Here is a 455,734-nt window from a genome sequence, read left to right as displayed (position 1 = left end):
CACGGTTCCAAATACCCCACCTGATTGAGTGAAGGTCCGAACCCCGGCGAGCCGTTCGGCCCCAGCCTATTCGGCGGCGGCCTGGAACGGGCCGAGGCTGTCCAGCGGGATCTTCGCCAGCGCATCGGCCAGGACGGTAAAATCGGCAGCAATCTGATCGAAGCGCGCGGTTCGCTCACGGCGGCGTTCGTCCATATAGATCGCCCGGTTCAGCTCGATCTGGATGGCGTGCAGCCCACTGGCCGGGTTGCCGTAATGCTCGGTAATGAAGCCGCCGGCATAGGGCTTGTTACGGCCCAGCGAATAGCCGAGGCCGCCGAATGTGTCTTCGACCACCTCGGCCAGGATAGTGGCGCAGCTGGTGCCATATCGGTCGCCGACGACCACGTCCGGGCGGCGCGGCTCCTCGCGGGAAATTCCGATCGAGGGCATCGAGTGGCAATCCACCAGGATCACCGTGCCGAATGTCTGGTGCGCCTTGTTGATCAGGCGGCGCAGGGCGCGGTGGTACGGCTTGTACAACGCCTCGATCCGGGTGAGGGCGTCATCGACGTCCAGCCGCTCGCGGTAGATCTCCTGGCCGTCGCCGACCACCCGGGGAATAGTGCCAAGACCGCCGGCCACCCGCATCGAGCGGGTATTGGCGAAACTAGGCAGGCGGCCGTTGAACATCCGCGGATCGAGCTCATAGGGCTCGCGATTGACGTCCACATAGGAGCGCGGGAAGTGCACCCGGACCACTGGGAAGCCGCGATCGCTCAATCCGGCGATCAATTCGTCCATGAACGAATCTTCCGAGCGGCGCAGTGCCGTTACGTCGATGCGGGAAGCACCGAGGAATTCCGCCGGATAGACCGAGCCGGAATGCGGGGAATTGAAAATGATCGGCGCGCGCCAGTTGGCCGGCTCGACGATCTCGAAGGGAGGCGACAGCTCACCGTCAAACTGGGTCATCGTCGCGCATCGTCCCTGCAGCCGCGTTCTACGGTTTGCCCAGTCTGGCAGAAAACCGGCGCTTTGTGAGGCTGCATTGTCGATAACGGAAACAAGTCTGCCAAGTTAAAAACCTTCCGCAGGCGCGGCGATCGCGAGAAACGCGCTCATTTGTTGTGTTTCACGACGTTCTGGCGCACCATCTTGAGACGCTTATGCACAGTCTGCGCTGATCACCTTCACCCGAAATTTACCAGACCTCGGGCTTAGTGGGCGAACAGGTCCTCTCATTCGGGTTCGACGTCCAACCGCCATGCACAAAATCCTTCTCGCAGAAGACGACAACGACATGCGCCGCTTCCTGGTGAAGGCGTTGGAAAACGCCGGTTTTCAGGTGTCGCATCACGATAACGGGATGTCAGCCTATCAGAGATTGCGCGAGGAACCCTTTGAAATGCTTCTAACGGACATCGTGATGCCGGAGATGGACGGGATCGAACTGGCGCGCCGCGCCAGCGAACTCGACCCCGACATCAAGATCATGTTCATCACCGGTTTCGCCGCCGTGGCGCTGAATTCCGACTCGGAAGCGCCGAAAAACGCCAAGGTGCTGTCCAAGCCGGTCCACCTGCGCGAATTGGTCAGCGAAGTGAACAAGATGCTGGCCGCCTGAGGGCAGCCCGTTTTCCTGGATTTCTTTCTTGGATTTCCTGCAAATCAGGCAAGGATTGGTACTCCGCCGTCCTTGCTTGTCCGGGTTTGACCCGTTATAGACCCCACACCCGTAACGACCGGTTCTTAGGGCGCGTAGCTCAGCGGGAGAGCACTTCCTTGACATGGAAGGGGTCACAGGTTCGATCCCTGTCGCGCCCACCATCCAAACGCACCTCACACTTTCGAAAACTGCTGGATTTTCAGGCGCCGGGAGACGTTTATTTCCCTAATGCTCCGATTAGTGACAGTTTTATTCGGAACCAGTCGTGTTCACGCCGTGACTCGGCTATAGCTCAATGGTCCAGGACTTTTCGACCGGAAGCTGATGCCAACGAAGACCCGGCCGGTAATCGGCGTGATCGGCAACGCGTATCGCATTGAGAACAGGTTCTCCGTCCAGGCGGTCGGAGAAAACAACCTTCGTGCGGTCGCTGAAGTGGCCAATGCCCTGCCGATGATGTTTGCCGGCACCCCCGACATTACCGATATCGGCCAGGTGCTCGATCTGGTCGATGGCATCCTGCTCACCGGCGCTCGGGCCAATGTCCACCCGACCCGGTTCGGAATGGAAGCCCATGCCCGTCACGAGCCCTATGACAATGGGCGCGATGCGGTGGCTCTGGCCATGATCGAAGCTTGTGTCGCGCGCGGGGTCCCGATCTTCGGCATCTGTCGCGGATTGCAAGAGATGAACGTTGCGTTCGGCGGTTCGCTGCATCCCGAGATCCGCGAGATTCCTGGCCGCATCAATCATCGCATGCCGCGGCTCGAGAGCGGCGAGATCCATCCCGATCCGGCGGTCGTATTTGCCGATCGCCACGACGTGCATCTGACCAGCAACGGCACCTTCGCCAGCCTGCTGGGGCGCGAGACCATCACGGTCAATTCCCTGCATGGTCAGGGCATCGATATCCCTGGCGAGCGAGTGGTGATCGAGGGTATTGCCGAGGACGGCACCATCGAGGCCATCCGCATTGCCGATGCGCCGAGCTTCGCGCTCGGTGTGCAATGGCACGCCGAATATGATCCGCAGATCAATCCGATCAACCGCACGCTGTTTCAGGCGTTCGGCGAAGCGGTGGCCGCTCGCAGGCAGCGTGGGGCCTTCACGGCTGCGGCCGCGCCGCTATCAGCAGGAACGCGCTGAGCGCGGCTGCGACACAAAGCACGGCACCCGCGACCGCCGCTGCGGCAAATGCGGTGATCAGCGCCGGCCCCTTTGCCGCCATGACCGATCCGATCAGCGCCGTGACCACAAGGCCGCCCGTGCGAGCGACCGCGCTGTTGAAGCCCGATGCTGACCCGGTGTGACGTGCATCGACGGACATCAGCACGGCAGTCGTCAGAGGTGCGACAGCGCCGGCCATGCCGATGGCGATGACGACCATGGCGGGGAAGACGCTGGTCCAGTAGCTGGTGTCGGGACCGATTCGGAGTGCCAGCAGAAAACCCATCGCCACAATCACCGGTCCCAGCGTCAGCATGATCCTCGGGCCGGTTCTGGCTGCGAGCGAGCCAGCGAGCGGTGATGTCAAAGAGATGACAAGCGGCAAGGGCAGCAGCGCGGCACCGGCCTGTGTCGCCGTGTAGCCGGCGGCTTCGATCAGGAGAAAAGGCATCAGGACGAACAGCCCACCGAGTGCGCCGTACAACAAGAATGTCAGCAGCGTCAGGCCGACGAAGCTCGCCGACCCGAACAGTGCGAGCGGCATCATCGCGCGTTCGCCCTTACGGCCTTCGATCCACACGAACACAAGCAAGAGCAGGAGTCCTGCGACGAGCGCGCCAAGCGTGAAACCCGTCCAATCATGTGACGTAGCTTCGGTCAGACTCCAGGTCGTCAGGCCAAGTCCCACAGTCGCGAGGATGGCGCCGAGACTATCGAGCGGCTCGTCGCTGTCGTGTCGATCGCGGGGGATGCCTAGCCAGGCAAGCGCCATTGCCGCCAATGCAATCGGCACATTGATGAGAAAGATGAGATGCCAGCTGCCGATGTCGATCAGCCATCCGCCCAACACCGGTCCGAGCGCGCCGGCGGCAGCGCCGCTGGCAGCCCAGATGCCGATAGCGCGGCCCTTGGCTTCGCCGGAAAACGTCTGGCCGAGGATCGCCAGGCTGTTCGGCATCAGCATCGCCGCGCTGACGCCCTGAAGGAAACGCGCGGCCAGCAGCAGAGGCAGGCTGGGCGCCACAGCGCAGGCCAGCGAGGCCAGCGCGAACAGGCCGACGCCCCAGATCAGAAGTCTGCGGCGGCCGAAACGGTCGCCTGCTGCACCGCCGAGCAAAAGAAGTGCACTGAGCGGCAGCAGATAGGCATTGATCACCCATTGCAGGTCGACGGCATCGGCCTGAAAACTCGCAGCAATGGCCGGAAGTCCGACATTCACCACCGATCCGTCGATGAAGGCCAGGCTGGAGGCCAGAATCGTGGTGGTGATCACCAGGCCGGGATGGCTGATATCATCGATCTTTTCCGTGGCGCCGGCGGCGCCTGCGTCACAAAGCGCATGCAAGGCGTTACTCATGACCGGGTTGTAGGGGGAACGGGAGCTCAGAACAAACCATTGTCCTCCGATCGGGCAATTCCGTTTTGGCCCCGATTGTGCAAGCATCCCGGGCGGTCGTGCCGGGGCGCTCGGTAAGAGAGTCGTCGGCGTGAGATCGGACTGTGTTGAGGAGAGGGACTATGAAACGAATTTATCTGTTGGGGACCATGATCGCCGCGGCGGTCTGCACGACGCAGGCGGGCGCTCAGGAGCTCACCGGCACGCTCAAGAAGATCAAGGACACCGGCGCCATCACCATCGGCTTCCGCGATTCCTCGGTGCCGTTCTCTTATCTGGATGACAATCAGAAGCCCGTCGGTTTCGCCATGGATATCTGCTACAAGATCGTCGATGCGGTGAAGAAAGAGCTGAAGAACGACAAGATCGAGGTGAAGCTCAATCCGGTCACCTCGGCGACACGTATTCCGCTGATTGCCAACGGCACCGTCGACCTCGAATGTGGCTCGACCACCAACAATGCCGATCGCCAGAAGCAGGTTGCCTTCACCAATACGCACTTCCTGACGGCCAGCCGCTTCGTCTCGAAGAAGGCCGCCAAGCTCGACAAGATCGACGATCTGAAGGGCAAGTCGGTGGTCTCGACCTCCGGCACCACCAACATCAAGCAGCTCACCGAAGCCAATGCCGCCCGCAATCTCGGCATCAACGTCATTCCCGCCAAGGATCACGCTGAAGCATTCCTGATGGTCGAGACCGACCGCGCTGTGGCGTTCGTGATGGATGACATCCTGCTTGCCAGCCTTGCTGCCGGTGCGCGCGATCCGAGCGCCTATGTGATCTCCAAGGACGCGTTCTCGAAAGCTGAGCCCTACGGCATCATGCTCCGCAAGGACGACGCGCCGTTCAAGAAGGTTGTCGATGCGGCCACTGCCGAGCTCTACAAGAGCCCGGAAGGCGCCAAGATCTATGACACGTGGTTCACGCAGAAGATTCCGCCCAAGGGCCTCAATCTGAACGTTCCGATGGGAGCCGAGCAGAAGAAGGCGTTCGCCAGCCCGTCGGATTCGCCTGATCCCGACGCCTACGCAGCCAACTAACTCTTGCTTACCTCTCCCCGCTTGCGGGGAGAGGTCGTCTTACATGCGCGTAGCGCGTGTAAGACGGGTGAGGGGGAGGCAGCGAGTAAAACACTGGCTCCCCCTCACCCGTCTCGAACGACTCTCGGTCGTTCGATCCACCCTCTCCCCGCAGGCGGGGCGAGGGAAGAAGCAATGGCCCGGCCATTGCATGGGTTTCTGCCTGAGGTTGCCAGGTTTTCGCGTGGACGGCGCGTGGGGGTGAATGCGTGAACTATAACTGGAATTGGGGAATCTTCTGGGATCAGACGCCTGATGCGACGGGGACCTATTTTGGCTCGCTGATGAGCGGCCTTCAGGTCACGATCCTGCTCGCACTCTGCGCCTGGTTCATCGCGTTCGTGATGGGCTCTCTGATCGGCATCATGCGGACCCTGCCTGTGCGCTGGGCGGTGTTTGTCGGCAATGCCTATATCGAGATGTTCCGCAACATTCCGCTGCTGGTGCAGCTGTTCATCTGGTTCTTCGTCATTCCCGAACTTTTGCCCGGCGATCTCGGCATCTGGATCAAGCAACTGCGCAACGGGCCGTTCATTGCGGCGATGCTCGGGCTTGGCTTCTATATGTCGTCGCGCGTCGCTGCACAGATCACCGCCGGCATCAATGCACTGCCCAAGGGCCAGCGCATGGCCGGCACGGCAATCGGCCTCACCACCTGGCAGACCTATCGCTACATCCTGCTTCCGCTGGCCTATCGCATCATCTTTCCGCCGCTGACCTCCGAATTTCTCAACACCATCAAGAACACGGCGCCCGCACTCACCATCGGTGTGCTTGAACTGACGGCACGGGCGCGGTCCATGCAGGAATTCTCGTTCCAGGTGTTCGAGGCCTTCTCGGCCGCAGCCGCCATCTACCTCGTCCTCAGCGCCGTCGTGACGATCGGAATGCGCATCCTCGAAAAGCGCCTGGCGATCCCCGGCTTCAACGAGGGGAAATAAGCGATGTTCAGCAATTTCGATTACGACGTCATCTGGCGCAGCCTGCCCTATCTGTTTCAGCAGGGCATGGCGTTCACCCTCACGCTGACGGCAATTGCGACCGTCTTCGGTCTCATCCTCGGCACCTTGATCGCGATGATGCGGCTGTCGTCCAGCGCCGTGCTGTCAGGCTTCGCGGTGAGCTACGTCAATCTGATGCGCTCGCTGCCGCTCGTGCTGGTGATCTTCCTGTTCTACTTCCTGATGCCCTATGTCGGACAGTGGATCATCCGCTCCGATCAGCCGGTACAGGTCGGCGCCTACGCCTCGACTATCGTGACCTTCACGCTGTTCGAGGCTGCCTATTTCTCGGAGATCATGCGTGCCGGCATCCAGTCGGTGCCGCGGGGGCAGGTGATGGCCGGCTATGCCATCGGGCTCAACTATCGCGAGGTGATGCGCCATGTCGTGCTGCCGCAGGCGTTCCGCAACATGCTGCCGGTGATCTTCACCCAGACCATCGTGCTGTTCCAGGACACATCGCTGGTCTACGTGCTGTCGATCACGGATTTCCTGGGCGCCGCGTCCAAGGTTGCGCAGCGCGACGGTCGTCTCACCGAAATGTATCTGTTCGCGGCGCTGGTCTACTTCCTGATCTGCTTCACCGCGTCATTCTTTGTGAAGCGCTTGCAGAAGCGCATCAGCATCATCCGCTAGCCACTTTCGCTTTCAGTCTTTGCCTCCAACTATCGGTCGCTCATCATGCCCATGATCACCATCGAAAAAGTCAGCAAGTGGTACAACCCGCAGTTCCAGGTGTTGAAGAACTGCACGACGGCCGTTGAGAAAGGCGAGGTGGTCGTCGTCTGCGGTCCCTCGGGATCTGGCAAGTCGACGCTGATCAAGACCGTGAATGCGCTGGAGCCCGTGCAGCAGGGCACCATCATGGTCGATGGACTGAATGTGACGACGATGAAGAAGGACCTGCCGAAGCTACGCTCACGCGTCGGCATGGTGTTTCAGCACTTCGAACTGTTTCCGCATCTGAAGATCGTCGAGAACCTGTGTCTTGGCCAGACCATCGTGCTCGGTCGCTCGGAAGATGCGGCGAAGGCCAAGGCCATGAAGATGCTGGAGCGCGTCGGCCTCACGGCGCATGCGCAGAAATATCCCGGCCAGCTCTCCGGTGGTCAGCAACAGCGTGTCGCCATCGCGCGCGCGCTGGTGATGGATCCGATCTGCATGCTGTTCGACGAACCGACCTCGGCGCTCGATCCCGAAATGATCAACGAAGTGCTCGATGTCATGGTCGAACTCGCCAAGGAAGGCATGACCATGATGGTGGTGACCCACGAAATGGGCTTCGCCAAGAAGGTCGCCAACCGCGTCATCTTCATGGATGCCGGTGAGATCGTCGAAGACGCGCAGAAGGATGACTTTTTCGGTCATCCGCGCAGCGATCGCGCGCAGCACTTCCTGTCGAAGATCCTCGCGCACTGACGCAGGGAGCGGGCGCATACAGCATCGCGCAAGTGCCTCAAGTTTATGCAGATTCTTGAATGCTGCATGACGGGGCAATTAACGAATGTGTCAGAAATGGAGTGGTATCCTTCAACCGTGAGGGCGAGGGCCTATTGGTCCGCTGATTGAACTCCACCGGAGCGATCGGGTCTTTGTCCTCACGGACAATTCCACGACGCCACGTTCTCAGCCTCTGCCCAATGCTTCTCTGACCGTCTTCCAACGACCCGAGCCGAGGCTGCGCGAGCCATGCTTGCGTGCGTCCTGACTTGGCCCTTCTCCGGAAAGTGCATCGCATGATCAAGATCAACAGTGTCGGCAACAAATTGGGTCTTGCCGGTCTCGTTGGCATCTTGCTCTCGGCGGGCGTCGTCGCAAACCAGATGAGGACCGAGAGCGCGATCTCGGAGGTCAACCGTCTGGCCGATGTGCAGCAGAAAATCGCCGATAGCGCGATGGAGGCCGACGGCCAGATGCGCGCCATGCAGGTGGCCAGTCAAGGCCTGCGCATGGCCATCACGACACCCGAGATTGACAAGAACGCGGCCGAGATCAGGGCCGCCAAGGCTGCGCAGGACCGCATCATCGATGCCGCGTCCGCCCTGGCGACCAGGCAGGAATACAAGGACAATTTCGCGAAGATTAAATCGCTGACGTCAACCTATCTCGCCGCTGCCGACGAGATCGTCGGTCTGCAGAAGAAACTGCTCGAGCTCTATCGCAACCGCAACGTCGCCGTGATCGACTGGAACCGGCATCTCGACCAGCTGCGCCTCACCACTGCCGTGACCGAGGCGACGAACTGGCCTGAAGTCGATGGACAGCTCAAGATCGCGGACAATGCCATCAACGCTGTGCAGGCAGCCGCATGGCGTTATGCGTCGATGAATGAAGTCACGCAAAAGGGTCAGATTATCACCCGGGCCAAGGTGCTGACCGACGCACTGGCCAAGGCCAGCGTGTTCGAAGACAGCGAGCTCGTGCAGAGCGGCCTGATCCAGCTCGGCACCGACATGAAGAAATTCATGACGGCCACCGATGAAGCGATCGGCAGTAACGACCAGAAGACCGATATCGTCCGCACCAAAATCACGCCCGCCGCTGCGGCGGCATCTCAACTGGTCGCGCAATCGGTCTCGTCGGCCAAGGCTGCGGTTGGAGAGGCCCGGGCGCAGGCCGCCGAGGAAATGGCACGATCCGGCCAGGTCAATCTCGCGCTCGGCCTCGCGGTCGTGCTGGTGCTGATCTGCACCATGGTGTTCTCCTTTGTCGGCGTCGCACGGCCGATGACGCGCCTGAATGGCGCCATGGGCAAGATGGCGGCCGGCGATCTCGATGTCGTCATCCCCGGCGCCAAGCGTGGCGACGAAATCGGCGATATCGCCAAGACCGTTACGGTCATTCGCGCCAATGCCGAACAGAAGGCACGCGACGAGGCGTCGGCCCGCGTCGACCAGGACAATCTGGCCGCGGCGTCGCGCAAGCGCGAAATGGTCGAGCTCGCCGGGACGTTCGAACGCGCCGTCGGCAATATCGTCGACAATGTCTCCTCGGCGTCGAACAGACTCGAGGAGTCCGCGGGCGCGCTGACGGCAACGGCCGAACAGGCCAAGGAGCTGACCGCTGCAGTCGTTGCTGCATCGGACGAGGCATCCACCAATGTGCAGGCGGTTGCGTCGTCGACCGAAGAGATGTCGTCGTCGGTCAACGAGATCAGCCGGCAGGTCCAGGAATCTGCGAATATCGCCAACTCCGCCGTGGCGCAGGCGCGCAAGACCAATGACCGCGTGGCGGAGCTTGCCAAGGCCGCGGCCCGGATCGGCGATGTCGTCGAGCTCATCAATACCATTGCCGGCCAGACCAACCTGCTGGCGCTCAACGCCACCATTGAAGCGGCGCGCGCCGGCGATGCGGGCCGCGGCTTTGCGGTGGTTGCGTCCGAGGTGAAGGCGCTGGCCGAACAGACCGCCAAGGCGACGGGCGACATCAGCCACCAGATCAACGGCATCCAGGCGGCGACCCAGGAATCCGTCGGCGCCATCAAGGAGATCGGTGACACCATCGGCCGCATGTCCGAGATCGCCTCGACCATCGCCTCTGCCGTCGAGCAGCAGGGCGCGGCAACCCAGGAAATCTCGCGCAATGTTCAGCAGGCAGCGCAGGGCACGATGCAGGTGACGTCGAACATCACCGATGTACAGCGTGGCGCCAGCGCGACCGGATCAGCTTCGACGCAAGTGCTGTCCGCGGCGCAGTCGCTGTCCGGCGAAAGCGCACGGCTCAAGCTCGAAGTCGGCAAGTTCCTGGACTCCGTCCGGGCCGCATAAATTCATGCTTCTCCCATGATGGGGGAAGCCACAACGAAGACGGCGCCCGTCGCCGAAGCCAGATCAGATCCTACCTAGGAAGCCAATGATGTCGCTGTTCAATCTCCGTATCCGCGGTCGCCTCTATGGCGGTTTCGGCGCGCTGGTCCTGTTTGGTCTCGCCAGTTCGGGATTTGCCGTCTGGCAGATGACGGAAGTTGGAACACAGGTCGACTCCCTGAATATCCTTTCGGCCAACACGATCCGCGCCTCGGAGATCGCTTCCGAACTGCACGCGATCCGCGGTGCCGTGTTGCGCTATTCGTTCGATCAGGATGAAGCAGCGCTTGCGGACGCCGACAAGCGTCTCGCCGGCGTCACCGCCAGCCTGGACACGGTGATCAAGACCAGTCGTTCGGAAGAGCGCCGCGCCGCCTACCGCACCATCGAGAAGGACGTCGCCGACGTGAAGGCGCAGCGCCAGGCGCTTGGCGAGGCCATCAAGCAGATGGTCGCCGGCCGGGAAGTGCTGCAGGAAGCCGGCGACAAGCTGTCATCCAGCCTGCGCAAGCTGGTGATCAGCACGCGCAACACCATGTATGGCCAGGGTTCGACCAAGCTCGAATCCGACACGCTGATGGTGCAGATTGCGAATTGGCGCTTCTTCGTCAGCCGCGATGAGAAACATATCGAATCTTTCAAGGATCACGTCCGCATCGCGGAGCAGCAGATTGGCGAAATGGAAAAGATGCAGATGCCGCCGACGCTCAGCGCGTTGTTCGGCACCATCCGCAGCAACCTGAAGAGCTACGCCGCCCAGTTCGAGAAGGCTGCCGCCAGCCTGCAGACGGCAGACGGCATCTTCAACAAGTCGATCAGCCCGACCGTCGTGAAAGCGATCGGCAAGGTCGAGACTATCAAATCCGACATCCAGCAGGTTCAGTCGCAGACCGTCGCCGCAACCAGCAACCGCATGTCGACGACGAGCATGCTGCAGCAGATCGTGGCCGGCGTCGCTACTGTGGTCGGTCTCGCAATCGCCTTCCTGATCGCGCGCGGCATTATTGGTCCTCTGTCGGGCCTGACGGCTGGCATGAAGCGGCTCGCTGACGGGGATTTCAGCGTGGTGCTGCCGGGTCTCGCCCGCAAGGACGAGGTCGGCGACATGGCGCGTGCGGTCGAGACCTTCAAGGTACGAGCCGAGGAGAAGGCGCGCGCCGAAGCCGAAGCCCAGCTGACGCAGGACCAGCAGGCAGCGATTCAGCGCCGCCGGGACATGATCCGTCTCGCGGATGATTTCGAGGGCGCCGTCGGCAACATCGTCGAGAACGTGTCATCGGCTTCGAGCCAGCTCGAAGAATCGGCGGGCGGACTGACTGCGACCGCCGAGCAATCCCGCCAGCTCACCGCCATCGTGGCCGCAGCCTCCGACGAAGCCTCGACCAATGTGCAGGCGGTGGCGTCATCCACCGAGGAGATGTCGTCCTCGGTCAACGAGATCAGCCGTCAGGTTCAGGAGTCGGCCAATATCGCCAACTCCGCGGTGGCACAGGCCCGCAAGACCAATGATCGCGTGGCTGAGCTTGCCAAGGCCGCCGCGCGGATCGGCGATGTTGTCGAGCTGATCAACACGATTGCCGGCCAGACCAATCTGCTGGCGCTCAATGCCACCATTGAAGCGGCGCGCGCCGGCGATGCCGGTCGCGGCTTCGCGGTCGTTGCATCGGAAGTAAAGGCGCTCGCCGAACAGACGGCCAGGGCAACCGGCGACATCAGTCACCAGATCTCCGGCATCCAGGCCGCGACTGAAGAGTCGGTCGGCGCCATCAAGGAAATCGGGGACACCATCGGCCGCATGTCGGAGATCGCGTCGACCATCGCATCGGCCGTCGAGCAGCAGGGTGCGGCGACACAGGAGATCTCGCGCAACGTTCAGCAGGCGGCGCAAGGCACGATGCAGGTGAGCTCGAACATTCTGGATGTGCAGCGCGGCGCGAGCAACACGGGTTCAGCGTCGTCGCAGGTCTTGTCCGCTGCGCAATCGCTGTCCGGCGAAAGCGCGCGGTTGAAGCGCGAGGTCGGCAAGTTCCTGGATTCCGTTCGCGCGGCATAGGACAAAACGTCACACGATCACGCGGGTTCGCCTGTCGAATAAAATACAACTCGCAAACAGCCCGGATGCGTCATCGCATCCGGGCTGTTTGTTTTGGTGAGTCAAACGATGACACGCGCGACAAAAAGTCATTCCACTTTAAAGCGTTTGCGCGGCTGAAATTAACCTGAAGTTCTCGCAACCTGACGATGATCGGATTCGAGATTGCCTCTTGCGTTGCGGGTGCGATTCGCGACGTGCAAGGTTGGCTGTCAGTGGTTCTCCCAAGAAGGGCATGTCGCATGTCGCTATTCAATCTCCGCATCCGTGGCAGGCTGTATGGGGGCTTCGGTGCGCTCGTGCTGTTCGGGTTGGGCATGGCGGGTTTCGCCGTATGGAAGCTCACGGAAATTCGTGACGACGTCTCGGCGATGAATGCCCAGTCCGCCAATGCGATGCGCTCGATGGAGATTTCGGCGGAACTCCAGGCACTTCGCCGCGCGATGCTGCGCTATACATTCGATCAGGACGAGGCGTCATTCGCTGAAGCCGAAAAGCTGCTGACTCAGGTCGGTGGTGTGCTCGAGGAGACGATCAAAGCGAGCTCGGAGGAGCGTCGCGGAGTCTATCGCGAAGTCGAAAAGACGATCAACGATTTGAAGAGCAAGCGAGTCGATCTCGGCAACACCGTCAAGGAGATGCTCGCCAGCCGCAAGGCGCTGCTTGCTGAGGGTGAAAAGCTTCAGGCCGACTTGAAGAAGCTCGTGCTCGCGACGCGTAGCTCGCCATTCGCACAAGGGGCGACCACCCTGCAATCCGAAACTCTGTTGGTTCAGATGGCGAACTGGCGATTCTTTGCAGGTCGAGACCAGGACAATGTGACGTTGTTTGCCAGCAGCGTGAAGAACGCGCAGCAACAGATCGCGGAGATGGAAAAATTTGATATGGCACCGAGTCTTTCAGCGCTGTTCGAATCGATCAAGAAAGGCCTGGTCAGCTATTCCAGCGTGTTCGATAAGGCGTCCAACAACCTGCTGAAGATGGATCAACTCTATTACAACGCGATCACGCCGATGGTGGTCAGCGCCATCCGCAAGACCGACGGCATCAAGACCACGATCCAGCAGGAGGTCGTGAGCGCGACGACAGCCAACGAGCAGCGCATTTCCGGTACGATCACGCTGCAGCAGATCGTGGCCGGCACGGCAACCATCACCGGTCTGCTGATTGCGTTCCTGATCGCGCGCGGAATCATCGGGCCGCTGTCGGGTCTGACGGCGGGCATGAAGCAGCTCGCCGAGGGTAATTTCGGCGTGGTGCTGCCGGGGCTCGGCCGCAAGGACGAGGTCGGCGACATGGCGCAGGCTGTCGAGACCTTCAAGGTCAAGGCGGAAGAGAAAGCCCAGGCGGAAGCCGAGGCACGGATCACGCAGGATCAGGCGGCGGCCTTGCAACGCAAGCAGGACATGATCCGGCTCGCCGACGATTTCGAAGGTACGGTCGGTGAAATAGTCGAGGCGGTGTCGTCCGCGTCGACCGAATTGGAAGCCTCGGCCAGCACGCTGACGTCGACAGCGGATCGGTCGCAGCAGCTCACCACGGTCGTCGCGACGGCATCGGAAGAAGCCTCCACCAACGTGCAGTCGGTGGCGTCCGCCACCGAGGAAATGGCGTCGTCCATCACCGAGATCGGCCGTCAGGTCCAGGAATCCGCACGTATTGCCAATGAGGCCGTGGACCAGGCTCAGAAGACCAATGATCGCGTCGGCGAACTGTCGAAAGCTGCCGGCCGCATTGGCGCGGTGGTCGAGCTGATCAACACCATTGCGGGGCAGACCAACCTGCTGGCGCTCAACGCCACCATCGAGGCTGCGCGTGCCGGAGACGCCGGCCGCGGCTTCGCAGTGGTCGCGTCCGAGGTGAAGGCGCTCGCCGAGCAGACCGCCAAGGCCACCGGCGAGATCAGCCAGCAGATCGCGAGCATCCAGACTGCGACCGATGATTCCGTCTCGGCGATCCGCGAGATCGGCACGACCATCGGCAAGATGTCGGAGATCGCGTCCACGATCGCTTCGGCTGTCGAAGAGCAGGGCGCGGCGACGCAGGAGATTTCCCGTAACGTGCAGCAGGCTGCGCAAGGCACGATGCAGGTCTCGTCCAACATCATCGACGTGCAGCGCGGCGCGAGCGAGACCGGCGGCGCGTCGTCTCAGGTGCTGTCGGCAGCGCAGTCGCTCTCGTCAGATAGCAACCGTCTGAAGCATGAAGTCAGTCGCTTCCTGAACTCGGTCCGCGCGGCCTGAGTTCTCCAACATCGCAATTCACTGGCTTGAGTAACGGTGCGTTCTCCGCACACCGCCACTCAAGCCGCTGTATGCTCCGAGAGAATTCAGGGCCTCGAAATATCCCGTGCAGGGTATCGCATGATGAGATTGCAATTTTAGATCGTTAATTCAGAACCTCTGATGCCTGAACTCGAACTCCATCACTGTCTGAAAAGTCCGAATTGCTCGACGACCATTGCGGTACCGGCTCAATTTGAGTGATGGCATCATCGGCGCGTTAACGTTTGTGTCAGAAGCGCGGTGGTAGGTTCCTGCCCATGAGCAGGTGATTTGATCGATCATCGAACGTATCACCCGCTCATATGAGCCGATGACGCTTCTCGTTCAGGATCGGCTCACGCCAAGCTTCGCGTGCCCGTCGGATTGCCGCCGGGCTGCGCCAAAAATGACAACCGCTTAGCATTCGACCATTTCACGCGACGCCGGACTCCGTCCGGCGAAGGACGACCCGACTCATTTTTCTGCCGCTTCATTCCCAGGGACTGTCATGGCCTTCATCCAGAATCTGCGCATTGGCACGAAGCTCGCGATTGCGTCCGGGCTCGGCATTATTCTCCTCGGTGTCATGATCTATATGCAGACGATGGGAAGCGCAGGCGTTCGCCAGTCATATCAGACGGCCGGCGTCTATCAGGGCATTGCGCAGAACGCTGCCGAGGCCAAGGCCTCGTTCCGCGGCATGCAGATCGGCGTGCGAGACTTCCTCGGGGCAACGAAAGTGGCCGATGTCCAGAAGGCCGCCGACTATTTCACGGCGCGTACTACCGCCGGCCTTAAATTTTCGGCTCAGATGCTCAAGCTTGCGACCGCACCGGACGAGCGCGAACGCATCGGCAAATTCCTCGACATGATGACGACCCTCGGTAAGGGCGGCGACAAGATCGGTGTAATCCGCACAGATATCTTGAATCTGCAGGCGACGCGCAACGAAGCTGGCGAATTGTCTGCGGATGCCTCCGCGCGCATCACCACACTGGGCGCGGAGATCGTGAAGCTCCGCACCGACGTGCTGCTACCCATGAGTGCAGAACTCGACAAGCTGGCTGATACGATCGTCAATCTGGCTAAGGAGAAGGTCGAGCAGCAGACGACCGCTGCGGCGAACGAGGCCGCTGCGACCGAGCGAGACTCGCTGATTCTCGGTGGTGTGGTCGCCCTGATGCTGATCGGGACCTGCGTGTTCTCGGTGTTCACCATCGGGCGTCCGATGCGCGCGCTGAGCCGTTCGATGGAAGAACTCGCCGAGGGCAATTTCGGCGTGGTGTTGCCGGGCTTGGGCCGCAAGGACGAGATCGGCGACGTCGCTGGCGCCGTGGAGAAGTTCAAGGTCAAGGCACAGGAGCGCGCCCGCGCCGAAGCCGACGCTCAAAAGCAGCAGGAGCAGGTCGCCGCCGAGCAGCGCAAGCGCGAGATGATCACGCTGGCGAACAATTTTGAGAGCGCGGTCGGTGAGATCGTTGAAACAGTGTCGTCGGCATCGACCGAGCTCGAAGCGTCGGCCGGCACGCTGACGTCGTCTGCCGAGCGTTCGCAGCATTTGACCACTATGGTGGCAGCCGCTTCGGAAGAGGCTTCGACGAACGTCCAATCCGTGGCATCGGCGACCGAGGAAATGGCGTCATCGGTAAACGAGATCAGCCGCCAGGTTCAGGAATCTGCGCGTATCGCCAGCGAGGCCGTACAGCAGGCCCAGAAGACCAACGACCGTGTCGGCGAGCTATCCAAGGCGGCCAGCCGTATCGGCGACGTGGTCGAGCTGATCAATAGCATCGCGGGGCAGACCAACCTTCTGGCGCTCAATGCGACCATCGAAGCCGCCCGTGCCGGTGAAGCGGGCCGTGGCTTCGCCGTGGTGGCGGCAGAGGTGAAGACGCTCGCGGAACAGACCGCCAAGGCGACCGGCGAGATCAGCACGCAGATCGGCAGCATCCAGTCCGCCACGGACGAATCGGTCAGTGCCATCCGCGAGATCGGCGTCACCATCGGCCGGATGTCGGAAATTTCGTCCACGATTGCTTCGGCCGTCGAAGAGCAGGGTGCCGCCACCCAGGAGATTTCCCGTAACGTGCAGCAAGCCGCGCATGGCACCCAGCAGGTCTCGTCCAACATTACGGATGTGCAGCGCGGCGCCAGCGAGACCGGGTCGGCGTCGTCGCAGGTCCTCTCGGCAGCACAGTCGCTGTCGTCGGACGGCGCGCGGCTAAAGGTCGAAGTCGCGCGGTTCCTCAACTCTGTTCGCGCGGCCTAGGCCGTGCGGGACCAGAACTGATCATTCTATCGAGCGATAACAGGACGTCCAGCCATGCTCCCGAACATCTCTATCAAAGCCAAGATCACCATCGTTATCGCTTTTCTGTTAATCGCAATGACGGGGATGGGGGCGCTTGCTGTCAGCAAGATGCAGACGATTAACGCCAATGCGTCGGACATTCAGAAAAACTGGCTTCCAAGCGTCCGTGTTCTCGGCGGGCTGCGGGCGACGACCATCGATTATCGCAATCTGGTGCGCGCACACATCCTCGCAGCCAATGCTGACCAGATGCAGAAGACCGAGGCTGGTATCGACACCATCGTCAAGCGGGCCGCCGATGAGCGGACTGCCTATGACAAGTTGGTATCGAGCCCCGAAGAGCGCGCAATCTTCAACGACTGGAGCAAGGAGTGGGATAACTACGTATTACGCAGCCAGGAAATCTTTGTCCTCGATCGCAAGAATCTCGGCAAAGGCAGTCAGGAAGCCCATGAGCTCAATCTGAATGTGATCAATCCGCTGGGATCCAAAGCCGATTTTGCCCTGCGCAAGGCCATCGAATTCAACGACAAGGGCGCGGCGGCATCGGGACAGAAGGCCGATGACAGCTATGGTTCGGCGCTGACGACGGTCATCGCGATCATTGCAGCGACGGCGGTCATCGGCATCGGTGTCGGCATTTATCTGGTCAAGGACGTGTCGTCGGGTATCGCTTCGATCGTGCAACCGATGCAGGCGCTGAGCGCCGGCGACCTCACGGCGCATGTGGCGCATCAGGGTGAAAAGACCGAGATCGGCGCGATGGCCGACACGCTTCAGGTGTTCAAGCAGGCGTTGATCGACAAACGCGCGGCAGATGAAGCTGCCTCTGCCGACGCCGAAGCCAAGATCGAGCGTGGTCGCCGCGTTGACAATATCACCCGCGAATTCGAATCGATGATTGGCGAGATCGTGGAGACCGTATCGTCGGCATCGACCGAACTCGAGGCCTCTGCGAGCACGCTGACCGCGACGGCCGAACGTTCCCAGGACCTGGCCACCACAGTGGCGGCAGCGTCTGAAGAAGCTTCCACCAACGTCCAGTCGGTGGCATCGGCCACTGAAGAAATGGCCTCGTCGGTCAACGAGATCAGCCGACAGGTGCAGGAGTCGGCGAGCATCGCCAATCAGGCGGTCGACCAGGCGCGGCGTACCAATGATCGCGTCAGCGAACTCGCCAGTGCTGCGTCCCGCATCGGGGACGTCGTCGAGCTCATCAACAATATCGCCGGCCAGACAAACCTGCTGGCGCTCAACGCAACCATCGAGGCGGCGCGTGCCGGTGAAGCGGGCCGGGGCTTCGCGGTCGTGGCTTCCGAAGTAAAGGCATTGGCCGAGCAGACCGCCAAGGCGACCGGCGAGATTTCGACGCAAATTTCTGGTATCCAGGCGGCGACGCAGGAATCGGTCGGCGCCATCAAGGAAATCGGCGACACCATCGGCCGGATGTCCGAGATTGCCTCGACCATCGCATCGGCGGTGGAAGAGCAGGGTGCCGCGACGCAGGAGATTTCGCGTAACGTCCAGCAGGCGGCACAGGGTACCATGCAGGTCTCGTCGAACATCACCGACGTGCAGCGTGGAGCGTCCGAGACCGGCTCTGCGTCGTCGCAGGTGCTTTCGGCCGCGCGGTCGCTGTCATCGGACAGCACACGTCTCAAGAATGAAGTGGGCAAGTTCTTGAACTCGGTGCGCGCTGCCTGACGGGCTTTAACACAAGTGTACAACGTAAAAGCCGGCGCGTGAGCGTCGGCTTTCTTGCGCGATAGTGTTGTTATGCGCGTGCGCTACGTTCACTCAAGAAGCCATGCGCAAGAAGCAGTCATGATGCACCGCTCCTTAACTTTATCCGGACAATCTCGATCACGAGATCGTTGAAAGCTATCGACGCTCGGTCGGCAGCTCCAATGCATGCCGTGTCTTAAAACCCAGAAAATGCCATTCGTGCAGTTGCGCGCCAACGGTCAAAAACCGAGGGACTATCACCTATGTTTGCCAGCCTGTCCATCCGCACCAAGATCACTCTTGTCGTCTCGTTCCTGCTGCTCGCCATGTCTGCAATGGGCGCGCTGGCCATCAAGCAGATGTACACCATCAACGGAGCGACATCCGACATCGTCACGAGCTGGCTGCCGAGCGTGCGCGCTCTGGGTGAAGTCCGCGCTGCAACGATCAGCTATCGTTCGGTGGTTCGTGGACATCTGCTTGCGACCGATGCCGCAGATACGAAGGTCCAGGACGACACGCTGGTGCGTTACGCCGAGATGCTCGACAAGGCGCGCAAGAGCTATGAGCCGATGATTTCGTCGCCTGAGGAACGCGCGATGTACAACGAATTCAGCAAGCTCTGGAGCGAATATATCGTCGCATTGCAGCCGGTTCTTGCATTGTCGCGCAAGACCGCACGTGATGAAGCGCGAGATATGAACGTGAAGGTCAACCAGATTGGCTTCAAGGCGGATGAAGCTCTGCAGAAGGATGTCGAGCTCAACAACAAGGGAGCTTTGGCGACCGGAGAACTGGCGACGGACAGCTTTGGGGTCGCCATCAAGATGGTGATCGGTTCGCTCTTGTTTGCGGTTGTTGTCGGCGTCGGTGCGGCTATCTTGCTGGTGCGCGATGTCTCCGCCGGTATTACGTCGATCGTGCTGCCGATGCAGGCGCTTGGTACAGGAGATCTGTCAGCAAATGTTCCGCATCAGGGCGAGAAGACCGAAATCGGTACGATGGCGGATTCGCTGCAGGTGTTCAAGCAGGCGCTGATCGACAAGCGCGCGGCGGATGAAGCTGCAGCGGCCGATGCAGAAGCCAAGATCGAGCGTGGCCGCCGCGTCGACAGCATCACCCGCAACTTCGAATCGATGATCGGCGAGATCGTCGAGACGGTGTCGTCGGCATCGACCGAACTGGAAGCCTCGGCAGGTACGCTGACCGCCACGGCGGAACGTTCGCAGGAATTGACCACGACGGTTGCCGCAGCCTCCGAAGAAGCATCTACCAATGTTCAGTCAGTGGCATCGGCAACCGAGGAAATGGCCTCGTCGGTCAACGAGATCAGCCGTCAGGTTCAGGAGTCGGCTGCAATCGCAGGGCAGGCGGTCGATCAGGCGCGCAAGACCAATGATCGCGTCGGCGAGCTCGCCAGCGCTGCATCGCGCATCGGCGATGTGGTCGAGCTGATCAACAACATCGCAGGCCAGACAAACCTGCTGGCGCTTAACGCCACCATCGAAGCAGCGCGTGCCGGCGAAGCCGGTCGCGGTTTCGCGGTCGTGGCTTCCGAAGTGAAGGCCCTCGCTGAGCAGACTGCCAAGGCGACTGGCGAGATCTCGACGCAGATTTCCGGCATCCAAGCGGCGACGCAGGAATCGGTTGGCGCTATCAAGGAGATTGGCGACACGATCGGCCGCATGTCGGAGATCGCCTCGACCATCGCTTCTGCGGTGGAAGAGCAGGGTGCCGCGACGCAGGAGATTTCCCGCAATGTCCAGCAGGCGGCGCAGGGCACGATGCAGGTCTCGTCGAACATCGTTGATGTGCAGCGTGGTGCGACAGAGACTGGATCTGCCTCGACTCAGGTTCTCGCTGCGGCGCAATCGCTGTCCTCGGACAGTACGCGATTGAAGGATGAAGTCAGCAAGTTCCTGAACGCGGTGCGGGCAGCCTGATGGCTTGTAGGGTGGGCAAAGGCGCTCTTGCGCCGTGCCCACCGCAGCGCTTTCGATGATGGTGGCGGGCACGCTGCGCTTTTGCCCGCCCTGCGGATGTCGAGCGTTCTATCTCGTACTCGCCGACACCAGTCCCGCGATGTCCATATAGGTGCGCACCAGCGGGGCGACGAAACGATGCGCCGATGTCTTGGACACCAGCGTATCGTGCAGGATCAGGTGGTCGATGCCGGTATTGATGAAACACGCCATGGCGTCGCGCGGAGTCTCGACGATCGGCTCGCCCTTCACGTTGAACGACGTGTTGAGCAGCACCGGCACGCCGGTGAGCGCATCGAATTCCTTCAGCAGCCGATAGAGCACCGGATTGGTGTCTTCCGTGACGGTCTGGATGCGCGCCGTTCCATCGATGTGCACAATGGCCGGAATCTTCTCGCGCCATTCGGGGCGCACCGGGGCGGCGATCAGCATAAACGGCGAATCCTGATCGCCTTCGAAAATCTCTCTGGCGCGCTCGGCGAGCACAATCGGCGCGAATGGCCGGAACGGCTGACGATGTTTCACGCGTGAATTAAGGATGTCCTTCATCTCCGGTCGGCGCGGATCGGCGATGATGCTGCGATTGCCGAGCGCGCGGGGGCCGTATTCCGAGCGACCCTGAAACCAGCCGATCACTTTCTGGTCGGCGAGCAGCTTGGCCGTATCGCGGCAGATATTGTCGCTGCGCACCGCGCTGGTCTGCGCCTTGACGAGTGTGCGCTGGGTCGCTGTCTCGACGTCGCGATCGGTGTAAGTCTTTCCCGTGTAGGAATGCGTCATCACATAGGAGCGCGGCTGCTTCTGTACCTCCAACAGGCCGTAATAGGCGCAGCCGATGGCGATGCCGTTGTCGCCGGCAGCGGGCTGGATCCAGACATTTTCGAAGCCGGCTTCGCGGGCGATGCGGCCATTGGCGACGCAATTGAGCGCGACGCCGCCGGCGATGCAGAGGTTCTTTGCGCCGGTCGTTTCGCGCAGCCAGCGCGCGCGGGCGAGCAGCACCTTCTCGGTGTCGTCCTGCACGCGCCAGGCGAGATCCTCCCAGTGCCGCATGGACGGATGGGTGTCCCACTTGCCGTCGCTGTCGGCGATATAGGGCTGGTTGTATTCGGGGGTCCAGCGCGGCACGCTGAGGACATTGTCGGTGATATCCATCAGCGGCTTGACCTGGTCGCGGCGGCCATAGGGCGCCAGCCCCATCAGCTCGCCGCATTTGTTCCAGTCGCCGAACACATAGGTCGAGGCCCGGCTATAAAGCGCCCCGAGGCCTGGCATGTTGTAGAATTCATCGCTGAGGAAGCCGCGGTCCGGCTCCATCCAGACTTTCTTGAGGCAATCGAGCTGCGTGCCCTTGAACGTGTAGTAGCTCTCGGATTCCCGGGCGAGCTTCGAGCCCGGCTCGTCGCCGGGATAGACCTCCATCACATCGGAGCGATAGCTGCCGACGCCGTCGACGATCATGATCGCCCCCTCTTCGAAGGGGCAGACGGCAAACGCGCTATAGGCGTGCGCCAGATGATGCGAGATCGTTTTGACCTTGCCGGTGCGCGCCCGAAACAGCGGATGGACGCTGGCGTCCTGCCGTTCATATTCGGGCAGGAAGCCCGGCATGTCCTGATAGATCAGGCGGTCTTCCATCTCCGGAACCGGCAGGATGTAGCAATTGCTCACCACCACGTCGACGTCGCCCAGCGTGATGCCTTCGGCGTCGAGGACGTAGTCGATCACTTCCTTGTAGAACCCCGTCGCGTGTTTCTCGCGGGTAATCCGCTCCTTCTCGATCGCATAGGCCAGCGCGCCGTTGCGCAGCAGGCAGGCGCTGACGTCGTGATCGTAGGTGTTGAGACCGAGGATGTAGCTGGGTTTGGACATGAATCAGCTTCTGACAATTCGCGGGAAGGGACGAATGATGGGATCGAGCTGCTAATGCAGACGCGGCGGGTGGGGCTGACCGCATATTCGCAGTTGCGAGGTGCAGCGATCAGCATAGTGCGAGGCAATATGAAGAGAAGATGAACGCAGGAGGTCAAAAGCGAGGTGACCGCGTGAAGGTGCGCATTCGTTCGTAGTGACAGCGTTGCCGGCAACTTGACCGGCGTTCGAGCTTGACCCTATTGTAAAGTTGTTCGTGCGTGCACGCCTTGTGATGGCCATATTACTATTCTGGTTTCAGCACCTGTGTGAATCAAGAATTGCTCACTGAACGATTCGAGGCCGGAAGCATTCTAAAGCCGTGCTTCTGCAGAATGGGAGTTCCTAAGAATGGCTCAAACCAAAACGACGCGCCACAATATCGTGACCCGCTGCCTGGCAGCGATGGCGCTTGTGTCTGTCTACTGTGTTGGTCTGATCGGCGCATCCACGGTGTTGCTCACCACGAGCAGCACCTCGGCCGAGGCCCGTGGCGGTGGTCGCGGTCGTGGCGGCGGCGGTTGGGGCCGTGGACGCGGTGGCGGCTTCTATCGTGGCGGCGGTCGTGGCTATGGTCGCGGCTATGGCTTCTACGGTGGACCGCGCTTCGTGGCGCCGGGCTGCTATTTCAGCCGTCGCTGGGGCCGGGTGGTCTGCCCGTACTAAGTCATAAGCGCCACGGCGCTGAATGAACGAGATAGAGAGGCGCGCCGGGTAACCGGGGCGCCTTTTGCTTTCCAGGCTCGCCTTTCTCCAGGAAACGGGCCTCTCCTTCGGGAATGATTTGTCGAAAGCTACCCTCCTTGCACAATGCTGAGGTCGCTTTTGGCATGCCATCTTGTGTTTTCTCATCCAAATTCCAATGTCGGCATGGCAAGCTTGCGCGCCCGCGCATGGCAATTCGGTCCTCCCACCCTGGAACCTTCATGAGTGCCCTGTTCTCTCCCTTCAAGCTGCGCGACCTCACGCTGCCAAACCGCATCGTCATTGCGCCGATGTGCCAGTATTCTGCCGAAGATGGCCGGGCGACCGACTGGCACATGATCCATCTCGGCAATATGGCCCTGTCGGGCGCCGCAATGCTGGTGATCGAAGCGACCGCCGTGGAAGCCATCGGCCGCATCACACCCGGCGATCTCGGCCTCTATAATGACGCGACCGAAGCCGCGTTGAAGCCGGTGCTGGCGGCAATCCGCAAGCATTCGAACATTGCCGTTGGCATGCAGATCGCCCACGCAGGCCGTAAGGCGTCGAGCCACGCCCCATGGGATGGCGGCCAGCAGGTCCCGCTCGACAAAGGCGGCTGGGTCGCCCAGGCGCCCTCGGCCATTCCGCAGAAACCCGGCGAACTGGCGCCGCAGGAGATCGACGTTGCCGGCCTCAAGCGCATCCGCGATGCCTTCGTGGCCACGGCGAAGCGCGCCGAGCGGCTCGGCATCGATGCGCTCGAGATCCACGGTGCACATGGCTATCTGCTGCACGAGTTTCTTTCACCGATCTCCAACCAGCGCACGGACAATTATGGTGGTTCGCTGGAAAATCGCATGCGCTTTCCGCTCGAAGTATTCGACGCTGTGCGCGCAGCGTTTCCGGCCCACAAGCCGGTTGGCGTCCGGGTCTCGGCGTCGGACTGGGTCGAGGGCGGTTGGGATGTCGAGCAGACCATTGTGTTCGCGCAAGAGCTCAAGAAACGCGGCGTTGACTGGATGGATGTTTCGTCCGGCGGTGTCTCGCCGCAGCAGAAGATCGCGCTGGGGCCGGGTTATCAGGTGCCGTTCGCTGAAGCCGTGAAAGCGGCGACGGGACTGCCGACGATTGCGGTGGGGTTGATCACCGAAGCGCAGCAGGCTGAAGACATCGTGGCCTCCGGCAAGGCCGATCTGGTCGCCATCGCACGTGGCATTCTCTACGACCCGCGCTGGCCGTGGCACGCGGCGGCGCAGCTCGGCGGTCAGGTACAGGCGCCGCCGCAATACTGGCGCTCGCAGCCATCGACGCAAAAGGCGCTGTTCGGCGATACGACGTTCGGCGGCCGCTGAGCCACTTCAAGGTACCTCACTTTCAACACCCACACATTGTCCCGCAAGCCGGGTGCGATGTGTGGGTGTTTGTCTTTGCTCCGCGTCCACTCCGCGAATGGCAGCCCTGCGGCAGCATCGTGTTTACATGACAGAATGTCGCACCTACACAGCGCAAAATTCTGCGCCGTAAAATAATCGTGGCATCCGGCGCTGCCCGCCTGTCGAGAGGAGCCCCGCCATGGCCCGCCATTTCTTATGGCTTCTGCTGATCCCCTTCGTCGGCCTGCTCTGGGTCCCGTTCTACAATTTTCATGATCCGGTGCTGTTCGGCTTTCCGTTCTTCTACTGGTACCAGCTCGCCTGGGTGCCGATGACCGCCTTTCTGACCTGGCTCGCTTACCGGACTTACGCCAATGAAGACTGAGCTCGATATTCCCGCCGTTGCGGTCTTTCTGTTCTTCTTCGCGCTCGTCACCGTGATGGGCTTCGTCGCCTCGAAGTGGCGCCGCCCGAAAACGCTGGCCAGTCTCGACGAATGGGGCCTTGGTGGCCGCCAGTTCGGCACCTGGATCACCTGGTTTCTGGTCGGCGGCGATTTCTATACCGCCTATACGGTGATCGCCGTGCCGGCACTGGTCTATTCGGTCGGTGCTTACGGCTTCTTCGCGCTGCCTTACACGATCCTGGTCTATCCCATCGTGTTCATGGTGATGCCGAGGCTGTGGCAGGTCGCCAAGGACAACGGTCATGTCACTGCCGCCGACGTTGTGCATGGCCGCTATGGTTCACGCATGCTGGAAGCAGCAGTCGCCATCACCGGTGTCGTCGCCACCATGCCCTATATCGCGCTGCAGCTGATCGGTATGGCCACGGCTGTGAAGGCGCTTGGTTTCGAAGGCGAACTTCCGCTGATCGCGGCCTTTGTCGTGCTGGCGCTCTACACCTACTCGTCGGGCCTGCGTGCCCCGGCGCTGATCGCCTTCGTCAAGGATATCATGATCTATATCGCCGTCATCGCGGCAGTGTCAGTGATCCCCGGCAAGCTCGGCGGCTATGCCGCAGTGTTCGACGCCGCCGATCAGGCATTCAAGGCCAAGGGCTCGGGCAGCATCCTGCTGCAGCCCAGCCAGTATGTCGCCTATGCCACGCTGGCACTCGGTTCGGCGCTCGCAGCCTTCATGTATCCGCATACTCTCACGGGCATTTTCGCCAGCAAGAGCGCCACGACCATCCGCAAGAACGCCGTACTGTTGCCGGCCTATACGCTGATGCTCGGCCTGCTGGCGCTGCTCGGCTACATGGGCCACGCCGCCAAGTTGAAGCTCGCCAGCAATAATGACGTGGTACCGGCGCTGTTCCAGACGCTGTTTCCGAGCTGGTTCGCAGGCTTCGCTTTTGCGGCGATTGCCATCGGCGCGCTGGTCCCGGCAGCGGTGATGAGCATTGGTGCTGCCAATCTCTTTACCCGCAATTTCTGGAAGGCCTATGTCAATCCGCAGGTCGATACGGCGGGCGAAGCAGCCGTTGCCAAGATCGCGTCGCTGGTGGTGAAGGTTGGCGCGCTGCTGGTGATCATCTATCTGCCGACGCAGTTCGCGCTCGACCTGCAGCTTCTCGGAGGCCTGTGGATCCTGCAGACGCTGCCGGCCTTGATCTTCGGCCTGTTCACCCGCTGGTTCACCGCGCCGGCGTTGCTGACCGGATGGGTGGTCGGCCTGTTCGGGGGCACATATCTGGCCTGGACGGATGGTCTCAAGCCGCTGCACATGCTGTCGATCGGCAGCTTCCAGGCGACGGTCTATGTCGGTCTGATTGCCCTCGTCGCGAATATCGTGGTGGCAATGCTGGTCAATCTCGTGGTGCCGAAGCCGGTGGCAACGGCCGAGGCGGCGAGCACGTAAGGGCCCCCCGTAAAGCCCGCGCGCGCATTGTTTCCGGCGCGCGCTGGCTTTATTGTCCGCGCGAATGCCCGCCATCCCTGTGCGGGACCGCCGGATGGAGCTTGCCTGAGTGACTGAATCGATGCGCATCGGCACGCGCAAAAGCACCATGGCGCTGGCCCAGACCGAAGAGATCGCGCGCCGGCTTGCGGTTGTCGCGCCGGAACTGGCCGTCGAGATCGTGAAATTCGAGCCGGTCGGCGACCGTGACCAGACCAGCAATCTCCTGAAGCATGGCGGCAAGGGCGGCGCTTTCGTCGGCGAAATTCGCGCGGCCGTGCTCAAGGGTACGCTGCATGCGGCGATGCATTCGCTGAAGGACATGCCCGGCAATGAAGACACGCCGGGTCTCGTGATCGGCGCCACGCTGGTGCGCGATCCGCCGACCGATGCACTGGTGCTGCGCGAAGGCGTTAGCCTCGACGATCTCAAGCGCACGCATGGCAAAGGCTTCAAGATCGGCACCAATGCCGTACGCCGTGCCGCCTATATCCGCCGCCTGTTTCCCGAGATTGAGGTGATCCATTTCCGCGGGGCTGCCGATACGCGCGTGCGCAAACTCGACAATGGCGAGATGCAGCGGCTGCCTGATGGCGACGAGGTCGGCCCCGCCGACGCGCTGATCATGGCGCGCTCGGGTCTCGAGCGCGTTGGATTGGCGAGCCGCATCGCACGTGATTTCACGCCGCAGGAAATGTTGCCGGCCGTGGGACAGGGCATCGTCGCAGTCGAATGCGCGGCGCATGATTGGGGCACGCGGCGCTATCTATCGCTGATCGACGACCCTGCGGCGCATCTGTCCTGCGATGCCGAGCGCGAGGTGCTTTGGGTGCTGAACGGCCACTGCAATTCGCCGATCGCCGGTTATTCGGTGATCTCAGGGCACGAGATGTCGCTGACCGCATCGGTGTTGGATGAAGCCGGCGGGCAGTTCATTGAGGTAACGCGCATAGGGCCGGCGGATCGTCCGCGCGAGCTTGGGCGGGCTGTCGGGCTGGAGCTGCTCGACAAGGGCGCCGGCGCGCTGATCGAGGCCAATCGGCCGGAGCACTAGGCCGTTCGATACGACACTTTGCCCTCTCCACGTCATGCCCGGGCTTGACCCGGGCACCCATCCTTTGATGTACGACAGTGAAGTTGGATGGCCGGGTCAGGCCCGGCCATGACGGAGTGTGTGGCGACTAGCTCTCCGCCATCCCCACCGACCACAGTGCGAACGCATAGACGATCGCGATCTCATCCAGCCGGTTGAAACGCCCGGACGCGCCACCGTGACCGGCGCCCATATTCGTCCGCAGCAGCACCGGCCCGCCACCCGTCATCGTCGCGCGCAGCCGTGCGATCCATTTCGCCGGCTCCCAATAGGTGACGCGTGGATCGGTGAGGCCACCCATCGCCAGAATCTTCGGATAGGCTTTCGCCGCGACCTGGTCATAGGGCGAGTAGGACAGGATGGTCTTGAAGTCGGCTTCGCTCTCGATCGGGTTGCCCCATTCGGGCCATTCCGGCGGCGTCAGTGGCAGCGTGTCGTCGAGCATGGTGTTGAGCACATCGACGAATGGCACTTCGGCAACGATGCCGGAGAATAGCTCGCCGGAGCGATTGGCGACGGCGCCCATCAGCATGCCGCCGGCGCTGCCGCCATGGCCAACGATGTTTTTCTCGGATGTATATTTCGCTGATATCAGCGCACGCGCAGCGGCCGCGAAATCATCGAATGAGTTCGTCTTCTTGTCGCGCTTGCCGTCGAGATACCAGCCCCAGCCCTTGTCGGCGCCGCCGCGGATATGCGCGATGGCATAGACGAAACCGCGATCGACCAGCGACAGCCGGTTGGCGGAGAACGACGCAGGCATCGCCATGCCGTAGGAACCATAGCCATAGAGCAGCAGCGGCGCCTTGCCGTCCCGTGCCAGGTCCTTGCGATGCAGGATCGACACCGGGACTTCGGCGCCGTCATGGGCCTTGGCCATGATGCGCGTGGTGAGATAGTCAGCGGGGTTGTGGCCGGACGGGATCTCCTGACGCTTGCGCAACGTCCGTTCGCGCGTCGCCATGTCGTAATCATAGACTTCCGACGGCGTCGTCATCGAGGAATAGGCAAAGCGAAGCGTGGTCGTATCGAATTCGTAGCCGCCCATGGTGTCGAGCGAATAGGCGGCTTCGTCGAAGGCGATGGCGTGTTCGTCCTTGGTGGTGAGATCGCGAATCACGATCGACGGCAGCGCATTGGCACGCTCCAGACGGACGAGATGGCCGGCAGTGAGATCCATGTCGAGGACATAGATGCCCTCGCGATATGGGATCAGGTCCGTCCAGTTGCCGCGCGCGGGCGAAGCCAGCGGTGCGGTGACGATCTTGAAGTCGATGGCGCCATCGGCATTGGTCAGGATGAACAGCTCGTCGCCGCGATCGGCCAGCGAATATTGCACGCCGTCTTCGCGCTTCGCCACGAGTCGCGGCGGCGCGTCTGGCGTGGCGAGATCGATCAGTTGCTGCTCGGAGGTCTCATGATCGCCGCCGGCGATGACGCAGAAGCGGCCGCTGGCGCTTTCATGGATATGGGTGAACCAGCCGGAATCCTGCTCCTCGAATATCAGCCTGTCGTCCGCCTGTCTGGTGCCCAGCCTGTGCAGCCAGACCTGCATCGGACGATGATTGTCGTCGAGCTTCACATAGAAGAAGGACTTGCAATCGAGCGTCCACACCACGCCGCCATCGGTCTCCTCGACCACGTCGTCGAGATCACTGCCGGTGGCCCAGTCACGCACGCGGATGGTGAAATATTCCGAGCCCTTGACGTCGGCACTCCAGGCTTCCAGCGCGTGATCAGGTGAATGGCGGGCGCCGCCGAACTTGAAATATTTGTGGTCGGCGGCAAGCCTGTCGCCATCGAGAACGATGGTGGCCTCGCCGCCATCCCGCGGCATGCGGCCGAATAATTCATGCTGGCCGCCCTCGCGGAATTTCCGCAAATAAGCATAAGGGCCATCCGGCGACGGGACGCTGGAATCGTCTTCCTTGATGCGGCCGCGCATTTCCGCAACCAACTTGGTCTGCAGCGCCGCCGTGCCGCCGAGCAGGCTCTCGGTATAGGCGTTCTCGGCCTCCAGATAGGTGCGGATCTCCGGCTCCAGCACGCTGGGATCGCGCAACACCTCCTGCCATTTGGCATCCTTCAGCCAGGCATAGTCATCGGTCACAGTGATGCCGTGGGTCGTGGAGGAATGCGGATGACGCGGCGCAACCGGCGCGGGCATGGAGGATGTCTGCTTTGTCATGAACGCTCTTTTCGCGGAAGCCTGATCGGATATGATTACGGAACACGCGCGCATCGGCGCCTGCCCCGCATATTGGATATTCCATGGATATAGAGATTATCGACCGCCTTGCCATCCGCGATCTGATTGAAAACTGGGTAGTCTGGCGCGATGCCGGCGACTGGGATCGCTTTCGCACTGTCTGGTTTGACGATGGCCGTATGGTGGCCACCTGGACCCAGGGCACGGCCGACGAGTTCATCGCCATGAGCAAGGCTGGCTGGGCCAAGGGCGTCTCGATCATGCATTTCCTCGGCGCGCAATCGATCGATCTCGCTGGCAACCGCGCAATTTCGCAGACCAAGATGACCATTGCCCAGCGCGCGCTGGTGCACGGCGTCAATGTCGACGTGATGCTGACCGGACGCTTCTATGATTTCCTCGAAAAGCGTGACGGCAAATGGGGCATGGTGCTGCGCCAGCCGATTTATGAAAAGGACCGCATGGATCCCGTCGTACCCGGTGCGCCGCTGAAGCTCGATACGGATCTGCTCGCGAGCTTCCCCGAGGGCTATCGCCATCTCGCTTATATGCAGAGCCAGATCGGTTATCAGATCAAGCCAGACATGCCCGGGCTGCGCGGCGACGCGGTGGAGGCGCTTTATGCCAGTGGGAAGAAATGGCTGAACGGCGAAAAGCTGGATCGGTAGCCGCCTTACCCTCAGCCCTCATTGCGAGGAGCCTCTTGGCGACGAAGCAATCCAGTCTTTCCTTGTCGCTTTCTGGATTGCTTTGTCGCTCCGCTCCTCGCAATGACGTGGATAGTTGATAAAGAACAAAAAAGACTGGGAGAAACAACATGCCCGACTTCATCACCCTCGATGCACTGGTCCGTAACACCGCCGCGTCCAAGCCGACCAAGATCGCCGTGATCGATGCCGATCGCCAGATCGATTACGCCGCCTTCGATGCGCTGATCGACCGTATCGCTGCATCGCTGCAGGCCAGCGGCCTCAAGCCGCGCGATGTGATCTCCATATGTGCGCTGTCGTCGATCGAATATGCAGCGGTGTTTCTTGGTGCGTTGCGCGTCGGTGTGGCGGTGGCGCCGCTGGCGCCGTCATCGACACCCACGGATTTCGCCGCAATGGTGAAGGATGCGGCCGCAAAAATCCTGTTCATGGACGACGCGACGGCGGCCTCCTTTGCGGATGCTGCGATCGATCCCTCGGTCCAGCGCGTCGCGCTCGACGGCGGCAAGGCCGGCAAGTCCTTCACGCAGTGGCTTGTGCCCGAAGGCACGAAGCCGGCTCCGGTGACCATCGATCCGGAATGGGTCTTCAATATCATCTATTCCTCGGGCACGACCGGTACGCCGAAAGGCATCATCCACACCTGCTGGATGCGCTGGCGGCAATATGGCCAGCTCGATCCGCTCGGCTACGGGCCGGATGCGGTCACCGTGCTGTCGACGCCGCTCTATTCTAACACCACGCTGGTCTGTTTCAATCCGACACTCGCCGGTGGCGGCACCCTGGTGCTGATGAAGAAGTTTGATGCGCGAGGCTTCCTTGAACTCAGCGCCAGACATCGTGCGACCCATGCGATGCTGGTGCCGGTGCAGTATCGCCGCATCATGGCCGTCGAAGATTTCGACAGTTTCGATCTCAGGTCTTTTGTGATGAAGTTCTCGACCTCGGCGCCATTCGGCGGCGCGCTGAAGGCCGATGTGTTGAAACGCTGGCCGGGCGGGCTGACCGAATATTACGGGATGACCGAGGGTGGCGGCACCTGCGTGTTGCTTGCGCATGAACACCCGACCAAGCTGCACACCGTCGGCCAGCCAGCGCCAGATCATGAGATCCGCCTGATTGACGAGGATGGCAATTTCGTTGCCCAAGGCGAGATTGGCGAAGTGGTCGGGCATTCGCCCGTCATCATGCAGGGCTATCTCAACCAGCCCGGCAAGACCGCCGAGACGTTCTGGCACGACGCTTCCGGAAAGCGCTATGTCCGCACCGGCGATGTCGGGCGCTTTGACGAAGACGGCTTTCTGCAGCTGATGGACCGCAAGAAGGACATGATCATTTCTGGCGGTTTCAACATCTATCCGAGCGATCTCGAAGCCGTGCTGACGAAACACGACGACGTGCTCGAAGCCGCTGTCGTGGCCATGCCGTCGGAAGAGTGGGGTGAGACACCGGTCGCCTTCGTGGTGATGAAGGCAGGTGCCTCAGTCGATGCGCCGGGGCTGAAGGCTTGGACAAATGAGCGTGTCGGCAAGTTCCAGCGACTCAACGATGTCGTGCTGGTCGATGTGTTGCCGCGCAGCGCCATCGGCAAGGTGCTGAAGCGGGAGTTGCGAGACCGCAAGCTGGCGGCGGATTTGTCGGCGTAGCGCGCCGCTTTCCCTCCCTCAAGCGCGGCGTAGCCGCGCGCAGTGGGGAGGGTGGCGCATCGAGAGCGAAGCGATCGATGTGACGGGTGGGGTGCAACAAGCGTAGCTCTGTATGTGGCGCGACCCCCACCCGACCGGCCTGGCGGCCGGCCACCCTCCCCACGCAAGAGCGGGGGAGGGACTCCGCGGCCACTGCACTTGACTACCAATAATCTTCAATAATGCGGTGGAGGTTCATTCCGCGGCGCACCGCTGTTGCTTTCGGCTTCCTGCAGCCGCTCGCCGAGCGTGGCGACCTGCCGCGTCAGCATGTCGATCTGTTTCCACTGAGCGGTGATCGTCGCATTCAGCGTTTCGATCGTGTCGTCCTGATAGGCGACGCGGGCTTCGAGTGCGTCGATACGTTCGCGCAAGCCTGTCAGGTCGTTTGCGGTCTCACTCATCGGATGCGCTCTCCCGCAGCATCGCAAAATCTTCCGAATTGATCGGCAAGTCAGGCTTGATCGACTGGCTTTCGACGAGGCCATGACCGAGCGCGACGCGCTGGTCAAACACGAAGCATTCGCCGCGCCAGCGGCTCTCGGCCTCAGGGATCTCCTCGAGATATTTCAGGATGCCGCCCTTGAGATGATAGACGTCGGCGAAACCGCGCGAGAGCAGATACGAACTCGCCTTCTCGCAGCGGATGCCGCCGGTGCAGAACATCGCGATTTTCGTGTGCTTGGCGGGATCCAGCGTACGCGCCACGAAATCCTTGAACTGGCCGAAGCTTGCGATCTCCGGATCGACCGCGCCCTCGAACGTGCCCATCGCCACTTCGAACGCGTTGCGCGTATCGAGCACCAGCATGTTCCCGTTAGCGATGAGATCGTTCCAGTCGGCGGCGTCCACATAGGTGCCAACCGTCTTGGTCGGATCCGTCTGGGGATCGCCGAGGGTGACGATCTCCTTTTTCAACCGCACCTTCATGTGCAGGAACGGCATCAAGCTGGCGCGGGAGAATTTCAGCTCCAGATGGTTCAGTCGGCCGCTGAACATCACGCCGGTCTCAAGTTCGTGCACCAGCGCATCGATGGCGGCGTCTGTCCCGGCCACGGTGCCGTTGATGCCCTCGTCGGCCAGCAGGATCGAGCCTTTGATGCCGAGATTGACGCAGAGTGCGCGCAGCGGCTCGCGCAATTGCCGAAAATCCGGCAGCGCGGCGAATTGATAGAGGGCGGCGACCTTGAACATGGCGGGGGTTTACCAGCCGGACCCGCGAGGGGGAAGTCCGGGAACTGGCCGAAATATCGTTGCCATCAGGGCTTTGGGCCGGATGCTCCCCTGCGCAGGTATTGACCTATGTCATACCCGGCGAAACCAGCGCAACGCGTAGTGCCAGAACGCAAAAAACCGGCCCCTTACGGGACCGGCTTCTTTTGCAGCGTCACCTGCGACCGACGGAGGAGTCAAAACTCCGCCGGTTGGAATTGGTTAAAGTTTGCGGTTCGCAAAATCCGACGCCTTGTCGGCGGCGTCCTTGGCAGCCTGCTTGGCATCGCCGACGGCCTTCTGCGCGTGGCCCTTGCCTTCCTGGATCAGGCCTTCGCCCTGCAGGCGGTCAGAGCCGGTCGCTTCACCGATGCCCTGCTTGGCCTTGCCGATGGCTTCGTTTGCGGTTCCCTTGATCTTGTCTGCGGTGGCACCCATGGGATACTCCTGTCATGTAGCAGACGCAGTTCCGAGACCATTCTCGATACGCGCTGCTTGAGCTTCGCAGAGACAATTGCCAGCTCAATTGAATGTTCCTCACTCCCGGGGGCGTGATGCCGCATGCGGTGGCAGCATTTCTTCGGAACTCAAGAAGGCATTGAAATGTCCGGTCACGGCCACGATCACACTCATCCGCACGATCACGCGCATGATCATTCTCACGACCATGATCCAGATCGCTGGAAGCACGACGGCATTCGCGTCATTCCCGCCGACAATCTCGATACCAACGTGCCATCGACCAAAGGCATGGACCGTGCGGCGGCTATCAATTTCGCGCGCGTCGGCGCGCAGAAACTTTGGGCCGGCACCGTGTCGATCCAGCCGGATGCCAAGACCGGTGCGCATCATCACGGCCATCTCGAAAGCGTCATCTATGTGGTAAAGGGTAAGGCTCGGATGCGCTGGGGCGATCGCCTGCAGTTTACCGCGGAGGCCGGTCCCGGCGATTTCATCTTCGTTCCGCCTTACGTGCCGCATCAGGAAATCAATGCGAGTGCCGACGAAGTGCTGGAATGCGTGCTGGTGCGCAGCGACGGCGAGGCGGTCGCTATCAATATCGATATCGAGCCGGTGGAGAAGCCGGAGACGGTGTTGTGGGTCGATCCTACGCATCCCGATGGGGCGGTGAAGAAATAGTTATCTTACCTCGCCCCGCTTGCGGGGAGAGGTCGCTTTCCGCATGCGCAGCATATGGAAAGCGGGTGAGGGGGAGTCAGTGTTTCACTCGCTGACTCCCCCTCACCCGTCGCGACAAGCTTCGCTTGCCGCGCCACCCTCTCCCCGCAAGCGGGGCGAGGGAAGAAGGCTATTTGATCTCGGGCAATCCCGGCGAGAACGCCAGCGCACTCTCGATCCACTTCGCTACGCGCAGCGTGCGCAGATCGTTCAGATAGGGGCCGACCACCTGCAGGCCGAGCGGCAGATGGTTCTTGCCGAACCCAGCCGGTAGCGACAGCGCGGGCACGCCGATCAGGGTCCATGGCGCGCAATATTCGGCATCGCCGGTATAGCTCAGCCCTTTCGGTGCTTCGCCATAGGCCGGCAGCGTCAGCACCGCATCGTAATTCGTCATCTGCGCGGTGAAGTCCGCGCGCAGCTTCGTCTGCAACGCCTTGGCCTTGAGATAGGCTGCCACGCTGATGGCGCTGCCGGTCTCCACCAGCTTCTTTAGGTGATCGCTGGTCTTGTCGGGATAGCGCGCGACGAGATCGCCAAAGATCACCGCGCCTTCGGCGGCCAGAATGATGTTGATCGCGTCCCAGTTGCTGCGATCGAGTTCGGGCAGTTCCAGTTCTTCGATGACAGCACCCGCGCTACGCAGTCGGGCAACGGAGGCTTCGAACACCTGTTGCTGCTCGCTCTCGGCCTTGGCGAACTTGGCGAAGCGCACCACCGCGAGGCGCGGCGACGGCAGCGGTAGCACGCCGCGCTCGACGGAGATTTCAAAGGCCGGCACCGGCGCGCCGTGCGGATCGCTGCCGCTGGTGCCTGCGATCAGTGACAGCGCATAGGCGACGTCATCGACCTTGCGCGCGAAGAAGCCGATATGGTCGAGCGACTGGCTGAGGTGGTGTGCGCCGCTGCGGGGAATAGTGCCGAAGCTCGGCTTGAAGCCGACGACGCCGTTGAAGGCAGCGGGACGGATGATGGAGCCCAGCGTCTGCGTGCCCAGCGCCAGGGGCACGATGCCGGCAGCGACGGAGGCTGCCGAGCCGGAGGACGAGCCGCCCGGTGTGTGCTTGCTGTTCCATGGATTGGTGGTCGGGCCGGGATGGCGCCAGGCGAATTCGGTGGAGACGGTTTTTCCGAAGATGGTGGCGCCGAGATTGCGCAGACGTTCGATCACCCATGCATCGGCCGATGGCACGTGATCAGCATAGACGGCCGAGCCATTGGCGGTCGGCATGTCGGTGGTGGCGATGATATCCTTGACGGCGATGGGGATGCCGGAGAGCGGCCCTGGCTTGCGCACGGTGTCGGTGGGGAGGACCTCAAAGGCCTTCAGTATGGGCTCGGCAGCCTTGGCCTGTGCGAGCCGCTCCGATGCGTAGTGATCTGCCGCAGATGTGTTGCCCTTGAACAGCCGCAGCAGGTCCAGAACCCCCGCGCCAGATGTTGCAGTGCGCGCGGTTGCATTCGTCATGTCGTGTTGTCCTGAACGTTTCTTCTGGGATCAAGAGAGGCGCGCAGCCGCGAGGCTGCGCGCCTTCGATATTACTTCATCGCCAATGCGGGCTCGATATATTTCTTCACGACAAACTTGTCATAGTCGGGCTGGGCCGCGAGATTGCCGAGCGCGATCTGGGTGTCCATAGAGATCTTCAGCGAGGGTGCAGAAATATCGACGCTGTCCGGATAGACGCCGTCGGCCAGCATACGCTTGACGGCGGATTCGATCACGGCCGGATCCAGCGTTGGAAATTCCTTCTGCGCAATGGCCACGGTCTTGGCAGGATCTTTCTTCATGAAGCGCATCGCCATTTCCATACCGTTGGTGACGCGCTGCGCCAGATCCGGATTGACGTCATTGCGGGCGGTCACCGACGAAAATGCATAGGCGCCGTAGCTCTTCGGGAAGCCGTAGACCACCTTCATGCCCTTGGCGACGACCTGATCGAGGCCGGGTTCATACATCACGGCGACGTCAGCCTGTTTGGCAAGGAATGGACCCGGTTCGCTGCCGATCGCGACTGGGATCATCTCCACATCGGTCTTGCCGTCCATGCCGTTCTCCTTCAGCAGTTTCAGGAACAGCGAGGTGCTGGTGGTCGGCATGGTGCCGACGACAACCTTCTGGCCCTTCAGGCTCTTGACGTCAGTGAACTTGAAATCCGGCGCGGTGGCGATCCACACCGCGGCGCCGTTGACGACATTGGCGATGATGCCGACCGGTGCGCCCTTCGAGGCCGCAATGGCTGTCCATTCCGGGCCATGGATCGAGAACTGTGCGCTGCCGGAGATCACTGCCGAGAGTGCGACCGTGGGCGAGCCTGCGGTTTCCTTGGTGAGGTCGAGGCCCTGCGCGGTGAAGAAGCCCTCGTTAATGGCGACATAGAGCGGCAAATACAGCATCGACTGGAAGGCCTGCGACAACACCACCTTCTTGTTCTGCGCCATCGCTGGCGTGGCGAGCAGGACTCCAGCCAGCGCAACCGCGCCGGTGATACGCTTCAACAACGACATAGAACGTCTCCGTTATGGTGGAAAGAGAGGGATTAAACCTGGACCTGATGCGAGGTGGTCGCCTGCTTCCACGGCAGCGAAGTGCGCTCGATGATGTCGATGACGTAATAGAGCACGAAGCCGAGGATCATCAGCGTGAACAGCCCGACCCAGACTGAGTTGAGGTCGTACAGGCTGGAGGCGAGGAAGATCATGTGGCCGAGGCCGCGCTGCGACGAGATGAATTCGCCGACGACGGCGCCGACCAGGCCGAAACCGATATTGATGCGGAAGGTGGCGATGATCGACGGCAGTGTGGATGGCACCACAGCCTTCCAGAACACCTGATGCTTGTCGGCGCCCATGGAGATCATCAGCGACTGCAGATCGACGTCGGCATCCTTGGCCGCCTGATAAGCGGCGATCAGCGCTACCAGTGCAGTGAGTGAAACGGCGAGTGCGACCTTCGATATCAGGCCGGTGCCGAACCACAGCACCACGATGGGCGCAAGCGCGATCTTCGGCACGGAATTGATGGCAACGATGAAGGGCTCGACCAGCTTCGCGACGAACACCGAATACCACAGCGCAAGACCGAACAGCGATCCGAAGATGGTGCCGATGATGAAGCCCAAAATGGCCTCGAACAGCGTGTACCAGGAATCCGACAGCAGTTCGCCGCTCAGGACCAGCTTGTAGAACGTGGCGAAGATGCCAGATGGCGACCCCATCAAAAATGCCGAGATATAGCCGGCATGGACGCCGAGCTCCCATAGCGCGAAGAACACTGCGACGGCGAGCAATTGCAGCACGGCGCGGCCGAGCGTGGTGTCGAAGGTCGATCGCTTCTTGTGGGACTTGCGCGGTGCGGTCTTCTTGCGCGCGGATGTGCCGGACATCACGAGGCTCATGACGTTGTCTCCGTCTGGATATCGAGTTCGGCGCAAAGCGTCTTGAAATAAGTCGAGAATTTCACGTCGTTACGCGCGGTGATGGGCGAGGTTGCCTCGATGTCGATCTCATGCACGACCTTCACCCGTGCCGGGCGGCCGGACAGCACGACGACGCGCTTCGACAGCGCGACCGCCTCGTCGATGTCATGGGTCACGAGGATGACCGTCTTGTTGAATTTCTGGACTGCATCCTTGAGCACGCCTTCGAGATACAGCCGCGTCTGATAATCCAGCGCCGAGAATGGCTCGTCGAGTAGCAGGATGTCGGGATCCATGATCAGCGTACGGATCAGCGCCACGCGCTGGCGCATGCCACCGGACAGGGTCTTGGGATAGGCATTCTCGAAGCCGGCGAGGCCGAACTGCTTGAGATACTCGCGCGCCTTCTCCTCGGCCTCCTTCTGGTCGACGCCGCGGGTCTCCAGCCCGAGCAGCACATTGCCCATCACCGTGCGCCACGGAAACAGCAGGTCTTTCTGCATCATGTAGCCGACGCGGCCGCGCAGGCTTTCGATTTCCTTGCCGCGATAGGTGATAGTGCCGCCATCGGGCTCCAGCAGGCCGGCGATGATGTTGAAGATGGTCGTCTTGCCGCAGCCGCTGGGGCCAATGATGCTGACGAAATCGCGCTCGTTGATGGTGAAGGAGAGGTCGTCGAGCACATTGACGTCGCCGCCCTTGCCGGCAAACGACTTGCTGATGTTCTGGACGGTGAGTTGAACTTGTTTCGGCGGCATGATGCGGTTTCCTGGGTACCGCACATACGCAAGCTGCGTGCCATCTTGGGCGCGAAAAAGCCTCAAGCAATCGCGCAGGTTTTCTGCTGAGTGCTTGAGGCTTGAAGTGTTTTGCCCCGGCTTTGGGCAGGCTGGATTTATTCTCGGCGATAAATTGAGCAGGTGTGGCGAAGTGTATTTTTGGCGAACACTTTAGGCGACCTCGCGCTCCGTTCTCTCGTTCGTCATGGCCGGGCTTGTTCCGGCCATCCACGTCTTGTTCGCCTCGGCCAAGACGTGGATACGCGGGACAAGCCCGCGCATGACAGCTGATAGGTCCGAGATCAGCCCGTCACCGCCATCACTGCTTCCTTGATCTTCGCCAGCGCGTAGTTGCCGACCATGGCGGCGTCCACATGCGGCAGGTTCGGGAGCTCGTCAGGCGCCACCACGCAATCGACGATGGCGGGTCCGTCACAGGCCAGCGCGTTGGCGATAGCCTTCTTCAAATCACCCGGCTGCTTGGCCGTAAAGCCTTGCGCGCCGCAGGCGCGTGCCAGTGCCGCGAAATCCGGATTGGGGAATTCGATGGCTTCGCGGAAGGGCGCCAGGCCGATGCTTTCCGCTTCCAGCGTGATCAGGCCGAGGGCGGAGTTGTTATAGACGATGACCTTGATGGGCAGCTTGTGCTGCACAGCCGTCATGAATTCGCCCATCAGCATGTTGAAGCCGCCGTCGCCGGTGAGCACGATCACCTGCTTGCTGCGATCGAGGATCTGCACGCCGTTGCCCTGGCCGACGGACGTGCCGACCGCGGCATTGTTGAACGAGCCGATGATGCGCTGGGTGCCGTTCTGGCGGATCCAGTTGGCCGACCACAGCGTGTTCAGACCGGTGTCGAACACGAAGATTGCATCGGGTCGTGCCAGATCGCTGGCGATGCGCGCGACGGCCTGCGGGTGGATCTTGTTCTTGTTGCGGGCCGGGTCGGCCTGCTTGTCGAGCATCTCATCCCACTTCTTGCGGGCGTGACTGGTCGTCTCGAAGAACTGGCCGTCGGTCTTGGTTTGCACCCTGTCCAGCAGCATCTTCAGCGCTGGCCGTGCCGAGCCGATGACGCCGAGGCTCGTCGGTGTGCGCCTGCCGAGCGCTTCGGCGCGCACATCGATCTGGATGACATTGCCCTTGCGCGGCAGGAAGTTGGAATAGGGATAGTCGGTGCCCACCATGACGAGCAGGTCGCAATCATGTACGGCATTGTAGACGGCTTTGGTGCCGATCATGCCGAGCCCGCCCATCCAGCGTGGATCGTCAAACGCCATGATCTCCTTGCCGCGCACCGAATGCACCAGTGGCGCCTTCAGCTTGTCGCTGAGCGCACGCAGGAGTTCGGCGCTGCCGATGGCGCCATGGCCGCACATGATGACAACGCTGCCGGCTTCGTCGATGCGGCGGGCGGCTTCCTGTATGGCGGCATCATTCGGCAGGATCTCGCCGCGTGGCACCAGCGTGGCAAGGCTCGCTGTCGCCCCTTCGGCTTTCGACGACAGCACGTCGACAGGCAGCGTCAGATGCGCGACGCCAGGCCCTGCATAGGCGGTGGAGATGGCCTGATGGATCACACCGGGCGCCTGCGCGGCGGTGGTGATGGTCTGGGTGTAGAGTGCGACGTCGCGAAACAGCAGGTCCGGCTCGGTGGTCTGGAAAAAGTCAACGCCTTTTGCGGCTCGCGCCATTTCACCAGAGAGCGCCAGCACCGGGGCGTGATCGCGCGCCGCTTCATAGAGACCGGCGACGAGATGCGTGCTGCCGGGCCCTGTGGAGCCGGCGCAGACGCCGAGTTTGCCGGTGAGCTTGGCCTGGCCAGCGGCGGCCAGCGCCGCGCCTTCCTCGTGCCGTACCCCGACCCACTCGATCTTGCTGCGCCGGACCGAGTCCGCCAAAGGATTAAGCGAGTCGGCGATTAGGCCGAAAATCTGCTGTACGCCAATCGTCTCAAGAACATGGACAATCTCATCCGCGACAGTTTTCGACATGGGAGCTCCGATTTCTAGAATTGGCTCTCCGCCGGGAGGCGGGCTGATGCAGCAATGCGGTCGGTCCAATTGCGATTGGAGCCGAATGGTCGCACTGCAGCAATAGCTGAACCGCGAAACGGTTTCATGATGGTCAATTAAGTTTGCGCAATGCTTGGAGAAATGCGCGATGTGTTGAACGTTTGTTACATGTATCGGAAGATCGGATCGCCATAGTCGATGGCCGGAAATACGTTCTTGTCGCTCCAGTAGTCCTGGTTGTGCTGCCACTCCTGCTTGTCGCCGCGCTTCGGCAACAGGTGCATGCCGCGCATGATGTAGCCCGGGTTGAAGTCCTCTGGATCGATCCAGGGCAGTAGCGGCATGTCGCTGTCCTCCGGCCGCAGCATCGGCGTCACTGTGGTCGTGCCGGTCTCTTCCATGTGCTTCAGGAGCCCGCAGACGAAGTCGGCCACGAGATCGACGCGCAATGTCCAGCTGGCACGGAGATAGCCGAAGATCCACACCATGTTCGGCACGCCGGTGAACATCATGCCGCGATAGGTCACAGTGTCGGAGAAATTCAGCGGTGCGTCATCGATGGAGAAGGCGATATCGCCGAGCATGTTGAGATTGAAGCCGGTGGCGGTGACGACGACGTCGGCGTCGATCGTCTTGCCTGATTTCAGCGTGATGCCGTGTTCGGTGAAGGTCTCGATCTCATCGGTGACGACGGTCGCCTTGCCGGCCTTGATGCTCTGGAACAGATCACCATCGGGGATGAAGGCGATGCGCTGGCGCCAGGGCCGATAACGCGGCGTGAAATGAGTGGCGATATCGTAGTCCTTGCCGAGATAGGCCTGTACGCCCTTCAGCAGTTCCTCTTTCACCACCTCCGGTTCACTGTTAGTCCGCTTGGTAAAGGCCTGCTGATCGAACAGGATCTTGCGGCGGACGATCTCATGGACCCATTCTTCGTCGACATCCAGCTCGCGCAGCGTCTCTGCCAGAGCGTTGGCATTGCGGCCGGTGATGAAGAAAGTCGGCGAGCGCTGCAGCATGGTGACTTCAGCGCATTTGTCGGCAATGGCCGGCACTAGAGTCGCTGCAGTCGCACCGGAGCCGATCACCACGACTTTCTTGCCGGTGACGTCGAGATCCTCTGGCCACGTCTGTGGATGCACCATGCGGCCCTTGAACCGGTCCATGCCCGGCCATTGCGGCGTGTAACCCTGATTGTGGTTGTAATAGCCCTGGCACATCCAGAGAAAACGTGTGGCGAAGTTCAGCGTCTCGCCGGTGTCGTGGCGGACGACCGTCAGCCTCCAGAGCTTGTCGTCATTCGACCAGTTGGCGGAGAGGATCTTGTGCTTGTAGCGGATATGCGCGCCGAGGCCGTTCTCGGCGATCACGTCCCCCATATAGCGCAGGATTTCCGCAGCGGTCGCGATGGGCGCCGAGGTCCAGGGCTTGAAGCGATAACCGAACGTATGCAGGTCACTGTCGGAGCGGATGCCGGGATAGCGATGGGTGTGCCACGTGCCGCCGAAACTGTCCTGGGTTTCCAGAACCAGAAAACGGGTATCCGGATTTTGCTTGGTGAGGTGATAGGCGGCGCCGATGCCGGAGATCCCAGCGCCGACGACGATGACATCGACATGTTCGGCTGCGTTTTCGACGGACGAATCTGTGGCGATCTTTCCCTGGACGTTCATGGTTCCCGATCTTTTTTGGCTCTCGCGCTTGGTGCGCGGATGCTTTTACGCGGTGATCCCCGGCCTAAGGCCGGGGATCACCGCGATCGGTATCATTGACGATCGCAGGGAATGCGCAAGCGAGAATTGCGCCGGGGAGGCGTCAGGTTTCCGTTGCAGGAGTTGCCACGGGTGGCCGTGCGCGTCTCGAGAACAGGATACGCTGATACAGCCAGCCGATGGCCACCAGCACGAGGCCGAGGCACATGAAGGACAGTGCGCGGTAGACGCCGGTGAGCGACGACATGTCGACCAGGAACGCCTTCAGCACCGTCAATGCGATGACCACGGCGGAGGCGAGCCGCGCGCGCTGCGAGTTGAACAGGATGCCGATGCCGAGCAGCACGACGCCAAAGCCGAGCCACGCGATCGACAACGTATATTGCTCGGCGTCGGTGATCGAAGCGTTGTAGAAGATCGGACCGTGATAGATACGGCGGATTTCCAGCGTCACGTAGGCCAGCGCCAGTACGAGCGCACCGCCAGCGATGGTGTTGCCATAGGCGGGCTTGCGACGGCCCGCTACGGCGTAGGACAGCAGCAGAGCGAGCACCGCGGGCAGAGCATAGCCGAGCAGCAGTAGGTTGAAGATTACGCCGCCGACATCGATACGCCAGATGCCGGGATTGGTGATGAACAGCAACCCGCCGAGACTTGCGACGCCGGCGAACAATGTCAGCAGCCCGGCACTGACGCTGTGAACGATGCTGCGGCTCCGCTCCCACAGGCGTTCCAGTCCGATTGCCATGGCCAACGCGACGCAGATCTGCAGCGCGACCTCGGTGAGGCTTGAGGAGGACCGATAGACATCGCCGCCATTTACGAAGTGGCGGATCTCCATAAAGGCCAGCAGCACCGTGAACAGGATCGCTGCGGATTCCACCATGCGCAGCGGCGCGTCATCGCCGCGGCGGCGCATCAGGAGGCTGGCGGCCCAGAACGATGCAGCGGGCACGCCGTAGCCCCACAGCAGCCAGTTGAAGATCGGCGTGGTGCCGACGAGATCGCCGACCACGCGGGGCTCCCAGCCCATCCGGGCGACGACAATGCCGGCAAGGATGGCCGCGAGCCAGCGCAGGAACGGGATCGGCCGCTGCATGGAGATCCAGGCTGTGCCCAGCGCCATCAGCGACAGTGCGATGGTGAGCCAGCCTTTCTCCAGTGCAAAGGTCAGCCCCAGCGCCAGCGCACCGAGCGTGCCGGTGGCGAACAGCGCCGTGGAGATCGCGAGGCCCGGACGTGGCTCGCGCTTGCCGAGCAGTTCGGTGGCGGCCGCGAAGGCTGCGCCGATGATCACGGCGAGAATGGCGAAGGGGATCGAGCGATCGAGATGCGCGATGCGGGCATAGAGCGCGATCAGCAGCGCCAGCGGCGTGAATACCGCGGCGCCCGACCAGATCACCGGAATAACGGCGCTAACGGATCGGCCCTGTGCGAGGAAGCCGAGCACGCCGAAGCCGAGGGCGAAAACCGCCGCGGAGGCGAGATGCAACGACACCGAGCTTTCCACCGGGCTGGCGCCGATGCCCGCCAGTGGCCCGCCGGGCAGCACCAGCATGTCGAGATTGCCCTGGATGGCCCATTTCAGGAAGACCACGGCGACGAAGCCTGTGGCCACGGCAACCGCCGCGGTGGCGGCTTGAGCGTACCAGGCGACGAACAGCGTGCCGGCGACGACGAGCGCGAATGTCACCATGGCCATGTCGGCATGAAAACTGGAGAGCACCACCAGCGTCGCGCTGAGCAAGCTCGCACTGAGCGCGCCCGACGAGATGCCTTCGATGCGGCCTTCTTCAGCCGGCGGGCCGTACAGGAAGCCGCAGACGACCAGCAGCGAGGCAAGCAGGAAGCCGGCGAGGACGTGGAATGTATGCGGTGCAAGGGCAGGTGTCCCGGCGTCGAGGCCCGGCAGGGTCCACAGCGTCGCGAAGACGATGGTGGTCAGCGCCAGCCAGCGCCACAGCCGGATACGCGCGAGGCTGAAGGCGGCCGCCATAACGATGGCGAGATAGATATACAGCGCCCAGTAATCCGGCTTGCCGGACGACACCAAAACCGGCGTGACGAAGGCGGCGGCAATGCCGAGGCCGGCAAGGGCCGGGCCGTGCAGCAATGCCGCGGCCATGGTGCACATGGCGACGATGCCGAGCAGGGCGAAGGCTGTGCCGGGGACGAGGAAGTCGTACAGCGCATAGGCGGCGTAGACGGTGGCAAAGGCGACGGCAGTGCCGGCCGCTGTGAGGATCGCCGGAATATTGGCGATGGGCAGCGGTGCAATCGCAGACAGGCTTTCCTTGCGGCGCGCAAATTCGCCGACGGCAAGCAGTGCCAGGGCGAACAGGCCGCCGAGCAGCACGCGCACTTCGGGGCCGAGCAAGCCGGCCTCGATGGAATAGCGCACCATGAAGAAGCCGCCGAGCGCCAGCGTGAGGCCGCCGACCCAGACCACCCAGCGCGTGCCGATGCGTTCCTCGAAGCCGGGGCCAGCCGCAGGGGCTTCCACAGGCGCGGCGGGTTCGGGCGTAGTATGAGCAGGGACATCCGGCTGGATCGAGGGGGCAGCTTCGCGAGTCACCTCGGTTGGAGTCTCGGATACGGCAGGGGCGGATGCAATGTTCGGCGTGGTCGGTGTGAGGTCCGGCCTTGCGACGGCGGCCGGCGTTGCCGCCACGCGCGGCAGCGCCTCATAGGCGTCGACCCGGGCGCGCAGCATCTTCACTTCATTGCGCGCCTTGCGCGCGAAGATGAAGGCAACGATGGCAATCACTAGCGTGACGAAACTGAAATCATCGAACATCGACTATCAAACCTTCAGGAGGCAGGGCACACGCCAATCATGCCCCGGAACGGCGCCCGGGGACATGGCCATCGGTATGTGTTGTCGTGGAGAACTTTAGTTCACGCGCCGCGCGTAATTGCTGGAATTAATCCAGATCGAGGCGGAACGGCTTGCCGATCACGGTCAGATTGCCGGGGCCCATCTCGTCGAGCGCGCGGACCATGCGGCCGCCGCGGCCCAGCGCCTTGTCGGCGAGAGTCACGAGCAGGCGGTTGGGGGAGGCGATCGGCGAGGCGGCGCGGATTCGCAGCGCGATGTCGCGCTCGTCGCGGTCCGGATTGAGCATGCAGGCGGCGGCAAAAGCGCTGGCGGTGGAACGCGAGATGCCGGCATAGCAATGGATCACCAGTGGCGAGGCGCGATCCCAGCCGCGGACGAAGTCCAGCACCTGCGTGATGTGGCCTTCGTTGGGGGCGACAAAGCCGTCCATCGCCTCGGTGATGTCGTCGACCTGCACCCTGAGATGATTGGCCTCGCTGATCGACGGCGGCCGCTGCACCTGCGCGACATTGGCCATGATGGTGAGCACGTGGCTCGCGGCCGTGTCCTTCACGGTGGGATGCAGATCGGCGAGCGAGCAGACGTGGATCATCGGGGAACCTTTTGTTGAGCGTCGTTATAACGCTCCGTTCTCTCCACGTCATGCCCGGGCATGACGGAGTTTACATTACGCCAGCAGCGCCTCAAACCTTGCCAGAAACCGCTTCTCAGCCTTCCCCGCCGACCACGGCGTCAGGTAATCTTCCACCATGGCTTCCGAGAGGCCGGGATCCTTGCCGAACAGACGCCTTGCCTCGGCTTCCTTGAAGCCGGCGAGGCGTGTGGCTTCCAGATAGGCGGCGCCCATATCGGCGGCCTTGATCTGTTTGGTGATCTCCGGTGTCAGCGCCGGCGGCAGGCCGAAGCGGATGTGGATGGCGCCGAGCAGGCGATTCTCGATCACCTTGTAATCGCCGCCGATCACCGCCTTGAACGGCGAGATCATGTCGCCGATGACATATTCCGGCGCGTCATGCAGCAGGGCTGCGAGCCGCACGCGCTCGTCGGCGCGCGGCATCTGCTCGCGCAACACGGCTTCGACCAGCAGCGTGTGCTGTGCTACCGAGAAAATATGCGCGCCGTGGGTCTGCCCGTTCCAGCGCGCGACGCGCGCGAGCCCGTGGGCAATATCGGCAATTTCGATATCGAGCGGCGAGGGATCGAGCAGATCAAGCCGCCGGCCCGACAGCATGCGTTGCCAGGCGCGGGTGGCGACGTCGCGGGAAAATCTTTGGTCGAATTTCGATTTGGCCATCGGTTCTTGGTCTTGAGTTTCTTGCTGCTACTTCGCCTTGAGGCGCGGCTTGCGCTTCAGGCCCATGCAGGCTTCGTGGCAAAAGCAGGTCACGAGATGATCGTTGACCATGCCTGTGGCCTCCATAAAGGCATAGACGATGGTCGGGCCGACGAATTTGAAGCCGCGCGCCTGCAGGTCTTTGGAGATCTTGGCCGATAGCGGTGTCGAGGCCGGCACGCTGCCATGGGCCTTGAAATTGTTGACCAGCGGCTTGCCGTCGACGAAGTCCCACAGATATTTCGAGAAGCCGGCGCCTTCTTCCATGATTTTCAGATAGCCTTTGGCGCTAAGGATCGCGCCTTCGATCTTGGCGCGGTTGCGCACGATGCCAGCATCATTCATCAGCGCGTGAACTTTTTTCTCGCTGTAGCGCGCGATTTTTTCCGGCTGAAAGTCATCGAATGCTTTGCGGAAATTGTCGCGCTTGCGCAGGATGGTGATCCAGGAGAGGCCGGCCTGGAAGCCATCGAGGATCAGCTTCTCGTAGAGCGCGCGGTCGTCATATTCGGGGACGCCCCATTCGGCGTCGTGATAGGCGACATAGAATGGATCTTCACCCGGCCACGGGCAGCGCGTCTTGCCGTCGGCATGCGTGATCGCGGGTTTGCTCATGCCGAGATCTTTTTCATGCGGGGGTCTTCTTCGTGGCCAGCGCGCGCACGGCAGCGGCGTCGGCGAGATGAATGGCGATGTCGCCGGCCAGGAAAGCGGCATCGGCATCGAGCGCATCACTGGCGCGGTCGGTGCGGATCATGGCGAGGCCACGGCCATCGGCAGACGAGCCCATGGTGCCGATCGGCTTGTCCGCAGCGCGGATTTCGGTGCCGGCGGCCGGCGCCGCGCCATCCAACGTGACGCCGACGATGCGCGTGCGCGCGGTGCCGCGATGCTGCATGCGGGAGACGACCTCCTGGCCGATGTAACAGCCCTTGTCGAAATCGACGCCGGAGAGCTTGTCCATATTGGCTTCGTGCGGGAACGCATCGCCATAGGCGAAGTCCGCGCCCCCACGTGGCACGCCGAGGCTGATGCGATGCGCCTCATAGGCCGGCGCATCGACCAGTTCGGCACCGACCAGCGCGGCCGTCTTCGCGGCGAGATCCGCCGGCACGAGGATGCGGTAGCCGAGCGCGACGTTGCGCGGATCGGCAAAGGCGAGGTCCGGCTTCATGCCGGGCTCGCCGTCCCACACCGCAAGCACGCCGAGCGCGTCGGAGAGATTTTCCACGGTCACCTTGGCGCGCAGCTTGTAGAAGCCGAGCTTGGTGGCCAGCGGTTGTGCCAGTTCGCGCGGGCAGTCGATCAGGAGGCCGCCGCCATGGCCGGCCGGCGCTTCGGTGATGAGGAAGTCGGCGATGATCTTGCCCTGGGGCGTCAGCAGCGCGCCAAACCGTGCGGTGCCAGGCGTCACCACCTCGATCTCGGAAGTCACGAGGTTGTTGAGGAAACCGCGGGCGTCGCCGCCGGCGATTTTCACCACACCCCGATCGGGGAGAAACGCTGCTTTCATTAGGAAAATCTCGAAAAATCCAATAAACGAGCCAGGAAACGAGGGTGAATCACGGCTGGCGGATATGACAGCTAAAGTTAAGCCGCTAAGATGCCGACAACAAGGCCCGCGCTCATCCTGCGCGGCATTCACAGGCTGTGACGAGACCAGATGACCCAGACATTCGATACGATTTTGAAGAACGGCACCGTCGTCAATCAGGACGGCGCGGGCGTGCGCGATATCGGCATTCGCAATGGCCGAATCGCGGCTATCGGATCGCTCGGCGCGGCCTCGGCCGCTGAAGTGATCGACTGCAAGGGGCTGCACATCCTTCCGGGCGTGATCGACACCCAGGTGCATTTCCGCGAACCGGGCCTCGAGCAGAAGGAAGACCTGGAGACCGGATCACGCAGCGCCGTGATGGGCGGCGTCACCGGCGTGTTCGAAATGCCGAATACCAATCCGCTGACCATCGACGAAGCCACCTTCACCGACAAGGTGAAGCGCGGCCATCATCGCATGCATTGCGATTACGCCTTCTTCATCGGCGGGACCCGCGAGAACGTGCAGGACCTGCCGGAGCTCGAACGCGCGCCCGGCTGCGCCGGCGTGAAAGTATTCATCGGCTCGTCCACCGGCGCGCTGCTGGTCGAGGACGATGACAGCCTTCGCCGCATCTTCCAGGTCATCAAGCGCCGCGCCGCCTTCCATGCCGAGGACGAATATCGCCTCAACGAGCGCAAGAACCTGCGCATCGAAGGCGACACCCGTTCGCACCCGGTTTGGCGCGACGAGACTGCGGCGCTGATGGCGACACAGCGGCTGGTCAACCTGGCGCGCGAGACCGGCAAGCGCATCCATGTGCTGCATATCTCGACGAAAGAAGAGATCGAGTATTTACGCGACCACAAGGATGTCGCGTCCTGCGAGGCGACGCCGCATCATCTGACCATGGCGGCGCCGGAATGCTATGAGCGCCTCGGCACGCTGGCGCAGATGAATCCGCCGGTGCGCGATGCCAGCCATCGCGACGGCATCTGGAACGGCATCAGTCAGGGCATCATCGATGTGCTCGGCTCCGATCACGCCCCGCACACGCTTGAGGAAAAGAAGAAAGTCTATCCGGCGTCGCCCTCGGGAATGACCGGCGTGCAGACGCTGGTGCCGATCATGCTGGATCACGTCAATGCCGGTCGCCTGTCGCTGGCGCGCTTCGTCGATCTATCGAGCGCCGGTCCAGCACGGCTCTACAACATCGCCATGAAAGGCCGCATTGCGGCGGGCTATGACGCCGACTTCACCATCGTGGATCTTAAGCGCACCGAAACCATTACCAATGACTGGGTAGCCTCGAAAGCCGGCTGGACGCCCTATGACGGTGTGAAAGTCACCGGCTGGCCCGTCGGCACCTTCGTGCGCGGTCGCCGCGTGATGTGGCAGGGCGAACTGGTCACGCCGTCGCAGGGCGAGACGGTGAAATTCCTGGAAACGCTAAAGGCTTGAACTCTTCACCCTCCTCTGGAGGGGGCGGGTCGATGCGAGCGTAGCTCGCAGCGGGGTGGGGTGAAATCACGAGCGACGTAGTGTGTGGCCTCACCCCACCCCGTCTCGCATCCGCTTCGCGGATTGCTCACCGACCCTCCCCCTTCAGGGGAGGGTAAGAAATCTTACTGCCGTGCTAGTGTCAGCGAGAACTCGCCATTGCGCACGCGGCCCGGAAGACCCTCGACAAACTTCGCCACGGCGTCTTCGCCATAGGTGCCGACGAGCTCGGCAAAGGCCGCGAACAGGCTGGCCTGCGCGAGGCAATCGCCATCGACGCCGTCATGCCGTGCTTCCGCCCAGGCTTCGTTGAGATAGCTCAGCGCGGCCTGCTTCTGTTCCTGATCCGGTAGCGGCTCGCGGGCGGGGCGGTACGACAATGATTCGCTCATGAAATTCCCAAAACGGTCTTCGGTGCGCATCAAAGCGAAGCGCGCCTCGCAAGTTCGAATCGAGATTTACCACGCGGAGCAGGTTCCGCGAGCGACATCTTTAAGAAAGGTTAACGACAGTGACTCACATTGTCCGACATTATGTTAACAGCGGGAACCGGTCATCTTGACTGGTTGAGGAAGCCTATGGACGCAAACAGTTTTTCGTCTTTCGCGAGTCCCGGCGACGCTGCGCGCGCAGCAGAGTTGCGCCGCGTCAAGGCGATTGCGGCGCTGGTGCTGGCGAGCTGTCTGGTCGTGTTTGTCGGTGCAAAAATCTTGCTGCCGATTCATCCCGCGTTCGGATTCGTTGCGGCCTTCGCGGAAGCGGCCACCATTGGCGGATTGGCGGACTGGTACGCCGTTGTCGCGCTGTTCCGTCGGCCGCTGGGTCTGCCGATTCCGCACACCGCGATCATCCAGGCGAATCAAAATCGCATTGCCGACAAGTTGGGTGAATTCATCGAGGTGCATTTCCTCGAAGCCGGGCCGGTCGAGGCCAAATTACGTGAGGTGGATTTTGCGAGTTTCGTTGCAGACTGGCTGAGCGATAAAAAGCGTAGCGCGGATCTCGCGCGTTTCTTGCTGCGGCTGTTGCCGGAGGCGATGTCGGCGACGGAAACGTCTGGTCTCAAAACCTTCATCACGCGCCGCGTGATGACCCAGCTGCAGTCGGTTGATCTCGCGCCCATCGCTGCCGGCACCATGCGCGGCTTCATCCGGGATGGTCGCCATCAGGGCCTGCTCGACAATCTGCTCGGCGCGATGCATGGCGCGCTGACCGAGCCGGACACGCTGGCTGTCATCAAGAACAAGATTCGCGACGAGCTGCCGACGTTGCTCAAACTCTATCGCGCCGATGCGTTCCTGCTGAAGCGCATCGTCGCGTCGGCCACGACCTTCTTCGATGATGTACGCAAGGATCCTGCGCATCCGTTCCGTGGTGAGTTCGACCGCATGCTGTTGTCCTTCGTCGATCGGCTGGAGACCGAGCCCGGCTTCACCGGTCGCATCGATGGGTTGAAACGCGATCTGCTGGCGCGACCCGAGCTTGCCGAACTTGGACGTAATCTCTGGAACAATGCGCGCAGCTTCATCGAGCGCAGCGCATCAGGTGAAAGCAATGTACTGGCACATCATCTCGCCAATGTATTCGTCGAGGCCGGCGCAGCGCTGCGCGCCGATGCCGAGATGCGCGGCGAGATCAACCATGGCATCGTCGTGGTGCTGCGCACGTTCATCGCCGATCAGAAAAGCGGCGTGTCGAGTTTTATCGCCGATCAGGTGAAGAGCTGGGACATGCAGCAGCTGATCGGTGTCATCGAAGTCAATATAGGCCGCGATCTGCAATATATCCGCTTCAACGGTTCGCTGATCGGCGGCCTCGCTGGGCTGGCGCTCTACACGATCGAATATCTGTTGCGACTGCTGTGAGAGCAGTTCCGCATTGCGGAAGTGAGGCGCCGGGGGGTATCGGGATGCGCTTGAACTGCCACAAACCCGACCTTAACTTGAGTGAACTGATAGTTGCTTCGGTGCGTTGTGTGATTCCCTCCCTGTGAGGCTGCATTCAAATCAATCGATATGACCGGCCAACGCGCCGGCGAGAGGAAATCAGATGTCGGCTACGGCCCAGGCGCAACGTCCCCCATCGAAAACCCTGATGTTTCTTGAAGGCCGTGCGGTTCACGAATTCGGCGCCTTTCTCGGCGCGCTGCCGCTGCTGAATCTCGCGCCGCGTGGCGATGGTCATCCGGTACTGGTACTGCCCGGCCTTGTGGCCTCGGATGTTTCGACAGGTCCGCTCCGCACGTTCCTCAAGGGCCGCGGCTATGCCGTCAGCGGCTGGAAGCAGGGTCGCAATCTCGGGCTGCGTGACGGTGTGCAGGGCAGCATGGTCGAATTGCTGAAAGAGATGAACGAGACTCACGGCCGCAAGGTGAGTCTGGTTGGCTGGAGTCTCGGCGGCCTTTATGCGCGCCAGCTCGCCAAGATGATGCCGGACCGCGTCCGTTCGGTGATCACGCTGGGTAGCCCGTTTGCCGGCCATCCGAAATCCACCAATGCCTGGCGTGTCTATGAATTCGCCAGCGGCAAACGCGCCGATGACACCGACGACGATTTCGGTGGTTCGCTTGCCGATACGCCGCCGGTCCCGACCACCGCGATCTACAGTCGCACCGACGGTGTCTGTGCCTGGCAGGGCTGCATGGAGAAGCCATCGGCGATGTCGGAGAGCATCGAGGTCGAGAGCAGCCATTGCGGCATGGGCCATCACCCCGCTGTCGTCTATGCAGTGGCGGAGCGTCTCGCGCAAAAGGAAGGCGCGTGGGCGCCGTTCGATCGCTCCGGCTGGCGCAGCCTGGTCTATCTGGACCCGAACAGGTAAGGGCGCGTCAGCGACGTGCTTACTCTGCTGCTGTTGTCACAATCCTGATCTTAGATGTCAGTGTCCGGTGCACCGGACACTTGTCCGCGATCTCCATGAGCTTTGCGCGCTGCTCGGCGTCGAGCTTGCCGTCGATCGTGATGACGCGCTCGATCTGGTCGATGCCGTCCTTGGTCTCGCATTCCTCGCAATCCCTGGCGTAGATCTTCTTGTGATTCAGCGTCACCGTGACGTGGTCCATCGGCAATGCCTTGCGTTCGGCATAGAGCCGCATGGTCATCGCGGTGCAGGCGCCGAGCGCGCTGAGCAGCAGATCATACGGACCGGGTCCGGTGTTCTCGCCGCCGGCGGCGATCGGCTCGTCGGCGAGTATCTGATGCGGGCCGACAGTGATGACCTGCTGGAATTTGCTGGCGCGCGTCTCGCTCACCACCACCTTGCGCGGCTCTTCAGGCAGGCTCGCTACGGGCGTGACGGCGACCGCATTGAGATAGCGCCCGGCCCAGGCGGCGATGACATCGGCGACATAGATTGCGTCATGCTTTTGCGTGAGCAGATGATCGGCGCCGGCCAGCGAGACGAAGCTCTTGGGATGTTTGGCAGCGACGAAAACCTTCGTGGCGTTGTCGATGCCCACGGTGTCGTCGGTGGGCGCATGCATGATCAGCAGCGCCTTGTGCAGCCTGGTCACCTTGGTCATCAGATTGTGCTCGGCGATATCGTCGAGGAATTCACGCTTGATGCTGAATGGCCGACCGGCGAGCTTGACCTCGACCTCGCCCTTTTCGCGGATCGCGTCGACATGTTCGGCGAACATGTCGGTGACATGCGCGGGATCGGAGGGCGCCGCGATGGTGACAACGGCCTTGGCTTCCGGCACCTGTTCAGCGGCGGCGAGGATCGCTGCGGCGCCGAGGCTGTGGCCGATCAGGATTGCCGGTGCCTGGCGTATTTCCCGCAAATGGTCGGCGGCCTTTACGAGATCGGCGATATTCGACGAGAACGTGCTATTGGCGAAATCGCCCTCGCTGGAGCCGAGTCCAGTGAAGTCGAAGCGCAGCACGGCGATGCCCTTGAGCGTCAGCGCCGCGGAGATACGCCGCGCCGCGAGCACATCCTTGCCGCAAGTGAAGCAATGCGCGAACAGCGCATATGCATGGACAGCGCCATCGGGCAGGTCCAGCGCCGCCGCCAGCATATGGCCGGCCGCGCCGGGGAATTGAAAGCGTTCAGTTGGCACGGTGGGCTCCTGTCGTGGCAGATGTCTCTATTCTACACCGATTCCACCCAATCAATCAGTGGTTACCCAACACCCGTGCGAGAATGAGGCCGAGCTGCTCTCTTCGCGCCGCGCCTCGGGTTGAACTTTAGTTCTGCGCGGCCGCTCGAGCACGCGCTTGCCGGCCTCCGATGTCGGTGCTAGATGTCGGGTCATCGTACAACTTTTGGGGTGCGCTGCCGCTACAAGCTGATGGACGCCGGGCCGGCACGCTCCTAGAATTGTGACAAGATCGACCCCGCAAAGGGGCGAACCAGAATAATGGCCAACGCGCCGTATCGGGAAATTCACAGGGAGGATTTCGTCCATGAAGAGAAGAGATGTCGTCAAAGGCGGACTGGCCGCACTTGCCGTTGGAGCGACTGGCCTCGGGCGGCTTACGCCCGCGCGGGCGCAGACCAAGATGGTCCTCAAGGCCTCTGACGTCCACCCGCTCGGCTATCCCACGGTCGAATCCGTGGTCCGCATGGGCAAGAAACTGGATGCCGCGACCAGCGGCCGGCTCACCATCCAGATGTTTCCCTCCATGCAGCTTGGCGGCGAGAAGGAAGCCATCGAGCAGGCCCAGGTTGGCGCTCTGCAGATCGCCCGCATTTCCGTCGGCGCCGTCGGCCCCGTGGTCGATGACGTCAACGTCTTCAACATGCCGTTCGTGTTTCGCGATTCCAAGCACATGGAAGCGGTCCTCGATGGCGAGATCGGCACCGAGCTGCTGAACAAGATCACGGCTAATGAAAAAACCGGTCTGGTCGCGCTTGGCTGGATGAATGCCGGCTCGCGCAACATCTATAACAGCAAACGCCCGATTAAGACGCTCGCCGATCTCAAGGGTCTCAAGATCCGGATGATCGGTAATCCCTTGTTCATCGACACGATGAATGCGCTCGGCGGCAATGGTGTCGCCATGGGCTTCGATCAGGTGTTTAGCGCCATGCAGACCGGCGTCGTCGATGGAGCCGAGAACAACCTGCCATCCTTCGTGGCGCAGAACCATTTCCAGGTTGCCAAGTATTTCTCGATGACCGAGCATCTGATCATTCCGGAATTGCTGGTGTTCTCGAAGGCGTCATGGGCGAAGCTCACGCCGGACGATCAGGCGCTGCTGAAGAAATTTGGCCGTGAAGCGCAGCTCGAACAGCGCGTGCTCTGGTATGAGGCGGAGAAGACCGCGCTCGACAAGATGAAGGAAGTCGGCACCGACATCGTCACGTCCATCGACAAGCAGCCGTTCCGCGATGCCGTGAAGCCGGTGTGGGATAAATACGGCGCGAAATACGCCGAGATGACCAAGCGCATTGCTGCGGTGAGCTAGCGGCATGTTCTCAATGTGTCGTCCCCGCTTTCGCGGGGGCGACAGAATAGACCTGCGCTTCCGTCGCGTTACCTGAGGTCTTCATGTCTGACGTTATTTCCAAACTGCCGGCTGCATCCAATCATCACGCCGACACGGCCAGCCATGGTGCGGCATACGCATTCCGCCGCGCCATGAACGCACTGTACTGGACCGGTGCCGTGTTTTCTTGCCTGGCGCTTGTGCTGATCTCCGCGATTATCCCTTGGGCTGTTTACACCCGCTACATTTTGAACAGCGCGGCGTCGTGGCCGGAGCCTCTGGCGGTGTTGCTGACGATAGCGGTGACTTTCATCGGCGCCGCCAATTGCTATCGTCAGCGCATCCACATGAACATGACCGTAGGTACCAACCTGCTGCCGCCTCACGCGCGTGTCGTAGCTGCTTTCATCAGCGAGTTGCTGATGGCTGCGGTGGCACTGTTCATGGTGATCTGGGGCATGAAACTGGTGATGACTACCTGGGGCAATTCGGTGGATGAATTTCCCTGGTTGTCTGTCGGGATCACCTACATGCCGATCCCCGTTTCCGGCGCGATGATGTTTCTCTTTGTCGTCGAACGTCTGACCATCGGTCCGCCGCCGCAGGATGGCAGCGACGCACATATACCTCTCGACTAGCTTCGCCGATCAGCTCCAGCCAGAACAAAGAAAATCCGACATGGACATCGCCGTTCTTCTGCTCAGCATGTGTTTGTTCTTCGCCGTCGGTATGCCGATCGCCTTCGCGCTGGCGCTCTCGGCGCTGGTCGGTGCACTGTGGATCGATCTGCCGGTCGCGGCCGTGATGCAGCAACTCTCCAGCGGCGTCGGCAAGGTGTCGATGCTGACCGTGCCGTTCTTCGTGCTGGCCGGCGCCATCATGGCAGAAGGCGGCATGGCGCGGCGGTTGGTGGATTTCGCTGCCGTGGTGGTCGGCTTCACGCGCATTCGCGGCGGCCTCTCCCAGGTCAATATTCTGGCCACCACCATCATGTCCGGGATCTCCGGCTCGTCGGTCGCGGATACGTCGGCGATTGGCTCGGTGATGATCCCGCAGATGGCTGCGAAAGGTTATCCACGGGTGTTCGCCACCAATGTGACCATCTCCGCCTCGGTCCAGGCGATCCTGGTGCCGCCGAGCCACAATGCGGTGATCTATTCGCTGGCGACCGGCGGCGTGGTCTCGATCACCAGCCTATTCCTGGCAGGTATCGTACCCGGTCTGTTGCTTGGCTTCGCGATCATGCTGTTGTGTCTCTACTTTGCCTATCGCGATGGTCATCCGAAGGGTGAGCCGGTGCCGGTGAAGCAGGCGCTGAAGATGTTGGGAGATGCCACCTGGGGCATCGTCACGCTGGTGATCGTGCTCGGTGGCATTCTCACCGGCGTGTTCACACCGATCGAGGCTGGCGCTGTGGCGTGCGTCTGGGCCTTCTTCGTCACGATGTTTATCTATCGCGACTACAAATGGTCCGAGCTGCCGATGCTGACCTACCGGACGCTCCAGACGGTGGCGATGGTGCTGACGCTGGTCGCGACCGCGTCATGCTTCGGCTATGTCGCTGCGATGATGCGGATGCCGGCGCATATGACCGAGTTCTTCGTCGCCATCTCGTCGAACAAATACGTGCTGCTGATGTGGCTCAATATCATGCTGCTGATCCTCGGCACGGCGCTCGATCTCGCGCCACTGCTGCTGATCTGCACGCCGATCCTGCTGCCGGTGGTGAAGAGTTTCGGGATCGACCCCGTGCATTTTGGCATCGTGATGCTGCTCAATCTCGGCATCGGCCTGCTGACGCCGCCTGTTGGCACCACGCTGTTCGTGGGCTGCGCCATCGGCAAGGTCTCGGTGGACGAGGTGATGCGTGGGATCTGGCCGTTTTACTGGGTGATGTTCGCGGTCTTGATGCTGGTGACTTACGTACCGTGGTTCTCGATGGCGCTGCCGCACGCGTTCGGCTTCAGGTGAGCTACTGGACCGGATCGACTGACAACTGCTTGTAGCGTTCCTTGCCGTTCAGCAAATGCCGGCGCATCGCATCGCGAGCCTTGCGCGGCGAACGGGCGCTGATCGCATTGACGATGACTTGGTGTTCCTTCTCGATGCTCTCGAGATAGCGCTTCTGCAATTCGACTTTGCCATCGAAGGTGCGGATGCTCTGGCGCGGGATGATAAGACCGCCAAGGAATTCCAGAAAACCGACAAAGCGCGCATTCTGCGTGGCGACAGCAATGGCGAAGTGGAAGTCGAAATCCTCCTTCACCGCACGGTCGCCATTGGCGATAGCTCGGCTGAAGGTAGCCGCGGCCTTGGCAATGGCTCTGATCTGGACAGCGGTGGCGCGCTCGCTGGCTATAGCCGCGGCCTCCATCTCGACGGCCGTGCGCAGTTCAAGAATTTCGATCACGCTGCCAAGCGAGCCCAGGCCGTCGGGGTCGATGGCATAAGGCTGCTGATCGGGCTCGCTGTTGACGAAGGCACCGGCGCCTTGCCGGGTGGTTACAAGACCCCGGGCGCGGAGTGCCGCAATCGCCTCGCGAACGACCGTGCGGCTGACGCCCATGGCCGCCATCATGGCCTGCTCGGTCGGCAGGCGCGCGCCTGCGGGCAAGCGGCCTTCGATGATCTGGGCAGCGATGCGCTCGACGACTTCCTCAGTACGGCGGCGCACGGGATTGAGCGGTCGCAGCAAAGGCGTGCCTGCGGCCCCATTGGTTGTCTTGCGCTTGGTGCGTGGCTTAGCTTGTCCGGTCATCGTACAACCGGGCTATCATCGCCGATGTCGCTGCGCAAGCTTGCGGCACGCGTCATTGCGCTGCACGCTCTTACATTGTTTCGAGTTCGGGGAGCTTGAGATCGCATTCGACCCAGGCGCCGTTAATGGTGAAGCGCTGGAACGGCGAGTTGGGCACCGGAGCCTGCAATGGCGCGAGGAACTGCGCGTCGGCGGGGCTGCGGAGGTGAAACTGGATATGGCTGGCGGAAAGGGCGTTGCGCGACAGCCAGATCATGCCGGAAAACAGCTCGATCAACAGTTGTCCGTATTTATCGAGACCGGCACTCCCGAAGTCGTAGGTCGGCGACACGGTCATGAAACGGCAACGCAGCACGGGACCTTCGAATTTGGGCATCAGAAGTTTGCTGACCTGACAGAAAGCCTGCGGAACGGTGCCGTCGTAGAGGCCGTACAACCCACCCTTGCCGCCCTGCAGGACTGGGTCCAAAGCGGCGAAAATGCCTTGGGTATAAGTGGAGAAATCTTCTTCTGCGGCCTCTGCAGCCTTCCGCCACTGCGACTTCAGTGAAGCCCAGCTTCTGTCGGCGTCGGTGATCGGCACGAGCCGCATCTCGAGGTCCCCCCGCCGATTTACACACGGCCGGATGCAACCCTAGCTATATACCCTCAAGATTTTGATAACGCGGGAACTTGGCGCCAGCGGCGTTTGCGCGCCAGCGGACGTCTACAGAGCGCGTTCAGGCGCCAGCGGACTGTAGTCCGGCTGCAGCAGCGGCCACGATCGACGCCACGACCTGCTTCCAGTTTTTCGACGACTGCGGGCGATGAGACGGGGCTTTGAAGCGCATGGTCCTTGTCCGGTTGGGCTGCACATATTGCGGTGCAGCCGAGCGTCCTTAGGGACGACACCCGGAAAATCGTGCCTTGCGTGGGGGAAGTCGATCCCCCGGCAAAAAAAGCAATACGCGCGCTGCTCTCGCGCCGGACGGCGGTTGGCTTGTTCTCTGCCGGCACTGAACGGCAGTGAATTATTCTCGCTGCCTCAATCCATCGCGGGAGCTTGCTCCTGCACTGCCGCCGGTTCCTGGCAAACATCGACCCAGCTGGCCCCGGTCAGTTCGGCCATCCGTGCCGGGGACATCCGCACCGAACTGTTGACCGAGCCCGCCGCCGGCCACACCTCGGCGAATTCCTTCAGCGACACGTCGCAGTAGACTTGTAATGGCGTTGCCAGGCCGAACGGGCAGACGCCGCCGACCGGATGGCCGGTGAGGGCAACGACCTCATCGGCCCCCAGCATGCGGGGCTTGCCGCCAAGTGCATCGCGTGCCTTCTTGTTGTCGAGCCGCGCTGTACCCTTGGTCACCACCAGCACCACCCGGTCGCCGACCCGCACCGACAGCGTCTTGGCGATTTGGCCGGGTTCGACGCCCAACGCCTCGGCGGCGAGAAGGACCGTGGCCGAGCTTTTGTCGGTAACGGTGATGGATAATTCGGGGGCGTTGGCGGTGAGAAAGGCGCGGACGGACTCAAGGCTCATGATGCGGTCTCGGTGACATACCGCCACGCCCTCTCACATGTCGCCGACAAAGTGAAGTCACATCCGTGCATGGAAACTGGGGCGGCGCTGCCGCGCCATTCCCTCACGCCGGTTTTGACCTTATACGTGCGCTTGTCTGGCTGACCATGCCGGGCAATGTTCTGGAGCCTACCCTCGATGCTGCCGGCCTATGTGATCCATGCCAAATCGTTGCCCGAGCGCACGGAGCATATCCAGCGCGAGCTCGACCGTGCGGGCATCAAGTTCGAGTGGGTGCTGGATTTCGATGCCGACGAGATCACCTCCGATGTCGATCGGGCTTATTTCGCCGAAGGCGCCGATCTCACGCTGCGGCAGAAATCCTGCGCGCTGAAACATGTCGTCGCCATGCAGCGCATCCGCGAGCGCGGCCAGGATCTGGCGCTGATCTTCGAGGATGACGCATTGCTGGTGCCGGATTTCTGCGACCAGTTGAAGCGCGTGCTCGACGAAGCCGAAAAGTGGCCGCGGCCGCGCATTCTGCATCTTGGCGCCGCGACCAATTTTTACACCCCGGCGTCGGAGTTGCGCCCGGGCCAGATCGTCTATCCCGGCAATCGCGTGCGCAATATGGAAGCCTATGTGCTGGGCGCGCCGGAGGCTTCGGCGCGACTTGACTGGATCGCGCGGCATCCCATGCACGAGCCTATCGACATCGCCTTTAACACCGGCGATCCTGCCATGGGCATCCCGTTCCTGTGGCCGGAACCGCCGCTGGCCGAGCAAGGCTCGCTTAATGGCGTGTTCAAGAGCTCGCTTGATCGCAAAGGGCATGCGCAATTGCAGCTGCGCATACAGTTTGCCGTGCAGAAGTTTAGGCGGCGTTATTTGAAGCGGTGGCTGAAGCTGAAGTAGTTGGCGGCTTTCGGCCGGTCATTCCGGATGGAGCATTGCGTACCAACGCGCCGAGCAATCCCACTGCCAGACAGTACAGCATCCCCTGCGTCACCGCCGAGATGTGGCTGTTGAATAAAGAGCCAATCACGTTCTGCAACACGACGGCCTGGCCGAGGATGCTTGCATAATCGCGCGCGAGAAAAAGCCGCGCATGCGCGATCCACATGGCCCATAGCAGCAGCCCGCCGATCAGGCCGACCTGCAGCACGGTATGAAGCGTTTGATTGTGCGGATCGGGCGTGGCCTGGCCATAGGGCGACGGCTTCGTCGCCTCCATGCTCTGATACAGCGGCTTGATGCTCCCCGTGCCGTGACCGGCGATGGGCGAGGCCTTCACGAAGCCGACTGCCTTGCTCCAGAAATCCAGCCGCGATGCGGTCGAGATTGTTTCGCCGCCTGCGGTCTGGCCGCTATTGGCGTTGATGTCCGAGTTGATCTCTGCAATCCGGCGCTGCGCTTGTGGCGAGGTCAGCAGTGCGATGCCGATCACGATCATGGCTGCGACCGCGACCATGGCGGAGCGTCGCCAGCCGCCGGCGTGGATGACGAATAAACCGAGTAATGCGGCGGCCATGATTGCGCCGGTCTTCGACACATAGATCAGGAAAATGTCGGCAAAGAACAGAAGCGCGAGCACGATCATCGCGATGGCGCGGCGGGTGTCCTGGACCCAGATGCGCATCGCGCCGATCGCCAGAGCGAAGGCACAAAGTGCGAAGCAGCCGGATTGAACCGCGTTGTCCTTGAAGGGCACGCCGGGCGCCTTGAACCAGCCCCACGGTCCCGTGGGCCACAGGAACGCAGCCCATGACAGGGCGAGAAGACAAATACAGGCGGCAAGAAAGCCATAAGCGATTTGTAACGCTTGTTTCGGCGTAAATGCCGTTGCCATCACCAATGGAATCAACAGCAGCTTGGCGTAGGGACCAACCCATCTGATCGCGCCGCTGAGCGGCTGCATCGACCAGAGCACGCCGACCAGGATCAGTGCGAACAGCGCGACCGGCAGATAGGCCGCCGGCTTCCGCAACGCGGCGATGAAACGATCACGGTCGAGTGTCAGCAGCGCGAGCACTGCAAAGATCGACACCGCGATAGCCTGACCGCTGGTTGAGAACGGCAGCGAGAAGCCGGTGGCAATGGCAGCGATCTGCCGGGCATCCGCAAGTTTGCGCGGCAGATCGTTGTTCGTCATATGCCCAGGAGTTTCCGTGCGTTGTTCTTCAGGACCTTCGGACGCACCTCGTCGCGAATGTCGAGCTTGGCGAAATCGGCCATCCAGCGATCCGGCATGATCACCGGCCAGTCGGAGCCGAACAGCATCTTATCCTGCAGGATCGAATTGATGTAGCGCACCAGGATCGGCGGGAAGTATTTCGGCGACCAGCCGGACAGGTCGATATACACGTTGGGCTTGTGGGTCGCGACCGACAGCGCCTCTTCCTGCCAGGGGAAGGAGGGATGCGCCAGAATGATCTTCATGTCGGGAAAGTCGACCGCAACGTCGTCCATATACATCGGGTTGGAATATTTCAGCCGCATCCCCATGCCGCCTGGCATGCCGGAGCCGACGCCTGTCTGGCCGGTGTGGAACAGCGCGATAGCGCCGCCTTCCTGGATAGCCTCATAGAGCGGATAGGCCATGCGGTCGTTGGCGTAGAAGCCCTGCATGGTCGGATGGAACTTGAAACCCTTCACACCGTATTCGGAGATCAGCTTGCGTGCCTCGCGCACGCCGAGCTTGCCCTTGTGCGGATCGATCGACGCGAACGGGATCAGCACGTCGGCGTTCTCTTTGGCGATCTCCAGCATCTCGTAGTTGTTGTAGCGGCGGAAACCGGTCTCGCGCTCGGCGTCGACCGGGAAAATCACCGCGGCAATCTTCTTGTCGCGGTAATAGGCGGCTGTTTCCTGCACTGTCGGCGGATGCTTGTGCGGCGACTTGAAATACTCGGCCATGCGGGCCTGGAAATCATCATAGCCGTCGTCGGCGTGGCAGCCGCAGGGCTCTTCCGCATGGGTGTGGATGTCGATGGCGACCAGGTCGTCCGGATTGAGCAATTTCATGTCCCGCGTCTCCCGCACTTTCATCATTATCGTTGGCGGTTGCTCTAGCAAACCGGCCTGCTGAATGAAAGGCGCGGAACGCTGCCGACCTTAGCCGGTGGAGAAGGACTGTGTCCGGATATCCTGCGCGGTGCGGCGGAGCGGGATCAGGTATTTCTCCTTTGCCGTCGCCTCGTCCATTGTGCCCGAGATGGCATTCACGCTGATCGCCGCGACGACCCGGCCGCCGTGGTCGCGGACGGGGACGGCGATGCCGCAGATGGCTGGGTCGAGTTCACCATCGACCCAGCCATAGCCTTTGGCCTCGACGCGTTCGAGCTCGCGTTCCAGCAGTACGGGATCGGTGATGGTGCGTGGGGTGATCGGCTTGAATTCGGTGGTGGCGAGATAGTGCGTGCGCTCGTCCGGCGGCAGGGCCGCCAGCAGGACCCGGCCGAGCGACACCACATGGGCGGGCAGGCGGCTGCCGACGGCGAGATTGGCCGAGAGAATGCGCTGCGCCGGCAATCGCAGCGCATAGACGATCTCGGTCTCGTCCAGCACGGCCAGCGAGCAGGATTCGCCGATTTCGTTGCGCAGATCTTCCAAAGCGCGTTGCGCGTAGCCCCAGTAAGGCAGTGCATTGAGGTAGGAAAGGCCAAGCCCCAGCGCCCGCGGGCGTAGGCTGAAATAGCGACCATCGGCTTCGCAATATTTCATCACGATCAGCGTCGCCAGCATCCGGCGCGCCGTCGCGCGGCTGAGGCCCGCGATCGCGGCGACTTCCGAGAGCGTGTGCCGACCCGGTGGGCGACCCAGTGCTTCGACGGCCGCAAAACCACGGGCGATCGCCCGAACGAAACCGTCACTGTCTTTGGCCATGCACCATCCTACCGGTTCGGACTTGTCAGTCCCGGGAAACCGCGCCTATAGTTGTTCGTAAGGCGGCCATAAAGTTCGCCTGGTGAACGCTAGTGGAGAAGGCGCTATGGCGCAAGCGGAAGTTTTTGAAACCGATTTCTGGAAGGACGCGAACCTGCGCAAGGTCTGGGACGAGATCGTCCCGGGCGAGCCACGCAAGACGCTGCCTTATGTCCTGACGAGGGAGGCGATCCAGCTTTATTGCCGCTCGGTCGGCGAGAACCACCCATTGTATTTCGACGAGGCTTACGCGAAGGCGTCGCCCTATGGCGGTCTGATCGCGCCGCCATCGATCCACATTCTGCTGATGTTCTCCTGCACGCCGGCCGACGACTGGATGCGCACACCTGGCACCGTCAATGCCGGCCAGTCCTGGAGCTACAATATCCCGGCACGGCCCGGAGACACCATCACCCTGCAGGCCCGCGCGCTCGACAAGTTCATCAAGCGCGAGCGGCTGTTCGTGGTCCACGACAACGTGTTCTTCAACCAGCGTGGTGACGTCATCTGTTCTGGCCGCGGCCAGACCATCCGCCCGATGTGAGTGTGGCAAGGAGATCAATCATGACAACCAGCTTTGACAAACTCTCCACCGGCGACACCATCGACGGTCCGAGCTTCACAGTGTCGCGCGAGTCGATCCGGCTCTTCTGCGACGGATCGCTCGACTACAATCCGCTGCATCTCGACGACAACTACATGAAGAACTCATTCGGCAAGACCAATTTCGGCGGCATCATCATGCATGGCATGAATAATTTCGGGCTGATCACCCGCATGCTGACCGACTGGGCCTATCCCGCAGGTGCAATCCATCGCCGTCTCGAAACGCGCTGGGTCAAGCCGGTGAAGCCCGGCGACACGATCCAGCCGGTTGGCATCATCAAGGCCAAGCAGACCACCGAGAAGTCGCGCTGGGTGTTGATCGACGTGCTGGTGAAGAACCAGAACGACGAGAAGGTCGCTGTTGGCGAGGCGATGGTTGAATTTCCGCTGACAGCCTAGTGGCTCAATGCAACGGTGTGCGGCATAGTCCGCACGCCGGACAAGAACAGGCAAGGGATCGAAATGAAGAAGCTCACGAGGCTCGCCCTGTCGTGTCTGGCGATGACTTTTGTCATGTTGTCGGGCGCGCTGGCGCAGAATTTTCCAGTCAGTCAGATCAAGATCATCGTGCCGTTTCCAGCGGGGGGCACGACGGACATCCTCGCACGGTTTGTCGCGCAATATCTCGGCGAGAAGCTCGGCGTCACCACGATCGTCGAGAACCGGCCCGGCGCATCGGGCACGATCGGTTCGGAAGTTGTCGTGAAGTCGCCCGCCGATGGCAGCGTGTTGTTGGTCACGGCCACGCATCACGTGATCAATCCGAGCCTGCGCAAGAGTCTGCCTTACGAGACACAGAAGGACTTCTCGCCGATCGCCCTGATCGCGACGGCGCCAAATGCGCTTGTTGTGACCCGGGACTTTCCGGCGAAGTCGGTCGCCGAGTTGATCGATCTGGCGAAGAAGCAGCCCGGCAAGCTGTCCTTCGGATCGGCCGGCGTCGGCGGCGCCAATCATCTGTCGGGTGAATTGTTTAAGCAGATGGCTGGAATCAATATCGAGCACATCCCTTACAAGGGGGCCGCGCCGGCGATGAACGACCTGATCGGCGGCCATATTCCGATCATGTTCGATACGTTGCCGACCGTTTTGCCTGCTGCCGAGGCGGGCAACATCCGCGTGCTCGCGGTCACCAGCCTGACCCGAGCGGCCTCGCTCCCCAACGCCCCGACCCTCGATGAGGCCGGCGTAAAGGGGTTCGAGGCGACCGCCTGGTTCGGCATGTATATGCCGCAGGCCAATGGCAGCCCGGCCTATACGAAGCTGGTCGCGGCCATGAAGGAGATCCTGGCGGCTCCCGCGACCCGCGAGAAATTCGCCACCCAGGGCGTCGAGCCGGGCAAGCTGACGGGAGCTGAATTCACGGCTTTCGTCGATTCGGAGATCAAGAAGTGGGGCGCAGTGGTGAAAACCGCGAATGTTCCGCAAGAGTGATCCGCACGTGTTTGAAGGGTCCGGTGACTGTTCCCGGACCCTCAAGCCACCAAAATACCTGCAAATGTCGATCTGGTGGTCGTCAGATGCCCGGATCGGATTGACAGTCCGGCGCCCGATGGCTTAGAAACCGCGGGTCCCGGGCGACTTGGTCGCCAGCGGATTCAAGCTCATTTTCGCTGATTTCGGCCTGCTGCGCACGGCCTTTGACGTCAGTATCGCAAGCTATCAGGATTGACCGATGAAAGTCCGTAACTCGTTGAAATCGCTGCGTGGTCGTCACCGCGACAACCGCCTGGTCCGCCGCAAGGGCCGCGTCTACGTGATCAACAAGACCCAGCGCCGTTTCAAGGCTCGCCAGGGTTGAGTTGCTGCGGCTGGCATTGTGCCGGCTGGCCTCACGACATCACAGGTGTTTGACGCGCTGCTGCTTTGCAGCGCGTTTTTTCGTGTCTAGACTTGCAGCATGGCATTGAGAATCCCGGCCGCAGGTTTTGGAATTCTGCTGAGCGCATTTCTGGGCGCAGCACCCGTCTATGCGCAGGTGCGAGATCCGCAGGTCGTGACCCCGGATGCGCCGAAGAAGATTCCCGAGCCACCCGCCAAACTGCCGAAGGTCAATGCCGACAAGACGCGCGGCCTCGATTTCCTGTTTGGTGCGCTGAAAGCGGCGCCGGACGAAGCCAGCGCCAAACACGTCGAAGGCCGGATCTGGGCCCTGTGGTCGCAGACCACGAGCGACACGACCGCGCTGCTGATGACCCGCGCCAAGACGGCGCTCGACGCCAAGCAGGTCGATCTGTCGCTGCAGTTGTTGAGCGCGGTGGTGAAGCTGCGCCCCGATTACGTCGAGGGCTGGAATCGGCGCGCGACGCTGTATTACCTGCAGAACGATTACACCCGGTCGCTGCAGGATATCGAGCAAGTGCTGATACGCGAACCCCGGCATTTCGGTGCTCTGGCAGGGCTCGGCATGATCATGCAAGAGCTGGGCGACGAAAGGCGTGCGCTTGATGCGTTCCGCAAGGCGCTTGCGGTCAATCCGCATCTCGAAAAGGTGCCGGAGCTGGTCAAGACCCTGACCGAAAAGGTCGAAGGCCGCGATATCTGAGATTCCTTGAAAGTTGGGGCGTTTACGGACATCGCGGGAACATCACCCTGCTTTGATGCATCCCTGCTGCCCGCGATGGAAAAACAAGACATCGTCGCCGGGGAATCAAACTTCTGACACAGGAAACGGGCGAAAAGGGCGTTTTCCGAGCCACAGGAAGGGACACCTTTTGGCGCCGAAGTCATTTCCGCTATTCGCTTTGCTATGTGTGTTGATGGCCGCACCGATGGCTGCTGTGACCAGCCCTGCGCTCGCGCAGAAAGCTGATGCGCCGCCGGCGCCTGCAGCTTCGACGCTGTCCCCCGATCAGGCCAAGGCTGCGCTCGACACATTGCAGGACGACGTCAAGCGCAAGGAGATGATCGATACGCTGCGGGCGATCGCCGCGGCGACACCCGCATCGCCCGAGAAGAAGCCTGCCATTCCGCTCGACGCCGACAGTCTTGGCGCGCAATTGCTGGTGACGATTTCCGATCAGCTCGGCGATATTACGCGCGAGGTCTCGACAGCCGTGCAATCGGTCACGCGCTTTCCGGCCCTATGGTACTGGCTGCAGCGCAGCGCCAACGATCCCGCCACCTATCATCTCCTGTTCGACATCGCCTGGAAGCTTGTTGTCGTATTCGGCGGTGCGCTGGCAGCGGAATGGCTCATGGTCTGGCTGCTGCGCAAGCCGCAGGCAGTGCTCGAGGCGCGCATTCCTTTCGTCGCCCGTGCGCCGTCCTCGCTCATCGAACGTGCCGATCCACCGTCGTCCACGGCCGACTTCACCGAGGCGCCCGATCTCAACAAACGGCGGCGCAGCCTGACCCGGGCGTGGCAATCGCTGCTGCGGCTTCCCTATGTGGTCGGGCGTCTTCTCCTCGAATTGTTTCCGATTTTCGTCTTTACCGGCACAGTATCGCTGCTGCTCGGCACCCAGATCGGCGATGCCGGGATCACGCGCCTCGCGATCCTTGCGATCGTAAACAGCTATGTGGTGGCGCGCGCCATCATCTGCGCGATGCGCGCGTTGTTCGGGCCGCTCGCGCTGTTCAGGGTGAAGGAGGAGACCGCAGCCTATCTCGAAATCTGGACGCGTCGCATCGTCGGCGTCGGCGCCACCGGCATCGCAATCGCCAATGTCGCCCTGATGATGGGCCTCTATCGCTCGGCGCATTTTGCGCTGATCAAGCTCGTGATGCTGGTCGTGCATCTGTTTGTCGTCGTCATCGTCCTGCAGTGCCGGAAGCCCGTTGCCGATGCACTCCGCGCGCCGATCGGTGCTACGGGTTTCCTGAGCGCGATGCGCAATCGCCTCGCCAGTCTCTGGCATGTGCTGGCGATCGTCGTCGTGATGGCGGCTTGGACCATCTGGGCGCTCAATATCCAGAACGGTTATTCATTGCTGCTGCGATACATCGTCGGCACGGTCATTGTCGCGCTGGTGGCCCGGCTCGTCTCCATGATTGCGCTGAGCCTCATTGATCGCGGTTTCCGCATCAAACCGGAAATCCTGCAGCGCTTTCCGGGTCTTGAGACGCGTGCCAATCGTTATCTGCCACTGTTGCGCAAGGTCGTCGCAACGATCATCGCGGTGATCGGCCTCGTTGCCTTGCTGGAAGTGTGGGGCGTCAATGCCATTGTCTGGTTCTATGGCGGCCAGATCGGCAGTCGGGTCGTCTCGGCTGTCATCACCGTCGGCATCGCTGCCATTGTCGCTGCGGTTGTGTGGGAAGGTAGCAATGCGCTGATGGAGCGTCAGCTCGCGGCGCTGACGCGCGATGCTCATTTCGCCCGCGCGGCGCGTCTGCGCACGTTCCAGCCAATGCTGCGTACGACATTGCTCGGCGTAATCATCGCGGTGGTCTCGCTCACCGCGCTGAGCGAGATCGGCGTCAATGTCGCGCCGCTGCTTGCCGGTGCCGGCATCCTCGGCATTGCCATCGGTTTCGGTTCGCAGAAGCTGGTGCAGGACGTGATTACCGGCCTGTTTCTGCTGCTGGAAAGCACCGTGCAGGTCGGAGACAACGTCACGGTCTCGGGCCTGTCGGGGGTGGTGGAGAACGTCTCGATCCGTACCATCCGGCTGCGTGCCGGCGATGGTTCGGTTCACATCATTCCCTTCAGCGCCGTGACCACCATCACCAATGCCAGCCGCGGTGCAGGCAACGCGGCTGTCAGCGTCAGCGTCGCTTACAAGGAAGATACCGACCGCGCTGGCCAATTGCTGAAGGACATCGTCGAGCAGATGCGCAATGAGGCTGCTTTCAAGCCGCTGATCCGCGGCGATCTCGAATTGTGGGGCGTCGACAAGGTCGATGGTTCGATGGCGACGATCGTCGGGCAGATCCGGTGTACCGATTCCGGCCGCTGGGCGGTGCAGCGCGAATTCAATCGCCGCATGAAAATCCGCTTCCAGGAAGAAGGTATCGAGATCGCGTCACCCGGACAGACCGTCCTGATGCAGTTGCCTCCGCCGACCACTGAAGCTGCAGAGGACAATGACGCAGATATCGAGCAGAGCAAGTCAGCGCAGCGCCGCGCCGGCTAGTGATTGTCGCTGCAGCTCCGGATTGACCAAAGTTGCGGCTACGTGCGGCGCAATGGCAGCCATATTCGCCATCTGGCCACGCGGCCTCTCTGGCAGATGGACGAGCCGGAAGACAAGAACGAACCAGAATAGGCGCGTTGGTCGATCTAGTGCAGGACGTTATTGCCGGGCCGGATAGCACCGAACTGGGGTGAAGCGGCATAGAGTTGCTGCAATTCCGCTTCCAGTTGCTCGTTGACCATCAGCAAAGCCTTGAGCGCGCCGCGCAAGTCGCCATTGCAGGTAGAAATGATTTCGTCGATTACAGCATCGGTTGGGCGGGCCGTCATGGAACTATCTCCGGTTCAGATCATGGCGTCAGTCCGCCGCCTGATCGTGGCGATAACCGGGCGGGAACGAATGCGTTCCTGTGGATAGCGTGGACAGTCCTTGCAGGCCGCTCGTCGCGATCACCGTGGCAAAGCCGCCAAACGCCCCCCATATCCACAACATTGTTTCCCGCCACGGGCCTTCCTCAGTGAGAAAATTTGTGATTGTGCTGCTCGCGCTACTCGTCGTTCCCATCGTTGTGTCGGCCGCCAGATACTGGATGGGTGATCGCTCGGTCGATTGGCAGAGCGCGGATCGTTCCAGCGCCGGCCTGTTGCCACCGCCCGCCGCCCATCCCGAGGCGCTGGTGCGCGTCTTCGCGGCGCGGACCGTGCGCTGGCGCGGTATCTTTGCGGTCCATAGCTGGATCGTCTTCAAGGAGAAGGGCGCGTCGCGCTACACCCGCTACGATTATACAGCTTGGGGCGAGCCGATCCGCCTGAATGGTTTTGCCGCAGACGGCCGCTGGTTCGGCGACGTGCCGACCGCTATCGCCTCCGCCGACGGCGATGCCGCCACCGCCATGATCCCGAAAATCCAGGCGGCCGTCGCGAGTTACTCTTGGCGCGCCTATGGCGACTATCGGGCCTGGCCTGGGCCGAACTCCAACACCTTTGTCGCGGCCGTTCTTGCCGCCGTGCCGGAATTGCGGGTGGCATTGCCGCCCACCGCCATCGGCAAGGATTTCCCCTATGCCGGCAATGCCTTTGGCTGGACACCCTCCGGGACCGGCGTGCGCGCCACGCTGGGCGGCTATCTCGGTGTCACCGCAGGCTGGGTCGAAGGGCTTGAAATCAACCTGCTCGGTGCCGTATTCGGCCTCGACATCCGCCGGCCCGCGATCAAACTGCCGGGCATTGGTCGTCTTGGCGTCAGTGCGTAAATGGCGCGCGGCGCGAAACCCTCAGGGTACCGTTGCGTAGCTGGATCGTGCACAAAATTCCCCGGATATCGGCGATGATATCAGTCACTGTGGTGGCCGTGCTATGCGTGCTGGCCGTGGCCACGCAGGTCGGCGTATTCGTATTCGAGCGTAAATATCCGCCAACGGGTGAGCTTGTCGACGTCACGAGCGGCCGTCTGCATGTGGTGCAGATCGGACCACGCGATGCATCAGGCCCGCCGATTGTCCTCATCCATGGCGCCACGTCGAATATGGAAACCATGCGGCTGCCGCTCGGCAATATGCTGGCAGAAAAACACCGCGTTATCCTGATCGACCGTCCCGGCTTTGGCTGGAGCACGCGTGACGATTTGTCGAACTCTTCTCCGGCGATGCAGGCGAGGATGATCGACGAAGCGCTTGAAAAACTCGGCGTCGATCAGGCGATCGTTGTGGTGCATTCGCTTGCCGGCGCACTCGGCGCGCTGATGGCGCTGGACTATCCGCAGCGTTTCGCAGGACTGGTCATGCTGGCGGGTGTCACTCATCCCTGGCCCGGTGGCGTTGGCATCTATAACGAGGTCGTCACCACTCCGGCCATCGGCAAGCTGCTAGCCTATACGATTACGCTGCCGCTTGGCTATTTCCTGACAGACATGGGCGGACGCGCAGTGTTTGCGCCGCAGCCCATGCCGGAAGGCTATATCGCGCAGACCGCGACGCAACTTGTGCTGCGGCCGCGCAACTTCCTCGCCAATGCCTGGGATCTGGTAACGTTGAAATCCGCCGTCGTGGCGCAGGCATCGCGCTATGCCGATATCAACGCTCCGACCGTCGTGATCGCAGGCTCCGCCGACACCATCGTATCGCCGGAGATTCATTCGCGTCATTTCGCGAAAACCGTGCCGGGCGCCAAACTAATCGTGCTGCCGAACGTTGGTCACATGGTGCAAAATGCTGCACCTGATCTTATCATGAGGGAGATCGAGGGCATGATCTCGGCCGCTGACACAAAACCGAAGGCCGCCTTGCGCTAACCTCCCGTTCGATCGACTTCAACCCAAATTGAGGAGAATTGCATGACCACGACTTTCGGTTCGGCCAAATGGCAAGGTGGCATCAAGGACGGCAAGGGATCGATTTCCACCAAGAGCGGCGCGCTCGCCGACTATCCCTACGGTTTCGCCAGCCGCTTCGAAGGTAAGCCGGGCTCCAATCCTGAAGAGCTGATCGGCGCCGCCCATGCGGCCTGTTTTACCATGGCGCTGTCGCTGATCCTTGGCGAAGCAGGGTTCAAAGCCGACAATATGGAAACCAAGGCGGATGTGACGCTGGAGAAGCAAGGTGACGGCTTCGCCATTACCAAAGTGCACCTCACGCTCTCGGCCTCTATTCCCGGCGCCGACAAGGCGAAGTTCGACGAACTCACCGCCATGGCAAAGGCCGGCTGCCCGGTGTCGAAGGTGCTGAACGCAGAAATCACGCTCGACGCGACGCTGGTGTAGTTCTCAGGGTCTTGGCACCTGCCGCGCACTCCCTCGCCCCGCTCTTGCGGGGAGAGGTGGGGTGAGGGGCTCTTCGATCCGTGAGTGAAGTGCGTATGGTGGGCTTTGTGCGATGCCCCTCACCCGCCGCTAGACGCGGCGACCTCTCCCCGCAAAGCGCGGGGAGAGGTTAAGCAAGTGAACTACATATCCGCGTCGTTTGGCCCGACATAAGCGATGCGGACCATGTTGGTCGCACCTGGTGTGCCGAGCGGCACGCCAGCGACAATGATGACCCGCTGGCCGGCTTTGGCGAAGCCGTCACGGAAGGCGATGCGTCCGGCGCGATCGACCATGTCGTCGAGGTCCTTCGCATCCTCCGCCACCACGCAGTGTACACCCCACACGACCGAGAGCTTGCGACCGGCGGCGAGGTTCGGCGTGATCGCTACCACCGGCGGCTTCGGCCGTTCACGGGCGACGCGGACGGCGGTGGATCCTGAGCTGGTCCAGCAAATGATCGCAGACAGATCCAACGTCTCTGCGATTTGTCGTGCGGCGTCCGCAATGGCGTCACCGACGGTCGGCTCGGGTTCGGGGCGCTGGGCCATCAGTACGGTGCGATAGGTCGGATCGCGCTCCACTTCCTCGCCGATGCGGTTCATCGTCGAGACGGCTTCGACCGGGAATTTGCCGGCGGCGGATTCGGCCGACAGCATGACGGCATCTGCGCCTTCATAGATGGCCGTTGCCACGTCGGAGACTTCGGCGCGCGTCGGCACCGGACTCTGGATCATCGACTCCAGCATCTGCGTGGCGACCACCACCGGTTTGCCGGCGCGGCGCGCCATGCGCGTCATGCGCTTTTGTAGACTTGGTACCCGTTCCAGCGGCAGTTCGACGCCGAGATCGCCGCGCGCCACCATCAGCGCGTCGGACGCTTCCAGAATGGAATCGAGACGGTCGATCGCCTGCGGCTTCTCGATCTTCGACATGATGGATGCGCGGCCGCGCACCAGTCGCTTGGCCTCATGCACGTCCTCGGCGCGCTGCACGAAGGACAGGGCTATCCAGTCGATGCCGGTCTCGAGTGCGGCTTCCAGATCCAGGCGGTCCTTTGGCGTCATGGCCGACACCGGCAGGTCCGTATCGGGCAGGCTGACGCCCTTGCGGTCGGAGATGCGGCCGCCGACCACCACGCGCGTCACCGCGCGGTCGTTCGATGTCTCCTCGGCAATCAGCCGCAGTTTGCCGTCGTCGATCAGCAGCGCATGGCCCGGGCGAAGTGCAGCGAGAATTTCCGGATGTGGCAGGTGCACGCGGGTGGCGTCGCCGGGGGCAGGATCGGAATCCAGCACGAAGCTCTCGCCGTTCTTGAGCTGCACATCGCCTTCGGCAAAGGCGCCGACGCGCAGCTTCGGGCCCTGCAGATCGACCAGAATGCCGATCGGGCGGCCGTAGCTGCTCTCGACATTGCGGATGGTCTTCACCAGCTCGCGCATCTTGTCATGCGGCGTGTGGCTCATATTGATGCGGAACACGTCGGCACCGGCCTCGAACAGCTTGCGGATCATCGCGCTGTCGGAGGAGGCGGGGCCGAGCGTGGCCAGAATCTTGATGCGGCGTTGACGTCTCATTGTTTGCCTCCCGGCGGTATCGATGGCGGCAGGGTCGTTGACCCGCCCGGGGGCGCGCCACCTGGCGTGTTGGGCAGACCGGGGAAGCCCGCGCCGGGGGCGCCCGGAGGCGGTCCGGTCGGCCCCGGAATGCCCGGCAGCTTCGGCGGTTGTTCGTTGGTTTCGGTCAGTTGCACCGTCCAGGCACGCTGTTCGCCGGTATCGACCTCAAAGAAGCCGGTCCGGTCAAAGCCGCGTGCGAGGCAGTTTTCGGTGCCCTTGATAGTGAATTCCTTGTCGCGGGAGCACATGAAGGCCTGACCCGACCACTCACCACCCCGGTCGTAATCGAGTGCGTAGATATAATAATACCGCGCAACCAGGGTTCCGCGCAGTAAGGTCTCGCAGGCTCGCGATGAGACATTCCACCAGCCCTCGGTGGTCCAGCCTTCGGCATCCTTGTAGCCCAGCGCGATCCCGACCCGGCTCGAGGTGTTGTTGCACAGCCGGAAATCAGCCGCCGCGGGGCTCGTCCACAGGCACGACAGGGCCAGCGCCAGCACCGGCAACAGGCCGGCGAGGGGGACGCGTCGAAAGGGGCGGGAATGGGAATCTCTTGCGGTCATGCGGCGAAGCTATCTCAATTCGTTGACGATTTCGCTTGACCCGGCGGGCCTGTCAACGGTCGCGGAACCAATTCTGTCCCGCCAGGCGGTTTGCGTTGTGATATGGCAAAATCTGTGACAGCGCCCATGTTACACGAAGACGACAGGCCGGTATCGGGTGCAACAGCGAGACCATTCATGGCGATTGACGACAAGATCCAGACCGAACTCGAGGCCGCCGCCTTTCGCCGGCTGGTAGACCATTTGCGCGGTCGCACCGATGTGCAGAATATCGACCTGATGAATCTGGCCGGCTTCTGTCGGAACTGCCTGTCAAACTGGCTGAAGGACGCTGCCGACGCCAAGGGCGTGGCGATGACCAAGGATGAGAGCCGCGAAGCGATTTACGGCATGCCTTACGAGACCTGGAAATCGCTGCATCAGGCCGAGGCCAAACCCGAACAAATTGAGGCCATGAAGAAAGTGCACAGCGGGCACTGACGATTTCTTGTCTTTTTGAGGCATGAAATCAAAGCTGTGGGGGCGCTGTGGATGACCGCGAAGGCGCCTTGACGCAAGGCGCCATGGTCTTGAGTGTCATTTCCTTAAGATTAATGCGCGCATAACGCTGCGCACTAAACCCACCCCATATCCGCTTAAAGCAACATCAGTTCACCAGGAGTTTTCGATGGCCACCTCTGCTGCGTCCGTGCTGGACGATCAGGCGACACATTCTTTCGCCAAGGATCAGCTCAAGGCTATCGTCGAGCGTATCGAGCGCCTTGAAGAAGAAAAGAAGACGATCTCTGACGACATCAAGGACGTCTATGGCGAAGCCAAAGGCAACGGCTACGACGTGAAGGCGCTACGCACCATCATCCGCATGCGCAAGCAGGACGCCAACGAGCGCGCCGAGCAGGAGACGATCCTCGAGACCTACCTGCAAGCCTTGGGAATGCTGTAAGGCGCTTAGCGCGCCAATACTCAGCCAAACACTCAGGTGTCATACGCGGGCAAAAGCGCGAAGCGCGTCTTCGCGCTAGACGACCCGCGTATCCATCTAGCTACAAAAATAGCGATGGATGGCCGGGTCAAGCCCGGCCATGACACCATTATAGTCTGAGAAATTCGCGCGCTTAACGCAGCGACGCCGTGCGCATCACAAATGCTGTCGTCGCAAGCGAGGCCGTTGCCGAGCCGGTGAAGCGCTCGCAGACCAGACCGAGCTGTGGATCATCCGAGAAAGTCATCGCCACCACCGCCTGCGGCTTGACGAAGTGTGCGCGCAGGATGGTCATGTCGCCGTCGCCCATCACTGCGGCCGACATCGACGTGGTCGCACTCGGCGCGAGGATCATTGCGCGCATCCAGACATGGTTGTCAGGAATGGCAGCGGCAGTGAGGCGGGTCGCGACTGCAATAGTGCTGTTCTGGCCCTGAGCGCCCTTCGCGACCACGGTGGTGATGTTGTTCACCGCCATCGGGTTCTTGGCCACGGAGGCCGGACGCATGCTACGTGGGATCGGCGCGCTGGCGGCAACGACATTGGCGCGATCGACCGGGGAATTAGCCGGCGGCGCATAGGCCATCGCCTTGGCGAAGCTGGACTCGGTGGCGGCCGGCTGCGGATCGACCACATTTGCCAAGGCCTGGCGCGCGGTGATCGCGGCGACCTGCTGTGGGGTGGCCTGTTTCGGCGCCGGCATATCATCCCAGAAGCCGCGGGCATTGATAATATCGGCCGGCGTCTGTGGCCGGTTGTCGGCCTTGGCTGCGGGCGCCGGAATCGGTGCCTTCGGGCGCGGTACCGGAACGGTCTCGGTGTCAGCCGATGCGAGCTGATAGGTTGCTGCTGCGGCCGGCTTGGAGCGCGGCATCGGAATGGGGTCCGAAGACTTCGCCTCAGCCAGCTTCGTTTCAGCCAACTTCGTTTCGGCCTGCTTCGTATCGACCGGTTTCGCAGGCATCGCGGCGGCCATCATGCCGACAGGCGATGGCTTGGCGGGTGCGATCGCGGCCGCTGCGCTCTCGTCTTCGTCGTCATTCGACTTGCCACCACGGAATAGCGAGGCGAACAAGCCCGGCTTGCTCTTGGCAAAAGCTGCACTGTCGCCATCGCCGCGCTTCTCGATCTCAGCCATTGCCAGCTGATAGCCAGCCAACGGACGGCCGTCGGTGGGGAGATGCACGGTGCGACCATCGGGGAAGACGCGCGCCAGCTGGTCATGCGTCATGCGCGGCCAGTGACGGATGCTGCCGGTGTCGAGATGCACGAAAGGCGAGCCGGAGGTCGGATAGAAGCCGACGCCGCCGCGCTGCAGGCGCAAACCGGCAAAGCGGATCTTTTCCAACGCCACGCCGGGAATGAAGAAGTCCATCGCGTGGCCGAGCATATGCTGGCTGGCGCGAGCGACGCCGGACGAGCGGCGGCGCAGCATGGCGTTGGTGGTGGGAGAGCGATAGGCGGAGATAATCTGGATCGGCGCCTTGCCGTCGACGTCGCGATAGACTTCCCAGAGGATGTCGAACAGGCGACGATCCATGTTGGTCTGGTCCTGGCTGCGCCAGTCGCGCAAGAAATAGTTGATCTTCTTCATCCCGTCGTCGTCGTAGCGGCCATTGCGCTTGAACGTGACGGTGAGATCTTCGCCTGAATGGGTGTGGTGGAACGAGAGGGTGCGGGTTTCGTCGAGAGCGGTGGCGTTATGGACGGAGCTGGCGCCTGCCATCAGCAGGACTGAAGCGAGGCCGGCATGAAAGCCAGCGCGCGATGTCCGCAATCTCGTTTTGCGTGCGAAACCGCTCAGCACGTATGAACCCACCCAAGTCGACAACTCTCTCGCTACCCCATGCGGCGACAGAGAGTGAACGTACTCTTAAAACGGGAGGGTTAACCGAGATTTACAACCCATCCCCCCAAGCGGGCTTTTCAGCCAGCCATTAAACTTAACCCATTGAGTATGGCGAAAAATAGCCCGCTGCCGGGTTCCAGATGGACGATGGTTAATCTGGATAAAGGGCGAAACATAAAAAGGGCTCCACCGGAAGGTGAAGCCCTTGATAAGTCTTCAGAATATTAGCGCCGACGTCGCAGTTTAGCGGGTTACCGTGCGGCGCGGCTTCTGGCCGGGTGCCACCGGTTGAGGTGCCGGGGCACCGCCACCGAACAGGCGCTCGAAAAAGGACAGGCCGCCGTTGCTGGCCATGCGCGAGCCGTTGTCGTTGAAGGCCACGCCCTGCGGGATATCCGCGCGCGGGCGCGAATAGCTCGGCTGGGCCCGGGCAACGACCTGTTCCAGATCCTTGTTCTTGCCGCCGCGGAGCAACTGCATCATCTGCGCGTCACGGCCGTAGATATCCTTGCGCAGCTGCAGCTTGCCAGCGTCATCGACGAAGGCTGTCTGGTACGTGATGTTCACCGGGATCGGCGTCGGGAATTTCAGGTCGATCTCGCTGCGGCCATACATGCCGCGAACCTTCTCCGGCGTGTAGTGCTCGTTCGGCATCGTGATGTTCAGCAGCGTCGCGGCATACTGATCCGGGTTTTGCACGCGCATGCAGCCGTGGCTGAAGGCGCGCTCGTCGCGGCCGAACAGGTTCTTGTCCGGTGTATCGTGCTGATAGACGAGGAACTTGTTCGGGAAGTTGAAGCGGATGCGGCCCAGCGCGTTGGCTTCACCGGGGGGCTGCGCAATGTGGATGCTGCCGTCGGAATTGCGCGTCAGCTTCAGGCCCATGCGGTCAAGCACCGTCGGGTCCTGCTGCAGAGCGGGCAGGTATTCGTTGTAGATGATGGACGGCGGCACGTTCCAGGTCGGGTTGACCGTGATGTACTTCATCGTCTCGGTCATCAGCGGCGTGGCGTGATTGCCCGGCTTGCCGACGACGACGCGTGTGGTCCAGACCTGCGCGCCGTTCTGCATCACTTTCAGCGTATAGTCCGGGATGTTCAGCATCACATAGGCATTGCCGACTGCGGACGCGCCGAGCTGGCGTGGCAGCCAGCGCCAACGCTCCATGTTGACCAGCACTGTATCGATGTGGCGATCGCGCTTCGGCGAATTCATCGCGCGCACGGTAGCCTCGTCCAGCACGCCGGTGGCCTTCAGATCGTTGCTTGCCTGATACTTGCGAACGGCTTCGGCGACGGCAGCGTCGTATTTGGTCTCGGCCGGACTCTCGACATTGAGGCGCGCGCGCAGCAACGGCACGCGCGGGTCGTCCATCACGGTCGGGTTCGGATTTTTCTTCGTGGCCTTGGCGAAACGCAGAGCCGGGCCTTCGCCGATCGGCTGTACCGGCGTTGCGGTTTCGCCGCGCAGTTCAGCGAGCTTTTTCTTCAGCTCCTGATAGCCCTTGTGCGGCGGGTTGTAGGCGTCGAGGGCTGCCGAAGCATTCTTCGCCGTCGAGATGTTGGCGAGAACCTCTGCTGGGTCGGTCGGATGCTCCGGATACATGATGTCGCCAGTCACCTGCGACCAGTGCATGCGACCGCTCTGGGCCTGGCGGGCGTAATCGAGCATGCTGGCGGTGAGCTTCAGCTCCGCCTCGGCGAGCGCATCGGGCGTATTCGCCGTGGTGAAATCCGGCACCGGATAGTCGGCGGCGTCGAGGCCATCAGATGCGGCGTCCTTGAGGCGCGCAATGACGCCCTTGGCGGCAGGGGTCGTTGCGCCGCCCTGGGTCCAGATCGGTGCGAAGTCACGTGCGGTGTAGAACTTCTCGACCGCGGCGCGCTCGCCCTTGCGGTCGAAATAGCGAGTGGACTTGGCGATGAACATATCGCGCAGTTTCTCGGCGACGGGCTGATCGCTGGACGCAACGGTGGTCGCGGGCTTGGCGATGTCCTTGACGACATCCTTCGGCGGCTCAGCTGCGGGCGCAGGAGGTGCCACAGCAGTCGCGGCCGGCGGTGTCGCAGCGGCGGGCGCGGTTACAGCCTCGCTCGGCTTCACATCCGCAGGCGCTTGCACGGCCTCGGTTGCCTTTGGCGTATCGGTCGAGACCGAACCAATGGTCTTCTCGGACGCCTTGGTTGCATCGGGCACGGACGCCGTGGTGTCGGCCTTCGGCGCCTCGGTCTTGAAGTCGGCAGCGGTCGGCGGGGCAACATTGGCGGGTTCGGGACGCGGCACCGCCGCATCGATGGCGAGTTCGGAGACACTGTCGCGGGGCGCTGCGCTCTGGGCAGCAGCTGCGGCGCCAGCGGAAACCGTCAGGAATGTCGCGGCCACGGCCATCAGCACGCAGTCGAATCCCGAGCGGCCCTTGGAATAGTCTCGCATTCTCGCACCTCGTTAGGTGAGCTGTTCCGGCATGGAACAGTTCTAGTCTGACATCATCAGCTTCGGTTGAAGCAGTCGCGCTGTTTTGCCTGCCCGCTCCGATTCAGAGCGCTTCCTGTGCAGACGATACACGCGCCCGGCACAAGCGCTAGCGCTTGTCGGACAAGTCACAACAAACTGACCTCAACCTCCCCGGTTTGCAACGCATACCGAGGTTTCACCGATGCTTTTGACTTTGTGTGTCACCAGACCGCAACGGTTCAAGTTCCATAGCGATCGCAACAACATGTTCAATCGCGTGGGAGGCGAGAAGTTCAGTTCGACGGTGCGGAATCCGCAATCGATGAATCTTTCTCCGCTGCCTCATCGAGCTTGCGGTAGAGCGTCGACCGGCCGATTTTGAGGCGCCGTGCGACTTCCGACATCTGGCCGCGATAGTGCGCAATGGCAAAGCGGATGATCTCGGATTCGAGCTCTTCCAGTGCCCTTACCTCGTTCTCGGCTGTCAGCATGGACAGGCTTCCAGCGGCGAGCGATATCGGGGCTGCGTCGATGCCCGGTACCATGGTCGGCGCCATCGTGTGGAAGACGGGTTCTACAATCAGCGGGGCGACCGCCGATGCTACGATCGATGGAGCGTACGCGGTCGTTTGCGGGAAGTCGGCCAGTCCGAGTTGATCGCCTTCGCTCATCACCACGGCTCGATAGACGGCATTTTCCAGCTGCCGGATATTGCCCGGCCAGTCGAGCTGCGTGAGCATCGTCATGGCGTCGCCGGCGATGCTGGTAATCGGTTTGTTCTCCTCGGCGCAGAAGCGCGCCAGGAAATGCCGCAGCAGATACGGAATGTCCTCGCGGCGCGCCCGCAGCGGCGGCACCGTGAGCGGCAGCACATGCAGGCGATAGAACAGATCTTCGCGGAATTGCCCGGCTTTGACGAGATCGAGCAGCTTGCGGTTGGTAGCCGAAATGATGCGGACGTCGACCTTGACCGGCTTGCGCCCTCCCACGGCCTCGACCGAACCTTCCTGAAGCGCGCGCAGCAGCTTCACTTGTGCCGATAGCGGCAGCTCACCGACTTCGTCGAGAAACAGCGTGCCGCCGTGAGCCTCGACAAACTTGCCGAGATGCCGGTCGGTGGCGCCGGTAAAGGCGCCCTTCTCGTGGCCGAACAGGATCGACTCCACGAGGTTGTCGGGAATGGCGCCGCAATTCACGGCCACGAACGGCTTGCTGCTGCGTTCGCCTGAGCCGTGGATGGCGCGCGCGATCAATTCCTTGCCGACGCCGGACTCGCCTTCGATCAGCACGGGGATCGTAGATGTCGCCGCCTTGCGTGCAGTGCGCAGCACGGCGTCCATGCTGGCATTGCGGGTGACGATGTCGGCAAAAGTGAGCTTGCCTTCGCGGCTGTGCCTGATGCGCTGCAATTCGCCTTTCAACGCGCTGGTATTGAGCGCATTGCGCAGGCTCACCTGCAGACGTTCGACGCCGACAGGTTTGACGACGAAATCATGCGCGCCGGCGCGCATGGCGGACACAACATTCTCGATACCGCCATGGGCGGTCTGGACGATGACGGGGATGCTGAGGCCGCTCTCGCGGATCTTGTCGAGCACGCCCATGCCGTCGAGGCCGGGCATCATCAGGTCGAGGACCAGAGCATCGATGGCGGCCGCTTCGGGATCAATCAGCCGGGCCATGGCAGCGTCGCCGCTATCGACCGTGATGGCCTCATAGCCGCAGCGCTGCACCATGTTTTCGAGGAGGCGGCGCTGGACGGCGTCGTCATCGGCGATGAGGATTCGTTCGGCCATGGCAACTCCAGAGCGGGTATGTCCCGATTTGAGCCACCATGGCGATCAAAGCCTTAATGCTTTCATAACACCGGGGCGAGGTAAGCCGTCGCATAGGGCCAGACTTCGCGGGCACCGCGATAGATCATGTCACCCGCCACATAGAGAATGATGGCGAGGCCGACATAGGCGATCCAGCGGTGCTTCTGCAGCAGCTTGGCGATGAAGGAGGCGGCGAGACCCATCAGCGCGATCGACAGCACAAGGCCGAAGATCAGGATGCTCGGGTGCTCACGCGCGGCACCGGCGACCGCGAGCACGTTGTCCAGCGACATCGACACATCGGCGACGGTGATCTGCCAGATCGCCTGGCCAAGCGTCTTGCGCGGGCCGTTGGCCGTGCCATCGGCATTGAGCTGGTTCTCGAGCGCGTCGAGATCGTGCTCATGCCCGGCGCGCAATTCGCGCCACATCTTCCAGCACACCCACAGCAAGAGGATGCCGCCGGCCAGAAGCAGGCCGATGATCTGCAGCAGTTGGACGGTGATGCTGGCGAAGCCGATGCGCAGGATGGTGGCGGCGATGATGCCGATCAGGATGGCTTTGCCGCGCTGTTCCTTGGGAAGGCCGGCGGCCGCAAGGCCGATCACGATGGCGTTGTCGCCGGCGAGGACCAGGTCGATCATCACGACCTGGAAAAGTGCAGTCATAGCTTCAGCGGTGAAGAAGTCTGTCATGTGGGCCACTCCGTATGAACGTCCAGTCCGACATCACAGTTCGGGTGAACTGCCAGAGGGGCCCGGGCCAGGACGTGCTTGTTAAAAGTCGTGCTTTGCAAACATGCGGGTTTGATCCCGCGGTTGATCCGATCCGTTACTCGGGTTGATCCGAGAGGGTGACAAGCCGAACCATCTGGTCGGGCTCGATGAGAATGGTGATGCCGACGCCGATGAAGGTCAGGACGCCGGCGACATCGAACCAGGTCGCGCGCCGCGCGAAGTTCCGCGGAATCAGCGCGCCACCGGCCATCAATGCTGCAAGTGCGAATAGCAGGGTGGCGACCATCGGCGCCAGCGCATCGAGCGAGACAAATGCGCGCAAGGCCAGTGCCGCGGTCAGCGCCAGCAAAAGGGTTGCGGCAAACAGCTCCTTGACCCGATGAGGGGCAGGAGGCGCATAATTGCGGCCAATGCTGTTGCGATCCGTAAAGGCCATCGTTGTCCTGTCGGGTATCGTTTCATCCCGTCCGCAACGTTCTTGCAGCTCGATAGTCGTGCTACAGGAAGTCGTCAGATCTTCAATTCATACTGGATAGTTTCGTAATCATGAAACGTGGCGAAAATCAAGAGGATTTCGCTGGAGTGCAGCGCGGCAAAGCCTTGCCGGAAGCGCGGCAGTTGCGAAAACAGGCTGGGGATTGGCTGAAGGCGCGGCGAGCGGAAGCCGGGTTGTCGCAGGTCGATCTCGCCGCAAAACTTGGTCTCAAATATTACACGTTCATCTCGCAGGTTGAGAACGGCTTCAGTCGGGTGCCCACCGAAACGATGGAAGCATGGGCCATTCAGCTCGGTCTGGAGCCGGCCGCCTTCGCAAAACATTTGCTGGTCTATTACGAGCCGGAATTGCACCGGCTGCTGTTTGGAGCACCCAAATGAACGTCATCGCATTTCAGCGCAAACCGCTGCAGGGCGCGTGGAGCGAGACCGAGCTCGCAACGCTTGCCGACACGATCAATCTCGGGCATCGCGGCCGCGAATGGGAGACTGGCATCACTGAGAACGGCGATGCGCAGCTCTATCTGCTGGGACCGCAGCCGGAGCAGGCCTGCGAATTGTGCGTATCGCGCGTGGATGGCCAGTACATTCTCGAAGACGGCACCGGGCGCCTGTTGTTCGAGCATCGCAGCCTGCCGCTGGTGGCGGCGCATGCCCGCACTGCGCTGCGCGGGACGCGATGGTGGCTTGTCGCACGGATTGTCATGGTGTGGTGTACGATTCGCCATATGCTTCATGACGAGATCGAACCCTTGATGACCGAGGGCGAAGAACTGCTTGTCCATTTCGCTCCGCAGCTCGCTGCTTTCGTGTGACGGCTGCATCCAACCGAAAGTATTCATGACGAAATCTGCGACTGCCCGGACTGCCAAGCCTGCTCGAAAGACCGCTTCTCGCAAAACTGTTTCGCGCAAATCCGCTCCGGCCAAAAAAGCGGTGAGCAAGCTGGCGTCGAAATCATCGGCCAAATCACCGGGGGGCAAGCTGCCGGAATGGGATCTTGCGGATCTCTACACGGCGATCGACGCGCCGGAGATTGCCGGAGATCTGGACAAGATCGATGCCGAATGCGCGGCCTTCGAAGCCGATTACAAGGGCAAGCTCGCGGAAGAGACGGCTAAGCCCGGCGGCGGTGTGTGGCTCGCGGGCGCTGTTCGCCGTTATGAGGCGATCGACGATCTGGCCGGCCGGCTCGGCTCCTATGCCGGTCTCGTCCATGCCGGCGACAGCGTCGATCCTGCGATTTCGAAATTCTACGGCGACGTCTCCGAGCGCATCACCGCGGCGTCGGTGCATCTCCTCTTCTTCGGCCTCGAACTCAATCGTGTCGACGATGCCGTGATCGAGCAGGCGATGCAGACGCCCGAGCTTGGCCACTACCGGCCGTGGATCGAAGACAGCCGCAAGGACAAGCCCTATCAGCTCGAAGACCGCGTCGAGCAGCTGTTTCACGAGAAGTCCCAGACCGGTTATGGCGCCTTCAACCGCCTGTTTGATCAGACCATCGCGGGGCTTCGCTTCAAGCTCGGCGGCAAGGAGCTGGCGATCGAGCCAACGTTGACCATGCTGCAGGACCGCGCGCCGGCCAAGCGCAAGGCGGCCGGGCAGGCGCTGGCGAAAACCTTCAAGGCCAATGAGCGCACCTTTGCGCTGATCACCAACACGCTGGCCAAGGACAAGGAAATCTCCGACCGCTGGCGCGGTTTCCAGGACATTGCGGATTCCCGCCATCTCAACAATCGCGTCGAGCGCGAAGTCGTCGATGCACTGGTGTCGTCCGTGCGCGCAGCCTATCCGCGGCTGTCGCATCGCTATTATCAATTGAAGGCGCGTTGGTTCGGCAAGAAGAAGCTCGCCCATTGGGACCGCAATGCGCCGCTGCCGTTTGCGCCGACCGGTACGATTCCATGGTCGGACGCACAGGACATGGTGCTATCTGCCTATGGCGCGTTTTCACCTGACATGGCCAATATCGCCAAGCGCTTCTTCACCGATCGCTGGATCGATGCGCCGGTGCGCCCGGGCAAGGCGCCCGGAGCGTTCTCGCATCCGACCACGCCGTCGGCGCATCCCTATGTGTTGATGAACTATCAGGGCAAGCCGCGCGACGTGATGACGCTCGCCCACGAACTTGGCCATGGCGTGCATCAGGTGCTCGCCGCCCGCAACGGTGCGCTGATGGCGCCGACGCCGTTGACGCTGGCCGAAACCGCCAGCGTGTTCGGCGAGATGCTGACCTTCAAACGGCTGCTGTCGCAGACCAAGAGCGCCAAGCAGCGTCAGGCGCTGCTGGCGGGAAAGGTCGAGGACATGATCAACACGGTGGTGCGGCAGATCGCGTTCTATTCATTCGAGCGCGCTGTTCACACCGAGCGCCGCCACGGCGAACTCACCGCGCAGCGGCTTGGCGAACTCTGGCTCAGCGTGCAGACCGAAAGCCTTGGGCCGGCGATCGAGATCAAACCGGGTTACGAGAACTTCTGGATGTACATCCCGCACTTCATCCATTCGCCGTTCTACGTCTATGCCTATGCCTTCGGCGATTGTCTCGTGAACTCGCTCTACGCGGTTTACGAGAATGCCCAGGAAGGTTTTGCAGAGCGCTATCTCGCGATGCTCGCCGCCGGCGGCACCAAGCACTATTCCGAACTGCTGAAGCCCTTTGGTCTCGACGCCAAGGACCCGGCTTTCTGGGATGGCGGCCTCTCGGTCATCTCAGGGATGATCGATGAGCTGGAAGCGATGGGGTAGGCGTGCGTAAAACATTTGTTGTACGTACGCGAGCTTTCTGTTATACATTCCGTACAACAGGGAGTTAGACCTATGAATGGAGCTGCCCGGAATCCCGAATTCGAGGCAACGGCGCTTCAAATTCGTAAAATTGGTAATTCGGTGGGAGTGATTTTGCCGAAGGAATTGCTCGCGCGCCTCAATTTGAAGGAGGGCGACAAATTCTATCCGGTTGAACAGCCAGACGGAAGCTTGCGGCTGTCTCCCTTCAATCCGAAGCATGCGCGGACGATGGAAATCGCCCGCAAGGTGATGCACGAATACAGGGATACATTCGCCGCGCTGGCCAAATGAACGCGACATTCGAGCCATTGTGGCTTGATGTCGATGAAGTAATCGACATGCACGCGGAACAGCTTGCTATGTTTGGTGGTCCCGAAGGTGTTCGGGACCACGGCCTCCTTGAGTCGGCAGTGCTACGGCCGATCAATCAATGGCATTACGGCGAGACTGATATGGCGGCGCTTGCTGCAGCTTATGGATACGGTCTCGCCAAAAATCATGCGTTCGTTGATGGCAACAAACGCATCGCCTTTCATGCGATGATGGTGTTCTTGCGCATGAATGATATCTCATTCGCCCCAGATCCCGGCCAAGCTACAGAGATCATCCTTGCCCTTGCTGCCGGCGAAGTCAGCGAGCAATCGCTCACGCGCTGGATTCGGGACAACTGGCCGGCCTGATGCACTGCGGTATGTAAAGATTGCCGTGGTATGCCAGCAACCGTTGCTCTCCCTAATCAATTACGCTAATTCCGTGGCAACATACGAAATACGAGGCGGGAGACCCTGATGTCCGATCACAGCGAAGTCGCTTACACCACGGCCGATGGCAACGACTATCCGGCGCATGAGCAGACCTATGAGGGCTTTCTCATGCTGGTGAAGTGGGGCACCATCGGCGTCATCGCCATCGTAGCCCTGATGGGCATCTTCCTCACCTGATCTATCGCCGATTGCGCCGCCCGACTCGGGTGGCGTCCTGTCCTATTTGCTCACGCGCGTGCCTTGCGCCGCCGGAGGCCCCATGAAGATTGCCGTTGCCAAGGAAATCGATCCGTCCGAACCGCGCGTGGCGATCTCGCCCGACACGGTGAAGAAGTTCAAGGCGCTCGGCGTCGATGTGGCGATTGAGCCTGGCGCCGGCATCAAGTCCGGCCTGCCGGATTCGGAATACACGGCCGTGGGCGCCACCATCAGCGCCGATGCGGTGAAGGACGCCGACATCGTCATCAAGGTGAAGCGTCCTGAGGTGTCCGAACTCGCCGGTTACAAGCGCGGTGCGCTGGTGATCGCGATCATGGACCCCTATGGCAACGATGCCGCACTGAAGGCAATGGCCGATGCCGGCGTGTCGGCCTTCGCGATGGAGCTGATGCCGCGCATCACCCGCGCGCAGGTGATGGACGTGCTGTCGAGCCAGGCCAATCTCGCCGGCTACCGCGCCGTCATCGAGGCCGCCGAGAGCTTCGGCCGCGCCTTCCCGATGATGATGACCGCGGCCGGCACCATTCCGGCCGCCAAGGTATTCGTGATGGGCGTCGGCGTCGCCGGCCTGCAGGCGATCGCGACCGCGCGCCGCTTGGGCGCGGTGGTCACCGCGACGGATGTGCGTCCGGCCACCAAAGAGCAGGTCGAGAGCCTCGGCGCGAAATTCCTCGCCGTGGAAGACGACGAGTTCAAGAACGCGCAGACCGCCGGCGGTTACGCCAAGGAAATGTCCAAGGAATATCAGGCCAAGCAGGCCGCGCTCACCGCCGAGCACATCAAGAAGCAGGACATCATTATCACCACCGCGCTGATCCCGGGTCGTCCGGCGCCGCGTCTGGTAACGGCCGAGATGGTGGCGTCCATGAAGCCCGGCTCAGTGCTGGTCGATCTCGCCGTCGAACGCGGCGGCAATGTTGAAGGCGCCAAGCCCGGCGAAGTCGCTGACGTCAACGGCATCAAGATCGTTGGTTATACCAATGTCGCCGGCCGCGTCGCCGCCTCGGCGTCGAGCCTCTATGCGCGCAATCTGTTCTCGTTCATCGAAACGTTGGTCAACAAAGAGACCAAGGCGCTCGCGGTGAACTGGGACGACGAACTGGTCAAGGCAACGGCCTTGACCAAGGACGGCGCCGTCATTCATCCGAACTTTCAGCCGAAGACCGCTTAAGGAGCGCTGCCATGGATCATGCCTCGCTGGTCAGCCCGTTCGTCTTTCAGCTCTCGATCTTCGTGCTTGCCGTGTTCGTCGGCTATTTCGTGGTGTGGTCGGTGACGCCCGCGCTGCATACGCCGCTGATGTCGGTGACCAATGCGATCTCCTCGGTGATCGTGGTCGGCGCACTGCTCGCGGTCGGCGTCAACATGGTCGGCAGTGGCGGCGCCTTGGCGCGCGGCTTCGGCTTCGTCGCGCTGATCTTTGCATGCGTCAATATTTTCGGCGGCTTCCTGGTCACGCAGCGCATGCTTGCGATGTACCAGAAGAAAAAGAAGTAAGGGCAGCCCGATGAACGCCAATCTCGCCGCACTGCTCTATCTCGTCGCGGGCATCCTCTTCATCCTGTCGCTGCGCGGGCTGTCCAGCCCGGCGTCCAGCCGGCAGGGTAATTTCCTCGGTATGGCCGGCATGGTCATCGCCGTGGGCACCACGCTGGCCGCGCATCCGCCGGCCGATGGGCTCGGCTGGGTCCTGGTGATCCTCGGTATCGCCATCGGTGGCGGCATCGGCGCGGTCATCGCCAAGCGCGTGCCGATGACCTCGATGCCCGAACTGGTCGCGGCCTTCCACTCGCTGGTCGGCATGGCCGCGGTGCTGGTTGCCGCCGGCGCGTTCTATGCGCCGGAAGCCTTCGGCATTCTCGATCCGGTGACCAAGAAGATCGTCGGCGCCAGCCTCGTCGAAATGTCGCTCGGCGTCGCCATCGGCGCGCTGACCTTCACCGGCTCGGTGATCGCGTTCGCCAAGCTCTCCGGCCGCATGAGCGGCTCGCCGATCATCCTGCCGGCGCGTCACATCATCAATATCGCGCTCGGCCTGGCGCTGGTGTTCTTCATCTTCGGTCTGGTCCGCTCGGGCAGCGCCGTGGATTTCTGGCTCATCACCGTCATCGCACTGGTGCTCGGCGCTCTGCTGATCATCCCGATCGGCGGCGCCGACATGCCGGTCGTGATCTCGATGCTGAACTCCTATTCCGGCTGGGCAGCTGCGGGCATCGGCTTTACGCTGGGCAATTCGGCGCTGATCATCACCGGTGCGCTGGTCGGCTCGTCCGGCGCGATCCTGTCCTACATCATGTGCCACGCGATGAACCGCTCCTTCATCTCGGTCATCCTCGGCGGCTTCGGCGGCGAGACCGCTGCAGCCGGTGGTGGCTCGGGTGAGCAGAAGCCGGCCAAGCTCGGCTCGGCGGACGACGCAGCCTTTATCATGAAGAACGCGCAGAAGGTCATCATCGTGCCCGGCTACGGCATGGCGGTGGCGCAGGCGCAACATGCGCTGCGTGAGATGGCCGATACGCTGAAGAAGGAAGGCGTCGAGGTGAAATACGCCATTCACCCGGTGGCCGGCCGTATGCCGGGCCACATGAACGTGCTGCTGGCGGAAGCCAACGTGCCTTATGATGAGGTGTTCGAACTCGAGGACATCAATTCGGAATTCGCGCAGGCTGACATCGCCTTCGTTATCGGCGCCAACGACGTCACCAATCCGGCGGCGGAAGACGACAAGACCTCGCCGATCTACGGCATGCCGGTGCTGCAGGTGTGGAAGGCCGGCACCGTGATGTTCATCAAGCGCTCGCTGGCGTCCGGCTATGCCGGCATCGACAACCCGCTGTTCTATCGCGACAACACCATGATGCTGCTCGGCGACGCGAAGAAGGTGACGGAGAACATCGTCAAGGCGATGTAAGTCCCACCCTGATGACCTTCATCAAAACGCCCGGCTACAAGCCGGGCGTTTTTTTTGTTTGAAAGGTCAGCTCGCAGCGTCTGCCTTTGGCAAGCGATACAGCGCGCACAGCTTGTTGCCGTCGGGGTCGCGCAGATAGGCCAGATAAAGCTTCACGCCGCCTTCGCGGATGCCCGGCGGCTCTTCGCAGGTGGTGGCGCCATTGGCGATGCCGGCGGCGTGCCAGGCATCGGCTTCTTCCTGCGATTTGGCGAGAAAGCCGATGGTGCCGCCATTGGCAGCGCAAGCAGGCTCGCCATTGATCGGCTTCGACACCGAGAAAGTACCCGTCTTGGTCCGCCAGAAAACCCGGTGGCGATCGACGGCGCCGGGCGGGACGCCCAGCGTGCCGAGCAGCTTGTCATAAAACGACTTCGCGGCTTCGAGGTCGTTGGTGCCGATCATGACATGTGAAAACATCTCGCTTCCTCTCCCACTTTCTTGCAAACTCACCTTCAGGCGATACGCAACTATACGCATCATATGCAGTTTGGCGAGACGGCATGATCCCGCCGCGCAATCGGTTTTGTGGGTCTGCAATGGCGGCGTGTCGCTTGCTGCCGAACCCGTTTTCAATCAGGACACTTGCTTGATGTCAGCACATCCCATGCCCAGATCGTCCTGGATTTTCCCCACGTTGGCCGTTCTGCTTTTTATCGCGACGTCGATCCCTTCGCTCGGGATCGGATTCACGGAGACGACTGCTGGCATTGTGTTCGCGGTTGTTCTGCTGGTCATCCTGTTCGGCACGGTGTTCGCCGCCGTGCATCATGCCGAAGTCATCGCACACAAGATCGGCGAACCGTTCGGCACGCTGTTGCTGACACTGGCCGTGACTATCATCGAGGTGGCGCTGATCGCCTCCATCATGCTGGGTGACAAGGCCGTCCCGACGCTGGCGCGCGATACTGTCTTCGCGGTGGTGATGATCGTTTGCAACGGGTTGGTTGGCATCTGCATCCTCGTCGGAGGGTTGCGTTACCGAGAGCAGGATTTTCAGGTCACGGGCTCGAATATTTATCTCAGTGTGCTGATTGTGATGGCGACGATCACGCTGATCCTGCCGAATTACACCCTGACCACTCCGGGACCGTTCTATTCGAACGCACAGCTCGCCTTCGTTAGCGTCGCCACCATCATGCTCTATGCGGTGTTTCTCTACACACAGACCATCCGACATCAGGATTACTTCGTTGCAGACGGAAGTAGCGAAGGTGCCGCAGGCGGGCATGTTTCCAACCGTCTTCTTGCCGTCAGCGCCGTTTTGCTGCTGGTCTCGTTGCTGGCGGTGGTGCTGCTGGCGAAGAAATTCTCGCTGGTGGTGGACGCCGGTATCGAACGGATCGGTGCACCGGAAGCTTTCGCCGGCATTCTCGTGGCGCTGCTGATCTTGCTGCCGGAAAGCGTCGCCGCCATTTCTGCCGCGCGTGGCAACGATCTGCAGAAGAGCATCAACCTCGCACTCGGCTCATCGCTCGCCACTATCGGACTGACGATACCTGCGGTTGCGGTGGCGGCCTATGCGTTAAACAAGGAACTGGTGCTCGGTCTCAGTGCGCAGAAGATGGTGCTGCTGGTGATGACGTTCGTGCTGAGCATGCTGACCTTTGGCACCGGACGCACAAACATCCTGTTCGGGCTGGTTCACTTGGTGGTGTTTGCGGTATTCATCTTCATGGTGTTTGTGCCGTGACCACTTTGGAGAATGAGACGATGCTCGCTGCCCAGTCCGACGTTCAGCAGGACACGCCCGAAGTTCGCGTCACCGAATGGCGGCTCGCGCCTGGCGCAGCGACTGGTCACCACACCCATGGGATGGACTATGTGATCGTTCCGATCACCACGAGCGTGATGACCATCGTTGCGCCGGACGGAACCCGCTCGCAGGCGCCGATCACGACCGGCAAATCCTATTTCCGCAAGGCAGGCGTCGAGCATGACGTTCTGAATGAAACCGACAAGGAAATCGTGTTTCTCGAGGTCGAGGTTAAGAAAGCTTAACCTTGTCTGCCTCCAGCGGCTGCCGGTTCATTGTGTTTAGCCTGCTGAGGACCACCTGAAACAATTCACTGCGACGGATTGGAACTTTGCCTTCGATCCGTCGCGATTGATCCCTGAATCAGCCTCAAATTCCTAGCATGAAGCAGCTTGGGGAAGAGGCCGGTTCATGCTGCACAAGTATCTCTCGAAGTTCACCATCGATATCTTGCCGTCGATTCTGGCGACGATCGTGGGTGCCTATATCGTCAATCACTACATCATCCCGAAGGCGAGCCCGGATCGCCCCGCTGCGGCTGTCGCATCGACGCCTGCGGAGCAGAAACCTGACACCAAGGCAGCGACAGCCAAGCCCGCCGAGAATTCTGCCGACCTCGCCAATCTGCCCGAATCGGCCCCGGCCAAGGCCGGCGACAAGCCGGTGGTCGAGAAGGCCAGCATCGAAAAGCCCGAGGCGGCCACGACACCCGAGCCGCGCCGCCATCAGCCGGCATTGCGCGAGAAGGCAGCGGCCAAGCCCGCGCCGGCTCCAGCGGCGCCTGCGTCCGTCCTTGCCACCGTGGGCACCGCGCCGGCGGCAAATGCCAGTGCCGATGAACGCCGCGACGCCAACGATCTCGCCCGTGCTGCCATCGAGCGCCTGAACCGCAGCGAGCCGCGCCCCCAGGAAGCTGCCCGTACGGCTGAGACCCCGCGCGCTCCGGAGGCGCCGCGGGTGCAGGAAGCCGCGCGGACTGTTTCCCCTCCGTCGATGCAGCAGCTGCCGCCGCCAATCGTGGTGGCGACGCCAAGCGTCGAGAAGTTCGATCCTATGCCTTCGCCGCAGTCTGAGCGTTCCGAAGCGCGGCGCATGCGACCGCCTGGCGAGATCCCGGCGCCGCAGCCGGTGGACCTGCAGGCGGATGCTGCTGGCACACCGCGATCTGAGCGCACCAACGTGGCCGAAGATGTGCTGTCTGCGGCAAAGTCGGTGCTCAATTCGGTGATCCCGCGCCCGTTCGAGCGGTAAGGGAACCGGTGGATTCTCCGCGCGTCGCTCTCACGCATGCAGGGCGACGTCGTATTGCTATCAGCCTGACCCCTGCCAGCTTTAGCTAGCCCGCGCGTCCACCCATGCGGGCGAGGCCGCTCCGCGCTGCATCGTCCTTCGGGCGCAGCGCGACCGCGCGGCTGTAGGAGTCTGCGGCCTTGGCCCTGTCGCCAAGCTTCTCATAGGTCGCGCCGCGGGTCAGCCAGACCTGGGCATTGCCCGGTGCCACCTGCGAAGCCTCGTCGAGATCCGCTGCGGCTTCCTGATGTTTCCCGAGGGCGAGATAGCATTGCGCGCGGCCGAGCAGGGGATCCGCCTGCTGCGGCGTCAGGCCGTTGGCTGACGTAAAATCCGCAATGGCGAATTCATATTTCTTCTCGGACTGATAGAGCAGCCCGCGTTGGTAGAAGGTCTGCGCACTGTGCGGATCGAGGTCGAGTGCCTGATTGAAGGCCAGCAGCGCGTCATCGGGCTTTCCGGACTGTGCGAGCGCCTGCGCGCGTGCAGCGTGGATCTGTGCATCCTGCGGATTGGTCTTGCCGGAATTCGCGGGCGGCGGGGGCGCCAGAACCGTCGTCTTCGGTTCGTCCTTGTCAGACCCTGGTGTTAGTGCCGACAGGTTGAACGAGCATCCGGTGCCGCACAGACCCGTAACTATAAGGGCAATCGCGGTAAGGCCGCGGGCGCCGAAGCGGGACGGGGACTTGCGGACGGGACATTCCATGCAGGGCCAATCTCACGCAGCGACCAATGACCTATTGGTAGCGCGACATCGGGCAAAATGCACCCGATCAAGACCAGCGCGCCAAGGAAGTAGTTCGGGCAAAAAGCAACTGCGCAAAAAAATAACGCGGGCTTTGGCCCGCGTTATCAAACTCGGTGGATGAAGTGTGCTTAGCGCGCCGGACGCGGAGCGCCTGCGCCGCCAGCGCCGGGACGGCCGCCACGATCGGCGCCAGGACCCGCGCCGAACACCGGCTTCGGCTTCATCGGCAGCAGGCCTTCGCGCTGCAGCTTCTTGCGAGCCAGCTTGCGTGCGCGACGCACAGCCTCAGCCTTCTCGCGAGCCTTCTTCTCAGAGGGCTTCTCGTAGTGACCGCGGAGCTTCATCTCGCGGAAAATACCCTCGCGCTGCATCTTCTTCTTCAGCGCCTTGAGAGCCTGATCGACGTTATTATCGCGAACGAGAACCTGCACGCGGCATCCTCTTTTCAATTGATCGGATTTGAATTTCGGTAAAGTGAAGGGCCGACAAAGGCCATGCCCTTAACCTCAAGGGCGCCGATGTACCAGATGAAATGGCGAATGTCCACCTTGCGGCGCCGTCATTTTAACCTTCTGGGCCGGGAAAATAACCTATTTTTTCCGAATTTTCCCGGGTGGGGATAGGGCAGGTTCCCTGTCTCGACAGGTATTGGAGCACGGACGCATAATTCCCGTGGCGACTCAGCCGGGACGCCGATTACGATCGGAGAGCATCATGAATGGGAAAAAATACGCGGCCGAGCTGATCGGCACCTTTTGGCTCACATTTGCAGGTTGTGGCAGTGCCGTAATCGCGGCAGCATTTCCGCAGGTCGGTATCGGTCTCGTCGGCGTCTCGCTGGCCTTCGGCCTCAGCGTCGTGACCATGGCCTATGCCATCGGCCACGTTTCGGGCTGCCATCTCAATCCTGCGGTCACCGTGGGCCTTGCGGCAGGTGGACGTTTTCCCGCCGGCCAGATTCTCCCTTATGTGATTGCGCAGGTCGTCGGTGCGGTTGCAGGTGCGGCCGTGTTGTATGTCATCGCCAGCGGCGCTGCCGGTTTCGACCTTGCCAAGGGCTTTGCGTCGAACGGCTACGGCGATCATTCGCCAGGCAAATACAGCATGGTCGCGGGCTTCATCATGGAAGTCGTGATGACCATGATGTTCCTGTTCATCATCATGGGCTCCACACACGGCAAGGCGCCTGCGGGCTTTGCGCCGCTGGCAATCGGGCTTGCGCTGGTGATGATCCACCTCGTCAGCATTCCAGTCACCAACACGTCGGTGAATCCGGCGCGCAGCACCGGGCCGGCATTGTTTGTCGGCGGCTGGGCACTGCAACAGTTGTGGCTGTTCTGGGTGGCACCGCTGGTTGGCGGTGTTCTCGGCGGCGCGATCTATCGCTGGCTGAGTGACGAGCCCACTGGCGTGGTGGAAGGCAAGGCGACCGCCTGACGATGAGGAGGTGAAGCCGGCGCCGTTACGTCGCCGGCTTCACTTCAACCACGTGGCCCATCTTGCGGCCGGGCTTCGGCGCGCCCTTGCCATAGAGATGCACGGTGGCGCCGGGGACGGTAAGCCACTTGCCGTAGTCGAGAATGTCGTCGCCGATCAGGTTGATCATGGTGACCTGGCCGTGGCGGACGGGTTTGGCGAGCGGCCAGCCGGCGATGGCGCGGATGTGCTGTTCGAATTGCGACACCGAAGCGCCATCGAGCGTCCAGTGGCCGGAATTGTGCACCCGCGGTGCGATCTCGTTGACCACCAGTGTCGCGCCGTCAATTGAGCCCTTTGGACCGGGGACGACGAACAGTTCGACCGCGAACACGCCGACATAGCCCAGCGCAGTGCCAATCTTCTCGGCGATCTCGCGTGCCTTCGCGGCAAGCGCGTCGGAGATGTGCGCGGGCGCATAGGAGAATTTCAGGATGTGATCGCGATGCTCGTTTTCGGTGACGTCGAAACATTCGACATGGCCGTCGGCGCCGCGTGCAGCGATGACCGAGACCTCGCGTTCGAATGGCACGAAGGCTTCAAGGATCGCGGAATTGGTGCCGAGATCCTTCCAGACCTGATCGAGATCGTCACCCTCGCGGATGATTGCCTGTCCCTTGCCGTCATAACCGAAGCGACGCGTCTTGATGACAGCTGGCAGGCCGATCTTCTTGACCGCGGCATGAAGCTCGCCAGCATTCGCAACGCCTGCGTAACCGGCCGTGCCGATACCCAGTGACGTTACAAAATCCTTCTCGGCCAGACGATCCTGCGTGGTCTGCAGGATGGCCTGTGCGGGCAGAACCGGGCGCCGCGCGTCGAGGATCATCGCGGTGGCGGCCGGCACGTTCTCGAATTCGTAGGTGATGACGTCGCAATCGCTGGCGAACAGTTCGAGCGCCTCGACATCCGCATATTCAGCACATGTCGCATTTTGCACCACATCGAAAGCCGGCGAATCCGGATCCGGTGAAAAAACCTGACAGCGCAGGCCGAGGCGTGCTGCGGACATCGCCAACATGCGACCGAGCTGGCCGCCACCGAGAATGCCGATCGTATCGCCCGGCTTGAGAACCTTCGTCACCACAGCGCTCACGCCGCACCTTCCGGCTTTTCAGCCACGGCATCGGTCTGCGCCTTGCGCCAGGCGGCGAGCTTTGTTGCCAGTGCCGTGTCGTGCAGCGCCAGCACGCTCGCCGCGAGCAGTGCCGCATTGATCGCGCCGGGTTTGCCGATGGCCAGCGTGCCGACGGGCACGCCGCCCGGCATCTGTACGATCGAATAAAGCGAGTCGACGCCGGACAGCGCCTTGGATTCCACGGGCACGCCGAATACCGGGAGTTCCGTCAGCGCCGCGGCCATGCCGGGCAAATGCGCAGCGCCGCCGGCACCGGCGATGATGATCTGGAAGCCCGCTGCCTTGGCGCCCTTGGCGAATGCGACCAGCCGGTCCGGCGTGCGGTGGGCCGAGACGATGCGCGCCTCATGGGATACGCCGAGCGCTGTCAGCGTTTCGGCGGCGTGGCGCATGGTTTCCCAGTCCGACTGGCTTCCCATAATAATGGCGACGGGCGCGGTCATTCCGTATTTTCTTTCGCGAATCCAGAAAGATAGGCTGGAAATACAATGTCGTCCCCTTGCGTGGCAAGGAGCGTGGCAAACATGATCTCGTCTTGGTGAAGACTGGCAAGCCTTGTAACAAATCCCATGCAAAAGAAAACCCGAACGCCTGCTCCAAAGTCGGTCAAACGTTCCATGAAGCCGGCGTTGCGCGGTTCCAAGGCGTTGGTGTCGCTGCCGAAAAGCCGCGCGCCGGCGGCCGCGCTGACGATTCGGGCGGCTGGAAGCGCAACTCACACAGGCCGAGGCGAAGATTGCCGAATTGCGAGCTTCGGCGGAACCGACTCCTGCTCGACATTCTCAACCGCCGTGGCTTTGCCCGCGAGCTGACCCGCGCCGTGGCCTTCATCGCCCGCTATAGCGCGACGGGTGCACTGATTGTGCTCGATGTCGACCGCCTCAAGCCAATCAACGACGCCTTCGGTCACGCGGCCGGCGACATCGTGCTCAAGGCAGTGGTTGGCGTGCTCTGGCGGCATGTCCGCGCATCCGACGTGATCGGGCGGCTGGGTGGTGATGAGTTCGTGCTGTTGCTGTGGAATGTCAGCGAAGTCGACGCGCGCGCCAAGGCGCAGGTTTTGGAAGCCGCGATCGACCAGCTCACTTTCGTCTTCCGCGACATCAACGTGTCGGCTGGCGCCTCTGCAGGCGTCGCACTGCTGGGTCCCGATGTCGATGGCGAAGCCGCGTTGGTTCAGGCCGACAGGGCGATGTACGTGCGCAAGACCGCGCGACGCGCGAAAGTGTAGTTAGCCATCGCCGGCGTTGGCGCCTTACAACGCGCTGAGGTCGCTTGGCACTTCGCCAAAGGCGCGGATCACCTGGGCGTCGCCGAACTCGCCGATCATCGGATCGCCGGTACGGCTGAAGGCCAGTGCGCCGATCGAGCCCGGTGCACGGGACAATAGTTCGGCGCGGCGGATGGCGCCGGATGCGCTCTGACATTCCTCGGCGGCACCGGCGGCCGGCGAACCAGAGTCGTCGTGCAGGAAGGGCAGTGCGACATAATAGGTGATATCGGCCATGGTGCCCTCACGAGTCGATTGATCTCGGCGCAAGAATGTTCTTATTTTGTTCTTATTGTCAAGTTTCCACAGCGCCTCGTTTGCAGTCGCCCCATTCCGCTCCTGTTAGGCCGCAATGGCTCGCTTGCGCAGTGCGAGCGTCACGTCGGCCAGCGCGAGCGCCATGGCGATCAATTCGCGGAGCCCAGCAGTTTTTCACCGCGCCACAATGCGATGCTGGCCAGAATCCAGAATTAAGTCTGGCTGTCGTGCCTACGATGCCGCGCGAAAAGAGCGGCGGCCGTCGCGAAGCAAGGTTTTGACGACGGGCGAGTTCAACGCCTAGCCTGCTGCATTCACCGCGAGTTAAAGAAAGCCGATCCATCGATCATCGCGCGTTGAGTTCGTAGCCCTAGCCGTTCTTTAACCGACGGCCACAGCGCGACGCGTTGTCTCAGGCAATAATATCCGGGGTGATCTGGTCTTCGATAAAGGAGATCCGGTCTTTCAGTTGAAGCTTCCTCTTCTTCAACCGTTGCAGTCGCAAAAGATCGGGTGCCGGTGAATGCTGCAAGGCATCGATAGCGGCGTCGAGGTCGCGATGTTCCTGCTGCAATCGGGCGAGTTCTAACGGGAGTTCGCGATCTTCGTCGTCGTTCATGTTTCTAGCTGACTGGATTCGCAAGTCATTTGCGAGAGATTTCTAGAGTGACTATCGCCGGTGCAGGCGCACCACGCAAGCCGTCCGGTTCCAGGTTTTTGCGGCGCAATTAGGTCACGATTCGTTTCAGACGATACCCGAAACTCAAAATACACTTTTCAATACCCATCGACAGATGTCCACTGTCATGTAGAATTCATCGTCCAACCGAACGTATCCTGAGGTTCAATCCTACCGAGGAGTTTTCGAATGGCACTACAGGCGCATCTCGTCGAACTGGAACGCAAGCACAAAGTTCTCGAAAGCGAATTGCACGAAGCGCTCGTGCACCTGTCTACCGACGATCTCCGCATCGTCGAACTCAAGCGTCGAAAACTGATGGTCAGGGACGAAATCCAGCGTCTCAAAAACGGGGCCAGCGAAACGGTGCACTGATCAACGGCTGCACTGATCAGCGAACGATAAATCACAGCATCGACATCACCGTCTACGTCACTGCTTTCGCGTAGGTGCGATGATGTCTTCCCCTCATCCCGCGATAGGTTTGCGACGAAGCTCCAGTATTCGGTTGGCCTGGATCGCTTCGCCTGCAACCTTTCGCGTTCAATGTCCCGCCATCTCAGCCACGTAGTCCGCGATGGCCAGCGATGATGTCAGCCCCGGTGACTCGATGCCGAACAGGTTGATAAGGCCCGGCACGCCATGGGTCTGGGCACCCTGGATCATGAAATCCTGCACCGCGACTGCGGGCGGCACGATCTTCGGCCGCATTCCGGAGTAGCTTGGCATCAATGCGCCGTCCGGCAGACTCGGCCAGTAGCGCCTGATGGCCGGATAGAACCTCTCTCCGCGTGCCGGATCGACCGTGTAGTCGATATGATCCACCCACTCGACGTCAGGGCCGAAACGCGCCTGGCCGGCCAGATCGAGCGTGAGATGCACGCCGAGGCCGCCCGGTTCCGGCACGGGATAGATCAGCCGCGAGAACGGTGCTTTCGCATTGCAGCTGAAGTAGCAGCCCTTCGCCAGATAAGCGGGCGGTATCAGGTCGAGCGGCATGCCGTCGAGCATGCGAGCGATCGCGGTTGCGGACAGGCCTGCTGAATTGATCAGCATGTCGCAGGCTAGTGTCATCGGAGCTTCGCCGCCGACATCCAGTTCGAAACCGTCGGCGGTGACCCGGCCACGTTCCAGGGGCGCGAGGAATGCGAAGGCCGCGCCCGCGGCTTCCGCTTCACCGCGCAGCGACAACATGTAGCTGTGGCTGTCGACGATCCCCGTGGAGGGGGACAACAGCGCGGCTTCGCAAGCCAGTGCCGGCTCCAGCGCCCGTGCCTCTGTCCCGGATAATTGCTTGAGGTCAGCGACGCCATTGGCTTCGGCATGCGCTTTGATCGACGCCAGTTTGGCTATCTCCTCCCGACGTGTGGCGACGATCAGTTTCCCGGAGTTGCGATGTGGGATGCCGCGATCGCGGCAATAATCATAGAGCGCCTGTTTTCCAGCGACGCAGAGCCGTGCCATCAGGCTTCCGGCCGGATAATAGATGCCGGCATGGATGACCTCGCTGTTGCGCGACGAGGTCACGGTACCGATCGCGTCCGCGGCCTCCAGCACGATGACCTCGCGTCCCGCTTCCGCCAGTCGCCGGGCGATCGCAAGACCCACAACGCCGGCGCCCACCACCACGCACTCAACCTTGTCCATGTCGCGTCCGATAGTTTGCTGCGCCGGTCAGCTGCGGTTCGACCTTGCGCATGTGGCGCATTAGTAAAACATTAAGCATCACAGCTAATTACCACCAAATTTCGCCGCATTCTGCAGGTGCGACGATACGTATTTACCTGATCCACATACCTGTAACCAAACACTCACGCTGCGAATACGCGGGTGTGTAATGACTGGCAAGATCGGGCGATCAGACAGCAAGGCGGCAGTGTCCGTCATCGCAGTCGCGTGCCTTCTCGGCAGCATTGCCGGAGCCCACGCAGAATCCCCGGCGGTTCATTATATCAGTGAGCTCGACCCGCAAATGATCTGGCAGATCCTCATCGGTGGATTTGTCGCGCTGGCATTTCTCGCCGCCATTGTGCTGTGGGTCGCCTCGGCGCTGCGCAATGTGCGTCGCGAGCAGCATCGTCGCAATGCGTTTGTCGGTTCTGCCCTCAATCATCTCGGCCAAGGCATCGTGATGCTCGACGACCAGAAGCGGGTCGTGTTTTGCAACGATCGCTATCTTGAGATCTACGACCTGACGCGCGCCGACATCACCAAGGATATTACCGGTCCAGAATTGCGTGAGTTACGCCGCCAGCGTGGCAAGCTCGATCTGGCCACCCAGAGCTTCTACGAGCAGACTGTTTCCGCCGGCGAGTACATTGCCGAAATGCCCGGCGGGCAATCCGTTCACGTCAAGTTCAGCCGGCTTCCCAATGGCGGCGCCATTGGGATTCATGAGGACTGCACCGAGCAGCGTTTCCTGCAGCGCGAGCTTGCGACCACCAAGCAATTCCTCGAATCTGTCCTTGATCACGTCCCGATCTGCGTCGCGGCCAAGACCATTGACGATGGCCGCTATATCTTCGCCAACCGGGCTTTCGAGACCTTCTCTCGGCTCTCGCGCGATAAGATCGTCGGCAAGCGACCGGATCAGATATTCTCCGCACAGTCTGCGAAAGCGATTGCCGAAGCCGATGCCCTGGCAGTGGAAACGCGCAGTCAGTGTCGCAGCGAGTTCAATGTGGAGATTGGCTCAGACCTCCGCACGCTGGATAGCAATCGCGTGATTGCCTTTAACGAACGCAATGAGCCGGCATTTCTGATTGCGCTGTTCGAGGATGTGACCGACCGCAAGTCGCTGTCCAAGGAACTGGAGAACGCCAAGAAATTCCTTGAGACCGTGCTCGACAACATTCCTGTGTCGCTGATGGTGCAACAGATCAGCACCGGTCGTTATCTGTTCGCCAATCGCGGCGCAGAAGTCATTCTGGGTCGCAAACGCGAAGACGCTATCGGTCTGACTGTTCCCGAAATGCTTCGCCCGGAAGAAGCGAAGCTGATCGTCAGTCGGGATCAGGCGGCGATCAGGGGCCGAACACCGATTGCGGAAGAGCATCCGATCAGCACGCGCGACGGATTGCGGCTGTTCCTGACCCGGCGGGTCACAGTGCTCGACGAAGCAGGCGAGCCGCAATATCTGATCAAGACCCACGAAGATGTGACCGACCGCCGCCAGACCGAGGCGCGGATGGCGCATATGGCTTATCACGACGGCCTGACTGATCTGCCGAACCGCCCGGCCTTTTTGCAGGCTCTGTCGCAGATGATCGATGCCTGCGGCGAGACCTCCGAGGAATTCGCGGTGCTGTCGATCGATCTCGACGGCCTGAAGGAGGTCAACGATGTCTTCGGTCATGCCATCGGTGACAAGCTGCTGATCGAAGTGTCGCGTCGTGTCGATGCAGCCGTGGGCGGCGGAGTTGTGGCGCGGCTCGGCGGTGACGAGTTCGGCGTGATCATCGACGGCGCGCAGCCCGCGGCTGGGCTGTTGATCGCAGAGCGGATCTCCGCGGCCCTTGCGGAGGAATTCCCGATCGAAGGCAAATCGGTGCGGACAGGCGTCACCACGGGCATCTCGCTGTTCCCGCGCGACGGCCATGACCCGGCCGCGTTGCTGGCGAATTCCGGCGCGGCGCTGTTCCGTGCCAAGTCGCAGTCGCGCGGTTCGATCAGCATCTTCGAGCCGCAAATGGACCAGCAACTGCGCGATCGCCGCGTGCTGCATCAGGACCTCTCGGCCGCGATCCGCAATGGCGAATTGTCGCTGCACTACCAGCCCCAGGCACGCGCCGGCCAGACCGTGGTCGATGCCGACATTACGGGCTTCGAGGCGTTGGCGCGGTGGATTCATCCGACGCGCGGTTTCGTGCCGCCCGGAGACTTCATTCCGCTGGCCGAAGAAAGTGGTCTGATCGTCGAGATGGGCGAGTGGATCCTGCGCCAGGCCTGCCTTGAGGCCGCCTCGTGGCCGGTACCGCTGCAGATCGCGGTCAACCTGTCGCCCGCGCAGTTCATGCACGGTGATCTCGTCGGCCTCGTGCATTCGATCCTGCTCGAAACCGGCCTGCAGCCCGGTCGCCTTGAGCTGGAAATCACCGAGGGCGTGCTGATCGAGGATTTCGATCGCGGCGTCGCGTTGCTACGGCGGTTGAAGGCGCTCGGTGTGCGCATCTCGATGGATGACTTCGGCTCCGGCTATTCCTCGCTGACCTATCTGCAGGCATTCCCGTTCGACAAGATCAAGATCGACCGCGCTTTCGTGATCAATCTGGGGCTCAATCCGCAGTCCGCCGCCATCGTGCGCGCGGTCATCGGGCTGGGCCATGGCCTCGATGTCGCGATCGTTGCGGAAGGCGTCGAGACCCACGAGCAACTCTGCTTCCTCGCCAGCGAAGGCTGCGACGGCGTACAAGGCTACTTCATCGGGCGTCCTGCCCCGATTGCGCAATATGCTGCGCTGGTCGGACGGATTGCCGCCGCTGCGCCCGCCGCGCGCATGGTCGGTTGAGCGACAGGCCGTTGCGAAGTGCTGATGTTGTTGAGCCCGCGGCGTTCCGCGGCTAGCTTGCGGTTATGACGAATCTCACTGCGACAGTCGCGGATCCGGCGGCCAGCGATGCGCCGGTCATCGCCTATCCCACGCCCTTGCTGCGGATCGACGGTGTCACCAAAAAATTCGGCGCGCATAGCGCAGTGGACAATCTCTCTTTGGACATCAAGGCCGGTGAATTCTTCGCGCTGCTCGGCCCGAGCGGTTGTGGCAAGACCACGTTACTGCGCATGCTGGCAGGCTTCGAAGCGCCGGACACGGGCAAGATCGAGTTGAACGGCGAGGATATCGCCGCGGTCTTGCCGCATCAGCGGCCCGTCAACATGATGTTCCAGAACTACGCGCTGTTTCCGCATCTCAACGTGCGCGACAATATCGGTTTCGGTCTCAAGAGCGCTGGCCTGACGCGTCTCGGCATCGATACGCGGGTTGCCGAGATGGTGGCGCTGGTCAAGCTCCAGGGACTGGAGAAGCGCCGACCGGATCAATTATCGGGCGGCCAGAAACAACGCGTGGCGCTCGCCCGGGCGCTGGCGCGGCATCCACAATTGTTGCTGCTCGATGAGCCGCTGGCAGCTCTCGACAAGAAACTGCGTGAGGAAACCCAGGTCGAATTGATGGCGCTGCAGCGCCAGCTCGGCACCACCTTTGTGATCGTCACCCACGATCAGGAGGAGGCGATGACCATGGCCGACCGCATCGGCGTCATAAATGACGGTCGCCTGCAACAGGTAGCGACACCGCGACAGCTTTATGAGGCGCCGGCGTCGCGCTGGGTCGCGGAGTTCGTCGGCGACATCAACATCATCGAGGGCGGGATCACGCATCGTGACAGTCATCGCCTGACCATTGCAGGCCGCGACGTAGGAACCCTGTTTGCGATCGAGCCGCGACAACCTGTCGGCGACGCGGTCATCTGCGTTGCGATCCGCCCGGAGAAGATCCGGTTGTCGCGTCGCGGGCCGGCAACGGACCTCGTCAATAGCGGCGCCATGAACAGCCTTGAGGGTGTCATTTCCGACGTCGGCTATCTCGGCGGTCGCTCGCTCTACAAAGTGAAGCTCGACCGTGGAGCCACATTGCGGGTCGCTCTCGCTAATACGGCGCGTCTCGATGTCGATGCCTATTCGATCGGCGAGCGCGTTGCGGCATGGTTCGCCCCCGATGATTGCGTGGTGCTGGTTCAATGAGCCGCAATGGCATCTTTACGGCGCCGGCGCGGCTGGCTGCCATCCCGCCCTATGTCTGGATGGTGCTGTTCTTTCTGGTACCCTTCGGCTTCGTGCTGAAGATCAGCCTGTCGCAGACAGCGATTGCGCAGCCACCTTATATGCCGGTGTTCAGTCTGTCCGAAGGAATCGCCGGGCTAAAGGCGTCGTTTGCCGCGCTGTCGCTGGATAATTTCCGGCTGCTCGTTTCGGACAATCTCTATCTTGCGTCCTATCTGCGCAGTGTCCTTGTCGCCGTCGTGTCGACCCTGATCTTGCTCGCGGTCGGTTATCCCATCGCCTATGGCATGGCGCGTTTGCCGCGACGCTGGCAGGGCATTGCGATGATGCTGGTGATCGTGCCGTTCTGGACCTCGTTCCTGATCCGCATCTATGCCTGGATCAACATCCTGCAGCATGACGGCTTGCTCAATAAGGTCCTTCTTGCGCTGCACGTCGTATCGACGCCAATCGTGTGGCTCTCCACCGACAGTGCGATGTATCTCGGCATCGTCTATTCCTATCTGCCTTTCATGATCCTGCCGCTCTATGCCACGCTGGCGAAGCAGGACCCGTCGCTGATTGAGGCCGCCGCCGATCTCGGCGTCTCGCGCATCGACGCCTTCTGGCTGGTGACGGTTCCCTTGTCCCTGCGCGGCGTCGGCGCCGGTGCACTGCTGTGCTTCATTCCGATCATGGGCGAATTCGTCATTCCCGATCTGCTCGCCGGATCGAATTCATTGATGATCGGCCAGACGCTGTGGCTCGAATTCTTCACCAACAAGGATTGGCCGGTCGCCTCTGCCACCGCCATCGTGTTGCTTGGACTGCTGTTGATCCCGTTATTGGTCTATGACCGGCTGCAGCGCCGGCAGCTGGAGGCGCGCTGATGGCCGTGCATCCGCTTCGCCTGTCGCGCTTCAATGTCACGTCGCTGGTGCTTGGCCTGGCGTTTCTCTATCTGCCGATCGTCATTCTGGTCATCTATTCGTTCAACGCCTCGCGGCTGGTGACGGTATGGGGCGGCTGGTCGACGCGCTGGTACACCGAATTTTTCAATGACCGCGCGATGCTGGACGCTGCCTGGATGAGTCTTCGCGTGGGTGTCATGTCAGCAACACTGGCAACGCTGCTCGGCACTTTGGCCGCGATAGCGTTGACGCGTGGTGCGGGATTTCGCGGCCGAATGCTGATGTCCGGGATGCTCTATGCGCCGCTGGTGATGCCCGAGGTGATCACCGGCCTGTCACTGCTGCTGCTGTTCGTGGCGCTGGATGCCGGGCGCGGCTTTGTCACGGTGACCATCGCACACACCACACTCACCATGTGCTTCGTCGCCGTCGTGGTGCAATCGCGCCTCGCGGGGATTGATCGCAGCCTCGAGGAAGCGGCGATGGATCTCGGCCGCGATCCGCTCCGCGCATTTATAGCCGTCACGTTGCCGCTGATCTGGCCGGCCATTGCCGCCGGCTGGATGCTGGCCTTCACGCTGTCGCTCGACGACCTCGTCATCGCCAGTTTTACGACCGGGCCGGGTTCGGCGACGCTACCGATTAGGATCTATTCGGAAGTGCGTCTTGGCGTGAAACCGGAGATCAACGCCATCTGCACGCTGATCGTCGGTTTCATCGCCGTCGTTATCGTGCTGGCATCGCTGGTGTCTAAACTGTCGAGCGCCCGGGGCGAAAGCGCCGCGCCGTTGTAAGGCAAAAAGTTAGTTCGCCTTCGGTGCTGCATCCGCAGGCGCTGCCGCCGCAGGCGCATCGGCGGGCTTATCCGGCTCTGCTACCGGCGCCTGTTTGGGCACGCCCGTAAAGCGCTCGATCACCGAGCGTACAGCGTCGCGGGTCTTGCGATCCTTCACCGCATCCAGCAAAGGCGCCGCGCCCGGCGACCGGCGGATCAGGCTTTCTGGATCTGGGAAGATCAGCGGATCGTCCCACGGGCCTTGGATCACAAAAGGCAACTCGAAGCCGCCGGTGCCGTTGGTTGCCGGATTGAGACTGGCAATGCCCTTGAAATCATATTCGCGCGCCGGCACCGACGCGGTACCGGTCAGCGTCAGTTTCGCAGCGGGACCATCGATACGGATATCCTGCGCGGTGGCGATGCCGTCGTTGAATTTCACGGACATGTTGAGCGTGTTGAACGGTGTCGAACCCGAGCGGAAATTGCCGGCGCCGGACAGCGGACGTCGCTCCAGCCTTTTCAAAAGCTGTTCGACGTTGAAGCCGCTGATGGCGCCGTCATGACCGGTCAGCGTCGCGGTGCCGTCAAGCGATTGCGCGAGACCGAAGGGCGATGAGCCCGAGGCCTCCAGCATCATGCTGAGATTGCCGCGGCCGGTGAGCTTGTTGACGCCGAACAGATCGCTGGCACAGGCCTGCAGGTCGACATCGCTGAACTGGAACTGGGCCTTCACATCGGCCACGGCATCGGAATGGGCAACATTGAACGAACCACGGACGATGCCGCCATACATCTGCGCCTCACCCACCGACAGCGCCAATGTGCCGCCGCGCAGGTTGGCGCCGAGCGCGGTGCGGCCAAGCACTGAGGAGCCGACGGTGACCTTGGCGGCCGACAGGCGCATGTCGAGATCGGTGGTGGACAGCGCGTTTAAGTCGAACAGCTGCCGGTTCCAGTCACGGGCGCCGGAGGCCAGCAGCCGCACGGTAGACACATAGGGCGTGAAGTCGAGTGCACCGGCAGCCAGCGTCGCCTGCAGCGTCTGACGGCCTGTATTGCTATAAGTCATGACGCCTTCGGCGCTGTTGCCGTCGAGTTCAACATTGACGTTGGTCAGCGCGATCGATGGGCCCACTAGGCTGGCACGCGCCTTCAGGGCAAAGCGGCCGAAACCGCCGGAGCCGGGCGGTGCCTGGCCGACCCAGCGCAGCGCATTGCGCAGCGACATGCTGTCGGCAGTCAGCGTACCTTCCATGACTAGGCTGGCCTTGTTGGCGACGGTGCCGTCGAACGCCAGCTTGATCGGCGCACCGGCGATGCGTGCCTTTACGCCGGAGCGCTCACCGGACAGCGCCGCAATGAAGTCGCTGACGCTGAGGCTGCCGTCGATGCGTTCGCCGCGCCAGTCGAACTGGCCGGTTGCAGCGAATGAGCGCGAGATCGATGGCCAAGCCAGTGAGAGGTCGATGTCGCCGAGACGCTCGGTGTTGTGCGGGTCCTGATAGTGCAGCACGCCATCCTGGATGCGGATTTCGGAGAAGGATAGTGGCTGTTCAGCGCCCGGCCTCATGGTGCGGGCGATGGACTCGATGAATGGCGTCCAGTTGCTTTCGCCGGAGGCCTCGCGAATCACGCGGATGCGCGGCCGCAGCATCATCATGTCGGCGATCTCGAAGCGCTGCAGCAGCAGCGGCAACAGCCGCAGATTGGCCGTCAGCACATCGACCGTCAAAGCGGGATCGATCGACCCGCCGCCTTTCAGGCCGACATCGTGAAACGAGACATAGCTGCCTGGAAAGACCGAGACATCCACCGCGCCGTTGACGACGAAATCCAGCCCGGTCACGGCGCGGATCTGGGCCTCCACGGCATGACGCAGCGTATCGCGGTTAAGCAACCACGACATGGCAAACAGCCCGATCACTGCAACACCCAGGAGCGCCGCAATCGGCATCCCCAGGCGTCTTATTCCTTGGGCACTCGTCAATGAACTATCCGGGTTGGTTGGTGGTCACACATAGCGGGGCGGCATCCATGTGCGCCCACGTCCAAGGTCCTCAATTTGAAGGGTTTTCTTGACGCTTTCAAGGCCATAGCGGGGGTGATGGGGTCGCAGTCCCCCGCGATTGACCTGCCGCGGAGTTTCCGCCTAATAATCCACGACATAGCCGCCCGCGCCCGCTGGGTTCTCAGCGCATTCCTGCATCAGGTCGATTCCCATGAACAAGGTCTACCCCGACGCCAAATCGGCACTCGACGGCATTCTCAAGGACGGCATGATGATCATGTCCGGCGGCTTCGGCCTCTGCGGCATTGCCGAGGACCTGTCGGACGCATTGCGCGATTCCGGGGTCAAGGACCTCACCGTGGTGTCCAATAACGCCGGCGTCGACGGCATCGGCCTGTCGCGCCTGCTGGAAACCCGCCAGATCAAGAAGATGATCTCGTCCTATGTCGGCGAGAACAAGCTGTTCGCCCAGCAGTATCTGGCCGGCGAACTGGAACTCGAATTCTCCCCGCAGGGCACGCTGGCCGAGCGTATCCGCGCCGGCGGCGCCGGCATTCCTGGCTTTTACACCAAGACCGGCGTCGGCACGCTGATCTCGGAAGGCAAGCCGACCATGGAATTCAATGGCGAGACCTACATGCTGGAGCGTGGTCTGTTCGCCGACATTGCCATCGTGCACGCCTGGAAGGGCGATACCGCCGGCAACCTCGTCTATCGCAAGACCGCCCGCAACTTTAACCCGATGATGGCGACCGCCGCCAAGATCACCATTGCCGAAGTCGAGCATCTGGTGCCGGCCGGCGAGATCGATCCGGATCACATTCACACCCCCAGCATTTTTGTGAAGCGCATTGTCGAGGTCGGTACCGGCAAGAAGCGGATCGAAAAAGTCACCTCGCGTCAGCGTCCCGCGTAACCGCCAAAAGCAAAAACAGGAGAGAACGATGGCTTGGACCCGTGATCAAATGGCAGCGCGCGCGGCTAAGGAACTGCGCGACGGATATTACGTCAATCTCGGCATTGGTATTCCGACGCTGGTGTCAAACTACATTCCCGAAGGCGTCGACGTTCAGCTGCAGAGCGAGAACGGCATGCTCGGCATGGGCCCTTTCCCCTATGAGGGCGACGAAGATCCGGACCTCATCAATGCCGGCAAGCAGACCGTCACCGAACTGCCGGAGACCAGCTATTTCTCGTCGGCGGATTCGTTCGGCATGGTCCGTGGCGGTCATATTGATTTGTCGATCCTCGGCGCCATGCAGGTCGCCCAGAATGGCGATCTCGCCAACTGGATGATCCCAGGCAAGATGGTGAAGGGCATGGGCGGTGCGATGGACCTCGTCGCTGGCGTCAAGCGCGTCGTTGTCGTGATGGAACATTCTGCCAAGGATGGCGCCAAGTTGCTGAAGAGCTGCAACCTGCCGCTGACCGGTGAGCGCGTCGTCGACATGGTCGTCACCGATCTCGCGGTGTTCACCATCGACAAGCATGGCAATGACGGCATGGCCCTGATCGAACTCGCCGATGGCGTGACGCTCGATGAGGTGAAGGCCAATACCGAAGCTGAATACCGGGTCGCGCTGACCAACACCTGAACGATTGCGCGCTCCGAACGTTGACCTGATGCCCGGCCTCGTGCCGGGCATTCGTGTTAGTATCTGCCTTCTCATCTCTTTAGTTGAGCATGATCTTTCGGAAAGCCGGTTTCCACTTTTCCGGATCATACTCTAGGAAGCCGACATGCGCGCCAGTCTCGAAGACCGTTTCTTCCTGCTTCTGATCGTCGTGGTCACGTTGGCCTTCGGCTGGATCATGAGCTCATTCTACAGCGCGATCCTGTGGGGCGTGGTCATCGCGATCATGTTCGCGCCGATGCATCGGCGGCTGGAGCGCCGGATGCCCAAGCATCCAAACTCGGCCGCCTTGCTCACCGTGGGATTGATCGTGCTGATCGTGATCCTGCCGCTGACATTGGTTGGCGCATCGCTGGCGCAGGAAGCGGCCGTCGTTGTCGGCAAGATGAAGTCGGGTCAGTTCAATCTCGGCACGTTTCTGCAGCAGATACTTGATGCCGTCCCGCAATGGGCGAGGGGACTGCTGGATCGCTTCGGCGTCGCCAATCTTGGCGGCATGCAGGACAAGCTGACTGAGGGCCTCGTCAAAGGCAGTCAGTACTTTGCATCGCAGGCGCTCAATATCGGTCAGAGCACGTTCGACTTCATCATTAATCTCGGCATCATGCTCTATCTGCTGTTTTTCCTGTTCAAGGACGGCGAAGCGTTGTCGCAGCGTGTGAAGAATGCGATCCCGCTGCGGCCGGAGTTGCGCGATGATCTGATGGAGAAGTTCACGGTGGTGATCCGGGCCACGGTGAAGGGCGGCATTCTGGTGGCGCTGGCGCAGGGCGCGCTCGGCGGGCTGATCTTCTCGATCCTTGGCATCAACGCTGCGTTGCTCTGGGCCGTGCTGATGGCGTTCCTGTCGCTGTTGCCGGCGGTGGGTGCTGGCCTCGTCTGGATGCCGGTCGCGCTCTATCTGCTGGCGACGGGCTCCGTCGTTCAGGGCGTGATCCTGATCGCCTATGGATTTCTCGTCATCGGTCTGGTCGACAACATCCTGCGCCCGATGCTGGTCGGCAAGGACACCAAGCTGCCGGATTATCTGGTGCTGATCGCGACGCTCGGGGGCATCGATGCGCTGGGCCTCAATGGCTTCGTCGTCGGTCCGGTAATCGCTGCAATGTTTGTTGCGGGCTGGGCGATTTTCGCGCAGTCGCGAAAGGAAGTTACAGGCGACGCCGCTTAATCAGCGTTGATACTCAGACCGGCCCCTGCGGGACATCCGCAAACCGCGTCAGCCAGACCACCGGACCGATGCTCGCAGCGACGATCAGCAGTGCGGCGAGTGCGCCCTCTTCGAAGCTGCCCCGACTGGCATATTGATAGATCGATGTCGCGAGCGTTTCGACATTGAGCGGTCGCAGTAACAGCGTTGCCGGCAATTCCTTCAGGCAATCCACGAAGACGACGATGACGGCGCCGAACAATGCCGGACGCAATAGCGGCAGTTGAATCACGCGCAGCGTGGTGATTGCCGGTGCGCCGGCGGCGCGGGCGCTGTCGTCGTAATCGACGGGGATGTGCTCGAAGCCGGCCTTGATGAAACCAGTCGGTACCGCCAGGAACCGGATCGCATAGGCGATCACCACGGCGGCGCCAGAGCCGACCATGACAAGCCCGGGCGATGCGAGGCTGAGCCATCCGGCGAGCTGGCTGAATCCATTGTCGATGAACAGCACCGGCGTCAGCAGACCCAGCGCCAGCACCGTTCCGGGCAGCGCATAGCCGGTCTGGGCGATGGCGACCGACAGGTTGGTCAGCCGCGAAGCACGCCAGCGCTGAGCGACGATCACCACGAGCCCAAGAAGCAGCGCGGCTCCCGTGGCAATTGCGGCCAGTGCAATGGTGTGGCCGGCATCGCGCCAAACCGTCGTTTCCATCGACAGCAGACCGCGGCGCAGGCTTTCACGCAGCAGATAGAGCAAGGGCACGGCGAAGCCGAGCAGGGCAGGGAGGAGACAGGCGGTGAAAGCAAGCCATCCGCGTGCACCCGTCAAAGGCGTGCGCGGTGCCAGTCGCGGATTCTCCGATGAGAATTCCACGCTGCCTTCGCGGCGGCCGAAGCGCTCGATGGTGATCAGCACCCCGACGATGGCGAGCATGAACAATGACAGCTGCGCGGCACCTGCAAGGCTGCCGCGATTGAGCCAGGTCGTGAAAACCGAGACGGTAAGCGTACGAATGCCCAGATATTCGCTGGCGCCGATGTCATTCAGCGTTTCCAGCGATACCAGTGCGAGGCCCACAGCGAGGGCGGGGCGCGCCATCGGTAGCGAGACCCGGCGGAACGTCGTCCAGCGATCGGCACCGAGTATCTTCGCGGCTTCAGCAAAATCGGCGCTGCGATGCTGGAACATCGCGCGGGCAGAGAGATAGACGTAGGGATACAACACGATGCCGATCACGAAGATGGCGCCGGGCAACGAACGCAGGCTCGGCAGCCACCCGATCGCGCCGGGCAACGACATTGCCGTTGCCAATGCGCGATGGACGAGGCCCAGTGGCTCGAACAGGTCCACATAGACGTAAGCGGCGAGATAGGTCGGAATCGCCAGCGGCAGCGGCAAGAGCCAGAGCATGAGCGTGCGGCCGGGGAAATCGTGCGCCGAGACCAGCCATGCGGCGCCGGCACCGACTGTGAGCGTAACGATACCGACGCCGATCAGGAGGGCTGCGGTGTCGCGCAGCGCTTGCGGTAATACATAGGCAATCAGATGCTGCCAAAGCTCAGGCTCCGGCTGCAGCGCCAGTAGCGCGATGCTGATGACAGGCGCAGCCACGAGGAGCGCGGTGGCAACTGCGACGAGAATCGCGAGCGCTTCGGTGCGGGAAGGCCTCACGGGCGTGCATGCCCGTGTGAGCACTCTCCACATGTCATCCCCGCGAAGGCGGGGATCCATACCCCAAGGAGAAGTAAGTCAGAAATTGCCGTAGCCACAGCGCCCTACCGAGAGTTCGGTGCGTATGCGTCCCCGCCCTGTGCGCGCTGCAGGCACACAGGGCGGGGACAACATACTGATAGGCTGTGTATCATCGCATCCTACGGAGCAATAGCCGGGCTCAATTATCAAACCCGACCTTGTCCACCAACGTCGACGCGGCTTTGCGGTTGGCGGCAATCTTGGCGATGGGCATCGGATCGGCGTTGAGCTTGCCATAGCCAGCGATGGTCGGATTGATCGTGATGCCGGCACGCACGGGATATTCATAATTGGCGTCGGCATAGACCTGCTGGGCATGCTCGCCTGCGAGCCATTCGATCAGTTTCATGGCGTTGGCCTTGTTCGGCGCATATTTGGCAAGCAGCACGCCGGACAGGTTCACATGGGTGCCGCCGCCTTCGAACGTCGGCAGGATCACTTTGGTGGCTTCGGCCCATGGCTTCTTGTCGGGATCGGCATTCATCATCAGCGCCCAGTAATAGGTGTTGCCGATGCCGAGATCGCATTTGCCGGCCGCAACATCCCGCGCGGTCTCGCGGTCGCCGCCCGACGGCTTCTGCGCCAGATTGGCCTTGACGCCGCGCAGCCATTCTTCGGCCTTGGCCTCGCCGTGCTTGGCGACATAGGCGGCGAACAGCCCATTATTGTAGATGTGCTGGCCGGAGCGGATGCAGATCTTGCCCTTCCACTTCGGATCGGCCAGTTCCTCATAGGTGATGGCGTCCTGCTTGACGCGATCCTTCGACGCATAGATCACGCGGGCGCGCATGGAGATGCCGGCCCAGTGGCCGTCGGGATCGCGATATTGCGCCGGCACGACCTTCTCGATCACCTCGGATTTCATCGGCTGCGTCACGCCCGCCTGCACGGCCTCGTCGATGCGGCCGATATCTACCGTCAGCAGCACGTCTGCCGGGCTGTTGGCGCCTTCGGCCTTCATGCGTTGCTCGAGGCCCGAGCTCGCCGAGATCACATTGACCTTCACACCGGTGTCCTTGGTGAAGGCCTCGAAGATCGGCTGCACGAGCTTGGTCTCGCGATAGGTATAGACATTGACCTCTTCGGCGGCCTGCAGCGCAGAAGCACCGAGGGCGGCGAAGACGACGGCGGTGGCGAGGGCGTGATGCTTGATCATGAAATGGCTCCGGCAAGGGGCGTATCTACAATGTCAGGTGGAGTAGCGCAGTGGGCGTTCGAATGTCAGTGACTGAACGTCGCGTGACAAAAGATTAGATTGATTCCAGATTCGAAAGTGGACCGCAGATGAGCAACGGCTTACCTGCGGCCCGTTGTTGAGGGCTTTTAGAAATTAGCTGTCACCGACGCCCGGAACGCACGTGGGGATCCCGGTGTGATGTTGTTCGGAGCATCGGCGGTGGCATAGTAGCTGGTATCGAACAGGTTCTCGATATTCAGCTGGGCACGCCACGTCTTGTCGAGCCGGAAATAGACAGCAGCATCGACGCGCGTGAAAGCCTTCAGCTTCACAGTATCATCCGACGTGGCGAAGAAGTCGTCGTAATGGATGACGCCAAGGCCGGCACCCCACATCTCGTTGAACTGATATTTGTTCCACATGGTGAAGGTGTTGAGTGGCACCAGGCCGACGCGGTTGCCCGCGACGATCGTGGCGGAGCTGGCATCGACGATGCGCGCATCGGTGTAAGCGTAGCCGCCGGTGACCTGCCACTGGTCGGTGACATAGCCTGTCAGGCTAAGTTCGGCACCCTTGGTGTTGGTCTTACCGAAGGCTTTAACTTGACCGTTCTCGATGAAACGCTGATTTTCGCGATCGAGATCATAGATTGCAGCTGAGGCCTGCAGGCGCGGATGGATATCCCATTTCACGCCGACTTCATTGTTGATGAATTTCTCCGGCACGGTGACCGCGAGGCTCGGCGTTAGAGAACTAAACTGGTCGCCGGCGCTCGGCAGATACGAAATGCTGTAGCTGCCATAGACCGAGACATTGTCAACCGGCTTGATGATCACGCCGGCGCGGGGCGAGACAAGGTTGTCGACACGGCTCTCCGAAGTGCCGCCCGAGTTGAGGTTCTGCGAGGTGAGGTCGAAACGATCGTAACGAACGCCGCCGATGAACTGCAGGTAGCGGCTGACCTCGATCTGGTCCTGAATATAGACCGATGCGACGTCGAGCGTCGCATAAGCGTTGGTGTCGGTAGCCGCGTGCGGGAATGACCACGGCTCGAAAATCGTTGGGTTGGACGCCGAGACAAGTCGGGTAGGGCTGCCGTTGAACTGGCCGGTGTTGCGGAGGCTGAACGTGTTCTGCCGTCCGAATTCGGTACCGAAGACAATCGTGTGCAGCACGGGGCCGGTATTGGTCTTGTAAGTCCAGTCGGTCTGATTGAACAGATTTTCGCGCTGGGCCAGGTTATTATAAGCCGAGATGGACGCCTGGCCCGAGGAGTCCACGAAGTACGTCGTGGTCGGGAAGACGTTCTGGTAGAACTTGTCGTAATTGGCGTAGCGCGACGAATTCTTGACCGAGAGACCGTTGTTGAAGTCGTGGTCGATCACGGCGTTCGCGATGTGGACGTCCTGCTTCGAATAACTCTGGTCCGGATTGCCGAAGAAGGTCGAGGCATTGGTTGCGAATGGCACGGTCGGACGTGCGTTCGTGGGCGCCGGCACCGTGCCTTGCGCCGGGATACCGCGATCCGCGGTGCGATCGTCATGCAGATATTCGTAGCTGAGCTTGACCTTGGTGTCCTCGCCGCGGATCGTCACAGTCGGGTTGATGCCGTAGCGCTCAAGATTGACGAAGTCGCGATAGCTGCCGGAGTTTTCATACATTGCGTTGATGCGCGCCGCGACATTTTCATTTACGGCGCCGCCGGTATCGATGGTGACGCGCTTGTTGTCGAACGAGCCACCCTGAACTGTCACTTCGCGGATCGGAACGCCGTCGGCTTCCTTCTGCACGCGATTGATGACGCCGCCGCCGCCGCCGCGGCCGAAGATCATGGCATTCGGTCCCTTCAGGACCTCGATACGCTGGGTGTTGTAGAGATCGCGGAAATACTGCACGTCGTCGCGGATTCCATCGATAAAGAAGTCGGCATTGGTGCGCTGGCCGCGGATGACCACGTCGTCGCGATTGCCTTCGCCCTGATGCGGCACGACGCCCGGCACGTAGCGAACCGCTTCGCCGATGCTGCGGAAATCCTGATCCCGGATGAATTCCTTCGTCAGCACCGTGACCGATTGCGGCACGTTGAGGAGCGCGGTGTTGGTTTTGGTGCCGCTCGAAATATTGCGGGTGATGTAGCCGACCTGGCCGGACTGTGCGTCCTGAGGGTTGACGCTGAGCGGCTGGCGAACCGGCTGCGGCACAACGGGGCGGGTGCGGGCGACGCGGCCGGATGCGGCGCGCTGCGGCTGGGCACGGCGGACGCGCGGCGCGCTGGGCGCGTCGACCTGCACCGGCGGCAATGTCGATGCGCCGGAATTCGCATTCTGTGCAATCGCCGGCTCTGCGATGCAAAATCCCGCCGCGATGATGGCCGCCGCGCTCGTCGAAATCAGAAAAGCTTTGCGCGCCGCCGTGCCGCGCCCCCCGATAGAAGTCCTGGAAGTCATTACTACGCCCCTGAAATATTCTCCGCTCATGCAAATGCCGGCGGTCCTTGTGCTTCCTCGGAAACACTTGGACACATCTGCAATTCGGAGTATTAGGCGCGAATTAGATGGCGTTTAGAATAATTCGAACTTCGCGGGATATGCCCAAGGTGTGTGATCTACGCACCAATGGCGTCTAGATAATTTGTAATCGTTCTAAACGAGGAGCGGCGGCTAGCCTGCGCCAAACGATTGGTCACTGGACAAGCGCTGCAATGCGCGTAAGCGCCGCAGTCACCGACACCTGGGATAAGGGAATATCGGGATGCCTCCGATGTTGTCTGACTGACTGGCTTTCCGAATGTCCCGCAGGCACGAGATTGAATGATGCGTGTTCTACTGATCGAAGACGATGCCATGTTCGGCAAGGCGCTGGTGCGCGGCCTGAGCGAGAATGGCATGAGTGTCGACTGGGCGCGCAATGGCCGCGATGGCTTCGCCGCGATGGACCGGTCGGAATATGCGGTCGCTCTGATCGACATTGGCCTGCCCAAGATGTCCGGCCTGGACGTGCTCAAGGCGAAAAGAAAAGCAGGCATGACCACGCCGGCCCTTATCATCACCGCGCGGGATGGCGTGTCCGATATGGTTGCGGGCCTCGATCTCGGCGCAGACGATTACATCGTCAAGCCGTTTGAATTGCCGGTACTGCTCGCGCGAATCCGCGCAGTCACGCGACGTGCGAATGGCCGCGTGATATCGCTCATGACGTCCGCGGAGATCACGCTGGATCCATCGACGCAGGTGGCGACATTCCGCGATATTAAGCATCTGCTGTCGGTGCGCGAATTTGCGGTGCTACAGGCTTTGATGGAACGCCCCGGGCAAATCCTGTCGCGCAGCCAGATCGAGAGCCGGATCTACGGTTGGGGCGAGGAAGTCCAGAGCAACGCAGTCGACGTGTTGATCCACGGACTGCGCAAGAAATTTGACAAGGACATTGTCCGCAATGTCCGCGGTGCGGGCTGGATGGTCACCAAGGAGGGCGCATGACGTCGTTGCGAAAGACCGTGATGACTTACGTCACGGGACTGCTGATCTTGGTCGGCGTTGCTGCGGCCATCACGTCCTATTATTTCGTCAAATACGAGGTGAACAGCTTCCAGGATAATGCCCTTCATGAGGTTGCACTCACGGCGGGCATGGTGTTCCGACATGATATCGAGCCGCGGATCGATGCCGAGCTGGAAGACCAGCTGGTGATCCAGATCTGGGATCAGTCGAAACAGCCCATTCACCGTTCAGGCCCTTCGGTCGATATCCCGTTTCAGTCGGAACTCGGCTATGCCGATGTGACCGCAGGTGGAGAGCGCTGGCGCGTGTTCAGGTCGCGTGATGCGACGCATGCGATCCAGGTTGCGCAGCGCTGGAGTGCACGTGAGGAAGTTGCCGCCTATGCGGCCGCGGGCGCTGCGGTGCCGTTGATCGCCGCCATTCCGATCGCATGGCTGATGATCTGGTGGGCCGTGAAGCGCGTATTGTCCGGGCTTGGGACACTATCGGCTGATATCGGCCAGCGCAGTGCCGATGCGAAGGACGCGCTAAGTCTGAAAGGCGTTCCGGTCGAAGTCGCTCCGCTGGTGACAGCCATGAATTCGCTGATCGAGCGACATCAGACCGCGCTGGAGACCCAGCGTCGCTTCGTGTCTGACGCGGCACATGAATTGCGGACTCCGCTCGCGGCGCTTCAGATCCAGATCGATAATCTGCGGGCACGGGAACTCAATGGGCCTGAGCGTGAAATCGCGCAGGATCTACTCGACGGGATTCGAAGGGCCTCTTATTCGGTCAACCAGTTGATGACCATGGTTCGCGCCGATGCCGGCATCGAAAGCGAAGCTGAGGTCGTCGATGCCGAGGCCTTCGTGCGGCTGGTGGTGTCCGGCTTCGTCTCCATCGCCGAGGCCAAGGGCGTCTCACTCGCGATCGTACCGGGGACGCGTGATGAATTGAATGTCCGTGCCGCCGATCTCCGGCTGATCGTCTCGAACCTGCTCGACAATGCGGTGCGTTACACGCGCGCCGGCGGCGCGGTCAGCATCAAGGCTGTGCGCCGAGGCACAGATTTCGTCATCGAGGTGATCGACAGCGGATGCGGAATTCCGGAATCCGCCGTGCCGTATCTCTACGACCGCTTCTTCCGTGCGGCGCCGATGGATATCGACGGCACGGGGCTCGGATTGGCGATTGCCCGGACGGCGGCGGATCGTAACGGCTTCAGCCTCGATATCGCAAACCGCGACGATGCTCAGGGCGTCAGGGCTGCCGTCTCGATCCCACTCGGTGACGTGTCGAACGAAGTCAGGCAGTTCGAAGCTGCGTAATTACGCTACGCGTCGTCACCTGGGAAAGCGTCGGCAAGCGCACGCAATGTCTCGGGTTCGCGCAACACGATGCGCTGCCGGCTGCTTTCGATCAGCCCGCGCTGTTCCCAGGTGCTGAGCGTGCGGCTCACGGTGAAGACCGTGGCGCCGGTCATTTCAGCGATATCCTGACGGCTCAACTGGAAATCGATCTCGATGCCTTGCGCGGTCTTGCGGCCTGATTGGTTCACCAGTCGCAGCAGGGCGTGAGCAACGCGCTGCTCGACCTGCTGGGTCGACATCTCGACCACGCGCGTATGCGCTTCCTGCAACCGGCTACCGACGGTCTTGAGCGTATTGGCGGCGAGAGCGGGATAGTCGGCAACCAGCCGCGTCCAGATCGTGGTAGGCCACACCAGAACCACGCTGTCATCCACCGCCGTTGCGGTCGCCGGATAAGCCGTCAGTCCCATCGCCTGACCGATCCCGAAGATCTCGCCGGTCGCGACATAGCGCACGATCACCTGTTCGCCGGCGGGCGTCATCTTGGTCGCGCGGATATGGCCATGGAGCAGCAGATAGAACGAGTGGACGTCCTCGCCCTGCTCGAAAATCACCTTGTTCTTCGGGACGCGGATCGAATGCGCCTCGCGCAGGATCGCCTCGCAGGCTGCGGTGTCGAGACTCTCGAACAGCGGCAGATGCGCGACCATGGAGCTGTCGACCGCCGACATGCGTTCTCCGTCAAATTCCCGTTCCGGCCACTTCTAGACCGTGATTGCGGGCGTCGATCAAGCGGAAGTTTGCGCTGGCGCAATGTCGAGGCCGGGCGGCAGGCCTAATTTGGCGCATCCGGCTGAAATGACCGGAGTTTACGGAGAAATACGATGCGCAAGGCTCTTATGCTTGCAACCGCCGCCGTCCTTTTCGCTCTGACAGGCGCCGCTGGCGCTGCGGAAGTCGAGGTCAAAATGCTCAACAAGGGCGCCGACGGGACCGCAATGGTGTTCGAGCCCGCACTGGTCAATGTGCAGCCCGGCGATACCGTGAAATTCGTGTCGACTGACAAGGCGCACAGCGTTGAATCGGTCAAAGGCATGCTGCCCGCCGATGCGACGCCCTTCATTGGCAAGATGAGCCAGGACCTCGTGGTGACCTTCGACAAGCCCGGCGTCTACGGCGTGAAATGCGCGCCACATTACGGCATGGGCATGGTGGGACTGGTGGTGGTCGGTGCGCCAACCAACGCGACCGAAGCCAAGGCAGTGACCCATCCCGGGAAGGCCAAGACAGCGTTCGCGGCGCTGTTCGAGAAAGTCGCTGCGAAGTAACACGCCCCAAACGGGAGAGTAACGATGACGCTTCTTCGTGTTCGCTCCATCGCCGATTGGCCGTTGCTCTCGGCCGGCTTCCGCCCCTTTTTCCTGCTCGGTGCGTGTTATGCCGGCTTGGGAATTCTGGTCTGGATGCCGGCCTTCCATGGCTGGCTGGCGCTGGCCACCGGTTTTGCGCCGCGCGACTGGCACATTCACGAGATGCTGTTCGGCTTCATGTCGGCCGTGGTCACCGGCTTTCTGTTCACGGCGATTCCGAACTGGACCGGCCGGTTGCCAATCCGCGGCTTGCCCTTGCTCGGGCTGGTCGTCCTCTGGATCGCGGGACGGATTTGCCTGACGTTTTCGGCCTATACCGGCTGGCTCGTGGCGATGCTGGTGGATGTGAGTTTCCTGACGCTGGTCGCTGCCGCTGCAACCCGCGAGATCGCGGCGGGCCGCAACTGGCGCAATCTGCCAGTGGTCGGCATCGTCGCCTTCCTGCTGCTCGGTAACATCGCCTTTCATGTCGAAGCTCATCTTGCTGGCGTCGCAGACGTCAGCATCCGGATCGGCGTCGCGGTCGTGGTGTTGCTGATCTCGCTGATCGGCGGGCGGATCATTCCGAGCTTCACCCGCAACTGGCTGGTGCGCGAGAATCCCGGTCGGCTTCCAGTGCCGTTCGCGCGTTTCGATATGGTTGTCATTGCCGTCAGCGCCGCTGCGGTGGTGCTGTGGATCGCGCGGCCCTTTGCCGAACTAACGGGAGTGGCTCTCGCGCTGGTCGGTGTGCTGCACATCATGCGTCTTGCGCGCTGGGCCGGCGATCGCACCTCGCGCGAGGGCCTGCTGCTGATCCTGCATATTGGTTACGCTTTCGTGCCGCTGGGTTTTCTGCTGAATGCCGCAGCGGCAGCAGGATGGGTCGCGCCCAGCGCCGGCCTGCATGCATGGATGGCAGGTGCGGCCGGCGTCATGACGCTGGCTGTCATGAGCCGGGCAACACTCGGTCATACCGGCCAGGCACTGCATGCCTCACGTACGACGCTGATGATCTATGCCGCCGTCATCGTGGCGGCACTGGCGCGGATCGGCGCCGTGATCGCGCCGGCTTACAGTCCGCCGCTGCTCCATGTTGCAGCATTGACGTGGGTCGCGGCCTTTATCGGCTTCGCCGTCTCATTCGGTCCGCTGCTGATCGGCTATCGCAAGCCACGCCGTTCCGACGCGGCGATGGCGCTCAGTCGCTAAATCGGTGAAGGCCGCTCAGGCCTTCATCGCCGCATTCGAAAATGCCACCTCGATCAGCGTGCCCGAGCTCGGCGCGGTCTTGATCTGGAAGCGCGCGTTGTTGGCTTCGACGAGGGCTTTGGTCAGCGACAGGCTGACACCCGAACTCTCCGAAGAATCCGCCGGCGTCGAACTCCGGAAGGGCTCCATCGCGGCGGCGAGTTCGTTGTCGTTGAGGCCGTGACCGGTGTCGCGGACGCGCAGTACGATCTCGCCGAAGTCCGACAATGCGGTGGAGACGATCACCTGACCGCCGGCATTGGCGAGATGGATCGAGTTGCCGATCAGATTCAGCGTGATCTGCCGCAGCGCACGGGCGTCGGCGACGACGGTCGGCAGCAGATGGGCCAGCGAGGTGCGGATGATGATGCGGCCACGATTGGCTTGCGGCTGCATCACCGCAACGCATTGCTCCACCATCTCGTTGAGGTTCTGCGTGGTGAAAGCGAGGTCGATCTTTCCGGTCTCGATGCGTGACAGATCGAGCAGATCGTTGACGATCGCGATGACGCGTTCGCCCGAGGCGCGAATGTCTTTCATGTATTCGACATAGCGCTCGTTGCCGAGCGGGCCGAAGCGCTGGTCGACCATCACTTCCGCGAAGCCGATGATGGCATTCAGCGGTGTACGGACCTCGTGGCTGATCCGCGCCAGCACATCCGCCTTGGCCGTTGCCGCACGATCGGCCTGGCGGCGTGCATTCAGCAGTTCGGTTTCGGTCTTCTTCGTCTGCGTCAGGTCGCGGAACACGGCAAAGAAGTTCGGTCCATCCGTGCGCGTGCGGCCGATGGTCATCGACAGCGACACGAGGCCTCCGGCGCGCACCTGGCCCAGCGCCTCACGGCCATGATCTATCAGGCTGGCTACGCCGGATTCCTTGACGCTTGCGAGATAGTCCTGCACCACGCGGCGGCTTTCTGCAGCGAACAGGTCGGTCAGATTCCGCTGCGTCAGTAATTCGCCGCTATAGCCGAACAGCGCCTCGGCGCTGCGGTTGCAGGAATTGATGTTGCCTTCGGCGTCGAACATGATGACGCCTTCGGCCGTGGTATCGAGGATTGTGGCCAGATCTTCGGCATCGATATGGCCAGCGGGCAATGGCGCGTCTGCAACGGGCGCAGCGATCGTAACAGGGGCGGCGACAGGCTCTGCCTTGGGCGGAGCGAAAATCAGCGCATGTGCCGGTTCGTTGTCCCATGAAATCGTGTACAGGTGCGCTTCGGCGGGCACTGTGTTGCCGGACTGGTCACCGCCCGAAATAGTGACGGCGGTGCCGTCATCGGAGGTGCTGGCCGCAGAAGAGACATCAGCTCCGACATAGAGCGCATCGAGGCCACCCGCTTCTTCCAGGGCGTTCAGGCTCGGATAGTTCATTCGGGCGAGGAAGGCGGGATTGGCGAACAGCAGGCGATCGAGGCGATAGATCAGGACGCCGACCGGCATCAGGTCGAGCAGCACCTTGTCGCGCATCATCTCGCCGCGCGGTGCAGCCGGTGGCGTTGTCAGCCAGGCAGCCTGTGACGCCGCCTCAGTTGGCTGAGACAAGGTCTGGGCAGCCGTCGGTGCATCGTCCGTCTCGCGGTCCGCTTCGGGTGTGTTCGTGCTCGTGATCAGTCCCGTTTCCGACTCAAGCCGCGCCGACAATTGCCGCGCAAGCTCGTTGAAGGCGCTGTTCTCGACAGGCGTCAGTGCCGGCGATCTGGGATCGCCTGGTCGAAATGGCACGACGTTCTCGGGTGGTTGCACGGTGCTGTCCGGTGTGGTTGGCGGTGGTGTCTGTTCTGGTATCGGGGTGGTGGTGAGGGCAATCGGTTCATCGAGACTGTCGCCGACAGGGCCGGCCTGCGCGACATCGGCGGATAATGGTCGGGGCGGTGGATCGCCGATGTGATCATGTCGACGTTGCTCGGCGAGCCGCGTCATTCCATCGAGATCACGGCAAACACCGAAACCGCGATAGCCGGTGAAATTGCGCTCGCGATCGAAAAGCGGCAGGCCAGAGAGTTCGACAGGCAGGCGGCCACCGCCATCCACCGGCCAGAGCAGCGTGATGCCACTCCATGTCTGCTGCGTGGCCATCGCCTTGACGACGTGGCTATCGGGATCGAGATTGAATTCGGCTGTGAGATCGTTCCACTTGTGGCCAAAGCTTGCCGCTGTGCGTGGGCCGATCAGGTGGACGAACTCGTCGGAGTTCAGTGTGAAACGCTTCTCCGCATCGATCTGCCATACGAAACGGAGCGGTGTCGTGCGCGGTTCGATCTCGGGCAGCGCGACGGACGCAGGTTGGTCGGCAACGGCTTCGACGGTCGGCGTCTGCGCATCAGTCTCAGTCGGTGCGTCGGCATGTGCGATGGTTTCGGCGATCACCTCTTCGAGATGTACGTCGCGATCGATCTCGGCTTTTTCCGGCTCGATCGGAGCGTCGATGTCGATAGCGTTTTCGCTCGGGTCTTTTGCCCCGGTGGCCTCATCGAATTCGACAAACAGGTCACTCGGCTCTGCAAGGGCGCTCTGTGGTTCAACGCTGGCTTCCGGCTCTGCCGGAGCCTCGAGTTCTTCTTCGCTCGGCGCCGGATGCACAGCGCCCGGCGCGATCAGCGCCACCAGTCCGACATCGGCGCCACTGCCCACGCGCTGCAGTACCATGCGGCCAAAGCCGATAGGTGTTTCGATGCGGCCGTCCTTCAGCGCGCCGTCGCGCGCATGATCGAGGCCGGCATCGGAGAGATTGCGAAAACCAAGCAGCGCCCGAGCCATTTCGTTGGCGCCGACGAACAGGCCGTCGCGTGCAAAGGCGGCGATAGGAGTGTCGATTCCCTCGACGAGATTTTGCAGACGTTCGACCAGCGGCATGCCGCGGCCACCGAGCGGCTCCGCTGCGACAACGAGAATGCCGCTGCCGCCATCGGGAAATTCAAGCTGCGAGCAGGCGCAGGTCATCAAGCTGCCCAGCGCCGCGCCGAAGCCGCGCAGGCGCTCCAGCCGCATTGCGCCACTGGCCGGCAACCGGGAGCCGAGCTGGGCTATCTGGCGGCGATGGGTATCGGCGGGGCCGAAAGTCCTGGCAAACAGGTCCGCTGCATTACGGGCGCCGAACAGTCGCGCGCCGACCGGATTGGCCCATAGCACACGGGTGCCGTCGCGCGACCACAGCCAGACCGGCTGGTTGCTGGTGGCATGTACGGCCAGCCGTGCATCGCCAACGCCCCGCAACTGAAAATCCGCATTGTTCATCGGCACTTCATGACTGACTCGTTGGGCGCCCGTCCGGTATCCGCGTCACAGATTGCGGGCCAAACGATGACATCCTTAATAATTCGTTAGTATCGCCCGCGCGGACGCGCAGGTCCACGTCCCCCGCCCATTCCAGCAGGGCAAAACAGCAATAACGTTAATCCGCTCCAAGGGTTCGGCATTCTGCCGAACGGAGGGGCTGGGCCATGCGTTGGCAGTTGCAAAACAAAAACAAAGGTCCACGATGGGATCGGACGAGGACGGGACGCCGCGTCACATCGGCGATGCCAAGCTCGGCTAGATTGCAGTGGGCGACACGGGAGACGGGGCCGTGGACGGCTTCGTCAATGCAAAATGGAGCGGGACATGACCGACCAATTCGAAATTCCGAAGGAAATGCGCGCAATGGCCGAAGCCAGCTTCGACCAGGCCAAGCAGGCATTCGAGAAATTTCTGGCCAGCGCCCAGAGCACGGCGTCGTCGATCGAAAATCGCGGTGAGACCGTGCGCGCCGGCGCTAAGGATGTCAGCACCAAGGCCATCGCCTATGCCGAGAAGAACGTCGCCGCGTCGCTGGATTATGCCCAGCAGTTGCTGCACGCCAAGGATCTCGGCGACGTCATGCGGCTCCACAGCGAATACGTGCAGTCGCAGATGAAGTCGCTGGCAGAGCAAGCCAGCGAAATGGGCCAGATCATGAGCCGCGCTGCCATGGACGCCGCCAAGCCCAAGAGCTGACCGACCCCTGCGCTCTCCGCCATGCAATCAGTGATTGATATTTAGCGAGTTCCATGACGTGGGCGCGCATTCGATCCGGGTCTCATGCGATTCTGCGGTGCAATATTTTGTTGCGCCGCACAATTCCGACATGATATTGCGGTAACCACAATGACGCATCGCTGATGGCGATGCCGCTCTGTTTCCCGCCAGCTGATGAAAGGCACCGGTGCCTTTCGCAGCCTCCACGGGTTTATTGATTTCACCCCCCACCACGAAGGATGCACGCTATGGCCGAATCGACCGATCCGTTCTCATCTTCCGTTATCCCGTTCCAGGTGCCGGAGCAGGTCCGCGCGTTCGCCGAAAAGGGCGTCTCGCAGGCGCGCGAGGGTTATGCCAAGTTCAAGGACGCTGCCGAGACCCATAACAGCACGGTTGAAGCCGTGTTCGGCACGGCCACCAAGGGCGCTGCCGAATATTCGGCCAAGCTGCTCGACATTGCCAAGACCAACACCAATGCGGGTTTTGACTTCGCCCAGTCGCTGATCGGCGTGAAGTCGCCTTCGCAGGCGATGGAGCTGTGGACCGCTTTTGCGCGCAGCCAGGTTGAAACCTTCACCGGTCAGACCAAACAGCTGGCCGAACTCGGCCAGAAGATCGCCACCGAGACCGCCGAACCGATCAAGACCGGCGCTTCGAAGCTGTTCCAGCCGGCCGCCTGAGCCGATCGCACCGCCAAATAATCGAAAGCCCGGGCCGCAAGCCCGGGCTTTTGTTTGCGCCAAAAATCATCATCGCGGCCTTGCCAAAGTGATGCGTTGCACCTAGTTTCCCGCCTGTTCGGGACCCCCTGATTTTGGGGCCGGTCAGGATGCAGTTGTAGCTCAGTTGGTTAGAGCGCCTGTTTGTGGAGCAGGAGGTCGGTGGTTCGAGACCACCCAACTGTACCATACAAATCAATCATTTAGCCGATTCGAGCGTGGCCGTTGCTTTGGGCTGCGACAATGTCTGACCGCTTGGGTCGGGCCGGCAATGCCGGCGCGCCGGTCAGATCATTCAGCGTGCCCACGATCTGCTCGGGGCTGTAGGGCTTGGGCAGAACAGCCCGCCTTCGGGCAACTCGACGTCGTAAATGCCCGCGTGCTTCCGCTAGGCCGGTCGTGGAACTCGATTGCCATCGTTCCGTTGGCTTCCCAACGACAGGGAGGCAATCATGATCGACGCTGATATCAGCAATACCGCTATTGCGATGATGTGCGACATCGCGCGCGCCTCTGGGCCCGATCTCAATGCCGAAAAACGTGCCGTGCTTGACGGGCTGATTGCTCAAGGGCTTGTCGAGGTAATCGATCAAGCCAAGCCGGCCGCGGGGCCGAAATTTAGGATCACGTTGAAAGGGCAGCAGCTCCTTGATGAGCGCGGCGTTGGCGTCAATGAGGCCTGATGCGGTTTTCTGCGTTGTTGTTACTTGCCTTTGCAGAGGACGTCGCTGACCCCGCCGAGAACCGCCTTGGTCCAGATGGCATAGCCGGCATCATTCAGGTGAATGCCATCGGTTGTGTATTTCGCTGGCATGGACGGGATGGTGACAAGGCTCGCGCCAGCATCGCCCGCGATGGTTGGCAGCAACGCGTTGTAGCTGTCGATCGCCCGGTCGTTGATGCGCGCGCTATCGGATTTGCCGGCTTCAACAGGTGTCACCGTCGCGATGGCCATTCGTGGAGCCGTGGATTTTAGCGTCGCGAGCAAAGCGAGATAGTTGGTCCTGTATGAGTCCGCGTTCACAGGGACCGCAGCATCATTGAGTCCGAGGGAGACGACGACCATGGCGGCCTGCTTCCCGCCAAGTGCTTTTGTCAGCATGGCATCGAGACCGCTCGATGTCGTCGATCCGTCGATTCCGGCATTGACGATGGGCCGACCGCATACGGCACGGGGGAAGGTTGCGCGTTTGACGATACTGTCGCCGAGGATGATGACGGGATCATCGACCTGTTTCAATGCTGCCCTGATCAGAAGTGGGCGCGGCGGCGTCGCGTCATTTCCTTTGGGCCATGCCGCCCAGCCGCACAACCCCACGAAGCCGATAATGCCAATACGGGTCCAGTTCATGATCGTGGACCGTCCGCGCAGGTTCGGAGTATCGCTCTTGTCTCACTGTTCATCCTGGACCGTCTCTCGCACGAGGTCGCGACGGGGCAACGGCGCCGCGATGTCCGGGAGAAACTACAGGGCCGGCGCGAAGGCAAGCCCGATCCCCGTCACGTCCACCTTGCCAAGCTGGCAATCGTCTCCGACACTCCCACGATAACGTGCAACCAGGGGGGACTAATGTCGGTACGTCCAGGGATTTTGAGCGGGTCGCTTGCCATGTCACTCATGATCGGCGCGTCGTTCTTGGCGACGCCGTCGCAAGCCTATACCGACGATCAGCAACAGCTCTGCACCGGCGATGCCTTTCGGCTCTGCAGTGCAGCCATTCCTGATGTGGATCGCGTGACGGCCTGCATGATCCAGAAGCGGGCGCAATTGAGCCCGGGCTGCGCGCAATTCTTTCGGGCAACGCCGGTCAGCGCGCGCAAACCCACGATCAAGTCGCGAAGGGCGAAAAAACCGACTCGTCCGAGCTGATCAGGCTTCGCTCTCACGTGAACGGACGTTTAGTCAGCGTGCAGAACGGCGTGATCTTGCCGAGTCGCCGCACCGTGACGCCATCGATCGTGGCAAAAAAATGAACCCGTGACAAACTGACACGTTGGTATCACGTCACGAAGCAACATCTCCAAACCACAAGGAGCGTCATTTTGAGCAGCGAAACCAATATCGACTACAAGGCCGAACTCAATCGGCACCTTGCATGGTTCGAAACCAAACTTCCGCCCCGACCGGCTCGATTTGTAGGTTGGTTGCGCAAGCCCTCATCGAAGCTCATTCGATTCCCGCTTGGCATTTTGCTGATTATCGGTGGGATTTTCAGCATTCTTCCCGTGCTGGGCCTCTGGATGCTGCCGCTCGGACTCATCCTCATCGCGCAGGATATTCCGCCGCTGGAAAAACCGGTGGCGCAGTTTCTCGGTTGGCTTGAGCGAAAGTGGATCGAACGTCAGCGCGCGAAGGGCATTGCTATCGAAGGTCCGGACTCAACTCGTTCCAACGGCGCTGATAGCAAGATTTGAGCGCCTGACTTGATACCAGAGTGCGACAAAGTGGCGACAAGCGTACTACACCTGACTCATTTCGGGCCTGTTGCGCCGCACTGTGTGACTCAAAAACCAACATTCCAAACAAATCAGGCACATATCCTTGAATTACGCGTAAATATGACTTTAACGAATCAGCAGACTGATTCATTTTCGCCTCCTGGGGTCAATCTGGAGGCCAACATATGAACGTCATAGTTTTCGCATCGCGTAAAGGCGGCTCGGGGAAGAGTACCCTGGCTGCACATCTTGCTGCTCAAGTTCATAAATCAACGAAGCCTTGCTTGCTCATCGACGCGGATCCGCAGGGTTCGTTGACGCTGTGGCACAAGCTGCGGGGAACAAATGAACCGCCGCTGAAGATCGCAAATCGCAGCGTGACCGAAATGGTTGCCGCCGCGAAGCGTGATGGTTTCGAATGGGTGTTCATCGATACGCCGCCGAACACATCGGCTGTGGTCGACGATGCCATCAAGAACGCAACCATGGTGATCATTCCTGCGCGTCCCGGCGTGTTCGACGTCGACGCCGTGCAGGCAACGATTCAGTCTTGCCGTTCGGCCCGCAAGCCCTATGCGGTTGTCATCAATGGTGCGCCGGCACGCCGTGACGATTCCGAAAGCCGTATCGTGACGATCGCCCGCGAAGCGCTCGCCAAGTTCAAGGCTCCGGTGTGGTCCGGTCAGATCACCAACCGTGCAGATCTCCTGCTCGCGCTTGGCAACGGCGAAGGCGCCCGCGAATATCAGGCAGAAGGTCGCGCAGCCAGCGAGATCGGGAAGCTGTGGGCGGCGATCGAACGTTCGATCAAGGCTATTCGTGGCAACGGATCGGCGACCGGCGCGATGCACAAGCAGGCGGCCTGATAGCCGTTCTGCTCTTTTGACCCCAGAAAAAGCGCGCGAGACCTTCGCGCGTTTTTTGTCGTTGGTATGACCGCGACGGTGGGGTGTTCACGCCTATGCTGAAATGGCGATATCTCCGGCGGGTGAAGTCACCCCTTGGGTGACTTCACGGAAGTTGTCTATGTCAGCCGGACGGCCGAGCAGATAGCCCTGCGCCTCGTCGCATTTCTCGTCGCGCAGGAATGCGAATTCCGCTTCGGTTTCCACGCCTTCGGCGAGCACCGGTAGCCCAAGCCCGCGGCCGAGGCCGAGGACGGCGCGCACGATTGCTGCTGCCTGGCTGTTGGTGTTCACCGACCTGATGAATGATCCGTCGATCTTGATCTTGTCGAAAGGGAATGCGCGCAGGTTCGACAGCGACGAGTAGCCGGTGCCGAAATCATCCATGGCGATGTGAACGCCGAGCGCCTTGATCCGGCGGAGTGTCAGCAATGCGCGATCGAAGTCGCGGATCAGCGCAGTCTCGGTGATCTCCAGTTCGAGCCGATGCGGGGGCAGGCCGGTTTCCAGCAAGACCTCATGGACGGTTGCGACAAAGCTATCGTGGTGGATCTGAACCGCCGAGACATTGACCGCGATGGTCAACGGATGCTTCCACGTCGCCGCTTCGCGGCAGGCGGCGCGCAGCACCCATTCGCCGATGCCGAGAATGGCGCCGGTGTCTTCCGCAATCGGAATGAAGATGTCGGGGCGAATATTGCCGCGGACGGGATGGTTCCAGCGCAGCAGTGCCTCGAAGCCGATCACACGGCCCGACTCCATGGTGCCCTGGGGCTGATAGACCACTTTCAGCTGATTGGCATCGATGGCGTTGCGCAGATCGTGTTCGAGCAGCCGGCGGTCGCGCACGGCTTCCCCCATTGCAGGTTCGAAGAAGCGCCATGTCGCGCGGCCTTCGGATTTGGCGCGGTAGAGCGCGGTGTCGGCGCAAGCGAGCAACGTGTCGCGATCACTGGAGTCGTCGGGGCAGAGTGCGATACCGACACTGGCGGTGACGCTGCCGAGTTCGAAGGTGGCATCCTTGCTCCGGAATGCTTCCAGTATCCTGTCGGCGAACTGACTCGCAGCTGCGGGCGAGGTCAGGTTTGGCAAGAGAATGGCGAACTCGTCGCCGCCAAGACGCGCCATCATCTCGCCTTCGCCAAGCAGGGCGGTGATGCGGGCCGTTACGCTCTTGAGGACCTTGTCGCCGGCGGCGTGGCCGAACAGGTCATTGACCTGCTTGAACTGATCGAGATCCAAAGCGAGTACGGCGAGCGGGTGGTCCTTGGATAGTGTCGCAATCTCCTGATCGATTCGATCATGGAACGTGCCGCGATTGGGCAGTCCGGTCAGGGAGTCGTAGTGGGCGAGATAGCGGATGTGCTGTTCGGCCTGCTTGCGTTCGCGGAGGTCACGTACAGCGATGACCTGATGCGGCTTCCCCGCAAAGTCGAGTCCACGCAGGATCAATTCAACCGGAATCGTCTGGCCGTTGCGCTGCCGCAGGCTCGCTTCCACCGATTTGTCAGGCTGGCTCATGATCTGCGTCCGCGTATCTCCATCGGGGAAGCAGTCTTGCAGACGCCCGCCAATCAGCAATTCAGCGGACGATCCCGCCAGCGCGGCGAAGGACGTGTTGACCGTGACGATCGTGTCGCCGTCGCACACCAGCAAGCCTTCGACGGCAGCATTGGCGAGTCCGCGCATGCGGTCGGCTTCGAGATCGGAGCGGCGGTGATCACGGATATCCAGCACGATGCCAGCCAGCGCCAGGCCAATGATGGCGAAGCTGATCAATGAGACGCCAAGTGCGAGCCATCCGGCGGGGATGGTCAGCGGCGAGACGGCGATGGTCGGATCCGGGGTGATCGTGACCGCGCTCATCGCCGTGAAATGGTGACTGCAGATCGCGAGCGTTAGCAGCAGCGCGCCGCTGATCTTCCAGCGCAGGGTGGTGCCATGCAACCCTACCGGAAGCGCGATCGCACCGAGCACGGCTCCCAATACGATCGAGACGATGACGAGCGTCGTATCCCAGTTGATGCGCGCCTGAAGTTCGAAGGCGGCCATGCCGGTGTAATGCATCGCCGCGATGCCGCCCGCGACGACGGCGCCGCCGATCCAGAGGCCGGCACGAAAATTCGGGATCAACGATACGGCGAGGCCGGCGCCGGTCAGCAGCAGCGCGGCGATCAGCGAGACGACCGTAAGTACGATATTGTAGCCGCTCGGCATCCCCGGCGAGAACGCCAGCATCGCTACGAAATGCGTGGCCCAGATGCCGAAGCCCGTGGAGATCGCGGATACCGCGAGCCAGACGAGGCGCATCTGGCCTGTGGCGCTTCGCGCATGACGGAGCAGGTTGATAGCAGCGAGGGACGCGATCGCGCAGATGATGGCCGCGAGTCCGACGAGCCTGAAATCATGGGCATTGGCGATGCAGTTATAGATCGTAAGCATGTACAGATACCGCGAGCGGGATTACCGCAATTGCGCGGGACGTTAGATATAAGTACGTAAAGACACGTAAATACCGGCGATCGGCGCTATTAGATCGCCCCGTGTGCTATCGCTGCGCATGCTTATCCAACCGTAAATTTTGCGGATATTCGCCGGCTCTTGATGACCTAAAGGTGTGGTCGCATTTCAGCGCCACCCTCACCGGGCAAAAACTGTAACGACTGATCAACCGTTTTCTAACATCGCGCCCGCACGTCGCATTCGCGTCACCGGTCGACGCGGCTGACCACGTCCATCAACTCGGCAATCTTGCGGCGTTGATCGGCCTTGTCGCCTGACGAGATCGCGTGCTCAACGCAATGCGCGATATGGTCGCGCAGGATCTCTTCCTCGACGCGTCGCAACGCTGCGCGGGCCGCGGCGATCTGCGTAACCACATCGATGCAATAGCGGTCGGCCTCGACCATGCCGGCCAAGCCGCGGACCTGGCCTTCGATCCGTTTGAGGCGTTTTAAACAGGACGTCTTGATCTCGCTGCGCATGAGGTCCATATACCCCCATAGGGTATATGTTTCAAGAGGCGAGGTCACGGTGGCAGAGACAACTCACACGCATACGGGGCACGATGCCCATGCCGGTCACACGCATGGCGCATGCTGTTCGCATGGTCACCATCACGCCGAGGCTGCGCCGACCAAAGTGCTCGATCCGGTCTGCGGCATGACCGTCGATCCCGCCACCGCCAAGAACCGTCTGATCTATCAGGGCCATGAGTATTTCTTCTGCAGCGCGCGCTGTCGCGAGCGGTTCAATGCGGATCCCGAGAGTTTCCTGAAGCCGAAGGAGCCCGCGCCGCCCGCGCCAGCCGGCACCATCTATACCTGCCCGATGCACCCGGAGATCCGTCAGGAAGGACCCGGGAGCTGTCCGATCTGCGGCATGGCGCTGGAGCCGGAGCAGGTCTCGCTCGACGACAAGCCCGATCCTGAACTGATCGACATGACCCGGCGCTTCTGGATCGCGCTGGCACTGACATTGCCCGTGTTCGTGCTGGAGATGGGCGCGCATCTCGGCCTGATGCAGCTGGTATCGCAGACCACATCGAACTGGATCTCGTTGGTGCTGGCGACACCCGTGGTGCTGTGGGCCGGCGCGCCGTTCTTCGAACGTGGATGGCGCTCGGTGGTAACGCGCAATCTCAACATGTTCACGCTGATCGCCATGGGCACCGGTGTGGCGTGGATCTACAGCGTCGTGGCCACCTTCGCGCCCGGTCTGTTTCCCGACACGTTCCGTGACCATCACGGTGCAGTGGCGGTCTATTTCGAAGCCGCTGCGGTCATCACAGTGCTCGTTTTGCTCGGACAGGTGCTCGAGCTGCGTGCGCGCAATCAGACGTCAGGTGCGATCCGCGCGCTGCTCGGGCTTGCGCCGAAGACCGCGCGGCGCATTGGCAAGGATGGTGATGAGGACGTTGCGCTCGACGCCATCGCCATCGGCGATTTGTTGCGGGTGAGGCCGGGCGAGAAAATTCCGGTCGACGGCGTCGTTACCGAGGGGCGTTCGTCGGTGGATGAATCCATGGTCACCGGCGAGTCCATGCCGGTGACCAAGGCCGAAGGCGCGCGCGTCATCGGCGGCACAGTCAACCAGAGCGGCGGCCTCGTACTGCGGGCCGACAAGATCGGCCGCGATACGATGTTGTCGCGCATTGTCGACATGGTCGCCAAGGCACAGCGCTCGCGTGCGCCGATCCAGCGTCTCGCTGATCGTGTCGCCGGCTGGTTCGTGCCGGCCGTGCTGGCCGCGGCGGTGATTGCATTCATCGCCTGGGCGTCATTCGGCCCGGAGCCGCGGCTCTCGTTCGCGCTTGTTGCTGCGGTCACCGTGCTGATCATCGCGTGCCCCTGCGCGCTCGGTCTCGCAACACCCATGTCGATCATGGTCGGCGTCGGCCGCGGCGCCCATGCCGGCATTCTGGTGCGTGACGCGCAAGCGCTGGAGCGCCTGGAAAGCATCGACACCATTGTGATCGACAAAACCGGTACGCTGACGGAAGGCAAGCCGAAACTGGTGAGCATCACGCCGGCGGAGGGATTCAACGAAAGTGAGATTCTGCAACTTGCTGCGAGTATCGAACGTTCCAGCGAGCATCCGTTGGCGCAAGCCATCGTCAATGAAGCAAAGCAACGCAATGTGGTGCTGAGCGATGCCAGTGACTTCGCCTCGCCGTCCGGCAAAGGCGCGTCGGGTGTGGTCAATGGCAAGCGCGTTGCGCTGGGCAATGCGATGCTGATGAACGAATTGAAAGTGGACACAACGCGCTCCGACGGCGTCGCTGAACTGGCGCGGCAGAACGGTGCGACTGCCATCTTCGTTGCTATTGATGGCAGCGTCGCCGGTGTGATGGCGATTGCCGATCCCGTAAAGCCATCAGCGCAGGACGCCTTGAAGAAGCTGCGCGCCGACGGCCTGCGGATCGTCATGCTCACCGGCGACAATGCGACGACGGCTAAAGCCGTGGCAAAGACACTGGGTATCGATGAGGTCGAGGCGGGTGTGTTGCCGGAGCGCAAGAGTGACGTGGTCACACGTCTGCGCGGCGAAGGCCGCCGGGTCGCCATGGTTGGCGATGGCGTCAACGATGCACCTGCGCTGGCTGCTGCGGATGTCGGCATCGCCATGGGGACCGGCACCGATGTGGCGATCGAGAGTGCTGGCGTGACGTTGCTGACCGGCGATCTGATGGGGCTGGTGCGCGCGCGCGAACTATCAAAGGCTGTGATGAGCAATATCCGTCAGAATCTGATTTTCGCCTTCATCTACAACGCGGCCGGCGTGCCGATTGCGGCCGGTGTGCTGTATCCGATCTTCGGCATCCTGCTGTCGCCGATGCTCGGCGCTGCAGCGATGGCGCTGTCCTCGGTGAGCGTGATCGGCAATGCGCTCCGGCTGGCGAAAGTGAAGCTGGACTGACAATTCGCAGGCGCAAAAAAAAAGCCGGACTCAAACGAGTCCGGCTCTGAGGTATTGGCCTCGAGAGGCCGACACAATCACCTTCCAAGAGGGATTACTGAGACTTCGCACCACTGGAGGAGGGGGACAAATGCGCAGCGCAAAATCTCAGCGTCTGAGAAGTATGATCCCTGAAGGTGGCATGCAGCAACGCATCACTTGGCATGTCTGACATGCTGGGAAGCGTGGGCATATCTGCCCTGAAATATTGCGGGTTAGGACGGCCAGCGCTGCGCCTTGCTGACGATGAAGTCGCGGAACACCTGCACACGGGCGACCGTCTTCAACTCTTCGGGATAGACAAAATAAGTGTCGAGTTGAATCGAGTCCGACTCGCTGAAGAGCTGAACCAGACGATCGTTTTCTTCGACCAGGTAGTCCGGCAATGCTGCAATGCCCAAGCCCTGCTGGCAGGCGCGCATCAGGCCCAGAATATTGTTGACCTTGAAGTAGGGTTCACGCGGGCCGGAGCCGTTGCGCCCGGCATCGATCAGCCAGCTGCGGTTTTGCAGGTGCGGGGACACCTGGGCGTCGCTGAGCATGATGATGCGGTGCCCGTCGAGTTCGTCGAGGGTGCGCGGGGTGCCGAAATGCTTGATATATTCCGGCGAGCAATAAGCGTGGAATCCCATGGCGAACAGCTTGCGCTGGATCAGGTCCGGCTGGGTCGGCTTGCGGGTGCGGATGGCCACATCGGCTTCGCGCATCGACAGGTCGAGTTCCTCGTCGGTGACGATCAGCGAAATGCGGATTTCCGGATAGAGCGCGGTGAACTCGCCAAGGCGCGGGATCAGCCAGTTGATGCCGACGCCCGGGGTTGTGGTGACCTTGAGGTCGCCGCTAGGCCGCTCGCGGCTGTCAGTCAGCTTTGCGCGGGCCGCCTGGAGCTGCATGAACACGTCATGGGCGGTGCGGAACAGCAGGTCGCCCTGTTCGGTGAGGATCAGGCCGCGGGCGTGACGGTGGAACAGCGAGACCGCCAGCTCCTGCTCGAGCGCGCTCACCTGTCGTGAGACTGCCGATTGCGACAGGCCCAGTTGCTCGCCTGCATGCGTGAAGCTCCCCGCTTCCGCCGCCGCGTGAAACACCTTCAGCTTGTCCCAGTCCATATCTGTAAATCCGTCGCGGGTTCGTTTGATCATCATTCGGCCGCTGCGCGGTCATGAGCATGCGCGGCAAGATAGCGTTCGGCTTCGAGGGCGGCCATGCAGCCCATGCCGGCGGCGGTGACCGCCTGCCGATAGGTTTCATCCGCCACGTCGCCGGCGGCGAACACGCCGGGCATCGAGGTTGCGGTGGAATTCGGAGCCACTTCGACATAGCCCGAGGGCTTCAGCTTGATCTGGCCCTTGATGAGTTCGGTCGCGGGCGCGTGGCCGATGGCAATGAAGACGCCGTCGGCTGGCACCTGAGTGATGGCGCCGGTCTTGACGTTTTTCAGGCGCACATGGGTGACCTTGGCCGGGCCTTCGGTGCCGCAGATCTCGTCGAGCGCCGAGTCCCAGACCACCTTGATCTTCGGGTGCTTGAACAATCGCTCCTGCAGGATGCGTTCGGCGCGGAAATGGTCGCGGCGATGCACGATGGTGACCTGCGAGGCGAAATTGGTCAGGAACAAAGCTTCCTCGACGGCCGTGTTGCCGCCGCCGACTACGATCACTTCCTTGTTGCGATAGAAGAATCCGTCGCAGGTGGCGCAGGCGGATACGCCGCCGCCCTGGAATTTCTCTTCCGACGGGATACCGAGCCACCGCGCCTGCGCGCCGGTCGCCAGGATCACGGTTTCGGCGAGATAGACATCGCCGCTGTCGCAGGTCAGGCGGAACGGACGCTGGTTCAGATCCATGTTACTGACCAGATCGGTGACGATCTTGGTGCCGACATGATGCGCCTGCTTCTCCATCTGCTCCATCAGCCAGGGACCCTGGACGACGTCGGCGAAGCCCGGATAGTTTTCGACATCCGTGGTGATAGTGAGCTGGCCGCCGGGCTGAATCCCCTGGATCAGGACGGGCTCGAGCATCGCGCGTGCGGCGTAGATTGCGGCAGTGTAGCCAGCCGGGCCTGAGCCGATGATGACGACTTTGGCATGGATGGGGGCGGCCATGGTCGAGTCCCTTTCTGAAGGGAAATTGGTCATTGCTGAGGCGAAATGTGCCGGCGAACACGTCGCTGCGGCGTCGAAAGTCTTGTCTGCTAGTGTAGAATATCTGGCGAGCCATGCAAGAATTGCAATTCGTCCCGGCAATTTTTCCCCCGGAGACACTTAATTTCTGCGATGCACGCGCAATAAAATTGCGCAAGTTGCGGCTCCTGCGCTAAGAGAGTTCAAACGGTTTCTTTGAATACCAGCCAGGATCCGCGCCGCGTGCCGAAAAGCCTAGACGACATCGACCTCAAAATTCTCAGCGAAATCCAGGCCGACGGCCGAATCACCAATGTGGAACTCGCCAAGCGCGTTGGCATCTCGCCGCCGCCCTGCCTGCGCCGGGTACGGACCCTGGAAGAGGCTGGCTATATCCAGGGCTACCGCGGGTTGCTGGATCCCCGATTGCTCGGTTTCGACGTTACCGTGTTTGCTTCGGTCCACCTGTCGAGCCAGGCTGATGCCGATCTCAAGGCGTTCGAGGATTTCGTCCGCAAGGAGCCGTTGGTGCGGGAGTGCTGGATGCTGTCGGGCGAGATCGACTTCATCCTGAAATGCGTGGCGCCTGATATGGCAACTTTCCAGGATTTCGTCGGCCATCTCACGGCCGCACCGCATGTCCGCAACGTCCGCACGTCCTTGGTTCTGCAGAATTCGAAATACGCAGCCGCCGTGCCGCTCGAGCTGAGGGCTGCGGATTAGCAGCGAGCGCTAAAAGCAAAGGGCGCCCACCTTGCGGTGAGCGCCCTTTTTTGTTGCCGTGATGTCGAGCTTAGCTCTTCTTGCGCAGTATCGCGTCGAGGCTGATCGGGCCCCCGCCTGACGTCGCAAGATAGAGGCAGGAGAAGCAGAACAGGATGGCAGCGGTGCCGCCGTTCAGCAGCGGCAGGAAAACCGGATCCGCGCCTTTAAACATGTGACCGAGGAAGTAAGCGAAAGCCATTTCGCCGGCGAGGATGAACGCAACTGGGCGCGTGAACAGGCCGAGCAGCAGCAGCGCACCGCCGACGAGTTCAAGCGTTGCCGCGACCTGGATCAACGGCGGGATATTCGCGAAATAGGGCAGAACCGGAAATTTGAAGATCTTGGCGATGCCATACTGCAGCAACAGCAGGCCGGTGATGAAGCGGAAAAGACTTAGTGCAGCAGGCTGAAATTTAGCGAAGGCTTGGTCCATGTCATTAGTCCCCCTGTGATGACCATCGTTTCTAGCATTACTGCAATGCAAAATGCTGGTCACTCTCGTGTGAAAACACGTGAGCTGTGGAAGTATTCCAGAAGTTTCCGTGAGTGGCGATGGCTGGATACCGCAATCAGGGGACAATAAAAAAAGCCGCGCATCATGCGCGGCTTTCTTGTTTCGCGTTGAGCGCTGTCGATCAGCGCCACTCGACCTTGGTGATCTCATAGGCCTTGGCCCCGCCGGGAGCGACGACTTCGACCGATGCGCCTTTGCTCTTGCCGATCAGCGCACGCGCCAGTGGCGAGGTAATCGAGATGCGACCTTTCTTGGCATCGGCCTCGGGCTCGCCGACGATCTGCCAGACCGCCTTCTTCTCGGTGTCCTCATCGATCAGCGTCACGGTCGCGCCGAACTTGATGGTATCGCCGGACAGCTTCGAGATATCGATGATATCGGCGCGGGCGAGCTTGTCTTCGATATCGCTGATGCGGCCTTCATTATGCGACTGCTCTTCCTTGGCGGCGTGATACTCGGCATTTTCCGAGAGGTCGCCATGGGAGCGCGCTTCGGCGATCTGCTCGATGATCCGCGGACGGTGCACCGACTGACGTTCCTTCAGCTCGACCTCCAGCGCAGCGTAGCCACCTGCTGTCATCGGGACCTTCTCAACCATTCTCTTCGTCCTCTAACGTCATGCGGAACGCGGCGGCGCGCGCATGAAACCATTCGTTCTGCAAGATGTCGGCTTGGCTGCGCTTGCAGCCAGTTCAGACGCCGGCTTCGAGTGCCGAAACAAAACAAAGACGCGACCGGTGAGTTCCGGTCGTGCCTTGCCTAGCTGATCTCGTCGGACCTGCAGTCCGCCCGAATTCAGGCTTCGGAAAAGTAACTCTGCAATGTGCGGACCTCAAGGTCCCCGCCCAGATAGGCCCGGACGCCCTGTGCAGCCGCCACGGCACCCGAAAGAGTGGTGTAATACGGTACTTTATGCAAGAGGGCAGCCCGCCGCAGCGAGCGGCTGTCGGCCAGGGCCTGCGGCCCGTCGGTGGTGTTCAGAACCAGCTGAATCTCGCCATTGGTGATGGCATCGACGATGTGCGGCCGGCCTTCCAGCACCTTGTTGATCTTCTCGGCCGGGACGCCGTTGTCGACCAGGAAGCGCTGGGTCCCTGACGTCGCGAGCACCTTGAAGCCGTTCGACGAGAGCAGCTTCACGGCATCGAGAATGCGCGTCTTGTCGCTTTCGCGCACGGACACGAATACGGTGCCACTGCGCGGCACGCGGGTGCCGCCGCCGAGTTGGCTCTTGGCGAAGGCGATTTCGAACGAGCGGTCGATGCCCATCACTTCGCCGGTGGAGCGCATCTCCGGGCCGAGCACCGTATCGACGCCGGGGAAACGCGCGAACGGGAAGACCGATTCCTTGACGCCGACATGGTCGAGCTTGCGCTTCTTCAGATTGAAGTCGGCGAGCTTCTCGCCGGCCATGATACGCGCGGCGATCTTGGCCACCGGCATGCCCATCACCTTGGCAACGAAAGGCACGGTGCGCGACGCGCGCGGATTGACTTCGAGCACGTAGATGTCGCGATCCTTGACCGCGAACTGCACGTTCATCAGTCCGACCACGTCGAGGCCGAGCGCCATGTCGCGGGTCTGGCGTTCGAGCTCGGCGATCATGTCGTCGTCGAGCGAATGCGGCGGCAGCGAGCAGGCCGAGTCGCCGGAGTGAATGCCGGCTTCCTCGATATGCTCCATGATGCCGACGATGAAGGTATCCTTGCCATCGCACAGGCAGTCGACGTCGACTTCGATGGCATCCGACAGGTAGCGATCGAACAGCAACGGATTGGTACCGAGTACCGTATTGATCTGGCCGGTCTTGTCGTTCGGATAGCGCGCCTTGACGTCGCCGGGCACCAGCTCCGGCAGCGTGCCAAGCAGGTAATCGCCGAGCTGGCTTTCCTCGCGAATGATCTGCATCGCGCGGCCGCCGAGCACATAGGACGGACGCACCACCAGCGGCAGGCCGAGATCGGCTGCGACGAGGCGGGCCTGTTCGACCGAATAGGCGATGCCGTTCTTCGGCTGCTTCAGCTTGAGCTTGTCGAGGATGCGCTTGAAGCGATCGCGATCTTCGGCAAGATCGATGGCATCCGGCGAGGTACCGAGGATCGGCACGTCGGCGGCTTCCAGCGCGCGCGCGAGCTTCAGCGGGGTCTGGCCGCCGAACTGCACGATCACGCCATGCAGCGTGCCGTTCTGACGTTCGGTGTCGATGATCTCGAGCACGTCTTCGGCGGTCAGTGGCTCGAAATACAGGCGATCCGCGGTGTCGTAGTCGGTCGACACGGTTTCCGGATTGCAGTTGACCATGATGGTTTCGTAGCCGGCGTCGGCGAGCGCGAAGCAGGCGTGACAGCAGCAATAGTCGAACTCGATGCCTTGGCCGATACGGTTCGGGCCGCCGCCGAGAATGATGACCTTGTTCTTGTCCGACGGCTGACTCTCGTCAGCGAAGGCGCCGGCGAAGGACGACTCATAGGTCGAATACATGTAAGCGGTCGGCGAGGCGAATTCAGCGGCGCAGGTGTCGATGCGTTTGAAGACCGGACGCACATCGAGCGAGCGGCGCAGTGCCTTGACGTCGGCCTCGGTCTTGCCGGCGAGCACGGCGAGGCGCGCGTCGGAGAAGCCCATGGCCTTCAGCGTCCGCATGCCGAAGGCGTTGGCGGGCAGGCCATTGGCCTTCACCTTGGCTTCCATTTCGACGATACCGCGCATCTCGGCGAGGAACCACGGATCGATCTTGCAGGAGTTGAAGATTTCCTCGTCGGTCCAGCCCAGACGCATGGCCTGGCCAACCTGCAACAGACGGTCCGGCGTCGGTGTACCCAGGGCAGCGCGGATCGCGTTCTTGTCGTCGCCGCGGCCGAGATCCTCGATCTCGATTTCGTCGAGGCCGGTCAGGCCGGTTTCAAGTCCGCGCAGGGCCTTCTGCAGTGACTCCTGGAATGTGCGGCCGATGGCCATCACTTCGCCGACCGACTTCATCGAGGTGGTCAGCGTGCGCGATGCGCCCGGGAATTTCTCGAAGGCGAAACGGGGAATCTTGGTGACGACATAATCGATCGTCGGCTCGAACGACGCAGGCGTTGCGCCGCCGGTGATGTCGTTGGCGATTTCATCGAGCGTGTAACCGACGGCAAGCTTTGCCGCGACCTTGGCGATCGGGAAGCCGGTGGCCTTCGACGCCAGCGCCGAGGAGCGCGACACGCGCGGATTCATTTCGATCACGACCATGCGGCCGTCGGCAGGATTGACGCCGAACTGCACGTTGGAGCCGCCGGTCTCGACGCCGATCTCGCGCAGCACCGCCAGCGAGGCGTCGCGCATGATCTGATATTCTTTATCGGTCAACGTCAGCGCCGGCGCGACGGTGATGGAGTCGCCGGTATGCACGCCCATTGGATCGAGATTCTCGATCGAGCAGATGATGATGCAGTTGTCCTTCTTGTCGCGGACGACTTCCATCTCGTACTCTTTCCAGCCGAGCACTGACTCTTCGATCAGCACTTCGTTGGTCGGAGACGCGTCGAGGCCGCGCTCGATGATGTCGAGGAATTCTTCGCGGTTATAGGCAATGCCGCCGCCGGTGCCGCCCATGGTGAAGGACGGGCGGATGATCGCGGGCAAACCAATTTCAGACAGCGCCATCAGCGCCTGGCCGAGGGCATGCTCCTGATAGCGCTTGCGGCGGTCGCCTTCATGCAGCACCCACTGCCGCTCGTGCTCGGCCAGTGCGTCGCCAGTCAGCTTGGCTTTTTCGGCCTGATGCTGCTCGCGATACTGCTTCTTCAGTGCGGATGCGTTGGCGAGCCGCGACTTCGGCGTCTCCAGCCCGATTTTCGTCATCGCCTCGCGAAACAGCTGGCGGTCTTCGGCCTTGTCGATCGCTTCGGCGGTCGCGCCGATCATCTCGACGTCGAACTTCTCCAGCGTGCCCTGCTGGCGCAGCGACAGAGCGCAGTTCAGCGCGGTCTGGCCGCCCATGGTAGGCAGCAGCGCAAAACCCTTGGTGCGGTCGCCGCGCTCCTTTTCGATGATCTTGGCGACGATCTCGGGTGTGATCGGCTCGATATAGGTCGCGTCCGCCAGTTCCGGGTCCGTCATGATCGTGGCCGGATTGGAATTGACCAAAACGATCCGGTAGCCCTCTTCCTTGAGCGTCTTGACGGCTTGCGTGCCCGAATAGTCGAACTCGCAGGCCTGGCCGATCACGATAGGACCGGCGCCGATGATCAGGATGGTGGATATGTCGGTGCGTTTTGGCATTTAAACTCGCGGTGGTGACAAATCGGCACAAAAAAAGGGCGCGCATACGCGCGTCCCTCGGGCCCGGGCGCCAAACCAGCCATTGACCCCTCAGGGAGCCATAGGCCGATCCTCGCGCGCGGCTGTCTTTAGACCACTATAACGGGGCGGGGAAGGCTTTTGAAGGTGCCATCAACCGGCAATTTGGGCCGGTTTCGGGCGCTTCAGAAGGTGTCCGGCGAGGACGAGCGCAAAGGCTGCCGCCTCGGCGCAGCCGCCGATCCAGCCGAGGTGGTTGGAGCTCAATGTCGACAGCACCACGCCGCCCAACGCGCTGCCGCCGGCAAAGCCGATATACATGGCCGAGGCGTTCAGCGAGAGCGCGATGACCGAGGCTTCCGGCGTGATGCGCACGAGATGTGCGACCTGTCCGGGATAGAACATCCAGCCGGCAATGCCCTGGGTAAAAATAAAGACCAGAAACAGCACGCCCGCAGTGGCGGGCGGCGCGAATGTCAGGGCCACCGATTGCAGCGTCAGTGACAGCATCATGCCGATCAGGCCCAGCGTCGAGGTCCGGAGCGGCCCGATACGGTCGGACATCGCGCCGCCCAAGGTATTTCCGATCGCCGCGGCGACGCCAAAGACCAGCAGTGCCAGGCTGATTCCGTTGGCGTCAAAGCCAAGTCGGTGCAGCGGCACAGCCAGATAGGTGAATGAGGTAAAGCCTCCGAGGCCCCACATGCAGGTCACAGCAAGGGTTTTCAGCACTTCGGAATGGCGCGCGACGGCAAGCCTCTGACCGAGTGTGGCAGCAGTGCGTGGCAAACCGCGGGGCAATCCCAGCAGCAGCCCGGCCAATGCGACGGCGCCGAGTGCGGCGACCATCACGAACGTCGACCGCCAGCCAAAATGACTGCCGACCCAGGTTCCGAGCGGCACGCCCAGAACCGTCGCCACCGTCAGGCCGGAGATCACCAGCGACGCGGCGCGGCCACGGCGTTCCGGTGCAGCGATCGCGATTGCGACGGCCATGGCGGTCGGCATGCACAGTCCGGCGCCGACAGCCATCAACATGCGCGATAGCAGGAGAATGCCGAATGTGGTCGCAACGGCCGCCAAAAGATTTCCGACGATGAAGCAGACCAGCGCCAGCGAGACGACGGTGCGGCGGTCAAAATTGCTGAACAGTACAGCCAGGATCGGCGAGCCGATGGCATAGGTGATGGCGTAAACGGTGACCAATTGTCCCGTGGCCGCCAACGTGACATTCAGGTCCGCTGCCATGATTGGAAGAAGACCAGCAATTACAAATGCTTCGGTCCCAATCGCAAATGCCGCCACGGCCAGCCAGAAGACGCTCATCGCCAAATCCTTAGTTCAATCTTTGTTGAACTATTGATGCGGCAATGCAAAATGTCAAATGGTTCAAGAAATATTCAACATTGCGGCAGCCGGCCGGAATCAGTATTGAGGAGTCATGAGCCGCATTCTCCCGCATCCCACGCGCGAACAGATCGAATTGCCTGGCGTGATGGATTGCCTGAGCGATCCGATTCGGCTGGCGATCGTCTACAATCTGGCCAAACGCGAGAAAGAGGTCGGCGAATTGCGCTGCGGCGATTTTTACGGCCTCAGCGGCAAGTCCAATCTCGCCTATCATTTTGCGAAACTGCGCGAGGCCGGCCTGATGGAAACGCGCGCGGTGGGGACGGCGCGGTTGATGAAACTGCGCCGCGAAGATCTCGAGAGCAGATTTCCGGGTTTGCTGGATGCGGTGCTCGCATCGGCCGAGCGCGATGCCGAGCGCCTGCAGCTTCCGGTGCTGGAATTCACCGAAGCCTGACAGCGCCGACCCACTGGTAAATGTCTGAAAGGTTGGAGGCCCAGCCTGGACTTGAACCAGGATAAAGAGCGATGCATCGCCCCCGCGTAGACATTTCCGCCACCGGGCCGAGCACAATGTTACCGATCACGGGGTGGCGATCCACCTCAAGTTTTGTAAACCGTCTGTTAACCTTAATCGTCCGTTTGCCCCAGCCGATGCCTCAGAACGCGTGGTGGGCGACGAAGGTCATGCGCGAGGAATTGTGGCCGATATTGACCGGCGTCCGCGAGGCCCGGAAACCGGCCGCGGTCAGCTTGGCCAGCATCTCCGCCTCGCTGTAGCGCTGCAGGCCAACCTTGGTGCGCAGCTGGCGGTAGTCCGAGAGGGCCGTGCGAACAAGCCCAACGAACGCATCCCACAGAAAGCCGTGTTCCCGAGCGAGCTTCAGCAGCGCCATGACATCGGTCGCCATGCCGACATCGGGCTGCAGAATGTCGCCGACCACCAGCTTGCCGCCAGGCGCCAGCAGCCGCTTGATGATCGCAAAGGCATCGTCGAGTTCGGGGCCGGTCATGTACTGAGCCACCGAATTCATGACGGCCAGGTCGATCGACTGCGCCGTCATGTTGCGCAACTCTTCCAGCGACCGGACCCGGATTTTGGTGTTGGGCGCGAAGCGGGCGACCAGTCGGCCGCGAACGCCAGGCGCGGGCTCTGCCAGGATCAGCTTGCTGCAGGCATTGGCCACCTTGGCGGCCGAGAGTGCTTCGCCGCAGGCATAGTCGAGCACGACGGCGTCCTGAGAGGCGATGTAGCCAATGATGTCGCGGGCGATGACCTCGAAATGCACGTCACGATGCAGCTTGCTCGCATAAATCGTATGCGTGGAATCGTAATAATCGATCCAATCTTCCATCGTCTGCCCGGCCCGATTGTTGTTCCCGTGTCGGGAACCCCTATATTTGTCATGCGTTGAAACGGTCTAGAGCGTTTTCAGGCGCGTGGGAAACCGCCTTTCCTTCAAGAACCGCAGTTTTCGGAAATTTGCAGTGCTTTCCGTCAAGACCACTCCGATTTTTCCTGAAATCTTCCGCCCTGACGACAACCCTCCAGCCATCAAATCATCCGACACGGGAAGGTAAGTAACGTGAGCACCAAGACATCGAAAATCGCTGCCGAAATGAATACCCCGACTGACCTCTCAGCCGACGCCGTGGAGAAGGTGGCCAAGGCGTTGAACGGGTTGCTCGCCGACGCTTTCGCGCTCTACCTGAAGACCAAGAATTTCCACTGGCATCTCAGCGGCCGCCATTTCCGCGACTATCACCTGATGCTCGACGAGCAGTCCGACCAGATTTTTGCGACGACTGATCCGTTGGCGGAACGCGTGCGCAAGATCGGCGGACGCACGCTACGTTCGATCGGCGAAGTCGCCAAGCTGCAGACCATTAAGGACAATGATGAGGCGTATGTGCCGCCGGTGGAGATGCTGCGCGAGCTGATGAACGACAACAAGAAAATGGCAGCGGCGATGCGCAAGGCCCACGAGGTCTGCGACGACGCCAAGGACATCGCCAGCGCCAGCCTCCTTGAAAACTACATCGACGACACCGAGCGCCGCACCTGGTTCCTGTTCGAGGCGTCGCAGCAGGAAGGCGGCAACGAGGCGTAAGCTTCGTTCCCGATTGAATATGTCAAAGCGCCCGCTTCACAGCGGGCGTTTTCATGTGGAGATGCCGTTGTTCAGCACCAGCGCTGGGCCACGGCTATTCAGGCTGAATACCGAGCTCCTGAATCGTCTTGCCTGTGGCGACGAGCTCGGCGTCGAAAAAGCGCTTCGCGCCCGCGGGCGTCACCACGTCACCGGAGGCGACGTCGAAGCCGAGGACAGGCGCGCGCTCCTGCACATCCGGCGATTTCAGTGCCTGCGCAATCTCGGCACTGAGTTTGTCGACGATCTCGGCAGGTGTCCCGGTCGGGGCCATCATCATGAACCAGCCTTGCAGATCCGCGCCCTTCAACGTCTCGGCGATCGCGGGCACATCCGGCAATGAATCGACGCGCTTGTTGCCGGCAATGGCGAGTGCCCGCAGCGTACCGGCTTTGATGAAGGACTCAGCCACCGATGCGGACTGGATCGTCACCTGGGTGCGTCCGGTCAGGCTGTCCTGGATCGCGTTGGTGATGGTGTTGTAGGGGACCAGTACGAAACTCGTGCCTGCCTGCTTGTTGATGGTTTGTGCGATCAGGCCGGAGATGTTGCGCGCGCCGTCGACCGCCATGCTCAGGGAACCGGGGGCAGCTTTTTCAAGCACGATCAATTCCGCCAGCGTCTTTGCTTTCACTTCGGGATTGACGAGCAGCACGTGGTTGCTCCGCGCCACCATCGCCACCGGCACAAAATCCTTCACGGGATCGTAGGGCAGTTTCTTGAACGTATAGGGATTGGTGACCAGCGCCGCCGACGTTGCGAACAGGAAAGTGTAGCCGTCCGGCGCGGCGCGCGCGACCGTCTGTGCGCCGACGAGGTTGGCGGCGCCCGGGCGGTTCTCAACGATGAACTGTTGTCCGAGCGCGCGGGACAGTTTCTCGGCGACGATGCGGCACAGCACATCCGGGCTGTTGCCCGCCGCTTGCGGCACCACGATCGTCACCGGCTTTTGCGGCCATGATTGCGCATAGGCGGGCAGCGAGAGGCAAAGAATGCCACCGGTCAACAAGAAACGACGGGACAATGTGAGCATGGACTTCCTCCTGAAATGGTTGGCCTGCGATTTCTGATCGCTTGTTGGGGCGCGCTTTCGAACGAGCGGGTCTTTGTCGTGAGAAGCAGCCCGCGGCGCTGGTGGCGCGGGCTGCCGCTTGCATCAGGTCTCGTCGGCCACGCCGTTGCGCAGCACGCCGAGCCGATCGATCTCGACCTCGACGATATCGCCCGGCTTCAGCCAAAGTGGAGGCGTGCGCTTGGCGCCCACGCCGCCCGGTGTGCCGGTGGCGATCACGTCGCCCGGCTCAAGGCGGGTAAAGGACGAGCAGTATTCAATCTGACGCGGGATATCGAAGATCATCTGATCGATGGTGGCGTCCTGCACGACCTGGCCATTGACGCGGGTCTGCAGCCGCAGCGGCGCCACGTCGCCGAGTTCGTCCGGCGTCATCATCCAGGGGCCGAATCCGCCGGTCTCGGGAAAATTCTTGCCGGGCGTGAACTGATGGGTGTGACGCTGGAAATCGCGCACGCTGCCTTCATTGTAACAGGCATAGCCGGCGATATGGCTCCATGCATCTGCCTGCGAAATGTATCGTCCGGGCTTGCCGATGATGATGGCGAGTTCGCCTTCGAAGTCGAGGTGGGTCGAGACCTTCGGCCGGATGATATTGGTGAGATGGCCGGTCTGGCTGTTGGCAAAGCGGCCGAAGACCGTAGGATTGTCGACTTCGGCGCGTCCGGTTTCCTTGCGGTGCATTTCATAGTTCAGGCCGATGCAGAGAATCTTGTCCGGATTCGGAATCACCGGCAACCAGGTGATGTCAGCGGTCGGGATGCGCTTGGCCTTGCCGGCTGCATCACGCACCACGGACAGCGCGTCGGCTGCGATGACGGATTTAAGGTCGGGGAAGCGATCGCCAAGCAGTGCGCCCACATCGAGCGCACCATTGCCCTCGATCACGCCCCAGGTGGGTTTTCCGCCGATCTGAAAACTTGCCAATTTCATCGTGATGTCCTCGTTCTGGAAGCTGCGTGTCCGTGGGGAATGCTGGTGTAGTGACGCTGTGCGGCCGGCCTGATCATCGGAGCCGCTCCGCAAGATCGGTGAGCAGCGCGTCGAGTGCGCTGGTCTCGCTGGCGACGCCGAAGACGTAGTGGTCGGGCCGGACGATTGCGGCGCGGCAGTCGTGACGGTCGAACCAGGCAGCGAGAACGCCGTCCTCTTCAGTAAGTACGTCATCGGCGGCGGGGCCGATGCGAATTGGCCTGATGTCCAGCCGAGTCACGATCGCTTGCAGATCGGGATTGAGCTCCAGTTCGTTGCGCATATCGAGCACAAGCCGCCATCCGGTGCCGGCAACGCTATCGAGGCGGCGCCGTCCTTCTGCAGTCCTGATCCATGGCTGGGGGAACAGCGTGCCGTGCGCCGGGTGGAGGGGAAATGCCAGTAGTCCCGTCTGCAAAGGTGGCACGATTTCCTGACGGGTGATGGTGCGGGGTTGGCCGCCACCCTCCGCAAGAATGCGCTCGTCGCGTGCTGCTGCGGCGTCGGGATCGCGTTCGCAGATCACATGGCCGATGGCCTTGATGCGGGAAGTGAGCTGGCGCACATGCTCGCCGCGCTCCTCGCCGTAGCTGTCGAGCAATTTTGCATTGGATTGTCCGCGGAGTACGCAGTCGAGCTTCCAGATCAGATTGCCGACATCGCGGATGCCCTGACACATACCCTGGCCGATGAATGGAGGCTGCTGATGCGCGGCATCGCCGGCGAGGAAGATGCGGCCGCATCGCCATTCCTGCGCGACGAGCGCATGAAACCGGTAGCTTGCAGCACGCCACAGCATGGCATCATCAGGCGTGATCCAGCGCGAAAGCAGCCGCCAGACCGGCGCGGCCGTTTCCATCTCGCGCGGATCTTCGCCGGGCAGCAGCATGATCTCGAAGCGACGATGATTGCCGGGGCCGATGATGAAGGTCGTGGGCCGCGACGGATCGCAAAATTGCGCGGCGGTCTGCGGCAGCGTGCTAAGGGAGGCGTCGTTGACCTGAAGATCGACGACAAGCCAGGGCTCATCGAAGACGAGATCCTCGAACGCGATGCCAAGCTGTTGCCGGGTGCCGCTCGATGCGCCGTCGCAAGCGATGACGTAGTCGGCGGTGACGGCGCGTGTTGTGCCGTGATCGTCGCGCAAATGCAGTGTCACACGATCGGTCGATTGCTCGAAGCCGAGCAGTTCGGTGCCCAGCTCGACCTCGACGCTGTCATAGGCCGCGGCATGTTCGCGCAAGGCAGCTTCGACCGGCGGCTGCGTGAACACCATGCTGGGCGTGTAACCGAGCGGATAGGGCTCCGCGACCATGTCGATGCGGCGGATCAGCTGTCCTTTGGCACCGAAATGCTGGGAGGCGGGGAACGGAGCAACGTAAGGCAGCACGCGCTCTGCCGCGCCGAGATTGTCGAGCAGACGCAGGATCTCATGATCGATCGCGATCGCACGCGGCTTGTCATAGACCTCTAGCTGACGGTCGATGGCCAGCGTGCGGATGCCACGGTCGCCAAGAAGACTGGCCGCGATGGCGCCTGACGGGCCGTGACCGATCACGACAACCTGGAAGTCGTTCTGCGGCCGTTCGGGTGAAAGTATCACGCGGCACTCCAGTCGGCATAAGGAACCGCGGTCTGTGCCGCCTTGACGTGATCGGCCTTGGGCGGGGCGATACCCCAGTGATCGGTGCGGCCGGGTGGCCAGACCCATTCCGACGGCCCGCGCACCACATAGCTGTCATCGACCTGCAGAACTTCGGCGGTGTATTCGATGACGATCCCGACCGGATCGATGAAATAGGCAAACACATTGTCGCCGGGGCCGTGGCGGCCGACGCCCCAGGCAATGGGAAAGCCGGCGTCGATCATGCGACCCGAGCCCCGCATCACCGCTTCGAGATCCGGCATCAGGAAGGCGACGTGATTGAGCCCGTTCACGGCAGCGTCGGCGATGACGATGGCGTGGTGGTCGCTGTTGCAGCGAACGAAGGCCATGATCTTCGAGCGGTCGGTGAGACGAAAGCCGAGCGCCTGTTCGTAGAACGCGGCGAGATCATCGACAGCGGTGCTGTTGATGTTGACATGCGCGAGACGCGTCGGCCGGTTGGCCGATGACGGAGCTTCGGCATGTTGCAGGTCGCCATGAACGAAGCGAAGCACGCCGTCACCGGGCGCGCCAATGCTCATGATCGTTCCGCCATCGGGCCCCGGATTCGGAGCCGGGCCTGAGAGCAGCGTGGCCCCGTGTTTCACGGATGCTGCGGCGATCGTTTCGAATTCCGCATCCGAATGCAGCCGGAACGTGATGGCCCTCAGCGCGGGGCGATCGCCCTGCTGCAAGGCGACGACATGGTGATCGGTGCCGCTGGCCCGCAAGTAAGTGACGCCTTCGTGGCGCGTCACGAGGTCGAGTCCCCACACAGATGTGTAGAACTGCTCGGATCGCTGCAGGTCGGGCGTGTCGAGATCGACACTGCGCAGGGCTGTGATCGGGAAATGGGTCATTGCGAAGCCTGCTCGTCAAGGCCAAGGAAACGTCTTGCATTGGCATGAAGGACGAGATTGCGCGTCGCCTCGTCGCCGATCGCTGATGCGGCGCGCGTTGCCGGCGTGCGATCGTGAAATGCGAACGGGTAGTCTGTGCCGAGCATGATCTGCGTCGCGCCGAACTTGGCGATCAGATGCAGCAGCGTCGGGTCGTCATAGACCAGCGCGTCGTAATAGAGCCGGCGTGCCTGCAAGATCGGCGATTCCTGGATGCTCTCCTGCAGCACAGGAAATACCTGATATCCCTCCTGAAGCCGCGGCAGCAGCGAGGCGAGCGTGCCGCCGCCGTGGCTGAACGCCATGCGCAGGCGCGGGTGGCGCAGCAAGAGGTTCGAGGTGATGACGGATGCCGCGGCAAGGCCGACATCGGTCGGATAGGCCAGTACCTGCTGCAACTGCGCGGGGCCGACGAGGCGATCCATGCCGCAAGGCCGCAGAGCATGGACGAACACCGCCATGTCGAGCTTCTCGACCTCGGCGAAGAATCCGTCGAAGTCGGGAGACCCGATCGGCTTGCCGTTGATGTTGCTGCCGATCTCGATACCCGCAAAGCCGAGTTCGTGCTTCAGCCGATGCAGCTCGGCAATGGCGCGGTCGATGTCCTGCAGCGGTACCGCGCCGAGGGCGACGAGGCGGCCACCGGAATGCATGACCATCTCGGCCATCTGGTCGTTGATGTAGCGGAGGAGATCATTCGCCGCTGCGGGCTCCATCCAATAGGACAGTAGCTCCGGCATCGGCGAAATGGCCTGCACGCCGAGTCCCATCTCCGCCATATCCGTGACGCGCTTGGCGACATCCCAGCAGCGATCCGACACCGTGCGATAGATGCGGCCGGCCATCATCACATGCTTGTGGCAGGGTTTGGCATCCGCCATCGACGGCCAGTCGGCCGGCACCGCCGCGCCCAGGTAGGAAGGGAAGGAGGACGGCACGACATGTGCGTGGACATCGATCCCGCAGCTGCATGGGGAGATGGCGCTCATAGGCACTGTGATCGGGCAATGCGCGGCTGGACAGCTGCGAAAACTGCCGATGCCTCAGGCGCTTGCTGAGCCTTGCCAAACATTGTCGCGCCTCCCGCCAGTCATCTCTCAGGACCTTGGGGAACTAATATCTATAGAAATCGGCTCGTACAATAAAAATTTATAGATTTTTCTGAAATCAGAAAAAGTGTATAGAAATCGAAGCCGACAGGCAGATGATTCCGGGATTGAAGCACGTGGACACAACCTCACTGGAATTGGCTTCGCCGCCGTCCTCGACCCAGGCCAGCACGGTCTATGACCGGTTGCGGGAGGACCTGCTGTCCGGACGGCTCGAGCCGAGCCGGAAACTCCAGATGCGTTTCCTGACCGAGCTGTATCAGACCGGTCAGACGCCGCTCCGCGAGGCGCTCAACCGGCTGACCGCCGATGGTCTGGTGGAGTGCCGCGAGCAGCGCGGATTCTATGTCGCGGATATCAGCCGCAGCGAACTGGCCGAACTGACCAAGACCCGGTGCTGGGTCGAGAGTCTGGCGCTGCGGGAATCCATGGCGGCCTCGACGCCGCAATGGGAGGAGCAGCTTCTGCTCGCGCAACATCGCCTCGGGCGAACCCCGCGCTCGCTCAATGCCGAACACTTCGAAGACAATCCGGAATGGGAGCGGCTGCACCGCGTCTATCACCGCACCTTGATCGGGAATTGCGGTTCGCAGTCTCTGATCGCGTTCTGCGGACAACTCGCCGACCAGCTCTACCGCTATCGGCGTCTGTCGATCCGCAAGGCCTTCCCGTCACGCCATGTGACGGACGAGCATCAGGCGATCATGACTGCAGTTTTGAGCGGCGATGCGGACCACGCCGTGGATCTGCTCACCGCGCATTACAGGCAGACCGCTGAAGTCATTCTCCAGGACAAGCAGATCTTTTCTGAACTGCATGAGGGCGAAGACGCGGCATCGTAGCGGGCACGGACGCAGGCCGAGCAAGCACCTCTGCGGGCATGAAAAAGGCCTCGCGACGCATGCAAGGCCTTGGAAACATGTCTGCAAGATTTGGTAGGCAGAAAATTTGGTAGCGAGGAGTGGACTCGAACCACCGACCCCAGGATTATGATTCCCGTGCTCTAACCAACTGAGCTACCCCGCCACGGCATCCGGAGGGGACAAATTGTCCCCCGGCGAATGCGCGGCATATAAGAAGTCGAGGGACTCGATGTCAAGCAAAGTAGCGCCTGAAATCGGTGCCTGAATAGATGTTCCCGCAACCCGGTCGCCGATTTGGAGATCGGGCAGCTATCGCCGCCCGATCAGGCACTTATGGCCACGTCTAGCCGCCGTCGAAGGCCTTCTTCAGGGCGGCCATGTCGAGTTTGACCATGCCCATCATGGCCGTCATGGCACGCTTGGCGCCCTCGCCATTCTCGCTGGCAAGCATTTCAGTAAAGCCGTTCGGCACGATCTGCCAGGGCACGCCCCAGCGGTCGTTGATCCAGCCACAGGCGTTTGCCTTGCCGCCATTTGTCAAAATGGCGTCCCACACACGATCGACCTCGGCCTGGTCTTCGCAATGGATGGTGAAGGACACGGCCGTGCTGAATGTGGCGGGGCTGCCGCCATTGAGGCCAATGAAGCTTTGGCCGGCCAGCGTGAAGCCGACCACCAGCACGTTGCCTGCTTTGCCGCCGGGATAATCGATCGGGGCGCGCTGCACGCGATCGATGGAGGAATTGGGCACCAGCGAGCAGTAGAATCTGGCGGCTTCCTCGGCCTCGGTCTCGTACCAGATGCAGGGTGAGATCTTTGACATCGCTGCTATCCCTCTCTCGATCAGGCCTGAGCCATCGCAGATTGCGCGGCGGCCATGTCCATCCACATCACTTCCCAGATGTGACCGTCGGGATCCTCGTAGCTGCGGCCATACATGAAGCCGAAATCCTGCGTGGGTGTTGGATCGGCGCTGCCGCCCGCACCCACGGCCTTCGTCACGAGACCATCGACTTCGTCGCGGCTGTCGGCGGAGACGCAGATCAGAACTTCGCTCGACGTCTTCGCGTCGACGATCTTCTTCGAGGTGAACTGACGATACTTGTCATGGGTCAGCAGCATCGCGTGGATGGTGTCGGAGAACACCATGCAGGCGGCGGTGTCGTCGGAGAATTGCGGGTTTTTGGTCGCGCCGACCGCTTCATAGAAGGCGACCGCGCGGGGCAGGTCGGTGACGGGCAGGTTGACGAAGATCATTTTGCTCATCGGATGGCTCCTGTGGGTATACGCTCTGGGCGTTCTCTTTGGTGACTGTCCCGCTTAGGACGCGTGGGCCCGCCGCGATCCGACATCACCGACAAAATTTTCTCAGTTATTTTTGCAGGCGGAATTTCTTGTCCGCCGCGATCAATATGTCAGCCGGGCGATCTCCGCGTGCAGACGGAATGTCGCATGGCTCATCCTGATTGCGAATTGCGGCGGCGGTGAAATCATCGTTGATTGCCAAAGACGCAAGACGCGTTCGCAGTCGGGTCCGGAACATGTCCTTTTCCTGGGTTTGTTCCGGGCTAGACTGAACGACAATAAAAATACAGCCGGTCCGGGCATCACCCCCGGAATCGCAGAGGGAGAAACACATGTTGCAACGCAATCGCCTTGCTATGTCCGCTGCTGTCGCGCTTGCCGCGGCCGCCACCATGTTCGGCGGTGCAGCCCAGGCGCAGGACTATCCGACCAAGCCGATCACACTGATCGTGCCATGGCCCGCTGGTGGCTCCACCGACATCTCGATGCGCGCGATTGCAGACGCCGCGTCGAAACATCTCGGCCAGCCCATCGCCATCGACAACAAGGGCGGCGGCGGCGGCACTGTCGGTCCCGCGACCATGGCGGCGGCTGCGAAGCCGGATGGCTACACCATCTCGCAGATTCCGATCACCGTGTTCCGGCTGCCGCTGATGCAGGAAGTCTCGTGGAATCCGGACAAGGATTTCAGCTACATCATCCATCTCACTGGCTACACCTTCGGCATCACCACCAATGCGGAATCGCAGTTCAAGACCTGGAAGGACGTGGTCGATTTCGCCAAGGCCAATCCCGGCAAGGTGACTTACGCGACGCCGGGCACCGGCACCTCGCTACATGTCGGCATGGAGCAGATCGCGGCACTGGCCGGAATCAAGCTCACGCAGGTGCCGTTCAAGGGCGGTGCTGAAACCAACGCCGCGGTGCTCGGCAATCACACCATGCTGCAGGCGGATTCCACCGGCTGGCGGCCGCTGGTCGATGCCGGCAAGCTGCGTCTGTTGATGGTGTGGACCGACAAGCGGTCGCCGAATTTCCCGGACGCGCCGACGCTGAAGGAAAGCGGCTATCCGATGGTCTATGACTCGCCGTTCGGCATCGCCGGCCCGAAGGGCATGGATCCGACGATCGTCGCCAAGCTGCACGACGCCTTCAAGAAAGCCATCGAGGATACCGCCGTCATCGCGACGCTGGCGAAATACGACATGGTGCCGAACTACAAGAACACCGAGGACTACAAGAAATTCGTTGTCGAGGTCACCAATTCAGAGCGCAAGGTGATCGAGGGAATCGGGTTGGGCAAGAAGCCGAATTGATCGTCGAATAGCGACGTCAGGCGCATGCGATGGGGTTCATCGCATGCGCCTTCATTTCATGTCGATGTCTCGGGACAGAAACGATGACTGACCAAACCCGCCCGCCATTCCGGCTCAACAATTCAGAACTCTGGACCGGCGTGCTCGGCATTGCGCTTGGCGTGTTCGTCATTCGCTCCGGCCTCAAGCTGAAGCTCGGCACCATCAACGATCCCGGCTCCGGCTTCATGCTGTTCTACATTGGCCTGCTGATGTGCGCTTTCGCGCTCACCATCATTCTTGCTTCGGTAACCGAAGGCGGACCGACCTTTGGCTCGCGGTGGGAAGGTGCAAGCTGGGGCAAGCCGGGCGCGATCATCGTCATCCTTTCGGCCTATGCTTTCGCGCTCGAACCGCTCGGCTTCCTGATCTCGACCATTCCGTTGATGCTGCTGCTGTTGCGCGTGATCGATCCCGTGCGCTGGACGCTGGCGATCCCACTCGCGGTGCTGGCGCCTGTTGGTGTGTGGTGGGTGCTGAAACGCGGCCTGCTGATCCAGTTGCCTTCGGGCATGTTTGAAATCGGCTGACGGGAAACACGGATCATGGATGTTCTCGTCAATGTCATGCACGGCTTCGGCGTCGCGCTGCAGCCCGTCAATATTCTCTACTGCTTCATCGGCGTCTTCATCGGTACCCTGGTCGGCGTACTGCCCGGCATCGGGCCGATCTCGGCGATGTCGCTGCTGCTGCCGGTGACGCTGTCCGGCACGCCGGAGTCTGGCATCATCATGATGGCCGGCATCTATTACGGCTCGATGTATGGCGGTTCGACCACGTCGATCCTGGTCAACATTCCCGGCGAGGCGGCATCCGTCGTCACCTGTATCGACGGCCATCAGATGGCGAAGCAGGGCCGTGCCGGTCCGGCGCTTGGCATCTCCGCGCTCGGCTCCTTCATCGCCGGCACTTTTGCGCTGGTGATGCTGATGCTGGTGGCGCCGTCGCTCGCCTCGGTCGCCATTGCCTTCGGCCCCGCGGAATATGCCAGCCTGATGGTGCTCGGCTTGGTCGTGCTGACCTTCCTGACACAAGGCTCGATGGCCAAGGCGTTGCTGATGGCCTGTATCGGCATCGTGCTTGGCCTCATCGGCCTCGACAGCATCACGGCGCAGCCGCGGCTGACCTTCGGCCGGATCGAACTGATCGACGGTATCGGTCTCGTGCCCGTGGTGATGGGCCTGTTCGGGCTCGGTGAGGTGCTACTCAACACCGAGCAGGTCATCAAGCGCGACATCATCAATGCCAAGATCACGCAGCTATTGCCCAACAAGGAAGACTGGAAGGCCAGCGCCGGCCCGATAGGGCGCGGCACCATCCTCGGCTTCTTCCTCGGCATCCTGCCGGGCGGCGGTGCCGTGGTCGCGTCCTTCGCGTCCTATGCGCTGGAGAAGCGGCTGTCGAAACATCCGGAACGTTTCGGTCATGGTGCTATCGAAGGTGTTGCCGGACCTGAAGCGGCGAACAACGCGGCAGCAGGCGGCGCGTTCATTCCGCTAATGACCCTCGGCATCCCGCCGAATGTGGTGATGGCGCTGCTGCTCGGCGCTTTCGTCATTCACGGGCTGCAGCCCGGCCCGCTGCTGATCACCCAGAACCCCGGATTGTTCTGGGGCATCGTTGCCAGCATGTATATCGGCAACCTCATGCTGCTGGTGCTGAACCTGCCGCTGATCGGCATGTGGGTGAAGCTGCTGAAGCTGCCTTACAACGTGCTGTTCCCGCTGATCATCCTGTTCACGATCATCGGCGTTTATTGCAGCAGCAACAATGTGTTCGATGTCTATGTCATGATCGGCTTCGGCGTGATCGGCTACTTCATGCGCAAGTTTGGCTACGAGCCCGCGCCTTTGGTGCTGGCCTTTGTGCTTGGTCCGCTGCTGGAGAACAATCTGCGCAAGTCACTGATCCTGTCGCAAGGCAATCTCATGACCTTCATCGAGCGCCCGATCTCGGCAGCGTGTCTTGCGCTGGCAGTGGTGCTGCTGATCGCGCCGCTGTTGCCTGCACTGCGCAAGAAGCGCGAGATGGTCGCGCTCGACGAGGGCGCGTAGCCGGGAGGCATTTGTCATGGACACTGAACTGGCCAGGACATTCCTTGCAGTTGTGAGCGCCGGCAATTTCGTGACTGCGGCGGAGAAGCTGCATGTCACGCAGTCCACGGTCAGCGCGCGGATCCAGACGCTGGAGCAGTTGCTGCGCGTGACGCTGTTCGTCCGCAACAAGGCAGGTGCGACGCTGACGCCGGCCGGCCGCCAGTTTCAGAAGCACGCGTCCACGCTGGTGCGCACTGTGGAACATGCGCGGCAGGATGTCGGCATTGCGAAAGGCTTCAGTGGGACGCTGACCGTCGGCGGTCGCATCGGGCTGTGGGAGGAGCATCTGCTGCACTGGCTGCCGCTGATGCGCGCGAAACATCCGGATATCGCGATCCGCGCCGAGAGCGCTCTCGAAGCCGAATTGATGCAGGGCCTCGTCGAAGGCAGGATCGATATCGGCGTGATGTATACGCCGCAGAGCCGGCCCGGTCTCAAGGTCGAGCAGTTGTTCGACGAACAGCTCATTCTGGTCTCGACCAGCACGCACAGCGCGCCGGAGCCGCAGCCGGGTTACGTCTATATCGACTGGGGCCCGGAATTCTATGCGCGCCACATGGCGCTGTTTCCGGATTTCGCAGGGCCATCGCTTACGGCCAATATCGGCTGGCTCGGGCTGCAGCATGTGCTGGAGAATGGCGGCTCCGGATATTTCCCGCGCCGCATCGTTGCACCCCAGCTGAAGGCTGGACGGCTGTATGCTGTCGCCGATGCGCCGGAATTTTCGATGCCAGCCTATGTCGTCTATCCCGGCGATCGCGACGATGCGATCATCGCCGAAGCGGTCGCACTCATGCATCGCCTTGCGCATGACGCAGCCAACAAAAAGCCCGCGCCTGCAGGGCAGGCGAGGGCGCCGAAACGTCCGGCAAGGCGGACGTGATGCGGGGCGGAGGCGCGGCTAGGTGCCGGACGGATATCCCGATGTCGCAACGATGGCCGCGATCTGATCGGCGCTGTGCCGGGAACGCTTGGTGGCTGTCAGGCGTGCGATGATCGCCGCAGCAAAGGCGAACAGCGCGAGAGCGACCGATACGTCGGGGTGGACGATCGTTTTCATGGTCGGCTCCTGCATCATCGAGGGGCGGTATCGCTCTTCGGGTTCCTTTGAGCGTAGGACTGCCATGAATTTTGACAAACGAATATTATTGATGCTTGCAATCGAATTTATCGATTTTAAATCGTCCCGAGCCGAATGACGTCGCAATCGTCGGAAGGACGGCGTCTTGCACTTTGCGGAATGCAAAGATTCCGAGGCAGACACCCGCGGCCACTGCAACAAGGATGTGATCATGCGCGCAGCCGTCAGTGCTGCTCGCGATTCAAACTGCGTGCGAGAAACAGGATATCGCGATGTGTGATGAAGCAGAGCTGGCCGTCGACGTGATCGCCAGCGCGCTCGTTGCAGTGAGACAAGGCCGCCGCGCCTAACGCATGCGATGGGATGCAATTGATTCAATGCGAGGACGAACAACGCGCGCTCGACAAATATCAGCCGCAGATTCGTCCGATTAAAGATTCACGCTCCGGCGAAATGAGTGGGGGCTGCATCATGGCGTTTGTCGGACCTGAATTTCCCATCAACTCCACCACCGCTAATGATCAGGCGGGCGCAACCCAAACGCTGTTGTCCGACGGACGTATTCTTGTCACATGGACTGCGACGGACGCTAGCGGTCATCAGCCGCATACAATTCAGGGACACTATTTGTCGGCGGACGGTACGCCTCAAGGACCCGATTTTCAGATCACGATCGATCGGAGCGGAGATCCGGGAGCGCCTTCGGTCACTGCGCTCTCCGACGGCCGCGCCTTTGTCGCATGGCAGTCCTATATCGCCGCCGACAATGTCACCGAAGTTCGCGGCACCCTCATCGATGCGGAGGGGCATCCCGTTGCAGATATGGTGGTCAATTCATCGACGGCAATTTCGCCGCAGATGCCTTCCGTCACGACGCTTGCCGATGGCCAGGTCTTGCTGACCTACGTGTCCGCGGATGGCGGGGATCCGAAATATCTTGGCGATATCCGCGGGAGGATCCTCCACGACGACGGGACCGTTGCTGTCGACGATTTCACCGTGAATACGACCACCTGGGGGACGCAATATGATCCGAAGGTGACGGCGCTGTCCGACGGGCGGGCGTTCGTCACATGGAGGTCGTACGATCCCGACGAGGGGCGCTACAACGTCTCCGCCCAGTTCGTGAACCCCGATGGCAGCGCGAGCGGGCCGGATTTTCGCATCCTGGCGGGGGCCCAGTTCAATCAGAGCGACGCGTCTGCCGCGGTTCTCGCGGATGGACGCATTCTCGTGGCCTGGACCGCGCAGGAACCGGATGGTGACAGCAACATTCATGCGCGCCTGCTGAACCCGGACGGATCCGTGGTTGTGTCCGATAATATCGTCAATGCGAATTTTGACGGCGGTCAGGATTCCCCGTCGATCGCCGCGCTACCGGATGGTCGCGCCGTCATCATCTGGCACGCCACCGATCCCGTCACAGGAGCCAGTGATCTCTATGGTCGCCTGCTGATTCCGGGCGCTTTCCCGATCGGCAACGATTTCCTCGTTAATTCGGCAGGTGGCCTGGCGGAAACCGGACCGCATCTCCTGACATTGTCAGATGGACGTATTCTCGCGACCTGGACCTCGTTTGAGCAGGGATCGGCTGCAGACGACATCCACGGCCGCATCATGTCGTTCAACACGATCACGAATGGTACGCCGGGCGATGACGTGCTCCCCGGCACCGCGGATAACGATATCATTCACGGCGGCGATGGTCGCGATACAATTCATGGCGCGGCGGGAAATGACGTCCTGCATGGCGACGGCGGCAACGACTTTCTCTACGGCGATGCGGGCAATGATTTTCTGTTCGGCGGCGATGGCGACGACCGCATGTGGGGCGGTGACGGCAATGACATTTTCGTCGGCGGCAAGGGCGCCGATGCTTTCGCCGGCGCGTCCGGCATCGATACGGTGCGCTACGAGACATCGTCTGCCGGTATTCATGTCGATCTGACACTCGGTACGGGCAGCGGTGGCGATGCGGCCGGTGACAGTTTCAGTTCGATCGAGATCGTCATTGGTAGTCGCTTCGACGACACGTTGATCGGTGACGGTGCCGCCAACACGTTGTCAGGCGGCAGCGGCAAGGACGTTCTGGACGGTCGCGACGGCAATGACGTGCTGGATGGCGGCGAGGGCAACGATGCCCTGACCGGCGGTGCGGGCAATGACATCCTGCACGGCGGTGCCGGTAACGATCAGCTTTGGGGCAATGCGGGTGACGATATCCTCGCCGGTGGCGCAGGTGCCGATGTGCTTGCTGGCGGCGCCGGCAACGATACGGCGGACTACAGCACGTCGATCGCCCAGGTGAATATCAATCTCGCGACAGGTGTCATTCAATGGGGAGATGCAGAGGGCGACAAACTCAGTTCGATCGAAAATCTGATCGGGAGCGGGACCATGGACCTGCTAACGGGTGACGCAGGAGACAATCGCATTTCCGGTGGCGGCGGGAACGATCTGATCGATGGCGGCGGCGGAAACGATAGTCTTGATGGCGGCAGCGGCAACGATACGCTCACAGGCGGGCTCGGCGCCGACATCTTGACCGGCGGAGCCGGCGCGGACAGTTTTGTATTCAAAGCTGTGCAGGACAGTCTGCCCGGAGCTGCCGATCAGATCACCGACTTTTCGTCGATCATCGCAGACACGGCCGACTGGATCGATCTGTCGGCAATCGATGCCAACAGCAAGGCCGCCGGCGATCAAGCGTTCGCCTTCGTCGGAAGCGCCGCTTTCACACATATCGCCGGCGAATTGCGCTTCGCCGATCATCTTCTTCAGGGCGATGTCGATGGCGATGGTGCGGCCGACTTCGCGGTTCAGGTGAACAGCGCCGTCTTGAAGGCAGGTGACTTCGTCTTGTGATGTCCGCGATGTGAGTGTTGTCGCGCGGCCACCGGCGTCGCGGGCCGCTTTCGCGTTACGCTGCGGTCGACGTCCGCGACGTGACGCCGGGCATCAGCTGAAACGGTTGCTCGATCACGATGCTCGGGCAACCCAGCGACGCCGCGACCTGGCTGGTCGAGGCGACCACCGCATGGTCGATCTGCGAGCCGGGAATCTGGGCCACGATCAGCTGCGCGATGCAGAGCTGTTTGGTGCCGCGCAGGTCGAGATCGACCCGGTAGGCAAATAGCGCGTGGACGATGTCGCGCCGGTCGCGGATCACGATCAGCCCGTTGTCGCCGCCGTCGGCATCGGTTCGCCGGCGCACGAAATCCAGCCATGTGTCCAGCGTAACGCTGGCATCGTGCAGATAGACGAGCGGATAGGCCGCGCGAGCGTCCGCCCAAGTCATTGGTTGCGCCTGATATTCCTCATTCATCGCCGGATTCCCGCATGGCTCGCGAAATTGGCGGGGATGGGCCGGTTCGGCATTGATATGGGTCAAAGCGTCCACGATTGATCCATGTCAAATGGTGTAGAGTGATTTTCAAGACCTGCCACATATGACCAAACCGAAGATGGACAGTGCCATGACCTTCGCGGAACCAGCGGCCGAGACCTGTGCCGGAGAGCGCGACTGCAAGCACGGTCGCAGCACCAACGGCTGCGACGATTGCAAGGTGCGCCTGTTCAGCGTCTGCGGCGCATTGGAACCGGCGGAACTCGACGAGCTCGATCGCCTCAGCCAGGTCAAGAATTTCCCGGCCAAGGCCATGCTGTTCGATCAGGGCGCGCTGGCCGGTAGCGTGTTCAACGTGACCGAAGGCATCGTCCGGCTCTACAAGTCGCTGCCTGATGGCCGTCGCCAGATCGTCGGCTTCGCGCTGCCCGGTGACTTCCTCGGACTTGCGCTGATGGACCGCTACGGCGTCGCCGCCGAGGCCGTGACGTCGGTGCGCGTCTGCCGTTTCTCCCGCGCCCAGTTTCTCAGCTATGTCGATGGCAAGCCGCACCTGCTGCGCCGCCTGCATGAATTTGCCGGCCATGAACTCTCGCTCGCGCAGGACCAGATGCTGCTGCTCGGCCGTCGCACAGCCGATGAGAAGGTCGCCGCCTTCCTGCTGAACCTGCAGGCGCGCTATGGCCGCATCGGCGCGATGTCGGTGAACGTGCCGCTGCCCATGAGCCGCCAGGACATCGCCGACTATCTCGGCCTGACCATCGAAACCGTCAGCCGCACGCTGACCAAGCTCGCCAAGGAAAAGACCGTGCTGGTGGTGCCCGATGGCGTGCGGCTGCTGTCCACCGACCGGCTGGATCAGCTCGCCGCGGCGTAATGCGGCGCTGCATTTTGATGCAGCTCAAGGAGAGCGTGTCCTTCCGCGCTCACAACTCTTCTCCGTTACTCAAGGAGAAGAGATATGCCTTTCGACAGTATGCTGGTCGCCGCCGCCGTGGTCACGATGTTCGTCTGCTTCGCCCTGCCGCTGGCCTGGGTCTCGCGCCGGACCTTCGGGCAGTCCTGAGCCCTTCGGCGGCATGCCGGTGCCCCTCATAACCGGCTGATTTGTCCTCCAAAACATGCCATGAGTCCTGACCCCCGCGACGGCTGCGCCGCGTCTGGGCTCTTGGTGTGCGAAGGAGAACAAATGGCTGCTCATGTGAGTCCGCTGGCCGGCAAAACAATCGATCCATCCCTGCTGGTCAACGTGCCCCGGCTGGTGACGGCCTATTTCGCTGGCAAGCCGGATCCGTCCATCCCCGCCCAGCGCGTCGCTTTCGGCACCTCCGGCCATCGCGGCTCCGCGCTCCATAATTCCTTCAACGAGAACCACATCCTCGCGGTCAGCCAGGCGATCTGCGATTACCGCAAGGGCGCCGGCATCGACGGTCCGCTGTTCGTCGGCATCGACACCCATGCGTTGGCTGAACCGGCACTGGTCAGCGCGCTGGAAGTCTTCGCCGCCAATGGCGTGCATGTGCGGATCGACCAGGACGGCGGTTATACGCCGACGCCGGTGATCTCCCACGCCATCCTCACCTACAACAAGGGCCGCTCGTCCGGTCTGGCCGATGGCGTCGTGGTCACGCCGTCGCACAACCCGCCGGAAGACGGCGGCTTCAAATATAATCCGCCGAACGGTGGCCCGGCCGATACCGACATCACCGGTATCATGGAGAAAGCTGCCAACGGCTTCCTTGAGAACGACATGGCTGGCGTCAGGCGCATCCCGATCGCGCGCGCCCGCAAATCCGAATTCGTGAAGCGCTACGATTTCATCACGCCCTATGTGACCGACCTCGCCGATGTCGTCGACATGGAGGCGATCCGCGCATCAGGCGTCAAGATCGGTATCGATCCGCTCGGCGGCGCGGGCGTACATTACTGGCAGCCGATCATCGAGCGCTACAAGCTCGATGCGACCATCGTGAATACCGCGATCGATCCGACCTTTCGCTTCATGACGCTGGACTGGGACGGCAAGATCCGCATGGACTGTTCGTCGCCCTATGCGATGGCCAAGCTCATCGGCATGCGCGACCGGTTCGATGTCGCTTTCGCCAACGACACCGATGCCGACCGCCACGGCATCGTCACCCGCACCGGCGGCTTGATGAATCCGAACCATTATCTCGCGGCGTCCATCGACTATCTGTTCGCGCACCGTCCGAACTGGCGCAAGGATGCGGCGGTGGGCAAGACCATCGTCTCCAGCGCCATCATCGACCGCGTGGTGAACAAGCTCGGCCGCAAACTGGTCGAGACGCCAGTCGGCTTCAAATGGTTCGTCAATGGTCTCGTCGATGGTTCGTTTGGCTTCGGCGGCGAGGAGAGCGCCGGTGCGTCGTTCCTGCGCAAGGACGGCACGGTCTGGACCACCGACAAGGACGGACTTATTTTGGGCCTGCTCGCCGCCGAGATCACGGCGGTGACCAAGGAAAATCCGAGCCAGCGCTTCGAGAAGCTCACGCAGGAATTCGGCGTGCCCTATTACGAGCGCATCGATGCCGCGGCGGCGCCCGAGCAGAAGAATGTGCTGAAGAAGGTCACGCCGGAGCAGATCGGCATGAGCGAACTCGCCGGCGATGCGGTGACCAAGACCGAAAGCAAGGCAGCCGGCAACGATCAGTCGTTCGGCGGCATCAAGGTCTCGACCGCCAATGGCTGGTTCGCGGCGCGGCCGTCCGGCACCGAGGATGTTTACAAGATCTATGCGGAGAGTTTCCGCAGCGAGGATCACCTCAAGCAGATTCAAAGCGACGCGCAGGCGGCGATCTCGAAGGTGTTTGCGAAATAGCCTCACGCGCAACCTCACACTCGTCGTTCCGGGGCGCGCGGCACGCGCGAACCCGGAACCTCATGGTGCTTGGCACGATCAGAGAGCCACAGGATGAGGTTCCGGGTTCGCTCGCAAGAGCGAGCGCCCCGGAACGACGAGTATGTTTCTCAATGCCCGCTCGTTCGCCACCGTAGCAGTCGCTGTTCGACCATCGACATCGCCAGCGCGGTCACATAGCCGATCATGCCGAGCAGGATGACGCCGGCGAACAGATCCGCCGAACGAAACGCGCGCGCCGAGAGCAGCACCCAGTGGCCGAGGCCGTCGAGCCCCGCGAGGATTTCGCAGACCACTGCCAGGATCAGCGACACGGTCAGGCTGAGCCGCATGCCGGAGATGATATCGGGACTGGCAGATGGCAGAGCTATCTTGAAGATCACCGCGAGGCGCGACATATGCAGCGAGCGCGCGACCTCATAGAGACGCGGCTCTACTGCGCCGAAGCCGTGAACGGTCGCAAGCAGCATCGGCCAGATCGCGCCGAAAGCGATGACAAACAGTGCCATGCCCTGGGTCAGTCCGAACAGAGCGATGGCGACGGGAATGATCGCAGATACGGGTAGTGGCCGCAGGAATTCCAGCGACGGAGCGACATAGCTGCGCATCGCCTTGGACGAGCCGATCATGGCGCCGAGTGCGATGCCGACGACGGATGCGACCAGCCAGCCATAGAACATGTGTTCGAGGGTGCCGATCGTCTTGTCCAGCAACGTGCCATTGCTGAAGCCGCGCATCAGCGCGGCCCAGGCGCGATCGGGGCCCGGCAGGAACACCGGCGAGACCAGTTTCAGATTGGCGATCAACTGCCACAGCGCGATCAGGCCTGCAGCCACGGCGAAGCTGGCAAGGCGCCAGAGGGTGAGTGCCCAGTTCATCGGACTTCTCCCGCCAGCGCTGCGGGGCCAAACAGATGCTGCTGCGCTGCCAGCAATCCGGCATTGAGCGCATAGCCGATCAGGCCGATCCACAGCAGATAAGCGAGCATCAGGTCCGGGCGCAATGCTTGCTGCGCAATCATGATGCCGGCGCCGAGCCCGATGGGATTGATCGCGATTTCCACGGTGACGGCGACGATCAGCGCGATGCCGGCGGCGAGGCGGAAGGCGAGAAAGATGCGCGGCAGTGCGGCGGGAATGATGATCTTGCGGACGCGGTCGCCTGGCGATAACCGCAGCGCGCGGGAGACTTCGATCAGTCGCGGCTCGATGCTGCGCACCGCCGCGCGGCTGAGGATCAGGATCGGCCACACACAGGCAAAGGCGACGATCACAATTTCCATGCGATAGCCGAAGCCGAGCGCGATCAGCGCGATTGGTAGCAGCGCGATGGAGGGGATCGGCCGCAGGGATTCGATGGTGACTTCCATCAGCCGATCCAGCGGCTGGAAGATACCGAGTGCAATTCCGAGGAACAGGCCGATGGCGCCGCCGACCACGAGGCCGGCAAAGGCCGAAGCCAACGTGTCGCGCGTCGCCGCCAGGATCGAGCCGTCGCCGAACGCCTGAAACAGCGCCAGCACCACGGCGCTCGGCGGCGCCAATGCATCGCTGTGGATATCGACGGAGCGCGCCCAGATTTCCAGCACGATGAGCAGGCTCATCGGAAGGATCGCCGCTTTCAGGCGCTCGGACCTCATGCTTCCGATGCCTTGATGAAGTCGAACAATTCGCGGCGCAGCCGCAGGAATTCCGGGTTCTCGCGCGTGGTCAATTGATCGCGCGGGCGCGGCAGGTTGATCGGAAGATCGATGCCGATGCGGCCGGGATGCGGCAGCAGGCCGACCACGCGGTCGCCCAGATAAATGGCTTCTTCGAGATCATGAGTGACGAAGATCACCGTGGCCTTGCTGGCATCGAGCAGTGACAGGACCTCGTCCTGCAGACCCTGCCGCGTCATGGCATCGAGCGCGCCGAACGGCTCGTCCATCAGCAGCGCTTTCGGTTCCTGCGCCAGACATCGCGCGATCTGCAGCCGCTGCTGCATGCCGCCGGACATCTCGGCGGGATATTTCGCGGCGTGATGGGGCAGCCCGACTTTTTTCAACAACTCGTCAATGCGGGCCGGGCGTTGTGCTTTGGGCATACCGATCGTTTCGAGCGCGAGTGCGACATTGCCGGCGGCGGTGCGCCATGGCAGCAGTGCCTTGCCGTAATCCTGAAACACGATGGCGACATCGCGCCGCGGCGCACGCATGGGCTCGCCGTCGAAGCTGACATGTCCGGATGTCGGTTGGTACAGGCCGGCCGCGAGGCGCAGCGCCGTCGTCTTGCCGCAGCCGGAGGCGCCGATGATGCAGAGGAACTCGCCGGGCTTCACGTCGAGGCTGACGTTTTCGATGATCGTCTTGCCGCCGAGATCCAGCGTGACACGGGAAAACGCGATCTGCGATTTTTCGGGCTGAACCGTCGGCATGTCCCGGCGAAGAGCAATGGAAGTCATCGCACTCAATCTCCCTGTCCGGGCGGATAGACGTAAGCGAGCGTCGAGTGCAGATGCGACGTCAGCATGGCCTGCGCAGGGCCAGTTTCGCGCGCAAGCACGCGATCGGCCAGAAGCTGATGGGCTGCGACAAAGCGGCTACCGCTGTCGAAGCCGCGCATCATCACCCTGCGGTAGCGATAGGCCTGATCGTAAAGTTCCGAATGCGCCGCGAGCAGGCGCTTCGACCCGCAGGCCGCCAGCAATGCGGTGTGAAACCCTTTATGGAGCTTGTCGAAATCCGGCGCTCCTTCGCGGAATTCATCGCCGGTCCGGTCGATATGCCTGCGCATCTGGTGAAGCGCGCCGAGGATGCCAGCCTCCCAGGCATCGTCGCCATGTTCGATGGCCAGCCGCAGCGCCTCCATCTCCACTACGCTACGCATCCGTGTGATGTCGGCCAGATCCTCCCGGCTGATGTCGGCGACGCGAAAACCGCGCTGGCCGATGCCGATAATCAGGCCGCGTGAGATCAGGCGCGACAGTCCTTCGCGCATCGGCGTGGCGCCGATCTCGTAACGTTGCACGAGATCGACGATGCCAAGCCGCGTGCCTGGCGCGAGATTGCCGGCAATGATGTCATGTTGGAGCAATGTCGCTGCACGCTCGCTCAGCGTATCCGAGCCGGAGACATCGATTGGACTGCTAAGGGGCTGGCCCGCCATTCAGTTTGACCTATTTCAGAATCAGTTTGTTGAGATCGAGTTTGGTCTCCAGCATTTTCTGCGAGGACATGACGTCGATCCACCATGCCAGTTGCTCGGGCTTCAGCACCGGCTCTGACTTGTTCGGCGGCGATGCCTTCACCAGTTCGATGGTCTGTTTGGTGAATTTGGCGATTGCGGCCGAGGTTTTATCCTTATCGCTGTTCACGATCGCCGCGCCTTCGGCGATGGAAGCGCGGAATTTCCTGACGGTGTCGGGATTCTTCTCGGCCCATTCGCGCGAGGCCGCATAGAAGATGATCGGCTCCGTGCGCTCGAGCTCCGACGCGTAGCGCGCGCCGATGCTGCCGCTGCCGGCCGCAAGCATGCGCGATACCGTGGGCTCGGCGGTCAGCACGGCATCGACACCGCCGGACTTGATGATGTCGGGCATGGTCGGGAAGGTCACTTCGACGAAATTGACCTTCCTGGGATCGACGCCCTTGTCGACCAACCATTTGACGAACAGCACATGAAGAAACGCACCGAGGCCCGGCGCGCCGACCTTCTTGCCGATGAAATCCTTCGGCTCCTTGATCGTAATGCCGTTACGCACGAAGGCGGTGATATTGGCGTTCGATGTCGGGCTCATCACCGTTGCGCCGGCGACCGCGACGAGATCGAGGCCGCCGTCGGCAGCCTGCAGGAAGACGGTGGAGGTCGGACCGCCGATCTGGATCGAGCCGGACAGAATGGCCGCCGGGATATTGGAGTTGATGCCGATGGGGATCATCTCGGCATCGAGCCCGTGCTTCTTGAAGATGCCTTCATCCACCGCGACCATCGCCGAGGCGCAGTCCGTTGTTGCAGTGCAACCGATCTGGAGCTTGGTCTGGGCATGCGCGGTGCCCGTCACAGCGAGCGTGGCCAATAGGGCTGCCACCATCCACCTGGTCATCGTCGTCTCCCTCACCGAGCATTTTTCGATCCTGAAGCAATCTTTTCGATCGCCTCTTGTTTATCGATATTTTTTTTGATCATATATTTTATCGAAGAACAAAAGCAAGTGGGAGACGCCAGTGAAGCTCGCGACATTTCGTGCCAATGGCCAGGAAAACGGCCAAGCCAAGGTCGGCGTGGTGCACACCAACGATACCAAACTGTTCGATCTCGCCGCCGCGGCGGGCCGCAATGGCGGAAATCCCGCCTTCGGGTCGATGCTGGCGCTGATCGATGCCGGCGAAGCCGCGCTGGATGCAGCCCGTGGCCTGGTCGACAAGCTTGCAAGCGACGCCTCGCTGTCCGTGAATGTCGCCGGTACAGACATTCTCGCACCGCTACCCGAGCCGCGGCAGATGCGCGATGGCATGTCGTTCCCGCTGCATATCCGACAGTCGCCGCGCGGCCAGTTGAAGCTGGCCGCCCGTGCGAAGGGGGACATGGAAGAACTGGCACGGCTGGAAGCCGAGCCGCTCGGCGAATTGCCCGAAGTGTATCGCCGTCAGCCGATCTACTACATCACCAATCGCTTCAGCGTGCGCGGTACGAGTACGACGGTGAAGTGGCCGCGCTACAGCAAGGTGATGGACTACGAACTCGAATTCGGCATCGTCACCAAAAACAAGGGCGCGAATATTTCTGCGGCCAAGGCGAAGGATCACATCTTCGGCTACACCATCTTCAACGATTTCTCTGCGCGCGACGCGCAGCGGCTGGAGATGGAAGGCCGGCTCGGTCCTGCGAAGGGCAAGAGTTTCGACGGCGGCAATGTGCTGGGGCCGTGGATCGTCACGCCCGATGAGATCGGCGATCCCTACAAGCTCAAGATGGAATGCCGCGTCAACGGCAAGGTGCGCTCGTCCTCGACCAGCGAGGGCATGCTGTTCTCCTTCGAGGAGATCATCGCCCATGTGACGCAGGACGAGACGCTGATGCCTGGCGAATTCATCGGCTCCGGCACCGTCGGCAATGGCTGTGGCCTCGAACTCGGCTGGTATCTCGAACACAATGACGAGATCGAACTCGAGGTCGAGAAGATCGGCGTGCTGAAGAACAAGGTGGTGCGGCAGGATATGTAACGCACCTGCCTCTCCACGTCATTGCGAGGAGCGAAGCGACACGGCAATCCAGAAGGCCACAAGCGCAGACTGGATTGCTTCGTCGCAAGGGCTCCTCGCAATGACGACCGATAGGGTCAAACATACGAACGAAAATCGAGGAAATCCCATGCCCCGTCGCCTCATCGACATCTCCGTTCCCCTGCAGAATGACGTCCCCGCCGATCCGCCGGGCAATCATCCCACCATCAATTATGTTGATCACCAGCAGGGCCTGCCGCGGATGCTGCAGTTCTTCGATGGGCTGAAGGCCGAGGATCTGCCGGACGGGCAGGGCTGGGCAGTGGAGCTGGTGCAGCTCTCGACCCATAACGGCACGCATCTCGATGCGCCCTATCATTTCCATCCCACCATGAATCGCGGCGAGCGGTCATGGACCATCGACGAAGTGCCACTGGACTGGTGTTTGCAGCCCGGCGTGAAGCTCGACTTCCGGCATTTCCCCGATGGCTATGTCGCGACGGCCAAGGACGTCGAGGACGAGCTGAAGCGCATCGGCCATACGTTGAGCCCGCTGGAGATCGTTGTCGTCAATACGTCTGCCGGCGTCAAATACGGCCAGCAGGACTATGTCATCTCCGGCTGCGGCATGGGCTATGAAGCCACCATGTATCTGCTGGAGCGCGGCGTGCGCCTGACCGGTATCGATGGCTGGAGCTGGGATGCGCCGTTCGTCTACACCGCAAAGAAATATGCCGAGACGAAAGATGCCAGCCTGGTCTGGGAAGGCCACAAGGCCGGCCGTCATATCGGCTATTGCCACATCGAGAAGCTGCACAATCTCGAACAACTGCCGTCCACCGGCTTCATGGTGTCGTGCTTCCCGGTGAAAATCGAGAAGGCATCGGCGGGGTGGACAAGGGCGGTAGCGATTATTGATAGTTGAACATCGCGAGCGCCAGCGCTGCCCCACACTGTCTTTCCGGGGCGCTCGCTCTTCGCGAGCGAGCCCGGAATCCCGACGTGTTCATCACCCGACTACTTCGAGATTCCGGGTTCGCGTGCGCGAAGATGCGCTCGCGCCCCGGAATGACGAGTGTGTGGGGCCAGCGCCGCAAGCGCTACTGCCCTACACCGCCGCCGCTTCCTCGTGCCCGAAATACGCCCGCTCCAGCCGCTGCGGCAGGTTCGCTTCCGTTGTCGCGGCTTCCAGCACGATACGCCCCTGCGACAGGGCATAGACGCGATTGGCGGCGGCGAGCGCTTTCTCCACCAGTTGCTCCACTAGCAGTACGGCGGTGCCTTGTTTCCGCAATTGCGCGATCACCGTCAGCACGCGGTCGACCAGCACCGGCGAGAGGCCTGCAGATGGTTCATCCAGCATCAGCAGCCGCGGGCGCCGCACGAGGCCCTGTGCCACCACCAGCATCTGCTGTTGTCCGCCCGAGAGTGACGCTCCGCGCTCATTGCGCTTCTCGGCAATCTCCGGAAAGAACGACAGCGCCTCATCGACACGCGCGTTGCGTTCGCCGCGCGGCAGGTCGTAGGCCGCGAGCAGCAGGTTTTCGGTCACGGTCTGCTGCGTGAACACGCGGTGGCCCTCGATCACATGCACCAGTCCGGCGCGCGCCGCCTCGCGCGGCGTTCCGTTGCTGATGTCGCGGCCATCGAAGCGAACGCTCGCCGTATTGACCGGCAGCAGGCCGGAGATGGCGCGCAACAACGTCGATTTGCCGGCACCGTTGGGGCCGAGCAATGTCACCACTTCGCCGGCGGCGATATGCAGGTCGATGCCATGAAGCACGCGGATCTTGCCATAGCCGGATTCCAGCGCGGTGACCCTGAGCAGTGGTTCAGCCTCCGAGGTAAGCACTGACGACCTCCTTGTGAACGCGGATTTCGGCGGGGGTGCCGGCGGCGAGGATCTTGCCGAGGTTCAGCACCGTGACCTGATCGCAGATGTCGAAGATCAGGTCGGCGTGGTGCTCGACCAGCAGCACGCCGGTGCCGCGGCGGCTGATCGCCTTGATCAACGCGCCGAGCCGCCTGATCTCGTCGCTGGAGAGGCCAGCGGCAGGTTCGTCGAGCAACAGGAAGTCCGGCTGCAGCATCAACGCCCTGGCGATCTCGATGAAGCGCAGCTCCGAGTGTTGCAGGCGATCGGCGCGGACATCGGCCAGCGCCTCCAGCCCGACGACGCCGAGCATGGCGCGCGCCTGTGCGGTCAGCTTGCGTTCGTCGCGGTGATGCCGCGGCAGCGACAGCAGCGCCTCGGCAAATGTCGCTTCGCCCTCGATGGTGCCGCCGACCATCACATTCTCGAGCACCGAGGCTTCGCCGATCACGCGGGGCGTCTGGAAGGTGCGGGCGATGCCCTTGCCGGCTCGCAGCTCCGGCATGCCCGGCGGTAGCGCATCATCGCCGAGCGTGATGGTGCCGCCTTTTGCGGCGTAATAGCCGGAGATCACGTTCAGCGTCGTGGTCTTGCCGGAGCCGTTGGGGCCAATGAGGCCATGGATCTGACCGGGTTTCACATCGAGATCGAGCCCGTCGATGGCCCGCACATTGCCGAAGGTGAGCACCACATCGCGCAGTGTCAGCGTCTTGGTGGTGGCAGTCTTGCGCAGCACCTCCGACAGTCCGGCGATGCGCGGCACGATGGCGCGGTTGCTGGCAAGCGGCCGGCGGCTCTTGAAATCCAGCAGCGCCGCGATGCCGCCGGGCATCACCAGCACGATCAGCAGTAGCAGCACCGCATAGAGAAAGGTCGACCACGCCGCGAGCGGAGCTGCGATCTCCGGCAGGATGGTGAGAATGATGGTGCCGAGCATCGGGCCCAAGATCGAGCCGCGGCCGCCGATCAGAATGGCGATGAAAAACAGGACCGAGAGATCGAAGGTGAACGCGTCCGGCGTGATATAGGTCTGCAGGCTGGCGAACAGCCCGCCGGCAAAGGCCGCCATCGCGCCGGCGAGCAGGAAGATCGACACCAGCAGCTTCGGCTTCGAGATGCCGGTGGCTTCCGCCGCCACATCCGCATCGCGGATCGCGATCAGTGCGCGGCCAAACCGGCTATAGGCGATATTGGCGCTGAGCCATGTCGCCACCGCCGCGAAGCCGATGCACAGATAATAAAAGCCCCATGGCGTGTTGAACGGCGCGGAGAATTCCGGGCCGACGATGCCGATACCGCCGCCGGTGACGCTCTGCCAGGCCAGCGCGATCTGCGTCACGATGGTGGCGAAGCCGAGTGTGGTCATGGCGAAGTAGAAGGTGCGCAGCCGCATCGCCGGCAGGCCGACGATGACGCCGAACACGGCGCCGACGCAGCTAGCGATGATCAGGGCGCCATAGATCGGCACCGGCGGCAACACATTCCCGGCAGCGAGCACGCTGGTCGTGTAGGCGCCGAGCGTCAGCAGCGCCACATAGCCGATGGCAAGATGACCGGCGAAGCCGACCACGAGATTGAGTCCGGCGACCAGCACCCAGTAGATCGCGGCGCGGGTGCCGATCAGCGCCCAGTAGTCGTTGCTGACGAAAGGCAGGATCATCGCCAGCGCGAACACGCCGAGGAACGGCAGCAGCGCGGGCAACACCGAATGCTTCGTCGTGGTCTCGCGCGATGTCGGAATATCGGTGATCGCCGTCATCACACCCTCCGCGCCGTTGCGGAGCCGAACAGGCCCGAGGGCGCTGCAAGCAATACGATGATGAAGATCGCGAACACCGCGACGGACGAGAAGATGCCGCCGACCAGGAAGTTCGCGGCTTGCTGAAACAGGCCGAGCGCGAGCCCGCCGATCAGCGCGCCGCGATTGTTGCCGAGGCCGCCGAGTGCCACCGGCACGAAGCCGTAGAAATTCAACAGCGCGCCGTTGGCGAAGAAGGCCAGCATCAGCTCGCCGCCGGCAAAGCCAGCGACGCCGCCGATCACGCCGGCGAGGGCATAGCTCGCCACGCGCAGGTTGCGCTCAGGCAGGCCGAGTGCACGCGCCGCGAAATTATCCTCGGCGATGGCCATGAAGGCATGGCCGACCAGCGTGCGGCGATAGAGATATTCGAGGCCGAGAATGGTGAGGCCGCAGGCCACAACAGGGAGCCAAAACTTTTCGTCCCACACGCCGGTGCCGAGACCGACGATGCGCGGGAAGGGCTGCGGCTCGGTGCCCCATTTGATCGCCGTGACCTGCTGGATCATCAATGCGAGCGCCAGCGTCGACAGCACATAGAGATGCTGTTCGAGGCTTTTGAGCACCGGCCGCACCGCAACGAATTCGGTGATGACGCCGATGATCGCGCAGGCGATCAGTGTGAGGGCGAAGCCGACCAGGGTCGGCATCCCCATTTTCAGCATGAACAGCGAGCCGAACACGCCGCCGAGCATCGCGAGCTGCCCGGCGGTGAAGCTCATCACCCGCGAGGTCGAGAACATCGTGTTGTAGGTGATGCCGACGAGCGCATAGATTGCGCCCGCTGCGAGGCCTGAAGCTATGATCGAGCCGAGCATGTGTGTCGTCCTCGCGCCGGCTTATGAGTAGCCGGGGGCGAGGGCGAAGGTGCCGTTCTTGGCCGAACGCGCTTCCGACATGACGATCTCGTCGGTCGGATAGCCGTTATGCTGGGTGGGTGAGAACGAGTAGTTGCCGAAATAGCCGGGATATTTCGACAGCGAGTTCCAGTATTTGACGATGCCCTCGCTGTCGGTCGATCCGCTGGCCTCGACAGCCCTGGCGATCAGCTCAACCGCGTCGATACCGCCGGCGATCCACCACAGCAGCGTGTCGTTGAGCGGCACCTTGGCCTTGTTCAGGCGATCGACGAGATCCTGACTCTTCGGCGGCAGTTTGCCGGCTGAATCGTAACTGCAGCTCTTGTAGCCGATGGCGTAGACCTTCTCCCAGTTGGCAGGCTTCTCGATCAGGCTGGCGAGTTCGCCGGATGCCAGCGACGGATGACCGACAAAGGCAACGTCCCAGTTCATGGATGCGCGGGTGTTGAACATGCGCGCTTCCATGCCGGTGGACACGCTCCACACCACGATGACCTGCGCAGCGGCATTCTTGGCGCGCAGCATGTCCGGCGTCATGTCGGACTGGGTCGCGTCGATATTGGCGCTGTAGACCACATCGGCGCCGTCTTTCTTGAAGGCCTCGACCGAGGCTTTCACGGCGGTGACGCCGTAGCCCGTGGTGTCGCCGATTACGGCGATCTTGCTGACTTTCAGCACCTTGAGGCAGTAGTTGCGGACGGCGTCGTCCCACTGGCCGTTGGACGGCGCGATGCGGAATGCGGCGGGGAATTTCGCGGGATCGATCAGCGTATCGACGACGCAGGGATGCAGGTCGGGCATCTTGGCGCGCGCCATCAATGGCGTCGTGGCCAGTGCCTCGCCGGAATTCACCGGCCCCCAGATCGCATGGACCTTGGCCTGGCTGATCAGTTCCTGGGTGGCGTTAACGGCCTTGGTCGGATCGCCTTGGGTGTCGCGGGTGATGATCTCGATCTTGCGGCCCTTGACGCCGCCGGCGGCATTGATGGCTTCCGTGGCGAACGTGACGCCGCGGTTGAAGCCGACGGTCGGCGCCGAACTCGGTCCGGTCATGGCGGCGAGCCAGCCGATCTTGATCGGTTCGTACGATTGCGCAATGGCGGGACGTGCGAGTGGAAAACTTGCTGCGCCGAGTGCGCCGGCGCCGCCCAACAGAATTCCACGACGAGAAATGCTCATCTTGACTTCCTCCCTGTGTTTTCCCTTTGCGGTGCCTGTCATTGATGCAGGCATCCGTTTCGTCCGCCCGGTCGTTGCCGGATGATGTGTGTGGGTGATGTCGTTGGTCGGTCAGATACTCCGGATCGTCATGACTTATGCCGATGTTGCGCGGTGGCAGAGCGCGACGCGCAGATCCATCTCCATCGCCTCAGGCTGACCTGTCGCGGTGGCTTTGGCAATCGGCTTGTGATCTTTGACGATGGCAGGGACGTTGCCAAGGGCCTGGCCGTTGCAAGTCACACGGTGCTGCTCTGCAGTCCCGCTCGTCTGTTGCAACGCAATGATGCGTGACTGTCGTCAGGTCGCGCTGAAGCCGCCATCTGCTGATAGCACATGGCCGACGATGTAGCCGGCATCGTCGGACGCGAGCCACACCACGGCTTCGGCGACTTCATGCGGCTGGCCCATACGCCGGATCGGCAGGCCGGCTGCGACGGCCGACATGTCGGCGATCCCCGAGGCCAGCATCATGTCGGTGACGACGCGGCCCGGCGCCACCGCGTTGATGCGGATGCCGCGCGGCCCGCATTCCATCGCTGCCGAACGCATCAGTGAGATCACCGCCGCTTTCGATGCAGAATATAGCGCAAGGCCTGGATTGGGATTGCGGATGCCGCTCACCGACGCGTTGATGACGATGCGGCCGCCGCCATTCAGTTCCATGGCCTGGATCTGATGCTTCAGGCCAAGAAACACCGAGCGGACATTGGCATCGAACACGGTGTCATAGACCGCCTCTGTCTGCTGCTCGACCGGCGCGCGCCGTTCCTGATAGCCTGCATTGTTGAAGGCCACGTCGAGCCGCCCGAAACGGGATATCACGGCCTGCACCAGACTGGCGACCTCGGCCTCCTCGGTCACATCGGTGCGGACGAACAGTGTCTCGGCCCCAAACCGGCCGCAGTCTTCCGCAGCGGCCTGTCCCTTGGACTCGCGGCGGCCTGCGATCACCACTGCAGCTGCGCCTTCCTGCGCCATCAGCAACGCGGCCGCCCGCCCGATGCCGGTGCCGCCGCCGGTCACGAGGCAGATGCGTCCGGCCATGCGGTCGCGGGGGCGGAACAGGGCAGCGCTGGTTGTCATGATCATTCCTTGCACGGATCGTGCTAACACGGGCGTTATTCGTCGCCAGCAATATAGTTGTATCATGCAACTATCGTCAAGGAGCCTGCGATTGTCCGATATTGACGCCGATTTGATCGATCACATCCGCGCCGCGTCGCGTCTGATGGTGCGCGAACTCGGTTTCATGCAGGCAACGGTTGCAGCGACCGACTATCCGCCATCGGCGGTGCATACGCTGCTGGAGATCGGCGCGCGCGAGGCGATGACCGCAGTCGAATTATCCGCGTTTCTCGGCCTGGAGAAATCCAGCGTCAGCCGGATGATCCGCAAGCTGATCGACGCAGGCGAATTGAAGGAAGCCGCTAGTGCCGGCGACGGCCGCGTCAAGCGGCTGCTGCTCACGGCCAAGGGACGGCGTACCCGCGAGGCGATCGAGGCCTATGGGCAGCGGCAGGTCACCAATGCCTTGCAGCAATTGGCTCCGGCCCAGCGTCAGAAGGTGGCCGAAGGTCTCACTCTCTATGCCGAAGCACTGGAAGCGCATCGGCTGGCAGACGCACAGGTGTCGGACCGGACATTGGCCAGGCGGTCTTGAACCGCTACAGTCGAATCCGGCACACTCGACCGGCTTGACTGGTTCGCATCGTGCAAAAGTAAGTCGTGCCAAAGCAAAAGAAACAGGGATGGAATTATGCCGGGCCACAAGAAGACCCCCGATCAACTCCGCAGCGCACGCTGGTTCGCGCCGGACGACCTGCGTGCCTTCGGCCATCGCTCGCGCGCGATGCAGCAGGGCTATGCACCGGTTGAGTGGAAGGGGCGCCCTGTCATCGCCATCCTCAACACCTGGTCGGAAGCGCAGCCGTGCCACATGCATTTCAAGACCCGCGTCGATGACGTCAAACGCGGCATCCTGATGGCTGGCGGTTTCCCCATGGAGCTGCCGGCGCTGTCGCTGTCGGAGAGCTTCCTGAAGCCGACGACGATGCTCTATCGCAACATGCTGGCGATGGATGCCGAGGAATTGCTGCGCGGCCATCCCGTCGATGGCGTGGTGCTGATGGGCGGCTGCGACAAGACCACGCCGGGCCTTCTGCTCGGCGCCACCAGCGCGGGCTATCCCGCGATCTATCTGCCGGCTGGCCCGATGCTGCGCGGCAACTGGAAGGGCAAGACGCTCGGCTCCGGCTCCGACGCCTGGAAATACTGGGACGAGCGCCGCGCCGGCAAGATCTCCGACAAGGAATGGGTCGAGGTCGAGGGCGGCATTGCCCGCAGCTACGGTACCTGCATGACCATGGGCACGGCCTCGACCATGACGGCGATCGCGGAGTCCATCGGCATGACGCTGCCGGGCGCATCGTCGATCCCCGCTGCAGACGCCGGTCACATCCGCATGGCCAGTGAATGCGGCCGTCGCATCGTCGAGATGGTGTGGGAAGATCTGACGCCGCAGAAGATCCAGACGCGTAAGGCCTTCGAGAATGCGATCACCGTGGCGATGGCGATGGGCTGCTCGACCAATGCGATCATCCATCTGATCGCGCAGGCGCGCCGCGCCGGTCAGGATATCGGCCTCGACGATTTCGAGATCGCCAGCCGCAAGGTGCCCGTGATCGCCAATGTCCGCCCGTCCGGCGACAAATATCTGATGGAGGATTTCTTCTATGCCGGCGGCCTGCCGGGACTGATGAGCCGCATCAAGGACCATCTGCATCTCGACGTGATGACCGTCACCGGCAAGACGCTGGGTGAGAACATCGCCGGCGCCGAAGTCTATAACGACGACGTCATCCGAACCGTCAAAGATCCCATCTACGCCGAGGGCGCGCTCGCGGTGCTGAAGGGCAACCTCGCGCCCGATGGCTGCGTCATCAAACCGTCAGCCTGCGAGCCGCGCTTTCTCAAGCATACCGGTCCGGCACTGGTGTTCGACGACTATCCCAGCATGAAGAAGGCGATCGACGACGAGAGCCTCGATGTCACAGCCGACCACGTTCTGATCCTGCGCAATGCGGGTCCACAGGGCGGGCCGGGCATGCCGGAATGGGGCATGCTGCCGATCCCGAAGAAGCTGGTGAAGCAGGGCGTGCGCGACATGGTTCGCTTGTCGGATGCGCGCATGAGCGGTACCAGTTATGGCGCCTGCATCCTGCATGTTGCGCCGGAATCCTTTATCGGCGGTCCGCTGGCGCTGGTCGAGAATGGCGACATGATCACCCTCGACGTCGATGCGCGCACGATCAATCTCGACATCTCCGATGCCGAAATGGAAAAGCGCCGCGCGGCGTGGAAAGCCCCGGAGCGCAATTACGAACGCGGCTATGGCTGGATGTTCACCAAACATATCCAGCAGGCCAATGAAGGCTGCGACTTCGACTTCCTGCGTACCGACTTCGGCGCGCCGGTCAAAGAACCCGTGATTTATTGAGTGAGTGATCCCATGACCAAGCTCAGCGACGCGACCCGCGCCAAACTCAAGACTATCTCCACCGCCACCGTGGCCACCGCGCTCTACAAGCGTGGCTTCCGCAATCAGTGCATCCAGGATGTCCATCCGCTCGGACCAAACCAGCCGACACTGGTGGGCGAGGCCTTCACGCTGCGCTACATGCCGGCGCGCGAGGATCTCAACAAGCTCGACGTGTTCAGGGATCGATCGCATCCGCAGCGCAAGGCGGTGGAAGACTGCCCGCCCGGCGCGGTGCTCGTGATGGACAGCCGCAAGGATGCGCGTGCGGCCTCCGCCGGCGCGATCCTGATCAACCGGCTGGCCCAGCGCGGCGTTGCCGGTGTCATCACCGATGGCGGCTTCCGCGATTCCGCCGAGATCGCCAAGCTCGGCTTCCCCGCCTATCACCATCGCCCGAGCGCACCGACCAATCTGACGCTGCATCAGGCCATCGAGATCAACGGCCCGATCGGCTGCGGCGATGCGCCGGTGTTTCCCGGCGACGTGATCCTCGGCGACAGCGATGGCGTCATCGTCATCCCCGCGCATCTTGCCGACGAGATCGCCAATGAAGCCTTCGAGATGACGGCATTCGAGGATTTCGTCACTGAACAGGTACAGAAGGGCAAAGGCATCTTCGGGCTTTATCCGGCGACCGATGAGCAGACGCTGGTGGATTTCGCGGCGTGGCGGAAGGAGAAGGGGCGGTAGGGCGCGATCACGGCGTGCATCGCGTCAGGATGGAACCAGAGGCGGTTCTTGGCTTTGTCTTGGAGAGATGCGCCGGTGCGCATCATCCATCACTCAGCCGGAAAGAGACGCTATGCGCAGCCTCATCGTCGCGGTCGGACTATCGCTGCTGGCGCAAGGCGCAGCCCTCGCCAAGGATTCCGACAAGCCGTCCAGGGCTTTCAATGCCGAGACGATCAACGCCGCCAATTTCACCGGCAAGCTGCCGCCCGACGAGAAGCTCAGCTCGCTGGCGGTGAAGCTCCAGATGCTGCTCGACCGCGCGCATTTCTCGCCGGGCGAGATCGACGGGATGTTCGGCGACAATGTGGAGAAGGCACTGCTGGCTTTCGCGGAAGCCAACAGCCTGCCGTCCGGCAAGGCGCTGACGCCGGAGATCTGGGCGAAGCTGCAGGCGGGATCATCGGACCCGGTCATGACCGACTATGTGCTGACCGAGAAGGACGTGAAGGGCCCATTCCTCGACAAGCTTCCAGTCAAGATGGAAGAGATGAAATCGCTGAAGAAACTGGACTACACCAGCGCCCGCGAAGCCCTCGGCGAACGCTTCCATATGAGCCAGGATCTGCTCGAGACGCTCAATCCCAAAGCAAAGTTCGACAAGGCCGGCGATACGATCACCATCGTCAAGCTCTCGGATCGCAAGCCCGACAAGGTCAGCCGCCTTGAGGTCGACAAGGTCCGGCAGACCGTGAAGGCCTTCGCCAAGGACGGCGCGTTGCTCGCCTTCTATCCTGCCAGCGTCGGCAGCGATGAGAAGCCGACGCCATCGGGTGCACTGAAAGTGACGTCGGTTCACGCCAACCCGGTCTATCGTTACGATCCGAAATACAAGTTCAAGGGCGTGGAATCGTCGAAGCCCTTCACCATCAATGGCGGCCCCAACAATCCGGTCGGTGTCATGTGGATCGGCCTGTCGGAAAAGAGTTATGGCATCCACGGCACGTCGGATCCGTCCCGCGTCAGCAAGAGCGATTCCCATGGCTGCGTGCGTCTCACCAATTGGGACGTGGAGCGTCTCGGTGCATCTGTGAAGAAGGGCGTGGAAGTCAGCTTTGTCGACGGCAAGCAGGCGGCGAAATAGGTTCGCCGGCACAGCGCAAGTTTCCTGCGGTCATTCCGGGGCGTGGGCGGCGCCAGCCGCACGCGAACCCGGAATCCCGGAGTGTTTTCCGCTGAACATGCTGGGATTCACCGCCACTCCAATTGGAGTGGCTGAGGTTCGCCATACGCCGCCTTCGGCGTCTCCTCGCGCCCTCAGGCAAACCAATTGGTTTGCCGGGGAATGACAGTGTGGGGCGGCAAGATAGCGGTCAAACATTTTTTCCTATCCTCCGTTGACAGCATTCCTAGCTTGATTATATTCCCCTCTGTCCTGCCCCACCGAGAGGGGCGATCGCGATCGTCACGTTCGCGGGGCAGGATGCGGTGGACGCCGGAGATGCGGCGTTACGCGGTTCATGGGGGGCGTCTGTCTTCGGGCAGGACGGATCTGCGCCAGCACTGCCACTGGCAAGGACACGGCCGACCTTGAGATGGACAAACCCCTGGACAGTGTGACGGACGACCAAATCGAAACGCGTTCGGCTTACTCGCTTGAGGCTCCCTTCCCATCGCCTTGGGACTTTAATTCGCGATCGGAGCGTTCGTCGAGGCAAAGTGCAAGCAACCGAAAAAACACCGCAGGCGGAACGTCGGGCACTCGCTCGGCGCCTCCGAAAGTCCTGATGCACTCTCAATTGCGGAAGACCGCATCGCATCAGGCCCAAGGGTGCAACGGGCACCCGGCGTTCCGCACGCCCTCTCACAAGAGGGTGGGAATGCAAAGGACGACGGCGCCCCCGCGCCGCAAACAATGGGGGTGATGACGCATGTCTGAAGAGCAGTGGCTGTTTGACATTCTGGGTTTGCGATGGCGCGACGGCGCCAGAAATATCCCTCCCCCCGCGCGAAGCGAAGCTTCGCTAGGTGGGGAGGGTCGGCCGATAGGCCGGGGTGGGGGAGCCACAAGCGACGCTCTCACGTGGGGCGCCCCACCCGTCACGTTTGTTCGCTTCGCTCTCAAACGCGCCACCCTCCCCACCGCGCGCGGCTGCGCCGCGCTAGGGGGAGGGAGAAGGAAGATGCTATCCCCTGAAATCCCGCACCCGCTTCACCATCTGCTCCACATGGGCGATCGGCGTTTCCGGCTGGATGCCGTGGCCGAGATTGAAGATGAAGCGTCCGCTGGCATAATTCGCCAGCACGTCATCGACAGCGCGATCGAGCGCGGAGCCACCGGCGATCAGTACCAGCGGATCGAGATTGCCCTGCACCGCGACGTGGCTCTGCACCCGCTCGCGTACGAAGGACGGCTCGGCGGCCCAGTCGATGCTCACGGCATCGACACCGGTGGCGCCGACATAACTCGGCAGCAGCGCGCCGGCGCCGCGCGGGAAGCCGATGATTTTCGCATTCGGCACCTTGGCGCGCACGGCGGCGATGATGCGCTTGGTCGGCTCCACCGACCAGCGCTGGAATTCCGCCGCAGGCAGTATGCCGGCCCAGGTGTCGAAGATCTGCAGCACATCGGCGCCGGCCTTGAGCTGGCCGAGCAAGTAAGTGATCGAGTTCTCGACGATGGTGTCGATGATTTTCGCGAAGGCCTCGGGATGTCGATAGGCCATCATCCGCGCAGGCGCCTGATCCGGCGTGCCCTTGCCGGCGACCATGTAGGTCGCAACGGTCCATGGCGCACCGCAGAAGCCGATCAGCGTAATCTTGGGATCGAGCTGCGCGCGCACGCGGCGCAGCGCTTCGAACACCGGTTCGAGCCTGGTGAAATCCGCTTCGGGCGAAAGCGTCGCAACCTTCTCGGGCGTATCCAGCGGATCGAGCCGCGGGCCTTCGCCGACCTCGAAACGCACGGAACGGCCAAGCGCATAGGGGATCACCAGAATATCCGAGAAGATGATCGCGGCATCGAAGCCGAAACGCCGGATCGGCTGCAGCGTCACTTCGGTGGCGAAATCCGGATTGAAGCACAGATCGAGGAAACCGCCGGCCTGCGCGCGGACCTCGCGATATTCAGGCAGATAACGCCCGGCCTGTCGCATCATCCAGAGCGGCGGCACCGCCTGGCGCTGGCCGGCGAGGACATCGAGGAAGGGCTTGCGGGGCGTGGACTGGGTCAAATGCTTGGGTTCCGGAAACTGGTGCCGACAGGCATGATTTTGCCGCCTCTGATACACCGCCGCTGCGCTCTTGGCGAGGCGCGGCAATTCCGCAAAACCGGCGATTCACCTCACGTTTTGACGCATCTCAAGGTGCCATCGCGCTGCAAGCGGCATATAGACTGTACGAACATCATGAGCGAAAAGACCATGAACATCATGACCCCGATCGTCAGTCCAGAAATCGAACAGAACCGCACCCGTGCCAAGGTCTGGTTCGAATCCCTCCGCGACGGCATCTGCGCCGAGATCGAGGCGCTGGAGCGCGAGGCGCCGCAGGCGCTGTTCCCGGGCGCGCCGGCGACCTTCACCTACAAGCCGTGGACCCGCGCGACGGGCATCGGCGGCGGCGTCGGCGGCTTCCTCTCGGGCGGCCGGCTGTTCGAGAAGATCGGCATCCACACCTCAAGCGCGAACGGCAAGCTGTCGCCGGAAATGGCGCGGCAAATGCCGGGCGGCGGATCGCAGCTCGACTACGTCTCCAGCAGCATCAGCCTGATCATGCATCCGCGCAGCCCGCGCGTGCCGACGGTACACATGAACACGCGGTTTCTGTCGACGGCGGTGGGCTGGTTCGGTGGCGGCGCAGATCTCACGCCGATGCTGCCGGAGCAACGCAAGGTCGATGCGCCGGATACGATCACGTTTCACGACGCGATGCGCGGCGCCTGCGATGCGCATGACCCCGCTTACTACAAGAAGTTCAAGGCCTGGGCCGACGACTACTTCTTCCTGCCGCATCGCGGCGTGGCGCGCGGCGTCGGCGGCATCTTCTACGATCAGCTCAACACGGGTGATTTCGAGAAGGACTTCGCGTTCACGCGCGATGTCGGCTCCGCCTTCCTCGATGTCTATCCGCGCATCGTGCGTGCACGGATGCAGGAAGCCTGGACCGAGGAAGAGCGCGCGCAGCAGCTCGAAACGCGCGGCCTCTATGTCGAGTTCAATCTGCTCTACGACAAGGGCACGATGTTCGGCCTGCAGACCGGCGGCAACGTCGAGAATATTCTGAGCTCGATGCCGCCGCTGGTCAGCTGGAAGTAATTTCCTTCTCCCCGCTTGCGGGGAGAAGGTGTCTTGAATGACCGAAGGTCATTCAAGACGGGTGAGGGGGAGCCAGAGAGTGAAACACTGGCTCCCCCTCACCCGTCTTCCACATGCTTCGCATGTGAAAGTCGACCTCTCCCCGCAGGCGGGGAGAGGCTAAGAAGCCACCTGCTCCGCTTCGATCGCACCCTGCACGGCCCAGGACAGATCGGTGTTGAGCTGGAACGCGACCGAGCCTTCATCGATGATCGCCTGCGGATTCTTGGCAAGCTTGCCGGCTTCGTCGAGCGCGTTGCGATAGTCCGACTTCAACGCGGCGAGATCGGCATAGGCCGGGAAGTCGTAGAACGACAATTCCTCCGGCGCGAGGCCGGGCTTCTTGGCGAGCAGGCGCTTGAGAATCTGGCCGCCGGAGAGATCGCCGAGATAGCGCGTATAGGCGTGGGCAATCAGCAATTCGCCGTCGCCCTTGGCGGTATCCGCGATGCGCTTGGCATAGGCTTCGCCGGCAGGCAGCATCGGCACAGCGGAGAAACCGCCATCGCACAGCACATTGAGATCGGCTTGCATCGCCGATGCGCGATCGAGCCGATACTGGGCGAGTGCGGCGAGCACAGGCGTGTCGCGATGGCTCTCAAGTCCGGCTTCCAGCGCCTGATAGGCCGCCAGCAGGTTCCGTTGCAGCAAGACATAGCCCTTGCGGCTGACGTCACCGCGCAACATGTCCTTGATGATGCCGGAGCGCTCGGCTTCGGTGTGAAGCACCTTGGTGCCGAGATAAAGGGCGGTCACGACGCTGACGGGCGCAGTGCTATCTGCCGAGGCAGCAGGCATTGAATTCTCCGATGACTGATAAAGGGATGTGTTGGCGCTCGGGCTGGTGACACCATATCACCCTCGCTGGATGCCACAAGGTGAGGCCGGGTTTGTCGCTATAGCATCGCGCGGCTGCGGGACTTGCGGCGTACCGGCGCAGATTTGCCGGCTTCCGTCGCAGGCAGGAACTGCGCGCCCTGAGCGGCGAGGAATGCGCGCATTGCCTGCGCCGGCGGCAGCAGCACCTTGTCCTTGCGGTTGAGCACGAACCATTGCCGGATGATCGGCAGGCCGATTACATCCAGCATCACCAGTCGCCGCTGCTCCAGTTCGGTGGCCACCGTATGCGCGGAGATGAAGGCGATGCCGAGCCCGGCCATCACGGCCTGTTTGATGGTCTCGTTGCTGTCCATCTCCATGCCGATCGTGGCGCGCAAGCCTGCGCTCTCGAACAGTTGCTCCATCAATCCGCGCGTGCCTGAGCCGGGCTCACGCGTCAGGAAAGTCTCGCCTGCAAGATCGCTCATGGTGAGGCGCACCTTGCCCGCGAGGGGATGGTCGCTCGGTGCGATGATCACATGCGGATGATCGCCGATCAGGTTCACATCCATGTCGATTCCGGCCGGCGGCCGGCCCATGATTGCGATATCGAGATCGTAGCTGCGCAGGCCTGCGATGGTCTCCTCGCGATTGCCGACCGTCAGCAAGATCTCGATCTTGGGATGGAGCTTCGCGAAGGCCGAGATCGCGAAGGGCACAAAGTATTTCGCGGTACTGACGGCGCCGATGGAGATGCGCCCGCCGGTCTTGCCGGCCATCATGTCCAGCGATGTTGCGCAGGCGGCCATCGCCGCCTCGATCCGTTCCGACAGCGCCAGCACCTCGCGGCCGGCATCGGTCAGGACCATCCCGTCGCCAGTGCGCTGGATCAGCGGCAGGCCGGCGAGGCCTTGCAGGTTGCGCAGTTGCAAGGTGACAGCCGGCTGTGTCAGGCGCAGCTTCAAAGCTGCCGCCGTAATACTGCCGCTGGCGGCGACGGCGGCCAGTGCACGCAGCTGGCGGATCGAGATGTCGCGGAAGCGCTTCGTCATATAAGGAAAACTTTCGCCGCCTGATTTTTACGAAAGTTCCTTTATTTGGCCCAGCTGGTCAATATCTGTGGGCAAAATGGCCCATTTCTGCCATTCCCGGGCCTTCCGGACGCGGCCATGTGCCAGAAGGAGCCCAGTATTTTGCGGAGATTGCGATGACCGACCACATGCCCCTGTCCCGATATACGGCCGACTACGCCGGACAGGACCCGCTGCGGCTGGCCGTGGCTGCTGCGGTCGATGCCGTCGCCAAGGCCTCCATCGAAATCTCCGACCTGATCGGTTGCGGCGCGCTGGCCGGAATTACCGGCGAGGCACAGGGCGCACAGAATGCCGATGGCGACGTGCAGAAGGATCTCGATGTCCGCGCCGACGAGATTGTTCGCGCGGCGTTGAAGTCCGTGTCCTGGGCCGCATTGGCCTCCGAGGAAGCCGAGACGGCGGATATCCGCGACGGCGGCTTGCTCGACATTGCCTATGACCCGCTCGATGGTTCGTCGAATATCGAAACCAATATGACGGTCGGCACGATCTTCTCGATCATGCCGACCTCGAAGGGCACGACGCCGTTCATGCAAAAAGGCAGCGCACAGGTCGCTGCCGGCTTCGTGGTCTACGGCCCGCAGACATCGCTGGTCCTCACGCTCGGCGATGGCGTCGATATCTTCACGCTCGATCGCGCCGCGGGGAGCTACAAGCGCATCCGGCAGCGCGTGCAGATCCCGGCCGAGTGCTCGGAATATGCCATCAATGCGTCCAACCATCGCCACTGGGAAGCGCCGGTGCGCGACTTTGTCGAGGAGTGCCTCGCAGGCGTCGATGGCCCGCGTGGCAAGAATTTCAACATGCGCTGGATCGCAGCACTGGTCGCCGAGGCCTATCGCATCCTGATCCGGGGCGGCGTGTTTCTCTATCCGTCCGATGCGCGCAAGGGCTATGCCGATGGCCGGCTGCGTCTCGTCTATGAAGCGCATCCGATGGCCTTCATCGTCGAACAGGCCGGCGGCGGCGCGACCACGGGTCGTGTCCGTATTCTCGATCTCGCGCCGACGGCGATCCATCAGCGCGTGCCGCTGATCATGGGTTCGATCAGCAAGGTGAGACGTATCGAGGCCATGCATCTCGATGCTCGCGCGGGACAGGCGCAAGCCGCGGCAGAATAAAGCAAAGCGCAGCCGAACAAAGAATGTGCGCACCACACATCCTGTTTTGATCCATTCGAAACATGACAGGCTTGAGGGCTTCTAAGGCCAGCCGGCCCGAAACAAGTTGAGCATGACGTGACCGCGGCCTAGACAATCGCAGGGGTCGCAAAGGATACGCGCATGCTTCCGCAGCAGGTCAAGGTCTCCGATATCACCGATGAGAATTCGGCACAGACCTATCTCAACCAGGCCATCATGACGACGTTCTGTCGCGTGCTCGACAGTTCGCGTCTGCCGCCCGATGTGGTGATGCGTCTTCTGGCCACCGCGATCGGCGCGACCTATCGCGAAGTCGCCGCGGCCCATCAGGACGGCCAATGCCCCTGCGGGTGGCGCCCTGCGCCGGATGCCGATATCGAGGCCCTGCGATCGTCGCTTGAAGACGCGGCTGCGCCGAAGATGGCCGACGATCTGCACAGTATGGTGATCGCCGGACGGGCGTAACCGCCGGCCGATCTGCCCTGAAATAAGGCTGCATTTGCGCGAAATGGGCCACTGGGGATCACCGCAGATGGCAATTCTGCGTCTGTTCCGCTCTCCCGATCACGTGATTGGGCCAGCGCGATCGACATATGGCAATTCCTTTAGACCTAAACTACTTTGGCCCGATCCTTGAATGTCGAGGAGATCGCGATCGGTGCAAAGTGACCTCATGACGTCCTCATCCGCTGCAGTTCTCGACCACACCCCGGCCAACTCGACCGTCTGGCGCGAAGTCGCACGCGCGATCGCCGACATCGGCGCCAAGCGCTGTTTCGGCCTCGTCGGGGGCGCAAATTTCAAGGTGACGCTCGGCCTGACCGAGTTCGGTGTCGAGTTTGTCGCTGCGCGCCACGAAGGCGGCGCGGTGAGCATGGCCGATGTGGCGGCGCGTCTGACGCGCGATCTCACGATCGTCAGTGTGACGGCGGGGCCGGGTTTGACCAATGCGATCACCGGTATCGGCGAAGCGGCCAAGAGCGACACGCCTTTGCTCGTTCTCGCAGGTGACGTCGTCCTCGGCGACAAGCAGTCGGCATTTGCCTTCAATCAGTCGGAACTCGTTCACGCGGTCGGCGGCGAGTGGCGTCAGATCACCGATGCACAGAGCGCTTACGCCGACACCTGGAAAGCAGCCTCGGTGGCTCTGCGTGAGCGCAAGCCGGTCGTGCTCAGCCTGCCGATCAATGTGCAGGAGATGCCGGTCACGGCAACGATGGGCAAGAAGCATCTTCCTATCATGCCGCGGGTCACGATTAATCCGGCGAAGCTGGATGAACTTGTTGCGACGATCCGGACATCGAAGCGACCGCTGATTCTGGCGGGTCATGGCGCTGTCGTGGCCGATGCGCAGCCGCTACTGGTTCAACTGGCCGACAAGCTCGGCGCGTTGCTGGCGACGTCGTTGCAGGCGCATGGGATGTTTTCCGGTCATCCATGGAATCTCGGCGTTGCCGGAGGATTCTCCTCGAAAGCAACGGCGGAGTTGATTGCGCAGAGCGACATGATCCTCGCTTTCGGCATGTCGCTGAACATGTGGACCACGAAGAAGGGCAAGCTGATTTCGGACTATGCCCAGCTCGTGCAGATCGATGTCGAGAAGGGGCGCATCGGCGTGCATCGCCCGGTCGATCTCGAACTCGAAGGCGATGCCTCCGCTGTGGCCACTGCCGTGTTGCAGGCGTTTGATAAGACGCCGCCCAGCGAGGTCGGCTGGCGTACGCCTGAGGTTGCGGCGGTGATGACTGCCAGGGGCAACCACAATCTGGCCTATGATGACACCAGCACGGCCGAGCACATCGATCCGCGCACGCTGAGCAAGGCGATGGACGATATTCTGCCGAAGGATCGCACGGTCGTTGTCGACGGCGGCCATTTCGTCGGCTGGGTGACGCGCTATATTTCAGCGCCCGACCACAAGGGTTGGTGCATTCCGATTGCGTTCCAGTCCATCGGTCTCGGCCTTGCCGGCGCGATCGGTGCGGCAGTGACGCAGCCGGAGCGGCTGACTGTGCTGGCCGTCGGCGATGGCGGTTTTCTGATGTCGATCGCGGAACTTGAGACCGCGGTGCGGCTGAAGAAGCGCATCTGCATCTTCATCTATAACGACAGCGCCTACAGCGCCGAGGTGCATCACTTCGGGCCGGAAGGCTACAACGCCGGCATGGCGCAATTCCCGGTGACCGACTTTGCGGCCATCGCGCGCGGATATGGCGCCGATGGCGTTGTTGTGCGGACGCTCGCCGATCTCGATGCCGTGAAGACCTGGGTCGCCGATGGTGCGCAGGGCGTGTTCATCGTCGACGGCCGGATCAATCCAAAGCTGATCGCGGATTGGTATAGCGAGATGTTCAGCGGCGCGAACTTGTAGTTGGCCTTCTTACCTCTCCCCGCTTGGCGGGGAGAGGTCGGCTGAAGCGCGCGGAGCGCGTGAAAGCCGGGTGAGGGGGAGCGCATGATACACTTAAGCGCAAACCACTAACTCCCCCTCACCCGAAGGCTCCGCTGCGCTCGCCTTCGACCTCTCCCCGCCTAGCGAAGCTTCGCTTCGCCGGGCGGGGAGAGGTTATGCCGCGGCTTGGTTCGTTGCTTCAACATTCCCCAACCATTCCTTCGCAATCGTCAGATCCGCCTGCGAGAGCTGATGCCCGACGGGCAACGTGCGATGCTGCACATCGGCCCCCGCCTTTGTCAGCATCACAGCCAGCCGTTGCGAATTGCTCGGCGGGATGATCGGGTCGGATTGGCCCGACACGATCAGTACCGGCTTGGCTGCGAGATCTGCCATCGGCGCGTCACGTAGCGGCACCATCGCCCGCAACAATATGCCGCCGGCCAGCGCCTCGGGGCGCAACAGCATCATTGCCGCGGCGATATTGGCGCCGTTGGAATAGCCGAGCGCGATCGGTGCTTTGAGCCCGTAGCGCTTGCGGGCTTCGGTGACGAAGTCCGCAAGGTCATTGGCCCGACGCCGCACGTCGTCCTCGTCGAACACGCCTTCGGCGAGCCGGCGAAAGAAGCGCGGCATGCCGTGTTCCAGCACCTGACCGCGGGGCGAGAGCAGTGCTGCACCCGGCGCAATCGCCTCGCCGAGCGGGAGCAGGTCGCTTTCGTCACCGCCGGTGCCATGCAGCAGCAGGAGCGGCGTTGCCTCGCGCCGGTTGCCCGGCGCGAAGCGATGAATGTGGGACAGGTCGTTACTCATGACGTCACCTTTTCCGTGTCGAGCACCGGCAATACGCGCTCGATCTCGCCGCGATGCTTTTCGAGAAACGCGGGCAGTTTCAGATGCTCGCCGAGGGATTCGACGGGCTCGTCCACGGCGAAGCCGGGGATGTCTGTGGCGATCTCGAACAACACGCCGCCGGGTTCGCGGAAATAGACCGAACGGAAGTAGTTGCGATCCTTCTGCTCCGTCGGCTGCTGGCCGTGGGTCTTCACCAGCTTGTTAGCCATCACCTGCTGATCGGCATCATCGACGGCGCGGAAGGCGATGTGATGCACCGAGCCACGGCCCTGACGACCCGGCAGGAAACCACCGGCCTCATAGATATCGACGATACCGCCTTCGACACTGTCGGCACTCAGCCGGATGATCGAACCTTCGCGCGCCGTTTCCTTAAAGCCGAACACGTCGGTGAGGATCGCGCTGGTCTTCTCGGCCTTCTCCAGCAGAAGCGTGACGCCATGGAAGCCGCGGATCGCGTGCTCCGCCGGAACGTCGCCACTGCTCCAGCCGGGCTCGTTCTCCGCGCCGGCAACGCCGACCAGAGCGAGGCTCATGCCGTCCGGATCGGTGAAGGGCAGCACGGCTTCGCCGAAGCGCTTTTCGAGCGCCTCATGGGCAATGCCCTTCTCGATGAAGCGATGCGTCCAGTAGCCGAGCGAGCGGGCAGGGACCCGGAACGAAGTCTGCTGGGTCTGGCCCACGCCGCCACGGCCGGGGGCCGCATGCTCCCACGGGAAGAAGGTCAGGATGGTGCCCGGCTTGCCGGTCTCATCGCCGTAGTAGAAGTGGTAGGTGCCCGGATCGTCGAAATTGACGGTCTTCTTGACGAAGCGCATGCCCAGCGCGCGGGTGTAAAAATCGAAATTCCGCAAGGCATTACCGGCGATTGCGGTGACATGGTGGATGCCTGACATGATCTGTCTCCTGGTTGGGAAGGCGTCTCGTCTTCCGTTGCCGGGATAATTGGGTCATCCCCGTTCAAAGACAATCTGGCCATTTGTGACATGACTGTCTATAAATTGGGGACAGTCAGGAATGCCCCATGGATAAGCTCAACAGCCTGCGCGCCTTCGTCAAAGTCGTCGAACTCGGCAGCTTCTCCGAAGCAGGGCGGCAGCTGCGGCTGTCGCGCTCGGCGATCTCCAAATATGTCGGCGAGCTCGAACAGGACCTCGGCGTGCAATTGCTCAACCGCACCACGCGCCATGCCAGCGCGACCGAGAACGGTCAGGCCTATTTCGAGCGCGCACTGACCATCCTCGCCGATCTCGATGCCGCCGATCAGGCGGTGGCGCAGGCGCAATCGACGCCACGCGGATTGCTGCGCGTCAATGCGCCGATGTCGTTCGGCACGCTGCAACTCGGCCCGGCGATTGCCGACTTCATGGCGCAGTGCCCAGAGCTGCAGATCCAGCTCGTGCTGTCGGACGATCAGGTCGACCCGATGCAGGGCGGTTTCGACGTGACGCTTCGCATCGCCGATCTGGAGTCTTCAAGTCTCATCGCGCGAAAAATCGTCGCCATCGATCGCGCGGTTTGCGCGTCGCCGGACTATCTCAAGCAGCATGGCACACCGAAGCTGCCGGAGGATCTGCGCAGCCACGCGCTGCTCACCTATGGCTTCCTACTCACGGGCAATCAGTGGAAGCTGACCGGCAGGGATGGCAACGATCACTGGATCCAGCCGAGCTGGACGCTCTGCGTCAACAATGCTGAAGTACTGCGCGATGCCGCGATCAAGGGCAGGGGCGTCGCGCTGCTGCCGACCTTCATTGCCGGCGATGCATTGCGCGCGGGCGCTCTGCGCAGCGTGCTCAATACCTACGAAGCGCCGCCGCTGACGCTCTATGCGATCTATCCGCCGACGCGGCACCTCGCCGTGAAGGTGCGCCTGTTCATCGATTTCCTGGTGGCGCGCTTCAGCGGCGTGCCGGAGTGGGATGAGAAGCTCTAGCGCCAGATCGCACGCATGCGGGAATTGATATCCATACGCACACCCTGCGCCGCCCCGCGCGCGGAATCGGCGGCGGCGACCTGCGGCCAGGTCGTGCGTTCGAACAGGCCGAGCAGCGCTTCCGGAATGAAGCGGGTGCGTGACGCATAGACGTGGCGGTCACCTTGTGCGTGCTGGCCGTGGGTGAAGAAACGCTGCGGTACCATCAGATGCAGATCGTCCTTGGCGCGCGTCATCGCCACATAAAGCAGCCGGCGCTCTTCCTCGATCTCCGCTGATGTCCCGGTGCCCAAATCCGACGGCATGCAGCCATCGACCACATTGAGCACATAGACCGATTTCCATTCCTGCCCTTTGGCGGAGTGGATCGTCGAGAGGATCAGATAGTCTTCATCGAGCAGCGGCACGCCGGACTGATCGCTGGTCGCGTCCGGCGGATCGAGCGTGAGTTCAGTGAGAAAACGTTCGCGCGACGGATAGCCTGACGCGATCGCTTCGAGCTGGATAAGATCGGCGCGGCGCGTCAGCGAATCCTCGTAAATGCGATTGAGATGCGGCTCATACCAGCGTCGCGCCAGTTCCAGTTCGGCGGGCCAGCCCGCACGGCGTGACTTGATCTCGCTGATGACCTCGACAAAGCCGCGCCAGTCGGCTGCTGCGCGCGGCGGCGCCGGCGCGTGAGCGAGGGCGTCGATCGGATCGGGTGCCGCGATCATGTGATCCAGCGCGCGCTGTGCGGAAGCTGGCCCCACACCGGGTAGCAATTGCATCAGCCGGAAACCGGCGACCCGGTCACGTGGGTTCTCCACGAAACGCACCAGCGCCAGCATGTCCTTCACATGCGCGGCGTCGAGAAATTTCAGGCCGCCGAATTTGACGAATGGAATGTTCCGCCGCGTCAGCTCCACTTCGAGTGATCCGCTGTGCGACGACGTCCGGAACAGCACGGCCTGTTCCTTCAGCTTCATGCCGCCTTCGCGATTGTCGAGCACGCGCGCGACGATGGCGCGGGCCTGATCGGTCTCGTCCCGGATGGTGACGAGTTGCGGCTTGGCGGAGGAGACGCGGTCGGTCCAGAGATTTTTGGTGAAGCGCTCGCGCGCAAGATCGATCACGCCATTGGCCGCCGCCAGGATCGGTTGCGTAGAGCGATAGTTGCGGTCGAGCGTGATGATGTCAGCCGGCGGGCTGAACTGCCCGGGGAAATCCAGAATGTTGCGTACGGTGGCAGCGCGAAACGAATAGATCGACTGCGCGTCGTCGCCGACGACGGTGAGGCCCGCCCCGTTGGGCTTCAAAGCCATCAGGATCGCCGATTGCAGGCGATTAGTGTCCTGATATTCGTCCACGAGCACGTGATCGAAGCGACCGCCGATATCGCTAGCCAGTAGCGGTTCGCTCGCCATCTGCGCCCAGTATAGAAGCAGGTCGTCGTAATCGAGCACGTTCTGCTTCTGCTTGGCTTCGACATAGCCGGCGAACAGTTCGCGCAGCTCGGCTGACCACGTCGCGCACCATGGATAGGATGCGCCGAGCACCTGATCCAGTTCGGTCTCGGAATTGACGCAGCGGGAGTAGATCGCGAGGCACGTGCCTTTTGTCGGGAAGCGCGTCTCGGTTTTGGAGAAGCCGAGTTCGTGCCGGACCAGATTCATCAGGTCGGCGGAATCCTCGCGGTCGTGAATGGAGAAAGCGGGATCGAGTCCGATCTGTTCGGCATAGTCCCGCAAGAGCCGCGCGCCAATGCCGTGAAAGGTGCCGGCCCAAGCCAGTGCGTTGGTCATGACGCCGGCATTGTCGCCCATCACTTGGCGCGCGATGCGCTCGACGCGGCGGCTCATCTCGCTGGCCGCGCGCCGTGAGAAGGTCATCAGCAGGATGCGGCGCGGATCGGCGCCGTTGACGAGCAGATGCGCCACGCGATGGGCGAGGGTGTTGGTCTTGCCGGAACCGGCACCGGCGATGACCAACAGCGGAGCAGACGTGACGCTGTTCCCATGCGGGAACACGCCATGCTCGACGGCACGGCGTTGTTCTGGATTGAGGGCGTCGAGATAAGAGGCTTGAGCGAGCAAGGCATGTATCCGAGGTGACGAATCACGCTCGCTGATTCCCGCTTTGTTCGCAATGGAAGAGCGGCGTGCCGAAGCGCGCCGCCGGAAGAATTACGCCGCCCGCACTTCGCGGAGGAACACATCGACCTGCGTGCGGAGGTCTTCGCCGTTGCGTGACAGGTCCGCGGCCGACTCCACCACGCGCGACGCGGCGAGGCCGGTCTCGCGGGCGGCGTCATTGACGCCGGCAATGTTTTGCGAGACCTCGCCGGTGCCGCGGGCGGCTTCGGCGACGTTGCGGGCGATTTCGAGCGTGGCTGCGCCCTGTTCCTCGACGGCGGCGGCGATGGCGCTTGCGATCTCGCTGACGCGGCCGATGGTCGAGGTAATGCTCTGGATCGAACCCACCGAGAGCTTCGTGGCACTCTGAATCGCGCCGACCTGTGCCGAGATTTCGTCCGTTGCCTTCGACGTCTGGGTGGCCAGTGCCTTCACTTCGGAAGCGACGACGGCGAAGCCGCGGCCGGCTTCACCTGCGCGGGCCGCTTCGATGGTGGCATTGAGTGCGAGCAGGTTGGTCTGCGCAGCGATCTCGCTAATCAGCTTGACGACGTCACCGATCTTCTGCGCGGCCTCCGCAAGACTCTGCACCTCGCTATTGGTGACGTTGGCCTGCGATACCGCATCGCCGGCGACGCGGGCAGATTCGTTGACCTGCTGTGCAATCTCGCTGATCGAAGCATTGAGCTCCTCGATAGCAGCGGCGACTGCCTGAGCGCTCTGCGTGGCCTCCTCGGATGCTGCCGCGACGGCTGCGGTCTGCCGGGTCGATTCCTCGGCGGTGGCCGCCATCGATTGCGCGGTTGTGCGGAGTTCGCCGGCAGCCGAACCAACGGCGGTGACTACGGTACCAACGCTGCCCTCGAAGCGCGAGGCGAGAGCACTCATGGTGTCGCGGCGATCAAGCTGGGCGCGCTCGCGCTGCTCTTCCTGGGCGGCGCGCAGCTGCTCGGTTTCGATCAGCCCGGTCTTGAAGATTTCGACGGCGCCGGCCATCGAGCCGATCTCGTCCTTGCGGCCTGCACCCGGCACCGCGATCGTGTGATTACCGCCCGCAATGGTCCGCATCGCAGTTTCGAGTGCGCGGATCGGCTTCGCCATCGAGCGGCCCATGAAGGTTGCGATGGCACCGGCGAGCAGCAGCACGCAGGCAGAAATGATGGCCAGCCAATTCAGCGAGGATCGCATCAGGCTGTGATATCCGCTGGTATCACGGGTGATTTCGAAGACGGCGATGTTGTCGCCCGAAAAGCTCTTGATTGCGCCGAAGGTCGTGGCAACGGGCTTGTTGTCGAGTTCGCCATATTGGGTCACAACTTCGCCGGCAAGCGCGCGACGCAGCATATCGACACCCGGAGCAGCCGACTTCAGGGTGGACGCCAGCGTCTTGCCGGCCTGGCCGTCGATCTGGTGAATGCCGACATCGACACCGAAACGCGACTTCATGGTGTCGACGAAAGTCTTGCCGAACGGAGCGCCGACATCGATCGTGCCGAGAATGGTATCGCCATCCATCGCCGGTGCTACGCCAAAGACGTTGAGCGCATCACGGCCGGGCTCGATGCCGCCGACCGACTTCTTGCTGGTCATCGCCTGCACCACCATCTTGCGGCGCTCGGAAACGTTGTCTCCGAAGGTGCCGGGATTGTGGATGCGGGCGAAGCTGATGGCCGGCGGTGTTTGAATGGTGATCAGTTCGAGGCCGCGCGGCTTGATACGCTGATGGGCCTCCTTCAGATTCGCGAGCGCACTGGCACGATCGTTCGCCTTGATGGCGTCCTTGATCGGCTGTGACGACGCGATCGACTCGGCAACTGCGAGCAGCGTGCGCGTTTCGGCATTCAGCGCTGCCGTGAGATTGGCGTAGTCGTCATGCGCTTCGCGACTAAGGGCTGTGTCGATGATCGCCTGTTGCTGCCACATGCTGAAGGCAGCGAGCGCGCCGCACGATCCGGCAGCGACGAGCGTGATGGCGACAATCATACGTGCTGAAATAGAATTGAGTGCTTGCATCGACATGCCCCTTGGACCGCGACAAGCAATTTTGCTGCGGCACTGAAATTCCACGTGAAAATAGGGAAGCCGAGTGAAGGAGCCCTTAATTACCTCTGATGTGTAGGTATCCTGGTATCATGATTCCATTATGCCGCAGCAGATTTTGGCTTCGGGCGATGCCAGCATCAGTCGGGATCGAATGTGCGACGATACTAGTGGAGCCGAGACGAGCCATTCCCCGGCGCAAGGCACCGGTCCACGTGCGAGAGAAGAACTGCTGATTTGAGGGGCTTCTGGAGGCGACAGACGGCGCCGAGCTCGGTGGACATCGCGAGAAAATCGGGCGCGAACACGCCTGCTGGTGAGGCCGCGTGACCTGACATGACGATGATCGGGATCTCCGGACGGCACCGATGCGCCAACTTCATCGTCTCCAGCCCGTTCATCCCGGGCATGAAGATATCGATGATGAGCAGATCGAAATCCGCGTTGCGGAGAATGTGGCGCGCGCGCGGGCCGTCACTCGCGCAGGTGACGCGGTGGCCTTCGCGCTCAAGCATCAATTTGGTGAAGATCTGAACGACCTTGTCATCGTCGACGATCAGGATGCTTGCCATCTGCCGGTCCCCCGGATGCCGTCGCGCCAGTGCGGAGCATGGTTGTCTGGTTACGCACGCATCGCTACATGCCACGTTGCAAATGTGGCTTCTCGTTAAACGCCGCATCGAGCAGCGATCTGTGGACCTGAATATGTCCGTCATAGCTGACGAAGCCGAGCTTACGAAACTTGTTCATGAAGAAGCTGACGCGCGACCGCGTGGTGCCGATCATCTCCGCCAGCATTTCCTGACTGATGTCGATATCGATGGGATGGCTGGCGCCTCCCTCGCCATAGTGAGCGAGGATCAGCAACAGGCGCGCGAGGCGCTTCTCGCTTGAATTGAACAACTGATCGATCAAGTCTTCTTCGATGCGGTTGTTGCGCGACAGAAGATAGGCGACGAAGAATTCTGCGAAAGCCGGCTCGTCGCGCAGATGGGCGAGCATCGCCGACTTGTTGATGGTAACGATCGTGCAGTCTTCCATCGCCGTCGTTGTGACGGTGCGCAGCGGATGACCATTCAGGCAACCTTCACCGAGGAACTGTCCGGGTTCGAGCAGGCCGACGACGGCTTCCTTGCCTTGTTCAGACAGGACCGTGAGCTTGATACGTCCGCTCAGGATGTAGCAAACAGAATCTGCCGTCTCACCCTGACAAAAGATGTTCTGGTTTTTCTTGTAGTCGGTCGTGACCCTTCCGATGCCGGGACAGGTCAGAAAATACGGCGCATCGAACTCGGCTACAGCAGGAACCTTCAAGGCAGCTAGCCGTGTCATCGCGAATCTCCGGAGATCGATCTTTGCAGGTCAGCGTAAATCTATTCAGGGTTGTATTGTTCCCGCCAGATCTAGTTAAATTGCCGGCATAAGAGATCAAAACGCACATGCGTGAGTGGGAGGATTGATGGGGTCATCAATCCCGATGTGCATATAGATACCACCAGGCGCGTGAGGCGGCGTAGTTACGTCATCGGATTCACTGCCTTGAAACAACTTCCCTCCATGTTGCTACGCAACTTAACGCGCAGATCGTCTGTCATGTCCGCAACACACGCTGCCCTCGAATTGCGAGGGTTAACGAAACGTTTCGATCGGCCAGCTGTCGACGGACTCGATCTCACGGTTCGTGCTGGCGAGTTCTATGCGCTGCTGGGTGCCAACGGAGCCGGCAAGACGACGACATTGCGCATGGTCGCGGGATTGCTGCGTCCCGATGCCGGATCGGTGTCGATACTTGGTATCGACGCGCTCGCCGATCCCGTTGCAGCGAAACAGATCATGGCCTGGGTCTCCGACGAGCCGATGATCTATGACAAGCTGACGCCGCTCGAATATCTCGAATTCGTTGCCGGTCTATGGGGCTGCGATGCTGAAACGGCCGAGCGCACGTCGCATGAATTGTTGGCATCGCTAGGTCTTGGTCCACATCTGCATGAGCGATGCGAAGGCTTCTCCAAAGGCATGCGCCAGAAGGTGGCGCTGGCCGGTGCGCTGGTGCATGAGCCGCAGCTGATCATTCTCGACGAACCTTTGACCGGGCTCGATGCCGTGTCGGCGCGTCATGTCAAAGGCCTGCTGCAGGATCGCGTGAGCTCCGGCTGCACCGTGATCATGACCACGCATATTCTCGAAGTCGCCGAACGCATGGCCGACCGGATCGGTGTGATCGCCGCAGGCAGGCTGATCGCCGAAGGTACGCTTGCCGACTTGCGTCAGCAGAACGGACAGGGCGACACCAGCCTCGAAGACATGTTCGTGGCCCTGGTGGACGGCGCGCCGGTTGCCGCATGACACCATCCGCCAGCGTGATGTGGTTTGCCGGCCATGAAGTCCGGCTGGCGTGGCGGGAGATGCTGGGCATGCTCACGGCGGGCCGTCGCTGGCGTCCGCGCAGCGTTTCGCTTCTGCTGATTGTCTTCGTGATCTTCCTGCATTTGCCGGCCTATGCGGTGGTCGGCCGTTTCGCAGATGTGCAGACGCCGCTCGATCAATCGACGGCGATTGTCATCACCGCCAGTATCTTCCTCGCCTGGGCGCTCGTTTTGTCGCAGGCGATTGAGTCCGTCACCCGCGTATTCTACGCGCGTGCCGATCTCGATCTCATCATGTCGTCGCCGGCGCCGCTCACCAACCTCTTCTCCGTCCGCATCGCAGCCATCGCATTGACGGTGACCCTGATGGCGGTGCTGCTGGCGACGCCGTTTGTCAACGTACTGGTGATTGGCGGCGGTGCACGCTGGTTCTCCGCCTATGCCGTCGTCATTGCCATGGGCCTTTCTGCATCGGCATGCGCCATCGCCATCACCGTCGGATTGTTTCAGCTCTGCGGTCCTGCGAAAACACGACTGGTCGCGCAGATTATTTCAGCTGTGACGGGCGCAGGCTTTGTCATCGCATTGCAGGTCGCGGCGATTCTCTCTTACGGCACGCTGTCGCGTTTCGCCGTGCTGACCTCCGACGCCGCAGCTGCCTTTGCGCCGGAGGCAGACAGCATCGTGTGGTGGCCCGCGCGCGCGATGCTCGGCGATATCGCAGCACTGGTGCCGCTGCTGGCGGCCGGGTTGATCCTGCTCGGACTGACGATGGCGATTTTTTCGCCGCGATTCAGCAACTACGTGGCCAGTGCCGCACCATTGGCGCAAGTTCGACGCAAGAAAGTCGCAAGACGGTTTCGACCGGGCTCTCGACGTAACGCCTTGCGCCGCAAGGAGTTTATCCTGTTGTGGCGCGATCCGTGGCTGGTCTCGCAAACCCTGATGCAACTGCTGTATCTGTTGCCGCCAGCCCTGATGCTGTGGCGCAGCTTCGGCGAGGGGGCAGGCGCGTTCATCGTGCTGGCGCCAGTGATCGTGATGGCAGCGGGTCAGCTTGCCGGCGGCCTGGCCTGGCTGACGATCTCCGGTGAGGACGCTGCGGATCTGGTCACAACCGCGCCGCTTCCGGCAAACACGATCATCACGGCCAAGGTCGAAGTCGTGCTGGTGATCATCGCCGTGGTGTTCACGCCAATGGTCGCGGGTCTTGCGCTCGTCTCGCTGCGGCTTGCCGCGGTGACGGCATTGGCGACCGTCGCGGCGGCCGCCTCGGCGACAGCCATCCAGCTCTGGTTCAGGGTGCAGGCACGGCGCAGCCAGTTCAGGCGACGTCAAACGTCATCGCGCATCGCGACCTTCGCCGAAGCCTTCTCGTCGATCGGCTGGGCTGCGACGGCGGCGCTGGCACTGGTGCTGCCGATTGCCTCTGTGATCTCGGGTGCCATGACGGCAGGTCTCATGGCGCTGACGTGGAAGATTAGTCCTGTCAGGACCTGAAGCAACAAAGCCACCCGCGGATACGGGTGGCTTTGAAACTAACAACGGCCTCGAGACGACGATCAGGCCACCATCGACATCGACATCGGCGCGATGGCGGGGGTGGCTTCGCTAAAAACCTCTTCCGTGACCACGATAAAACGCACCAGCGGCGTCGGGCCGAAATTGGTGGAGATCGCTACGTCAGCGGCATCGCGACCGCTGGCCATCACGATGCGCCCGATGCGCGGATGATTGTGACGCGCATCGAATGTGTACCACTTGTTTCCGAGATAGACTTCGAACCAAGCGCTGAAATCCATCGGCGCGGGATCGATGGGCACGCCGATATCGCCGAGATAGCCGGTACAATAGCGTGCTGGAATGTTCATGCAGCGGCACAGCGTGACAGCGAGATGCGCGAAGTCGCGGCACACGCCGATACGCTCTTCATGACCTTCAAAGGCTGTACGATCGTTGCGAGCATGGTGATAGCCGAACTCGATGCGTTGATGCACGTAATCGACAATGGCCTGGACGCGCGCCGCGCCGTCTTCGATATGGCCGAACAGCGACCAAGCCAGATCGGATAGCTTCTGCGTGTCGCAATAGCGGCTGCCGAGCAGGAAGACCATGACATCGTCAGGCAGTTCGCCGACCGCCTGCAACGGCCCTGATGGCGGAGCCGCATCCGGCAGCCCGCTATCAGAAATCAGAAAGTCATTCTTGATTTCGATCAGTCCGAGCGGTGCGACGATGCGCGTGCAGGTATTGCCGAACATGTCGAGATAGTCATGCGCCTGTACGTCGTGGGAAAACTGGATGCGGTGTGGGCTCTGCAAATCCTTCGCGCGCGAAGGATGAATACTGAGCATCAGGATCATAGGTGTTTCCTGCAAACACTGGAAAGCGATGTCGTAGCCCGCGCGAATCTTCACTTTTACGTCTCCACTAACTCGGCAAATCAGGAATTCATCGTTGCCAGACAAGTGTAGTCACCAAACATCGTTCCGAGGTTCAGTGACAGGAATGTGCAGAAAATGTGGGCAGCGAGGCCGCGCCGGCCCCGCTGCGCCATAAGCTATTTCTTCAGGGACAACAGCAGCAGCGAGCGGGCAGTTACCTGATACATATGGCCGAACGGGAAATCCTCGCCGCCCTTCGTATCGGGAATGTTGGTATCCACCAGAAGTTCCCAGGCCTGTCCGCCAAACGCTTCGGGCATCGTGAAATCGACCAGTCCTTCGAAGCCGTTCAGGATCATCAGCATGGTCTGATCCTCCGCCGGCTTGTGAATTCCGGTCTTCTGCGCGCGGCCGTCCAGCAGCATGCCGAAGCATTTCATGTTACCGTCTTTCCAATGTGCGTCCTGCATCGGGCCGCCATTGGCGTTGATCCAGGTCACGTCGCGAACATCGAGGTCGGGATCGTGTTCGCCGGTCAGGAAGCGGCTGCGGCGCAGGACCGAGCAGCCCCCGAGCAGCTTGATGAGCCGCTTGGTGAAAGCGAGCAGGTCTTTGCCCTCAGTCGTCAGGCTCCAGTTGAACCAGGAAATCTCGCTGTCCTGGCAATAGGCATTGTTGTTGCCGTTCTGCGTGCGGCCGAATTCGTCGCCGCCGAGCAGCATCGGCGTGCCCTGAGAGAACAGCAGCGTCGCCAGCATATTGCGCTTCTGGCGCTCGCGCAGGGCGATGATGGCCTTGTCGTCGGTCGGGCCCTCAAGGCCGCAATTCCATGAGGCGTTGTTGGAGGAGCCGTCCTTGTTGTTCTCGCCATTGGCCTCATTGTGTTTCTCGTTGTAACTCGCCCAGTCGTTCAGCGTGAAGCCATCGTGGGCGGTGACGAAATTAATGCTGGCCCAGGCGCGGCGACCCTGATGGTTGAACATGTCCGCAGACGCGACGAGACGCGGTGCCAGAGCCGAGACCGGCGCTTTGCCGCGCCAGAAGTCACGCGCAGTATCGCGAAACTTGTCGTTCCATTCCGCCCAGCCGGGCGGGAAACCGCCGACCTGATAACCACCGGGGCCGATGTCCCAGGGTTCGGCGATCAACTTCACTGTCGTCAGCAATGGGTCCTGATCGACGGCTTTCAGGAAGCCGCTCTGTTCGGTGAAGCCATAGACTTCGCGCGCCAGGATGGTGCCGAGATCGAAGCGGAAGCCGTCGATATGCATCTCCCGCACCCAGTAGCGCAGGCTGTCCGCCACCATCTGGATGACGCGGGCATTGGACAGGTTCACTGTGTTTCCGGTGCCGGTGTCGTTGATGTAATAGCGTGGCTTGTCCGGAAGCAGCCGATAATAACTGGCATTGTCGATGCCCTTGAAGGACAGGGTCGGGCCAAGCTCGTTGCCTTCGGCGGTGTGATTATAGACGACATCGAGGATGACCTCGAGCCCGCCGGCATGCAGCGCTGACACCATCTCCTTGAACTCGCGCAGCGAGTTCGGCACGTCCGATGCGTAGCGCGGATCGGGCGCAAAGAAGCCGATGGAATTGTAGCCCCAGTAGTTCACCAGCTTCTTGTTCAGCAGATAGTCGTCATTGATGAAAGTATGGATTGGCAACAGCTCGACCGAGGTGATGCCGAGGCCGCAGAGATAATCCACCACAGGCCTGCTGCCGAAGCCGGCATAGGTGCCGCGCAATTTTTCGGGCACGTCGGGATGCAGCTTGGTGAAGCCCTTGACGTGGGTCTCGTAGATGATGGTCTGGTCCCATGGCACCGGCTGCCGGCCGGCCTCGCCAGCCCAGTCGAAGTCGCGATCGACAATCACGCATTTCGGCATGAACGGGGCGGAGTCGCGTTCGTCGAAGGTGGTGTCGTCGCCGCTCTCCATGTTGTAGCCGAACACGGCCGGATTCCATTCGAGCTGCCCGGCATGGGCGCGGGCATAGGGATCGAGAAGCAGCTTGTTCGGATTGAAGCGATGGCCCTTTTCCGGCTCATAGGGGCCATGGACGCGATAGCCGTAAAAGGTGCCGGGGCCGACGTCGGGGATGTAGCCGTGAAACACCTCGTCGGTATATTCCGGCAGCTCGATTCGCGTTTCCTTGTCGCCGTCGAACAGGCAGACCTCGACCTTGGTGGCATTGGCCGAGAAGAGCGCGAAGTTGGTGCCCTTTCCGTCCCAATGCGCGCCAAAGGGATAGGGGAGACCTTCTTCGACTACTCTGTGCGTCACGATTGCCCCACTGTCTGGTGATGAAAATGCGCGGGATAACTGCGCCGCCGCATTTCCGTTGCAATGCAAACAGGCTGTTTCGGAATATATCTTGGCCTGCGAGGGTCGCTAGCCCGGAGTTTTGCTTATGACCGACGTCTCCCATCACAAACGCATCGCATTGCTGGGCGCGCCAGTCGAAGTCGGGGCCTCGCAGCGCGGGACCTTGATGGGGCCGGCGGCCATGCGGACGGCAGGCCTGGGGCCGCTGCTGGAAGAGCTTGGCTTCGAGGTGGAAGACCACGGTGACCTCATGCCACCGTCTGTGCCTCTGTCGACCGATGCGCCGCCGGAGAATGCCAAGCATTACCGTGTGATCCAGAGCTGGATCCAGGCGCTGAGTGCGCGTGCCTACACGCTTGCCAAATCGGGCGCGCTTCCGATCTTCGTGGGCGGTGATCACAGCCTGTCCATGGGATCGGTCAATGGCGTGGCAAGGCACTGGCACGAGCAGGGGCGCGAATTGTTCGTGCTGTGGCTCGATGCGCATGCCGATTACAATACGCCGCACACGACCATCACCGGCAATATGCATGGCATGTCCGCGGCCTTTCTGTGCGGCGAGTCCGGTCTGGATGGACTACTCGGCGCCGAGCCGCGCGCATCGATCACGCCCGATAATCTCGACCTGTTCGGCATCCGCTCCATCGATAAGCTCGAGAAAGAGCTGGTCCACACGCGCAAGGTGGCCATCGCAGACATGCGGCAGATTGACGAGTTCGGTGTTGGCGTCCTGATCCGCCGCGTCATCGAGCGGGTCAAGGCGCGCAACGGCGTGTTGCATGTGTCCTTCGATGTGGACTTCCTCGATCCCGCGGCAGCGCCCGGCGTTGGCACCATGGTGCCCGGCGGCGCCACCTATCGCGAGGCGCATCTGATCATGGAGCTGCTGCATGATTCCGGGCTGATGTGCTCGCTGGATGTCGTCGAGCTCAATCCGTTTCTCGACGAGCGCGGGCGTACCGCACGGGTGATGGTCGAGCTGGTCGGCAGCCTGTTCGGGCAGCAGATCACCGATCGGCCGACACCGAGCAACGCAATTATACCGCCCGGCTAGTTCACGGTCGGCAAAACCTCGATTGGTTCCGGGCTCTCGCGCGCGTTACGCATGACCGTTTTGTCATGTTCTCGGAACTAACCCTGCAGCGCGGGATTGCTACCTCATGGTTCACACACGAGGAGCACGTCATGATTAAGCATCTTGCCATCATCGCCGTTGCTGCGGCGGGCATCAGCAGCGCAATTCCAGCCAAGGCCCAGGACATCGGCGTGGGCGTCGGTCCGGGCGGCGTGACGGTCGGCGCCGTCGGCCGCGACCGCTATCGCGACGACTATGACCGCGGTTACTACCGTGATCGCCGTGATCGCAACGAGACCGTGATCATCAAGCGCAGCCGCGACCGTGATCGTGGCTATTACGATGGCGGCGTTGAACGTCGTACTGTCATCGAACGCTACTAATATTGCGCCGAACGAGAGGCGGCCCTTCCTCGGAAGGGCCGTTTTTTCGTGCGTGAAGGAAGCCTCAGAACATTGAGTGACATAACTATGGCAACTGCAGCGACAGTCTGGTGGCAGGCCGGTACCATCTATCAGATCTATCCGCGGTCGTTTCAGGACTCCAACGGAGACGGCATCGGCGATCTGGCGGGCATCGTCGGCCGGCTTCCCTATCTGCGGCAACTTGGCATCGACGCGATCTGGTTGTCGCCGATCTTCCCGTCTCCGATGGCAGACTTCGGGTATGACATCGCCGACTATATCGGCGTCGATCCGATCTTCGGTACATCGGCCGATTTCGACGCGCTGGTGGCTGCGGCTCACGGTCATGGTCTGAAGATCATTCTCGATCTGGTGCCGAACCACACCTCGGATCAGCATCCGTGGTTTATCGAGAGCCGATCGTCGCGCGATAATCCCAAACGCGATTGGTATATCTGGCACGATCCGAAGCCGGACGGTAGCGCGCCGACCAACTGGATGTCCGAATTCGGCGGCAGCTCCTGGCAGTATGACGAGGCCACAGAGCAATATTACTATCACGCCTTTCTCGACAAACAGCCGGACCTGAATTGGCGCAATCCAGCTGTTCGCAACGCCATCTATGAGGTGATGCGGTTCTGGATGCGGCGTGGTGTCGACGGCTTCCGCGTCGATGTGATCTGGCATCTGATCAAGGACGAAGAATTTCGCGATAATCCGACAAATCCGAATTTCACGGCCGGGCGCCCGCCACACGAGGCTTTCCTGCCGCTCTATTCGACCGATCGGCCGGAGACGCTGGACGTGGTCGTCGAAATGCGCCGCGTTGTCGATGAATTCGACGATCGTGTGCTGATCGGCGAGATCTATCTGCCCTTCGATCGGCTGGTCGCCTATTACGGCAGTGACCTGTCGGGCGCTCATCTGCCGTTCAACTTCGCGCTGCTCTCTGCGCCGTGGAATGCTTTTGCCATCAGCGAATTGATCGCGCGCTACGAGGCGGCACTTCCGCTTGGCGCCTGGCCTAACTGGGTGCTCGGTAATCACGACCGGCCGCGCGTCGCCAGCCGGGTTGGCATGGCTCAGGCGCGCGTCGCCGCGATGTTGCTGCTGACGCTGCGCGGGACGCCGACGCTATACTACGGCGACGAAATCGGCATGAAGCAGGTGCCTATTGCGCCGGATCAGGTTCAGGATCCGTTCGAAAAGAACGTGCCTGGGATTGGTCTCGGCCGCGACGGATGCCGCACGCCGATGCAATGGGGTGCCACCGAGCATGCGGGTTTCACGACCGGCGAGCCCTGGCTGCCGCTGGACACGGACTACCACCATCAGAATGCGGCTGCTCTCGCGGCCGATCCCCATTCGATCCTCAGCCTCTATGTGAAGTTGATCGAGTTGCGCAAGCACATGCCCGAACTGGTATTCGGCGGCTATGAGCCTGTGGACGCTGCGGGTGATGTGCTGGCCTATCGGCGCGTCTATGACGGGCAGACAGTTCTGATCGCCCTCAACCTCGGCGGAGAGCCGGCGTCACTGCATGTGGGAGGCGGCGAAATATTGCTGGCGACGGGACTCGATCGCCATGGTGAGAATGTTTCGGGCGCGCTGGAATTATCGGGCAATGAAGGCGTGATCGTCAGGCTGCGGTGAGTAAATTGCACCGCCATCATGCCTGGGACAAGCCCGGGCATGACGCGAATTTAGTGTAAGGCGTATAAAAGCAGAAGGCGCCGCCGATGTCTCGGCGGCGCCTTGATGCTTGCGAGGCTGCGTAGAGCCGGGCGCTCAGTCCAGACCGATCGTGGTCAGGTCCTGGAACCAGTGCTGGGCCTGCACGAACTTCTTCACCTTCGGCGACAGCGCATGCGGGTTGGTGTCGTGAACGACCCAGACCAGCACCGCATCGTCGACGATCTGCGCATGGGCTTCAGCGAGCAACTCGTCCTGCTTCTTCGGATCGAAGGTGTTCTTGGCTTCGTCGATCAGTGCATCGACCTTCGGGTTCTTGTAGCCGCCCCAGTTCACGCCGACCGGTGCGATCTGGCCGGAGTGAAAGAAGCGGACGATGGCGTAAAGAGGATCCGAGGTGACGTAAGCGATGTTGTTGGACGTGATGCCCTTCATGCTGTCGTCAGCCGCACCCTTGCGCCATGCGGTGTAGAGCACTTCGAGCTCGACGACCTTGAACTCGACCTCGACGCCGATTTCCTTGAAGCTCTGCTGCAGGAATTCGTTGATCGGCAGCGACAGCATCTGGCCGGTGCCGCCATTGGCGATGATGAAGGTCGCCTTCAGCGGCTTCTCCGGACCATAGCCGGCTTCCTTCACGAGCTTCTTGGCTTCGGCCAGATCATATTTGATCTTGAAGGTCGGCTTGCCGAACCACGGGCTCGACGGATCGACCTGGCCGATGGCGGGCTTGGCGAGACCGTTCATCAGCGCAACGACGGCATCGCGATCGATGGCGAGGTTGAGTGCCTTGCGCAGACGGACGTCGGTCCAGGGCGAACCCGGCAGCACGCTGAGGTGATAATTCCAGACATGCGGCGTGACGTTATCGACGATCTTCATGCCGGCGCCCTTGAGCTGCGGCACAGCGTCGGGAGCGGGGGTCTCGATCAGATCGACCTGACCGGCGAGCAGCGCATTGGTGCGGGTGAGGGCTTCCGGCATCGGCACGAGCACGAGCTTGTCGGCTTTCGGAATGCGCTTCTTGTCCCAATAATCCGGATTCTTGCTGAGCTCGGCGAGCTCGCGCGGAACGAGCTTGGTCAGCTTGAACGGGCCGGTGCCCGAGGGCTGCGACGCGAACTTGTCCCAGTCCTTGCCGACCTTCTCATACTGCGCCGGGCTGGAGACCAGGAACCACAGCATCTGATAGGGGAAGAAGCTGTCGACGCTCTTGGTGGTGATCTCGACGGTGCCGTCATCGATCTTGGCGTAGCTGGCAACCGAGGGCAGGCGGGTCTTCACCTGCGCGCTCTGGCGCTTGTCGAATTGCGGCGCCTTCTCGTTCAGCACCTTGTCGAGATTCCAGATCACCGCATCGGCGTTGAAGTCGCTGCCGTCATGAAACTTCACGCCCTTGCGCAAAGTGAAGCGCCACTTGGTCTTGTCGGTGTCGTCGACCTTCCACTCGGTGGCGAGGCCGGGAATGAGTTTGCCGGGACGATCGGCGACATCCATCTCCCAGGCCACGAGCGGGTCGTAGATCGTATAGCCGGTGAACTGGTAACCGCCGGCGCCGCGATCAGGCTGGCCTGTGGTCAGCGGCACGTCCGCCATCGAGATGCCATAGCGCACCACCGTTTCGGCTTGCGCCGGCGCGGCTGCGCTTATGACGGCGGCGATGGCCGCAACAAATAACGAGCTTCGAACGCGCATAAACCAGACTCCGTATGGTGGGATATTGTCCGCCAGATACCTGCAATCCTGATGCCAGATTGGGCATATCGAACGGTTGGTGTGTGCTGGTGTGCTGCAGTGCCGCAGTTTGAGTCATTGCGCTGCAAGGTTGCAGGCCTTGGCACAAGCGTTGCATAAGAATTAGCCAGTTTAGAACAAGCCAACACTGGCGAAAGCCAACGTGTCATCCAAAGCCAAGAGGGACTGATTACGATGCGTATCGAAAAGCCGACAAAGAGCCGTCTCGCGACAGCAATCACCTTGCTGACGCTCGCCACGGCCCTGACCTTGCCACAGGTGGCGCGCGCCGAGACGGTGCTGCGCATCGGCATGACCGCTGCCGATATTCCGCGCACGCTTGGCCAGCCCGATCAGGGCTTCGAAGGCAATCGTTTCACCGGCAATACGATGTATGACGGCCTGACCGGCTGGGATCTGTCGTCCGCGACCAAAGCGAGTGTTGTTATCCCGGCGCTCGCCACTGAGTGGGCAGTGGACGACGCCGACAAGAAGAAGTGGACCTTCAAACTGCGTCCCGGCGTCACTTTCCACGACGGTTCGGCCTTCAATGCGGATGCCGTGGTCTGGAATGTGGACAAGGTGCTCAAACAAGATGCAGTCCAGTTCGACGCCAGCCAGGTCGGCGTGACCGCCTCGCGCATGCCGACCCTGGTGTCGGCCAAGAAGATCGACGACATGACCGTCGAGCTGACCACGAAGGAGCCGGACTCCTTCCTGCCGATCAATCTCACCAACCTCTTTATGGTGAGCCCGACGAAGTGGCAGGCGCTGTTCGACAAGGCCGAAGGCGCCGATGCCAAGGCCAAGTCGCAGGCCGCATGGGCGGCCTTCGCGCGCGAAGCCTCCGGCACCGGCCCGTGGAAGATGTCGAAGTTCACGCCGCGCGAGCGTCTCGAACTGGTGAAGAACGACGCCTACTGGAACAAGGACCGCGTTCCGAAGACCGACAAGATGGTGCTGCTGCCGATGCCGGAAGCCAACGCACGCACCGCTGCGCTGCTGTCCGGTCAGGTCGACTGGGTCGAGGCGCCGGCGCCTGACGCGGTCAAGGAAATCACCGCACGCGGCTTCAAGATCGAGAAGAACGAGCAGCCGCATGTCTGGCCGTGGCAGTTCTCCCGTGCCGAAGGCTCGCCGTGGAACGACATCCGCGTCCGCAAGGCCGCCAATCTCTGCATCGATCGCGAAGGCCTGAAGGACGGTCTGCTCGCCGGGCTGATGGTGCCGGCGACCGGCACATTCGAGCCCGGTCATCCATGGCGCGGCAAGCCGAGTTTCGAGATCAAGTATGATCTGAAGGCAGCACAAGCGTTGATGAAGGAAGCCGGTTACGGTCCCACCAAGAAGCTCGAAGTGAAGACGCAGACCTCGGCGTCCGGCTCCGGCCAGATGCTGCCGCTGCCGATGAACGAATATCTGCAGCAGGCGCTGGCGGAGTGCTACTTCGACGTCAAGCTCGACGTCATCGAATGGAACACGCTGTTCACCAACTGGCGCCGCGGCGTCAAGGATCCCTCGGCGAACGGCTCCAACGCCACCAACGTCACCTATGCGGCGATGGATCCGTTCTTCGCACTTGTTCGCTTCCTGCAGTCGTCGATGGCGCCGCCGGTCTCGAACAATTGGGGCTTCATCAACAATCCGAAGTTCGATGAACTGGTGACCAAGGCACGCACCACCTTCGACGCGACGGCACGTGACGCGGCGCTCGCCGAGCTTCATGCTGCTTCGGTCGACGACGCAGCCTTCCTTTACGTGGCCCACGACGTCGGTCCACGTGCGCTGAGCCCGAAGATCAAGGGCTTTGTGCAGCCGAAGAGCTGGTTCGTCGACTTCTCGCCGGTGTCGATCACGCCGTAAGCAACAAGTGAATATCGGCCGCACATTGTGCAGCCGATATTCGCACGAACCTCTCCACGTCATGGCCGGGCTTGACCCGGCCATCCACGCCTTCTTCGCTGCAAAGACGTGGATGCCCGGGTCAAGCCCGGGCATGACGAACGAGGAGGCAGAGTTTCTGAATCGAAGGTGATCAGTGTTCGTCTACATCGCGCGACGCGTCGTCTATGTGATTCCTATCGTCCTCAGCGTGGCGCTGGTGTGTTTCCTGCTGGTGCACATCACGCCTGGCGATCCTCTCGTTGCCATTCTTCCCGCTGACGCATCGCAGGAGCTGGCGCAGCAACTGCGCGTCGCTTACGGCTTCGATCGTCCGCTGCCTGTTCAGTTCGGCCTTTGGCTGTGGCGCGCGCTACACGGCGATCTCGGCAGCTCCATCGCCACCGGACGTCCTGTTCTGGCGGAGGTGATGAAAGCCGTCGGCAATACCGTGACGCTGGCCATCGCCGCCGCCGCCATCGGTTTCACGCTCGGTTTGTTTTTCGGGCTGATCGCCGGCTATTTCCGCGATACCTGGATCGACAAGGTCGCGACCTCGATCGCCATCGCCGGCGTCTCCGTGCCGCATTACTGGCTCGGCATGGTGCTGGTTATCATCTTCTCGGTGCAGCTCAACTGGCTGCCTGCGGTCGGTGCCGGGCCGGGCGGTTCGGGCTCATGGGCCTGGGACTGGGAGCACATCAAATATCTCGTGCTGCCGGCGATCACGACCTCGGTCATTCCGATGGGCATCGTGACACGCACCGTGCGCGCGCTGACCGGCGATATCCTGTCGCAGGATTTCGTCGAGGCCCTGCGCGCCAAGGGTCTGCAGGAAACCAAGGTGTTTCGTCACGTCATCAAGAATGCGGCGCCGACGGCGCTGGCCGTGATGGGCCTGCAGCTCGGCTACATGCTCGGCGGTTCGATCCTGATCGAGACCGTGTTCTCATGGCCTGGTTCGGGGCTTCTTTTGAACTCCGCGATCTTCCAGCGTGACCTGCCGCTGCTGCAGGGCACGATCCTGGTGCTGGCGCTGTTCTTCGTGTTCCTCAATCTTCTGGTCGATATCGCGCAGGCGTCGATCGATCCGCGCATCAAGCGGAGCTGACCATGCTGGATATCCTCTCATGACCGCGATGACCGACACCGCATTGCAGGCGGCGCCTGCGACCAAGGCCCGCGGCTATTGGGCCACCGTGGGCCGCCGCATCGTGCGCGACAAGGTCAGCATGGCCTGCGCGTTCATTCTGCTGCTGATCTTCCTGGCGGCGATCTTTGCGCCCTATCTGCATCTCGCAGATCCCTATCAGGGCTCGATGATTCGCCGTCTGCGTTTCATCGGCACACCCAACTATCCGCTCGGCACCGACGAACTCGGCCGCGACATGCTGGCGCGCCTGATCTATGGCGGGCGACTGTCGCTGCTGATCGGTATCCTGCCGGTGGTCCTGGCCTTCTTCATCGGGACGGGTCTTGGCGTTGTGGCCGGCTATGTCGGCGGGAAGCTCAATACCGCGATCATGCGCACCGTCGACGTGTTCTACGCGTTCCCGTCGGTGCTGCTGGCGATTGCGATTTCCGGCGCTCTGGGCGCCGGCATCGTCAATTCGATCGTGTCGCTGACCATCGTCTTCGTGCCGCAGATCACGCGCGTCGCCGAGAGCGTCACGACGGGCGTGCGCAACATGGATTATGTGGAAGCGGCACGTGCCTCCGGCGCGAACGCCTTCACCATCATGCGGGTGCACATGCTCGGCAACGTGCTGGGCTCCATCTTCGTTTACGCCACAGGGCTGATCTCGGTGTCGATGATCCTCGCCGCCGGTCTGTCGTTTCTCGGCCTCGGCACCAAGCCACCGGAACCGGAATGGGGTCTGATGCTGAACACCCTGCGCACCGCGATCTACGTCAATCCATGGGTGGCAGCACTTCCCGGCGCGATGATCTTCGCGGTGTCGATCTGTTTCAATCTGCTGAGCGACGGCATGCGCAGTGCCATGGACATCCGGAACTGATGGCATGAGTGATATTGTAGAAGAAATCGACAAGTTGGAGCCGCTGGAGGATATCGGCGGTGTTGCACAGCCGCTGTTACAGGTGGTCAGCCTGACCAAGCATTTCCCCGTGCGCGGCGGATTGTTCGCGCCGAGCAAGACCGTGCGCGCGGTGGACGATGTGTCGTTCGCCATCGCCAAGGGTGAAACCGTTGGCATCGTCGGCGAGTCCGGTTGCGGCAAATCGACGACGGCGCGGTTGCTGATGCATCTGATGCCGCGCAATTCCGGCGATATCATCTATGACGGCCGCACTGTCGGGCGCGAGCTCTCGTTACGCGAGCTGCGCCGCGGCATGCAGATGGTGTTCCAGGACAGCTATGCCTCGCTCAACCCGCGTCTGACCATCGAAGAATCGATCGCCTTCGGACCGAAGGTGCACGGCATGGCCGACAAAGCCGCGCGACTGCTGGCGCGGGAGCTGCTCGGGAAGGTCGGCCTGCGGCCGGAGACCTTCGCTAATCGCTATCCGCATGAAATCTCCGGCGGCCAGAGGCAGCGCGTCAACATCGCGCGTGCGCTGGCGCTGTCGCCGCGTCTCGTCATTCTCGATGAAGCAGTCTCGGCGCTCGATAAATCGGTCGAGGCACAGGTGCTCAACCTGTTGGTCGATCTCAAGCGCGAATTCGGCCTGACCTATCTGTTCATCAGCCACGATCTCAACGTGGTGCGTTACATCTCCGACCGCGTGCTGGTGATGTACCTCGGCGAGGTCGTTGAACTCGGCCCGGTGGATGAGGTCTGGGACGGGCCGGCTCACCCCTACACGCGCGCGCTCCTGGCCGCGATGCCGTCGTCCGATCCCGACAAGCGCACGGAAACGCCGCCGATCACCGGCGACCCGCCGAACCCGATCGATCCACCGTCCGGCTGTCGCTTCCACACACGCTGCCCCTTTGCCGAAGCGATGTGCGGCGAGGCGACGCCGAAGCTGACTGAAATCACCGTGACCGGCCACCAGGCCGCCTGTTACATGGCGATCCCAGGTTCGGGACACAGCAAAGCACCTGCTGCAGGAGCGCACTGACATGACCAAACCGACTGCCAAGCAGATCAAGGCGCTGACCAAAGTCAGCGGCCTTCCCGCGTCCGACGAGGTTGCCGAGCGCATCGCTAATTCGATCGGCCCGGCCTTTGAAGGCTTCGCGGCCGTCGCCGGGACGCTGCCGTTCGATCTCGAGCCCGCGACCTTCCTCTCTGTTCAGAATACGAAGGCTGCCAAATGAGTGTCACCGAACCCGCATTGCTGTCGCTGACGGACGTCGCTGACGCGATCGCCACGAAGAAAATTTCGTCGCGCGAAGCTACGCAGTCCTGCCTCGATCGCGCTGTGAAGTCTCAGCCGAGCCTCAACGCCTACATGTCGATCGAGGCCGATGCAGCGCTGAAGGCGGCGGACGCGGCTGATGCGTCGCTCGCCAGGGGGCAGAGTCGCGGTGTGCTGCATGGCGTGCCGCTGGCGCACAAGGACATGTATTACGACGAGGGACACGTCGTGACCTGCGGCTCGCATATCCGCCGCGACTGGGTTGCGACTACCACGGCGACATCGCTGCAGCGCCTGAAAGACGCTGGTACCGTGCGGCTCGGTTCGTTGCAGATGGTTGAGTTCGCCTACGGCCCGCTTGGCCATAACGTGCATTACGGCGCCGTGCATAACCCGTGGCATGTCGATCACGTCACGGGTGGTTCGTCGTCGGGTTCGGGCTCGGCCGTCGCAGCGCGTCTCACATTTGCGGCGCTCGGCTCCGACACCGGCGGCTCGATCCGCTTGCCGGCACATTTCTGCGGCGTCTCCGGTTTGAAGACGACGGTGGGTCTGGTCAGCCGTGCCGGTGCGATGCCGCTGTCGCAATCGCTCGATACCGTCGGTCCGCTGGCGCGCACCGTCGAGGATTGTGCGCTGCTGACCCGCCTGATGGCTGGCGCCGATCCGCTCGATCCAACCACCAGCGCACGCCCTGTGCCGGACTACATGGCGGCGACGCGCGCTTCCGCCAAAGGCATGACGGTCGGTATCCCCAAGGCCTTCTATGTCGACGATCTCGACGCCGATACCGCTGCCATTCTGCAGAACACCATCGCGGCGCTGAAGGACGAAGGTATCAAGATTGTCGAAGTCGATCTGCCCAATCAGGGCCAGCTCACGGCAGCCTGCCAGTTCGTGCTCGCGACGGAAGCTGCGGCGATGCACAAGCGCTGGATGATCGAGCGCCCGCAGGATTACGGCGCGCAGGTCCTGATGCGGTTGCAGAACGGTCTCGCTATCACCGGCGTATCCTATATCGAGGCGCTGCGCTGGCGCGGTCCGGCACTTGCCGCCTATCTCGCTGCGGTGACCGGCACTGATGCGGTGCTCGCTCCGGTCTCGCCTGGCGCGGCTCCGACCATTGCCGAGACCGATGTCGGCAACAGCTCTGGCGCCGAAGCGATGATCCAGCGGCTGACGCGTTTTACGCGGCCGATCAACTATCTCGGTCTGCCCGGTCTCTCGATCCCGGCCGGCTTCACCTCATCGAAGCTACCGGTCGGCATGCAATTGATCGGCCGTCCGTTCGATGAATCGACGCTGCTGACCATCGGTGCCGCATTCCAGCGCGCGACCGACTTCCACAAACAGTGCCCGGAGTTGGCATGAGTAATCTCGTCGAGGTTCGCAATCTCAATGTCCGGTTCGGCGGCGAACGCACCGTCTATGCGGTGAACGATCTCAACCTCACGCTCGGCGAAGGCGAGGTGCTCGGGCTGCTCGGCGAGTCCGGGTCGGGCAAGAGCGTCACCTTGCGCGCGCTGATGCGGCTGCTGCCGAAGAAGCGCACGCAGATCACCGGCACGGTCAACGTGCTCGGCAAGGACGTGCTGGCGCTCGACGATGACGAACTCTCGGTATTTCGCGGCCAGACGGTGTCGATGATTTTCCAGGAGCCGGCGCTGGCGCTGGACCCCGTCTATACGATCGGCCAGCAGATCGCCGAAAGCGTGATGCGCCACGAGGGCAAGACCCAGGCCGAGGGCGTGAAGCGCGCGCTCGAAATGCTTGAGGTCGTGCGCATTCCGTCGGCCAAGCGTCGCCTCGATGCCTATCCGCACGAGATGTCCGGTGGCATGCGGCAGCGCGCAATGATCGCGCTGGCGCTGGCCTGCAAGCCCAAGATTCTGCTCGCGGACGAGCCGACCACTGCGCTCGATGCCACCGTGCAGATCCAGATCCTGCTGCTGCTGCGCGAGCTGCAGCGCGAATTCGGCATGTCGATCATCTTCGTCACGCACGATATCGGCGTGGCCATCGAAATCTGCGATCGCGTGGCCGTGATGTATGCAGGCCAGATCGTCGAACAGGGCACGCTGAGCCAGATCGTGCGCTCGGCCGTGCATCCCTATCCGCAGGGGCTGCTGGCCTCCACCGTGCATGGGGCCAAACGCGGCGCACGGTTGGAGACTATTCCCGGCACGCCGCCATCGCTGGATAAGCCGCCGGTGAATTGCTCCTTCGCGCCGCGCTGCAAATTCGCCCAGCCGCGTTGCGTCGAGGCGCCGCCGCCGAATGTCGAACTTGCCGACAATCGTGTGGTGCGGTGTATTCTGGCGGAGCAGGCGGCAGCGGCAGTGCCGGCCTGACGCCTTCCTACACCGCCAAATTCTTCAGCAGGAACGTCAGCGCCGTCTGCGCGAAACTGTGCATGTTGCCGGAGCGGTCGTTGCTGCCGGTCTCCAGTGTCATGACCTCGTTTCGCGGGCCGGCGACGGCCATGCAGCTATGGCCTGCGGCGTCGCCATAACGATTGCCGGAGGGGCCGGTCGCGCCGGTTTCCGACAGGCCCCAGTCACAGCCGAGGCGGGTGCGGATCTGCGTCGCCAGCAGTTGTGCGTAGGGCTCTGAAGACGAGCGCATGCCCGGTATCCGAAACACGTCATCGGAAATATCCATCAATACGCGCCGTGCATCGCGCGTATAGATCACGCCGCCGCCGATGAAATAGGCGGAGGCACCGGGCACTGCGAGCAGTGCAGCGGAAATCAAACCGCCGGTCGAGGATTCAGCTATGCCGATGGTCTGCTTGCGCGCGATCAGCTCAATGGCAATCTTCTCGGCGAGGGGAATGAGATCTCTCATGACTTCTTCCCCCAAGGTTTTGACCAGGGCCTGATCCACGGCTTCTTCGCCAGTGACCCATAGACAGCGCGAATGAAATTCTTGCTGGCGGTCTCGTTCGGTGCCCATTTGGCGTCGAGATCGGCAAATGGCTTAGCCGCCAGAACCTCGTCTTCCGTCTTGCCCTCCTTGATCAGCTTGGCCATGCGATCGCGCGCCGTCACCAGCATGGTGCGATAGTCGACCAGCGCAGCCTTGTTCGCCAGCGGACCGTGGCCGGGAACGATCTTGGTGGTGTCGTTCGCCAGTTTCAGATAGGCGTCGGTCGCTGCAATTATGCCCTTGATATTGCCGCCGTTGAGAACGTCGATATTGGGATAGCGGCCATTGGTGAATGTATCACCGGTCGCAATGACATTGGCGCTCTTGAAGTAGACATAGGTGTCGCCATCGGTATGCGCGTTGTCGGGATGGCGCAGTTCGGCGATGCGGCCGCGCAGGCTGAGCTTGAGCTGATGCGTGTAGGTGTTGGTTGGCAGCGCCGCCTTCGGCGCGGGCGGATTCTGTGCGCCGGTCAGGAAATTCGTGGTGCCTTTTTTCAGGCGGGTTCTGACCTTGACGTTGGCAACGATGGTCGCGCCTTCGTTGGCAAAGGCCTCGTTGCCGCCGGTATGGTCGCCGTGGAAATGCGTGTTGACGAGATACTTGACCGGCTGCGGTGTCACCGCGGCGATGGCCGCCTTGATCTTGTCATGCAGCGGGGCAAACTGGCTGTCGACGAGGATGGCGCCCGATTTGGCCGTGGCCAGCGTCATGTTGCCGCCCTGGCCTTCGAGCATGTAGACGCCGTCACCGAGATCCGTGGTCTTGATCTCGACCTTTGAGAAGTCGGGTGGCGGCGGTGCTGCCGGCGGTGTGGACGCCTGCTGTGCGAGCGCAGGCGCCAGCGCCAGAAGGGTGAAAACCGCGGCCAGTGTCGTCCGATTCATCGCAAGCTCCATTCCGAAACAGGCCAGACTTCTAGCATGTTTCGGATGGCGATCTGCTCGCGAACACGTGATGTCGACGATGCCGATCAGCGGCCAGAACTGTCACGTTCCGGCGGGACCTGCGAGAGCAGCCAGTCGCGAAAGGCCTTCAGCTTCCGCGAGTCGGAAGAGGCTTCGGGGGACACCAGATAGAAGCCGGCGTCGGCGGGCATGCGCATGTCGAAGGGCACCACCAGCCGGCCCTTGGCGAGATCGCCCTCCACATAGGTGGTGCGGCCGATGGCGACGCCGAGCCCGTCGATCGCAGCCTGCAGGGTCATGAAGATCATGTCGAAGGTCAGGCCGGGCTGTTTCGAAATATCGGTTGGCAATCCGGCCGCGGTGAGCCAGAGCCGCCAGTCATCGTCATAGCCGCCGCTCGAATGCAGCAGCGTATAGCCGGCAAGGTCCTGCGGCTGTCGCAGCGCCTTTTTGCCGGTCAGGAGCGCCGGGCTGCACACCGGAAACAGATCGTCCGCCGTCAGCCAGTCGGCGCGGAGGCCAAGCCATTGGCCGCGGCCGTAGCGGATCGCGGCGTCGACATCGCCGCTCTTGAAATCGACCATGCTTGTAGATGTGGTGATGCGCACATCGATATCGGGATGGGCTTTCTGGAACGCTGAGATGCGCGGCAGGAGCCATTTCGATGCCATCGATGCGAGCGTGCTCACCGTCAGCACGTGGTCATTGTCGCGGCGCTTGAGCCGGTCTGTGGCAAGACGCAGATCGTTGAAGGCCGCGCGTACGCCCGGCAGATAGTCGTGTCCTTGCGGGGTGAGCGCGAGGGCGCGATTCTGCCGAATGAACAGTTTGAGACCGAGCTCTTCTTCCAGCCGCTTGATCTGATGGCTGATCGCCGTCTGCGTGACGTTCAGCTCGCTTGCCGCATTGGTGAAGCTCAGATGGCGTGCGGCTGCTTCGAAGGCGCGCAGTCCGTTGAGTGACGGCAACCGGGTGCTCATCCACGCTCTCTCCCTGGCCACTCACTCCTCGGCCTATCCATGAGTTTGTCTCATGTGACGCGGTGCACAATGTCGTTTGTGCAATGTGAGAATGAAGCCGATATTTCCTAAATAAATTTAGCTTCAGGAGAGCAAAATGTCTACTTGCACCCATGAATCGATGACAAATCATCATGCTCCGCTCAGCGTGGCGGCCATCGCCGAGACGTTCCACGTCTGGCGGGAGCGCGCCCATCAACGCCGCGAACTGGCCCATTGGAGCGAGCGTGACATCCACGACGCCGGCCTTTCGGTGGGCGACGTGATGGCCGAGGCCAGCAAGCCGTTCTGGCGCGCGTAAGGACGGTCCGATCGTCCGGGAGCAACTGTCATGCAACATCTCAACCTCGATGACCTCGGTCAGTATTCCGATGTGGTGTTGTCACGCAGCGGCGCTGCGGTGACGGTTCGGTTTGTCGAGCTTCACGATGCGGACGCGTTGCAGGCCTATTTCCGAGGCCTGTCGGTGCGGTCGCGCTACAATCGCCTGATGGGCGCCGCCAGCGAATTGCCGGCCGGGCAACTCGACAAGTTCATCCATGTCGGCGAAGCCGACAGTTTCTCGGTCGTCGCGACGATCTCGCGCGATGGCTCGGAGACCATTGTCGGTGAGGCCCGCTACGCGTTCGATGAAGCGACGTCCCGTTTCGAACTGGGCCTGTCCGTTGCCGATTCCATGCAAGGGCAGGGCATCGGCGCGGCCCTTTTATCTAACCTGGAATGCCGTGCTGCTGCGCTCGGAGCCGACCAGCTCTTCGGAGATACATTGCGCTCAAACGAGGCAATGCTCGCACTGGCCCGCAAGGCCGGCTTCACATTCGCGCCGACGCCGGGCGATTGGAAGCAGGTGCGCTTCGTAAAGCAGATCGATGCGGCGCCAACCGCAAACCCATGTGCGGTCTGGCGACTCGCAGCGCAATCCCTGCAGCCGATACTTGCCTAAGCGCGGCAACGCTCGCCACGTTCAGGCAAGGTGTGATGCGACGAAGCAATTCAATCCGTCTCTAGCTCAGGATTGCTTCGTCGCATCTGCGTGTCCTGAAGACGGCGCCTATGCCGTCCCTTTCGCGAAGTCTGTTGATGTGGCCACGTCGCGCCACGCAGCCAGTTCCTTTTCGACAAAAGCATGCTTGCTCTCAATCCGCGCAACCGTGTCGCTGCCGAGCGGCAAGCGGACTGGAGGGGTCTTGGCAGCCGCGAGCTGCATGAAGGCCTTTGCCAGCTTGCTGGGATCGCCGGGCTGCGCATGATTGGCGTCGGCGGCATGGCCGCGAGTCTTGCCGACGGTGGCGTGATAGTCGCTGATCTCGAGTGCGGTGCGCACCAGCGAGTTATCGTCCAGAAAGTCGGTGCGGAAGAAGCCGGGCTCGACCACGGTCACATGGATGCCGAGCGGCGCGACTTCGGCGGCCAGTGCTTCACTGATGCCTTCGACCGCGAACTTGGTCGAGCCATAGACGCCCCAGCCCGGAAAGCCTGCATATCCGCCGACGGATGAAATGTTCATGATGTGACCGGAGCCCTGTCGGCGCATATGCGGCAGCACGGCGCGGGTGACGCCGAGCAGGCCGAATACGTTGGTGGCGTAGAGACGTTCGACTTCCCTGGCGCTGGCTTCCTCGATCGCGCCCAGCAGGCCATAACCGGCATTGTTGACCAGCACATCGATGCGGCCGAATTTCTTCACAGCCTGACCTGCGGCCTCGTGGGCCTCGGTCTCGCTGGTGACATCGAGCCGCGTCGTCAGCAGGCGCTCATGGGTGCCGAGACGTGCGGTGACAGCGTTGGGGTCCCGGGCCGTTGCAACGACGGCGTCGCCCAGGGCCAAAGCTTCCGCCGCGATGAGTGCGCCGAAACCGCGGGATGCTCCTGTGATGAACCAGACACGCATGGTGGTCTCTCCTGTGTTGGCCCCGCGTCAATGCCGGGCTGTGGCAGGAAACTAGCGGCTCGCCAGAACTGAAATAATCCTCTATTTATTCCATGTGTTCATGAGCTGGATTCAACAATGAGCCTGATCGGCCCGGCCGACCTCGCCACCTTTCTGGCGATTGCCCGCCATCGCAGCTTTCGCAATGCCGCCATTGAACTTGGCGTGTCCGCCTCCGCGCTGAGCCACGCTTTGCGCGGCATCGAGGAGCGTCTTGATGTCCGGCTGGTCAATCGCACCACCCGGAGCGTCGCGCTGACGGAGGCGGGCGAGCGGTTGTTCGTGCGGGTCAGTCCGGCGTTTCAGGACATCGATGACGCGCTGGAAGATCTCAATCATTTTCGCGGCAAGCCGGCGGGGACGTTGCGCTTCAACGCCGCCCGGCAATCCGCACAGCTCGTGCTGCTGCCGATCGTCACGCGATTTCTGAAAGCCTATCCGGAGATCAATGTCGAGATTGCCGTGAATGACGGTCTTGTCGACATGGTCTCGGCCGGTTTCGATGCAGGCATCCGCTTCGGCGAAACTGTTGCGGCGGACATGATCGCGGTGCCGATCGGCCCGCGGCAGCGATCGGCCGTCGTTGCGTCACCCGGCTTCTTCAAGCAACACAAGCCGCCGCAGACGCCGCACGAGCTGAAAGATCTGCCATGCATCCGCTATCGATTCTGGGGCGGCGCGCTCTATCGCTGGGAGTTCGAGCGCGGCGGCATCGAGGTCGAGATCGACGTCGCGGGCACGCTCACTTTGAACGATCAGGACCTGATGGTGGACGCTGCGCTGGACGGAGCCGGACTGGCTTACGTGTTCGAAGGGCAGGTCGAGGAGTTGATCGCCAAGCGAAAGCTTGTGCGAGTCCTCGCTGACTGGTGCCCGGCCTATCCCGGCTTCTTCATGTATTATCCCAGCCGCCGACAACTGCCGGCGGCATTGCGGGCCTTTGTCGATTTTGCCAAGACGCCGGCTTTAGTGAAGTCGAAGGTTTAGATGCGCATCAGTTGCCTTTGAAGTTCGGCTTGCGCTTCTCGATGAAGGCTTGCACCGCCTCGCGGTGATCTGCCGTCATGGTCGTGCGGATCAGCCTCTCCGCCTCATGATCCCGCGCCGTCGTGAAATCGAATGCGAGCGCTTCGTCGAGATTGTCCTTCATGTAGCGCAGCGCCAGCGTCGGCCCCTGCGCCATGCCGCGCGCCAGTGTGAAAGCCTCGTCCTGCAGCCTGTCGTCTGGCACCACGCGGTTGAACAACCCGATGGCTTCGGCGCGGCTTGCATCGACTTTTTCGGCGGTGAACATCAGCTCGCGCGCGCGGGCCGTGCCGACAAGACGCGTCAACAGCCAGGCGATGCCGTAATCGCCGCTGAGACCAACGCGCAGATAGCCTGTCGAGACGAAAGCCGATTGCGCGGCGATGCGGATATCGCAGGCCATGGCGATGGCAAGACCGGCGCCGGCCGCGGGGCCGGGCAGGGCGGCAATGGTTGGCTTGCGTACGGCAACGAGGGCGCCGGTCAGCAGACGCTGACGCTCCTGCAGATCGACGACACGCTCGTCGAACGACATCTCCAGCACGGCCTGCTTGCGATGGGCGCCCATGCCCTTCACGTCACCGCCGGAGCAGAAGGCCGTGCCGGCGCCGGTAATCAGGAGCGCACCGACATCAGGATTTTCGCCGCAGGTGCGGATCATCGTGCGGCAATGCGGGCGTGAGATGATCCGACAGCGAGTTGCGCGCTTCCGGCCGGTTCAGGGTGATGACGGCAACGCGCTCGCGGATCTCACACAGCAGTTCACTGGTGCCGGTGTCGATGACCTTTACGGCTTCACTCATGTGTCTCGCCCCGTTCTCGCGTCAGAATTTCTCGACCCATGGACGGATTTCGAGCTCCGAACTCCATGCACTGCGCGGCTGCTGTAGCACGTTCCAGTAATTCATGGCGATGGCATCGGGGTCGAGCATCGAGTCCGGCCTGTCCGCTGGCTCAACGCGGACTGAACTGCGAATACCGCCATCGATGACAAAGTGGGCGATGTGAATGCCCTGTGGCGCGAATTCCCGTGCCAGGGATTGCGCCATGCCGCGCAGAGCGAACTTGCCCATGGCGAAGGGGGCCGATTGTGCGAAGCCCTTGATACTCGCGGAGGCACCGGTGAACAGGATGGCGCCGTGCTTGTTGGGCAACATGCGCTGCAATGCCTGTTGTGCGACCAGAAATCCGCCGAAGGCGCTAACGGCGATGGATTGTGCAACATCGGGAGGTGCGAGCTCGATGAAAGGCCCGCGCGCGCGTTGGCTGGCGTTGTAGACGACGATATCGGGCGCGCCGATCTGACGTTCGACATCTGCAAACATTCTGGCGACATCTCCGGCCTGGGTCGCGTCGCAGGCAAAGGCCTTGGCGCCAGTCTCCTGGCACAGCGCATCCAGCTTGCCGGGATTGCGGGCTGCGAGTGCGACGCGGATGCCCTGTTTGGACAGCAGCCTCGCTAGCGATGCGCTGATGCCCTCACCGACGCCGACGATCAAAGCGGTTTCGTAATGCGGAATTTCCATGGATCAAATCTCCGGCTGGGGCACTTTATTCGCTGGCGCGGCAGGCGCATGATGAAGATGGAAACGCAACTGCCAAACACAAGAGGCCGTCATGAACGCCCACGCCCAGATCGCCGCCAATCTGATCGCACCCGATACGTCCGGCATGAATTTCTACCGGGCCGATCCGGCACTGACCGATCTGCTGCGTATTCATCTGCCGGAGGATCTGTTCAACCATATCGAGCCGCATCTCGATCGGCTGGGCGGTCTTGTCGGTGGGCGGCTCGATGAAGCCGGGCGGATGGCCGACAAGCATGGACCAGTGCTGCATCAGCGCGACAAGTTCGGCCAGGACGTCCAGTGGGTAGAATATCACCCGGCCTATCGCGAACTTGAGAACGCAGCCTTCGGCGAGTTCGGGATCCATGCGCTGTCGCACCGCAAGGGCATCATGGGCTGGTCCTCGACCTATCCGGTGACAGCCAAGCACGCCTTTACGTTCCTGTTCAATCAGGCCGAGTTCGGCATGGGGTGTCCAATCAATGTCACCGATGGTGCTGCGAAGCTGCTGTCGAACTACGGCGATGATGCGCTCAAGGCGAAATATCTCGATGGGCTGACGCAGACTGACATGAGCAAGCTGACCCAGGGCGGCCAGTTCATGACCGAGAAGGAGGGCGGTTCCGATGTCGGCAAGCTGACGACATCAGCTGTGCAGGAGGGCGATCACTGGCGGTTGTATGGTGAGAAGTGGTTCTGCTCCAATGCCGATGCGAAAGTCGTGATGCTGCTGGCGCGACCGGAAGGCGCGGTCGGGGGCACCAAGGGTGTCGGCCTGTTCCTGATGCCGCGGACGCTCGATGACGGCACGCCCAATCACTACCGGATCGTGCGCCTGAAGGACAAGCTCGGCACGCGGTCGATGGCATCAGGTGAGATCAAGCTTGAGGGCGCTATCGCTTATGCCGTCGGCAAGCTCGATCGCGGCTTCGTGCAGATGGCCGAGATGGTGAATTCGTCGCGCCTGTCGAATGGCGTGAAGTCGACCTCGCTGATGCGCCGCGCCTGGCACGATGCGATGGCAGTCGCGCGCGGCCGTGTCGTGTTCGGCCAGCGCATCATCGATATGCCGCTGGCGCGGCGGCAATTAATGAAAATTATGCTGGCGACCGAGCAGGCGTTGTCGATGAGCTTCCTCACTGCGGATGCGCTGGACCGTGCCGAGGCCGGCAGCCAGGATGCTGCAGCGCTGCTGCGGATCCTGACGCCGACGCTGAAATTCCGTGCCACCCGTGACGCGCGCAAGGTCTGCGGCGACGCGATGGAGATGCGCGGCGGTGTCGGTTATATCGAGGAATTCGCCACCGCGCGGCTGCTGCGCGATGCGCATCTCGGCTCGATCTGGGAAGGCACCGGCAATATCGTTGCGCTCGATGCGCTGACGCGTGCGGTGGGTCGGCACGGTGCCGAGGCTGCGCTTGCTGCCGACTTGCATGCGCGGCTGGATGATTCCCCGAGCGTACCGCAGGCATGGCGCGATCGGCTGCGTGGCCTCGCCGACCGTGCCATCGGCTTCGCGCGCGAGGTTGCCGCACGGTCGGACAATGAAGGTGATGCCCGCCGCGCAACGAGTTCGTTGTATCATGTGGCCAGCGCCATCGCGATGACATGGGAAGCGCACCGCATCCACGCACGGCGCGGTGACGCGCGACGTTTGCTGTTGTCGCGCCTCGTCATCGATCATCGCCTGATGGCGCCCGATCCGTTCGCTGTGATTGAAAGCGAAACGCAGAAACAGATCGTCGCGCATCTGCTGGGTGAGTGCGATGTCAGCATGGAGGAGGCCAGTCGGCTGATGCTGGCCTGACCTGATCGCAGGGACTATGAGCGCGGACCGTTATCTTTCAGGAACTTGAGCAGCAAGCGGCTGACCTCTTGTGGTTGTTCCTGCTGCACCCAATGGCCTGCGCCGTCGATCAGGTGCACCGCGCGCATATTCGTGCAGGCGCTGTTTTGCATCGTCTCGATGGCGCCGGGACGCTGATAGATGCCCCAGTCCTGCTTGCCCGAGATGAAAGCTGAAGGGACGTCGATGGTGCGCCCGGCAAACGTCTCGTAATCTGCACTGAACGCGCCCGTCGTATTGCAGCGATACCACTGCAATCCACCCTGGAAGCCCGTGCGCGCATATTCGCCGGCATAGAAGGCCAGTTCATTGTCCGGCAGCCATTTGCATGATGCGATCTGTTCAGGCGTCGGCATCTCTGCGGCCACGGTCTCGGCCATGGTCTGGTCGCGGTCCATCACATAATAGGTCGGCAGCTTCGCCAGCTCACTCGCGGTCCAGCCTTGCAATGGAGTGGGCGTATTGCCCGGCCAGTCCGCGCTCTTGTGATGATAATAGGCGCGCAGGAAATCATGCACGCCTTGCGGTGCATGTTGCATGTGGGTGTTGGCATCGCGTGTGGCGTAGTACCACTGATAGTGGATGCGCGGCCGCGGCAGCGCGGCGAGGTCGCGATGCACGGGGTCTTCGGCCTTTGGCGGGGCCGGCTGATCGGCGGTACCGAATGGCAGCGGCGGAGGCCCGGCGAAGGGCGCGCTCATCAACACAACGGATCTGAAGACATCCGGTCGCACCAGCGCGCACCATGCCGCAACCGAGCTTCCGTAGTCGTGCCCGACCACCGCATCGACATGGCGATAGCCGAAGGCGGTGACGAGGCCGATTGCATCGCGCACGAGGTTGAGCAGATTGAAGGGACGCAGATCGCCATCATAGTCTGCGCTCCAGCCGGTGGTGCGGCCATAGCCGCGCTGGTCGGGTGCGATGACGTGATAGCCGGCAGCGGCAAGCTGCGGCATCACCTTGCGCCAGCTGAAGGCCAGTTCGGGAAAGCCGTGCACCAGCAGGACGCAGGGCCGGCCTTTGGTTTCAAAGCCGGCCTCCAGCACATGGACGCGCAAACCGTTGATGTCCTCGACAAAGCGCGAGCGAATTCCAGCCGGCAGAATGTTGGGATCGATGGGTGTCACGTTGCCTCCATGCTGCACTTTTGCGGCAGCGTGAATGCACTCCAGCGCAAGCACCGTGAAAAGACAACTAGCGTTTGAAGCGGGCCACCAATTCGATATGCGGCGTATGCCGGAACTGGTCCACGGGTGTGACGCTGTCGAGCTTGTAGCCGCCGTCGATCAGGATCTTTGCATCGCGTGCGAAGGTCTGGACGTTGCACGACACGGCGACGACGACGGGGATCTTGCTGGCCGCGAGCCGTTCGACCTGTGCCTGCGCACCCTGACGCGGCGGATCGAATACGACAGCGTCGAAGTCGCGCAGCTCCTGCGGCACCAGTGGACGGCGAAACAGGTCGCGCATTTCCGCCTTGATCGGCTTCAAGCCCTTGGTGTCCTTGATGGCCTGTTGCAGCGAGGCGATCGCGCCTGCATCGCTATCGAAAGCTGTAATCTTCGACTTGGTGGCCAACCGCAGCGCAAAGGGACCGATGCCGCAGAACAGGTCGGCGATGTTCTTCGCGCCTTTGCAGAGTTGGAGCACAAGCGCCGCCAATGTCTCTTCACCGGCGGCCGTGGCCTGCAGGAATGAGCCCGGCGGCAGTGTAACCTGCGCGCTGCCCATCGTGACCATAGGCGGTACGCGCATCAGCACGAGTTCACCATGCCGCGTGAGGCGTGCCAGTTTGTGCGCCTCGGCGATGCGCGACAGCGCTGTGATGATCGCGGTCGGCAATGGCCCGGTGCCGCGGACGTCGATATCGAGTCCGTTGCTGGCCGCTGTCACCTGAATGTCCAAGGGCTTGCTGACCGGCTTCAACACCTCGGCCAGCGCGCGTGCGGCATCGAGCGCGCCATCCAGCGCGGGATCCAGAATCGGGCACGCGTCGATAGCGATGATGGCGTGGCTTGCCGATGCCGCGAAGCCGACACGCAATCCGCCATCGCCGCCGCGCCGGGCATGCAACGTCACGCGGCGGCGGCCGGCGCCATGGGCATCGACGATCGGATCGACCAGGCAAGTGATCTTCGCCTGCGCCAGCGTGTCGATCACGATCTGGCGCTTCCAGGCCTGATAGGGATCGGGTTGCCAATGCTGGATGGCGCAGCCGCCACAGCGCGTGAAGTAGGTGCAGAACGGATCAATTCGTTCCGGGCTGGCGGTGTCGATCTGCAGCAATCGTCGACGTTCCGGATGTTCGTCGTCGCGTTCCGTCTCGACGATCTCATGCGCCAGCGTGTAGGGCACGAACAGCGACGCGCCACTGGTGAGGCTGACGCCGTCGCCGCGCTGGCCGACATGATCGATGGTCAGGTGTTCAGCCACGCCGGGCACCCATGAAGAACTCGATATTGCCGTCACCGCCGGTGATCGACGACGGGAAGACCTCGATATCGGTGCAGCCGAGCGTCCTGGCAAAATCCGTGATGTCGTCGCAGATGGCCTGATGCACGGCAGCGTTCTTGATGATGCCGCGCTTGGATTGCTTCCGGTCGGCCTCGAATTGCGGCTTGATCAGCGCCAGCAGGCTCATCGGCGCCGCCGCGAGTGACAGTGCCACTGGCAGCACCGCTTTGAGCGAAATGAAGCTGACATCGATCACGACCACATCCGGGCGGGCCGGCAGGCGCTTGTTCTCATAGCTGCGGATATCCGTCTCTTCCATCGAGATGATTTTCGGATGGCCATGCAGCGATGGATGAAGCTGACTGTGCCCGACATCGATGGAGAACACCATGCTGGCGCCGTTGGCGAGCAGCACTTCGGTAAAACCGCCGGTGGAGGCGCCGACGTCGAGGCAGACGTGGTCCTCGATCTCGATCGGATATAGCTCGAGCGCGCCGGCCAGCTTGACGCCGCCGCGCGAGACCCAGGGATGCGCCGGTTCAGCCTCGATCGCGGCGTCGAGCAGCAGCGGTTCTGACGCTTTGGCGACCGCTTTGCCGTTGGCCTTCACAAGCCCCGCTTCGATGGCGGCTTGCGCACGCGCGCGGCTTTCGAAAATTCCGCGGTCGACGAGAAGCGTATCGGCGCGTTTGCGCGGCGCGGCAGCAGTGTTCTGAGATTTCGTCATGGTCAGTACGATGCAGCAAGTTTCAAACAGGCTTCGAAGCTCGTCAGATCCTGCCAGAGATCATCGGGTGCTTCACGGGGGACGATCATGGACGCGCCATAGAGATCGAGCGCGTGGATCATCATCAGATTGTCGGCGAGGCCGAAATTTTCGACGGTGAGCCCGTTCGCATCGACCAGATGGCCATCCTGCTCGGTGATCTCCGTCATACGGCGGACGCGGTCGAGATAGAGCGCAGGGTCGTTGCAATAGCCGAAGCAGAGCTTGCCGTGCCCGGCCATATAGCCAAGCTCGAACACGGTGCCGGCATCGGCGCTGGGGCCGCGAAACGGCGTGAGATTGGCGATGATAATGTCGCAGTGGTTCATCATCGCTTCGTTGCCATGAAATATCTGGCGTGAGGCGTCGCCGGCATTGATGTCGATGGCGTTATCGAGCGGGAAGAACCCGTGTGCGCCGTAGCGCTTGCAGAGCGCAACCTTCTGCCGGCCGATCTCGGCGGCATTGGGCAGGAACACGTCGGGGCCTGCGAGATAGATATTCATGAAGTCCCCGTCTCATGGTGAGCCGCGCCGACATTGACGAGCCAATTCAGACGAGAACGAGGCAATCCGGCGGTTCCTGCCGAATTGCCTCGTCGTATTCTCTTCGCAATTGCAAACGCGATGTCGCGTTCAACGACAGATCAAGCGAGCTTGACGGTCTCGGCCTTGAAATCCTTGCCGAGGGTCTCGAACACCTTCTTGACGATCCCCTTGGAGTCCAGACCCGCCTGGGCATACATCGCTGCCGGCGTGTCGTGATCCTGGAACATGTCGGGCAGCACCAGCGAACGCATGCGCAGACCGCCGTCGAGCATGCCGTTGTCGGCGAGCAGCTGCATCACATGCGAGCCGAATCCACCAATCGAACCTTCCTCGACGGTCAGAAGGATCTCGTGATCGCGGGCCAGCTTGAGGATCATGTCAGTGTCGAGCGGCTTCATGAAGCGCGCGTCGGCAATAGTGGTCGACAGGCCATGAGCGGCGAGTTCGTCGGCGGCCTTCTCACATTCGGCAAGGCGCGTGCCGAACGACAGAAGCGCAACCTTGCTGCCTTCGCGGACGATGCGGCCCTTGCCGATTTCCAGGGGGATGCCGACTTCCGGCATCTCGACGCCGCGGCCTTCGCCGCGGGGATAGCGCAGGGCGCTCGGTGAATCGTTGATGGCGACCTGGGTCGCGACCATGTGCACCAGTTCGGCCTCATCGGAGGCGGCCATGATGACCATGTTCGGCAGACAGCCGAGATAGGCATTGTCGAATGAGCCCGCATGGGTCGCACCATCCGCACCGACCAGTCCGGCACGATCGATGGCGAAACGCACGGGCAGATTCTGGATCGCCACGTCGTGGACGATCTGGTCGTAGCCGCGTTGCAGGAAGGTCGAGTAGATCGCGCAGAACGGCTTGTAGCCTTCGGTCGCAAGACCGGCGGCAAAAGTCACTGCATGCTGCTCCGCGATGCCGACGTCGAAGGTGCGGTTCGGGAACGCCTTGTTGAAGATATCAACGCCTGTACCCGACGGCATGGCCGCGGTGATGGCGACGATCTTGTCGTCCTTCTCGGCCTCCTTGACGAGGCTCTGGCCGAACACGTTCTGATAGGCCGGGGCGTTGGGCTTGGACTTCGACTGGGTGCCGGTGGCGACGTCGAACTTCACGACGGCATGATATTTGTCTGCCGCAGCTTCGGCCGGACCGTAGCCCTTGCCCTTCTGGGTCACGACGTGAAGCAGGATCGGGCCGGTCTCCATGTCGCGGACGTTCTGCAGCACGGGCAGCAGGTGATCGAGGTTGTGGCCGTCGATCGGGCCGACATAATAAAAGCCGAGCTCTTCAAACAGCGTGCCGCCGTTGACCATGAAGCCGCGCGAATATTCTTCGACGCGCTCGGCACGGTCGGCGATCAGTTTCGGCAGATGTTTGCCGAGCTGTTTGGCGGCATCGCGCAGCGAGCGGTAGGTCTTGCCCGAATACATGCGCGACAGATAGGCCGACATGGCGCCCACTGGCGGCGCGATCGACATGTCGTTGTCGTTGAGGATGACGATGAGGCGGGAATTCATCGCGCCTGCGTTGTTCATGGCTTCATAAGCCATGCCTGCCGACATCGAACCGTCACCGATCACGGCGATAACGTTGTTCTTGCCGCCGGAGAGGTCGCGGGCGACCGCCATGCCGAGGCCAGCCGAAATCGAGGTCGAGGAATGCGCGGCGCCGAACGGATCGTATTCGCTCTCGCTGCGCTTGGTGAAGCCCGACAGGCCACCGGCGGTGCGGAGCGTACGGATGCGGTCGCGGCGACCGGTGAGGATTTTGTGCGGATAGGCCTGATGGCCGACGTCCCAGATGATGCGGTCGCGCGGCGTATCGAAGACGTAGTGGAGGGCGGTGGTCAGTTCGACAACGCCGAGGCCGGCGCCGAAGTGGCCGCCGGTGACGGACACCGCATCGATGGTTTCCTGACGAAGCTCGTCGGCAACCTGACGAACCCGCTCGACCTTCAGCTTCCGGAGATCTTCCGGAGTCTTGATGGTATCGAGCAACGGTGTCTTACTAAAATCGGTCACGGCACTATTCCAATTTTACATGTCCGGGACTGCGTCTGGCTTCGGGGCCGTCGCGTTTCCGCGCGCCCACTGGACAACCGCAGCCTCCAGAACCGGGAAGCCTGTTTCGAGGCCTTATAATGGGCTTCGATTTTTCAGTGTGATATCTAACATGCTTGGCGGCGACTTCATCTGATCATTTTTGCCAGATGAATGAAGCGCTTATCTACGTTAACGGCCGGCGTTTCAGCCTGCTCGTCAGCGCATAGTCCTAGTCCCTTTACACCAAAGCGATGGCCAAAGCCAACCGCCGTGCCTGCGGGGGTGGCAGCACAAAGGCGCTATGGACATTCGCGCGGTGTGCCTAGCCGATGCGCCGGGCGACCGGTTCCGTCTCATGGGAACCCGTGTGGTTAGGGCTCTTCGCGCCCAAATCGAGCTTTTTCCATGCGTTTTCGCGGGTAGTGGCGGTGCCATCCACCAACGCCAAAGTTGTGGCCGGCTGACTGACACGCCCCCTGAGAGGCACAGGCCCGCAAACGATCATGAAGAAATCGTAGGCATGCGGCCGCTCATTGGCCATGACGAACTGGAAGTGCACCCGGAAGAATTTCCAGCGGAACCGGTTGTAATGTTCCGGGCGGATGATTTCGCGGAACCGGACGGGGACGATGGTGGGATTCCGCCGGGCCGGGCCAGCGTCGATCCCGTGACCGGCGATGGGATCGAACGGAAAGAAGTTCATCACGTCCTTGCGGGATTGGCAGTCAATCCAGTCGATGGATGGCTCCACGGCCAGCAGCCGCAAATTGTCGCGAAAGCCTTGCGCGACTCTATGGAAGCCGACGATCGGCATATTGCCGCCGAGCGTCAGCAGCACGACACGAGGGCCGTGGCTGCCAAGTTCCGGATCGAGTTTCAGCGCGCGGGCGAGGATTTCGGAGCCAAGGAACGAGCCGGAGCTGTGACCGACCAGCACGATTTCCTGCGCTTTGGTAGACTTGGCGACCTGGACCAGATGCTGCGCGAAGCGGTCGATCCGGGCGTCCCAGTCCGGCCGGTTGCCGTGGGAGAACTGCCAGGTGAAGATCGTATCGGCCATCAGATAGAGCAGATAGGTGTGCTTTTCGGTGTATTTCAGCAGCGAGCCGAGGACGGCCACGAACACCGCCACAGCGCCGCAGCCCACCAGAAATCCGTGTATTCCAAGTGCCTGCAGCCCTAGCGCGAACAGCCAGGCGATGCCCGCCGACCAGATCGCTCCGTTGAGCAGCAGGACGTGGGGCCAGCTGATGAAGGTGGCGAAGCGCCAATGCGCCTTCCAGAACCGGCCCATCGTGCCGGAGAAGACGAGGCCCCAATAGATGGCGATGGCGTGGATCAGCGTGCGCCAGATCGGCACGGCCAGATCGCGCTGGATCATGTCTTCCCAGCGCAGGAAGTCGTAATCGGTCGTGGTCTGCCAGCCGTCGCCGGAGGTTTCGATGCGCCAGGAGGCGGATTCATGCGCGAATTCGCCGTCCGTATGACCTTTCGGCCGGCTGACCGAGGTGGTCAGACCATAGAGCCGGCCGAACTTGCGCAGTTCGGTCCGAAACATGCGGTAATACTGCGAGAGTCCCCGCGGATCGTATCCCTGCACATAGATGACATGACGGTGCTGGACGCGCACGCTGGTTCCCCGGACTGACGGCGGACTATAAACAGGCCGCGCCATGCGCCAAGCGCTAATTCGGCCGCGGGGTGGTGCGAGGTCTCAGCCCGCGCGATTTCCTACTGGACGTCCAGCGGTTCGGTGCCGATCGCTTTGCCGTTCGAATCCGTGGTGATCTTGTCCACGCGGGCTTCGGCCTGACGGAGCAACTCGTCGCAGCGCCGTTTCAGCGCCTCGCCGCGCTCATAGATGGCGACCGACTCTTCCAGCGGCACCTTGCCGTCTTCGAGGCGCTTCACGATCGATTCCAGTTCTTCGATCGCGGTCTCAAAGGTCAGTTTCTTGACGTCAGCGTGAGTGTTCTCGGCCATTCGGTTTCCCGTGCGCGCGTTTTGGAAGGACGGAGTCAAAGACATGTTTGAGGGCGTATTGTGGCGGGTAGGTTTTGCGACCTGCGCCCCTTTCAGCGCGATGCCCCCATCAGCGCAGAAACATGGGCCGCAGCCGATTCTTTCAAGCCCTGAAGATCATAACCACCCTCGAGTACCGAGACAATGCGGCCACCGGCGGTGCTGTCGGCGAGATCCATCAGCTTGCGCGTCACCCAGCCGAAATCCTCGGCGTCGAGATTGAGCGACGCGAGCGGATCGCGGCGATGCGCATCGAAGCCGGCGGAGATGATCAGCAGTTCCGGTGCGAATTTCTGCAATTGCGGCAGGATGAGATTGTCGAAAGCAGAGCGGAATTTTGCACTGCCGTCGCCGTCATGCAGCGGTGCATTGACGACCGTGTCGTGCTCGCCGCGCTCCTGGGATGCACCGGTACCGGGAAACAGCGGCATCTGATGTGTCGAGCAATACATCACGGTGGGGTCGGCCCAGAAAATGTCCTGCGTGCCATTGCCATGGTGGACGTCGAAATCCACGACGGCCGCGCGGGTAATGCCGTAGGTGCGCTGCGCATACCGCGCTGCAATCGCGGCCTGATCGAAGAAGCAGAAGCCCATCGGTTTGTTGTGCTCGGCATGATGGCCGGGCGGGCGGGTCGCGACGAAGGCATTGCTGTGCTCGCCTTTCATTACCGCGTCGGTCGCCGCGATTGCGCCGCCGACGCCGCGCATCACCGCTTCCCAGGTGCCGGGGGACATCGACGTGTCGCCGTCGAGATAGACGAGGCCGCTGCTCGGCGCGACATGGCGCAGCTCATCGATGTAATGATTGTCATGACAGAGGCTGACGACGTCGAGATTGCCCTCCGGCGCTTCGCCCCGTACCAGCGCGTTGAAGCGGTCTTCGCTGAGTGCCTGCGCCACCGCGCGCATACGGTCGGGGCGTTCAGGATGGCCGGGCGGGGTGAGGTGATCGAGCGAGGCCGGATGGCTCAGAAGAAGTGTCGTCATGCAAATGGTCCGCAAGCGCAGGGTGTGCTGGTATGATGAGACGATAACCTAGCCGGTCAGGTCAGGTTCCGATAGGGGGGCATCGCTGGTGCGGTCGTCCCCTAACAGAGCTACCGATCAGAATTATGGATCGCTTTCTTCACATTCGATTCATGTCGTTTCATCGACACCGCCTGACGCCGCGGAATTGAAACGCGCGTTAAGTCGCGGCTGCTATCGGTGGAGGCCGCGGCATTCTGCGGAGAAGGTGCGCATATTCCATCGTCGGACTCCGCAGTTGCGCTCGCGTCTGGGGTGGGTTCGTACGCGATGAGTGAATCGAAATATCCAAGGCGCGTACCCCATCTCTTGCGTTCGGTGTGGCCGTTCGTTGCCATCGTCTTGCTGCAGGCATTTCTCGCCGGCACCAGCATCCACATCCTGTCGTCGGTCCGCGCCTATGTCACCGGCGAAAGCCGATGGTCGAAGGGGCAGATGGAGGCGGTGCATGCACTCAGCCTCTATGCCGAGACCGGCGACGACAGATATTATCGCCGTTATCAGGCGAGCATCGCCGTGCCGCTCGGGGATCTCATCGCGCGCCGCGCGCTCGAACAGCCGGTGCCGGATCTGCGGGCTGCCTATGACGGATTCCTGCAAGGCGGCAACGATGCCGCAGACATCCCCGGCATGATCTCGCTGTTTCGCAATTTCAGCAAGGTCGTCTATCTCGCCCGAGCCATCGAGACCTGGCACGCCACCGATCCCGTGATCCAGAATTTGGTGGATACGGCCGACGCCATTCACGCCAGCGTCATCGATGGCAAGGTGGGATCGATGCGCCTCGCAGCCCTGAAGGCGCAAATCGACCAGATCAATGAACAGACCTCGCCGCTGGCAGTGGAGTTCTCCCGACGCCTCGGCATCGGCTCCCGCGCCATTCAAGGCATTCTGCTGGTCGCCAATGTGTTCACTGCGGCGCTGTTGATCCTGCTCGGCATCTGGCGGACACGTAATCTGCTGATCCAGCGTCAGCGCTTCGAGACGGCGCTGAAGATCGAGAAGGAGCGTGAGCAGAAATACATCTCACGTCTCGCGTTCCAGGCCTCGCATGATGCACTGACGGGGCTGGCGAATCGCCGCGAATTCGAGCGTCGGGTCCAATACGCATTGCCGCGGATCGACGCCGATGCGCGGCCGCATGCACTGATGTTTCTCGATCTCGATCAATTCAAGATCGTCAACGACACCTGCGGCCATGCTGCCGGCGATCATCTGCTGCGGCAGGTCTCTGGCATACTGAAAAAACATCTGCGCCCGGACAATCTGTTGGCCCGCCTTGGCGGCGATGAATTCGCCGTGCTGCTGGAACGCTGCGAGCCGGATCGTGCGGCGGCGACCGCCGAGCGATTGCGGCGGACGGTCGAAGAGCTGAACTTCGTCTGGAACGGACGTTCGTTCAACGTCACCGTCAGTATCGGCCTCGTCTGTATCGCGCAGCCCGAGGTGACGCTGGAAGAGGCGCTACGCGCGGCCGATGCAGCTTGTTACATGGCCAAGGAGAAAGGCCGCAATCGCGTTACACTGCATCAGCCCAGCGATTCCGAATTGCTGCAGCGGTTCGGCGAAATGAACTGGGTACAGCGCATTCACGATGCGCTGGAACAGGATCGCTTCTGTCTCTATGCCCAGAAGATCATTCCGCTCAGCGAGCGCGAGGATGGCACTCTGCATGTCGAACTGTTGTTGCGGCTGCGCGACGAGGCGGGGCAACTGGTTGCGCCCGGCCATTTCATTCCCGCGGCAGAACGTTATGGTTTGATGACGCTGATCGATCGCTGGGTGGTCAGGAATGCGTTCATCATTCTCGCCGCGCGATTGGTCGAAGGTGCGACGCCGGTCTCGACCTGCGCCATCAACCTGTCCGGCGCGACATTCAAGGATGAAAGCTTTCTGGACTATGTCCGCGAGCAGTTCCGCATCTATCGGATACCGCCGACCATCATCTGCTTCGAGATCACCGAGACAAGCGCCATCGCCAATCTCGCCGACGCCAATAAATTCATCCAGGCGCTGCAGCAGATCGGTTGCCGCTTCTCGCTGGACGATTTTGGCAGCGGCATGTCGTCCTTCGCCTATCTCAAGCACCTGCCCGTGGACTATCTCAAGATCGATGGCTCCTTCGTCAAGGACATGCTCACCGATCCGATCGACCGTGCCATGGTCGAGATGATCAGCCATATCGGCAAGATCATGGGTAAGCGGACGGTGGCGGAATTTGTCGAGAGCGCCGAGATCATCACGGCGCTCACGGAGATCGGCGTCGACTTTGCGCAGGGCTATGCGGTGGGCAGGCCGGAGCCGTTCGATGTCCATAGCGAGATCGACCGGAGGAACGTGGCGTAGAAGGTGAAGGCCGTTCAATTTCATGATCGTCATGGCCGGATGGCGCGAAGCGAGCTTCGCAATAATCCCAGGCTTCTCCCCACGTCATGGCCGGGCTTGACCCGGCCATCCATCTCTCTTGTGCGACGGTGTGCGGGCCAAGCTGGATCCCCGGGTCAAGCCCGGGGATGACACCTGTGGGTGCGGCGGCTCCATCGCGCCGTTGCAGATTCAACTGTCAAACAGCCACTGCGCTTCAGACATGCGTCATCGCCCCCATTGTTTGCGGCGCGGGGGCGCCGTCGTCTCTTGCATTCCCGCCCCCTTGTGAGAGGGCGTGCGGAACGCCGGGTGCCCGTTGCACCCTTGGGCCTGATGCGAATGCGGTCTTCCGCATGGGGTAATGCATCAGGACTTTCGGAGGCGCCGAGCGATTGCCCGACGTTCCGCCTGCGGTGTTTTTTCGGTTGCTTGCACTTTGCCTCGACGAACGCTCCGATCGCGAATTAAAGTCCCAAGGCGATGGGAAGGGAGCCTCAAGCGAATAGGCCGGACACGTTTTGACTTGGTCGTCCGTCACACTGTCCAGGGAGTCTGTCCATCCGAAGGCCGGCCGTCTCCTTGCCAGTGGCAGTGCTGGCGCAGATCCGTCCTGCCCGAAGACAGACGTTACCCCATGAACCGCGTGACGCCGCATCTCCGGCGTCCACCGCATCCTGCCCCGCGAACGTGACGATCGCGATCGCCCCTCTCGGTGGGGCAGGACGAAGGGGAATATAAACCTGATGGAGATGGTGTCAACAGAGCATAGGAAAAAATGTTTAGCGCTGTCTACCGCCCCTCGCTCGTCATTCCGGAGCGCGGGCGCGCCTTCGCGCACGGGAACCCGGAATCTCAGCCTGTTTTGAGCTGAACATTTCGGGATTCCGGGTTCGCACTACAGCGGCTCCGCCGCTTTCGTGCGCCCTCAGGCAAACCAATTGGTTTGCCGGGGAATGACGAGTGTGGATCGAGATTCCGGGCCTCGGAATGACAGCTTCGGGCAGACAGACGTTCCGCTAATCCACTCGCGCAATCCGCCCCAGCGGCATCGGCGACACCGGGCTGTTGGCCTTCATGTAGGCATTCAGCGCATCGACATCATAAACGCCGACCAGCGGCTCCTTGCCCTCTTTCAGCACCGTGAAGCCATCGCCGCCGACGGCCAGAAAGCCGTTCACGGTGACGCGATAATTTGCTGCGGGATCGATCACCTTGCCATCCAGCATCATACGCTCGGGTGGAACGCGCTGGCCCGCTGCCGCCGTATTATCCCAGGCATAGCTGAAGCCTTTCGAGACCTGCAGGATGCGCGGCCGGCTCGGCGTGTTCCATTGCTGCTCGAGCATCGCCTTGATCTGCGCGCCTGTGAGCGTCAGCGTCACCAGTTGATTACGGAACGGCTGTGCCGCGAAGACGTCGCCATAGGTCACGCTGCCGTCGGCCGATTTGGTGATGTCGGCGCGGATGCCGCCGGGATTGGTAAAGGCGATCACGGCAGCGCCGAGATTGCCGGCCGATGTCGCGGCGAGATGTGCGTCAGCGATGATATCGCCAAGCGGGCTTTCGCCGGTCGTCATGTCGGGCATGCGCGACAGCGTTGCGGTGATCGATCCCGCAGGACGGCTGGCGATCGGCGCGGCAACCTTGTCATAGGCGGCGAGCAAGGCGGTCTGCGCGGGATCGGCGGGATAGGTCGCCGTGCGCACGATGACATTGTCGGCCTTGGCGCTGATGACATCGCGCGTCGTACGGTCGAGCTTGAGGTCGATGGTGGTGACCAGCGTGCCGTATTTGTCGCCCGAGGTGACGAGCCGTCCGTCGATCTGGCAGGTATAGGCGCGGTGCGTGTGGCCGCTGACCACGACGTCGACCGCCTTGTCGAACTTCTTCACGATATCGACGATTGGTCCGGAAATACCCGGGCATTCATTGTAGTCGCCGGTGGGGAAGCCGCCTTCATGGATCAGCACCACGATGGCCTCGACACCCTTGGCCTTCAGTTCGGGCACCAGCGCATTGACGGTGTCCGCTTCATCCCTGAATTCGAGACCGGCAATGCCGGGCGGCGCCACGAGGCCGGGCGTACCTTTCAGCGTCAGGCCGATGAAGGCGACGGGAATGCCGTCGAATGTCTTGATCTGATAGGCCGGCAGCAGCGGCCGGCCGGTCTTCGTATCGATGGTCGAGGCGGCGAGATAGTTGAACGTCGCGCCGGCAAACGGATGCGGGCCTTGGCAGCCATCGACGGGATGGCAGCCACCGTTCTGCATGCGCAGCAGCTCCTCGCGGCCTTCGTCGAATTCGTGATTACCGACCGAGGCGATCTCAAGGCCCATCATCGATAGTGCCTCGATGGTCGGTTCATCATGAAACAGCGCGGAGAGAAACGGGCTGGCGCCGATCAGGTCGCCGGCAGCCACGAATACGCTGTTCGGCTTGCCGGCGCGGAGTTGCTTCACCAGCGTCGCCATATGCTCGGCACCGCCCGCGGGGATCGTGATCTTCTTCGTCCTGTCGGCGGGATCGTCGATGGCGATGCCGCCGGGGGCAGGGCGCAGATTTCCGTGGAAGTCGTTGATGGCAAGGACGGTGACGTCGACGGGGGATGCGGGGGTCTGGGCGTAAGCACCCGTAAAGCTCAGCGACCATGCCGCGAGCACCGCAAGTACGATGGTCTTAACCTCTCCCCGTGTCCATGCGAAGCGCAGCTTCGCTAGGCGGGGAGAGGTCGACCGGCGAAGCGCAGCGAAGCCGGTCGGGTGAGGGGCAGGGCACGATGTCAGCAAAGCGGAGGGTCTCTCAGGTCGGATATTCGCAGCTTTGGTTGCGATGAGTGGTCATTCATGCCGCTATCATTTGACGTGACAGCGACACGATAGCTCACAATTGCGTTGACGATTGTGCCATGCCCCTCACCCGACGTTCATGCGCTGTGCGCCTGAACGTCGACCTCTCCCCGTAAAACACGGGGAGAGGTTAAGAAAGCGCAGAATCATCACCCCTTCTTGCGCGCGAAGAACGCCTTGAACGCCGCGCTCGCTTCCTGCGACTTCATGCGCTCGCCGAACAGATGGCTCTCCTGATCGATGCGCCGCGTGAGATCCTCGGGCGGGAGCTTCAGCAGCCGGCGCGAGATTGCCACGGCTTCCACCGGCAGTGCGCAGATTTCGCGGGCGACCTTGCGCGCTTCGACTTCGGTGTGACCGGGCGGCACGATTTCGTTGATGAAACCGGCGGCCTGGCCATCTTCCGCCGTCATCGTGCGGCCCATCACCAGCGCGGCGAAGGCCCGCTGATGACCCATGGTACGCGGGAACAGCAGGCTGGAGGCGGCTTCCGGCACCAGGCCGAGATGAATGAACGGCGTTGAGAAGGTTGCGGTGGTCGAGGCCAGCACATAGTCGCAGTGGAACAGCATGGTCGTGCCGATGCCGATGGCAATGCCATCCACCGCGGCGATGATCGGCTTGGTGTTCTGCGCCAGCGAATACAGAAACTTCACGGCGTTCGACGCGCGTGGGGACTCGGCCTTTTCGGCGCTGTCCTTCAGAAAATCCTGCAGGTCGTTGCCCGCGGTGAAGGCGCCGGAGCCGCCGGTGATGATCATGCAGCGGATATCGGGATTGTTCTGCGCGGTGTCGATCGCGTCCGACATGGCGTGATACATGTCCTGCGTCAGCGCGTTCTTCTTTTCCGGCCGGCGCAGCGTGATCACGCGCGTGGCCTCGTCGTCGGTCACGATCAGATGTTCGGTCATGTCAATTCCCTGGCATAGCCCATAGCGCCCCGCAAAAAGCGCGGCTGCCGCGTTTCCTCTGCCGGATATTACATCAATCCGCTGCGGCCGATATGGTGGGCGATGGTTTATGCCAGCAAAACAGCATCGGCCGACATCACGGATTCACTGGAGTCCATCACGGTGCGTTCAAGCGAACCAGCCTGCACCGCAACATTCTCGGCGAAGAACCGCGCCAGTGTGACATAACGCGTCGCGTCGCTGCCGCCGTCGATGTCGCGCGCTGCAAGCGCCTCATTGGCCAGCATGCAGCCGCCGAGCGCGGAGCCGAACAGCCGCAGATAGGGCGTGGCGCCGGACAGTGCGTCGTTCGGCGCCGAGGCCAGCTTCTCCAGCAGCCACTTGCTCGAACGCTCCAGCGAGCCGAGCGCGTCGCGGAGTTTTGCGCCGGTGGTGCCGAAGGCGGGATCGTTGGAGGCCTCGACGCGCGACACGATGCCGCCGAGTTCGTCCAGCAGTGCCCATACGGATTCGCCGCCCGATGCCGCGAGTTTGCGCGTGACGAGATCGATCGACTGGATACCGTTGGTGCCTTCATAGATCGCGGTGATGCGCGCATCGCGGTAGTGCTGCGCAGCGCCGGTCTCTTCGATGAAGCCCATACCGCCATGGATCTGCACGCCGAGTGACGTCACTTCATTGCCGATATCCGTGGAGAAGGCCTTGGCGATCGGTGTCAGCAATGCGCCGCGCGCGGCCGCTTCGGTGCGCACCTTGGCGTCGGGCGAACGCGCGGCGATGTCGAGCGCCACGGCGGTGGCGTAGCAGATGGTGCGCGCAGCGGCGGTGAGCGAGCGCATCTGCATCAGCATGCGCTTGACGTCGGGATGCACGATGATCGGGTCCATGCCGGCGGTCTTGCTGCCGATGCCGCGGCCTTGTTTACGCTCCTGCGCGAAGGCCAGTGCCTGCTGATAGGCGCGGTCGGCAATGCCGACGCCTTCAAGCCCGACGCCGAGCCGGGCCTGGTTCATCATCGTGAACATGCAGAGCATGCCGCGATTTTCCTCGCCGATGAGGTAGCCAACCGCGCCGCCCTTGTCGCCCATGGTCATGGTGCAGGTGGGGGAGGCGTGCATGCCGAGCTTGTGCTCGACGCCGGAGGCATGGATGTCGTTGCGTTCACCGAGCGAGCCATCGGCATTGACGAGAAATTTCGGGATCAGGAATAGCGAGATGCCCTTGGTACCGGCGGGGGCATCGGGCAATCGCGCAAGCACGAAATGCACGATGTTGTCGGTCATGTCGTGATCGCCATAGGTGATGAAGATCTTGGTGCCGGAGATGCGATAGCTGCCATCGGCCTGACGCTCGGCACGCGAGCGCAGCGCGCCGACATCGGAGCCGGCCTGCGGCTCGGTGAGCTGCATGGTGCCGGTCCATTCGCCGGTGACCAGCTTTTCCAGATAGATCTTTTTCAGCTCGTCGCTGCCATGGGCGTCGAGCGCCTCGATGGCCGACAGTGTCAGCAGCGGGCAAAGGCCGAAGGCGATGTTCGACGCGCTCCAGATTTCGGTGCAGGCGGCATTGATCGCCAGCGGCAGGCCCTGGCCGCCGAAAGCTTCGGGGCCAGAGACGCCGTTCCAGCCGGCGGCAGTCCAGCGCGCATAGGCATCGGGCCAGCCGGGGGCGGTGGTGACTTTATTATCCGCGAGCTTGATACCGTTCTTGTCGCCCACGGTATTGAGCGGCGCCAGAACGTCACTGGCAAAGCGGCCGGCCTCTTCGAGCACGGCAGCGGTCATATCGGCGTCGAAATCGCCGTAATGGCCGGCTTTCAGGGCCGCCTGCAGGCCGGCGCCGTGATTCAGGGCCAGCAGCATGTCGTTGATCGGTGCTCGGTAGGTCATGGCATCTCGCTCCCAGAAATTCTTTGGGTACACTTTTTCAGCTTTCCGCCGTCTTCCCACGAAACGGGCGGCTCCTCAACACGCCAAAGGGCGCATCCGGGGCCCGCTGTGGCTAGGGCGGGAAGATTCGACCCTTCGCAGGGGGAGGCGAGATCCGCCAACTTCTGCTGCAATATCAATGGCTATTCTGAAGCTGACTTGTGCGATACGAGGCATTCATGTTGACGCGGATCAAAAGCTGGGCACGACACATCAAGACGGACACGCATGCCGTCTATCTCGCCGCGCGCGATCCGCGGGTGCCGTGGTTTGCGAAAGTTCTCGCGATCGCTGTCGCCGCCTATGCGCTGTCGCCGATCGATCTCATTCCGGACTTCGTGCCGGTCCTCGGCTATCTCGACGACCTGATCATCGTGCCGCTGGGCATCTGGCTCGTGGTGGCGCTGGTCCCGGGCGAGGTGATGGCGGAGTACCGGATCAAGGCGCGCGAGGCTGCGGAACGCCCGACCAGCAGATCGGGCATGATCGCCATCATCGTATTGTGGCTCGCCAGCGCACTCCTGCTCGGGTGGCTCGGCTATCGCTACTGGACGCAGACCTGATCGTCCGCGCCCCTCAGAACCTGACCTTCACACCGGCATAGAAGGCGCGGGGCCGCGCCGGGCTAACCGAACGTGCGTCCGTGAACTGGGCGCCGCCATTGGCAAAATTCGGCACCGAGTCGGTCTCGAAGAAAGTCCCGTATGTCGAATAACGTCGGTCGAGGAGGTTGTCGACGCGGGCGAAGACCTGCACGGATTTATCGATCTGGTACGACGCGTGGGCATTGAACACGGTATAGGCTTCAAGTTTCGGTGCCTGGTTGGAGTCGTCGCCGACGAAATACTGGCTGCTGACGAACAGCGCATCAGCCCCGACCTTGAAAGCGTCAGTCAGCGCATAGTCGAACCCGGCCTTGACGCGGTGACGCGGGATCGCCGGAATCTGGTTGCCGGGCAGGATCTGGACGTTGCCGTCGTCATCCTTGAACGGGCTGTTCGATCCGATCGCGAGCGGATCAAGGAAGCGCGCATCGACGAAGGCATAGCTCGCATAGAGCTGCAGGGTCGGCGCACGCAATGTGACTTCCGCCTCGATGCCCTGCCGGCGCGTCGAGCCGACATTCTGGAAATAGCCATAGCCCTGCAGCACCGGGCTCGGGATTGCGAGAATGTCATCGGTGTTGGTGGCGCGGAAGGCGCCGAGCTTCCAGCCCAGCGTGCCCGCATTCAGCTCCTTCGTGCCACGCAGGCCAGCTTCTATCGTATGCGAAACCACCTGCTTGAGCGGCGGATCGGAGATCAGGAAGGCACCGACGATGCAGGGATTGGCAGGGTCGGCGCAGCCGAGTTCCAGCGGGGTCGGCGCGCGGTTGGCTTCCGAATAGCCGGCATAGGCCGTCAGCTCAGGCGTGATCTTGTAGGTACCGCCGATGATCGGATTGAAACGGTTGAAAGTGTGGTCACCGTTGAGCGCGGTGCCGATCTGATCCTCAAGCACGATCTGCGCCGTGTTGAAGCGGCCGCCGCCGGTGATCGAAAAGGCATTGGTCACATCGAACGTGTCGAGCGCGTAAATGCCGCCATAGCGGTTGGTGGTCCGCAGCGACACCGGGCCGATCGCGATCGGGTCGCCGGACTGACCGAGGGAAATCCCGCTGCCGGTGACGATGTAATCCGGGCCGATGGTGCCGAGTTCGGCGCTGGCCGTGAAGTGACTGGCGCTGGACGAATAGCTGGCGCCGACGACAAAGCGGTTGTTATGGCCGAACAACTGATCGGTATTGGTCGCCTGCAGGGAGCCGCCCACCGTGGTCGAGCGCGTCGAGGTCCGATCATTCTCGCCAAGAACGGCGCCGGGCGCGAAGGGATTGGCAATTTGCGCGCCGTTCAGGCCGTTGGCCGGCGTGTCGTCATCGCCGAAACACAAGAGGGTCGGATCTTCACAGGGCTGGGTGCCGGTTGGATTGCCATCCTGGGTCTTGTTCCGGAAGAATCTCAGATGCGCCGACGCCTCCACCGTCCAGGTCGGCGTCGCCTCGACCTTTCCAGTGAAATTGAGATAGCCGACGCGGTTGTTCGAGGTCTGCGGCGTTGTATAGGTGGCGCCATAATTCTGCTGCAGCAGCTCGACCGGAACGGTCGCCGAGGCGCCAAACTTGTTGTTGGCGACGCCCATATTGAGGTGAAGCTCGCTGCTGTCGCTGCGATAGCCGACATCGCCATAAAAGCGTCGGACGTCCGATGTCGCGAAGTTGCGAAAGCCCTTGTCATGCAGGCCTTCGAGCGCGCCATAGACGGCGAATCCTTCGACCTGCTTGCCCCATTGCGCCGAGCCCTGGATGCGGCCGAACGAGCCGCCCATCGTGCTCAGCTCGGCTCCCTGATAGTTGAAGCCGTCCTTCATCTGGATGTTGACCGCGCCGCCCAGCGCGTTGAGGCCGAACGCGGGATTGTTGGTGACCACGGTGACCGATCGGATTGCCGCGGTCGGGATCAGGTCCCAATTGACGGTGTCGCCGAAGGCCTCGTTGATACGCACGCCATTCTGATAGACCGCGAGCCCCTGCGGCGTACCGGCCACCGGCGACGCCACGAAACCGCGAAATTGCAGGTCGGGCTGGAAGGGATTGCCCGCGACTTCGTTGATCAGAATGCCGGGCACTTGCTGCTGCAGCGCATCCGTGACGTTCAGGGAATTGGCACGTTCGATCGCGCGGGCATCGACATAATTGATACTCGCCGTGACCTTGTCGACGTCGATGCCGGAACGCGACGTCGGTGTGGTCGGATAGACGTAGACCGTACGCGGCCGCTCGGCGACCCGCTGGGTGGTCTGACGCCGGGGGCCGCGTTTGCTGGCGGTGGCGGGGGCGGACACCACCACCGGAGGCAGCACCTGCGGCTCTCCAGGTGGACTTTGCGCAAAAGCCGTTTCGGAAACCGGTAGAAAACCCGTCGACAGCGAAGCCACGACCAGCACTCTTACGCGCATCTGTTTCACCCCATTCCGCGTCGGCGCTCTGATGGCACCGTTCGGTAGCGTGATACTAGCGAGTGTGAGAGGCTGCGCTATCTGCAAATGTCGAAATCCGTCTCAGTTATTTTCCCGATAAAGTCGGGACAAATTCCCGATCGCGCTTAACAGGCGGATTTGGCAGCGGCTCCGTCACGGGAATGATAGCCTCGACAGTCACACCGTCCACATCAGATCTAACCGCGAGCGTCCCGCCCAGGGCCCAGACCCGCTCTCTCATGCCAATGAGGCCAAAGCCGCCATTGTGATCGGGGTCGAGGCCGAGGCCATTGTCGCGCACGCGGACCAATACATTGTCACGCTCAGGCTGCGCCGCCGCTCCCGTCACCGGCTCGATGACCACGCTCACGGCAGAGGCTTGCGCGTGGCGGAACACATTGGTGAGTGCCTCCTGAACGACGCGATAGGCGGTCAGCTCGGCGACCTCACCAAGGGGAGCAAGCGTCGGCGATATCCGGCTCTCGATAACGACCTCCGGATGGGATTCGCGCCAGAGACGCAGCAAGACCGCGATAGCACCGGACAGACCGAGATCCGTCAGCCCGACCGGGCGCAACCGCTCGAGAATGCGGCGATTGAACTGCTGCAGGACATCGACCTGCGCCAGAATGGCAGTGCCGTGCCTCGACAAGGCGCCTGTGCCCGATGGATCGTGATCGACGAGACGCATCACTGCGCCTGCATGGGCGCGCAGGGCGAACAGATACGGCCCGAACTCATCATGCAATTCGCGCGCAATATCCTTGCGCTCGATATCCTGCAGCGAGACGGCCCGTTGGGCCAGACGCCGCCGGTCCTCCAGCACATCGCCCAATGTGGCAGCGAGATGATTGAGCCGGATGCAGAGTGCGGCGAGTTCCGGTGCGCCCGCGGGGGCGACGCGTGCCTGATAGTTTCCCGCTTCGATATCGACCATAGCCTGCGACAATGCAACGAGCGGCGCGAGCGCCCGCCGAACGACGAGACTCGTGACGACGAACAGCACCATTGCAACGATCAGACTGACTGCGAGCTGGGTGACGATGCCGTCCCATATCTCCCGCATCTCGTCATCGGGATGGGACGTGATCAGCAGCGTCTGCTGTTTGTCGCCAACCATCACCGACACTGACTCCGATATCCGCGCGGGATGGATCAATGACACGAACCACGATGGTGGAGAACCTGCGCCGTCGCTCCGGTCATGCCCGTCACTCTTTGGGGACGGCATGTTCCCATCGCTTTGCCTGACGATGCTGACATGTCGCAATCGATTGAGATCGGCGACAATTTTATCGAGCCGCGCATTCGGATCCGGCGCTTCGTTCAGGCTGGTTCCGATACTTTCGATGACTTCACGTGTCAGCCGGATCACGCTCTGGTCCTCGGCCTGGACGCGTGGGCCAGCTTCCAGTGCGAGCCGCACGACATTGGCGACCAGGCCAAGAGCGAGCACGAGCGCCACCAGAAGATTGATCCGCGCGCGCAGCGAAAGATTCTGCCACATGACCATGCTTTCACTCGCATCTCGCCTGCATGCCGCGACTATGAACTTGACAGCGAAATTCGACGGCGATCATATCGGATCGAGGCGACCTTCGATTGTCAATCATGTCACTCCAAAGGCGCGCGGCTGATGCAGCGCAGCAATCGAGGAGCAGGCCGAGACTTGCTGACAGAGTTTCTTGGTTTCTTGCCGACAGAGTTTACGGGGTTAACCCATGCGCGTTCTGATCGTCGATGATCACCCCATCGTCACATCGGGTTGCCGCGCGGTGTTCGCGGACGATCCGGAGATCGAACTGCTGGAAGCGTCCGATGCCGCCAGTGGTGAGCAGGTTTTCCTGACCGGAGACCCCGATATCTGCATCATCGACATCAATCTGCCGACAGTGTCCGGATATGAACTGGCGCGGCGCATTCTGCTGCGCGACGACACGATGCGCATCATCATGTTCAGCATGAATGATGACCCGATCTTCGCTGCCCGCGCGATCGAGAGTGGCGCCAAGGGTTATGTCTCCAAGACCGGCGACCCACACGACCTCCTGGAGGCCGTCTATGAGGTTGCGCGCGGCGGCGTGTATCTCCCGCCGGCGATGGCGCGAAGCCTTGCTTTTGCTGGGCCTGCGCTGACGCAAAGCCCGCTGTCGAAGCTGAATTCGCGCGAGATGGAGATCCTGCGACTGCTCGGTGCCGGCAAGAGCCTTGCCGAGATTGCATGGATGGTTCACGCCTCCTACAAGACGGTGGCCAATACATCGTCACTCATGCGGCAAAAGCTCGGCGTCCGCAGCTCAGTCGAACTGGTGCGTTTCGCCATCGAGCGTGGCATCGCCTGACCGGGCGTCCCTGACCAGACATCACTTGTTTCGGCGATGTCGCATCGCTGCCGCACCCAACCTGTAAAGTCATGACCATGCAGACAGTTTCGCTCAATCGATCATATGGCGGCACACAGGGTGTCTACAAACACGCCAGTCGCGTGACCGGAACTGACATGACATTTTCGGTCTATGTGCCGCCGCATCAGGATGGCGTCAGGCTGCCTGTGGTCTGGTATCTCTCGGGCCTCACCTGCACCCACGCCAATGTCACCGAAAAGGGCGACTTTCGTGCCGCATGTGCCGAATTGGGGCTGATCTTCATTGCGCCGGACACCAGCCCGCGCGGTGCCGATGTTCCCGGTGACGCCGACAATGCCTATGACTTCGGGCTGGGCGCCGGCTTTTACGTCGATGCCACCCAAGAACCGTATGCGCGCAACTATCGCATGTGGAGCTATGTGACCGAGGAGCTACCACAGCTCGTGGCCGACCAATTCCCCATAGATAGCAGTCTTCAGTCGATTCTCGGCCATTCCATGGGCGGACATGGCGCGCTGACCATTGCGCTGCGTCATCCTGATCGCTACCGGGCGGCCAGCGCTTTCGCTCCGATCGTGGCGCCGTCGCAGGTGCCGTGGGGGATCAAGGCGCTGGGCGGCTATCTCGGTGACGACAAAGCGGTGTGGCGAAAGCACGATGCGGTTGCCCTGATCGAGGACGGCGCGCGATTCCCCGAATTGCTGGTCGATCAGGGCGACGCCGACAATTTTCTGACCGAACAATTGCGGCCTGAACTGCTGCAGAGCGCCTGCGACAAGGCAGGCATTGCGCTGACGCTGCGCCATCAGCCCGGCTACGATCACAGCTACTATTTCATCTCGACCTTCATGGCCGATCATCTGCGCTGGCACGCCGCGCGGCTCAAGGGGTGAGCAGCGGCTTGCGTTACTGCGGCTGCGGGGCACCGTAATTAGGTGCGAGCAGGCGGTTGCGAACCAGATAGCTCGTCGCCCGCGACCAGCTTTCGTCGGTGTTGCCGCGCAGGTCAGCGCTCATTGTGGCGACCAGCCGCCCGGTGTGAACATTTCGCAGGGTGATGTTCATATTGAGGATCAGGTTCGAGACTTTCTGTACGAGCCCCGTAATGACGAGGTCGGCGCCGATCTGCTGCGCGAGTTGTACGTCACAGCCGCCGCATGCCTGCAAGTTCCGGCCTTGCGCCGCAACATTGAGGGATGACATGTCCAGCAGCTCGAAACGGCCGGACTGCTTCATCTCCTCGCGAAGCTGGTCGGCAGCATGGAGCAATCTTGCCTGCTCGTCGCTGCGGCGTCCCTTCACCTCGCCTTCGAGGCTCGTATCCAGCCATTCGAAATTGAACACGGCCACTTTAGGCGCTGCGGCGTGAGCCGTCGCTGTCATCATCAGTAACAGCACGGTGATCGATAGGGCTCTCATCGCGGACCTCGCATCATTAAAATGCAACGCGTCGGCAGAATCCGAGGTTGCAAGCTACGATAATTGGTTCATGTTTCAAGCACGAGACCCTTCACCGGCGCCAAGCCGGGAAGGAGTAGCCGGAGGGAACATGATACGGTGGTTGATCGGCGCGATCAGTCTCTGCGCCGTGACGTCGTCTGCGTTGGCGGCCGAACCGCTGACGATCAGCATCGGTTATCTCGGTCAGGCCGGCATCAAGGCAACTCTTTCGCTGGTCGAATTACCGTCCGAGAACGATGGCATCGCCGGCGCGCGGCTCGCCATCGAGGACAACAACACCACGGGCAAGTTCCTGAAGCAGCAGTTCGGGCTGGACGAGGTCCGTGTGAAGGACGGTGACGATGTCGCCGGAGCCGCACGCGATCTCGCTGGCCGCAATACCTTCATCATTGCCGACTTGCCGCCCGATGCATTGCTGCAGGCGGCCGATGCGGTGCGTGACCGCGGTGGCATCCTGTTCAATGTGGGTGCCGCCGACGACCGCCTGCGCGAGGCGGACTGCCGTGCCAATGTGATCCATATCGCGCCGACGCGATCGATGCTGGCCGATGCGCTGGCGCAGTATCTGGTGTGGAAGCAGTGGAAACGCTGGCTGCTCGTGGTCGGCTCGCATGACGACGATCGGCTTGAAGCCGACGCCTATCGCCGTGCCGCCGCACGGTTCGGCGCAAAGATCGTGCAGGAACGCGTCTTCGAAGACACTGGCGGCGCGCGGCGCACCGATAGCGGCGTCACATTGATCCAGCGCCAGATCCCGGTCTTCACACAACAGGCACCGGCTTATGACGTCATGATCGCCGCCGACGAGAGCGAAGTCTTCGCTTCCTATTTGCCGTATCGCACCTGGGATCCGCGGCCGGTCGCCGGATCGGCGGGTCTGGTGCCGACCAGTTGGCATGCTGCGCAGGATCAATGGGGCGCCGTGCAGATCCAGAACCGCTTCACCAAACTCAACGCGCGCCGCATGACAGCGCGCGACATGCAGGCCTGGCTCGCGACCCGCATGATCGGCGAGGCCGCGTCCCGCACGAATTCGGGCGACGGCAAGGCTATTCTGGCGTTTCTGAAGTCGCCCGATTTCTCCATCGCCGGCTTCAAGGGGCAGCGGCTCACAATCCGCGACTGGAACCTGCAGCTACGCCAGCCGATCCTGCTGGTCGACGGGCGCATGGTGATTTCGGTCTCGCCGCAGGACGGCTTCCTGCATCAGGTCTCGGAGCTCGACACGCTCGGTATAGATCGTCCGGAAAGCAAATGCAGGCTGTAATGATGATGAAGAGATCGAAGATGCTGCGCCGTGTCTGGCTGTGTGGAGCGGCGGTATGGCTTGCAACGGCAGTGCCTGCATCGGCCTTTCTCGCTTATGTGTCGAACGAGAAGAGTAACACTGTCTCGGTGATCGACACCGATAGCTGGACCGTCACCGCGACCATCAAGGTCGGTCAGCGTCCACGCGGCATCGAACTGACGCGCGATGGCAAATCGGTACTGGTCGCGGTCGGTGACGACGACACCATCCAGATCATCGACGTCGCCAGCCAGAAGGTGGTCGACTCGCTACCATCCGGTCCGGACCCCGAGCTTTTCACCCAGGATGCCGCCGGCAAGATTCTCTATGTCGCCAATGAGAACGACAACACGGTGACCGTGATCGATCTCGAAAAACGCGTGCGCATGGGCGACGTACAGGTCGGTGTCGAGCCCGAAGGCATGGCGATCAGCCCCGATGGCAAGATCCTGATCAACACGTCCGAAACCACCAACATGGCGCATTTCATCGACACGACGACACGCGAGATCGTGGCCAATGTCCTGGTCGACGCGCGCCCGCGCTTTGCCGAATTCAAACGCGACGGCTCGGAGCTGTGGGTGTCGTCCGAGATCGGCGGCACCGTATCCGTGATCGATCCCGCCAGGCGGGTCGTGACCGGCAAGATCGAGTTCAACATTGCCGGTCTGCGGCGCGAAGCCATTCAGCCGGTCGGCATCGGCATGACCCGGGATGCCAAAATCGCGTTTATCGCGCTTGGCCCTGCCAACCGGATCGCCATCGTCGATGCGACGACCCACAAGGTGATCAAGTATCTGTTGGTGGGCCAGCGGGTCTGGCACATGGCGTTTACCCCCGATGAGAAATATCTGCTGGTCACCAACGGCGTCTCCAACGATGTCTCGGTCATCGACGTCGCGGCGCAAAAAGTCATCAAGACCATTCAGGTCGGCGAATTGCCCTGGGGCGTCGCCATGGCACGGCCATGACCACGATCGACACATCCCGCCCTGACCAGATCGCGCACGACGCGCCGGAGCCCATTGACGTGCCGGATGTCACACCCGCTCTGTCGGTCGCAGGCATCAGTCATCACTATGGTCGTCGGCAGGCGCTGTCGGATGTCTCCTTCAATGTCGCACCGGCGAGTTTCACGGCACTGCTTGGCCTCAATGGCGCGGGCAAGAGTACGCTGATTGCGCTGATCACCCGGCTGTTCGGCATTCAAACTGGACGGATCAGCGTATTCGGCCACGACATCAGCGATGCGCCGAGCGAAGCCTTGCGGCTGCTTGGCGTGGTGTTTCAGCCACGTACGCTCGATCTCGATCTGTCTGTCATGCAGAACCTGCTCTATCATGCCGCACTGCAAGGCATCGCGCGGCGCGAGGCTCGCGTGCGCGGCGACGAGGTGATTGCGCGCATCGGCCTTGCCGACCGGGTGAACAGCCGGGTGCGCGATCTCTCCGGCGGACAGATGCGACGTCTGGAGATCGCCCGCGCATTGCTGCACCGGCCGCGGCTGCTGTTGCTGGACGAAGCGACCGTTGGCCTCGACGTGCAGGCGCGCGCCGATATTCTTGCGCATGTTCGAATGCTGGTCGCGGAACAAGGCATCGGCGTGCTGTGGGCAACACATCTGTTTGACGAGATTGCCGCCAGCGACGATCTCGTCGTGCTGCATCACGGTCATGTGCTCGCGCGCGGTTCCGTGACGCAGATCCTCGGCGAAACCGGCGCGCCCAATTTCGACGTGGCTTTCCGGGGTATGACCGAGGCGGCCGACCGACGCGGGAGGTCATCGTGAGTACGACATTCGTCACGCATGAGCGTCGCAAGCTGGGCTTCGGCAACTATGTCACCTGCCTCAACGGCATCCTGTGGCGGGAGGCGCTGCGCTTCCTGCATCAGCGCGAACGTTTCGTTTCGGCACTGGTGCGTCCGCTGGTCTGGCTGTTCATTTTCGCCGCCGGCTTTCGGCAGGTGCTTGGTATCTCGATCATCCCGCCTTACGAGACCTATATTCTCTATGAGGTCTATATCGCGCCCGGCCTTATCGCGATGATCCAATTGTTCAATGGCATGCAGTCGTCGTTGTCGATGGTCTATGACCGCGAGATAGGGAACATGCGGACGCTTCTGGTCAGCCCGCTGCCGCGCTGGTTTCTCCTGGTATGCAAACTGCTGGCCGGGACAGTGGTCTCCCTGCTGCAGGTCTATGCGTTTCTCCTGATCGCGTGGTTCTGGGACATCGCTCCGCCGCTCATTGGCTATCTCACTGTTCTACCGGCACTGATCCTGTCCGGATTGATGCTGGGATCGCTGGGCATGCTGATCTCGTCGCGCATCAAGCAACTGGAGAATTTTGCGGGGGTCATGAACTTCGTGATCTTCCCGATGTTCTTTGCGTCGTCCGCACTCTATCCTTTGTGGCGCGTGCAGGAGGGCAGCCCGATGCTCTATTATCTCTGCCTGTTCAATCCCTTCACCCATGCGGTCGAACTGATCCGCTTCGCGCTCTATGACAAGGTCAACTGGGTCTCCCTTGCCGTTGTCGCGGGCTGTACCGCCGTATTCATGATCGGTGCAATCATTGCTTACGATCCCGGTCGCGGCCTTGCCCGCCGGGCACCAGCCGGGGGCGAGACATGAACAGAGCGATCGGCATCATCACAGCACTCTTGTTGATCTGGTCGGGCACTGCGCAGGCCGCGGATCCGCGTTATCCCGACTGGCCGTGCATTCAGGCCAAAGTGCCGGAAATCTCGCTGGCCGCCGTCTGGGCCGGACCGCCGATCGACAATGTCGCCAGCGCCTGGAAGGACGACGCGGAGGTCAGCGCGCTTGTCGAACGTCTGGCGACACGGCGCGTCCCCGTTGAGGAAGCGCAGAAGGCGATCACGGATTTTCTCTCGCGATCGCCGGACAAGGCCAGGTCAGGCAAACTGATCTTCGCCGGGCTGTTCGACAGCCTGAACGCGCAGCGCGCGACTGTGCTGGCCGGTCTCGAACGCGTCACGCGCAAGCAGCGCGAAGCCGCCGACCGGGTCCGCGCCGATACGGCCATGCTGCAGACATTGCAGGGCGCGTCGCCACCCGATCAGGCGAAGATCGACGAACTCAACAACAAGCTGCTATGGGAAGCCCGCATCTTCGACGACCGGCGCCGCGTGGTCACCTTCGTCTGCGAGGTACCGACGCTGATCGACCAGCGGCTGTTCGCGCTCAGCCGCACCATCCAGCAGGAGATGGAATGATATCGCGTGCCATGGCGTGGACTCATTAGCGCGTAACCAAATTCGGATTGATGCGGGTTTGACGAACACGCAGATAGTTGACTGCGAGCTTGTCATATCGAGTCGCAACACGCCGACATTGCTTGATCTTGTTGAAGAACCGTTCAGTCACGTTGCAGGCGCGGTACAGATAAGGACTGAAGCAGATTGGATCTTTCAGATTTCGTTTCGGCGGAATGTTAGCCCAAGCTCCTTGCTGTCGGGCAAGCTCCCCGATCCAGTTTCCGCGATTACCCCGTAAGCGGACATATCCCGGACATGCCAAAATCGACGCGAATGACCCAACTCGGACATGGCGGCCTATCCCAATAGCAGCCAACGTGCTCTGATGATCGCCATAGAAGCGTCGCGGTTTCTTATCTTGCCCACAAGGGCAATCCATGTCCGACAATCCAACAGCTGAAAGCATGTCCAGATCTTGTGTCCGGCGGCTTTGAGGGGGAAGCGAGGTTGAAGCAGATCGGCCTTTTTGAAATGCGCCGGTTGGAGGCGTTGAGCAACACCATCTTCGGCGTTGCGATGACGTTGCTCGCCTACGATCTGCCGAAAGCCAGCAGGTTCGCAAAAGCGCCGGCCTGGATGGAGCTTGTCGGTGCCTACGCACAACCTGTCATCGCGCTGATGATCAGTTTTATCGTGGCCGGCGTGTTTTGGCTCAGCCATCATCGGCGGCTCACTTTCGCGCCGGAAGGCAGCCGCGGCGAAGTCTTCCTCAATCTGATCTTCCTGCTGTCGATTGTCATGCTTCCGGTGACGAATGGACTTTACGGCGCGTATCGGCTCGATAGTGTCGTCGCAGTAAGCTACGGCTTCCATCTGACAGTCATTGCCTGCTTGAACGCGCTGCTATGGGCTCTGGCGCTGCGAGGTCGCCGCAATTCCGAGTTGCTGGCAATCGCGGTCTTTCCGGTCTTTGCACTCGTGCTCGCAACGGTGATGGCCGCCGTCGCTCCATTCGTTGCGCAATTCATGTGGTGCCTGGCCTTTGGCGCGCCTCTGGCGGGCTGGTTGGCGGCCCGGCGCTGGCCGCCGAGAACGAATTAGCCAGCTCGATCTCTGCCAAGGCTTCCTCGTATGCAATGGCTAGCCGCCCCGCGATGGGCGTCTGCCGTCCGCTCCAAGTTTATGGGGTCACGCCCTAGTTCGCCGGCGGCCGCGGTTCAGGCTGCGCATCCGCTAGCGGTAGATCCTCCAGCTCCCAACCGTCGGTGCCTTCCGGATACCAGACGACATTGCTGTAGCCATAGGACAGCGCGCGCTTTGCGGCATTCCACGACATCCAGCAATCGGCCTGACAATAGATCACGAGCAGCGCGTCTCGCCGGCCGGCCGATGCGCGCGCGAGACCATCCCGCAGATAGGCCTCGGTCTCGGTGGCCAGCCTGCCGTAGCCGGTGTCGGGCAGCCACAGGCTGCCCGGAATGTTGTGCCGCGGCTTGTCGCGCCAGACCGTTTCCGGCGGCAGATTGGCCGGCTTCGGCGGACGCGGCATGACATCAATGAAGGCGCCGCGTTTGTCGCGCCAGATCGCCTCCGCGTCTTTCGTCGTGATGACGCGTCCGCCTTTCAGCGTCGCCGGCACCGGCGTGCGATAATTGTCGGTGCGATAGTCGTCGGGCTCGGGGACGATATCCTGGGCCCGGGCCGTCGTGACCATCACCAGTGCCATCGCGAGAAGGATGGCGTAACGCATGGTCACGGCGATTTGGCCGCCGCCTCCGGCCCGATCGGACGATTGTTCTCATCGAGAATGGGAACACCGAAATCGAGCAGGACCTTGTTGATGGCCGGCTGGTTTTCCTGAATCAGCCGGTTGAGCTGCCGCTTCCAGTTCTGATCCGCGGAGCGCACGCCCATGCCGATGCGATAGACGAGGCGCGGCCCGGTGGTTTCCTTGACCAGCGGCGTGACATGAAGCGGAGGATTAGCGTTCTTGGCGTAGAAGCCCGCCATAGGCCCCCACAGGATCGCTGCGTCGATATCGCCAGCTGTGAGGTCCTTGATCATGGCCAGTGCCGATGAATCGATGCGGGTATCGATCACCAACGGATAGGGCTTCGCATTCACCATCAAGCCGTTGACCGCCATATTGGTGGCCGGCGGCGTCCCCGCCACGATGCCGATATGCTTGCTCTTCAACCTGGCGTCATCCAGTGTCGTGACATCATCGAGACCGGCGCCGGTCTTCGATACCAGCGCATAAGCCGTCCGGTAATAGGGATTGGTGCCCTGGACGAGATCGTCGCCCTGCGGGAAGCCCATGATGACATCGCAACGATGCGCGCCGAGAGTCATGCGAACGAAGCCCGTCGCCTGCGGGAAATAGACGTAATCGAGCTTCTTCTGCAGTTTGGCTGCGAACAGCTCGGCGAGCTTGTTCTCCAACCCCTCGCCCTTCTCATTCGAGAACGGCATGTTACGCGGATCGGCGCAAACACGCAGCGCCTGCGGATCGACCAGCTCGATCGAGAGATCGTCGGTGGCAGCAGTCTGGCCAAGCGCGGTGCATAGGCCCTCAAGCAACAGCGCACTCGCAACGAGCGACGTGAGTAGCGCGCGACGTTTTCCGGATCGTTCCGCTCTGTGGTGCATGCGCTACCTGCCGTTCACATTTGATGGGTGACACGACAAAAACCTAGGCCTCTCGTTTTAAGCGTGCAAGATGCAATGGGGCGCTTCCGATGTTGCGCCGCACTTTCCGGGTGATTGCAGAATCGCTGCTTGCCCCGGAGTGATATGGAGATGCAAATGACATCTCGCTTTGCGATGCATGTAGCGCTCATCATGCTGGCAATGCTCGCATCTGCTCGCGCGCAACAACAGACTTTGGCGATCAGTGAAATCGCGCCGGGCGTCTTCATGCATCAGGGGCGCATCGCCTTGATGTCGTCGGACAATGACGGCGCCGTCGCCAATATCGGTGTCGTGATCGGCGATCGGGCGGTTGCCGTGATCGACACCGGGGGCAGCGTGCGGGAAGGGCGACAATTGCTGGCTTCCATTCGCGCACATACAGACAAGCCCATTCGTTACGTCATCAACACCCATGGTCATCCCGATCATATGTTCGGCAACGCCGCCTTCGTCGCTGACGGAACCGAGTTCGTCGGCCATATGAGGCTGCCGCAGGCACTGGCCGTACGCGGGCAGTATTATCTCGACGCATTCAGGCGCAGCATGGGCGACGCGCTGATCGATGACGTCCGTATCGTACCGCCAACCCGGCTTGTCGATGGAGAGCTCGTCCTCGATCTCGGCGGGCGCACACTTATCGTGAAAGCCTGGCCCACCGCCCATAGCGATAGCGATGTCACGGTATTCGACACGGCGACGAAGACGTTGTTCGCCGGAGATCTGGTCTTTCTCCGCCATATTCCCGTGCTCGATGGCAGCATCCAGGCGTGGCTCAAGCTGCTGGACGATCTCGCGGCGCTGCCGGCCGAACGCGTCGTTCCCGGCCATGGTCCAGTAAGCGATTGGCCGCAAGCCCTCGCCGCTGAACGCCGGTATCTCGAAACACTCGCGTCCGGTATCCGGAAGGACGTCATCGATGGCAAACCGATCGCGGAAGCTACGAAACACGCGGCAGAAGCCGAACGCGGCAAATGGGAGCTTTTTGATGATTATAACGTCCGCAACGCAACTGCAGCATACTCACAATTTGAATGGGAATGACTGCCGGTTGGGGTAGTATCAAGCGCGTCGCTTCTTCCCTTGCGAGGGCCGTACCATGCCGGAATTTGCAATCCGCAGCGTCTGTGCCGCCATCCTGCTGAGCGCTTTCCTCAGTCCGCATTCTGTGTCCGCGGCCGGTCCGGAGCCTTACGATCCATGGCCGGGGCTGGTGCAGGATATTTTCGACAGCCGACCGATGGAAGACGGCAGCAACCTGATCGCACTCGAGATGCCGACGCGCGCGGAGGATGCTGCCATCGTGCCGGTGACGTTGCGCCTCAAGCCGACATTCGACGCGCGCCCGCGGGTGGTGACGATCACGCTGGTGATCGACCAGAACCCGGCGCCTATGGCCGCGAAATTCAAGCTCGGGGCCGACGCCAATGTCTCGGAGATTTCAACGCGTGTCCGTATCAACAATTACACCAACGTCCATGCCGTCGCGGAGACCAGTGACGGCAAGCTCCATGTGGTGCAAACCTATGTGAAGGCATCCGGTGGCTGCTCTGCGCCGGCGGCGAAGAATGCCGAAGAGGCCAAGAGCCGGTTGGGCCAGATGCGCTACAGGGAGTTTGCCGGAGCGCAAAACGAGGAAAAAAGCGGTACGCGCGAGGCGCAGGTCATGATCGGCCACCCCAATAATTCCGGCCTGCAGATGGATCAGGTCTCGCAACTCTATATTCCGGCCCTCTATGTCGACCGGCTCCAGCTTTGGCAGGACAACAGCCCGGTCCTGTCGGTGGAGGGCGGGATCTCGATCTCCGAAGACCCAAATATTCGATTCACTTACGTCTCAAATGGCGCAAAGACGTTCCGCGCCGAGGCCAAGGACACCGATGGACATCAGTTCAGGCATGAGTGGAAGGTCAATGGCTCCGGCATGTAACGCAGCGCATCATGCAGAGCATAGCGCTAGAAGCAGCGCACTTCAGCCTCGGCCTGGGCACGCCTGACGTCATTGATGGCGCTGTTAGCCTGCTCCGAGGTCCGGAACTGGGCGCTCAGATTGCCCCGCACCTGCGACATGCTCAGCGCCGTTTCCGCCGTGATATAGCGGGTATAGGGCACCAGCGACGCCACGACATCGATCGAGCACGAACATTGCTCGATCGACTGGCGGGTCTCGCCATTCGCTTTCATGCAGCCGAAGACATATTCGGCGCGCGCGGAGGTCGGATAGTCATTGACCTCCGCGGCTCTTGCTGCCCCCGACAAGACGGCGACGGCCGCAAACGCGACGAGATATCCTGTCATTCGATCGGGTCCCACGAGAGCCTCGCAAAGCTGGCGAAGACGACTGGCAAACTATACTAAGAAAACGAAACGGCTCAATAAGCCGAACAGATATGGAGGGGACATGTCGCGCACATCTCTATCGATGGCTGTCATATTGCTGCTCATGGCAAGCCAAGCTCATGCTCAGGGCAAGGCCGGCAAGGGCATCCGGCTCTGGAACCTGACGACATCGACCATTACCGGGTTCCAGCTATCCCCGGCTGGAAAGCAGCAATGGAGCGCCAATCTGACACTGGCGGACAAGGATAAGGAAGTCGATCACGACGAGCGGCTGCGCATCACGGGGATAGAGCCCGGCAGTTACGACGCCAAGGTCAGCTATTCCGAGGCGCGCCAGTGCGTGGTCAGGAATATCGAGATCAAGGCCGATGCGGTCTTCTCGATTGCGGACAAGGACCTGCAGGACTGCAACAAGTAACGATCATGCCTTGTCATGGCTATGCGGATATTCGCAGCGCCACTTCACCGCGGTCCATTTCGGGTGTTCGCCGATCCACTGGGCGATGTAGGGCGGCGCTGCCATGGCGCATTGATGCAGTGAGAAGTCTGCCGTGAACGACAGGTTCCGCTCTTCGCAGGTGTTTGGCGACATTACCGCGCAGACTGTCAGGACCAGATTGATCATATTCATGTCGGCATCCCAGATCGTTCACCGGACGATAACATCTGAAATACGCGCCCGTCAGCGCGAAGTTTCGGCGATTTCCAGGCTAAAAATTGATTCCGTAAACCAGACGGGCCTGGTGACGCTCAAAATTGACCAGATCCAGCGTCGATCCGGGCACTTCGGAGCGGCCCCACACTTGCGTGCTCCAGCTTGCAGTCAGTCGTGATCGGTCCGAAAGCTGGACATAGGCGGTTGGCCCGACGAACAGCGCCTGACCGGACAGCTCGCCAAGACCGATCCCTTCATATCGGCGCATATAGCGCGCTTCGCCGCCGAGAAGGATGCCGGGGCGCACCTGCATCATGACGCCGAGCGCCGCTCCGATGCTCGCCTCGCGTTCCCGCGTTCCAGTATCGACATAGCGCGTCCATTCCGGCTGATAGATCAGATTGAGTGCCGCAACAGCAACGTCAGGGACGATCTCTCGATCGAAGGCCAGCGTGAGCCCAGTGCCGTAGCTCCTGACCCGCGCTGCGCTCGTTTCGTCGATCCCGTTGAACTGCGTGTCGATCGCGAGCGTCATGCCGATGGGGGCCGTCTCGCGATCGAGAAATCTGTAGCGGAAATCCAGCGATGCCCCCTGCCAGGCGAGCGTGCGCTGATCGGCGAATCCGGGAACGCCAGTGATCCGATGGGCCGAGAAACTGCTCCCGATCTCGATGCGAATGTCCTTCGCGGGAACGAACTCCAGTTCGAATTCCTGCTCGCCCGCGCGATAGCGACCGCCGGATTTGCCGAATCGCCCGGTTGTCTCACTCTGGAATTCCCGCTCGCCCACCCGGCCGACGTCACTGCCGATCATAAAACCGAAAATATGCTCGGTATCGATGTCACCGGCCTGCACGCCTGGCACGGCCAGCGTGCTGAATGCAAGAATCGCCGCGTAGACTGTCCTGACGCCGCGCTGCACCTGCATCCAATCCTGTCATCGAAGAGAGGCGTATATATAGAGATAACGCACCGCGCGAGCCTAGTCGAAATTGGCCCAGCCGCGAAGACGTCTCTGCGATTGACTTGAACATCGCACCAGGATCGGTTGCTATACGCATGCGGCGCGCCGTTAGTGCCAATAGTCAGGGAAGGATATGTCCATGGCGAGACTCCTGGTCCTCTACAAAACACCGAAGAAGCCCGCAGCCTTCGACAAATACTATCAATCTGTACATATCCCGCTGGCAAAGAAGATTCCGGGGCTGAGACACTATGGTGTCAGCACAGGGGCCGTCACAACGCCGACGGGAGACAGCGATATTCATCTGGTCGCGGCGCTGGATTTCGAAACGGTTGCGGCGCTCAAGCTTGGCCTCGCCTCGCCGGAAGGGCAGGCTGCAGCAGGCGACCTCGCGAATTTTGCGGATGGCGGCGTAGATCTTCTGATCTTCGACACGAAGGACGTCTGACAATCGCAACGCGCGTTCAGCGGCCTCTGCCCGGCTCACAAACCGCAGTCTGCGAGCCGGGAGAGATCGATCAAGACGATCAATCTGTCACTTACGGGCCGCGCAGGCGTACATGTTGATTTCCATGCCGACCTGCACTTCCACGATCTTCGGAGTCTTCCAGTTCATCTTGGTCTCCTCAGAGTTTGCGCGATGATTGCGCCGCCGCACGATAAGCAGTGAGGCGGCGTCTTTCAACTTAACTCCTCAGGTTGCGGCGCAAAATGTGCAGGCAACCGAAGTGTAACTACACTTCTTCGGTGAGAGCAGGCCGCTGATGGCCGTGATGCGCTTTGTGTATCGCGGATGGCGCCACGCCAAAATATTTCCGGAACACGCGACTGAAATGCGAGGAACTTGAGAAGCCCCAGGAAAATGCGACGTCCGTGATCGTCTTTCCGTTCTGCGCTTCCAGCTCCTGCCGGCAATTCTGCAGCCGCGCCTGCCAGATATAGTCGCTGACGGTTATTCCGCGGTCGCTGAACAGCATATGCAGATAACGTTTGGTGCAGTGCAGTGCAGACGAAATCTGATCGATGCTGAGCTCGGGGTCGCGCAAGTGTTCCCGAATGAAACCCTGCGCGCGGACATACATTGCTTCCGGACCGACGCGATCAAGCGTCATGTCGACTTCCCGCAGCGGCAAAAGCAACAGATCAATCAGTGAATCGGCAACACCGATGGCACTGTTGGGCGATAGTCTGGTCGCTTCGTGGAAGGCGGCCTGTACAAATTCGTGCGCGATGCGCCCGGTGCCGGCGCGCGCCGACAGTTTGCAGGCGGCCAGATTGCCCGCACCGAGGCCGCGCTCATGCAGCAACTCCTTGGGTACGATCACGACGTCATGGCGCGTAAAGGCCGGGCTGACGATGGTATGCGGGCACGACACGTCATAGACGAGGCAATCGCCGGGCCCGATATCGATCCGGCGACTGTCCTGTTCGAAATGCGAGACGCCATAAGTTTGGAACACAATCTTTACGTATGGATGATCGCTTTGCCGAATTCGCGGGGCCGCGTGGCCGATTCGATGCTGGCTCGCCTCGATGTGGCACAATTTCAGCCGCGAAACCGATGTGCAGCTGATTAGTGCATCGAATGTGGATGCTTCCAGCGGATCGATGTCAAATCGCCCGCACAGATCGGTCAGGGCATCTGACCAAACCTGGATCTGCCTTGTCGGCGTCAATCCGGATGTGCTGAGAGAACTAAGCGTATCGGACATGAACAATTCACCGATGAAAGGTCATCACGTAACAATTCGTCACGAGACGGAACTATACTTACAGAACGAAGCACATATCGAACGAAGCACATATGGAAAAATGTGCGAAACAATATGTAACGGCACAGCCCGCAGCTCGTGAATTGTGGTCAGAGTAACTCACTTCTCCTTGTCGATCCTCTGACTCGATACCAGCCCCGTCAAGTGAAACATCACCCTTAGGTCGCAGTGCGGGGATCCGTGTGCAGTGCGAAAGGCGCGGTCTTTCCAGATACCGTTCAGGTTTTTCGTCAATGTACGAGAAAATTATCTTGCACGGGTTCTCTGTCGAGCAAGCCTGCTTCGCTCTTGGGCAAGTATGCAGCAGCGGATCTTGCTACTCATAGATACCAAAATGAAGCTGGGCCGCTTGACGAGACCCGGCATTATGTCTGGGAGGACATCACGATGCGAAAGGTGCTGCTTGCGACCTGTCTTGGCACAATGGCGGCCTCTGCCGCAGGCGTTGCCATCGCCAATGATGAACTGACAAAGATGGCGCAGAACCCGAAAGACTGGGTCATGCCAGCGGGCGACTACGCCAATACGCGCTATTCGAAGCTGAACCAGATCACGGCGGCTAATGTCGGCAAGCTGCAGGTGGCCTGGACCTTCTCTACCGGTGTTCTGCGCGGCCACGAAGGCGGTCCGCTGATCATCGGCAACATGATGTATGTGCATACGCCGTTCCCGAACAAGGTCTACGCAATGGACCTGTCGCAGGACAACAAGATTGTCTGGAAGTATGAACCGAAGCAGGATCCGAACGTCATTCCGGTGATGTGCTGCGACACCGTCAATCGCGGCGTCGCCTATGCGGACGGCAAGATCTTCCTGCACCAGGCCGATACCACGCTGGTCGCACTCGACGCCAAGACCGGCAAGGAAGTTTGGACCGTCAAGAACGGTGACCCTGGCAAGGGCGCAACGGGCACGTCGTCCCCGCTCGTGGTCAAGGATAAGGTCCTGATCGGCATCTCGGGCGGTGAATTCGGCGTTCAGTGCCACATGACCGCCTATGACCTGAAGACCGGTAAGCTCGCTTGGCGCGCCTTCTCGGAAGGACCGGACGACCAGATCATGGTGGATCCGGAGAAGACCACCGCACTCGGCAAGCCCGTCGGCAAGGACTCCAGCATCAAGACGTGGCAAGGCGATCAGTGGAAGATCGGCGGCGGCTGCACCTGGGGCTGGACCTCCTACGATCCGGAGCTGAACCTCGTCTATTACGGCTCGGGCAATCCCTCGACCTGGAATCCGAAGCAACGGCCGGGCGACAACAAGTGGTCGATGACCATCTTCGCACGCGATGCCGACACAGGCATGGCCAAGTGGGTCTACCAGATGACTCCGCATGACGAATGGGACTATGACGGCGTCAACGAAATGATCCTCAGCGATCAGCAGATGAACGGCCAAAACCGCAAGCTGCTGACGCATTTCGATCGTAACGGCCTCGCTTACACCATGGACCGTGTCACCGGTGAATTGCTGGTTGCCGAAAAATACGATCCGAAGGTGAACTGGACCACCGGTGTCGACATGAACAAGTCGTCGCCGACCTATGGTCGCCCGAAAGTGGTCGATCAGTACTCCACCGAGAAGCAAGGTGAAGACGTCAACACCAAGGGCGTCTGCCCGGCGGCACTCGGCACCAAGGATCAGCAACCCGGAGCCTATTCGCCGGATACCCAGCTGTTCTATGTGCCGACCAACCATGTCTGCATGGACTATGAGCCGTTCAAGGTGAACTACACCGCCGGCCAGCCTTATGTGGGTGCGACGCTGTCGATGTATCCGCCTCCGGGCGAAACCCATATGGGCAACTTCATTGCCTGGGACAACAAGACCGGCAAGATCGTCTGGTCCAACAAGGAACAGTTCTCGGTCTGGTCGGGAGCGCTCGCCACTGCCGGTGGCGTGGTGTTCTACGGGACGCTGGAAGGTTACCTGAAGGCAGTCGATGCCAAGACGGGTAAGGAACTCTACAAGTTCAAGACTCCGTCCGGCATCATCGGCAACGTCACCACCTACGAAAACAATGGCCGGCAGTATATCGCCGTCCTGTCAGGCGTCGGCGGCTGGGCCGGCATTGGTCTCGCAGCGGGTCTGACGGATCCGACTGCCGGTCTCGGTGCCGTCGGTGGTTACGCAGCCCTGACCAACTATACCGCACTCGGCGGCGCGCTGACGGTCTTTGCACTCCCACAGTGAACTGACGCATCAGTCACCGGCGCATGGCTTCGTCCATGCGCCGGTCTTTTCTGAAATCGAATGCCGAGGACAAGCTATTGCGTCACATCTGGTCTGTCATTGCCACGATTGTTGTCGTGGCCTCTGGGAATACGAGCTTCGCCGAGAATGCCGGCGATCCGAAAGCCGTTAAATCCGAAGACGGCAAGTATTTGGACAAGGAGGGCAATCCGACCTTCAACGTTTCCGCCGATGGCACCATCGACTGGTACACATATTCGGGTTACCGGCGCTATCACTCGGAATGCCACGTTTGTCATGGCCCGGATGGGATGGGATCGACCTACGCACCGGCACTGAAGGACTCGCTGAAAACGATGAGCTATGGCGACTTCCTCGGTGTTGTCGCCAGCGGTCGCAAGAATGTCAGCACGTCGCAGGAAAGCGTCATGCCGGCCTTTGGCGATAACACCAATGTCGCCTGCTATATGGACGATCTCTACGTCTATCTGCGTGCGCGCGCCAATGATGCAGTCGGCCGTGTGCGCCCGGGCAAGCGTGAGGAAAAACCCGCAGCCTATACCGAGGCCGAGAGCGCCTGCATGGGGAAACCGCACTAATGCGGATCGCAAACCGCTGACCTGCAATCCCGGATAACGCGGGCTCGGACCGCACAGGACCGGATGACGCAAGATCAAACGACCGAGGGAGTTGAGAATGAAGACCCGCGCCGCAGTCGCCTTCGAAGCAAAGAAGCCGCTTGAGATCGTCGACGTCGATCTCGAAGGGCCGAAGGCAGGCGAAGTTCTGGTCGAGATCAAAGCGACCGGCATTTGCCACACCGATGCCTATACGCTCGATGGTTTCGACAGCGAAGGCATCTTTCCTTCCATCCTCGGCCATGAGGGCGCAGGTATCGTGCGTGAGGTCGGTCCCGGCGTCACCTCGGTCAAGCCCGGCGATCATGTCATTCCGCTTTACACGCCAGAATGCCGGCAATGCAAAAGCTGCCTGAGCCAGAAGACCAATCTCTGCACCGCGATCCGCGCCACCCAGGGCAAGGGCGTGATGCCGGACGGGACCTCGCGCTTCAGCTATCAGGGCAAGCCGATCTACCACTACATGGGCTGCTCGACCTTTTCGAACTTCACGGTGCTGCCGGAGATCGCGGTGGCGAAGATCCGCGACGACGCCCCGTTCGACAAGAGCTGCTATATCGGCTGCGGCGTCACCACCGGTGTCGGCGCCGTGGTCAATACGGCGAAGGTCACGCCGGGCTCCAATGTTGTCGTGTTCGGCCTCGGCGGCATCGGCCTCAACGTCATTCAGGGCGCACGGATGGTCGGAGCCGACAAGATCGTCGGCGTCGACATCAATGACGACAAGGAAGAATGGGGCCGCCGCTTCGGCATGACCCATTTCGTCAATCCGAAGAAGGTCGATGGCGACATTGTTCAGCATCTGGTGGGGCTGACCGATGGCGGCGCCGATTACACCTTCGACTGCACCGGCAATACCACGGTCATGCGCCAGGCGCTTGAAGCCTGCCACCGCGGCTGGGGTGTCTCCGTTGTCATTGGCGTCGCGGAGTCCGGAAAAGAGATCGCGACCCGGCCATTCCAGCTCGTCACAGGTCGTGTCTGGAAAGGCACAGCCTTCGGCGGCGCGCGGGGTCGTACCGACGTGCCCAAGATCGTCGACTGGTACATGAACGGAAAGATCGAGATCGATCCGATGATTACGCATGTGCTCAAGCTGGAAGAGATCAACACGGGATTCGATCTGATGCACGAAGGAAAATCGATCCGATCGGTGGTCGTGTTCTGAATGCAGGCTGCAACACCAGAGTGCCAATACAACAATGCTTCACACAAGTGACGCATCATACCAGGAGGATAGACTGATGACTGTTCATATCCACCCGTCCGTTGACGGCGGTGTCAAACAAGGTTCGGGCCATTTTGCCGGCGGAACGCTGGTCTGCAAATGCAGCGACAAGCCGGTCAAGGTCGGTGTCAAAGGCGACGTCGCTCATAATCACGCCTGCGGCTGCACCAAATGCTGGAAGCCGAGCGGCGCGACGTTCTCTGTCGTCGCGGTGGTTCCGCGCGAAAACGTCACCGTACTGCAAAACGGCGACAAGTTGCGCATCGTCGATCAGGCCGCAACCATTCAGCGCCATGCTTGCACCGGATGCGGCACCCATATGTTCGGCCGCATCGAGAACAAGGGACATGCGTTCTATGGCCTCGACTTCATTCATCCCGAATTGTTCGAAGAATCCGGCTCGGCCGCACCGGGCTTTGCCGCCTTCGTCTCGTCGGTGATTGAATCCGGCGTGAAGCCGAGCGACATGACCGCCATACGGTCGCGCCTCAAGGAACTGGGACTTGAGCCTTATGATTGCCTTTCGCCTGCACTGATGGATGTCCTCGCCAATCACGTGGCAACGGCCAAAGCGGCCTGAGTCAACACAGCATATGAGCATCCGCCGGTGGCGACATGTCGCCACCGGCGTTGCTATTGGTAGATTTGCCCCGGCAAGGGGCTTCGACTTTGTGGATCACCCGAATAATCGCGCTTCGGCCTCGCTGCGATCGGCCCGCTGCTTTGTCGCGACAATACTCACAGCGTTGACTGCACGGCGGAGCCGATGGCTCGACGCCGCTTCTGGCGCAGCCGACGCGCGGCAGAGCCTCGCCGCCCATTAATGTGGCAGCTCTGCCCAAATCATGGGAGCGGACGATCCAAATTATTGTACGTCCCGGGACAAGCTTTCTGCGGACATGCGCCCGTAGGCTTCTTCGAGGTTAGGAACATGGTTCAGGCCATGACAACGTCGAAGGAGCGATCGAATGGTCAAGTTGCATTTTACTGACATCCGTAGGCTTTGGCCTGAAACGGGCGCGATGATCGGATGGCGTGCGGCGGCAGTGGGCGCGCTATTGGCGGTCGGCACCTTTGTTCCGATGTCCGCGCAGGCGGCCGTGCCGGCGGCTTGCGCGGAATTGCAGGCAAAATTTCCGGACTGGAAAGGCAAGACACTCGTCAACGCCATTAATCCGCATACACCGGGCTATGAATCGATCGATCCCAAGGATCCCAACAAATATATCGGTTTCGATATCGATCTCGGCGAGCAGATCGGCGAATGCCTTGGCTTCAAGCTGACCTACAAGGCTGTGACCTTCGCGGCCTTGCTGACCACGCTGGCATCGGGTCAGGCCGACATCGTGATTTCCGATATCTATGCCACCGAGGAGCGCGCCAAGGCCGCCGACTTCATCACCTATTCCAAGGTGTTCGACGGCGTGCTCGTCGCCAAGGGTAACCCCAAGAAGATCACCGGTATCAACACCTCGCTGTGCGGCACGGCTGCGGCGGAAAACACCGGCTATGTCGAAGTGCCGCTGATCCAGGCGCTGGGGCCGGAATGCAAGAAGGAAGGCAAGGCGGAGCCGACCATCCAGCTCTATGACAACAATGCCAACTGCATTCAGGCGATCCTTGCCGGCCGCGCTGATACCTATATCAACGACGTCAACACCGTCGACAACGCGGTGAAAGCCTATCCGGACAAGCTTGAGAAGGCGGTCGCGGTGACGATCCCCTATCAGGTCGGCATCGCGGTGCCGAAGGACAAGCCCAAGTTCCGCGATGCAGTGAAGGCCGCACTCACCGAGATCTACAAGTCCGGTGATCAGCTCGCACTGCTGAAGAAGTGGAAACTCGATCCGGAAAACCTGATGGAGCCCGGCCTGCTGACGGTGAAGTAACGCCGGCCCGCAAGCAAGGATCACTCTCACGTAAGGGCTTTCTGCCTCCATGGAGCTGTTCCTCCACTATCTCAACATGCCGTATATGATCGAGGGTATTCAGGCGACCTTGCAGGTCACCGCTCTCGGTCTGTGCGGCGGGCTGATCCTCGGTGTGATCCTGGCGTGGATGCAGCTCAGCAGGTTCAAGCCGCTGGCATCCTTCGCCCGGGTCTATGCCGTGATCTTTCGCGGCACGCCGCTGATCCTGCAGATGGTGTTTGCCTATAACGCCCTGCCGCAGATCGGCATCAAACTTCCCGCCATTCTCGCCGCCGGCCTGGCGCTGGCCTGCAACGAAGCGCCATTCATCGCCGAGATGCTGCGCTCCGGCGTGCTCGGCGTCGACCGCGGTCAGGTGGTGGCCGGCCAGGCGCTCGGCATGACCCCGGGCGTCCTGATGCGCCGGATCATCGCGCCGCAGGCGATCCGTTCGATGATCCCCGCTTTCGGCAACGAAGCGGTCAGCGCGCTGAAGAACTCGTCGCTGGCCTCCGTCATCGCCGTGCAGGAGCTGACGCTGCGCTCGACCCAGCTAGCGTCCTCGACCTTCGATTTCTTTTCGATCTTCTTCGCGTCGGGTCTGATCTATCTGCTGCTCACAGCGGCGATCGCCGGCATCCAACTGCTTCTGGAATGGAAGTTCGACCTCGATCGCACGACCAGGCAGAACCAGTTCATGCGCTTCATGCCGTGGTATCGCGCGCCTGGCAGCGACGATCCGCTGGCGCCGCAGGCCGACATGTCGCCGGAAATCCTGCCCGACGGCGGTGTCGCCGAACTGCCGCCGCCGCGGATGCGGCCGGAACGCGCCGATCGCACCAAACGCGCGGAGATGCTGGCGCGCAACAATGTCGCCGTCGAGGTCTCCGATCTCCGCAAGAGCTACGACAGGAATGTAGTGCTCGACGGCGTCGACATCACGGTCAGGATCGGTGAAGTGATCGCGCTGCTCGGACCAAGTGGCTCCGGCAAGAGCACGCTGCTCCGCTGTATCAACAATCTCGAACTGTGGAACGGCGGCGCCATCAAGGTCGCCGGCCGCCAGCTCGGCTTCAACGAGCACGGTAAACCGTTGTCGCCGCGTTTGCTGGCGAATGCCCGCGCCGAAGTCGGCGTCGGCATGGTGTTCCAGCAGTTCAATCTGTTCGGGCATCTCACAGCCAAGGAAAACATCGCCGGCCCGCTGCGCTGGGTACACGGCGTAGCGCGTGCCGATGCCGATCGTCGGGCCGATGAACTCCTGGCGCGCGTCGGGCTCAGCCATCGCGCGGATGCGCTGCCACGGCATCTGTCCGGCGGCCAACAACAGCGCGTCGCCATTGCCCGGGCCATCGCGCCCAATCCGAGCGTGCTGTTGCTGGACGAGCCGACCTCGGCGCTCGATCCCGAACTGGTCAATGAAGTGCTCGAAGTGATCCGCCGCCTCGCCGTTGAGGACGGCCTGACCATGATCATCTCGACGCATCAGCTGCGCTTTGCCAGCGAAGTGGCCGACCGTGTGGTGCTGCTCGCCGGAGGAGCGATCATCGAGGAAGGCCCAGCGAGTGAAGTCCTGACCAATCCGCGCAATCCCGTCGCGCAGCGTTTCCTCAATGCGATGGAGGCGGAAGTCTCGTGATCGCTACGCGTCGCAAGTTCGTTCAATGTCTATGAGGGCCTCAGCATGAAGCATCATCTTCTTCCGGTGTCGCCGAAGACCGTTCACTGGGGCTATTTCAGCAAGGTGGTCACGCCCGCGCTAACGCTGAAGTCGGGCGACCGCGCTACCATCGAAACGCTGACGCATCATGCCAATGACGATTACGAGCGCATGATCGAAGGCGATCCCGGCGCCGAGAGCGTGTTCAAATGGACCCGCGAGCACAAGGCCATCGTCCGCCGCGGCTCCGGCCCGACGGAAGGTCCGTTCATTCGCGGCTCAGGCGAAGGCGTCGGCGTGCATCTGCTCACCGGGCCGGTGGCGATCGAAGGCGCGGAGCCGGGCGATGTGCTGGAAGTACGTATTCTCGACGTGCGCCCGCGGCCGGCCTGCAAGGCCTGTCATGCCGGCAAGTGCTTCGGCTCCAACGTCGCCGCGAATTGGGGCTTCCACTATCACGACCTGATCGAGGAACCGAAGCCGCGCGAGGTCGTGACGATCTTTGAGCTGGATACATCGGGCGAACCCTTCGCCAGGGCGGTCTATAATTATGTCTGGACGCCGCAGATTGATCCCGATGGCATCCTGCATCCGACCATCGATTATCCCGGCGTACGCGTCGATCACGCGACCATCAGGAAACGCGAAAACATCCTGCCCAATGTCAGGGTGCCGGCACGACTGCATTTCGGAACCATGGGCCTCGCGCCATCCGAGGAGGATTTCGTGTCGTCGATCCCGCCGAGTTACACCGGCGGCAATATCGATGACTGGCGCGTCGGCAAGGGCGCCAAGATGTTCTATCCCGTGGCGGTGCCCGGCGCGTTCTTCTCGGTCGGCGATCCCCATGCCGCGCAGGGCGACAGCGAGCTCGGCGGCACGGCGATCGAGACGTCGCTGACCGGCGACTTCGAATTTATTCTGCACAAGCATCGTGACCTCGGCGGCACACCGCTCGAAGGCCTGACGCATCCGATGCTGGAAACCGCCGATGCCTGGTCGGTCTACGGCTTCACCTTCCCGAACTATCTCGCCGAACTCGGCGCCAATGCGCAGCTCGACGTCGCCAATCATTCCAGCCTCGATCGGGCGATGCGCGATGCGTTCCGCAAGCTCAGGCGTTTCCTGATGACGGTGCACAAGATGAGTGAAGACGAGGCGATCTCGCTGATGTCGGTCGGTGCGGATTTCGGGGTGACGCAGGTGGTTGATGCCAATTGGGGCGTCCATGGCACAATCCGCAAGAACGTCTTCCGCTGCGACTAAGCGGATGAAATTGCACTGAATTCGGCTATGAGGATGATGGCGCGGTGATCGGGGAAGTTGCAGGGCAAGGCGCTGCGTCCTTCGGGATGGCACGGAGGTTGCTTCGCTTCGGCTATGAAGGTCGATGCATGAGCCTCCGTCCGTTCACCAGTGAATCCTACTCTGAAGACGACCGCCCCGAAGCATGGCGCGACGTCCTGAGTTCGATTGGCCTGCAGCCGACGGCTGCGACGACCACGCATCACGGTCACGCCACCGCAGTTCGTCGCACCTTCGAAGGTATTGCACTGGCCAAATTGTCTGCCGGCGCACAGGCGATCTCGCCATTGTCGGATCTGGCCAGCGATCATCCCCTCGCATTGCTGCCGCTCGAGGACGGTGTTGCACTGAAGACCACCGCCGGACATCAGATCGTCGCCGTCGGGCATCTGCTGTTGCTGCCCCGCAAAGGGGACTGGAGCGTCGCATTCCAGCGCGACATGCGCGCGGTGGTGCTCTCGGTGACATCCGACCCGCTGCACAGCCGCCGCGCCAGTGCACCCGCCATCGCCGATGTCCAGATCGTAGGCCCCGGCGGCTTCGGCGATGTGTTCGCGCGTATGATGGAACAGGCGGCCCGCAACCTCGAAACATTGTCCGATGCCGAATGGTTGGCAATCGCACAAAGTCTTGCCGATCTGTTGCCGACCTTTACACGTCAACTGGCCGAGCCGACGGCCGATCTCAACAGCGGCACGGCGACCAAGGCTGCGACCTTGCATCGGCTGTGCCAGACCATCGAGCGACGCCTCGACGATGCGGATCTGACGCCGGCCAAGGTGGCGCAGGCCGAGGGCATCTCCGAACGTTATCTGCAGAAACTGTTCGAAGGCACCGGCAGCAGTTTTACACATTATCTCCGCGAGCGCCGGCTGCAGCGCACCTGGGCCGATTTGTCGAATCCGTCCGAGGCGCATCACTCGATTTCCGAGATTGCCTTTCGTGCCGGCTTCAATGACTCCGCGCATTTCAGCCGCACGTTCCGTCACCGCTTCGGCCTGTCGCCGCGCGAATTCCGCCAGAATGAAGCCGAGCGCCTGACGGCATCGGCGACGGCGGCGGGACAACGCGGCTGGCCGCAGGACGCGCTGGCGCAGTTGCGCAGCCAGCACGCGCCGTCGATCGCGGGGAAGATTGCGCAGCCGGAGCCGGCCGCGACGATCACGCACGGCATCGCGGATGCTTCGAAGAATCTCCGGCACCATCATCTCGCCGCCGATGCATCTCGCGTGCATTGGGGCTATTTCAGCCGCTCGTTGCCGCCGCAGATCGAGATCAATTCCGGTGACACGATCACCATCGAAACACTGACGCAGCACGCGTCCGACGATCCCGAGCGGATGATCAAGGGCGATATCGGCGCTGAGAGCGTGTTCTGCTGGACGCGCGATCAGAAGAATGTCGATCGCCGTGGGGCCGGTCCGATGGACGCCTCGATCTATGGTCGCGGTGCCGGCGAGGGCTTTGGCGTCCACATCTGCACCGGGCCGGTGGCGATCAGGGACGCGCAGCCCGGCGACGTTCTTGAAATCCGCATCCTCGACATCGTGCCACGCGCCAGTCGAAATCCGGATTTCGACGGTCAGATTTTCGGCAGCAGCGTCGCGGCGTGGTGGGGCTATCACTACAAGGAATTTCTCGCCGAGCAGAATGCGCGTGAGGCGGTGACGATCTACGAAATTCTCGATCACGACGACGTGCCATATGCGCGCGCGCTCTATTCATATCGCTGGGAGCCGCAGACCGATCCATTCGGCACCGTGCACAACACCTACGATTATCCGGGCATTCCGATTACGCCGGCCTCTGTGCGGCGTCGGCATGACGTGCTCGACGGCATTCGCATTCCACTGCGTCCGCATTTCGGTGTCATTGCCGTGGCGCCGCGCGAGGCCGATCTCGTCGATTCAGTGCCGCCAGCCTATTTTGGCGGTAATCTCGACAATTGGCGGCTCGGCAAGGGATCGACGGTCTATCTACCGGTCTCTGTGCCTGGCGCATTGCTGTCGGTCGGCGATCCCCATGCCGCGCAGGGCGACGGCGAACTCGGCGGCACGGCGATCGAATGTTCGATGACCGGAACGTTCCAGGTAGTCCTGCACAAGAAGGGCAATCTCGCCGGCCAGGCGTTCGCCGATCTCACTTATCCGCTGATCGAGACCGAGAGTGACTGGGTGCTGATGGGCTTCAGCCATCCGAACTATCTCGCCGAATTCGGCGCCAAGGGGCAGAGCGAGGTCTATGCGACGTCGTCGCTCGATCTCGCGATGAAGGACGCCTTTCGCAAGATGCGGCGCTTCCTGATGAACATCAAAGGTCTCACCGAAGATGAGGCGATCGCGTTGATGTCGGTCGCGGTCGACTTCGGCGTGACGCAGGTGGTCGACGGCAATTGGGGCGTCCATGCCATTCTGAGCAAGCGGGTGTTCGACCACACGTCAAAATCATAAGATCCAGGAGACGCGCTGTTGCAATTTCACATGATCTCCGGCGGCCCGAAGCCGGTCGCGCCGTTCAGCCATGCTGTGGAGACCGACGGCTTCGTGTTCGTCACCGGGCAGATGCCGGACACGCCGGCGATGCCGGGCGTGCTGCCCGATGGCATCGTGGCGCAGACCGAAGCGGTGATGGAAAATCTGCGCGTGGTGCTCGCGGGGCTCGATCTCGGCTTCGAGCACATCACCATGACGCGGATCTATCTCACCGAATTCAAGCGCGACTACGTGGCGATGAACGAGACCTATCGCAGCTATTTTCCGCCGGATCGCCTGCCGGCGCGGACCTGTGTCGGCGTCACGGGCCTCGCTTATGACGCTCTGATCGAAATCGACCTGGTTTGTCGACGGCCCAGATAATGGTCGGTGCGAAGAGATGGAAAACCTAGTTCGCCTTTTCGATCAGGCTTTCGAGCAGGCGCTTCAGGTCGGCCGTTGCCTTGTTGCCGTAGTTCTCGGCGATATGGGCTTCCTGGCTCAGCGCCAGAGAGTTCAGCCGCTGGGTCAGTGTCTTGCCGCGGTCGGAGATGAACATCACCACCTTGCGGCGGTCGTCGGGGTCCTGCACCCGGTAGACCAGCGCGTCAGACACCATGCGATCGACCATCTTGGTCAGGGTCGGATGATTCAGCAGAACCGCATCGGCGAGGTCGCCCATGGAGTGGCCCTTGCCGTCGGACAGTACTTTCAGAATGCGCCACTGTTCGACCGGCACGCCTTCCTTCTTGAAGCGCGCATCGAGCTGGCGATTAATTTCCCGGTTCGCCTGCGCCAGCAGATAAGCGAGGTGTTCGGTGATGGGCGTGCTCGGCGTTCTGGCCACGGTTGGGAAACTTTGCTGGAAGGGGTGATGAATATTAAGCGACTTTGCCTGATCCATATGCACGGGAATCGTTGAATATTCAATATTTTCCTCTACGATATTTTCTTTCGCACGATTTTACGGCCGATCAATTGACGCCGCACCGCCGCTGACAACGTCGAAAGGAGAGCGACATGCTCTCGTCACTGCAGATTGCAACGACCGGCGCGCTGCCGATGCCGGCGCCATGGTTGCTGAAGGGCTTTCAGGACAGCGGGGGAGGCCGTGACGCGATTGCACGTCCCGATCTGTTTCCGCGGCGTCGCAATCGCGAAAAGCTGCGCGTCGTCAATTTTATCGGCCTGTCCGGCCCGGCCGGGATCTGGGGCCTGGCGGGCACCAATAGCATGATGCTCGCGGCTTCGGAGATCAATCGGCGCGGCGGCATTCTCGGGCGCGAGATCGAGCCGGTGTTTCATGACGCCGGCGGCGATATCGATGGCGTTGTCCGCACGGCAGCCGACATGATCGCGGCTGGCGATGCCGATGTCATCATGGGCTCGCATATCAGCGCGGTCCGCGTCGCGCTGCGCAAGGTGATCGCCGGGCGCGTGCCCTATATCTACACGCCTGTCTATGAAGGCGGCGAACGCACGCCCGGCGTGATGGCGATCGGCGAGACGCCGCGCGATCAGTCGCGCCCGGCCATCGAATGGCTGGCGAATGAAAAGAAGGCGAAGCGCTGGTATCTGATCGGCAGCGATTACGTCTGGCCGTGGCTGGCCCACAAGGCCACCAAGACATACATCGCCGGCGCCGGAGGGCGCGTGGTCGGTGAGGAATTCGTTGCGCTTGGCGAGCAGAATCACGATGCCCAGATCGCCCGTATCCGGGCGGCCAAGCCGGATGTCGTGGTCATCTCGCTGATCGGCACCGACAGCATCGTGTTTAACCGCGCCTTCGCCGAACATGGTCTCTCGTCGAAGGTCCTCCGACTGGCGGGAGCCATGGATGAAACGCTGCTGCTCGGCATGGGCGCAGATAGTTCCGAGGGGCTCTATTGTGCATCGGGCTATTTCGTCGACCGTGCGTCGGCGGCGAATGATGCATTCCGTGCGCAATATGAAGCATCGTTCGGACGCTGTGCGCCTGTGCCGGGATCGGTCGCGCAGTCGAATTACGAGGGGCTTCGGTTTCTCGAATCCGTGGCGACCAAGGTGGGCTCATTCGACGTCCGGCCGATGCTGAACGCGGCGTCCAGCGTGGCCTATCACGGCGCCCGCGGTGAGGTCAGCATGCGCGGCGGGCGGGCGAAAATGCCGATCTATCTTGCCGAAGCAGACGGTCTGGATTTCAGGCTCATCCGGACATTCTAAGTCAGTCGCAGACCCGATCAGGACGACCTCGAAAAATAATACTTGAAAAGGAAAATATTTCTCTTTCTAATGATGCGTGAAAGGCGACACCGTCGTCGCCTTTTCGGTGTGGGCATCCCCGAAGAAATGCCGCGCCGGTTGCATCGTGGATATTAGGAGAAATCATCGTGGCCGTTTCACTTCCCACTCCCGATCAACTCCTCGCCGTCGCCGATCAGTGCGGCCTCGCGCTGTCCGATGAGGACGTCACCTCGTTCCGCGCGCTGATGCAGGGATCCGTCGATGCCTACAACGTCGTGGCGGCGATGCCCGACGAAGTACCCGAAGTGAAATATCCGCGTACACCTGGCTATCGGCCCGCGCCGGAAGAGAACACGCGCAACGCCTGGTATCGCAAGTCGGTGGTGAAGGGTGCGCCCAGCGGCAAGCTCAAGGGCAAGACCGTCGCGCTGAAGGACAACATCATGCTGGCCGGCGTGCCGATGATGAACGGCTCCTCCACGCTGGAAGGCTATGTGCCGGATTTCGACGCCACTATCGTCACGCGCATGCTGGACGCGGGCGCCGAGATCATTGGCAAGGTGCATTGCGAATCCTTCTGCATGTCCGGCGGCAGCCACACCAATTCGACGGGCAACGTGCATAACCCGCACAAGATGGGCTATTCCGCCGGCGGGTCGTCGTCCGGCAGTGCCGTTGTCGTGGCGCTTGGCGAAGTCGACATGGCAATCGGTGGCGATCAGGGTGGCTCCATCCGCATGCCGTCGTCCTTCTCGGGCACCTATGGCATGAAGCCGACCTGGGGTCTGGTGCCTTATACAGGCATCATGCCGATCGAGATTTTCGTCGATCACGCCGGCCCGATGACATCCAATGTCGCCGACAATGCGCTGTTGCTGGAAGTGCTGGCCGGCGATGACGGTTATGATCCGCGGATCAAGTCGCCGGAAGTGCCGGAATACACCAAGGCGCTTGGCGCCGGTGTCAAGGGCATGAAGATCGCCATCGTCAAGGAAGGTTTCGAGCAGCTCGGCGCCGAGGACGCGGTCAACCGCAGCGTTCGCGAAGCCGCCAAGCGCTTCGCCGATCTGGGCGCGACAGTGGAGACGATCTCGATCCCGATGCATCTCACCGCGGCGGCGGTCTGGACGCCGATCGGCACCGAAGGCATGACCCAGACCATGATGGTGGGCGATGGCTATGGCCTCAGTCGGTCGGATCTCTATTCGACCTCGCTGATGGACGCCCATCGCGGCTGGCGCGGGCAGGCGGACTCGCTATCCGAAACAACCAAGCTGCTGCTGCTGTTCGGCACCTATATCAATAACAATTTCGGCCCTCGTTTTTACGGCAAAGCACTGAACATCTCGCGTCGTGTCACAGCTGCCTATGACAAGGCACTGGCGAGCTATGATCTGTTGCTGATGCCGACCACACCGATGAAGGCGACACCGCTGCCGGCGCCCGGCGCGCCGCGTGAAGAAGTCGTCGGCCGCGCCTTCGAGATGATCTCCAACACCTCGCCCTTCGACATCTCGCATCATCCGGCGATGTCGATCCCCTGCGGCATGGTCGATGGTCTGCCGGTCGGGCTGATGCTGGTCGGCAAGCATTTCGACGAGATGACCATCTATCGCGCCGCGCACGCTTTCGAGCAGTCCGCCGATTGGAAGACGATGTGAGGCACCCATGCAGAAGCGAGGATCGGTGATCACGCATGGATAATCTGATCATGGCGGTCTTCGAGATCGCCAGTTTCGGGGCGATCGTCGTGCTGGTCGTGCTGGGGTTGGGGATCATCGCCAGCATGATGGGTATCTTCAATTTCGCGCAGGGCGAGTTCGTTCTGCTCGGGGCCTATGTCACCTATATCGTCCATTCCGCCGGCGCGCCGGTGTGGCTGGGCATGATCGCTGCACCCTTCGTGGTCGGTGCTTTAGGCTTCGTGCTGGAGCGGCTGATTGTCCGGCGCTTCTATGCCGCGCCGATCGTGGCAATGCTCGGCACCTATGCGCTCGGACTGATCATTCGCGAGGTCGTGCGCGGCCTGATCGGCGGACTGTATCTGTCGGTGCCGGAGCCCATCGGCGGTTCGGTGACCATCGGCGGCATGCATTTCTCAACCTGGCGTCTGGTGATCATCGTGATCACCGCGCTGGTGATGGCAGGGAGCTATCTGCTTCTGGCGCGCACCGCGTTCGGCCTGCGTATCCGCGCTTCGCTGGAGAATCCGACGCTGGCGCGGGCCTCCGGCATTTCGACCAACGCAATCTATGGCGCAACCTTCGCGTTCGGCGCCGCGCTCGCAGGTCTGGCCGGTGCGCTGATCGTGCCGGTGTTCACGCTGTTCGCCGATCTCGGCATCCGCTTTCTGATTCAGGGCTTCGTCGCCGTCATGGTCGGCGGCATCGGCTCCTTTGCCGGACCGGTGGCTGGCGCAGGCCTGATCGGCACGCTCAGTGCAGCGCTGCCGTGGGTGATTTCGCCCGTTATCGCCGATGTCGCGGTATTCGTGCTCGCCATCATCTTCATCAAATTCCGGCCGCAGGGCCTCGTTGCAGGAAAAGGGGTTTAGTCCAATGTCTCATGATGCCAACACTCTCAGCCGCCGCCGCTTTCTCGGCAATGCGGCCCTGTTCGGGACGGCCATCGCCACCGGTGTAGGCAGTTGGGTGATCCGGCCGGACTGGGCCAATGCGGCGGCCGGACCGATCAAGGTCGGCGTCGGCACCGATCTCACCGGGCCGATGGGCTATGCCGGCAATGCTGACGCCAATGTGGCCAGGATGGTGATCAAGGACATCAACGATGCCGGCGGTCTGCTTGGCCGGCCGCTGGAACTGTATATCGAGGACACTGCGTCCAATGAATCCGTCGCGGTCGGCAATGTCCGTAAGCTGATCCAGCGCGAGAAGGTCGATCTGGTCATCGGCGGCATCACCTCGTCGATGCGCAACGCCATCAAGGACGTCATCGTCTCCCGCGGCAAGACGCTCTACATCTACCCGCAGCTCTATGAGGGCAAGGAATGCACGCCCTATCTGTTCTGCACCGGGCCGACGCCGGCGCAGCAATGCGATGAATTCATTCCCTGGCTGATCAAGAATGGCGGCAAGAAGTTTGCGCTGCCCAGTGCCAATTACGTCTGGCCGCATACGCTGAACGTCTATGCCCGCAAGGTGATCGAGGCCAATGGCGGCGAGGTCGTGTTCGAGGAGTATTACCCACTCGACCAGATCGATTTTTCGTCGACCGTGAACCGCATCATTTCGAACAAGGTCGATGTCGTCTTCAACACCGTCATTCCGCCAGGTGTCGGACCGTTCTTCAAGCAGCTCTCCGAAGCAGGCTTCCTCAAGAATGGCGGACGGCTCGCCTGCGTCTACTATGACGAGAACACGCTCAGCATCAATCAGCCGGCCGAAATCGAGGGCCTCGCAAGCTGCCTCGATTACTTCAAGGCGCTGACGCCGGAAGATCCGTTCAGTGCCAAGCTCCAGGCGGCCTACGAAAAACAGTTCCCGGGCAATTTCCTGTTCGCGGCTGGCAGTGCCGCGACCGGCACCTATCGCGGCCTGAAACTGTGGGAGGCGGCCGTCAAGGAAGCCGGCAGTGTCGATCGTGATGCAGTTGCCAAGGCGCTCGACCATGCCAAGATCGCCGAAGGCCCGGGCGGGCCGGCCGAGATGGTCCCCGGTCAGCGGCACTGCAAGATGAAGATGTATACGGCGGTGGCCAAGGGCGGCAAATATGAGGTCGTCGCGCGCAGCGCCGGTCTCGTCGATCCCAAGGAATGCTGAGTCGATAGTTCGAACCTCGCGGGAGTGGCCGATATCACTCCCGCTTCTCTTTCTCTCGTGCCGGCGACCTGATGACCGAGACGACGCCACTCTCTACCGTATCTCTGACGCGAGGCATCAGCGCATCGCGCCAATGGCGCGTGCTGCCGATGATCGAGATCGCAGTGCTGGTCATTGGCCTGCTGCTGCCGCTAGTGCTGCAGGACTATCTCACCGTCTATGCCACGCGCGTGCTGATCCTCTGCCTGTTCGCGCTGTCATTCGACCTGGTCTGGGGCTATGCCGGAATCATGAGTTTCGGCCAGGCTGTGTTTTTCGGCTCGGCCGGGTATGGCGTGGCGCTGCTGGCGCGCGATCTTGGCATTACGTCCATCCTGCTCGTGCTGCCCGCCGGCCTTCTGATCGGCTTCGCCTTTGCGCTGCTGCTCGGCGGCTTTCTGTTGCTTGGTCGCCATCCCGCCAGCGTCATCTTCGTCGCGCTGGGCACGCTGACCGGTTCCTATGCCTGCGATCGTCTGGCGCGGGGCTGGTACTATCTCGGCGGCCAGAACGGCATTCCCTCGATCCCGCCGATGACAATCGGCAGCTATGAGCTCACAGAGGGACCTGTCTATTACTACATGGCCATCGGCTTCCTGATCGTGGTCTATCTGCTCTGTCGTTTCCTGATGCGCTCGCAATTCGGCCTCGCGCTGGCTGGCCTGCGCGAAAACGAACAGCGCATCGCCTTCTTCGGCTACAAGGTTCAGCACCTCAAGGCGATCATCTTCTCGCTGAGCGGGGCTATCGCCGGGCTCGCCGGCAGTCTCTATGCGTTTCACGAAGGCTTCGTCTGGCCCAACATGCTGGGCGTCGTGATTTCCACCCAGGTGGTGCTCTATGTGTTGTTCGGCGGTTCCGGCACGCTGATCGGCGCCGTGATCGGCACGGTTGTCATTGAGGCCGTCAGCTTCTGGCTGTCGAACAGCTATCAGGACATCTGGCCGATCATTCTTGGCGTATTGCTGCTGCTGGTCATCCTGTTCCGGCCCGCAGGGCTGGTCAGTCTGTTGTTGTCAGAGCGCGAGCGCGTCGGCAGCTTCGGCCGTCCTGGGAAGCGATAGTCATGGCGCTTCTCGAAGCAAAAGGCCTCGTTAAGATCTTCGGCAAGCTCACGGCGCTGAACGGTGCCGATCTCACTATCGCTGCCAATGAATTCCACGGCCTGATCGGACCCAATGGTTCCGGCAAGAGCACGCTGATGAAATGTATCGCCGGCGCCGAGACACCGACGCAAGGCACCGTCACTTTCGGCGGTCGCGATATCACGCAGGCCTCGCCAGCCGAGCGCGCCCGCGCCGGCATGAGCCTGAAATTCCAGATCACCAGCGTGCTGCCGGCGCTGACGCTGTACGACAACATCCTGCTGGCGCTGCAGGCACAGACATCGCTGCTCAATCTCGCGCTATCGCGCACCCGCGGCGTGCTGCATGACAAGGTGATGGCGATGCTCGAACAATTTCGCCTTGTCGATCGCGCCCACGAGCCGGCCTCCGCGCTGTCGCACGGCCAGCAGCAATGGCTCGAGATCGCCATGGCGCTGGCGCCGGAGCCGAAACTGTTGCTGCTCGACGAGCCGACCGGCGGCATGAGCCTGGAAGAACGCCGCGTCACCGGCGAATTGCTGCAGCCGATCAAGGCGCGCTGTTCGCTTGTCATCGTCGAGCACGATCTCGATTTCATCCGCGATATCTGCGACCGCCTCACGGTGCTGGATCAGGGCCAGATCCTGCAGACCGGCTCGGTGCAGCATGTGCAGTCGTGCCCCAGGGTCCAGGAGGTCTATCTCCGCCGTGCCTGACGATAAATTCCTCGATATCCAGTCGCTGGATGCCGGCTACGGCCGCAGCCAGGTGCTGTTCGGCGTTACGCTCAGCGTGCCGTGGCGCGGCGGCGTCGCCATTCTCGGCCGCAATGGCGCCGGAAAAACCACGCTGATGAAGGCTATTGTCGGTGAGTTGCCGGTGCTCGGCGGTGCGGTGAGCCTCGATGGCCGCGATGTCGGCAAACTGCCGACCGAGCAGCGCATCCGCCGCGGCGTCGGCTATGTCCCGCAGGAACATTCGGTGTTCGCGAAACTCTCGGTGCGGGACAATCTCGCTGTCGGCGCGCTGACCAATCGCGACAGCGGGGCAGTCAACCGCGTGCTGGAGATCTTCCCGAAGCTCGGCCAGCGGCTCGATCAGTTTGCCGGCACATTGTCCGGCGGCGAGCGCAAGATGCTGGCGATCGGGCGCGCCATGCTGTCCGATCCGAAAATCTTGCTGCTGGATGAGCCGACTGAGGGCGTCTGGATCGGTGTCATCGAGGAAATTACCGAGCGCCTGATCCTGCTGGCGAAGGACATCGCCGTCGTCATCGTCGAGCAGCATCTCGATCTCGCGCTTCGGGTCGCGAGCCGCGCTTACGTGCTGGATCGCGGCCGGGTTGCGCTGACAGGTTCGGCGCAGGAAATCCGCAACGATCCACGATTGGTGCAGTATTTGGCGCCTTAGAACCAAGCGAGATCGTTGGCACCTACTTCTTTTTGCAACCTTCGTTGCAGGGTAAATAATGTCCGCGTTTGGCGCAAAGCGGACGTCCGACTGCTGCTGCGACGTCTCACAGGGATACGAAATCCGGAGGGGCGATCTCGTTGATCCGGTGGCACGCGACGAAGTGCTCGTCGGCCTGGATATTCAGGATCGGCAACTCGTCGCGGCAGCGCGCGACGACGAACGGACAGCGCTGAACGAAACGGCAGCCGGGCGGTGGATCGACGGGGCTCGGCGGATCGCCCTCAACGAGATAGTCCTTCTTCAGCCGGTCGCGTAGCGGGCCGGGCGGCGCGGCGGCTGATATCAGCGACCAGCTATAGGGATGCGAGGGTGCCGAGAAGAACACCTGGGCTGGCGCCTGTTCGACGATACGGCCGAGATACATCACGGCGATCTCGTCGCAGAAATGCTGGATCACGCCGAGATCGTGCGAGATGAAGATATAGGTCAGGCCGCGCTCGCGCTGCAGCTTCTTCAGAAGGTTCAGGATCTGCGCCTGGATGGCGACGTCGAGCGCGGAGACGGCTTCGTCGCAGACGATGAGGTCGGGCTCGGGAGCCATCGCGCGCGCGATGCACAGGCGCTGGCGCTGGCCGCCGGAGAACTGATGCGGAAACAGGTCGGCGGCCTGCGGCGGCAGCCCGACCTCTTCGAGCAACTGCGTCACGCGCGCCTCGCGCTCGCGCGGCGAGCCGATGCCGAGCAGATCGAGCGGTTCGCGGATCAGGTCTCCGGCGCGGCGCCGCGGATCCAGTGCCGAGAACGGATCCTGGAACACGATCTGGAATTTGCTACGCGCCAGCCGCAGCTTCTCGCCGCGGTAGTCCGCGATGTTCTCGCCGCCGAACACGATCTGGCCGGAGGTCATCGGGATTAGTCGCATCACCGCCTGCGCGGTCGTCGATTTTCCGGAGCCACTTTCGCCGACAATGCCGAAGGTGGTACCGCGGCGCACGCGGAAGCTCACGCCGTCGACGGCATGCACCTTCGAGGGCGGACCGAACATACTGCGACGTCCGGCCGGGAAGTGCACCACGAGATCGTTGACGTCGAGCAGGACGTCTGCAGAGGCGGGGATAGTCAAGCCATCGCTCACGGTGCGATCTCCTGATGACGCCAGCACGAGACGGCGGCCCCGGCATCGATGCGCTCGAGCGGCGGCTGCGGTTGAGCGCGGCAGATGTCGCGGGCAAAGGCACAGCGCGGCAGGAAAGCGCAGCCCGGCCCGCGTGCGCCGAGCGGTGGCACCATGCCGGGGATTTCGTCGAGCACGGCAGCGAGGTGATCGTCGGCGCGACCAAGCTGCAGATGTGGCACGCAGGCCATCAGGCCGCGCGTATAGGGATGGCGTGCATGGGAGATGATCTCGCGCGCGGCGCCTTGCTCGATGCAGCGGCCGGCATAGAGCACGGCGACGTCGTCAGCGAGTTCGGCGACGGCGCCGAGATCGTGGGTGATCAGCACGATGGCGGTGTCGGTGTCGTCCTGCAATTCGCTGAGCAGGTCGAAGATCTGCGCCTGCACCGTGACGTCGAGCGCGGTGGTCGGCTCGTCTGCGATCAGAAGCTTCGGCTTGCAGGCCAGTGCCATGGCGATCATCACGCGTTGCCGCATGCCGCCCGACAATTGATGCGGATAAGCATCAACGCGGTTTTCGGCCGCGGGGATCTGCACCGCTTTGAGGAACTGAATTGCCTGCGCATGGGCATCACGGCGGCTGAGGCCGCGATGCTGGCGCAGCACCTCGCCGATCTGGTCGCCGACCGTGTAAAGCGGATTGAGCGCCGTCATCGGCTCCTGGAAAATCATCGACATCTTGTTGCCACGGAGGCTGCGCAGTTCCTTGGGTGATGCCGATAGAACCTCGACGCCGTCCAGAAGGATGCTGCCCGAGGTGACGCGAAAGTCTTCGGGCAATAGCTGCATGATCGCCAGCGCAGTCATGCTTTTGCCGCAGCCGGACTCGCCGACCAACGCCATGGTCTTGCCTTGCGCGACGTCGAAGGACAGATGCTCGAGCACCGGCACCACGCCCCTGGTGCCATTCATCGAGACGCCGAGATCCTTGACGGAGAGAACGGGGGGCATCGCTCAGCCTCGCTTCCGCAGGCGCGGATTGATGGCGTCATTGACGCCGTCGCCGATCAGGCTGATGGCGAGCACCGCAATGAAGATCGCGGCGCCGGGAAACGCCACGGTCCACCAGGCGTTGAGCACGTAATTGCGGTTTTGCCCGAGCATCAGGCCCCAGCTCATGGTGTTGGGATCGCCGAGGCCGAGGAAGCTCAATCCGCCCTCGAACAAGATGGCCACGCCGATCGCGAGCGTCGCCGAGACGATGATCGGCGGCAGCGCATTGGGCAGTACGACACGCAGGATGAGATGTCCGTTGCCGGCACCGGCGGCGCGCGATGCCTTGACGAAATCGAGATTGCGCAACCGCAGAAATTCGGCGCGGGTCAGCCGCGCAGCCGAAGGCCAGCTGACGACGCCGATGGCGATGGTCACGGTCGTCAGCGTCTGCCCGAACAGAGTGACCAGCACCATGGCGAACAGCAGCGGCGGCAGGATCTGGAAGAACTCGGTGATCTTGGTCAGTGTCGTGTCGATGGGACCGCCGAAGAAGCCCGCCAGCGAACCGATGGTGACGCCGATCACGATGGTGATGATCGCTGCCACGCCCCCGACAGTCAGCGTGGCACGCCCGCCTTGCAGCAGCCCCGCCAGGATATCGCGGCCGAGATAGTCGGTGCCGAGCCAGGTCTCTGCATCCGGTGGCGTGAAGGGCGCGCCGGCAATGTCGAGCGGATCGACGCCGTAGATCGACGGCCCGAACACGGTGGCAAGCATCAGAAACAGCAATACGACCGCGCCGACGACGCCCGCCGGGCTGCGTGCAAACTGGCGCAGCGCGGCTATCGTGGGCGATGCTGCGGCGCTCACGGGCAGTGCGGTTCTGTCGGGCTTGATGGCGGTGGATTCGATCGTGGTCATCGGGCCCCCGAACGGATGCGCGGATCGACCAGGCGATAGACCAGATCGGTGACGATATTGGCGGCCATGACCAAGACTGCCGAGAAGAACAGCACGGCGAGCAGGGTCGGATAATCTCGGCGCAGAATGGATTCGAACACCAGCCGTCCCATGCCGGGCCAGCTGAACACCGTCTCGACCAGCACGGCACCCGCGAACAGATGGCCGAATTGCAGTCCGGCGACAGTGACGATCGGGATCAGCGTGTTGCGCAGCGCATGTTTGCCGATCACGATAAATTCCGGCAGGCCCTTGGCGCGGGCGGTGCGCACATAGTCAGCCGTCAGCGCATCGATCATGTTGACACGGGCGAGCCGGCTATATTGCGCGATGAAGACGAGTGCGAGCGTGGTCGCGGGCAGCACGAGATGCTGCAATATATCCACGACATGCGCGAAGCCGACCTTGGGCCGCGCGACGTCGGTCATGCCCGTCACCGGCAGGATCGGCCACACCGATCCGAACAGCAGCAGCAACATCAGCCCGGTCCAGAACACCGGGGCGGCATAGCCCGCAAGCGAGATGATGGTGACGCCCTGGCTGAACAGCCCGTTCGGCTTGCGGGCGCTGACGACGCCGAGCAACGTGCCGATCACCACCGAAATTGTGAGCGCCGACAACACCAGATAGAGCGTTGCCGGAATGCGCTGAGCGATCAGGCCAGTCACGGGAGCATTGAAATAATAGGAATAGCCGAAGTCGCCCGTGGCGACGCTGCCGAGATAAGTGAAGAGCTGTTCGAGCAGGCTCTTGTCGAGGCCGTATTTGACCCGCAGCGCAGCGATGACGTCGGCCGACGCACCGCCCATCTCGCCGGCGATCACTAGAGCGGGATCGCCGGGCGCAGCATGGATCAGGCAGAAATTGAGGACCAGCACGGCGATAAGGAGGCCAACTGCATTGGCCACCTGACGCAGGACGTGAAGAGCGAGGTTCATGGTGCTGGTCCGCCAGACGCGTCGATGACCATCAGGTCTTCGGCGGCACTTCCCAATAAAGCTCATCGAGCGGCGACATCATGCCCCAGATCGACGTCGGCAGACCGTCGAGGCCCTTGCTGAAGGCGTTGCGATAGGGCGCTCCGTTGATGAAATAGATCGGCACGTCGTTAACGACGATCTTCTGGAATTCCGAATACAATGCCTTACGCTTCTCGGGCGACGTCTCCTGCGCGCCCGCGGCGAGTAGTTCGTCGACCTTCGGGTTGCTGTATTGCTGAGTGTTCGACCAGATGATGCCCTTGCGGATGTTGCTCGAAAGGTACGTGCGGTTGACGCCGATCACCGGATCACCCCAGTTGAACACGTTGTCCATCGTCAGGTCGAAATCCCAATTCGAGACACGCTGCGCCCAGGTCGGGAAGTCCGGGGCGGCACGGACTTCCAGATTGATGCCGACGCGCTTGAGCTGCGAACGCAGATATTCGGCGATATTGCGCTGCTGTTCCTCGTCACCGGGGATGTAGTCGATGGTAAGGCTCATGCGCGTGCCGTCGGCAGCCTTCGGATAGCCGGCGTCGTCAAGCAGCTTCGCCGACTTGGCGAGATCGAGCTTGTACATCTCGACGCCAGGCTCCAGCAGCAGCGATCCCGGGGCGATCGGGCTGGTGGCGGTCTTCGCCTTGCCGCCCATCAGCTTGCCGGTAATGAATTCGCGGTTGGCGGCAAAGGCGATGGCTTGGCGCACGCGCACGTCATCGAGCGGCTTCTTCTTGGTGTTGAAGGCGAGCCAGTTGATCGGGCCGACGCCGGCAAAGCCCTTGTCGGTGATGGTGACGTTAGGCATCTTCTCGATGCGCTCGATGTCGCGGGTGTTTGAGACGAACGGCAGCACATTGACGTCGCCGCGCTCAAGCGAGACCACCGCGGCATTGGAATCCGAGACCAGCTTGACGACGATCTTGTCGAGCTTGGGCTTGCCGGTGATGAAGAACTTGTCGAACTTCTCCAGCGTGTAATATTCGCCCTGCTTGTATTCGGTGAGACGATAGGGGCCAGAGCCAACCGGTTTCAGATTAGCAGGATGCGCCTTGATGTCCTGGCCGTCGCCATAAACGTGCTTCGGCAGAATTGGCATCAGCGCTGGTGACATCGCCAGCAGCAACGCCGGGTGCGGATGCTTGAGGCGGATGATCGCGGTGATCGGATCGGGCGTATCCACCTTGTCGACAGCCGCCAGCATGCTCTGGAATGGATGGTTCGCCTTGATGGTCATGATTGAAAAGGCGACGTCTTCCGACGTGACCGGCTTGCCATCGTGGAAGAGGGCGTTGTCGACCAGCTTCAGCGTCACCGACAGGCCGTCCGGCGCGATCTCCCAGGATTTGGCGAGATAAGGCTGCGGATTCCAGTTGTCGTCATAGCGCAGCGGGCTGGCAAAAATCTGCGTTGAGGGCATCGCGGTGGCGAGGCCGGATTGCACGGCACCGTTGAAATGGCGCGGCACCTGGGTGGAGGCGATCACCAGCGTGCCGCCATCGGCGGCGTGTGCAGGCTTGATGCCTGGTGCGATGGCGGTGGCCACCAGCGCAAGGCCAAGTGCGGCGGATAGAAGAGAGGCTTTCAGCGAACGGGGTCGGTGCGACCGAATCGAAGACATGGAAGTTGTCCTTCTCTCAGAGGGTGGATCCGGGTGAAGTGCAGCGTCGAGGATGGCGTCGAGCGCGGAAGCATCGGGCAAGGCGTCAGTACCGACGCCGACCAGCAGGATGTCGTCGGATGCAGCTATGCCAGCGGGCAGGGAGGTCAGGGCAAAATCCTGTCCGACCATCTGCAACAGCGACGGTGCGGCATCACCGGCGATCCGACATGGCCCCTTGAGACGCAGCAACTGCGGCGGTAGCGCCTTCAGCGCATCTGCGAGCGCGTCGCGATCGAAGGCGCCGTTACGGCGATAGGACCAGCGGCGGAAGTTGTGCTCGTGATCGATGCGATCGGCATCGATAGCAGCAAAGCGCGAAGCCGGCTTGAAGGCGCCGTCCGGCAGGCCGGGCAGTGTGTGTTCGGTGGTTTCGACGATCGCTATGCCGGGGCGCAAGGCGGAGAGCGTGGCGCGCGCAGCATCGACGGCGGCGCGGTCAAGCAGATCGACTTTGGTGAGCAGCACCACATGGGCGCGATCGAACTGGCCGCGCACGGTGTCGCCGACGCGCGCGTCATCAAGCAGGTTTGCGATCCGCGCTGCATCGGCGAGCACGACCACCGCGTTCAGCCGCAGAATCGGCTCTACTAGCGCGATCTCGGCGATGCGCCAGGGATCGCCGACGCCGGAGGCTTCGATGATGATGTGATCGAACGGGGTCTTGTCGTCGAGGATGCGGCCGAGCGTGTCGATGAAGCCGGTGCTCATGCTGCAGCAGACGCAGCCATTGGCCAGCGTCATGGTCTCGCCGTCATGCCGCGCGATCAGCGACGCGTCGATGTTCACGGCGCCGAAATCGTTGACCAGCACGGCATAGCGGCCACTGGCGGCGCGCAGCAGATGGTTCAGATAGGTCGTCTTGCCGGAGCCGAGAAAGCCGCCGATCACCGTCACGGGTGTTTTGCCAGACAACGACGCCATCATGCGCGCGGCGCCTCGCGCACATGGCCGCCCACGACGGTGCCCCAGATCGTGATGTCCTTGATCGTCTCCGGCGCGACCTCGAGCGGATCAGCATCGAGCACGACGAAGTCGGCATATTTGCCGGTCTCGATGCTGCCGACGAGATGATCCAGCTTCAGCGTATAGGCAGCATCGATGGTGATCGCATTGAGTGCCTGCTGCACGGTCAACGCCTCGGTTTCCTTGCCGAGCACGCGGCCGGAGGACGTCACGCGGTTGACGGCGCACCACGCCGTGAAAAGCGGGCTCAGCGGCGTCACCGGCGCATCGGAATGGATCGCGAAGGGCACGCCGACACGCAGCGCTGTACCGGTGGCGTCGAGGCGTTTGGCGCGTTCCGGCCCCATGGTGAGGTCGTAATGCGAGTCGCCCCAGTAATAGACGTGGTTGGCGAACAGGTTGACGCACATGCCGAGCGTCTTCATGCGCTTGAATTGCGCGGCATCAGCCATCTGGCAATGCTGCAGCGTATGGCGATGATCGGGCATCGGCGTCGCGATCTGTGCCGCTTCCACCGCATCGAGCGCCACTTCGGTGGCCTCGTCGCCATTGGTGTGGATGTGCAACTGGATGCCGGCCCCATGATAGGCGGCGACGATGCCGGGCAATTCGTCCGGCGCGATGTACCACAGGCCGTTGGGCGCGCCGTTGTGATAGCCGGGCCAGCGCAGCCGCGCGGTAAAGCCCTGGATCGAGCCGTCGACGACGAGCTTGACGATGCCGTAGTGCAGCTTGTCGCTGTTCGTGGTCTGCAGCGCCTTGATCTTGGCGACTCCCGCTTCCGGGTTGTGCGAGATAGAGGCCATGGCAGGGACGAGACGTACCGAGAAATCATCGCGGCGGCTGGCGGCGCGATAGACCTCGATGGTCTGGTCCGCAAGATCGTTATGAAGGTCGGTGACAGTGGTCACGCCCTGCACGCAGCAGGACGAGGCGTAACGGTTGACGTCATCGGCGGTGAGGTTGCCCGACAGCGGATTGGTGCCGAGCACGCGGAACACACGGAAACGTGCAGCGATGCCCTGGACCTCGCCGGATGGCTCGCCGTCCTTGCCCAACACCACGCCGGAAATGTTGGTGGTGCGATCGAGCTCGGCGCGTTGCAGTACGATGGTGTTGACGTTGCTGATGTGGAACGATGCATGCACGACCATGATCGGTCGCGTGGTCGAGACGCGGTCGAGATCCTGCCGGGTCAGCGAGATGCTGCCGATATGCAGGGGATCAAAACCCCAGGCGAACACCGGCGCCTCGGGATCGGTCATCGCGCGCTCGGCCTCCTGCAGCCGTTCGACAATGGCGTCGATGGTTGGCACGCCGCCCACGACCTTGCCTTCCGGCGAGCGGCGATCGAACGCGCCGACATAGGGCAGCGACCACATCATGCCTTCCATGATGTGGCTGTGGCCCTCGACGAAGCCGGGCAGCAGCACCTTGTCCCTGAAACGGTCGTCGACGTTGCTGGCGCCGAGGGGGCCAATCTCGTCAAGACTGCCGACGGCGACGATCCGGCCCTCGCGCACCGCAACATGGGTGGCGACGGGGCGTGACGGATTCATGGTCACGATCTTGCGGGCGGAGAAAACAACCGTATCGTGGCTCACTTGACCATCCTCAATTTCCGTCACGAGAGCGTGAGGCCAGTTATGGCTCCGAGCCAGCGCCAGATCGGATGCACGAATGGGGCCAGCCATCTGCGCTGGCCGGATAGCTGGCTGGCGCGGCTCTTGCTTTGAGAAGGTTGGTTCTGGTTCAGATTGAGGTGGTGAATGGCAAATCCCGGCAGAACGACGAAAGCGGCGGCGGAAAGTCGCGCGGCATCGTCGGGGATCGGCGATGCGCTGTTCTGGGGCTCGCTGTTCCAGGGCCTGGACCGCCGAGGGCCGTTCCTGCAGCTGCAGATCCGCCAGTTGATCTGCACAGCGATCGAGGAAGGGCGTCTCGCGCTTGGTGTCCGCATGCCGTCGAGCCGCGAACTGGCGACGCTGCTCGAAGTGTCGCGCAATACCGTCGTGATTGCCTATGAGCAGCTCGTCGATCAGAACTTTCTGGTGTCGCGCGAACGCAGCGGCTTCTTTGTCGCAGGTTTGCCAAAGCATCTAGACAGCCAGCGCGATCTGCGCGCCGCGCCCGACGAGGCCGGCGCCGGGCGCTGGGCGGAGCGCTTCGCGGTGCGCCCTTCGGCCCACCGCAACATCGTCAAGCCACTCAACTGGCAGGACTATCCGTATCCATTCATCTTCGGGCAGTTCGATCCGAGCCTGTTTCCCACCAATGACTGGCGCGAAAGCGCGCGCGCCGCGCTCAGCGTCCCCGAGATCAACAACTGGGCGCGCGACCTGATTGATGCGGACGATCCGGCGCTGATCGAGCAGCTTCGTCTGCAAGTCTTGCCGCGTCGCGGCATTCGCGCGCGGCCGGACGAGATCATGATGACCATGGGCGCCCAGCATGCGCTCTATCTGATCGCCCGGCTTTTCACCAAGCCCGGCACGCGGGTCGGCATGGAAGATCCCGGCTATCCCGATGCCCGCAACATTTTTGGCATGCTGACCGAGAATATCGTGCCGCTGACGTTGGATGGCGACGGCATGGTGCCCGATGCCAGCTTCGAGAGCTGCGATCTGGCCTATGTCACCGCAGGGCATCAATGCCCGACCACCTCGGTGATGCCAGAGGCGCGGCGTCTCGAATTGCTGCGCAAGGCGCAGGAGCGCGACATCGTGCTGATCGAGGACGATTACGAGAGCGAGCTGATCCAGGAGGGCCCGGCGTTGCCGCCGCTGATGAGCCTCGATCGAAACGACCGCGTGCTTTATGTGGGCAGCCTGTCCAAGGCGCTCGCACCGGGTCTGCGGCTCGGTTATGTGGCCGCACCGGCGCCGGTGATCCGCGAACTCCGCGCACTCAGGCGGCTGATGCTTCGGCACCCGCCGCTGAACAACCAGCGCGTGGCCGCGCTGTTCATCGGCCTTGGTCATTATCGCTCGCATCTGCAGCGCGTCTCACGCGTGCTACTGGAGCGCGCACGCATTCTCGATCAGTTGCTGCCCAAGCATCTCGCCGGTTGCGATTTCGTGCGCGGCGTCGGCAGCACCAGCTATTGGGTGACATGTCCGGCCGGCTGCGATGCCACCGAACTTGCCACGGCGGCGTTGGCAGAAGGCGTGGTGATCGAGCCGGGCGACATATTCTCGATGACGAAAGGTACCCATGCCAATTGCTTCCGGCTTGGCTTCTCGTCGATTCGCAACGACCGGATCGAGCTGGGCATTGAACGTCTCGGTCGCATCATCGCGCGCATGAGCTGAAGCGGCTCAGGTCAGCTCGCTCACGCCCTTGATAGCGCTGACGAGGGCGATCACGCCGAGGCTGATGATCGAGACTTGGCGATGCATCGCGTCGTTGCCGCGCCGGAATGCGATTTCGCCGAGTCTGGTGCCGAGCCACATCACCGGCAGGCCGAGCAACGACAGGCCGATGGTGTGAGCGTTCAACAAGCCCACGCTGACGAAAGTGATCGTTGCCGTGATCGAGGTCATCAGGAAGAACACCATCAGCGACGCGCGCGTTGCCAGGCGTGGCAGCGGAACCGACATATAGTAAGCGATCACTGGCGGTCCGGGCATCGCGGCGAGCCCGTTGAACAGGCCGGAGAAGAAACCGGCGATCGACGTCACCGGGCGTGGCGGGATCACGGGCAACGCGAAGCCGCGGCCTAGCGCGAACACCGCCAGCAGCGTGATCGAACTGATAATCAGCCGCGAGATCGCCGCCGGAATTTCCGTCAGGATCAGGGTTCCCAGCGGCGATCCAATCAGTGCGCCGATCATCAGCCAGCGCAGCGACGGCCAGTCGCAGCTCCGCGATGCTGTGCGGAAATCGAGGAGGCTGCCGGCAAGCTGCAGTCCGATCGCCACCGGCACGGCCTCGGTCGGCGCCATGAACAGGCCGAGCAGTGGCACGGCCGCAAGGGCAAAACCAAAGCCGGTAAAGCCGCGCAGCACCGCGGCGACGAAGATCGAAGCAATCGACAGCAAAACCAGTTTTGGCGTTAGCGCGGCACCGAGATCGCCGATCGCGATCGTCAGGTCATGCATGTCGCGTCGGTCCGTCTCTCCGTCATGCCGCCACCATGGCGACATCCGTTAGCCCGGGGAGGGCCAGCCCGCGTCAATCGTTGGGCCAGATCGCCGGTGCGAACCGTTCCGCTCTGGACGGGTGCTTCGCCGCAACTGGCCCTAATCGCGCGGCACGGCCGCTGGCAATTTCGCGGCCATGGCTGGCCACCGTGCCGGCCGTTGTTGAAATGATCGAGAGAGTCTTGCAATGTCCGAGCAGCAGACCCAGCGCCACCAGCTTCTCGTTACGCTATTCGAGGCGTTCAACCGTCACGACGTTGACGGCGTCATGGCCTGCATGACCGCCGATATTGTGTTCGATACCGCCGTCGGGTGGGAGATGTATGGCAACCGCATCATCGGCACCGCCGACGTGAAGGCGGCGTTCGAGAAGGTCTGGGGCGGTATGCCGGACGTGAGCTGGACCTGTACGTCGCACAGCGTATTCGGCGATCGCGGCCTGTCAGAATGGATTTTCCGCGGCACAGCGGCGAATGGTGCCCGCATCGAAGCCGAAGGCTGCGACCTGTTCACCTTCAAGGGCGACAAGCTCTCGCGCAAGAGTGCGTTCCGCAAGGATCGCCCGCCGCTGCCGGCGAAGTCGTGATGGAGGCTGTGCCGATGTCGATTACTCCTTACGATCAGCATTACGATCCACTCGTATCTTCCGGGCCCGGCACCAATCGCGACTATGCACCGACCTACTGGGCCGCGACGGCAGGCACACCACCGGCGGATGATGGCTCGATCACGGGCGATGTCGATGCCGATGTCGCGATCGTCGGCTCGGGCTATACCGGGCTCGCTTGCGCGATCTTCCTGGCGCGCGAATTCGGCATCAAGGCCATGGTGCTGGAAGCCAATCGTGTCGCCTGGGGCTGCAGCACGCGCAATGGCGGGCAGGGCCAGAACGCCTCGGGCCGCCTGTCGCGCTCGCAATGGATCGCGCGCTGGGGCCGCGATGTGGCGCTCCGACTGCATGCCGAAATCCAGGATGGGTTCGAGACCTTCGAGGATCTGATCAAGACCGGCAATATCGATTGCGAGCCGCAGCGCGGCGGCCATCTCTATCTCGCGCATCGCCAGCGGATGTTCGAGAAGATCGCAGCCGAGTCGAAAGTCCAGAACGAGGTGTTCGGCTACAAGACGCGCGTGCTGTCCGCCGAGGACGTGCGACGCGACTATGTGAACGAGGCCGAATGTGTTGGCGCTGTGCATGAGCCGCTGGGCACTGGCGTCCATCCCGCCAAACTCGCTTTCGGCTATCTGCGCATGGCGCGCGAACTCGGCGCCAAGGTGCATCCCGGCAGTCCGGTGCAGGAGATCACAACGCGCAACGGCATTCACCATCTGCGCACACCCGGCGGCACCGTACGTGCACGCGCAGTCGGTATCGCGACCGGCGCTTACACGTCACTCGGTCTGACGCCCTTGCTGCGTGGCCGCTGCATGCCGATCATGTCGAATTCCATCGTGACGCGGCCGCTCACAGAGTCGGAACTCGATGCGACTGGTTTCAAGACCACGCAGGTCATCACCGACACCCGCACGCTGCGCTTTTATTATCGCCGGCTGCCGGACAATCGCGTGCAGATCGGCAGCCGCAGCGCCATCACCGGTGCGGATGCTGCGAATCCGCGGCATCTGCAGCTCCTGATCGACGGGCTGCATCGAAAATTCCCGGCACTGAAGGGGATTGAGATCGATTATTCCTGGTGGGGCTGGGTCGATGTCAGCCACGACATGATGCCGCGCATCTTCCGGCCCGATCCGTTGCAGACCTTGTTCTATGCGCTCGGTTATGGCGGCAACGGCGTGTCCTATTCGGCGCAGGCCGGTCGCCGCATGGCGGAGATGATCGCGGGCAAGAACTTCAAGGGGCAGGACCTACCGATCTTCACGTCGCCGCTGCCGACGCATCCGTTCTCGCCGTTCCGCCGTATCGGGCAGCGCATGCTGTACCGGCTTTATCAATCGCGCGACGAAGCAGCGTAGATATTTTTTGCGGCTGCCGGAGGTTGATCGTGGAGCCGAGAGATCATGGGCTACGCAGGAATAATCGATGTCCGCTTTTGGCGGCGAGTTCAATCGATCGCTGCAACACACTCGGCGAACTTCTCAGCTGGCGTCTGATAGAGCAAGGGTTTTCGCGGCCGCTCATTGAGCTGTCTTGCGATGGCGCTGAGCTTGGCTTGACTGTGTAAGGACAGATCGGTACCGCGCGGCAGATATTGGCGCAGCAATCTGTTGGTGTTCTCGTTTGATCCGCGCTGCCATGGGGAGCGAGGGTCACAAAAATAGATGTCGACGTCGGAGGCCAATGCCAGTCGCTGATGGTCGGCGAGCTCCTTGCCTCTATCCCAGGTCAGGGACCGGTAGAGTTCGCCAGGCAATCGCCTTGACTGCTTGATCAGCGCAGAGACGACGCTTTCGGTGTCCTTGTTCGCAACCTTGATCAGCATCACGTAGCGCGAATGGCGTTCGACAAGCGTTGCGATGTAGCTATTTCTCGATCCGCCGATCAGATCGCCTTCCCAATGGCCTGGGACCGCACGATCTTCAACAGACGGCGGTCGTTCACTGATGGATACGGCGTTCTTGATCTGGCCGAGTCCGTTCCGTTTCATGCTCGCATGCCTGGAGCGACGAACCGTACGCTTTGCTCTCAAGTGCTCAAGAAGCTCCTTTTTCAGGACGCCGCGCGCCTGGATGAACAGGCTGCGATAGATCGTCTCGTGTGACACCTGCTTTTCGGGCTCCGCCGGGTGCGTCCGCTTCAGCCAGCCGGCAATCTGTTCCGGTGACCATTGTCTCTGCAATAAGGTCGATACTGTCCGCCTTAAGAACGGACGACAAGCCAGCTTGCAGAGCTTGGGTCGTCGCGATCTATCCCAGGCGGCCTGATCGGACCGGGCTGCCCGATAGCGATCCGCCCCACCATTGCGTTGGACTTCACGGCTGATGGTTGAAGCAGATCGTCCCAAATGACGCGCGATCGACCGCAAGGAACGGCGCATGCTGAGCCAACGAGAAATCTCCTCACGTTCAGACAGACTAAGCGCTCGCTTGGCACGGCACCGATCAGGCGGTCGGATACCGCCAGTCGGCGATATGATCGAAATACCAATGAGGAATCGCGGTCAAACCGGCGTCCGATCGAACTCATTGGTTCGCCTGCTTGCCAACGATCCCAGATCTCGGATCGTTGCGCCGCCGAATAGTTAATGCGTTGTCGCCGTTTCATGTCCGCACTCCATCTTTGCTAAAAGATTAGAGTGTTGCACCGACCAATTGAGCCCACCGCGCAAAGCGGACAATCAGCTGCTCAGACGAAATACTCGGCAGAAAGCCGTCCGGCAATGTCCTACTTCTATCTCCCGCGAAGCCGCCTATCTCTTTGGCGTTCTGTTCCTTTTTTAAGCTGCGCAAATTTTCCAGATGAGTTTCCGGTCGTATTCATCTCCGGCGGATTGAAGCCTGAGCCAGTCGTAACTTCCTCCAAGAATTCAGCAACAGCCGGAGGTAGCATCCGCTCCTCCCTGACGCAGATATCTACAGAGGACGCTGAGAGCATTGCGTCCGCGATTGGAACGGCGACAACGCGCTTAGCGAGTATATCATTTTTGCACGCAAGCCAGGGCAACACGGTTAGACCGCATCCCGATCTTGCGAAAGCTCGAAGCGCTTCGACAGAATTACTTTCGAACGCCACGTCCGCTCGAATTTCGTGGACATGAAACGCGGCATCTAGAACGCCGCGAATTCCGAAACTCCGATCGGGAATGGCCATCGTAAATTTGGCTATATCATCTAACGTTAAGGACTTACGTTTTCCGAGCTCGTGTTTTTGAGTGCAGATCGCGTGCAATGGATTCGGAATGCGGGATGCAATTCTTACGCCGATGACCGGAGACGACTGAAATGCGATGCCAATATCAGCCTCGCTATCGCGTACAGCTTCCATAACGCTTCGCGTGTCTGCTGAGATGACATTGAAGGTCATCTTCGGAAATCGTTTTCGGAACGCAAATATCGAGTCGAACAGCGGGCCTGCGACCATGCCTTCGATTGACCATATGCGGACGTGGCCTCGTCTCATCCCCTTTAGGGCGTCGATCTCAAGTTGCGTGCTGTCCCCCTCTGAAAGAACGCCTTGTGCGTATCTCAAGTAAAGTTCTCCGGCCGCGGTAACGACCATCCCGCGAGAATGCCGCTCGAACAGTGGAGTGCCGACATCTTCTTCAAAAATCATGATGTGCCGACTGATCGCCGAGGAGGCGACATGCAGCCTCTCCGACGCTCCGCGAATCGAACCGCAGCGCGCCACTTCGACGAAATATCTAAGGGGGTTAAGCATCAGCATCTTGCGCGTTCCATTTTCGAGAACACTAAGTTCTATTTATTCTGATTGTAAGATCGCACGACAGAGGCATCATGCAAGTCAGAAATTCTCATTTGTGTCGCAAATCGGAGCACAGCAGCATGATGCAAGAAGGTGGGGACGCAACAAGGGAGTCGATCCGATCGCCGTATGACCGCAGGATCGTGGGGGAGATGCCCGTTGCGTCGGCCCGCGACGTTGAAGAGGCAATAGTCGCGGCACAACGCGGCTTTGACGTTATGCGCAAGCTTCCCCGTTTTGTTCGGGCCGACATCTTGCAGAGAGCATCGGATATTCTGCGGACTCGCAAAGAAGAGGCGGCGCGGCTCATATCGTCCGAAGCAGGTAAGCCGATGTTCGACTCGCGCGGTGAAGTCTCGCGCGCAATCTTCAATCTGTCGAATGCTGCGTCGGAGGCTCGGAGCTTTTCAGGCGAAGAGATACCTCTCGATATGGATGCTGGCATCTTCCAGTATCAGACCACCGGTGAGGGCGGTGCTCGCATAAATCTCGATGGAGCGGACGCGGACAAGTTGCGCGCTGGCGCGCGGCGGATCGGTATCGCGCGTCGTTTTCCGATCGGTCCGATTCTAGCGATAGCGCCGTTCAATTTTCCTCTGAATTTGGTGCTGCACAAGGTAGCGCCGGCGTTGGCAGCCGGAAACAGTGTGGTACTCAAGCCGGCACCTCAGACGCCTCTGACGTCCGTGCTCCTGGCCGACATTTTGCGAGAGGCTGGCCTTCCCGACGGCGCGCTCTCGGTCGTGCATTGCCCGGTGCCCTTGGCAGAGCAAATGGTCAGGGACGAACGCTTTGAAATGGTGACGTTTACCGGGTCCGCAAAAGTGGGTTGGCACATCAAGGCGATTGCCGGCCGCAAGCGTGTGGCACTGGAGCTTGGGGGCAATGCAGCTGTCATTGTTTGTGCGGATGCAGATCTTGAGCTTGCTGCCAGCAGGTGCGTCCGCGGCGGCGTCGTCTACGGAGGACAATACTGCATTGGGGTCCAGCGAATCCTTGCGGAACAAGCGATCCACGAGGAATTCATGTCCCTTCTCGTACGGAAGACAGCGGCGTGCAAGGTCGGCGATCCAAGTCAGGAAGATATCGATGTTGGTCCGGTCATCGATCAGGGGTCTGCAGACAGAATCCAGCAGTGGATTGATGCTGCGAAAGAGGATGGCGCGTCGGTTCTTCTCGGTGGTTCCAGCGCGAATACCGTCGTTCAACCAACCGTGCTTTCCAATACCCGAAGCGGCATGAAAATTGAAGATGAAGAGGTCTTCGGGCCGGTCCTTACGGTCAACCCCTTCGCAACTTTCGAGGAGGCTGTCCGGAGAGCGAATTCTACGAAATACGGTCTCCAGGGCGGAATGTTCACCAACGATCTACGAAGAGCCTTTCAGGCCCTCGAAAATTGGGACGTCGGCGGGTTGATGGTCAACGACGTGCCGATCTACCGGATCGACAATATGCCGTTCGGTGGATGGAAGGAGTCGGGAATCGGCCGCGAAGGGACGCGCTACGCGATGCAGGAGATGACAGAAATCAAGCACCTGATGATCAACTACAATTGAGGGTTGGTAATGAACAAGCGAAAGATTGACGTGCCCCAGGATGCACCCGTCCCGCGAGGGGCTTATTCGATGGCGCTCGCAGCAGGTGAATTTGTTTTCGTGGCCGGACAAAGCGCACGCGATAAAGACCTGAATATCGTGTCCTCCGATATCGGGGGCCAAACACGCCGGACCATCGAGAATATCGAGATGATGCTTACCGCCGCTCGCGTCAGCTGGTCCGACGTCGTAAAGGCAACCGTGCACCTATCCGATCTCAACTATTTCGGCGCTTACGACAAGATCTATGCAGAAATGGTCCCAGAGCCGCGGCCTGTTCGCACCACCGTTGGCAGCACGTTAGCACCTGGCATTTTGATCGAAATCGACGTGATCGCTTACGGCGGCGTCAACGAGCAATAGCAACCGCATGCGGAGAAAGGACTGTCATGGCTCGAATCTGGGACAAATTTCTAACCGAACGTGATCAATTGGTGTTTGCGGCATCAGGTTACGGCGCGCAAGCTGGTTTTGGTGTGCGTCCGGCGCTGCTTGTGATCGATGCATCTTACGCATTTGTTGGCGATCGATCTGAACCCATCCTTGAGTCCATGAAGCGGTGGCATAACTCAAGCGGCGAAGAGGCCTGGGGCGCTGTCGCATCCATCAGCCGGTTGGCCAAGGTGTTTCGCGCCCGTAACTTGCCAGTCATCTATTCATCCCACCAATATCGCGCCGACAGCTGGGATGCGGGGAGCTGGCGGTGGAAAAACCCTCGGATGGGTGATCAGACGGCGTCGCCTTCGAACATCGACCCCCATGAAATCGTCGCGGAGATTGCACCACAGCCTCAGGATGTCGTGATCCTTAAGCAGAAGCCAAGCGTTTTTTTCGGAACGAATCTCCTCGCTTATCTGCAACTCCTCGGTTGCGATTCTCTGATCATGACCGGCGGTACGACGAGCGGCTGTATCCGCGCCTCCGTCATCGATGCATTCAGCTACAACTACCGTGTATCGGTCGTGGAGGAAGGTTGCTTCGACCGCTCGCAGGCAAGTCACGCCATAAACCTCTGCGACATCAATGCGAAGTATGCGGATGTCATCTCGGAAGCAGCGGCAGTTGCCTATGCCGAAGGGCTCGCTACCAATTTGTTTCCTGAACTTCCGAAAGGTCGGACAGAAGCTCTGTAGCGGCAAAGAGCTTGCGAAGAATTTCTCAATACCAATCATCCATAACTTAGAGGGACCCGGGATATGACACTTCCGAAGACGAAGCTGCCGTTTGCTGCCCTACTGGCCTCATGTATTGTGATACTTGGTGCGCCGAATGCATCCAAAGCCCAGGAAAAACTGCGCATTACGATTCCTGTACCTGCTTTTTCTTACTACTCAATCTATGCGGCGCGCGACCTCGGCTATTTCAGGAAGAAGGTCTCGATATGGAGATCATCGTCACCCAGGGCGACGGGCCGGACATCGACGCTTTGATCGCAGGCAGTGTGCAATTTACCGCGACCACGCCAAACCGGCTCCTCACGACCTATCAGCAGGGGAAGCCACTTCTGGGCATTCTCAATATGTTCAATCGGGTCGGCATTAACTGCTTTATCAATAGCGAGAGCGCCGCCGCCGCCGTGATTCGTGCCGATACGCCAATCGACGAAAGACTAAAAAAACTGAAGGGCCTTACAATTGGCGTGTCGCGGCCGGGATCCTTCACTTACTTCGTTGCCGCGAATTATTTGAAACGCGCCGGCTATATTCCGCAGCAGGACGCCAAGATTATCGGCGTGGGGGGCGGTCCTTCAATGGTAGGAGCGCTTGAGAACAAGAAGATCGATGTCGGGTGCCTCGCTAGTCCCACGCCTGAGCTTGCCGTAAGCCGCGGCAAGGCCAGTATGCTCGTTAACAACACTCTCGGCGAAGACAAGGAACTCAAGGAGTTTCTGTTTTCGGTTCTCTATGTTCGCCCGGACTATGCGAAGGAGCGTTCCGACACCGTCCGTAAGGTGGTCCATGCGCTCAAGCGGGCCATGTCGTACATCGTCGCAACGCCGTTCGAGCAGCAACGCAATCTGCTGGCGAAAACTTTTGGGGAGATGGATGAAACCGTCTTGCGAAATGCGCTCGTCAACAACCAGCCGGCGATCAATCCCTCCGGTGAGATCACCGAGAGTGCTTACAACAGCGCTGTTGAATTTCTAGTTTCGAGTGGTGCGGTGACCGCGCCATCGCCCTACGCAGCGGTGATCGACAAGACATTTTGGTCGAAGTAGTGAGATCGGACAGGAAAATGTTGCGCATTCATGGGGTATCGAAGCGCTTCGTAAGCCGGGACAAGGTCGTGACAGCGGTCGAGGGCGTGGATTTTGAGATCGGCGCGGGCGAGTTCGTCACGATGGTTGGGCCCTCGGGGTGTGGCAAGTCAACGATCCTAAACATCATGTCCGGCCTCATGCCACCCACGGAAGGCGCGGTCGAAGTCGACGGCGAGGCGATCAGAGGCGTTACCCGGCAGGTCGGTTACGTCACGCAACAACCGAATCTGATGCCGTGGCGAACTCTTCTCGAGAATGTTGTTTTTCCTTTGGAGATCGCCGGCGTTGGAAAGGAAGAGAGAAACAGGCGGGCGGAAGAACTGATTGGATTAGTCGGCCTCGCTGGCTTTGAAAAATCCTATCCTCATGAGATGTCCGGAGGTATGCGGCAGCGTGCCAACATCGTGCGTACCATGATCTATGAGCCCAAAGTCATCCTCATGGATGAGCCGTTCGGGCCGCTCGACGCCCAAACCAGGCTCGTGCTGCAAGAACTTCTGTTGAAGCTGTGGCAGCGAACGGGCGTCACCATTGTGTTCATCACGCACGATTTGCACGAAGCAATCGGTTTAGGCGACCGCATCGTCCTGTTGAGCGCGCGACCTGGGCGCGTTGCGCGGGTCGATAAAGTCCCGCTGGCTCGGCCCCGAGACATCTTTCGCATGCATGATAGCGACGGGTTTCGCCAGCTCTATGACACCCTGTGGGTTGAACTCGAAAACCAGGTGCGAGGCCAGGATGCTTGACAACACCGCAGCAACGGCGGGCAACCTCGCCGCTATCAACGAATCGAGGCAAGTGGCGAACGCGCAACGCAACTACAGAATCCGAATTCGGGTAACACAGGCGGTTTTAGTCGTTGTCGTTCTGACCATCTGGCAACTGGGCGCCGACAGAATATTCGACAAGTTCTATTCGGGTTCGCCTCTTGGAATATTTGCGGTTTTGTGGACGGACGTGAGAGACGCGAGTTTTTATCACGACCTGTATATCACCGGAGTTGAAATGAGCCTGGGATACTTGTTCGGCGCATTTTTTGGCATCCTTTTGGGCGCATTGTTTGCACGCTGGCGGTTCATCGCTGACGTCCTGGACCCATTCTTTGTCGCTCTCAACAGCATACCGCGCATCGCGCTTGCGCCGCTCCTGATCATCTGGTTCGGCATCGACGTCGCCTCCAAAGTAGTGCTTTCGGCAACACTCGTGTTCTTCCTGACGTTCTTTTCGACGCTCTCGGGAATCCGGGCGGTGGATCGGGGACTCCTCGATGTCTCACGCGTGATGGGGGCCAACGATCGGCAGATGTTCTTTAAAGTGCTGCTGCCGGGCTCTATTACGTGGATTGTCAGTGGATTGCGCCTGAGCCTTCCGTTTGCGCTCATCGGTGTGATTGTAGGCGAGTTTCTCGCCGCGTCGTCCGGTCTTGGTTATCGGCTCAACATGTACAGCACCTCGTACAATACGAATGGCACGTTTGCGATGATCCTCGTCATGATGGTGTTTATGATGTTGCTCAATGCAGCCCTGAATCGCATCGAGGCGCGGGCCCTGCGTTGGCGTGGCACCGGCCAATCGTCTCAATTGAACTCCTTCTAAAGAAAATCAGAAAATGGATGTGAGAATGACCAAGGATCGAAGCTTGAGCCTTGCCGTATGGCGTTATGATCGTACTGAAGCCTTCTACGACGGGAGAGTAGGCATCTCCGGGTATGATCTGGAACTGATCGATGCGCCGCTCGAGGAGCTTTTTTCGCGTGCCTTCGTGGGTGGCGAATTCGATCTCGCAGAATTGTCGTTTTCGAATTTTCTGCGTTTTTCAATGGCAGGAAAATGCCCTTATCTGGGGCTTCCGATCTTTCCGTCTCGTAGTTTCCGGCACGGAGTATTCTATGTGAGGGATGACGGACGGATTTGTGAGCCAGCCGATCTCATCGGGCGCAAAGTAGGCCTTCGAGAATATTCAATGACCGCCGCCCTAGCGGCGCGCGGAGCGTTGCGCGATCATTATGGTATCACATCCGATCAGATAAAATGGGTAATGGGCGATGTTGATAAGAGAGAACGTGACGAAATCGTATTGCCCCAGTTATTTAAAGAGATGCCGATAGAGATCGCGCCTGACGGAGTATTGCTTCGCGATATGCTTCGTGACGGCCGCATTGACGCCATTCTAGCCTACAAGCCGATCGACGATTTTCAGGCCGGAAATGGTGTTCGGCGCCTAATTGCGGACCACGCTCGGGCGGAGGCGGATTACTTTCGCGCCACCGGTGTCTTTCCGATTATGCATCTTGTCGGCATCCGGCGTGATATCGCCTCAGCCGATCCCGGTCTTGCCGAAAGAGTTGTTGGAGCCTTCGAGGAGGCGCAGCGACTCGCGAATGAGAATCTGTGGACCGAACAAGCGCTCAAGATCAGTCTTCCGTGGGTCGGAGAGGAGTTGCGGCGAACTGTCGAAATTATGGGAAGTGACTATTGGCCATCTGGACTGGAAAAGAACCGCGCAGTGATCGAGCGAATGACTGAGTGGTCGTATGAAGACGGACTGATACCGCGGAGACCGATGCCGGAGGAACTATTCGTATCCGACACTTTATAGGTTCCGGCCCCGTTAGACATGGGGATCCATAATAGGCCGGAGCCCGGGTTGCGGGGCTTCGCAGCTAGTCGTTTGAGCGCGTAGAGCATGTACATCGTACAAGATGGCAGCTCATGGCGCTAAGGCGCTATTTAGCCCTATAGCGTAGATTCCTCTTGCTCGATGGGAGTGGTGGGGCTGGGACGGGTGGGATGGAGTCTAGCTATGCCTGTCTGGAATAAGGGGCAGATCGTTGGTCAAAAACTTCCGTTAAAACCGAAAGAAGTCTGGGGAATACGAACCAGATTGGAGGTTGCCTCGAATCTCCGAGAGCTTGCTCTCTTCAACCTTGCGATCGACAGTAAGCTTCGCGCTTGCGATTTGACGTCGATCAAAGTGAGCAATTTGACGATATCGGGCGTCCTACGCGATCGGGCGACGGTCATCCAAAGAAAGACCGGACGGCCGGTCCAGTTCGAGCTCTCCGAGCACACAAGGTCCGCATTGGAGAAATGGATCGTTGAACGAGAACTGACATCGGCAGACCACCTGTTTCCGAGTCGGATGTGCTCAAAACTTCATTTGTCCACCCGACAATACGGGAGAATCGTAGATCGATGGGTCACCAGTATCGGGTTGGACCGAAGACGCTATGGGACACATTCGATGCGTCGGACAAAAGCATCTCAGATTTATAAGAAAACCGGAAATCTTCGAGCGGTGCAATTGCTCTTAGGCCACACAAAACTCGAAAGTACGGTGCGGTATCTTGGAATTGAGGTAGACGATGCACTTGTCATGTCTGAGCAGGTGGACCTCTAAAGGGATCTAAGGCGCATCATGCAGTGACGCGCCTTTTTTGGCGCGAAGCAGCCACGACGAAATAGTCGCTTGTGAATCAAGACGGGGATGCAGCTCAATCCGTCTTGAATTCATTTGAAGGAAGCGGAGGCCTCGGCGCGAGGTTCGAGCTATCCTGGAGTTGGCACAACTTTGGTCGGTAATTGTTCGCGCGGTCTGGCGAGACACGATAGACCGCAGTAAGTCGCCTACGACATAGTGCCGTGACCGATCATTCAAAGTCGATGACTTCCAGACAAGACGCTGTCCGCCATTCTCGCGCACATAGCGTGGAGACTTCGCGGTCCAGACCGGTCGCTCGTAAAACCAGAAGTAGCGCCCGTCATCAGCTGAAGAAAATTCGCCTGCGGCGTGCGCGAGTTTGAAATCGTCACAATCCTTTCACGGAGAACCAGAATGTCATTTCAGGAAATGCTGACCCCGCAGAATAGCGCCATCGCGCTGATCGATTTTCAGCCCGCGATGTTCCAGGGCGTCCAGTCGCACGATCGCCTTGTCACATTGAACAACGTCCAGATTCTTGCAAAAGCCGCGAAGCTCTTCAAGATTCCGACCGTTCTGACAACCGTTGCGGCAGAGTCGTTTTCCGGCCCGTTCATTCCCGAGGTGGTGTCGCTGTTTCCAGGACAGGAGATCATCGATCGTACCTCAATGAATTCGTGGCTCGATCCGAACTTCCGCAAGGCCGTCGCCGCCACCGGCCGCAAGAAATTCGTGATCGCCGGTCTGTGGACCGAAGCCTGCGTGATCTTCCCGACCCTAGACATGCTGCGCGAAGGCTTTGAAATCTACATTGCTGCCGACGCCTGCGGCGATCTCTCGCCGGAAGCGCATGAGCGCGCCATGCAGCGCGCCATCCAGGCTGGCGCGGTGCCGATCACGTCTTCGCAATACGCTTATGAGCTGCAGCAGGATTGGGCGCGCAGCGAGACCTATGAGGGCATGATGGACATCCAGCGCGCGCATTCGCCTTACGGCATCCAGATCCGCTTCTCGAAGTGGGCGCTCGGCGAGCACGCTTCCGAAGGCGGCCCGGCCAAGTAAGCCGTCACGTCACACAACCGAGGACAACGACATGAAAGCACACATGATCTCGCTGGGCGCAGGCCTGCTGGTGGGCGTCATCTACAGTCTGATCAATGTGCGCTCTCCGGCGCCACCGGTGGTGGCGCTGGTCGGCCTGCTCGGCATTCTCGTCGGCGAGCAATTGCCGCCGTTGGTACGCAGCCTCTGGCAGAAGGAGCCGGTGGTGCAGTCCTGGCTCGAACAGGTGAAGCCACACATGTTCGGCCATCTGCCGAAGGGCCAGCGCTCCGATACGCGTGTCGTGGCCGAGAAGGCGCCGCAGCCGCCCGCCGGCGGTTAGTCTCCGGCACCCGCCTCACGATCACATCGCCTGTTCAATTCACTATCGCCGAAGGAACTTCCCATGACCGAGCCGCAGACCCCCGATCTCATTCTCCATCGTGGCCTGTTCACGACGCTCGATCGCTCCAATCCCGTCGCCAGCGCGGTGGCCATCAAGGATGGTCGCTTCACCCATGTCGGCCATAACGCGGACATCCTGCCCCTGGCGGGACCGAAGACGAAGGTCGTCGACCTCAAGGGCAAGCGCGTGCTGCCCGGCCTGATCGACAATCACTTGCACATCATTCGCGGCGGCCTGAACTTCAACATGGAGCTACGCTGGGATGGCGTGCGCTCGCTTTCCGACGCCATGAACATGCTGAAACGTCAGGTCGCCATCACCCCGCCGCCGCAATGGGTGCGCGTTGTCGGTGGCTTCACCGAGCATCAGTTTGTCGAGAAGCGGTTGCCGACAATCGACGAGTTGAATGCCGTCGCGCCGGATACACCGGTATTCCTGCTGCATCTCTATGATCGCGCATTGCTCAATGGCGCCGCGCTGCGCGCCGTCGGCTATACGAAGGACACGCCAAACCCGGCAGGCGGTGAGATCATTCGCGACGCTAACGGCAATCCGAACGGGTTGCTGCTGGCCAAGCCCAATGCCGGCATTCTCTATGCGACGCTGGCCAAGGGGCCGAAGCTGCCATTCGACTATCAGGTCAACTCCACCCGCCATTTCATGCACGAACTCAACCGCCTCGGTGTCACCGGCGCCATCGATGCCGGCGGCGGTTTCCAGAACTATCCCGAGGATTATGCCGTCATCCAGAAGCTGCATGACGAGAATCAGTTGACGATCCGTCTCGCCTATAACCTCTTCACCCAAAAGCCGAAGGGCGAGAAGGACGACTTCCTGAACTGGACCAAGACATCCAAATACAAGCAGGGCGACGACTATTTCCGCCATAACGGCGCTGGCGAAATGCTGGTGTTCTCTGCTGCCGATTTCGAGGATTTCCGCCAGCCGCGCCCGGATATGGAGCCGGAAATGGAAGGCGAGCTCGAGGATGTTGTGCGCGTTCTGGTCCAGAACAAATGGCCATGGCGTATGCACGCGACCTATGACGAGACCATCAGCCGTGCGCTGGATGTGTTCGAGCGCGTCAATCAGGAGATGCCGCTGGAAGGGCTAAACTGGTTCTTCGACCACGCTGAAACGATTTCGGATCAGTCGATCGACCGTATCGCCGCCCTTGGTGGCGGCATCGCCGTGCAGCACCGCATGGCCTATCAGGGCGAATATTTCGTCGAGCGCTACGGCCATGGCGCCGCAGAAGCGACGCCCCCGGTGTCGAAGATGCTCGCCAAGGGCGTCAAGGTTTCCGCCGGCACCGATGCCACGCGCGTGGCCTCCTATAATCCGTGGGTGTCGCTGTCCTGGCTGGTCACCGGCCGTACCGTCGGCGGCATGCAGCTCTATCCGCAGCGCAACTGCCTCGACCGCGAAACGGCGTTGCGCATGTGGACCGAAAACGTAACGTGGTTCTCGAACGAAGAAGGCAAGAAGGGCCGCATCCAGGTTGGCCAGCTCGCCGATATCGTCGTACCCGATCGTGACTTCTTCTCCTGCGCGGAGAACGAGATTGCCGACACGAGCGCAGTGCTGACAATCGTCGGCGGAAAGGTTGTCTATGCCGTCGGTGATTTCGCCAAGCTCGACGAGAATGCGCCGCCGCCGGCGATGCCGGACTGGTCACCTGTACGCACCTTCGGCGGCTACGGCGCATGGGCTGCACCCGGTGCGAATGGACAGGTCGTCGCGCAGAAGATGGCGATGACCTGCGGCTGCGCCAATTCCTGCGGCGTGCACGGCCACGATCACGCGACAGCGTGGTCCAGCAGGCTGCCCATCGCCGATCTCAAAAGCTTCTGGGGCGCACTCGGCTGCGCGTGCTGGGCGGTATGATCACGAATCTCGCACGTCGCGTGATCGGTGCACCCGTTATGCATTGGCTGGGTTTGCTCTGCCTGTGTGCGGCCTATTTGCAGGGCGGGCTCGTCAAGGCGTTCGACCTTCCGGGGGCGATTGCCGAGATGAACCATTTCGGACTGCAGCCGGCGGCGCCCTTCGCGCTGGCGACGATTGGGCTCGAACTGGTTGCCTCGCTATTGATTCTTGGTGGCGTGTGGCGCTGGCTCGGTGCACTCTCGCTGGCAGGCTTTACGCTGATGGCGACATTTCTTGCGAATCGGTTCTGGGAGCTGGCTCCGCCAGAGCGCTTTATGAGCGCCAATTCGTTTTTCGAACATATCGGCCTGTGCGGCGGCTTCCTGCTCGTCGCATGGCATGACCTTAATGACCGGGCCAGGAAGGCAAAACCATGAGCGGAGCCGCCGAGCCGGCCAAGGCAACCAGCGCCTTCGCGCCATTCCGCCAATCCATCTTCGCGGTGATCTGGGTCGCGACGGTGATGGGCAATACCGGCAGCTTCATGCGCGACGTGGCGAGCTCCTGGCTCGTCACAGACCTGTCGGCGGCGCCCGCAGCGGTCACCATGATCCAGGCCGCGGGCACGCTTCCGATCTTCCTGTTTGCGATCCCCGCCGGGGTGCTGTCCGATATTCTCGATCGCCGCAAATTCCTGATCGCGGTGCAGGTGCTGCTCGCCTTGGTGAGCGCGACGCTGATGATGCTGTCTTATTACGGGCTGCTGACGGTCAATCTGCTGATCGGGCTGACCTTCATCGGCGGCATCGGCGCCGCACTGGTCGGGCCGACATGGCAGGCGATCGTGCCGGAGCTCGTGCCGCGGCAGGACATCAAGAGCGCGGTCGCGCTGAATTCACTGGGCATCAATGTCTCGCGCTCGATCGGCCCGGCCGCCGGCGGCATCCTGCTGGCGACATTCGGCGCCGCCGTCACCTATGGCGCCGATGTCATCAGCTACATGTTCGTCATCGCAGCACTGCTGTGGTGGCCGCGCGCCAAGGCCGAGAATGACGTGTTGTCAGAGAAGTTCTTCGGCGCGTTCCGGGCCGGATTGCGCTACACCCGCTCTAGCCGTGAACTGCACATCGTGCTGCTGCGGGCAACGATCTTCTTTGCATTCTCCAGCTCGATCTGGGCTCTGCTGCCGCTGGTGGCGCGTAATCTGCTGGGTGGCGATGCCAGTTTTTACGGCGTGCTGCTTGGTGCGGTTGGTGCAGGCGCGATCGGTGGCGCGCTGGTGCTGCCGCGGCTCCGCGCGAAGCTCGACTCCGACGCGCTGCTGCTGATCGCCGCGCTGTTGTCGGCGTGTGTGATGGCTGTACTGTCCTTCGCGCCGCCGAAATGGGTTGCGCTGCCGGTTCTGCTGCTGCTCGGTTCTGCGTGGATCACGGCGCTGACGACGTTCAGTGGCGTCGCGCAGGCGGTGCTGCCGAACTGGGTGCGTGGTCGCGGTCTCGCTGTCTATCTGATGGTGTTCAACGGTGCCATGGCTGCTGGAAGCCTCGGCTGGGGCGCGGTGGCCCAAGCGCTGAGCCTGCCGGCGACGCTGCTGGTTAGCGCATGCGGTCTCGCCGTCGCCGCCTTCATCATGCACCGGGTGAAGCTGCCGACAGGCGAAGCCGATCTCGCGCCGTCCAATTACTGGCCGGAGCCGCTGACGTCGGACGAGGTCGAACATGACCGGGGGCCCGTCCTGATCCTGATTGAATATCGAATCGCGCGTCAAAACCGCGCGCCGTTCTTCACCGGGCTCAAGCGCCTCTCCGAAGCGCGTCGTCGCGATGGCGCTTATGGCTGGGGCATCACCGAGGATGCCGCCGATCCGGAGAAGATCGTCGAATGGTTCCTGGTGGAATCATGGGCGGAGCATCTGCGGCAGCATCACCGCGTCTCGAAGGCTGATGCCGATGTGCAGCGCGAGATGACGCAATATCACATCGGGCCCGACGCCCCCGTGGTCCGGCATTTTCTGACGCTGGATCTGAAAAACCCGACGTCGAAGCCCGAACTGGTCAATCAGCCCTAGTCGCCACAAGGACTGCCATGATGCGTTTGTTCAAATTCACCGCCGCCATTCTTTCCATCGCGTTGCTATCGGCCGCGCCGCAAGATGCATGGTCGCGCGAGGCCCCGGCGAAGGTCGGCTTTGCCGTCGGCGCGCAATATGACACGACGCACGTCTATGTTGCGCCGGACGAGGTCGATCGCTTTGTCGAAAGCTTCATCGCGACTTTTGGTGGCAAGAGCACCAAACAGGTAGTTGCGACAGTGACGCCGGCACCGAGCAGCACGACGTCGCAGCTTCTGCTGACCCCGGCAGGGTCGGTCTCGGTGTTTGGCTTCAAGACTCCGATTCCCTATCCATTCGGCCATGAGCGCACCGGCTATCTCGTTACAGATATCGATGCCGCCGTCAGAGCCGCGCAAGGCGCGGGCGCCGACGTGCTGGTCAAGACGTTTCCCGATCCGATCGGCCGCGACGTCGTTGTGCAATGGCCGGGCGGCATCAACATGCAGCTCTATTGGCACACGACGGCGCCGTCCTATCCGGAACTGCAGACGGTCCCGGAAAACCGCGTCTACGTTCCGGCCGGCCGGGCCGACCAGTTCGTGAAGAGCTTTGTCGCTTTCTCGAAAGGCAACGTTGTCTCCGACACGGCGAAGGCGCCGGGCATCGAGATCGGCCGCCCCAACGATACCTACCGTCGGGTTCGCATCACGTCGAAGTTCGGCAAGATGACGGTGCTGGTGACCGACGGCGTGCTTCCTTATCCTTATGGCCATGAGCTGACCGGCTATGAAGTGCCGTCGCTCGACGAGACGCTGGCCAAGGCGAAGACGGTCGGTGCCACTGTGCTGGTCGAGCCCTATGTCGCGGATGCGCGCCGCGCAGCGCTGGTAAAATTCCCCGGAGGCTATGTTGCCGAGATTCACTCTGCCGTCGGCAAGTAAGGCTTGGATAGCCGCGGCCGCGCTGGCCTTTAGCGCGGTCCTGCTGCCGCCTGCGCATGCAGACGATTCAGCGGTAACGCCAGCGCGCCCGAAGCTTCTAACCAATCGCTGGCAGGAAGACTGGTCTGCGCTCGCCACTTCGGTGTTGCGCACCGAGCCATTCGACGCTCTGAAATATATCCCGCTCTTTGTCACCGATCCGAAAAGCTATATCTCGCTAGGTGCCAGTCTTCGCGAGCGATTTGAGTTCAACGACGCTCCGAATTTCGGCGTCGGCAATACGCGCGGCGATTCCTATCTGCTGCAACGGCTGCAGATACATGTCGACATCCGGCTGAACGAGAACTGGCAGATCTTCACGCAGCTGGAGGATGTCCGCACCATTGACAAGGCGAGTGTCTCGCCGGTCGACCAGAACCAGCTCGATCTGAGACTGGCATTTATCGCCTATAGCGGTGCGCTGGGTGATGGCATCTTCAAGGCGCGCGTCGGCCGGCAGGATTTTGCCTTCGATCTGCAACGCTTTGTGTCCTCGCGCGACGGGCCGAATGTGCGGCAGTCCTTCGATGGGGTGTGGGTGGATTACGAGACCGGGTTGTGGCGTTTCATCGGCTTTGTCAGCCAGCCGGTGCAATATCGCTTTGGCGATGTGTTCGACGACTTCTCCGGCCAGAATTTCCGCTTCAGCACTGCGCGTATCGAACGCAAGGTGTTCGGCGACAACGAACTCTCCGGCTACTACTCCCTGTTCGAGCGGTCGTCTGCGCGTTATCTCGACGCCCTGGGCGAAGAGACGCGGCACATCTTCGACGTCCGCTTTGCCGGTAATGCCAATGGCTTCGATTGGGATCTCGAGGCGATGGGGCAGACAGGGCATGTCGGGCCTAAGGAGATCGAGGCCTGGGCACTGGGCGGCCGCACCGGTTACACATTCTCTAACGCCGCATGGACGCCAAGGATCGGCTTGCAGGCGGATGCGGCGTCAGGTGACGGGCGTGCGGGTGACAACACGATCGCTACGTTCAATCCGCTGTTCCCGAACGGCTACTATTTCTCGCTGGCAGGCTATACCGGCTACGCCAACCTGATCCATCTCAAGCCGACACTGACGGTGAAGCCCATTGCCAATCTGACGGTGACCGCCGGGCTCGGCATGCAGTGGCGGCAGACGGTTGCCGATGCCGTTTATGTTCAGCCCAACGTTGCCGTCGCGGGCACGGCTGGGCAGGGCAGCCGCTGGACGGGGGTCTATTCGCAGCTTCGAGCGGATTACGTCTTCAACGCCAACCTGACCGGAGCCGTCGAGGCGGTGCATTACGCCATTGGTGACACGGTGCGGAACGCCGGCGGGCACGACAGCAATTATCTGGGTTTGGAGCTCAAATATGGGTGGTAACCGGACGTCCGGAGGCCATGGGGCGTGGTTTCATTTTGTGCCGCGGCGGAATAGATTACACGCTCGCCCGCCATCGGTCCCGTTTTGGCGTGATGGTTCGGATGACGCCGACATAAGTGCCTGACATGTGGAATGAACGCGATCGCATCGCGGCCTTGCATCGATACGATATTCTCGATTCTGCATCTGATGTGGATTTCGCAGACTTCGTGCAGATCGCGTCGGATATCTGCGATGCGCCGATCGCGGCCATCAATCTGATAGATGGCGACCGGCACTGGACCCTTACCGGTATCGGGCACGGCGATCGGGAACTGCCGCTCGATCATTCGATCTGCGCGCAGGCGATCCGCCAGACGGATCTTTTCGTGATACCCGATCTGTCTTCGGATACACGCTTCCAGCATAATCCATTGGTGAGCGGGGGTCCCAGGCTCCGCTTCTATGCCAGCGCGCTGCTGGAAACACAGAACGGACTGCCGATCGGCACCGTTTGTGTGTTGGATCACACGCCGCGCCCGGATGGTCTGTCGACACGCCAGCGCTTCACGCTGCAGGCGCTCGCGCGGCAGATCATGAACCAGCTCGAGCTCCGCCGCGCGATGATGGACATCACAACAGGAAACGCTGCACGGGAAAGACTGGAAGCATCGCTGAACGAAAAGGAAGCGCTGCTCAAGGAAGTGCATCACCGCGTCAAGAACAACCTGCAGCTTATCAGTAGTCTCCTGAACCTGCAGGCGTCGCGCATCACCGACCCGATCACCGCGGCGCTGTTTGCGGATAGCCGCAACCGCGTGCGGTCGATGGCGCTGGTGCATGAAAATCTGTATCGTGCCGGCAACTTCGCTGAGATCCAGATGCAGACCCATGTGCTCAGTCTGTGCACGCATCTGCGCCGCGCCTATGGGCGGGCTCGCGTCGAGATCACGGCCGAAAGCGATGACGTCACACTGGATATGGATCGCGCTGTCTCCTGCGGCCTCATCATCAACGAGCTCGTCTCCAATGCATTCAAACACGCCTTTCCCGGTGAACGCAGCGGATATATCAAGGTTCGGTTCGGCAGCCGCGACGACGGGACATGCATTCTGACCGTCGCGGATGACGGCATAGGAATGCCCGAGCAGTTCGACTTCATCGAAACCAGATCACTCGGTCTGCAGCTGGTGCGCGATCTCGTCGAGCAGCTGCATGGCACGTTCTCTGTCGACGATACCGGCGGCACGACTTGTACCCTTACATTCCAGGCTGGTCGTCGCGCGAGGCTCGCGCCATGACAACGCGCGCCCGCGTGATGGTCGTCGAGGACGATCGCATAGTTGCCCGCGATATCAGCGAGCAACTCGGCCGGATCGGTCATTCCGTGATCGGGGTGACGGCCCGCGGCGAGGCGGCCGTTGAGCTTGCGATCAGCAATCGCCCCGATCTGGTGCTGATGGACATCCGTCTGGAAGGCGATATAGACGGCATCGATGCCGCCCGGCAGATCCGCGCCAGATGCCAAATTCCGGTAGTGTTCCTCACGGCCTATGCCGATGACGAGACGGTCAGGCGCGCCAGTCAGGCCGAGCCATTCGGCTATCTGCTCAAGCCGTTCGAGGATCTGCAACTGCGCACCGTGATCGAAATGGCCCTGTACAAGGACCGCGCCGACCGCAAGCTGCGCGAGAGCACGGCAGCGCTTCAGGTCGCGCAGGCGGAACTGGCGCGCATGTCGCGGATCACCACGATGGGACAGCTCACCGCGTCCATTGCGCATGAAGTCAATCAGCCGCTGATGGCCGTTGTCATGAATGCCGAGGCCTGCGTGCAATGGCTCAAGGGCGAGAAGGCCAATGTCGGCGAAGCCCGAGCCGCCGCGGAGCGAGCCATAGCGGAGGGGCATCGCGCCGGAGCGATCATCCAGCGCGTCCGCGCGATTGCGCGCAACGCGCCAGTGGTGTTCGAGCCGCTCGACTTCAATGAGATGATCGAAGGCGTTCTTTTGATCGTGCAGCCGGAACTGTCGCGACAGGAAATTGCGCTGGACGTTGATCTTCAGCCTGACCAGCCGTCGATCGTTGGCGATCGGGTGCAGTTGCAACAGGTGCTGTTGAACCTGGTGTCCAACGCGGCCGATGCCATCAATTCATCGAAGAATCAACAACGGCGTGTGACTGTCGTGTCGGCGATGGATCCATTGGGAGAGGTCTGCGTCACCGTCGAAGATGCGGGGGTGGGTATCGACCCCGATCATCTCGATATGATCTTCAATCCGTTCTTCACGACCAAGCGGGATGGCATTGGCATGGGGCTGTCGATTTGCCGTTCCATCATCGATGCCCATGGCGGAAGGCTCTGGGCGGAGCCACGTGTGCCCACCGGCACGCGCTTTCGCTTCACGCTGCCGCCACGTACGCTGCAGGTGGCACCGTGATCGAAAATCTGGAGCCAGTTACTGCAGTTGTCGCCGTCATTGACGATGACAAGGGTATTCGCGAGGCCCTGGACGGCATGCTGCGCTCTGTCGGTCTTCAGGTCGAGTGCTTTGCCTCGGCGCAGGAGTTCCTGGCCAAAGACGACCGGGACAAATTCGGCTGCATCGTTCTCGACGTGCATCTGCCCGGCCGTAACGGTCTCGATTTTCTGGATGATCTGGCCGCCCTGCATGTCACAACGCCGGTGATCGTGATTAGTGGTTTTGCCGATGTGCCGATGTCGGTGCGGGCGATGAAGGCCGGCGCTATCGAATTCTTGACGAAGCCCGTTCGCGCGATGGATCTTCTTGCTGCGGTTGAGGCGGCCGTGAAGCGCGATCGTGCAACGAAGCAGGCGGCCGAGAAAATCGCTGGCCTCAAGGCGGATTTCGAGACGTTGACGGTCAGGGAACGCGAGGTGTTCGCGCATGTCGCCGCCGGCTTGATGAACAAGCAGATTGCGGCTGCGCTGGACCTGAGCGAGGCCACGATCAAGCTCCACCGCGGCACGGTGATGCGCAAGATGCGGGCGAACTCGCTCGCTGACATCGTGCGGATGGCTGACCGGTTGGGATATGAGCCGCCGTCGCTCGCCTAGACCAAGGTCTAGTCAGCCTCCACCATGCTCCAATTGTCTGTCCGCATACAATTCCGCATTCTGGAATGGAGCGACGACGACGCGCAACGATGTGCGTGGCTGAATTAAAACCCGCGGCATGTCGGCAGGACGCGTGAACACGTCCGTGCGATCTGCGGCACGCAGTGATGAGGTGTATGATGACGGGTACCCGAACTCCCGACAATGCATCATATGCGGGACCGTTTCGCGCGCTTGAGCAGTCGCAAATCTCGCTCGAGCCAAAATCGCCGAAAATCGATGTGTTCGGCTGTCCTGCCAGCAAGCTTCACAAGGACCAGGAGTTGCGCGGCGCCGGCATCAAGTTTTTCCGCAAGGGCAGTGACGATCCCCATCTCGGTCAGGTATCGACGACAGCTGACGATCGCGGCTTTCTGATCGGCATCTCACAGGGCCGGGGTCACCGGCGCCGCATTTTTCACGAGCATCACGCAACGAACCACGAATTTAAGGAAGGTTCGATCTATATTCGTAACCTTGCGGATGACTATCGTGCCGATCTTCGCGGTGCGTTCGATTTTCTCTTGATGGAGGTCTCCCAGCCGTTCCTGATCGAACTGGCGCAGGAACACGGCTGGCGCGGCGGCGCCGTAGACCTTGCGTGTCACGCTGGCGATACCGACCTCATCCTTCTGAGGCTTGTCAGTGTGGTCGAGCCACTGCTGCAAAAGAGTAGCGAAGCGAGTCCGCTGTTTCTGGATCAGCTCGGAACGACGATCGGCATACATCTGATCGAGCGATACAACCGCGCAACCAACCTTGAATCCGCATCGCAAGGCGCCGCGCTGTCGCGGCCGCAACTGGCGCTCGCCGTCGAAATGCTGAGCAGCAATACTGCAGGCAATGTACGGGTTGCAGATGTCGCACAGGCCTGCGGGTTGTCGCGCGGCTATTTCATCCGCGGCTTCAAGAAAGCGACGGGCAAGGCGCCTCACCAGTGGATCCTGTCCCAGCGCGTCGAACAGGCCCGTGGCCTTCTCATGAAGACCGGTATGTCGTTGGCCGATATCGCACTGATTTGTGGCTTTGCCGATCAAAGCCACTTCACCCGCGTCTTTTCCGCTTCGACTGGGCTACCGCCGGGGGCCTGGCGCCGCGCAACTGGCAATGCAGGTTCTCCAGCGCGATTTTCTGAATGTGAGGAATAGTTTGAGTGAGGTGGCGTGCCGCGCGTCCATGTTACGCGCTACCGACAATGTCAGCTCCTGGCGCAAAGCGGACATTGTCATAAAGCGCTTCTGATCCGGAAGTCCGGCCTTACTGAGTGTTCGAGGTCGCCTTTCGGAATGCCGGATTCCAGGCGGCACATCTATTCAGAGATCTAAAGTGACATCATAAATTCCATGATCTTCTGCGTCCGCCATGACTTCGAAACCCAGCTCCCTACACATTTGAAGCATGATCGTGTTTTCGCGCATGATCTGGCCAACGATCTGTTTAAGCCCTTCGGAGCGGGAATACTCAATAATCAACTGCATCAAAGCCCAACCGAGCCCTCTGCCTTTGAGGTCCGATTGAAGGAGGATGGCATATTCACCGGAAACGCCGTCATCTTTACGATGCATCCTGACGACGCCAAGCGGCTCCTGGCTCGCCTCATCGAACGCGATGAACGCCATGGCCTTAGCGTAATCAATCTGCGTCAAGCTTACGAGAAACGGGTGGGAGAACTCCTTGATGGCACCAAAGAAGCGAAGCCTGAGATCGCCCTTATTAACGCGGGAGAGAAGCGTCAGAACCAGAGGTTCATCCGCCGCCGTAATCGGCCGCGTAAAAATTCTCCAGTCAGAATTGAGAACGAGATGTCGCTCCCATTCGACCGGGTAAGGACGAGTTGATCCACCGACTGCGTTCATGTGTGGCTCGTGGCCTGATCCTGCATTAAAAACCGCCCTGCAGCTTGGCAGAGAGCACCTTCAGAATACCTTCGTAAGTGGTGATCATCTTCTTGTGCCGATCGATTGTCTCGGTCGTTATGTCCTGCCAATCGGCACCGTTGGCGCGCTTTCCGATCTGCAGTTCGCCAGCTTCCATAGGCGACATGTGCTCGTGGCATTCGTCCAGAGCTTCCCTGATGCCATGTGCGTATGTTTCAAGATTTATCATGGGGGCCTCGTTGGTTATATGGTGTAGACGGGTAGCCCGTCGAATGTCTCTCGGTAGTTTGAAGCAGAAGGTGGATCTCCTAGGCTGGATCGGAGATGCCATCGGCTAGGTTCCTTACGCAATAACGCGCGATGACCAACTCCTCGTTCGTTGGAATGATCCGGATTTCAACACTGCTATCCCGAGTGCTGATGCACGCGGATCCTGCATCGTTTGCGTCTGCATCGACGGCTAAGCCCAGCCAGCTCATCCGCTCGCAAACGCGCCGTCGAATTTCCTGTGCGTGCTCGCCAATCCCGCCGGTGAAGATCAGGCACTCCATGCCACCAAGGCTATTGACCATCATCGCTGTTTCTCTGGCGATGGACGTCACGAACAGATCGATGGCGTCGGAGGCATGCGGATCTTTACTGGCGAGCAGTGCTCGCATGTCGCCTGATAGTCCCGACACTCCAAGCAGCCCGGATTCTCGATAGAGCAGATTTTCGAGGTCAGTTGCCGACATTCCGCGCTCTTGCTGCAGGTAGAGGAGCACGCCGGGATCAATGGCGCCGCAGCGGGTAGCCATCACCAGGCCGTCGAGCGGCGTGAAGCCCATCGTGGTGTCGATACTGGCGCCCCCACGGATGGCGCATAGGCTGGCGCCGCTACCCAGATGCGCGACAACGCATCGTTTCCCGTCGGGAGATGGTGAGAGTTCCTGGAGTCGTCCGGCAATGAACTCGAACGACAGTCCATGAAATCCATAGCGGCGGATGCCGGTGTCATGGAGCTGGCGTGGAATGGCAAAGCGGGTGGCGGAGGCGGGAAGTGAGTGGTGGAACGCCGTGTCGAAGCAGGCGATTTGGGGCAGTTCTGGCCGTTCGGTCATGATCGCACGTATCGGGGATAGACAGCGTGGTTGATGCAGTGGCGCCATCGGTGTCACCTTTTCAAGCTCATTGACCATCGATCCCGTCAATCGGACCGGCGCTGCGAAGGCCAGTCCGCCATGGACCACGCGATGACCAACTGCAACCAGATCGTCACTGGCAAGATAGCCATCGATCCAATTCAACGCATCAAGCAGCAGTTCTTCTCCGTGGCCGTCCGCGACCTTGCGATGCTGATCATAGAGAATGGCCCCGTCGGTCTGCTTGATCGTCAGGCGCGGCTCGGCGTCGTGCTCGTCCAGACTCCCCCGGCAGAGCAATCTCGGCTCTCCATCTGATACGATATCGAATAGCGCAAGCTTAATGCTTGAGGAGCCGGAATTCACGACAAGGACGGCATCAGGCATCGCTTGTCCTCAGTCGGCGGTGTGCTTGGTGAAGTGGTCTGGCCAGCTCCAATCGCGAATCTGCGGCATGTCTTCGCCATGGGCGCGCACATAAGTTGTGTGCTCGAGCAGCTTGTCGCGAAACTGCTGCTTGATCGCCGCTGCTGTGATGCTGAGGCCAGGAACGCGTTCGATGACATCCATGGCGAGATGGAAGCGGTCGAGCCGGTTCAGTACTACCATGTCGAACGGTGTGGTCGTCGTCCCTTCCTCCTCGAAGCCGTGCACATGCATGCCGGCATGGTTGGCGCGGCTGTAGGTCAGGCGGTGGATCAGGTTGGGATAACCGTGAAAGGCGAAGATCACCGGCTTGTCCCGGGTGAACATGCCATCAAAGTCGCGGTCATCCAGTCCGTGCGGGTGCTGTGTCTTGGGTTGCAGCGTCATCAAATCGACGATGTTGACGACGCGGACCTTCAAGTCGGGTACGGCTTGCCGCAATAGGTCCACCGCAGCCATGGTTTCCAGGGTAGGGACGTCGCCACAACAGGCCATTACGACATCCGGTTCGCTGCCTGTGTCTTCGGTGCCAGCCCAAGGCCAGATACCGATCCCGGCGTCGCAATGGGTCGCAGCTTCCTCAATGCCGAGCCATTGCGGCGAGGGTTGCTTGCCGGCAACGATGACATTGATGCGGTCATAGGTTCGAAGCACGTGATCGGTGATCCAGAGTAGGGTGTTTGCGTCCGGCGGGAAGTAGATCCGGACGATATCGGCCTTCTTGTTGGCGACCAGGTCGACAAAACCCGGATCCTGATGGCTGAAGCCGTTGTGGTCCTGGCGCCAGACATGGGATGTCAGGAGATAGTTGAGAGAGGCAACGGGGCGTCGCCAGGGCAGCGCTCGTGACACTTTCAGCCATTTGGCATGCTGATTGAACATTGAATCGACGATGTGGATGAAGGCCTCATAGCAGGACATCAGCCCGTGGCGTCCGGTCAGCAGATAGCCTTCCAGCCAGCCCTGACATAGATGCTCGCTAAGCACTTCCATCACTCGGCCGTCCTGGGCGAGGTGGACATCATACGGCTCGATGCCCTCCATCCAGACGCGCTCGGTCACGTCGAATACCGCGTCGAGCCTGTTGGATGCTGTCTCGTCTGGACCCATGATGCGAAAATTGCGCGCCTCGGCGTTTAGCTTGATGACGTCGCGCAGGAACTGCCCCATCACGCGCGTTGCTTCGCCTTCAATCCCGCCGGGCTGAGGAACATCGAGGGCGTAGTCACGGTAATCGGGCAGCTTCAGCTCGCGCTTCAGCAAACCGCCGTTGGCATGGGGATTGGCTCCCATGCGCCGGTGCCCCTGCGGCGCCAGAGCCTGCAACTCGGGTAGCAACCGACCGGCTTTGTCGAACAGATCATCGATCCGGTAGCTGCGCATCCATTCTTCGAGCAACTTGAGATGTTCGGGATTGCCGCGCGGGTTGACAATCGGCACTTGGTGGGCGCGCCAGAAACCTTCGACCTTCAGGCCATCGACTTCCTTGGGGCCAGTCCAGCCCTTTGGACTGCGCATGACGATCATGGGCCATTTCGGCCGATCCACCATTGCGCGACCGTCACGGGCGGAAGCCTGGATCGCGCGAATCCTGTCGATCGCGCGCTCAAGCGTGTGTGCCATCAGCGGGTGCATCATGGCGGGATCGCTGCCCTCGACGAACATCGGTTCATGACCGTAGCCATGAAACAGATGGCGTATTTCGTCGTCGCTCATCCGTCCCATCACGGTGGGACTGGCAATTTTGTAACCGTTGAGATGAAGAATGGGCAGTACCGCGCCGTCATGCTTCGGGCTCAAGAACTTGTTGGAGTGCCATGACGCGGCAAGGGGGCCTGTCTCCGCTTCTCCGTCTCCGACGACACAGGTGACGATCAGGTCGGGATTGTCGAAGGCCGCGCCGTAGGCGTGCACCAGCGCATAGCCGAGTTCGCCGCCTTCATGGATGGAACCGGGAGTTTCCGGAGCCGCATGACTGGGAATGCCTCCGGGAAACGAGAACTGTCGAAACAGTTTCTGCAGTCCGTCCTCGTCCTGGGTAATGTCCGGATAGACCTCGCTATAGGTGCCTTCCAGATATGTATTTGCGACCATCCCCGGGCCGCCATGGCCGGGGCCGCAGATATAGATCATGTCGAGGTCGTGGGCGCGAATAACGCGATTCAGGTGCGCGTAGATGAAGTTTAGCCCAGGCGTGGTTCCCCAATGGCCGAGCAGCCGGGGCTTGATGTGGTCCTTGCGCAACGGCTCGCGCAGTAGCGCGTTGTCCAGTAGATATATCTGACCCACCGACAGGTAATTTGCGGCGCGCCAGTAGCGATCAATCAATTGCACCTCGTCGGTGCTGAGGAAAGCTTCTCCATAACGTGGCATATGCTGCACCTTGATCCAGTCGCCGCACGGCGGCAAATATCTGCCGCCAATATTCGCAATCGCTTGGTCGCAAATTTCAGCGGCTTGCGGGTGCGTCGCCGCGCAATGTACCGATCTTGAAGTGCTTCTTGGCGTAAGCGACGATTTGGCCATCGGTCGGATGGTCAGCGGCCTCGACGCCGACAATGCGGCTGCCGATATGCGTATGCTCTCGCAGATAGGTCGCCAGTTCGGTTTTCGCCTGCGCCGGACCAATGATCAGAATCTCACCGGCATCACTCACCGCGTTCGCCACGTCTTTCATCAGCCCCTTGTCTTCGTGGACATGACCGCTTCCGATTTCGTTGGCCTTGTGATGAATGTGGCGTGTCTCGAATGTCGGATGAAGATCGAGTTGATCTGTCCCGGTGAGGCCGACATGGAATATCTTCGCTTCGCGATGGTCGATCCAAACGACCGCATGATAATGATGCATCTTGTTTCCTTGTTTGCGATTTGCTCTCGCTAACTCGCGCTTGCAGCCGTGTTATCCTCTGCAGTAGCGAGGTACATGCTTGCTGTTGCGGAATATCGTCGCAGAACAGTACGACAAACGGTGAGCGGCCGTTTGACATACGTCAAACAGCTGTCACGTCAGAAACGATCTAATTGAAAAAGACCAGAACGCGCGTGATGATCTAGTTCACTTCATCCAAACCGCCAGAGCGGCGGAAGTTCCGAAGATAAGTTACAGGCCGACGATAAACGGAGTTTCGTGATCAGGCAGAAGGAACTTCGTTGTATGATTTGAGGGCGATCCGTGTCACCCCACATGTGGCCTCCACTTCAACCCGCGTGTCGTCCTGCTGACGACGCTCGATGGCGCCTCCACTGGCCTATTTTGGCATAAGCGCAGGAGATCGTCGTGATGAGTGCACCTTTGCTGATAGCCAGCGCCAGTGGCGATGCGCTCGAATTACGCCCAACAGGAAGTTGGACCGTCGTCAATGCGGCAACTCTGGAGCAACTATCTGCCAGCATAGCGCCGCAGCTCGCGCGGGCACGGTCGGTAACCGTGAACATGTCCGGCGTCCGGGAGCTCGACACGTTGGGCGCTTGGCTGATCGAGCGATTATCGCGACATTTGGCCAGCGGTGGCCAACGCGCGCACATTGTGGGAGCTGCAGAAGATTATATCGATCTGATCGAGGAATTAAGACAGGTCAATCGACGACGCAATCCGGATCCCACAGAGCGTAACTCCATCGCCGACAGATTCGAAATGCTGGGTCGGGCGGCGCTGGCGGCAGTTCTGGATCTGTCGGCTTTCCTTCAAATGCTCGGCGCGATTTGTCTGGCCGCTGTCGGTGTGTTTCGCCGTCCGAGATCATTTCGGCTGACATCATTGGTTTACCAGATCTATCGGGTCGGCTGGCAGGCGCTTCCGATCGTGGTCCTGATTACATTTCTGATCGGCGCCATTATCGCGCAGCAAGGCATCTTCCACTTCCGCAAGTTTGGCGCGGAGGCTTATGTGGTCGATATGGTAGGGATCCTGGTGTTGCGTGAACTGGGGGTTCTCATTGTTGCAATCATGGTCGCCGGAAGATCCGGGAGCGCCTACACCGCTGAACTAGGCTCCATGAAGATGCGCGAGGAGATTGATGCTCTATCGACGATGGGCCTTGATCCAGTCGATGTTCTGATCCTGCCTCGCGTCGTCGCGTTGATCGTCGCATTGCCGATCCTGGCCTTCGTAGGGGCGGTCGCGGCGCTTTACGGGGGAGGCCTCGTCGCATGGTTTTATGGGGGTATGTCGCCGGTGACATTCATAGCCCGGCTACATGAGGCGATCTCGGTGACGCATTTCGAAGTGGGTATCATCAAGGCGCCATTCATGGCGCTGGTGATCGGGATCGTCGCGTGCAGCGAGGGGCTTCGCGTGAAAGGTAGCGCTGAATCCCTAGGCAAACAAACAACGACATCTGTCGTGAAATCGATCTTTCTCGTCATCGTTCTCGACGGGCTATTCGCCGTGTTTTTCGCGTCGATAGGAATGTAACGATGCAGGAGAAAGATACGCATGTTGCCATCCATGTTGAGGACCTAGTTGTCGGTTTCGGCCGCCATATCGTCATCGATCATCTGTCACTCGATGTTCGGCGCGGCGAAATCCTGGGGCTGGTCGGTGCCTCCGGTGGCGGGAAATCAGTGCTGATGCGGACCGTGATTGGTTTGATTGAGCGGAATAGCGGGAAGATCGAGGTGATGGGGAACGATATCGGTCTGACGCCCGGGCGCCGGGCAAGGAATGTCGCTGCAAAATGGGGAGTGCTGTTTCAGCAGGGAGCACTGTTCTCGTCACTCACGGCATTGCAGAACGTTGAGTTTCCGCTTCGTGAGAATGCAACGCTCTCAGACGAACTCATGGCCGAGATTGCGAATGCCAAGCTGGAAATGGTGGGTCTCGCGCCGGAAGACGGTGCCAAGTTTCCGTCGGAACTCTCCGGCGGCATGACAAAGCGAGTCGCGCTTGCACGCGCATTGGCGCTGGATCCAGCCATCGTCTTTCTCGATGAACCGACTTCCGGCCTTGATCCTATCGCAGCTGGCGATTTCGATACGCTGATCAAGACGTTGCAGAAGACGCTGGGACTCACGGTCTTCATGGTCACGCACGATCTCGCCAGTCTGAATACCGTTTGTGATCGCGTGGCCGCCCTGGCTGATGGAAAAATCGTCACGATCGGACCGATGAGCGAGCTGCTTCGATCCGAGCATCCATGGGTTAAGGCTTATTTCCATGGCAAGCGCTCCCTCATGCTCCAACCAAAGGCGATTTGATATGGAAACGCGCGCTCCTTTCGTCATCGTCGGCGCATTCGTTCTCGCAGCTATCGCTGCAGTGTTCGGCTTTATATTCTGGCTGCATAGCACCGGAAATTCAGGTCCGCGGACTGCCTATCAGATTCAGTTCGACGGCTCTGTGCCGGGTCTGCTGGTGGGCGCCGCGGTGCTCTTTAACGGCATTCGCGTGGGCGAGGTGACGCGTCTCGATTTGGCGGAGGATAGCCCCAGTCGCGTCAATGCAAGCATCTCCGTCGTGAACACCACTCCCGTTCGCAGTGACACAAAGGTGGGATTGGACTTCCAGGGACTGACGGGGGTGCCGGTAATCGCATTGGAGGGAGGTAAATTGTTGACGAATTCCGCTCCCGTGACGATGCTGGTAGCCGAACCCGGCGCTGGCCGCAGTATGACACAAGCGGCACGCGATGCCCTTGGGCGGGTCGACGGCGTTCTGGCGGACAATGCCGCGCCGCTCAAAAGCACGATCGCCAATCTTCAAGTGTTCTCAGAAGGACTCGCTCGCAACACTGGAAAGCTCGACGGAATTGTCAGCGGTCTGGAGCGAATGACGGGCGGCGGCGCTTCTCCGGTATCTAAGGTGACCTATAATCTTCGCGCTGCTGTTGATTTCCCGGCACCAACCAAAATACTTAAGGGGCAGCTCGCGATACCCGAGCCAACAGCTGTCGTCCTTTTGCAGACGCAACGATTCTTGTTTTCGCAACCCAAGGACACGGCGGCCTTCCCCGATGCGCAGTGGGCAGACAGCATCCCCAAGCTCATCCAGGCGAAGATCTTGGAGAGTTTCGAAAACTACGACGTAACGCATGCACCCACGCGGCCGCTGGACGGCGTTCAGCCCGATTATCAGCTTTTGATCGATGTCAGACGATTTGACGTTGGGCCCGATGAAACGCCCGCGGCAGAAATTGAGTTGTCTACAAAGATTTTGGATAAGGATGGAAAGGTCATGGCTTCACGGATATTTCGCCAGAGCCAGAGGATCGAAAAGCTGGATGCACCAGGAACCGTTCGGGCTTTCGACACCGCTTTCTCAAGCCTTGCCAAAGAGCTCGTCTCTTGGACTACCCAGAGTTTCTGACTTCGGAATCAGCAATGGTTGGCTTGTCCACTTTTGGCGCAGAGCTGACGTCGAGATGCAAATTTGACCTATTTGATCTGACCCGTATTTGATGTGGCGTCGCCATCATAAAGTCCAGCGACCTTCCTGGAAATCGCGGTTGTTATTGATCGTATTCACTTGAGGACAGCAGCGCTTCGAGAGATGTTCTCTGCCAAGGTCTTAAGGCTGGGCAGGAAGGTTTTTAGCAACTCACGTCGATCGATTGCAGACATGAAATAAGTCATGCCAACGGTCGCAAGCACCTTGTCGCCACTCATGATTGGGATGGCGATCGTCCCGGATGAGCGAGGGTCGACGGCGCGATCCCGCTCGGCATAGCCTTGCTTCCGGATTGATCTCAGCATCGACAATGTCTGTGTGCGATCCCCGATGAGTTGATCTTCATCATCCGTCGATCGCGAAAGAAGGTCGAGCAACATCAGACGCTCCCCGACGGGGCAGAATGCCAGATAGGCACGACCCAGCGCGCGGCGCAGCAGGCTGAGATGCATATTGATCGTTCCGTGGAACGGCGACACCGGACTGTCCGCAATGGTGCTGAAGCGCACGACCACGGACGTGTGGTCGAGAACGCCGATCGCCAACGGCCACTGATGCTGTGACGTAAAGGACAGCGCCCAGGGGCGCGCGGCTTCGACCACCAGTGGGTCACCATGAAAGCCGTTGCTCAGGGATTTGACGCGCGACGCCACCGTGTAGCCGCCTTGCCTGCGGTCATTGGCGGCATAGCCCATGGCGCATAGCGATTTCATCAGCCGAACGATGGTCGATTTCGGTAGGCCCGTCGCGAGATGAAGGATCTGGATCGAGGCGACGCGATGCCGGTTCAACTCCTCCAGCAGGATGAGCGTGCGGGCTGCCGCTTCGACCTTCGGTGAACGGGGGGCCATACCAAGATTCCACTCTGCGGAACGCTGGCGAATAGATATGGCAAATGGCCCGGCCGGTTGCAATATCCGCCCAACAGAATGCGCCGGTGTCCGCTCAGGCCACCGAAGCGCAGCCGTGTCGTGGGAGGATGTGCCGTGTCTTGCGGAGAGGTCAGGGCGCCAATGGCGTCGTCGCGCCGCGCCAATATCGCGTGGCAATCAGTTCACCTGCCATGTCCGGAAAATGTCGGGCGCTACTGCGATCTGTCGCGTACGCGCCGACGCGGGAGTGCCGCGCGATGAGGCGTGGGCTGCGGCTCCGCCATTCATCGGCAGATCGCCATTTTCTCAGAACCAGCATCCACTGAAGGGCAGCCATCATGGCCGAGAATTCCATTTCATATCCTGACACTGTCGCGCTCCCGCCGCTCTCCCGTCCGAAGGAGGTCGAAGAGCTGCTGGTCGATGCGATCGATCTGCATTGCCACAGCGGGCCTGCCGCGATGCCGCGGATACTTGATCATCATGAGGAGATGCTAGACGCTGCCGCGGCGAGTTTTCGCGCGGTGCTGTATAAGGATCACTTCTATCCCGGAATGGCGCATGCCATCATTCTGGAAAAGCTGTTTCCGCAGCTCGGCGTTCACCTGTATTCGGGCGTGGCGCTGAACAATGCATCCGGCGGCATCAATCCGCACGCGGTCGATCATGCGATCAAGCTCGGCGGCAAGATCGTCTGGATGCCGACGCTGTCGGCCGCGAACCATATCAATGTTCAGGCCAGCGGTCAGGCCAAGACATTCCCGAAGACATCCCAGAAGATGCTGGATCCGATCCCGCTCACGGCGCTGGACGCCCACGGCAAGCTTACAGATGACACGAAGAAGGTCATCGATCTGATCGCGGAGGCCAACATCATCCTGGCTGGCGGTCACCTCCACGTCTCGGAACAGCACGTCCTCTTCGAGGAGGCCAAACGCCGCGGCGTCAAGAAGATGATGGTCAATCATCCGACCTACGTGGTCGGCTTTGCCGATAGCGATATTCGCCAGTTGGTCGCGCTCGGCGTGACGATGGAACATTCCATCTGCATGTTCATCGAAGGCAAGTCGAAGAAGTTCAGCGGAGACGACCTGGCCCACCTGATCGAGGTCGCCGGCGTGGATAGCACCATTCTGTCGTCCGATCTGGGCCTGCTCGATTCGCAGCGTCCGGTGGATGGTTTCCGTAGCATCACGCAGATGCTGCTCGATCTGCAGATGCCGCACGCCTCGATCAAGAAACTGATCAGCGAGAACGCGGCGGCATTTCTCGATCTGCCGGCGAAGCGCGCCGCTCAATAGAATCCTGACCGACAAGAACGACCGGGGAAGGTCGGCCAACAAGATCGACGAGGAAACCATGAACGTGGATCGCGAAAGCGAAGCCCTGATGAATCGCATCATGTGGCGGGTCATGCCGCTTGTGATGGCGATGATGATGCTGGCCGTGATCGACCGGTCGAATGTCGGCTACGCCAAACTGCAGATGGCCAGCAGCCTGGGCATGTCCGAGACCGTGTACGGACTGGCGTCCTCGCTGTTCTTTATCGGCTATTCGTTCTTTGAAATCCCGAGCGCGCTGGCCGCGCACAAGTTCGGTGCGCGGCTCTGGTTTGCGCGTATCCTGCTGACATGGGGCATGCTGACGGTGCTGCTGGGTTTCAGCATGACTGGCTCGATGTTTGCGGCAGTACGCTTCCTGGTCGGCGTGGCCGAGGCGGGCGCGTATCCGGGCATCATCTTCTACCTCACGCTCTGGTTTCCCAAGCGCTACCGCGTGCAGGCCGTGGCGCTTCTCACCATCGGCAGTCCGCTCGGCAACATGTTCGGCTCGCTGTTCGGCGGCATCCTGCTGGATTTCGACGGCATGCTCGGTCTCGCCGGCTGGCAGTGGGTCTTTATCGCCACCGGTGCGCCTGCGGCCATCCTGTTCGTTCTGGTGATGCGCTATCTCCCCGACAATCCGCAGACGGCCGGTTTCCTGTCGTCCGAGGAGAAGGAGCGGCTGGCGGCCGCGCTTGTCCGCGATGAAATCGCCACCACCATGCATACCAGTCCGCTCCGCGTGCTGATCGACGCAAGGGTGTGGTGGTTTTCGTTCGTCTACACGTTAATCACGCTGTCGCTCTACGGAATCATCTATTGGCTGCCAACGGTCGTCAAAGGATTCGGCACGACCGGCACGCAGAATGGTATCTTGAATGCACTGCCATGGGCTGTGGCTGCTGCGGTCCTGGTCTGGCTCCCGCGCCATCTGCGCGAGCACCGCACAGTCCTGATCGGCATGGCGGTGATCGCTTTGTGCGGGATGGGGGCGTTCTTCACCTCGACCCTGCTGACCGAGAACTGGATGCGTTATGTGGCGCTCGCGGTCGGCACCCCATGCGTCTCGCTGATGTTTCCATGCTTCTGGTATCTGCCGTCGCAGATCTTCAAGGGGGCGCATGCGGCGGCCGCGATTGCAGCCATCAGCACGATCGGCAGCCTCGGCGGCTTTGCCGCGCAGAATCTCATGCCGTGGGTCGCGAGCTTGTCAGGCAGTGCGCTGGCTGCGATGTCGGTGCCCGCCCTCAGCCTGGGTCTGCTGGCCGTCAGCGCATCCGCGATGTTGCTGACATGGCGCGTCCTGCCGAAGACGGACGGCGAGAGTGAGGTTACTGTTGCGGCTGCTGCCGCTCGCCGGCAGGTCGTGTCATGACGGCGCTTCCGTCGGACATGCGGGCGGTCAGGATCGCCCGCTTTGGCGGTCCCGAGGTGCTGGCGCTTGGCGAAGAGGCTTTGCCGACTCTGGCGCGCGGCGAAGTGCTGGTGCGTGTGGTGGCGGCCGGCGTGAACCGGCCAGACATCCAGCAGCGCCGCGGTCTCTATCCGCCGCCGCCCGGCGCAACGGAAATTCCCGGCCTCGATATCGCGGGCATTGTGGTCGCGACAGCGCCTGACGTGAACTGGCCGCGGGTCGGCAGCGCGGTCTGCGCGCTGGTCGCCGGCGGCGGCTATGCGGAGTATTGCAGCGTGCCTGCCGTGCAATGCATGTCGATCCCTCGGGGATACGACTTCGCGCAAGCCTCGGTACTTCCCGAGGTGCTGTTCACCTGCTGGAACAACGTCATTCTTCTCGGCAAGTTGGCGGAGGGTGAGAGCATCCTCGTACAGGGTGGCACCAGCGGTGTCGGCATGGCGACCATCCAGATCGCAAAGCTGCTGCGATCGGCGCGTGTCTTCGCCACCGCCGGGTCGGAAACCAAGCGTCAGATCTGTCGCGATCTCGGCGCGGAGATCGCGCTCGACTATCGCTGCGATTGGGTCAAGCCGCTGGTGGAAGCGACGCAGGGGCAGGGCATCAATGTCATCCTCGACTCGCAGGCTGGTCCTTACACCAATCTGGAGCTGGAACTGCTGGCCTTCGATGGTCGCCTTGTCCTGATCGCAAGCCACCTCGGTGAGCGCGCCGACATCAATGTCCGGCAGATCGTGCGCCGCCGGCTGACGCTGACGGGATCGACGATACGGCCGCGTCCGCCGGAATACAAAGGCTGGATTGCCAAAGCCCTGATGCGCGAGGTCTGGCCATTGCTTGAGGATCGGCGGATGCGGCTCAGCATCTGCGCCGCATTTCCGCTGGAGGACATGGCCAAGGCGCATGCCCTGATGGATGCCAATGAGCAGATCGGCAAGGTCGTGCTGATTGTCGATCCGGCCCTTGCCTATGTGGTGCCAGACGGCCGACCGAATTAGAGCACGAAAGACGACGTGATGAGTGATGTCCTGGCAATGCCGGTCGCGGCGGCCGAAGAGTTTCTCGCGGATCTGTTCGAGCGCGCCGGTCTTCCGTCGCTGGCGTCCGGGCAGATGGCATGCGCGCTGGTCGATGCCGACGTGGCCGGTCTGCCGTCGCACGGTCTGTCGCAGGCCGACATGTATATTCGCCGGCTTCGCCTCGGGAGCGTGTCGTCCGCTGTGAAGCCGATTGTGGTTGAGAGCCGGGCGGCAATGGCTGTGCTGGATGCGCAGGGCATGTTCGGCCATCTGGCGGGTGACGCGGCCATGCAGATGGCCATTGAGCGCAGTAAAGAGACGGGTGTCGGTGTCGTGGCCGTTCGCAACAGTTTTCACTTCGGCGCGGCGGCCCGGTATACACGCCAGGCAAGTGCCCGTGATTGCATCGGCATCGCCATGTGCAACACCAAGCCGATGATGCCGGCTCCTGGCGGTCTGGAGAAACTGGTCGGTAACAATCCTCTTTCGATCGCTCTTCCGGTGTCCGACGGGCCCGAGTTTGTCCTGGACATGGCGCTGAGTGAGGCGGCGCTCGGCAAGATCCGCGTCTATGAGCGGGAAGGGAAGCCGCTCCCGCCGACATGGGCTGTCGACCGCAACGGCGAGCCTACGACGGATGCCAAGGCCGCGATCGACGGCATGCTGTTGCCGTCGGGCGGCGCGAAGGGCTTCGGCCTGTCGCTGGCGATCAATCTGATGTGCAGCCTGCTGTCGCAGGGGCCCGGCGGCGACGAGGTTGCGCCGCTCTATGGCGACCTTTCGAAGCCGTTTCTGTGTTCGCTGCTGTTTCTGGCGATCGATATCGAACACTTCCGGTCGGCCGAAGACTTCCGCAATGAAGCGTCCGCCGAGCTCGCGAAAATTCGCGCGTCGCGCGCGCAGGTGCCGCCACGTACGCCGGGTGAACGCAGTTGGACGAAGCGCCAGAGCGATGGCGGCCGGATCGATATTCCACGCGCATTGTCCGCGACGTTGAACGCGCTGGCAGAGGAAATCGGATCGCCAGAGCGTCTGCCGTCTTAACGGTACGCGCTGCCCAAAAGCATCACCGTAAGAATTAAAATGAGACCGGCCGTCATGTCGACGGCCGCAGAACGGACAGGAGCACGGGCGATGCAGGCGCCGCGTCAAAAGGTTTTCATCACTTGCGCCGTCACCGGCAATCTGACCACGCCGGAGCAGACACCGCATCTGCCGATCACGCCGGCGGAAATCGCCGAGGCCTGTCTGGGGGCGGCCGAGGCCGGCGCCGCCATCGTGCATATCCATGTGAGGGAGCCTTCCACCGGGAAGCCTTCGATGGAGCTCGAATATTACCGGGACGTGGTTGACCGGATACGCACGAAAAACACCCAGCTGATCCTCAACATCACCACGGGCCCCGGCGGCCGTTTCGTTCCATCCACGGACCAGCCACGCGTCGCAGCGGCGGGAACGACGCTGATTGCACCTGAAAAACGTGTCGAGCACATCGCCGCGCTTCGCCCGGATATCTGTACCCTCGATCTCAACACCATGAATTCGGGCAGGGAAGTCGTCATCAATACGCCCGGCAATGTCAGGCGGATGGCGAAGGTGATCCGTGAGGCCGGGGTAAAGCCGGAAATCGAGCTGTTCGATTCCGGCGATATCGCGCTGATGAATGATCTGCTGAAGGACAACACACTCGACGGGCCCGTACTCTGTTCCTTCGTCATGGGGGTTCGTTATGGCTTCCAGCCAAGTCCCGAGACGGTCATCTACGCGCGCAACATGCTGCCGCCGGATGCTCAGTTCACCGCAATCGGCATCGGCAAGACGTCATTCCACAATGTCGCGCAATCCTATCTGTGCGGCGGACACGTTCGCGTTGGTCTGGAAGACGCCGTCTATCTGTCGCGCGGACGACTCGCGCCATCGAATGCTGCCATGGTGGAGAAGGCCCGTCGCATCGTCGAGGAACTCGGCGGAGCGATCGCATCGCCGCGCGAGGCGCGGGAGATCATCGGCCTTCCCACCCGCCTAGCGGCAAGCTGACGGAGGTCTGCTGGATGACGCGTCTCAACGTTACGGTCGGCCGAACGGCCCTCAAGAATCCGCTGATTGCCGGATCCGCGGAGCATCATATCGACCCCGAAGGCGTACGTCGTGCGCTGCGCGCCGGCATTGGCGCGGTGGTGGTCAAGTCCATCAACGAATCCGAGCGCGGCCGTGACCAGCTGCAGCGCGCCGAATACATGCTGCTCGACAGCGAGTGGCGCGAAATGGCGTGGACGCCGAATGCACCTGACACAGCATTCATCGCCTGTCGCTCTGGCCTGACGCCGCAGAGCTTCGATGCGTGGCTCGATCAGACAGTCCAGCTGGATCGCGAGGCCAGCCAGGTCGAATCCTATGCGGTCGCGAGCCTGATCGTTGCGGACCTCGCGCGAACGGTCGAGATGGCCAGGCAGGTCGAGCAGGCGGGCCTGCGCGTCCTCGAGCTGAATATCGGCACGCCCTATGCCAGCCAGGCAAAAGGTGTGGTGTCCACCGAACTCGATCCCGAGCGCGTGTCCATGATCGTGTCTGCGGTACGGCAGGCGATCGGCATCCCGCTATGGGTCAAGATCACCGGACAGAGCGAGCGCGTGCCGGACCTGGCGGATGCCGCATTTCGCGCGGGCGGCGAAACCGTGGTGATGGCCGGGCGGCTGCTCGGCCTCGTGCCTGATGTCGAGACGATGCAGCCGTTTCTGGGAACGACGCTGGGCGTCGGAGGATACTGGAATCTGCCGCTGACGTGTCACTGGCTGGCTGTGTCGCGGCAACAGCTTGGCGCCGACAAGCCGCTGATTGCGACCAATGGCGCACGCACCGGTCTCGATGTCGCGCGCATGATGCTCGCTGGCGCCAGCGCGGTGGAGATGGCATCGGCCGTGATGCTGCGCGGCGCGCCCGTGCTGTCATCCGCGCTGGATGAACTCGACGCTTACCTGCGCGGCAAGCGGATGATCGCTGCCGAACTGGTTGGTAGGGCTGCAGATCAGCGCAAGACATTCGCCGACATGCCGCTGCGCACCGACAACTGGAGAAAATACATTGCCGATCAGCTTTAACGCGGGCGCGCCGTCCGCGCGCTGCGCTTGACGGGCGGTTGTTGATGAGCGCCGCGTCCGTGCCCGAGCTTGTGCGAGATCTGGCGTGCCGCCTCGATGAGCTGGGCGACGTCGGACGGCCGTGTCTTCTCCGGCAGGACCTGGATCGATGCCACGATGGCGACCGAGGCGATGCAGGCATCCTGCGCGTCGAAGATCGGCGCGGCCACCGCATTCATCCCGATCAAGCTCTGCTCGGGGGCCGTGGCAAAACCAAGACGCACGATCTCCAGATATTCCTGTTCGAGCTTGCGGACGGACACGATGGTCTTGTCGGTGAAACGCTGCAAGGGCTGCGCAAGGACGCGCGCCCTCATGGGGCTGGGGGCGAAAGCCAACAGGACCTTTCCTTGCGCCGACGCATGGAAGGTCAATTCGCTGCCCGGGCGAACGCCGAGTTCAATCGCCGCCGTCCCCGACAGCTTGTGCAGGATCAACGCGCCGCGCGGCGTCATTTCGGAGAGCACGACGAAATGACCAAGGGCATCACGCAACTGCCGCATCGGTCCTTCCGCGAGCTGGATGAGATCCGCATCAGGCGCGTGCCGGGCGAGCAACCGGCCTTTCGGACCGATGCTGTAGCGCGAGGTGCTGGAGTTCTGCGTGAGATAGCCGCGGTCGACCAGCGTCTGCAGATGCCGATGCACCGATCCCTTTGTCATGCCCAGACGGTCGGCGATCTGTGTCACGCCCAGTTCATCGTCCGAGAATGCAACGGCTTCCAGTACGTCGATGGCCAGTTGCACGGAGTGGACGCCGGTTGATGCTGAATCGCTCATCATTTCTCAATTTCATGTTCCTGAGTGCTGAACAACGTAGCGGAGTGGATTGCAAGTGCAATGTGATTGATGCGTGGAGTGAGCGCTCGCAGTCCCGGAAACTATTGACAGGCCCTCGCGTCGACCATTATCCTTAAATGAAACGATGTTCCGCGGTCGAGAACGTTAACGAAATCGACGGTCCTCGAGGCCGTCGGGATAAAATGCGGTGAGGGAATGACAGAGTTCGCTGATCCCAAGGTCGAGGCGCGCATCGACGCGTTGTTGAAAGGCGCGATTGATCCGCACGTGCATAGCGGGCCGTCCATCGCGCCGCGCGGCATCGACCACGTTACATTGCTTCAGCAGGCCTCGCAGGCGGGGTTCGCCGCGGTCGTTACCAAGGATCACGACTACAGCGGTGTCATGACGGCCGAGCTGATCCGGCAGCACTTTCCCGAGCTGAAGACGAAGATCTATTCCAGCATCGTGCTCAATAATGTGGTGGGCGGTCTCAATCCCTACGCGGTTGAGCACACCGCTGCGCTGGGTGGCAGGATCGTCTGGCTTCCCACGCTGGCCGCCGCAAACCATCTGCGATGGCAGGCGTCGGCTCAATGGGTGCACCCGGCCTCCACCGAGCGGATGCGACCGGTTACCGCCATTCCGGTGCTGAACGACGACAAGTCGGTACGCGACGACATGAAGGAAATTCTCGATATCGTCGCGCGCAACGACATGGTGCTGGCCAGCGGTCACCTGCATGTCAGCGAGACCTGGCTGATCTTCGAAGAGGCGCAGCGCCGCGGTGTCAAGCGTCTGGTGTTCACTCATCCGGAGGACATCGTCGACGCGTCGTTGAACGACGTTAAAGGCATCGCGGCGATGGGGGCCTTCGTCGAGCACTCGCTCTGCATGTTCCTCGACGGCTGCAAGTTCAAGAGCCGTGAGGCCGAGGATCTGCGCGACCAGATCGAGGCCGCGGGCGTGGGGCAGACGATGCTGTGCTCTGACCTTGGCCAGACCGGAACCTTCAGCCCGCTGGACGGATTCCGCCGCGGCATCAGGCTCTGCATGGATCTGGGCTACGACGACGATCAGATCCGCAAGATGGTCTCCAGCAACACTGCGCGCGCGCTTGGCATCGAAGCGGATGTAGCTGCGGCGCGGGCCAGTTAGCCTTCCGGACAAGATACAGGCTCAGGCCGGCGTATCGTGAAACGCCGGCTCCCAGAATTGACACCAAGGGAGATTCCACATGTACGACACCACCGATCCGAGGGCCAAGCTTGCGCCCGCAGCCGCAGGGGCCGCGCCGGCAGGTCCTTTCGGTCAGGCCGAATATCTCCGCTTCTACGACGAGCCGCCGGAGGAGGATGGGCCGTCAGGCAAGAGCTGGTATGGGCGCGGGCAGAACTTCCTACTCGTGCATACGGAGGGAAAAGCCGGCGGTGTGCTGGCGCGTGAGGAGCAGCCGGACGAATACGCCGTGCTGTTGTCCGACCCCAAGGTGGTCGTGGAGATCACCACGGCGGAGGGCACGAAGCGCGTCAACGGCCGGTCGCTGGCCTTCGTGCCGCCAGGACGGTCAAGCATCAAGATCATTGAAGCCGGCAAGATCGTTCGCATCTTCACCACGCGGTCGGAGGATCTTGCGGCGAAATGCGCCAATGCGGCATCATATGCCACGGCCAAGCCTTACGTCGCACCGCTGGAGCCGTGGCCTGCGCCGAAAGATGGCTTTCGTCTGCGCGTCTACAGCCTCGACGTGCCGCCGGAGCCGGGCCGCTTTGGTCGTATCTGGCGCTGCACCACCATCATGGTGAACTATCTCGACGGCTATAACGGCCCCCGCGATCCCAGTAAACTGTCGCCGCATCATCACGATGATTTCGAGCAGTGCTCGCTCGCGGTTGAAGGGGAGTTCATTCACCATCTGCGCTGGCCCTGGACGATCAACAAGAAGAACTGGCGCAAGGACGATCACGAACTGTGCAAGACCCCGTCAATCGCAGTCATTCCGCCCCCGTCGATCCACACAACCGAGGCCTGTGGAAGTGACTTCAACCAGCTCGTCGACATCTTCTGTCCGCCGCGGCTCGACTTCTCGCAGAAGCCCGGCTGGATTCTGAACGCCGATGAATATCCGATGCCGTAACCGGCAGTCCACCCAGTAACGGCAACAGGATTATCAAAGATGACAACTGCTTCCACATTCCGGCAGCGCATGCTTGGCGGCCAGAAACTTGTCGGCACGTTTCTGAAGACACCGACCGGTCACGGCACCGAAATCCTCGGCGATATCGGCTATGATTTCGTCGTGATCGATCAGGAGCACGGTCCATTCGATCGCACCAGCAGCGACATTGCGCTGATGGCTGCGCGGGCAACCGACACGCCAGCGCTAGTTCGGGTGCCGGGACCGGAGGCCATTCTCTCGGTGCTGGATTGCGGCGCCACCGGCGTCCTGGTCCCCCATGTGAAGAGCGCGGCCTATGCGCGCGAGGTGGCGGCAATGTTGCGGTATCGCGGCGGCAGCCGCGGCTTTGCGACCGGCACGCGTGCGGGTCGCTATTCCGGCATACCGATGTGGCGGCACATTGCGGATTCGGATGCCCGGATGGTGTTCGTAGCCCAGATCGAGGATCCGGTGGCGCTGAACGAGATTGACGCCATCGCCGCCGTCGACGGCGTCGACTCGCTGTTTATTGGGCGGGGCGACCTGACCGCGGCCTTTGGCGATGAATCGAAAGATCCGCCCGATGTGTTGCGCGCAGTCGAACGCATCTCGGAGGCAGCACGCAAGGCCAACAAGCCGATCAGCGTCTATGTTGGCAATGCGAGCGAGGCCGCCTGGTTGAATTCGCTCGGCGCCAACGTCTTCGTTCTTTCGTCGGATCAGGGCTTTCTGCGCCAGGCGGCGACTGCCGCCCTGCGCGATGTCCGGGACAAGGTTGGATGAGCACGCGTTAGATCGATCAATCTGCAATCAGCGCTCAAGCTGAAAAAACAGACAGGGGGACGGAGAAATGAGACCACACAAGGCGTCAATTTGCGCCACGCTGTTCGCGCTCGCGCTGGCACTGCCGGCGTCAGCGCAGCAGACGATCAAGATCGGATCGTCGCTGGGTTTGACGGGATACGGGTCGGCGACCGACGGTCACTGGCGTGACGGGATGCAGATCGCCATTGAGGCGGTCAATGCGCAAGGCGGCGTCCTGGGCAAGAAGCTCGAACTGGTGATCGAAGACAACAAGTCGACGCCGCAGCAGGCAGTGGTCGTCTATCGGAAAATGATGACAGACGACAAGGTCGCCGCCTTCGACAGCGGCTGCATCTCGGCCGGCAACTTTGCCGCCGCGAGCTTCGTCTCCAGAGCCAAGTTGCCGATGTTTCTCTGTTCCATTCTGCCGCGCCAGCCGGACGAGCAGAAGTGGGCCTTCCAGTTCCTGCCGCCACCCAAATTCGAGGTGGATGCGCGCTATCAGTATCTCAAGGACAAGACCGATATCCGTAAGGTCGGAATCCTCTCCGATCCGAGCCCGTACAGCCTGTTGATGCGCGGCCTAGCGGAAAAGGGCGCCGAGGAATTCGGACTGACCGTCGTGGCCAATGAGTCCTACCAGCAGGACGACGCCGACTTCAGCGTTCAGATCGGGCGCATCAATGCGGCTGGCGCCGGCGCGATCATCATGCTGGGGCAAGGCAATGCGGTGGTAACCGTCGTCAACAACATCCGCAGCCTCGGCCTGACCAAGATGCTGATGCTGGGCAGTATCAACGAGCTCGATATTCTGCTCTCGGCGGGCAAAGTGCTTGGCGACCAGTATCTGGTCCCGTCGCCGCTTATTCAGGTGGCAGCCGACGACACCAAGGTCATCACGGATCCCGCCGCCCGCGCGGCCGCGGAGCCGTTCGTCAATGCGATGAAGGCGAAGTTCGGCAAGTCCGACAACGCGCAGGCCTCGCGCGCCTGGGACTCGATCATGATGATGGCTGCCGCCATGAAGAAGGCGAATTCGACCGATGGGACGGCCGTACGCGATGCGTTCGAGAAACTCGGCCATTACGACGGTGCGGGCGCGTCCTACGACTTCAGCGCGGAGAACCATATCGGGATTATCAAGAATCCCTACGTGATCGCCTCCGTGAAGGACGGCGTTCTGGTTCTCAAGAAGTGACGGCGATGGCGGACATTGTACCCCTGATCGCTGTCCGCGATCTGACGGCCCGCTACGGTCATATCGAAGCGCTGCGGTCGACCGCGCTCCACGTGGCGCCCGGTGAGTTCGTGACCATTCTGGGACCGAACGGAGCCGGCAAGACCACCTTGCTTCGCGCCATCACGCGGCTGATCGCCAGCACCGGGCAGATTGTGTTCAACGGCCGGGATGTCACTCATCTACGCACCCATGAGCTGGCCGGGCTCGGTATCATCATGGTGCAGGAAGGGCGGGGCCTGTTCGGTGACATGAGCGTGCGGGAGAATCTGCAACTCGGCGCCTACAAACTGTCCGGACCGCAGGTCCACAGCGAGCGGCAGCTAGAGAAGGTGTTCTCCCTGTTTCCACGGCTGCGCGAGCGTATCGACCAGACCGCATCGTCCATGTCCGGCGGCGAGCAGCAGATGCTGGCTGTCGGCCGGGCACTGATGGCCGATCCAAAACTGCTCATTCTCGACGAGCCGTCGCTCGGCCTTGCGCCGCGCGTCGCTTCCGAAATCCTGTCGACGCTCGGCGCCCTCAACAAGGAGGGTCTGGGTATCTTGCTGGTCGAGCAGAAAGCGCCGCTGGCGCTCAAGCTCGCCCAGCGCGTTTACATTCTTGCCTCTGGAAGCGTTCGGGCCGAGTTGCCGACGCACGAGATTGAATCGCACCATGACCTTGCTCGCTATTACTTCACCTAAGCCGGTTGCGCGTCTCGACCGGTTCTCCATCGGCCTGCTTGGGGCAGGCGCGCTGCTGTTTGTCGCCGTGCTGATCTATGGCGGCTATCTGCTGACGGTGATGCAGCTCGCGATGATCTATGGCATCTTCTGCCTCGGATTGAATTTCTTCATGGGCTATACGGGGCAGGCCTCGTTCGGCCAGAATGCCTTCGCCTGCATCGGCGGCTATGGCAGCGCCATTCTCTGTGTGCAGTACAACTGGGAGCCTGCGCTTGCCCTGATCGCCTCGATGGGCGTGGCGGGAATAGCCGCGCTGGTGATTGGCTATCCGACGCTGCGTCTGCGCGGCCACTATCTCGCGATGGCGACCTTCGCGCTGGGCCTCATTACCTATGACATCTCGGTCCAGTGGACCAGCCTGACCCAGGGCTATATGGGCTATGCCGGCATTCCACCGCTCGGCATCGGCAGCCTGACCGTCGAGGACGAACGGCTGAAGCTGCTCTGCCTCGGAGGGTTGCTGCTGGTCGGTTTCTGCATCTCTCAGCGCCTGCGCGACTCCCGTTTTGGCCGCGGACTGCGCGCCATTTCCGGAAGCGAGAACGGCGCCGCTGCGCTCGGCATTCGGATTTCGCGCTTCAAGCTTATCGCCTTCGTCATCGCCGGATTGTATGCGTCGGCCGCCGGATCGCTGTTCGCGCATACGGTCGGCTTCATCAGTCCCGAAGTGTTCGGCCCGCAGATGGTCATCGCGACCTTCACGATGCTCTATGTCGGAGGCGTCGGTACGCTGATCGGTCCGGTGATCGGCGCAATCGTCGCATCGCTGTTGCCGGAAATCTTCCGCAGCACCGGCCGCTTCCAGGACATCGCCTATGCGCTGGTGCTGCTGCTGATGCTGATCTATGCGCCCAAGGGCCTCTCTGCACTTGGTGGACTGTTTCGGCCGCGCAAAGACAAAGGGGAGGCGTGACCATGGCGTTCCTCAAGGTCAAGGGTCTGACCAAGCGTTTCGGCGGGCTGCTCGCCAATAACGAGATCGATCTCGACGTGCCGCAAGGCAGCCTGTTCGCGGTCATCGGTCCGAATGGCGCGGGCAAGACGACATTCTTCAGCATGATCTCCGGCTTCCTCAATTCGACCTCGGGAAGCATCGCCTTCGATGGCCGCGACACCACGCGCATGCGCCAGGATCAGATCGCCGCCATGGGGTTGATCCGGACGTTTCAGCTCGTGCAGCTGTTCAAGGGGATGTCCGTCGCCGAGAATGTCGAGGTCGGCTGCCACCTCGCCACCCGAGGCGGCGTCGCCGCGGCACTGCTGCGGCCCTCCTGGTTTCGCCGGCAGGAAGCCGAGGTTCATGAACGGGCGCGCGAACTGCTCGATTTCGTCGGGCTCGGCGCACAGGCCGATTTGGATGCCGAGCTGCTGCCCTATGGCCAGCAACGTCTGCTCGAGGTCGCGCGCGCCTTGGCATCCAGGCCGCGACTTCTGCTGCTCGACGAGCCGGCCGCCGGTCTCAATACGCAGGAGACCGATGGGCTCGCGCATATCATCCAGAAGATCAACCGCCAGGGCACCACGGTGCTGTTGATCGAGCACGATGTCGCTCTGGTCACGCGGATCGCACATCGGATCGCCGTGCTCGATTTCGGCCGGAAGATTGCCGAAGGCACGCCGGACGAAATCAAGGTTCATCCCGAAGTCATTGCCGCCTATCTCGGCGTAGAGGAGGCAGCACATGCCTAGCGCAGTCGAGCTCGTTCAGAGTCTGGTCAACGGCGTCGGTATCGGACTGATCTACGGACTGGTCGCGATCGGATTTTGCGTCATCTACAATGCCAGCGGCATCGTCAATTTCGCGCAGGGCGTGTTCGTCATGCTCGGTGGCATGTTCGCACATACGATGCTGACGCAATTCGGCCTGCCGATCTATGTCTCGGCGGTGCTATCGACGATCCTGGTCGCGGGCATCGGCGTTCTCGTCCAGATCGCTATCATCAATCCGATGTGGCGTCGCAAGGCGCCATTGTTCGCGATCATTCTTGCGACGCTGGCGATCCAGCTTCTGATCGAACAGGTCGTCATTCTCACTCTGGGCGATCAGCCGCGGACCTATCCGGAATTCACATCCGGCGGGCCGTTGAAGATCGGGCCGATCGCGATCGGCTATCAGTTGTTCTGGGTGCTCGGCTGCGGCGCCCTGATGGTGTTCGCTCTGACGCAATTCTTCAACCGCACGCGGATGGGACGCGCCTTGCGGGCCTGTTCGCAGAACCGCGAGGCCGCCGCATTGCTTGGCATTCCCGTCGAGCGCATGCTGATCGTGTCCTTCGCACTCAGTGCAGCGCTGGGCGCCGCCGCCGGCATTCTCATCACGCCAACGCAATATACGGCCTACAGCGTCGGAGGGCCGTTCGGCATCAACGGCTTCATCGCGGCGATCATCGGGGGATTCGGCAGTGCGCCGGCGGCGCTGATCGGCGGCATCTTCCTTGGCGTCATCCAGTCCGGTGCCATCGTGTTCTTCGGCGCGGGCTTCAAGAACATCGTGGCGCTGACGGTGCTGCTCATCGTGCTGCTGTTTTTCCCCAGCGGGTTGTTCGCCGGCCGGGCCAAGAGCGCCTGATCCGATGATGTCGCTTGTGAGAGTATCGCGATGAACGTCCTGATGATCTATGCGCATCCCGAGCCGACCTCCTTCACGGGTGCCCTGAAGGATGCCGGTGTCGCGACATTGCGGCAGGCCGGCCACGCGGTGGTGGTGTCCGATCTGTATGCCGAACGGTTCGATCCGGTCGCCGGCCGACACGACTTCAATGCCGTGGCGGACGCGGAACGTTTCCACTATCAGACCGAACAGGCCCATGCGCACGGCACCGGCGGTTTCGCGGCCGACCTCGTGCGTGAGCAGCAGCGTCTTCGCGACGCCGATCTTGTCGTCTGGCTCTACCCGATCTGGTGGGGCGGCATGCCGGCCATTCTGAAGGGCTGGTTCGACCGCGTCCTTGCCTTTGGCTTCGCCTATGCCGATGGCCGCCGCTTCGACAGCGGCTTCTTTCCCGACAAGCGCGGTCTGCTGTGCCTCAGCACCGGCGGCACCCGGCAACGGTTCTCGGCTGGCGACGCTTATGGCGATATCCAGACTGTGCTGTGGCCGGCACAGCGCCTAATGATCGAGTATCTTGGCATGACAGCACTTGAACCGTTCGTCGCTTACGCAGCACCGCGTGTGGATGCCGAAGGCCGCGAAGTGTATCTGCGGCAATGGAGCCTGCGATTGCAAAAGGCAGTCGAAGACATAGCGCCGCACGCCGGCATCGCAGCAGTCACTCCCACGGAAACAGGCAGGTCATGAGCACCAGCGGTCAAGGGCGGCCCGACCGGGATTCGTTGAGCAACAAGGTCGTGCTGGTCACGGGCGGGTCGCGCGGGATGGGAGCTGCGATCGCACGGCGTTTTGCCGGCGCGGGCTGTCGTGTGGCGATCGGCTACCGCAATGAATCCCCAGCGGCGCATGCGGTACTCGGTGATATCGCCGAGTTGGGCGCGCAGGGCATCGGTGTCGCCGGTGACATTTCCAATCCGGACGACGCGCGGGTGATGGTTGCGCAGGTCATTGCGCAGTTCGAGCATCTTGACATTCTGGTGAACTGCGCCGGCATTGCCGAATACCGGCCGTTCGAGGCGATCGACTCCGAAATGTTTCGCGCCACCTTCGATACCAATGTCCTGGGCACGATCGCGGTCATTCAGGCGGCGCTCCCGCATCTGACCGCACCGGGGGGGCGTATCATCAATTTCTCCTCCGCGCTTGCGACCCGGCCGATCCCGACCACCTCGATCTATGCGGCCTCCAAGGCGGCGGTTGCTGCTCTGTCGCATGCCCTCGCCAAGGAGTTCGGCCCGCGCGGAATCACGGTCAACACGATCGCACCAGGCGTCATCGAGACCGACATGACGACGCAGATCCTCGCCGAGCGCGGCGCGGGGATCGCAGCGATGACACCGCTCGGGCGCATCGGGCAGACCGACGACATCGCCGGTGTGGCGCTGTTTCTGGCGTCGCCGGACGCGAAATGGCTTACCGGGCGGACGATCATCGCCGATGGCGGCGTGAGCTGACAGTTCCGCTGTGGAATCGAATGACGTCAGCTCGACAATAATTCGGTGGCATTCATACGCCGATCATGTCGGACCCGCTGCCCTGCACACCCGATGATATCACTATGCATGCGCGACCCACGGCATGCGCTCCATTTTGCGGAGCGATTCACTCGAGCGATCGCCGGCAATGCAGCAGCGAGGCGATACGAGCTCCATTGGTAGGCTCGCGATCATCGCTCTCGGCGCGCTACGCGCATGCGTTTCGATAGTTGTTCGCGATGACGAAACGGCACCCTTCATTTGTGCGTAAATGCAACGCGAATGACACACTCCGTTCATCATTGGCCCGAAATTCGCTGCCGTCGTTGACAGGCCGATCCCTCCATCAATATCTTATATCAAAACAGCGTTACGCCCTCGCGTACAACGAACGCGAGCCGGCGATGGGCGCCAAGTACGATTTCACTGAGGAAACGAAGGCAATTCGGAGGGCTATAATGACGACGACTATCAAGACTCTTGTTCTCGGCTCGGCGGCAGGAATTCTCGCGATCAGCGGTGCACACGCAGCCGATCTTCCGGTGAAGGCCAAGGCGGTCGAATATGTGAAGATCTGCTCGCTCTACGGCGCAGGCTTCTACTACATCCCGGGCACCGACACTTGCATCAAGATCGGCGGTGCACTTCGCATCGATACCGCATTCAATGCCGCGAGCAATTATGACGTGCCGTACTGGTTCGGCGGCGCTGGCGGCAACAATCTTTACACGAAGGATTATTTCAACACCAAGCCGCGCCTGACGCTGACCACCGATACGCGCACGGCGACCGAATATGGTCTGCTTCGCACATTCTCCAACATTCATTTCGACTTCGCACAGGGACGTGAAAGCATCGCCGGCGGCTTCGTCGAAGTAGACTTCGCGTTCATCCAGTTCGCAGGTTTCACCTTCGGCAAGGCCGTCTCGCAATTCGACCCGCAATGGGCGCTCGCCAAGCCGACCATTGCGTCCGGTTTCTTCGCGGGCTCCAACAATGCGACGGGCATTCCGCAGCTGGCCTATACGGCCTCCTTCGGCAACGGCGTCTCCGGCACCATCTCACTCGAGAACGCGTCGCCCTATCGCAATGCCGGCCTGTGGAACGTGAACACGTTCATCGTGGCGCCCGGTGCCTCGCAGTTCACCGGTGCATTCTATGGCTCGTCGTCGAACACGTTCCTCGGTAATGCCGCCGGCGGCAACCATATGCCGGACGTCGTCGGCAACCTGCGCCTAGATCAGGCATGGGGCACGCTGCATTTCGCTGCAGCCCTTCATCAGGCGACGGCTCAATACTACACCAATGAACCCTCCGGCCACCCTGACGATGCCTATGGCTTCGCCGTAAGCGGCGCTGTCGAGTTCAAGAACCTGCCGACGGGCGCGGGCGACAGCCTCAAGCTGGAAGCCTCCTACGCCAAGGGCGCCGCGAAATACGTTTTCGCTGGGACGGTGGATACGCTGGGTGGCGGGCGGTTCGCCAAGTTCGATGGCAACACGGTCGGCTTCGGCTACGTTCTCGATGGTGTCTATGCGCCCGGCGGCCAGATCGTGCAGAGCTCGGCTTGGGAAGTCAGTGGCTTCTTCGAGCATTACTGGAACCCGGCGTGGCGCACCTCTCTGTTCGCCAACTACAGCCACATCTCCTACGGCGACGCGGGCAATGCTCTGTTGGCAGGGGCATTCGCCTCGACCACGCGGGGCTTCGGCACCAGTTCGTCCTCGGCAGCGGCTTCGTCCGCCGGCGTTCTGTCCGGGACCAGCAACAACTTCGACTTTGCCACCACGCAGGTCGGCACCAGAACAGCCTGGACGCCCGTTCAAAATCTGACGCTCTCGGCGGAATTCATCTACAGCCGCATGGATCAGAGCCTGGGTGGCACCTACACCGGCAACGTCGTGGGCAAGCCGGCGGGCACATCCTACGCCGTGCGCGATCAGAACCTCTACAACGGCGCGGTTCAGATCCTGCGATCGTTCTGAGCCTGATCGACCACTGGGGCGGTGTTGAAAACAAGACCCCCCGGCAAACGTGCCGGGGGACTGTTCACGCAAGCGCGTGAGCGAGCCATGCCGTACAGCGGAACGGCGGCACATTCCGCAACTTCGATAGCGGTTTGATTGTAGGACATCGAACAGGGAATGCGCTGCGGAAGATGGCGCTGAACAAGCGGGCACAGCCTGCATCGTAAAAATCGGAGGAAACATGCGTGCATTGCTAGTCGGCCTGTGCGGTCTCGTGCTCGCCCTGACGCCCATTCACAACGCCGCCGCGCAAGGATGGCCGGAACGGACCGTCACTATGATCGTGCCGTTTCCGGCAGGATCCGCCGTCGATACGCTCGCGCGCGCGGTCGGCCAGGCGCTGAGCGAGGCGCTCGGCAAGCAGTTCATCGTCGACAATCGTGCGGGGGCAGGCGGCAGCATTGGCGGTGCGGCCGTGGCCAAGGCGAGCGCTGACGGCTACACGCTCCTGTTTGGGACGCCTGCGCCGATTGCACTCAACAAGCTGATGTATAAGGGGCTGGCCTATGATTCCGAAAAGGATTTCACGCCGGTCGTTCTCGTCGCCAAGTCCCCGCTCATTGTAACGGCGCGCGCCGACTTTCCAGCGAAGACATTCGAAGAGTTGATCGCTTATGCGAAACGGAACCCTGACAAGGTCAATGTGGGACATCCCGGCAACGGCACGCTCGGGCACATCACGTCGGAGCTGGTGCAGAGGTCCGTCGGCGTCAAGATGACCAACGTGCCGTATCGCGGCACATCACCGCTGATGACGGATTTGCTCGGCGGTCAGATCGACATCGTCATCGACTTCATGCCGACCTATGTGCCGCTGGTCACTTCGGGAAAAGTTCAGGCGCTTGCCGTCACGACCAGCCAGCGGGCCGCGCAACTGCCGGCCGTACCGACAGTGCAGGAGACGGGCTTCACGGGCTTCGAGGCATCAGCGTGGTACGCCATGGTCGCGCCGACCGGGACGTCGCCAGAGATCGTCGCCAAGTTGAACAGCATCGTGAACGGCTTTCTTCAGAGTGAAAAGGGAAAGGCTATTCTCGGGCAGAATGCATTGCTGGGCGTCGGTGGATCGCCGGACGATCTCAAGGCATTCGTCGCGGCCGAACTCGCCAAGTGGCGGCCGGTCATCGAAGCGGCAAAAATTGCAATGTAGCAAGGGCGAGGCCGGCACCGCGCAGTGCAGCGTTATCCTGCTTGCGCTGGTCCGGGCTCGTCGTCTGACAATCGGGAGTGATTGAGTGACCGACATGATCCGCATCGATGTTCCCGCGCTATCGACTCCCACAGTGGCGCTCGTCACGGGCGGCGGCAGCGGGATTGGCAAGGCGACAGCGGCGCGGCTCGCCGCCAGCGGATCGGCTGTTGTGGTCGGCTACAACAGCCGCAAGGAGCTGGCGGAAGATGTCGTGAGCGGGCTGCAGGGTACCGGGCATCTCGCTCTGCGCATCGCGATCGACGATCCATCCTCTATCGCCGAAGCCGCGGCGCAGGTGGAGAAGGAGTACGGCCGGCTCGATGTGCTGGTCAATTGTGGAGGCGCCACGACGCCAGTGCCCGCCAACGATCTTGACGCACTGACCGACGAGATCTTCGACCGGACCGTGACCGTCAACCTGCGGGGGCCTTTCGCCATGGTGCGCGCTTTCCGTCCATTGCTGGAGCGCGGCAGCGGCGCTGCCATTGTGAACATTTCGTCCATTGCCGCCCGCACGGGGCTGGGAAGCAGCCTCGCTTATCTCTCCGCCAAGGCGGGCGTCGACGCATTGACGATCGCGCTCGCCAAAGTGCTCGCACCGAAAATCCGGGTGTTTTCCATTTCGCCGGCCGGCGTGGATACGGATTTCGTCGCTGGCCGGACGCGGGAACAGTTGCAGCGGGTCGCCGAAAAACTCCCGCTTGCCCGCATCACGACGCCCGACGATGTCGCAAGAGCGGTGATGGCCTGCATCGTCAGCCTGACGAGCTCGACGGGGATCGTCGTGCCCGTGGACGAGGGCAGGCACCTCTAAAGCACTCGGCGGCGGGAGTTGCGGCGAGATAGCGACGGCGGGGCCGCGAGCTCCAAACACAATGGCTATGTAGGCGTTACGGATGGAGAAGATGGACAAGCTGAAATTCTATATCGACGGCGCCTGGGTGGATCCCGTCACACCGTCAACTCTTGAAGTTTTCAATCCTGCGACGGAGGAGGCCTTCGCGCGGATTAGCCTGGGCTCTCGCCGGGATGTGGACCGGGCTGCGCAGGCCGCCCGCCGCGCCTTCGCGACATATTCCGAAGTGAGCGTGAAAGATCGCTTCGTCTATCTTCAGAAGATCATCGAGGGATTCAGGGCACGTCTGCCGGAACTGGCGCGGATGATGACGCTGGAAATGGGATCACCGATCACCTTTGCGACGGAGCGCCAGGCCACCGTTGCGCTGTTTCATTTCGAGGAAGCTGCGCGCGTGCTTGCGGACTACAGGTTCGAAGAACCGATGGGAGGCGGGGTCGTTCGTCGCGAGCCGATCGGCGTCTGCGGCCTGATCACGCCTTGGAACTGGCCGTTGAACCAGGTGGCTTCGAAGGTCGCGCCAGCGCTGGCGGCCGGCTGCACAGTTATTCTCAAGCCCAGCGAGATCGCGCCACTCAGCTCCATGCTGTTCGCCGAGATCGTGCACGAGGCCGGCATCCCGCCGGGTGTTTTCAACGTGGTGAATGGCGATGGTCCGACGGTGGGCGAGGCGATCGCCGCCCATCCCGAGATCGACATGGTGTCGTTTACCGGATCGACAACGGCCGGCGTCCGGGTGGCCAAGCTGGCGGCGGACACCGTCAAGCGCGTCGCGCAAGAGCTGGGCGGCAAGTCCGCCAACATCATCCTTCCTGATGCCGATTTGAAAGCTGCCGTGATACAGGGCGTTCACGCCTGCTACACAAATGCAGGCCAGAACTGCCAGTCGCCCACGCGCATGCTGATTCCGCGCGCGCAGCGCGACGAAGCCTTCGCTGCCGCAAGCGAGGCTGTTGGCAGCATCCGTCTCGGTGATCCGCTCGATCCGGCGTCCACCATGGGGCCGTTGGTGAGCCAGTCACAGTTCGGGAAAGTACAAGATCTGATCCAGTCCGGCATTGACGAGGGCGCGACCCTGATCACGGGCGGAACGGGCCGGCCGGCGGGGCTCAATCGCGGATACTACGTTCGCCCCACCGTGTTCGGCGACGTGACATCGCAAATGAGAATTGCGCGCGAGGAGGTGTTCGGTCCCGTGCTGTCCATCATGAGCTATGACAGCGAGGACGAGGCCATCGAGATCGCGAATGATACGCCGTTCGGACTGGCGGGCTTCGTGCAATCGCGTGACCGCAACCGGGCGCGCACCGTCGCCAATCGCATCCGCGCAGGACGCGTTTACCTCAACGGCGCTGCATTCGACCGCAGCCTTCCGTTCGGAGGATACAAGCAGTCCGGTAATGGACGCGAGTTCGGGGTTTTCGGCTTCGAAGAATATCTGGAGGTCAAAGCGATCATTGGGTAGCGAATCCGACTTCGCCCCAAAACACGATAGCGGTTCGCCGCAAGTAGTCCGCCACGAGGCTGTCGTAGCTCTCGCGGCGCCGCGGTCGCGCGCTTCCTCCAAGTTGGCGCGCGGCCGCACATTTCTTCCCGCGGGGAAATTTGGGCTTCTAATCTGAGCCCGTGCCTCGCAAAGTCGCCGGGTCAGGTCATACGGCCTAAAGGACTAGAGGTGACCTGTGGGCGGCTCTCGGCGCTAAGCGGACATTGAGATACACCTGCTAAATGTGAAGCCCTGCGCACTTAATCCCATCATCTTTAGGATTTGGAATTTGCCAGCTCGCGCGCCAGCGCAAGGAACGCCTTCAACCCCGCTGACGGATTCCGGCGCCCAGGGTAATACAGGCATAGCCCGGGAAAAGGCGGGGTCCAGTCTTCCAGCAGGCGCACGAAGCGTTTGGCCTCGATGTCGGCCAAGACGCTCTGCTCCATGAAGCAGCCAATCCCAACATTCTCCGCGACGGCAATGCGGGACAGGTTCACTTCGTCCAGCACGATCGGACCGGGCGCATCGATCTGAATTGCCTCTCCGTCGCGTTCAAACCGCCAGCGAAACAGCGCGCCGTCGGGAAGCCGGACTCGAATGCACCGGTGATTGAGCAAGTCCGGTGGCACGCGCGGCCTGCCGTGGCGCTTCAGATAGTCCGGCGATGCAACGATGGCGTAGCGCTGCGCGCGGCCGAGCGATACCGTGATCATGTCACTGGGCACGAGGTCGGCGACCCGGACGCCGAGATCGAAACCATCGGCAACGACATCGACGAGTCGCCCTTCGGTGACCAGATCGACATTCATATCCGGAAAGCGGCGCAGAAACTCGATCACAAGCGGCGATATGATTTCGCGGGCAGCGAACGGGGCAGCATTGATCCGGATCGTGCCCGATGGCGTCTCGCGCTGGGATCGTACCGTGTCCAGGGCGCCATGAAGGTTGAGCAGTGCGGGGCCAACTTGTTCCACAAACAACCGCCCGGCGTCGGTGACGGATACACTACGGGTGGTCCGATTGAATAGCCGGACACCTAGGCGCTCCTCGAATTTGCCGATCGCATGACTGAGCGCGGTGGTGGACATGCCAAGGTCAATCGCCGCGGCCCGAAAACTTCCCCGCCGCGCGATCGCCATCACCGCTTCCAGATCGTTTAGCCCAGCGCGCTCCATTGTCCCGATCCATTCAGTTCCTCGTCCCGATTTATCCCACTTATTGCGACAATCGTCGAGTGCTAGGTGAGGGTCGAGCGTTACAGTGGAGAAGAGAGATGATGGATTTACCGGATACAGCCAAAGCGTTCTTCGACGCAGACGAACGGAGCGATCCGCACGCCGTGGTCGCAGCGTTTTCTCACAACGGATCGGTGATGGACGAAGGAGTTCGTCACCAGGGGGGCGATGCGATCCGCAAGTGGTGGTCAGCCGCGAAGGATAAGTATCACCACGTCGCCGTGCCGTTCGAGGTCGCACATGTGGACAACAAAACAAGAGTCCGGGCGACAGTGACCGGATACTTCCCCGGTAGCCCCGCGGCGCTCAATTACACCTTCACGATTATCGGCGGAAAAATTGCCGAGCTGGAGATTGGCTGATGACCGGATTTCTCACGCTGAAAGGAAAGCGCGCCCTCATCACCGCGGGCACCAAGGGCGCTGGTGCTGCGACGGTCAATCTGTTCCGTGAGCTCGGCGCACAAGTGATCACGACCGCGCGTTCCCGAACGGAGGCGCTGCCCGAGGCGCTTTTCGTCGCGGCGGATCTCACCACGGAAGACGGCTGCGCTGGCGTCGCCGATGCTGTGGCTGATCGTCTTGGCGGGGTAGATCTCGTCGTGCACATGCTCGGTGGATCGTCAGCGCCGGGAGGCGGCTTCTTGGCGCTGACCGACGCGGACTGGCACAGGGAACTGTATCTCAATCTCTTCCCAGCCATTCGGCTCGACAAGCATCTTCTGCCTGGCATGATCGCTCAGGGCAGCGGCGTCGTTGTTCACGTGTCCTCGATTCAAAGGCAGCTTCCGCTACCGGAATCGACAACGGCCTATGCCGCCGCGAAAGCCGCACTGTCGACCTATAGCAAGGCGCTGTCCAAGGAAGTGACCCCGAAAGGAGTCCGCGTCGTGCGGGTGTCGCCGGGGTGGATCGAGACGGAAGCGTCGGTGGCGCTTGCTAATCGTCTGGCCGCGCATGCGGGCACCGACTACGAGGGCGGCAAAAAGATCATCATGGAGGCGCTGGGCGGCATCCCGCTAGGTCGGCCAACAAAACCGGAAGAGGTCGCCAGCCTCATCGCATTCCTTGCGTCCGACCGAGCTGCGGCGATCACCGGCACCGACTACACGATTGACGGTGGGACCGTGCCGACTGTGTAGCGATCGGGCAACGCCGCCCTGCGAGGTACTTCGCCTTGCAGGGCGGCGCAAAGCCACATGGCCGAGGCGAGGTCGATCGTCTAGATCACGCGGGATTTTTAACAAGCCTTTAGAAAGAGAGATGATGAGCGTTACCAAAAGAAGAAGAACTCTTGCGACGATCGCGGCAGCGGCAGCTATGACTGCTGCGATGGCAGCATCTGCCCCTGAGGCGGCGTCGCAAAGCCAGACTGTCCGAAATGTCGTGCTGGTCCACGGAGCGTTTGCCGACGGTTCGGGATGGCGCGGCGTGTACGAAGAGCTGAAGAAACGCGGCTTTCAGGTGACAATCGTCCAGAACCCGCTCACGTCGCTTGATGACGATGTCGCCGCCACCAAGCGTGCGCTCGATCGAGCGAGCGGTCCCACCATTCTTGTTGGCCACTCCTGGGGCGGAACCGTGATTACGGAAGCGGGCGTCGATGCAAAAGTGGTGGGGCTTGTCTATGTCTCTGCGCTCTCGCCTGATGCCGGAGAAACGACGGCTCAGCAATATCAAGGTTTTGCGCCGGCATCGCAGTTCGTCATCGACAAGGCAGCAGATGGTTTTGGCTTTGTCAGCCTCGAGAAGTTCAAGTCCGGCTTTGCTCACGACGTCAGCGATGCAGACGCGGCGTTCATGCGGGACTCGCAAGTGCCGATCAACGTGTCGGCCTTCGGCACCAAGCTGAAGAACGCAGCGTGGCGGTCCAAACCGAGTTGGGCGGTCATCGCCACTGAGGACAGGGCGTTCGACCAGGCGATGCTGCAACATATGGCAAAGCGCATCGGCGCTGATGTCACCACGGTTTCGGCCAGTCATGCGCTTTTCATGACGCAGCCCAAAGTCGTCGCCGACGTGATAGAAAAAGCTGCGAAAAGCACATCGAAATAACGCATCCAGCATCGTGCCAACGAATGGGACGGCATCATGTGCCGCTCCCATTTTTATTGCTTCCCGTCGCGAGCGCTGCAGACAGAGAGCGGCGATGAATCGCTGCGCGTGCAGGCGGCTCCACCGATGATCGCGTGTCGACACTGACGCATCACAAAAAGTTTTGAAGACGACGGCGTAGCGTCTGGTCTTCGCCGATATCCCAACGGCTGCAAAATAATACCTAATTGAATCAGACCATTGGCCCGTCGCGCCGCGCTCCTGACGGGCAGCCGGGGCCCGACCTTGCCCAAATCTAAATATGATAGATTTGATAATATTGTTGAATATGAAACCTAAGCCCTTTATCAGGCGGGCCTCGTCACCAGCTCATCGACGGAGGTCAACCAGATGAACGACACAACGCGGCTCACACAGCTCCACCAGGCAACACCAAGCAGCGCTTCTCTCGCGACACAAACCAGCGCCGCATTCGACTTCATCGTCTGCGGCGCCGGATCCAGCGGATCGGTCGTTGCGGCAAGACTCGCTGAAGGCGGCAACGCGCGCGTGCTGCTGCTCGAAGCCGGCGGCGACGACAATTGCGACGCCGTCTCGGAGCCGTCGATGTGGCCGAGCAATCTCGGCAGTGCGCGGGACTGGGGATTCATGGGCGAGCCCGCAGCAGGGCTCGGCGGCCGACGGCTTCCGCTCAGCATGGGCAAAGGCCTCGGCGGCGGCTCGAGCATCAATGTGATGGTGTGGGCGCGTGGCCACAAAGAAGACTGGGAACACTTCGCCGCGGAAGCGGGCGATGATGCATGGGGCTACAAGTCAGTGCTCGGCTACTATCGCCGGATCGAGGATTGGCGCGGCGCGCCGGATGCGCTGCGACGCGGAAGCGGCGGCCCGGTCTATGTGGCGCAGCCGGACGCCCCGCAGCCGATCGCGCGGGCTTTGGTGAGTGCCGCCGGCCTCATGGGCATTCCGGTTTTCGACAGCCCCAACGGCGAGATGATGGAGAGCGCAGGGGGCGCGTCGATCGCGGAGCTGCGCATTCGGGATGGCAAGCGGGAGTCGGTGTTCCGCTCTTACGCCTACCCGGCGCTGGCGCGATCGAATCTCACCGTCCTGACCGATGCGCTGGTCACGCGGCTGCTGTTCGATGGCAAGAAGGTCATCGGTGTCGAAGCTCTGGTCAATGGCGAGCGCCGGAAGTTTCGCGCGCGATGCGAGACGGTGCTGTCGCTTGGTGCCGTCCATACGCCCAAGGTCCTCATGCAGTCGGGCATCGGCCCGCGCGATGAGTTGAAGGCCCACGGCATCGCTGTTGTCCAGCATTTGCCCGGCGTCGGCCGCAACCATCAGGATCATCTCGCTTTCGGGTGCACCTGGGCCTATCGCAAGCCTGAAGGCGTCGGCGGCGGTGGCTGCGAAGCGACACTTTACTGGAAAAGCGATTCCCGTCTGCTTCAGCCGGATATCGTTCAGTGCCAGCTCGAATTCGCGGTGCCCTCGCCCGCTGAGGCGGAGATCGCGACACCGGAACATGGCTGGACCATGTTCGCCGGGCTTGCCCAACCAAAAAGCCGTGGCCGGTTGCGGCTCTCCGGGCCTGACCACACCGATCCCATTCTCATCGAGCCGAACGCACTGAGCGCGCCCGAGGATCTGGCCGCTGCAATCGCGGCCGTGGAGTTGTGCCGCGAGGTCGGCAACAACGAGGCATTCGTTCCGCTGATCCAGAGCGAGGCAGCCCCGGGTCCACGCGACCATGCGGGATTGATCGATTTCATCCGGAAATCGGCGGTCACCTATTGGCACCAGTCCTGCACGGCGAAGATGGGACGCGACAGCATGTCCGTGGTTGATCGCGAGCTAAAGGTCTACGGCATCGACGGCCTGCGCGTCGCCGACGCTTCGATCATGCCGCGTATCACGACCGGAAACACGATGGCGCCGTGTGTCGTCATTGGAGAGCGGGCTGCCGACATGATCCGGGAGCAGCATGGCTTGTCGCATGCGCAAAGCGACGCAGGCGCTCATCGCGGCTGACTTTACTGAGCCGGCCAAAAACATCGTGTCGTGGCGCCGGTCGCAGCGCGCCACGAATTCCCCAGTGAACATGATCAGCCACTTGTTCGCCAGTGATGGCGCAAGGTGGGTACAGAGAATGAATATGAACGCTACCACACGTCTCGACGTCAAAACGTCTCATGGCAGAATCGCTGTCGAAACAAGAGGAGCAGGCTTTCCCGTCGTTTTCATTCACGGGAATTCGGCATGCCGCGCGGTGTTTCAGAAGCAGATCACGTCGCCGTTGCTGGACGGCTACCATCTGATCAGCTTCGATCTGCCCGGCCATGGCGATTCAGAAGATGCCCTGGATCCCGAACGGACTTACTCACGTCCGGGCCTCGCCCATCTGGTGATCGAGCTTCTTGGTGAGCTCAACATCAACTATGCGGCGATTGTCGGTGCCTCGCTTGGCGGGCATATCGCGATCGAAATACTCGCCCGTTCGGGCATTTCACGCGGGCAGTTCCTGATGGGAACGCCGGCATTGGGAGAAAATTTTGCGGAAGGATTCATCGGAAAGCCGCTGAACGGTCTGGCATCCAGAGGCGAGCTGACGTCAGAAGAGGCGCAGGAATTTGCCAAAGTTGTATTTGGCAGCGACTTCGAACCCTTCATGCAGAAGGCCATCGAACGCGCCGATAGGCAGTTCAGAAGCAGGCTATTTGCTGCAGCGAGAAAAGGCGCAGGCGTCAATCAACGCGCGGTGATCGAACTAACAAATGTGCCAACCGCAATCGTAAACGGCGAGAATGATGCAATCATCAATCTCGATTATGTCGATGGCGTTCGCTATGGCAACCTTTGGCGAGAAAAATGCTTCCGCATCCCGCATGCGACCCATTCCCCGTTCTGGGAGGTCCCCCATATCGTCAATCGCCTGCTGTCCGAGTTCCTGAAAGAGCTGACGGGAAGGCGAAGCGATTAGCCGGTCGGTAGAGCGCAGGCGCGGGGAGTTCGAATGGGGAGCGCGGTGCAGCTCCGAAGCCGAATTAGCCTTGCTGCGATCTTCGCCGCATCCACTCATAACGCCTCCAATGGGAGACTCGATAGAGATCTCCATTGGTTTCAACGAATATCGGACAAATCAAATGCGTATACTTATCGTAGGGGCCGGCATCGCCGGCCTGGCTATGCACCGCGCACTGGCTCAGCGCGGTTTCCAGGCCCGGATTGTCGAGCGCAATAACTTTGCTGGTGTCGGTGGCGCTGCGCTGTTTCTACCCGGCAACGGGGTGAGGGCTCTCGGTGAACTCGGACTGCGCGACGCGCTGCTGGATATCTCGCATCCGATTGCTTACCAGCGTTTCTACGATGAAGACGGGAATCTCCTGAATGAAATCGATACGAGTTCATTCTGGGGCGATGTCGCACCGTGTCGATCCATGAAGCGTTCGGCGCTCTGGGATCTGCTCAAGGAAGGGGTGGATGACAGCCTCATTCAGCACCGGCGTATCCTGAATATCAGCAGCGATCGCTACTGTAGTCGCGTGGCATTTCAGGATGGTGGTGTGGAACAATATGATCTGGTCATCGGCGCTGACGGCGTCAATTCCACGGTGCGCCAGTCCGTCTTCCCCGACGCCGCATCGCCCGTCTATGTGGGAAACGTGTGCTGGCGCTTTATCGTGCCGAACATCTGCAACATCAATGAATGGACATTGATGCTTGGCGCCACGAACAGCCTTCTCGCCAAGCCGGTGTCATCGTCCGAAATGTACGTCTACGCCGATATGTCGGCCGACGATGCGCATCGCAAAATATACTCGCCATCGACACCCCTGAAACCATTGTTTCGGGACATCGCGGGTCCTCTTTATCCCGTTCTCGATCTGTGCGCGAAGGCGAGGGTTCACTATGGAGAACTCGTGAGCCTGCAGTTGAACAGCTTGTGCCGGAATCGCGTCGCTCTTGTGGGCGACGCAGCGCACGCATCGCCGCCGAGTATGGCTCAGGGTGCCAGCATGGCGGTCGAAGATGCCATCGTTCTAGCCCATGAACTTGCAGAGACGTTATGCGTTGACACGGCGCTCCTGCGATACGAAACACGCCGTAAAAAGCGCGTTGATTGGGTTCACCGCCAGTGTGCCGCCCGCGACAAAATGCGTCGCTTCCCCCGCAAATTGAGAAATGCCCTGTTGCGTTTCGCGGGCGGGCGTCTTTACCGGCGATCTTACGGCCTTCTCACAGGCCCCATTTGAGCCTGTTGTGCACGGGGGGCTAACAGGCGTTTGCTGGCGAGCCGATGCATCTGAGGTTGCGTTCGCTCGTCAGAATTGAGATGCCGGTGACCGGCCGATGCTATTGGTGCGAATGTCGCGTCCGAATCCCGGTGTTCTGACGACCCTCTCGTCTCAATTTTATTGCGAATTAGGCATTCCCGAATATGTATGGTCCACACAGTGGATGATGATGTGAAAGATATTCTGACGACGGCGGAGGCCGCCCAGCTGCTGGGCATATCAACCCGTACCGCCCAGCTCTGGGTCGAAAGCGGGCAGCTTCTCTCGTGGAAAACGCCGGGGGGGCATCGGCGGATACCGCGCCAGGCTGTGTTCGATTTGATCGAGCGTCCTGTGCAGCAGCAATCGGGTATCAGGGCCCACGCAATCATTTTGGCGGCCGGGGGACGTGGCGACGGGTGGCGGAGTGCCGGTCTTCCCGGCTTGGGCCTGCTCCTTCATGTTGCGGAAGGCCTTCAGCAGGTCCGTGAGTGGCTCACACTCACGCCGCCAATGCTGATCGTTGTTGAACACGCCGACGAAGGCGAGCGCAAAAAGCTAGTCGCTTCGCTCTCCAACGATGGTCGTTTCGCACAAACGACGATCGTCAGTCTCACGATGACAAGGTCTGGTACCCCCGTTTTGCGCGAGCCACAGCGTGTCCAGCTGGGAATGTTGCCCGATGCCGCTGCGACAAGCGCAGCCGTCGTCGAACACTTGATGAAGACCGGGCGTCACGATCTCGATTTTGCATTTCGAACGCCCTGGAACGAACGCGCCCGACTGGCGGCAGTGAGAGACTCGGGGTTGCTTGGATCCGCGCCTGATCCAGGTTTTGATAGACTGGTCCGGTTGGCGGCCCATGCCATTCGGGCGCCGATCGCGATGTTTACACTCGTGACGCAAGATGAGCAGTGGTTCAAGTCGCGGACCGGTTTTGATGGATCCACTACGCCGCGTGACTGGGCGTTCTGTAACGAAACGCTCGTTGCCAATGATCTGACTGTCATCGAAGATCTGTCGAAGGCACCTCAGTTTTCGCAGAACCCCACGATAGCCCAGCCGTACGGCTTTCGTTTCTATGCCGGCGCGCCCGTTCGCGACCCTCTCGGCTTTGCTCTGGGTTCGACATGCGTGATTGATGTGAAGCCGAGAAGATTGAGCGCGAATGAACGGGAAGCGCTCGGCACCATCGCCGATGCGGCATCCAACTTGATCCGCTTGAGAGCTCTTGAGCGCGAGATCAGCTAATCCGAGCGTAAGTGCGCTTGCAGTTCGTAGAATTCACGATCTGATGATTTCTGGAAATTCCGTCAACCCACTGGCCTTTGTCAGCTGACGACCTAGCTTCGATTTGCCCCGGCCGGATTCAAGCTTCCACGTCTAGAATTGAGAATGGCCGCTTATGGCGCAAAGCGGACCTTCATTCGTAAATCCGAGCCCTTGTGGAGGGGGGGCGTTGGTGCAGGCCGTGATTGCAGATCGCTGATACGCCCGATGCCTCCAGGCTCCGGATCTCTTCGAAGAGCTTGAGGTAGAGGTCCGGATCTCGCGTATTGCGTGAGCCTGTATTGCGATCGAGATTTTAACGGCTGGAAGCGTCTTGGCTCCGATCTCAACCCGTGTGCAGGGCGCCTGGCGAGCTCGGCCATCGGGGTTGTACGGGCGATGTGGACGTCCGGCCTTCCGTGCTGCTACTTGTTCGGTCGCATTCATCTCGATCGTTTGTCCGGGCCCCGTTTCGCATGCAGAATTCCACTGGCCAGAGGAGACGGGTGTCGCTCGCGGGCATCCGTCTTGACCGGGCTTCGTCAGTGGCATTGCCCCAGCAAATCGCGGCGCAGATGCGCGACGGGATTCTGCACGGAACGCTGCCGGCGGGCACCCAGTTTCTCGGTTCGCGGGAGATTGCGCGCGAACTCGGTTGCTCGCGCATGGTGGTGCTGAGTGCCTGGGACATCCTCTACGCCGAAGGCTATCTGGAATCCATGCCGCGCGGCGGTGTCTCGGTCGCTGCTGTCAGCCGCAACGCGGCATCACCGGCGGGCGCGTCTGCGGATACGTCTCGTATCGCCGGTCCCATCTCTCAGCGCTGGCAGTCGCTGATTGGCTTCACCTACGAGACCAATTGGGCGTCCGATTTCAGCCCCGGTGCGCCCGATATCTCGACCTTTCCGTTCGGCGACTGGGCTCGGTTGCTGCGCCAGACGTCGCTGCACCCCGACAAGGAGGAATGCCTCGATTTGTCCCCCGCCGGGCTTCCCGAACTTCGGCGCGAGATCGCGGATTTCCTCGGCGCGGTACGTGGTCTCGTCTGCACGCCTGAGCAGATCGTCGTGACCTCGGGCACGTCCAGCGCGCTCGACCTGTGCAGCCGCATGATCCTCGATCATGGCGACGAAGTCTGGGTGGAGGAACCGGGCTTCGTCGAGGCGCAGTGGTCGCTGACGGCGGCAGGCGGTAAATTGGTGCCGATACCGGTGGACGACAAGGGGCTATGCGTCACCGAGGGCATTCGCCGCGCGCCGAATGCGAAGCTGATCGTGGTGACGCCGTCGCATCAATATCCGCTCGGCGTCAGCATGGGGTTGGAGCGGAGGCTGGAATTGCTTGACTGGGCCAATCGCAACGACGTCTGGATTGTCGAGGACGACTACAATTCCGAGTTCCGGCATCAGGACAGTATGATCGCCTCGCTGAAGTCGCTCGACCGCGAGCAGCGCGTGATCTATCTCGGCACTTTCTCCAAGATCATGATGCCGAGCTTGCGCCTGGGTTACATCGTCGCGCCGGAGCGCTTCGTCGAAATCTTCACCAAGGGCCGTGCGCGCATCGACGTGCACAGTTCCGGCATCGGCCAGCGCGCCCTGGCCGAATTCATGCGCGAGGGCCATCTGCTGCGCCATCTCCGCCGCATGCGAAAAGTCTATGCGGAGCGGCAGAAGGCCCTGATGGATGCGATCCGTCAGTATTTGCCTGATGATCTCAGCGTCGCTCCCTGTGCAACCGGTCTTCATCTGGTCGCTCTGTTCACCGAGCGCCTGAAGGCACGGATGAGCGATGTGGAGGCGGCCCGGCTGTTGAAGCAAGGGGGTCTCCACGTGCAGCCGCTATCGCAGAACCATCTGGAGACGCCGATCTATGCCGGTCTCGTGTTGGGCTACGGTCGCCTCAAGCCCACCGATGCGACGCGCCTGATCGCGAAAATGGCGCAGATTCTCGGTGTGGAGGCATCTGCAGCAAAAAAATAATCCGATCCGCCATATGCGTTTCCCGGCAATGGCCGCGCGCCTGCGAATTGGTCAGTCTTCGGCTGGTAGCTCCGGGCTGCCGCAGAGGCGCGATCGCGTCGAACCATTGACGGCGCGACAACTGCTGCACATCCTGCATCTGAATGGATCGTCGCGCAGATGAGATCGTTGCTGCATTCGCGTGCAGCGCTTGCACTGTAACCAAGCACCTTGGCGTCTCGCTCGCGCGCTACAATGCGTCCGGCAATCTGGCCTAGTCGTTTCCAGCGAGTCTGGCTCTATCCCGATGCGCGCGATGCGCCAAGATTTTGCAGAACGAGGTTCGACAGGGGACGGTGGCAGATGATGGCTGATCGCGGGCGTTTGTTGAGATTGACGGGCAGTGTGCTGCTGATGGCGCTCATGCCAACAGCGGTACAGGCGCAGACGCGGGCCGAGACCCTACGCCAGGTGACCGGCAACAATATCCCGACGCTGGACCCCACCACGCCGGGCGCGACGCGTGAGGCCTTTGGCGTCTCGACCAGCATCTATGACCGCCTTGTGGCCTTCGACCGCAAGCGCGACGAAAATGGCGTCTGGGTATTCGACCGCAGCAAGATCCGCGGCGAACTGGCCGAGAGCTATGAGGTCAGCCCGGACGGGCTGAAGATCACCTTCAAGCTGCGCGATACCAAGTGGCACGATGGCACGCCCGTCACCGCAGAAGACGTGAAATGGTCGCTCGATCGTGCGGTCACGGCCAAATCCATTGCCGCAGGGCAAATGGGCACGGGATCGCTGACCAAGGCCGAGCAGTTCGCGATTGTCGATGATCGCACGATCACTGTAACACTACCCAAAGCGGATCGTCTGGCGCTGGCCAATCTCGCCACGCCGCTGGCGCCGATCTTCAACAGCAAGCTCGCGAAGCAGCATGCGACAGCCGAGGATCCCTGGGCTCAGGAATGGTTGAAGACCAACACCGCCGGCTCGGGCGCCTACACGGTCGAGATGTTCAAGCCGGGTGAACAGTTGATCCTGAAGCGCAACGACAACTGGAAGAGCGGCCGTGACGGCAAGCTGCCTTACTTCAAGCGCGTCATCGAACAGACCATCGGCGATCCCGCCACGCGAGCCAATCTGATCGAGAAGGGCGATGCCGACATCGCCACCGATCTGCAGGCCAGCGACGTACCGTCGCTGCAGCAGCGCGGCAAGGTCAAGGTGGAGTCGTCGCCGCAGACCAACGGCTTCACCATGATTGCCTTCAACACGCAGATAGCGCCGTTCGACAATCTCAAGGTCCGTCAGGCCATCGCCATGGCGCTGCCCTATAACGACATGTTCAGCGCAGCAATCTTCAAACGTGGCTTTCCGCTGTTCGGTGCATCGTGGACGGCGCCGCCGAATGGCGACTTCCCGCAGCCGATGCCAGCGAAGACCGATATGGCCAAGGCCAGGCAGCTTCTGGCTGAAGCCGGTTTCGAGAAGGGCTTCAAGACCACTTTCAGCATCAATGTCGGCTCCGCCGCTGTCACCGAGCCGATGGCGGCGCTGCTGAAGGAGGCGCTGGCGAAGCTCAACATCGAGGTCGACGTGCAGAAGCTGCCGGACTCGCAGATGTCGACGCAGATCACCGAGAAGAAGCTGCCGTTCTTCACCGAAGGTTCCACCGCCTGGCTGCCGACCACCGATTACTTCTTCCGCAATTTCTTCACCGGTAACCAGCGCTGGAACTACAGCTCCTGGAATGACGAACTGGTGGTGAAACTGGCCAACCAGGCTCGGTTCGAGCAGGATCAGGCCAAGTATGACGAGATGGGCAAGCAGATGATCGCGCAATACGTCAAGGAAGTTCCGCTGGTGCTCTTGTGGCAGGCTAACCAGGACGCCGTGATGATCCCGCAACTCGATGGCTACACCTACTGGTTTCACCGCCAGGTCGACTTCCGCGATCTCGCCCGCAAGTAAGCGAAGACGAACGACCCGGCGATGTAGCCCTTGTGCTGCATCGCCGGCCCTGAACGAAAGCGGGACCAACGCGCGTGACGAATATCTGGGAAATCGGAACCGACATCGGTGGCACCTTCACCGATATCATCGCCATCCGGCGCGACACGTCAGAGACGCGGATCGCCAAGGTGCCGTCGCGCCCCCACGCGCCGGTGCAGGCGATGCTCGAAGCCATCGAGGCTGTTGGTCTGCGCAAGAGCGACGTGAAGCGCTTCATACACGGGACCACCCGGATCACCAATGCGATCGTCGAGGAGCGTTTGCCCAGGATCGCGCTGATCGCGACGAAGGGATTCGAGGACGTTCTTGAGATCGCGCGCTATCGTCGCCGTGATCTCTATCGCCTGGATATCGCGCCAAAGGCCAAGGCGCTGGTGCCGCGGGAACTGTGTTTCGCTCTGGACGAGCGCCTCGATCATGAAGGTCAGATACTGAAGCCGCTGGCAGAGGCTGAGATCGAACGCTTGATCGCCTGGCTGAAGGAGACCGGCGTGGAAAGCGTCGCCGTCTCGCTGCTGCATGCCTATGCCAATCCCGTCCATGAACAGATGTTGGCCGAGCGGTTGAAGGATATCGTCCCGCATGTCTCGCTGTCGCATGAGATCAATCCCGAAGCGCGCGAATATGAGCGCACGTCATCGACGGCGTTCAATGCGGCGGCGATGCCGATTGCGGTGGAATATCTGAGCGAGCTTGAAGGGCGTCTGCCCATCGGTCCGGGCCTGCAGGTGTTTCACTCCGCCGGTGCGATGATCCCGATCTCGGCCGTCAAGCGCCGTCCACTGGTGATGGCGATGTCCGGTCCGGCCGCCGGCGTTGCGGCCTCGGTCAGCATTGCGCGCCAGCTCGAGAAATCCCGCGTGCTCACTTTCGATATGGGCGGCACGACGACCGACGTCTGTCTGATTGTCGATGGCCAGGCAGAGATGGCCGACGGCAAGATGCTTGGCAATCGCCCGCTGCGTCAGCCGATGCTCGCGGTGCATTCCATTGGCGCCGGCGGTGGCTCCATCGTGCGCGCGGGCGCAGGCGGTCTGACCGTCGGGCCGGAAAGTGCCGGCTCCGAACCGGGCCCAGCCTGCTATGGCCGTGGCGGCACCAAGCCGACCATCACCGATGCCAATGCGCTGCTCGGCTATCTCAACCCCGAAACCAAGCTCGGCGACCGCATCGGCATCGATGTCGACGCTGCAGCCCGCGTGATCGAGCCGATCGCGCAGGGCCTCGGGCTCAGCCTTACCGAGACCGCGCTCGGCATCATCCGCGTCGCGAATGCCACCATGGCGCGGGCACTGCGCCGCGTGACAGTGGAGCGCGGCATCGATGGTCGCGACTGCACGCTGCTGGCGTTTGGCGGCGGCGGCCCGATGCATGCGGCGGGTCTCGCCGAACTCTACGGGATCACCGAGATCGTGGTGCCTGCTGCCTCCAGCGCCTTCTCCGCGCTGGGATGTCTGACTGCGGATTTCAGCTTCCTGCAGCAGCAGACGTTGCGCGTGGCGCTGGACGGCATCGATCTGGCCAAGGTCACGCAGCGCATCGAAGCGCTGGTCGAGCAGACCCTCGTGCCTTTGCTCGCGAATGCGATCCCGCACGACTCCATCCAGATCGAACTGGTCGCGCTGATGCGCTATGCCGCACAGGCCGATGCGATCCCCGTGCCTTTCACGATGCCGCTCGATGCTGAAAAATTGCGGCAGGACTTTCTCGTCAAGCATCGCGAGTTGTTCGGCTACGCGACCAACGAAAGCTGCGTGATCGAATCCGTCCGTGCGCAGGCGCGGCAACCCTCGACCACCGAAGTCAGCCGTCCAAAGACGGCGCTGCGCACCATGGCGACTCCCAGGCGCCGCTGTTCGTTCGATGGCGCACTGGATGTGATGACCGATGTGATCGATCGCAGCGCGATGACCGACACCATTATTGGCCCTGCGATCATCGAAGACGCTTGGTCCACCGTGGTGCTGCCACCGCAATGGCAGGCGAAACCGGATGCCAATGGCAACCTCTATCTCGCGAAGGTGATGTCATGAAGCTCGACCCGTTCGCCGTCGAGGTGATCCGCCATGGCCTGTCGGCCGCAGCGGAAGAGATGAGCCTGGTGATGACGCGTTCGGCACGCTCACCGCTATTGCGCGAGGCCGGCGATCTGTCCTCGGCGATCACCGACGCGCACGGCGAACTGGTCGGGCAGGGCCGTGACATCCCCGTGCATCTCGGCGCCATGGCCTATACGATCCGCGAATTACTGAAAGTCGTGCCGGCTGCGACGCTGAGCGAAGGCGATGTGCTGATCTACAATCTAGGCGCGCTCGGCGGCAATCACCTCAATGACGTCAAGGTGGTGCGCCCGGTATTCTTCGAGGGTGACATCGTTGCCTTCGCCGTCAGCCTCGCGCATTGGCCGGATATCGGCGGCACCTGGCCTGGCAGCTATCTCGCCAAGGCCATCGACACCTTTCAGGAAGCACTACGGATTCCGCCGATCAAGATCGCCACGGCAGCGGGTGTCAGCGATGCCATCGTTCAGTTCCTCAAGGTCAATGTCCGAGATCCGGAATCCTGCGAGGGCGATCTGCTCGGCCAGATCGCCTGCACGCTGGCCGGCGAAAAGCGCATCGTCGAATTGTGCAAGCAGCACGGCAAGGCAATGTTCGTGGCGGCGCTGTCGCGGCTGCACGATCTCTCCGAAGCCGAGATGCGCGAAGCCATTCTCGGGCTACCTGACGGCGTCTATGAAGGCGAGGATTTTCTCGATGACGGCGGCCCGGGCGACGAGCCGGCGCGTATCCATGTCAAGATCACCATCAAGGGCGACGAAGCGACGTTCGATCTGTCCGGCAGCTGCGACCGGGTCTCGAATTTCTGCAATACGACGTCCTTCATTGCGAAATCCGCGGTGGCCTATAGCGCGCGCATCATGAGCGGGCGCGATATGCAGCAGAATGGCGGCGCGTTGCGTCCGCTCACCATCATCACCCGGCCGGGCTCGATCTTCGAACCCGGTCTCACCGCACCGGTGGCGGCAGGCAATCACGAGACTTCGCTGCGTATCGTCGATGCGATCTTCCTGGCCATGCAGGACGTGATTCCGGAGCGGCTGTCGTCGGGCGGCGCCACCACGTCCGGTATGCTCTCTTTCGCCGAGCCGCGGCAGGATGGCTCCTGGAAGATGCTGTACGAGGTCCATGCCGGCGGCGAGGGCGCGCGGCATAACCGCGCCGGCTGCGCTGCGACCCGCGTGCACCTGACGAACACCTCCAACACGCCGGCCGAGGCCATCGAGGCCAACTACAATATTCGCGTCGAGCAGCAGGCGATCCGCTGGGGCTCCGGCGGAGCAGGCGCATATCCGGGCGGTGATGGTGTCGTGCGCAGCTACCGCATCCTTGCCCCGAGCATGCATCTGACCAGTTGTGTCGAGCGCAAGCTTATTCCCCCGTTCGGCCTGAAGGGCGGCGCACCCGGCAAGACCGCACGCCTCACGCTCACGCGCGGCGGCGAAGAGATCGATGTCGAGGGCAAGTCGAACCTCGTGCTGCAACGGGATGATATCATCACCATCGAGATGTGCGGCGGCGGCGGCTATGGCCGCGCATGATGCACCTCCGCAAGGACAAAAAGGATAATCGATGAGCAGACTTTTGCGGACGGGCCTCAATGCCGGCGATAGCGCACCCCTGACGGTGGTTGGCGGCGAAGGTGTGTATTTCCATCTGCAGGATGGGCGTCGCCTGATCGACGGCAGCAACACCGGCGGCGGGCTCGGTCATCGCCACCCGAAAATGGTGGAAGCCATTCGTGCAGCCGCGGATACGCCGGTCGTCAACGAAGGCTGGACCTGGATCGGCCGCGAGAAAGCCGCCGATGATCTGATCAGCACCGCCTTCGCGGGCGAGGAGGACTGGGTCGGCGGCGTGCGCTTCTGCATCAGCGGCAGCGAGGCTAACGACATGGCGCTATCGTTGTGCCAAGCCCTGTCGCAGAAGACGGCATTGGCGACGCGCGAGCGTGCCTATCACGGCCTCGTCGGTCTCTCGCGCAGCATGACTGTGCAGCCGCACTGGCATGGCGGCCTCGCGGTGCAGGCCGGCGGTTCGCGTCTGCCGGCCCCGATGGCGCCGGTGAAGATCCTGCCTGCACCTGACGGGGCGATCTATGGCGCGCCGCTCAGCAACCAGCCGGTCAAGGACGTGCTCGCCGATGCTGGCGCTGTTCTGGCGGATACGGCGGCGACCATCATCGACTACACGCAGGGCGGCAACTATTACGACGGCGACTATCAGGACGAAGTCGCTGATCACGCCGCCAAGGCGAATTCGATCTGGATCGCCGACGAAGTCGTCACCGGCGCCGGACGCTCCGGTCGCTGGTTCGCGTTCCAGGGCGCGCAGAGTCGTCCGGATATCGTGACCATGGGCAAGTCGCTCGGCGGTGGTGCTGCGGCGGTCGCGGCCGTGATCGTCTCCAAGAAGATCGTCGAGCAGCTCACGGGATCGAGCTGGCAGAACTACGGCACGCTCCGTGGCCATCCGATCAGCATGGCCGCCATCAGCGCCTATCTGAATGTGGTGACCGAGGAGGATATCCTCGCGCGGGTGCGCACGATGGAAGCATTCTTCACCAAGCGTCTGCTCGAAATTGCGCGTAACCATCCGAGCGTCAGCCGCGTTGCAGGGCAGGGCCTGCACTGGACCGTCGAACTGCACGGGCCCGACTGGCGCTCATGGGCTGCCGACACCATGGAGAATCCGATCGCCTCGCGTGTCGCTGCGCGGGCGATGGAAGCCGGCGCCGTGATCGGCACCAGCGGCGAGCAGACCTCGCTGTTCCTGGCGCCGCCGCTGATCATCAGCGAGCAGGATGCCGAGCGGCTGCTCGCAGCGCTCGACCATGGACTCAAACTTGCCGATGAGGAACACGAGCGTTCCGGCGGCCTCAACTGACACACGACAACAGAGACGTGAAGATGCAAGACGAACAGGACATCCGCGCCGTCATCGCCGGCTATTTCGAAGCGCTGTATCACGGCGATGTCGCCGGCTTCCGTCGGGTGTTGCACCCGCAGGTGCGGCTATCCTCGGCAACCGATGGCACGCTCGTCAATCTCGATCTCGAAACCTATATGGGCATGGTTGCCGCGCGCGGCCGTCATCGGCGTCGCGGGGCGACCCGCGCGAGGACGAGATCGTGAGCGTGTCCGTGGCATCGCCGACTACGGCCCATGCCCGCGTCAAGGACATGTATCTGCCGAAGCGCTTCGTCAACGAACTCTCCTTCATCAAGATCGATGGCCGCTGGCAGATCATCGCCAAGGTCTGGCACTTCTTCGCCTGATTAATTGCTGAAATGTACCTGTCAGGAGGCTTGCCGTGAGTGACGTCTCTCCGTTCTGGCCACCCGGCGAGCCGCACACGCTGCCTTTGCCCGAGGGCGTCCTCTACGATGCGCTGGTGCGGGCGGCGACGGCGCGGCCGGATCATCCGGCCACGCTGTTCTACGGCGGAGTGCTCACCTACGCGGAATTGTTACGGCAGGTCGATGCGCTCGCCGGCTATCTGCAGAACATCTGCGGGGTGAAGCGCGGTGATCGCGTGATGGTAGCGCTGCAGAATTCGCCGCAATATGTGATCGCGTATTACGCCGTCATGCGGGCCGACGCCGTGGTTGTGCCGATCAACCCGATGAACAAGACCGCCGAACTCGACTATATCGCGTCCGACAGCGGCGCCACGGTGGCGATCGTCGGCAGCGATCTCGTCGATGTTTTTGCACCGCTTCTTGGCAACGCCATCAACAGCATCATCGTCGCGCACTATCACGACTATGTACCCGAGACATCGCCTTACACGCTGCCTGCTTGCGTGACGCAAAACGGATCGTGCCCCACGGCGCCGGGTTGGCGCGCCTGGGATTATGTGATCGCTCGCAACGAGACGCCGTCGCCGATGACCGCGACGCCAGCCGATCTCTGCCTGTTCCCTTACACATCCGGCACGACGGGCAAGCCGAAGGCCTGCATGCATCTGCACTCGAGCGTGCTGTTCACGGCAGTGCTGCAGGCGCGCTGGTACCGGCTCGGTGGCGACGACGTGCTGACTGGCGCGCAGCCGTTCTTTCATGTGGCGGGCATGCAGGGCTCGATGAATGCGGCGATCTCGGTCGGCGCGACGCTGATGCTGATGGCGCGCTGGGATAAGGACCTGATCCCTGATCTGTTCGAGGCCCATGGCGTTACCTTCTGGAACGCGGCGCCGACCATGATCGTCGACGTGCTCTCCAGCCCGACATTTCGTGAAGCGTGTTTTGCGAAGCTCAAGGTCATCACCGGCGGCGGCGCGGCAATGCCGGTGGCGGTGGCCGAACGGTTGAAGACCCGCTTTAGCCTCGAATTCGTCGAGGGCTACGGCATGACCGAGACCATGTCGCCGACCCACATCAATCCGATGGAAGCGCCGAGGCGGCAGTGCCTCGGCATCCCGGTGCATCAGACGGATGCGCGGATCATCGATCCAGACACGCTGACCGAGCTCGGCAGTGACGCAATCGGCGAGATCGTGGTCAACGGCCCGCAGGTGCTGCAAAACTACTGGAACAAGCCTGAAGCGAACGAGACCGCATTCGTCACGCTGGGCGGCAAGCGCTTCCTGCGCACCGGCGATCTCGGCTATCGCGATCGTGACGGCTATTTCTTCGCGGTCGACCGGCTGAAGCGGATGATCAATGTCAGTGGCTTCAAGGTGTGGCCGGCGGAAGTCGAGTCCATCATGTATGGCCATCCCGCCATCAAGGAGTGCTGCATCATCTCGACGCCGGACAGCTATCGCGGAGAGTCGGTGAAGGCGCTGGTGGTGCTGCATGATGCGGCCAAATCGTCGACAACGGCAGACGAGATCATCGGCTGGGCGCGCGGCGCCATGGCCAATTACAAGACGCCACGCTCGGTGGTGCTGGTCGACAGCCTGCCGCGCTCGGAAAGCAACAAGATCAGCTGGCGGTCGCTGCAGGAAGCGGAGTGGACATGACGACAGCAACCTCGCCAGCGGCCGAGCTTGGTCCCGAAGGACAGTTCTGGACCCATCTGCGCGCGGGCAGACTGATGATCCAGCGTTCGCGCTCGACCGGCGAATATGTGTTCTATCCGCGCCTGATCGCGCCCCGCAGCGGCGCAGACGATCTCGAATTCGTCGAAGTTAGTGGCTTCGGCACGGTCTATTCGACCACCATCATGCGGCGGCCCGCGAAGCACGGCGGCGACTACAATGCCTGCGTCGTCGAGCTCGACGAGGGCGTCCGCATGCTTAGCCGCGTCATTGAGTGCGCGCCGGATGAGGTTCATATCGGTATGCGCCTGCAGGCCGTGATCGCGCCGGTGGATTTCGGCACCTATGCCAATAGCGAGCAGCCCATCGTGCTGTTTCGTCCCGTGGGAGCCGCGCCATGACCGCATCCTCGTTGCGTGGCAAGAGCGCCATCGTCGGTATCGGCACCTACGGCCTCGGCCGTGCGCCGGGGATGTCGGCGATGGATCTGATGGCGGGCGCCACTGCACGCGCGGTCGCCGATGCGGGTCTGCAGTTGAAAGACATCGATGGCATCTGCGGTGGCACGCTGTATCACATGTTCCCGACGCTCTCGATGGGTGAGTATCTCGGCATCCGCCCGAAATGGGCTTGCTCCGACATGACCGGCGGCTCGTCCTTCCTGTCGCATCTCCTGCAGGCGACCATGGCCATCGAGGCAGGGCTCTGCGCCACGGTGCTGATCGCCTATGGCTCCAACCTCAAAGGGGCCGGCACCTTCGGCATCCACGAACTGCCGACCTTCGAGAAAGTCTACGGCCTGATGTCACCGCTGCCCGGCTACGCGATGTGCGCCGCGCGGCACATGTATGAATACGGCACCACGCGCGCGCAGATGGCGGAAGTTGCCGTGGCCGCGCGGCAATGGGCGCAGCTGCATCCCTATGCGACGATGAAGGCACCGCTGACCATCGACGACGTGCTGGCATCGCCACTGGTGGCCGATCCGCTCTCGCGGCTGGATTGCTGTCTGATGAGCGATGGTGGTGCGGCGGTCATCGTCACCAGTCCCGATCGTGCGAAAGCGCTGAAGCACAAGCCGGTCTATTTCCTCGGCGGCGCCGGGGCGAGCTGGAGCCGCGAGGTCTCGCAGATCCCGGATTTCTGTACGACGCCGACGGCCGAATGCGCGCCGCGCGCGTTCGAGATGGCGGGCATCACCACGGCTGATGTCGATGTATTGCAGCTCTACGACGCCTTCACCATCAATGTCATCATGTTCCTGGAAGACATGAGGTTCTGCAAGAAAGGCGAGGGCGGCGCGTTTGTCTCCGGTGGTCGGATCGCGCCGGGCGGTGCTCTGCCGGTCAATACCAATGGTGGTGGATTGTCGTTTGCGCATCCAGGCATGTATGGGCTGTTCACGCTGATCGAAGCGACGGAGCAATTACGCGGCAATGCCGGCGCACGACAGATCGCGGATGCCGAGATCGCGATCGCTCATGGCAATGGTTGCACCTTCTCGCATGAATTTACGGCCGTGCTTGGCGGCGCCAACACGCTGTAATGACAGATCTGTTGATGTTCACACTTTGTGGATAATGGGTGATCTGGCCCGCTAGTGTCTGCAGACTGCGAATCTGCAGCGTGACCGCGGACTGTCTCAGATGCAGTTTTTTGGCCGCAGCCGTGACCGAGCGATCGCGGTGAACGGCGGTCAGCGCGCAACTGGCGACGGATCAATTCCCGCGGAAACCGGCTCACCAGCCTCGCAACCTCTATAAGGAAAACTTTGCTCCGGCCAAAGATAAGAATATTTTACTAATTCTACAAACTGGGATGTTGTTGGTGCGCGGACGGCCGAACGGCACGACGCTTTGAAAATGGCCCCGCAGAGGGCAGCGATGAGGGAACGGCTATGGATGAACGCGTGACATTGCGTTCGCATCTCGATCGCGCGGGGGCGAAGACGCCAAACCGGCTTGCGATCGCCGCCGTGATCGAGGGAATCGCCGCCGCATCCATCGAACTTGCCGACCTTATTGCCGACGGCCCGCTGGCCGGCATTACCGGTCGTCTCAGCGGCGTGAATTCCGACGGCGATGCGCAGAAGGACATCGATCTTGTCGCGGACAGGATAATGCGCCGCGCGCTGCTCGTGACCCCCGTCGCCGCGATTCTGTCGGAAGAGGCAGAATTGCCCGAAATCCTCGATGTCGCCGCGCCGCTCTGTGTCGCGATCGATCCGCTGGATGGCTCCGCCAATCTTGAGAACAACATCTCGGTCGGCACCATCTTCTCGATCCGTCCGCGCGGTAACGATGTGGTTTCCACCTTCTTCGAGCCCGGCACAGCCCAATGCGCCGCGGGCTTCGTGGTCTACGGTCCCCAGACCACGTTGGTGCTGGCGCACAACGGGCGCGTCGATATCTTTATTCTCGACCGCCGCGCACGTGAATTCCTGCTTGTCGCACAAGGCGTCAGGATTGCGCCCAATACGCCGGAATTCGCCATCAACGCGTCGAACCGGCGGCACTGGCACGGTCCGGTGCGGACCTATATCGACGAATGCCTGGCCGGCATTGGTGGCGACGGCGGTGCCGATTTCAACATGCGCTGGATCGGCTCGCTGGTCGCCGAGTCACTTCGCATTCTCGTCCGCGGCGGCGTGTTCCTTTATCCGGCCGACGCGCGCCCCGGATACCGCGAAGGGCGCCTACGCCTTTTATACGAAGCGCACCCGATGGCGTTGGTCATGGAGTGGGCCGGAGGCTCCGCAACCACCGGCCGTCGCCGCATCCTCGAAGTTTCGGCGCGAACACCGCACCAGCGCGTGCCGCTGATCATGGGCTCGATGCGCGGCGTTCGCGACGTTGCCGCCATTCACGAAGGCATCGAACCGATGTTCGACAATAGCGACGCACCGCTGTTTGCGCGGCGCGGCCTGTTTCGCTGAGCCGGGGGCAGAGCAAAATGTCGCGCAGCTATCCCATTATATCGATCACTGGTTCGTCGGGCGCTGGCACCACCTCGGTGAAAAAGACGTTCGAGAACATTTTCCGTCGCGAGAAAGTCGCCGCCGCCTATATCGAGGGCGATGCGTTTCATCGCTACAACCGCGTCGAGATGCGCACGAAGATGCTGGAGGAAGGCGAGAAGGGCAACAAGCATTTCAGCCACTTCAGCCCGGAAACCAACCTGTTCGAGGAGCTGGAGAAAGTCTTCCGCGACTACGGCGAATCCGGCACCGGCACCGCCCGTCATTACGTGCACGACGAGGACGAAGCCAAATTATACGGGGCGGCACCGGGGACCTTTACCGAATGGGGCCCGCTGCCGGAAAAGTCCGACCTGCTATTTTACGAAGGTCTGCATGGCGCTGTGGTGACCGACAAGGTCAATATCGCCCAGCATGCTGACCTCAAGGTCGGCGTCGTTCCCGTCATCAATCTGGAGTGGATCCAGAAGCTGCATCGCGACCGCAAGGATCGCGGTTACACGCAGGAAGCCGTCACCGACACCATCCTGCGGCGGATGCCGGACTATGTGAACTACATCTGCCCGCAATTTGCCGAGACCGACATCAACTTCCAGCGTGTGCCGACGGTCGATACCTCGAACCCCTTCATCGCGCGGTGGATCCCGACGCCGGATGAATCGATGGTGGTGATCCGGTTGAAGAATCCGCGCGGCATCGATTTCCCCTATCTGCTGTCGATGATCCCCAACAGCTTCATGTCGCGCGCTAACTCGATCGTGATTCACGGCTCGAAACTGGATCTGGCGATGCAGCTCATTCTCACCCCGCTGATCCTGCAATTGATGGAACGCAAAAGGCGCACGGCATGAATATTCAGAGTCCCGCTCCCCAGATGGATCACGCGACCGTTCCGCACGCGGATATGGCGAATGCGATTCGCTTTCTCGCGATCGACGCGGTGGAAAAGGCGAAGTCGGGCCATCCCGGCATGCCGATGGGTATGGCCGATGCGGCGACAGTGCTGTTCTCACGCTTCCTCAAATTCGATGCCGCCGATCCGTCCTGGCCAGACCGCGACCGCTTCATCTTGTCCGCCGGCCACGGCTCGATGCTGCTCTATGCGCTGCTGCATCTGACCGGATCGGCGGAGATGACGCTCGATCAGTTACAGTCGTTCCGGCAATGGGGCTCGAAGACACCGGGCCATCCCGAATACGGCCACACCGCGGGCGTCGAGACGACCACCGGCCCGCTTGGCCAGGGTTTAGCCACGGCGGTCGGCATGGCCTTGGCCGAACGCCTGATGAATGCGCGCTTCGGCGACGGTCTCGTCGATCACTACACTTACGTGATCGCCGGCGACGGCTGCTTTATGGAGGGCCTCAGCCACGAGGCGATCTCGCTGGCGGGACATCTGCGGCTCAATCGTCTGATCGTGCTGTTCGACGATAACCAGATATCGATCGACGGCGCGACCTCGCTGTCGTGTTCGGACGATCAGCTTGCGCGCTTCGCTGCATCGGGATGGTCGGCCTGCCGTGTCAACGGCCATGATGCCGAGGCCGTGGCCGCGGCCATTGCACGGGCGCGCGACAACGACTGCCCATCGCTGATCGCGTGCCGCACGGTGATCGGCTTCGGCGCGCCAAATCGACAAGGCAGTGAGAAGGCGCATGGCGCGCCGCTGGGCGCGGACGAGATCGCGAAGACGCGCGACGTGCTGCACTGGCCGCACGCCCCGTTCCACGTTCCCGATGTGGTGGCGCGACAATGGCGCGCGGTCGGGGCGCGCGGACAGACGGCGCATGCGGAATGGGCGGGGCGCGTTGCGCGTCTCGACGGCGCGGTGAGGGATTACTTTCAGGCCGCGCTGAAGGGCCAGCTTTCCAGTGGGTACGAGAATGCGCTGGCCAAGATTCGCGCCCACTTCTCGCAGGAGCGGCCGAAGATCGCCACCCGGCAGGCCTCGCAACTCGTCATCGATGTCATTGCCGGTGTCCTGCCGAATCTGCTCGGCGGATCGGCTGACCTCACCCATTCGAACCTCACGCGCGCCAGGATGCAGGCGCCAATCCAGCACGATGCCTTCGACGGCAGCTACGTCCATTACGGCGTGCGCGAGCACGCCATGGCGGCAGCAATGAACGGCGTCGCTTTGCATGGGGGTCTCATTCCCTATGGCGGCACCTTCCTGTGCTTTGCCGACTACAGTCGCGCCGCGATCCGGCTGGCCGCGTTGATGGGCATCCGCGTCATTCACGTGATGACACACGACTCGATCGGGCTTGGCGAGGACGGCCCGACCCATCAGCCGGTCGAGCACCTGGCTTCCCTGCGCGCGATTCCAAATCTGCTGGTGTTCCGTCCCGGCGACGCCGTCGAGACCGCCGAGGCCTGGGATTGCGCGTTGCGGACGCCCCATGCGCCGTCGGTGCTTTGCCTGTCGCGTCAGGCGCTGCCTGTGTTCCGCGATGGCATCGATTCCACTAACCGGGTCGCGCGCGGTGCCTATGTCGTCATCGAGCCGGAAGGTGGCCGCGACGTCACGCTGATCGCGACCGGCTCCGAAGTGTCGATTGCGATTGTTGCGGCAAAGCTGCTTGCCGATGACGGCATTCGCGCGGCGGTGGTATCGGCGCCGTGTTTCGATTTGTTCCGGCAACAGTCCGGCGACTATCGGGCCGGAATTCTCGGCAGCGCTCCGCGCGTCGGTGTCGAGGCGGCGATCGAAGGCGATTGGGCGCGCTGGCTTGGCGATGGCGGTGAGTTCATCGGCATGACCGGATTCGGGGCCTCGGCGCCTGCGGATGATCTGTATCGCGAATTCGGTATCACCGCCGCGGCGGTCGCAACGGCGGCGATGCGCTGCATTGCCCGCTCGCGCATCGCTGCCGCCGAATGAGTTGTTCGGGACAAGACAACGAAATGGAGGACCTATGGCACGCATTACACTGAGGCAACTGCTCGATCACGCCGCCGAACATGGCTACGGCGTGCCGGCCTTCAACATCAACAACATGGAGCAGGGTCTGGCGATCATGGAGGCCGCCGCCGAGGTCGACGCGCCGGTCATCATCCAGGCCTCGCGCGGCGCACGCTCCTACGCCAACGACATCATGCTGGCGAGGATGATCGATGCGCTGGAGGAGATGCATCCGCAGATCCCGCTATGCCTGCATCAGGACCACGGCAACGAAGAGTCCACCTGCGCCACCGCGCTACAGCACGGCTTTACCTCGGTCATGATGGACGGCTCGCTGAAGGCCGACGCCAAGACCGCTGCTGACTACGATTACAATGTCGACATCACGCGTCGCGTGGTCGATATCGCGCACTGGATCGGCGCCTCCGTCGAAGGCGAACTCGGTATACTCGGTTCATTGGAGCATGGCGGCGGCGAGCAGGAGGACGGCCACGGCGTCGAGGGCAAGGTCAGTCATGACCAGTTGCTCACCGATCCGGATCAAGCCGTCGATTTCGTCCGTGCCACCAAGGTAGATGCGCTGGCGATCGCGATGGGAACTTCGCACGGCGCCTACAAGTTCTCGCGCAAGCCGGACGGCGATATTCTCGCCATGACGGTCGTCGAAGAAATTCACCGCCGGCTGCCGAATACGCATCTGGTGATGCACGGCTCGTCATCGGTGCCGCAGCCGCTGCAGGACATCTTCAATCAATTCGGCGGCGAGATGCCGCAGACCTGGGGCGTACCGGTCGAGGAAATTGTGCGCGGCATCAAGCACGGCGTCCGCAAGGTCAATATCGACACCGACTGCCGCCTCGCAATGACCTCCGCCTTCCGGAAGGTCGCCGCGCAAACCAGAAGCGAATTCGATCCGCGAAAATTCCTGAAACCAGCGATGGACGCGATGCGCGACCTCTGCCGCGAACGCTTCGAACAATTCGGCACCGCGGGCCACGCCGCGAAGATCAAGGTGATTCCGCTGGCCGAAATGGCGAAGCGTTATCGCAGTGGCGCGCTCGACCCGAAGATCGGCAACATCGCGCAAGCTGCTGAGTGAACAGACCTTATTCCATCCGGTGACGCCGGATCCAAACGAGGAGGCCACCATGAATGAACATGCTTCGATCACGATCCGCGGCAAGGATCGCTACAAGTCCGGCGTCATGGAATACAAGAAGATGGGCTATTGGGAGCCCGATTATGTACCCAAGGACACCGACATCATCGCATTGTTCCGGGTGACGCCGCAGGATGGCGTCGATCCGATCGAGGCTTCGGCAGCAGTGGCCGGCGAATCCTCGACCGCGACCTGGACCGTGGTGTGGACCGACCGCCTCACGGCTGCGGAAAAATACCGCGCCAAGTGTTTTCGGGTCGATCCGGTGCCGAATTCGCCCGGCCAGTACTTTGCCTATATCGCCTACGATCTTGACTTGTTCGAGAACGGCTCGATCGCCAACCTATCGGCCTCGATCATTGGCAATGTGTTCGGCTTCAAGCCGCTGAAGGCTCTGCGATTGGAAGACATGCGGCTTCCAGTCGCTTATGTGAAGACGTTCCAGGGCCCGGCCACCGGCATCGTGGTTGAGCGAGAGCGTATGGACAAGTTCGGTCGCCCACTGCTTGGCGCGACTGTGAAGCCGAAGTTGGGTCTGTCCGGTCGTAACTACGGCCGCGTCGTCTATGAGGCGCTGAAGGGCGGGCTCGACTTCACCAAGGACGATGAGAACATCAACTCGCAGCCCTTCATGCATTGGCGCGAGCGTTTTCTCTATTGCATGGAGGCGGTCAACAAGGCGCAGGCAGCGTCCGGCGAGATCAAGGGCACCTATCTCAACGTCACCGCCGGCACCATGGAGGACATGTACGAACGCGCCGAATTCGCCAAGCAGCTCGGCTCCGTCATCATCATGATCGACCTCGTGATCGGCTACACTGCGATTCAGTCGATGGCGAAATGGGCGCGCAAGAACGACATGATCCTGCATCTGCACCGCGCGGGGCATTCGACCTATACGCGGCAGCGCAATCATGGCGTCTCGTTCCGCGTCATTGCCAAATGGATGCGGCTCGCCGGCGTCGATCATATCCATGCCGGGACAGTCGTCGGCAAGCTTGAAGGCGATCCGGCGACGACGCGCGGCTATTACGACATCTGCCGCGAAGACTACAATCCGATGCGGCTCGAACACGGCGTGTTCTTCGAGCAGAACTGGGCCAGCCTCAACAAGATGATGCCGGTCGCATCGGGCGGCATCCATGCCGGCCAGATGCATCAGTTGCTCGATCACCTTGGCGAAGACGTTATCCTGCAGTTCGGTGGCGGCACCATCGGCCATCCGATGGGTATCCAGGCCGGCGCCACCGCCAACCGTGTCGCGTTGGAAGCTATGATCCTCGCTCGCAACGAAGGTCGCGACTACCTGCATGAAGGCGAGGAGATTCTTGCCAAGGCGGCGATGACCTGCACGCCGCTGAAGGCCGCGCTGGAGACGTGGAAGAACGTCACCTTCAACTACGAATCCACTGACATGCCTGACTACGCCCCCACCGCCAGCGTCTCGCTGTAAGGAGCACGATCATGCGCATTACCCAGGGCTGCTTCTCGTTCCTGCCCGATCTCACTGATGAACAGATTTCAAAACAGGTGCAGTATTGCCTCGCCAATGGCTGGGCCGTGAACATCGAATTCACCGACGATCCGCATCCCCGCAACAATTTCTGGGAAATGTGGGGCCTGCCGATGTTCGATCTGCGCGACGCCGCTGGCGTGCTGATGGAACTGACCGAATGTCGCAAGGTGTATGGCGATCGCTACATCCGGCTGTCGGCGTTCGACTCGAGCCATGGCTGGGAATCGGTGCGGCTCTCCTTCATCGTCAACCGTCCGAAGGAAGAGCCAGGCTTCCGGCTCGAGCGGCATGAGGTGGAAGGCCGCAATATCCGCTATACGACCAAATCCTATGCCGTCGATCGACCCGAGGGCCAGCGCTACGGTGGGTCGTGAGCACGCTGACGGCGGTCGATAGCGCCGGCGACGCGTCGCCCACGACGCAGGTCGATCTGCGCCGTGAGTTCGACGAGGTCGGCATCGGCGAGGTGCTCGATCAGCTCGATCGTGAGTTGATCGGGCTGAAGCCGGTGAAAACGCGGATTCGCGAGATCGCTTCGCTGCTGCTGATCGAGCGCATCCGCAAGCGCATGGACCTGGCGTCGGGGAACCCGACGCTGCACATGTCGTTCACCGGTAATCCCGGCACCGGCAAGACGACGGTGGCGCTGCGCATCGCCAGCATCCTGCATAAGCTGGGTTTCGTGCGGCGAGGGCAGGTGGTGTCGGTGACGCGCGATGAACTGGTCGGGCAATATATCGGCCATACCGCGCCGAAGACGAAGGAGATCCTGAAGAAGGCGATGGGCGGCGTGTTGTTCATCGACGAGGCCTATTACCTGCATCGGCCCGATAACGAGCGCGATTACGGCCAGGAGGCGATCGAGATCCTGCTGCAAGTGATGGAATCGCAGCGCGAAGATCTGGTGGTGATTCTCGCCGGCTACGGCGACCGCATGGACAAGTTCTTCGGCAGCAATCCCGGCTTCCGCTCGCGCATCGCCCACCACATTGATTTCCCCGACTATGCCGACGACGAATTGCTCGCCATTTCCGAATTGATGCTCGGCGATATGAACTACAAATTCAGCGCCGATGCGCGTGCGGCGTTCGTCCGCTACATCGCGCTGCGCAAGACCCAGCCGCTGTTCTCCAACGCCCGTTCGATCCGCAACGCGCTCGACCGCATGCGGCTGCGTCAGGCCAACCGGCTTGTCGCCGATCTCGACCGCGTGCTGAGCGTCGACGACATCATGTCACTGGAGGCTTCAGATGTGCTCGCGAGCCGAGTGTTCTCGAACGGTTCTGGTGGGTAATGGTACCCGACCGAACATGCTGCGAATTGGTCGAGGTCTATTTTGGGTGACCTGCGGTCTCGCTGGCAGCGCGGTCCTAGCCGGAGATCTTCGGGAATTGGACAGTTACTGGGGCCGGTTTTGCCACCTAGGGACCGTCTCGCTTGAAAGAAAAACCCTCAAATGCGGGCCTCTCTCCACAGATTGAGCCAAACAAGCCGTCCACTGGCTCATTTGTTCAGCGAGGCTATCGGTACTTCCAGAGTGTAGATGAAGCCTGATGGTGGATAAGCCAAACGCACAGTGCCGTTTAGTTGCCGTCCGAGCGATTCCATCATGCGTGTGCCAAAGCTGCGGCGGACGGGCGGATTGACCAGCGCGCCGCCGCTTTCGATCCAGCTCAAGGTCAGTTGCTGCGACGCCTGGTCGATCGTCCAGTCGACCTTAACAATGCCACTCGGGTCCGAAAGCGCTCCGAACTTGGTGGCGTTGGTGCAAAGTTCGTTGAGCGTCATCGCCAGGGCGATAACTGCGCCCGACCCCATATCTACTTCGGGTCCCGAGACAGCGAAGCGGCCAACTCCCTTGTTGTCATAGGGCTCGGTGGCATTACGGATTGTCATCTCGAGTCCTGCACTCGCCCAACTAACTTGCATCAAGAGGTCATGAGCTCGACCGAGCGCAAGAAGCCGCCCCTCGATGGCTTGCTGCGCATGCTGGACGCTGGTGGCGGTCCGAAGGCTTTGTGAAGCGATCGCACTTACAGTTGCGAGGGTATTCTTGATGCGATGGTGCAATTCGCCGAGCACAAGCTTTTGCAGCTTGTCGGCCGCTTCCCGCTCCTTGGCGTCTATGCCGGCCTGCGCGAGCAACAGCTTGGCATCTATTCCAGCCTGTTCCAGCAATAGTCGTAAGCTGTCGTTCTCGGCCGTCAGTGTCTCTTCCGCGACAGACTGGCTTGGCCGCGTCGGATTGACGGTCAAACCTGCCTGGCCAGAGACGACCTCAAGGGTGCCTGCACCGATCATGTCCTGCAGTTCGGCGATCATTTCCTTGCTGTCGATGGGCTTACCAAAGAAGCGGCTGTTTTCCGGTTTCTCGTCGCTTGAGGGGGTTATCTGGCCGGATACCAGGATGATCTTGATCTGTGGCCAGCGTTCATGGACCGCATGAGCAAGCTTCAATCCATCCATACTACCGGGCATTTGGATGTCCGAAAACAAGAGCGAAATGTCGGATCGCGCCTCAAGCACGCTGATGGCTTGATCGGCATTCGTCGCTTCGACGGCCGTAAATCCTGCATCCTCAACGATGTCGACCGCTCGCATACGCAGCACCATCTCGTCTTCGACGACAAGCACGTTGGTCTTATCTCGAGATGATGACACCTAAGCTGCTCCCATCAAGGCGGGAGCACACACGGCCCTCAGTCACCGAGCGCCTATCGTACCGAGGTGATGTGAAGGAACCTAGCGATTTTTACATCCGAAGTCGACATAATCCTGGGATTGCCTATCACGCGTCATGCAAGGGAACATTCTGCTGGTCGATGATGCGTGTCGCGAGGAGGTCAAAAATGCGCTGCCAGCACCCTCCTGAAAAGGCGGTGGCCCCCGACGAAATTCGCCCTGAGGCGGCGGAATCGCTCCCCGTCGATCTGGACTATGCGCTTCATCAGCAGATTAGGCGAGCTCAGTTGGTCTTGAGGTTGTAGAGCTTGCGTAATCTTTCTTGCGTGCCGTCAATCGCGCGGACTGTATTGAGCTCTGCAGTGAGCCTCAATTGCACGTCGGCTGCGCGGTGAAGTGAGAGAATGCCCCAGTTCGTCTCAAAGCGAGGGTCTGCGATCTCGTCAATGATCACGGCCGTGACATCTTCGCACCCGTAGCAGCTGCGGATTTGCAGCAACGCCGCATGTTCGAGGTCGTGTCTGGAAAGCAGCGACTTCGCCATAGTGGGTATTCCCTTGCGTCATCGTTCGAGCCAACCCTGAAGATCAGATCAGGCCTTTAGTTTCGCAGAAACGGCAAGTATGGCGGGCGACTCTTAAATCATCACCAGCTTGATCTCACCGTCGTTGGCTGCAACCAGTTCCATCTGCTCGCGCGCCAGTTTTTCGATCAGCGGCCTGTTGGCGTGGAAGTACCTTTTGGCCTGATCTTTGGTTGGAAACTTGGTCGTCAGGGTACACGCAATTCGGCGGTTGCCGTGTCTTATGTCGAACGCCACGCGCTGAAAGTCATCAGGCGCCTGAACCTGTGTCGAAATAGCAATCATGTTTGGATCCATAAAGCTCGGAGAAAACCCGAACTCCAGGAATATTACGACGTCTATGTGTTCAATGTATGTGGATGAGGGTGGCAAGTCACGTGAAGGCGATCTTGCTCTCGCTGCGGCTCTCCGTCGGTTACCCCAGGATAGATTGGTATAGAGCCAGGTAGCGATCTGCCATTCTATCGACGGTAAAGTGTTCCGAAACGGCCGCCCGGCAGGCGCGTCTATCCAGTTCGCCAATGCGCTCAACGGCTTGTACGGCTTCGAGGGCACTATTGACCAGGAAACCTGTCACGCCATCCATGATCAATTCAGGCATCGATCCGCGGTTGCGCGCGATCACGGGTGTTCCGCAGGCAAGCGCCTCAACAACTGATAACCCGAATGGTTCGTCGAAATTGATCAGGTGAAGCAATGCCCGTGCCGATCCCAGAACGCGTGTCCGCTCCAGACCTCCGACCGAACCGAGATAAGTCGCGGACCTTCCCAGTGCTGGCACCACATGACGTCGATGATAGTCCGCATCCTGAACGATACCGGCCATGATGAGGTGGCGGCCAACCGCTTCGGCAGTTGCTATCGCTTCCGCAGCCCCTTTATCGGGATGAATGCGACCGAAGAATAGAAGATCGTCGCTGCCAAGCGGATCGAAGGGAAACTCGTCGATCGGAATGCCGTGATGGATCGTTGCCGCATAGCGAAGGTCGGGATGGCGATTGGCATCGCTGATTGCGACATAATGGACACGATCCTCATACTCCTTGAAAACCGGAACAATACGGGCTGATGAAAAGCCGTGAATGGTTGTGACGACTGGCGTGTCCACAAGGCGAGAGAAGCCCAGCGGTACAAAATCTGCCTGATTGTGGATGATGTCGAATTCACCGGCCCGCTCGAAGACATTTGCAACATGCAGGAGTTCCCACGTCTTGGCGTCGAGCGACGAGTCTTCAGAGTATGGTGCCGGGACGACACCGGCGAGATTTCCCGACGTCAAACTGTCCTTGGTGGCAAACAGTGTGACGTCAACTCCCCGCAAGAGCAGTGCCTCCGTCAGCAAGCTCGTCACGAGTTCCCACGGGCCGTAGTGTCGGGGAGGAGTTCGCCAGGATATAGGCGCTAACATCGCGACGCGCATCGTGTTTAGCCTCGCCGGATGGATGGCGGATAATCAGCTACGTCAATCCGGGCACGGCGGATATATGGCCGACGGATTGGTGGAGGCCCGCTGTAAATTGGATTGACGCGACGACTCAGGAGCGCATGGTGAATGTCATCGATGCTGGTTCGATGGTGTCATCATCACTGCAGAATGAGAGGCGCTCCGCCCGTCATCTGTCAAGAGCAAGCGCCCCGATCGCTGCAGAACGGCGCGCGGCGCCTTCGATAAACAGGCGGGAAGCGACCTTTTGTAAATGCTGTTTCGAAAGTGAGGCTCGATATGGTGGCTATGTATCGCCAACCAAACCTGGAAGTCACAGTCACTCCACATCCCCCTGCTTTTCTGGGAATGGCAGGTGCAGGACGATGGTGATCTGTTCAACAGTGGCTTCAGCAGCACGCGATGGAAGGCTCGGTATGATGGAAACGCAGCGCTTTTCGAGGTCCTGGCAGCCGGATTTTACTCTGAGCCTCTGTTTGACTGATTATTAAAAGTGCCGCAACGCGGTCTTGCCCGCAAGGCAATCCGATCTTGCTGGGCTAGCGCGGTTCTTCAATAGGCGCCCAGTGCGTGGGATCAATCCGGGTGACGTTGACGCATCCTGCTTCAGCAAGGGTAATAATCCAGTCGCCGTCGTTCCACCATGCGCGGCAAGCGGTTCGCATTTTTTCCGCCTCGGATTCCATGGCATGATCCGAATTGTCATCGTATCCGCCAGCCAGGAATATTGGCGTTCCGTCTTGTGGTGCGGTGTCTATAGGTAGCCAATTCAACGGTTCATGTCCTTGCAGTGGTGGAAGAAATAAAGCTGATGTTGTCCGACGCGATGACTACGTGCCGCGCACGCGTCTCATGTTGATTTTGCGACAATGTGGGGCGGACGTCGGTGTTTGAAGGCTGAGATGCAGAGAATTCCTTTTTCGGCTTCGTCGGCAAGAAGCATAAGTAGCCGGTACACCTCGGGACTGCTTTGGGCGGTTGCCAAACGTCTGTACCGAGCAGCACGCGCGCCGTTCATGGAAAGGCCGTCGTTAGATGCTGCGTGTTTGCCAGCCTGATGGAGGTCATGTGGTCGTCCGAATGACTGGTTGCGAAGCGATAATGGCATCGAGTGCTGCTCTACCGAGTTGCCGCGCTTCATCTTCGTAAAGCGGTGATGGCATGTCGCCCATCGTATCCCAGGTCTTTCTGATTGCCTTCGCAGCAACCTCGACCGCAGCATCATATTCGGACTGCTCGTTACATCTGGCGTGCTGCGGCGTGTGTTGAAGGTCATTCACGGCACTGAATTCCAGCTCTGACATTGAGAAACCCTCTCAAGTTGAGATCGTGCAAGATCTGCTTCCGTTCAATCGAGGATTTGGCGTCAAGCAGATTGTCGCGCGTTCCGGCTGGAGTGGTCTAGTCTCGGCGAATAACGACGGCACCAATAACAAGAAGAGCTAAAAAGACCGGCAGTAGTATTGCGGGCACAAGGCAATCCCGGAATCGATCTTCCGACACTCTGACATGATCGCCCCCTTGTTGAGGCGGGAGCGGGGCTCTCGGTCATCGCTAAAAGCCGAAGTCCTCACGGTGATGCTTGAATCTTACGCTTCCGGTCGGAAATTACGAATGGAAGATATTATTTTGGAAGCACGAATTGTGTCGCTGCCAAAGTGCCGATCGCGAGTTAGTAGCTGGATTACTGGATAGGTCTTCACACTTCCGGTGTTTGTAGCCGATGCTTCTTCGCATCGGCGATTAGTTGCAGTTGTCCGGCTTTTCGCATGGCAAGCGTTCGCTCATCTCCGTGAGGGAGTTGAGCAGCTATCGCAAGCGCGATCATCGCGGCGTGCTCAGCTTCGAGGTGAGAAGCTTTCACTGTCCGGACCTGTGTTGTTGCGATTCCAAAGTACATTCGGAGGTAGGCATGGCAGTCCCGAGACATTGGGCGGGAGCGCGACCGAACTCTCTGTCACCGGTGAATGCCTAAGGACGGCCGATGATGCGGTGCAGTAGATTCCCTTTATGTTCGCGAGTCGACCTAATTCGAAGGTTCTGATTTGTCGCCGGAATCGCTGAGGTCAATCCACTGGACTGCCCGTGCCTTGGGTGGCTGGCTCAGGAGAATAGGGGGCGCCTACGGATACATGCGGCTGCGGTATGGCGGGGTTGAAGAAAGCCGGATGTCGTCGTGCGGGTCTGCGTCCGGCTCTAGGCGGAGCGGCGCAGACGATATTTTCTGTCGACGACAGGTGGCGTTGCAACGAGCTTTACAGTCCACTTTGCTGCCGATGCATCCATCACGACGGATCTCACCGATCCCGTGACTGTTTGACCGTTCAGCTGAAGTGCGCGCGGCAGCCCGTGATATTGAGCCAGACGAGCGCGCCTGGCCTCGACGAGGTCCGTGATTTCGATGACCTGCATCTGCGACTCCAGAGTTGGCGCGGTACGCTCGACAAGACCCGCGCTACAGGACGGGTAGCATCGTATGGTTAATGAAATGCGTCAGATCGTCTTCAGCAATTCCGATGCTGAAGGCAAGTCAGCGGGCGGGATTGCCATCCAGATTTTGGGACCCCGTATGAGCGCCCGCGGCCCTTCATTGTCGCAAATGAGCCACTCGGTTTCGTCCCAGATGACGAGGCATGGAAATGTCTGAGGCAGCTTGTCCTTGTTTCCGCGTATCCATGTTCCACCCGCAACGATGATCCTTTCATCGTCCTTCGGTGCGGTGCTGATTGGTTGCCACCCGTCGCCCATTTGATCGCCCCTTTGTCTGCGCCTCAGTGCGACTCAAACGCGAGGCCGCAACGTCCAGTTAAAGCGTGCAGACCTTGGCTGCCACATGAAACTTGCTCCTGATTGGCATGCAGCTAGGCGATTACGGAAGGGCTGTGCATCAAGTCGCATAGTGTCGCGACGAATTTGATTGACCGTCACGGGCATAGGCGCATGGTTCCACCATGGCCTTCAATTTCACCTCCGACGTCAAATCCAAGCAAAAAGATTGCTGGCTAATTCTGAACTTCAGCGGAGAGGAGATTTCCCTGTCGTTCGACGATGCAATCGAGCTTAAGATCCAAATCAATCACGTCCTGGAAACGGGAACTCCCAACGAACGGAAGATCGTGAGCGAAGCTGACAGCTGGTCGGCGCTGTGTGTGCCAAATGCGGGCGGTTTCGGGGTTGCCTTTGTCCTGTCGGCGACGTCGACGATAAAACTATGGCTGGATGCCAGGCAGGCCGAGCGCTTTTCTGCAGAGCTTCAGACGTTTATCGATCTGGTTGGGAGTCGGAGTTGAAGGGCTTCTGGCATGGCTATGTCGAACTGGTATTGGCCGGCGTGACGTACGAAGCCAGTTACGACATCCTGGATGGCATGGTTCAATTGACCATTGGCCAGTTGATCGTGGTCGCAGAACCGCTGCCGGGTGCGACGTATGAGGAAAGTGCGCTCTACGCTTTGGAACAGTTCGCGACCGGAAAAATCGTCGCGCGGGGCTAGAGCCGCTCCCCGGGTGCTGGGTCAGCTCGCTGCCACTTCGCCTGCTTTTGTCGTCTCATAGGCAATGTCTGTCTTGTTCATGATGAGGGGCGATAGCCACCCGAGATCGACAAGGCGCTGGTATTTGCTGCGATCGATATTGCCAGCCGTATATTTTGCGCCGCCGTGCAGGACGATCTCACGGATCAGTTCCAGGTCTTCATGTGTCATGATTGCTCCATCTGGCATGATCGCCGATGCGCGTCGGAGCGCCCCGGAAGGGGATTGGACATTTTGATTGAATTTTCTGGTTCTCGATCACCGCGAACGCGGTAGCGCTATCGAGCGCATGGATCATGCGTCGGGTGCCCGTGACCTCAGATGCTGCAGCTATGCTGGCGATGCGCTCTGTTCGACTATTTCTTTCGGGGCTTTTCCGCCTCGGGGTGCATCAGGCCCTTCATGGTCGGGGCTGCTGCGATCGTCTTGGCCTTGTCCTTCTTGGGCTTCTTTACTTCGCGATTGTTCCGTTGTTCGCCTTTGGCCATGGTTTGGTCCTCCGCCCGCACTGGGCTTTAGTGACATTAGCACGTCGGTTGGGTTTCCCGGAGATTATGTTGCCTAAAGCCGCTATTGCATCACGGCAGTGCGGGCGGATGACCGCCACCCGTCGTCCAGGCAGCCGACAGCCGCATCAATTCAGGAGATGGAAGTTTGCTTGATTGACTCCTCCCTGAATTCAGGGTTGCTATCGTTCGGAGACAACCGGGAGAACTGAAGTGACCACTGGCGTAGTAAAATGGTTCAATGCGACGAAGGGCTTCGGCTTTATCCAGCCGGACGATGGCAGCAAAGACGTCTTTGTTCACATCTCGGCCGTCGAGAAGGCGGGGCTGAGCACTTTGAATGAAGGGGCCAAGGTCAGCTTTGAGGAAGTGGCCAACCGTGGCAAGACGTCGGCAGAAAACCTTCGGGTTGGCTGATCGGGCCTCTTTTGCCTGGCGCCGCAAGTCTGGTGGCGCCCGGCTGTCGGCCAAATGACCACATAACTGGCAGCCCGTCGGACTTGTCCCGGCGGGCGTTTCGCGATGATTTCAGCGGCCGGTTGGGTGTCGCGTCGGCTTTCGCGACTGATGGACAGGAATGCTCATCGGGGCCAAGTAAATTCAAGCTGCCGTGCAGCTATCCATATCGTTGTGCATGATTGTCTGGCTGGCGCGGCTATCCCATTTGACCGTGACGCTACTCCAGTCCTTGGCGATGACGGTGCCAAAGTCATTTTTATCGTTCTTCCAAAAGACTGTCGTTCCGAGAACGAGCGCCCTTGATTTTTCACCGGTCACTGTGCGTCTCCCAAAAGTTCTACTTGCCGTTTGGTGAAAGATGCCGGCCACGGACGAGCTGGGCGCGCTGAGAAGCCACATCCAATTGCCTCTACGGTAAAGCTAAGTCAGCTCTTATTTGTCCATCGCTGCGAGCAGGCTTCTTATATCGATCGTCGCGATGTTCGAGTAACTGTCCGAAATCGCATACGGGAAGATAATTTGATCGCCATGCCGCATTGCGCCGCATGTATAGACGACGTTCGGCACATATCCTTCGCGCTCGGACGGCGCAGGTCGAAGGAGCGGTTCGTCCAGGCGCCCCAGCACCTTCGTCGGGTCGTTTTTGTCGAGCAGTGCTGCTCCTATCGAATACTTGCGGACCGGGCCGACACCGTGGGTCAGCAATAGCCAGCCCTCATCTAATTCGATAGGTGAGCCGCAGTTGCCGATTTGAATGAACTCCCAAGGGGCGGCCGGCTTCAGGATCGGCGTGCCGCCATCCCATGTATAAAGATCATCCGAATAGATCAGGTAGAGGTTTTCATTGTCTTGCCGCGCGATCATCGCGAACCGCCCGTCGATTTTCCGGGGGAAAAGTGCCATGCCCTTGTTATGTGATGCGCTGCCTCTGAGGGCTGAAAAGCGAAACGTGACGAAGTCGGACGTCTCGATGATCTCCGAGCGGATCGCCCTGCCGCTATAGGCCGTGTAAGTCGCGTAATAGACCGTTCGCTCGGAATGCTCGAATTTCACGAAGCGCGCATCCTCGATGCCGTTCGATTGCGACTCCGTAATCGGAAAAATGACCCGCTCGCTGATATCCTCGCTGCTACGAAACGTGACGGCGACATCCTCGCCGCCAGGCCCAGACCCGAGGTGTTGAACTGCTGGATTTGATGCGAGGCGTGCGGTCGGATCGATGCTCACGGTCCCGTCGGTATCTACAAGGCCGGTGCGAAATGTCAGGGATGACACATGGCCTTCTCCGACGGCGCGCAGGCTGAGGATGAAGCGCAGGGCGCCGGCTGTCGTTCCCGATTGATCGGGGTGAGGCACGATGCTCGGATTGAAGAGTGCCGATGCTTCAAACGAGTATTCACTCAGGAAATAGGCGCCGACTAGCTGACGCTGAATCGTCGTGAACCGGCTATGGCCGTGGAATGCATCTTCCATTTCGTCAGCGCGGGCCTCGAATGTCTGAAGCAGATTCCGGTGGCGACCCAGAAAGTTTTCAAGCACGTCGGCCAACTGATGCTCTGCCTGCTCGGGACTGAGCGCAAGAATCCGGTCGACAATATGATTGGCGCGCGTCTTATCTGTCGGATTGAGATCGCGTGGCTCCGTCGCAGGTTTAAACGGCCGTACGATGACTCGGGACGCGTCGGGCCGGAGATAGAGCGCCTGGCGATTCAGTATCGGAGATGAGGGCAAAAGGAATCTCAATGGTCTGCTGAGAGGGGGAGCGCAACGTGATCAGGCCACGCGGGTCGCGGATTTGGATTGATCCTCGGCGATACGTGCCATGTGCCGAATTTCGGATAGTCCGAGCAGGTAGGATACGACTGACTCGCCGCCGCGGTTCTCATTAGCACGGTCTGGATGCAGTCCGTCACGACAGCTTCCTGTCTCAAGATCGACGAGCGGGATAGAAAGGTCATTGCTGCCGAGGAACCATGCGAAGACCCGGGCGGCTTCGCTCTTCCATTCAATGTTCTGGTCGGCGCGCCACGCTGCAAGGCTGGCCGCGATGGTGGCAGCAGCCTCGACAGGCTGTTGGTCGAAGCTGCGTGGCTGGCGCCGGATGTCGTGAAATCCCTCCGTGCCCACCGGCCTGAACTGACCGCTGGCTGAGGTCTGCTGTGTCAGCAGCCAGCGCAGGCTTCTCAGCCCGGCATTGAGATAGTCCGGCCGTTTGATCGCAGTGCCGGTGAGAATCAAAGCTTGGCAGAGTCTAGCGTTGTCATAGGAAAGTCCGTTTTCGAACCACACCCAATCGCTCGTCTCGACTTTCTCAAGAAGCGAGACGAGCCTGTCGGCCAGAGCCGTCCGGATTGCATTGGCACGGCTATTGTCGGTGACGGTCGTGCAATACGCATCGAGTCCCAGCAATACGAACGCCCAGGCACGGGGCGAGAGGAAATCGCCGACCTTTGGTAAGGCCTCCGCAAAGAGTGCTGCGGCCCAGGTCCGCCGAGAGGGGTTCGCATCCGAAAGAGCGCAAACGCCCAGTGCCCAAAGCGTGCGCCCATGACTGTCTTCCGATCCGCTTTCTTCCAGCCAGCTGCGATCGAAAGCCATGAAATTTCGAAACCGGTGCGTTTCGGGATTCCACGCATGCTGGACGAAAGCTGCAAAGCGGGAGGTCAGGACCTCCGACAGACGCAGTTCCCCGGGCGTGTTCAACGCGCATGCCAGCAGTAGCGCGCGGGCATTGTCGTCGATGCAATAGCCATGCAAGCGATCCGGAACACTGTGAACCGCATGCTGGAACAGTCCGGTGTCGTCGCACATCGACAGGAAGTGACCAATCTGCATCTCGGGAGGCGCGCGACTATCTCGCAGGAGCGTACTCGTATCCGACTTTGCAATGGTCTTGAGCCGGTGGCGGCGACCCGCGTTCTCGAAAACGGACATGTATCGCTCGGCCGTCCGTTCCCAGGTCATGGAGCGGCTGCTGGCATAGGCGCGCTTGCGCATCGCCTGGCGCAGTGGTGCGTTGATCAGAAGCTTTTCGATCTCAACGCCGATCGCATTCGCATCCGCGAACGGGACGATAATGCCGCGGCCGTCGGCGAGCAATTCGCGAGCATGCCAATAGGGAGTCGATACCACGGCCTTTCCCAAGCCAAAACTATAGGCCAGGGTGCCTGACGTCATCTGAGATTCGTTCAGATAAGGCGTGACGTAGACATCGCACATCGAGATGAAATCGAGCAAGGTCTCCTGGTCAACGAAGCGATCAAGGAAGACAACGTGATCCGCGACGCCAGCTTCGCGGGCCCTTGCAATGAGGGATTCGCGATAGGTCTCGCCTTCGTCATGTACCAGATTTGGATGGGTTGCGCCCAATACGACATAGACCGCACCCGGACAGGCGCTCAGAATGGACGGCATCGCATCGATCATGAATTCGATGCCCTTATTAGGTGAAAGCAGGCCGAACGTCAGAATGACAGACCTGCCGGCAAAGCCGAGCCTCGTCTTTGCATCGTCGGGCTCCACAAAAGCGAATTCCGGAATTCCATGTGGGATGATCTCGATCTTCTCTTCGGCGACCTGATAGATGGTCCGAAGCAGTTCCCGACCTTTCTCCGCCATCACCACCACTTTCGACGACATCTCGACAACGCGTGTGAAGACATCCTTTTGTGCGGCGGTGGGCTCTGCAAGAACCGTATGAAGTGTCGTCACGATCGGCATCTTGAGCAGCGATAGAAGCTGGATGATATCGCTCCCGGCTTCGCCGCCGAAGATGCCGAATTCATGTTGAAGCGACACAACGTCGAAATGGCCGCTGTTCAGGAATTCCGCTGCACGTATGTAGTCGTTGATCAGCTCGTCATTGATCTGAATGCCAACGGTGGCTGGATAGTCATAGAAATGACCGTGATCGGTCATCGCCACGATGACGGTTTTGGAGTCTGCGCGGGCGGCTGCTACTGCGCTTTGCAGATCGGTAGTGAACGTGGCGATCCCACATCGGCGTGGAAGTGAATTGCCAATGAATGCAATGCGGCTGAACACCGTCAATCTGCTGCCTCGCGATTTCAATGTTGAAAGGGCAATCGCTCAAAATTGGCAATGCTGCGCCAGCCGCGGCATATCGGACAATTTCGTGACAAAAGCAGCGCGCGCTCGGCAGGGACCATCAGGGTCATCAATGCGCGCGAACGCAGGGTGCGCTCTTTCTTCGCGAATAGCCATCAGTATCTTCGAGGGCTGGGAGTTGGAACAAGTCGGTCGGAGGTTGGCGATAGAGCGGTGATAATAAATCGGTCTTTCAGTGCCAGCCGTGGTAACGCTCGGGCTCACATAGCGGGAGTACGATATGGCCAAGGGAAATCGCGAAACCAAGAAACCGAAGAAGGTGCCGGTCAAGACGATCGCTGCTGCAGAGAGCCTCAAAGGCGGCGGTCCCAAGATCATGCCGGCGCTGGGCGCGGTCAGAAAGAAGTAGTACCACTCCTCGCGCGGTAGCACTGCACGCTTCCCATCCGGCGTTGAACAGAGGGCTCGCTCACGCGGCGACGATGCGCCAACGTTACGTCATCGAAATGTTCACAGATCGAGGAAAGACATGTCGATCAAGTCGACCATTCGAGATGCATACGGCACGCCTGCGATGTTCGCCGGCTCCAAGACAGGGCAGGAAGATGCACCGTTTGTTTTCATCAATGTTGGCGGCGAGGAGCGCCGGATGAGATCTGCCGAGTGGGAAGCGCTGCCGCCATGGCTAGGCGAGCGCCCGGCCTGGGCAGGCAAAGGCTGACATTCAAGCTCTCTACTTGTCCGCTGGAACGTAAGTGCATACGGCGACTTGTCGGGCTTGAACAATACCGACCAGAAAATGTGAGGCCCTGCAGTGGCGGGGCCCTTTTTATTGGAAGGACCCCCAAGGCCGATGGCACTGCTCTATCCACACCGTCAGCATCTCTCTCGGAGGCTTCAGGTCTGACCTTGTCGGCCACCCGCAAGCGGCGCGCGCATAAGCTGGCGAACGAACCGTCAACAGTTGTTCAGAATGAGCAGAAAAACGCTGTTCAGAACGAAAACGGGGCGTGTCGATAAGGAATTGAAATCGCTTGCTAAAACATGGCTGGGGCGGGAGGGATCGAACCTCCGAATGGGGGAATCAAAATCCCCTGCCTTACCGCTTGGCTACGCCCCAACGGCCGAGGCGACAACAGGCGGGGCGGGCCCGCGGATCGCTTTGGCTCCGTCGGTCTATAGAGAGAGCTCCGCAATTTCAACCACCTGACAGCGGTGTTCCCCGCTTCCGGATGCGCCGGACTTTTGTGCAATTGGGGTGTCGGCTTCTACCGCTGCGCGTGAGCCCCTGACGCACTGAATTTTCCGATTTTCGCGGTCGCATATTAGGCGATAGGGCCTGTGAGCTGGCCCTCGGCGACGTTCCCGAAGCCTGTCCGCGGGCGCGGGCACTCGCCCAACACGCCATAGAATGGGTTCGGAACGACGGTTCTAGAGCTGTATATGTGGGACGTGCTTGAGCGAGACCTCATCGAGGGCCTCGCTATAACCGGCATCCGCGTAGCGGATGACGCCGAGGCCCGTGTCGTTGTCGAGGCTCATGACGAGGCGTTCTGCCGCGGCGGCCGTGCCGTCGGCGATCAGGGTGACCCCGGCGCTGGTCATGTAGCCGGCATAGCCGCCGCCGCCGGAATGAACGGCGACGAGATCGGCCTGGGATGAACACAGCGCCATTGCGTCGAGCAGCGGCCAGTCAGCGATGGCATCTGAACCGTCACGCATGTTCTCGGTCATGATGTTTGGATGCGCCATGCCGGCGGCGTCGAGATGATCGCGCGAGAAGGCGACCGGTCCCTTGAGCGTGCCATTGGCGACGAGTCCATTGACGCCCAGCGCCAATTCGCTGCGCTCGCCATGACCGAGCCAGGCGATGCGGGCCGGTAAGCCCTCGAAAGGCACATACTGGCGAGCGAGCTTGATCCAGTTCGAGACGATCTGGTTATCGCCGAACAGGCGCAGCACGAGATCGTCGATGGCACGGATGTCGTCGGGATCGCCCGACAGTGCCATCCAGCGGAACGGACCGATGGCGCGCGCAAAGAGCGGGCGCAGATAGGCTTCCGTGAAAATGGGGATGTCAAAGGCATTTGCGACGCCGCCTTCCTTGGCGTGGGTGCGAATGAGGTTGCCATTGTCGAACACCTCCGCGCCGCGCGACTGGAACGTCAGCATGGCGCGTACATGATCGACAATCGACGCCCGGCTCTCCTCCATCAATTGTTCCGGCGCTGTCTTGCGCATGATGCGCGCTTCCTCAAGCGATCGGGTCCGAGGTACATAGCCGAACACCAGATCGTGGGCCGCGGTCTGGTCGGTGACGACATCGGGGATGATGCCGCGCCGGGCGATTTCCGGATAGATATCGGCGGCATTGCCGACGAGGCCGACCGACAACGCGCGACGCTCGGCCTTTGCAGCGCCGATCATCTCCAGTGCGGAATCGAGATCGGGGGCGATCACTTCGAGATAACCGATCTCCTTGCGCTTGCGCGCGCGCTCCGGATCGATGTCAACGGTGAGGATCGCCGCACCGGCCATGCGGCCTGCGAGCGGCTGCGAACCGCCCATGCCACCGAGCCCGGCTGTCAGCACGAAGCGCCCAGCGAGGGTGCCGCCGAAGCGACGTTCGGCGATACGCATGAAGATCTCGTAGGTGCCCTGAATGACACCTTGCGAGCCGATATACTGCCAGGCGCCGGCCGTAAGGCCGCCCCAGCAGATCAGACCCTTGCGCTCGAGTTCGTAGAAGATCTCGGCCTTGGCCCATTGACCGACAATGTTGCAATTCGCCATGATCACTAGCGGCGCCTTGGCGTGGGTGCGCAGCAGGCCCACGGGCTTGCCGGACTGGATGACGAGAGTCTGGTCCTCCTCCATCGTCATCAGCGCCTGCACGATGGCCTTGTGTGCGGGCCAGTTACGGGCCGCGCGCCCCAGCGCCGCATAGACGACGAGGTTCGACGGATCCTCACCGACCGCGAGCACGTTTTCCAGAAGGCGCAACAGACCTTCCTGCCGCCAGCCCTTGGCGCGCAGCTTTGGGCCGCCGGGAATCGGAAAATCGGGGTGCCGTGGATTGGCTGATGTCATGGCGGACTCCTGTCGTGTCTCAGGCCAGTGCGTAGCGTGCGATCTCGATGCCCATGGCGCGTTCGACGGAGGGATAGACCGCCGGATCCTTGACGCTGGAGGCAAGCGGAATGATCGTCTTCGGCACATGGAACAGATGCACGTTCATGCCGACCTCGAGATGGCCGACGCTCATCGGTTCAGCCTCGTCGGACAGCGTGGCGATGATGTCCGGGAAGGTCGCGAGACGCTTACCATTTGCGTCGACGATGGCCATATATTCATTCATCACATGCAGCGTGATGGCGCGGTCGCCTTCGCCGATGGTCAGCGTGCCGATATCGAAGGCCTCCGGTGTATAGACGACGTTCTTCGCAGTAATCCTGCCGCTGCCGAGGATGGAGCCGCCGGTGTCCTTGCAGATCGCGTCGATCACGGCAGACGGGCCTTTGGGCTCGGCCGCGAGAATGGCTTCGCCGAGGCGCAGCGCCAGCGAGATGCCACCGAGTGCGGCGTTGTCGCGCACATAGGACGCGCGGACCGGATTGCGGCAAGAAGCGATAAAGCCGCCGGACATGTCGCCGGCAGTACGCAGGATCGGCGATACCTTGGCGGTGGCGCCGCGCACGGTAAGTTCGATGTAGCGGTTCTCGGCGCGGTTGCCGCCGGCGGCGGTCTGGATCATCGGCTCGGGCGAGCCAGCAAGGCCGATCGATCCCATGTCGCCGGTCGGATGCGCGCGCATGTCGCCCACGGCATCCACCACCTTGGTGCCGAGCAGTGCCGATGGCAGCCACGCATTCATGGTGGAGGACTTGCCGTTCTGACCGATGATGAGGCCTTTCAGCGGTTCACCCAGCGCGTCCTGCAGCAGTTGCACGGCGCGGACGTAATCCTTGCCCTGCATCTCCCAGGCGGTGGTCGACGCCGGCGCGCCGATCGCAGCGGCAGTGGCGACCCAGTCGTCGTCGTCGAGTTCGTCGATCGACACGAGCTCGGGCTTGCCGACGAGAATCGCGGCGCGGCCGAGCATGCGCCCGTGATCCGCCCAGCCGCCGCCACCGGCAGCGTAGACACCGCCGCCGCGCACGGCGGCTTCAATATCGCGTTCGGTCAGAATACGTCCCATCGGAATGTCTCCTCGGCAGATGTTCTTGTGTTCGATACGTGTTCGGTGATCGGAACGGCGGGCGTCACGCCACCGGCAGTCGCTCCGGGAGGAGCAGCGGCGGCCGCACGAATTGTCCGCTGCCAGGTTCGGCGAGAACCTTGCTGCCATCGAAAGCAAGCTGGCCGCGCACGTAGGTCGCAGCCACGGTCCACGGCAGCGTGATGCCGTTATAGGGGGACCAGCCGACCACGTTGTTGCCGCTTGCGGCACCGTCATAGACGATGGGCTTGTCCACCAGCACGGTGATGTCGGCGTCGAGGCCAGGCGCCAGCGCGCCCTTGCGATCGTCGATGCGGAAGTGCCGCGCCGGATTGAACGACATCAGCTTCGCGGCATGGGTCAGCGGCAATTTGCGTTCGACGAGGCCCTTTACCAGTAGCGGCACCATGGCTTCGAGGCCGGGGACGCCGGACGCATTGGCAAGCATGTCCGGATTGATCTTGCGATCTTCCGACCAACTGACGTGATCGGTCGAGACCAGCGAGACGCGTCCGGCTGCAAGCTCTGCCCACAGCGCTTCGACATCGGCACGCGGGCGCACCGGCGGATTGATCTTGGCCTTGCCGCCGAGGCGGGAGACGTCGTTCTCCTCGTCGAGCACGAGATAGTGGATGCAGCATTCCACCGTGGCGTGATGACCCTCGGAGCGATACCACGCCGCAATGTCATAACCGCGTGCGACAGAACAATGCACCACATGGGCGGGACAACCGGTCTCGGCGCCGGTCTCATAGATCTGCAGCATCGCCAGGATTTCGGCGAGCGGCGGGCGCGACATCGCATGCGCACGCCAGTCGGTAATGCCTTTTGCCTTCACCTTGGCGACGGCATCGCGGATGAATTCGTCGTCCTCGTTGTGGACGCCGGCGGCTAGGCCGGTCGGCGCAATGGCGGCGAAACAATCGGCGAGCAGCGGCGCGGGGATGCGCGGAAAGCGCTTCGGGTCAGTGCCGAAGGTGGAGAACTTGAAGGCGGCGACGCCGGCCTTCGCCTGTTCGGCGATGCGTGCCGGACCCTCTTCGGGGTCGATGGTGCCATAGAGCGCGAAATCCACGCGCGCTTGCTTGCTCGCATGGGCAATCTTGCGCTCGACCGCAGCAGCGGAACAAACCAGATCACCTTCGTCATAGGGCATGTCGACGATAGTGGTCACACCGCCGGCTGCGGCGGAGCGCGTCGACCAGACGAAGTCTTCCTGGTTGCGCTGTGACAGCGAGTGGACCTGTGCGTCGATGGCGCCGGGCAGGATCATGCCGGACTTGAAGTCCTGCCGCTCGCGTGCGGCAGGCGGCGTGCCTTCGCCGACCGCACCCACGCGCCCGTCTTGGACCGCGACCCAGCCGTTCTCGATGATGCTGTCGTGACCGATCACCTTGCCGGTGAGAACCAGATCGAAATCCATGTGTAACTCCACATTCGCCGCCGGCGAGCCGGCTTGTCGTGATGGTCCCGCGGGACCGTGTGTCCTAGAGCCTGTGCTCCAGCTGTGCGATCAGCCGCACGACTGGCAACAGCAAGAGCAGATAGATGATGGCCGCGAGGATCAGCGGCGATGAGTTGTAGGTGAGCGAGCGCGCTAGATTGGCGGAATGCAGCAGCTCCGGCACCGAGATGACGCTGGCCAGCGTCGTGAGCTTCACCAGCTCGACCGTGTTCGAGAGCAAATCGGGTAGCACGTTGCGGATCGCCTGCGGCAGCGTCACGTAAAGCAATGTCTGCGTCGCGGAGAGACCAGTCGACCGCGCGGCCTCGCGCTGGCCCTTCGGCACGCTGACCATGCCTGCGCGATAGATTTCGCCGTAGTAACTTGCCGAATTGATCAGGAAGGCGACGGCCACAGCGACCAGCGCCGGCACGCGCAGCCCGATAAAGGGCAGGCCCGCATAGACGAAGACCAGCAGCACCAGCGGCGGAAAGGCGCGGAAGAAGTCGACGGCGGCGATCGCCGGCCAGCGCAGCAGGCGATAGGGGCTGGTGGTCAGCAACATCACGAGGATACCGCTGACGAGGCCGATCGGGATCAGGAACGAGCACAGTAGCAGCGTCTGCAGCAGACCCTGCAGCAGGAACGGTGCGACCTTCGCCATGACGTCGAGATTGAAGAATTCCTGCGTGAACTGCTCCATCAGTGCTCACCCCACCGATAGTTGCGTTCGAGCGTACGGGAGGCGATCACCAGTGGAATGAAGACCAGCACGTAAAGTAGCGCGCCCATGGTCAGCGGCGTCGCATTGGCGGACATCGACAGCGCGGAATTGGCGCGGCCAAGAATCTCGTTGACACCGATGGCGCTGCCAAGCGCGAGGTTCTTGGTGATGGAGATCGCGCGGTTGGTGAGCGGCGGAATGCCGAGGCGGACCGCCTGCGGTAGGATCACATAGCGCAGCGTCTGAGCGAAGGTGAGCCCTGTCGAGCGCGCGGCCAGCCACTGGCCTTTTGGCACTGAGGTAATGCCGGCCCAGAAGATCTCTTCGGCAAAGGCCGCAAGCACCGCACCGAGGGACATCCATAGCACGATGAGGCTGGGCAGGACGATGCCGATATTTGGGAAGCCGAAGAATAATACCAGGATGATTGCGAGCGGCGGCAGGGAGCGGAAAATGTCGACGAACACGATGATGAGGAAATTGACCGGCTTCCAGCCGATCGCCCGGAGCGCCGCGAGGCCGAAGCCGGCGCCGATACCGGTGATGACCACTGCGAGACCGGCAAGAATGGTAACGCCGGCGCCCTGCAAAATCTCCCAGCCGTACTTCATCGCGATATCCGCATTGAAGAAGGTGAAGACGAAACGGTCCCAGTTGCTCATCGCGTCGGCGGCGGTCATGACCTAGTGCCTGATCTGCGCGAGGAAACGTTTGGTGCGATCTTCCTGCGGCCGGAGGAAAACGTCTTCGGCACTGCCTTGCTCGATGACGAGACCGCCATCGAGGAACACGACCTTGTCGGCGGCCTCGCGGGCGAAATTCATCTCGTGGCTGGCGATCACCATGGTGATGCCGCGAGCACGCAGATCCTTGACGACGGCGAGCACGCTGCCGACGAGTTCAGGGTCGAGTGCCGAGGTCGGCTCATCCATCAGGATGATCTTGGGATTGAGCGCGAGCGAGCGCGCAATGCCGATGCGTTGCTGTTGGCCGCCGGAGAGCTGCGCGGGATAGGACGCTGCCTTGTCGGGCAGGCCCACCAGCGCCAGCATCTCCGCGGCACGGGCATTGGCGTCGGCTGTGCTCATGCCGGCGACCTTGCGCAGGGCCAGCGTGATGTTCTTCTGCACGGTGAGGTGCGGATAAAGGTTGAAGCTCTGGAATACCATGCCGATCTGTCGCCGTGCGGCATTGATGTCGGTGCGCGGCGACAAAAGGTCGACATTGTCCATGATGATGGAGCCGCCATCCGGCTCCTCCAGACGATTGCAGCAGCGCAGCAAGGTGCTCTTGCCCGAACCGGATGGGCCGATCAGAAAGACCAGCTTGCCCGGCTCAACCAGAAGATCGACGCCCTTCAGGACTTCGGTGGTGCCGAAGCTCTTCCGGACGCCGCGTGCTTCGAGCAGATAGCGGGGTACAGGCGCTGCTGCTGCCGAACTCATGAACAGGTCGGCTTCTGCTCGGTCGCGTCATAGCCGGCAACGCCTGGTGCGCCATAACCGGGATAGATGGTGGTGGTCGCCGATCCGGCCTCGGGCTCGACGCCGAACCACTTCACGTAAAGCTTCTTCAGCGTGCCGTCCTGCTTCATGCAGACCAGTGCGTCTTCGAGCTTGTTGCGCAATTCGGTATTGCCGTTGCGCAGCGGCATGCTCCAGACGAGGCCCGTCTTGTAGAGAAAGGCATTCTTCAGCCGCGGATTGTTCTTCACGATCCAGGCGACGACGGTTGCGGCCGAGATGTTGGCGTCGGCACGGCCGGCAAGCACGGCCTGCGCCGCGTCGGTGCTGGTGGCGAAGGATTCCGACTTCCAGCCATATTTGGCGGCGTTGTCGTTGACCCATTTCTCGTAGATCGCACCTTTCTGCACGGCGATGGTCTTGCCGGAGAGATCTTCGAGATTGGTGATGGGAGGTGCCGAAGCCAGCGTCATGAAACGATAGTCGGCGTCGACGAAGCCTTCCATGAACAGCAACTGCTGCGCGCGCTCGGGCGTGACAGTGACCACAGCAGCGAGGAAGTCGTAGGTGCCGGCCTGAAGTGCCGGAATGAGACCGGCGAATTGCGCGCCTTCCACCGTGATCGGGCGTTTGATGCGCTTCGACATTTCATCAACGACGTCGATATTGAAGCCTTCAAGGCCGCCTGACAGTTTGGGCATGGCATGCGGCGCGAAGGTCGAGTCGATCGCGGACTTCAGTTCCTGCGTCTGAGCGAATGCGGGGCTGGCCAAAGCCAGAAGCCCGGCGGCAAGGATCATTGCTTTCATCGAACACCTCCATTGGTGCGGCCAGGCCAAGCCGGCAGCTGGCTCCGCGGTCCTTGTCATGAAGGCTAACGCAATTGCGCATCGGGGGGATATCCCATTTGATGGACATCCTATACGCTCTCGCTGCAGCGCGGAAAAATCGACTACAGACCCGGATGACAATGGAATGGACATTGCGACCTTGGTGATGACAGCCGTGGTACTTCGTTGCGGCAATGTGCGCGAAGCCGCGCGTCAACTTGGACGCGCACCCAGTACGCTCTCGGCAGCGGTGAAACGGTTCGAGCGCTCCATTGCGGCGCCGTTGTTGAATCGCGTGGGTGCCGCTAGCTTTCTCACGCTCGAGGCACGGCGAATGCTGGATGAGATTGAAGCCGCAGCGGATATCGCGATGGGGATGATCGCGCCCGATAAGGCAGGCGATGCAGCACGGGCTTTCTGCGCCGAGTGTGATGTCAGTCTCACGGCCTTGCAGCGTGTCGCATTGGTTGCGGAAACCGGCAGCGTTCGTCGTGCCGCACGCATCATCCGTCTCGGTCAGCCGCAACTCGCGCGACAGATTGCACGCGTTGAAGATGAACTCGGCAGCGTGTTGTTTCATCGCTCCCGTATCGGTGTCACGCCGACGCCGGCATGCCAGTTGCTGGTCACGTCGCTGGCTGAACTTGAAAAAACCATGCAACGACTGTCACGGCGTGCGCGTGAGCGTTTTCGTTCGACCAATGCCACCATCAGGCTCGGCGCGGTGATGCCGCTCGGCCATGAAAGCAATGTCGCGCGGCTGCTGGCCTTTCTCGTCGCAGCCTGGCAGCGGGATCGGCCGACGCAGCCGCTGTTTGTCACCAATGGTACGGCAGAGGATCTGCTCACTGGACTGAAGGACAAGCGCTGCGATGTGGCGCTGATCGACAGCGATACGATCCCCGCAGATGTCTCGTCGCGCGCGCTGGTGCGATCGAAGCTTGTGGTCGTCGGCGCGCGCGAGGTGCTGGGTGACCAGCCCGATGTCATGCAGGTGCTTCGGCGACAGCCGCTAGCGCTACCCAGCCGACGCACCGGGCTCGGCCAAGCCGCGCACAAACTGCTGGCGCAATTGCTGCCTCAGGCAGAGATCGATGCGCTGACAATCACGGAAATCGACTCGATCCCGATCATTGCCAACCTGATGCTGGATTTCGGCTTCGTGTCAGTACTCCCCGAAAGCGCACTCGTCTCGTTCGATGCACGCCTCGTGGCGCTGTCGGTTGATCCCGGGCTTGAGCTTATCCTGTCGCTGGTCTGGGTACAGACCGAAGGCGCGCGGCGCGGCGCCCGCTCCATTCTTGCTGCCCTGCGCAACTATGCGCCGGCAACGCCAGCAGCCGCCATGATGGTCAACAGCGATTGATTTGAATGAGCGTGGCTACCCCGTTGCCGCTGACCATGAATTATAATTCTTGATCTTTTCCAACTTCGTGCATTATGCTGCAGAGATGTGAGCGCGGGTGGAGGGCAATGCTCCCACTTGGCGTCAAACTGCATTGGTAGGCCGGATCAACCGGTCATCAATTATTCCGAGGGGAGACGAGCCGATGACCACCAAGGGGTTTCTGCGTCCGTTGACGCGGCGCGCGATGCTGTCCGGGACCGCCGGTGCAGCAACATTCATTGCGACGTCGCCGCTTCATGGCCCGGCCATCGCGCAGAACGCGCCATTGAAGGTGGGGATGATGCTTCCCTACACCGGGACCTATGCGAAGCTTGGCCAATTCATCGATGACGGCTTCCGTCTTTATGTCGAGCAGAAGGGTGGCAAGCTCGGCGGGCGCGACATTGCGTTCGTGCAGGTGGACGATGAATCGAAGCCGGAAGCAGCCACCGACAACATGAACCGGCTGGTCGGCCGCGAGAAGGCTGACGTCGTTGTCGGCACCGTTCATTCCGGCGTGGCCATGGCGATGGTCAAGGTCGCGCGCGACACCAAGACGCTGCTGATCATTCCGAATGCTGGCGCCAATGATGCGACTGGTCCGGCCTGCGCGCCGAACATCTTCCGTACGTCGTTCTCGAATTGGCAGAGTACCTACCCTATGGGCAAGGTGATGGCCGATGCTGGTATCAAGAACGTTGTCACGATCACATGGCGCTACACGGCCGGTGCTGAGATGATCGGCGCCTTCGCTGAAAACTTCACCAAGAACGGCGGCAAGATCGTAGCTGACCTGACGGTGCCATTTCCAGAGGTGGAATTTCAGGCACTGATCACGCAGATAGCGCAGTTGAAGCCCGATGCCGTGTTCAGCTTCTTTGCAGGCGGTGGCGCGGTGAAATTCGTCAAGGACTATGCGGCGGCCGGCCTGAACAAGACCATTCCGCTTTATGGCGCGGGCTTTCTGACCGACGGTACAATCGAAGCGCAGGGTGAAGCCGCCAAGGGCATCAGGACGACGCTGCATTACGCGGACAATCTCGATAATCCCGCCAATCTCGCCTTCCTCAAAGCCTTCAAGGCCAAGACAGGCAAGGACGGCGATATCTACGCCGTACAGGGCTACGATGGCGCGGCGCTGCTGGATATCGGGCTGACGGCCGTCGGCGGCGACTTTAATGCGCGCGACAAGATGATCGCGGCGATGGGCGCTGCGAAGATCGACAGCCCGCGCGGGCCGCTGTCCTTCAACAAGGCGCATAACCCGATCCAGAACATCTATCTGCGCGAGGTCCGCAACGGGCGTAACGAGATGATCTCGGTCGCCCAGGCCGATGTCGACGATCCCGCGCGGGGCTGCAAGATGTCCTGACGCATCGTTGCGCGGTCTGTCGATGAAGATCGAATCGTCGAAGCCTGTTGCGCGCAATACCGTCCGTGAAGGAGGTGGCGCTGCGCAGCCAGGTACGGCCTCATGCTTGATTGCGCCGGCGACTGAAGGTGGCCCGCCGTGGTTGGATTGATCTGATGGACCTCATCACACTAGGCGTTCAGTTGCTGAATGCAGTTCAGTATGGCGCAGTCCTGTTCCTGGTCGCCAGCGGCCTGACCCTGGTGTTCGGCATCCTGGGGGTCATCAATCTCGCCCATGGCGCGTTCTATATGCTCGGCGCCTATCTGGCTTACTGGATCACGTTGATGACCGGCAGTTTTACCGTCGCCCTGCTTGGCGGCGTGCTGGTTGCCTTCATCACCGGCATTCTGCTTGAGACCGTCTTCGTTCGTCTTCTCTACGGCCGGGATCATCTGGCACAGGTGCTGCTCAGCTTCGGCCTCATCCTGGTCATCGATGAAATCAGGCAGTTGCTGTTCGGCAAGGACGTGCACGCGGTTGCTCCACCCGCGTGGTTGTCGGGGTCGATCCAGTTGACCGACAACCTGTCCTATCCGGTTTACCGGCTGGCGATCTGTGTATTCTGCCTGATGGTGGCACTCGTCATCTTCTTCGTGATCACGCGCACCAAAATCGGCATGATCGTGCGGGCAGGTTCGGAAAATCGCGAGATGGCGCGCGTGCTCGGCATCAAGTTCGACCGGGTCAATCGCTACGTCTTTGCCGCCGGCATTGCGCTGGCTGCGCTCGGCGGCATCCTGATCGCGCCAATCTCGACAGTGTTTCCCGGCATGGGCGATGGCATGCTGATCCTGTCCTTTGTCGTGGTCGTGCTCGGCGGCATCGGTTCGGTCGCTGGCGCAGCCGTCGGCGCACTGCTGATCGGCCTCACGGATACGTTCGGAAAGGTGTTCTTTCCCAGCGTGTCCAGCATTCTGATCTATGTGGTGATGGCAGCCGTGTTGCTGTGGCGGCCCAGCGGAATTCTCGGACGCCAGGATGCTTGATATGAGCATGCCCAATCTGCGGGTCCGATTGTTCGGCATCGCCTGTTTGGCTATGGCGATTGCGCTGCCATTCTGTGTATCGACCTATTACACGCAATTCTTTGCCAAGGCGCTCATCATGGGCATGCTGGCCATGTCACTGAATCTCGTGGTCGGCCATGGCGGTTTGGTGAGCCTCTGTCATGCCGCCTTTTTCGGCCTCGCGGGATACGTGCTTGCGCTGTTGTCGCCTCGTTATGATGCGGCGTCGCTGTTAACGACGCTTCCGATTGCGATCCTGTGCTCCGGCACTGCGGCCCTGCTAATTGGCGCGCTGGTGCTGCGTACCCGCGGCGTCTATTTCATCATGGTGACGCTCGCGTTCGGCGAGATGCTGTTCTTCTTCTTCCACGATACCAAATTCGCGGGCGGATCGGATGGCATCTCCATCAACATCCGGCCCGAGATCGCCATTGCCGGCAGCCAATTGCTCGATCTCGACAAGCCCATGACTTTCTACTTTGTCGCGCTGGGTTTCCTGGTGGGCGTGATCGCTTTGCTCACGATGGTGGTCCGCTCACCTTTCGGGCGGGCGCTGGCGGCAGCCCGGGACAATGAGCGCCGGGCGCGGTCGCTCGGCTTCCCGATCTTTCGCCTCCGTCTGACGGCGTTCACCCTGTCTGGCGCGCTGGCGGGCGTTGCCGGTTATCTGGCCGCGGCGCAGTTCGGCTTCGTCGCGCCGCAGATGCTGGGATGGCACCAGTCGGCGACAATCCTGGTCATGGTGCTGATCGGTGGCCTGCGCTCGGTCACCGGGCCGCTGGTCGGTGCGCTGGTTCTGATCGGCATGGAAGAAGTGCTGAAGGCGCATCTCGACAACTGGAAGCTTGTCGAAGGCTTGATCATCATTGGCATCGTCATCCTGCTGCCCAATGGTGTCCGGCAGATCTGGTCGATGGTGTTCGGCGCGTCGCCGCAACGCGCGGCCGAAATCAAGCCTGCAGCTGCGGAAGCTCGTCATGCATGACATTGCGCTGCGTGCCGCTGGATTGCAGAAGCGCTTCGGAGGCCTGCTGGCCGTTTCCGACGTGTCGATCGACATTCGCGCCGGCGAGATCCATGCGGTGATCGGCCCGAACGGTGCCGGAAAATCTACGCTGATCAATCTCTTGGCCGGCGAACTTCTGCCAACCTCGGGTGAGGTCTTGCTGAATGGCGTGGATATCACCTCCTTGTCGCCGGACCGCCGCGCGCGTGCTGGCCTCGGCCGCGCCTATCAGAAGACGACGTTGTTTGCGCAGTTTAGCGTGCATGAGAATGTGCGTCTTGCGGCGCAGGCCCGTTCAACCGCGCCGCTCCGGATGTTTGGTGGCACGCGGTCCGACCGGCCATATCTCAAGTTGGTCACCGATGCGATCGACCGGGTCGGGTTATCCGCACGCTCGCAGATCGTTGCCGATAAGCTAAGTCACGGCGAACAGCGCCAGCTCGAGATCGCGATGGTGCTGGCGACCAATCCGCAGGTCATTCTGCTCGATGAGCCACTGGCCGGCATGGGACCATCGGAGGCGCGGGGCATCATCGGATTGATTGCGTCGCTGAAGGCCGACCGTGCGCTGCTGGTGGTGGAGCACGACATGGATGCGGTGTTCGAACTTGCAGACCGGTTGACGGTGATGCAGGACGGTCGTGTCATTGCCACAGGTTTGCCACAGGACGTGCGCGTGGATCCTGGCGTACGCGCCGCCTATCTCGGGGCTGATGGAGGCATCGCGTAATGGCCTTGCTCGAGGTGGAAAAGCTCGATGCGTTTTACGGCGCCAGCCAGATTCTGCACGGCGTCGATCTGACCTTTGCGCCGGGCGAGCAGGTGGCGCTAATCGGTCGCAACGGTATGGGCAAGACCACACTGCTGCGCTCGCTGATGGGATTGATGCCCCTTTGCCGTGGCAGTTTGCGTTTCCACGGCCGTGATATCCGCAATGCAGCACCCGAAACGATCGCGCGATGCGGCATGGCGCTGGTGCCGGAGGGCAGGGGCATTTTCGGCTCGCTATCGGTGATCGAAAATCTGGTGATGGCTGCGCGACCAGGCAATCACGGCCGTCAGTCCTGGACCCTGCCGAAAATCTTCGAGCTGTTTCCGCGTCTGCATGAACGCCGCAATAATGGAGGGCACCAACTGTCGGGGGGCGAGCAGCAGATGCTGACTATCGGTCGCGCGCTGATGACCAATCCCGATATGATCATGATCGACGAAGCCACGGAAGGTCTGGCGCCGCTGGTGGCGCTGTCGATCTGGCAGACGCTGGCGATCGTCCGGGGCGAAGGCATCGCGACCATCGTCGTCGACAAGGATTTTCGGAGTCTGGCGAAAGTCGCCGACCGAATGGTAATCCTGTCGAAGGGCTGCGTGGTGTTCGACGGAACACCGGTGGCATTGGCCGCGCAGCCGGACGTGCTGGAGCGCCATCTCGGCGTTTGAGCGGTCAGGCCACGACGACGGTCAACGCATCGTCATTGGCCGCAATAATATTGTCGGAAAGCGGTTCCGGCCATTGCACCACGAGGCGGCCGAACAGATCGTTGAGCTCTTCCCGGTCAATGGCGTCGTAAAAACAGGGCGTCGTGGCGCGCGCGATGAAGCTGTGTAGCAGGTGCGCGGCGTCGTAGTCGTAGACGATATCGCCGGGAACGCTTCCCGGCTTGCGCAGCAGGAAGGTTCGCAGGCTTGTCAGGCGTGCCTGCCCGCCGTCTGTTGCGGCAAAGGAGAGCACGGCTGTCTGATGCGCGATGCGCGGGCCGTCCTGCATCCGGTCATACATCGGCAGCGCATTGGCGCTGATGACATCGGCGAGATCGCGGAAATCGTTTGAGACGTCTTCGATATGCAGGGTATTGCGGATCGCCATGACCCCGACGGGATCGAAGCCGCGTGCTTGCAGAAGCTCGCCCAGTGTCACGACGCAGCGCTTCTTAGTCCGAAAGCCTGGGCATTGGTGTTCAACACGCGCGACACCGCGCCGACCAGTTGCGCGGCAGCCTTGTCCTTGCTGAGGCCGGCCGTATCGACAATGGCGGATGCCCGGGAATAGAGCGGTTCGCGGCTCAGCAGGATCGTGCGCAATTCCTGCATGGCGGAGCGGTCGTCGGCCATCGGGCGCAAGTCACCTTGGCGGCGGACGCGCGCCATATGTTCTTCGGGCTTGGCCTTGAGCCAGATTGTGTAGAACGACGACAATACCCGATCGAAGGTCACGGGTTCCGAGACGATGCCGCCGCCGGTCGCAAGGACGATGGGCTCCTTGCGTCCCAGCAGGCCGTTCAGCGCCGCCTGTTCCATGCGGCGAAAGCCCTCCTGTCCATAGAGGGCGATGATCTCGGCGACCGATAGTCCGTTGTGCTGCTCGATCTCCTTGTTGAGTTCGACGAAGCTCCAGCCGATCTTGTCCGCCAGCAATTTGCCGAGGGTCGATTTTCCGGCGCCGCGCAGCCCGATCAGGGCGATGCCGCTGAATGACATATAATTCTGGAACTGACCGTTCCCCCGTCCGGCGAGAACGTCCTTGGCCTGGGCGATCTGGTTCGGTGTCGCGTTACGAACGAGGTCGCGAATGATCGGCCATTCCGTTGTCGGTTCGTCCGCTGGAATCAGATCTTCGAGATGGGCACCCATGGCGTCGGACACCCGGCGCAGCAGCACGATAGACACGTTGCCCTTGCCGCTTTCCAGTTGCGCGATGTAGCGCTCCGAAATCCCTGACACTTTTGCCAGCACCTTTCGCGACATGCCGCGCAGGCCGCGCATGGTGCGGACACGCTGACCGAGCTGTTCAAGAAAGGCAGTTTCGGGATCGGCCTGGTCGGTCATGTGGTGTGCGTGCTCGCAGAGGATTTCAGGAAAGATAATTCCGGATGCGATTGACAGCAACCGGAGTTGGTGACTTTATATGAATTATAATTCAAAAAAGACGATAGGGAGAGCACCGTGAGCAACGGTTGTGGAATCGCCCAAGGTGCAGACGCATCATGAGTGGGCCGTCCAGTTCTTACAATGCGGTGACTTGGCTTCTCGACCGCAACATCGATGAGGGCCGTGGCAGCAAGCTCGCCTTCACCGATACGGTGACCGAACTGACCTATGGCGACCTGCAGGTAAAAAGCTGCCAACTGGCCAATTTACTGAAGCGGCTCGGTGTCCGGCGCGAAGAACGCGTCGCGATGATTATGCTCGACACCGTCGACTTTCCGGTGGTGTTCCTCGGCGCGATCCGGGCCGGCATCGTCCCGGTGCCGCTCAACACTCTGCTGACCTCGGACCAATATGCCTATGTGCTGGCCGATTGCCGGGCGCGCGTGTTGTTCATTTCCGCGGCGTTGTTGCCGGCGGTCGACGACATGCTCGGTCGTTTGCCGGATCTTGAGCATGTGATTGTGGTCGGTGGCGCTGGCAATGGCCGCAAGAGTCTGGCTGACGAAGTCAGGAATGAGAGCACAAGCTTCACCACGGTCGCGACCCATGCGGACGAACCTGCCTTCTGGTTGTACTCGTCCGGATCCACGGGCATGCCGAAAGGCGTTCGCCATCTGCACGCCAGCCTGGAAGCAACGGCGACCACCTATGGCAAGCAGGTTCTCGGCATCCGCGAGGACGATGTCGGACTGTCTGCGGCCAAATTGTTCTTCGCCTACGGTCTCGGCAACGCCATGACATTTCCCATGTCGGTTGGCGCCACGACGGTGCTCAACCCGGAGCGACCCACGCCGGCCACCATGTTCGGCCTGATGCGCCGGTATCAGCCGAGCATCTTTTTCGGGGTGCCGACATTGTTCGCGGCGATGCTGAACGATGAGGGGTTCAAAACGGAAGCCCGCCTCCCGCGCCTGCGCATTTGCACCTCGGCTGGTGAAGCGCTGCCGGAGCCGGTGGGGAACGGCTGGAAGAGCCGCTTCGGCGTCGATATTCTCGATGGCGTCGGCTCAACCGAGCTGCTGCATATCTTTCTGTCGAATGCTCCCGGCGATATCAAATACGGCACGTCCGGCCGGCCGGTGCCAGGCTATCGTGTGCGGCTCGTCGATGATGCTGGCCTCGATATTGCCGATGGAGAAATCGGCGAGTTGCTCGTCGATGCTCCGTCTGCCGGCGAGGGATACTGGAATCAGCGCAGCAAGAGTCGTCGCACGTTCGAAGGTCATTGGACGCGCACGGGCGATAAATATGTGCGCGAAGCCGACGGGCGCTATACGTTCTGCGGACGTGCCGATGACATGTTCAAGGTGTCCGGCATCTGGGTGTCCCCTTTCGAGGTCGAGAGCGCGCTGATCGCGCATCCCGCCGTATCCGAAGCGGCGGTCGTACCGGAGGCCGACGCCGAGGGGCTGTTGAAGCCGAAGGCCTTCGTGGTGCTGAAGCCGAATGCCGTGGTCGAGGGCCTACGCGAATCCTTGAAGGATCACGTCAAGCAACGGATCGGTCCGTGGAAATATCCACGCTGGATCGAGGTTGTCGATTCCCTTCCCAAAACAGCCACCGGAAAAATCCAGCGCTACAAATTGCGCGACGGAGCGGCGGTCTGAAACCGAGAGATGGATGACAAGATGAGCGCATTGCAATCTGCGGGACGGCTGACCATCGGTGCGTCCGAACTCGAATATCGCATGATCGGTCCGCAACCCGACGCGGCGCCGACCATCGTGCTGCTGCATGAAGGGCTGGGCTCGGTCGCGCTGTGGGGCGACTTCCCGGACAAGCTTCAGGCGGCGACCGGCGCAGGCGTCTTCGTCTATTCACGCGCCGGCTACGGGTCCTCGACATCGGTGACGTTGCCGCGGCCACTCGATTACATGCATGTGGAAGCGCTTGAGGTGCTGCCGCAACTGCTCGATGCCATCGGCTTTCGCCGCGGCTTGCTGGTCGGTCATTCCGATGGCGGATCCATCGCGACAATCTATGCCGGCGGCATTCAGGACCATCGCATCCGCGGCGTCTCGATGATCGCGCCGCATTTCGTCGTCGAGGATATTTCCGTAGCGTCCATCGCCGATATCAAGAGGGCGTACGAACAGGACGACCTGAAAGCCAAGCTCGCGCGCTGGCATGATGACGTCGACAACGCGTTTTATGGCTGGAACGGCGCATGGCTCGATCCGCAGTTCCGCGACTGGGATATTTCCGACTATCTCGCTTATGTGCGCGTGCCCGTGCAGATTTTGCAGGGAGCCGACGATCAGTACGGCACCATGAAGCAGATCGAGATCGCCGAGGTCGAATGCTATTGCCCGGTGGATGTCGAGATCATTCCCGGCGCTGCGCATTCGCCCCATCGCGAGGCCCCCGAGGTCACGCTGAATGCCGTGGCGGATTTCGCCAATCGCTTGCTGCATTTTCACGGCGAGGGTGAATTACGCGCTGCGTAAGCGGGCACGATCGTGACTGTCACTCCTTCTCTTGCGATGCCGCGCTGGCCCTATCGGCTCGGCAAGCAGACGAAGGCTGATCACGACACGCTGACGCAGGCCAAGGCGCTGGTCCCGCTGCGCTATGCCCGGTTCGTCCCGGCGGATGATCCGGCGTTGCGCTACGGGCTCGCGCTCAACGATGCCGGCTTCTTCTGGGAGGCTCACGAAATTCTCGAGGCTGTTTGGAAGGTCGCGCCGCAAAGAGGGCGCGACCGGATTCTGCTTCGCGCCTGTATTCAGGTTGCCAATGCCAATCTGAAACTCAGTCTGCAGCGGCCGCGCGCGGCACATCGATTGCTACAGGACGCACTGTCCGAACTCGATGAACTCGCCATGCGCCCGCCGGCGGGTATTGCCGGAAGCTTTTCCGAGCACTTTCCGGTCGCGATGCTGGCGTCTGCGCTCGCGCATCAACTGGCGGTCGACGAGGCCGAGCGGGGTCCGGTCAAGATCACCGGGACATGAAAGAAAATGCATAATTCTATCGGATTTCCCTAGACGCCCCCAATATCATGAATTATTGTGCATATAACCAAGGCGCACGGCGCATAAATCAAGACTGTCAAAGGGTGGAGCATGGCCGCAGAGCAACGCGTTCTCTCGAACGGCGCCAAATTTATCGACTTCCAAACCGATCCGTCGCGCTACCGCCACTGGAAGCTCAGTGTTGATAACGACGTGGCGACGCTCACCATGGATGTCGATGAGAATGGCGGTCTGTTCGAGGGCTATCAGCTCAAACTGAATTCCTACGATCTTGGCGTCGATATCGAACTGGCGGATGCCGTGCAGCGGCTTCGTTTTGAGTATCCCGAGGTCAAGGTCGTGCTGCTGCGCTCTGGCAAGAACCGCGTGTTCTGCGCTGGCGCCAATATCCGCATGCTGGCCGGCGCTACTCATGCTCACAAAGTCAATTTTTGCAAATTCACCAATGAGACTCGCAACGGCTTTGAAGACTCGAGCGAAAATTCCGGCCAGCGCTTCATTTCGGTGATCAACGGGACAGCTGCAGGCGGCGGCTATGAACTGGCGCTGGCCACCGATCACATTATCATGGCAGACGATGGATCGGCGGCGGTGGCGCTGCCGGAAGTGCCGTTGCTGGCGGTGCTGCCGGGCACTGGCGGTCTGACGCGCGTGGTCGACAAGCGCAAGGTGCGCCGCGATCACGCAGATTACTTCTGCACGATCGAGGAAGGCATCAAAGGCAAGCGCGCAGTGGCGTGGCGGCTGGTCGATGACATCATTCCGAACAGCAAGCTTGAAGCCAAGGTCGCGGAGCGGGCCAAAGAGTTTCTGGCGACGTCGAAACGTAGTGGCGCCGGCGATGGTCTCAAGCTGGCACCGCTGAATCGCCGCTTCGATGACAGCGGTATTCGTTACGGTCTGGTCAATGTCGATATCAATCGCGCCGAACGGATTGCCACTATCTCGATTAAAGCGCCTGACGCGGCGGCGCCGTCGGATGTCGAGGGCATGATGGCGCAGGGCGCTTCCTTCTGGCCGCTGCAGGTGGCGCGCGAGCTGGACGACGCCATTCTGCATCTGCGAATCAATGAACTTGAGACAGCCATGCTCGTGTTCAAGTCGCATGGCGAAGGCGCCAATGTGCTGGCTCATGACGCCTTCCTCGAAACGCACAAGGCGCATTGGCTGGTCAACGAGATCCGGCAATACTGGAAGCGGGTGTTGAAGCGCATCGATGTGACCTCGCGCACGCTGGTGACGCTGGTCGAGCCGGGCTCGTGCTTTGTCGGCACCTTGGCCGAACTCGTCTTCGCTGCGGACCGCTCCTACATGCTGGTCGGCCAAAAGCAGGGCGACAACCGCGCGCCGCCGGCCATCGTATTGAGCGCGATGAATTTCGGACCTTACCCGATGAGCCACGGGTTGACGCGGCTGCAGTCGCGCTTCCAGGCCGATCCGGAAGATGTCACCCGCGCGAAAGCGAGGATCGGCGAGCCGCTCGATGCGGAAACCGCCGAGCAGCTCGGGCTCGTCACCTTCGCGCTCGATGACATCGACTGGGATGACGAGGTGCGTGTGTTCTTCGAAGAACGCTGCAGCTTCTCACCCGACAGCCTCACGGGCATGGAAGCCAATCTGCGCTTTGTCGGGCCGGAGACGATGGAATCGAAAATCTTCTCGCGGCTGACGGCCTGGCAGAACTGGATCTTCCAGCGGCCCAATGCGGTCGGTGAGAACGGCGCGCTTGGACGTTACGGCACCGGCCAGAAGGCGCAGTTCGACATGACACGCGTGTAGCGTCCGCAACTGGAACAGCGCGGCCATGTGTCACTCTTTGCATAAATGCAAGTCGGTGGCTTGCCCAATTCGAACGATCAGAAATACAGCGGGAGATCCCAGTCATGAACATCATGAATGTCGACTACAGCACGAAGATTCCGAACAACGTGAATCTGGCCGAGGATCGCCAGGTGCTCAAGGCGCTGGAGGGATGGCATCCCGGCTATCTCGATTGGTGGAACGACATGGGGCCTGAAGGTTTTCAGGAATCCCTCGTCTATTTGCGCACCGCGATATCGGTCGATCCCAAAGGCTGGGCCAAGTTCGACTATGTGAAGATGCCTGAATATCGCTGGGGCGTGTTGCTGGCGCCCCAGGACACTGAGCGCAAGGTGAACTTCGGACGACACATGGGCGAACCCGCCTGGCAGGAAGTGCCCGGCGAATATCGCGCGATGCTCCGACGCCTCGTTGTCATTCAGGGTGACACGGAGCCAGCGTCGGTCGAGCAGCAGCGTCATCTCGGTCAGACCGCGCCGTCGCTCTATGACTTGCGCAACCTGTTCCAGGTCAATGTGGAGGAGGGGCGCCATCTCTGGGCGATGGTCTATCTGCTGCAGAAATATTTCGGCCGCGACGGCCGCGAAGAGGCCGACGATCTTCTCCGCCGCCGCTCGGGCGATGCCGATGCGCCGCGCATGCTCGGTGCGTTCAACGAGGCCACGCCGGACTGGTTGTCCTTCTTCATGTTCACCTTCTTTACCGATCGCGATGGCAAGATGCAGTTGGAGAGTCTGGCGCAATCCGGCTTCGACCCGCTGTCGCGGACCTGCCGCTTCATGCTGACGGAGGAGGCGCATCATATGTTCGTCGGCGAGACCGGCGTCGGCCGCGTGTTGCAGCGAACCTGCGAAGCGATGAAGGCGGCGGGGATCGAGGATCCCAACGCCATAGAAAAAATTCGTGCGCTCGGCGTGATCGACCTGCCGACCATGCAGAAGAAGATCAACCTGCACTATTCGCTGTCGCTCGATCTGTTCGGCTCGGAAGTCTCGACCAATGCCGCGAATTTCTACAATTCCGGACTGAAGGGCCGCTTCCAGGAGACCAAGATCGAGGACGATCACCAGCTCACCAACGACATCTATCAGGTCCTGAAATTCGTCGATGGCGAAATCAAGCTGGTCGACGAGCCGGCGCTGACCGCGCTCAACATGCGCCTGCGCGACGATTACACCGCGGATTGTGCCAAGGGCGTCGAGCGCTGGAACAAGATCATCGAGAAAGCCGGCGTCAATTTCCGCTTCGATCTGCCTCACACCGCGTTCCATCGCCAGATCGGTGAATTCCGCGATGTGAACGCCTCGCCGAAGGGCATCATCATGAGCGATGCCGCCTGGGCGAAAGCCAGGAACGACTATCTGCCGTCCGTGGACGACGGTGATTTCATCGCGTCGTTGATGACGGCGGTCAGCGAGCCCGGCAAGTTCGCCAGCTGGATATCGGCGCCGAAGGTCGGCATCGATAACAAGCCGGGCGACTTCGAATACGTAAAGATTGCGGCCTGAAACGAGCGGACGCGGCGGAGGGATTTCCAGCTCCCCCCGTCGCTGTCAGTCCTCGATGGCACGTGTGGGATTTGCCATGAACGCCCCTTTCAAACAGCATCTGATCGATCCGGAAATCTGCATCAGGTGTAACACCTGTGAGGAGAGCTGCCCGGTCGATGCGGTGACGCATGACGACAACAACTATGTCGTCAACGCAGAGATCTGCAATTACTGCATGGATTGCATTTCGCCATGCCCGACCGGCGCGATCGATAACTGGCGCGTCGTCGCGGCGCCGTATTCGCTTGAGGAGCAGTTCTCCTGGAGCGACCTGCCGGCGCAGGAGGAACTCGCAGACAATAGTGCTGGCGCGGGCGCCATCGAGGCGCTGGAAGATGAAATCGGTGCGTTGCTCGAGGAAGCGCGCAAAGGGCTGGGCGGCAAGCCGGTGGCGCCGCTGTCGTCGAGCAAAGCGTCGGTCAATCTTTATAACCGCGGCAAGCCCGCGCTGGCCACGGTGACCGGTAATTTCCGGCTCACCCACGCGACGGCCGACTCCGACGTGCGCCATATCATCCTGGATTTCGGCGAGCAGCCGTTTCCCATCCTCGAAGGCCAGAGCATCGGCATCGTCGTGCCGGGCCTGGGTGCGGACGGCAGGCCGCATCAGGTGCGGCTCTATTCGATTGCGAGTTCGCGCGATGGCGAGAAACCGAACACCAACAATCTCGCGCTGACCGTGAAACGTGAGGTCGGTGGGCTGTGCTCGAACTACCTGTGCGATCTGCCGCGTGGCGCAAAGGTCGAAGTCACTGGACCGTTCGGTGCCACCTTCCTGCTGCCGAACGATCCTTCGGCGAATGTTCTCATGGTCTGCACTGGCACAGGCTCTGCGCCATTCCGCGGCTTCACGGAGCGCCGCCGGCGCGCGATGCCTGGCGCGCCCGGGCGGCTGCTCCTGTTCTTCGGTGCGCGCCGCCCCGAGGAGCTGCCCTATTTCGGTCCGCTGCAAAAGGTCCCAGAGGAGTTGCTGGGCAAGCACTTCTGCTATTCGCGCGTGCCGGGCGAGCCACGGATCTATGTGCAGGATCGTATCCGCAGCGAAGCTGCCGCGATCACGTCGCTGCTGCGCGACGCGCAGACCCACGTCTATATCTGCGGGTTGAAAGGCATGGAAAGCGGCGTTGAAGAGGCCCTCGCCGATATTTGCCGCGCCGCGTCGATGGATTGGTCGGATCTGAAAGCGGCGATGCGCAGCGGTGGGAGATATCACGTCGAGACTTACTGATCGATGTTGCATCCGATCCGAGCCGGCAACAACCGGTTCGATTGAACAGCCCGAATAAGAACAAAGACGGGTACGTTATGGGGGAGAGAAGCGATGGTTCTGGACCGCGACAATGCGGCTGGCTCGGGCAGTCCATTTTTTCTGACGCCGTCGGTTGACGCAGAACAGCGATCCGACGGTACGATCCTTCTTCGATCCGACACAGGGCTGCGTCCCTATGCGCGTTGTGTCGGGGACTGGCTCGAACATTGGGCACAACAGACACCGGAGCGGATCTTTCTGGCGGAGCGGTCCAGTCCGGATGTGCCTTGGGTGACGCTGAGTTATGCCGAGACGCTTCGGCGCGTGCGCGGCGCGGGTAGCTGGATTCTTGCACAGGAGATGAGTGCGCAGCGGCCCCTCGCAGTGCTATCAGACAACGGTATCGAGCATGCGGTTCTCGCCCTGGCAGCGATGCATGTCGGTGTGCCCGTCGCTGCGATTTCGCCGGCCTATTCGCTGATGTCGAAGGATTTCGAAAAGCTGCGTGGCGCGATCCAGCTTCTCGATCCCGGTGCCATCTACGTCTCGAACTTGCATCAGTTCGGTCCGGCCCTCGCTGCGATAGGCCCGTTTCACACTGCCGCCATCATCGGCGGTGGCGCGGCTGCCGGAGCGGGATACTCATACGCCGATGTGATCACGACGCCGGTGAGCGCAGCGATCTATCATGCCTTCGCAGCGGTCGATGCCGATACGATCGCCAAGTTCCTGTTCACGTCGGGATCGACCGGCGCGCCGAAGGCAGTCATCAATACCCAGCGCATGCTGACCTCAAGCCAGCAGGCCAAGGCACAGACTTGGCCGTTTCTCGAAACTCAGCAGAGCGAACTCGTTCTTCTCGACTGGCTGCCCTGGAGTCATACGTTCGGGGGAAATCACAATTTCAATATGGTGCTGCGCAACGGCGGAACGCTGTACATCGACAGCGGCAAGCCCGCGCCCGGATTGTTCGCGACGTCGATCGCCAATCTGCGCAGCGTCATGCCGACGGTCTATTTCAACGTGCCGCGTGGCTTCGACATGCTTATTGCAGCCCTGCGGAAGGACGATGGGTTACGAGAGCGATTCTTCAGCGAGGTGAAGTTCGTCTTCTATGCCGGTGCGGCTCTGCCACAGAGCACATGGTCGGCGCTGGAGACACTTTCCATCGAAACAATCGGGCGTCCGTTGCCGATGGTCTCCGCTTGGGGATCGACGGAAACATCGCCGCTCGCGACCGACTGTCATTTTCAGGCGCCGAGATCAGGCAATATAGGCGTGCCGATTCCCGGTACGGAGCTAAAGCTCGTGCCATCGGACGGCAAGTTCGAGGTGCGGGTGCGCGGGCCTAATGTGACGCCGGGCTACTGGAAGGCGCCGGACCTCACCGCGAAAGCTTTTGATGCGGACGGCTTCTATCTGATCGGCGATGCCGTTGCATTTGCAGATCCGGCTGATCCGGCGCAAGGCTTGCTGTTCGACGGGCGCATCGCCGAGGATTTCAAGCTGACATCAGGCACATGGGTCAACGTCGGAACGCTGCGCGTGGCAGGAATCTCCGCGTTGGCGCCGCTGGTTCAGGATATTGTCGTAGCCGGCCATGGCGGCGAGGATGTGCGCTTCCTTCTTGTTCCCAATCTGGCTGCCTGCCGCGCTGTGTCCGGCCTGCCGGAAACAGCGAGCATCGATGCCGTGCTTGGCTGCGAAAATGTGCGTTCGTCCGTAGGGGAAGGGCTCGCGAGACTGAAGGCGGCAGGCGGAGGGTCTTCCACCTATGCAACTTGCGCGCTTTTGCTGGCAGAGCCGCTATCTGTCGATGGCGGCGAGATTACTGACAAGGGTTACGTCAATCAGCGCGCCGTTCTGGCGCGCCGCGTAGCCGACGTGGAAGACCTGAACAGAGAGTTCTCAGGCCGCTTGATAATCTGCGCGAGTGTCGAGCAATACGCCCGTCATGCCTAGCCGGGATGTCCAGAACTCGAACGATGCATTGGGACAATAAAATATCGCGTTGATGGTGAAGGCAACAGGTCGAGCGACCGCACGCGAGACTTTGCCGATGCGATCAACTGTCACATGCCGTGTCATGTCGTCGTCACACACCAGCGCGGGCGCCGTGGTCAAATATAGCGCTCTTCCCCAGAGCACATGGACCGGCGCGAGGGCATTCGCGCGCTCCACGAGGTCGCCTTTCCCTCCAGGAGGCGACCTCGTTTGTTTCCGATGAACGGCTCATGCGGAGTGTTCGCGAAACGTGTCCGATCCGCATGCGTGTTAAATTGCACTGAGTTCTACTCCTGGTGCAGACCGGACTCTTCTCACGCAGTGAGATTTCACACGACACACACGGCGACTCCCGGCGCTGCACGTCGTTGCATCATTCTGGTCTGTCAGGACCCAACGAAGAAACGTTGGTGCGACGGATCGGAAAATTTGAAATCCTATTCCGCCGATCGCTCGAACTATGAAGTTTCTTCTCAGGCAAACTGAGTATGATGACCGCGATCCGCAATCGGATTGCGCGGTGCCGATGCTATCGTTCCGTCAAGCACATCGACTGGACAGAGCGAGCAATAGTAATGCGGACGATTGGTTTGATTGGTGGAATGAGCTGGGAAAGTACTGCTGTTTACTATCGCCGGCTGAATGAGCAAGTCCGCGCCGAACTCGGTGGGCTCCACTCCGCGGATATTCTGATGCGTTCGATCAACTTCGACGCGATTGTCAGCTTGCAGAAACAAGGGCGTTGGGACGAGGCCTGTCAGGTTCTCGCTGACATCGCACGCGATCTGGAAGGAGGCGGTGCTGGTTGCATTCTGATCTGCACGAATACAATGCACAAGCTTGCCGACGAAGTGCAGCAGGCAGTGTCGATCCCGCTTCTTCACATTGCCGACGTTACCGGCGCTGCCGTGAAGGCTGCAGGGCTGCAGCGGCCGCTACTTCTGGCAACGCGCTACACGATGGAGCAGGACTTCTATGTGACGCGATTGCGCGAGGGGTTCGGGCTAGATCCCGTTATTCCCGCTGAGGACGATCGTGTGTTCATTCACGACATCATCTTCGATGAACTATGCCAAGGTGTTGTTCGCGAGGAGTCGCGTCGACTCTATCTCGATGCGATTTCACGAGGAAAAGAGCGTGGCGCTGACGGCGTAATTCTTGGTTGCACCGAGATCTGTCTGCTGATCGGCCCCGAGCACATCGATCTTCCCGTCTTTGATTCAACGCTTCTTCACGCGGATGCGGCGCTCGCCTTTTCCATGGCGAAGGAAGAACCGCGACCACGTGCTGCATGACATCGGCGTGATTGATCTTTGGATTGGCATCGATCTTGCTGGTCTCCCTAACCTGGAAGGCAATGAGGCTTTCGTATGAGTGATATGCGTACCGTGCAACGGAAGATCTCGCCGGTCCTCGATCACGTTGTCATTAACGTGATGGGCCAGCTTGATGAGGCTGCTGCGCAATATACTCGCCTCGGCTTTCAGTTGACGGAGCGCGGTCACCATACGCTCGGCTCCAGTAATAACCTGGCAATCTTCGGCACGAACTATCTCGAATTGCTTGGCTATCTGCCGGGGCGCGAAACGATGCGTGCTGATCTCTGGACGCATCCGCCGGGATTAAGCGGGCTTGTTTTCAAATCCGTCGATGCCGATCTGGTCTATGCGACGTTGAAGGACAATGCGGTTCCCGTCATGGAGCCAATGAGCTTTGCGCGGCCGGTCGAATTGCCGGGCGGCGCCCAAGACGCGCGTTTCAAGGTCATCCGCGTGGCGGGCGACGAAGTGCAGAACGGCCGCACGTTCTTCTGCCATCATGATACGCCGGAACTGGTGTGGCGCCCCGAATGGCAGACGCATGCCAATGGTGCCACTGAAATCGTCGAATTTGTCATCGCCTCGCAGCAGCCGGCGCGAACTGCAGCGCTCTATGAACGCATGTTCGGCGCACCGCTTCTGACGCCGACGGATGGCGGCTTTTCGTTCAATGCCGGTGCCGCAACGATTGTCGTGCTCGATCCTGCAGCGGTCGCGGATCGCTATGCCGGTGCGGCGCTTGCCAGCGAGGATGGCACTGATCGCATGGTCGCGCTGGTGTTCAAGGTCGCGTCGCTCGACACGCCGCGCGCCGTATTCGATGCGGCCGGCGTTTCCTTCAAGCCCTATGCGGACGGCATCATCGTGTCGCATGCCGACGCAGCCAATGTCGCTCTGGGGTTCACGGCGTGATGGTAGCGCTCCCCAATGATTTCACCCGGAGTTTTGCGCTCGACTATGACGGCGCGCGCGTGAAGTTTCGCAATGCTGCGAATGACGTCGGCGCTGCGTTGACCACCTACACCCATCCGGCGCTCAAGGGCCCGAATGGCCAGGATCTGTGCATCGACGTGGCGCGGCTCGGTGATCCGCGCGCAGCTTCGCAACTGGTGATCCTCAGCGGTACGCACGGCCTCGAAGGCCTCAGCGGTTCGGCGGCGCAGATCGGCTGGATGCAGAGCAATTTTGCACGCGCCCTTCCGCGCGGCGTGTCGATTCTCTTCGTTCACGCGATCAATCCCTACGGCTTTGCCTGGGGCACGCGGACCACCGAAAACAATGTTGATCTCAATCGCAATTTCATCGATTTTTCCACGCCCCGTCCGGGCAATCCGGGTTATGCGAAGCTTTATCCGCATCTCCTTCCGGAGGACTGGACGCCGGCAGCCCTGCAGATCTACGCCGACGCCGTGGAAGCCTTCAAGGACGCGCATGGCGATGACGGTCTGTTCGACACGCTGGCGCGCGGGCAGTACGACTTCCCGGATGGCTCCAATTATGGCGGCTCCGGGCGCGAGTGGTCCAATCTGACTCTGGAGACCATCATCGCCGATCATCTCGGCGCGGCCGAGCGCATCGGCTTCATCGATTGGCATACCGGCATCGGTGATTTCGGCGAGTCCTTCTTCCTGTGCTTCAACCCTGAAGGCGGCGCGCTTCATGCGGAAGCCGTGCGCTGGTGGGGGCGTGAACGCATCGTCGGCCAGAAGCCGAACAATTTTGCGCGGCCCAATTATCAGGGACTCGTATTTCACGGCATGACCAGGTTCCTTGGCGAGCGACCGATGGTCGGCGCAGTGATCGAATTTGGTACGCGTGGTACCAAGGTTCGTCGCGCCTTGCAGCTCGATCTCTGGCTGAAGTTCAAGGCCGAGAAAGATAGCGAGCGCGTTCGCATGCTGCGCGCAGACCTGCACGATTGCTTTGTCCCGGTGTCGTCGCACTGGCGCGAAGAAACCACCGAACAAGCCATTTCCATCACTCAACAGGCGGTGGAGGGGCTGGCAAGCTGGTCCCTCTCCGTCGCAGCCTGAATCAACGGAGCGAGATAGATCATGCGAGCAGTTGTCCTTTACGAACACGGCGATAACGATAAGCTGCAATTCACGGCGGATTATCCGACGCCGAAGGCCGGCGAGGGCGACGTTGTCATCCGCGTGCGGGCATCGTCGATCAACTATCACGACGTTTTCACCCGCCGCGGTATGCCCGGCATCAAGGTGCCGCTGCCTGTCATCATTGGCCTCGACGTGGTCGGTGAAATCACGGAACTCGGCGCCGGCGTCACCGGCTGGAACATCGGTGATCGCGTGCTGATCGATCCGGTCAACCGCGTCGAAGGCGGCCTGATGGGTGAGACCCAGGACGGCGGCCTCGCCGAATTCTGCCGCGCCAAGGCGCATCAGCTCGTCAAGATTCCGGACGGCGTCAGCTTCGAGCAGGCGGCCGCACTGCCGGTCGCCTATGGCACCGCGATCCGTATGATGAACACCATTGGTCAGATCAAATCTGGCGAGAAGGTTCTGATCCTGGGCGCCAGTGGTGGCGTCGGCGTGTGCTGTGTCCAGCTCGCCAAGCTAGCAGGTGCTTATGTGATCGCCTGCGCCGGTAGCGAGGAGAAGGGCAAGAGGCTCACGGAGCTCGGCGCGGACGAGATCATCCTCTACACCCAGTCCGACTTCATGAAGACGATCTATGAGCGCCACGGCAAGCCGCATCGCCGTCGCTTCGTCGAAGGCGGCGGTGTCGATGTCGTCGTCAATTTCACCGGCGGTGATACCTGGGTCAAATCGCTGCGCTGTCTGAAGCTCGGAGGCCGCATTCTGACTTGCGGTGCAACTGCCGGCTACTCGCCTACTGAAGATCTTCGCTTCATCTGGACCTTCGAACTGGAGATCAAGGGCTCCAACGGCTGGGAACGTGACGATATCACAAAACTGTTCGATCTCGTCGCCGCCAAGAAGCTGCAGGTACTGATCGACAAGACCTATCCGCTGGAGGAAGCGAAGGAGGCTGTGCGCATCATTGAAGATCGTGCGGTATTCGGCAAAGTCGTGGTGACGCCGTGAGCAAGCCCGACGTCAAGACGCTGACCGCCCCCGAGATTCAGCAAATGCTGGATGTGTCGCCGTTCAACCTGTTCCTCGGCCTTGAGGTGATCAAGGCTGATCCGGTAACGCAGGAAGTGACGATGCGGTCGCCGATGCGGCCGGAATTCGAACGTCGGCCGGGCTCCAAGCAATGGCATGGCGGCGTCATTGCCTCGGTCATTGACACAGTCGGCGATTTCGCCGTCGGCATGATGGTCGGGCGCGGCCTTCCGACCGTGAATTTCCGGGTCGATTACCTGAAGCCGGCTGTCGATACCGCCTTGGTTGCCGTGTCGCGGGTGCGCCGTGCCGGCAAGAGCGTCGGCGTCGCCGACGTCGATGTGTTTGACGAGAAGGGGGCGCTGCTCGCCATCGGTCGCGGCACCTATTCGACGCTTTAAGCAAATAATAGCAGGAACGCGCGACGGGGCCGGTTCCTGTTTGCAACAAAGGAAGAACAATGAGCGGTTTTAGCAGACGTGATTTTCTGATGACGACAGCCGGCGCCGTTCTGACGTCCGGCTTCGCCGGCTCTTCCAGTGCTGCAACGGCCACGCCGAAGCGCGGCGGCACGCTGGTCGGCACGTGGGGCGGATTTGAGCCGCAATCGCTGTTCGTTCCAGCGGGGGGCGGCTCCAGTCCGTATTTCACGTCGACCAAGGTGTTCGAGCGGCTGATCCGCCTGACCGCCGATCTCAAATTCGAACCGGTGCTGGCTCTCGGGATCGAACCGGCAGAGGATTTCCGCAGTTACACGATCAAACTACGTCCGAACGTCACCTGGCATGATGGCAAGCCGCTGACCTCGGACGATCTGGTCTTCAATGCGATCCAGTATTGGAAGCCGATCTCCGCTGGCGTCACGCTCGATGCTCTGCTGACCGCGGAGGCCGTGGATCCGCTGACCGTGGTGCTGAAATTCAAAGTGCCGGTGCCAGAATTCTTCCTCAAGTCCGTGCTGGCCGGCAAGGCCGGCCTCGTCATTCCCAAGCATATCTATGACGGGTCGAACATCATTACCAACCCGATCAACAATATGCCGATCGGCACCGGTCCGTTCAAGGTTAAGGAGTGGGTGCGCGGCAGCCATGTCGAATATGCCCGCAATGACAATTACTGGAATGCTGGCAAGCCCTATCTCGACAAGCTGGTGATCCGCTGGTGGCGAGATCCGGCGTCGCGGTCGGCTGCGTTCGAGGCTGGCCAGCTTGATATAGGCACATTTAATCCGATCCCGGCGCCGGACATCGCGCGCCTGACGGCAACCAAGAAGTTCGTTGCCGAGACCAAGGGCTACTCGAATTCGGCGTGGATCACGAGTGTCGAGTTCAACCAGCGTCGCGAGATCTTCAAGAAGCGCGAGGTGCGCCAGGCCCTGCTTCATGCGATCGACCGCAGCTTCATCGCGGATACGGTTTTCTTCGGTCGCGCGCGTCCCTCCCTTGGTGCTCTCCACTTCTCGAATTCAATCTTCTTCACCAAGGACGTCCAGGATTATCCGTTCGACGTCAAAAAGGCCGCAGCATTGCTCGATGCTGCCGGTTATCCGGTGAAATCCGGCTCGCGCTTCAAGATGAGCCTGGTATCGGCCGGGTGGTTCGAGGAAAACGTCAAGATCGGTCAGTATCTGAAGCAGGCCTTCGAGGACGTCGACATCACCGTCGATCTGGCGATCCCCGATCGCGCGACCTCGCTGAAACGCATCTACACCGACTATGACTATGACGTCGCGGTGTCGAACAATTCAGCCAGCATCGAGCCGATCCCGCAGACAACGCAATACTACACCACCGACGGTATCGTGAAGGGGGCGGCCTTCCGCAACGCCACGGGCTATTCCAATCCGAAGATGGACGAAACCGTCAGCAAGATGGCGATCGAGACCGATGAGGAGAAGCGCGTATCGCTGGTGCACGAGTTCGACAAGCTCGCAGCGAGCGACGCGCCGGTCCTTCCGATGGTCGACCTTGAACCCGTGACGATCGCTCGTTCTGATGTCCGCGATCATTCGCTGACGGCGGACTTCATGGGCGAAAGCTGGGCCGAGGTCTGGCTGGACCGCTGAGAGCGGAGGCAAACGTGCGTCGCATCATCATCCGCAGGCTCGTGCAAATCATTCCGCTGATCTTCGCGGTCATTGTGATGAATTTTGTTCTGATCCATCTGGCGCCGGGGAGTCTGTTCGACGTGATGACGTCCGAACAGCAGATCACCGACCCGAAGATGCTGGATCAGCTGCGTCACACCTACGGCGTCGATCAGCCGGTGTCGGTGCAGCTTGCCAAATATATCTGGTCGGTGATGCGGCTCGATCTCGGCTATTCGTACCGGCAGAACGCGCCGGTGTTTGATGTGATCACGCAACAGCTTCCAGCGACCTTGATCCTGATGCTGGCGGCAATCGGAATTGCTTTGCTCGTTGGCGTCACGGCCGGCGTGCTGGCGTCGATCAAGGTCAACACAATCTGGGATAATCTGATCTCGCTCGGTGCGGTATTCTTCTTCGCTGCACCGAGCTTCTGGCTTGGCATCATGATGACGGTGATGTTTGCGGTGAAGCTCGGCTGGTTTCCGGTGGGCGGCATGCGCACCATCGGCGTCGACGAAAGTGCCTTCGGTGCCGTTCTGGATGTGATGCATCATCTCGTCCTTCCCGCAACGGCACTAGGGCTGTTCTATGCCGCGACCTTCGCGCGCGTGATGCGAGCCTCAATGTTGGAGGTCGCCCGGCTGGATTTCGTGCGAACAGCGCGTGCCAAGGGCCTGTCGGGCGGTCGGGTGGTGCTGGCACATGTAATGCGTAACGCGATGTTGCCGATCGTCACGCTGCTCGGACTGCAGCTTGGCACCATGCTCGGCGGCAGCGTCGTCATCGAGGCCGTGTTCAGTTGGCCCGGCATCGGCAGCCTGCTGTTCGACAGCGTGATGAGTCGCAATTTTCCCATGGTGCTCGGTGTGCTCATCCTCGGTTCGCTGCTGGTCGCGGTCTGCAACGCGACCGTCGATCTGCTGTATCTGCGGCTCGATCCCCGGATCAAGGCGAGGTAGATCATGCTGACATTGTTCTTCGACTTCGCCCGGCGCTTCGCCCGCAACCGCGCGGCGCTGGTCGGTCTGTTTCTCGTCCTGGTCGTCGTCGGTGTTGCTATTGCCGCGCCATGGTGGTTCCCGCGCAACCCGCTTCGTATTGTCGGGCGGCCGGAGATCTGGCCCTTCATGTCGTCGCGTTATCCGCTTGGCACGGATTCTCTGGGTCGTGACATTGCGGCGATGATTGCCCACGGCGCCCGCACCACGCTTCTGATCGGGCTCTGCGCCAGCCTGACCGCCACCATCATCGGCATCACCGTTGGCGCCACCGCGGCCTATGTCGGCGGCTGGGTCGATGAGCTATTGATGCGTCTGACCGAATTGTTCCAGACCATCCCGAACCTGATCTTCGTGCTGACCATCGTGTCGATCCTCGGGCAGAAGATCGAATATGTGACAATCGCCGTGGGCGTCGTGACCTGGACGCCGATCGCACGGCTGACGCGTGCCGAGTTCATGTCGCTGCGCGATCGCGAATTTGTGCAGGCCTGCCGGGCCATGGGGATGGGCAGTCTGCGGATCATGTTCGGCGAGATACTGCCGAATGCACTGCCGCCGGTGATCGTGCTGTCATCACTGGTCGTTGCCGGGGCCGTTCTGTTCGAGTCCGCTGTGGCATTCCTCGGGCTCGGCGATCCCAATGTCACCAGTTGGGGACAGCTGATCGGGGACGGCAGGACGCTCATCCGCTCGTCCTGGTACATCTGCGCGGTGCCGGGTCTCGCGATCATGCTCACTGTGCTGGCGCTCAACCTTGTGGGCGATGGCCTCAACGATGCGCTCAACCCCAAACTGCGGGATCGCTGAGATGATCATGGGCAGCAAAGCCGGTCCAGCGCCGATCCTCTCCATTGAGAACCTGCAGGTGTCGTTGTTCACGCGCCGTGGCGTGTTGCCTGCGGTCGATGGTCTGTCGCTGACAGTCTCGGCCGGCGAGACTCTCGCCATCGTCGGTGAATCCGGCTGTGGCAAGTCGTTGACGGCGCTGGCGATCATGCGGTTGTTGCCGAACCCGCCGGCAAAGATCGTCGGTGGCGCCGTCCGCTTCATGGGGCGTGATCTCGCTGCCTTGTCCGAGCGCGAGATGCAGCGGGTCCGCGGCAAGGACATCTCGATGATCTTCCAGGATCCGATGACATCGCTGAACCCTGTGGTCGCGGTTGGGGATCAGCTGATCGAGGCAATCAGGCGCCACAATGACGTGTCGCGTCACGAGGCGAGAGACCGCGCAATCGAATTGCTGCGCCAGGTGCGTATCCCGGATGCGGAACGCCGCTTCAATGATTATCCGCACCAGATGTCTGGTGGCATGAGCCAGCGTGTCATGATCGCCATGGCGATTGCTTGTGGGCCAAAGCTCCTGATCGCCGACGAACCGACCACGGCGCTCGACGTCACCATCCAGGCGCAGATCATCGAGCTGATGAAGGAATTGCAGTCCTCATCCGATATGGGCCTTATCATTATCACCCATGATCTCGGCGTGGTTGCCGAAGTCGCCGACCGGGTGGCCGTGATGTATGCCGGCCGCAAAGTCGAGGAAGCGCCGGTGGAGGCTTTGTTCGAGCGGCCGCTGCATCGCTACACGCGGGGGCTGCTGGGGGCGACGCCGTCGGCACAGCGCCGACGTGGCAGTCGTCTCGTCGAAATTACGGGCAACGTGCCGGCACTGTCCGATTTGCCGCAGGGCTGTGCCTTCCAGAACCGTTGTCCCGATGTACTCGATCGCTGCCGTGCCGAGCGGCCGCAACTGGCGCCGTTGCTGCCGCACCGTTCCGCCGCCTGTTTTGCTGCCGAGAAGGAGTTATCGCGCGATGCCGCTACTATCGGTGCTTAGTCTCTGTGTCCAATACCAGAGCGCACAGGGCGTCGTGCGGGCGGTCGACGATGTGAGTTTCGACCTGGAGCCCGGCGAGACTGTGGGGCTGGTCGGGGAATCCGGCTGCGGCAAGTCCACGCTCGGCAAGGCGATCATGCGTCTGGTGCCGACGTCCGACGGACGCGTCTTCCTCGATGGTGACGATGTCACGCGGATGCAGGCCGGCGCGTTGAAGGCCTCGCGGAAGTCGATGCAGATGATCTTCCAGGATCCTTATGGATCGCTCAATCCGCGCCACGACGTCGGCACCATCGTCGGGCAACCGCTCAGCGTCGCCGGCTGGTCGCGCCGTGATATCAAGGATCGTGTCATCGAGCTGATGGGACAGGTAGGCCTGCCGGCCGATGCGATGCGGCGCTATCCGCATGAGTTCTCTGGCGGCCAGCGCCAGCGTCTCGGCATTGCGCGTGCACTTGCGCTCAAGCCCAAGGTCATCATCTGCGACGAGCCGGTATCTGCGCTGGACGTTTCGGTGCGCGCGCAGGTCATCAATCTGCTCGAGGACCTGCAGCAGGCAACGGGCGTGTCGTATTTGTTCATCTCGCACGATCTCTCGGTCGTCGAGCATATTTCGGATCGGCTGATCGTGATGTATCTCGGTCGGATCGTCGAAACAGGCCGCAGCGAGGACGTCTGGGATAGACCGGCGCATCCTTATACGGAGGCATTGCTTGCCGCCGCGCCGATCGCCGATCCGCGCATTGCACGCAGCCGCGCCCGCAGCGTGCTGCAGGGTGAGTTGCCAAGCCCGCTCAATCCGCCGCCAGGCTGCAGCTTCAGTACGCGCTGCCCCTACGCTCAGGCGCTTTGCCGCGAGGAGCGACCGATGCTGCGCGATGTCTCCGATGGCCGCAAGGTGGCTTGTCATTACGATCTGCTTGAACAACCCGCGGCGCTGCCGCGGGTTGCGCAGGTAGCCAATTGAGTTCTCAGAAGTGGAGTATTGCTAATGCGGTGGAATAATCTCGGTGACCTGATCGATCGCAGCGGTGACCTTGATCGGGAGGCGGTCATCGATCTGATCGATCCCGCGCATCCCAGGCGCTACACGCACCGTCAGATCGACGAGATGGCAAACGGGGTCGCCCAGTATCTTGTCGATGGTGGCTACAAGAGCGGCACACATATCGCGATCCTGTCGTTTAATCGCGCCGAATACATCATTTGCTATTTCGGCATCATGCGCGCCGGATGCATCGCTGTTCCGGTCAATATCAAGGCTGCGCGCGACACCGTCGATTTTGTGATGGACGACGCGAAGATCGCGCTGGCATTTGTCGACAATGCCAACCGACCGATGGTGCGCGACGGCATTCCCGTCATCAATTTCGACGACAGCGGCCCAAGCGGCTTTACTGCGACGATCAAGCCCGCAGCGTTCACCGCCGTCGAGACGACGCGGGAAGAGGTCGGGCAAATGCTCTACACCTCCGGCTCCACCGGCCGGCCCAAAGGCGTACCGCTATCGCATTACGGACAACTCTGGGCGATCTCGACACGGACCAGCGGTGCGCTCAATCAGGATGATCGCTACATCATCGCGCAGCCACTGTTTCACATGAATGGCCTGTTCGCCATCAAGACGATTTTCGCTCAGAATGCGTCTGTGGTGGTGCTGCCGTCGTTCGAGACCCGCAGTTATATTGAGGCCATCGCCAAGTACAAGGTGACCGCCGCCACGGCCGTTCCCACCATGTGGGCTCGTGTCGTCAAGGAAACGGAACTGCTAGCGAAGAATGATATCACCTCGGTTCGTCGCCTGATGCTTGGGTCGGCGCCGATGACCATGGGTCTGTGGGACAGGATCAAGCAGGCGCTGCCCAACGTCGTAATGACGATGGGCTATGGTACGACTGAAGCAGGGCCGGCCGTGTTCGGTCCGCATCCCGACAAGATTCCGACGCCGCCTTTGGCGCTAGGTTATCCGATCCGTCTGGAAGATGTCCGGCTCGTCAATGGTACCGAGAATGAAGGCGTGCTGTTGATGCGGAATCCAGCAGTGCTGGATCACTATCACAATCTGCCGCAGCAGACCGCCAAGGTGCTGACCGATGGTTGGTATTACAGTGGCGATGTGATGCGCCGCGATGCCAACGGCTTCTATTTCTTCGTAGGCCGTGCCGACGACATGTTTGTCTGCTCCGGCGAAAATATCTATCCGGGCGAAGTCGAAAAGCTGTTGGAGCGTCACCCGCAGATCCAGCAGGCGGCAGTAGTGCCGTTGCCCGACGAGGAACGGAGCCAGGTGCCGGTTGCGTTTATTGTCACGCGCGAGCAGCCCACGCCGAGCTTCGACGACATCCGTCAGTTCGCGATCGCCAATGGTCCGGCATATCAGCACCCGCGGCGGGTTGAGTTCGTCCACGAACTGCCTTGGGCGGGCACGAACAAGATCGATCGCAAGGCGCTGATCGACAGGGCGCGGAGCCTGGAAGCCAGTCACGGCTGGTCCGCATGAGCGGGCTGGCAGGAAAAATCGCGCTAGTCACTGGCGCGAGTCGGGGGATCGGTCAGGCTATCGCGCTTCGCCTGGCGAAGGACGGCGCAACCGTTGCGGTTCATTACAACGCCTCGGTCGATGCCGCGAATGCGACGGTGACGACCATCTCCGCCGCTGGCGGCAATGCCTTTGCCATCAAGGCCGATCTCTCGGAACGCGGTGGCGCAGCCGCCTTGGCCGCGGATTTTGGTGCCGAACTGACCGAGCGCCATGGCAGCCCTGCATTCGACATTCTCGTTAACAACGCAGGCGTCGGAAAACGCGCGACCATTGAGGATATTTCCGAGGACGACTTCGATCTTCTGCTGCAGACCAATCTGAAATCGCCGTTCTTTCTGATCAAGGCACTGATGCCGCATCTGCGTAATGGCGGACGTATCATCAATATCTCGTCGATGGGGACGCGTTCGGCCTATCCGACCATGGCCGCCTATGCGCCGGCCAAAGCGGGTCTGGAAGCGCTGAGCCGCTTGCTCGCCGTTCATCTCGGCGGTCGACAGATCACGGTGAATTCCGTGATGCCCGGTGCGACGGCGACGGACATGAACATCGTCGCGCGCGATCCGGTGGCCAGCCGCGCAGTGGCTGAGACAATCGCGCTCGGCCGGGTCGGGCAACCCGACGATATCGCAAGGGTCGTCGCCTTTCTCGCGTCGGACGAAGCGGGCTGGGTCACTGGCCAGCAGATCGATGCGAGTGGTGGCCAGCGGCTGTAAGAGGCCACGCGTTCAATCAACGCGTCGATATCACGACACACGGTGGCGAATTCATCTTGGCGCTGCGTCAGCGGAGGCGTCGCTTTTGACGCCAGCCTGCTGCTCGAATGCGCAGCGATGATAATTGTTTATGCTCGCGAACTCCCAAATCTCGCAATAGCATTGCGTCACGATGGCAATGAACGGCAGAAATATTCTGCGTGCACCCTTCATCGGAGGCCAACATGCTCGACGAGCTCGACCGCAAAATTCTCGCGGCACTCCAGGTAGACAGCAGCCTTTCAATGCAGGACCTGGCTGATCGCGTTGGCCTGAGTTCCACGCCGTGTTGGCGCCGCATCCAGAAGCTCGAAAGCTCTGGCTACATCAAGCGACGCGTTGCACTTCTCGATGCAGACAAGCTGAATTTGGGTGTCAGCGTTTTCATCGCCGTGCGAACGAACCAGCATAACGCGGAGTGGGTTCAGCGTTTCCGGAAAATCGTCGTCAGCTTCCCCGAGGTGGTCGATTTCTATCGCCTGAGCGGTGACGTGGACTATCTGATCCGGGCTGTGGTCTCGGATATCCGGGCCTACGACGATCTTTATCAGCGGCTGATCGCCAAGATTGATCTGCATGATGTGTCGTCGATGTTCACGATGGAGCAGATCAAGTCGACGACCGAATTGCCACTCATGAATGCTTTGGTGAAGCAGGGGCGTGGCGATATCTCGTCGGCGGCGCATTCCCTGTCACATTGAGACGCCGCGGCTCCGAAGCTGCCGCATGGAGTGTAATCGGTCGTGTGCTGCGGGCAGCACGGTTCCACGATTTCCGGCTAGAGCGTACGTGCTGGCCGATCGCATCTGCGTCTTCTACGGGTTGAGGGGGGCAGAGGCATTATGTGCGCCAAACGAAAAACCCGCCGGTTAGGGCGGGATTCAGCGGTCATCTCGATTTTGGTCCATCATTCAAAGCCACAAGCGTACCGCCCCCGCGAAGGGGGGCTGTTTCAAGTTCGTTTGAGTCCGGTGATATGGCTGCTTGTGCTGGGCGACTGGAACGGGCAGGGAACAGACCCCCGGATATTCCCGTATTGAACCGCGATTCGCGTTCTGTTCTACCGCGAGGTGCCTGATTGTCAGGCGCCTCGGTCGGGAGAGCTTATTGATTTAACAGGGGAAAATGGTGCTGCCAGACAGGATTGAACTGTCGACCTCTCCATTACCAATGGAGTGCTCTACCACTGAGCTACGGCAGCATGCTGGGTGCAGGAATCAGCCTCAAGGGCGCCTACCAAGCGGGGCGATCCTTGCCACAAGGTCACGGGCGGCGCAAGCGCGGGTGGCACTTAGAATGCATCATTATAACAGGGGTGTGGTCGGCCTGTTGCGGTTGCAGCCGCCTTGCGCTTCGCCATTGGCGAGTCGATCCGGTTCCCCATGGCCTCGATAACCGCTGGCAGAGCCTTCATTGGCCGGATCATCACCTCGAAGTCGATCATCTCGCCTGACGCGTTGAAGGCGGTTATGTATGGGGTCACAGGATCCAATCTGGCGCATCTGTGCACGCCATTCGATCGACCATAACTGCCCATGACCGATAAGCCGAGCAAACCCGCCAAGGAAAGTGCAACTGCCCGTCAGGACAGGCTGCGCCAGGCGCTGCGTGAAAATCTCAAGCGCCGGAAGGTGCAAATGCGCGGGCGCGCCAGTCAGGCCAGCGATGCCGTCGCAGTCGAGGCGTCATCGGATGCCGATAAGATACAGGACTTCTGTTCAAGACCCGTCGATCCCGATCGGGATTGATGGCACCTGTCCGCCGCGTGAGCATGCGAGTTTAAATGTCATCAGAATCCCAGGCATCATCCAGCGCCGAGCTACCGGCCTACGCGCCGCGGGCGGCGCTGCCGCGTCACGATCAGACTTTTCCCGTGCTGACGGCGGCGGAGATCGAGCGGATGCGCCGCTTCGGTGAGATCCGGCATTACAAGGATGGCGATTGCCTGTTCGAGACCGGCAAGCCCGGTCCCGGCATGTTCGTGGTGTTGTCCGGACATGTGACGATCACCCAGCGCGACGGTTTCGGCCGTATCACGCCGGTGGCCGATCAGTGCACCGGACAGTTCGTCGCCGAGATCGCGCAACTGTCGGGCCGCGTCGCGCTGGTTGACGGTCATGCTGAGGGCGATGTCGAGACGCTGCTGATTCCGCCGGAACGGCTGCGCGCGCTGCTGATCGCGGAAGCGGATCTGGGCGAGCGCATCATGCGTGCGCTGATCCTGCGTCGGGTGAACCTTTTGCAGGGCAGCGCTGGCGGTCCGGCTTTCATCGGCGCAGCCAATTCCAGCGATGTCATCCGCCTGCAGGGTTTTCTCAGCCGCAACGGTTATCCGCATCATCTGCTCGACCCCGCAACGGACAAGGACGCCGCCGATCTGATCGCGCGCTATACGCCGTCGCCGGAGGAGCTGCCGCTGGTGGTGGTGGCCGACGGCACGGTGCTGCGCAATCCGTCATTCGCTGAACTCGCCCGCGCGATGGGCATGATCAGCCATATCGCCAAGGGCAAGACCTATGACGTTGCCATCGTCGGCAGCGGACCTGCGGGCCTGTCCACCGCGGTGTATGGCGCGTCGGAAGGCCTGTCGATTGCGGTGTGCGATGCCAAATCATTCGGAGGACAGGCCGGCGCCAGCGCGCGGATCGAGAACTATCTCGGCTTCCCCACCGGCATCTCCGGCATGGCACTCACGGCGCGTGCCTTCAACCAGGCGCAGAAGTTCGGCGCCGATATCATGATCCCGGCGGCCGTGAAGTCGCTGGACTGTTCACGCAAGGACGGACTGTTCGCTCTTGAACTCGACGATGGCGATGTCATGCGTGCCAAGGCCATCGTGGTGGCATCGGGCGCACGCTATCGCCGGCCGGATATCGAGCGGCTCGCCGATTTCGAAGGTCGCGGCGTCTGGTACTGGGCATCTCCGATCGAGGCCCGACTCTGCAGGGAGCAGGAAATCTACCTGGTCGGCGGTGGCAATTCGGCAGGTCAGGCGGCGGTGTTTCTCGCGAGCCAAGCCAACAAGGTGCATATGGTGATCCGCGGCGGCGGCCTCGGTGCCAGCATGTCGCGCTATCTGATCGAGCGTATCGAGGCGACACCGAATATCGAGCTGGTCTTCAACACCGAAGTCGTGGCGCTGGAGGGGACGCAGGAGGCGGGGCTCGAACGGATCTGTACCCGCAGTAGGCTGTCCGGCGAGGAGTCCTGCGCTGACATCCGCAATCTATTCCTGTTCGTCGGCGCCGATCCCGCCACCGAATGGCTGGCGGATTGCGGCGTCACCCTCGATCGTCATGGCTTCATCATCACCGGCATTCCCGCCAATGGCCGCAGCGTGCAGGCGCTGGAGACGTCGGTGTCCGGTGTCTTTGCGGTCGGTGATGTGCGCTCGGGTTCGGTGAAGCGTGTCGGTGGCGCGATCGGCGAGGGCGCCCAGGTGGTGGCGGCGCTGCATGGTTTTCTCGGCGATACGGCCACGCCGACCCTTTGAGCTCATAACGGGAGATCGTCATGCCCAAAGGCTGCACGCATATTTCCGGCATTCGCGATGTGACACCCAGCGCACTCGGTTGCGAGGAATGCCTGAAAACGGGCAGCATATGGCTGCACTTGCGGATCTGCCGGACCTGCGGTCACGTCGGCTGTTGCGACGATTCCCCGAACAAGCACGCGACCAAGCATTTCCACGCCACGAAGCATCCGATCATCGAGGGCTATGATCCGCCCGAAGGTTGGGGCTGGTGCTACGTCGACGAAGTGATGTTCGATTTGTCGGATCGAAAGACTCCGCACAACGGGCCGATTCCGCGCTACTACTGAAATAATCGTCCCGACGCGGGCGACGTTTCAGTGGGGACTTCATGCACATTTTTACGATCGGACGCCGGGCTTTGTTGGGTGTGCTGCTGGCCGTCCTGGCAGCGCCGTTTCTCCCCGTATCCGCTTCAGCGCAAGCTCCGCAAAGCCGCTTCGCCACCATCAACGGCGTCAAGCTGCATTATCTCATTGCGGGCAAGGGCGATCCGATCGTGCTGCTGCATGGCTATGCCGAGACCAGCCATATGTGGCGCTCGCTGATCGCGAAACTTGCGGCCAGTCATACGGTGATCGCGCCAGATCTGCGTGGCTTCGGCGATTCCGACGCGCCGGCTGATGGCTACACCAAAGCGGCGATGGCACGCGATATCCATGCGCTGGTGGCCGGCCTGAAATATCCCAAGGTGAAAATTGTCGGCCACGACATCGGTCTGATGGTCGCCTATGCCTATGCTGCGCAATATCCGAGCGAAGTCGATCGCATCGCGCTGATGGATGCCTTTTTGCCTGGTGTTGGCGACTGGACGCATGTCTGGCTGTTGCGCGACCTCTGGCACTTCCATTTCTACGGCAAGACCCCGCTCGCGCTGGTCGCGGGCCGCGAGCGCATTTACCTTGAGCACTTCTGGAATGATTTCGCTGCGGACCCAAAGAAGTCGGTACCAGAAAAGGACCGTGTGTTTTACGCCAAGGTCTATGCGAAGCCCGGCCACATGGCAGCCGGTTTCGAGGTCTTCCGCGCTTTTGAGAAAGATGCGGCCGAGTTTGCCGAACTTGCCAAGACCAGACTGCCGATGCCGATGCTGGTTCTCTCCGGTGAGAAGGCAGGTGGGTCTTTCCTGATCGAGCAAGGGCGCCTCGTCGCCAGCAATGTGGACGGCGTTATCGTCAAAGGGGCAGGTCATTGGCTCATGGAAGAAGCCCCCGATCAGGTGATCCCGAAACTGGTTGAATTTCTCAACAAGTAGATTTCGCGGCTCTATCGATCGAACGCAAATGTCTTGAACGAAACGACGCCTTGCACGCAAATGTATATGATGAGTGTCAGCCAAAAATCATTGGCAAGTTCCCGTGTCGCACCCTAAGATTTGAGGGGTTCTAAAGCAGGGGTGCATCATGGTTTTGGGAATGAGCTTGGCAACGTTCACGTTGCTTCATGTGGTGGTCAGCCTGATCGGCATCGTCGCGGGCCTGGTCGCAATGGTCGGCCTGCTGAAGTCAAAGTCGCTGCCCGGCTGGACCGGTCTGTTTCTGCTGACGACGATCCTGACCAGCGTGACCGGCTTCTTCTTCCCGGTCGAGAAATTGCTGCCGTCGCATGTCATCGGCATCATTTCGCTGGTGCTGCTGGCGATCGCCTGCCTGGCGCTCTATGGCCAGAAGCTGGCGGGGCGCTGGCGCTGGATTTATGTGCTGACTGCGATGATCTCGCTTTATCTCAACGTGTTCGTCCTGGTGATCCAGAGCTTCCTGAAGGTCCCGCCGCTTCATGCGCTGGCACCGAGCGTGCCGCCGAGTGAGCCGCCTTTTGCGATCGTTCAGGGCATCGTGCTGGTGTTCTTCGTCGTCACGACCTTCCTTGCGATCAGGAAATTTCGCCCGATGCCCGGCGGCTTCGCCTGATCGCCGGGCGGCGATCTCCCGCCGATAGCCGCTAGGCTTTGCCTTTTCGGGCGGGCGATTCCCGGAGGATCGCCCGTATCTCGCCGAAGGTGCGCTTCACAAGCGCCTCGGGTCTTTCGCCTGCGTCCTGCGCCAGCCAGATCTCGCCGCCGATCCGCATCGCGCCTGTCGTGATCATGGCGACCAGCCGCGCCTGCAATTGCCCGGATTTGTCTTTGGCGCGGTTGCCGAGCGCGGCAGCGATGGCGCGCTCCATCTTTTCGTATTTCACGTGGTCGCGCGCGCGCAGCGCGGGATTGCCGTGCTTCAATCGCGCAATGGCGATCGCCTCGGAGCTCTCGAGCTGCTGTGCCATCGAGAGCAAAGCATTTTCCGCGGCCAGCAGCATCGGCTCGTCCGCGGGCCTTGCGGCGATCGCGGCCACAAGGAAATCCGTGCTGGCATCCTGCCACGCCAGCACGAGGTCTTCCTTCGACGCGAAATAATGGAAGAAGCTGCGGCGCGAGATCTCTGCGGCGGCCGCAATGTCGTCCAGCGTCGTTTCCTCGAAACCGCGCTTAAGAAACAGCTCCATCGCGACCTTGGTGAGCCGCTCTCGCGTCTGCTGGCGCTTCCTTTCGCGCAGGCCGGTCGGCGGCGCAGCAGGTGCCGCAACCGATTCCGCTTCTGTTTTCCTCGGCTTAGCCGGCATCCTGGCGGTCACAACAATCCTCGATCTGCACCTATTGCAAGTTTGCACTGAGTGCACATTTATATCCGGCGGCCGCGCCGCGCAACGATTCTCGATCCTGGGGAGATATAAGCATGACGGACTGGAGCATCGACCATATTCCGCCCATGACCGGCAAACTGGCCGTGGTGACCGGGGCGACAGGTGGCCTCGGCTTCGAGACGGCAATGGCGCTTGCGGGAGCTGGCGCCGAAGTGGTGCTGACCGGCCGTAGCGACACCAAGGGGAGCGCTGCGATCGAGCGCATCTGCGAGCGACATCCCGACGCGATCATCAGCTATGAGCACCTCGATCTTGCCAGCCTGGACTCGGTCGCTACTTTCGCACGCCGTTTCGATGCGATGTATGCGTCGCTTGATCTGCTGATTAATAATGCCGGCGTGATGGCGCTGCCGACGCGCCAGACCACCGCCGACGGCTTCGAGATGCAGCTCGGTACCAATTATCTCGGTCACTATGCGCTCACGGCGCGTCTGCTCCCTGTGCTTCGCCGCAACAAGGCGCCGCGTGTGGTCAATCTCAGCAGTCTTGCGCATCGTTCGGGCCTCATCGATTTCGACGATCTTCAGGGCGCGACATTCTACAAGCCGTGGAAAGCCTATCAGCAGTCGAAGCTCGCGATGCTGATCTTCGCGATCGAGTTGCAGCGGCGCAGCGATGCCGCGGGCTGGGGTCTGATGAGCAATGCCGCGCATCCCGGTTTCGCGCTCACCGATCTCATTCCGAACGGTCCCGGCAGCGGTGGCTTGATGGGGCTCGGAAGCCGGTTGCTGCGTCCGCTGAGCCATTCAGCCGCCGCCGGTGCCTTGCCGACATTGTTTGCAGCCACCTCACCCGATGCGAAGCCAGCTGGCTATTACGGCCCGAACGGCGTCTATGAAATGAAGGGGCCGCCGGCTCCCGCGAAGATCATGCCGCGAGCTCAGGATGCCGCCGTCGGCGCGCGGTTATGGGAGGTCTCAGCTGCGCTCACCGGCATGTCGTTTGATCAGGTCGCGATTGCCGCCTGATTGCGTCGCGCGATCGACTGGCAGTCATCCAAAGGAAGTCTCATGAAAGTCATTCTGTTCGGTGCGACCGGCATGGTCGGGCAAGGCGCGCTGCGCGAATGCCTGCTCGATCCCGATGTCGAGGCCGTGCTCGTGGTCGGCCGCAGTCCTACCGGGCAATGCGATGCCAAGTTGCGTGAGATCACGCATACGGATTTTTTCGATCTGTCGGCCATCGCGCCTGACTTGACGGGCTATGGCGCCTGCCTGTTCTGCCTTGGCGTCTCGTCGCTGGGCATGAGCGAGCCGGACTATCGTCGGATCACCTACGACATCACCCTCGCGGTGGCGAACACGCTGGCGCGGCTCAATCCCGCGATGACCTTTATTTACGTCACCGGCCAGAGCACCGACAGCACCGAGCAGGGCAGCGTCATGTGGGCGCGGGTCAAGGGCAAGACCGAGAACGATTTGCTCAAGCTGCCGTTCAAGGCCGCCTATATGTTCCGCCCCGGCGGCATCCAACCGCTGCATGGTGTTCGTTCGAAAACTGCGTGGGTTCAGGCGATCTACACCGCGACCGCGCCCCTCTGGGCGCTGCTGGTCCGGATCGCGCCAAAATACGTCACCACGACAGAGAAAGTCGGCCGCGCCATGATCCGGGTGGTTCGTAACGGCTACTCCAAGCCAATCCTGGAAACCCCGGATATCAATCAGGTCGGAGCGTAAACGGGCCGATTCGGCCCTTTTTCAGATTTGCTGCCGGCCTCATCGAAAAACCGCAAATTTCGACGCTTTTGCTTTAAAGAGGCCATCCGCCCTATAGTCAGGGCACAGCAATCAGCGGGAATCGGTATGGATCGCATTCGCATCATCGGCGGCAGCAAACTCAATGGCACGATCCCGATTTCGGGCGCCAAGAACGCGGCGCTGCCATTGATGATCGCCGGTCTGCTGACCGACGAGACACTGATTCTCGACAACGTGCCGCGTCTGGCCGACGTCGCGCAGTTGCAGCGTATTCTCGGCAATCACGGCGTGGATATCATGTCGGCGGGCAAGCGCCCGGGCGACCATGAATATCAGGGCCAGACCCTGCATATCTCCGCCGCCAACATCATCGATACGACAGCGCCCTACGAGCTGGTGTCGAAGATGCGCGCGTCCTTCTGGGTGATCGCGCCGCTGCTGGCGCGCATGCACGAAGCCAAGGTGTCTCTGCCCGGCGGCTGCGCCATCGGCACCCGTCCGGTGGATCTCTTGATCATGGCGCTGGAGAAGCTCGGCGCAGAACTCACCATCGACGGCGGTTATGTCATTGCCAAGGCCCCCGGCGGCCTCAAGGGCGCCGAGATCGATTTCGCCAAGGTCACCGTCTCCGGCACCCATGTCGCGCTGATGGCCGCGACGCTGGCCAAGGGCACGACCATTATCAACAACGCGGCGTGCGAGCCGGAAATCGTCGACGTCGCCGACTGCCTGAACAAGATGGGCGCGCGCATCTCCGGCGCTGGCACCACGACGATCACGATCGAGGGCGTGGCCAAGCTGAATGGCACGCGCCACACCGTGCTGCCGGATCGCATCGAGACTGGTACCTATGCCATGGCCGTGGCCATGACCGGCGGCGATGTGCAACTTTCAGGCGCACGGCCTGAATTGCTACAGTCGGCGCTCGACGTACTGGTCGAGGCCGGCGCGACGGTGACGCCGAACAACGACGGCATCCGCATCTCGCGCAACGGCGCGGGTATCAAGCCGGTGAACGTGTCGACAGCGCCATTCCCCGGCTTTCCGACCGATCTGCAGGCGCAACTCATGGCGCTGATGACGACAGCCACGGGCTCCTCGCATATCACCGAGACAATTTTCGAGAACCGCTTCATGCATGTGCAGGAGCTGGCCCGCTTCGGCGCGCGCATTCATCTCGACGGTGAAACCGCGACCATCGACGGTACGGCCAAGCTGCGCGGTGCGCCCGTGATGGCGACCGACCTGCGCGCCTCGGTCTCTCTGGTGATCGCCGGCCTCGTCGCGGAAGGCGAGACCATGGTCAACCGCATCTATCATCTCGATCGCGGCTTCGAGCGGCTCGAGGAAAAGCTGTCCGCCTGCGGTGCCACCATCGAGCGCATCAGCGGATAGGATTCTCTCAAAGGGGTCGCCGTGACGGGTCAACGCAAGCTGATTGCACTGGATGCCGACGACCTCGCGGTGATTTCCGCGCATGTTCAGGATGCGGCCGTCAATGTCGGCGACATTATCTGGCGGCAGAGCGAGAAGCGGCTCGTGGTCGGCATGAGCCGGCTCGACTGGGATCAGACGATTTCAGGGGAAGTCACGCCGCGCCGGCTGGTCTCGGCGCTGCGCTTCGACCGCGTGCTGGCCTGCAAGTCCCGCGATATCGATCTCGAAACGCCCGACATCGCGCTGGAACTGTTCGGCATCGAATTCCATGCCGCCGAGCCTCCTGGCGGTAGCGTCGTCCTGATCTTCGCCGGTGGGGGCGCACTCCGGCTGGATGTCGAGTGTCTCGAGGTCGAACTGGCCGATCTCGGCCCGGACGATCTGACCAGCGATGCCGGCACCGAGGCCTCCGGTCTGGACGCCTGATCCGCTATTCATCGTTTCCATGGCAGCACAGGGTTGACGGCCCTTTGTCGCCGCGCCATTGAGCAGGGGGCCTTGGCCGGCAAGGCCCCGCCGGAACACCAGAATGCCAATTCGTATCGATACCGCCAGCGCCGATTTCACCCAGCGCTTCAATGCCTTCCTGACCATGAAGCGCGAAGTCGCGGCCGATATCGAGGCGGCCACCCGCGCCATTGTCGACGATGTCGCCGCTCGCGGCGACGCAGCGCTGCTGGAGGCCACCCGCAAGTTCGACCGGCTCGACCTCAAGGCCTCCGGCCTGCGCGTGAGCCCGGCCGAAGTCGATGCCGCCGTCGCCGTCTGCGACGCCGAGACCGTCGAAGCGCTGACCTTCGCCCGCGACCGCATCGAGCTGTTCCACAAGCGCCAGCTCCCCAAGGATGATCGCTTCACCGATGCGCTCGGGGTCGAGCTTGGCTGGCGCTGGAGCGCCATCGAGGCTGTTGGTCTCTATGTGCCCGGCGGGACTGCGGCCTATCCGTCGTCGGTGCTGATGAATGCCGTGCCGGCCAAAGTCGCCGGCGTCGAGCGCGTGGTGATGGTGGTGCCGTCGCCGGACGGCAAGCTCAATCCGCTGGTGTTGGCCGCCGCAAAGCTCGGTGGCGTCTCCGAAATCTACCGCGTCGGCGGCGCGCAGGCCGTGGCCGCTTTGGCCTATGGCACCGCGACCATCGCGCCGGTGGCCAAGATCGTCGGTCCCGGCAATGCCTATGTGGCCGCTGCCAAGCGCCAGGTGTTCGGCAAGGTCGGCATCGACATGATTGCCGGCCCCTCAGAAGTGCTGGTCATTGCCGACGATAGCGCCAATGCCGACTGGATTGCGGCGGATCTCCTCGCGCAGGCTGAGCACGACGTCAATGCGCAGTCGATTCTGATCACCGACAGCAAGTCACTGGCCGACAATGTCGCGCGCGCGGTCGAAGCGCAGCTCACCACGCTGCCGCGCGCGGACATCGCGCGCGCGTCGTGGGACGAATATGGCGCGATCATTCTGGTGCAGGCGCTCGATGACGCCGTGCCGCTCGCCAACGCCATCGCCGCCGAGCATCTCGAAATCATGACGGCCGATCCTGAGGCGTTCTCGCTCAAGATACGCAATGCCGGCGCCATCTTCCTCGGTGGTCATACGCCGGAAGCGATCGGCGACTATGTCGGCGGCTCGAACCACGTGCTGCCGACGGCGCGCTCGGCGCGGTTCTCCTCGGGCCTCGGCGTACTTGACTTCATGAAGCGAACATCGATCCTGAAGTGCGGGCCGGATCAGCTGCGGGCGCTGGGACCGGCTGCGATGACGCTGGGCAAGGCTGAAGGCCTCGATGCCCACGCACGTTCGGTCGGATTGCGCCTCAATTTGTGATGAGTAATGCCCCTCCACCAGAGGATGACAGCAACAACCGCATCGTCGCGGTGACGCTCGATGAGGAATCGATCGGCCGTTCCGGGCCGGATATCGAGCATGAGCGCGCGATCGCGATCTACGACCTGATCGAGCAGAACCTGTTCGCGCCGGAAGGCGCACACGTCGGCCCGTTTACGCTGCATATCGGCATCACCGGCAGCCGGCTGATGTTCGACATCCGCCGCGAGGACGGTACGCCTGTCGTTGCGCACCTTCTGTCGCTGGGGCCGTTCCGCCGCATTGTGAAGGACTACTTCATGATCTGCGACAGTTACTATCAGGCGATCCGCACCGCTACGCCTGACAAGATCGAGGCCATCGACATGGGCCGCCGCGGCATCCATGACGAAGGCTCGCGGACGCTGCAGGAACGATTGGCCGGCAAGGTGCGCGTCGATTTCGAAACGTCGCGGCGGCTTTTTACGTTGATCTCTGTCCTTCATTGGAAAGGCTAGTCGCTGATGGCCGCGCCGCCACGCGCGCGTACGCCGCAGGCGGTGTTGTTTGCCTGCGGCCAGAATAGCGTGCGCTCGCCGATGGCCGCCAGCCTGTTGCAGCAGATGTTTCCGCAGGCGCTGTATGTGAAATCTGCCGGGGTGAAGAAGGGCGAGCTCGATCCCTTCGCAGTGGCCGTGATGGCCGAACTCGGCCAGGACATCTCCAGACACAAGCCCATGACCTTCGAGGAACTCGAGGACTGGGAAGGGCTCAATTTCGATCTCATCATCACGCTGTCGCCGGAGGCGCATCACAAGGCGCTGGACCTGACACGCACCGATGCCGCCGAGGTCGAATACTGGCCGACGGTAGATCCCACGGGAACCGAAGGTAACCGCGACCAGAAACTGGCGGCCTATCGCGAGGTTTGCGATGGACTGCTGCTGCGAATCCGCAAGCGTTTCGCCAAAGGCGGCGCGGCGAGCGGTTAAATAACCGCACCGCGGTTGTCGAAGCAGAGCCCTTCCGATAGGTTCCGGCCGCATTTCCAGGATCATCGCCCCGCATGCTCGGCCGTCCCAAATTCGTTCTCGCCTCCGGTTCGCCCCGCCGCCTCAGCCTGCTCAACCAGGCCGGCATTGAGCCCGATGCGCTGCGTCCCGCCGATGTCGACGAGACCCCGAAGCGGGGCGAACTGCCGCGCGCCTGTGCCAATCGGCTGGCGCGCGCCAAGGCGGAAGCCGCGCTCAAGTCAGTTCAGCTCGACGACGAACTCCGCGGCGCGTTCATTCTCGCTGCAGATACCGTGGTGGCCGTCGGTCGTCGCATCCTGCCCAAGGCGGAGCTGGTCGATGAGGCCTCGCAGTGCCTGCGGCTGCTGTCGGGCCGCAACCACCGTGTCTATACGGCGGTCTGCATCGTCACCCCCAAGGAAAGCTTCCGGCAGCGGCTGATCGAGACCAAGGTGCGCTTCAAGCGCCTCAATGAAGAAGACATCTCGACCTATATCGGCTCCGGCGAGTGGCGCGGCAAAGCCGGTGGCTATGCCGTGCAGGGCATTGCCGGCTCCTTCGTGGTCAAGATGGTCGGCTCCTACTCCAATATCGTCGGCCTGCCGCTCTATGAGACAGTCTCCCTGCTGGGCGGCGAAGGTTTCCCGATCCGTTTTGGTTGGTTGAATGCAAGCTAAGGTGTCCAAATCCGGCGAAAAACCGTGCCCGATCTGCGGCAAGCCCGTGGTGGAGGCCTCCAAGCCGTTCTGCTCCGAGCGGTGCCGCGACGTCGATCTCAATCGCTGGCTGTCGGGCTCCTATGCGATTCCCGGCAAACCGACGGATGATGAGGACGCCGAATAGGCTCGACGGGTATTCGCGCTGTCCCAGCCGATCCGAAGTGGTCATTTCCATTGTTTTGACGGGAAAATCTTCGTTCACAGAAATGCCATCGGGCGGGTGGACAGGGCCGATTTGCCTGACTATAAACCGGCGCTCCCTGGACTTGATCGGGGGCGGCGCCCAGGTAGCTCAGTTGGTAGAGCATGCGACTGAAAATCGCAGTGTCGGTGGTTCGATCCCGCCCCTGGGCACCAAGATTTTATTCCTGTTATCCTGTCCGCAACATGATGCGAAGCAACGACTGCTAACTTTCGCTGAATGGCGTAACCCGCGCATGGACGTGGTAGTTGCCGGCTATTCCGACTCGTCGAGCGACTGAGTATTTCGAACATAGCCGGATCCTGATCTTTGTGCCGGGCTGCGCGCGCGCGGAGGATCTCATCCTACTAATCAAAATGCAGGGGCGGGCGGATTGGTGATCGTGCTGGAATGTCTTACGGATGTCCCATATCGCATCATCCGCTCTTTCGCATTATCAGCCGATTCAAGCGTGAACCCTCACGCACTGGCTCACTGATCTGGACGTACACGACAGCGAAGGGGGTTTAAGGTGTGGGGGCTCACGGGCAAGGATGGGTTGTGCCAAAGCCAGCCCGTCAAACAGCAACGCGATACCGAAAATGAGCATACGCATAACACAACCCTATCATCGAATAACCGCGTCCAATTCGTCTCTCAAGATTTCGTTGCTTTGCGAAACGTCTCCCCTATAGGTTTGCCGTAAATTGTTCTGAACTCTTAGGTTAGGCGTTGCGACCGAAGTCAGCCCAAGCTGCTCGCGCTACACCGCACCGTCGTCGGGGATGTTCAGCAAACCTCCGCACGCTTTGCAGTGGACCGCATCGCGGTCGTGGCGCTGAAGCCCGCAAGCCGGACATTTGAACCGCACCTTGCTGGGGTTGAACAGCACGCGTGCTAGATTCAGAAACAGCGTCACGCCGAAAATCATGATCGCCACGGTGATCAGGCGGCCTATGGTGCCCGGCAGTGTGATGTCGCCGAATCCGGTGGTGGTCAGCGCGGTGACCGTAAAATACAGCGCGTCCGCATAGTTGGCGATGTGCGGATTGGTATGGCGCTGGGTCTCGTAGACAACACCGGTCATCACAAAGATGAACACCGACAGATTGGCCAGCGCGGACAGCACCTCTTCGTGACGACGAAACATCGCGCTGTCGCGGCGCAGATGTTCGAGCACACGAAACGTGCGTAGCATACGCAGCGTTCGCAGCACGCGCAGAAAACCGGCGGCTTCCCCGCTTGCGGATGCCAGCAGTGATCCGATCGCGGCGACATCGGTCCAAGTCGTCAGTCGCGTCAATTCGTGCAGCGGGCGCCGGATTGCGACGAAGCGCGCAATGAACTCGATGAGGAAGATCGCGCCGAAAGTGAGGTCGAGTACGCGCGTGGTCTCACCGCGCGGCAAGAACGAGGTCGCGATGATGAACAGCAGAGAGACGAAGTCGAATGCCAACAGTCCATAAAGGAACCAGCGTGTCTGCGCGCTGTGCCCCTCGTAGAGTTGCCGTAGGCGAAGGCGAAACCGGCGAAATGGCGATGTCGGCGCGGGTATGTCGCCCGCTCGAGGAATGCTCATCGCGTCACTTTGAAATAGAAACGAGGCCACCTCAACCCGGCGAGCGGGCTATATCGTGGCGATGTCCCGATATGGCGTCATCCACTTGCGGCCAGTACCAGGCGCGCAGATCGTCGCAGCCACGGTGCGCGATGTGGACGCGGCGCGTGGCTTCGACGCCCATGGGCGGAAAGATCGGCGAGAAGTCGATGCCGGTGAGTCCGTCCCTCCACGAAATGCGCATTTCGCTTGTTGAACTGTCAGTCGTCAAGAAAGCCCGCACCCTGCGGATCCAGGAAACAGTCACCTCAGTCCCAAAACCAAACCGTAAAAGACGGCGCCGCTCCGATGCGATGGTCTGCGCGGCGCCGTCTTCCGTCCCCTGACAGCCGCGGGATGACATTTTGACTTTGCACAGACCGGGACATCTCAACTTTGCTGCAACATCCGGTCTCTGCGTAAGGCGGAGGGTGCCGCAACGTTGACTGATGGCATTCGACCTCAATCACACGGCCGGACCAGCCCGAGGATCATTTTGCCGAAGAATGCTCGTTTCAACAGCTTACTGACGGCGCTGTCGATCACACAATTCGGCCATTCGACTTATCGCTATAAAATCGCCGTCATCGACAAAGAGCTGGGGCTTTAAGAGGCGCTGCGACGAATGTCGCTTTGCATCTCGGCCTCCGTCTCCTGAAGCCAGAACGGCATGTCCATCGTGCGGTACAGTGCGGCCGCGCTGGTGAAATACTTCTGCGCGTGCGCGTGGGGGCCGCTACGCCGGTAAAGCTTGCCGAGGCCGAACGTGCAGTGGGCGACCAACGGACGCATGCCGCGCGTTTCGGCGAGTACCAACGCCCGGCGAAAATGAGTCTCGCCGCGCTCGGCATCGAACCGGTCGGGGTGGGTCGCAACCTCGCCGAGAAGATGCAGCGCATGAGCCGCGAACCCGGCCTGGTGCGGCGAGGCTTCCAGTGCGCGGGTGCCGAGCCGCTGCGCGTCGTCGAGACGCCCCAGCAACAGCGCTGTCCGACCTAGCCACGGATAGAGCCATCCGAGATTCCCGACATATCCGGTCGCGACCTGACGCTCGACGAGTTGCTCACCTTCCTGAAGCCGGCTCAGTGCCTCGCTGGCGTCGCCAAGCTGCGCCATGTTCCAGGCGGAGAAGGCCACCGTCAGGGAAAGCAGGAGAGGGAGATTCCCCGCCCTGATCACCGCCATTGCACGCTCAAAACCTGGGCGCGCCTGTGCCCACTCGCCCCGCAGCAGGTGGACCGTCCCATCGGTAAGGTGAGCCCATCCGACGGCGTAGGCATCCAGCAGCGGTGCGACGAGTCGGATCGCTTCGGCTGCAGGCCCGGCCGCTTCGGCGAAGCGGCCTAGTTCCGCCAGGCTCATGATCAGGTAGCCACGGTCGTGAACCGATGGCGGAGCGGCGATTCCAAAATTCTCCAAGGCCCAACCGGTAGGCAGAGCGGAAAGATTGTCGGTGGTCAGGTCCACCACCCGGGCATGGTCGCCGCGGAAGAAGCGTACCTGTGAGAGAAAACTTGTGGCAAGGATGCGAAGCCTGAGGTCCCCGAGGCGCCCCGCGATCTCCAGCGCGCGAGCGCCGGACGCAAGCCCGTCGTCCAGCTCGCCGAGCCCGCCGTGCATACTTGTCATGACGGCGCAGACTCGGCCGCGCCGGCCGTCGTCGTTCATCCGCTCGGCGAGCATGCCCGCTTCACGCAGGCGTTCCAGCGCCCGGCCGACTTCGCCGAGCCGGACTAGCAACTGACGCAAGTCGAGTCGGATATCGAAGCCTTGCTCCAGCGTCGACCGACTCTCCGGCAGTGTCGCGAGAACCTCCAGCGCCCGTTCGAAGAATTCGACAGCTTCGCGGAGCGCCCATCGTACATGGGCAAGCCGACCCGCCTTGAGCCAAAAGTCGATCGCCTCACTAGCAAGCCCGGCCTCGGTGAAATGGTGGGCGACCACCTCGGGCAGGCGTTCTACGGTCGCCGCAAGCCGCTCGACCAGAACATTGGCGATATCCGCATGCAACTGTCGCCGCCGGCTCCTGAGCATCGTGACATAGGCGGCGTCCTGAACCAGCGCATGTTTGAACACGTAAGTCGCGTCCGGCGGCGTTCCGCGTCGGGAGACGAGGCCGGACGCCATCAGCCGTTCCAGTGCCGCGTGGAGGTCCATCGGGGGCATGGCGGACACCGCGGCAATCAGCTCGTGGGAGAACTCCCGTCCGATCGCAGCGCCGATCTGCGCCACATGTTTGACCGTGCCAAGCCGGTCGAGGCGGGCGACCAATGAAGCTTGCAGCGTGGTCGGGATCGCGAGTGGCGGCAGCGGGCCATCGAGCACGTAGCGGTCCGTCGTCTCGCGTAACAATCTGCTATCGAGCAGCGTGCGCGTCAATTCCTCAATGAACAGTGGGACGCCATCCGTATGCGCAAGGATCTGATCGGTGACGACGTCAGGCAGCGGCTTGTCCTTGGTGACGGCACCAATGATGGCGGCGCTGTCATGACGTCCAAGGCGGCTCAAGGGCAGCATCGTAACATGCGGCTGGCCGCCCCAGGTCGGTTCGAGTTCCGGCCGAAACGTGACGGCCAGCAACACCGGCATGTTAGCGGCGCGCGCGACCAGTCGATCAAGCAGGTCGAGTGAAGTTGGATCGATCCAGTGGACGTCCTCGAACACGACCAGGACGGGGCTTTGCGCTGCCAGGCCGTCGAGCTGGTCGAGCAGTGCCGCGAGTGTCATCTCTCGCTTCTGCTGCGGACTGACCGCCAATGCTGGGTAGCGTCCATCCGTCGGCAGCGTCAGCAACTCGGCAATCAGCGCCATGTCGCGCGGCAGATTTTTCGCCGTCGGCTTTAGCAGGGCCTCCAATTTCTCGAGCTTCGCGCTGGAGTCGCTGCTCGGCTCGAATCCCGCGGCCTGTTCCAGCTGCGCGATGAACGGGTGGAGCGCGCTCTGCGCGTGGTGGGGCGAGCAGAAATAGCGAATGCGGGTATGCGGCTCGCCATCGAGACTGCGCAGCAGGCTTTCGGCAATGCGCGATTTGCCGATACCGGGCTCGCCGGAGAGCAGCACGACCTGACCCTCGCCGAGCTTGGCCTGATCCCAGCGGCGCAACAGCCGTTCGATTTCTTCGCGCCGTCCAACGAGCGGGGTGAGCTTACCCGCGCGCCTGGCCTCGAACCGGCTGACGCCGGCCGTCTCGCCGCGCACCTGCCACGCTTCCACCGGTTGCGGCCGCCCCTTCACCTCGATGGGATCGCGTGCGCGGCAGTCGAACATCTGCCCCACCAGCCGCCGCGTGCTGGCGGCAATCAACGCTTCACCGGGCACTGCCGCGGCTTGCAGCCGCGTCGCGATGTCCGACGTCTCTCCGATCGCAACCCGCTGCTGCATAGTGCCGGCCCCCTGCCACTTGCCCACAACTACGAGCCCGGACGCGATGCCGGCACTGGCCTGAAGCGCGGTGCCGAAGGAGTTTTTTAAGGTGCCGACCGCATCTAGAAGGGCACGACCAGCGCGAACCGCTTGCTCGGCGTCATGCTCACGCGCAGCGGGATACCCGAAATAGACGAGTGCGCCGCTGCCTTCATAATGCGCGACGAATCCGTCGAACTGCGCCACTATTTCTGCAGTCATCCGGTGGAATGCCGTGATCAGGTCATGGACATCTTCCGCATCGAGCCGTTCGGAAAGCGAGCCGACCAATTTGCAGACAAGTATCGTCAACTGGCGTTGTTCGAGCTCATCGAGGTTCGCCGCAGTTGCCGCGTACCTAGAATCGCCGGCCGTGAGAAATGCTTCCGCGATGGCAGGCGCGGCATGCTGCGGCTCGGAGCCGTGCGTCTCTGGCGTGTCGGCCGCTCCCCCGCTCCGAATTTCTGAGGCGAGCGCCCGCGTTGCTGCATCCGGCTCGGTGCTGAGCTCGCGCTTCAACATCGAAACGATATCTAGATAATACGTCAGCGCTTCGGTTCTGCGGCCCTTGGCGGCGAGCGCCTGCATGGTTAAACGGTGGACATCTTCCCGCATGTTGTTGAGAGCGTGGGCGCGTTGGCCAGCCTGCAAGGCTTGGTCGATACGGCCGGCGGTCAACTCTTGCCCGCCGATGCCGACCAGTGCGTTCAAAGCCAGTTCCTGGAGCCGCTCGCGTTCGCCGGCTAGCCACTCGCTCCAGCTCTCTTCGCTGACACCGATAATGTCATCCACAAATGGACCCCGGTAGAGATTTGCCGCCGTATGCATCGCATCGTGGCTACCATCCCGGATCAGTGCCTCGAACCGACCGACATCGCACGACACCACGGTTGGGTTCAGCCACACGAACTCGCCATCACTTTTGATGGCGTCCGAGCCGATAACCGGACGAAGCTTGAAAAGCGCCTGGCGCAGGTTCTGCCGGGCTTGAGTGTCGAAGTGGGAGCCCCATAGGAGCGTCGAAAGCCGCTCGCGCGGCTGGGGCGCAGGCCCCGTACAGCCCAGATAACTCAGCAGTGCAGCGAGCTTTTTGTTCGGCAGGCTTATTACGCCATCGGGCCCGGTCAGGACGAAGCGGCCCAGAAGTGAAAGATTGATCCTTGGGCTAACTGCTTCCACTGCTCGGCTTCCAGCTTTTCTCCAAGCTGTAGCACTTTAAGTGTGCAACTTGCACGAATTCACCGCCGCGCGAGAAATAATAACGCTGAAATGACGGCCCACTAACGTCACAGACGTCCCGGACTGCCCTTATGCGCGCTCGTCACCGTCCGCGCGTCAGCTCTGTGGCGCCGCGTTCTCTCACTATTCGTAAGACCGGGTCAGCCGTCTTGCCGCTGCTCTTTCGAGGCGACTGACGGGACTTCGTGTCGAAAGCAAATGCGCTTGGCGTTTTGGAGTTAAGTTATGAAGTTCAAACTCGGTTCGCCGACGAAGCAAACGACGCAGCCAGCATTTGAAGATTCGCATCTTCGCCGCGCTTTTCTCCCAAGCACCGCGCTGTGGCTATCATTGTCCATCGTGGTGATCGCGAGCGGCGTCCTTGTGGCCCCGGCCCTCGCTGACGGCGGTGCGGGCGGAAACAACGCGGCTGGTTCCGCATTTGGCGGTGAGGCGGGTTCGGATAACCTATCAGGCGGCTCGGGCGCGGCTGGAAACCCAGGTGCGGCGGATCCGATCGGAGGCCACGGAGGTGGCGGCGGCGGGTCCGGCGGGGACGCGCGAGCGCCGCTTAACGCTGGTGGCGCTGGCGGCGCTGGCGGCGCTGGCAGTGGTGGTGCGGCGGGAGGAGCGGGTGCGACCCGGGCGGACGTTTCTGCGGGGGATGGCGCCGCCGGCGCAGCCCCCGGCGACGGCGGCGGGGGTGGCGGCGGCGGGTTCAATGTCTATTACGGTAATGCCAGTTTAAGGTCCGGCGGAGACTTCACGGCGAGTGCCGGAGGTAATGGCGGGGCTGGAAACGGCAGCGGAGGCGGAGGTGGGGGCGGAGCAGGCGCAGCCCAATTAGCGTTGACTGGCAGTGCCAGCAACGAAGTCAGCAGCGGCGATCAACGGATTGGCGGCGCGGGCGGTGCTGGTGGATCGAGCGCAACCGGGTTCGGTGGTTCAGGCGGTACAGGCGGGTTCGGTGCGCTTTTCGCAGCCGGCGGAACGGTGGATGTGCGGTTAGGAGCTCTACTGAGCGGCGGCGCTGGAGGTGCCGGCGGCGTGGGCGGCGCCGGCAATGGCGCTAATGGAGCGGGCGGCGCCGGGGTTGTCGGTCAGGACATCACGATCGTTAACAATGGCACGATCCGGGGTGGACTAAATGGCGATGGCGTAACCCGAGCCGCTGCAATCCGTTTCACTGACGGCGACAACACCCTGACACTCGGCAATGCGACAGCTGCCATCATCGGAGATATCGACACCGGAGGCTTCTATCTTACGCTCGCACAGGAGACCAATTCAACACTCGCTGCCAATATTATCCAGAACAACGGTCGCCTCGGAGAAATCACCAAAACCGGCGCCGGAACCTTGGTACTGACTGGAACGAACACATTTATCGGCGACCTAAATATCAGAGAGGGTGCGTTGTCCATTACAAGCGGTAGTAATCTGGGCAGCAGCAATAAACAGATTAAGATGTTCGATGGCGCGACGCTGGCAGTTACGGCCAATGCCACCTTAGCTAGCAACTTCACATTCGTGATGAGCGGCAATCCAAATTTTGATATCGCAGCGGGGACCAAGACGACCATTCAAGGCGCAATTGCCAACCTGTTTGGGCCCTTCGGCGAAGGATCTGGCTTCACCAAGATTGGCGCTGGAACGCTGGAGCTGGCCGGATCAAATAGTTACTTTGGTCCCACCTATGTGAAAGCGGGCACATTGCGGGCCGCATCCGGCAGTGCTTTTGGGCCCATTCCAACCGTCGACGTTTCAGCCGGCGCGACCGTCGATTTGAACGGGTTCAACCAGACGTTCTTTAACTTGAGCGGCGCTGGAACCGTGACGGGCGGCGATAGCACGATATCCTTTGCGTTTGCTCCTGGCGACCCCAGCATACCGGGAACATCGACCAAGATTGTCGGTAACCTCGCGTTCCAGTCTGGTGCATTTTATCAAGTCTCCATCAATCCAAGCACATCGACATTCGCCAATGTCACCGGCACGGCCGCACTTGGTGGCGCGACTGCATTTGTCGTATATGCCGACGGCGCCTATGTGCAGAAGACGTACAGGATCCTCACCGCGACCGGCGGCATCAGCGGCACCTTCTCGCCCTCGGTGTCCACCTACAATGCGCCGTCAAACTACAGTTCAACGCTGAGCTACGATGCCAACAATGTGTATCTCGGTCTGATTCTGGATTTCAGCATTCCAGGCGGCCTGAACACCAACCAGCGGAACGTCGGCGACGCGCTGACCAATTTCTTCAACAGCACCGGCGGCATTCCCGCCGTTTTCGCCAACATGTCCGCAAGCGGCTTGTCTCAAGCTTCCGGCGAGACAGCCACCGGCGCCCAGCAGACCACCTTGGACGCCATGACCCAGTTCATGGGCGTGATGACCGATCCGTTCAGCGCAGGCCGCGGTACGCAGGCCGGCGCGGTGGGGTACGCGGACGAAACATTGGCCTACGCCGCAAAGCGCGCTCCGAGCGATGCACTGGCCGCGATCTATCGCAAGGCTCCGCCGATGGCGCCGGCGTTCCAGGAGCGCTGGAACGTGTGGGCGGCCGGCTTCGGCGGCTCGCGCAACACCGACGGCAACACGGTGGTCGGCTCGAACGACACCCGGTCGAGCATCGGCGGCGTCGCGGTCGGCGCCGACTACTGGTTCTCGCCGACGACGCTGGCGGGCTTCTCGCTGGCTGGCGGCGGCACCAACTTCTCGGTGGCCAACGGCGGCTCGGGCCGCAGCGACCTGTTCCAGGCTGGCGCGTTCGTGCGCCATACGGTTGGATCAGCTTACATCACAGCAGCGGCGGCATATGGCTGGCAGGATATCACCACCGATCGGGTTGTCGGCGGCGATCGGCTGCGCGCCCAGTTCAATGCCAACAGTTATTCGGGTCGCATCGAAGGCGGCAACCGTTATCTGACGCCGTGGCTGGGCGGCTTCGGCCTCACGCCTTATGCCGCGGCGCAGGTCATAGCACTCGATCTGCCCTCCTATGCAGAGACCGCCGGCGGCGGCGCCAACACCTTCGCACTGGCCTATGCCAGCAAGACGGTGACCAGCACCCGCAGCGAACTCGGCTTCCGCACCGACAAGTCGTTTGCCGTGACGGACGCGATCTTGACGCTGCGCGGCCGCGTCGCATGGGCGCACGATTTCAATAGCGACCGCTTCGCTTCGGCGACGTTCCAGACGCTGCCCGGTGCGAGCTTCGTCGTGAACGGCGCGGCGCAGGCGCGCGATGCTGCGTTGACGACCGCATCCGCGGAAATCAAGTGGACGAACGGTTGGGCGGTCGCCGGCACCTTTGAAGGCGAGTTCTCCGACGTCACGCGCAGCTACGCCGGCAAGGGCGAGCTGCGGTATGCGTGGTGAAATGTTGATATTAAAGATGCTTTCATAACACTCGAACAGCGAATGCCCGGTTGCTGGCAATAGCGCATTCCAGGAGACGAGCCGAAAGACTTTGGCTGGAAGGAAGGTGTCAGCGCCGCGGAAGCGGGCCGCGCCTCAGATCAAAGCGGCCAAAGTCGACGACGCGGAAGCACGTTGAGCCGCGGCCGCCTTCGACAAACAGCAGCGGAAACGCGAAACCGACCTGCGCAAGGAAGCGCTAGCCAGGACCAGGAAGCGAGAGCGGAAAGCAGCGCAGGTTGCAAGGGCACAACAAGCCTTTGATGCCGCTGAACGGGAGCACGACGCGAGGGGCGCCGCGATAGAAGGGAACGAGACGATATCGACAAGCGCGCGAAGGCGGAACGACGGCGCTGGGAGCAGCAACGAGAGAAGCTGAGTACCGCGCTGCGTCGAGCCAAGAAAGGCGGCGACTGAGGCGGGGATTGGAACGGAACTCATATCGTTGGGTTTCGTAACCATGCAGCTTCGCAACATCGATAAGCTTTGCATCGCCGCCGCGTTTCCGTTGGCGCTTTTTCTCCTTGCGATTGCCTATGCGCCGTTTTTGTTAGGCTGGCATGAAGCGTTCGACTCTCATCCCCTTTTGACTTCGTCTCCGGGCCCCATCCAGACGCGTATCATCGACATGCTGTCGAGTAGCCCTCTATTGGCTGGATAGGCTCAAGGCTGTGAGGAAGCTCGCCGTTATAGGCGTAAAGGGATCTACAAAAATAAATCAGACGAAAACTCCGTCTCATTCGTTCAAATAATGGAACGAAGATCAGTAGGCCGACTTGGCGCATTACAGTTAGTGGCCTGTGGGTGTCCACCGGAGGTGGGAATGCCGACAGTCCTCGTGGTCGAAGATGAAACCCTTATCCGGGATTTGGTCAGCGAAGAGTTAAGCGACGCAGGATTTGAGGTACTGCAGGTCGGCAACGCAGGCCAAGCCATAGCCGTGCTGGAGGCCCGTCAGGATATCCACCTCCTGTTCACTGACATTGACATGCCCGGTTCGATGGATGGCCTCAAGCTAGCCGCTGCAGTGCGGGACAGATGGCCACCTGTCCACATCATCATCACGACCGGTAAGGCGAGGCCAATGACCATTCCAGCCAATGCGCTGTTCATCCCCAAGCCCTACCTTACCAGAGCCTTGGTGTCCGCGATGCGGACATTCGACAGCATGCGCTGATTACTTCGGCAGCGTAGATCGCCGCCACGCGTCGAAATCGAGATCGGAAAGACTGATGATCACGCGAACAGCAATACTTTGCGCCTTCATCGCGGTTGGCGGAATCACAGCAGCTTCGGCAGAGTGCGAGATTGGTGATGCCAAGCTAGAAGAAGCGGTCCAGCAAAATCCCCGTTTTCGTGGCCCTACTAACAGCCAGTATGTGCGCGATCTCCGCAATCTGCGGGACGCCGCATTGACGCTTCGATCTTACGGACGCCACGAGGATTGCGAGCGGCTTCTTGCAAATATCCGCGAACTGATTGCAGGCCCGCCGATGGGACTGCTGGGCGACAACGACGAGGAGGAAGCGGACAAGCAGAATGCCGCGAGTGAGCCGAAGGTGAAGCGCGGAGCTGCTACTGGTACTCGCAATAAAAAAGATGCGAAGCCCCTTTTGCGGATAGACGAACTTGCGCCGGCGTTAAGGACTGACGAAATGATTGGCTCGGAGGTCCGCAGTTCCGACGACACGATTGTCGGCGAAGTGAGGAACATTGTATTCGGCACAAAAGACGGTCGCGATTATGCGGTCGTGGCTTCCGGCGGATTTTTTACGACCGGAAAGGACAGTATCGTCGTCCCGGTTCGGTCACTGATGATTTCGCAGGACCGCGGTAGCTTCTATCTTTCAATCACCAAGGAGGCCATGAAAGCCGTGCCGCTTATGCCTGATCCTGACTACAACTGGTTGTCCGATCCGACGTGGCGCACGCGCAACGATGCCTTCTTCCAAAAGCCCTGAAGTTTTGATGAATGGGTGAATCCTACGCATCTCGCCTATCACGGGGCTTCAAAATAGACAGTCGCTACCATTTTCCCGTGAACTGAATTCACGAAGCAGGCATTCGTCCGCCACACTCCATCAGACAGGCGGCCCAATGCGAGATAAACTCTGGCACCAGACCGCCGACCGGACGTGAGTGCGGAAAATCTCCCGCCCGATTTCACATGAATGCCGCCTACGCTCAGTCCTCAAGAATAGATTTTGTAGCGACAAACACCTGTTCCGCAGTGCCTTTGATCGTTCCTTTTGCCCATGCTTGGAATACCGTCACGTAGGCAGTCTTGTGGGCGACCTCGTCAGCAGAGAAATAGATTTCGTCGGTGGCGGTGTCCAGAACGAGAGCACCGGTATCGATGCAAATCTCCTCGATTAGAACGAGTCGTTCTTCGTGCTCGGCCAGGTGGCGCTGAACAATACTCATTAAAACTCCAGACAACGCCCGCAGGCAGTTCATTGACGGATGCAGCGAAAGCCGTGACATATCCTATGCGACGTAGCGCGCAGGGGGGCGATCTGTCTCGCCATCGAGCCAGTCTTGTTCGGCGGCCAAATCCAACCACGCGTTTTCCATTCGTCTGTAACGTGCGATCGCCGGGCGGCTGGTCGCTGCATCGGCTAGCTGGGAGCAATTCGCGGCTTTCTCACGGAAGGTGTCTGCAAGCTTCATTTCATCCTCCTCTACCCCGTCGTTCTTCGGGTCACAGCGTTCTTACTTGCCGCGCTCAATGTCGCGGGCCTGCTGTTCCAATTCGTCCGTCAGCTGGAGAATGTTGCGCTGGACCTCCGGGTCGGAAACCAACCGCGCCATAGCACGATACTTTTCGACCTTCTCACGCAGTTCCCTGACAGTACGCCTCGTATGCATTGCATTTCCCTCCGCGGAATCAATACGCCGGAGGGTACAAATAGTTCTGTTTCAGGCGCTGCAACTAAGCCTGACTTTGAGTGTTTGAGTTTTCTGGTTCGACCGGCTGCAGCTGCATCGGCGGCACTGCAGATCGCAGGGATGCGTGTTGCACTTCATCAGCCAGGCGCATCAGTTGATCATGCAGCCGGGCATACATTGCGCGTTTGGTAGGATCTGTTGCGAGATCCCGGACCAGACCCGCCTCTGCGGCATCTATCCGCAGCTTTTCGATCGAAGCCAAAAAACATGAGACGCGTCGCTCCTGGCTTGAGAAGGCGGGAGCGCTACAGGCGGTCTCATCACCGATATATGCCACAGACGTGCGGTGATAACGGACAACAAACTGCCTGGATGTCGGTTCCAGTCGATTAGATCCAGTAGAGATGCAGTTTGCGATCGCTGTCTTTCAGGGCGTTCAATCGGAACGCGACCCTATTTGCATTAGATTGATCGAGAAGCGAACGAAAGAGCCGGCATCCGCTTATTGTAGGGGTCCTCCAAGTTGTAGAATGAGAATGATGTTTCTTGCAGAAAGAAAACGATTTAATCGGCCGCGTGGAGTGTCGACCAATCCCTATTTGACGGCGGCACTCGTCGGCACAGCGGGCCTGGTGGCTTCCGCTATTATCAATCGCTTCCTCGCAAAGAAGGCAGAGCGCGACAACCCACCAACTGGCAGGTTCATCAACGTCGACGGCGTCGATCTGCACTATGTCGAGCGCGGCGTCGGACTGGCTGTCGTGCTGCTACACGGCAATGGCAGCATGATCCAGGACTTTGGGTCGAGTGGATTGATCGACGCGGTCGCCCGCGATCATCGGGTCGTAGTATTTGATCGACCAGGCTTTGGTCACACCAACAGGCCTCGAAACGCGGTGAAGTGGGGGCCGAACGAGCAGGCCGATCTGATTAAAATCGCTCTCGAACGCCTCGGCATTCAGAACGCAATTATTGTTGGCCATTCGTGGGGAGCCTCAGTCGCGGTTGCAATGGGATTACGCCATCCTGCGTCGGTACATGCGCTTGTGCTCGTGTCCGGCTATTATTACCCGAGCTTTCGTCCGGATTTTGCCGCGATGTCTGCGCCTGCTGTACCTGTCATCGGTAATCTGATGAGTGTGACCGTATCGCCGATAGTCAGTCGGTTAATGTGGCCAGCACTCGTCGCCAAGCTGTTCGGCCCGGCTGCAGTGCCAGCCAAATTTAGGCGGTTTCCGAAAGAGATGGCAGTTCGCCCTTCTCAAATCCACGCCGCGGCCGAAGAATCTGGTTTGCTCGTGCTCAATGCTGCCCGCTCTCAGGCTCATTATAAAGAGCTGTCAATGCCTGTATCCATTATCGCAGGCCAAAATGATCGTCTGATCGATCCAATCTCACAGTCTGGACGTTTACATGACGATGTCGCGCAAAGCAGGTTTCACCCGATCCCGGAGACCGGGCACATGGTGCACCAGACGGCAACTCAATCCGTCGTCGATGCGATTGGTGAGGTCAGCACCCCAGCCTCTGCCGTCGACAAGTAAGGGCAACCTGACGGCGGGATCTGAAAGATCGGTTTAGGACTACGTCCCATATCAGCACCGTCACAGGAGGACGATAAGCGCTGCTAATGCAATCAAACCCGCTATACCCGCCATCATTAATATTAGAAAGAACTTTAACATGCAGAACAACAAGGCGATAACGACGAAGTTGCACGCGTAGTCGCCGATTTGCGAGCGGTGAATGTTTCCCCTGCAGGGCGAAGAACTGTTAGCTTAAATGGGCAACCACCCAGAGGGGAACCCCGTGCCTAAAGCTCCTGGAAAAGCGCACGCGATGGATTTCGAGCAGCTTCTTGAAGCAATCGCCGCAGCAGGCGTGACCTTGTGGACTTGGAATGTTGACTCCGATGAACTCACAATGGATGACGCAGCATTTGACCTTTGGGGTGTCCCAAGGAGCGACAGCGTAACTTTCGAAGATCTTTCAGCTCATATACACCCTGCGGACCGAGACCGCGTCAGGGCGGCTTTTGCCGCCACACGGGGGATTGTTGGACCCTATGAAATCGATTTCCGTATCATCATAGAGGAAGAAATCAGATGGATCTCTGCTCGGGGGAAGGGCGACGACGCCGGCATCCGAGATCGCGTAATGTCCGGAATTTTTATCGACGTCACCGGACGTAAGCAGGCCGAAGAGGGGCATGAACTACTCGCCGGAGAAATGAGCCACCGAGTTAAAAACCTGCTGGCAATTGCATCTGGCCTTACGGCCATCACGTCCCGGTCGACGACAACAAGCGTCGAGATGGCGAAAGAGTTGACCCAGCGGTTATCTGCTCTTGGGCGAGCCCACGATCTTATCCGCCCGATCCCAGGGCATGAAGGCAAAGCAGCATTACTCGGCGACTTGTTAACCGTGCTGTTGGCGCCTTATGACGACCTCGGTGCATTCAGCGGGCGAATTCGCGTGTCAGTACCACGTATGGGCGTCGGAGAAGCGTCCGCGACGACACTTGCCATGGTCGTGCATGAACTTGCTACCAATTCACTGAAATACGGTGCGTTGTCTTCCCCCACGGGAACGCTTGACGTCGCATGTTCAAGCCCCGACCGGGAAGTCGTCATCGTCTGGACGGAGCGTGGCGGACCTCCTGTCTCCGCTCCAGTTGGGGCTGGCGGCTTTGGAAGCAAACTCGTTGCACGAAGCATGACAGCCCAGCTCGGCGGCTCGATCGACCGTCAGTGGCAGGAAGAAGGAGTAGTCGTAACAATAAAATTGGATAAAGAGCGGCTCGCTACGTGACAAGCCTGTAAGGCATATCGCGATTATCGGCAGCGTCGCGCCGCGACCGGCGGCGTCGTCGGTGCTCTGACCGAAGCCGGCGTGTCGAAGGAAGATGCGCCACTTTATGCAGAAGGCGTTCGGCGCGGCGGGACGCTCGTCTCAGGCAAGGTGGCTGACGCGGATCGCACCCGCCTCGACAGCATGTTGAACCGATCTTCGGTCAATTTGAAGGATCGTAGCCGCGGCACGGTAGAAGACGGGTAGGACTGGTTACGATCCGGCCAGTAAGCCTTTTGGAGCGACGAACTACGGAAAGAGCGCAGCTTATACGACAGCTAACACCGAATTGGCCCGTGAAGCGGGCCAATTCTTTAAGTGCGGTGACTCCGGCGCGTTCACGACGGTTATTGAGCGTTTAGTCAAGGCGGGAACTTCGCGAAGGTGGAAGTATTGCTCTATG

The 455,734-nt window shown here is 61.4% G+C and carries 421 protein-coding genes, 6 tRNA genes and 4 pseudogenes; 263 read left to right on the top strand and 168 right to left on the bottom strand.

Going from position 1 to position 455,734, the window contains the following annotated elements; genetic code table 11:
* Positions 1-66: 66 nt before the first annotated feature.
* Positions 67-954, bottom strand: coding sequence for an N-formylglutamate amidohydrolase (locus AB7783_RS19155; protein ID WP_441278504.1), 888 nt, complete (start codon positions 952-954; stop codon positions 67-69).
* Between the two features lie 292 nt (positions 955-1,246).
* Between AB7783_RS19155 and cpdR the strand changes: the two genes are divergently transcribed.
* The 3 genes from cpdR (at position 1,247) to AB7783_RS19140 (ending at position 2,794) form a co-directional block, all read left to right on the top strand.
* On the top strand, positions 1,247-1,606 hold the full coding sequence (gene cpdR, locus AB7783_RS19150) for a cell cycle two-component system response regulator CpdR (protein WP_015669438.1): 360 nt from the start codon (positions 1,247-1,249) through the stop codon (positions 1,604-1,606).
* 128 nt (positions 1,607-1,734) lie between these two features.
* Positions 1,735-1,809, top strand: a tRNA-Val gene (locus tag AB7783_RS19145).
* A 163-nt stretch (positions 1,810-1,972) separates the two neighbouring features.
* Positions 1,973-2,794 carry a gamma-glutamyl-gamma-aminobutyrate hydrolase family protein gene (locus AB7783_RS19140; protein ID WP_441278503.1) on the top strand — a complete coding sequence of 274 codons (822 nt, stop codon included), beginning with the start codon at positions 1,973-1,975 and terminating at the stop codon, positions 2,792-2,794.
* On the opposite strand, the gene AB7783_RS19135 is transcribed toward AB7783_RS19140, so the two are convergent.
* Positions 2,754-4,172, bottom strand: a complete 1,419-nt coding sequence (locus tag AB7783_RS19135; RefSeq protein ID WP_441278502.1) for a DHA2 family efflux MFS transporter permease subunit — start codon at positions 4,170-4,172, stop codon at positions 2,754-2,756. The genes AB7783_RS19140 and AB7783_RS19135 overlap by 41 nt on opposite strands.
* A gap of 161 nt (positions 4,173-4,333) precedes the next feature.
* On the opposite strand from AB7783_RS19135, the gene AB7783_RS19130 reads away from it, so the two are divergent.
* From AB7783_RS19130 to AB7783_RS19085, 10 genes are all read left to right on the top strand, one after another.
* Positions 4,334-5,251, top strand: coding sequence for an amino acid ABC transporter substrate-binding protein (locus tag AB7783_RS19130; RefSeq protein ID WP_441278501.1), 918 nt, complete (start codon positions 4,334-4,336; stop codon positions 5,249-5,251).
* A 248-nt stretch (positions 5,252-5,499) separates the two neighbouring features.
* The gene (locus AB7783_RS19125; protein WP_441278500.1) at positions 5,500-6,231 is read left to right on the top strand and encodes an amino acid ABC transporter permease; all 732 of its coding nucleotides are present in this window, start codon (positions 5,500-5,502) and stop codon (positions 6,229-6,231) included.
* 3 nt (positions 6,232-6,234) lie between these two features.
* Positions 6,235-6,927 (top strand): amino acid ABC transporter permease, encoded by a 693-nt coding sequence (locus tag AB7783_RS19120; protein WP_068728918.1) that lies wholly within the window; start codon positions 6,235-6,237, stop codon positions 6,925-6,927.
* 51 nt (positions 6,928-6,978) lie between these two features.
* Positions 6,979-7,710, top strand: a complete 732-nt coding sequence (locus AB7783_RS19115; protein WP_089265828.1) for an amino acid ABC transporter ATP-binding protein — start codon at positions 6,979-6,981, stop codon at positions 7,708-7,710.
* A 317-nt stretch (positions 7,711-8,027) separates the two neighbouring features.
* Entirely contained in the window at positions 8,028-10,058 is a 2,031-nt protein-coding gene (locus AB7783_RS19110) for a methyl-accepting chemotaxis protein (protein ID WP_441278499.1), read from the top strand.
* Positions 10,059-10,146: 88 nt separating this feature from the next.
* On the top strand, positions 10,147-12,150 hold the full coding sequence (locus AB7783_RS19105; protein WP_441278498.1) for a methyl-accepting chemotaxis protein: 2,004 nt from the start codon (positions 10,147-10,149) through the stop codon (positions 12,148-12,150).
* A gap of 281 nt (positions 12,151-12,431) precedes the next feature.
* On the top strand, positions 12,432-14,432 hold the full coding sequence (locus AB7783_RS19100; protein WP_441278497.1) for a methyl-accepting chemotaxis protein: 2,001 nt from the start codon (positions 12,432-12,434) through the stop codon (positions 14,430-14,432).
* A 529-nt stretch (positions 14,433-14,961) separates the two neighbouring features.
* Positions 14,962-16,722, top strand: a complete 1,761-nt coding sequence (locus AB7783_RS19095; RefSeq protein WP_441278496.1) for a methyl-accepting chemotaxis protein — start codon at positions 14,962-14,964, stop codon at positions 16,720-16,722.
* A 54-nt stretch (positions 16,723-16,776) separates the two neighbouring features.
* Complete coding sequence (locus AB7783_RS19090; RefSeq protein WP_441278495.1) at positions 16,777-18,468, top strand: methyl-accepting chemotaxis protein; 1,692 nt, start codon at positions 16,777-16,779, stop codon at positions 18,466-18,468.
* Positions 18,469-18,752: 284 nt separating this feature from the next.
* Positions 18,753-20,432, top strand: a complete 1,680-nt coding sequence (locus AB7783_RS19085; protein WP_441278494.1) for a methyl-accepting chemotaxis protein — start codon at positions 18,753-18,755, stop codon at positions 20,430-20,432.
* A gap of 108 nt (positions 20,433-20,540) precedes the next feature.
* On the opposite strand, the gene AB7783_RS19080 is transcribed toward AB7783_RS19085, so the two are convergent.
* The gene (locus AB7783_RS19080) at positions 20,541-22,343 is read right to left on the bottom strand and encodes a carbamoyltransferase family protein (RefSeq protein WP_441278493.1); all 1,803 of its coding nucleotides are present in this window, start codon (positions 22,341-22,343) and stop codon (positions 20,541-20,543) included.
* Between the two features lie 390 nt (positions 22,344-22,733).
* On the opposite strand from AB7783_RS19080, the gene AB7783_RS19075 reads away from it, so the two are divergent.
* The 5 genes from AB7783_RS19075 to hemC all read left to right on the top strand — a co-directional run bounded on the left by AB7783_RS19075 (position 22,734) and on the right by hemC (position 27,397).
* Positions 22,734-23,048, top strand: coding sequence for a hypothetical protein (locus AB7783_RS19075; protein WP_089265834.1), 315 nt, complete (start codon positions 22,734-22,736; stop codon positions 23,046-23,048).
* 260 nt (positions 23,049-23,308) lie between these two features.
* Positions 23,309-24,421 (top strand): NADH:flavin oxidoreductase/NADH oxidase, encoded by a 1,113-nt coding sequence (locus AB7783_RS19070; RefSeq protein WP_441278492.1) that lies wholly within the window; start codon positions 23,309-23,311, stop codon positions 24,419-24,421.
* A gap of 220 nt (positions 24,422-24,641) precedes the next feature.
* Positions 24,642-24,827, top strand: a complete 186-nt coding sequence (locus tag AB7783_RS19065; protein ID WP_093757178.1) for a DUF3311 domain-containing protein — start codon at positions 24,642-24,644, stop codon at positions 24,825-24,827.
* Entirely contained in the window at positions 24,817-26,304 is a 1,488-nt protein-coding gene (mctP, locus tag AB7783_RS19060; protein ID WP_441278491.1) for a monocarboxylate uptake permease MctP, read from the top strand. Before AB7783_RS19065 ends, mctP begins: the two co-directional genes overlap by 11 nt.
* A 109-nt stretch (positions 26,305-26,413) precedes the next feature.
* On the top strand, positions 26,414-27,397 hold the full coding sequence (hemC, locus tag AB7783_RS19055; protein WP_441230703.1) for a hydroxymethylbilane synthase: 984 nt from the start codon (positions 26,414-26,416) through the stop codon (positions 27,395-27,397).
* Positions 27,398-27,524: 127 nt separating this feature from the next.
* On the opposite strand, the gene AB7783_RS19050 is transcribed toward hemC, so the two are convergent.
* Positions 27,525-29,624 carry a S9 family peptidase gene (locus AB7783_RS19050; protein ID WP_441230702.1) on the bottom strand — a complete coding sequence of 700 codons (2,100 nt, stop codon included), beginning with the start codon at positions 29,622-29,624 and terminating at the stop codon, positions 27,525-27,527.
* 83 nt (positions 29,625-29,707) lie between these two features.
* Between AB7783_RS19050 and AB7783_RS19045 the strand changes: the two genes are divergently transcribed.
* Both AB7783_RS19045 and AB7783_RS19040 read left to right on the top strand, forming a co-directional pair.
* Positions 29,708-30,313, top strand: coding sequence for a nuclear transport factor 2 family protein (locus tag AB7783_RS19045; protein WP_441278490.1), 606 nt, complete (start codon positions 29,708-29,710; stop codon positions 30,311-30,313).
* Positions 30,314-30,462: 149 nt separating this feature from the next.
* Positions 30,463-32,001, top strand: a complete 1,539-nt coding sequence (locus AB7783_RS19040) for a class I adenylate-forming enzyme family protein (protein ID WP_441278489.1) — start codon at positions 30,463-30,465, stop codon at positions 31,999-32,001.
* 215 nt (positions 32,002-32,216) lie between these two features.
* Here AB7783_RS19040 and AB7783_RS19035 read toward each other — a convergent pair whose 3' ends face one another.
* The 3 genes from AB7783_RS19035 to AB7783_RS19025 all read right to left on the bottom strand — a co-directional run bounded on the left by AB7783_RS19035 (position 32,217) and on the right by AB7783_RS19025 (position 33,690).
* Entirely contained in the window at positions 32,217-32,444 is a 228-nt protein-coding gene (locus AB7783_RS19035) for a SlyX family protein (protein ID WP_439084003.1), read from the bottom strand.
* The gene (gene trhO / locus AB7783_RS19030; RefSeq protein WP_441278488.1) at positions 32,437-33,234 is read right to left on the bottom strand and encodes an oxygen-dependent tRNA uridine(34) hydroxylase TrhO; all 798 of its coding nucleotides are present in this window, start codon (positions 33,232-33,234) and stop codon (positions 32,437-32,439) included. Before trhO ends, AB7783_RS19035 begins: the two co-directional genes overlap by 8 nt.
* A gap of 240 nt (positions 33,235-33,474) precedes the next feature.
* Complete coding sequence (locus AB7783_RS19025; protein ID WP_089265843.1) at positions 33,475-33,690, bottom strand: CsbD family protein; 216 nt, start codon at positions 33,688-33,690, stop codon at positions 33,475-33,477.
* A gap of 165 nt (positions 33,691-33,855) precedes the next feature.
* Here AB7783_RS19025 and AB7783_RS19020 point away from each other — a divergent pair, with 165 nt between their 5' ends.
* Entirely contained in the window at positions 33,856-34,392 is a 537-nt protein-coding gene (locus AB7783_RS19020; protein ID WP_089266238.1) for a cupin domain-containing protein, read from the top strand.
* A gap of 169 nt (positions 34,393-34,561) precedes the next feature.
* On the opposite strand, the gene AB7783_RS19015 is transcribed toward AB7783_RS19020, so the two are convergent.
* From AB7783_RS19015 to ygfZ, 11 genes are all read right to left on the bottom strand, one after another.
* On the bottom strand, positions 34,562-35,899 hold the full coding sequence (locus AB7783_RS19015; RefSeq protein ID WP_441278487.1) for an amidase: 1,338 nt from the start codon (positions 35,897-35,899) through the stop codon (positions 34,562-34,564).
* A gap of 71 nt (positions 35,900-35,970) precedes the next feature.
* Positions 35,971-36,939, bottom strand: coding sequence for an ABC transporter substrate-binding protein (locus AB7783_RS19010; RefSeq protein WP_120287165.1), 969 nt, complete (start codon positions 36,937-36,939; stop codon positions 35,971-35,973).
* 32 nt (positions 36,940-36,971) lie between these two features.
* Complete coding sequence (locus AB7783_RS19005) at positions 36,972-37,829, bottom strand: ABC transporter permease (protein WP_441278486.1); 858 nt, start codon at positions 37,827-37,829, stop codon at positions 36,972-36,974.
* Positions 37,826-38,608 (bottom strand): ABC transporter ATP-binding protein, encoded by a 783-nt coding sequence (locus AB7783_RS19000; RefSeq protein WP_089265846.1) that lies wholly within the window; start codon positions 38,606-38,608, stop codon positions 37,826-37,828. Before AB7783_RS19000 ends, AB7783_RS19005 begins: the two co-directional genes overlap by 4 nt.
* Positions 38,609-38,931: 323 nt before the next feature.
* Positions 38,932-40,623 carry a thiamine pyrophosphate-dependent enzyme gene (locus tag AB7783_RS18995; RefSeq protein WP_441278485.1) on the bottom strand — a complete coding sequence of 564 codons (1,692 nt, stop codon included), beginning with the start codon at positions 40,621-40,623 and terminating at the stop codon, positions 38,932-38,934.
* 185 nt (positions 40,624-40,808) lie between these two features.
* A complete protein-coding gene (locus tag AB7783_RS18990; protein ID WP_441278484.1) occupies positions 40,809-42,317 on the bottom strand; it encodes a flavin-containing monooxygenase in 1,509 nt (502 codons plus the stop codon).
* A 142-nt stretch (positions 42,318-42,459) separates the two neighbouring features.
* On the bottom strand, positions 42,460-45,153 hold the full coding sequence (locus AB7783_RS18985) for a DUF2339 domain-containing protein (protein WP_441278483.1): 2,694 nt from the start codon (positions 45,151-45,153) through the stop codon (positions 42,460-42,462).
* A 127-nt stretch (positions 45,154-45,280) separates the two neighbouring features.
* A complete protein-coding gene (locus AB7783_RS18980) occupies positions 45,281-45,787 on the bottom strand; it encodes a tyrosine phosphatase family protein (protein ID WP_089265850.1) in 507 nt (168 codons plus the stop codon).
* A gap of 75 nt (positions 45,788-45,862) precedes the next feature.
* Positions 45,863-46,489, bottom strand: a complete 627-nt coding sequence (locus AB7783_RS18975; RefSeq protein ID WP_441278482.1) for a YfbR-like 5'-deoxynucleotidase — start codon at positions 46,487-46,489, stop codon at positions 45,863-45,865.
* A gap of 27 nt (positions 46,490-46,516) precedes the next feature.
* The gene (locus AB7783_RS18970; protein ID WP_441278481.1) at positions 46,517-47,143 is read right to left on the bottom strand and encodes a DNA-3-methyladenine glycosylase I; all 627 of its coding nucleotides are present in this window, start codon (positions 47,141-47,143) and stop codon (positions 46,517-46,519) included.
* Positions 47,144-47,156: 13 nt separating this feature from the next.
* Positions 47,157-48,041, bottom strand: coding sequence for a CAF17-like 4Fe-4S cluster assembly/insertion protein YgfZ (ygfZ, locus tag AB7783_RS18965; protein WP_441278480.1), 885 nt, complete (start codon positions 48,039-48,041; stop codon positions 47,157-47,159).
* 150 nt (positions 48,042-48,191) lie between these two features.
* Here ygfZ and AB7783_RS18960 point away from each other — a divergent pair, with 150 nt between their 5' ends.
* Positions 48,192-49,526: a dihydroorotase gene (locus tag AB7783_RS18960; protein WP_441278479.1), complete on the top strand. Its 1,335-nt coding sequence runs from the start codon at positions 48,192-48,194 to the stop codon at positions 49,524-49,526.
* Positions 49,527-49,690: 164 nt separating this feature from the next.
* Here the strand turns inward: AB7783_RS18960 and AB7783_RS18955 are convergent, their stop codons facing one another.
* On the bottom strand, positions 49,691-49,957 hold the full coding sequence (locus AB7783_RS18955) for a hypothetical protein (protein ID WP_441278478.1): 267 nt from the start codon (positions 49,955-49,957) through the stop codon (positions 49,691-49,693).
* A gap of 186 nt (positions 49,958-50,143) precedes the next feature.
* Between AB7783_RS18955 and AB7783_RS18950 the strand changes: the two genes are divergently transcribed.
* Together AB7783_RS18950 and AB7783_RS18945 are read left to right on the top strand one after the other, a co-directional pair.
* Entirely contained in the window at positions 50,144-51,430 is a 1,287-nt protein-coding gene (locus tag AB7783_RS18950) for a DUF445 domain-containing protein (RefSeq protein ID WP_441278477.1), read from the top strand.
* A gap of 184 nt (positions 51,431-51,614) precedes the next feature.
* On the top strand, positions 51,615-52,385 hold the full coding sequence (locus AB7783_RS18945; RefSeq protein ID WP_441278476.1) for an esterase/lipase family protein: 771 nt from the start codon (positions 51,615-51,617) through the stop codon (positions 52,383-52,385).
* Between the two features lie 19 nt (positions 52,386-52,404).
* On the opposite strand, the gene AB7783_RS18940 is transcribed toward AB7783_RS18945, so the two are convergent.
* Positions 52,405-53,625, bottom strand: a complete 1,221-nt coding sequence (locus tag AB7783_RS18940) for a bifunctional alpha/beta hydrolase/OsmC family protein (RefSeq protein ID WP_441278475.1) — start codon at positions 53,623-53,625, stop codon at positions 52,405-52,407.
* A 346-nt stretch (positions 53,626-53,971) separates the two neighbouring features.
* On the opposite strand from AB7783_RS18940, the gene AB7783_RS18935 reads away from it, so the two are divergent.
* From AB7783_RS18935 to AB7783_RS18925, 3 genes are all read left to right on the top strand, one after another.
* Positions 53,972-54,976, top strand: coding sequence for a TRAP transporter substrate-binding protein (locus AB7783_RS18935; protein WP_441278474.1), 1,005 nt, complete (start codon positions 53,972-53,974; stop codon positions 54,974-54,976).
* An 83-nt stretch (positions 54,977-55,059) separates the two neighbouring features.
* Complete coding sequence (locus AB7783_RS18930) at positions 55,060-55,635, top strand: TRAP transporter small permease (protein ID WP_093757159.1); 576 nt, start codon at positions 55,060-55,062, stop codon at positions 55,633-55,635.
* 40 nt (positions 55,636-55,675) lie between these two features.
* Positions 55,676-56,968 carry a TRAP transporter large permease gene (locus AB7783_RS18925; RefSeq protein ID WP_089265860.1) on the top strand — a complete coding sequence of 431 codons (1,293 nt, stop codon included), beginning with the start codon at positions 55,676-55,678 and terminating at the stop codon, positions 56,966-56,968.
* A 1-nt stretch (position 56,969) separates the two neighbouring features.
* Here AB7783_RS18925 and AB7783_RS18920 read toward each other — a convergent pair whose 3' ends face one another.
* From AB7783_RS18920 to AB7783_RS18910, 3 genes are all read right to left on the bottom strand, one after another.
* Positions 56,970-57,755 (bottom strand): FadR/GntR family transcriptional regulator, encoded by a 786-nt coding sequence (locus tag AB7783_RS18920; RefSeq protein ID WP_441278473.1) that lies wholly within the window; start codon positions 57,753-57,755, stop codon positions 56,970-56,972.
* Between the two features lie 70 nt (positions 57,756-57,825).
* Positions 57,826-58,338 (bottom strand): hypothetical protein, encoded by a 513-nt coding sequence (locus AB7783_RS18915; protein ID WP_441278472.1) that lies wholly within the window; start codon positions 58,336-58,338, stop codon positions 57,826-57,828.
* 441 nt (positions 58,339-58,779) lie between these two features.
* Positions 58,780-59,277, bottom strand: a complete 498-nt coding sequence (locus AB7783_RS18910) for a YbaK/EbsC family protein (protein WP_320445516.1) — start codon at positions 59,275-59,277, stop codon at positions 58,780-58,782.
* Between the two features lie 177 nt (positions 59,278-59,454).
* Here AB7783_RS18910 and AB7783_RS18905 point away from each other — a divergent pair, with 177 nt between their 5' ends.
* Complete coding sequence (locus AB7783_RS18905) at positions 59,455-60,171, top strand: glycosyltransferase family 25 protein (protein WP_089265863.1); 717 nt, start codon at positions 59,455-59,457, stop codon at positions 60,169-60,171.
* Here the strand turns inward: AB7783_RS18905 and AB7783_RS18900 are convergent.
* From AB7783_RS18900 to AB7783_RS18890, 3 genes are all read right to left on the bottom strand, one after another.
* Complete coding sequence (locus AB7783_RS18900) at positions 60,131-61,408, bottom strand: O-antigen ligase family protein (RefSeq protein WP_439074773.1); 1,278 nt, start codon at positions 61,406-61,408, stop codon at positions 60,131-60,133. The genes AB7783_RS18905 and AB7783_RS18900 overlap by 41 nt on opposite strands.
* Positions 61,405-62,280, bottom strand: coding sequence for an amidohydrolase family protein (locus AB7783_RS18895; protein WP_089265865.1), 876 nt, complete (start codon positions 62,278-62,280; stop codon positions 61,405-61,407). The genes AB7783_RS18900 and AB7783_RS18895 overlap by 4 nt, the downstream gene beginning before the upstream one ends.
* Before the next feature lie 90 nt (positions 62,281-62,370).
* Complete coding sequence (locus AB7783_RS18890; RefSeq protein WP_441278471.1) at positions 62,371-63,141, bottom strand: IclR family transcriptional regulator domain-containing protein; 771 nt, start codon at positions 63,139-63,141, stop codon at positions 62,371-62,373.
* A gap of 106 nt (positions 63,142-63,247) precedes the next feature.
* On the opposite strand from AB7783_RS18890, the gene AB7783_RS18885 reads away from it, so the two are divergent.
* From AB7783_RS18885 to AB7783_RS18860, 6 genes are all read left to right on the top strand, one after another.
* Complete coding sequence (locus AB7783_RS18885; protein ID WP_093757153.1) at positions 63,248-63,724, top strand: MaoC family dehydratase; 477 nt, start codon at positions 63,248-63,250, stop codon at positions 63,722-63,724.
* Positions 63,725-63,744: 20 nt separating this feature from the next.
* Positions 63,745-64,185, top strand: coding sequence for a MaoC family dehydratase (locus AB7783_RS18880; RefSeq protein ID WP_441278470.1), 441 nt, complete (start codon positions 63,745-63,747; stop codon positions 64,183-64,185).
* Between the two features lie 63 nt (positions 64,186-64,248).
* Positions 64,249-65,220: a Bug family tripartite tricarboxylate transporter substrate binding protein gene (locus AB7783_RS18875; protein ID WP_441278469.1), complete on the top strand. Its 972-nt coding sequence runs from the start codon at positions 64,249-64,251 to the stop codon at positions 65,218-65,220.
* Between the two features lie 241 nt (positions 65,221-65,461).
* The gene (ykgO, locus tag AB7783_RS18870; RefSeq protein ID WP_055038661.1) at positions 65,462-65,587 is read left to right on the top strand and encodes a type B 50S ribosomal protein L36; all 126 of its coding nucleotides are present in this window, start codon (positions 65,462-65,464) and stop codon (positions 65,585-65,587) included.
* A 99-nt stretch (positions 65,588-65,686) separates the two neighbouring features.
* Positions 65,687-66,331: a tetratricopeptide repeat protein gene (locus AB7783_RS18865; RefSeq protein WP_441278468.1), complete on the top strand. Its 645-nt coding sequence runs from the start codon at positions 65,687-65,689 to the stop codon at positions 66,329-66,331.
* Between the two features lie 214 nt (positions 66,332-66,545).
* Positions 66,546-68,864 (top strand): mechanosensitive ion channel domain-containing protein, encoded by a 2,319-nt coding sequence (locus AB7783_RS18860; protein WP_441278467.1) that lies wholly within the window; start codon positions 66,546-66,548, stop codon positions 68,862-68,864.
* Between the two features lie 146 nt (positions 68,865-69,010).
* Here the strand turns inward: AB7783_RS18860 and AB7783_RS18855 are convergent, their stop codons facing one another.
* The gene (locus AB7783_RS18855) at positions 69,011-69,193 is read right to left on the bottom strand and encodes a hypothetical protein (protein ID WP_068728843.1); all 183 of its coding nucleotides are present in this window, start codon (positions 69,191-69,193) and stop codon (positions 69,011-69,013) included.
* Between the two features lie 200 nt (positions 69,194-69,393).
* On the opposite strand from AB7783_RS18855, the gene AB7783_RS18850 reads away from it, so the two are divergent.
* The 3 genes from AB7783_RS18850 (at position 69,394) to AB7783_RS18840 (ending at position 71,621) form a co-directional block, all read left to right on the top strand.
* A complete protein-coding gene (locus AB7783_RS18850; RefSeq protein ID WP_441278466.1) occupies positions 69,394-70,116 on the top strand; it encodes a DUF3750 domain-containing protein in 723 nt (240 codons plus the stop codon).
* Positions 70,117-70,190: 74 nt separating this feature from the next.
* Positions 70,191-71,153 (top strand): alpha/beta fold hydrolase, encoded by a 963-nt coding sequence (locus AB7783_RS18845; protein WP_309943122.1) that lies wholly within the window; start codon positions 70,191-70,193, stop codon positions 71,151-71,153.
* Positions 71,154-71,195: 42 nt separating this feature from the next.
* Positions 71,196-71,621, top strand: a complete 426-nt coding sequence (locus AB7783_RS18840; protein ID WP_120287142.1) for an OsmC family protein — start codon at positions 71,196-71,198, stop codon at positions 71,619-71,621.
* A 182-nt stretch (positions 71,622-71,803) separates the two neighbouring features.
* On the opposite strand, the gene pyk is transcribed toward AB7783_RS18840, so the two are convergent.
* Both pyk and AB7783_RS18830 read right to left on the bottom strand, forming a co-directional pair.
* Positions 71,804-73,237, bottom strand: a complete 1,434-nt coding sequence (gene pyk / locus AB7783_RS18835; RefSeq protein ID WP_441278465.1) for a pyruvate kinase — start codon at positions 73,235-73,237, stop codon at positions 71,804-71,806.
* Entirely contained in the window at positions 73,234-73,842 is a 609-nt protein-coding gene (locus AB7783_RS18830; protein WP_441278464.1) for a DUF1036 domain-containing protein, read from the bottom strand. Before AB7783_RS18830 ends, pyk begins: the two co-directional genes overlap by 4 nt.
* Positions 73,843-74,019: 177 nt before the next feature.
* On the opposite strand from AB7783_RS18830, the gene AB7783_RS18825 reads away from it, so the two are divergent.
* The gene (locus AB7783_RS18825) at positions 74,020-74,322 is read left to right on the top strand and encodes a DUF1244 domain-containing protein (RefSeq protein ID WP_089265876.1); all 303 of its coding nucleotides are present in this window, start codon (positions 74,020-74,022) and stop codon (positions 74,320-74,322) included.
* Between the two features lie 187 nt (positions 74,323-74,509).
* Entirely contained in the window at positions 74,510-74,785 is a 276-nt protein-coding gene (locus AB7783_RS18820; RefSeq protein ID WP_068728829.1) for a DUF2312 domain-containing protein, read from the top strand.
* A 172-nt stretch (positions 74,786-74,957) separates the two neighbouring features.
* On the opposite strand, the gene AB7783_RS18815 is transcribed toward AB7783_RS18820, so the two are convergent.
* The 5 genes from AB7783_RS18815 to AB7783_RS18795 all read right to left on the bottom strand — a co-directional run bounded on the left by AB7783_RS18815 (position 74,958) and on the right by AB7783_RS18795 (position 82,117).
* Positions 74,958-76,631 carry a DUF882 domain-containing protein gene (locus tag AB7783_RS18815; protein ID WP_441278463.1) on the bottom strand — a complete coding sequence of 558 codons (1,674 nt, stop codon included), beginning with the start codon at positions 76,629-76,631 and terminating at the stop codon, positions 74,958-74,960.
* Between the two features lie 285 nt (positions 76,632-76,916).
* Positions 76,917-79,106: a L,D-transpeptidase family protein gene (locus AB7783_RS18810; RefSeq protein ID WP_441278462.1), complete on the bottom strand. Its 2,190-nt coding sequence runs from the start codon at positions 79,104-79,106 to the stop codon at positions 76,917-76,919.
* A 314-nt stretch (positions 79,107-79,420) separates the two neighbouring features.
* Positions 79,421-80,923, bottom strand: a complete 1,503-nt coding sequence (locus tag AB7783_RS18805) for a sigma-54-dependent transcriptional regulator (protein WP_441278461.1) — start codon at positions 80,921-80,923, stop codon at positions 79,421-79,423.
* A gap of 62 nt (positions 80,924-80,985) precedes the next feature.
* Positions 80,986-81,639 carry a TerC family protein gene (locus tag AB7783_RS18800; RefSeq protein WP_231079233.1) on the bottom strand — a complete coding sequence of 218 codons (654 nt, stop codon included), beginning with the start codon at positions 81,637-81,639 and terminating at the stop codon, positions 80,986-80,988.
* Positions 81,640-81,775: 136 nt separating this feature from the next.
* A complete protein-coding gene (locus AB7783_RS18795) occupies positions 81,776-82,117 on the bottom strand; it encodes a hypothetical protein (protein ID WP_093757132.1) in 342 nt (113 codons plus the stop codon).
* 146 nt (positions 82,118-82,263) lie between these two features.
* Between AB7783_RS18795 and AB7783_RS18790 the strand changes: the two genes are divergently transcribed.
* The 9 genes from AB7783_RS18790 (at position 82,264) to AB7783_RS18750 (ending at position 88,863) form a co-directional block, all read left to right on the top strand.
* A complete protein-coding gene (locus AB7783_RS18790) occupies positions 82,264-82,557 on the top strand; it encodes a helix-turn-helix domain-containing protein (protein ID WP_210210671.1) in 294 nt (97 codons plus the stop codon).
* Complete coding sequence (locus AB7783_RS18785) at positions 82,554-82,991, top strand: hypothetical protein (protein WP_089265883.1); 438 nt, start codon at positions 82,554-82,556, stop codon at positions 82,989-82,991. Before AB7783_RS18790 ends, AB7783_RS18785 begins: the two co-directional genes overlap by 4 nt.
* 25 nt (positions 82,992-83,016) lie before the next feature.
* Complete coding sequence (locus AB7783_RS18780) at positions 83,017-84,927, top strand: M3 family oligoendopeptidase (RefSeq protein WP_441278460.1); 1,911 nt, start codon at positions 83,017-83,019, stop codon at positions 84,925-84,927.
* A gap of 72 nt (positions 84,928-84,999) precedes the next feature.
* Positions 85,000-85,260 (top strand): AbrB/MazE/SpoVT family DNA-binding domain-containing protein, encoded by a 261-nt coding sequence (locus AB7783_RS18775; RefSeq protein ID WP_120287136.1) that lies wholly within the window; start codon positions 85,000-85,002, stop codon positions 85,258-85,260.
* Positions 85,257-85,649, top strand: coding sequence for a type II toxin-antitoxin system death-on-curing family toxin (locus AB7783_RS18770; RefSeq protein ID WP_175367820.1), 393 nt, complete (start codon positions 85,257-85,259; stop codon positions 85,647-85,649). The genes AB7783_RS18775 and AB7783_RS18770 overlap by 4 nt, the downstream gene beginning before the upstream one ends.
* Positions 85,650-85,757: 108 nt before the next feature.
* On the top strand, positions 85,758-85,910 hold the full coding sequence (locus AB7783_RS18765; protein ID WP_089265886.1) for an aa3-type cytochrome c oxidase subunit IV: 153 nt from the start codon (positions 85,758-85,760) through the stop codon (positions 85,908-85,910).
* 82 nt (positions 85,911-85,992) lie between these two features.
* Positions 85,993-87,123, top strand: a complete 1,131-nt coding sequence (locus AB7783_RS18760) for a Re/Si-specific NAD(P)(+) transhydrogenase subunit alpha (RefSeq protein WP_120287134.1) — start codon at positions 85,993-85,995, stop codon at positions 87,121-87,123.
* Between the two features lie 11 nt (positions 87,124-87,134).
* Entirely contained in the window at positions 87,135-87,449 is a 315-nt protein-coding gene (locus AB7783_RS18755) for a proton-translocating transhydrogenase family protein (protein WP_089265888.1), read from the top strand.
* Between the two features lie 10 nt (positions 87,450-87,459).
* Positions 87,460-88,863, top strand: coding sequence for an NAD(P)(+) transhydrogenase (Re/Si-specific) subunit beta (locus AB7783_RS18750; RefSeq protein ID WP_093757128.1), 1,404 nt, complete (start codon positions 87,460-87,462; stop codon positions 88,861-88,863).
* A 66-nt stretch (positions 88,864-88,929) separates the two neighbouring features.
* Here AB7783_RS18750 and AB7783_RS18745 read toward each other — a convergent pair whose 3' ends face one another.
* Positions 88,930-89,322: a VOC family protein gene (locus tag AB7783_RS18745; RefSeq protein ID WP_441278459.1), complete on the bottom strand. Its 393-nt coding sequence runs from the start codon at positions 89,320-89,322 to the stop codon at positions 88,930-88,932.
* Positions 89,323-89,494: 172 nt separating this feature from the next.
* Here AB7783_RS18745 and AB7783_RS18740 point away from each other — a divergent pair, with 172 nt between their 5' ends.
* The 3 genes from AB7783_RS18740 (at position 89,495) to AB7783_RS18730 (ending at position 91,909) form a co-directional block, all read left to right on the top strand.
* Positions 89,495-90,595 (top strand): calcium:proton antiporter, encoded by a 1,101-nt coding sequence (locus AB7783_RS18740; protein ID WP_089266242.1) that lies wholly within the window; start codon positions 89,495-89,497, stop codon positions 90,593-90,595.
* A gap of 20 nt (positions 90,596-90,615) precedes the next feature.
* Positions 90,616-90,903, top strand: coding sequence for a cupin domain-containing protein (locus AB7783_RS18735; protein WP_068730343.1), 288 nt, complete (start codon positions 90,616-90,618; stop codon positions 90,901-90,903).
* A gap of 166 nt (positions 90,904-91,069) precedes the next feature.
* A complete protein-coding gene (locus tag AB7783_RS18730) occupies positions 91,070-91,909 on the top strand; it encodes a hypothetical protein (RefSeq protein WP_441278458.1) in 840 nt (279 codons plus the stop codon).
* A gap of 85 nt (positions 91,910-91,994) precedes the next feature.
* Here the strand turns inward: AB7783_RS18730 and AB7783_RS18725 are convergent, their stop codons facing one another.
* Positions 91,995-92,654 (bottom strand): tetratricopeptide repeat protein, encoded by a 660-nt coding sequence (locus AB7783_RS18725; RefSeq protein WP_441278457.1) that lies wholly within the window; start codon positions 92,652-92,654, stop codon positions 91,995-91,997.
* Positions 92,655-92,824: 170 nt separating this feature from the next.
* On the bottom strand, positions 92,825-93,127 hold the full coding sequence (gene rpsU, locus AB7783_RS18720; RefSeq protein WP_089265892.1) for a 30S ribosomal protein S21: 303 nt from the start codon (positions 93,125-93,127) through the stop codon (positions 92,825-92,827).
* Positions 93,128-93,410: 283 nt separating this feature from the next.
* Between rpsU and aqpZ the strand changes: the two genes are divergently transcribed.
* A complete protein-coding gene (gene aqpZ / locus AB7783_RS18715) occupies positions 93,411-94,133 on the top strand; it encodes an aquaporin Z (RefSeq protein WP_093757126.1) in 723 nt (240 codons plus the stop codon).
* A 25-nt stretch (positions 94,134-94,158) separates the two neighbouring features.
* Here aqpZ and AB7783_RS18710 read toward each other — a convergent pair whose 3' ends face one another.
* Genes AB7783_RS18710 through AB7783_RS18700 form a run of 3 tightly spaced genes read right to left on the bottom strand, consistent with a single transcriptional unit; the run spans position 94,159 to position 95,929 of the window.
* A complete protein-coding gene (locus AB7783_RS18710) occupies positions 94,159-95,256 on the bottom strand; it encodes a 5-(carboxyamino)imidazole ribonucleotide synthase (protein ID WP_441278456.1) in 1,098 nt (365 codons plus the stop codon).
* Positions 95,257-95,264: 8 nt separating this feature from the next.
* On the bottom strand, positions 95,265-95,753 hold the full coding sequence (gene purE, locus AB7783_RS18705; RefSeq protein WP_068728790.1) for a 5-(carboxyamino)imidazole ribonucleotide mutase: 489 nt from the start codon (positions 95,751-95,753) through the stop codon (positions 95,265-95,267).
* Complete coding sequence (locus AB7783_RS18700) at positions 95,750-95,929, bottom strand: hypothetical protein (protein WP_441279785.1); 180 nt, start codon at positions 95,927-95,929, stop codon at positions 95,750-95,752. Before AB7783_RS18700 ends, purE begins: the two co-directional genes overlap by 4 nt.
* Here AB7783_RS18700 and AB7783_RS18695 point away from each other — a divergent pair.
* A pseudogene (locus tag AB7783_RS18695) lies at positions 95,880-96,541 on the top strand (GGDEF domain-containing protein). The gene AB7783_RS18700 and the pseudogene AB7783_RS18695 sit on opposite strands and share 50 nt — an antisense overlap.
* 24 nt (positions 96,542-96,565) lie before the next feature.
* On the opposite strand, the gene AB7783_RS18690 reads toward AB7783_RS18695, so the two are convergent.
* Complete coding sequence (locus tag AB7783_RS18690) at positions 96,566-96,817, bottom strand: hypothetical protein (RefSeq protein ID WP_068728784.1); 252 nt, start codon at positions 96,815-96,817, stop codon at positions 96,566-96,568.
* A gap of 433 nt (positions 96,818-97,250) precedes the next feature.
* Positions 97,251-97,457 (bottom strand): YdcH family protein, encoded by a 207-nt coding sequence (locus AB7783_RS18685; RefSeq protein WP_068728782.1) that lies wholly within the window; start codon positions 97,455-97,457, stop codon positions 97,251-97,253.
* A 249-nt stretch (positions 97,458-97,706) separates the two neighbouring features.
* On the opposite strand from AB7783_RS18685, the gene AB7783_RS18680 reads away from it, so the two are divergent.
* Entirely contained in the window at positions 97,707-97,892 is a 186-nt protein-coding gene (locus AB7783_RS18680; RefSeq protein WP_068728781.1) for a YdcH family protein, read from the top strand.
* 168 nt (positions 97,893-98,060) lie between these two features.
* Here AB7783_RS18680 and AB7783_RS18675 read toward each other — a convergent pair whose 3' ends face one another.
* Entirely contained in the window at positions 98,061-99,164 is a 1,104-nt protein-coding gene (locus AB7783_RS18675; protein ID WP_441278455.1) for an NAD(P)/FAD-dependent oxidoreductase, read from the bottom strand.
* A gap of 190 nt (positions 99,165-99,354) precedes the next feature.
* Here AB7783_RS18675 and AB7783_RS18670 point away from each other — a divergent pair, with 190 nt between their 5' ends.
* From AB7783_RS18670 to AB7783_RS18655, 4 genes are all read left to right on the top strand, one after another.
* Positions 99,355-102,024 (top strand): sensor domain-containing protein, encoded by a 2,670-nt coding sequence (locus AB7783_RS18670; RefSeq protein ID WP_120287129.1) that lies wholly within the window; start codon positions 99,355-99,357, stop codon positions 102,022-102,024.
* Positions 102,025-102,089: 65 nt separating this feature from the next.
* The gene (locus tag AB7783_RS18665) at positions 102,090-103,256 is read left to right on the top strand and encodes an ABC transporter ATP-binding protein (protein ID WP_441278454.1); all 1,167 of its coding nucleotides are present in this window, start codon (positions 102,090-102,092) and stop codon (positions 103,254-103,256) included.
* A complete protein-coding gene (locus AB7783_RS18660) occupies positions 103,253-104,164 on the top strand; it encodes an ABC transporter permease (RefSeq protein ID WP_439059851.1) in 912 nt (303 codons plus the stop codon). Before AB7783_RS18665 ends, AB7783_RS18660 begins: the two co-directional genes overlap by 4 nt.
* Entirely contained in the window at positions 104,164-104,979 is an 816-nt protein-coding gene (locus AB7783_RS18655; protein WP_093757119.1) for an ABC transporter permease, read from the top strand. The genes AB7783_RS18660 and AB7783_RS18655 overlap by 1 nt, the downstream gene beginning before the upstream one ends.
* A gap of 9 nt (positions 104,980-104,988) precedes the next feature.
* Here AB7783_RS18655 and AB7783_RS18650 read toward each other — a convergent pair whose 3' ends face one another.
* Positions 104,989-106,917 carry an AsmA family protein gene (locus tag AB7783_RS18650; RefSeq protein WP_441278453.1) on the bottom strand — a complete coding sequence of 643 codons (1,929 nt, stop codon included), beginning with the start codon at positions 106,915-106,917 and terminating at the stop codon, positions 104,989-104,991.
* A 265-nt stretch (positions 106,918-107,182) separates the two neighbouring features.
* Here AB7783_RS18650 and AB7783_RS18645 point away from each other — a divergent pair, with 265 nt between their 5' ends.
* From AB7783_RS18645 to AB7783_RS18635, 3 genes are all read left to right on the top strand, one after another.
* On the top strand, positions 107,183-107,887 hold the full coding sequence (locus AB7783_RS18645; RefSeq protein ID WP_441278452.1) for a CoA transferase subunit A: 705 nt from the start codon (positions 107,183-107,185) through the stop codon (positions 107,885-107,887).
* A 28-nt stretch (positions 107,888-107,915) separates the two neighbouring features.
* Positions 107,916-108,566, top strand: a complete 651-nt coding sequence (locus AB7783_RS18640; RefSeq protein ID WP_439059849.1) for a 3-oxoacid CoA-transferase subunit B — start codon at positions 107,916-107,918, stop codon at positions 108,564-108,566.
* A gap of 145 nt (positions 108,567-108,711) precedes the next feature.
* The gene (locus AB7783_RS18635; protein ID WP_441278451.1) at positions 108,712-109,776 is read left to right on the top strand and encodes an AI-2E family transporter; all 1,065 of its coding nucleotides are present in this window, start codon (positions 108,712-108,714) and stop codon (positions 109,774-109,776) included.
* A gap of 13 nt (positions 109,777-109,789) precedes the next feature.
* Here AB7783_RS18635 and AB7783_RS18630 read toward each other — a convergent pair whose 3' ends face one another.
* From AB7783_RS18630 to AB7783_RS18620, 3 genes are all read right to left on the bottom strand, one after another.
* Positions 109,790-111,463 carry an ABC transporter permease gene (locus AB7783_RS18630; protein WP_441278450.1) on the bottom strand — a complete coding sequence of 558 codons (1,674 nt, stop codon included), beginning with the start codon at positions 111,461-111,463 and terminating at the stop codon, positions 109,790-109,792.
* 187 nt (positions 111,464-111,650) lie between these two features.
* Positions 111,651-112,667: a Fe(3+) ABC transporter substrate-binding protein gene (locus AB7783_RS18625; RefSeq protein ID WP_441278449.1), complete on the bottom strand. Its 1,017-nt coding sequence runs from the start codon at positions 112,665-112,667 to the stop codon at positions 111,651-111,653.
* 167 nt (positions 112,668-112,834) lie between these two features.
* Positions 112,835-115,135: a TonB-dependent receptor gene (locus AB7783_RS18620; RefSeq protein ID WP_441278448.1), complete on the bottom strand. Its 2,301-nt coding sequence runs from the start codon at positions 115,133-115,135 to the stop codon at positions 112,835-112,837.
* A gap of 366 nt (positions 115,136-115,501) precedes the next feature.
* Here AB7783_RS18620 and AB7783_RS18615 point away from each other — a divergent pair, with 366 nt between their 5' ends.
* Entirely contained in the window at positions 115,502-116,167 is a 666-nt protein-coding gene (locus AB7783_RS18615; RefSeq protein ID WP_175367893.1) for a response regulator transcription factor, read from the top strand.
* Positions 116,164-117,498 (top strand): ATP-binding protein, encoded by a 1,335-nt coding sequence (locus AB7783_RS18610; protein WP_441278447.1) that lies wholly within the window; start codon positions 116,164-116,166, stop codon positions 117,496-117,498. The genes AB7783_RS18615 and AB7783_RS18610 overlap by 4 nt, the downstream gene beginning before the upstream one ends.
* A 5-nt stretch (positions 117,499-117,503) precedes the next feature.
* Here AB7783_RS18610 and AB7783_RS18605 read toward each other — a convergent pair whose 3' ends face one another.
* The gene (locus AB7783_RS18605) at positions 117,504-118,211 is read right to left on the bottom strand and encodes a Crp/Fnr family transcriptional regulator (RefSeq protein WP_441278446.1); all 708 of its coding nucleotides are present in this window, start codon (positions 118,209-118,211) and stop codon (positions 117,504-117,506) included.
* Positions 118,212-118,364: 153 nt separating this feature from the next.
* Here AB7783_RS18605 and AB7783_RS18600 point away from each other — a divergent pair, with 153 nt between their 5' ends.
* Positions 118,365-118,808 carry a pseudoazurin gene (locus tag AB7783_RS18600; protein ID WP_441278445.1) on the top strand — a complete coding sequence of 148 codons (444 nt, stop codon included), beginning with the start codon at positions 118,365-118,367 and terminating at the stop codon, positions 118,806-118,808.
* Positions 118,809-118,832: 24 nt separating this feature from the next.
* Positions 118,833-120,041 carry an NnrS family protein gene (locus AB7783_RS18595; protein ID WP_441278444.1) on the top strand — a complete coding sequence of 403 codons (1,209 nt, stop codon included), beginning with the start codon at positions 118,833-118,835 and terminating at the stop codon, positions 120,039-120,041.
* A 15-nt stretch (positions 120,042-120,056) separates the two neighbouring features.
* On the opposite strand, the gene AB7783_RS18590 is transcribed toward AB7783_RS18595, so the two are convergent.
* Complete coding sequence (locus AB7783_RS18590) at positions 120,057-123,317, bottom strand: PAS domain-containing protein (RefSeq protein ID WP_441278443.1); 3,261 nt, start codon at positions 123,315-123,317, stop codon at positions 120,057-120,059.
* A gap of 366 nt (positions 123,318-123,683) precedes the next feature.
* Between AB7783_RS18590 and AB7783_RS18585 the strand changes: the two genes are divergently transcribed.
* The 4 genes from AB7783_RS18585 to AB7783_RS18570 all read left to right on the top strand — a co-directional run bounded on the left by AB7783_RS18585 (position 123,684) and on the right by AB7783_RS18570 (position 125,481).
* Positions 123,684-124,055 carry a phasin gene (locus tag AB7783_RS18585; RefSeq protein ID WP_115033036.1) on the top strand — a complete coding sequence of 124 codons (372 nt, stop codon included), beginning with the start codon at positions 123,684-123,686 and terminating at the stop codon, positions 124,053-124,055.
* 269 nt (positions 124,056-124,324) lie between these two features.
* Positions 124,325-124,759, top strand: coding sequence for a phasin (locus tag AB7783_RS18580; RefSeq protein WP_068728746.1), 435 nt, complete (start codon positions 124,325-124,327; stop codon positions 124,757-124,759).
* 151 nt (positions 124,760-124,910) lie between these two features.
* Positions 124,911-124,987: transfer RNA gene (locus AB7783_RS18575), tRNA-His, on the top strand.
* A 263-nt stretch (positions 124,988-125,250) separates the two neighbouring features.
* Positions 125,251-125,481, top strand: a complete 231-nt coding sequence (locus AB7783_RS18570; protein WP_089266247.1) for a hypothetical protein — start codon at positions 125,251-125,253, stop codon at positions 125,479-125,481.
* 20 nt (positions 125,482-125,501) lie between these two features.
* On the opposite strand, the gene AB7783_RS18565 is transcribed toward AB7783_RS18570, so the two are convergent.
* Complete coding sequence (locus tag AB7783_RS18565; RefSeq protein WP_093757110.1) at positions 125,502-126,149, bottom strand: SGNH/GDSL hydrolase family protein; 648 nt, start codon at positions 126,147-126,149, stop codon at positions 125,502-125,504.
* Between the two features lie 258 nt (positions 126,150-126,407).
* Between AB7783_RS18565 and AB7783_RS18560 the strand changes: the two genes are divergently transcribed.
* The 3 genes from AB7783_RS18560 to AB7783_RS18550 all read left to right on the top strand — a co-directional run bounded on the left by AB7783_RS18560 (position 126,408) and on the right by AB7783_RS18550 (position 128,103).
* Positions 126,408-126,668, top strand: coding sequence for a hypothetical protein (locus AB7783_RS18560; RefSeq protein ID WP_441278442.1), 261 nt, complete (start codon positions 126,408-126,410; stop codon positions 126,666-126,668).
* Between the two features lie 173 nt (positions 126,669-126,841).
* Positions 126,842-127,213 (top strand): hypothetical protein, encoded by a 372-nt coding sequence (locus tag AB7783_RS18555; protein WP_244499613.1) that lies wholly within the window; start codon positions 126,842-126,844, stop codon positions 127,211-127,213.
* Between the two features lie 209 nt (positions 127,214-127,422).
* On the top strand, positions 127,423-128,103 hold the full coding sequence (locus AB7783_RS18550) for a ParA family protein (RefSeq protein WP_068728738.1): 681 nt from the start codon (positions 127,423-127,425) through the stop codon (positions 128,101-128,103).
* A 93-nt stretch (positions 128,104-128,196) separates the two neighbouring features.
* Here the strand turns inward: AB7783_RS18550 and AB7783_RS18545 are convergent, their stop codons facing one another.
* Together AB7783_RS18545 and AB7783_RS18540 are read right to left on the bottom strand one after the other, a co-directional pair.
* On the bottom strand, positions 128,197-130,584 hold the full coding sequence (locus AB7783_RS18545; protein ID WP_441278441.1) for an EAL domain-containing protein: 2,388 nt from the start codon (positions 130,582-130,584) through the stop codon (positions 128,197-128,199).
* Between the two features lie 266 nt (positions 130,585-130,850).
* Positions 130,851-131,126 carry a metal-sensitive transcriptional regulator gene (locus AB7783_RS18540; protein WP_441278440.1) on the bottom strand — a complete coding sequence of 92 codons (276 nt, stop codon included), beginning with the start codon at positions 131,124-131,126 and terminating at the stop codon, positions 130,851-130,853.
* Here AB7783_RS18540 and AB7783_RS18535 point away from each other — a divergent pair.
* Positions 131,125-133,560, top strand: coding sequence for a heavy metal translocating P-type ATPase (locus AB7783_RS18535; RefSeq protein WP_441278439.1), 2,436 nt, complete (start codon positions 131,125-131,127; stop codon positions 133,558-133,560). The two genes, AB7783_RS18540 and AB7783_RS18535, sit on opposite strands and share 2 nt — an antisense overlap.
* Before the next feature lie 254 nt (positions 133,561-133,814).
* On the opposite strand, the gene AB7783_RS18530 is transcribed toward AB7783_RS18535, so the two are convergent.
* Together AB7783_RS18530 and trxB are read right to left on the bottom strand one after the other, a co-directional pair.
* Entirely contained in the window at positions 133,815-134,708 is an 894-nt protein-coding gene (locus AB7783_RS18530; protein WP_089266250.1) for a LysR family transcriptional regulator, read from the bottom strand.
* A 32-nt stretch (positions 134,709-134,740) separates the two neighbouring features.
* Positions 134,741-135,706: a thioredoxin-disulfide reductase gene (gene trxB / locus AB7783_RS18525; RefSeq protein ID WP_441278438.1), complete on the bottom strand. Its 966-nt coding sequence runs from the start codon at positions 135,704-135,706 to the stop codon at positions 134,741-134,743.
* 261 nt (positions 135,707-135,967) lie between these two features.
* On the opposite strand from trxB, the gene AB7783_RS18520 reads away from it, so the two are divergent.
* Positions 135,968-136,447 (top strand): Lrp/AsnC family transcriptional regulator, encoded by a 480-nt coding sequence (locus AB7783_RS18520; protein ID WP_068730339.1) that lies wholly within the window; start codon positions 135,968-135,970, stop codon positions 136,445-136,447.
* Positions 136,448-136,517: 70 nt separating this feature from the next.
* Here the strand turns inward: AB7783_RS18520 and AB7783_RS18515 are convergent, their stop codons facing one another.
* From AB7783_RS18515 to AB7783_RS18500, 4 genes are all read right to left on the bottom strand, one after another.
* On the bottom strand, positions 136,518-136,922 hold the full coding sequence (locus tag AB7783_RS18515; RefSeq protein WP_093757105.1) for a DoxX family protein: 405 nt from the start codon (positions 136,920-136,922) through the stop codon (positions 136,518-136,520).
* A 202-nt stretch (positions 136,923-137,124) separates the two neighbouring features.
* Positions 137,125-137,601, bottom strand: a complete 477-nt coding sequence (greA, locus tag AB7783_RS18510) for a transcription elongation factor GreA (protein ID WP_068728727.1) — start codon at positions 137,599-137,601, stop codon at positions 137,125-137,127.
* Positions 137,602-137,798: 197 nt separating this feature from the next.
* The gene (gene carB / locus AB7783_RS18505; protein WP_441278437.1) at positions 137,799-141,263 is read right to left on the bottom strand and encodes a carbamoyl-phosphate synthase large subunit; all 3,465 of its coding nucleotides are present in this window, start codon (positions 141,261-141,263) and stop codon (positions 137,799-137,801) included.
* A 171-nt stretch (positions 141,264-141,434) separates the two neighbouring features.
* Entirely contained in the window at positions 141,435-142,607 is a 1,173-nt protein-coding gene (locus AB7783_RS18500) for an MFS transporter (protein ID WP_441278436.1), read from the bottom strand.
* Between the two features lie 115 nt (positions 142,608-142,722).
* Here AB7783_RS18500 and AB7783_RS18495 point away from each other — a divergent pair, with 115 nt between their 5' ends.
* A complete protein-coding gene (locus AB7783_RS18495) occupies positions 142,723-143,088 on the top strand; it encodes an ArsR/SmtB family transcription factor (RefSeq protein ID WP_089265920.1) in 366 nt (121 codons plus the stop codon).
* Between the two features lie 202 nt (positions 143,089-143,290).
* On the opposite strand, the gene AB7783_RS18490 is transcribed toward AB7783_RS18495, so the two are convergent.
* The gene (locus AB7783_RS18490) at positions 143,291-143,986 is read right to left on the bottom strand and encodes a class I SAM-dependent methyltransferase (RefSeq protein WP_441278435.1); all 696 of its coding nucleotides are present in this window, start codon (positions 143,984-143,986) and stop codon (positions 143,291-143,293) included.
* Positions 143,987-144,250: 264 nt separating this feature from the next.
* On the opposite strand from AB7783_RS18490, the gene AB7783_RS18485 reads away from it, so the two are divergent.
* Complete coding sequence (locus AB7783_RS18485; RefSeq protein WP_089266251.1) at positions 144,251-144,742, top strand: Dps family protein; 492 nt, start codon at positions 144,251-144,253, stop codon at positions 144,740-144,742.
* A 94-nt stretch (positions 144,743-144,836) separates the two neighbouring features.
* Here the strand turns inward: AB7783_RS18485 and AB7783_RS18480 are convergent, their stop codons facing one another.
* The 5 genes from AB7783_RS18480 to AB7783_RS18460 form a co-directional block, all read right to left on the bottom strand.
* On the bottom strand, positions 144,837-145,814 hold the full coding sequence (locus AB7783_RS18480; RefSeq protein ID WP_441278434.1) for a Bug family tripartite tricarboxylate transporter substrate binding protein: 978 nt from the start codon (positions 145,812-145,814) through the stop codon (positions 144,837-144,839).
* 123 nt (positions 145,815-145,937) lie between these two features.
* Positions 145,938-146,786 (bottom strand): fumarylacetoacetate hydrolase family protein, encoded by an 849-nt coding sequence (locus tag AB7783_RS18475; protein ID WP_441278433.1) that lies wholly within the window; start codon positions 146,784-146,786, stop codon positions 145,938-145,940.
* A gap of 73 nt (positions 146,787-146,859) precedes the next feature.
* The gene (gene mhpA, locus AB7783_RS18470) at positions 146,860-148,428 is read right to left on the bottom strand and encodes a bifunctional 3-(3-hydroxy-phenyl)propionate/3-hydroxycinnamic acid hydroxylase MhpA (RefSeq protein ID WP_441278432.1); all 1,569 of its coding nucleotides are present in this window, start codon (positions 148,426-148,428) and stop codon (positions 146,860-146,862) included.
* The gene (locus AB7783_RS18465) at positions 148,425-149,330 is read right to left on the bottom strand and encodes a VOC family protein (protein WP_441278431.1); all 906 of its coding nucleotides are present in this window, start codon (positions 149,328-149,330) and stop codon (positions 148,425-148,427) included. The genes mhpA and AB7783_RS18465 overlap by 4 nt, the downstream gene beginning before the upstream one ends.
* Positions 149,327-150,358: an amidohydrolase family protein gene (locus AB7783_RS18460; protein ID WP_441278430.1), complete on the bottom strand. Its 1,032-nt coding sequence runs from the start codon at positions 150,356-150,358 to the stop codon at positions 149,327-149,329. Before AB7783_RS18460 ends, AB7783_RS18465 begins: the two co-directional genes overlap by 4 nt.
* A 236-nt stretch (positions 150,359-150,594) precedes the next feature.
* On the opposite strand from AB7783_RS18460, the gene AB7783_RS18455 reads away from it, so the two are divergent.
* A complete protein-coding gene (locus AB7783_RS18455; RefSeq protein ID WP_374725611.1) occupies positions 150,595-151,320 on the top strand; it encodes a GntR family transcriptional regulator in 726 nt (241 codons plus the stop codon).
* 107 nt (positions 151,321-151,427) lie between these two features.
* Here the strand turns inward: AB7783_RS18455 and AB7783_RS18450 are convergent.
* The 3 genes from AB7783_RS18450 to AB7783_RS18440 all read right to left on the bottom strand — a co-directional run bounded on the left by AB7783_RS18450 (position 151,428) and on the right by AB7783_RS18440 (position 152,607).
* A tRNA-Met gene (locus tag AB7783_RS18450) sits at positions 151,428-151,504 on the bottom strand.
* Between the two features lie 180 nt (positions 151,505-151,684).
* Positions 151,685-152,164, bottom strand: coding sequence for a VOC family protein (locus AB7783_RS18445; protein WP_175367852.1), 480 nt, complete (start codon positions 152,162-152,164; stop codon positions 151,685-151,687).
* A gap of 20 nt (positions 152,165-152,184) precedes the next feature.
* Positions 152,185-152,607 carry a VOC family protein gene (locus AB7783_RS18440; RefSeq protein ID WP_089265929.1) on the bottom strand — a complete coding sequence of 141 codons (423 nt, stop codon included), beginning with the start codon at positions 152,605-152,607 and terminating at the stop codon, positions 152,185-152,187.
* Between the two features lie 395 nt (positions 152,608-153,002).
* Between AB7783_RS18440 and AB7783_RS18435 the strand changes: the two genes are divergently transcribed.
* From AB7783_RS18435 to AB7783_RS18420, 4 genes are all read left to right on the top strand, one after another.
* Positions 153,003-153,962: a tripartite tricarboxylate transporter substrate binding protein gene (locus AB7783_RS18435; protein WP_441279725.1), complete on the top strand. Its 960-nt coding sequence runs from the start codon at positions 153,003-153,005 to the stop codon at positions 153,960-153,962.
* Positions 153,963-154,045: 83 nt separating this feature from the next.
* Positions 154,046-154,531: a tripartite tricarboxylate transporter TctB family protein gene (locus AB7783_RS18430; RefSeq protein WP_439078336.1), complete on the top strand. Its 486-nt coding sequence runs from the start codon at positions 154,046-154,048 to the stop codon at positions 154,529-154,531.
* 15 nt (positions 154,532-154,546) lie between these two features.
* A complete protein-coding gene (locus AB7783_RS18425; RefSeq protein WP_089265931.1) occupies positions 154,547-156,055 on the top strand; it encodes a tripartite tricarboxylate transporter permease in 1,509 nt (502 codons plus the stop codon).
* Positions 156,056-156,071: 16 nt separating this feature from the next.
* On the top strand, positions 156,072-156,980 hold the full coding sequence (locus tag AB7783_RS18420) for a LysR family transcriptional regulator (protein ID WP_441278429.1): 909 nt from the start codon (positions 156,072-156,074) through the stop codon (positions 156,978-156,980).
* Between the two features lie 18 nt (positions 156,981-156,998).
* Here AB7783_RS18420 and AB7783_RS18415 read toward each other — a convergent pair whose 3' ends face one another.
* On the bottom strand, positions 156,999-157,157 hold the full coding sequence (locus AB7783_RS18415; protein WP_441278428.1) for a hypothetical protein: 159 nt from the start codon (positions 157,155-157,157) through the stop codon (positions 156,999-157,001).
* Positions 157,158-157,405: 248 nt separating this feature from the next.
* Here AB7783_RS18415 and AB7783_RS18410 point away from each other — a divergent pair, with 248 nt between their 5' ends.
* Both AB7783_RS18410 and AB7783_RS18405 read left to right on the top strand, forming a co-directional pair.
* A complete protein-coding gene (locus AB7783_RS18410; protein ID WP_441278427.1) occupies positions 157,406-157,528 on the top strand; it encodes a hypothetical protein in 123 nt (40 codons plus the stop codon).
* Positions 157,529-157,649: 121 nt separating this feature from the next.
* Complete coding sequence (locus tag AB7783_RS18405; RefSeq protein ID WP_441278426.1) at positions 157,650-160,043, top strand: calcium-binding protein; 2,394 nt, start codon at positions 157,650-157,652, stop codon at positions 160,041-160,043.
* Between the two features lie 55 nt (positions 160,044-160,098).
* Here AB7783_RS18405 and AB7783_RS18400 read toward each other — a convergent pair whose 3' ends face one another.
* Entirely contained in the window at positions 160,099-160,476 is a 378-nt protein-coding gene (locus AB7783_RS18400) for a hypothetical protein (RefSeq protein ID WP_439065002.1), read from the bottom strand.
* A gap of 178 nt (positions 160,477-160,654) precedes the next feature.
* Here AB7783_RS18400 and AB7783_RS18395 point away from each other — a divergent pair, with 178 nt between their 5' ends.
* Entirely contained in the window at positions 160,655-161,401 is a 747-nt protein-coding gene (locus tag AB7783_RS18395; RefSeq protein ID WP_120288001.1) for a Crp/Fnr family transcriptional regulator, read from the top strand.
* A gap of 312 nt (positions 161,402-161,713) precedes the next feature.
* Positions 161,714-163,363, top strand: coding sequence for a phosphoglucomutase (alpha-D-glucose-1,6-bisphosphate-dependent) (gene pgm / locus AB7783_RS18390; protein ID WP_441278425.1), 1,650 nt, complete (start codon positions 161,714-161,716; stop codon positions 163,361-163,363).
* A gap of 149 nt (positions 163,364-163,512) precedes the next feature.
* On the opposite strand, the gene AB7783_RS18385 is transcribed toward pgm, so the two are convergent.
* The 5 genes from AB7783_RS18385 to AB7783_RS18365 are packed head-to-tail and all read right to left on the bottom strand — an operon-like array spanning position 163,513 to position 167,485.
* On the bottom strand, positions 163,513-164,280 hold the full coding sequence (locus AB7783_RS18385) for an ABC transporter permease (protein ID WP_441278424.1): 768 nt from the start codon (positions 164,278-164,280) through the stop codon (positions 163,513-163,515).
* Entirely contained in the window at positions 164,277-165,041 is a 765-nt protein-coding gene (locus AB7783_RS18380; RefSeq protein ID WP_093757088.1) for an ABC transporter permease, read from the bottom strand. Before AB7783_RS18380 ends, AB7783_RS18385 begins: the two co-directional genes overlap by 4 nt.
* On the bottom strand, positions 165,038-165,844 hold the full coding sequence (locus AB7783_RS18375) for an ABC transporter ATP-binding protein (protein ID WP_441278423.1): 807 nt from the start codon (positions 165,842-165,844) through the stop codon (positions 165,038-165,040). The genes AB7783_RS18380 and AB7783_RS18375 overlap by 4 nt, the downstream gene beginning before the upstream one ends.
* Positions 165,845-165,849: 5 nt before the next feature.
* Positions 165,850-166,548, bottom strand: a complete 699-nt coding sequence (locus tag AB7783_RS18370; protein WP_441278422.1) for a GntR family transcriptional regulator — start codon at positions 166,546-166,548, stop codon at positions 165,850-165,852.
* A gap of 10 nt (positions 166,549-166,558) precedes the next feature.
* Positions 166,559-167,485 (bottom strand): ABC transporter substrate-binding protein, encoded by a 927-nt coding sequence (locus tag AB7783_RS18365; RefSeq protein ID WP_441278421.1) that lies wholly within the window; start codon positions 167,483-167,485, stop codon positions 166,559-166,561.
* Between the two features lie 121 nt (positions 167,486-167,606).
* Here AB7783_RS18365 and AB7783_RS18360 point away from each other — a divergent pair, with 121 nt between their 5' ends.
* Together AB7783_RS18360 and AB7783_RS18355 are read left to right on the top strand one after the other, a co-directional pair.
* Positions 167,607-168,605 carry a fumarylacetoacetate hydrolase family protein gene (locus AB7783_RS18360; RefSeq protein ID WP_441278420.1) on the top strand — a complete coding sequence of 333 codons (999 nt, stop codon included), beginning with the start codon at positions 167,607-167,609 and terminating at the stop codon, positions 168,603-168,605.
* Between the two features lie 148 nt (positions 168,606-168,753).
* Entirely contained in the window at positions 168,754-169,530 is a 777-nt protein-coding gene (locus AB7783_RS18355; protein ID WP_441278419.1) for a cyclase family protein, read from the top strand.
* A 183-nt stretch (positions 169,531-169,713) separates the two neighbouring features.
* On the opposite strand, the gene AB7783_RS18350 is transcribed toward AB7783_RS18355, so the two are convergent.
* The 5 genes from AB7783_RS18350 to AB7783_RS18330 all read right to left on the bottom strand — a co-directional run bounded on the left by AB7783_RS18350 (position 169,714) and on the right by AB7783_RS18330 (position 175,440).
* Positions 169,714-170,457, bottom strand: coding sequence for an ABC transporter ATP-binding protein (locus tag AB7783_RS18350; RefSeq protein WP_441278418.1), 744 nt, complete (start codon positions 170,455-170,457; stop codon positions 169,714-169,716).
* The gene (locus tag AB7783_RS18345) at positions 170,438-172,237 is read right to left on the bottom strand and encodes a branched-chain amino acid ABC transporter ATP-binding protein/permease (protein WP_441278417.1); all 1,800 of its coding nucleotides are present in this window, start codon (positions 172,235-172,237) and stop codon (positions 170,438-170,440) included. Before AB7783_RS18345 ends, AB7783_RS18350 begins: the two co-directional genes overlap by 20 nt.
* Positions 172,237-173,094 (bottom strand): branched-chain amino acid ABC transporter permease, encoded by an 858-nt coding sequence (locus AB7783_RS18340; RefSeq protein WP_068734444.1) that lies wholly within the window; start codon positions 173,092-173,094, stop codon positions 172,237-172,239. Before AB7783_RS18340 ends, AB7783_RS18345 begins: the two co-directional genes overlap by 1 nt.
* 21 nt (positions 173,095-173,115) lie before the next feature.
* A complete protein-coding gene (locus tag AB7783_RS18335) occupies positions 173,116-174,315 on the bottom strand; it encodes an ABC transporter substrate-binding protein (RefSeq protein WP_441278416.1) in 1,200 nt (399 codons plus the stop codon).
* A 339-nt stretch (positions 174,316-174,654) separates the two neighbouring features.
* Entirely contained in the window at positions 174,655-175,440 is a 786-nt protein-coding gene (locus AB7783_RS18330) for an SDR family NAD(P)-dependent oxidoreductase (protein ID WP_441278415.1), read from the bottom strand.
* A gap of 91 nt (positions 175,441-175,531) precedes the next feature.
* Between AB7783_RS18330 and AB7783_RS18325 the strand changes: the two genes are divergently transcribed.
* The 4 genes from AB7783_RS18325 (at position 175,532) to AB7783_RS18310 (ending at position 179,708) form a co-directional block, all read left to right on the top strand.
* Complete coding sequence (locus AB7783_RS18325) at positions 175,532-176,017, top strand: MarR family winged helix-turn-helix transcriptional regulator (RefSeq protein ID WP_420878674.1); 486 nt, start codon at positions 175,532-175,534, stop codon at positions 176,015-176,017.
* 96 nt (positions 176,018-176,113) lie between these two features.
* Positions 176,114-177,853, top strand: a complete 1,740-nt coding sequence (gene araD, locus AB7783_RS18320) for an L-arabinonate dehydratase (protein ID WP_175367871.1) — start codon at positions 176,114-176,116, stop codon at positions 177,851-177,853.
* Between the two features lie 12 nt (positions 177,854-177,865).
* Positions 177,866-178,585, top strand: a complete 720-nt coding sequence (locus AB7783_RS18315) for a ribonuclease activity regulator RraA (RefSeq protein WP_089265949.1) — start codon at positions 177,866-177,868, stop codon at positions 178,583-178,585.
* A 112-nt stretch (positions 178,586-178,697) separates the two neighbouring features.
* Positions 178,698-179,708, top strand: a complete 1,011-nt coding sequence (locus tag AB7783_RS18310) for a L,D-transpeptidase family protein (RefSeq protein ID WP_441278414.1) — start codon at positions 178,698-178,700, stop codon at positions 179,706-179,708.
* Positions 179,709-180,750: 1,042 nt separating this feature from the next.
* On the opposite strand, the gene hemE is transcribed toward AB7783_RS18310, so the two are convergent.
* Positions 180,751-181,797, bottom strand: a complete 1,047-nt coding sequence (hemE, locus tag AB7783_RS18305; protein ID WP_441278413.1) for a uroporphyrinogen decarboxylase — start codon at positions 181,795-181,797, stop codon at positions 180,751-180,753.
* Between the two features lie 189 nt (positions 181,798-181,986).
* On the opposite strand from hemE, the gene hemF reads away from it, so the two are divergent.
* Positions 181,987-182,880, top strand: a complete 894-nt coding sequence (gene hemF / locus AB7783_RS18300; protein ID WP_441278412.1) for an oxygen-dependent coproporphyrinogen oxidase — start codon at positions 181,987-181,989, stop codon at positions 182,878-182,880.
* Between the two features lie 159 nt (positions 182,881-183,039).
* Here the strand turns inward: hemF and AB7783_RS18295 are convergent, their stop codons facing one another.
* Both AB7783_RS18295 and AB7783_RS18290 read right to left on the bottom strand, forming a co-directional pair.
* Complete coding sequence (locus AB7783_RS18295) at positions 183,040-183,717, bottom strand: heme oxygenase (biliverdin-producing) (protein ID WP_441278411.1); 678 nt, start codon at positions 183,715-183,717, stop codon at positions 183,040-183,042.
* 98 nt (positions 183,718-183,815) lie between these two features.
* Positions 183,816-184,790 carry a LysR family transcriptional regulator gene (locus AB7783_RS18290; protein WP_441278410.1) on the bottom strand — a complete coding sequence of 325 codons (975 nt, stop codon included), beginning with the start codon at positions 184,788-184,790 and terminating at the stop codon, positions 183,816-183,818.
* A 155-nt stretch (positions 184,791-184,945) separates the two neighbouring features.
* Between AB7783_RS18290 and AB7783_RS18285 the strand changes: the two genes are divergently transcribed.
* From AB7783_RS18285 to AB7783_RS18275, 3 genes are all read left to right on the top strand, one after another.
* Entirely contained in the window at positions 184,946-185,953 is a 1,008-nt protein-coding gene (locus AB7783_RS18285; RefSeq protein WP_441278409.1) for a class 1 fructose-bisphosphatase, read from the top strand.
* 162 nt (positions 185,954-186,115) lie between these two features.
* The gene (locus AB7783_RS18280; RefSeq protein WP_441278408.1) at positions 186,116-186,439 is read left to right on the top strand and encodes a hypothetical protein; all 324 of its coding nucleotides are present in this window, start codon (positions 186,116-186,118) and stop codon (positions 186,437-186,439) included.
* 208 nt (positions 186,440-186,647) lie between these two features.
* Positions 186,648-188,345, top strand: a complete 1,698-nt coding sequence (locus AB7783_RS18275) for a thiamine pyrophosphate-binding protein (protein WP_441278407.1) — start codon at positions 186,648-186,650, stop codon at positions 188,343-188,345.
* 195 nt (positions 188,346-188,540) lie between these two features.
* Here AB7783_RS18275 and AB7783_RS18270 read toward each other — a convergent pair whose 3' ends face one another.
* Positions 188,541-189,179: an alpha/beta hydrolase gene (locus AB7783_RS18270; RefSeq protein ID WP_441278406.1), complete on the bottom strand. Its 639-nt coding sequence runs from the start codon at positions 189,177-189,179 to the stop codon at positions 188,541-188,543.
* Complete coding sequence (locus AB7783_RS18265) at positions 189,176-190,117, bottom strand: ring-cleaving dioxygenase (protein ID WP_439064983.1); 942 nt, start codon at positions 190,115-190,117, stop codon at positions 189,176-189,178. The genes AB7783_RS18270 and AB7783_RS18265 overlap by 4 nt, the downstream gene beginning before the upstream one ends.
* A 128-nt stretch (positions 190,118-190,245) precedes the next feature.
* On the opposite strand from AB7783_RS18265, the gene AB7783_RS18260 reads away from it, so the two are divergent.
* A complete protein-coding gene (locus tag AB7783_RS18260) occupies positions 190,246-191,157 on the top strand; it encodes a LysR substrate-binding domain-containing protein (protein ID WP_441278405.1) in 912 nt (303 codons plus the stop codon).
* Here the strand turns inward: AB7783_RS18260 and AB7783_RS18255 are convergent.
* From AB7783_RS18255 to AB7783_RS18240, 4 genes are all read right to left on the bottom strand, one after another.
* Positions 191,154-193,232 (bottom strand): ATP-dependent helicase, encoded by a 2,079-nt coding sequence (locus AB7783_RS18255; protein WP_441278404.1) that lies wholly within the window; start codon positions 193,230-193,232, stop codon positions 191,154-191,156. The two genes, AB7783_RS18260 and AB7783_RS18255, sit on opposite strands and share 4 nt — an antisense overlap.
* 90 nt (positions 193,233-193,322) lie before the next feature.
* Entirely contained in the window at positions 193,323-195,284 is a 1,962-nt protein-coding gene (locus AB7783_RS18250) for a methyl-accepting chemotaxis protein (RefSeq protein WP_093757355.1), read from the bottom strand.
* Positions 195,285-195,478: 194 nt separating this feature from the next.
* Complete coding sequence (locus AB7783_RS18245; RefSeq protein WP_320445433.1) at positions 195,479-195,883, bottom strand: response regulator; 405 nt, start codon at positions 195,881-195,883, stop codon at positions 195,479-195,481.
* Positions 195,884-195,947: 64 nt separating this feature from the next.
* A complete protein-coding gene (locus AB7783_RS18240) occupies positions 195,948-196,643 on the bottom strand; it encodes a Crp/Fnr family transcriptional regulator (protein WP_309943519.1) in 696 nt (231 codons plus the stop codon).
* 225 nt (positions 196,644-196,868) lie between these two features.
* Between AB7783_RS18240 and AB7783_RS18235 the strand changes: the two genes are divergently transcribed.
* Both AB7783_RS18235 and AB7783_RS18230 read left to right on the top strand, forming a co-directional pair.
* Complete coding sequence (locus tag AB7783_RS18235; RefSeq protein ID WP_441279724.1) at positions 196,869-197,657, top strand: ABC transporter ATP-binding protein; 789 nt, start codon at positions 196,869-196,871, stop codon at positions 197,655-197,657.
* Entirely contained in the window at positions 197,654-199,177 is a 1,524-nt protein-coding gene (locus tag AB7783_RS18230; protein ID WP_441278403.1) for a permease, read from the top strand. Before AB7783_RS18235 ends, AB7783_RS18230 begins: the two co-directional genes overlap by 4 nt.
* 62 nt (positions 199,178-199,239) lie before the next feature.
* Here the strand turns inward: AB7783_RS18230 and AB7783_RS18225 are convergent, their stop codons facing one another.
* Together AB7783_RS18225 and glgX are read right to left on the bottom strand one after the other, a co-directional pair.
* A complete protein-coding gene (locus AB7783_RS18225; RefSeq protein WP_441278402.1) occupies positions 199,240-200,094 on the bottom strand; it encodes a transglutaminase-like domain-containing protein in 855 nt (284 codons plus the stop codon).
* Between the two features lie 143 nt (positions 200,095-200,237).
* Positions 200,238-202,343 carry a glycogen debranching protein GlgX gene (gene glgX / locus AB7783_RS18220; RefSeq protein WP_441278401.1) on the bottom strand — a complete coding sequence of 702 codons (2,106 nt, stop codon included), beginning with the start codon at positions 202,341-202,343 and terminating at the stop codon, positions 200,238-200,240.
* A 127-nt stretch (positions 202,344-202,470) separates the two neighbouring features.
* Here glgX and rocF point away from each other — a divergent pair, with 127 nt between their 5' ends.
* The 3 genes from rocF to AB7783_RS18205 all read left to right on the top strand — a co-directional run bounded on the left by rocF (position 202,471) and on the right by AB7783_RS18205 (position 205,517).
* The gene (gene rocF / locus AB7783_RS18215; protein WP_441278400.1) at positions 202,471-203,439 is read left to right on the top strand and encodes an arginase; all 969 of its coding nucleotides are present in this window, start codon (positions 202,471-202,473) and stop codon (positions 203,437-203,439) included.
* A 131-nt stretch (positions 203,440-203,570) separates the two neighbouring features.
* Entirely contained in the window at positions 203,571-203,843 is a 273-nt protein-coding gene (locus tag AB7783_RS18210; RefSeq protein ID WP_089265966.1) for a hypothetical protein, read from the top strand.
* An 87-nt stretch (positions 203,844-203,930) separates the two neighbouring features.
* Positions 203,931-205,517, top strand: a complete 1,587-nt coding sequence (locus AB7783_RS18205) for an alpha-amylase family glycosyl hydrolase (protein WP_441278399.1) — start codon at positions 203,931-203,933, stop codon at positions 205,515-205,517.
* 135 nt (positions 205,518-205,652) lie between these two features.
* On the opposite strand, the gene AB7783_RS18200 is transcribed toward AB7783_RS18205, so the two are convergent.
* The gene (locus AB7783_RS18200; protein ID WP_441230613.1) at positions 205,653-207,251 is read right to left on the bottom strand and encodes an ABC transporter substrate-binding protein; all 1,599 of its coding nucleotides are present in this window, start codon (positions 207,249-207,251) and stop codon (positions 205,653-205,655) included.
* A gap of 234 nt (positions 207,252-207,485) precedes the next feature.
* On the opposite strand from AB7783_RS18200, the gene AB7783_RS18195 reads away from it, so the two are divergent.
* From AB7783_RS18195 to AB7783_RS18165, 7 genes are all read left to right on the top strand, one after another.
* Positions 207,486-209,153, top strand: a complete 1,668-nt coding sequence (locus tag AB7783_RS18195) for an ABC transporter substrate-binding protein (RefSeq protein ID WP_441278398.1) — start codon at positions 207,486-207,488, stop codon at positions 209,151-209,153.
* A 175-nt stretch (positions 209,154-209,328) separates the two neighbouring features.
* On the top strand, positions 209,329-210,282 hold the full coding sequence (locus tag AB7783_RS18190) for an ABC transporter permease (RefSeq protein WP_089265970.1): 954 nt from the start codon (positions 209,329-209,331) through the stop codon (positions 210,280-210,282).
* Between the two features lie 28 nt (positions 210,283-210,310).
* Positions 210,311-211,189: an ABC transporter permease gene (locus AB7783_RS18185; protein WP_441279723.1), complete on the top strand. Its 879-nt coding sequence runs from the start codon at positions 210,311-210,313 to the stop codon at positions 211,187-211,189.
* A 4-nt stretch (positions 211,190-211,193) separates the two neighbouring features.
* Complete coding sequence (locus tag AB7783_RS18180; RefSeq protein ID WP_089265972.1) at positions 211,194-212,255, top strand: ABC transporter ATP-binding protein; 1,062 nt, start codon at positions 211,194-211,196, stop codon at positions 212,253-212,255.
* A 1-nt stretch (position 212,256) separates the two neighbouring features.
* Positions 212,257-212,454 carry a hypothetical protein gene (locus AB7783_RS18175; protein WP_441278397.1) on the top strand — a complete coding sequence of 66 codons (198 nt, stop codon included), beginning with the start codon at positions 212,257-212,259 and terminating at the stop codon, positions 212,452-212,454.
* Positions 212,451-213,866 (top strand): amidase, encoded by a 1,416-nt coding sequence (locus AB7783_RS18170; protein WP_441278396.1) that lies wholly within the window; start codon positions 212,451-212,453, stop codon positions 213,864-213,866. The genes AB7783_RS18175 and AB7783_RS18170 overlap by 4 nt, the downstream gene beginning before the upstream one ends.
* Positions 213,863-214,846 (top strand): ABC transporter ATP-binding protein, encoded by a 984-nt coding sequence (locus AB7783_RS18165; protein WP_441278395.1) that lies wholly within the window; start codon positions 213,863-213,865, stop codon positions 214,844-214,846. Before AB7783_RS18170 ends, AB7783_RS18165 begins: the two co-directional genes overlap by 4 nt.
* Positions 214,847-214,853: 7 nt before the next feature.
* Here the strand turns inward: AB7783_RS18165 and AB7783_RS18160 are convergent, their stop codons facing one another.
* From AB7783_RS18160 to AB7783_RS18150, 3 genes are all read right to left on the bottom strand, one after another.
* The gene (locus AB7783_RS18160; protein ID WP_441278394.1) at positions 214,854-215,342 is read right to left on the bottom strand and encodes a CinA family protein; all 489 of its coding nucleotides are present in this window, start codon (positions 215,340-215,342) and stop codon (positions 214,854-214,856) included.
* Positions 215,339-216,310 carry an MBL fold metallo-hydrolase gene (locus tag AB7783_RS18155; protein ID WP_441278393.1) on the bottom strand — a complete coding sequence of 324 codons (972 nt, stop codon included), beginning with the start codon at positions 216,308-216,310 and terminating at the stop codon, positions 215,339-215,341. Before AB7783_RS18155 ends, AB7783_RS18160 begins: the two co-directional genes overlap by 4 nt.
* 86 nt (positions 216,311-216,396) lie before the next feature.
* Positions 216,397-217,311, bottom strand: coding sequence for a transcriptional regulator GcvA (locus AB7783_RS18150; protein WP_441278392.1), 915 nt, complete (start codon positions 217,309-217,311; stop codon positions 216,397-216,399).
* A 136-nt stretch (positions 217,312-217,447) separates the two neighbouring features.
* On the opposite strand from AB7783_RS18150, the gene AB7783_RS18145 reads away from it, so the two are divergent.
* Together AB7783_RS18145 and AB7783_RS18140 are read left to right on the top strand one after the other, a co-directional pair.
* Complete coding sequence (locus tag AB7783_RS18145; RefSeq protein WP_120287053.1) at positions 217,448-217,651, top strand: DUF1127 domain-containing protein; 204 nt, start codon at positions 217,448-217,450, stop codon at positions 217,649-217,651.
* Positions 217,652-217,681: 30 nt separating this feature from the next.
* Positions 217,682-218,293, top strand: a complete 612-nt coding sequence (locus AB7783_RS18140; protein WP_441278391.1) for an N-acetyltransferase family protein — start codon at positions 217,682-217,684, stop codon at positions 218,291-218,293.
* Between the two features lie 108 nt (positions 218,294-218,401).
* Here the strand turns inward: AB7783_RS18140 and AB7783_RS18135 are convergent, their stop codons facing one another.
* On the bottom strand, positions 218,402-219,241 hold the full coding sequence (locus tag AB7783_RS18135; RefSeq protein ID WP_441278390.1) for an oxidoreductase: 840 nt from the start codon (positions 219,239-219,241) through the stop codon (positions 218,402-218,404).
* A 117-nt stretch (positions 219,242-219,358) separates the two neighbouring features.
* Here AB7783_RS18135 and AB7783_RS18130 point away from each other — a divergent pair, with 117 nt between their 5' ends.
* The gene (locus AB7783_RS18130; protein ID WP_439074857.1) at positions 219,359-220,267 is read left to right on the top strand and encodes a LysR family transcriptional regulator; all 909 of its coding nucleotides are present in this window, start codon (positions 219,359-219,361) and stop codon (positions 220,265-220,267) included.
* Between the two features lie 7 nt (positions 220,268-220,274).
* Here AB7783_RS18130 and AB7783_RS18125 read toward each other — a convergent pair.
* Positions 220,275-221,109 (bottom strand): annotated as a pseudogene (locus tag AB7783_RS18125) (enoyl-CoA hydratase).
* Positions 221,110-221,130: 21 nt separating this feature from the next.
* On the bottom strand, positions 221,131-221,832 hold the full coding sequence (locus tag AB7783_RS18120; protein WP_441278389.1) for an SDR family NAD(P)-dependent oxidoreductase: 702 nt from the start codon (positions 221,830-221,832) through the stop codon (positions 221,131-221,133).
* A gap of 91 nt (positions 221,833-221,923) precedes the next feature.
* Here AB7783_RS18120 and AB7783_RS18115 point away from each other — a divergent pair, with 91 nt between their 5' ends.
* Entirely contained in the window at positions 221,924-223,681 is a 1,758-nt protein-coding gene (locus tag AB7783_RS18115; protein WP_441278388.1) for an acyl-CoA dehydrogenase family protein, read from the top strand.
* 14 nt (positions 223,682-223,695) lie between these two features.
* On the opposite strand, the gene AB7783_RS18110 is transcribed toward AB7783_RS18115, so the two are convergent.
* The 8 genes from AB7783_RS18110 to AB7783_RS18075 all read right to left on the bottom strand — a co-directional run bounded on the left by AB7783_RS18110 (position 223,696) and on the right by AB7783_RS18075 (position 232,547).
* On the bottom strand, positions 223,696-224,841 hold the full coding sequence (locus AB7783_RS18110; RefSeq protein ID WP_441279722.1) for an alpha/beta fold hydrolase: 1,146 nt from the start codon (positions 224,839-224,841) through the stop codon (positions 223,696-223,698).
* 76 nt (positions 224,842-224,917) lie between these two features.
* The gene (locus AB7783_RS18105; protein ID WP_441278387.1) at positions 224,918-226,156 is read right to left on the bottom strand and encodes a class I SAM-dependent RNA methyltransferase; all 1,239 of its coding nucleotides are present in this window, start codon (positions 226,154-226,156) and stop codon (positions 224,918-224,920) included.
* A complete protein-coding gene (locus AB7783_RS18100; protein ID WP_093757044.1) occupies positions 226,149-226,904 on the bottom strand; it encodes a TlyA family RNA methyltransferase in 756 nt (251 codons plus the stop codon). Before AB7783_RS18100 ends, AB7783_RS18105 begins: the two co-directional genes overlap by 8 nt.
* A 2-nt stretch (positions 226,905-226,906) precedes the next feature.
* A complete protein-coding gene (locus AB7783_RS18095; RefSeq protein ID WP_120287045.1) occupies positions 226,907-227,449 on the bottom strand; it encodes a nucleoside 2-deoxyribosyltransferase in 543 nt (180 codons plus the stop codon).
* A gap of 140 nt (positions 227,450-227,589) precedes the next feature.
* A complete protein-coding gene (gene dxs / locus AB7783_RS18090; RefSeq protein WP_441278386.1) occupies positions 227,590-229,515 on the bottom strand; it encodes a 1-deoxy-D-xylulose-5-phosphate synthase in 1,926 nt (641 codons plus the stop codon).
* A gap of 343 nt (positions 229,516-229,858) precedes the next feature.
* Complete coding sequence (locus AB7783_RS18085) at positions 229,859-231,166, bottom strand: hypothetical protein (protein ID WP_441278385.1); 1,308 nt, start codon at positions 231,164-231,166, stop codon at positions 229,859-229,861.
* Between the two features lie 101 nt (positions 231,167-231,267).
* Positions 231,268-231,519 carry an exodeoxyribonuclease VII small subunit gene (locus AB7783_RS18080; protein WP_068734542.1) on the bottom strand — a complete coding sequence of 84 codons (252 nt, stop codon included), beginning with the start codon at positions 231,517-231,519 and terminating at the stop codon, positions 231,268-231,270.
* Positions 231,520-231,611: 92 nt separating this feature from the next.
* Entirely contained in the window at positions 231,612-232,547 is a 936-nt protein-coding gene (locus tag AB7783_RS18075; RefSeq protein WP_089265990.1) for a histone deacetylase family protein, read from the bottom strand.
* A 309-nt stretch (positions 232,548-232,856) separates the two neighbouring features.
* Between AB7783_RS18075 and AB7783_RS18070 the strand changes: the two genes are divergently transcribed.
* Positions 232,857-234,932, top strand: a complete 2,076-nt coding sequence (locus tag AB7783_RS18070; protein WP_441278384.1) for a putative bifunctional diguanylate cyclase/phosphodiesterase — start codon at positions 232,857-232,859, stop codon at positions 234,930-234,932.
* A 1,037-nt stretch (positions 234,933-235,969) separates the two neighbouring features.
* Here AB7783_RS18070 and AB7783_RS18065 read toward each other — a convergent pair.
* The 3 genes from AB7783_RS18065 to AB7783_RS18055 all read right to left on the bottom strand — a co-directional run bounded on the left by AB7783_RS18065 (position 235,970) and on the right by AB7783_RS18055 (position 240,599).
* Complete coding sequence (locus AB7783_RS18065) at positions 235,970-237,613, bottom strand: bifunctional metallophosphatase/5'-nucleotidase (RefSeq protein WP_441278383.1); 1,644 nt, start codon at positions 237,611-237,613, stop codon at positions 235,970-235,972.
* Positions 237,614-237,948: 335 nt separating this feature from the next.
* Positions 237,949-238,710, bottom strand: coding sequence for a crotonase/enoyl-CoA hydratase family protein (locus AB7783_RS18060; protein ID WP_089265991.1), 762 nt, complete (start codon positions 238,708-238,710; stop codon positions 237,949-237,951).
* A gap of 107 nt (positions 238,711-238,817) precedes the next feature.
* Complete coding sequence (locus AB7783_RS18055) at positions 238,818-240,599, bottom strand: acyl-CoA dehydrogenase (RefSeq protein ID WP_441278382.1); 1,782 nt, start codon at positions 240,597-240,599, stop codon at positions 238,818-238,820.
* Between the two features lie 218 nt (positions 240,600-240,817).
* Here AB7783_RS18055 and AB7783_RS18050 point away from each other — a divergent pair, with 218 nt between their 5' ends.
* Positions 240,818-241,201, top strand: coding sequence for a YkvA family protein (locus tag AB7783_RS18050; RefSeq protein WP_441278381.1), 384 nt, complete (start codon positions 240,818-240,820; stop codon positions 241,199-241,201).
* A gap of 13 nt (positions 241,202-241,214) precedes the next feature.
* Here AB7783_RS18050 and AB7783_RS18045 read toward each other — a convergent pair whose 3' ends face one another.
* Positions 241,215-243,632, bottom strand: coding sequence for a TonB-dependent receptor (locus AB7783_RS18045; RefSeq protein ID WP_441278380.1), 2,418 nt, complete (start codon positions 243,630-243,632; stop codon positions 241,215-241,217).
* A 106-nt stretch (positions 243,633-243,738) separates the two neighbouring features.
* Entirely contained in the window at positions 243,739-245,160 is a 1,422-nt protein-coding gene (locus AB7783_RS18040; protein WP_441278379.1) for a histidine kinase, read from the bottom strand.
* A gap of 214 nt (positions 245,161-245,374) precedes the next feature.
* Between AB7783_RS18040 and AB7783_RS18035 the strand changes: the two genes are divergently transcribed.
* Together AB7783_RS18035 and fghA are read left to right on the top strand one after the other, a co-directional pair.
* Complete coding sequence (locus AB7783_RS18035) at positions 245,375-245,995, top strand: response regulator transcription factor (RefSeq protein ID WP_068734560.1); 621 nt, start codon at positions 245,375-245,377, stop codon at positions 245,993-245,995.
* 71 nt (positions 245,996-246,066) lie between these two features.
* On the top strand, positions 246,067-246,912 hold the full coding sequence (fghA, locus tag AB7783_RS18030; protein ID WP_441278378.1) for an S-formylglutathione hydrolase: 846 nt from the start codon (positions 246,067-246,069) through the stop codon (positions 246,910-246,912).
* A gap of 13 nt (positions 246,913-246,925) precedes the next feature.
* Here fghA and AB7783_RS18025 read toward each other — a convergent pair whose 3' ends face one another.
* Entirely contained in the window at positions 246,926-247,405 is a 480-nt protein-coding gene (locus AB7783_RS18025; protein WP_089266262.1) for a DUF3280 domain-containing protein, read from the bottom strand.
* 163 nt (positions 247,406-247,568) lie between these two features.
* Between AB7783_RS18025 and AB7783_RS18020 the strand changes: the two genes are divergently transcribed.
* Genes AB7783_RS18020 through AB7783_RS18000 form a run of 5 tightly spaced genes read left to right on the top strand, consistent with a single transcriptional unit; the run spans position 247,569 to position 252,007 of the window.
* Positions 247,569-248,747 carry an ABC transporter substrate-binding protein gene (locus tag AB7783_RS18020; RefSeq protein WP_441278377.1) on the top strand — a complete coding sequence of 393 codons (1,179 nt, stop codon included), beginning with the start codon at positions 247,569-247,571 and terminating at the stop codon, positions 248,745-248,747.
* On the top strand, positions 248,735-249,739 hold the full coding sequence (locus AB7783_RS18015) for a YVTN family beta-propeller repeat protein (RefSeq protein ID WP_441278376.1): 1,005 nt from the start codon (positions 248,735-248,737) through the stop codon (positions 249,737-249,739). Before AB7783_RS18020 ends, AB7783_RS18015 begins: the two co-directional genes overlap by 13 nt.
* Positions 249,736-250,557 (top strand): ABC transporter ATP-binding protein, encoded by an 822-nt coding sequence (locus AB7783_RS18010; RefSeq protein ID WP_441278375.1) that lies wholly within the window; start codon positions 249,736-249,738, stop codon positions 250,555-250,557. Before AB7783_RS18015 ends, AB7783_RS18010 begins: the two co-directional genes overlap by 4 nt.
* Positions 250,554-251,402: an ABC transporter permease gene (locus AB7783_RS18005; RefSeq protein ID WP_441278374.1), complete on the top strand. Its 849-nt coding sequence runs from the start codon at positions 250,554-250,556 to the stop codon at positions 251,400-251,402. Before AB7783_RS18010 ends, AB7783_RS18005 begins: the two co-directional genes overlap by 4 nt.
* A complete protein-coding gene (locus AB7783_RS18000; RefSeq protein WP_441278373.1) occupies positions 251,399-252,007 on the top strand; it encodes a hypothetical protein in 609 nt (202 codons plus the stop codon). The genes AB7783_RS18005 and AB7783_RS18000 overlap by 4 nt, the downstream gene beginning before the upstream one ends.
* Positions 252,008-252,019: 12 nt before the next feature.
* On the opposite strand, the pseudogene AB7783_RS17995 reads toward AB7783_RS18000, so the two are convergent.
* A pseudogene (locus AB7783_RS17995) lies at positions 252,020-252,284 on the bottom strand (IS5/IS1182 family transposase); the annotation flags it as partial.
* Between the two features lie 236 nt (positions 252,285-252,520).
* Here AB7783_RS17995 and AB7783_RS17990 point away from each other — a divergent pair.
* Positions 252,521-253,090, top strand: coding sequence for a TMEM175 family protein (locus AB7783_RS17990; protein WP_441279721.1), 570 nt, complete (start codon positions 252,521-252,523; stop codon positions 253,088-253,090).
* Between the two features lie 94 nt (positions 253,091-253,184).
* Here AB7783_RS17990 and AB7783_RS17985 read toward each other — a convergent pair whose 3' ends face one another.
* Both AB7783_RS17985 and AB7783_RS17980 read right to left on the bottom strand, forming a co-directional pair.
* Positions 253,185-253,739 carry a PQQ-dependent catabolism-associated CXXCW motif protein gene (locus AB7783_RS17985; protein WP_441279720.1) on the bottom strand — a complete coding sequence of 185 codons (555 nt, stop codon included), beginning with the start codon at positions 253,737-253,739 and terminating at the stop codon, positions 253,185-253,187.
* A gap of 2 nt (positions 253,740-253,741) precedes the next feature.
* The gene (locus AB7783_RS17980) at positions 253,742-254,638 is read right to left on the bottom strand and encodes a substrate-binding domain-containing protein (protein WP_441278372.1); all 897 of its coding nucleotides are present in this window, start codon (positions 254,636-254,638) and stop codon (positions 253,742-253,744) included.
* 156 nt (positions 254,639-254,794) lie between these two features.
* Between AB7783_RS17980 and AB7783_RS17975 the strand changes: the two genes are divergently transcribed.
* A complete protein-coding gene (locus tag AB7783_RS17975) occupies positions 254,795-255,721 on the top strand; it encodes a quinoprotein relay system zinc metallohydrolase 2 (protein WP_441278371.1) in 927 nt (308 codons plus the stop codon).
* A 55-nt stretch (positions 255,722-255,776) separates the two neighbouring features.
* The gene (locus AB7783_RS17970) at positions 255,777-256,607 is read left to right on the top strand and encodes a quinoprotein dehydrogenase-associated SoxYZ-like carrier (protein WP_120287029.1); all 831 of its coding nucleotides are present in this window, start codon (positions 255,777-255,779) and stop codon (positions 256,605-256,607) included.
* A 26-nt stretch (positions 256,608-256,633) separates the two neighbouring features.
* Here AB7783_RS17970 and AB7783_RS17965 read toward each other — a convergent pair whose 3' ends face one another.
* Positions 256,634-256,975 carry a hypothetical protein gene (locus AB7783_RS17965; RefSeq protein ID WP_231079390.1) on the bottom strand — a complete coding sequence of 114 codons (342 nt, stop codon included), beginning with the start codon at positions 256,973-256,975 and terminating at the stop codon, positions 256,634-256,636.
* 103 nt (positions 256,976-257,078) lie between these two features.
* On the opposite strand from AB7783_RS17965, the gene AB7783_RS17960 reads away from it, so the two are divergent.
* Entirely contained in the window at positions 257,079-257,435 is a 357-nt protein-coding gene (locus AB7783_RS17960) for a hypothetical protein (RefSeq protein WP_441278370.1), read from the top strand.
* Between the two features lie 3 nt (positions 257,436-257,438).
* Here the strand turns inward: AB7783_RS17960 and AB7783_RS17955 are convergent, their stop codons facing one another.
* Positions 257,439-257,648, bottom strand: coding sequence for a hypothetical protein (locus AB7783_RS17955; protein WP_068734580.1), 210 nt, complete (start codon positions 257,646-257,648; stop codon positions 257,439-257,441).
* A 79-nt stretch (positions 257,649-257,727) separates the two neighbouring features.
* Positions 257,728-258,600, bottom strand: a complete 873-nt coding sequence (locus AB7783_RS17950; RefSeq protein ID WP_441278369.1) for a hypothetical protein — start codon at positions 258,598-258,600, stop codon at positions 257,728-257,730.
* Between the two features lie 175 nt (positions 258,601-258,775).
* Here AB7783_RS17950 and AB7783_RS17945 point away from each other — a divergent pair, with 175 nt between their 5' ends.
* A complete protein-coding gene (locus AB7783_RS17945) occupies positions 258,776-259,084 on the top strand; it encodes an EthD family reductase (RefSeq protein WP_309943570.1) in 309 nt (102 codons plus the stop codon).
* A gap of 87 nt (positions 259,085-259,171) precedes the next feature.
* Here the strand turns inward: AB7783_RS17945 and pqqA are convergent, their stop codons facing one another.
* The gene (gene pqqA, locus AB7783_RS17940) at positions 259,172-259,252 is read right to left on the bottom strand and encodes a pyrroloquinoline quinone precursor peptide PqqA (protein WP_441279719.1); all 81 of its coding nucleotides are present in this window, start codon (positions 259,250-259,252) and stop codon (positions 259,172-259,174) included.
* 118 nt (positions 259,253-259,370) lie between these two features.
* On the bottom strand, positions 259,371-260,348 hold the full coding sequence (locus AB7783_RS17935; protein ID WP_170849575.1) for a helix-turn-helix domain-containing protein: 978 nt from the start codon (positions 260,346-260,348) through the stop codon (positions 259,371-259,373).
* Positions 260,349-260,795: 447 nt separating this feature from the next.
* Here AB7783_RS17935 and xoxF5 point away from each other — a divergent pair, with 447 nt between their 5' ends.
* The 9 genes from xoxF5 to AB7783_RS17890 all read left to right on the top strand — a co-directional run bounded on the left by xoxF5 (position 260,796) and on the right by AB7783_RS17890 (position 272,197).
* Positions 260,796-262,601, top strand: coding sequence for a lanthanide-dependent methanol dehydrogenase XoxF5 (xoxF5, locus tag AB7783_RS17930; protein WP_093757023.1), 1,806 nt, complete (start codon positions 260,796-260,798; stop codon positions 262,599-262,601).
* Between the two features lie 107 nt (positions 262,602-262,708).
* Entirely contained in the window at positions 262,709-263,200 is a 492-nt protein-coding gene (locus tag AB7783_RS17925) for a c-type cytochrome, methanol metabolism-related (protein ID WP_231081034.1), read from the top strand.
* Positions 263,201-263,297: 97 nt separating this feature from the next.
* A complete protein-coding gene (locus tag AB7783_RS17920) occupies positions 263,298-264,407 on the top strand; it encodes an S-(hydroxymethyl)glutathione dehydrogenase/class III alcohol dehydrogenase (RefSeq protein ID WP_441278368.1) in 1,110 nt (369 codons plus the stop codon).
* A 76-nt stretch (positions 264,408-264,483) separates the two neighbouring features.
* Positions 264,484-265,047 carry an S-(hydroxymethyl)glutathione synthase gene (gene gfa / locus AB7783_RS17915; RefSeq protein WP_093757021.1) on the top strand — a complete coding sequence of 188 codons (564 nt, stop codon included), beginning with the start codon at positions 264,484-264,486 and terminating at the stop codon, positions 265,045-265,047.
* Between the two features lie 442 nt (positions 265,048-265,489).
* Positions 265,490-266,356 carry an ABC transporter substrate-binding protein gene (locus AB7783_RS17910; RefSeq protein WP_175366348.1) on the top strand — a complete coding sequence of 289 codons (867 nt, stop codon included), beginning with the start codon at positions 265,490-265,492 and terminating at the stop codon, positions 266,354-266,356.
* 49 nt (positions 266,357-266,405) lie between these two features.
* A complete protein-coding gene (locus AB7783_RS17905) occupies positions 266,406-268,016 on the top strand; it encodes an amino acid ABC transporter permease/ATP-binding protein (RefSeq protein WP_441278367.1) in 1,611 nt (536 codons plus the stop codon).
* Positions 268,017-268,061: 45 nt separating this feature from the next.
* The gene (locus AB7783_RS17900; RefSeq protein ID WP_441278366.1) at positions 268,062-269,303 is read left to right on the top strand and encodes an acetamidase/formamidase family protein; all 1,242 of its coding nucleotides are present in this window, start codon (positions 268,062-268,064) and stop codon (positions 269,301-269,303) included.
* Between the two features lie 128 nt (positions 269,304-269,431).
* On the top strand, positions 269,432-271,792 hold the full coding sequence (locus AB7783_RS17895) for an acetamidase/formamidase family protein (protein ID WP_441278365.1): 2,361 nt from the start codon (positions 269,432-269,434) through the stop codon (positions 271,790-271,792).
* An 18-nt stretch (positions 271,793-271,810) separates the two neighbouring features.
* On the top strand, positions 271,811-272,197 hold the full coding sequence (locus tag AB7783_RS17890; protein WP_320445372.1) for a RidA family protein: 387 nt from the start codon (positions 271,811-271,813) through the stop codon (positions 272,195-272,197).
* 25 nt (positions 272,198-272,222) lie between these two features.
* Here the strand turns inward: AB7783_RS17890 and AB7783_RS17885 are convergent, their stop codons facing one another.
* The gene (locus AB7783_RS17885) at positions 272,223-272,660 is read right to left on the bottom strand and encodes a MarR family winged helix-turn-helix transcriptional regulator (RefSeq protein ID WP_068735340.1); all 438 of its coding nucleotides are present in this window, start codon (positions 272,658-272,660) and stop codon (positions 272,223-272,225) included.
* Positions 272,661-272,833: 173 nt separating this feature from the next.
* Here AB7783_RS17885 and AB7783_RS17880 point away from each other — a divergent pair, with 173 nt between their 5' ends.
* From AB7783_RS17880 to AB7783_RS17850, 7 genes are all read left to right on the top strand, one after another.
* Positions 272,834-274,015, top strand: coding sequence for a substrate-binding domain-containing protein (locus tag AB7783_RS17880; protein WP_441278364.1), 1,182 nt, complete (start codon positions 272,834-272,836; stop codon positions 274,013-274,015).
* Positions 274,016-274,182: 167 nt separating this feature from the next.
* Positions 274,183-275,697, top strand: a complete 1,515-nt coding sequence (locus AB7783_RS17875; RefSeq protein ID WP_441278363.1) for an amidase — start codon at positions 274,183-274,185, stop codon at positions 275,695-275,697.
* Between the two features lie 35 nt (positions 275,698-275,732).
* A complete protein-coding gene (locus AB7783_RS17870) occupies positions 275,733-276,590 on the top strand; it encodes a branched-chain amino acid ABC transporter permease (protein ID WP_441278362.1) in 858 nt (285 codons plus the stop codon).
* A gap of 4 nt (positions 276,591-276,594) precedes the next feature.
* The gene (locus AB7783_RS17865; RefSeq protein ID WP_320445368.1) at positions 276,595-277,815 is read left to right on the top strand and encodes a substrate-binding protein; all 1,221 of its coding nucleotides are present in this window, start codon (positions 276,595-276,597) and stop codon (positions 277,813-277,815) included.
* Between the two features lie 71 nt (positions 277,816-277,886).
* Positions 277,887-278,918: a branched-chain amino acid ABC transporter permease gene (locus AB7783_RS17860; RefSeq protein ID WP_439064937.1), complete on the top strand. Its 1,032-nt coding sequence runs from the start codon at positions 277,887-277,889 to the stop codon at positions 278,916-278,918.
* A 2-nt stretch (positions 278,919-278,920) separates the two neighbouring features.
* The gene (locus AB7783_RS17855) at positions 278,921-279,655 is read left to right on the top strand and encodes an ABC transporter ATP-binding protein (protein ID WP_441278361.1); all 735 of its coding nucleotides are present in this window, start codon (positions 278,921-278,923) and stop codon (positions 279,653-279,655) included.
* Positions 279,648-280,349 (top strand): ABC transporter ATP-binding protein, encoded by a 702-nt coding sequence (locus AB7783_RS17850; RefSeq protein WP_441253327.1) that lies wholly within the window; start codon positions 279,648-279,650, stop codon positions 280,347-280,349. The genes AB7783_RS17855 and AB7783_RS17850 overlap by 8 nt, the downstream gene beginning before the upstream one ends.
* 106 nt (positions 280,350-280,455) lie before the next feature.
* Here the strand turns inward: AB7783_RS17850 and AB7783_RS17845 are convergent, their stop codons facing one another.
* From AB7783_RS17845 to AB7783_RS17820, 6 genes are read right to left on the bottom strand one after another with little or no spacing between them, the layout of a single operon-like run.
* Complete coding sequence (locus tag AB7783_RS17845) at positions 280,456-281,487, bottom strand: ABC transporter ATP-binding protein (RefSeq protein WP_441278360.1); 1,032 nt, start codon at positions 281,485-281,487, stop codon at positions 280,456-280,458.
* A complete protein-coding gene (locus tag AB7783_RS17840; RefSeq protein WP_441278359.1) occupies positions 281,484-282,479 on the bottom strand; it encodes an ABC transporter ATP-binding protein in 996 nt (331 codons plus the stop codon). Before AB7783_RS17840 ends, AB7783_RS17845 begins: the two co-directional genes overlap by 4 nt.
* Positions 282,480-282,482: 3 nt before the next feature.
* Entirely contained in the window at positions 282,483-283,385 is a 903-nt protein-coding gene (locus AB7783_RS17835; protein WP_441278358.1) for an ABC transporter permease, read from the bottom strand.
* A complete protein-coding gene (locus AB7783_RS17830; protein WP_441278357.1) occupies positions 283,382-284,362 on the bottom strand; it encodes an ABC transporter permease in 981 nt (326 codons plus the stop codon). The genes AB7783_RS17835 and AB7783_RS17830 overlap by 4 nt, the downstream gene beginning before the upstream one ends.
* 31 nt (positions 284,363-284,393) lie before the next feature.
* Positions 284,394-286,976 carry an ABC transporter substrate-binding protein gene (locus AB7783_RS17825; RefSeq protein WP_441278356.1) on the bottom strand — a complete coding sequence of 861 codons (2,583 nt, stop codon included), beginning with the start codon at positions 286,974-286,976 and terminating at the stop codon, positions 284,394-284,396.
* An 8-nt stretch (positions 286,977-286,984) separates the two neighbouring features.
* The gene (locus tag AB7783_RS17820; RefSeq protein ID WP_441278355.1) at positions 286,985-288,631 is read right to left on the bottom strand and encodes an amidohydrolase; all 1,647 of its coding nucleotides are present in this window, start codon (positions 288,629-288,631) and stop codon (positions 286,985-286,987) included.
* 165 nt (positions 288,632-288,796) lie between these two features.
* On the opposite strand from AB7783_RS17820, the gene pdxR (AB7783_RS17815) reads away from it, so the two are divergent.
* Entirely contained in the window at positions 288,797-290,338 is a 1,542-nt protein-coding gene (pdxR, locus tag AB7783_RS17815; protein WP_441278354.1) for a MocR-like pyridoxine biosynthesis transcription factor PdxR, read from the top strand.
* 6 nt (positions 290,339-290,344) lie between these two features.
* Here the strand turns inward: pdxR (AB7783_RS17815) and AB7783_RS17810 are convergent, their stop codons facing one another.
* Complete coding sequence (locus tag AB7783_RS17810; protein ID WP_441278353.1) at positions 290,345-291,127, bottom strand: sulfite exporter TauE/SafE family protein; 783 nt, start codon at positions 291,125-291,127, stop codon at positions 290,345-290,347.
* A 229-nt stretch (positions 291,128-291,356) separates the two neighbouring features.
* Here AB7783_RS17810 and AB7783_RS17805 point away from each other — a divergent pair, with 229 nt between their 5' ends.
* Together AB7783_RS17805 and AB7783_RS17800 are read left to right on the top strand one after the other, a co-directional pair.
* On the top strand, positions 291,357-291,755 hold the full coding sequence (locus AB7783_RS17805) for a nuclear transport factor 2 family protein (RefSeq protein ID WP_441278352.1): 399 nt from the start codon (positions 291,357-291,359) through the stop codon (positions 291,753-291,755).
* A gap of 14 nt (positions 291,756-291,769) precedes the next feature.
* The gene (locus AB7783_RS17800; RefSeq protein ID WP_441278351.1) at positions 291,770-293,143 is read left to right on the top strand and encodes an NAD(P)/FAD-dependent oxidoreductase; all 1,374 of its coding nucleotides are present in this window, start codon (positions 291,770-291,772) and stop codon (positions 293,141-293,143) included.
* 89 nt (positions 293,144-293,232) lie between these two features.
* Here AB7783_RS17800 and AB7783_RS17795 read toward each other — a convergent pair.
* Positions 293,233-294,392 (bottom strand): annotated as a pseudogene (locus AB7783_RS17795) (IS30 family transposase).
* A gap of 126 nt (positions 294,393-294,518) precedes the next feature.
* Entirely contained in the window at positions 294,519-295,511 is a 993-nt protein-coding gene (locus AB7783_RS17790; RefSeq protein ID WP_441278350.1) for a LysR family transcriptional regulator, read from the bottom strand.
* A gap of 119 nt (positions 295,512-295,630) precedes the next feature.
* On the opposite strand from AB7783_RS17790, the gene AB7783_RS17785 reads away from it, so the two are divergent.
* The 19 genes from AB7783_RS17785 to AB7783_RS17695 all read left to right on the top strand — a co-directional run bounded on the left by AB7783_RS17785 (position 295,631) and on the right by AB7783_RS17695 (position 314,776).
* Positions 295,631-297,106 carry an aldehyde dehydrogenase family protein gene (locus AB7783_RS17785; protein ID WP_441278349.1) on the top strand — a complete coding sequence of 492 codons (1,476 nt, stop codon included), beginning with the start codon at positions 295,631-295,633 and terminating at the stop codon, positions 297,104-297,106.
* Between the two features lie 9 nt (positions 297,107-297,115).
* Positions 297,116-297,508, top strand: a complete 393-nt coding sequence (locus AB7783_RS17780) for a RidA family protein (RefSeq protein ID WP_441278348.1) — start codon at positions 297,116-297,118, stop codon at positions 297,506-297,508.
* A gap of 26 nt (positions 297,509-297,534) precedes the next feature.
* Positions 297,535-298,278: an isochorismatase family protein gene (locus tag AB7783_RS17775; protein WP_441278347.1), complete on the top strand. Its 744-nt coding sequence runs from the start codon at positions 297,535-297,537 to the stop codon at positions 298,276-298,278.
* 110 nt (positions 298,279-298,388) lie between these two features.
* Complete coding sequence (locus tag AB7783_RS17770; protein WP_441278346.1) at positions 298,389-299,363, top strand: ABC transporter substrate-binding protein; 975 nt, start codon at positions 298,389-298,391, stop codon at positions 299,361-299,363.
* A 17-nt stretch (positions 299,364-299,380) separates the two neighbouring features.
* On the top strand, positions 299,381-300,151 hold the full coding sequence (locus tag AB7783_RS17765; RefSeq protein ID WP_441278345.1) for an ABC transporter ATP-binding protein: 771 nt from the start codon (positions 299,381-299,383) through the stop codon (positions 300,149-300,151).
* Complete coding sequence (locus AB7783_RS17760; RefSeq protein ID WP_441278344.1) at positions 300,144-301,001, top strand: ABC transporter permease; 858 nt, start codon at positions 300,144-300,146, stop codon at positions 300,999-301,001. Before AB7783_RS17765 ends, AB7783_RS17760 begins: the two co-directional genes overlap by 8 nt.
* 25 nt (positions 301,002-301,026) lie before the next feature.
* Positions 301,027-302,004, top strand: coding sequence for an ABC transporter substrate-binding protein (locus tag AB7783_RS17755; RefSeq protein ID WP_441278343.1), 978 nt, complete (start codon positions 301,027-301,029; stop codon positions 302,002-302,004).
* A 204-nt stretch (positions 302,005-302,208) separates the two neighbouring features.
* The gene (locus AB7783_RS17750; protein ID WP_439078202.1) at positions 302,209-302,805 is read left to right on the top strand and encodes a tyrosine-type recombinase/integrase; all 597 of its coding nucleotides are present in this window, start codon (positions 302,209-302,211) and stop codon (positions 302,803-302,805) included.
* 435 nt (positions 302,806-303,240) lie between these two features.
* Entirely contained in the window at positions 303,241-303,888 is a 648-nt protein-coding gene (locus tag AB7783_RS17745) for a hydrolase (protein WP_089267975.1), read from the top strand.
* A gap of 31 nt (positions 303,889-303,919) precedes the next feature.
* A complete protein-coding gene (locus AB7783_RS17740; protein WP_089267974.1) occupies positions 303,920-304,210 on the top strand; it encodes a XapX domain-containing protein in 291 nt (96 codons plus the stop codon).
* Between the two features lie 63 nt (positions 304,211-304,273).
* Positions 304,274-306,160 (top strand): amidohydrolase, encoded by a 1,887-nt coding sequence (locus AB7783_RS17735; RefSeq protein ID WP_441278342.1) that lies wholly within the window; start codon positions 304,274-304,276, stop codon positions 306,158-306,160.
* On the top strand, positions 306,157-306,579 hold the full coding sequence (locus tag AB7783_RS17730) for a DoxX family protein (protein ID WP_439062584.1): 423 nt from the start codon (positions 306,157-306,159) through the stop codon (positions 306,577-306,579). The genes AB7783_RS17735 and AB7783_RS17730 overlap by 4 nt, the downstream gene beginning before the upstream one ends.
* Positions 306,576-308,210: an MFS transporter gene (locus tag AB7783_RS17725; protein WP_441278341.1), complete on the top strand. Its 1,635-nt coding sequence runs from the start codon at positions 306,576-306,578 to the stop codon at positions 308,208-308,210. The genes AB7783_RS17730 and AB7783_RS17725 overlap by 4 nt, the downstream gene beginning before the upstream one ends.
* Before the next feature lie 20 nt (positions 308,211-308,230).
* On the top strand, positions 308,231-309,136 hold the full coding sequence (locus tag AB7783_RS17720) for a glyoxalase (protein ID WP_441278340.1): 906 nt from the start codon (positions 308,231-308,233) through the stop codon (positions 309,134-309,136).
* Positions 309,102-310,532, top strand: a complete 1,431-nt coding sequence (locus AB7783_RS17715; RefSeq protein ID WP_441278339.1) for an alginate export family protein — start codon at positions 309,102-309,104, stop codon at positions 310,530-310,532. Before AB7783_RS17720 ends, AB7783_RS17715 begins: the two co-directional genes overlap by 35 nt.
* Before the next feature lie 125 nt (positions 310,533-310,657).
* Positions 310,658-311,812 carry a sensor histidine kinase gene (locus tag AB7783_RS17710; RefSeq protein ID WP_089267968.1) on the top strand — a complete coding sequence of 385 codons (1,155 nt, stop codon included), beginning with the start codon at positions 310,658-310,660 and terminating at the stop codon, positions 311,810-311,812.
* Positions 311,809-312,951, top strand: coding sequence for a sensor histidine kinase (locus tag AB7783_RS17705; protein WP_441278338.1), 1,143 nt, complete (start codon positions 311,809-311,811; stop codon positions 312,949-312,951). The genes AB7783_RS17710 and AB7783_RS17705 overlap by 4 nt, the downstream gene beginning before the upstream one ends.
* The gene (locus AB7783_RS17700; RefSeq protein WP_256461251.1) at positions 312,948-313,589 is read left to right on the top strand and encodes a response regulator transcription factor; all 642 of its coding nucleotides are present in this window, start codon (positions 312,948-312,950) and stop codon (positions 313,587-313,589) included. Before AB7783_RS17705 ends, AB7783_RS17700 begins: the two co-directional genes overlap by 4 nt.
* 323 nt (positions 313,590-313,912) lie before the next feature.
* A complete protein-coding gene (locus tag AB7783_RS17695) occupies positions 313,913-314,776 on the top strand; it encodes a helix-turn-helix domain-containing protein (RefSeq protein WP_231079488.1) in 864 nt (287 codons plus the stop codon).
* 165 nt (positions 314,777-314,941) lie between these two features.
* Here the strand turns inward: AB7783_RS17695 and AB7783_RS17690 are convergent, their stop codons facing one another.
* The 5 genes from AB7783_RS17690 to AB7783_RS17670 all read right to left on the bottom strand — a co-directional run bounded on the left by AB7783_RS17690 (position 314,942) and on the right by AB7783_RS17670 (position 319,900).
* Positions 314,942-315,484, bottom strand: coding sequence for an N-acetyltransferase family protein (locus AB7783_RS17690; RefSeq protein ID WP_441278337.1), 543 nt, complete (start codon positions 315,482-315,484; stop codon positions 314,942-314,944).
* A 25-nt stretch (positions 315,485-315,509) separates the two neighbouring features.
* Positions 315,510-315,734, bottom strand: coding sequence for a hypothetical protein (locus AB7783_RS17685; protein WP_441278336.1), 225 nt, complete (start codon positions 315,732-315,734; stop codon positions 315,510-315,512).
* Positions 315,735-315,813: 79 nt separating this feature from the next.
* Positions 315,814-317,013, bottom strand: a complete 1,200-nt coding sequence (locus tag AB7783_RS17680; protein ID WP_441278335.1) for an acetate/propionate family kinase — start codon at positions 317,011-317,013, stop codon at positions 315,814-315,816.
* A 9-nt stretch (positions 317,014-317,022) separates the two neighbouring features.
* Positions 317,023-319,578, bottom strand: coding sequence for a phosphoketolase family protein (locus AB7783_RS17675; RefSeq protein ID WP_441278334.1), 2,556 nt, complete (start codon positions 319,576-319,578; stop codon positions 317,023-317,025).
* Positions 319,502-319,900 carry a translational machinery protein gene (locus AB7783_RS17670; protein WP_441278333.1) on the bottom strand — a complete coding sequence of 133 codons (399 nt, stop codon included), beginning with the start codon at positions 319,898-319,900 and terminating at the stop codon, positions 319,502-319,504. Before AB7783_RS17670 ends, AB7783_RS17675 begins: the two co-directional genes overlap by 77 nt.
* Before the next feature lie 429 nt (positions 319,901-320,329).
* Here AB7783_RS17670 and AB7783_RS17665 point away from each other — a divergent pair, with 429 nt between their 5' ends.
* The 3 genes from AB7783_RS17665 to AB7783_RS17655 are packed head-to-tail and all read left to right on the top strand — an operon-like array spanning position 320,330 to position 323,356.
* Complete coding sequence (locus AB7783_RS17665) at positions 320,330-321,466, top strand: ABC transporter permease (RefSeq protein ID WP_441278332.1); 1,137 nt, start codon at positions 320,330-320,332, stop codon at positions 321,464-321,466.
* A gap of 2 nt (positions 321,467-321,468) precedes the next feature.
* Positions 321,469-322,248: an ABC transporter ATP-binding protein gene (locus AB7783_RS17660; RefSeq protein ID WP_231079407.1), complete on the top strand. Its 780-nt coding sequence runs from the start codon at positions 321,469-321,471 to the stop codon at positions 322,246-322,248.
* A 1-nt stretch (position 322,249) separates the two neighbouring features.
* A complete protein-coding gene (locus AB7783_RS17655) occupies positions 322,250-323,356 on the top strand; it encodes an ABC-type transport auxiliary lipoprotein family protein (RefSeq protein WP_441278331.1) in 1,107 nt (368 codons plus the stop codon).
* 155 nt (positions 323,357-323,511) lie between these two features.
* On the opposite strand, the gene AB7783_RS17650 is transcribed toward AB7783_RS17655, so the two are convergent.
* Positions 323,512-324,351, bottom strand: a complete 840-nt coding sequence (locus AB7783_RS17650) for a DNA-binding transcriptional regulator (RefSeq protein WP_441278330.1) — start codon at positions 324,349-324,351, stop codon at positions 323,512-323,514.
* Between the two features lie 296 nt (positions 324,352-324,647).
* On the opposite strand from AB7783_RS17650, the gene AB7783_RS17645 reads away from it, so the two are divergent.
* The 6 genes from AB7783_RS17645 to AB7783_RS17620 all read left to right on the top strand — a co-directional run bounded on the left by AB7783_RS17645 (position 324,648) and on the right by AB7783_RS17620 (position 331,162).
* Positions 324,648-325,610 carry a DUF6282 family protein gene (locus AB7783_RS17645; RefSeq protein ID WP_441278329.1) on the top strand — a complete coding sequence of 321 codons (963 nt, stop codon included), beginning with the start codon at positions 324,648-324,650 and terminating at the stop codon, positions 325,608-325,610.
* A 58-nt stretch (positions 325,611-325,668) separates the two neighbouring features.
* Entirely contained in the window at positions 325,669-327,006 is a 1,338-nt protein-coding gene (locus AB7783_RS17640; RefSeq protein ID WP_441278328.1) for an MFS transporter, read from the top strand.
* On the top strand, positions 327,003-328,043 hold the full coding sequence (locus AB7783_RS17635; RefSeq protein WP_441278327.1) for an NAD(P)H-quinone oxidoreductase: 1,041 nt from the start codon (positions 327,003-327,005) through the stop codon (positions 328,041-328,043). Before AB7783_RS17640 ends, AB7783_RS17635 begins: the two co-directional genes overlap by 4 nt.
* 18 nt (positions 328,044-328,061) lie before the next feature.
* Positions 328,062-329,108, top strand: a complete 1,047-nt coding sequence (locus AB7783_RS17630; RefSeq protein WP_441278326.1) for an Ldh family oxidoreductase — start codon at positions 328,062-328,064, stop codon at positions 329,106-329,108.
* Between the two features lie 90 nt (positions 329,109-329,198).
* Complete coding sequence (locus tag AB7783_RS17625) at positions 329,199-330,101, top strand: 3-keto-5-aminohexanoate cleavage protein (RefSeq protein ID WP_441278325.1); 903 nt, start codon at positions 329,199-329,201, stop codon at positions 330,099-330,101.
* 14 nt (positions 330,102-330,115) lie between these two features.
* Complete coding sequence (locus AB7783_RS17620; protein ID WP_441278324.1) at positions 330,116-331,162, top strand: tRNA-dihydrouridine synthase; 1,047 nt, start codon at positions 330,116-330,118, stop codon at positions 331,160-331,162.
* On the opposite strand, the gene AB7783_RS17615 is transcribed toward AB7783_RS17620, so the two are convergent.
* Positions 331,159-331,980: an IclR family transcriptional regulator gene (locus tag AB7783_RS17615; protein ID WP_441278323.1), complete on the bottom strand. Its 822-nt coding sequence runs from the start codon at positions 331,978-331,980 to the stop codon at positions 331,159-331,161. The genes AB7783_RS17620 and AB7783_RS17615 overlap by 4 nt on opposite strands.
* A gap of 216 nt (positions 331,981-332,196) precedes the next feature.
* On the opposite strand from AB7783_RS17615, the gene AB7783_RS17610 reads away from it, so the two are divergent.
* From AB7783_RS17610 to AB7783_RS17545, 14 genes are all read left to right on the top strand, one after another.
* Positions 332,197-333,138, top strand: coding sequence for a DUF6282 family protein (locus AB7783_RS17610; RefSeq protein WP_441278322.1), 942 nt, complete (start codon positions 332,197-332,199; stop codon positions 333,136-333,138).
* A 79-nt stretch (positions 333,139-333,217) separates the two neighbouring features.
* Positions 333,218-334,117 carry a hypothetical protein gene (locus AB7783_RS17605; RefSeq protein WP_441278321.1) on the top strand — a complete coding sequence of 300 codons (900 nt, stop codon included), beginning with the start codon at positions 333,218-333,220 and terminating at the stop codon, positions 334,115-334,117.
* Between the two features lie 39 nt (positions 334,118-334,156).
* Positions 334,157-334,921, top strand: a complete 765-nt coding sequence (locus tag AB7783_RS17600) for an HpcH/HpaI aldolase family protein (RefSeq protein WP_441278320.1) — start codon at positions 334,157-334,159, stop codon at positions 334,919-334,921.
* A gap of 67 nt (positions 334,922-334,988) precedes the next feature.
* Entirely contained in the window at positions 334,989-336,140 is a 1,152-nt protein-coding gene (locus AB7783_RS17595) for an ABC transporter substrate-binding protein (RefSeq protein WP_441278319.1), read from the top strand.
* Positions 336,141-336,145: 5 nt separating this feature from the next.
* Positions 336,146-336,865 carry an ABC transporter ATP-binding protein gene (locus AB7783_RS17590; RefSeq protein ID WP_441278318.1) on the top strand — a complete coding sequence of 240 codons (720 nt, stop codon included), beginning with the start codon at positions 336,146-336,148 and terminating at the stop codon, positions 336,863-336,865.
* The gene (locus AB7783_RS17585; RefSeq protein ID WP_441278317.1) at positions 336,837-337,820 is read left to right on the top strand and encodes a branched-chain amino acid ABC transporter permease; all 984 of its coding nucleotides are present in this window, start codon (positions 336,837-336,839) and stop codon (positions 337,818-337,820) included. Before AB7783_RS17590 ends, AB7783_RS17585 begins: the two co-directional genes overlap by 29 nt.
* Positions 337,821-337,822: 2 nt before the next feature.
* On the top strand, positions 337,823-338,596 hold the full coding sequence (locus AB7783_RS17580) for an ABC transporter ATP-binding protein (protein ID WP_441278316.1): 774 nt from the start codon (positions 337,823-337,825) through the stop codon (positions 338,594-338,596).
* Positions 338,589-339,476 carry a branched-chain amino acid ABC transporter permease gene (locus AB7783_RS17575; RefSeq protein ID WP_093758659.1) on the top strand — a complete coding sequence of 296 codons (888 nt, stop codon included), beginning with the start codon at positions 338,589-338,591 and terminating at the stop codon, positions 339,474-339,476. Before AB7783_RS17580 ends, AB7783_RS17575 begins: the two co-directional genes overlap by 8 nt.
* 30 nt (positions 339,477-339,506) lie before the next feature.
* Positions 339,507-340,205 (top strand): NAD(P)H-dependent oxidoreductase, encoded by a 699-nt coding sequence (locus tag AB7783_RS17570; RefSeq protein WP_441278315.1) that lies wholly within the window; start codon positions 339,507-339,509, stop codon positions 340,203-340,205.
* On the top strand, positions 340,202-340,972 hold the full coding sequence (locus tag AB7783_RS17565) for an SDR family NAD(P)-dependent oxidoreductase (RefSeq protein ID WP_441278314.1): 771 nt from the start codon (positions 340,202-340,204) through the stop codon (positions 340,970-340,972). Before AB7783_RS17570 ends, AB7783_RS17565 begins: the two co-directional genes overlap by 4 nt.
* Positions 340,973-341,451: 479 nt before the next feature.
* Positions 341,452-342,978 (top strand): porin, encoded by a 1,527-nt coding sequence (locus tag AB7783_RS17560; protein ID WP_441278313.1) that lies wholly within the window; start codon positions 341,452-341,454, stop codon positions 342,976-342,978.
* A 223-nt stretch (positions 342,979-343,201) separates the two neighbouring features.
* On the top strand, positions 343,202-344,170 hold the full coding sequence (locus tag AB7783_RS17555) for a Bug family tripartite tricarboxylate transporter substrate binding protein (RefSeq protein ID WP_441278312.1): 969 nt from the start codon (positions 343,202-343,204) through the stop codon (positions 344,168-344,170).
* Between the two features lie 94 nt (positions 344,171-344,264).
* Positions 344,265-345,026, top strand: a complete 762-nt coding sequence (locus tag AB7783_RS17550) for an SDR family oxidoreductase (RefSeq protein ID WP_120286765.1) — start codon at positions 344,265-344,267, stop codon at positions 345,024-345,026.
* Between the two features lie 91 nt (positions 345,027-345,117).
* Positions 345,118-346,533 carry an aldehyde dehydrogenase family protein gene (locus tag AB7783_RS17545; protein ID WP_441278311.1) on the top strand — a complete coding sequence of 472 codons (1,416 nt, stop codon included), beginning with the start codon at positions 345,118-345,120 and terminating at the stop codon, positions 346,531-346,533.
* Between the two features lie 296 nt (positions 346,534-346,829).
* Here AB7783_RS17545 and AB7783_RS17540 read toward each other — a convergent pair whose 3' ends face one another.
* Positions 346,830-347,732, bottom strand: coding sequence for a LysR family transcriptional regulator (locus AB7783_RS17540; RefSeq protein ID WP_309942677.1), 903 nt, complete (start codon positions 347,730-347,732; stop codon positions 346,830-346,832).
* 98 nt (positions 347,733-347,830) lie between these two features.
* On the opposite strand from AB7783_RS17540, the gene AB7783_RS17535 reads away from it, so the two are divergent.
* The 17 genes from AB7783_RS17535 (at position 347,831) to AB7783_RS17455 (ending at position 367,958) form a co-directional block, all read left to right on the top strand.
* Positions 347,831-348,154 carry a nuclear transport factor 2 family protein gene (locus AB7783_RS17535; RefSeq protein ID WP_309942680.1) on the top strand — a complete coding sequence of 108 codons (324 nt, stop codon included), beginning with the start codon at positions 347,831-347,833 and terminating at the stop codon, positions 348,152-348,154.
* The gene (locus AB7783_RS17530) at positions 348,154-348,933 is read left to right on the top strand and encodes an SDR family oxidoreductase (RefSeq protein ID WP_309942683.1); all 780 of its coding nucleotides are present in this window, start codon (positions 348,154-348,156) and stop codon (positions 348,931-348,933) included. Before AB7783_RS17535 ends, AB7783_RS17530 begins: the two co-directional genes overlap by 1 nt.
* A gap of 124 nt (positions 348,934-349,057) precedes the next feature.
* Positions 349,058-349,846, top strand: coding sequence for an alpha/beta hydrolase (locus tag AB7783_RS17525; RefSeq protein WP_441278310.1), 789 nt, complete (start codon positions 349,058-349,060; stop codon positions 349,844-349,846).
* A 390-nt stretch (positions 349,847-350,236) separates the two neighbouring features.
* The gene (locus AB7783_RS17520) at positions 350,237-351,880 is read left to right on the top strand and encodes a GMC family oxidoreductase (RefSeq protein WP_309942687.1); all 1,644 of its coding nucleotides are present in this window, start codon (positions 350,237-350,239) and stop codon (positions 351,878-351,880) included.
* Entirely contained in the window at positions 351,846-352,829 is a 984-nt protein-coding gene (locus AB7783_RS17515) for an alpha/beta fold hydrolase (protein WP_309942689.1), read from the top strand. Before AB7783_RS17520 ends, AB7783_RS17515 begins: the two co-directional genes overlap by 35 nt.
* A 163-nt stretch (positions 352,830-352,992) precedes the next feature.
* Positions 352,993-354,102, top strand: a complete 1,110-nt coding sequence (locus AB7783_RS17510) for an FAD-dependent monooxygenase (protein ID WP_309942690.1) — start codon at positions 352,993-352,995, stop codon at positions 354,100-354,102.
* 213 nt (positions 354,103-354,315) lie between these two features.
* The gene (locus tag AB7783_RS17505) at positions 354,316-355,374 is read left to right on the top strand and encodes an excisionase family DNA-binding protein (RefSeq protein WP_309942692.1); all 1,059 of its coding nucleotides are present in this window, start codon (positions 354,316-354,318) and stop codon (positions 355,372-355,374) included.
* A 563-nt stretch (positions 355,375-355,937) separates the two neighbouring features.
* On the top strand, positions 355,938-357,374 hold the full coding sequence (pdxR, locus tag AB7783_RS17500) for a MocR-like pyridoxine biosynthesis transcription factor PdxR (protein ID WP_441278309.1): 1,437 nt from the start codon (positions 355,938-355,940) through the stop codon (positions 357,372-357,374).
* Positions 357,375-357,776: 402 nt separating this feature from the next.
* Positions 357,777-359,327, top strand: a complete 1,551-nt coding sequence (locus AB7783_RS17495; RefSeq protein ID WP_441278308.1) for an ABC transporter substrate-binding protein — start codon at positions 357,777-357,779, stop codon at positions 359,325-359,327.
* A gap of 74 nt (positions 359,328-359,401) precedes the next feature.
* A complete protein-coding gene (locus tag AB7783_RS17490) occupies positions 359,402-361,402 on the top strand; it encodes a hydantoinase/oxoprolinase family protein (protein ID WP_441278307.1) in 2,001 nt (666 codons plus the stop codon).
* Complete coding sequence (locus tag AB7783_RS17485) at positions 361,399-362,970, top strand: hydantoinase B/oxoprolinase family protein (protein WP_441278306.1); 1,572 nt, start codon at positions 361,399-361,401, stop codon at positions 362,968-362,970. Before AB7783_RS17490 ends, AB7783_RS17485 begins: the two co-directional genes overlap by 4 nt.
* A gap of 31 nt (positions 362,971-363,001) precedes the next feature.
* Positions 363,002-364,315, top strand: a complete 1,314-nt coding sequence (locus tag AB7783_RS17480; RefSeq protein ID WP_441278305.1) for an aminotransferase class III-fold pyridoxal phosphate-dependent enzyme — start codon at positions 363,002-363,004, stop codon at positions 364,313-364,315.
* A gap of 23 nt (positions 364,316-364,338) precedes the next feature.
* Entirely contained in the window at positions 364,339-364,563 is a 225-nt protein-coding gene (locus tag AB7783_RS17475; RefSeq protein WP_441279718.1) for a nuclear transport factor 2 family protein, read from the top strand.
* Complete coding sequence (locus tag AB7783_RS17470) at positions 364,560-364,706, top strand: nuclear transport factor 2 family protein (RefSeq protein WP_441278304.1); 147 nt, start codon at positions 364,560-364,562, stop codon at positions 364,704-364,706. Before AB7783_RS17475 ends, AB7783_RS17470 begins: the two co-directional genes overlap by 4 nt.
* Positions 364,707-364,741: 35 nt before the next feature.
* Positions 364,742-366,394 (top strand): long-chain-fatty-acid--CoA ligase, encoded by a 1,653-nt coding sequence (locus AB7783_RS17465; RefSeq protein ID WP_441278303.1) that lies wholly within the window; start codon positions 364,742-364,744, stop codon positions 366,392-366,394.
* Entirely contained in the window at positions 366,391-366,813 is a 423-nt protein-coding gene (locus tag AB7783_RS17460) for a Zn-ribbon domain-containing OB-fold protein (protein ID WP_441278302.1), read from the top strand. The genes AB7783_RS17465 and AB7783_RS17460 overlap by 4 nt, the downstream gene beginning before the upstream one ends.
* The gene (locus AB7783_RS17455; protein ID WP_441278301.1) at positions 366,810-367,958 is read left to right on the top strand and encodes an acetyl-CoA acetyltransferase; all 1,149 of its coding nucleotides are present in this window, start codon (positions 366,810-366,812) and stop codon (positions 367,956-367,958) included. The genes AB7783_RS17460 and AB7783_RS17455 overlap by 4 nt, the downstream gene beginning before the upstream one ends.
* On the opposite strand, the gene AB7783_RS17450 is transcribed toward AB7783_RS17455, so the two are convergent.
* Positions 367,924-368,112, bottom strand: a complete 189-nt coding sequence (locus AB7783_RS17450) for a helix-turn-helix domain-containing protein (RefSeq protein WP_441279717.1) — start codon at positions 368,110-368,112, stop codon at positions 367,924-367,926. The genes AB7783_RS17455 and AB7783_RS17450 overlap by 35 nt on opposite strands.
* 197 nt (positions 368,113-368,309) lie before the next feature.
* On the opposite strand from AB7783_RS17450, the gene AB7783_RS17445 reads away from it, so the two are divergent.
* The 7 genes from AB7783_RS17445 to cbbX are packed head-to-tail and all read left to right on the top strand — an operon-like array spanning position 368,310 to position 376,263.
* Positions 368,310-369,347 (top strand): class 1 fructose-bisphosphatase, encoded by a 1,038-nt coding sequence (locus AB7783_RS17445; RefSeq protein WP_175366322.1) that lies wholly within the window; start codon positions 368,310-368,312, stop codon positions 369,345-369,347.
* 17 nt (positions 369,348-369,364) lie between these two features.
* Positions 369,365-370,240, top strand: a complete 876-nt coding sequence (locus tag AB7783_RS17440; protein ID WP_231079418.1) for a phosphoribulokinase — start codon at positions 369,365-369,367, stop codon at positions 370,238-370,240.
* Positions 370,237-372,273, top strand: a complete 2,037-nt coding sequence (gene tkt / locus AB7783_RS17435) for a transketolase (protein WP_441278300.1) — start codon at positions 370,237-370,239, stop codon at positions 372,271-372,273. Before AB7783_RS17440 ends, tkt begins: the two co-directional genes overlap by 4 nt.
* A 34-nt stretch (positions 372,274-372,307) precedes the next feature.
* The gene (gene fba, locus AB7783_RS17430; protein WP_441278299.1) at positions 372,308-373,393 is read left to right on the top strand and encodes a class II fructose-bisphosphate aldolase; all 1,086 of its coding nucleotides are present in this window, start codon (positions 372,308-372,310) and stop codon (positions 373,391-373,393) included.
* A 49-nt stretch (positions 373,394-373,442) separates the two neighbouring features.
* The gene (locus AB7783_RS17425; protein WP_089266271.1) at positions 373,443-374,906 is read left to right on the top strand and encodes a form I ribulose bisphosphate carboxylase large subunit; all 1,464 of its coding nucleotides are present in this window, start codon (positions 373,443-373,445) and stop codon (positions 374,904-374,906) included.
* Between the two features lie 11 nt (positions 374,907-374,917).
* Positions 374,918-375,343 carry a ribulose bisphosphate carboxylase small subunit gene (locus tag AB7783_RS17420; RefSeq protein WP_068729086.1) on the top strand — a complete coding sequence of 142 codons (426 nt, stop codon included), beginning with the start codon at positions 374,918-374,920 and terminating at the stop codon, positions 375,341-375,343.
* A gap of 5 nt (positions 375,344-375,348) precedes the next feature.
* A complete protein-coding gene (cbbX, locus tag AB7783_RS17415; protein WP_441279716.1) occupies positions 375,349-376,263 on the top strand; it encodes a CbbX protein in 915 nt (304 codons plus the stop codon).
* Positions 376,264-376,472: 209 nt separating this feature from the next.
* Here cbbX and AB7783_RS17410 read toward each other — a convergent pair whose 3' ends face one another.
* The 7 genes from AB7783_RS17410 to AB7783_RS17380 all read right to left on the bottom strand — a co-directional run bounded on the left by AB7783_RS17410 (position 376,473) and on the right by AB7783_RS17380 (position 382,090).
* Entirely contained in the window at positions 376,473-377,603 is a 1,131-nt protein-coding gene (locus AB7783_RS17410; RefSeq protein ID WP_309943611.1) for a sensor histidine kinase, read from the bottom strand.
* A 331-nt stretch (positions 377,604-377,934) separates the two neighbouring features.
* Positions 377,935-378,195 (bottom strand): hypothetical protein, encoded by a 261-nt coding sequence (locus AB7783_RS17405; protein WP_089266051.1) that lies wholly within the window; start codon positions 378,193-378,195, stop codon positions 377,935-377,937.
* Positions 378,196-378,288: 93 nt separating this feature from the next.
* Positions 378,289-378,519, bottom strand: coding sequence for a hypothetical protein (locus tag AB7783_RS17400; protein ID WP_089266274.1), 231 nt, complete (start codon positions 378,517-378,519; stop codon positions 378,289-378,291).
* 130 nt (positions 378,520-378,649) lie between these two features.
* The gene (locus AB7783_RS17395; RefSeq protein WP_441278298.1) at positions 378,650-379,585 is read right to left on the bottom strand and encodes a glycosyltransferase family 4 protein; all 936 of its coding nucleotides are present in this window, start codon (positions 379,583-379,585) and stop codon (positions 378,650-378,652) included.
* 632 nt (positions 379,586-380,217) lie between these two features.
* Positions 380,218-380,364 carry a hypothetical protein gene (locus tag AB7783_RS17390; RefSeq protein ID WP_158596715.1) on the bottom strand — a complete coding sequence of 49 codons (147 nt, stop codon included), beginning with the start codon at positions 380,362-380,364 and terminating at the stop codon, positions 380,218-380,220.
* A gap of 378 nt (positions 380,365-380,742) precedes the next feature.
* Complete coding sequence (locus AB7783_RS17385; protein WP_093756916.1) at positions 380,743-380,982, bottom strand: hypothetical protein; 240 nt, start codon at positions 380,980-380,982, stop codon at positions 380,743-380,745.
* Between the two features lie 892 nt (positions 380,983-381,874).
* Positions 381,875-382,090 (bottom strand): hypothetical protein, encoded by a 216-nt coding sequence (locus tag AB7783_RS17380; protein WP_147421564.1) that lies wholly within the window; start codon positions 382,088-382,090, stop codon positions 381,875-381,877.
* A 539-nt stretch (positions 382,091-382,629) separates the two neighbouring features.
* Between AB7783_RS17380 and AB7783_RS17375 the strand changes: the two genes are divergently transcribed.
* Positions 382,630-382,968, top strand: coding sequence for a hypothetical protein (locus AB7783_RS17375; protein ID WP_068734854.1), 339 nt, complete (start codon positions 382,630-382,632; stop codon positions 382,966-382,968).
* Entirely contained in the window at positions 382,965-383,171 is a 207-nt protein-coding gene (locus AB7783_RS17370; protein ID WP_089266057.1) for a hypothetical protein, read from the top strand. The genes AB7783_RS17375 and AB7783_RS17370 overlap by 4 nt, the downstream gene beginning before the upstream one ends.
* Positions 383,172-383,192: 21 nt before the next feature.
* Here the strand turns inward: AB7783_RS17370 and AB7783_RS17365 are convergent, their stop codons facing one another.
* On the bottom strand, positions 383,193-383,381 hold the full coding sequence (locus AB7783_RS17365) for a hypothetical protein (protein ID WP_093756915.1): 189 nt from the start codon (positions 383,379-383,381) through the stop codon (positions 383,193-383,195).
* A 185-nt stretch (positions 383,382-383,566) separates the two neighbouring features.
* Positions 383,567-383,698, bottom strand: coding sequence for a hypothetical protein (locus AB7783_RS17360; RefSeq protein WP_256461247.1), 132 nt, complete (start codon positions 383,696-383,698; stop codon positions 383,567-383,569).
* A 231-nt stretch (positions 383,699-383,929) separates the two neighbouring features.
* On the opposite strand from AB7783_RS17360, the gene AB7783_RS17355 reads away from it, so the two are divergent.
* Positions 383,930-384,133, top strand: a complete 204-nt coding sequence (locus AB7783_RS17355) for a cold-shock protein (RefSeq protein ID WP_068734860.1) — start codon at positions 383,930-383,932, stop codon at positions 384,131-384,133.
* A 183-nt stretch (positions 384,134-384,316) separates the two neighbouring features.
* Here AB7783_RS17355 and AB7783_RS17350 read toward each other — a convergent pair whose 3' ends face one another.
* From AB7783_RS17350 to AB7783_RS17340, 3 genes are all read right to left on the bottom strand, one after another.
* Positions 384,317-384,493 carry a hypothetical protein gene (locus tag AB7783_RS17350; protein ID WP_158596714.1) on the bottom strand — a complete coding sequence of 59 codons (177 nt, stop codon included), beginning with the start codon at positions 384,491-384,493 and terminating at the stop codon, positions 384,317-384,319.
* A 114-nt stretch (positions 384,494-384,607) separates the two neighbouring features.
* Positions 384,608-385,906: a glycoside hydrolase family 130 protein gene (locus AB7783_RS17345; RefSeq protein ID WP_175366316.1), complete on the bottom strand. Its 1,299-nt coding sequence runs from the start codon at positions 385,904-385,906 to the stop codon at positions 384,608-384,610.
* A gap of 42 nt (positions 385,907-385,948) precedes the next feature.
* A complete protein-coding gene (locus AB7783_RS17340; RefSeq protein WP_441278297.1) occupies positions 385,949-388,225 on the bottom strand; it encodes a glycosyltransferase family 4 protein in 2,277 nt (758 codons plus the stop codon).
* A 298-nt stretch (positions 388,226-388,523) separates the two neighbouring features.
* Here AB7783_RS17340 and AB7783_RS17335 point away from each other — a divergent pair, with 298 nt between their 5' ends.
* Entirely contained in the window at positions 388,524-388,652 is a 129-nt protein-coding gene (locus AB7783_RS17335; RefSeq protein WP_256461248.1) for a hypothetical protein, read from the top strand.
* A gap of 120 nt (positions 388,653-388,772) precedes the next feature.
* Entirely contained in the window at positions 388,773-388,964 is a 192-nt protein-coding gene (locus tag AB7783_RS17330) for a hypothetical protein (protein ID WP_439064919.1), read from the top strand.
* Between the two features lie 324 nt (positions 388,965-389,288).
* Here AB7783_RS17330 and AB7783_RS17325 read toward each other — a convergent pair.
* The 8 genes from AB7783_RS17325 to AB7783_RS17290 all read right to left on the bottom strand — a co-directional run bounded on the left by AB7783_RS17325 (position 389,289) and on the right by AB7783_RS17290 (position 396,902).
* Positions 389,289-389,363 (bottom strand) — tRNA-Gln (locus tag AB7783_RS17325).
* A 311-nt stretch (positions 389,364-389,674) separates the two neighbouring features.
* Positions 389,675-391,333: a urocanate hydratase gene (locus AB7783_RS17320; protein WP_441278296.1), complete on the bottom strand. Its 1,659-nt coding sequence runs from the start codon at positions 391,331-391,333 to the stop codon at positions 389,675-389,677.
* 19 nt (positions 391,334-391,352) lie between these two features.
* Positions 391,353-392,441 carry a DUF917 domain-containing protein gene (locus AB7783_RS17315; protein ID WP_441278295.1) on the bottom strand — a complete coding sequence of 363 codons (1,089 nt, stop codon included), beginning with the start codon at positions 392,439-392,441 and terminating at the stop codon, positions 391,353-391,355.
* A gap of 64 nt (positions 392,442-392,505) precedes the next feature.
* The gene (locus tag AB7783_RS17310; RefSeq protein ID WP_441278294.1) at positions 392,506-393,885 is read right to left on the bottom strand and encodes a dihydroorotase; all 1,380 of its coding nucleotides are present in this window, start codon (positions 393,883-393,885) and stop codon (positions 392,506-392,508) included.
* Between the two features lie 64 nt (positions 393,886-393,949).
* Positions 393,950-394,609 carry an amino acid ABC transporter permease gene (locus AB7783_RS17305; protein ID WP_441278293.1) on the bottom strand — a complete coding sequence of 220 codons (660 nt, stop codon included), beginning with the start codon at positions 394,607-394,609 and terminating at the stop codon, positions 393,950-393,952.
* Positions 394,609-395,310 (bottom strand): amino acid ABC transporter permease, encoded by a 702-nt coding sequence (locus AB7783_RS17300; protein ID WP_199711958.1) that lies wholly within the window; start codon positions 395,308-395,310, stop codon positions 394,609-394,611. The genes AB7783_RS17305 and AB7783_RS17300 overlap by 1 nt, the downstream gene beginning before the upstream one ends.
* Before the next feature lie 3 nt (positions 395,311-395,313).
* The gene (locus tag AB7783_RS17295; RefSeq protein ID WP_120286992.1) at positions 395,314-396,075 is read right to left on the bottom strand and encodes an amino acid ABC transporter ATP-binding protein; all 762 of its coding nucleotides are present in this window, start codon (positions 396,073-396,075) and stop codon (positions 395,314-395,316) included.
* The gene (locus AB7783_RS17290; RefSeq protein ID WP_441278292.1) at positions 396,072-396,902 is read right to left on the bottom strand and encodes a transporter substrate-binding domain-containing protein; all 831 of its coding nucleotides are present in this window, start codon (positions 396,900-396,902) and stop codon (positions 396,072-396,074) included. Before AB7783_RS17290 ends, AB7783_RS17295 begins: the two co-directional genes overlap by 4 nt.
* Before the next feature lie 166 nt (positions 396,903-397,068).
* Here AB7783_RS17290 and AB7783_RS17285 point away from each other — a divergent pair, with 166 nt between their 5' ends.
* The 6 genes from AB7783_RS17285 to AB7783_RS17260 all read left to right on the top strand — a co-directional run bounded on the left by AB7783_RS17285 (position 397,069) and on the right by AB7783_RS17260 (position 403,174).
* Entirely contained in the window at positions 397,069-398,289 is a 1,221-nt protein-coding gene (locus tag AB7783_RS17285; protein WP_441278291.1) for a LysR family transcriptional regulator, read from the top strand.
* Positions 398,290-398,473: 184 nt separating this feature from the next.
* Positions 398,474-399,682, top strand: coding sequence for an ABC transporter substrate-binding protein (locus AB7783_RS17280; protein WP_441278290.1), 1,209 nt, complete (start codon positions 398,474-398,476; stop codon positions 399,680-399,682).
* A 155-nt stretch (positions 399,683-399,837) separates the two neighbouring features.
* Positions 399,838-400,710, top strand: a complete 873-nt coding sequence (locus AB7783_RS17275) for a branched-chain amino acid ABC transporter permease (RefSeq protein ID WP_441278289.1) — start codon at positions 399,838-399,840, stop codon at positions 400,708-400,710.
* Position 400,711: 1 nt separating this feature from the next.
* Positions 400,712-401,716, top strand: coding sequence for a branched-chain amino acid ABC transporter permease (locus tag AB7783_RS17270; RefSeq protein WP_309943631.1), 1,005 nt, complete (start codon positions 400,712-400,714; stop codon positions 401,714-401,716).
* On the top strand, positions 401,709-402,467 hold the full coding sequence (locus AB7783_RS17265) for an ABC transporter ATP-binding protein (RefSeq protein ID WP_309943632.1): 759 nt from the start codon (positions 401,709-401,711) through the stop codon (positions 402,465-402,467). Before AB7783_RS17270 ends, AB7783_RS17265 begins: the two co-directional genes overlap by 8 nt.
* On the top strand, positions 402,467-403,174 hold the full coding sequence (locus tag AB7783_RS17260) for an ABC transporter ATP-binding protein (RefSeq protein WP_309943634.1): 708 nt from the start codon (positions 402,467-402,469) through the stop codon (positions 403,172-403,174). Before AB7783_RS17265 ends, AB7783_RS17260 begins: the two co-directional genes overlap by 1 nt.
* Positions 403,175-403,178: 4 nt before the next feature.
* On the opposite strand, the gene AB7783_RS17255 is transcribed toward AB7783_RS17260, so the two are convergent.
* Together AB7783_RS17255 and AB7783_RS17250 are read right to left on the bottom strand one after the other, a co-directional pair.
* The gene (locus AB7783_RS17255; RefSeq protein WP_439064909.1) at positions 403,179-403,652 is read right to left on the bottom strand and encodes a hypothetical protein; all 474 of its coding nucleotides are present in this window, start codon (positions 403,650-403,652) and stop codon (positions 403,179-403,181) included.
* Positions 403,649-404,560, bottom strand: coding sequence for a helix-turn-helix transcriptional regulator (locus tag AB7783_RS17250; RefSeq protein WP_441278288.1), 912 nt, complete (start codon positions 404,558-404,560; stop codon positions 403,649-403,651). The genes AB7783_RS17255 and AB7783_RS17250 overlap by 4 nt, the downstream gene beginning before the upstream one ends.
* A gap of 158 nt (positions 404,561-404,718) precedes the next feature.
* On the opposite strand from AB7783_RS17250, the gene AB7783_RS17245 reads away from it, so the two are divergent.
* From AB7783_RS17245 to AB7783_RS17150, 20 genes are all read left to right on the top strand, one after another.
* Complete coding sequence (locus AB7783_RS17245) at positions 404,719-406,269, top strand: benzoate-CoA ligase family protein (RefSeq protein WP_441278287.1); 1,551 nt, start codon at positions 404,719-404,721, stop codon at positions 406,267-406,269.
* A 21-nt stretch (positions 406,270-406,290) separates the two neighbouring features.
* Complete coding sequence (locus AB7783_RS17240) at positions 406,291-407,109, top strand: alpha/beta fold hydrolase (RefSeq protein ID WP_441278286.1); 819 nt, start codon at positions 406,291-406,293, stop codon at positions 407,107-407,109.
* 36 nt (positions 407,110-407,145) lie between these two features.
* Positions 407,146-407,616 (top strand): DUF309 domain-containing protein, encoded by a 471-nt coding sequence (locus tag AB7783_RS17235; RefSeq protein ID WP_093756979.1) that lies wholly within the window; start codon positions 407,146-407,148, stop codon positions 407,614-407,616.
* 111 nt (positions 407,617-407,727) lie between these two features.
* On the top strand, positions 407,728-409,416 hold the full coding sequence (gene boxC, locus AB7783_RS17230; protein WP_441278285.1) for a 2,3-epoxybenzoyl-CoA dihydrolase: 1,689 nt from the start codon (positions 407,728-407,730) through the stop codon (positions 409,414-409,416).
* Between the two features lie 104 nt (positions 409,417-409,520).
* A complete protein-coding gene (gene boxB / locus AB7783_RS17225; protein WP_120286981.1) occupies positions 409,521-410,966 on the top strand; it encodes a benzoyl-CoA 2,3-epoxidase subunit BoxB in 1,446 nt (481 codons plus the stop codon).
* A gap of 76 nt (positions 410,967-411,042) precedes the next feature.
* A complete protein-coding gene (gene boxA / locus AB7783_RS17220) occupies positions 411,043-412,236 on the top strand; it encodes a benzoyl-CoA 2,3-epoxidase subunit BoxA (protein ID WP_441278284.1) in 1,194 nt (397 codons plus the stop codon).
* A 93-nt stretch (positions 412,237-412,329) separates the two neighbouring features.
* Positions 412,330-414,219: a feruloyl-CoA synthase gene (locus AB7783_RS17215; RefSeq protein WP_441278283.1), complete on the top strand. Its 1,890-nt coding sequence runs from the start codon at positions 412,330-412,332 to the stop codon at positions 414,217-414,219.
* A 617-nt stretch (positions 414,220-414,836) separates the two neighbouring features.
* Positions 414,837-415,556: an aspartate/glutamate racemase family protein gene (locus AB7783_RS17210; protein ID WP_089266079.1), complete on the top strand. Its 720-nt coding sequence runs from the start codon at positions 414,837-414,839 to the stop codon at positions 415,554-415,556.
* Positions 415,557-415,631: 75 nt separating this feature from the next.
* Positions 415,632-416,492 (top strand): VOC family protein, encoded by an 861-nt coding sequence (locus tag AB7783_RS17205; protein ID WP_441278282.1) that lies wholly within the window; start codon positions 415,632-415,634, stop codon positions 416,490-416,492.
* Complete coding sequence (locus AB7783_RS17200; RefSeq protein ID WP_089266081.1) at positions 416,492-417,613, top strand: M14 family metallopeptidase; 1,122 nt, start codon at positions 416,492-416,494, stop codon at positions 417,611-417,613. Before AB7783_RS17205 ends, AB7783_RS17200 begins: the two co-directional genes overlap by 1 nt.
* A gap of 21 nt (positions 417,614-417,634) precedes the next feature.
* The gene (locus tag AB7783_RS17195) at positions 417,635-418,648 is read left to right on the top strand and encodes a quinone oxidoreductase family protein (protein ID WP_089266082.1); all 1,014 of its coding nucleotides are present in this window, start codon (positions 417,635-417,637) and stop codon (positions 418,646-418,648) included.
* A complete protein-coding gene (locus tag AB7783_RS17190; RefSeq protein ID WP_320445309.1) occupies positions 418,645-419,070 on the top strand; it encodes a PaaI family thioesterase in 426 nt (141 codons plus the stop codon). Before AB7783_RS17195 ends, AB7783_RS17190 begins: the two co-directional genes overlap by 4 nt.
* Before the next feature lie 89 nt (positions 419,071-419,159).
* Positions 419,160-420,734 (top strand): ABC transporter substrate-binding protein, encoded by a 1,575-nt coding sequence (locus tag AB7783_RS17185; protein WP_441278281.1) that lies wholly within the window; start codon positions 419,160-419,162, stop codon positions 420,732-420,734.
* A gap of 14 nt (positions 420,735-420,748) precedes the next feature.
* Positions 420,749-421,717, top strand: coding sequence for an ABC transporter permease (locus AB7783_RS17180; protein ID WP_441278280.1), 969 nt, complete (start codon positions 420,749-420,751; stop codon positions 421,715-421,717).
* Between the two features lie 3 nt (positions 421,718-421,720).
* Complete coding sequence (locus AB7783_RS17175; protein ID WP_093756969.1) at positions 421,721-422,566, top strand: ABC transporter permease; 846 nt, start codon at positions 421,721-421,723, stop codon at positions 422,564-422,566.
* 7 nt (positions 422,567-422,573) lie between these two features.
* The gene (locus AB7783_RS17170; protein ID WP_441279715.1) at positions 422,574-423,596 is read left to right on the top strand and encodes an ABC transporter ATP-binding protein; all 1,023 of its coding nucleotides are present in this window, start codon (positions 422,574-422,576) and stop codon (positions 423,594-423,596) included.
* Positions 423,574-424,563: an ABC transporter ATP-binding protein gene (locus AB7783_RS17165; RefSeq protein ID WP_441278279.1), complete on the top strand. Its 990-nt coding sequence runs from the start codon at positions 423,574-423,576 to the stop codon at positions 424,561-424,563. The genes AB7783_RS17170 and AB7783_RS17165 overlap by 23 nt, the downstream gene beginning before the upstream one ends.
* A 24-nt stretch (positions 424,564-424,587) precedes the next feature.
* Positions 424,588-426,096 (top strand): class I adenylate-forming enzyme family protein, encoded by a 1,509-nt coding sequence (locus AB7783_RS17160; protein ID WP_441278278.1) that lies wholly within the window; start codon positions 424,588-424,590, stop codon positions 426,094-426,096.
* Positions 426,093-426,854 (top strand): SDR family NAD(P)-dependent oxidoreductase, encoded by a 762-nt coding sequence (locus AB7783_RS17155; RefSeq protein WP_441278277.1) that lies wholly within the window; start codon positions 426,093-426,095, stop codon positions 426,852-426,854. Before AB7783_RS17160 ends, AB7783_RS17155 begins: the two co-directional genes overlap by 4 nt.
* A 224-nt stretch (positions 426,855-427,078) precedes the next feature.
* On the top strand, positions 427,079-427,594 hold the full coding sequence (locus AB7783_RS17150) for an Lrp/AsnC family transcriptional regulator (protein ID WP_089266090.1): 516 nt from the start codon (positions 427,079-427,081) through the stop codon (positions 427,592-427,594).
* 425 nt (positions 427,595-428,019) lie between these two features.
* On the opposite strand, the gene AB7783_RS17145 is transcribed toward AB7783_RS17150, so the two are convergent.
* Positions 428,020-428,094 (bottom strand) — tRNA-Thr (locus AB7783_RS17145).
* A 334-nt stretch (positions 428,095-428,428) separates the two neighbouring features.
* Between AB7783_RS17145 and AB7783_RS17140 the strand changes: the two genes are divergently transcribed.
* The 5 genes from AB7783_RS17140 to AB7783_RS17120 all read left to right on the top strand — a co-directional run bounded on the left by AB7783_RS17140 (position 428,429) and on the right by AB7783_RS17120 (position 432,335).
* Positions 428,429-428,641 carry a hypothetical protein gene (locus tag AB7783_RS17140; RefSeq protein WP_441278276.1) on the top strand — a complete coding sequence of 71 codons (213 nt, stop codon included), beginning with the start codon at positions 428,429-428,431 and terminating at the stop codon, positions 428,639-428,641.
* 35 nt (positions 428,642-428,676) lie between these two features.
* Positions 428,677-430,386 (top strand): FAD-dependent oxidoreductase, encoded by a 1,710-nt coding sequence (locus AB7783_RS17135; protein ID WP_441278275.1) that lies wholly within the window; start codon positions 428,677-428,679, stop codon positions 430,384-430,386.
* Positions 430,387-430,406: 20 nt separating this feature from the next.
* A complete protein-coding gene (locus AB7783_RS17130; RefSeq protein ID WP_068734755.1) occupies positions 430,407-430,715 on the top strand; it encodes a UBP-type zinc finger domain-containing protein in 309 nt (102 codons plus the stop codon).
* Positions 430,716-430,756: 41 nt separating this feature from the next.
* Complete coding sequence (locus tag AB7783_RS17125; protein WP_441278274.1) at positions 430,757-431,680, top strand: alpha/beta fold hydrolase; 924 nt, start codon at positions 430,757-430,759, stop codon at positions 431,678-431,680.
* Positions 431,681-431,828: 148 nt separating this feature from the next.
* Positions 431,829-432,335: a hypothetical protein gene (locus AB7783_RS17120; protein ID WP_093756961.1), complete on the top strand. Its 507-nt coding sequence runs from the start codon at positions 431,829-431,831 to the stop codon at positions 432,333-432,335.
* A gap of 31 nt (positions 432,336-432,366) precedes the next feature.
* Here AB7783_RS17120 and AB7783_RS17115 read toward each other — a convergent pair whose 3' ends face one another.
* Positions 432,367-433,038 carry a TetR/AcrR family transcriptional regulator gene (locus tag AB7783_RS17115; protein ID WP_244628296.1) on the bottom strand — a complete coding sequence of 224 codons (672 nt, stop codon included), beginning with the start codon at positions 433,036-433,038 and terminating at the stop codon, positions 432,367-432,369.
* Positions 433,039-433,139: 101 nt separating this feature from the next.
* Here AB7783_RS17115 and AB7783_RS17110 point away from each other — a divergent pair, with 101 nt between their 5' ends.
* From AB7783_RS17110 to AB7783_RS17065, 10 genes are all read left to right on the top strand, one after another.
* On the top strand, positions 433,140-434,075 hold the full coding sequence (locus AB7783_RS17110) for an SDR family oxidoreductase (RefSeq protein ID WP_089266097.1): 936 nt from the start codon (positions 433,140-433,142) through the stop codon (positions 434,073-434,075).
* A 42-nt stretch (positions 434,076-434,117) separates the two neighbouring features.
* Positions 434,118-434,783 (top strand): epimerase, encoded by a 666-nt coding sequence (locus AB7783_RS17105; RefSeq protein WP_231079457.1) that lies wholly within the window; start codon positions 434,118-434,120, stop codon positions 434,781-434,783.
* Positions 434,784-434,909: 126 nt separating this feature from the next.
* A complete protein-coding gene (murA, locus tag AB7783_RS17100) occupies positions 434,910-436,199 on the top strand; it encodes a UDP-N-acetylglucosamine 1-carboxyvinyltransferase (RefSeq protein WP_441278273.1) in 1,290 nt (429 codons plus the stop codon).
* Between the two features lie 21 nt (positions 436,200-436,220).
* The gene (locus AB7783_RS17095) at positions 436,221-436,667 is read left to right on the top strand and encodes a DUF2948 family protein (RefSeq protein ID WP_089266100.1); all 447 of its coding nucleotides are present in this window, start codon (positions 436,221-436,223) and stop codon (positions 436,665-436,667) included.
* Between the two features lie 103 nt (positions 436,668-436,770).
* Positions 436,771-438,063: a histidinol dehydrogenase gene (hisD, locus tag AB7783_RS17090; RefSeq protein ID WP_441278272.1), complete on the top strand. Its 1,293-nt coding sequence runs from the start codon at positions 436,771-436,773 to the stop codon at positions 438,061-438,063.
* Positions 438,063-438,560: a UPF0262 family protein gene (locus AB7783_RS17085; protein ID WP_089266102.1), complete on the top strand. Its 498-nt coding sequence runs from the start codon at positions 438,063-438,065 to the stop codon at positions 438,558-438,560. The genes hisD and AB7783_RS17085 overlap by 1 nt, the downstream gene beginning before the upstream one ends.
* Before the next feature lie 6 nt (positions 438,561-438,566).
* Entirely contained in the window at positions 438,567-439,034 is a 468-nt protein-coding gene (locus tag AB7783_RS17080; RefSeq protein ID WP_068734774.1) for an arsenate-mycothiol transferase ArsC, read from the top strand.
* 74 nt (positions 439,035-439,108) lie between these two features.
* Positions 439,109-439,732, top strand: a complete 624-nt coding sequence (locus AB7783_RS17075) for a Maf-like protein (RefSeq protein ID WP_093756955.1) — start codon at positions 439,109-439,111, stop codon at positions 439,730-439,732.
* Position 439,733: 1 nt separating this feature from the next.
* Positions 439,734-439,898 carry a DNA gyrase inhibitor YacG gene (gene yacG / locus AB7783_RS17070; protein ID WP_414716994.1) on the top strand — a complete coding sequence of 55 codons (165 nt, stop codon included), beginning with the start codon at positions 439,734-439,736 and terminating at the stop codon, positions 439,896-439,898.
* 157 nt (positions 439,899-440,055) lie between these two features.
* Positions 440,056-440,131: transfer RNA gene (locus tag AB7783_RS17065), tRNA-Phe, on the top strand.
* 587 nt (positions 440,132-440,718) lie between these two features.
* Here AB7783_RS17065 and AB7783_RS17060 read toward each other — a convergent pair.
* The 3 genes from AB7783_RS17060 to AB7783_RS17050 form a co-directional block, all read right to left on the bottom strand.
* Entirely contained in the window at positions 440,719-441,534 is an 816-nt protein-coding gene (locus AB7783_RS17060; protein ID WP_441278271.1) for an ion transporter, read from the bottom strand.
* A gap of 31 nt (positions 441,535-441,565) precedes the next feature.
* Entirely contained in the window at positions 441,566-441,757 is a 192-nt protein-coding gene (locus AB7783_RS17055; protein WP_441278270.1) for a hypothetical protein, read from the bottom strand.
* A 401-nt stretch (positions 441,758-442,158) separates the two neighbouring features.
* On the bottom strand, positions 442,159-446,133 hold the full coding sequence (locus AB7783_RS17050) for a BTAD domain-containing putative transcriptional regulator (RefSeq protein ID WP_441278269.1): 3,975 nt from the start codon (positions 446,131-446,133) through the stop codon (positions 442,159-442,161).
* 285 nt (positions 446,134-446,418) lie between these two features.
* Here AB7783_RS17050 and AB7783_RS17045 point away from each other — a divergent pair, with 285 nt between their 5' ends.
* The 4 genes from AB7783_RS17045 to AB7783_RS17030 all read left to right on the top strand — a co-directional run bounded on the left by AB7783_RS17045 (position 446,419) and on the right by AB7783_RS17030 (position 451,553).
* Positions 446,419-449,553: an autotransporter domain-containing protein gene (locus AB7783_RS17045; RefSeq protein WP_441278268.1), complete on the top strand. Its 3,135-nt coding sequence runs from the start codon at positions 446,419-446,421 to the stop codon at positions 449,551-449,553.
* 499 nt (positions 449,554-450,052) lie between these two features.
* Positions 450,053-450,253 (top strand): hypothetical protein, encoded by a 201-nt coding sequence (locus tag AB7783_RS17040; RefSeq protein ID WP_441278267.1) that lies wholly within the window; start codon positions 450,053-450,055, stop codon positions 450,251-450,253.
* A 162-nt stretch (positions 450,254-450,415) separates the two neighbouring features.
* Complete coding sequence (locus tag AB7783_RS17035) at positions 450,416-450,769, top strand: response regulator (protein ID WP_439061907.1); 354 nt, start codon at positions 450,416-450,418, stop codon at positions 450,767-450,769.
* Positions 450,770-450,824: 55 nt separating this feature from the next.
* Entirely contained in the window at positions 450,825-451,553 is a 729-nt protein-coding gene (locus AB7783_RS17030) for a PRC-barrel domain-containing protein (RefSeq protein WP_441278266.1), read from the top strand.
* Positions 451,554-451,776: 223 nt separating this feature from the next.
* On the opposite strand, the gene AB7783_RS17025 is transcribed toward AB7783_RS17030, so the two are convergent.
* The 3 genes from AB7783_RS17025 to AB7783_RS17015 all read right to left on the bottom strand — a co-directional run bounded on the left by AB7783_RS17025 (position 451,777) and on the right by AB7783_RS17015 (position 452,460).
* Positions 451,777-452,016, bottom strand: a complete 240-nt coding sequence (locus AB7783_RS17025; RefSeq protein WP_068738812.1) for a hypothetical protein — start codon at positions 452,014-452,016, stop codon at positions 451,777-451,779.
* A gap of 63 nt (positions 452,017-452,079) precedes the next feature.
* Positions 452,080-452,262, bottom strand: coding sequence for a hypothetical protein (locus AB7783_RS17020; RefSeq protein WP_441252751.1), 183 nt, complete (start codon positions 452,260-452,262; stop codon positions 452,080-452,082).
* Positions 452,263-452,304: 42 nt separating this feature from the next.
* Positions 452,305-452,460 (bottom strand): hypothetical protein, encoded by a 156-nt coding sequence (locus AB7783_RS17015; RefSeq protein ID WP_184511684.1) that lies wholly within the window; start codon positions 452,458-452,460, stop codon positions 452,305-452,307.
* A 557-nt stretch (positions 452,461-453,017) separates the two neighbouring features.
* On the opposite strand from AB7783_RS17015, the gene AB7783_RS17010 reads away from it, so the two are divergent.
* Both AB7783_RS17010 and AB7783_RS17005 read left to right on the top strand, forming a co-directional pair.
* Positions 453,018-454,025 (top strand): alpha/beta fold hydrolase, encoded by a 1,008-nt coding sequence (locus AB7783_RS17010; protein WP_441278265.1) that lies wholly within the window; start codon positions 453,018-453,020, stop codon positions 454,023-454,025.
* 295 nt (positions 454,026-454,320) lie between these two features.
* Positions 454,321-455,292 carry a sensor histidine kinase gene (locus tag AB7783_RS17005; protein WP_439061904.1) on the top strand — a complete coding sequence of 324 codons (972 nt, stop codon included), beginning with the start codon at positions 454,321-454,323 and terminating at the stop codon, positions 455,290-455,292.
* The last annotated feature ends 442 nt before the right edge of the window (positions 455,293-455,734 follow it).

The organism is Tardiphaga sp. 172_B4_N1_3 (assembly GCF_052076035.1).
GTDB classification, from domain to species: domain Bacteria; phylum Pseudomonadota; class Alphaproteobacteria; order Rhizobiales; family Xanthobacteraceae; genus Tardiphaga; species Tardiphaga robiniae.
This window is presented reverse-complemented; position numbering and strand designations above follow the sequence as displayed.

What these genes read in the sequence shown, in the direction of transcription:
- AB7783_RS18355 (WP_441278419.1), top strand. Translation starts at nt 168,754, where the DNA reads ATGCCCCGTCGCCTCATCGACATCTCCGTTCCCCTGCAGAATGACGTC.
- AB7783_RS18880 (WP_441278470.1), top strand. Translation starts at nt 63,745, where the DNA reads ATGACAACCAGCTTTGACAAACTCTCCACCGGCGACACCATCGACGGT.
- AB7783_RS17810 (WP_441278353.1), bottom strand. Translation starts at nt 291,127, where the DNA reads ATGCATGACCTGACGATCGCGATCGGCGATCTCGGTGCCGCGCTAACG.
- AB7783_RS17910 (WP_175366348.1), top strand. Translation starts at nt 265,490, where the DNA reads ATGATCGGATGGCGTGCGGCGGCAGTGGGCGCGCTATTGGCGGTCGGC.
- AB7783_RS17285 (WP_441278291.1), top strand. Translation starts at nt 397,069, where the DNA reads ATGGACATTGCGACCTTGGTGATGACAGCCGTGGTACTTCGTTGCGGC.
- AB7783_RS18140 (WP_441278391.1), top strand. Translation starts at nt 217,682, where the DNA reads ATGCAACATCTCAACCTCGATGACCTCGGTCAGTATTCCGATGTGGTG.
- AB7783_RS19045 (WP_441278490.1), top strand. Translation starts at nt 29,708, where the DNA reads ATGGATATAGAGATTATCGACCGCCTTGCCATCCGCGATCTGATTGAA.
- gfa (WP_093757021.1), top strand. Translation starts at nt 264,484, where the DNA reads ATGACTGTTCATATCCACCCGTCCGTTGACGGCGGTGTCAAACAAGGT.
- AB7783_RS17860 (WP_439064937.1), top strand. Translation starts at nt 277,887, where the DNA reads ATGACCGAGACGACGCCACTCTCTACCGTATCTCTGACGCGAGGCATC.
- pdxR (WP_441278354.1), top strand. Translation starts at nt 288,797, where the DNA reads ATGGCAAATCCCGGCAGAACGACGAAAGCGGCGGCGGAAAGTCGCGCG.
- AB7783_RS18785 (WP_089265883.1), top strand. Translation starts at nt 82,554, where the DNA reads ATGAACGTCATCGCATTTCAGCGCAAACCGCTGCAGGGCGCGTGGAGC.
- AB7783_RS18235 (WP_441279724.1), top strand. Translation starts at nt 196,869, where the DNA reads ATGTTGCTACGCAACTTAACGCGCAGATCGTCTGTCATGTCCGCAACA.
- AB7783_RS18630 (WP_441278450.1), bottom strand. Translation starts at nt 111,463, where the DNA reads ATGTGGAGAGTGCTCACACGGGCATGCACGCCCGTGAGGCCTTCCCGC.
- AB7783_RS17730 (WP_439062584.1), top strand. Translation starts at nt 306,157, where the DNA reads ATGATCACGAATCTCGCACGTCGCGTGATCGGTGCACCCGTTATGCAT.
- AB7783_RS17590 (WP_441278318.1), top strand. Translation starts at nt 336,146, where the DNA reads ATGGCGGACATTGTACCCCTGATCGCTGTCCGCGATCTGACGGCCCGC.
- AB7783_RS17055 (WP_441278270.1), bottom strand. Translation starts at nt 441,757, where the DNA reads ATGCGCATTTCGTGGAGGGACGGACTCACCGGCATCGACTTCTCGCCG.
- AB7783_RS17440 (WP_231079418.1), top strand. Translation starts at nt 369,365, where the DNA reads ATGTCGCGCAGCTATCCCATTATATCGATCACTGGTTCGTCGGGCGCT.
- AB7783_RS17740 (WP_089267974.1), top strand. Translation starts at nt 303,920, where the DNA reads ATGAAAGCACACATGATCTCGCTGGGCGCAGGCCTGCTGGTGGGCGTC.
- AB7783_RS17835 (WP_441278358.1), bottom strand. Translation starts at nt 283,385, where the DNA reads ATGACCACGATCGAATCCACCGCCATCAAGCCCGACAGAACCGCACTG.
- AB7783_RS18955 (WP_441278478.1), bottom strand. Translation starts at nt 49,957, where the DNA reads ATGAGCGAATCATTGTCGTACCGCCCCGCCCGCGAGCCGCTACCGGAT.
- AB7783_RS18810 (WP_441278462.1), bottom strand. Translation starts at nt 79,106, where the DNA reads ATGCGAGACTATTCCAAGGGCCGCTCGGGATTCGACTGCGTGCTGATG.
- AB7783_RS18950 (WP_441278477.1), top strand. Translation starts at nt 50,144, where the DNA reads ATGGACGCAAACAGTTTTTCGTCTTTCGCGAGTCCCGGCGACGCTGCG.
- AB7783_RS17405 (WP_089266051.1), bottom strand. Translation starts at nt 378,195, where the DNA reads ATGGCGAAGTCGCTGCTTTCCAGACACGACCTCGAACATGCGGCGTTG.
- AB7783_RS18095 (WP_120287045.1), bottom strand. Translation starts at nt 227,449, where the DNA reads ATGAATATCTATCTCGCAGGCCCCGACGTGTTCCTGCCCAATGCCGCC.
- AB7783_RS17800 (WP_441278351.1), top strand. Translation starts at nt 291,770, where the DNA reads ATGTCGATTACTCCTTACGATCAGCATTACGATCCACTCGTATCTTCC.
- AB7783_RS18970 (WP_441278481.1), bottom strand. Translation starts at nt 47,143, where the DNA reads ATGAGCAAACCCGCGATCACGCATGCCGACGGCAAGACGCGCTGCCCG.
- AB7783_RS17205 (WP_441278282.1), top strand. Translation starts at nt 415,632, where the DNA reads ATGAGTGATATGCGTACCGTGCAACGGAAGATCTCGCCGGTCCTCGAT.
- AB7783_RS17865 (WP_320445368.1), top strand. Translation starts at nt 276,595, where the DNA reads ATGTCTCATGATGCCAACACTCTCAGCCGCCGCCGCTTTCTCGGCAAT.
- AB7783_RS19105 (WP_441278498.1), top strand. Translation starts at nt 10,147, where the DNA reads ATGTCGCTGTTCAATCTCCGTATCCGCGGTCGCCTCTATGGCGGTTTC.
- AB7783_RS19015 (WP_441278487.1), bottom strand. Translation starts at nt 35,899, where the DNA reads ATGACGAATGCAACCGCGCGCACTGCAACATCTGGCGCGGGGGTTCTG.
- AB7783_RS18035 (WP_068734560.1), top strand. Translation starts at nt 245,375, where the DNA reads ATGCGCGTTCTGATCGTCGATGATCACCCCATCGTCACATCGGGTTGC.
- AB7783_RS18080 (WP_068734542.1), bottom strand. Translation starts at nt 231,519, where the DNA reads ATGGCCGAGAACACTCACGCTGACGTCAAGAAACTGACCTTTGAGACC.
- AB7783_RS17060 (WP_441278271.1), bottom strand. Translation starts at nt 441,534, where the DNA reads ATGAGCATTCCTCGAGCGGGCGACATACCCGCGCCGACATCGCCATTT.
- AB7783_RS17525 (WP_441278310.1), top strand. Translation starts at nt 349,058, where the DNA reads ATGAGCGTTACCAAAAGAAGAAGAACTCTTGCGACGATCGCGGCAGCG.
- AB7783_RS17010 (WP_441278265.1), top strand. Translation starts at nt 453,018, where the DNA reads ATGATGTTTCTTGCAGAAAGAAAACGATTTAATCGGCCGCGTGGAGTG.
- AB7783_RS17970 (WP_120287029.1), top strand. Translation starts at nt 255,777, where the DNA reads ATGCCGGAATTTGCAATCCGCAGCGTCTGTGCCGCCATCCTGCTGAGC.
- ykgO (WP_055038661.1), top strand. Translation starts at nt 65,462, where the DNA reads ATGAAAGTCCGTAACTCGTTGAAATCGCTGCGTGGTCGTCACCGCGAC.
- AB7783_RS18550 (WP_068728738.1), top strand. Translation starts at nt 127,423, where the DNA reads ATGAACGTCATAGTTTTCGCATCGCGTAAAGGCGGCTCGGGGAAGAGT.
- AB7783_RS17960 (WP_441278370.1), top strand. Translation starts at nt 257,079, where the DNA reads ATGTCGCGCACATCTCTATCGATGGCTGTCATATTGCTGCTCATGGCA.
- AB7783_RS17515 (WP_309942689.1), top strand. Translation starts at nt 351,846, where the DNA reads ATGCGCAAAGCGACGCAGGCGCTCATCGCGGCTGACTTTACTGAGCCG.
- AB7783_RS17955 (WP_068734580.1), bottom strand. Translation starts at nt 257,648, where the DNA reads ATGAATATGATCAATCTGGTCCTGACAGTCTGCGCGGTAATGTCGCCA.
- AB7783_RS17300 (WP_199711958.1), bottom strand. Translation starts at nt 395,310, where the DNA reads ATGACCGCCGCCGACGCGATGAGCAACTGGGACCGTTTCGTCTTCACC.
- AB7783_RS17120 (WP_093756961.1), top strand. Translation starts at nt 431,829, where the DNA reads ATGGTTTTGGGAATGAGCTTGGCAACGTTCACGTTGCTTCATGTGGTG.
- AB7783_RS18025 (WP_089266262.1), bottom strand. Translation starts at nt 247,405, where the DNA reads ATGATGACAGCGACGGCTCACGCCGCAGCGCCTAAAGTGGCCGTGTTC.
- AB7783_RS17575 (WP_093758659.1), top strand. Translation starts at nt 338,589, where the DNA reads ATGCCTAGCGCAGTCGAGCTCGTTCAGAGTCTGGTCAACGGCGTCGGT.
- AB7783_RS18795 (WP_093757132.1), bottom strand. Translation starts at nt 82,117, where the DNA reads ATGGCCTTTACGGATCGCAACAGCATTGGCCGCAATTATGCGCCTCCT.
- AB7783_RS17475 (WP_441279718.1), top strand. Translation starts at nt 364,339, where the DNA reads ATGCAAGACGAACAGGACATCCGCGCCGTCATCGCCGGCTATTTCGAA.
- carB (WP_441278437.1), bottom strand. Translation starts at nt 141,263, where the DNA reads ATGCCAAAACGCACCGACATATCCACCATCCTGATCATCGGCGCCGGT.
- AB7783_RS17510 (WP_309942690.1), top strand. Translation starts at nt 352,993, where the DNA reads ATGCGTATACTTATCGTAGGGGCCGGCATCGCCGGCCTGGCTATGCAC.
- AB7783_RS18100 (WP_093757044.1), bottom strand. Translation starts at nt 226,904, where the DNA reads ATGACGAAATCTCAGAACACTGCTGCCGCGCCGCGCAAACGCGCCGAT.
- AB7783_RS17920 (WP_441278368.1), top strand. Translation starts at nt 263,298, where the DNA reads ATGAAGACCCGCGCCGCAGTCGCCTTCGAAGCAAAGAAGCCGCTTGAG.
- AB7783_RS18375 (WP_441278423.1), bottom strand. Translation starts at nt 165,844, where the DNA reads ATGACTTCCATTGCTCTTCGCCGGGACATGCCGACGGTTCAGCCCGAA.
- aqpZ (WP_093757126.1), top strand. Translation starts at nt 93,411, where the DNA reads ATGAATGGGAAAAAATACGCGGCCGAGCTGATCGGCACCTTTTGGCTC.
- AB7783_RS17390 (WP_158596715.1), bottom strand. Translation starts at nt 380,364, where the DNA reads ATGGAATCCGAGGCGGAAAAAATGCGAACCGCTTGCCGCGCATGGTGG.
- AB7783_RS17645 (WP_441278329.1), top strand. Translation starts at nt 324,648, where the DNA reads ATGGCCGAGAATTCCATTTCATATCCTGACACTGTCGCGCTCCCGCCG.
- AB7783_RS17945 (WP_309943570.1), top strand. Translation starts at nt 258,776, where the DNA reads ATGGCGAGACTCCTGGTCCTCTACAAAACACCGAAGAAGCCCGCAGCC.
- AB7783_RS18945 (WP_441278476.1), top strand. Translation starts at nt 51,615, where the DNA reads ATGTCGGCTACGGCCCAGGCGCAACGTCCCCCATCGAAAACCCTGATG.
- AB7783_RS17690 (WP_441278337.1), bottom strand. Translation starts at nt 315,484, where the DNA reads ATGAACGCAGTCGGTGGATCAACTCGTCCTTACCCGGTCGAATGGGAG.
- AB7783_RS17005 (WP_439061904.1), top strand. Translation starts at nt 454,321, where the DNA reads ATGGATTTCGAGCAGCTTCTTGAAGCAATCGCCGCAGCAGGCGTGACC.
- AB7783_RS17620 (WP_441278324.1), top strand. Translation starts at nt 330,116, where the DNA reads ATGACGCGTCTCAACGTTACGGTCGGCCGAACGGCCCTCAAGAATCCG.
- AB7783_RS18890 (WP_441278471.1), bottom strand. Translation starts at nt 63,141, where the DNA reads ATGGCCAAAGACAGTGACGGTTTCGTTCGGGCGATCGCCCGTGGTTTT.
- AB7783_RS17715 (WP_441278339.1), top strand. Translation starts at nt 309,102, where the DNA reads ATGTTGCCGAGATTCACTCTGCCGTCGGCAAGTAAGGCTTGGATAGCC.
- AB7783_RS17725 (WP_441278341.1), top strand. Translation starts at nt 306,576, where the DNA reads ATGAGCGGAGCCGCCGAGCCGGCCAAGGCAACCAGCGCCTTCGCGCCA.
- AB7783_RS17015 (WP_184511684.1), bottom strand. Translation starts at nt 452,460, where the DNA reads ATGCATACGAGGCGTACTGTCAGGGAACTGCGTGAGAAGGTCGAAAAG.
- AB7783_RS17265 (WP_309943632.1), top strand. Translation starts at nt 401,709, where the DNA reads ATGCATGACATTGCGCTGCGTGCCGCTGGATTGCAGAAGCGCTTCGGA.
- AB7783_RS17045 (WP_441278268.1), top strand. Translation starts at nt 446,419, where the DNA reads ATGAAGTTCAAACTCGGTTCGCCGACGAAGCAAACGACGCAGCCAGCA.
- AB7783_RS17975 (WP_441278371.1), top strand. Translation starts at nt 254,795, where the DNA reads ATGACATCTCGCTTTGCGATGCATGTAGCGCTCATCATGCTGGCAATG.
- AB7783_RS17610 (WP_441278322.1), top strand. Translation starts at nt 332,197, where the DNA reads ATGACAGAGTTCGCTGATCCCAAGGTCGAGGCGCGCATCGACGCGTTG.
- AB7783_RS19075 (WP_089265834.1), top strand. Translation starts at nt 22,734, where the DNA reads ATGGCTCAAACCAAAACGACGCGCCACAATATCGTGACCCGCTGCCTG.
- AB7783_RS17240 (WP_441278286.1), top strand. Translation starts at nt 406,291, where the DNA reads ATGAGCGCATTGCAATCTGCGGGACGGCTGACCATCGGTGCGTCCGAA.
- AB7783_RS17900 (WP_441278366.1), top strand. Translation starts at nt 268,062, where the DNA reads ATGAAGCATCATCTTCTTCCGGTGTCGCCGAAGACCGTTCACTGGGGC.
- AB7783_RS17660 (WP_231079407.1), top strand. Translation starts at nt 321,469, where the DNA reads ATGCAGGAGAAAGATACGCATGTTGCCATCCATGTTGAGGACCTAGTT.
- AB7783_RS17680 (WP_441278335.1), bottom strand. Translation starts at nt 317,013, where the DNA reads ATGCCTGATGCCGTCCTTGTCGTGAATTCCGGCTCCTCAAGCATTAAG.
- AB7783_RS18585 (WP_115033036.1), top strand. Translation starts at nt 123,684, where the DNA reads ATGACCGACCAATTCGAAATTCCGAAGGAAATGCGCGCAATGGCCGAA.
- araD (WP_175367871.1), top strand. Translation starts at nt 176,114, where the DNA reads ATGCCGGGCCACAAGAAGACCCCCGATCAACTCCGCAGCGCACGCTGG.
- AB7783_RS18465 (WP_441278431.1), bottom strand. Translation starts at nt 149,330, where the DNA reads ATGACCCATTTCCCGATCACAGCCCTGCGCAGTGTCGATCTCGACACG.
- AB7783_RS18330 (WP_441278415.1), bottom strand. Translation starts at nt 175,440, where the DNA reads ATGACAACCAGCGCTGCCCTGTTCCGCCCCCGCGACCGCATGGCCGGA.
- AB7783_RS18885 (WP_093757153.1), top strand. Translation starts at nt 63,248, where the DNA reads ATGGCGCAAGCGGAAGTTTTTGAAACCGATTTCTGGAAGGACGCGAAC.
- AB7783_RS17075 (WP_093756955.1), top strand. Translation starts at nt 439,109, where the DNA reads ATGCTCGGCCGTCCCAAATTCGTTCTCGCCTCCGGTTCGCCCCGCCGC.
- AB7783_RS18400 (WP_439065002.1), bottom strand. Translation starts at nt 160,476, where the DNA reads ATGACTTGGGCGGACGCTCGCGCGGCCTATCCGCTCGTCTATCTGCAC.
- AB7783_RS18980 (WP_089265850.1), bottom strand. Translation starts at nt 45,787, where the DNA reads ATGATCCACGTCTGCTCGCTCGCCGATCTGCATCCCACCGTGAAGGAC.
- AB7783_RS17790 (WP_441278350.1), bottom strand. Translation starts at nt 295,511, where the DNA reads ATGCTGATGCTTAACCCCCTTAGATATTTCGTCGAAGTGGCGCGCTGC.
- AB7783_RS19010 (WP_120287165.1), bottom strand. Translation starts at nt 36,939, where the DNA reads ATGTCGTTGTTGAAGCGTATCACCGGCGCGGTTGCGCTGGCTGGAGTC.
- AB7783_RS18990 (WP_441278484.1), bottom strand. Translation starts at nt 42,317, where the DNA reads ATGAACGTCCAGGGAAAGATCGCCACAGATTCGTCCGTCGAAAACGCA.
- AB7783_RS17785 (WP_441278349.1), top strand. Translation starts at nt 295,631, where the DNA reads ATGATGCAAGAAGGTGGGGACGCAACAAGGGAGTCGATCCGATCGCCG.
- AB7783_RS18610 (WP_441278447.1), top strand. Translation starts at nt 116,164, where the DNA reads ATGACGTCGTTGCGAAAGACCGTGATGACTTACGTCACGGGACTGCTG.
- AB7783_RS17360 (WP_256461247.1), bottom strand. Translation starts at nt 383,698, where the DNA reads ATGGCCAAAGGCGAACAACGGAACAATCGCGAAGTAAAGAAGCCCAAG.
- AB7783_RS19100 (WP_441278497.1), top strand. Translation starts at nt 12,432, where the DNA reads ATGTCGCTATTCAATCTCCGCATCCGTGGCAGGCTGTATGGGGGCTTC.
- AB7783_RS18075 (WP_089265990.1), bottom strand. Translation starts at nt 232,547, where the DNA reads ATGACGACACTTCTTCTGAGCCATCCGGCCTCGCTCGATCACCTCACC.
- AB7783_RS19120 (WP_068728918.1), top strand. Translation starts at nt 6,235, where the DNA reads ATGTTCAGCAATTTCGATTACGACGTCATCTGGCGCAGCCTGCCCTAT.
- AB7783_RS18650 (WP_441278453.1), bottom strand. Translation starts at nt 106,917, where the DNA reads ATGCCGATTGCGGCGCTCCTGGGTGTTGCAGTGATCGGGCTGTTTGCC.
- AB7783_RS17160 (WP_441278278.1), top strand. Translation starts at nt 424,588, where the DNA reads ATGCGGTGGAATAATCTCGGTGACCTGATCGATCGCAGCGGTGACCTT.
- AB7783_RS17585 (WP_441278317.1), top strand. Translation starts at nt 336,837, where the DNA reads ATGACCTTGCTCGCTATTACTTCACCTAAGCCGGTTGCGCGTCTCGAC.
- AB7783_RS17290 (WP_441278292.1), bottom strand. Translation starts at nt 396,902, where the DNA reads ATGAAAGCAATGATCCTTGCCGCCGGGCTTCTGGCTTTGGCCAGCCCC.
- AB7783_RS17685 (WP_441278336.1), bottom strand. Translation starts at nt 315,734, where the DNA reads ATGATAAATCTTGAAACATACGCACATGGCATCAGGGAAGCTCTGGAC.
- AB7783_RS17030 (WP_441278266.1), top strand. Translation starts at nt 450,825, where the DNA reads ATGATCACGCGAACAGCAATACTTTGCGCCTTCATCGCGGTTGGCGGA.
- AB7783_RS17125 (WP_441278274.1), top strand. Translation starts at nt 430,757, where the DNA reads ATGCACATTTTTACGATCGGACGCCGGGCTTTGTTGGGTGTGCTGCTG.
- AB7783_RS18365 (WP_441278421.1), bottom strand. Translation starts at nt 167,485, where the DNA reads ATGACCAGGTGGATGGTGGCAGCCCTATTGGCCACGCTCGCTGTGACG.
- AB7783_RS18920 (WP_441278473.1), bottom strand. Translation starts at nt 57,755, where the DNA reads ATGACCGGACAAGCTAAGCCACGCACCAAGCGCAAGACAACCAATGGG.
- AB7783_RS18385 (WP_441278424.1), bottom strand. Translation starts at nt 164,280, where the DNA reads ATGAACTGGGCACTCACCCTCTGGCGCCTTGCCAGCTTCGCCGTGGCT.
- AB7783_RS17495 (WP_441278308.1), top strand. Translation starts at nt 357,777, where the DNA reads ATGCCAACAGCGGTACAGGCGCAGACGCGGGCCGAGACCCTACGCCAG.
- AB7783_RS17155 (WP_441278277.1), top strand. Translation starts at nt 426,093, where the DNA reads ATGAGCGGGCTGGCAGGAAAAATCGCGCTAGTCACTGGCGCGAGTCGG.
- AB7783_RS18700 (WP_441279785.1), bottom strand. Translation starts at nt 95,929, where the DNA reads ATGGAACGTTTGACCGACTTTGGAGCAGGCGTTCGGGTTTTCTTTTGC.
- AB7783_RS18750 (WP_093757128.1), top strand. Translation starts at nt 87,460, where the DNA reads ATGAACGCCAATCTCGCCGCACTGCTCTATCTCGTCGCGGGCATCCTC.
- AB7783_RS18910 (WP_320445516.1), bottom strand. Translation starts at nt 59,277, where the DNA reads ATGAGCCTTGAGTCCGTCCGCGCCTTTCTCACCGCCAACGCCCCCGAA.
- AB7783_RS18515 (WP_093757105.1), bottom strand. Translation starts at nt 136,922, where the DNA reads ATGGACCAAGCCTTCGCTAAATTTCAGCCTGCTGCACTAAGTCTTTTC.
- AB7783_RS18685 (WP_068728782.1), bottom strand. Translation starts at nt 97,457, where the DNA reads ATGAACGACGACGAAGATCGCGAACTCCCGTTAGAACTCGCCCGATTG.
- AB7783_RS17080 (WP_068734774.1), top strand. Translation starts at nt 438,567, where the DNA reads ATGGCCGCGCCGCCACGCGCGCGTACGCCGCAGGCGGTGTTGTTTGCC.
- AB7783_RS19050 (WP_441230702.1), bottom strand. Translation starts at nt 29,624, where the DNA reads ATGACAAAGCAGACATCCTCCATGCCCGCGCCGGTTGCGCCGCGTCAT.
- AB7783_RS18440 (WP_089265929.1), bottom strand. Translation starts at nt 152,607, where the DNA reads ATGAGCAAAATGATCTTCGTCAACCTGCCCGTCACCGACCTGCCCCGC.
- AB7783_RS18725 (WP_441278457.1), bottom strand. Translation starts at nt 92,654, where the DNA reads ATGGAATGTCCCGTCCGCAAGTCCCCGTCCCGCTTCGGCGCCCGCGGC.
- AB7783_RS18530 (WP_089266250.1), bottom strand. Translation starts at nt 134,708, where the DNA reads ATGGACTGGGACAAGCTGAAGGTGTTTCACGCGGCGGCGGAAGCGGGG.
- AB7783_RS18775 (WP_120287136.1), top strand. Translation starts at nt 85,000, where the DNA reads ATGAATGGAGCTGCCCGGAATCCCGAATTCGAGGCAACGGCGCTTCAA.
- AB7783_RS18000 (WP_441278373.1), top strand. Translation starts at nt 251,399, where the DNA reads ATGAACAGAGCGATCGGCATCATCACAGCACTCTTGTTGATCTGGTCG.
- AB7783_RS17550 (WP_120286765.1), top strand. Translation starts at nt 344,265, where the DNA reads ATGATCCGCATCGATGTTCCCGCGCTATCGACTCCCACAGTGGCGCTC.
- AB7783_RS17315 (WP_441278295.1), bottom strand. Translation starts at nt 392,441, where the DNA reads ATGGGACGTATTCTGACCGAACGCGATATTGAAGCCGCCGTGCGCGGC.
- AB7783_RS18595 (WP_441278444.1), top strand. Translation starts at nt 118,833, where the DNA reads ATGACGCTTCTTCGTGTTCGCTCCATCGCCGATTGGCCGTTGCTCTCG.
- AB7783_RS18480 (WP_441278434.1), bottom strand. Translation starts at nt 145,814, where the DNA reads ATGCTCACATTGTCCCGTCGTTTCTTGTTGACCGGTGGCATTCTTTGC.
- AB7783_RS17025 (WP_068738812.1), bottom strand. Translation starts at nt 452,016, where the DNA reads ATGAGTATTGTTCAGCGCCACCTGGCCGAGCACGAAGAACGACTCGTT.
- boxC (WP_441278285.1), top strand. Translation starts at nt 407,728, where the DNA reads ATGGCCGCAGAGCAACGCGTTCTCTCGAACGGCGCCAAATTTATCGAC.
- AB7783_RS17215 (WP_441278283.1), top strand. Translation starts at nt 412,330, where the DNA reads ATGGTTCTGGACCGCGACAATGCGGCTGGCTCGGGCAGTCCATTTTTT.
- AB7783_RS18370 (WP_441278422.1), bottom strand. Translation starts at nt 166,548, where the DNA reads ATGGCGGGCCAGCCCCTTAGCAGTCCAATCGATGTCTCCGGCTCGGAT.
- AB7783_RS18830 (WP_441278464.1), bottom strand. Translation starts at nt 73,842, where the DNA reads ATGACCGCAAGAGATTCCCATTCCCGCCCCTTTCGACGCGTCCCCCTC.
- AB7783_RS18285 (WP_441278409.1), top strand. Translation starts at nt 184,946, where the DNA reads ATGACCGACCACATGCCCCTGTCCCGATATACGGCCGACTACGCCGGA.
- AB7783_RS17935 (WP_170849575.1), bottom strand. Translation starts at nt 260,348, where the DNA reads ATGTCCGATACGCTTAGTTCTCTCAGCACATCCGGATTGACGCCGACA.
- AB7783_RS18860 (WP_441278467.1), top strand. Translation starts at nt 66,546, where the DNA reads ATGGCCGCACCGATGGCTGCTGTGACCAGCCCTGCGCTCGCGCAGAAA.
- AB7783_RS18925 (WP_089265860.1), top strand. Translation starts at nt 55,676, where the DNA reads ATGGACATCGCCGTTCTTCTGCTCAGCATGTGTTTGTTCTTCGCCGTC.
- AB7783_RS17755 (WP_441278343.1), top strand. Translation starts at nt 301,027, where the DNA reads ATGACCAAGGATCGAAGCTTGAGCCTTGCCGTATGGCGTTATGATCGT.
- AB7783_RS18540 (WP_441278440.1), bottom strand. Translation starts at nt 131,126, where the DNA reads ATGCGCAGCGAGATCAAGACGTCCTGTTTAAAACGCCTCAAACGGATC.
- AB7783_RS19140 (WP_441278503.1), top strand. Translation starts at nt 1,973, where the DNA reads ATGCCAACGAAGACCCGGCCGGTAATCGGCGTGATCGGCAACGCGTAT.
- AB7783_RS18985 (WP_441278483.1), bottom strand. Translation starts at nt 45,153, where the DNA reads ATGTTCGATGATTTCAGTTTCGTCACGCTAGTGATTGCCATCGTTGCC.
- AB7783_RS17295 (WP_120286992.1), bottom strand. Translation starts at nt 396,075, where the DNA reads ATGAGTTCGGCAGCAGCAGCGCCTGTACCCCGCTATCTGCTCGAAGCA.
- AB7783_RS18010 (WP_441278375.1), top strand. Translation starts at nt 249,736, where the DNA reads ATGACCACGATCGACACATCCCGCCCTGACCAGATCGCGCACGACGCG.
- AB7783_RS17670 (WP_441278333.1), bottom strand. Translation starts at nt 319,900, where the DNA reads ATGCATCATTATCATGCGGTCGTTTGGATCGACCATCGCGAAGCGAAG.
- AB7783_RS18315 (WP_089265949.1), top strand. Translation starts at nt 177,866, where the DNA reads ATGACCAAGCTCAGCGACGCGACCCGCGCCAAACTCAAGACTATCTCC.
- AB7783_RS17260 (WP_309943634.1), top strand. Translation starts at nt 402,467, where the DNA reads ATGGCCTTGCTCGAGGTGGAAAAGCTCGATGCGTTTTACGGCGCCAGC.
- AB7783_RS17540 (WP_309942677.1), bottom strand. Translation starts at nt 347,732, where the DNA reads ATGGAGCGCGCTGGGCTAAACGATCTGGAAGCGGTGATGGCGATCGCG.
- AB7783_RS18500 (WP_441278436.1), bottom strand. Translation starts at nt 142,607, where the DNA reads ATGAGCGTCTTCTGGCTGGCCGTGGCGGCATTTGCGATTGGGACCGAA.
- AB7783_RS18335 (WP_441278416.1), bottom strand. Translation starts at nt 174,315, where the DNA reads ATGAGCATTTCTCGTCGTGGAATTCTGTTGGGCGGCGCCGGCGCACTC.
- AB7783_RS19020 (WP_089266238.1), top strand. Translation starts at nt 33,856, where the DNA reads ATGTCCGGTCACGGCCACGATCACACTCATCCGCACGATCACGCGCAT.
- AB7783_RS18405 (WP_441278426.1), top strand. Translation starts at nt 157,650, where the DNA reads ATGGCGTTTGTCGGACCTGAATTTCCCATCAACTCCACCACCGCTAAT.
- AB7783_RS18805 (WP_441278461.1), bottom strand. Translation starts at nt 80,923, where the DNA reads ATGGCCGAACGAATCCTCATCGCCGATGACGACGCCGTCCAGCGCCGC.
- AB7783_RS18275 (WP_441278407.1), top strand. Translation starts at nt 186,648, where the DNA reads ATGACGTCCTCATCCGCTGCAGTTCTCGACCACACCCCGGCCAACTCG.
- AB7783_RS18415 (WP_441278428.1), bottom strand. Translation starts at nt 157,157, where the DNA reads ATGAAAACGATCGTCCACCCCGACGTATCGGTCGCTCTCGCGCTGTTC.
- AB7783_RS17895 (WP_441278365.1), top strand. Translation starts at nt 269,432, where the DNA reads ATGAGCCTCCGTCCGTTCACCAGTGAATCCTACTCTGAAGACGACCGC.
- AB7783_RS17775 (WP_441278347.1), top strand. Translation starts at nt 297,535, where the DNA reads ATGGCTCGAATCTGGGACAAATTTCTAACCGAACGTGATCAATTGGTG.
- AB7783_RS18845 (WP_309943122.1), top strand. Translation starts at nt 70,191, where the DNA reads ATGATATCAGTCACTGTGGTGGCCGTGCTATGCGTGCTGGCCGTGGCC.
- AB7783_RS17535 (WP_309942680.1), top strand. Translation starts at nt 347,831, where the DNA reads ATGATGGATTTACCGGATACAGCCAAAGCGTTCTTCGACGCAGACGAA.
- AB7783_RS18290 (WP_441278410.1), bottom strand. Translation starts at nt 184,790, where the DNA reads ATGACGAAGCGCTTCCGCGACATCTCGATCCGCCAGCTGCGTGCACTG.
- AB7783_RS18245 (WP_320445433.1), bottom strand. Translation starts at nt 195,883, where the DNA reads ATGGCAAGCATCCTGATCGTCGACGATGACAAGGTCGTTCAGATCTTC.
- AB7783_RS17545 (WP_441278311.1), top strand. Translation starts at nt 345,118, where the DNA reads ATGGACAAGCTGAAATTCTATATCGACGGCGCCTGGGTGGATCCCGTC.
- AB7783_RS17625 (WP_441278325.1), top strand. Translation starts at nt 329,199, where the DNA reads ATGCAGGCGCCGCGTCAAAAGGTTTTCATCACTTGCGCCGTCACCGGC.
- AB7783_RS18745 (WP_441278459.1), bottom strand. Translation starts at nt 89,322, where the DNA reads ATGTTTTCACATGTCATGATCGGCACCAACGACCTCGAAGCCGCGAAG.
- AB7783_RS18430 (WP_439078336.1), top strand. Translation starts at nt 154,046, where the DNA reads ATGACTGACCAAACCCGCCCGCCATTCCGGCTCAACAATTCAGAACTC.
- AB7783_RS18210 (WP_089265966.1), top strand. Translation starts at nt 203,571, where the DNA reads ATGATTAAGCATCTTGCCATCATCGCCGTTGCTGCGGCGGGCATCAGC.
- AB7783_RS18485 (WP_089266251.1), top strand. Translation starts at nt 144,251, where the DNA reads ATGAATACCCCGACTGACCTCTCAGCCGACGCCGTGGAGAAGGTGGCC.
- AB7783_RS19155 (WP_441278504.1), bottom strand. Translation starts at nt 954, where the DNA reads ATGACCCAGTTTGACGGTGAGCTGTCGCCTCCCTTCGAGATCGTCGAG.
- AB7783_RS18640 (WP_439059849.1), top strand. Translation starts at nt 107,916, where the DNA reads ATGGCTTGGACCCGTGATCAAATGGCAGCGCGCGCGGCTAAGGAACTG.
- AB7783_RS17630 (WP_441278326.1), top strand. Translation starts at nt 328,062, where the DNA reads ATGAGTGATGTCCTGGCAATGCCGGTCGCGGCGGCCGAAGAGTTTCTC.
- AB7783_RS17565 (WP_441278314.1), top strand. Translation starts at nt 340,202, where the DNA reads ATGAGCACCAGCGGTCAAGGGCGGCCCGACCGGGATTCGTTGAGCAAC.
- trhO (WP_441278488.1), bottom strand. Translation starts at nt 33,234, where the DNA reads ATGTTCAAGGTCGCCGCCCTCTATCAATTCGCCGCGCTGCCGGATTTT.
- hisD (WP_441278272.1), top strand. Translation starts at nt 436,771, where the DNA reads ATGCCAATTCGTATCGATACCGCCAGCGCCGATTTCACCCAGCGCTTC.
- AB7783_RS18170 (WP_441278396.1), top strand. Translation starts at nt 212,451, where the DNA reads ATGAGTGTCACCGAACCCGCATTGCTGTCGCTGACGGACGTCGCTGAC.
- AB7783_RS18155 (WP_441278393.1), bottom strand. Translation starts at nt 216,310, where the DNA reads ATGAATCGGACGACACTGGCCGCGGTTTTCACCCTTCTGGCGCTGGCG.
- AB7783_RS17245 (WP_441278287.1), top strand. Translation starts at nt 404,719, where the DNA reads ATGAGTGGGCCGTCCAGTTCTTACAATGCGGTGACTTGGCTTCTCGAC.
- AB7783_RS17750 (WP_439078202.1), top strand. Translation starts at nt 302,209, where the DNA reads ATGCCTGTCTGGAATAAGGGGCAGATCGTTGGTCAAAAACTTCCGTTA.
- AB7783_RS17760 (WP_441278344.1), top strand. Translation starts at nt 300,144, where the DNA reads ATGCTTGACAACACCGCAGCAACGGCGGGCAACCTCGCCGCTATCAAC.
- AB7783_RS17735 (WP_441278342.1), top strand. Translation starts at nt 304,274, where the DNA reads ATGACCGAGCCGCAGACCCCCGATCTCATTCTCCATCGTGGCCTGTTC.
- AB7783_RS17335 (WP_256461248.1), top strand. Translation starts at nt 388,524, where the DNA reads ATGGCCAAGGGAAATCGCGAAACCAAGAAACCGAAGAAGGTGCCGGTC.
- AB7783_RS18120 (WP_441278389.1), bottom strand. Translation starts at nt 221,832, where the DNA reads ATGGAAATTCCGCATTACGAAACCGCTTTGATCGTCGGCGTCGGTGAG.
- AB7783_RS17870 (WP_441278362.1), top strand. Translation starts at nt 275,733, where the DNA reads ATGGATAATCTGATCATGGCGGTCTTCGAGATCGCCAGTTTCGGGGCG.
- boxA (WP_441278284.1), top strand. Translation starts at nt 411,043, where the DNA reads ATGAACGCCCCTTTCAAACAGCATCTGATCGATCCGGAAATCTGCATC.
- AB7783_RS17595 (WP_441278319.1), top strand. Translation starts at nt 334,989, where the DNA reads ATGAGACCACACAAGGCGTCAATTTGCGCCACGCTGTTCGCGCTCGCG.
- AB7783_RS17400 (WP_089266274.1), bottom strand. Translation starts at nt 378,519, where the DNA reads ATGATTGCTATTTCGACACAGGTTCAGGCGCCTGATGACTTTCAGCGC.
- AB7783_RS18570 (WP_089266247.1), top strand. Translation starts at nt 125,251, where the DNA reads ATGATCGACGCTGATATCAGCAATACCGCTATTGCGATGATGTGCGAC.
- AB7783_RS18115 (WP_441278388.1), top strand. Translation starts at nt 221,924, where the DNA reads ATGAACGCCCACGCCCAGATCGCCGCCAATCTGATCGCACCCGATACG.
- AB7783_RS17235 (WP_093756979.1), top strand. Translation starts at nt 407,146, where the DNA reads ATGCCGCGCTGGCCCTATCGGCTCGGCAAGCAGACGAAGGCTGATCAC.
- AB7783_RS19115 (WP_089265828.1), top strand. Translation starts at nt 6,979, where the DNA reads ATGATCACCATCGAAAAAGTCAGCAAGTGGTACAACCCGCAGTTCCAG.
- AB7783_RS17840 (WP_441278359.1), bottom strand. Translation starts at nt 282,479, where the DNA reads ATGCCCCCCGTTCTCTCCGTCAAGGATCTCGGCGTCTCGATGAATGGC.
- AB7783_RS18780 (WP_441278460.1), top strand. Translation starts at nt 83,017, where the DNA reads ATGACGAAATCTGCGACTGCCCGGACTGCCAAGCCTGCTCGAAAGACC.
- AB7783_RS17185 (WP_441278281.1), top strand. Translation starts at nt 419,160, where the DNA reads ATGACGACAGCCGGCGCCGTTCTGACGTCCGGCTTCGCCGGCTCTTCC.
- AB7783_RS17985 (WP_441279720.1), bottom strand. Translation starts at nt 253,739, where the DNA reads ATGCGTTACGCCATCCTTCTCGCGATGGCACTGGTGATGGTCACGACG.
- AB7783_RS17520 (WP_309942687.1), top strand. Translation starts at nt 350,237, where the DNA reads ATGAACGACACAACGCGGCTCACACAGCTCCACCAGGCAACACCAAGC.
- cpdR (WP_015669438.1), top strand. Translation starts at nt 1,247, where the DNA reads ATGCACAAAATCCTTCTCGCAGAAGACGACAACGACATGCGCCGCTTC.
- mctP (WP_441278491.1), top strand. Translation starts at nt 24,817, where the DNA reads ATGAAGACTGAGCTCGATATTCCCGCCGTTGCGGTCTTTCTGTTCTTC.
- greA (WP_068728727.1), bottom strand. Translation starts at nt 137,601, where the DNA reads ATGGTTGAGAAGGTCCCGATGACAGCAGGTGGCTACGCTGCGCTGGAG.
- AB7783_RS19040 (WP_441278489.1), top strand. Translation starts at nt 30,463, where the DNA reads ATGCCCGACTTCATCACCCTCGATGCACTGGTCCGTAACACCGCCGCG.
- AB7783_RS18755 (WP_089265888.1), top strand. Translation starts at nt 87,135, where the DNA reads ATGGATCATGCCTCGCTGGTCAGCCCGTTCGTCTTTCAGCTCTCGATC.
- AB7783_RS18475 (WP_441278433.1), bottom strand. Translation starts at nt 146,786, where the DNA reads ATGAAATTGGCAAGTTTTCAGATCGGCGGAAAACCCACCTGGGGCGTG.
- AB7783_RS17530 (WP_309942683.1), top strand. Translation starts at nt 348,154, where the DNA reads ATGACCGGATTTCTCACGCTGAAAGGAAAGCGCGCCCTCATCACCGCG.
- AB7783_RS18645 (WP_441278452.1), top strand. Translation starts at nt 107,183, where the DNA reads ATGAACAAGGTCTACCCCGACGCCAAATCGGCACTCGACGGCATTCTC.
- AB7783_RS18545 (WP_441278441.1), bottom strand. Translation starts at nt 130,584, where the DNA reads ATGCTTACGATCTATAACTGCATCGCCAATGCCCATGATTTCAGGCTC.
- AB7783_RS18445 (WP_175367852.1), bottom strand. Translation starts at nt 152,164, where the DNA reads ATGTCAAAGATCTCACCCTGCATCTGGTACGAGACCGAGGCCGAGGAA.
- AB7783_RS17085 (WP_089266102.1), top strand. Translation starts at nt 438,063, where the DNA reads ATGAGTAATGCCCCTCCACCAGAGGATGACAGCAACAACCGCATCGTC.
- AB7783_RS17655 (WP_441278331.1), top strand. Translation starts at nt 322,250, where the DNA reads ATGGAAACGCGCGCTCCTTTCGTCATCGTCGGCGCATTCGTTCTCGCA.
- AB7783_RS18580 (WP_068728746.1), top strand. Translation starts at nt 124,325, where the DNA reads ATGGCCGAATCGACCGATCCGTTCTCATCTTCCGTTATCCCGTTCCAG.
- AB7783_RS18045 (WP_441278380.1), bottom strand. Translation starts at nt 243,632, where the DNA reads ATGCGCGTAAGAGTGCTGGTCGTGGCTTCGCTGTCGACGGGTTTTCTA.
- AB7783_RS18865 (WP_441278468.1), top strand. Translation starts at nt 65,687, where the DNA reads ATGGCATTGAGAATCCCGGCCGCAGGTTTTGGAATTCTGCTGAGCGCA.
- AB7783_RS17305 (WP_441278293.1), bottom strand. Translation starts at nt 394,609, where the DNA reads ATGGAGCAGTTCACGCAGGAATTCTTCAATCTCGACGTCATGGCGAAG.
- AB7783_RS19090 (WP_441278495.1), top strand. Translation starts at nt 16,777, where the DNA reads ATGCTCCCGAACATCTCTATCAAAGCCAAGATCACCATCGTTATCGCT.
- AB7783_RS17560 (WP_441278313.1), top strand. Translation starts at nt 341,452, where the DNA reads ATGACGACGACTATCAAGACTCTTGTTCTCGGCTCGGCGGCAGGAATT.
- AB7783_RS18960 (WP_441278479.1), top strand. Translation starts at nt 48,192, where the DNA reads ATGACCCAGACATTCGATACGATTTTGAAGAACGGCACCGTCGTCAAT.
- AB7783_RS17035 (WP_439061907.1), top strand. Translation starts at nt 450,416, where the DNA reads ATGCCGACAGTCCTCGTGGTCGAAGATGAAACCCTTATCCGGGATTTG.
- pyk (WP_441278465.1), bottom strand. Translation starts at nt 73,237, where the DNA reads ATGAGACGTCAACGCCGCATCAAGATTCTGGCCACGCTCGGCCCCGCC.
- AB7783_RS18935 (WP_441278474.1), top strand. Translation starts at nt 53,972, where the DNA reads ATGAAGAGAAGAGATGTCGTCAAAGGCGGACTGGCCGCACTTGCCGTT.
- AB7783_RS17200 (WP_089266081.1), top strand. Translation starts at nt 416,492, where the DNA reads ATGGTAGCGCTCCCCAATGATTTCACCCGGAGTTTTGCGCTCGACTAT.
- AB7783_RS18395 (WP_120288001.1), top strand. Translation starts at nt 160,655, where the DNA reads ATGACCTTCGCGGAACCAGCGGCCGAGACCTGTGCCGGAGAGCGCGAC.
- AB7783_RS19005 (WP_441278486.1), bottom strand. Translation starts at nt 37,829, where the DNA reads ATGAGCCTCGTGATGTCCGGCACATCCGCGCGCAAGAAGACCGCACCG.
- AB7783_RS18975 (WP_441278482.1), bottom strand. Translation starts at nt 46,489, where the DNA reads ATGGCCAAATCGAAATTCGACCAAAGATTTTCCCGCGACGTCGCCACC.
- AB7783_RS17195 (WP_089266082.1), top strand. Translation starts at nt 417,635, where the DNA reads ATGCGAGCAGTTGTCCTTTACGAACACGGCGATAACGATAAGCTGCAA.
- AB7783_RS18020 (WP_441278377.1), top strand. Translation starts at nt 247,569, where the DNA reads ATGATACGGTGGTTGATCGGCGCGATCAGTCTCTGCGCCGTGACGTCG.
- AB7783_RS19110 (WP_441278499.1), top strand. Translation starts at nt 8,028, where the DNA reads ATGATCAAGATCAACAGTGTCGGCAACAAATTGGGTCTTGCCGGTCTC.
- ygfZ (WP_441278480.1), bottom strand. Translation starts at nt 48,041, where the DNA reads ATGAAAGCAGCGTTTCTCCCCGATCGGGGTGTGGTGAAAATCGCCGGC.
- AB7783_RS17635 (WP_441278327.1), top strand. Translation starts at nt 327,003, where the DNA reads ATGACGGCGCTTCCGTCGGACATGCGGGCGGTCAGGATCGCCCGCTTT.
- AB7783_RS19000 (WP_089265846.1), bottom strand. Translation starts at nt 38,608, where the DNA reads ATGCCGCCGAAACAAGTTCAACTCACCGTCCAGAACATCAGCAAGTCG.
- AB7783_RS18825 (WP_089265876.1), top strand. Translation starts at nt 74,020, where the DNA reads ATGGCGATTGACGACAAGATCCAGACCGAACTCGAGGCCGCCGCCTTT.
- AB7783_RS18855 (WP_068728843.1), bottom strand. Translation starts at nt 69,193, where the DNA reads ATGACGGCCCGCCCAACCGATGCTGTAATCGACGAAATCATTTCTACC.
- AB7783_RS18160 (WP_441278394.1), bottom strand. Translation starts at nt 215,342, where the DNA reads ATGAGAGATCTCATTCCCCTCGCCGAGAAGATTGCCATTGAGCTGATC.
- AB7783_RS17425 (WP_089266271.1), top strand. Translation starts at nt 373,443, where the DNA reads ATGAATGAACATGCTTCGATCACGATCCGCGGCAAGGATCGCTACAAG.
- AB7783_RS18670 (WP_120287129.1), top strand. Translation starts at nt 99,355, where the DNA reads ATGACTGGCAAGATCGGGCGATCAGACAGCAAGGCGGCAGTGTCCGTC.
- AB7783_RS18590 (WP_441278443.1), bottom strand. Translation starts at nt 123,317, where the DNA reads ATGAACAATGCGGATTTTCAGTTGCGGGGCGTTGGCGATGCACGGCTG.
- AB7783_RS17710 (WP_089267968.1), top strand. Translation starts at nt 310,658, where the DNA reads ATGTGGAATGAACGCGATCGCATCGCGGCCTTGCATCGATACGATATT.
- AB7783_RS17980 (WP_441278372.1), bottom strand. Translation starts at nt 254,638, where the DNA reads ATGCACCACAGAGCGGAACGATCCGGAAAACGTCGCGCGCTACTCACG.
- AB7783_RS17990 (WP_441279721.1), top strand. Translation starts at nt 252,521, where the DNA reads ATGCGCCGGTTGGAGGCGTTGAGCAACACCATCTTCGGCGTTGCGATG.
- AB7783_RS18380 (WP_093757088.1), bottom strand. Translation starts at nt 165,041, where the DNA reads ATGAGGTCCGAGCGCCTGAAAGCGGCGATCCTTCCGATGAGCCTGCTC.
- AB7783_RS18460 (WP_441278430.1), bottom strand. Translation starts at nt 150,358, where the DNA reads ATGAGCGCCATCTCCCCATGCAGCTGCGGGATCGATGTCCACGCACAT.
- AB7783_RS17780 (WP_441278348.1), top strand. Translation starts at nt 297,116, where the DNA reads ATGAACAAGCGAAAGATTGACGTGCCCCAGGATGCACCCGTCCCGCGA.
- AB7783_RS18620 (WP_441278448.1), bottom strand. Translation starts at nt 115,135, where the DNA reads ATGACTTCCAGGACTTCTATCGGGGGGCGCGGCACGGCGGCGCGCAAA.
- AB7783_RS18050 (WP_441278381.1), top strand. Translation starts at nt 240,818, where the DNA reads ATGTTGACGCGGATCAAAAGCTGGGCACGACACATCAAGACGGACACG.
- AB7783_RS17705 (WP_441278338.1), top strand. Translation starts at nt 311,809, where the DNA reads ATGACAACGCGCGCCCGCGTGATGGTCGTCGAGGACGATCGCATAGTT.
- AB7783_RS18495 (WP_089265920.1), top strand. Translation starts at nt 142,723, where the DNA reads ATGAGCCGCATTCTCCCGCATCCCACGCGCGAACAGATCGAATTGCCT.
- AB7783_RS17270 (WP_309943631.1), top strand. Translation starts at nt 400,712, where the DNA reads ATGAGCATGCCCAATCTGCGGGTCCGATTGTTCGGCATCGCCTGTTTG.
- AB7783_RS18675 (WP_441278455.1), bottom strand. Translation starts at nt 99,164, where the DNA reads ATGGACAAGGTTGAGTGCGTGGTGGTGGGCGCCGGCGTTGTGGGTCTT.
- AB7783_RS18665 (WP_441278454.1), top strand. Translation starts at nt 102,090, where the DNA reads ATGACGAATCTCACTGCGACAGTCGCGGATCCGGCGGCCAGCGATGCG.
- AB7783_RS18490 (WP_441278435.1), bottom strand. Translation starts at nt 143,986, where the DNA reads ATGGAAGATTGGATCGATTATTACGATTCCACGCATACGATTTATGCG.
- murA (WP_441278273.1), top strand. Translation starts at nt 434,910, where the DNA reads ATGGATCGCATTCGCATCATCGGCGGCAGCAAACTCAATGGCACGATC.
- AB7783_RS17280 (WP_441278290.1), top strand. Translation starts at nt 398,474, where the DNA reads ATGACCACCAAGGGGTTTCTGCGTCCGTTGACGCGGCGCGCGATGCTG.
- AB7783_RS18310 (WP_441278414.1), top strand. Translation starts at nt 178,698, where the DNA reads ATGCGCAGCCTCATCGTCGCGGTCGGACTATCGCTGCTGGCGCAAGGC.
- AB7783_RS18265 (WP_439064983.1), bottom strand. Translation starts at nt 190,117, where the DNA reads ATGTCAGGCATCCACCATGTCACCGCAATCGCCGGTAATGCCTTGCGG.
- AB7783_RS18995 (WP_441278485.1), bottom strand. Translation starts at nt 40,623, where the DNA reads ATGTCGAAAACTGTCGCGGATGAGATTGTCCATGTTCTTGAGACGATT.
- AB7783_RS17170 (WP_441279715.1), top strand. Translation starts at nt 422,574, where the DNA reads ATGGGCAGCAAAGCCGGTCCAGCGCCGATCCTCTCCATTGAGAACCTG.
- AB7783_RS18625 (WP_441278449.1), bottom strand. Translation starts at nt 112,667, where the DNA reads ATGATCAAGCATCACGCCCTCGCCACCGCCGTCGTCTTCGCCGCCCTC.
- AB7783_RS18740 (WP_089266242.1), top strand. Translation starts at nt 89,495, where the DNA reads ATGTCAGCACATCCCATGCCCAGATCGTCCTGGATTTTCCCCACGTTG.
- AB7783_RS18420 (WP_441278429.1), top strand. Translation starts at nt 156,072, where the DNA reads ATGGACACTGAACTGGCCAGGACATTCCTTGCAGTTGTGAGCGCCGGC.
- AB7783_RS17455 (WP_441278301.1), top strand. Translation starts at nt 366,810, where the DNA reads ATGACCGCATCCTCGTTGCGTGGCAAGAGCGCCATCGTCGGTATCGGC.
- AB7783_RS17580 (WP_441278316.1), top strand. Translation starts at nt 337,823, where the DNA reads ATGGCGTTCCTCAAGGTCAAGGGTCTGACCAAGCGTTTCGGCGGGCTG.
- AB7783_RS17165 (WP_441278279.1), top strand. Translation starts at nt 423,574, where the DNA reads ATGCCGCTACTATCGGTGCTTAGTCTCTGTGTCCAATACCAGAGCGCA.
- AB7783_RS18905 (WP_089265863.1), top strand. Translation starts at nt 59,455, where the DNA reads ATGCTGCCGGCCTATGTGATCCATGCCAAATCGTTGCCCGAGCGCACG.
- AB7783_RS18250 (WP_093757355.1), bottom strand. Translation starts at nt 195,284, where the DNA reads ATGCAAGCACTCAATTCTATTTCAGCACGTATGATTGTCGCCATCACG.
- AB7783_RS18345 (WP_441278417.1), bottom strand. Translation starts at nt 172,237, where the DNA reads ATGACGGCGATCACCGATATTCCGACATCGCGCGAGACCACGACGAAG.
- AB7783_RS17905 (WP_441278367.1), top strand. Translation starts at nt 266,406, where the DNA reads ATGGAGCTGTTCCTCCACTATCTCAACATGCCGTATATGATCGAGGGT.
- AB7783_RS18690 (WP_068728784.1), bottom strand. Translation starts at nt 96,817, where the DNA reads ATGGCCGATATCACCTATTATGTCGCACTGCCCTTCCTGCACGACGAC.
- AB7783_RS17275 (WP_441278289.1), top strand. Translation starts at nt 399,838, where the DNA reads ATGGACCTCATCACACTAGGCGTTCAGTTGCTGAATGCAGTTCAGTAT.
- AB7783_RS18130 (WP_439074857.1), top strand. Translation starts at nt 219,359, where the DNA reads ATGAGCCTGATCGGCCCGGCCGACCTCGCCACCTTTCTGGCGATTGCC.
- fba (WP_441278299.1), top strand. Translation starts at nt 372,308, where the DNA reads ATGGCACGCATTACACTGAGGCAACTGCTCGATCACGCCGCCGAACAT.
- AB7783_RS19070 (WP_441278492.1), top strand. Translation starts at nt 23,309, where the DNA reads ATGAGTGCCCTGTTCTCTCCCTTCAAGCTGCGCGACCTCACGCTGCCA.
- AB7783_RS17555 (WP_441278312.1), top strand. Translation starts at nt 343,202, where the DNA reads ATGCGTGCATTGCTAGTCGGCCTGTGCGGTCTCGTGCTCGCCCTGACG.
- AB7783_RS19035 (WP_439084003.1), bottom strand. Translation starts at nt 32,444, where the DNA reads ATGAGTGAGACCGCAAACGACCTGACAGGCTTGCGCGAACGTATCGAC.
- AB7783_RS18840 (WP_120287142.1), top strand. Translation starts at nt 71,196, where the DNA reads ATGACCACGACTTTCGGTTCGGCCAAATGGCAAGGTGGCATCAAGGAC.
- AB7783_RS17830 (WP_441278357.1), bottom strand. Translation starts at nt 284,362, where the DNA reads ATGAACCTCGCTCTTCACGTCCTGCGTCAGGTGGCCAATGCAGTTGGC.
- AB7783_RS17765 (WP_441278345.1), top strand. Translation starts at nt 299,381, where the DNA reads ATGTTGCGCATTCATGGGGTATCGAAGCGCTTCGTAAGCCGGGACAAG.
- AB7783_RS17615 (WP_441278323.1), bottom strand. Translation starts at nt 331,980, where the DNA reads ATGAGCGATTCAGCATCAACCGGCGTCCACTCCGTGCAACTGGCCATC.
- AB7783_RS18535 (WP_441278439.1), top strand. Translation starts at nt 131,125, where the DNA reads ATGAGGTCCATATACCCCCATAGGGTATATGTTTCAAGAGGCGAGGTC.
- AB7783_RS17330 (WP_439064919.1), top strand. Translation starts at nt 388,773, where the DNA reads ATGTCGATCAAGTCGACCATTCGAGATGCATACGGCACGCCTGCGATG.
- AB7783_RS17380 (WP_147421564.1), bottom strand. Translation starts at nt 382,090, where the DNA reads ATGCAGGTCATCGAAATCACGGACCTCGTCGAGGCCAGGCGCGCTCGT.
- AB7783_RS17600 (WP_441278320.1), top strand. Translation starts at nt 334,157, where the DNA reads ATGACAACTGCTTCCACATTCCGGCAGCGCATGCTTGGCGGCCAGAAA.
- AB7783_RS17310 (WP_441278294.1), bottom strand. Translation starts at nt 393,885, where the DNA reads ATGGATTTCGATCTGGTTCTCACCGGCAAGGTGATCGGTCACGACAGC.
- AB7783_RS18770 (WP_175367820.1), top strand. Translation starts at nt 85,257, where the DNA reads ATGAACGCGACATTCGAGCCATTGTGGCTTGATGTCGATGAAGTAATC.
- AB7783_RS17140 (WP_441278276.1), top strand. Translation starts at nt 428,429, where the DNA reads ATGACCGATAAGCCGAGCAAACCCGCCAAGGAAAGTGCAACTGCCCGT.
- AB7783_RS17150 (WP_089266090.1), top strand. Translation starts at nt 427,079, where the DNA reads ATGCTCGACGAGCTCGACCGCAAAATTCTCGCGGCACTCCAGGTAGAC.
- AB7783_RS17480 (WP_441278305.1), top strand. Translation starts at nt 363,002, where the DNA reads ATGAGCAGACTTTTGCGGACGGGCCTCAATGCCGGCGATAGCGCACCC.
- pgm (WP_441278425.1), top strand. Translation starts at nt 161,714, where the DNA reads ATGGCTGCTCATGTGAGTCCGCTGGCCGGCAAAACAATCGATCCATCC.
- AB7783_RS19130 (WP_441278501.1), top strand. Translation starts at nt 4,334, where the DNA reads ATGAAACGAATTTATCTGTTGGGGACCATGATCGCCGCGGCGGTCTGC.
- AB7783_RS18735 (WP_068730343.1), top strand. Translation starts at nt 90,616, where the DNA reads ATGCTCGCTGCCCAGTCCGACGTTCAGCAGGACACGCCCGAAGTTCGC.
- AB7783_RS17485 (WP_441278306.1), top strand. Translation starts at nt 361,399, where the DNA reads ATGAAGCTCGACCCGTTCGCCGTCGAGGTGATCCGCCATGGCCTGTCG.
- AB7783_RS17640 (WP_441278328.1), top strand. Translation starts at nt 325,669, where the DNA reads ATGAACGTGGATCGCGAAAGCGAAGCCCTGATGAATCGCATCATGTGG.
- AB7783_RS18205 (WP_441278399.1), top strand. Translation starts at nt 203,931, where the DNA reads ATGGCAACTGCAGCGACAGTCTGGTGGCAGGCCGGTACCATCTATCAG.
- AB7783_RS17965 (WP_231079390.1), bottom strand. Translation starts at nt 256,975, where the DNA reads ATGACAGGATATCTCGTCGCGTTTGCGGCCGTCGCCGTCTTGTCGGGG.
- AB7783_RS18425 (WP_089265931.1), top strand. Translation starts at nt 154,547, where the DNA reads ATGGATGTTCTCGTCAATGTCATGCACGGCTTCGGCGTCGCGCTGCAG.
- AB7783_RS17445 (WP_175366322.1), top strand. Translation starts at nt 368,310, where the DNA reads ATGGATGAACGCGTGACATTGCGTTCGCATCTCGATCGCGCGGGGGCG.
- AB7783_RS18895 (WP_089265865.1), bottom strand. Translation starts at nt 62,280, where the DNA reads ATGAAATTGCTCAATCCGGACGACCTGGTCGCCATCGACATCCACACC.
- AB7783_RS17105 (WP_231079457.1), top strand. Translation starts at nt 434,118, where the DNA reads ATGAAAGTCATTCTGTTCGGTGCGACCGGCATGGTCGGGCAAGGCGCG.
- AB7783_RS18435 (WP_441279725.1), top strand. Translation starts at nt 153,003, where the DNA reads ATGTCCGCTGCTGTCGCGCTTGCCGCGGCCGCCACCATGTTCGGCGGT.
- AB7783_RS19085 (WP_441278494.1), top strand. Translation starts at nt 18,753, where the DNA reads ATGTTTGCCAGCCTGTCCATCCGCACCAAGATCACTCTTGTCGTCTCG.
- AB7783_RS18875 (WP_441278469.1), top strand. Translation starts at nt 64,249, where the DNA reads ATGAAGAAGCTCACGAGGCTCGCCCTGTCGTGTCTGGCGATGACTTTT.
- AB7783_RS17250 (WP_441278288.1), bottom strand. Translation starts at nt 404,560, where the DNA reads ATGACCGACCAGGCCGATCCCGAAACTGCCTTTCTTGAACAGCTCGGT.
- AB7783_RS18600 (WP_441278445.1), top strand. Translation starts at nt 118,365, where the DNA reads ATGCGCAAGGCTCTTATGCTTGCAACCGCCGCCGTCCTTTTCGCTCTG.
- AB7783_RS18295 (WP_441278411.1), bottom strand. Translation starts at nt 183,717, where the DNA reads ATGCCTGCTGCCTCGGCAGATAGCACTGCGCCCGTCAGCGTCGTGACC.
- AB7783_RS17130 (WP_068734755.1), top strand. Translation starts at nt 430,407, where the DNA reads ATGCCCAAAGGCTGCACGCATATTTCCGGCATTCGCGATGTGACACCC.
- AB7783_RS18015 (WP_441278376.1), top strand. Translation starts at nt 248,735, where the DNA reads ATGCAGGCTGTAATGATGATGAAGAGATCGAAGATGCTGCGCCGTGTC.
- AB7783_RS17855 (WP_441278361.1), top strand. Translation starts at nt 278,921, where the DNA reads ATGGCGCTTCTCGAAGCAAAAGGCCTCGTTAAGATCTTCGGCAAGCTC.
- AB7783_RS18615 (WP_175367893.1), top strand. Translation starts at nt 115,502, where the DNA reads ATGCGTGTTCTACTGATCGAAGACGATGCCATGTTCGGCAAGGCGCTG.
- AB7783_RS17880 (WP_441278364.1), top strand. Translation starts at nt 272,834, where the DNA reads ATGCTCTCGTCACTGCAGATTGCAACGACCGGCGCGCTGCCGATGCCG.
- AB7783_RS18560 (WP_441278442.1), top strand. Translation starts at nt 126,408, where the DNA reads ATGTCACTCATGATCGGCGCGTCGTTCTTGGCGACGCCGTCGCAAGCC.
- AB7783_RS17320 (WP_441278296.1), bottom strand. Translation starts at nt 391,333, where the DNA reads ATGACATCAGCCAATCCACGGCACCCCGATTTTCCGATTCCCGGCGGC.
- AB7783_RS18230 (WP_441278403.1), top strand. Translation starts at nt 197,654, where the DNA reads ATGACACCATCCGCCAGCGTGATGTGGTTTGCCGGCCATGAAGTCCGG.
- AB7783_RS18660 (WP_439059851.1), top strand. Translation starts at nt 103,253, where the DNA reads ATGAGCCGCAATGGCATCTTTACGGCGCCGGCGCGGCTGGCTGCCATC.
- AB7783_RS17950 (WP_441278369.1), bottom strand. Translation starts at nt 258,600, where the DNA reads ATGCAGGTGCAGCGCGGCGTCAGGACAGTCTACGCGGCGATTCTTGCA.
- AB7783_RS17420 (WP_068729086.1), top strand. Translation starts at nt 374,918, where the DNA reads ATGCGCATTACCCAGGGCTGCTTCTCGTTCCTGCCCGATCTCACTGAT.
- AB7783_RS18180 (WP_089265972.1), top strand. Translation starts at nt 211,194, where the DNA reads ATGAGTGATATTGTAGAAGAAATCGACAAGTTGGAGCCGCTGGAGGAT.
- AB7783_RS19025 (WP_089265843.1), bottom strand. Translation starts at nt 33,690, where the DNA reads ATGGGTGCCACCGCAGACAAGATCAAGGGAACCGCAAACGAAGCCATC.
- AB7783_RS18145 (WP_120287053.1), top strand. Translation starts at nt 217,448, where the DNA reads ATGTCTACTTGCACCCATGAATCGATGACAAATCATCATGCTCCGCTC.
- AB7783_RS17675 (WP_441278334.1), bottom strand. Translation starts at nt 319,578, where the DNA reads ATGGCCAAATCGTCGCTTACGCCAAGAAGCACTTCAAGATCGGTACAT.
- AB7783_RS18070 (WP_441278384.1), top strand. Translation starts at nt 232,857, where the DNA reads ATGAGTGAATCGAAATATCCAAGGCGCGTACCCCATCTCTTGCGTTCG.
- hemF (WP_441278412.1), top strand. Translation starts at nt 181,987, where the DNA reads ATGAACATCATGACCCCGATCGTCAGTCCAGAAATCGAACAGAACCGC.
- AB7783_RS17020 (WP_441252751.1), bottom strand. Translation starts at nt 452,262, where the DNA reads ATGAAGCTTGCAGACACCTTCCGTGAGAAAGCCGCGAATTGCTCCCAG.
- AB7783_RS18200 (WP_441230613.1), bottom strand. Translation starts at nt 207,251, where the DNA reads ATGCGCGTTCGAAGCTCGTTATTTGTTGCGGCCATCGCCGCCGTCATA.
- AB7783_RS18280 (WP_441278408.1), top strand. Translation starts at nt 186,116, where the DNA reads ATGCTTCCGCAGCAGGTCAAGGTCTCCGATATCACCGATGAGAATTCG.
- AB7783_RS17605 (WP_441278321.1), top strand. Translation starts at nt 333,218, where the DNA reads ATGTACGACACCACCGATCCGAGGGCCAAGCTTGCGCCCGCAGCCGCA.
- AB7783_RS18820 (WP_068728829.1), top strand. Translation starts at nt 74,510, where the DNA reads ATGGCCACCTCTGCTGCGTCCGTGCTGGACGATCAGGCGACACATTCT.
- AB7783_RS18930 (WP_093757159.1), top strand. Translation starts at nt 55,060, where the DNA reads ATGTCTGACGTTATTTCCAAACTGCCGGCTGCATCCAATCATCACGCC.
- AB7783_RS17460 (WP_441278302.1), top strand. Translation starts at nt 366,391, where the DNA reads ATGACGACAGCAACCTCGCCAGCGGCCGAGCTTGGTCCCGAAGGACAG.
- xoxF5 (WP_093757023.1), top strand. Translation starts at nt 260,796, where the DNA reads ATGCGAAAGGTGCTGCTTGCGACCTGTCTTGGCACAATGGCGGCCTCT.
- AB7783_RS17210 (WP_089266079.1), top strand. Translation starts at nt 414,837, where the DNA reads ATGCGGACGATTGGTTTGATTGGTGGAATGAGCTGGGAAAGTACTGCT.
- AB7783_RS19065 (WP_093757178.1), top strand. Translation starts at nt 24,642, where the DNA reads ATGGCCCGCCATTTCTTATGGCTTCTGCTGATCCCCTTCGTCGGCCTG.
- trxB (WP_441278438.1), bottom strand. Translation starts at nt 135,706, where the DNA reads ATGGCCGCCCCCATCCATGCCAAAGTCGTCATCATCGGCTCAGGCCCG.
- AB7783_RS18260 (WP_441278405.1), top strand. Translation starts at nt 190,246, where the DNA reads ATGGATAAGCTCAACAGCCTGCGCGCCTTCGTCAAAGTCGTCGAACTC.
- boxB (WP_120286981.1), top strand. Translation starts at nt 409,521, where the DNA reads ATGAACATCATGAATGTCGACTACAGCACGAAGATTCCGAACAACGTG.
- AB7783_RS17770 (WP_441278346.1), top strand. Translation starts at nt 298,389, where the DNA reads ATGTATTGTGATACTTGGTGCGCCGAATGCATCCAAAGCCCAGGAAAA.
- AB7783_RS18655 (WP_093757119.1), top strand. Translation starts at nt 104,164, where the DNA reads ATGGCCGTGCATCCGCTTCGCCTGTCGCGCTTCAATGTCACGTCGCTG.
- AB7783_RS18040 (WP_441278379.1), bottom strand. Translation starts at nt 245,160, where the DNA reads ATGTGGCAGAATCTTTCGCTGCGCGCGCGGATCAATCTTCTGGTGGCG.
- tkt (WP_441278300.1), top strand. Translation starts at nt 370,237, where the DNA reads ATGAATATTCAGAGTCCCGCTCCCCAGATGGATCACGCGACCGTTCCG.
- AB7783_RS17385 (WP_093756916.1), bottom strand. Translation starts at nt 380,982, where the DNA reads ATGTCAGAGCTGGAATTCAGTGCCGTGAATGACCTTCAACACACGCCG.
- AB7783_RS18175 (WP_441278397.1), top strand. Translation starts at nt 212,257, where the DNA reads ATGACCAAACCGACTGCCAAGCAGATCAAGGCGCTGACCAAAGTCAGC.
- AB7783_RS18605 (WP_441278446.1), bottom strand. Translation starts at nt 118,211, where the DNA reads ATGTCGGCGGTCGACAGCTCCATGGTCGCGCATCTGCCGCTGTTCGAG.
- AB7783_RS18800 (WP_231079233.1), bottom strand. Translation starts at nt 81,639, where the DNA reads ATGACAGACTTCTTCACCGCTGAAGCTATGACTGCACTTTTCCAGGTC.
- AB7783_RS17040 (WP_441278267.1), top strand. Translation starts at nt 450,053, where the DNA reads ATGCAGCTTCGCAACATCGATAAGCTTTGCATCGCCGCCGCGTTTCCG.
- AB7783_RS18060 (WP_089265991.1), bottom strand. Translation starts at nt 238,710, where the DNA reads ATGACCGAACATCTGATCGTGACCGACGACGAGGCCACGCGCGTGATC.
- AB7783_RS18240 (WP_309943519.1), bottom strand. Translation starts at nt 196,643, where the DNA reads ATGACACGGCTAGCTGCCTTGAAGGTTCCTGCTGTAGCCGAGTTCGAT.
- AB7783_RS18195 (WP_441278398.1), top strand. Translation starts at nt 207,486, where the DNA reads ATGCGTATCGAAAAGCCGACAAAGAGCCGTCTCGCGACAGCAATCACC.
- AB7783_RS18150 (WP_441278392.1), bottom strand. Translation starts at nt 217,311, where the DNA reads ATGAGCACCCGGTTGCCGTCACTCAACGGACTGCGCGCCTTCGAAGCA.
- AB7783_RS17365 (WP_093756915.1), bottom strand. Translation starts at nt 383,381, where the DNA reads ATGACACATGAAGACCTGGAACTGATCCGTGAGATCGTCCTGCACGGC.
- AB7783_RS17805 (WP_441278352.1), top strand. Translation starts at nt 291,357, where the DNA reads ATGTCCGAGCAGCAGACCCAGCGCCACCAGCTTCTCGTTACGCTATTC.
- purE (WP_068728790.1), bottom strand. Translation starts at nt 95,753, where the DNA reads ATGACCGCGCCCGTCGCCATTATTATGGGAAGCCAGTCGGACTGGGAA.
- AB7783_RS18340 (WP_068734444.1), bottom strand. Translation starts at nt 173,094, where the DNA reads ATGCTCGGCTCGATCATAGCTTCAGGCCTCGCAGCGGGCGCAATCTAT.
- AB7783_RS17135 (WP_441278275.1), top strand. Translation starts at nt 428,677, where the DNA reads ATGTCATCAGAATCCCAGGCATCATCCAGCGCCGAGCTACCGGCCTAC.
- AB7783_RS18680 (WP_068728781.1), top strand. Translation starts at nt 97,707, where the DNA reads ATGGCACTACAGGCGCATCTCGTCGAACTGGAACGCAAGCACAAAGTT.
- AB7783_RS18760 (WP_120287134.1), top strand. Translation starts at nt 85,993, where the DNA reads ATGAAGATTGCCGTTGCCAAGGAAATCGATCCGTCCGAACCGCGCGTG.
- AB7783_RS18565 (WP_093757110.1), bottom strand. Translation starts at nt 126,149, where the DNA reads ATGAACTGGACCCGTATTGGCATTATCGGCTTCGTGGGGTTGTGCGGC.
- AB7783_RS18185 (WP_441279723.1), top strand. Translation starts at nt 210,311, where the DNA reads ATGACCGACACCGCATTGCAGGCGGCGCCTGCGACCAAGGCCCGCGGC.
- AB7783_RS17570 (WP_441278315.1), top strand. Translation starts at nt 339,507, where the DNA reads ATGAACGTCCTGATGATCTATGCGCATCCCGAGCCGACCTCCTTCACG.
- pqqA (WP_441279719.1), bottom strand. Translation starts at nt 259,252, where the DNA reads ATGAACTGGAAGACTCCGAAGATCGTGGAAGTGCAGGTCGGCATGGAA.
- AB7783_RS17375 (WP_068734854.1), top strand. Translation starts at nt 382,630, where the DNA reads ATGGCCTTCAATTTCACCTCCGACGTCAAATCCAAGCAAAAAGATTGC.
- rocF (WP_441278400.1), top strand. Translation starts at nt 202,471, where the DNA reads ATGACCGACGTCTCCCATCACAAACGCATCGCATTGCTGGGCGCGCCA.
- AB7783_RS19135 (WP_441278502.1), bottom strand. Translation starts at nt 4,172, where the DNA reads ATGAGTAACGCCTTGCATGCGCTTTGTGACGCAGGCGCCGCCGGCGCC.
- AB7783_RS17720 (WP_441278340.1), top strand. Translation starts at nt 308,231, where the DNA reads ATGCGTTTGTTCAAATTCACCGCCGCCATTCTTTCCATCGCGTTGCTA.
- AB7783_RS19095 (WP_441278496.1), top strand. Translation starts at nt 14,962, where the DNA reads ATGGCCTTCATCCAGAATCTGCGCATTGGCACGAAGCTCGCGATTGCG.
- AB7783_RS17745 (WP_089267975.1), top strand. Translation starts at nt 303,241, where the DNA reads ATGTCATTTCAGGAAATGCTGACCCCGCAGAATAGCGCCATCGCGCTG.
- AB7783_RS18270 (WP_441278406.1), bottom strand. Translation starts at nt 189,179, where the DNA reads ATGAGTAACGACCTGTCCCACATTCATCGCTTCGCGCCGGGCAACCGG.
- fghA (WP_441278378.1), top strand. Translation starts at nt 246,067, where the DNA reads ATGACCATGCAGACAGTTTCGCTCAATCGATCATATGGCGGCACACAG.
- AB7783_RS19080 (WP_441278493.1), bottom strand. Translation starts at nt 22,343, where the DNA reads ATGTCCAAACCCAGCTACATCCTCGGTCTCAACACCTACGATCACGAC.
- AB7783_RS18635 (WP_441278451.1), top strand. Translation starts at nt 108,712, where the DNA reads ATGCGCGCCAGTCTCGAAGACCGTTTCTTCCTGCTTCTGATCGTCGTG.
- AB7783_RS18135 (WP_441278390.1), bottom strand. Translation starts at nt 219,241, where the DNA reads ATGCGTGTCTGGTTCATCACAGGAGCATCCCGCGGTTTCGGCGCACTC.
- AB7783_RS18765 (WP_089265886.1), top strand. Translation starts at nt 85,758, where the DNA reads ATGTCCGATCACAGCGAAGTCGCTTACACCACGGCCGATGGCAACGAC.
- AB7783_RS18730 (WP_441278458.1), top strand. Translation starts at nt 91,070, where the DNA reads ATGCTGCACAAGTATCTCTCGAAGTTCACCATCGATATCTTGCCGTCG.
- AB7783_RS18900 (WP_439074773.1), bottom strand. Translation starts at nt 61,408, where the DNA reads ATGACGAACAACGATCTGCCGCGCAAACTTGCGGATGCCCGGCAGATC.
- AB7783_RS17110 (WP_089266097.1), top strand. Translation starts at nt 433,140, where the DNA reads ATGACGGACTGGAGCATCGACCATATTCCGCCCATGACCGGCAAACTG.
- AB7783_RS18055 (WP_441278382.1), bottom strand. Translation starts at nt 240,599, where the DNA reads ATGACCTACCGAGCACCGATCAACGACATGCTGCTGGCCCTGAATCAC.
- AB7783_RS18165 (WP_441278395.1), top strand. Translation starts at nt 213,863, where the DNA reads ATGAGTAATCTCGTCGAGGTTCGCAATCTCAATGTCCGGTTCGGCGGC.
- AB7783_RS17175 (WP_093756969.1), top strand. Translation starts at nt 421,721, where the DNA reads ATGCTGACATTGTTCTTCGACTTCGCCCGGCGCTTCGCCCGCAACCGC.